387 protein-coding genes, 3 tRNA genes, 6 pseudogenes and 1 riboswitch (2 of these 397 running past the window's edge) are annotated in these 461,373 nt (G+C 65.4%); of the genes and pseudogenes, 206 read left to right on the top strand and 190 right to left on the bottom strand.

All coding sequences use genetic code 11. From position 1 onward, the window contains the following. On the bottom strand, positions 1-922 hold the 5' portion of the coding sequence (locus tag MB901379_RS19415) for an NAD(P)H-dependent amine dehydrogenase family protein (protein ID WP_158018095.1). Its footprint begins 155 nt before the window's first position; the window shows 922 of its 1,077 coding nt (coding positions 1-922); the start codon lies at positions 920-922; the stop codon falls past the left edge of the window. Positions 923-931: 9 nt separating this feature from the next. Next, on the bottom strand, positions 932-1,723 hold the full coding sequence (locus tag MB901379_RS19410) for an SDR family oxidoreductase (protein ID WP_158018094.1): 792 nt from the start codon (positions 1,721-1,723) through the stop codon (positions 932-934). A gap of 347 nt (positions 1,724-2,070) precedes the next feature. Between MB901379_RS19410 and pstS (MB901379_RS19405) the strand changes: the two genes are divergently transcribed. From pstS (MB901379_RS19405) to pstA, 3 genes are read left to right on the top strand one after another with little or no spacing between them, the layout of a single operon-like run. Further along, on the top strand, positions 2,071-3,186 hold the full coding sequence (gene pstS / locus MB901379_RS19405; protein WP_158018093.1) for a phosphate ABC transporter substrate-binding protein PstS: 1,116 nt from the start codon (positions 2,071-2,073) through the stop codon (positions 3,184-3,186). A 13-nt stretch (positions 3,187-3,199) separates the two neighbouring features. Then, a complete protein-coding gene (pstC, locus tag MB901379_RS19400; protein WP_158018092.1) occupies positions 3,200-4,174 on the top strand; it encodes a phosphate ABC transporter permease subunit PstC in 975 nt (324 codons plus the stop codon). Then, the gene (pstA, locus tag MB901379_RS19395; protein ID WP_158018091.1) at positions 4,171-5,073 is read left to right on the top strand and encodes a phosphate ABC transporter permease PstA; all 903 of its coding nucleotides are present in this window, start codon (positions 4,171-4,173) and stop codon (positions 5,071-5,073) included. The genes pstC and pstA overlap by 4 nt, the downstream gene beginning before the upstream one ends. A 6-nt stretch (positions 5,074-5,079) precedes the next feature. Here pstA and MB901379_RS19390 read toward each other — a convergent pair whose 3' ends face one another. From MB901379_RS19390 to MB901379_RS19375, 4 genes are all read right to left on the bottom strand, one after another. Beyond that, a complete protein-coding gene (locus MB901379_RS19390) occupies positions 5,080-7,188 on the bottom strand; it encodes a serine/threonine-protein kinase PknD (RefSeq protein ID WP_158018090.1) in 2,109 nt (702 codons plus the stop codon). 344 nt (positions 7,189-7,532) lie between these two features. Beyond that, positions 7,533-8,651 carry a phosphate ABC transporter substrate-binding protein PstS gene (gene pstS, locus MB901379_RS19385; protein WP_158018089.1) on the bottom strand — a complete coding sequence of 373 codons (1,119 nt, stop codon included), beginning with the start codon at positions 8,649-8,651 and terminating at the stop codon, positions 7,533-7,535. Positions 8,652-8,704: 53 nt separating this feature from the next. Beyond that, positions 8,705-9,577: a non-homologous end joining protein Ku gene (ku, locus tag MB901379_RS19380; protein WP_158018088.1), complete on the bottom strand. Its 873-nt coding sequence runs from the start codon at positions 9,575-9,577 to the stop codon at positions 8,705-8,707. Between the two features lie 36 nt (positions 9,578-9,613). Continuing rightward, positions 9,614-10,573, bottom strand: coding sequence for a carbohydrate kinase family protein (locus MB901379_RS19375; protein WP_158018087.1), 960 nt, complete (start codon positions 10,571-10,573; stop codon positions 9,614-9,616). 22 nt (positions 10,574-10,595) lie between these two features. Between MB901379_RS19375 and MB901379_RS19370 the strand changes: the two genes are divergently transcribed. Both MB901379_RS19370 and MB901379_RS19365 read left to right on the top strand, forming a co-directional pair. Then, a complete protein-coding gene (locus MB901379_RS19370; protein ID WP_158018086.1) occupies positions 10,596-12,923 on the top strand; it encodes an ATP-dependent DNA ligase in 2,328 nt (775 codons plus the stop codon). Beyond that, positions 12,920-14,845, top strand: a complete 1,926-nt coding sequence (locus MB901379_RS19365) for a fumarylacetoacetate hydrolase family protein (protein ID WP_158018085.1) — start codon at positions 12,920-12,922, stop codon at positions 14,843-14,845. Before MB901379_RS19370 ends, MB901379_RS19365 begins: the two co-directional genes overlap by 4 nt. Before the next feature lie 160 nt (positions 14,846-15,005). On the opposite strand, the gene MB901379_RS19360 is transcribed toward MB901379_RS19365, so the two are convergent. The 4 genes from MB901379_RS19360 to MB901379_RS19345 form a co-directional block, all read right to left on the bottom strand. Next, complete coding sequence (locus MB901379_RS19360) at positions 15,006-15,875, bottom strand: LLM class flavin-dependent oxidoreductase (protein ID WP_158018084.1); 870 nt, start codon at positions 15,873-15,875, stop codon at positions 15,006-15,008. Between the two features lie 114 nt (positions 15,876-15,989). Beyond that, the gene (locus MB901379_RS19355) at positions 15,990-16,745 is read right to left on the bottom strand and encodes an STAS domain-containing protein (protein ID WP_232021907.1); all 756 of its coding nucleotides are present in this window, start codon (positions 16,743-16,745) and stop codon (positions 15,990-15,992) included. Positions 16,746-17,335: 590 nt separating this feature from the next. Continuing rightward, positions 17,336-18,604 carry a DUF4873 domain-containing protein gene (locus MB901379_RS19350; RefSeq protein WP_232021906.1) on the bottom strand — a complete coding sequence of 423 codons (1,269 nt, stop codon included), beginning with the start codon at positions 18,602-18,604 and terminating at the stop codon, positions 17,336-17,338. Continuing rightward, entirely contained in the window at positions 18,601-19,506 is a 906-nt protein-coding gene (locus MB901379_RS19345) for an AurF N-oxygenase family protein (protein WP_158018082.1), read from the bottom strand. The genes MB901379_RS19350 and MB901379_RS19345 overlap by 4 nt, the downstream gene beginning before the upstream one ends. Before the next feature lie 171 nt (positions 19,507-19,677). Between MB901379_RS19345 and cobF the strand changes: the two genes are divergently transcribed. From cobF to MB901379_RS19320, 6 genes and pseudogenes are all read left to right on the top strand, one after another. Continuing rightward, complete coding sequence (cobF, locus tag MB901379_RS19340) at positions 19,678-20,418, top strand: precorrin-6A synthase (deacetylating) (protein ID WP_158018081.1); 741 nt, start codon at positions 19,678-19,680, stop codon at positions 20,416-20,418. Between the two features lie 172 nt (positions 20,419-20,590). Further along, the gene (locus MB901379_RS19335) at positions 20,591-22,321 is read left to right on the top strand and encodes a PE family protein (protein WP_158018080.1); all 1,731 of its coding nucleotides are present in this window, start codon (positions 20,591-20,593) and stop codon (positions 22,319-22,321) included. A 125-nt stretch (positions 22,322-22,446) separates the two neighbouring features. After that, positions 22,447-23,496, top strand: a complete 1,050-nt coding sequence (locus MB901379_RS19330) for a PE family protein (RefSeq protein ID WP_158018079.1) — start codon at positions 22,447-22,449, stop codon at positions 23,494-23,496. Positions 23,497-23,543: 47 nt separating this feature from the next. Beyond that, a pseudogene (locus tag MB901379_RS24835) lies at positions 23,544-23,786 on the top strand (DNA-formamidopyrimidine glycosylase family protein); the annotation flags it as partial. A 132-nt stretch (positions 23,787-23,918) separates the two neighbouring features. After that, positions 23,919-24,407, top strand: a complete 489-nt coding sequence (locus MB901379_RS24830; RefSeq protein ID WP_408632394.1) for a zinc finger domain-containing protein — start codon at positions 23,919-23,921, stop codon at positions 24,405-24,407. 17 nt (positions 24,408-24,424) lie between these two features. Further along, positions 24,425-25,174, top strand: coding sequence for an SDR family oxidoreductase (locus tag MB901379_RS19320; protein WP_197717832.1), 750 nt, complete (start codon positions 24,425-24,427; stop codon positions 25,172-25,174). A 72-nt stretch (positions 25,175-25,246) separates the two neighbouring features. Here MB901379_RS19320 and pgi read toward each other — a convergent pair whose 3' ends face one another. From pgi to MB901379_RS19305, 3 genes are all read right to left on the bottom strand, one after another. After that, positions 25,247-26,911: a glucose-6-phosphate isomerase gene (gene pgi / locus MB901379_RS19315; protein WP_158018076.1), complete on the bottom strand. Its 1,665-nt coding sequence runs from the start codon at positions 26,909-26,911 to the stop codon at positions 25,247-25,249. Between the two features lie 49 nt (positions 26,912-26,960). Further along, entirely contained in the window at positions 26,961-27,944 is a 984-nt protein-coding gene (locus MB901379_RS19310) for an esterase family protein (protein ID WP_158018075.1), read from the bottom strand. Between the two features lie 62 nt (positions 27,945-28,006). Then, positions 28,007-28,333, bottom strand: coding sequence for a chorismate mutase (locus MB901379_RS19305; RefSeq protein ID WP_158018074.1), 327 nt, complete (start codon positions 28,331-28,333; stop codon positions 28,007-28,009). 545 nt (positions 28,334-28,878) lie between these two features. On the opposite strand from MB901379_RS19305, the gene MB901379_RS19300 reads away from it, so the two are divergent. Both MB901379_RS19300 and pcrA read left to right on the top strand, forming a co-directional pair. Next, complete coding sequence (locus MB901379_RS19300) at positions 28,879-29,559, top strand: PPE domain-containing protein (protein WP_232021905.1); 681 nt, start codon at positions 28,879-28,881, stop codon at positions 29,557-29,559. Further along, entirely contained in the window at positions 29,556-31,847 is a 2,292-nt protein-coding gene (pcrA, locus tag MB901379_RS19295; RefSeq protein WP_158018072.1) for a DNA helicase PcrA, read from the top strand. The genes MB901379_RS19300 and pcrA overlap by 4 nt, the downstream gene beginning before the upstream one ends. A gap of 67 nt (positions 31,848-31,914) precedes the next feature. On the opposite strand, the gene MB901379_RS19290 is transcribed toward pcrA, so the two are convergent. Next, positions 31,915-32,487, bottom strand: coding sequence for a hypothetical protein (locus MB901379_RS19290; protein ID WP_174237048.1), 573 nt, complete (start codon positions 32,485-32,487; stop codon positions 31,915-31,917). Positions 32,488-32,490: 3 nt separating this feature from the next. Further along, on the bottom strand, positions 32,491-33,555 hold the full coding sequence (locus MB901379_RS19285; protein ID WP_158018071.1) for a M23 family metallopeptidase: 1,065 nt from the start codon (positions 33,553-33,555) through the stop codon (positions 32,491-32,493). A gap of 279 nt (positions 33,556-33,834) precedes the next feature. Here MB901379_RS19285 and sucC point away from each other — a divergent pair, with 279 nt between their 5' ends. The 3 genes from sucC (at position 33,835) to MB901379_RS19270 (ending at position 37,760) form a co-directional block, all read left to right on the top strand. Then, positions 33,835-34,998, top strand: a complete 1,164-nt coding sequence (gene sucC, locus MB901379_RS19280) for an ADP-forming succinate--CoA ligase subunit beta (RefSeq protein WP_158018070.1) — start codon at positions 33,835-33,837, stop codon at positions 34,996-34,998. 20 nt (positions 34,999-35,018) lie between these two features. After that, positions 35,019-35,921, top strand: a complete 903-nt coding sequence (gene sucD, locus MB901379_RS19275) for a succinate--CoA ligase subunit alpha (RefSeq protein WP_158018069.1) — start codon at positions 35,019-35,021, stop codon at positions 35,919-35,921. Between the two features lie 315 nt (positions 35,922-36,236). Continuing rightward, positions 36,237-37,760 (top strand): acetyl-CoA acetyltransferase, encoded by a 1,524-nt coding sequence (locus tag MB901379_RS19270; protein ID WP_158018068.1) that lies wholly within the window; start codon positions 36,237-36,239, stop codon positions 37,758-37,760. 58 nt (positions 37,761-37,818) lie between these two features. Here the strand turns inward: MB901379_RS19270 and MB901379_RS19265 are convergent, their stop codons facing one another. Beyond that, on the bottom strand, positions 37,819-38,667 hold the full coding sequence (locus tag MB901379_RS19265; RefSeq protein ID WP_158018067.1) for an LLM class F420-dependent oxidoreductase: 849 nt from the start codon (positions 38,665-38,667) through the stop codon (positions 37,819-37,821). A 186-nt stretch (positions 38,668-38,853) separates the two neighbouring features. Between MB901379_RS19265 and MB901379_RS19260 the strand changes: the two genes are divergently transcribed. The 6 genes from MB901379_RS19260 (at position 38,854) to MB901379_RS19235 (ending at position 47,239) form a co-directional block, all read left to right on the top strand. Next, positions 38,854-39,768 carry a DUF5336 domain-containing protein gene (locus tag MB901379_RS19260; protein ID WP_158018066.1) on the top strand — a complete coding sequence of 305 codons (915 nt, stop codon included), beginning with the start codon at positions 38,854-38,856 and terminating at the stop codon, positions 39,766-39,768. 48 nt (positions 39,769-39,816) lie between these two features. Further along, entirely contained in the window at positions 39,817-41,187 is a 1,371-nt protein-coding gene (locus MB901379_RS19255; RefSeq protein ID WP_408632305.1) for a cell division protein PerM, read from the top strand. Positions 41,188-41,536: 349 nt separating this feature from the next. Next, on the top strand, positions 41,537-42,166 hold the full coding sequence (purN, locus tag MB901379_RS19250; protein ID WP_158018065.1) for a phosphoribosylglycinamide formyltransferase: 630 nt from the start codon (positions 41,537-41,539) through the stop codon (positions 42,164-42,166). A gap of 7 nt (positions 42,167-42,173) precedes the next feature. After that, positions 42,174-43,745 (top strand): bifunctional phosphoribosylaminoimidazolecarboxamide formyltransferase/IMP cyclohydrolase, encoded by a 1,572-nt coding sequence (purH, locus tag MB901379_RS19245; protein ID WP_158018064.1) that lies wholly within the window; start codon positions 42,174-42,176, stop codon positions 43,743-43,745. Positions 43,746-43,857: 112 nt separating this feature from the next. After that, entirely contained in the window at positions 43,858-45,252 is a 1,395-nt protein-coding gene (locus tag MB901379_RS19240; RefSeq protein WP_158018063.1) for an ATP-binding protein, read from the top strand. Continuing rightward, positions 45,245-47,239 (top strand): vWA domain-containing protein, encoded by a 1,995-nt coding sequence (locus MB901379_RS19235; RefSeq protein ID WP_158018062.1) that lies wholly within the window; start codon positions 45,245-45,247, stop codon positions 47,237-47,239. The genes MB901379_RS19240 and MB901379_RS19235 overlap by 8 nt, the downstream gene beginning before the upstream one ends. A gap of 19 nt (positions 47,240-47,258) precedes the next feature. Here the strand turns inward: MB901379_RS19235 and MB901379_RS19230 are convergent, their stop codons facing one another. The 8 genes from MB901379_RS19230 to MB901379_RS19195 all read right to left on the bottom strand — a co-directional run bounded on the left by MB901379_RS19230 (position 47,259) and on the right by MB901379_RS19195 (position 56,948). Beyond that, entirely contained in the window at positions 47,259-47,864 is a 606-nt protein-coding gene (locus MB901379_RS19230) for a DUF1707 SHOCT-like domain-containing protein (protein ID WP_158018061.1), read from the bottom strand. 221 nt (positions 47,865-48,085) lie between these two features. Beyond that, positions 48,086-48,397, bottom strand: a complete 312-nt coding sequence (locus MB901379_RS19225) for a PE family protein (protein ID WP_408632393.1) — start codon at positions 48,395-48,397, stop codon at positions 48,086-48,088. Positions 48,398-48,527: 130 nt separating this feature from the next. Further along, on the bottom strand, positions 48,528-49,310 hold the full coding sequence (locus MB901379_RS19220) for an enoyl-CoA hydratase family protein (RefSeq protein ID WP_158018059.1): 783 nt from the start codon (positions 49,308-49,310) through the stop codon (positions 48,528-48,530). Continuing rightward, positions 49,310-50,476 carry an acyl-CoA dehydrogenase family protein gene (locus MB901379_RS19215; protein ID WP_158018058.1) on the bottom strand — a complete coding sequence of 389 codons (1,167 nt, stop codon included), beginning with the start codon at positions 50,474-50,476 and terminating at the stop codon, positions 49,310-49,312. Before MB901379_RS19215 ends, MB901379_RS19220 begins: the two co-directional genes overlap by 1 nt. After that, positions 50,476-52,458: an acetyl/propionyl/methylcrotonyl-CoA carboxylase subunit alpha gene (locus MB901379_RS19210; protein ID WP_158018057.1), complete on the bottom strand. Its 1,983-nt coding sequence runs from the start codon at positions 52,456-52,458 to the stop codon at positions 50,476-50,478. The genes MB901379_RS19215 and MB901379_RS19210 overlap by 1 nt, the downstream gene beginning before the upstream one ends. Before the next feature lie 5 nt (positions 52,459-52,463). Next, positions 52,464-54,059: an acyl-CoA carboxylase subunit beta gene (locus tag MB901379_RS19205; protein WP_158018056.1), complete on the bottom strand. Its 1,596-nt coding sequence runs from the start codon at positions 54,057-54,059 to the stop codon at positions 52,464-52,466. A 49-nt stretch (positions 54,060-54,108) separates the two neighbouring features. Next, a complete protein-coding gene (locus MB901379_RS19200; RefSeq protein WP_158018055.1) occupies positions 54,109-55,257 on the bottom strand; it encodes an acyl-CoA dehydrogenase family protein in 1,149 nt (382 codons plus the stop codon). Beyond that, the gene (locus tag MB901379_RS19195; protein WP_158019315.1) at positions 55,254-56,948 is read right to left on the bottom strand and encodes an acyclic terpene utilization AtuA family protein; all 1,695 of its coding nucleotides are present in this window, start codon (positions 56,946-56,948) and stop codon (positions 55,254-55,256) included. The genes MB901379_RS19200 and MB901379_RS19195 overlap by 4 nt, the downstream gene beginning before the upstream one ends. A 279-nt stretch (positions 56,949-57,227) precedes the next feature. Here MB901379_RS19195 and rpmF point away from each other — a divergent pair, with 279 nt between their 5' ends. The 5 genes from rpmF (at position 57,228) to MB901379_RS19170 (ending at position 62,077) form a co-directional block, all read left to right on the top strand. Then, positions 57,228-57,401, top strand: coding sequence for a 50S ribosomal protein L32 (rpmF, locus tag MB901379_RS19190; protein ID WP_158018054.1), 174 nt, complete (start codon positions 57,228-57,230; stop codon positions 57,399-57,401). Positions 57,402-57,773: 372 nt separating this feature from the next. Then, positions 57,774-58,460, top strand: coding sequence for a two-component system response regulator MprA (mprA, locus tag MB901379_RS19185; RefSeq protein WP_162334485.1), 687 nt, complete (start codon positions 57,774-57,776; stop codon positions 58,458-58,460). Beyond that, positions 58,460-60,007, top strand: a complete 1,548-nt coding sequence (locus MB901379_RS19180) for a HAMP domain-containing sensor histidine kinase (RefSeq protein WP_158018053.1) — start codon at positions 58,460-58,462, stop codon at positions 60,005-60,007. The genes mprA and MB901379_RS19180 overlap by 1 nt, the downstream gene beginning before the upstream one ends. A 43-nt stretch (positions 60,008-60,050) precedes the next feature. Continuing rightward, a complete protein-coding gene (locus MB901379_RS19175) occupies positions 60,051-61,532 on the top strand; it encodes a trypsin-like peptidase domain-containing protein (RefSeq protein WP_158018052.1) in 1,482 nt (493 codons plus the stop codon). Beyond that, positions 61,532-62,077 (top strand): MogA/MoaB family molybdenum cofactor biosynthesis protein, encoded by a 546-nt coding sequence (locus MB901379_RS19170; protein ID WP_158018051.1) that lies wholly within the window; start codon positions 61,532-61,534, stop codon positions 62,075-62,077. Before MB901379_RS19175 ends, MB901379_RS19170 begins: the two co-directional genes overlap by 1 nt. Before the next feature lie 19 nt (positions 62,078-62,096). Here MB901379_RS19170 and mscL read toward each other — a convergent pair whose 3' ends face one another. The 4 genes from mscL to MB901379_RS19150 form a co-directional block, all read right to left on the bottom strand. After that, positions 62,097-62,555: a large-conductance mechanosensitive channel protein MscL gene (gene mscL / locus MB901379_RS19165; protein WP_158018050.1), complete on the bottom strand. Its 459-nt coding sequence runs from the start codon at positions 62,553-62,555 to the stop codon at positions 62,097-62,099. A gap of 77 nt (positions 62,556-62,632) precedes the next feature. Further along, positions 62,633-63,280, bottom strand: a complete 648-nt coding sequence (locus MB901379_RS19160) for an SAF domain-containing protein (RefSeq protein ID WP_158019313.1) — start codon at positions 63,278-63,280, stop codon at positions 62,633-62,635. Between the two features lie 78 nt (positions 63,281-63,358). Further along, the gene (locus MB901379_RS19155; RefSeq protein WP_158018049.1) at positions 63,359-63,706 is read right to left on the bottom strand and encodes an FmdB family zinc ribbon protein; all 348 of its coding nucleotides are present in this window, start codon (positions 63,704-63,706) and stop codon (positions 63,359-63,361) included. Between the two features lie 73 nt (positions 63,707-63,779). Beyond that, a complete protein-coding gene (locus MB901379_RS19150; protein ID WP_158018048.1) occupies positions 63,780-64,373 on the bottom strand; it encodes a 5-formyltetrahydrofolate cyclo-ligase in 594 nt (197 codons plus the stop codon). A 77-nt stretch (positions 64,374-64,450) separates the two neighbouring features. Here MB901379_RS19150 and MB901379_RS19145 point away from each other — a divergent pair, with 77 nt between their 5' ends. From MB901379_RS19145 to MB901379_RS19125, 5 genes are all read left to right on the top strand, one after another. Then, positions 64,451-65,368, top strand: a complete 918-nt coding sequence (locus MB901379_RS19145) for a UTP--glucose-1-phosphate uridylyltransferase (protein ID WP_158018047.1) — start codon at positions 64,451-64,453, stop codon at positions 65,366-65,368. 84 nt (positions 65,369-65,452) lie between these two features. Then, positions 65,453-66,742 carry a molybdotransferase-like divisome protein Glp gene (gene glp / locus MB901379_RS19140; protein ID WP_158018046.1) on the top strand — a complete coding sequence of 430 codons (1,290 nt, stop codon included), beginning with the start codon at positions 65,453-65,455 and terminating at the stop codon, positions 66,740-66,742. Positions 66,743-66,763: 21 nt separating this feature from the next. Then, complete coding sequence (locus tag MB901379_RS19135) at positions 66,764-67,417, top strand: GNAT family N-acetyltransferase (RefSeq protein WP_197717831.1); 654 nt, start codon at positions 66,764-66,766, stop codon at positions 67,415-67,417. A 193-nt stretch (positions 67,418-67,610) separates the two neighbouring features. After that, entirely contained in the window at positions 67,611-68,732 is a 1,122-nt protein-coding gene (gene sepX / locus MB901379_RS19130) for a divisome protein SepX/GlpR (protein ID WP_158018044.1), read from the top strand. 50 nt (positions 68,733-68,782) lie between these two features. Continuing rightward, positions 68,783-68,855, top strand: a tRNA-Ala gene (locus MB901379_RS19125). Between the two features lie 135 nt (positions 68,856-68,990). On the opposite strand, the gene MB901379_RS19120 is transcribed toward MB901379_RS19125, so the two are convergent. Beyond that, positions 68,991-70,223, bottom strand: coding sequence for an MFS transporter (locus MB901379_RS19120; protein ID WP_197717830.1), 1,233 nt, complete (start codon positions 70,221-70,223; stop codon positions 68,991-68,993). Between the two features lie 36 nt (positions 70,224-70,259). Here MB901379_RS19120 and MB901379_RS19115 point away from each other — a divergent pair, with 36 nt between their 5' ends. Beyond that, entirely contained in the window at positions 70,260-71,105 is an 846-nt protein-coding gene (locus MB901379_RS19115) for an AraC family transcriptional regulator (RefSeq protein ID WP_158019312.1), read from the top strand. A 212-nt stretch (positions 71,106-71,317) separates the two neighbouring features. Further along, complete coding sequence (locus MB901379_RS19110) at positions 71,318-72,790, top strand: dihydrolipoyl dehydrogenase family protein (RefSeq protein ID WP_158018043.1); 1,473 nt, start codon at positions 71,318-71,320, stop codon at positions 72,788-72,790. Here MB901379_RS19110 and MB901379_RS25360 read toward each other — a convergent pair. Continuing rightward, complete coding sequence (locus tag MB901379_RS25360; protein ID WP_456319954.1) at positions 72,787-73,596, bottom strand: PPE domain-containing protein; 810 nt, start codon at positions 73,594-73,596, stop codon at positions 72,787-72,789. The genes MB901379_RS19110 and MB901379_RS25360 overlap by 4 nt on opposite strands. Before the next feature lie 476 nt (positions 73,597-74,072). Next, positions 74,073-74,603 carry a hypothetical protein gene (locus tag MB901379_RS19095; RefSeq protein ID WP_158018042.1) on the bottom strand — a complete coding sequence of 177 codons (531 nt, stop codon included), beginning with the start codon at positions 74,601-74,603 and terminating at the stop codon, positions 74,073-74,075. A 164-nt stretch (positions 74,604-74,767) separates the two neighbouring features. Between MB901379_RS19095 and MB901379_RS19090 the strand changes: the two genes are divergently transcribed. Together MB901379_RS19090 and MB901379_RS19085 are read left to right on the top strand one after the other, a co-directional pair. Next, positions 74,768-75,232 carry a bestrophin-like domain gene (locus MB901379_RS19090; protein ID WP_232021904.1) on the top strand — a complete coding sequence of 155 codons (465 nt, stop codon included), beginning with the start codon at positions 74,768-74,770 and terminating at the stop codon, positions 75,230-75,232. A gap of 198 nt (positions 75,233-75,430) precedes the next feature. Further along, positions 75,431-75,682 (top strand): hypothetical protein, encoded by a 252-nt coding sequence (locus MB901379_RS19085; protein WP_158018041.1) that lies wholly within the window; start codon positions 75,431-75,433, stop codon positions 75,680-75,682. A 24-nt stretch (positions 75,683-75,706) separates the two neighbouring features. Here the strand turns inward: MB901379_RS19085 and MB901379_RS19080 are convergent, their stop codons facing one another. Next, positions 75,707-76,453 (bottom strand): class I SAM-dependent methyltransferase, encoded by a 747-nt coding sequence (locus MB901379_RS19080; protein ID WP_158018040.1) that lies wholly within the window; start codon positions 76,451-76,453, stop codon positions 75,707-75,709. 98 nt (positions 76,454-76,551) lie between these two features. Here MB901379_RS19080 and MB901379_RS19075 point away from each other — a divergent pair, with 98 nt between their 5' ends. From MB901379_RS19075 to MB901379_RS24100, 3 genes are all read left to right on the top strand, one after another. After that, positions 76,552-77,553 carry a GNAT family N-acetyltransferase gene (locus MB901379_RS19075; RefSeq protein WP_158018039.1) on the top strand — a complete coding sequence of 334 codons (1,002 nt, stop codon included), beginning with the start codon at positions 76,552-76,554 and terminating at the stop codon, positions 77,551-77,553. Positions 77,554-77,615: 62 nt separating this feature from the next. Continuing rightward, positions 77,616-78,293, top strand: a complete 678-nt coding sequence (locus MB901379_RS24105; protein WP_174237047.1) for a DUF5642 family protein — start codon at positions 77,616-77,618, stop codon at positions 78,291-78,293. Between the two features lie 27 nt (positions 78,294-78,320). Continuing rightward, complete coding sequence (locus MB901379_RS24100) at positions 78,321-78,974, top strand: DUF5642 family protein (RefSeq protein WP_174237046.1); 654 nt, start codon at positions 78,321-78,323, stop codon at positions 78,972-78,974. 22 nt (positions 78,975-78,996) lie between these two features. On the opposite strand, the gene MB901379_RS19065 is transcribed toward MB901379_RS24100, so the two are convergent. Beyond that, a complete protein-coding gene (locus MB901379_RS19065; RefSeq protein WP_197717828.1) occupies positions 78,997-79,593 on the bottom strand; it encodes an alpha-ketoglutarate-dependent dioxygenase AlkB in 597 nt (198 codons plus the stop codon). Between the two features lie 80 nt (positions 79,594-79,673). On the opposite strand from MB901379_RS19065, the gene arcA reads away from it, so the two are divergent. Continuing rightward, positions 79,674-80,882 (top strand): arginine deiminase, encoded by a 1,209-nt coding sequence (gene arcA / locus MB901379_RS19060; RefSeq protein WP_158018037.1) that lies wholly within the window; start codon positions 79,674-79,676, stop codon positions 80,880-80,882. Between the two features lie 39 nt (positions 80,883-80,921). Here arcA and MB901379_RS19055 read toward each other — a convergent pair whose 3' ends face one another. Then, complete coding sequence (locus tag MB901379_RS19055) at positions 80,922-82,478, bottom strand: dolichyl-phosphate-mannose--protein mannosyltransferase (RefSeq protein ID WP_158018036.1); 1,557 nt, start codon at positions 82,476-82,478, stop codon at positions 80,922-80,924. Between the two features lie 24 nt (positions 82,479-82,502). Here MB901379_RS19055 and rsmI point away from each other — a divergent pair, with 24 nt between their 5' ends. After that, positions 82,503-83,357, top strand: coding sequence for a 16S rRNA (cytidine(1402)-2'-O)-methyltransferase (gene rsmI / locus MB901379_RS19050; RefSeq protein ID WP_158018035.1), 855 nt, complete (start codon positions 82,503-82,505; stop codon positions 83,355-83,357). Between the two features lie 12 nt (positions 83,358-83,369). Here rsmI and MB901379_RS19045 read toward each other — a convergent pair whose 3' ends face one another. From MB901379_RS19045 to MB901379_RS19030, 4 genes are all read right to left on the bottom strand, one after another. Beyond that, positions 83,370-84,785 carry a hypothetical protein gene (locus MB901379_RS19045; protein ID WP_158018034.1) on the bottom strand — a complete coding sequence of 472 codons (1,416 nt, stop codon included), beginning with the start codon at positions 84,783-84,785 and terminating at the stop codon, positions 83,370-83,372. A 149-nt stretch (positions 84,786-84,934) separates the two neighbouring features. Continuing rightward, positions 84,935-86,209, bottom strand: a complete 1,275-nt coding sequence (locus MB901379_RS19040; protein ID WP_197717827.1) for an aminodeoxychorismate synthase component I — start codon at positions 86,207-86,209, stop codon at positions 84,935-84,937. 89 nt (positions 86,210-86,298) lie between these two features. After that, positions 86,299-87,222, bottom strand: coding sequence for an RNA polymerase sigma-70 factor (locus MB901379_RS19035; RefSeq protein WP_158018033.1), 924 nt, complete (start codon positions 87,220-87,222; stop codon positions 86,299-86,301). Next, positions 87,219-88,403 carry an NAD(P)/FAD-dependent oxidoreductase gene (locus tag MB901379_RS19030; RefSeq protein ID WP_158018032.1) on the bottom strand — a complete coding sequence of 395 codons (1,185 nt, stop codon included), beginning with the start codon at positions 88,401-88,403 and terminating at the stop codon, positions 87,219-87,221. Before MB901379_RS19030 ends, MB901379_RS19035 begins: the two co-directional genes overlap by 4 nt. Before the next feature lie 773 nt (positions 88,404-89,176). Between MB901379_RS19030 and MB901379_RS19020 the strand changes: the two genes are divergently transcribed. Then, positions 89,177-90,883 (top strand): hypothetical protein, encoded by a 1,707-nt coding sequence (locus MB901379_RS19020; protein ID WP_158018030.1) that lies wholly within the window; start codon positions 89,177-89,179, stop codon positions 90,881-90,883. Positions 90,884-90,943: 60 nt separating this feature from the next. Here MB901379_RS19020 and metG read toward each other — a convergent pair whose 3' ends face one another. Further along, entirely contained in the window at positions 90,944-92,488 is a 1,545-nt protein-coding gene (metG, locus tag MB901379_RS19015) for a methionine--tRNA ligase (protein WP_158018029.1), read from the bottom strand. A 32-nt stretch (positions 92,489-92,520) separates the two neighbouring features. On the opposite strand from metG, the gene MB901379_RS19010 reads away from it, so the two are divergent. From MB901379_RS19010 to MB901379_RS18990, 5 genes are all read left to right on the top strand, one after another. Continuing rightward, positions 92,521-93,381: a TatD family hydrolase gene (locus MB901379_RS19010; RefSeq protein WP_197717826.1), complete on the top strand. Its 861-nt coding sequence runs from the start codon at positions 92,521-92,523 to the stop codon at positions 93,379-93,381. A gap of 167 nt (positions 93,382-93,548) precedes the next feature. Then, positions 93,549-94,676: a resuscitation-promoting factor gene (locus MB901379_RS19005; RefSeq protein WP_197717825.1), complete on the top strand. Its 1,128-nt coding sequence runs from the start codon at positions 93,549-93,551 to the stop codon at positions 94,674-94,676. Further along, positions 94,640-95,605: a 16S rRNA (adenine(1518)-N(6)/adenine(1519)-N(6))-dimethyltransferase RsmA gene (gene rsmA, locus MB901379_RS19000; protein WP_408632391.1), complete on the top strand. Its 966-nt coding sequence runs from the start codon at positions 94,640-94,642 to the stop codon at positions 95,603-95,605. The genes MB901379_RS19005 and rsmA overlap by 37 nt, the downstream gene beginning before the upstream one ends. Positions 95,606-95,664: 59 nt before the next feature. Continuing rightward, the gene (locus MB901379_RS18995; protein ID WP_197717824.1) at positions 95,665-96,624 is read left to right on the top strand and encodes a 4-(cytidine 5'-diphospho)-2-C-methyl-D-erythritol kinase; all 960 of its coding nucleotides are present in this window, start codon (positions 95,665-95,667) and stop codon (positions 96,622-96,624) included. A 319-nt stretch (positions 96,625-96,943) separates the two neighbouring features. Next, positions 96,944-98,578 carry a fatty acyl-AMP ligase gene (locus MB901379_RS18990; RefSeq protein WP_158018026.1) on the top strand — a complete coding sequence of 545 codons (1,635 nt, stop codon included), beginning with the start codon at positions 96,944-96,946 and terminating at the stop codon, positions 98,576-98,578. 285 nt (positions 98,579-98,863) lie between these two features. On the opposite strand, the gene pth is transcribed toward MB901379_RS18990, so the two are convergent. The 9 genes and pseudogenes from pth to MB901379_RS18945 form a co-directional block, all read right to left on the bottom strand. Then, positions 98,864-99,439: an aminoacyl-tRNA hydrolase gene (gene pth / locus MB901379_RS18985; RefSeq protein ID WP_158018025.1), complete on the bottom strand. Its 576-nt coding sequence runs from the start codon at positions 99,437-99,439 to the stop codon at positions 98,864-98,866. Between the two features lie 12 nt (positions 99,440-99,451). Then, entirely contained in the window at positions 99,452-100,108 is a 657-nt protein-coding gene (locus MB901379_RS18980) for a 50S ribosomal protein L25/general stress protein Ctc (protein WP_158018024.1), read from the bottom strand. Positions 100,109-100,519: 411 nt separating this feature from the next. Continuing rightward, positions 100,520-107,578 carry a non-ribosomal peptide synthetase gene (locus tag MB901379_RS18970; protein ID WP_232021903.1) on the bottom strand — a complete coding sequence of 2,353 codons (7,059 nt, stop codon included), beginning with the start codon at positions 107,576-107,578 and terminating at the stop codon, positions 100,520-100,522. 751 nt (positions 107,579-108,329) lie between these two features. Next, a pseudogene (locus MB901379_RS25355) lies at positions 108,330-108,492 on the bottom strand (oxidoreductase); the annotation flags it as partial. A gap of 42 nt (positions 108,493-108,534) precedes the next feature. Beyond that, positions 108,535-109,191, bottom strand: a complete 657-nt coding sequence (locus MB901379_RS18965) for an LpqN/LpqT family lipoprotein (RefSeq protein ID WP_158018022.1) — start codon at positions 109,189-109,191, stop codon at positions 108,535-108,537. Continuing rightward, entirely contained in the window at positions 109,188-109,556 is a 369-nt protein-coding gene (gene arsC, locus MB901379_RS18960) for an arsenate reductase (glutaredoxin) (protein ID WP_158018021.1), read from the bottom strand. Before arsC ends, MB901379_RS18965 begins: the two co-directional genes overlap by 4 nt. After that, positions 109,557-110,537 (bottom strand): ribose-phosphate diphosphokinase, encoded by a 981-nt coding sequence (locus tag MB901379_RS18955; RefSeq protein WP_158018020.1) that lies wholly within the window; start codon positions 110,535-110,537, stop codon positions 109,557-109,559. A gap of 112 nt (positions 110,538-110,649) precedes the next feature. Beyond that, positions 110,650-112,125: a bifunctional UDP-N-acetylglucosamine diphosphorylase/glucosamine-1-phosphate N-acetyltransferase GlmU gene (gene glmU / locus MB901379_RS18950; protein ID WP_158018019.1), complete on the bottom strand. Its 1,476-nt coding sequence runs from the start codon at positions 112,123-112,125 to the stop codon at positions 110,650-110,652. Positions 112,126-112,260: 135 nt separating this feature from the next. Further along, positions 112,261-112,332: transfer RNA gene (locus MB901379_RS18945), tRNA-Gln, on the bottom strand. Positions 112,333-112,770: 438 nt separating this feature from the next. On the opposite strand from MB901379_RS18945, the gene MB901379_RS18940 reads away from it, so the two are divergent. From MB901379_RS18940 to MB901379_RS18900, 9 genes are all read left to right on the top strand, one after another. Next, positions 112,771-113,364: a TetR/AcrR family transcriptional regulator gene (locus tag MB901379_RS18940; RefSeq protein WP_158019306.1), complete on the top strand. Its 594-nt coding sequence runs from the start codon at positions 112,771-112,773 to the stop codon at positions 113,362-113,364. 99 nt (positions 113,365-113,463) lie between these two features. Next, positions 113,464-117,144, top strand: a complete 3,681-nt coding sequence (mfd, locus tag MB901379_RS18935) for a transcription-repair coupling factor (RefSeq protein ID WP_158018018.1) — start codon at positions 113,464-113,466, stop codon at positions 117,142-117,144. Beyond that, complete coding sequence (locus MB901379_RS18930; protein WP_158018017.1) at positions 117,141-118,208, top strand: nucleoside triphosphate pyrophosphohydrolase; 1,068 nt, start codon at positions 117,141-117,143, stop codon at positions 118,206-118,208. The genes mfd and MB901379_RS18930 overlap by 4 nt, the downstream gene beginning before the upstream one ends. A gap of 324 nt (positions 118,209-118,532) precedes the next feature. Continuing rightward, complete coding sequence (locus MB901379_RS18925; RefSeq protein ID WP_158018016.1) at positions 118,533-119,273, top strand: lytic transglycosylase domain-containing protein; 741 nt, start codon at positions 118,533-118,535, stop codon at positions 119,271-119,273. 79 nt (positions 119,274-119,352) lie between these two features. Continuing rightward, the gene (gene eno / locus MB901379_RS18920; RefSeq protein WP_158018015.1) at positions 119,353-120,642 is read left to right on the top strand and encodes a phosphopyruvate hydratase; all 1,290 of its coding nucleotides are present in this window, start codon (positions 119,353-119,355) and stop codon (positions 120,640-120,642) included. 54 nt (positions 120,643-120,696) lie between these two features. Continuing rightward, positions 120,697-121,362, top strand: coding sequence for an FtsB family cell division protein (locus MB901379_RS18915; RefSeq protein WP_158018014.1), 666 nt, complete (start codon positions 120,697-120,699; stop codon positions 121,360-121,362). Continuing rightward, entirely contained in the window at positions 121,355-121,843 is a 489-nt protein-coding gene (locus MB901379_RS18910; RefSeq protein WP_158018013.1) for a DUF501 domain-containing protein, read from the top strand. The genes MB901379_RS18915 and MB901379_RS18910 overlap by 8 nt, the downstream gene beginning before the upstream one ends. Continuing rightward, entirely contained in the window at positions 121,837-122,787 is a 951-nt protein-coding gene (locus tag MB901379_RS18905; protein ID WP_158018012.1) for a Ppx/GppA phosphatase family protein, read from the top strand. The genes MB901379_RS18910 and MB901379_RS18905 overlap by 7 nt, the downstream gene beginning before the upstream one ends. Positions 122,788-122,889: 102 nt before the next feature. Next, positions 122,890-123,183, top strand: coding sequence for a hypothetical protein (locus MB901379_RS18900; protein WP_158019305.1), 294 nt, complete (start codon positions 122,890-122,892; stop codon positions 123,181-123,183). A gap of 64 nt (positions 123,184-123,247) precedes the next feature. Here the strand turns inward: MB901379_RS18900 and MB901379_RS18895 are convergent, their stop codons facing one another. The 12 genes from MB901379_RS18895 to MB901379_RS18840 form a co-directional block, all read right to left on the bottom strand. Next, a complete protein-coding gene (locus MB901379_RS18895) occupies positions 123,248-123,928 on the bottom strand; it encodes a response regulator (RefSeq protein ID WP_158018011.1) in 681 nt (226 codons plus the stop codon). Next, complete coding sequence (locus MB901379_RS18890) at positions 123,925-126,486, bottom strand: sensor histidine kinase (protein WP_232021902.1); 2,562 nt, start codon at positions 126,484-126,486, stop codon at positions 123,925-123,927. The genes MB901379_RS18895 and MB901379_RS18890 overlap by 4 nt, the downstream gene beginning before the upstream one ends. Positions 126,487-126,494: 8 nt before the next feature. Beyond that, a complete protein-coding gene (locus MB901379_RS18885) occupies positions 126,495-127,421 on the bottom strand; it encodes a potassium-transporting ATPase subunit C (RefSeq protein WP_158018009.1) in 927 nt (308 codons plus the stop codon). Between the two features lie 13 nt (positions 127,422-127,434). Continuing rightward, positions 127,435-129,546: a potassium-transporting ATPase subunit KdpB gene (gene kdpB / locus MB901379_RS18880; RefSeq protein ID WP_232021901.1), complete on the bottom strand. Its 2,112-nt coding sequence runs from the start codon at positions 129,544-129,546 to the stop codon at positions 127,435-127,437. A 4-nt stretch (positions 129,547-129,550) separates the two neighbouring features. Further along, positions 129,551-131,218 (bottom strand): potassium-transporting ATPase subunit KdpA, encoded by a 1,668-nt coding sequence (gene kdpA / locus MB901379_RS18875; RefSeq protein ID WP_158018007.1) that lies wholly within the window; start codon positions 131,216-131,218, stop codon positions 129,551-129,553. Next, the gene (locus tag MB901379_RS18870; RefSeq protein ID WP_158018006.1) at positions 131,218-131,307 is read right to left on the bottom strand and encodes a K(+)-transporting ATPase subunit F; all 90 of its coding nucleotides are present in this window, start codon (positions 131,305-131,307) and stop codon (positions 131,218-131,220) included. Before MB901379_RS18870 ends, kdpA begins: the two co-directional genes overlap by 1 nt. A gap of 174 nt (positions 131,308-131,481) precedes the next feature. Continuing rightward, entirely contained in the window at positions 131,482-133,041 is a 1,560-nt protein-coding gene (locus tag MB901379_RS18865; RefSeq protein ID WP_158018005.1) for a sensor histidine kinase, read from the bottom strand. A 4-nt stretch (positions 133,042-133,045) separates the two neighbouring features. After that, positions 133,046-133,819: a response regulator transcription factor gene (locus MB901379_RS18860; protein ID WP_158018004.1), complete on the bottom strand. Its 774-nt coding sequence runs from the start codon at positions 133,817-133,819 to the stop codon at positions 133,046-133,048. Between the two features lie 239 nt (positions 133,820-134,058). Then, positions 134,059-134,343, bottom strand: a complete 285-nt coding sequence (gene esxN / locus MB901379_RS18855; protein WP_158016881.1) for an effector — start codon at positions 134,341-134,343, stop codon at positions 134,059-134,061. A gap of 38 nt (positions 134,344-134,381) precedes the next feature. Beyond that, positions 134,382-134,678 (bottom strand): WXG100 family type VII secretion target, encoded by a 297-nt coding sequence (locus MB901379_RS18850; protein ID WP_158018003.1) that lies wholly within the window; start codon positions 134,676-134,678, stop codon positions 134,382-134,384. Between the two features lie 149 nt (positions 134,679-134,827). Then, positions 134,828-136,000 (bottom strand): PPE family protein, encoded by a 1,173-nt coding sequence (locus tag MB901379_RS18845; RefSeq protein WP_158018002.1) that lies wholly within the window; start codon positions 135,998-136,000, stop codon positions 134,828-134,830. A 77-nt stretch (positions 136,001-136,077) separates the two neighbouring features. After that, on the bottom strand, positions 136,078-136,905 hold the full coding sequence (locus MB901379_RS18840; RefSeq protein ID WP_158018001.1) for a PPE family protein, SVP subgroup: 828 nt from the start codon (positions 136,903-136,905) through the stop codon (positions 136,078-136,080). 358 nt (positions 136,906-137,263) lie between these two features. On the opposite strand from MB901379_RS18840, the gene MB901379_RS18835 reads away from it, so the two are divergent. After that, positions 137,264-137,337 (top strand) — tRNA-Leu (locus MB901379_RS18835). 48 nt (positions 137,338-137,385) lie between these two features. On the opposite strand, the gene MB901379_RS18830 is transcribed toward MB901379_RS18835, so the two are convergent. Both MB901379_RS18830 and MB901379_RS18825 read right to left on the bottom strand, forming a co-directional pair. Beyond that, a complete protein-coding gene (locus MB901379_RS18830; protein WP_158019304.1) occupies positions 137,386-138,504 on the bottom strand; it encodes a tyrosine-type recombinase/integrase in 1,119 nt (372 codons plus the stop codon). Continuing rightward, positions 138,491-139,078 carry a helix-turn-helix transcriptional regulator gene (locus MB901379_RS18825; RefSeq protein WP_158018000.1) on the bottom strand — a complete coding sequence of 196 codons (588 nt, stop codon included), beginning with the start codon at positions 139,076-139,078 and terminating at the stop codon, positions 138,491-138,493. Before MB901379_RS18825 ends, MB901379_RS18830 begins: the two co-directional genes overlap by 14 nt. 99 nt (positions 139,079-139,177) lie before the next feature. On the opposite strand from MB901379_RS18825, the gene MB901379_RS25125 reads away from it, so the two are divergent. The 9 genes from MB901379_RS25125 to MB901379_RS18785 all read left to right on the top strand — a co-directional run bounded on the left by MB901379_RS25125 (position 139,178) and on the right by MB901379_RS18785 (position 144,131). Beyond that, a complete protein-coding gene (locus MB901379_RS25125) occupies positions 139,178-139,303 on the top strand; it encodes a hypothetical protein (RefSeq protein ID WP_269462768.1) in 126 nt (41 codons plus the stop codon). Positions 139,304-139,535: 232 nt separating this feature from the next. Next, positions 139,536-140,207 carry a hypothetical protein gene (locus MB901379_RS18820; protein WP_158017999.1) on the top strand — a complete coding sequence of 224 codons (672 nt, stop codon included), beginning with the start codon at positions 139,536-139,538 and terminating at the stop codon, positions 140,205-140,207. Further along, positions 140,204-140,419 (top strand): hypothetical protein, encoded by a 216-nt coding sequence (locus MB901379_RS18815; protein WP_158017998.1) that lies wholly within the window; start codon positions 140,204-140,206, stop codon positions 140,417-140,419. The genes MB901379_RS18820 and MB901379_RS18815 overlap by 4 nt, the downstream gene beginning before the upstream one ends. Continuing rightward, a complete protein-coding gene (locus tag MB901379_RS18810) occupies positions 140,409-141,824 on the top strand; it encodes a DUF3631 domain-containing protein (protein ID WP_158017997.1) in 1,416 nt (471 codons plus the stop codon). The genes MB901379_RS18815 and MB901379_RS18810 overlap by 11 nt, the downstream gene beginning before the upstream one ends. Then, the gene (locus MB901379_RS18805; protein WP_158017996.1) at positions 141,821-142,105 is read left to right on the top strand and encodes a hypothetical protein; all 285 of its coding nucleotides are present in this window, start codon (positions 141,821-141,823) and stop codon (positions 142,103-142,105) included. The genes MB901379_RS18810 and MB901379_RS18805 overlap by 4 nt, the downstream gene beginning before the upstream one ends. Continuing rightward, a complete protein-coding gene (locus MB901379_RS18800; RefSeq protein ID WP_158017995.1) occupies positions 142,102-142,365 on the top strand; it encodes a hypothetical protein in 264 nt (87 codons plus the stop codon). The genes MB901379_RS18805 and MB901379_RS18800 overlap by 4 nt, the downstream gene beginning before the upstream one ends. Further along, a complete protein-coding gene (locus MB901379_RS18795) occupies positions 142,362-142,685 on the top strand; it encodes a hypothetical protein (RefSeq protein ID WP_158017994.1) in 324 nt (107 codons plus the stop codon). Before MB901379_RS18800 ends, MB901379_RS18795 begins: the two co-directional genes overlap by 4 nt. After that, positions 142,682-143,149, top strand: coding sequence for a hypothetical protein (locus MB901379_RS18790; protein WP_158017993.1), 468 nt, complete (start codon positions 142,682-142,684; stop codon positions 143,147-143,149). The genes MB901379_RS18795 and MB901379_RS18790 overlap by 4 nt, the downstream gene beginning before the upstream one ends. Before the next feature lie 142 nt (positions 143,150-143,291). After that, positions 143,292-144,131, top strand: coding sequence for a phage major capsid protein (locus tag MB901379_RS18785; protein WP_158017992.1), 840 nt, complete (start codon positions 143,292-143,294; stop codon positions 144,129-144,131). A gap of 691 nt (positions 144,132-144,822) precedes the next feature. Here the strand turns inward: MB901379_RS18785 and MB901379_RS18780 are convergent. From MB901379_RS18780 to MB901379_RS18755, 6 genes are all read right to left on the bottom strand, one after another. Further along, entirely contained in the window at positions 144,823-145,008 is a 186-nt protein-coding gene (locus MB901379_RS18780) for a hypothetical protein (protein WP_158017991.1), read from the bottom strand. A 38-nt stretch (positions 145,009-145,046) separates the two neighbouring features. Next, complete coding sequence (locus tag MB901379_RS18775; RefSeq protein WP_158017990.1) at positions 145,047-145,487, bottom strand: hypothetical protein; 441 nt, start codon at positions 145,485-145,487, stop codon at positions 145,047-145,049. Next, the gene (locus tag MB901379_RS18770; RefSeq protein ID WP_158017989.1) at positions 145,484-145,906 is read right to left on the bottom strand and encodes a hypothetical protein; all 423 of its coding nucleotides are present in this window, start codon (positions 145,904-145,906) and stop codon (positions 145,484-145,486) included. The genes MB901379_RS18775 and MB901379_RS18770 overlap by 4 nt, the downstream gene beginning before the upstream one ends. Before the next feature lie 451 nt (positions 145,907-146,357). Next, positions 146,358-146,609 (bottom strand): hypothetical protein, encoded by a 252-nt coding sequence (locus tag MB901379_RS18765; RefSeq protein ID WP_158017988.1) that lies wholly within the window; start codon positions 146,607-146,609, stop codon positions 146,358-146,360. Positions 146,610-146,914: 305 nt separating this feature from the next. Next, positions 146,915-147,457 (bottom strand): DinB family protein, encoded by a 543-nt coding sequence (locus MB901379_RS18760; protein WP_158017987.1) that lies wholly within the window; start codon positions 147,455-147,457, stop codon positions 146,915-146,917. A 357-nt stretch (positions 147,458-147,814) separates the two neighbouring features. After that, entirely contained in the window at positions 147,815-148,018 is a 204-nt protein-coding gene (locus MB901379_RS18755) for a hypothetical protein (RefSeq protein WP_158017986.1), read from the bottom strand. Between the two features lie 416 nt (positions 148,019-148,434). Between MB901379_RS18755 and MB901379_RS18750 the strand changes: the two genes are divergently transcribed. After that, on the top strand, positions 148,435-149,781 hold the full coding sequence (locus MB901379_RS18750) for a ClC family H(+)/Cl(-) exchange transporter (RefSeq protein ID WP_158017985.1): 1,347 nt from the start codon (positions 148,435-148,437) through the stop codon (positions 149,779-149,781). 135 nt (positions 149,782-149,916) lie between these two features. Here MB901379_RS18750 and MB901379_RS18745 read toward each other — a convergent pair whose 3' ends face one another. From MB901379_RS18745 to MB901379_RS18715, 7 genes are all read right to left on the bottom strand, one after another. Further along, complete coding sequence (locus MB901379_RS18745; protein ID WP_158017984.1) at positions 149,917-150,513, bottom strand: TetR/AcrR family transcriptional regulator; 597 nt, start codon at positions 150,511-150,513, stop codon at positions 149,917-149,919. Beyond that, positions 150,510-152,003: an FAD-dependent monooxygenase gene (locus MB901379_RS18740; RefSeq protein WP_158019303.1), complete on the bottom strand. Its 1,494-nt coding sequence runs from the start codon at positions 152,001-152,003 to the stop codon at positions 150,510-150,512. The genes MB901379_RS18745 and MB901379_RS18740 overlap by 4 nt, the downstream gene beginning before the upstream one ends. A gap of 97 nt (positions 152,004-152,100) precedes the next feature. Continuing rightward, entirely contained in the window at positions 152,101-152,916 is an 816-nt protein-coding gene (locus tag MB901379_RS18735) for a C39 family peptidase (protein WP_232021900.1), read from the bottom strand. A 62-nt stretch (positions 152,917-152,978) separates the two neighbouring features. Then, on the bottom strand, positions 152,979-153,788 hold the full coding sequence (locus MB901379_RS18730) for an IclR family transcriptional regulator (RefSeq protein WP_232021899.1): 810 nt from the start codon (positions 153,786-153,788) through the stop codon (positions 152,979-152,981). 38 nt (positions 153,789-153,826) lie between these two features. After that, positions 153,827-154,975 (bottom strand): aromatic ring-hydroxylating oxygenase subunit alpha, encoded by a 1,149-nt coding sequence (locus MB901379_RS18725; RefSeq protein WP_158017983.1) that lies wholly within the window; start codon positions 154,973-154,975, stop codon positions 153,827-153,829. Continuing rightward, positions 154,972-156,120 carry an N-methyl-L-tryptophan oxidase gene (gene solA / locus MB901379_RS18720; RefSeq protein WP_158017982.1) on the bottom strand — a complete coding sequence of 383 codons (1,149 nt, stop codon included), beginning with the start codon at positions 156,118-156,120 and terminating at the stop codon, positions 154,972-154,974. Before solA ends, MB901379_RS18725 begins: the two co-directional genes overlap by 4 nt. A gap of 6 nt (positions 156,121-156,126) precedes the next feature. Continuing rightward, on the bottom strand, positions 156,127-158,574 hold the full coding sequence (locus tag MB901379_RS18715) for a GcvT family protein (protein WP_158017981.1): 2,448 nt from the start codon (positions 158,572-158,574) through the stop codon (positions 156,127-156,129). 258 nt (positions 158,575-158,832) lie between these two features. Between MB901379_RS18715 and MB901379_RS18710 the strand changes: the two genes are divergently transcribed. After that, a complete protein-coding gene (locus MB901379_RS18710; RefSeq protein WP_174237045.1) occupies positions 158,833-159,627 on the top strand; it encodes a hypothetical protein in 795 nt (264 codons plus the stop codon). A 62-nt stretch (positions 159,628-159,689) separates the two neighbouring features. Beyond that, on the top strand, positions 159,690-161,291 hold the full coding sequence (locus MB901379_RS18705) for an esterase-like activity of phytase family protein (RefSeq protein ID WP_158019300.1): 1,602 nt from the start codon (positions 159,690-159,692) through the stop codon (positions 161,289-161,291). A 24-nt stretch (positions 161,292-161,315) separates the two neighbouring features. Here MB901379_RS18705 and MB901379_RS18700 read toward each other — a convergent pair whose 3' ends face one another. Beyond that, positions 161,316-161,840, bottom strand: coding sequence for a nitroreductase family deazaflavin-dependent oxidoreductase (locus tag MB901379_RS18700; protein ID WP_232021898.1), 525 nt, complete (start codon positions 161,838-161,840; stop codon positions 161,316-161,318). Between the two features lie 74 nt (positions 161,841-161,914). On the opposite strand from MB901379_RS18700, the gene MB901379_RS18695 reads away from it, so the two are divergent. The 8 genes and pseudogenes from MB901379_RS18695 to MB901379_RS18660 all read left to right on the top strand — a co-directional run bounded on the left by MB901379_RS18695 (position 161,915) and on the right by MB901379_RS18660 (position 169,833). Continuing rightward, the gene (locus tag MB901379_RS18695) at positions 161,915-162,694 is read left to right on the top strand and encodes a DUF427 domain-containing protein (RefSeq protein ID WP_158017979.1); all 780 of its coding nucleotides are present in this window, start codon (positions 161,915-161,917) and stop codon (positions 162,692-162,694) included. Between the two features lie 402 nt (positions 162,695-163,096). Next, positions 163,097-164,317, top strand: a complete 1,221-nt coding sequence (locus tag MB901379_RS18690) for a YncE family protein (protein ID WP_158017978.1) — start codon at positions 163,097-163,099, stop codon at positions 164,315-164,317. A 138-nt stretch (positions 164,318-164,455) separates the two neighbouring features. Continuing rightward, positions 164,456-166,087: a long-chain fatty acid--CoA ligase gene (locus tag MB901379_RS18685; RefSeq protein ID WP_158017977.1), complete on the top strand. Its 1,632-nt coding sequence runs from the start codon at positions 164,456-164,458 to the stop codon at positions 166,085-166,087. A 77-nt stretch (positions 166,088-166,164) separates the two neighbouring features. Then, positions 166,165-167,223 carry an NAD(P)H-dependent amine dehydrogenase family protein gene (locus tag MB901379_RS18680; protein WP_158017976.1) on the top strand — a complete coding sequence of 353 codons (1,059 nt, stop codon included), beginning with the start codon at positions 166,165-166,167 and terminating at the stop codon, positions 167,221-167,223. A gap of 30 nt (positions 167,224-167,253) precedes the next feature. Further along, a pseudogene (locus MB901379_RS24825) lies at positions 167,254-167,405 on the top strand (formylglycine-generating enzyme family protein); the annotation flags it as partial. A gap of 161 nt (positions 167,406-167,566) precedes the next feature. Continuing rightward, positions 167,567-168,040, top strand: a complete 474-nt coding sequence (locus MB901379_RS18670) for an SRPBCC family protein (RefSeq protein ID WP_158017975.1) — start codon at positions 167,567-167,569, stop codon at positions 168,038-168,040. Between the two features lie 20 nt (positions 168,041-168,060). Beyond that, a complete protein-coding gene (locus tag MB901379_RS18665; RefSeq protein ID WP_158017974.1) occupies positions 168,061-168,930 on the top strand; it encodes a class II glutamine amidotransferase in 870 nt (289 codons plus the stop codon). Positions 168,931-168,963: 33 nt separating this feature from the next. Beyond that, entirely contained in the window at positions 168,964-169,833 is an 870-nt protein-coding gene (locus tag MB901379_RS18660) for a patatin-like phospholipase family protein (protein ID WP_158017973.1), read from the top strand. Here MB901379_RS18660 and MB901379_RS18655 read toward each other — a convergent pair whose 3' ends face one another. Together MB901379_RS18655 and MB901379_RS18650 are read right to left on the bottom strand one after the other, a co-directional pair. Then, a complete protein-coding gene (locus MB901379_RS18655; RefSeq protein ID WP_158017972.1) occupies positions 169,834-170,913 on the bottom strand; it encodes a patatin-like phospholipase family protein in 1,080 nt (359 codons plus the stop codon). A 105-nt stretch (positions 170,914-171,018) separates the two neighbouring features. Further along, a complete protein-coding gene (locus MB901379_RS18650) occupies positions 171,019-171,465 on the bottom strand; it encodes a lipoprotein LpqV (protein WP_158017971.1) in 447 nt (148 codons plus the stop codon). 124 nt (positions 171,466-171,589) lie between these two features. On the opposite strand from MB901379_RS18650, the gene MB901379_RS18645 reads away from it, so the two are divergent. Beyond that, positions 171,590-172,171, top strand: coding sequence for a cysteine dioxygenase (locus MB901379_RS18645; RefSeq protein WP_158019298.1), 582 nt, complete (start codon positions 171,590-171,592; stop codon positions 172,169-172,171). Continuing rightward, on the top strand, positions 172,171-172,554 hold the full coding sequence (locus tag MB901379_RS18640) for a rhodanese-like domain-containing protein (protein WP_158017970.1): 384 nt from the start codon (positions 172,171-172,173) through the stop codon (positions 172,552-172,554). The genes MB901379_RS18645 and MB901379_RS18640 overlap by 1 nt, the downstream gene beginning before the upstream one ends. Here the strand turns inward: MB901379_RS18640 and MB901379_RS18635 are convergent. From MB901379_RS18635 to MB901379_RS18625, 3 genes are read right to left on the bottom strand one after another with little or no spacing between them, the layout of a single operon-like run. Then, entirely contained in the window at positions 172,551-174,329 is a 1,779-nt protein-coding gene (locus MB901379_RS18635) for an alpha/beta hydrolase (RefSeq protein WP_158017969.1), read from the bottom strand. The two genes, MB901379_RS18640 and MB901379_RS18635, sit on opposite strands and share 4 nt — an antisense overlap. After that, complete coding sequence (locus MB901379_RS18630) at positions 174,326-175,099, bottom strand: enoyl-CoA hydratase (RefSeq protein ID WP_158017968.1); 774 nt, start codon at positions 175,097-175,099, stop codon at positions 174,326-174,328. The genes MB901379_RS18635 and MB901379_RS18630 overlap by 4 nt, the downstream gene beginning before the upstream one ends. Positions 175,100-175,111: 12 nt before the next feature. Then, the gene (locus MB901379_RS18625; protein WP_158019297.1) at positions 175,112-176,158 is read right to left on the bottom strand and encodes an enoyl-CoA hydratase/isomerase family protein; all 1,047 of its coding nucleotides are present in this window, start codon (positions 176,156-176,158) and stop codon (positions 175,112-175,114) included. 289 nt (positions 176,159-176,447) lie between these two features. On the opposite strand from MB901379_RS18625, the gene MB901379_RS18620 reads away from it, so the two are divergent. Continuing rightward, positions 176,448-177,290 (top strand): Bax inhibitor-1/YccA family protein, encoded by an 843-nt coding sequence (locus tag MB901379_RS18620; RefSeq protein WP_158017967.1) that lies wholly within the window; start codon positions 176,448-176,450, stop codon positions 177,288-177,290. 181 nt (positions 177,291-177,471) lie between these two features. Here MB901379_RS18620 and MB901379_RS18615 read toward each other — a convergent pair whose 3' ends face one another. Then, positions 177,472-178,689 (bottom strand): acetyl-CoA C-acetyltransferase, encoded by a 1,218-nt coding sequence (locus MB901379_RS18615; protein ID WP_158017966.1) that lies wholly within the window; start codon positions 178,687-178,689, stop codon positions 177,472-177,474. A gap of 331 nt (positions 178,690-179,020) precedes the next feature. After that, positions 179,021-180,004, bottom strand: a complete 984-nt coding sequence (locus MB901379_RS18610) for an SGNH/GDSL hydrolase family protein (RefSeq protein WP_158019296.1) — start codon at positions 180,002-180,004, stop codon at positions 179,021-179,023. Positions 180,005-180,247: 243 nt separating this feature from the next. On the opposite strand from MB901379_RS18610, the gene MB901379_RS18605 reads away from it, so the two are divergent. From MB901379_RS18605 to MB901379_RS18590, 4 genes are all read left to right on the top strand, one after another. Next, positions 180,248-181,315, top strand: coding sequence for an alpha/beta hydrolase (locus tag MB901379_RS18605; RefSeq protein WP_158017965.1), 1,068 nt, complete (start codon positions 180,248-180,250; stop codon positions 181,313-181,315). Between the two features lie 64 nt (positions 181,316-181,379). Beyond that, positions 181,380-182,774 carry a cystathionine beta-synthase gene (locus tag MB901379_RS18600; protein ID WP_158017964.1) on the top strand — a complete coding sequence of 465 codons (1,395 nt, stop codon included), beginning with the start codon at positions 181,380-181,382 and terminating at the stop codon, positions 182,772-182,774. 197 nt (positions 182,775-182,971) lie between these two features. Next, positions 182,972-183,736, top strand: coding sequence for an RDD family protein (locus MB901379_RS18595; RefSeq protein ID WP_158017963.1), 765 nt, complete (start codon positions 182,972-182,974; stop codon positions 183,734-183,736). A 101-nt stretch (positions 183,737-183,837) separates the two neighbouring features. Then, positions 183,838-185,001 (top strand): cystathionine gamma-synthase, encoded by a 1,164-nt coding sequence (locus tag MB901379_RS18590; protein ID WP_158017962.1) that lies wholly within the window; start codon positions 183,838-183,840, stop codon positions 184,999-185,001. Between the two features lie 34 nt (positions 185,002-185,035). Here MB901379_RS18590 and greA read toward each other — a convergent pair whose 3' ends face one another. Then, a complete protein-coding gene (gene greA / locus MB901379_RS18585) occupies positions 185,036-185,530 on the bottom strand; it encodes a transcription elongation factor GreA (RefSeq protein WP_158017961.1) in 495 nt (164 codons plus the stop codon). A gap of 217 nt (positions 185,531-185,747) precedes the next feature. Beyond that, on the bottom strand, positions 185,748-186,182 hold the full coding sequence (locus MB901379_RS18580) for a DUF4307 domain-containing protein (RefSeq protein ID WP_158017960.1): 435 nt from the start codon (positions 186,180-186,182) through the stop codon (positions 185,748-185,750). A 157-nt stretch (positions 186,183-186,339) separates the two neighbouring features. Between MB901379_RS18580 and mca the strand changes: the two genes are divergently transcribed. Genes mca through MB901379_RS18560 form a run of 4 tightly spaced genes read left to right on the top strand, consistent with a single transcriptional unit; the run spans position 186,340 to position 189,904 of the window. Next, positions 186,340-187,212 carry a mycothiol conjugate amidase Mca gene (gene mca, locus MB901379_RS18575; RefSeq protein ID WP_158017959.1) on the top strand — a complete coding sequence of 291 codons (873 nt, stop codon included), beginning with the start codon at positions 186,340-186,342 and terminating at the stop codon, positions 187,210-187,212. After that, complete coding sequence (locus MB901379_RS18570) at positions 187,209-187,508, top strand: hypothetical protein (protein ID WP_158017958.1); 300 nt, start codon at positions 187,209-187,211, stop codon at positions 187,506-187,508. The genes mca and MB901379_RS18570 overlap by 4 nt, the downstream gene beginning before the upstream one ends. Further along, positions 187,495-189,507 carry a thioredoxin domain-containing protein gene (locus MB901379_RS18565; protein ID WP_158017957.1) on the top strand — a complete coding sequence of 671 codons (2,013 nt, stop codon included), beginning with the start codon at positions 187,495-187,497 and terminating at the stop codon, positions 189,505-189,507. Before MB901379_RS18570 ends, MB901379_RS18565 begins: the two co-directional genes overlap by 14 nt. 13 nt (positions 189,508-189,520) lie before the next feature. Beyond that, positions 189,521-189,904: a nuclear transport factor 2 family protein gene (locus MB901379_RS18560; protein ID WP_158017956.1), complete on the top strand. Its 384-nt coding sequence runs from the start codon at positions 189,521-189,523 to the stop codon at positions 189,902-189,904. A 22-nt stretch (positions 189,905-189,926) separates the two neighbouring features. On the opposite strand, the gene trhA is transcribed toward MB901379_RS18560, so the two are convergent. Further along, a complete protein-coding gene (gene trhA / locus MB901379_RS18555) occupies positions 189,927-190,667 on the bottom strand; it encodes a PAQR family membrane homeostasis protein TrhA (RefSeq protein WP_158017955.1) in 741 nt (246 codons plus the stop codon). 170 nt (positions 190,668-190,837) lie between these two features. Between trhA and MB901379_RS18550 the strand changes: the two genes are divergently transcribed. From MB901379_RS18550 to MB901379_RS18530, 5 genes are all read left to right on the top strand, one after another. Then, positions 190,838-191,626, top strand: a complete 789-nt coding sequence (locus tag MB901379_RS18550) for a (2Z,6E)-farnesyl diphosphate synthase (RefSeq protein ID WP_158017954.1) — start codon at positions 190,838-190,840, stop codon at positions 191,624-191,626. Between the two features lie 240 nt (positions 191,627-191,866). Next, positions 191,867-195,358, top strand: a complete 3,492-nt coding sequence (locus MB901379_RS18545; protein ID WP_158017953.1) for a PE family protein — start codon at positions 191,867-191,869, stop codon at positions 195,356-195,358. A 79-nt stretch (positions 195,359-195,437) separates the two neighbouring features. Then, positions 195,438-196,808 (top strand): hypothetical protein, encoded by a 1,371-nt coding sequence (locus MB901379_RS18540; RefSeq protein ID WP_158017952.1) that lies wholly within the window; start codon positions 195,438-195,440, stop codon positions 196,806-196,808. A gap of 196 nt (positions 196,809-197,004) precedes the next feature. Then, positions 197,005-197,430, top strand: coding sequence for a hypothetical protein (locus tag MB901379_RS18535; protein ID WP_174237043.1), 426 nt, complete (start codon positions 197,005-197,007; stop codon positions 197,428-197,430). 423 nt (positions 197,431-197,853) lie between these two features. Then, positions 197,854-200,088, top strand: coding sequence for a PE family protein (locus tag MB901379_RS18530; protein WP_158017951.1), 2,235 nt, complete (start codon positions 197,854-197,856; stop codon positions 200,086-200,088). A 63-nt stretch (positions 200,089-200,151) separates the two neighbouring features. Here MB901379_RS18530 and coaA read toward each other — a convergent pair whose 3' ends face one another. Beyond that, entirely contained in the window at positions 200,152-201,090 is a 939-nt protein-coding gene (gene coaA / locus MB901379_RS18525) for a type I pantothenate kinase (RefSeq protein WP_158017950.1), read from the bottom strand. 323 nt (positions 201,091-201,413) lie between these two features. Here coaA and glyA point away from each other — a divergent pair, with 323 nt between their 5' ends. The 5 genes from glyA to MB901379_RS18500 all read left to right on the top strand — a co-directional run bounded on the left by glyA (position 201,414) and on the right by MB901379_RS18500 (position 207,718). Then, positions 201,414-202,694, top strand: coding sequence for a serine hydroxymethyltransferase (gene glyA, locus MB901379_RS18520; RefSeq protein WP_158017949.1), 1,281 nt, complete (start codon positions 201,414-201,416; stop codon positions 202,692-202,694). Positions 202,695-202,791: 97 nt separating this feature from the next. Next, positions 202,792-203,619, top strand: coding sequence for an acyl-ACP desaturase (locus tag MB901379_RS18515; protein WP_158017948.1), 828 nt, complete (start codon positions 202,792-202,794; stop codon positions 203,617-203,619). Positions 203,620-203,960: 341 nt separating this feature from the next. Then, positions 203,961-205,262, top strand: coding sequence for a PhoH family protein (locus MB901379_RS18510; RefSeq protein WP_158017947.1), 1,302 nt, complete (start codon positions 203,961-203,963; stop codon positions 205,260-205,262). A gap of 40 nt (positions 205,263-205,302) precedes the next feature. Further along, positions 205,303-206,178 carry a polysaccharide deacetylase family protein gene (locus MB901379_RS18505; RefSeq protein ID WP_158017946.1) on the top strand — a complete coding sequence of 292 codons (876 nt, stop codon included), beginning with the start codon at positions 205,303-205,305 and terminating at the stop codon, positions 206,176-206,178. Between the two features lie 49 nt (positions 206,179-206,227). Beyond that, complete coding sequence (locus MB901379_RS18500) at positions 206,228-207,718, top strand: adenylate/guanylate cyclase domain-containing protein (protein WP_232022151.1); 1,491 nt, start codon at positions 206,228-206,230, stop codon at positions 207,716-207,718. On the opposite strand, the gene MB901379_RS18495 is transcribed toward MB901379_RS18500, so the two are convergent. Genes MB901379_RS18495 through glpX form a run of 3 tightly spaced genes read right to left on the bottom strand, consistent with a single transcriptional unit; the run spans position 207,687 to position 211,287 of the window. Beyond that, positions 207,687-208,661 (bottom strand): hypothetical protein, encoded by a 975-nt coding sequence (locus MB901379_RS18495; protein ID WP_158017944.1) that lies wholly within the window; start codon positions 208,659-208,661, stop codon positions 207,687-207,689. The two genes, MB901379_RS18500 and MB901379_RS18495, sit on opposite strands and share 32 nt — an antisense overlap. A 58-nt stretch (positions 208,662-208,719) precedes the next feature. After that, positions 208,720-210,150, bottom strand: a complete 1,431-nt coding sequence (locus MB901379_RS18490) for a class II fumarate hydratase (RefSeq protein ID WP_158017943.1) — start codon at positions 210,148-210,150, stop codon at positions 208,720-208,722. A gap of 48 nt (positions 210,151-210,198) precedes the next feature. Further along, positions 210,199-211,287, bottom strand: coding sequence for a class II fructose-bisphosphatase (gene glpX / locus MB901379_RS18485; protein ID WP_158017942.1), 1,089 nt, complete (start codon positions 211,285-211,287; stop codon positions 210,199-210,201). 28 nt (positions 211,288-211,315) lie between these two features. On the opposite strand from glpX, the gene MB901379_RS18480 reads away from it, so the two are divergent. Both MB901379_RS18480 and MB901379_RS18475 read left to right on the top strand, forming a co-directional pair. After that, positions 211,316-211,990 (top strand): DUF4245 domain-containing protein, encoded by a 675-nt coding sequence (locus MB901379_RS18480; RefSeq protein ID WP_197717823.1) that lies wholly within the window; start codon positions 211,316-211,318, stop codon positions 211,988-211,990. 28 nt (positions 211,991-212,018) lie between these two features. Further along, positions 212,019-212,819, top strand: a complete 801-nt coding sequence (locus tag MB901379_RS18475; protein WP_158017940.1) for a dienelactone hydrolase family protein — start codon at positions 212,019-212,021, stop codon at positions 212,817-212,819. Here the strand turns inward: MB901379_RS18475 and MB901379_RS18470 are convergent. Then, complete coding sequence (locus tag MB901379_RS18470) at positions 212,797-213,954, bottom strand: AI-2E family transporter (RefSeq protein WP_158017939.1); 1,158 nt, start codon at positions 213,952-213,954, stop codon at positions 212,797-212,799. The two genes, MB901379_RS18475 and MB901379_RS18470, sit on opposite strands and share 23 nt — an antisense overlap. A 297-nt stretch (positions 213,955-214,251) precedes the next feature. Here MB901379_RS18470 and MB901379_RS18465 point away from each other — a divergent pair, with 297 nt between their 5' ends. Next, positions 214,252-215,808 carry a carboxylesterase/lipase family protein gene (locus tag MB901379_RS18465; RefSeq protein ID WP_158017938.1) on the top strand — a complete coding sequence of 519 codons (1,557 nt, stop codon included), beginning with the start codon at positions 214,252-214,254 and terminating at the stop codon, positions 215,806-215,808. A gap of 30 nt (positions 215,809-215,838) precedes the next feature. Here MB901379_RS18465 and MB901379_RS18460 read toward each other — a convergent pair whose 3' ends face one another. From MB901379_RS18460 to MB901379_RS18445, 4 genes are read right to left on the bottom strand one after another with little or no spacing between them, the layout of a single operon-like run. Continuing rightward, positions 215,839-216,927 (bottom strand): 3-beta-hydroxysteroid dehydrogenase, encoded by a 1,089-nt coding sequence (locus tag MB901379_RS18460; RefSeq protein WP_158017937.1) that lies wholly within the window; start codon positions 216,925-216,927, stop codon positions 215,839-215,841. A 54-nt stretch (positions 216,928-216,981) separates the two neighbouring features. Beyond that, positions 216,982-217,239: an exodeoxyribonuclease VII small subunit gene (locus tag MB901379_RS18455; protein WP_158017936.1), complete on the bottom strand. Its 258-nt coding sequence runs from the start codon at positions 217,237-217,239 to the stop codon at positions 216,982-216,984. Next, the gene (gene xseA / locus MB901379_RS18450; RefSeq protein ID WP_158017935.1) at positions 217,229-218,485 is read right to left on the bottom strand and encodes an exodeoxyribonuclease VII large subunit; all 1,257 of its coding nucleotides are present in this window, start codon (positions 218,483-218,485) and stop codon (positions 217,229-217,231) included. Before xseA ends, MB901379_RS18455 begins: the two co-directional genes overlap by 11 nt. Beyond that, on the bottom strand, positions 218,482-219,099 hold the full coding sequence (locus tag MB901379_RS18445; protein ID WP_158017934.1) for a lipid droplet-associated protein: 618 nt from the start codon (positions 219,097-219,099) through the stop codon (positions 218,482-218,484). The genes xseA and MB901379_RS18445 overlap by 4 nt, the downstream gene beginning before the upstream one ends. A 110-nt stretch (positions 219,100-219,209) precedes the next feature. Here MB901379_RS18445 and MB901379_RS18440 point away from each other — a divergent pair, with 110 nt between their 5' ends. After that, positions 219,210-220,229: a 4-hydroxy-3-methylbut-2-enyl diphosphate reductase gene (locus tag MB901379_RS18440; protein ID WP_158017933.1), complete on the top strand. Its 1,020-nt coding sequence runs from the start codon at positions 219,210-219,212 to the stop codon at positions 220,227-220,229. Here MB901379_RS18440 and MB901379_RS18435 read toward each other — a convergent pair. Continuing rightward, positions 220,226-221,446, bottom strand: a complete 1,221-nt coding sequence (locus tag MB901379_RS18435; protein WP_197717822.1) for a DUF6542 domain-containing protein — start codon at positions 221,444-221,446, stop codon at positions 220,226-220,228. The two genes, MB901379_RS18440 and MB901379_RS18435, sit on opposite strands and share 4 nt — an antisense overlap. Before the next feature lie 289 nt (positions 221,447-221,735). Between MB901379_RS18435 and ychF the strand changes: the two genes are divergently transcribed. Continuing rightward, the gene (gene ychF / locus MB901379_RS18430) at positions 221,736-222,824 is read left to right on the top strand and encodes a redox-regulated ATPase YchF (RefSeq protein ID WP_158017932.1); all 1,089 of its coding nucleotides are present in this window, start codon (positions 221,736-221,738) and stop codon (positions 222,822-222,824) included. A 71-nt stretch (positions 222,825-222,895) separates the two neighbouring features. Here the strand turns inward: ychF and MB901379_RS18425 are convergent, their stop codons facing one another. After that, positions 222,896-223,639: a sensor domain-containing protein gene (locus MB901379_RS18425; protein WP_158017931.1), complete on the bottom strand. Its 744-nt coding sequence runs from the start codon at positions 223,637-223,639 to the stop codon at positions 222,896-222,898. A gap of 101 nt (positions 223,640-223,740) precedes the next feature. On the opposite strand from MB901379_RS18425, the gene MB901379_RS18420 reads away from it, so the two are divergent. From MB901379_RS18420 to MB901379_RS18410, 3 genes are all read left to right on the top strand, one after another. Continuing rightward, a complete protein-coding gene (locus MB901379_RS18420; RefSeq protein WP_331852720.1) occupies positions 223,741-224,379 on the top strand; it encodes an acetyltransferase in 639 nt (212 codons plus the stop codon). 378 nt (positions 224,380-224,757) lie between these two features. Further along, positions 224,758-225,366, top strand: coding sequence for a peptidoglycan endopeptidase (locus MB901379_RS18415; protein WP_408632304.1), 609 nt, complete (start codon positions 224,758-224,760; stop codon positions 225,364-225,366). 396 nt (positions 225,367-225,762) lie between these two features. Beyond that, on the top strand, positions 225,763-226,086 hold the full coding sequence (locus MB901379_RS18410) for a putative quinol monooxygenase (protein WP_158017929.1): 324 nt from the start codon (positions 225,763-225,765) through the stop codon (positions 226,084-226,086). Here the strand turns inward: MB901379_RS18410 and MB901379_RS18405 are convergent. Beyond that, positions 226,083-226,775 carry a guanylate cyclase gene (locus MB901379_RS18405; RefSeq protein ID WP_158017928.1) on the bottom strand — a complete coding sequence of 231 codons (693 nt, stop codon included), beginning with the start codon at positions 226,773-226,775 and terminating at the stop codon, positions 226,083-226,085. The two genes, MB901379_RS18410 and MB901379_RS18405, sit on opposite strands and share 4 nt — an antisense overlap. A gap of 32 nt (positions 226,776-226,807) precedes the next feature. On the opposite strand from MB901379_RS18405, the gene MB901379_RS18400 reads away from it, so the two are divergent. After that, positions 226,808-227,017 carry a hypothetical protein gene (locus MB901379_RS18400; RefSeq protein WP_158017927.1) on the top strand — a complete coding sequence of 70 codons (210 nt, stop codon included), beginning with the start codon at positions 226,808-226,810 and terminating at the stop codon, positions 227,015-227,017. On the opposite strand, the gene MB901379_RS18395 is transcribed toward MB901379_RS18400, so the two are convergent. After that, positions 226,969-227,802 (bottom strand): adenylate/guanylate cyclase domain-containing protein, encoded by an 834-nt coding sequence (locus MB901379_RS18395; RefSeq protein WP_158017926.1) that lies wholly within the window; start codon positions 227,800-227,802, stop codon positions 226,969-226,971. The two genes, MB901379_RS18400 and MB901379_RS18395, sit on opposite strands and share 49 nt — an antisense overlap. Positions 227,803-227,950: 148 nt before the next feature. Here MB901379_RS18395 and MB901379_RS18390 point away from each other — a divergent pair, with 148 nt between their 5' ends. Then, positions 227,951-229,351, top strand: coding sequence for a glucose-6-phosphate dehydrogenase (locus tag MB901379_RS18390; protein WP_158017925.1), 1,401 nt, complete (start codon positions 227,951-227,953; stop codon positions 229,349-229,351). A 23-nt stretch (positions 229,352-229,374) separates the two neighbouring features. Continuing rightward, positions 229,375-230,397 carry a phosphogluconate dehydrogenase (NAD(+)-dependent, decarboxylating) gene (gene gnd, locus MB901379_RS18385; RefSeq protein WP_158017924.1) on the top strand — a complete coding sequence of 341 codons (1,023 nt, stop codon included), beginning with the start codon at positions 229,375-229,377 and terminating at the stop codon, positions 230,395-230,397. A gap of 10 nt (positions 230,398-230,407) precedes the next feature. On the opposite strand, the gene MB901379_RS18380 is transcribed toward gnd, so the two are convergent. Then, positions 230,408-231,274 (bottom strand): alpha/beta fold hydrolase, encoded by an 867-nt coding sequence (locus tag MB901379_RS18380; protein ID WP_158017923.1) that lies wholly within the window; start codon positions 231,272-231,274, stop codon positions 230,408-230,410. Positions 231,275-231,387: 113 nt separating this feature from the next. On the opposite strand from MB901379_RS18380, the gene MB901379_RS18375 reads away from it, so the two are divergent. Then, positions 231,388-231,864 carry a VOC family protein gene (locus MB901379_RS18375; protein ID WP_158017922.1) on the top strand — a complete coding sequence of 159 codons (477 nt, stop codon included), beginning with the start codon at positions 231,388-231,390 and terminating at the stop codon, positions 231,862-231,864. Positions 231,865-231,866: 2 nt separating this feature from the next. Here the strand turns inward: MB901379_RS18375 and MB901379_RS18370 are convergent, their stop codons facing one another. Beyond that, the gene (locus tag MB901379_RS18370; RefSeq protein WP_158017921.1) at positions 231,867-232,502 is read right to left on the bottom strand and encodes a TetR/AcrR family transcriptional regulator; all 636 of its coding nucleotides are present in this window, start codon (positions 232,500-232,502) and stop codon (positions 231,867-231,869) included. Positions 232,503-232,802: 300 nt separating this feature from the next. Here MB901379_RS18370 and MB901379_RS18365 point away from each other — a divergent pair, with 300 nt between their 5' ends. Both MB901379_RS18365 and MB901379_RS18360 read left to right on the top strand, forming a co-directional pair. Next, the gene (locus tag MB901379_RS18365; RefSeq protein WP_158019292.1) at positions 232,803-233,708 is read left to right on the top strand and encodes an alpha/beta fold hydrolase; all 906 of its coding nucleotides are present in this window, start codon (positions 232,803-232,805) and stop codon (positions 233,706-233,708) included. Between the two features lie 227 nt (positions 233,709-233,935). After that, positions 233,936-235,162 carry a WS/DGAT domain-containing protein gene (locus MB901379_RS18360; protein ID WP_158019291.1) on the top strand — a complete coding sequence of 409 codons (1,227 nt, stop codon included), beginning with the start codon at positions 233,936-233,938 and terminating at the stop codon, positions 235,160-235,162. Positions 235,163-235,199: 37 nt separating this feature from the next. Here the strand turns inward: MB901379_RS18360 and MB901379_RS18355 are convergent, their stop codons facing one another. Beyond that, the gene (locus tag MB901379_RS18355) at positions 235,200-235,805 is read right to left on the bottom strand and encodes a MarR family transcriptional regulator (RefSeq protein ID WP_158017920.1); all 606 of its coding nucleotides are present in this window, start codon (positions 235,803-235,805) and stop codon (positions 235,200-235,202) included. After that, positions 235,802-237,412: a pyruvate, phosphate dikinase gene (locus MB901379_RS18350; protein ID WP_158017919.1), complete on the bottom strand. Its 1,611-nt coding sequence runs from the start codon at positions 237,410-237,412 to the stop codon at positions 235,802-235,804. The genes MB901379_RS18355 and MB901379_RS18350 overlap by 4 nt, the downstream gene beginning before the upstream one ends. Positions 237,413-237,987: 575 nt before the next feature. On the opposite strand from MB901379_RS18350, the gene MB901379_RS18345 reads away from it, so the two are divergent. After that, positions 237,988-238,497, top strand: coding sequence for a DoxX family protein (locus MB901379_RS18345; RefSeq protein ID WP_158017918.1), 510 nt, complete (start codon positions 237,988-237,990; stop codon positions 238,495-238,497). A gap of 76 nt (positions 238,498-238,573) precedes the next feature. Here the strand turns inward: MB901379_RS18345 and MB901379_RS18340 are convergent, their stop codons facing one another. Continuing rightward, entirely contained in the window at positions 238,574-239,941 is a 1,368-nt protein-coding gene (locus MB901379_RS18340; protein ID WP_158017917.1) for a flavin monoamine oxidase family protein, read from the bottom strand. Between the two features lie 345 nt (positions 239,942-240,286). Beyond that, complete coding sequence (locus MB901379_RS25120; protein WP_269462767.1) at positions 240,287-243,886, bottom strand: PE family protein; 3,600 nt, start codon at positions 243,884-243,886, stop codon at positions 240,287-240,289. A gap of 261 nt (positions 243,887-244,147) precedes the next feature. On the opposite strand from MB901379_RS25120, the gene MB901379_RS18330 reads away from it, so the two are divergent. Continuing rightward, positions 244,148-245,869, top strand: coding sequence for a DUF3556 domain-containing protein (locus tag MB901379_RS18330; RefSeq protein ID WP_158017916.1), 1,722 nt, complete (start codon positions 244,148-244,150; stop codon positions 245,867-245,869). A gap of 80 nt (positions 245,870-245,949) precedes the next feature. Here MB901379_RS18330 and metE read toward each other — a convergent pair whose 3' ends face one another. From metE to MB901379_RS18310, 3 genes are all read right to left on the bottom strand, one after another. Then, on the bottom strand, positions 245,950-248,241 hold the full coding sequence (gene metE / locus MB901379_RS18325) for a 5-methyltetrahydropteroyltriglutamate--homocysteine S-methyltransferase (protein ID WP_158017915.1): 2,292 nt from the start codon (positions 248,239-248,241) through the stop codon (positions 245,950-245,952). Between the two features lie 147 nt (positions 248,242-248,388). After that, a riboswitch (cobalamin riboswitch) is annotated at positions 248,389-248,601 on the bottom strand. A gap of 341 nt (positions 248,602-248,942) precedes the next feature. Continuing rightward, positions 248,943-249,785 (bottom strand): SDR family oxidoreductase, encoded by an 843-nt coding sequence (locus MB901379_RS18315; protein ID WP_158017914.1) that lies wholly within the window; start codon positions 249,783-249,785, stop codon positions 248,943-248,945. Positions 249,786-249,872: 87 nt separating this feature from the next. Then, on the bottom strand, positions 249,873-251,180 hold the full coding sequence (locus tag MB901379_RS18310) for a TetR/AcrR family transcriptional regulator (protein WP_158017913.1): 1,308 nt from the start codon (positions 251,178-251,180) through the stop codon (positions 249,873-249,875). 376 nt (positions 251,181-251,556) lie between these two features. On the opposite strand from MB901379_RS18310, the gene MB901379_RS18305 reads away from it, so the two are divergent. The 10 genes from MB901379_RS18305 (at position 251,557) to MB901379_RS18260 (ending at position 263,140) form a co-directional block, all read left to right on the top strand. Further along, positions 251,557-252,711: a PPE family protein gene (locus tag MB901379_RS18305; RefSeq protein ID WP_158017912.1), complete on the top strand. Its 1,155-nt coding sequence runs from the start codon at positions 251,557-251,559 to the stop codon at positions 252,709-252,711. Positions 252,712-252,991: 280 nt separating this feature from the next. Beyond that, the gene (locus MB901379_RS18300; RefSeq protein WP_232021897.1) at positions 252,992-254,695 is read left to right on the top strand and encodes a nitric oxide reductase activation protein NorD; all 1,704 of its coding nucleotides are present in this window, start codon (positions 252,992-252,994) and stop codon (positions 254,693-254,695) included. Between the two features lie 32 nt (positions 254,696-254,727). Beyond that, positions 254,728-255,537 (top strand): CbbQ/NirQ/NorQ/GpvN family protein, encoded by an 810-nt coding sequence (locus MB901379_RS18295; RefSeq protein ID WP_158017911.1) that lies wholly within the window; start codon positions 254,728-254,730, stop codon positions 255,535-255,537. Between the two features lie 92 nt (positions 255,538-255,629). Continuing rightward, positions 255,630-256,739, top strand: coding sequence for an ABC transporter substrate-binding protein (locus tag MB901379_RS18290; protein ID WP_158019289.1), 1,110 nt, complete (start codon positions 255,630-255,632; stop codon positions 256,737-256,739). Positions 256,740-256,745: 6 nt separating this feature from the next. After that, the gene (locus MB901379_RS18285; RefSeq protein ID WP_158017910.1) at positions 256,746-257,870 is read left to right on the top strand and encodes a spirocyclase AveC family protein; all 1,125 of its coding nucleotides are present in this window, start codon (positions 256,746-256,748) and stop codon (positions 257,868-257,870) included. Beyond that, the gene (locus MB901379_RS18280) at positions 257,863-258,765 is read left to right on the top strand and encodes an SDR family oxidoreductase (RefSeq protein WP_158017909.1); all 903 of its coding nucleotides are present in this window, start codon (positions 257,863-257,865) and stop codon (positions 258,763-258,765) included. The genes MB901379_RS18285 and MB901379_RS18280 overlap by 8 nt, the downstream gene beginning before the upstream one ends. 37 nt (positions 258,766-258,802) lie before the next feature. After that, complete coding sequence (locus MB901379_RS18275; RefSeq protein ID WP_158019288.1) at positions 258,803-260,251, top strand: aldehyde dehydrogenase family protein; 1,449 nt, start codon at positions 258,803-258,805, stop codon at positions 260,249-260,251. A gap of 12 nt (positions 260,252-260,263) precedes the next feature. Then, entirely contained in the window at positions 260,264-261,475 is a 1,212-nt protein-coding gene (locus MB901379_RS18270) for a cytochrome P450 (RefSeq protein WP_158017908.1), read from the top strand. 169 nt (positions 261,476-261,644) lie between these two features. Then, entirely contained in the window at positions 261,645-261,923 is a 279-nt protein-coding gene (locus MB901379_RS18265) for a YciI family protein (protein ID WP_232022150.1), read from the top strand. Between the two features lie 32 nt (positions 261,924-261,955). Further along, positions 261,956-263,140 (top strand): RNA polymerase sigma factor, encoded by a 1,185-nt coding sequence (locus MB901379_RS18260; protein WP_158019287.1) that lies wholly within the window; start codon positions 261,956-261,958, stop codon positions 263,138-263,140. Positions 263,141-263,218: 78 nt separating this feature from the next. Here MB901379_RS18260 and MB901379_RS18255 read toward each other — a convergent pair whose 3' ends face one another. Next, entirely contained in the window at positions 263,219-266,410 is a 3,192-nt protein-coding gene (locus MB901379_RS18255; RefSeq protein WP_158017906.1) for a PPE family protein, read from the bottom strand. Between the two features lie 316 nt (positions 266,411-266,726). On the opposite strand from MB901379_RS18255, the gene MB901379_RS18250 reads away from it, so the two are divergent. Both MB901379_RS18250 and MB901379_RS18245 read left to right on the top strand, forming a co-directional pair. Continuing rightward, on the top strand, positions 266,727-267,875 hold the full coding sequence (locus MB901379_RS18250; RefSeq protein WP_158017905.1) for a thiolase family protein: 1,149 nt from the start codon (positions 266,727-266,729) through the stop codon (positions 267,873-267,875). After that, the gene (locus MB901379_RS18245) at positions 267,872-268,675 is read left to right on the top strand and encodes a crotonase/enoyl-CoA hydratase family protein (RefSeq protein ID WP_158017904.1); all 804 of its coding nucleotides are present in this window, start codon (positions 267,872-267,874) and stop codon (positions 268,673-268,675) included. The genes MB901379_RS18250 and MB901379_RS18245 overlap by 4 nt, the downstream gene beginning before the upstream one ends. 203 nt (positions 268,676-268,878) lie before the next feature. Here MB901379_RS18245 and MB901379_RS18240 read toward each other — a convergent pair whose 3' ends face one another. The 3 genes from MB901379_RS18240 to MB901379_RS18230 are packed head-to-tail and all read right to left on the bottom strand — an operon-like array spanning position 268,879 to position 271,432. Further along, positions 268,879-269,895 carry an NAD(P)/FAD-dependent oxidoreductase gene (locus MB901379_RS18240; RefSeq protein ID WP_158017903.1) on the bottom strand — a complete coding sequence of 339 codons (1,017 nt, stop codon included), beginning with the start codon at positions 269,893-269,895 and terminating at the stop codon, positions 268,879-268,881. After that, complete coding sequence (locus MB901379_RS18235; RefSeq protein ID WP_158017902.1) at positions 269,892-270,401, bottom strand: isoprenylcysteine carboxyl methyltransferase family protein; 510 nt, start codon at positions 270,399-270,401, stop codon at positions 269,892-269,894. Before MB901379_RS18235 ends, MB901379_RS18240 begins: the two co-directional genes overlap by 4 nt. Then, positions 270,395-271,432, bottom strand: coding sequence for a type III polyketide synthase (locus MB901379_RS18230; protein ID WP_232022148.1), 1,038 nt, complete (start codon positions 271,430-271,432; stop codon positions 270,395-270,397). Before MB901379_RS18230 ends, MB901379_RS18235 begins: the two co-directional genes overlap by 7 nt. Positions 271,433-271,626: 194 nt before the next feature. On the opposite strand from MB901379_RS18230, the gene MB901379_RS18225 reads away from it, so the two are divergent. Together MB901379_RS18225 and MB901379_RS18220 are read left to right on the top strand one after the other, a co-directional pair. Further along, positions 271,627-272,775 (top strand): NAD(P)H-binding protein, encoded by a 1,149-nt coding sequence (locus tag MB901379_RS18225; protein WP_158017900.1) that lies wholly within the window; start codon positions 271,627-271,629, stop codon positions 272,773-272,775. Next, complete coding sequence (locus MB901379_RS18220) at positions 272,772-273,491, top strand: CPBP family intramembrane glutamic endopeptidase (protein ID WP_158017899.1); 720 nt, start codon at positions 272,772-272,774, stop codon at positions 273,489-273,491. The genes MB901379_RS18225 and MB901379_RS18220 overlap by 4 nt, the downstream gene beginning before the upstream one ends. An 11-nt stretch (positions 273,492-273,502) precedes the next feature. Here the strand turns inward: MB901379_RS18220 and MB901379_RS18215 are convergent, their stop codons facing one another. The 3 genes from MB901379_RS18215 to MB901379_RS18205 all read right to left on the bottom strand — a co-directional run bounded on the left by MB901379_RS18215 (position 273,503) and on the right by MB901379_RS18205 (position 276,660). Beyond that, a complete protein-coding gene (locus MB901379_RS18215) occupies positions 273,503-274,885 on the bottom strand; it encodes a DUF2867 domain-containing protein (protein WP_158017898.1) in 1,383 nt (460 codons plus the stop codon). Between the two features lie 97 nt (positions 274,886-274,982). Continuing rightward, entirely contained in the window at positions 274,983-275,789 is an 807-nt protein-coding gene (locus MB901379_RS18210; RefSeq protein WP_158017897.1) for an enoyl-CoA hydratase, read from the bottom strand. A gap of 64 nt (positions 275,790-275,853) precedes the next feature. Continuing rightward, the gene (locus MB901379_RS18205) at positions 275,854-276,660 is read right to left on the bottom strand and encodes an enoyl-CoA hydratase (RefSeq protein ID WP_158017896.1); all 807 of its coding nucleotides are present in this window, start codon (positions 276,658-276,660) and stop codon (positions 275,854-275,856) included. A 355-nt stretch (positions 276,661-277,015) separates the two neighbouring features. Between MB901379_RS18205 and MB901379_RS18200 the strand changes: the two genes are divergently transcribed. The 5 genes from MB901379_RS18200 (at position 277,016) to MB901379_RS24810 (ending at position 282,012) form a co-directional block, all read left to right on the top strand. Further along, on the top strand, positions 277,016-279,331 hold the full coding sequence (locus tag MB901379_RS18200; protein WP_158017895.1) for an aminotransferase class I/II-fold pyridoxal phosphate-dependent enzyme: 2,316 nt from the start codon (positions 277,016-277,018) through the stop codon (positions 279,329-279,331). Then, positions 279,328-279,591, top strand: a complete 264-nt coding sequence (locus MB901379_RS18195) for an acyl carrier protein (protein WP_158017894.1) — start codon at positions 279,328-279,330, stop codon at positions 279,589-279,591. Before MB901379_RS18200 ends, MB901379_RS18195 begins: the two co-directional genes overlap by 4 nt. After that, a complete protein-coding gene (locus tag MB901379_RS18190; protein WP_158017893.1) occupies positions 279,588-279,983 on the top strand; it encodes a nuclear transport factor 2 family protein in 396 nt (131 codons plus the stop codon). The genes MB901379_RS18195 and MB901379_RS18190 overlap by 4 nt, the downstream gene beginning before the upstream one ends. Next, positions 279,980-281,644, top strand: coding sequence for an AMP-binding protein (locus MB901379_RS18185; protein ID WP_158017892.1), 1,665 nt, complete (start codon positions 279,980-279,982; stop codon positions 281,642-281,644). The genes MB901379_RS18190 and MB901379_RS18185 overlap by 4 nt, the downstream gene beginning before the upstream one ends. A gap of 212 nt (positions 281,645-281,856) precedes the next feature. After that, positions 281,857-282,012 (top strand): hypothetical protein, encoded by a 156-nt coding sequence (locus MB901379_RS24810; protein WP_232022178.1) that lies wholly within the window; start codon positions 281,857-281,859, stop codon positions 282,010-282,012. Positions 282,013-282,160: 148 nt separating this feature from the next. On the opposite strand, the gene MB901379_RS18175 is transcribed toward MB901379_RS24810, so the two are convergent. Both MB901379_RS18175 and MB901379_RS18170 read right to left on the bottom strand, forming a co-directional pair. After that, on the bottom strand, positions 282,161-282,922 hold the full coding sequence (locus MB901379_RS18175) for a 3-hydroxyacyl-CoA dehydrogenase (protein ID WP_158017891.1): 762 nt from the start codon (positions 282,920-282,922) through the stop codon (positions 282,161-282,163). Between the two features lie 51 nt (positions 282,923-282,973). Next, complete coding sequence (locus MB901379_RS18170; RefSeq protein ID WP_158019286.1) at positions 282,974-284,068, bottom strand: CaiB/BaiF CoA transferase family protein; 1,095 nt, start codon at positions 284,066-284,068, stop codon at positions 282,974-282,976. Between the two features lie 335 nt (positions 284,069-284,403). Between MB901379_RS18170 and MB901379_RS18165 the strand changes: the two genes are divergently transcribed. The 3 genes from MB901379_RS18165 to MB901379_RS18155 are packed head-to-tail and all read left to right on the top strand — an operon-like array spanning position 284,404 to position 288,078. Next, positions 284,404-286,734, top strand: a complete 2,331-nt coding sequence (locus MB901379_RS18165) for an MMPL family transporter (protein WP_158017890.1) — start codon at positions 284,404-284,406, stop codon at positions 286,732-286,734. Between the two features lie 7 nt (positions 286,735-286,741). Continuing rightward, the gene (locus tag MB901379_RS18160; RefSeq protein ID WP_158017889.1) at positions 286,742-287,434 is read left to right on the top strand and encodes a TetR/AcrR family transcriptional regulator; all 693 of its coding nucleotides are present in this window, start codon (positions 286,742-286,744) and stop codon (positions 287,432-287,434) included. Next, positions 287,431-288,078 (top strand): class I SAM-dependent methyltransferase, encoded by a 648-nt coding sequence (locus tag MB901379_RS18155; RefSeq protein WP_158017888.1) that lies wholly within the window; start codon positions 287,431-287,433, stop codon positions 288,076-288,078. Before MB901379_RS18160 ends, MB901379_RS18155 begins: the two co-directional genes overlap by 4 nt. A 71-nt stretch (positions 288,079-288,149) precedes the next feature. Here MB901379_RS18155 and MB901379_RS18150 read toward each other — a convergent pair whose 3' ends face one another. Both MB901379_RS18150 and MB901379_RS18145 read right to left on the bottom strand, forming a co-directional pair. Then, positions 288,150-289,007 carry a hypothetical protein gene (locus MB901379_RS18150; RefSeq protein WP_232021895.1) on the bottom strand — a complete coding sequence of 286 codons (858 nt, stop codon included), beginning with the start codon at positions 289,005-289,007 and terminating at the stop codon, positions 288,150-288,152. Between the two features lie 118 nt (positions 289,008-289,125). Then, positions 289,126-289,842 (bottom strand): NAD-dependent deacylase, encoded by a 717-nt coding sequence (locus MB901379_RS18145; RefSeq protein WP_158017886.1) that lies wholly within the window; start codon positions 289,840-289,842, stop codon positions 289,126-289,128. Positions 289,843-289,900: 58 nt separating this feature from the next. Between MB901379_RS18145 and MB901379_RS18140 the strand changes: the two genes are divergently transcribed. Continuing rightward, positions 289,901-290,266: a GntR family transcriptional regulator gene (locus tag MB901379_RS18140; RefSeq protein ID WP_158019285.1), complete on the top strand. Its 366-nt coding sequence runs from the start codon at positions 289,901-289,903 to the stop codon at positions 290,264-290,266. Between the two features lie 8 nt (positions 290,267-290,274). On the opposite strand, the gene MB901379_RS18135 is transcribed toward MB901379_RS18140, so the two are convergent. Then, positions 290,275-291,111, bottom strand: coding sequence for a class I SAM-dependent methyltransferase (locus MB901379_RS18135; protein WP_158017885.1), 837 nt, complete (start codon positions 291,109-291,111; stop codon positions 290,275-290,277). Between the two features lie 14 nt (positions 291,112-291,125). Then, complete coding sequence (locus MB901379_RS18130; protein ID WP_158017884.1) at positions 291,126-291,641, bottom strand: DUF1697 domain-containing protein; 516 nt, start codon at positions 291,639-291,641, stop codon at positions 291,126-291,128. Positions 291,642-291,696: 55 nt separating this feature from the next. Here MB901379_RS18130 and MB901379_RS18125 point away from each other — a divergent pair, with 55 nt between their 5' ends. From MB901379_RS18125 to MB901379_RS18110, 4 genes are all read left to right on the top strand, one after another. Beyond that, the gene (locus MB901379_RS18125; protein ID WP_158017883.1) at positions 291,697-292,140 is read left to right on the top strand and encodes a PPOX class F420-dependent oxidoreductase; all 444 of its coding nucleotides are present in this window, start codon (positions 291,697-291,699) and stop codon (positions 292,138-292,140) included. A 22-nt stretch (positions 292,141-292,162) separates the two neighbouring features. Next, on the top strand, positions 292,163-292,351 hold the full coding sequence (locus MB901379_RS18120; protein WP_158017882.1) for a DUF5302 domain-containing protein: 189 nt from the start codon (positions 292,163-292,165) through the stop codon (positions 292,349-292,351). 106 nt (positions 292,352-292,457) lie between these two features. Beyond that, positions 292,458-293,051 (top strand): HhH-GPD-type base excision DNA repair protein, encoded by a 594-nt coding sequence (locus MB901379_RS18115; protein ID WP_158017881.1) that lies wholly within the window; start codon positions 292,458-292,460, stop codon positions 293,049-293,051. Next, the gene (locus MB901379_RS18110; RefSeq protein ID WP_158017880.1) at positions 293,048-293,194 is read left to right on the top strand and encodes a DUF1059 domain-containing protein; all 147 of its coding nucleotides are present in this window, start codon (positions 293,048-293,050) and stop codon (positions 293,192-293,194) included. Before MB901379_RS18115 ends, MB901379_RS18110 begins: the two co-directional genes overlap by 4 nt. 32 nt (positions 293,195-293,226) lie before the next feature. Here MB901379_RS18110 and MB901379_RS18105 read toward each other — a convergent pair whose 3' ends face one another. Beyond that, positions 293,227-294,429 (bottom strand): Rv1157c family protein, encoded by a 1,203-nt coding sequence (locus tag MB901379_RS18105; RefSeq protein ID WP_158017879.1) that lies wholly within the window; start codon positions 294,427-294,429, stop codon positions 293,227-293,229. Between the two features lie 49 nt (positions 294,430-294,478). Next, the gene (locus tag MB901379_RS18100; RefSeq protein WP_158017878.1) at positions 294,479-295,108 is read right to left on the bottom strand and encodes a hypothetical protein; all 630 of its coding nucleotides are present in this window, start codon (positions 295,106-295,108) and stop codon (positions 294,479-294,481) included. Positions 295,109-295,205: 97 nt separating this feature from the next. On the opposite strand from MB901379_RS18100, the gene MB901379_RS18095 reads away from it, so the two are divergent. Beyond that, complete coding sequence (locus tag MB901379_RS18095; RefSeq protein WP_158017877.1) at positions 295,206-296,516, top strand: mannosyltransferase; 1,311 nt, start codon at positions 295,206-295,208, stop codon at positions 296,514-296,516. On the opposite strand, the gene MB901379_RS25115 is transcribed toward MB901379_RS18095, so the two are convergent. Next, positions 296,513-298,813: a PE family protein gene (locus MB901379_RS25115; protein WP_158017876.1), complete on the bottom strand. Its 2,301-nt coding sequence runs from the start codon at positions 298,811-298,813 to the stop codon at positions 296,513-296,515. The two genes, MB901379_RS18095 and MB901379_RS25115, sit on opposite strands and share 4 nt — an antisense overlap. 150 nt (positions 298,814-298,963) lie before the next feature. Continuing rightward, on the bottom strand, positions 298,964-299,248 hold the full coding sequence (locus tag MB901379_RS18085; RefSeq protein WP_158017875.1) for a 4a-hydroxytetrahydrobiopterin dehydratase: 285 nt from the start codon (positions 299,246-299,248) through the stop codon (positions 298,964-298,966). 176 nt (positions 299,249-299,424) lie between these two features. Between MB901379_RS18085 and MB901379_RS25110 the strand changes: the two are divergent. The 5 genes and pseudogenes from MB901379_RS25110 to MB901379_RS25105 all read left to right on the top strand — a co-directional run. Further along, a pseudogene (locus MB901379_RS25110) lies at positions 299,425-299,664 on the top strand (DUF3761 domain-containing protein); the annotation flags it as partial. Positions 299,665-299,781: 117 nt separating this feature from the next. After that, entirely contained in the window at positions 299,782-300,174 is a 393-nt protein-coding gene (locus tag MB901379_RS24800) for a (deoxy)nucleoside triphosphate pyrophosphohydrolase (protein ID WP_174237114.1), read from the top strand. 79 nt (positions 300,175-300,253) lie between these two features. Further along, positions 300,254-302,140, top strand: coding sequence for a translational GTPase TypA (gene typA / locus MB901379_RS18075; protein ID WP_158017873.1), 1,887 nt, complete (start codon positions 300,254-300,256; stop codon positions 302,138-302,140). Positions 302,141-302,258: 118 nt separating this feature from the next. Then, the gene (locus MB901379_RS18070) at positions 302,259-304,154 is read left to right on the top strand and encodes an ABC transporter family substrate-binding protein (protein WP_408632303.1); all 1,896 of its coding nucleotides are present in this window, start codon (positions 302,259-302,261) and stop codon (positions 304,152-304,154) included. A 212-nt stretch (positions 304,155-304,366) separates the two neighbouring features. Next, on the top strand, positions 304,367-306,706 hold the full coding sequence (locus MB901379_RS25105; RefSeq protein WP_158017872.1) for a PE family protein: 2,340 nt from the start codon (positions 304,367-304,369) through the stop codon (positions 306,704-306,706). Positions 306,707-306,799: 93 nt separating this feature from the next. Here MB901379_RS25105 and MB901379_RS18060 read toward each other — a convergent pair whose 3' ends face one another. Continuing rightward, positions 306,800-307,417 carry a TetR/AcrR family transcriptional regulator gene (locus tag MB901379_RS18060; protein WP_158017871.1) on the bottom strand — a complete coding sequence of 206 codons (618 nt, stop codon included), beginning with the start codon at positions 307,415-307,417 and terminating at the stop codon, positions 306,800-306,802. Between the two features lie 181 nt (positions 307,418-307,598). Between MB901379_RS18060 and mshB the strand changes: the two genes are divergently transcribed. Both mshB and MB901379_RS18050 read left to right on the top strand, forming a co-directional pair. Beyond that, positions 307,599-308,495 carry an N-acetyl-1-D-myo-inositol-2-amino-2-deoxy-alpha-D-glucopyranoside deacetylase gene (gene mshB / locus MB901379_RS18055; protein ID WP_158017870.1) on the top strand — a complete coding sequence of 299 codons (897 nt, stop codon included), beginning with the start codon at positions 307,599-307,601 and terminating at the stop codon, positions 308,493-308,495. A gap of 93 nt (positions 308,496-308,588) precedes the next feature. Then, a complete protein-coding gene (locus MB901379_RS18050) occupies positions 308,589-309,050 on the top strand; it encodes a hypothetical protein (protein ID WP_158017869.1) in 462 nt (153 codons plus the stop codon). A 2-nt stretch (positions 309,051-309,052) separates the two neighbouring features. Here the strand turns inward: MB901379_RS18050 and MB901379_RS18045 are convergent, their stop codons facing one another. Continuing rightward, positions 309,053-309,940, bottom strand: coding sequence for a PE family protein (locus tag MB901379_RS18045; protein ID WP_158017868.1), 888 nt, complete (start codon positions 309,938-309,940; stop codon positions 309,053-309,055). 202 nt (positions 309,941-310,142) lie between these two features. Here MB901379_RS18045 and MB901379_RS18040 point away from each other — a divergent pair, with 202 nt between their 5' ends. Further along, complete coding sequence (locus MB901379_RS18040) at positions 310,143-312,713, top strand: bifunctional FO biosynthesis protein CofGH (RefSeq protein ID WP_158017867.1); 2,571 nt, start codon at positions 310,143-310,145, stop codon at positions 312,711-312,713. Between the two features lie 522 nt (positions 312,714-313,235). Further along, positions 313,236-315,932 (top strand): cellulose binding domain-containing protein, encoded by a 2,697-nt coding sequence (locus tag MB901379_RS18035; protein WP_158017866.1) that lies wholly within the window; start codon positions 313,236-313,238, stop codon positions 315,930-315,932. 237 nt (positions 315,933-316,169) lie between these two features. On the opposite strand, the gene MB901379_RS18030 is transcribed toward MB901379_RS18035, so the two are convergent. The 3 genes from MB901379_RS18030 to MB901379_RS18020 all read right to left on the bottom strand — a co-directional run bounded on the left by MB901379_RS18030 (position 316,170) and on the right by MB901379_RS18020 (position 319,317). Next, entirely contained in the window at positions 316,170-316,502 is a 333-nt protein-coding gene (locus MB901379_RS18030; RefSeq protein WP_158017865.1) for a hemophore-related protein, read from the bottom strand. Between the two features lie 209 nt (positions 316,503-316,711). Next, positions 316,712-318,751 carry an NADPH-dependent 2,4-dienoyl-CoA reductase gene (locus MB901379_RS18025; RefSeq protein ID WP_158019283.1) on the bottom strand — a complete coding sequence of 680 codons (2,040 nt, stop codon included), beginning with the start codon at positions 318,749-318,751 and terminating at the stop codon, positions 316,712-316,714. Further along, positions 318,751-319,317, bottom strand: coding sequence for a PadR family transcriptional regulator (locus MB901379_RS18020; protein WP_158017864.1), 567 nt, complete (start codon positions 319,315-319,317; stop codon positions 318,751-318,753). Before MB901379_RS18020 ends, MB901379_RS18025 begins: the two co-directional genes overlap by 1 nt. A gap of 208 nt (positions 319,318-319,525) precedes the next feature. On the opposite strand from MB901379_RS18020, the gene fdxA reads away from it, so the two are divergent. After that, positions 319,526-319,852 carry a ferredoxin gene (gene fdxA / locus MB901379_RS18015; protein ID WP_158017863.1) on the top strand — a complete coding sequence of 109 codons (327 nt, stop codon included), beginning with the start codon at positions 319,526-319,528 and terminating at the stop codon, positions 319,850-319,852. Positions 319,853-319,896: 44 nt separating this feature from the next. After that, a complete protein-coding gene (dapC, locus tag MB901379_RS18010) occupies positions 319,897-320,991 on the top strand; it encodes a succinyldiaminopimelate transaminase (protein WP_158017862.1) in 1,095 nt (364 codons plus the stop codon). 13 nt (positions 320,992-321,004) lie between these two features. Here dapC and MB901379_RS18005 read toward each other — a convergent pair whose 3' ends face one another. The 3 genes from MB901379_RS18005 to MB901379_RS25100 all read right to left on the bottom strand — a co-directional run bounded on the left by MB901379_RS18005 (position 321,005) and on the right by MB901379_RS25100 (position 328,055). Next, positions 321,005-323,824, bottom strand: a complete 2,820-nt coding sequence (locus MB901379_RS18005) for a DEAD/DEAH box helicase family protein (RefSeq protein ID WP_158017861.1) — start codon at positions 323,822-323,824, stop codon at positions 321,005-321,007. Between the two features lie 83 nt (positions 323,825-323,907). Then, positions 323,908-325,812: a solute carrier family 23 protein gene (locus tag MB901379_RS18000; RefSeq protein WP_158017860.1), complete on the bottom strand. Its 1,905-nt coding sequence runs from the start codon at positions 325,810-325,812 to the stop codon at positions 323,908-323,910. Between the two features lie 215 nt (positions 325,813-326,027). Further along, complete coding sequence (locus MB901379_RS25100; RefSeq protein ID WP_158017859.1) at positions 326,028-328,055, bottom strand: PE family protein; 2,028 nt, start codon at positions 328,053-328,055, stop codon at positions 326,028-326,030. A gap of 1,105 nt (positions 328,056-329,160) precedes the next feature. Here MB901379_RS25100 and MB901379_RS17990 point away from each other — a divergent pair. After that, positions 329,161-330,576, top strand: coding sequence for an MFS transporter (locus MB901379_RS17990; protein WP_158017858.1), 1,416 nt, complete (start codon positions 329,161-329,163; stop codon positions 330,574-330,576). 538 nt (positions 330,577-331,114) lie between these two features. Here MB901379_RS17990 and stf0 read toward each other — a convergent pair. Together stf0 and MB901379_RS17980 are read right to left on the bottom strand one after the other, a co-directional pair. Further along, a complete protein-coding gene (gene stf0, locus MB901379_RS17985; RefSeq protein ID WP_158017857.1) occupies positions 331,115-331,918 on the bottom strand; it encodes a trehalose 2-sulfotransferase in 804 nt (267 codons plus the stop codon). 88 nt (positions 331,919-332,006) lie between these two features. Then, entirely contained in the window at positions 332,007-333,611 is a 1,605-nt protein-coding gene (locus tag MB901379_RS17980; RefSeq protein ID WP_158017856.1) for a PucR family transcriptional regulator, read from the bottom strand. A gap of 84 nt (positions 333,612-333,695) precedes the next feature. Between MB901379_RS17980 and pruA the strand changes: the two genes are divergently transcribed. Together pruA and MB901379_RS17970 are read left to right on the top strand one after the other, a co-directional pair. Continuing rightward, a complete protein-coding gene (gene pruA / locus MB901379_RS17975) occupies positions 333,696-335,327 on the top strand; it encodes an L-glutamate gamma-semialdehyde dehydrogenase (RefSeq protein WP_158017855.1) in 1,632 nt (543 codons plus the stop codon). Then, complete coding sequence (locus tag MB901379_RS17970) at positions 335,327-336,292, top strand: proline dehydrogenase family protein (RefSeq protein WP_158017854.1); 966 nt, start codon at positions 335,327-335,329, stop codon at positions 336,290-336,292. The genes pruA and MB901379_RS17970 overlap by 1 nt, the downstream gene beginning before the upstream one ends. Before the next feature lie 19 nt (positions 336,293-336,311). Here MB901379_RS17970 and MB901379_RS17965 read toward each other — a convergent pair whose 3' ends face one another. The 5 genes from MB901379_RS17965 to MB901379_RS17945 form a co-directional block, all read right to left on the bottom strand. After that, positions 336,312-336,941, bottom strand: coding sequence for a TetR/AcrR family transcriptional regulator (locus MB901379_RS17965; protein ID WP_158017853.1), 630 nt, complete (start codon positions 336,939-336,941; stop codon positions 336,312-336,314). A 7-nt stretch (positions 336,942-336,948) separates the two neighbouring features. After that, positions 336,949-338,118: a lipid-transfer protein gene (locus MB901379_RS17960; RefSeq protein ID WP_158017852.1), complete on the bottom strand. Its 1,170-nt coding sequence runs from the start codon at positions 338,116-338,118 to the stop codon at positions 336,949-336,951. Continuing rightward, a complete protein-coding gene (locus MB901379_RS17955; RefSeq protein ID WP_158017851.1) occupies positions 338,115-338,570 on the bottom strand; it encodes a MaoC family dehydratase in 456 nt (151 codons plus the stop codon). Before MB901379_RS17955 ends, MB901379_RS17960 begins: the two co-directional genes overlap by 4 nt. A gap of 95 nt (positions 338,571-338,665) precedes the next feature. After that, positions 338,666-339,064 (bottom strand): Zn-ribbon domain-containing OB-fold protein, encoded by a 399-nt coding sequence (locus tag MB901379_RS17950; RefSeq protein WP_158017850.1) that lies wholly within the window; start codon positions 339,062-339,064, stop codon positions 338,666-338,668. Then, positions 339,064-339,606 (bottom strand): FAS1-like dehydratase domain-containing protein, encoded by a 543-nt coding sequence (locus MB901379_RS17945; protein WP_158017849.1) that lies wholly within the window; start codon positions 339,604-339,606, stop codon positions 339,064-339,066. Before MB901379_RS17945 ends, MB901379_RS17950 begins: the two co-directional genes overlap by 1 nt. Positions 339,607-339,913: 307 nt before the next feature. Here MB901379_RS17945 and MB901379_RS17940 point away from each other — a divergent pair, with 307 nt between their 5' ends. From MB901379_RS17940 to MB901379_RS17925, 4 genes are all read left to right on the top strand, one after another. Next, positions 339,914-341,371 (top strand): aldehyde dehydrogenase family protein, encoded by a 1,458-nt coding sequence (locus MB901379_RS17940; protein WP_158019282.1) that lies wholly within the window; start codon positions 339,914-339,916, stop codon positions 341,369-341,371. Between the two features lie 168 nt (positions 341,372-341,539). After that, positions 341,540-342,448, top strand: coding sequence for an alpha/beta fold hydrolase (locus tag MB901379_RS17935; RefSeq protein ID WP_158017848.1), 909 nt, complete (start codon positions 341,540-341,542; stop codon positions 342,446-342,448). 96 nt (positions 342,449-342,544) lie between these two features. Next, positions 342,545-343,300: an alpha/beta fold hydrolase gene (locus tag MB901379_RS17930; RefSeq protein WP_158019281.1), complete on the top strand. Its 756-nt coding sequence runs from the start codon at positions 342,545-342,547 to the stop codon at positions 343,298-343,300. Between the two features lie 54 nt (positions 343,301-343,354). Continuing rightward, on the top strand, positions 343,355-344,770 hold the full coding sequence (locus MB901379_RS17925) for an acyl-CoA synthetase (protein WP_158017847.1): 1,416 nt from the start codon (positions 343,355-343,357) through the stop codon (positions 344,768-344,770). A gap of 20 nt (positions 344,771-344,790) precedes the next feature. Here MB901379_RS17925 and MB901379_RS17920 read toward each other — a convergent pair whose 3' ends face one another. Then, on the bottom strand, positions 344,791-346,056 hold the full coding sequence (locus MB901379_RS17920) for an Rv1453 family transcriptional regulator (RefSeq protein ID WP_158017846.1): 1,266 nt from the start codon (positions 346,054-346,056) through the stop codon (positions 344,791-344,793). A gap of 639 nt (positions 346,057-346,695) precedes the next feature. On the opposite strand from MB901379_RS17920, the gene MB901379_RS17915 reads away from it, so the two are divergent. Beyond that, positions 346,696-346,995 carry a PE family protein gene (locus MB901379_RS17915; protein WP_158017845.1) on the top strand — a complete coding sequence of 100 codons (300 nt, stop codon included), beginning with the start codon at positions 346,696-346,698 and terminating at the stop codon, positions 346,993-346,995. Between the two features lie 36 nt (positions 346,996-347,031). Continuing rightward, positions 347,032-348,204, top strand: a complete 1,173-nt coding sequence (locus tag MB901379_RS17910; RefSeq protein WP_158017844.1) for a PPE family protein — start codon at positions 347,032-347,034, stop codon at positions 348,202-348,204. A gap of 91 nt (positions 348,205-348,295) precedes the next feature. On the opposite strand, the gene MB901379_RS17905 is transcribed toward MB901379_RS17910, so the two are convergent. Next, positions 348,296-348,625 (bottom strand): hypothetical protein, encoded by a 330-nt coding sequence (locus MB901379_RS17905; protein WP_158017843.1) that lies wholly within the window; start codon positions 348,623-348,625, stop codon positions 348,296-348,298. A 645-nt stretch (positions 348,626-349,270) separates the two neighbouring features. Between MB901379_RS17905 and MB901379_RS17900 the strand changes: the two genes are divergently transcribed. Together MB901379_RS17900 and MB901379_RS17890 are read left to right on the top strand one after the other, a co-directional pair. Further along, positions 349,271-350,560: an MFS transporter gene (locus MB901379_RS17900; RefSeq protein ID WP_158019280.1), complete on the top strand. Its 1,290-nt coding sequence runs from the start codon at positions 349,271-349,273 to the stop codon at positions 350,558-350,560. Positions 350,561-351,381: 821 nt separating this feature from the next. Next, a complete protein-coding gene (locus MB901379_RS17890; RefSeq protein ID WP_158017841.1) occupies positions 351,382-351,882 on the top strand; it encodes a MarR family winged helix-turn-helix transcriptional regulator in 501 nt (166 codons plus the stop codon). A 17-nt stretch (positions 351,883-351,899) separates the two neighbouring features. Here MB901379_RS17890 and dapD read toward each other — a convergent pair whose 3' ends face one another. Further along, positions 351,900-352,844: a 2,3,4,5-tetrahydropyridine-2,6-dicarboxylate N-succinyltransferase gene (dapD, locus tag MB901379_RS17885; protein WP_158017840.1), complete on the bottom strand. Its 945-nt coding sequence runs from the start codon at positions 352,842-352,844 to the stop codon at positions 351,900-351,902. A 64-nt stretch (positions 352,845-352,908) separates the two neighbouring features. Here dapD and dapE point away from each other — a divergent pair, with 64 nt between their 5' ends. Beyond that, positions 352,909-353,973, top strand: coding sequence for a succinyl-diaminopimelate desuccinylase (gene dapE / locus MB901379_RS17880; RefSeq protein ID WP_158017839.1), 1,065 nt, complete (start codon positions 352,909-352,911; stop codon positions 353,971-353,973). Positions 353,974-354,271: 298 nt separating this feature from the next. On the opposite strand, the gene MB901379_RS17875 is transcribed toward dapE, so the two are convergent. Together MB901379_RS17875 and MB901379_RS24265 are read right to left on the bottom strand one after the other, a co-directional pair. Next, positions 354,272-354,457, bottom strand: coding sequence for a hypothetical protein (locus tag MB901379_RS17875; RefSeq protein ID WP_158017838.1), 186 nt, complete (start codon positions 354,455-354,457; stop codon positions 354,272-354,274). An 80-nt stretch (positions 354,458-354,537) separates the two neighbouring features. Next, on the bottom strand, positions 354,538-356,691 hold the full coding sequence (locus MB901379_RS24265) for an AAA family ATPase (RefSeq protein ID WP_158017837.1): 2,154 nt from the start codon (positions 356,689-356,691) through the stop codon (positions 354,538-354,540). Between the two features lie 65 nt (positions 356,692-356,756). Here MB901379_RS24265 and MB901379_RS17865 point away from each other — a divergent pair, with 65 nt between their 5' ends. The 7 genes from MB901379_RS17865 (at position 356,757) to MB901379_RS17835 (ending at position 362,521) form a co-directional block, all read left to right on the top strand. Then, positions 356,757-357,314, top strand: a complete 558-nt coding sequence (locus tag MB901379_RS17865; protein ID WP_158017836.1) for a TIGR00730 family Rossman fold protein — start codon at positions 356,757-356,759, stop codon at positions 357,312-357,314. An 85-nt stretch (positions 357,315-357,399) separates the two neighbouring features. Continuing rightward, on the top strand, positions 357,400-359,187 hold the full coding sequence (gene fadD6, locus MB901379_RS17860; RefSeq protein WP_232021894.1) for a long-chain-acyl-CoA synthetase FadD6: 1,788 nt from the start codon (positions 357,400-357,402) through the stop codon (positions 359,185-359,187). A gap of 147 nt (positions 359,188-359,334) precedes the next feature. Then, the gene (gene folP, locus MB901379_RS17855; protein WP_162334409.1) at positions 359,335-360,210 is read left to right on the top strand and encodes a dihydropteroate synthase; all 876 of its coding nucleotides are present in this window, start codon (positions 359,335-359,337) and stop codon (positions 360,208-360,210) included. Further along, positions 360,207-361,187: a glucosyl-3-phosphoglycerate synthase gene (locus tag MB901379_RS17850; protein ID WP_158017834.1), complete on the top strand. Its 981-nt coding sequence runs from the start codon at positions 360,207-360,209 to the stop codon at positions 361,185-361,187. Before folP ends, MB901379_RS17850 begins: the two co-directional genes overlap by 4 nt. A 38-nt stretch (positions 361,188-361,225) precedes the next feature. Next, positions 361,226-361,591, top strand: a complete 366-nt coding sequence (locus tag MB901379_RS17845; protein WP_158017833.1) for a DivIVA domain-containing protein — start codon at positions 361,226-361,228, stop codon at positions 361,589-361,591. A gap of 5 nt (positions 361,592-361,596) precedes the next feature. Next, positions 361,597-362,178: a DNA-3-methyladenine glycosylase I gene (locus MB901379_RS17840; RefSeq protein ID WP_158017832.1), complete on the top strand. Its 582-nt coding sequence runs from the start codon at positions 361,597-361,599 to the stop codon at positions 362,176-362,178. A 175-nt stretch (positions 362,179-362,353) separates the two neighbouring features. Then, on the top strand, positions 362,354-362,521 hold the full coding sequence (locus MB901379_RS17835; protein ID WP_003406247.1) for a DUF3117 domain-containing protein: 168 nt from the start codon (positions 362,354-362,356) through the stop codon (positions 362,519-362,521). A 24-nt stretch (positions 362,522-362,545) separates the two neighbouring features. Here MB901379_RS17835 and glgA read toward each other — a convergent pair whose 3' ends face one another. Then, positions 362,546-363,709, bottom strand: a complete 1,164-nt coding sequence (gene glgA / locus MB901379_RS17830) for a glycogen synthase (RefSeq protein ID WP_158017831.1) — start codon at positions 363,707-363,709, stop codon at positions 362,546-362,548. Between the two features lie 208 nt (positions 363,710-363,917). Between glgA and glgC the strand changes: the two genes are divergently transcribed. Then, positions 363,918-365,132 carry a glucose-1-phosphate adenylyltransferase gene (gene glgC, locus MB901379_RS17825; protein ID WP_158017830.1) on the top strand — a complete coding sequence of 405 codons (1,215 nt, stop codon included), beginning with the start codon at positions 363,918-363,920 and terminating at the stop codon, positions 365,130-365,132. On the opposite strand, the gene MB901379_RS25095 is transcribed toward glgC, so the two are convergent. From MB901379_RS25095 to MB901379_RS17785, 9 genes and pseudogenes are all read right to left on the bottom strand, one after another. After that, on the bottom strand, positions 365,129-365,575 hold the full coding sequence (locus MB901379_RS25095) for a hypothetical protein (RefSeq protein WP_174236955.1): 447 nt from the start codon (positions 365,573-365,575) through the stop codon (positions 365,129-365,131). The two genes, glgC and MB901379_RS25095, sit on opposite strands and share 4 nt — an antisense overlap. Before the next feature lie 89 nt (positions 365,576-365,664). Continuing rightward, positions 365,665-365,760, bottom strand: a pseudogene (locus tag MB901379_RS25210) (PGRS repeat-containing protein); the annotation flags it as partial. 41 nt (positions 365,761-365,801) lie between these two features. Continuing rightward, positions 365,802-367,490, bottom strand: a complete 1,689-nt coding sequence (locus tag MB901379_RS17815) for a CocE/NonD family hydrolase (protein WP_158017829.1) — start codon at positions 367,488-367,490, stop codon at positions 365,802-365,804. Between the two features lie 55 nt (positions 367,491-367,545). After that, positions 367,546-368,214: a methyltransferase family protein gene (locus tag MB901379_RS17810; protein WP_408632390.1), complete on the bottom strand. Its 669-nt coding sequence runs from the start codon at positions 368,212-368,214 to the stop codon at positions 367,546-367,548. Between the two features lie 55 nt (positions 368,215-368,269). Continuing rightward, positions 368,270-369,916: an ABC transporter permease gene (locus tag MB901379_RS17805; protein ID WP_158017827.1), complete on the bottom strand. Its 1,647-nt coding sequence runs from the start codon at positions 369,914-369,916 to the stop codon at positions 368,270-368,272. Then, the gene (locus tag MB901379_RS17800; RefSeq protein WP_158017826.1) at positions 369,913-370,860 is read right to left on the bottom strand and encodes an ABC transporter ATP-binding protein; all 948 of its coding nucleotides are present in this window, start codon (positions 370,858-370,860) and stop codon (positions 369,913-369,915) included. The genes MB901379_RS17805 and MB901379_RS17800 overlap by 4 nt, the downstream gene beginning before the upstream one ends. Continuing rightward, complete coding sequence (locus MB901379_RS17795; RefSeq protein ID WP_158017825.1) at positions 370,850-371,488, bottom strand: TetR/AcrR family transcriptional regulator; 639 nt, start codon at positions 371,486-371,488, stop codon at positions 370,850-370,852. Before MB901379_RS17795 ends, MB901379_RS17800 begins: the two co-directional genes overlap by 11 nt. A 120-nt stretch (positions 371,489-371,608) precedes the next feature. Next, positions 371,609-375,787 carry a PE family protein gene (locus MB901379_RS24070; RefSeq protein WP_174237041.1) on the bottom strand — a complete coding sequence of 1,393 codons (4,179 nt, stop codon included), beginning with the start codon at positions 375,785-375,787 and terminating at the stop codon, positions 371,609-371,611. 342 nt (positions 375,788-376,129) lie between these two features. Continuing rightward, the gene (locus tag MB901379_RS17785; RefSeq protein ID WP_158017824.1) at positions 376,130-376,372 is read right to left on the bottom strand and encodes a hypothetical protein; all 243 of its coding nucleotides are present in this window, start codon (positions 376,370-376,372) and stop codon (positions 376,130-376,132) included. A gap of 309 nt (positions 376,373-376,681) precedes the next feature. Here MB901379_RS17785 and MB901379_RS17780 point away from each other — a divergent pair, with 309 nt between their 5' ends. Then, positions 376,682-379,354 (top strand): helix-turn-helix transcriptional regulator, encoded by a 2,673-nt coding sequence (locus MB901379_RS17780; protein WP_158017823.1) that lies wholly within the window; start codon positions 376,682-376,684, stop codon positions 379,352-379,354. 186 nt (positions 379,355-379,540) lie between these two features. Here MB901379_RS17780 and MB901379_RS17775 read toward each other — a convergent pair whose 3' ends face one another. Beyond that, positions 379,541-380,215, bottom strand: coding sequence for an O-methyltransferase (locus MB901379_RS17775; RefSeq protein ID WP_158017822.1), 675 nt, complete (start codon positions 380,213-380,215; stop codon positions 379,541-379,543). Positions 380,216-380,460: 245 nt separating this feature from the next. Here MB901379_RS17775 and sigE point away from each other — a divergent pair, with 245 nt between their 5' ends. The 4 genes from sigE to tatB all read left to right on the top strand — a co-directional run bounded on the left by sigE (position 380,461) and on the right by tatB (position 383,933). Continuing rightward, positions 380,461-381,252, top strand: a complete 792-nt coding sequence (gene sigE, locus MB901379_RS17770) for an RNA polymerase sigma factor SigE (RefSeq protein ID WP_408632302.1) — start codon at positions 380,461-380,463, stop codon at positions 381,250-381,252. 173 nt (positions 381,253-381,425) lie between these two features. Then, positions 381,426-381,830, top strand: a complete 405-nt coding sequence (rseA, locus tag MB901379_RS17765) for an anti-sigma E factor RseA (RefSeq protein WP_162334405.1) — start codon at positions 381,426-381,428, stop codon at positions 381,828-381,830. Positions 381,831-382,000: 170 nt separating this feature from the next. Beyond that, positions 382,001-383,515 (top strand): serine protease HtrA, encoded by a 1,515-nt coding sequence (gene htrA, locus MB901379_RS17760; RefSeq protein WP_158017819.1) that lies wholly within the window; start codon positions 382,001-382,003, stop codon positions 383,513-383,515. A gap of 10 nt (positions 383,516-383,525) precedes the next feature. Beyond that, positions 383,526-383,933: a Sec-independent protein translocase protein TatB gene (gene tatB, locus MB901379_RS17755; RefSeq protein ID WP_158017818.1), complete on the top strand. Its 408-nt coding sequence runs from the start codon at positions 383,526-383,528 to the stop codon at positions 383,931-383,933. A gap of 7 nt (positions 383,934-383,940) precedes the next feature. Here tatB and MB901379_RS17750 read toward each other — a convergent pair whose 3' ends face one another. The 5 genes from MB901379_RS17750 to MB901379_RS17730 form a co-directional block, all read right to left on the bottom strand. Continuing rightward, the gene (locus MB901379_RS17750) at positions 383,941-385,089 is read right to left on the bottom strand and encodes an Mrp/NBP35 family ATP-binding protein (RefSeq protein ID WP_158017817.1); all 1,149 of its coding nucleotides are present in this window, start codon (positions 385,087-385,089) and stop codon (positions 383,941-383,943) included. Positions 385,090-385,140: 51 nt separating this feature from the next. Further along, positions 385,141-386,511, bottom strand: a complete 1,371-nt coding sequence (locus MB901379_RS17745) for a lytic transglycosylase domain-containing protein (RefSeq protein ID WP_158017816.1) — start codon at positions 386,509-386,511, stop codon at positions 385,141-385,143. 116 nt (positions 386,512-386,627) lie between these two features. After that, positions 386,628-387,170, bottom strand: a complete 543-nt coding sequence (locus MB901379_RS17740; RefSeq protein ID WP_158017815.1) for a DUF1003 domain-containing protein — start codon at positions 387,168-387,170, stop codon at positions 386,628-386,630. Beyond that, on the bottom strand, positions 387,167-388,474 hold the full coding sequence (locus MB901379_RS17735; RefSeq protein WP_158017814.1) for a magnesium transporter MgtE N-terminal domain-containing protein: 1,308 nt from the start codon (positions 388,472-388,474) through the stop codon (positions 387,167-387,169). Before MB901379_RS17735 ends, MB901379_RS17740 begins: the two co-directional genes overlap by 4 nt. A gap of 79 nt (positions 388,475-388,553) precedes the next feature. Then, complete coding sequence (locus MB901379_RS17730) at positions 388,554-389,195, bottom strand: DUF4190 domain-containing protein (RefSeq protein WP_158017813.1); 642 nt, start codon at positions 389,193-389,195, stop codon at positions 388,554-388,556. 198 nt (positions 389,196-389,393) lie between these two features. Between MB901379_RS17730 and MB901379_RS17725 the strand changes: the two genes are divergently transcribed. The 6 genes from MB901379_RS17725 to MB901379_RS17700 are packed head-to-tail and all read left to right on the top strand — an operon-like array spanning position 389,394 to position 394,916. After that, positions 389,394-389,921 carry a general stress protein gene (locus MB901379_RS17725; protein ID WP_158017812.1) on the top strand — a complete coding sequence of 176 codons (528 nt, stop codon included), beginning with the start codon at positions 389,394-389,396 and terminating at the stop codon, positions 389,919-389,921. Positions 389,922-389,945: 24 nt separating this feature from the next. Continuing rightward, positions 389,946-391,364: an extracellular solute-binding protein gene (locus MB901379_RS17720; protein WP_158017811.1), complete on the top strand. Its 1,419-nt coding sequence runs from the start codon at positions 389,946-389,948 to the stop codon at positions 391,362-391,364. Then, on the top strand, positions 391,361-392,302 hold the full coding sequence (locus MB901379_RS17715; protein ID WP_158017810.1) for a carbohydrate ABC transporter permease: 942 nt from the start codon (positions 391,361-391,363) through the stop codon (positions 392,300-392,302). The genes MB901379_RS17720 and MB901379_RS17715 overlap by 4 nt, the downstream gene beginning before the upstream one ends. A gap of 4 nt (positions 392,303-392,306) precedes the next feature. Next, positions 392,307-393,131, top strand: a complete 825-nt coding sequence (locus MB901379_RS17710; RefSeq protein WP_158019277.1) for a carbohydrate ABC transporter permease — start codon at positions 392,307-392,309, stop codon at positions 393,129-393,131. A gap of 4 nt (positions 393,132-393,135) precedes the next feature. Beyond that, a complete protein-coding gene (locus tag MB901379_RS17705) occupies positions 393,136-394,317 on the top strand; it encodes an ABC transporter ATP-binding protein (RefSeq protein ID WP_158017809.1) in 1,182 nt (393 codons plus the stop codon). Continuing rightward, a complete protein-coding gene (locus MB901379_RS17700) occupies positions 394,314-394,916 on the top strand; it encodes a suppressor of fused domain protein (protein ID WP_158017808.1) in 603 nt (200 codons plus the stop codon). Before MB901379_RS17705 ends, MB901379_RS17700 begins: the two co-directional genes overlap by 4 nt. Before the next feature lie 31 nt (positions 394,917-394,947). On the opposite strand, the gene corA is transcribed toward MB901379_RS17700, so the two are convergent. Continuing rightward, the gene (gene corA, locus MB901379_RS17695; protein WP_158017807.1) at positions 394,948-396,048 is read right to left on the bottom strand and encodes a magnesium/cobalt transporter CorA; all 1,101 of its coding nucleotides are present in this window, start codon (positions 396,046-396,048) and stop codon (positions 394,948-394,950) included. Positions 396,049-396,232: 184 nt separating this feature from the next. Here corA and MB901379_RS17690 point away from each other — a divergent pair, with 184 nt between their 5' ends. Continuing rightward, positions 396,233-397,222: a malate dehydrogenase gene (locus MB901379_RS17690; RefSeq protein ID WP_158017806.1), complete on the top strand. Its 990-nt coding sequence runs from the start codon at positions 396,233-396,235 to the stop codon at positions 397,220-397,222. A gap of 60 nt (positions 397,223-397,282) precedes the next feature. Here the strand turns inward: MB901379_RS17690 and MB901379_RS17685 are convergent, their stop codons facing one another. Next, complete coding sequence (locus tag MB901379_RS17685) at positions 397,283-398,965, bottom strand: PE family protein (protein ID WP_158017805.1); 1,683 nt, start codon at positions 398,963-398,965, stop codon at positions 397,283-397,285. A 337-nt stretch (positions 398,966-399,302) separates the two neighbouring features. Between MB901379_RS17685 and MB901379_RS17680 the strand changes: the two genes are divergently transcribed. Together MB901379_RS17680 and MB901379_RS17675 are read left to right on the top strand one after the other, a co-directional pair. Then, positions 399,303-400,496, top strand: coding sequence for an NAD(P)-dependent malic enzyme (locus MB901379_RS17680; protein ID WP_408632301.1), 1,194 nt, complete (start codon positions 399,303-399,305; stop codon positions 400,494-400,496). Between the two features lie 11 nt (positions 400,497-400,507). Beyond that, the gene (locus MB901379_RS17675) at positions 400,508-401,368 is read left to right on the top strand and encodes a glycine betaine ABC transporter substrate-binding protein (protein WP_158017804.1); all 861 of its coding nucleotides are present in this window, start codon (positions 400,508-400,510) and stop codon (positions 401,366-401,368) included. 96 nt (positions 401,369-401,464) lie between these two features. On the opposite strand, the gene MB901379_RS17670 is transcribed toward MB901379_RS17675, so the two are convergent. From MB901379_RS17670 to MB901379_RS17660, 3 genes are all read right to left on the bottom strand, one after another. Continuing rightward, positions 401,465-402,298: an SDR family NAD(P)-dependent oxidoreductase gene (locus MB901379_RS17670; RefSeq protein WP_158017803.1), complete on the bottom strand. Its 834-nt coding sequence runs from the start codon at positions 402,296-402,298 to the stop codon at positions 401,465-401,467. 301 nt (positions 402,299-402,599) lie between these two features. Then, a complete protein-coding gene (locus tag MB901379_RS17665) occupies positions 402,600-406,322 on the bottom strand; it encodes a multifunctional oxoglutarate decarboxylase/oxoglutarate dehydrogenase thiamine pyrophosphate-binding subunit/dihydrolipoyllysine-residue succinyltransferase subunit (protein ID WP_158017802.1) in 3,723 nt (1,240 codons plus the stop codon). A 181-nt stretch (positions 406,323-406,503) separates the two neighbouring features. Next, entirely contained in the window at positions 406,504-407,262 is a 759-nt protein-coding gene (locus tag MB901379_RS17660) for a hypothetical protein (protein ID WP_158017801.1), read from the bottom strand. Positions 407,263-407,419: 157 nt separating this feature from the next. Between MB901379_RS17660 and MB901379_RS17655 the strand changes: the two genes are divergently transcribed. Continuing rightward, complete coding sequence (locus MB901379_RS17655) at positions 407,420-409,249, top strand: MFS transporter (protein WP_158017800.1); 1,830 nt, start codon at positions 407,420-407,422, stop codon at positions 409,247-409,249. Positions 409,250-409,257: 8 nt separating this feature from the next. Here the strand turns inward: MB901379_RS17655 and MB901379_RS17650 are convergent, their stop codons facing one another. Next, the gene (locus MB901379_RS17650) at positions 409,258-412,668 is read right to left on the bottom strand and encodes a TM0106 family RecB-like putative nuclease (protein ID WP_158017799.1); all 3,411 of its coding nucleotides are present in this window, start codon (positions 412,666-412,668) and stop codon (positions 409,258-409,260) included. Between the two features lie 86 nt (positions 412,669-412,754). After that, positions 412,755-413,366, bottom strand: a complete 612-nt coding sequence (locus MB901379_RS17645; RefSeq protein WP_158017798.1) for an LppP/LprE family lipoprotein — start codon at positions 413,364-413,366, stop codon at positions 412,755-412,757. 159 nt (positions 413,367-413,525) lie between these two features. On the opposite strand from MB901379_RS17645, the gene MB901379_RS17640 reads away from it, so the two are divergent. From MB901379_RS17640 to MB901379_RS17630, 3 genes are all read left to right on the top strand, one after another. Beyond that, positions 413,526-415,232 carry a DEAD/DEAH box helicase gene (locus tag MB901379_RS17640; protein ID WP_158017797.1) on the top strand — a complete coding sequence of 569 codons (1,707 nt, stop codon included), beginning with the start codon at positions 413,526-413,528 and terminating at the stop codon, positions 415,230-415,232. Further along, positions 415,229-416,368, top strand: coding sequence for an acyltransferase family protein (locus MB901379_RS17635; RefSeq protein WP_158017796.1), 1,140 nt, complete (start codon positions 415,229-415,231; stop codon positions 416,366-416,368). The genes MB901379_RS17640 and MB901379_RS17635 overlap by 4 nt, the downstream gene beginning before the upstream one ends. An 86-nt stretch (positions 416,369-416,454) precedes the next feature. Further along, positions 416,455-417,171, top strand: a complete 717-nt coding sequence (locus tag MB901379_RS17630; RefSeq protein WP_158017795.1) for a siderophore-interacting protein — start codon at positions 416,455-416,457, stop codon at positions 417,169-417,171. An 87-nt stretch (positions 417,172-417,258) separates the two neighbouring features. Here MB901379_RS17630 and MB901379_RS17625 read toward each other — a convergent pair whose 3' ends face one another. From MB901379_RS17625 to MB901379_RS17605, 5 genes are all read right to left on the bottom strand, one after another. After that, the gene (locus tag MB901379_RS17625) at positions 417,259-418,095 is read right to left on the bottom strand and encodes a PPE family protein (protein ID WP_158017794.1); all 837 of its coding nucleotides are present in this window, start codon (positions 418,093-418,095) and stop codon (positions 417,259-417,261) included. Between the two features lie 394 nt (positions 418,096-418,489). Then, positions 418,490-419,071 (bottom strand): TetR/AcrR family transcriptional regulator, encoded by a 582-nt coding sequence (locus MB901379_RS17620; RefSeq protein ID WP_158017793.1) that lies wholly within the window; start codon positions 419,069-419,071, stop codon positions 418,490-418,492. Continuing rightward, complete coding sequence (locus tag MB901379_RS17615; RefSeq protein ID WP_158017792.1) at positions 419,071-420,312, bottom strand: cytochrome P450; 1,242 nt, start codon at positions 420,310-420,312, stop codon at positions 419,071-419,073. Before MB901379_RS17615 ends, MB901379_RS17620 begins: the two co-directional genes overlap by 1 nt. Positions 420,313-420,377: 65 nt before the next feature. After that, positions 420,378-421,697 (bottom strand): FAD-binding oxidoreductase, encoded by a 1,320-nt coding sequence (locus MB901379_RS17610; RefSeq protein WP_158019275.1) that lies wholly within the window; start codon positions 421,695-421,697, stop codon positions 420,378-420,380. Between the two features lie 187 nt (positions 421,698-421,884). Then, positions 421,885-423,141 carry an MFS transporter gene (locus MB901379_RS17605; RefSeq protein WP_158017791.1) on the bottom strand — a complete coding sequence of 419 codons (1,257 nt, stop codon included), beginning with the start codon at positions 423,139-423,141 and terminating at the stop codon, positions 421,885-421,887. Between the two features lie 70 nt (positions 423,142-423,211). Between MB901379_RS17605 and MB901379_RS17600 the strand changes: the two genes are divergently transcribed. The 3 genes from MB901379_RS17600 to MB901379_RS17590 are packed head-to-tail and all read left to right on the top strand — an operon-like array spanning position 423,212 to position 426,279. Continuing rightward, complete coding sequence (locus MB901379_RS17600; RefSeq protein ID WP_158017790.1) at positions 423,212-424,039, top strand: uracil-DNA glycosylase; 828 nt, start codon at positions 423,212-423,214, stop codon at positions 424,037-424,039. A gap of 2 nt (positions 424,040-424,041) precedes the next feature. Next, a complete protein-coding gene (locus MB901379_RS17595) occupies positions 424,042-425,178 on the top strand; it encodes an FAD-binding protein (RefSeq protein ID WP_158019274.1) in 1,137 nt (378 codons plus the stop codon). A 57-nt stretch (positions 425,179-425,235) separates the two neighbouring features. Further along, positions 425,236-426,279 (top strand): LLM class flavin-dependent oxidoreductase, encoded by a 1,044-nt coding sequence (locus tag MB901379_RS17590; protein ID WP_158017789.1) that lies wholly within the window; start codon positions 425,236-425,238, stop codon positions 426,277-426,279. Between the two features lie 41 nt (positions 426,280-426,320). Here MB901379_RS17590 and MB901379_RS17585 read toward each other — a convergent pair whose 3' ends face one another. Both MB901379_RS17585 and MB901379_RS17580 read right to left on the bottom strand, forming a co-directional pair. Further along, on the bottom strand, positions 426,321-426,773 hold the full coding sequence (locus tag MB901379_RS17585) for a nitroreductase family deazaflavin-dependent oxidoreductase (RefSeq protein WP_158017788.1): 453 nt from the start codon (positions 426,771-426,773) through the stop codon (positions 426,321-426,323). Between the two features lie 4 nt (positions 426,774-426,777). Beyond that, a complete protein-coding gene (locus MB901379_RS17580) occupies positions 426,778-427,212 on the bottom strand; it encodes an HIT family protein (RefSeq protein ID WP_158017787.1) in 435 nt (144 codons plus the stop codon). Positions 427,213-427,318: 106 nt separating this feature from the next. On the opposite strand from MB901379_RS17580, the gene MB901379_RS17575 reads away from it, so the two are divergent. The 3 genes from MB901379_RS17575 (at position 427,319) to MB901379_RS17565 (ending at position 430,792) form a co-directional block, all read left to right on the top strand. After that, on the top strand, positions 427,319-428,716 hold the full coding sequence (locus tag MB901379_RS17575; protein ID WP_158017786.1) for an amidase: 1,398 nt from the start codon (positions 427,319-427,321) through the stop codon (positions 428,714-428,716). A gap of 32 nt (positions 428,717-428,748) precedes the next feature. After that, complete coding sequence (locus tag MB901379_RS17570; protein ID WP_158019273.1) at positions 428,749-429,879, top strand: adenylate cyclase regulatory domain-containing protein; 1,131 nt, start codon at positions 428,749-428,751, stop codon at positions 429,877-429,879. A 325-nt stretch (positions 429,880-430,204) separates the two neighbouring features. Next, positions 430,205-430,792: a hypothetical protein gene (locus MB901379_RS17565; protein ID WP_158017785.1), complete on the top strand. Its 588-nt coding sequence runs from the start codon at positions 430,205-430,207 to the stop codon at positions 430,790-430,792. Between the two features lie 11 nt (positions 430,793-430,803). Here MB901379_RS17565 and MB901379_RS17560 read toward each other — a convergent pair whose 3' ends face one another. Next, positions 430,804-432,792: a serine/threonine-protein kinase PknH/PknJ gene (locus tag MB901379_RS17560; protein WP_158017784.1), complete on the bottom strand. Its 1,989-nt coding sequence runs from the start codon at positions 432,790-432,792 to the stop codon at positions 430,804-430,806. Between the two features lie 295 nt (positions 432,793-433,087). Here MB901379_RS17560 and MB901379_RS17555 point away from each other — a divergent pair, with 295 nt between their 5' ends. Next, positions 433,088-433,336 carry a hypothetical protein gene (locus MB901379_RS17555; RefSeq protein WP_158017783.1) on the top strand — a complete coding sequence of 83 codons (249 nt, stop codon included), beginning with the start codon at positions 433,088-433,090 and terminating at the stop codon, positions 433,334-433,336. A 12-nt stretch (positions 433,337-433,348) separates the two neighbouring features. On the opposite strand, the gene MB901379_RS17550 is transcribed toward MB901379_RS17555, so the two are convergent. The 11 genes and pseudogenes from MB901379_RS17550 to MB901379_RS17500 form a co-directional block, all read right to left on the bottom strand. Then, positions 433,349-435,715, bottom strand: coding sequence for an FHA domain-containing protein (locus tag MB901379_RS17550; RefSeq protein ID WP_158017782.1), 2,367 nt, complete (start codon positions 435,713-435,715; stop codon positions 433,349-433,351). 120 nt (positions 435,716-435,835) lie between these two features. After that, positions 435,836-437,284, bottom strand: a pseudogene (locus tag MB901379_RS17545) (protein kinase domain-containing protein); the annotation flags it as partial. A gap of 109 nt (positions 437,285-437,393) precedes the next feature. Next, a complete protein-coding gene (locus tag MB901379_RS17540) occupies positions 437,394-439,193 on the bottom strand; it encodes a serine/threonine-protein kinase (protein WP_158017780.1) in 1,800 nt (599 codons plus the stop codon). Positions 439,194-439,546: 353 nt separating this feature from the next. After that, a complete protein-coding gene (embR, locus tag MB901379_RS17535; protein WP_158017779.1) occupies positions 439,547-440,701 on the bottom strand; it encodes an ATPase/transcriptional regulator EmbR in 1,155 nt (384 codons plus the stop codon). Positions 440,702-441,063: 362 nt separating this feature from the next. Next, complete coding sequence (locus MB901379_RS17530) at positions 441,064-441,762, bottom strand: C39 family peptidase (RefSeq protein WP_158017778.1); 699 nt, start codon at positions 441,760-441,762, stop codon at positions 441,064-441,066. A 157-nt stretch (positions 441,763-441,919) separates the two neighbouring features. Continuing rightward, complete coding sequence (locus MB901379_RS17525; RefSeq protein WP_158017777.1) at positions 441,920-442,291, bottom strand: DUF4189 domain-containing protein; 372 nt, start codon at positions 442,289-442,291, stop codon at positions 441,920-441,922. A gap of 72 nt (positions 442,292-442,363) precedes the next feature. Further along, positions 442,364-443,107, bottom strand: coding sequence for an LppX_LprAFG lipoprotein (locus MB901379_RS17520; protein WP_158017776.1), 744 nt, complete (start codon positions 443,105-443,107; stop codon positions 442,364-442,366). Positions 443,108-443,339: 232 nt separating this feature from the next. Then, a complete protein-coding gene (locus MB901379_RS17515; protein WP_158017775.1) occupies positions 443,340-443,681 on the bottom strand; it encodes a DUF732 domain-containing protein in 342 nt (113 codons plus the stop codon). A gap of 179 nt (positions 443,682-443,860) precedes the next feature. Next, the gene (locus MB901379_RS17510; RefSeq protein WP_158017774.1) at positions 443,861-444,193 is read right to left on the bottom strand and encodes a DUF732 domain-containing protein; all 333 of its coding nucleotides are present in this window, start codon (positions 444,191-444,193) and stop codon (positions 443,861-443,863) included. Positions 444,194-444,298: 105 nt separating this feature from the next. After that, on the bottom strand, positions 444,299-446,209 hold the full coding sequence (locus MB901379_RS17505; RefSeq protein WP_158019272.1) for an ABC transporter ATP-binding protein: 1,911 nt from the start codon (positions 446,207-446,209) through the stop codon (positions 444,299-444,301). Between the two features lie 2 nt (positions 446,210-446,211). After that, positions 446,212-447,951 (bottom strand): ABC transporter ATP-binding protein, encoded by a 1,740-nt coding sequence (locus MB901379_RS17500; RefSeq protein ID WP_158017773.1) that lies wholly within the window; start codon positions 447,949-447,951, stop codon positions 446,212-446,214. Positions 447,952-448,099: 148 nt separating this feature from the next. Between MB901379_RS17500 and MB901379_RS17495 the strand changes: the two genes are divergently transcribed. Continuing rightward, entirely contained in the window at positions 448,100-448,657 is a 558-nt protein-coding gene (locus MB901379_RS17495) for a DUF3558 domain-containing protein (RefSeq protein ID WP_158017772.1), read from the top strand. Beyond that, positions 448,654-449,196 (top strand): DUF3558 domain-containing protein, encoded by a 543-nt coding sequence (locus tag MB901379_RS17490; RefSeq protein WP_158017771.1) that lies wholly within the window; start codon positions 448,654-448,656, stop codon positions 449,194-449,196. The genes MB901379_RS17495 and MB901379_RS17490 overlap by 4 nt, the downstream gene beginning before the upstream one ends. A 15-nt stretch (positions 449,197-449,211) precedes the next feature. On the opposite strand, the gene MB901379_RS17485 is transcribed toward MB901379_RS17490, so the two are convergent. Continuing rightward, on the bottom strand, positions 449,212-449,718 hold the full coding sequence (locus MB901379_RS17485) for a SixA phosphatase family protein (protein WP_197717821.1): 507 nt from the start codon (positions 449,716-449,718) through the stop codon (positions 449,212-449,214). A gap of 499 nt (positions 449,719-450,217) precedes the next feature. On the opposite strand from MB901379_RS17485, the gene MB901379_RS25350 reads away from it, so the two are divergent. From MB901379_RS25350 to MB901379_RS17455, 6 genes are all read left to right on the top strand, one after another. Further along, entirely contained in the window at positions 450,218-450,766 is a 549-nt protein-coding gene (locus MB901379_RS25350) for a PE family protein (protein WP_408632300.1), read from the top strand. Further along, complete coding sequence (locus tag MB901379_RS17475) at positions 450,648-452,276, top strand: PPE family protein (RefSeq protein ID WP_408632389.1); 1,629 nt, start codon at positions 450,648-450,650, stop codon at positions 452,274-452,276. The genes MB901379_RS25350 and MB901379_RS17475 overlap by 119 nt, the downstream gene beginning before the upstream one ends. A gap of 402 nt (positions 452,277-452,678) precedes the next feature. Beyond that, a complete protein-coding gene (locus tag MB901379_RS17470) occupies positions 452,679-453,830 on the top strand; it encodes a metallophosphoesterase family protein (RefSeq protein WP_158017769.1) in 1,152 nt (383 codons plus the stop codon). Next, positions 453,827-456,457: an AAA family ATPase gene (locus MB901379_RS17465; RefSeq protein WP_158017768.1), complete on the top strand. Its 2,631-nt coding sequence runs from the start codon at positions 453,827-453,829 to the stop codon at positions 456,455-456,457. The genes MB901379_RS17470 and MB901379_RS17465 overlap by 4 nt, the downstream gene beginning before the upstream one ends. Positions 456,458-456,508: 51 nt before the next feature. Beyond that, a complete protein-coding gene (locus tag MB901379_RS17460; protein ID WP_158017767.1) occupies positions 456,509-458,098 on the top strand; it encodes a GMC family oxidoreductase in 1,590 nt (529 codons plus the stop codon). Between the two features lie 100 nt (positions 458,099-458,198). Then, positions 458,199-459,437, top strand: a complete 1,239-nt coding sequence (locus MB901379_RS17455; RefSeq protein ID WP_158017766.1) for an alpha/beta fold hydrolase — start codon at positions 458,199-458,201, stop codon at positions 459,435-459,437. Position 459,438: 1 nt separating this feature from the next. Here MB901379_RS17455 and MB901379_RS17450 read toward each other — a convergent pair whose 3' ends face one another. Both MB901379_RS17450 and MB901379_RS17445 read right to left on the bottom strand, forming a co-directional pair. After that, complete coding sequence (locus MB901379_RS17450) at positions 459,439-461,196, bottom strand: ABC transporter family substrate-binding protein (RefSeq protein ID WP_158017765.1); 1,758 nt, start codon at positions 461,194-461,196, stop codon at positions 459,439-459,441. Further along, positions 461,189-461,373, bottom strand: partial view of a dipeptide ABC transporter ATP-binding protein gene (locus MB901379_RS17445; RefSeq protein WP_158017764.1) — the final stretch only. It continues 1,654 nt past the right edge of the window; only the last 185 of its 1,839 coding nucleotides appear in the window; its start codon lies beyond the right edge, outside the window; the stop codon is at positions 461,189-461,191. The genes MB901379_RS17450 and MB901379_RS17445 overlap by 8 nt, the downstream gene beginning before the upstream one ends.

Here is a 461,373-nt window from a genome sequence, read left to right as displayed (position 1 = left end):
CCAGGCACAGGTCCATGGCGTAGGACGGCTCCCCGGTGATTTCCACTCGGTAGGAACCACCCGGCTGCGCCGGTTGCGGCCAATCGGGGCACAGGTCCTCGCGCAATCGGGTGACGTGTTCGAGCACCACCGCGGGAGCACCGTCCACCAATCCCAGGACCTCGAACCGCAACGCGGCCGCGCTGCCCGTGGGGATGTGACCAGACGCGATGTCGAAGGCCTCCGGCGCCGGCTTTCGGACATACGTTTCTTCGACCGTATCCAGTGAAAGACCCAGGCCCGCAGCAAGTTGACGGACCACCGAGCCCCACGCCAAACTCAGCACACCCGGCTGCAGCAGCATCGGAATCTCGTCCATCGGTTTGCCGAAGCCCATCACGTCGAACATGACTACGGCGTTGTCATAGGTGGCGTAGTCGACGATCTCCATGCAGCGCACCTGTTCGATGCTTTGACACGTGCCGGCCAGCGCCAGCGGCAGCAGATCATTGGCGAAGCCAGGGTCGATTCCACTCACATATAGACTTGAATTACCTTCGTGCGCAGCATCTTCCAGTGGCTTTATGAGTTCCTCGGGAAGTACTTGCCACGGGTATTGCAAAAACACGGGGCCGCTGCCGACGATGTTTACCCCGGCGGCCAGCACGCGCCGATAGTCGTCGAGCGCCTCGGGCAGTCGGTTGTCGGCCATCGCGTTGTACACCGCACACCGCGGCCCGGTGGCCAGCACGGCATCCAGGTCGGTGCTGGCCTGGACTCCGGTGGCCTCCGCAAATCCAGCAAGCTCGGCCGCGTCTTTACCCGCTTTGGCGTCTGAGGACACCCAAACGCCGGTGAGCTCGAAATCTGGGTTGGTGATCAGCGCTCGCAGCGAGTGAATGCCGACATTGCCGGTGCCGAGCTGGACGACGGGTATGGCCATGGGGGCTCCTCACAGGTCGGGAATCGGTATGTCGAGGTTGGGGAAGGTGAGGCCACCGTCGACCTCGAGCGTCTTTCCGGTCAGGAAGCTCCCCGCGGGAGATGCCAAATACACTGCTGCAGAAGCGATGTCGATCGGGTCGCCGATCCGGCGCAACGGTGTCGCTCGCTCCATCGGCTCGCGCAGCTCGTCGTCGGAGGCCACCACGTCCAACGCGGAGGTGAGGATAGATCCCGGGGCGATCGCGTTGACCCGGATGCGTGGACACAGGTCCAGGGCGGCGAGCCTGGTGTAGTGGGCTAAGGCGGCTTTTGCGGTGCCGTATGCCGCGAAACCGCGCCCGGCGAGCCGACCCATGGTCGAGGTGATGTTGATAATGCTGCCGCCGCCGGAATGCTCCAGCATCGGCGGCACCGCTGCGACGGTCAGCGCATGGGCGGTGGCGACATTGAAGGTGAAGGCGTCCTTGAGGTCTTTGGTCGAGGTGGTCAGCAGCGTGTTGGGCATGGTCCCGCCGACGTTATTGACGACGACATCTAGTTTTCCGAATGCTTCGACCGCCTGACCGGCCAGCTCCGCGGTGGCCTCGGGATGGGCGAGGTCCGCTGTGACGACATGGGCGCGACGGCCGGTGGAGCGGGCCCGTTCGGCGACCTCCTCCAGCTGGGACTGGGTACGCGAAGCAATAACGACATCGGCGCCGGCCTCGGCAAAGGCCAGTGCGATCGCCGCACCCAGGCCGCGGCCGGCTCCTGTGATAACGGCGACCTGGTCGTCCAGGCGGAACCTGTCGAGGATCACTGTGGCCTCGTTTCAGTTGTCGGCCGACACGGCAGCGACCCTCGCCGTCTCGAGCTTGGGGTACTTCTGGAACAGGTTCTAGTTTGTCACAGGGTGGCGGAATTGTAACGGGCCTGCGGCGGGCGGAATGGCTGGCAACTGCTGGCAATAGGCATGTCCCAAGATCCCCGGCGGGATTCCGACAACATCCCCGACAAGATGGTGTGGGCCGGGGATCAGTGTTCAGCGGCCTGTAATCGGGGGTTCGCTGTTGCTAATGTAGCGTCCATGCTGCGAAGAAAGCTGGTTGACGGCCGCGGCCGAGCGTCGGCGGCGAATATGTTTCATTTCGACCGTTAGGAACTGTATTGAAACTCAACCGATTTGGCGCCGCGCTGAGTGTCCTGGCTTCGGGCGCTCTGGTCTTATCAGCGTGTGGTAGCGACAACAACGCGACCGGTGGAGGCGCAACGGCAGGCCAATCGGCGGGCAATGTGAGTTGTGGTGGGAAGAAGACGTTGAAGGCCAGTGGGTCGACGGCGCAGGCGAACGCGATGACCCGCTTCGTCAAGGCTTTCGAGCAGGCGTGCCCGGGCCAGACCCTGAACTACACCGGCAACGGATCGGGTGCGGGGATCAGTGAATTCAACGGCAATCAAACCGATTTCGGTGGCTCGGACTCACCCCTTAGCAGCGATGAGGCGGCGGCGGCGCAACAACGCTGCGGCGGATCGCCGGCGTGGAACCTGCCGGTGGTGTTCGGCCCCATCGCCGTCACCTACAACATCAACGGGGTCAGTTCACTCAACCTGGATGGCCCCACCCTGGCCAAGATCTTCAATGGTGCCATCACCACCTGGAACGACCCGGCGATTGCGGCGCTCAACTCCGGCACCAACCTGCCCGGGACTCCCATCCACGTGGTGTTCCGTAGCGACGAGTCTGGTACCACGGACAATTTCCAGCGTTACCTTGACTCCGCTTCCGACGGTGCTTGGGGCAAGGGCGCCGGCAAATCGTTCCAAGGCGGGGTCGGTGAGGGCGCCAAGGGCAACGACGGTACGTCGGCGGCCATCAAGAACACCGAGGGGTCGATCACCTATAACGAGTGGTCCTTTGCTCAGGCGCAACGCTTGACCATGGCCAAGATCATCACCTCGGCTAGTCCCGACCCGGTGGCGATCAGCACCGAGTCGGTCGGCAAGACCATTGCCGGAGCCTCGATCATGGGGCAGGGCAACGATCTGGTGCTTGACACCGTCTCGTTCTACAAGCCCACCAAGCCCGGTTCCTACCCGATCGTGTTGGCGACCTACGAGATTGTCTGTTCAAAGTATCCCGACTCGGCGGTCGGTACCGCCGTAAAGGCGTTCCTGCAATCCACCATTGGTGCGGGTCAGAATGGCTTGGAGGACAACGGCTATATCCCTATTCCGGACGAATTCAAGGCACGGCTATCGACGGCGGTCAACGCGATCACCTGATTCGGGGTCGACGGTGGTCCGAGGCCCGCTGGCCAAGCGCGCGCCGATAGGGGTTGGCGCGCGCCCGTCGCGGCGGGCCGACTGGCTGTTCAAGCTTTTCGCGTCGACGGCCGGTATGACGATCGTGATCTCAATCCTGCTGATCGCGATTTTCCTGTTGGTCCGAGCTATCCCGGCGCTACGCGCGAACCACGTTAATTTCTTCACCAGCAACGAATTCAATACGGCCGACGATGAGAAGTTGGCGTTCGGTATTCGTGATCTGTTCATGGTTACGGTGCTCAGTTCGGTTAGCGCTTTGGTGTTAGCGGTGCCGGTCGCGGTCGGAATCGCGGTGTTCCTCACTCAATATGCGCCCAAAAGGCTGTCCCGGCCGTTCGGTGCAATTGTTGACCTGCTGGCCGCGGTGCCGTCGATCATTTTTGGGTTATGGGGAATCTTCGTATTGGCGCCAAAGCTGGAGCCGGTCGCCAGATTTCTCAACCGCAACCTTGGGTGGCTGTTTTTGTTCAAGCAAGGCAATGTGTCATTGGCCGGCGGGGGCACGATTTTCACCGCTGGCATCGTGCTGTCGGTGATGATCCTGCCCATCATCACGTCGGTATCGCGTGAAGTGTTCCGGCAGACCCCAACGATTCAGATCGAAGCGGCACAGGCTCTTGGCGCGACGAAATGGGAGGTGGTGCGGATGACCGTGCTGCCGTTCGGCCGTAGCGGAGTGGTGGCGGCATCAATGCTGGGCTTGGGCCGTGCCCTGGGCGAAACCGTTGCCGTGCTGATTATCTTGCGTTCGGCCGCACGCCCGGGTAACTGGTCCCTTTTCGATGGCGGCTACACGTTTGCCTCCAAGATTGCCTCCGCGGCATCCGAGTTCAGTGAACCGCTGCCGACTGGTGCCTACATATCCGCCGGTTTTGCGCTGTTCGTCCTCACGTTCCTGGTCAACGCCATGGCGCGCGCCATCGCTGGCGGCAAGGTCAACGGATGAGTCTTGACGCCCTGGACCGGCCGGTCAAAACGGCGGTGTTCCGCCCGCTAAGCCGCGCACGGCGAATCAAGAACACCGTTGCCACGGTGGTGTTCTTTGGTTCGTTCGCGGTCGCGCTGGTGCCGTTGATCTGGCTGTTGGGGGTGGTAATCGCGCGTGGCTGGTACGCGATCACCAGGGAAGACTGGTGGACGCACTCACTGCGTGGTGTGTTGCCAGAGCAGTTTGCCGGCGGCGTGTATCACGCGTTGTACGGGACGCTGGTGCAGGCCGGGGTGGCGGCTGTACTGGCCGTGCCGCTGGGTTTGATGACGGCGGTCTATCTGGTCGAATACGGCACTGGTCGACTGGCCCGGATCACCACCTTCATGGTCGATGTGCTGGCCGGGGTGCCCTCGATTGTGGCGGCATTGTTCGTCTTCAGCTTGTGGATTGCCACCATGAAATTTCAGCAGAGCGCCTTCGCCGTGTCATTGGCGTTGGTCCTGTTGATGCTGCCGGTAGTGGTGCGCTCCGCCGAGGAGATGCTGCGGTTGGTGCCCGACGAACTACGCGAAGCCAGCTTCGCGTTGGGGGTTCCGAAATGGAAAACCATCGTGCGCATCGTCGTCCCGATTGCGATGCCGGGCATTGTGTCGGGTGTCTTGCTGTCGGTTGCGCGCGTGATCGGTGAGACGGCGCCGGTGCTGGTGCTGGTCGGATACAGCCGGTCGATCAACTTCGACATCTTCAACGGGAACATGGCCTCGCTGCCGTTGCTGATCTACACCGAACTCACCAACCCTGAACACGCCGGTTTCCTGCGGGTGTGGGGGGCGGCTTTGACTCTGATCATCCTGGTGGCCGCAATCAACCTCGTCGCCGCGGCAATCCGGTTTGTGGCCACCCGCAGGCGGTGACCGGCTTTAGGAACCCTGAGCGAGTTTGAGCACCCTGCCGTTGCCGCGGTCGGCGACGTAGACGTTGCCCTTCTGGTCAACCGCCACCGACAACGGCGTGTTAAGGCCGGTGAACGGCAACTCGGTCGACTGGGTTGACCCTGCTGGGAGCTTTGCCACCACGTTGTCGTCGTGTTCGGTGACATAAACGTTGCCGGCGCTGTCCACCGCGATGCCCCATGGCGCGGTCAGCCCGGAGAACGGCAGTACCGATTGGTTAGCGGTGCCGGCGTCCAGCTTCAGCACGCGGTTGTTGTCGGTGTCGGTGGCGTAAATGTTGCCGTCGGAATCGACGGCTACACCGTCGGGGTTTTTCAGGCCGTTGAATGGCAGTACGACCTGCTCGGTGGAGCCGGCCGGCAGCTTCAGCACCCGGTTGTTGCCGCGGTCGGCGACGTAGACGTTGCCTTGGGCGTCGACGGCGACGCCCTCGGGGTAGTTGAGGCCGGTGAACGGCAGCTCAACCTGAGTGTTGGAACCCGATGCCAACGACACCACACGGTTGTTGAAATCGCTGACATAGATCTTGCCGGTGTTGTCGACCGCTACCCCTTGGGGTTCGTAAAGCCCGTTGAACGGCTTTACCGTCGGCGTGCTGGATCCCGCCGGCAACGCCACTACGCGCCCGTACATGGTCTGGTTGGTGACGTAGACGGTGCCGTTGGCGTCCACCGCAACACCGCCCGGGGCAAAGTGGAAGTTGAGGCCGGTAAACGGCAAGACGACCTGGCCGCGCGGTTGCGTGGCGCCTTTTGGTCTGGAGACCACGAACGCGGTGATGCCGACTACCACGAGAAGCACCGCAACGGCAGCCGCGGCGACAATCCACGGCTTCCCCCGCTTGGTACGGGTTACCGGTTCGCGCTGTGCGGGCTCACCGAGCGGGGGCCCGGTGCTGGCGCCCGAACCCGTGCCGGACGCGGGACCAATGCCGGACTGGCCGGGCCAGCTGCCCGCGGTGACGACGGGAGCAGCCTGGGTGCGTTGTTCGGAGCCGTCCGGAGTCGATCGCCAGCCGCGGATGGACGGTACCGGCCGAGCCACCGTTTCCTCGGCGGTGCTAGGTTGCGGCGGCGCGATCGGCCCCATAGGTTGTGGGGCCCGCGGGCCGTGCGGATCGGGGCCCGAGCCCGTGTAGTTGGTCCAGGCGCCGGAGACGCCGGCGTCGACGCCGGGCGCGATGAGCGTGGCGTTGTCGCCTTGGCGCAATATCGTGGCTTCTTGGCGCTGTTCGGGTGTGGTGAGCGCGTCGTGGGCGGCGATGGCCAGATCGCCGGCCGTCATATAGCGATCCTGCGGGTTCTTGGCCATGCCCCTTACCACCACCTCGTCCAAGGCTTCCGGAATCCGCCCGGGCCGAAGCAAGCTGGGCCGCGGGGCGGGTTCCATCAGGTGTGAGGCGATCAACCTTTCGACGCTATCGGCGCGATAGGGCGGTGACCCGGTCAAGCACTCGCCCAATACGCAGGCCAGCGCGTAGATGTCGGCCCGGTAGGTGACGTCGTCGCCGGTGAACCGTTCCGGGGCCATGTAGTTGTAGGTCCCGATGGCCATCCCGCCCTGGGTCAGCCCGGGATCGTGGGCGGCACGTGCGATGCCAAAATCCACCAGGTATGCGAAGTCATTGGCGGCGACCAGGATATTTTCCGGTTTGACGTCGCGATGAGTGACGCCGTTGGAGTGCGCGGCGTCCAGCGCGGCAGCAACCTGGCGGGTGATGGCCACGGTCCGTGCGGGGGTTAACGGGCCGTATTGCGTGAGCAACTGACGCAGTGATGCGCCGTCGATCAAGCGCATCTCCACGTAGAACTGCCCGTCGATTTCGCCGTAGTCGTGGATCGGCACGATGTGTGGTTCGGTCAGCCGTCCGGCGGTGTCGGCTTCACGTTGCATCCGGGCGCGAAAGACCGGGTTGTTGGAAAACTGCGTGGAGATCAGTTTCAACGCGACCACTCGGTGCTTGCGGGTGTCTTCGGCTTCGTAGACCTCACCCATACCGCCACGGCCGATAAGTCGCACCAACTGGTAGGGCCCAAAGCGTGACCCAACACGCGAACCCGGCCCGGTGTCGCTCACCGTCGACGCTCCCTTCGCGCGGCCATCTAGTCCACCGGTGACCGGCCTCGAATACTTACGCTACCGACCTCCGCCGTGCAGCTGCGCCGAAACCGGTGGTTAACACACGGTAAATCCTCGGAGAGCAGGCACACAACAAGATTGCGTTACTCACAGTGATTTCTCGATTCTGAGACCAGGCTATGAGCCTGGCATGCTCACGCTCGGCATTGTCGGCCAGCGGATGAAAACTGCTTTACTACTACGGAATTCATTCGCCGATCGCCGTCAGATGAATTTCAGGCGACGATCCAATTGCCGGTACCGCCCGGCATAGTCCGACCGCCCGTCAGCTCGGCGGTTCCTCAGGCGATGGAATCGACCACGGGGATCAATTTCGCGCGGAACGAGTCTGGCAGGGGGATATACCCGTACTCGTCCAAGCCAATCTGGCCGTCGCCAATTGTCGCCTGCATAAAGGCTTTCACCGCGGTGCCGGTGGGGGCATCCGGATACTTCGAGCAGACAATCTCATAGGTCACCAGCACGATTGGGTAGGCGCCGGCCTGCGTCGGCCGATAGAACGACGACGTGTCCACCACCAGGTCGTTGCCGCTGCCCTTGAAGGTGGCCCCGGCAATCGTCTTACCCACGGTTTCGGCGGTGATGGTTACCGGATTCGGGCCCGCTGAGGTGATGATCTGGGCCATGTCCAGCTGATGCCCGACCGCGTACGACCACTCGTTGTAGGTGATCGAACCGTCGGTTCGCTTGAGCGCCTGGGACGTGCCGTCATTGCCGGCGGCGCCTTCGCCCACGCCTCCGTTGAAAGTTTGCCCAGCGCCTTTGCCCCATGCGCCTTCGGACGCCGCATCGAGGTACTTCTGAAAGTTGTCGGTGGTACCGGACTGGTCACTGCGAAAGACCACATGGATCGGTGTCGAGGGCAGGTTGATACCCGAGTTGAGTGACTTGATAGCCGGATCGTCCCACCTGGTGAGGGCGCCGTTGAAGATCTTGGCCAGCGTCGGCCCGTCCAAGTTCAGCGAGTTCACACCCTTGACGTTGTAGGTGACCGCAATCGGGCCGAACACCACGGGTAGGTCCCAGGCCTCCGAGTTACAACGCGCCGCGGCCTTTTCGGGCTCGCCCTTAGCCGGATTCATCGGCGAGTCGGACCCGGCCAAATCCGTCTGGTTACCCAGGAACAGCTTCATGCCCGCGCCCGAACCATTTGCGTTGTAGTCCAGAGTGTGCCCCGGGCACGCATGGATGTAGGCGTAGACGAACTGCTCCATGGCATTTTTCTGGGCGGTCGAACCGGCGGCCAGGATCTTCTTCTTGCCGCCGCAGTCCACCGGCACGGATGGCGTAGCCGATCCGGAGGACGACGACGTATTACTGGAGTGGCCCCCACATGCCGACAGCACCAGTGCGCTGGCAAGAAGCAGGCTCAATGCCGTGCCAGATCGAGCGAACCTCACGAAAACTCCTCTCGGCGGCACGACGAGCATATGTGAAACACGGGCCGAGTTGGTCAGGACTTTGACGCTTGCTTAGCCCGGGACTTCTTTGCCGGCGCCTTCTTCGTGGTCTTCTTGGCTGGCGCGTTGCCGCCACTGGAACGCGCCTTGACGCTGGCCTCCAGCTTGGCCAATAGATCGGAGACGTCCTCGGTCTCGTCCAGCTCGGCGGGTCGCTCCTCGGCGGTAAAAGCTTCCCCGCCTTCGAGTTTGGCGTCGATCAGTTCCTGCAACTGCTCCTGATAGGAATCACGGTAGCGGTCGGGATTGAAGTCTTCGGCCATCGATTCGACGACCTGACCGGCCATCTTGAGTTCAGCGGGTTTAATCTCCACTTTCTGGTCCAGCACCGGGAAGTCGGGATCACGGATCTCGTCCGGCCATAACAAGGTGTGCACCACCATTACCTCACGCTTGCCGAAATCCTTGACTCGCAACGCTGCTAGCCGCGTCTTGTTGCGCAACGTGAAATGCACGATCGCCATCCGATCCGTCTCGGCAAGCGTCTTAGCCAGCAACACATATGATTTGGATGATTTCGAGTCAGGCTCCAGGAAGTAACTGCGGTCGAACATCATCGGGTCTACTTCGTTGGCCGGGACGAATTCGAGTACTTCAATTTCACGATTGCGTTCCACGGGCAAGGTGGCCAGGTCGTCGTCGGTGATGAGCACCAGCTGGCCGTCGTCGGATTCGAAGGCGCGCGCCAGGTCGCCATAGTCGACCACTTCGCCGCACACCTCGCATACCCGCTTGTATCGGATGCGTCCGTTGTCGTTGGCGTGCACCTGATGGAACTTGATGTCGTGGTCCTGGGTGGCGCTGTACACCTTGACCGGCACATTTACCAGCCCGAAGGCGATCGAACCCTTCCAGATGGAGCGCATGCAGTCAGTATGCCCACAACACGGGTTGCATAACAGCTAACGGGGCACCGTGCGTGGCGCATCGGCCACCGGCTCTTCGCCGGACTGCGCGGCGGCCTTCAGGGCGGCTCGATCCGGTAGCTGGGCACCGGCGCGGGCAACGGTCCACGCGGATGTCCGAGCGGCCGCCTCAAGCACGGACGCCAGGGCGTCGAGGTTGATGTGTCGGAGTTCGGCGCGCCGGTCAGCACCCAACAAATTCAGGTCTGCCAGCCGGTCGAGCAGCCCGACCATGAAAGCGTCACCGGCGCCGACGGTATCCACGACCGGTACCGGCCTGATCTCTGCGCGGGCCGCACCGGCGGCGCAGAACGCCACCGATCCCCGATCACCCATCGTCAGTGCGACGACCGCAGGTCCCGACGCCAGCCAGGTGCGAGCGACATCCGCGGCCGCCCGATCGGGATCGATCCACCGCAGATCCTCATCGCTGACCTTGACGATGTCGCTGCCCTCGACGAGACGCTCGATGCGTTCGCGGGCCAGGTCCCGGTCGGTGCTCAGGGTCGGACGCACATTGGGGTCGAAGGTGATCGTTGCCGATATCCGGTAGGCGTCGAGCAACGCCGCGACCGCCAGACACCCAGGTTCGCGCACGGCAGCGATCGACCCGGTGTGGACGAAGAGTGGCGGCGGAACCGGCGGTATGCCGGAGAGGCACCAGTTCAGATCGAACGTGTAGCTGGCCGAGCCGTCCCTACCGATCGTCGCCACACCGGTGGAGGTTCGCTCTGCTGCGATGCTCGCCGGAAGAAGCCGTACGCCAGCGGCTTTGACATAGTCGGCGATGCGGCGTCCGCGGGCGTCGGCGCCGATGTAGGTGAGCAGATCGACATCGCGGCCCAACCGGGCCAGTCCTACCGCGACGTTTAGCGGGCTGCCGCCAACGTGCTCGGCGGTGATCCGCCCCTCGACGATGTCGATCAACGCTTCGCCGATCACCAGCCCGCGTGCCATGTCGACAGGTTACGTTGACACTATGGGTGCGGCGCAGGTCTGGCCTCCGGTGCAGGGGCAGGGTCCCGTTGTCAAGCTGACCAATGCCGAGAAAGTGCTCTACCCCGTCACGGGCACCACCAAGGCCGACATCTTCGACTACTACACCCGCATTGCCACGGTGATGGTGCCGCACATCGCCGGCCGTCCGGCAACGCGCAAGCGCTGGCCCAACGGTGTCGGCGAAGCCTCGTTCTTCGAAAAGCAGCTGGCGTCTTCCGCGCCCGACTGGTTACCCCGCGAAAGTGTGGTGCACCGATCCGGAACCACCACCTATCCGATCATTGACAGCGCGACGGGACTGGCCTGGATAGCCCAACAGGCGGCACTCGAGGTGCACGTGCCGCAATGGCGGTTCGTCACGGAGTGGACGCGCAGCGGTGCTGAGAAGGTAAAGCCGGGTCCCGCAACACGATTAGTATTCGATTTGGATCCCGGCGAGGGGGTGACGATGGCGCAGCTGGCCGAGGTGGCGCGCGCTGTCCGGGATCTGATCTCCGACATCGGGCTAGCCACCTATCCGCTCACCAGCGGCAGCAAGGGACTGCATCTCTACACGCCGTTGGACGAGCCGGTGAGCAGCGGCGGAGCGACCCTGCTAGCCAAACGCGTTGCCCAACAACTCGAGAAGGCGATGCCCAAATTGGTCACATCGACGATGACCAAGAGTCTGCGCGAGGGCAAGGTATTTCTGGACTGGAGTCAGAACAACGGTTCGAAGACCACGATCGCGCCGTACTCGATGCGCGGCCGTGAGCAGCCGACGGTCGCCGCGCCGCGCACCTGGGACGAGCTCGGTGACCCTAAGCTGCGCCAGCTCAGGTATGACGAGGTGCTCGCCCGGGTAGCCCGCGATGGCGATCTGCTTGCCGCGCTGGACGCTGACGTACCGGTTACCGACCGGCTGACCAAGTACCGCAGCATGCGTGATGCGTCGAAAACCCCGGAGCCGGTCCCGAAGGCGAAATCCGCTACCGGGCAGGGCAACACGTTCGTGATCCAAGAGCATCATGCCCGTCGGCTGCACTATGACTTCAGGCTGGAGCACGACGGAGTGCTGGTGTCCTGGGCGGTACCGAAGAACCTACCCGAGACCACGTCGGTGAATCATCTGGCGGTACATACCGAAGATCACCCGCTGGAATACGCCACCTTCGAGGGCGATATCCCTAAGGGCGAGTACGGCGCCGGCAAGGTGCTTATCTGGGACTCCGGCACCTACGAGGCCGAGAAGTTCCGGGTCGACTCCGACAATGGGCCTGGGGAGGGGACCGAAAAAGGAGAGGTGATCGTCAACCTGAACGGCAGTCGGATCTGCGGGCGGTATGCGCTGATTCAGACCAACGGCGACCAATGGCTGGCGCACCGCATGAAGGACCAGAAGGTCTTCCAGTTCGAAGATCTCGCGCCGATGCTTTCCACACACGGTTCGGTCGCAGGCCTCAAGTCGGGTCAATGGGCTTTCGAAGGCAAATGGGACGGCTACCGGCTACTGCTCGAGGCCGATCACGGAAAAGTGCGCCTGCGCTCGCGTAGCGGGCGTGAGGTCACCCACGAGTATCCTCAACTGCATTCGCTGGCGGAGGATCTCGCCGACCACCATGTGGTGCTGGATGGCGAAGTGGTGGCACTCGACTCCTCGGGCGTGCCCAGTTTCAACGAGATGCAGAACCGGGTGCGGGCCACTCGGATCGAATTCTGGGCGTTTGATCTGCTCTACTTGGACGGCAGGTCACTGTTGCGCGTCAAGTACTGGGACAGGCGCAGATTGTTACAAACCCTATGCGAAGCAACAAATCTCATTGTTCCCGAACTGCTGCCCGGCGATGGGGGCGAGGCTCTGGAATACTCGCGCAAGCATCGCTGGGAGGGAGTGATCGCCAAGCGACGTGACTCCACCTATCAGCCGGGTCGACGGTCGGCAGCGTGGATCAAGGACAAACATTGGAACACCCAAGAGGTCGTCATCGGCGGCTGGCGCGTCGGCGAAGGTGGGCGCAGCAGCGGGATCGGTTCGCTGCTGATGGGCATCCCGGGTACGGACGGGCTGCGTTTCGCCGGCCGGGTTGGAACCGGCTTCACCGAACGCGACTTGGCCAACCTCAAGAACACGCTGGCGCCGCTGGAGACAGGTGAATCCCCGTTTGACGCGTCACTTCCGGCGCGCGATGCCAAAAGGGTCACGTTCGTCACGCCGACATTGGTCGCAGAGGTGCGCTACAGCGAGTGGACCCCCGACGACCGGTTACGTCAATCGAGCTGGCGCGGGCTGCGGCCAGACAAAAAACCCAGCGAGGTGGTGCGCGAATGAAGTGGGTGACGTATCGAGGTGCCGATGGTGAACGCACCGGGGTGCTGTCCGACGGCGAGATCTACGCGATGGCGCCGGGTGTTGCACTGCTTGATCTGGTCGCGTGCGGTGCCGACGGGCTGCGCGCGGCCGGCGAGGATGTGCTGCGGTCGCCCACCGCGGTGGTCCGTGTTGACGAGGTGACGTTGGCGGCACCGATCCCGCGCCCGCCGTCGATCCGCGACTCGTTGTGCTTCCTGGACCACATGCGCAACTGCCAGCAGGCGATGGGCGGTGGCCGCGTGCTCGTGGATACCTGGTACCGGGTTCCCGCCTTTTACTTCGCATGTCCGTCCACCGTGTTGGGCCCCTATGACGATGCCCCAGCCGCCCCCGGAAGTGCTTGGCAGGACTTCGAATTGGAGATAGCAGCCATCATCGGCGCGACCGGCCAGGACCTATCGGTTGAGCAGGCCGAACAGTCGATCATCGGTTACATGATCTTCAACGACTGGTCGGCGCGTGACCTACAACAGCTTGAGGGTCAACTGCGCATCGGACAAGCCAAGGGTAAAGACAGCGGGGTCACCCTGGGGCCGTATTTGGTCACCCCGGACGAACTTCACCCGTATCGCCGCGACGGCAAGCTGAGTCTGCAGGTGACTGCCCTGGTCAACGACACGGTGATCGGCACGGGATCCACCGGGGCGATGGACTGGACTTTTGGTGAGGTCATCTCCTACGTCTCGCGCGGCGTGTCGCTGCAACCGGGCGATGTGATCGGCTCCGGCACGGTGCCCACCTGCACTCTGGTCGAGCACCTAACCCAGCCCGAGTCTTTCCCGGGCTGGTTGCAGGACGGCGACGTGGTTACCCTGAGGGTCGAAGGGCTGGGGGAGACGCGGCAGCGTGTATGTGCGACGCCACCACCACATCCGTTGGCGCCGCGAGTTAATCCGGACGTGGCACCGGAGGCGACCCGGGTCAACCCGGCCCCTGCCCGGGTGCCCTACACCCGTGGGCTGCATAAAGTCGCAGATCGGGTGTGGGCGTGGACATTGCCGGACGGCGGATACGGCTGGAGTAACGCCGGGCTGGTCGCCGGGGAGGGCGCGTCGTTATTGGTGGACACCCTATTCGACCTGGCGTTGACGAGTGAGATGCTAGACGCGATGCAGCCGATCACCGATGCGGCGCCCATCACCGACGCGCTGATCACGCATTCCAACGGTGATCACACGCACGGCAACCAATTGCTGGATCCTGCGGTGCGCATCTTTGCGGCTCGGGGCACGGCCGAGGAGATCGCGCACGGACGGCCGCCCGAGATGCTGACGGCCATCCAGGTCCTCGACGCTGGGCCGATCGCGACGAAGTACCAGCGAGACCGCTTTGGGCACTTCAACTTTAGCGGCATCAAAGTGCGTAATGCCGACCACACGTTCGACCGCGAGCTCACCATCGATGTCGGTGGTCGGCGCGTCGACCTGTTGAACCTCGGTCCGGCGCATACCGCCGCCGACTCGGTGGTGCACGTGCCCGACGCCGGTGTGCTGTTTGCCGGGGACTTGTTGTTCATCGGATGCACTCCGATTGTCTGGGCCGGGCCGATCGCCAATTGGGTCGCGGCCTGCGATGCGATGATTGCGCTGGACGCGCCGATCGTGGTGCCGGGTCACGGTCCGATCACCGACCCGGATGGCATCCGCGCTATGCGCGGCTATCTCGTGCACGTTGCCGAACAATCCGAGGCGGCCTACCGCAAGGGCATGTCGTTCGTCGAGGCCGCCGACACCATCGATCTCGGCGAGTATGCCCGGTGGCTGGATGCTGAACGCGTTGTGGCCAATGTCTATCAGCGCTACCGCGAACTTGATCCCGATATTCCGCGGCCGGAGTCGCTGCTGGTGATGCAGGCCGAGTGGGCGGCCAAACGCGGCTGAATCGGCCACCCGGTATCACCGGGTATTTCTGAGGCGGTGATCGTCGTCGTGGCCCTGGGAACTCGTGCTGACCGGCCTCATCCTCGAAACGGTAATCCACCTAGGCTGTCGGAGCGCGCCGGGAAGATCGGTCCCCAACACGCGGGACACCTTGTTGTGCTTAGACTTTCGAGATGATCTTCTCGGCGAACTTCTCCAAGTGGGCGATCTTGGTCGCTAGCGGCTCGGTGTCGGGTCCCTTGATGTAGGGCACCCTGAACCCGACGATGGCGTCGGTGACGCCCTTGTCCTCAAGGCGCTTGATGCCGTCAACCGTGTAGGCGTCCATCGAGATCACATGGATCTCAAAGGGGCCGGTTCGTCCTTCTTCCTGGCGAAACCGCTTGAGCGTGGTGATGAGTCGGTCGAGTTCTGCTGGATCGGTGCCACCGCCATGCATCCAGCCGTCCAAGCGTGCCGCGCGACGCAGCGCGGCATTGGCGTGACCACCCACCAGGATCGGTATGGGTTCGGTTGGGGCGGGGCTCATCTTGGTCTTGGGAATGTCGTAGAACTCGCCGTGAAATTCGAAGTACTCACCCGTCGTCAGCCCTTTGACGATTGCGATGCATTCGTCAATCCGCTTGCCACGCTTGGCGAATGGTATACCCATGAGCTCGTAGTCCTCCGGCCACGGGCTGGTGCCCACGCCCAGCCCTAGCCGGTTGCCGATCAGCGCCGCCAGCGAACCCGCCTGCTTGGCCACCAGGGCCGGCGGCCGCACCGGCAGCTTAAGCACGAAGAAGTTGAATCGCAGTGTCGTTGTCACCGCACCGAGTGCCGCAGCCAGGACAAAGGTCTCGACTATCTCCTTGTCCTCCAGAAACTCGCGGCTCCCGTCGGCGGTGTAGGGATACGTCGAGTCGGACTTGTAGGGATAGGCAAGGCTATCGGCGATCGTCATGCTGTGATACCCCGCCGCCTCGGCCGCCTGGGCCAGCGGGACGTAATACGTCGGGTCGGTCATCGCCTCCGCGTAGCTGAACCGCACGTGATCCCTACCTTCTGTGAGCGGGCATTGACTCGATACTAGAACGCGTTCTAGTTTCGCCAGGTTGGTCGGGATGCTCCGTAGCGGGCCGACCCGGCGGGCATTGTCACCCGGTCAGAGCTGATTTTCCGGGCCGATGATCGCCCAAACCGTTTTTCCCGACGACGTCGGCGTACTGCCCCACACCCGGCATAGCGCTTCAACAATGGCCAGACCAGAGACATCGATGCCTTTGGGCGGTGATTGCAGCCGCACCGCCGGGGCGCTGCTGCTGTCGGACACCGCGATGGTCGCCGTGGCGCCGTCGCTGTCGACCCGCACTACCGGGTCACTTCCGGTGTGTTCCAGCACGTTCTCTACAAATACGTTGACAATCACCAGCGCGACCGGGATCAGGCCGGGCTTTGACCAGGAGGTGAGCCATTCACGTACCAACTTTCGGGACTCGCGGAGGCTGTTGAGGTGCGAAGGTAGTTGGGTCTGGGCATGCCGGAGTTTGCGGTTGGTGAGTCGGCCAATGGCCTTCATTGCCCCCTTTTCGGTGGGGTAGACCGGCATGAATCGGGTGACCGCGGTGTGGGTGATCGCCTCGCGCCTGGTGCGGTTAGCGCAGACCAGCACGATCGGAACATTCGGTTGCGTGTCGAGTTGCCAGCGGGCGCTGACAAAGATGGACCAGGCAGGTTGTTGGGGGACGTGAAGAGCAGAGACATTAACAATGACTGCGGATGGCTCGTCGAGCGTCGCCTTCATGATGGCGTCCCGCAGGGCCGCCGAATTGTCGGCGTCGAGCACGCCCTCGACCACCAGGACTACCGCGGATTGCTCGTCACGTGCCGCGATGGCCAACGAGCTGGAAGACTTCGCCATCGCGCTCACTGGAGCCGCCCCCGAAGATGGAAAGCTTCAGCCACCTGTCTTCGCGGGGGCGCCGGCGAGGTAGGCGTAGCGCCGATACGACAAGGTGTCATGGACCGGCATGCGAGCCCCATCCTGGCGTCCGGTTCCATGTCGCGCTCCTCGAACTGTTACTCGCCACTTGCTTGACGAGGCCGCCGTCGTTGGCGGCAGAAATATCCATCTTCTTCGACCTATCCATCTTCGGCCAAGTGTCGCGGTTTGTGCACACGGAGTCGCATCGACCTGGCCCAACATCTTCACCGCGGGTATCGACCGTGCGCCGGCGATCCGTGTGCTGTGGTTGGCCGCAGGCGCGTGATCGCGCTGAGAAGTGGACGCGGGTCGGGTAGCTGCCTCGACCCTGCCGGCCTGTTGTGCCGACTGCTGCCTCGTCGAGCATGTCGTTCTCGTTCGTGTCATCGTCCGCCGCCGCACACGCCACCCAGAGGGATTACCCGCAAAACGCGCGCGGTCAACCTCTGGTCTGGGATGTATCCAGCCTATCGGGATCACATCAGACGAAGGCGCGAATTTCGAGCAACAGCCTGACGAACGGCCGTTTACCGGCCGCCGCACGGGTACGGCGGGGCGCCCACTCCGGCGACGGTGTGCGTGCCCCAGGGCGTGCGTTCGATGATGCGCGCGGCGGCACTGTGCCCGGCCACCGTCAGCGTCGCCGACCGCGGCTGCCGCAGCGACTCCTGCGGAAGAGGGTCCACAACGGTTCCTTGCCAATGGTAGGTGCCATCGATGGGGTCGAGATGGCCGGTGAGACGCACCCGCACCCGATGGCGGGAGCCGCCGATCTCGAGCGTCGCCGTCCCGTCGTAGGTGTCGTCGTCATCGCGCGGATACGCGGACAGGTCGAACGCCTTGAATGGCCGTGGTGGCTGCTTAATCTGCAGCTGGGCACGCTCGTTGAATACCTGTTGGCTGCTGCGCAGCACCTCGATGCGGGTGCTCGCGGTGCGCCGCATGAGCTCTAGGCATTCGATAACGTAGCGGATCTGCCCGCCGACATCTGGCCCGGTGATGAAGAAGTAGTTCGGAAAACCGTGCACGGCGACGCCGTAATACGGCTCCATGCCGTCTCGCCAGGCCTGTTGGATGGTCACACCACCCGCTCCCACCAGCGTCTGCTCGGGTAGCCGATCGCGAATTGCGAATCCGGTGCCATAGATGATCGCGTCGGCGGGGTGGAGAACTCCGTCGTTGGTCCGGATGCCCGACTCGGTGAGACCTTCGATCGTCGAGTCCACCACGAGGGGCATCCGCCGCCGACGTCCGCGGAGGTGACGTTGCACCCAGCGTTGGGCGCGCGTGGTCAGCAACGGTATTTCCGGCACGACGTGGCGGGGCGGATGCTCGAAGACCATGACCGAGTCCGCCGTTTCCATCAACCGGTCGATGTGGTGGCCGAGCGCGGAGTCGGTGCCCACGGCCGCGATGCGCTTGCCGGCCGGGTCGAAACCCGGGTTCCATTCGGCAGCATGAAACGATTCACCCCGAAAGGTATTGCACCCAGCGATATCTGGCTTCCACGGAACGTGCGCCGGTGGGTGTGTGGCAATGACGACGCGCCCCCGGAATGAGTCGCCGCTCGTGGTTCCGAGCGCCCAGGTGTCTGTGTCGTCGTCAAACGTCGCCGCTACGACTTCGCACCCGGATCGCGCGGGTGGGCCCACGGCCGCGCCGCATCCGTTGTCGACCAGCATGACGTCGGCCACCTGGGCAGTCCGTAATGCCGCCGACACATGGCGGCCGGCGGTCCCGGCGCCGATGACGACGACGTCGTGGCAGGGCTCAGCGCGGCTAGATGCCTGGGTCACAGGAACCTGCTGCGCTGCCAGCCGCGGCGCGCGATCGGGCCGAGCAGGCCCACCTCGGTCAAAAACGCTGCGAGTGGAGCGAAGCCGGCAATCTGCATGTCGCGGCGATGGGCACTGGAACGGGCAATCTTTCGTGCCCGCTTGGGGTCCAGGCCCGCCCGCGCGTACGGGATCGGATTGCTGAACAAATAGTTGAAGAAGTAGCCACCAAGGCCATTGATGTTGGCCATGAACCATCGATTGAGCCGCGGCATTTCGGCCACCCGTTTGCGCGCGCCGTCCCGAGCAAACTGAATGTGTCGTGCCTCTTCGGTAACGTGAATGCGCATGAGCCGCTGGATAATTGGCTGCAATTCCGGGTCATCCATCATTTGGCGTTGTAGTGAGTCGAAGATTTCCTCGCCGATCAGCGCGGCCACCCACAACATTGAACCTCGTTGGAATGCCAGCGGAAGAGAATTGATGATCATCCGGTGAAAGCGGCGCGGGCGCACCGGTTTGGCTCCGATGCGTTCGATGGCTTTGCCGAACATCACCATGTGGCGGGTCTCGTCGCCCAGTTCGGTGAGCTTGTAATGCGTCGATCGGCTCGTTGGATCTTCGTGCAGGATGGTGCGCAACAACGACTGATTGAGCATGTTCTCGAACCAGATCCCAGCCGACAGTGTATTGACCAGCTCTTGGCGAGACAGCTCGATTTGTTGCTCGCGGGTCATTTCGTCCCACATCGGGCTGCCATACAGCGACACCAGCTTGGGTGGCAGGTAGAACTTGTCCGGGTCCAGCGGGGCATCCCAGTCGATGTCGACGATGGGTTCGTAGGACTTCTTTACCGAGCCTTTGAGCAGACGCTCGGAGAATTCTTCACGACTCGGGCCACTTGGCTTTACCGCAGTGGTCATCGTTGGTGTCCCTTCAGCAGGCGGCTCAGATGGGAGATCACACAAAGATAGTCAATACCCATGGTACTAGGTACCGCCAGTCTCGGATAGGTGTTTTGTACGTCGAATTGGGTTGACCCCGGCCGTGTCAGTGGGCAACCTGCCCTCTATCTCCCGCGGAAGGACGACAGGATGAGTCGGCACATTCACGTCATCGGTATCGGCGCCGGGGACCCCGACTACGTCACCGTTCAGGCGATCAATGCGCTCAATGACACCCAGGTGTTCTTCGCGATGGACAAGGGTGAGGCCAAACGCGACCTAGTGGAGCTGCGACGGCGCATCTGCGCGCGGTTCATCCGGGAGCCCGGGTATCGACTCGTTGAGCTGCCTGATCCACAGCGCTCCCCAGACACCGACTATCGGGAAGCGGTCAGCGACTGGCATGTGGCGCGGGCGCAGATCTGGGCGGAGGCTATCCGCGCTGAACTGGGGCCCGACGGTGTGGGTGCGTTTCTGGCCTGGGGTGATCCAGCGCTGTATGACAGCACGCTGCGGATTTTGGCAACGGTAGCTGAAGAGGTCGACATCGGTTATGACGTCATTCCGGGTATCACCGCGGTGCAAGCGCTCACGGCTAGGCACCGTATCCCGCTCAATGAGGTGGGTGCGCCGGTGCTCATCACAACCGGCAGGCAATTGCGTGCACACGGACTGGCCGGTTGCACACTGGTCATGCTTGACGCGGACTGCTCGTTTCAGACCTGTCCACCGGAGACTCGTATCTGGTGGGGTGCCTATCTCGGCACCCCGGACGAGTTGCTGTTGGCCGGCACCGTGGGTGAGGTCGGTGCGCGCATTGCGGCACTGCGCGCGCAAGCCCGCGCGCGCCATGGCTGGATCATGGATACCTATTTACTTAGGACTCGTTAAGGGCTTGCGGGACCTGGACGCACTGAACTGCACTGGCGAGAGGATGAATTAAGGATTTGGCTTAACCGGCGAAAATAGCAGCCAGATCGCGATAGCATCAGCGCCTACTAAACTTGTGTCGAAGTTCACTTATCGATCGCGACACGGCCGCAATTCGTCGGGAGGTTTGTGAATGTCGTGGGTGATCGCGGCGCCCGAGTATGTGGCTGCAGCGGCCAACGATCTCGCGGGCATTGGTTCGACGCTGAGCCAGGCCAACGCGGCCGCGCTTACCCCGATCACGGCAGTACTGCCGGCTGGCGCCGACGAGGTGTCGGCCGCGATTTCGATGTTGTTCGGGGCGCACGCTCAGGCATACCAGGCGCTCAGCGCGCAAGCGGCGCTATTCCACCAGCAGTTTGTCCAGCTCATGAGCGGTGGTGCCACCGAATATGCCGCCGCCGAGGCGGCCAACGTGCTGCCATTCCAGCAACTTGCGGGCGCGGCCACCGATCCGGTGATGGCGCTCACCGGGCGTCCGCTGATCGGGAACGGCGCCAACGGCGTGGACGGGACCGGACAAAGCGGCGGTGACGGAGGGTGGTTGCTTGGCAACGGCGGTAACGGTGGGTCCGGCGCGGCGGGTCAAGCCGGGGGCAACGGTGGGTCGGCCGGGTTGTTGGGCAACGGCGGCCGGGGCGGCGCCGGCGGCGCCGGCGCCGCGGGAGCCACCGGGGCGGCGGGCCAGGCCGGCGGTGGCGGAGGTATGGGCGGCAATGGCGGATTGCTGTACGGCCTGGGAGGTGCTGGCGGGCTCGGCGGCAATGGTGGCGTCGCCGGTGCGGCCGCTACTGGCTTCAACAACGGCAATGATGGCGGCGCCGGCGGCAACGGCGGCCTAGGCGGACGCGGAGGATTCCTGTTCGGCCACGGTGGAACCGGTGGTCAGGGCGGCGACGGTGGTGACGGCACCGCTGCTACCGCCCCCGGAGCCAGCCAGCTGGCTGGCACCGGCGGGTCCGCGGGCAGCGGCGGCAACGGCGGCCACAGCGGGTGGCTATACGGCAACGGTGGCACCGGCGGAAACACCGGCAACAGCGGTTCCTTCGTCGCCGACGCCAACGCTACCGCTGGTGCCAACGGTGGTGGCTTCCTCGCATCGGCCGGCAACGGCGGCGATTCCGGGCTGTTCGGCAACGGTGGAGCCGGCGGCAATGGGGGCTTGGGCGGCACCGGCCAGACCGTCACCGCGGTCGGAGCAGTATCTGGCGGCGCAGGCGGCAGTGGCAGCCAAGGCGGCAACGGTGGCAATGGCGGGGTCATCTGGGGCGACGGCGGCGACGGCGGCGCGGGTGGTAACGGGGCCGCCGGCGGCGGCTCGGTTGACGCGATTCTTACCTTCAACGGCAACGGCGGTTATGGCGGCTTCGGCGGAACCGGCGGAAGTGGCGGCATCATCGGCAATGGCGGCAATGGTGGTGCCGGTGGCGACGGCGGGAACGGCGGCAGCGGTGGCCACAACTTCGGCGACGCCGGACCTGGTGCGCTCGGCGGAGCCGGCGGTGATGCATTCCTGTTTGGCAACGGCGGCAACGGCGCTGACGGCGGTGCCACCGGAACACCTGGGACCCAGACCGGCGGTGGCACCGGGGGCAGCGTCTACCAGACCAGTGACGGCGGCTGGGGCGGCAGCGGCGGCTTCTTCTTTGGGAACGGCGGCAACGGTGGGTCGGCCGGCAGCATTCCCGCTGGCTTCAGCGCCCCCACTGGGAACGGTATCGGCGGCAACGGCGGCGACGCCGGACTGGTCGGCAATGGTGGCGACGGCGGGGCGGGCGCCGGCGCTACCCAGGGCGGTATGGGTGGCGCCGGAGGTTCCGGTGGCACGCTGTTCGGTCAGGCTGGTACGACCGGGCCCGCGTAACCGCTGATCGCACCGCATACGCCCGCCTTCGCCGGTGACGGCGTGATCGGTGAACGCCGACGCTTGCCGATCGCGGTAACTGTCCACGATCAAGCCGATGATGAGTGCTCCTCAGGAGGCCATAGATGTCCTTTGTGTTCGCGACGCCGGAATTAGTAGCTTCGGCAGCAACGGATTTCGCGCGCATCGGCTCCTCGATCAGTGCGGCCAACGCTGCGGCTACGGCGCCGACAACCTCGCTGCTGGCCGCCGGTGCCGACGAGATATCGGCGTCGATCGCGGCAATCTTCGGGGCACACGCTGAGGCGTATCAGGCGATGAGTGCCCAGGTGGAATCGTTTCACTCGCAATTTGTGCAGGCATTGAATGCTGGTGCCAGCGCGTACACCGGCGCCGAGGCGGCTAATGCCTCCCCGCTGCAACCGGTATTGGACGCGGTCAATGCGCCGGTGCAAGCGATTACCGGACGACCGTTGATCGGTAATGGCGCCGATGGCGCGCCCGGCACCGGGCAAAACGGTGGGGACGGCGGCTGGTTGATCGGCAGCGGAGGCCGTGGCGGGTCCGGCGGGGTCGGGCAACGCGGCGGTAACGGCGGGTCTGCCGGGTTGCTCGGCAACGGTGGCGTCGGGGGCATCGGTGGTGACGGCGCCCCGGGCGGACCCGGTCATCCGGGCCAGGCCGGCGGCAACGGCGGTAGCGGCGGTAACGGCGGATTCCTGCAGGGCGTTCCCGGAAACGGTGCCGCCGGCGGTGCGGGCGGCAACGGTGGCGTACCCAGCAGCGGTGAAAGTACCAATGGCGGCGCCGGTGGCAACGGCGGAGGAGGCGGCGGCGCAGGACTTTTCGGTCGCGGCGGCAACGGGGCGATCGGTGGAGTGGGCGGCAGCGGATCGGGCGGTGGCCTCGAGGGGGGCAGCGGTAGCGGTGGCGACGGCGGCAATGGCGGGTTTCTGTATGGCGACGGTGGCACCGGCGGTGATGCCGGCGGGGCTCAGTCGTTAATCCTCGGCGTCGGCTCTACGGGCGACGGCGATGGCGGCGACGGTGGGGATGCGTTTCTGATCGGCAACGGAGGCAACGGTGGAGCGGCTGCGCCGTTCGGATTCCCCGGCTTTGGCGGCAGCGGTGGATTGCTCTTCGGCAAGGCCGGAGCGGACGGGCCGGGTAGGTAGGCCGGCGCGAATGGACACGTGGTCGCGACGGTCGGCAGACTGAATAGGTGCCCGAACTCCCCGAGATCGAAGCGCTGGTCGACCATCTGCGGCGCCATGCCGTCGGGGCGACGATCGGCCGCGTCGATGTCTGCGCGCTGTCGGTGCTGAAAACCTTCGATCCGCCGATCGATGCCCTGCACGGCCAGATCGTGGTGGACACCCATCGGTGGGGCAAGTATCTGGGACTGCGGGGCGGAGAGCTGTGGTTGATCGCGCACTTGTCCCGGGCGGGCTGGTTGCGCTGGTCGGACAAACTGGCTGCCACCCCTCTGCGACCCGGCAAAGGTCCGATCGCGCTGCGTGTCCACCTGGGTACACCCGGTGAGGCGCCCGGTTTCGACCTCACCGAAGCCGGCACTCAGAAGAGGCTGGCGGTCTGGCTGGTCCAGGATCCGCAGCAGGTCCCAGGCATCGCTGCGCTCGGACCGGATGCGCTGGAACTCGGCCCCGAGGAGCTCGCCGGTGTCTTGGCCGGAAACACCGGTCGGATCAAGACCGCAATCACTGACCAGAAGGTGATCGCCGGCGTCGGCAATGCCTACAGCGACGAGATCCTGCACGTCGCGAAGATCTCGCCGTTCGCCACGGCGGGCAAACTGTCCGACGAACAGCTCGCCACGTTGCATGACGCGATGGTCTCGGTCCTCACCGACGCGGTCGGTCGTTCCGTCGGCCAAGGAGCCGCCATGCTCAAGGGCGAGAAGCGCTCCGGACTGCGGGTGCATGCGCGCACCGGCTTGCCCTGTCCAGTGTGTGGTGACACGGTCCGGGAAGTTTCGTTTGCGGACAAGTCTTTTCAGTACTGCCCCGGCTGCCAGACCGGCGGCAAGGTGCTGGCCGACCGGCGCATGTCGCGGTTGCTGAAATAGTCGCTATGCTCACCCGAGTGACCCGCCAGAAAATCCTTATCACCGGCGCCAGCTCCGGTCTCGGTGCTGGCATGGCCCGCGCCTTCGCTGCTAAGGACCGTGACCTAGCGCTGTGCGCGCGTCGTACCGATCGCCTCGAAGAATTGAAAAGCGAACTGTCGCAGAAGTACCCATCGATCAAGATCGCGATAGCCGAACTCGACGTCAACGACCACGACCAGGTGCCCAAAGTGTTTGCCGAGTTGAGCGATGAGCTTGGTGGCGTCGACCGCGTCATTGTCAACGCCGGCATCGGAAAGGGCGCCCGGCTGGGCTCGGGCAAGTTGTGGGCGAACAAGGCAACCATCGAGACCAACCTGATCGCCGCGCTGGTACAGATCGAGACGGCGCTGGAGATGTTCCACAACAGCGGTTCGGGGCATCTGGTGCTCATTTCGTCGGTGCTCGGCAACAAGGGTGTGCCCGGTGTCAAAGCGGCATATGCGGCAAGCAAAGCCGGATTGAGTTCGCTGGGCGAGTCGCTGCGCGCCGAGTACGCCAACGGGCCGATCAAGATCTCGGTGATCGAGCCGGGCTACATCGAGTCGGAGATGACTGCCAAGTCCGCGAGCACAATGTTGATGGTGGACAACGAAACTGGCGTCAAGGCGCTCGTCGCGGCCATCGAACGCGAACCAGGCCGGGCCGCGGTGCCATGGTGGCCCTGGGCGGCCCTGGTGCAGCTAATGCGGGTGCTGCCGCCTCCGCTGACCAAGCGATTCGCCTAACCCATCGACAGTGAATCTGACGACGCGGTGTCGGCGTGTCGCGTCGTCAAATTCACAGCCGATGCGGGGCCGTCAGCCGGCACGCCCTCGTTGTGTTCGGTAGCGACGCACCAGCGAATCGGTCGAGCTGTCCGACTGTCGCTCCGGCGTGTCATCGCTGGTGATCACCGGAAGCAACGCCTTTGCCTGGGTTTTGCCCAGTTCAACACCCCACTGGTCGAACGAGTCGATGCCCCACACCACACCTTCGGTAAATACCTGATGCTCGTAGAGCGCGATCAACTGTCCCAGCACCGACGGCGTGAGCCGGTCGGCCAGAATCGAGGTCGACGGCCGGTTGCCCGGCATCACCTTGTGCGGCACCACTTCGGCGGGGGTGCCCTCGGCGGCGATCTCGTCGGCCGTCTTGCCGAATGCCAGCACCTGGGTTTGGGCGAAGAAGTTGCTCATCAGCAAGTCGTGCATGCTGCCGGTACCCTCGACGGTCGGCAGGTCATCGAGGGGTTGGCTGAAACCGATGAAGTCGGCCGGGATCAACCGGGTGCCTTGGTGTAACAATTGGTAAAACGCATGCTGCCCGTTGGTTCCCGGTTCCCCCCAATAGATTTCGCCGGTGTCCGTGGTGACCGGTGTGCCGTCGGCGCGCGTCGACTTGCCGTTGGATTCCATGGTCAGCTGCTGCAGGTAGGCGGCAAAGCGGGCCAGGTCGTTGGAATACGGCAATACTGCTCGCGATTGCGCCCCCAGGAAGTTGGCGTACCACAACCCGATCAGGCCTAGTAGCGCAGGCGCATTGGACTCCAACGGGGAGGTCTTGAAGTGCTCGTCGACGATGTGGAATCCGGACAGGAAGTCGGCGAACGCTTCCCGGCCGATGACGGCCATCACCGACAAACCGATCGCCGAATCGACCGAATAGCGCCCGCCGACCCAATCCCAAAATCCGAACATGTTGTCGGTGTTGATGCCGAAGTCGTCGACGAGGCGTCGGTTGGTGGAAACCGCGACGAAATGTTGGGCGACCGCTGCGTCACCCAGCGCGTCGGTTAGCCAGCGTCGCGCGGCTGTCGCGTTGGTCAACGTCTCCAATGTGGAGAAGGTTTTTGATGCCACGATGAAAAGCGTTGTGGCAGGGTCTAAGTCGGCCAGAGTGGCGATCAGGTCTGCGGGGTCGACATTGGAGACGAATCGTGCCGAGATGCCCGCATCCGCGTAGTGGCGCAGCGCCTGGTAGACCATCACCGGGCCAAGGTCGGAGCCACCGATACCGATGTTGACCACGGTGCTGATCCGCTTTCCGGTGGCTCCGGTCCATTCGCCGCTGCGCAGTTGGTCGGTGAAATCGCCCATCGCATCGAGCACGGCATGCACGTCCTCGGCCACGTTGTGTCCGTCGACAATCAGCTCGGCGTCACGGGGCAACCGCAGTGCGGTGTGCAGGACCGCGCGATTCTCCGAGGTGTTGATGTGCATGCCGGCGAACATCTGGTCGCGGTGTTCTTCGAGGTTGGCATCGCGCGCAAGGTCGATCAGCAACCTTATTGTCTCGCGGTTGATCCGGTGCTTGCTGTAGTCGATGTAGAGGTCGCCGACGGTGATGGTGAGATCGTGTCCGCGATTGGGATCGTCGGCGAAGAACTGCCGAAGGTGCGTCTCTCCGATCTGATCGTGATGCTTGCGCAGCGCCTGCCACGCCGAAGTGGCTGTGATGTCAGGGATTGATTGCTCGGAGGTCATGGTTCGACCCTAATGCGGCCTGATGCGCGCTAATAGGGGTGATCGGGCGCTACGCGGCACCCAACACTCGCCGCAGATCCGGCAGCATGGCCTGCAACTGGGCGCCCCAGTATTCCCAGGTATGCAGTCCATTGTCCGGAAAATTGAACACCCCGTTATAGCCGCCGGACGCCTGGTATTTGCTCTGAAACGCCTTGTTGCTCACGCGGGTGGCGTTTTCCAGTAGATCGGCCCCAGGTTTGTCGCTGCCCCCCAACTCGGCCGAGGGCGTGCCGTTGCCCGAATACACCCAGATGCGGGTGTTGTGCGAGACCAGCTTCGCGGCATTGACGGTCGGGTCGTGTTCGGCCCAGGCCGGGTCAGTCGGCGGACCCCACATAGCGTCGGAGCGAAAGCCGCCCGCGCCCAGCTGCGCGACACCGACCAGCGATGGCCATTGCCCCGCGGATAGGTTGAGGAAGCCAGACATGGAGGACGCGTAGACGAAGTTGTCCGGGTGTTTGGCCGCCAGGATCAGCGCCGCCGACCCCGCCATTGACGCGCCCACCACGGCGTTGGCCATCTGGCTGACGCCCTTGTTTGTCTCCAACCACTCGGGTAGTTCCTGGGTGAGGAAGGTCTCCCACTTGTAGGTCCAGGTGCCCCCGTTGCCGACCGCGGGCCGGTACCAGTTGGAGTAGAAACTCGCTTTTCCGCCGGTGGGCAGGATGGCGGACAGGCCCGACTGGTCGAACCACTCGAACGCCGGGGTATGGATGTCCCATCCGTTGTAGTCGTCGCGGGCCAGCATGCCGTCGAGCAGATAAACCGCGTGGGGACCGCCGCCTTGAAACTCCACCTTGACCTGGCGGTGCATCGACGGAGACGGGACCAGCAGGTACTCGATTTGCAGACCGCGTCGCGACCACGCGGAGCAGGTAGCCGAACTGCCGGTCAGCGCAGTGACCAGCGCGAGCAAAGCTGCCGCTGAGGTAATTATCAGACGGCGCGATTGCAATGCCCTGGCTGCTCTGGCTGCCTTTGCTACCTCCATTTCGGCGGAAATGTACCGCAGCTTGGCCGCAGTTAGCGGTAAAGAGTTGCGATAGTGACCATTTAGTGGCCGAGTCGTCCTCTACCCAGGCGCAACAGCAGCATCGCCAGGTCCTTACCGTCGGGTCCCAGTTCGCTGTAACGTTCGATCACTTTCATCTCCCGGTTATGCACTAGCCGGGTGCCGCCGGAGGCCATTCGCGCTTTGCCGATTGCCTGGGATACCTCGGCGCGGCGCTTGACTGCGGCCAGGATCGCGCTGTCCAGGCGATCTATCTCGTCGCGCAGCTCTTCGATGGTGGGCAGGGGTTCGGTTTCCACAGGTTCATCGGTCTCGGTGTTCATTTCTGCTATCTCCGCATTGTCGTGAGGTGGGGGTTCTGGTCTCATCCGGCATCAGGCCTCACACAAGAGACGAGCCCCGATCGCCGAAGCGGACCACGGGGCTCTGCGAAAGCAGCTACGCCACGGGCACCGCTGGTGGGTACCCGTAAAAAAATCGGCGCTGCATGTTGAGCACGAGGAGAGTGTGCCACTAACCGGCGCACCTGCGCAAAGAAGGTCTGGAAGGCGGCTCTGCGGATATTGGCCGCGCGGGTGATCCTGGGGCGCGGTGATAGGTCCCGCGAGCACCGGACCGGCGTGTTGCGTGATGTGCACCCCGGTAACCCGGCGGAAAGTCTACGAATGCCGGATGCGGACTCTCGGAAGGCTCGTAGGCTTCGAATCGCGGTAACTGGGAGTCGCCGGCTCAGCCTTCGCGGTGTAGCCGAGACCCCTCTTGGAAAAGGCTGCGGCAATGAACTTTTCGGTGTTGCCGCCCAAGATCAACTCTTTGCTGATGTTTGCTGGCGCGGGTCAACCCGGATGCTACGGGCCGCGGCGGGGACGGCCTTGCCGGTGAGCGGGGGTCGGTACCGGCGTCGGCGTCAATGGTGGCTGCCGGCGCCCCGTACGCGAGTGGGCTGAGTGCGCGGCCACAGGCCGCGGGTGCGGCCGGCAAGGCCGAGGCGATGGCGAGCGTGTTCGAGGCGGCGCGGGCGGCGACGGTGGTGCCGGCGGCGATCGCGGCTAATCGAGATACGTTGGTGCAGATGGTGATGTCGAATCTATTCGGTCACGACAACGTCGGTTTCGGCAACGCCGGCAGCTTCAACGTGGGCTCCGGTAACGCAGGATCTGGAAACGTCGGCTACGAGAATGCCGGCGGCGTCAACGTGGGTCTCGGAAGCTTGGGCTCGGGCAATACCGGGTTCCTAAACTCGGGCAGCGTAAACACCGGAGCCATGAACTCGGGTAATCCGAACACGGGCGCCGGCTATGGAAACTCGGGCTTCAACAACAACGGCAACAGCAACTCGGGAACGGCAACAACAACTCGGGAATCCAGAACACCGGCACCTCGAGTGCGGTTGTCGGAAATATCGGCACCAACCAAACGGGTTTCCAAGTACCGGTGGCGCCAATACGGGATCCGCCACCAACAGCTTCGGCGGCCTCAACCAGGGCGACCAGCAATCGGGCTTGGGCAGCTAACCACGCCGTGTCGCTGCCCGAGTGTTCGACCGGTCCGTGCGAGGTCGTCGGCGATCGGCGGTAAGTTTGGACGGACATGAGTGTGCACGCGACCGATGCCGACCAATTGCTAGAAGGTCTCAACCCGCAACAGCGCCAGGCGGTGGTGCATGAGGGTTCGCCGCTGCTGATCGTCGCCGGAGCAGGTTCCGGCAAGACTGCGGTGTTGACCCGGCGCATCGCCTATCTGATCGCTGACCGCGGCGTGGGGGTCGGCCAGATTTTGGCCATTACCTTCACCAACAAGGCCGCTGCCGAGATGCGCGAGCGGGTGGTAGGCCTGGTCGGCGACCGGGCCCGGTATATGTGGGTGTCCACGTTTCACTCCACCTGCGTGCGGATCTTGCGCAACCAGGCGTCGCTGATCGAAGGCCTCAATTCGAACTTTTCGATCTACGATGCCGACGACTCGCGGCGTCTACTGCAAATGATCGGTCGCGACATGGGCCTGGACATCAAGCGATACTCGCCGCGGCTGCTGGCCAACGCCATTTCGAACCTGAAGAACGAGTTGATCGACCCGCATCAGGCGGTGTCGGATCTAACAGATGAGTCCGATGACCTGTCGCGCACCGTCGCCTCCGTGTTTGGCGAATATCAGCGCCGCCTGCGTGCGGCCAATGCGCTGGACTTCGACGACCTCATCGGCGAGACGGTCGCGGTGCTGCAGACCTTCCCGGACATCGCCCAGTACTACCGGCGGCGGTTTCGGCACGTTCTGGTCGATGAATACCAGGACACCAACCACGCCCAGTATGTTCTGGTGCGGGAGTTGGTCGGCCGTGACACCGAAGACGGTGTGCCACCCGGACAGTTATGTGTGGTCGGCGATGCAGACCAGTCGATCTACGCGTTCCGAGGCGCCACCATTCGCAATATCGAAGACTTCGAGCGCGACTACCCGGACGCCACAACGATTCTGCTGGAACAGAACTACCGCTCGACGCAGAACATTCTGTCCGCGGCCAATTCGGTGATCGCCCGCAACTCCGGGCGCCGAGACAAGCGGTTATGGACCGACGCGGGCGAAGGCGAGCTGATCGTCGGCTACGTCGCCGACAACGAACATGACGAGGCCAGGTTTGTTGCCGAAGAGATCGATGCGCTGGCCGAGCGCGGCGATATCACCTACAACGATGTCGCGGTTTTCTACCGCACCAATAATTCTTCGCGGTCGCTGGAAGAGGTGTTTATCCGCGCCGGAATTCCGTACAAAGTCGTCGGCGGAGTGCGTTTTTACGAGCGCAAGGAAATTCGTGACATCGTCGCCTACCTGCGTGTGCTGGACAATCCCGGCGATGCGGTCAGCATGCGGCGCATCCTCAACACGCCGCGGCGCGGCATCGGTGATCGCGCCGAGGCGTGCGTAGCGGTGTACGCCGAGAACACCGGCGCCAGCTTCGCTGACGCGTTGCAGGCCGCCGCCGATGGCAAAGTGCCGATGCTCAACAGTCGCGCCGAGAAGGCGATTGCGGGATTTGTCGAGATGCTCGACGAACTGCGCGGACGCCTCGACGATGATCTCGGCGATTTGGTCGAGTCGGTGCTCGAACGCACCGGCTACCGCCGGGAGCTGGAAGCGTCCACCGACCCCCAGGAGCTTGCCCGGCTGGACAACCTGAACGAACTCGTCAGCGTCGCACACGAATTCAGCACCGACCAAGCCAATGCGGCCGCGGTCGAACCCGAGGAAGAAGACGTGCCGGACACCGGTGTGCTGGCCGCGTTTTTGGAAAGGGTGTCGCTGGTTGCCGACACCGACGAAATTCCGGAGCACAGCGCTGGTGTGGTCACGCTGATGACCCTGCACACCGCCAAGGGTCTGGAGTTCCCGGTGGTGTTTGTGACCGGCTGGGAGGACGGAATGTTCCCCCACATGCGTGCGCTGGATGATCCGACCGAACTCTCCGAGGAGCGGCGGCTGGCCTACGTTGGCATCACCAGGGCGCGGCAACGGCTCTACGTCAGCAGAGCCATCGTCCGGTCTTCGTGGGGACAGCCGATGCTCAACCCGGAATCACGCTTTCTGCGGGAGATTCCGCAGGAACTTGTCAACTGGCGGCGCCTTGCGCCCAAGCCGTCGTTCAGTGCTCCGGTGAGCGGTGCCGGCCGGTTCGGTACACCGCGATCGGCGCCGAACCGCTCGGGGACCAGCAAGCGCCCGCTGCTGGTGCTGCAGCCGGGCGATCGAGTGACACATGACAAGTACGGCCTGGGCCGGGTCGAAGAAGTCTCCGGTGTCGGCGAGTCGGCGATGTCGCTGATCGACTTCGGTAGCTCGGGGCGGGTGAAGCTCATGCACAACCACGCCCCGGTCGCCAAGCTCTAGCGCCGAGCGTGAACCCATTGCGAAAGCGCCGCGAAATTTTCGCCGTGAGAACACATTCGGTGATGATCTACGCCAGCAGCCAGCGTTTGGTCCGGGGATGCAGCGCCAGCACCACACTGGTGAGCGGCAGTATCGGAAGGGTGTGCACGATCCATGCCACGCGTGCTCCGGCGACGAACACCCCGCCGTAGGTCAACACCGCAACCACCGCCCCCGCCGCGATCAGATGACGCCCAACCGGTCGTCGCAGCAGCAGCATGATCACGCCGGCGACGGTTGACACCGCGAAGACCAGAGCGAGAAAGCCGACCGCGAGACAGAACAATCGGTCGCTGCGCCACCATCCGGTGATCAAGTCGGTGGCCACCACCGACGTGGCCCATCCACTGACGATGCTGACCGCCGCGGCCGCCACAGCGGTACGGGCACTCGGTTCGACCGTCGGGACGGCCGGCAACTCGGCGCGCCGGATGATGCGGGTCGCGGTCTCGGTTTGCGGGAGCTGCGTGGTCTCGGAGTCCCCTACCGGCGGTATCGGCCCGGTCGGAGCCCGCCGGATGATGCGGGTTCGTGGTTCTTCCGATGGCGTCGCGCTCTCGGGCGGTTCCTCTTGCGAGGGGGTCTCGTCCGACGCCGTCACCGGTCAGCCGGCGTAGTTGCCGACAAAAAGTCCACGCTTGGCGAGCCACGGCACGGGGTCAATCCGCTCAGTGCCGCCCTGGAGAACCTCGAAGTGCAGGTGTGGTCCGGTGGAGAAACCCCGGTTGCCCATCGTGGCTATCTGGTCCCCGGCCATCACCCGCTGTCCGACGCTGACCAACGTGGTGTTGACGTGACCGTAGAGCGTAACGGTGCCGTCGGCGTGGCGCAGCTTGACCCACATGCCATAACCGGCGGTGGGGCCGGCGTCGATGACGACACCGTCCGACACCGCATAGATCGGGGTTCCGATCGAGTTGGCCAGGTCGATACCGGCGTGCAGGACGCCCCAGCGATATCCGAAATTCGAGGTGAATATGCCTTTGGTCGGCAAAACGTACAGTGGCTGTTGCAGTCGAGCTTCACGCTGAGCCCGTTCTTGGGCGAACGCCACGCCCCGCGCGAACTCCGCGTTGTGTACCGCCGCATCGGCCGCCGGCTGTGCCGCGATCACCTGGGCGCCGCGGGGCTCGCTGCCGCTCGACCCGCCGGTGAGCGCCGACGCATTAGCGGTCAGCACGGTGTCGGCACTGGTGGTATCGGATTGATGGAGCACGGTGTGGGCTGCGGCGGCCGCTGCGCCGGCGGCCATAGACGAGATCAGCAGGCGTCCCTTTGCCGCGCTGGTGGGCTGCTTGCGGTGTTGACCGCCGCGGCGCGCCACCGGGGTGACGTCGGTGGCATGGAAGCGCGGAGCAAGTGGTTTGGCCTCGGGCTCGGCGATCACCCCAACCCGCTGCTCGGCGGGAGCGGCCAGCCGGGCGGGGGACAGATCGTCGACGTCATCCAGATCGTCGAGCTCGGGAGCTTGCAAGAGCTCGGTGCCCATGTCGAAATCGGGACCGCCGAAGTCCAATTCATCGAGGTCGGCGAGTTCGGCGTCGTCGAGTTCGTCGAAGCCATCCAGGGGGATGATTTCGGTGACTTCGTTACGGTGATGTTGAAGCCAACGATTGCGCGATGCGTGAGGCGCTGCGGCAGCAGAGCGGCCTGAAGGGTGCTGGGACAATGCTGAAATGTCCTCGTATCGTGACCATACCGTTATCTGGACGTTGAGACCGTATCGGCTATCGGACGCAACTGGCAACCTCAGTTTGGAAACCTGCCTTAAAATGTGGCTTGGATCACGTTTAGATCCGGTAATTCTCGGTGACCTGCGCCACACCGGTGGATGCGATCGCTCAGCCGTTTTGGAGTCTAGATACAGTTTGCAACCGTGCGAGTTGCCGAATCTGGTATCGCCTCCTTATAGGTCCTAGCAAGTACGCCGAGCGAAGACAGTGAGCCCATGGATCTCTTCGAGTATCAAGCCAAGGAATTGTTCGCCAAGCACAATGTACCGAGTACGCCGGGGCGGGTGACTGACACCGCCGAGGGGGCGCGTGCCATCGCGACGGAAATCGGCCGTCCGGTGATGGTCAAGGCCCAGGTCAAGATCGGCGGCCGGGGCAAGGCCGGCGGGGTCAAGTTCGCCGAAACGCCCGGGGACGCCTACGAGCACGCCCAGAACATCCTCGGCTTGGATATCAAGGGCCACATCGTCAAGAAACTCTTGGTGGCCGAGGCCAGCGACATCGCCGAGGAGTACTACATCTCCTTCTTGCTCGACCGCGCGAACCGCACCTACCTGGCGATGTGCTCGGTGGAGGGTGGCATGGACATTGAGGAGGTGGCCGCGACCAAACCCGATCGACTGGCCAAGGTCCCGGTGGATGCGGTCACCGGTGTCGACGAGGCGTTCGCACGCTCCATCGCCGAGCAGGGCCACCTGCCGGCCGAGGTGCTCGACACCGCCGCGGTCACCATCTCCAAGCTGTGGGAACTCTTCGTTGCCGAGGACGCCACCCTGGTTGAAGTCAACCCGCTGGTCCGCACCCCGGACGACCAGATTCTGGCGCTGGACGCCAAGATCACGCTGGACGCCAACGCCGACTTCCGGCACCCCGATCACGCCGAGTTCGAGGACCGTGGGGCCACCGACCCGCTCGAACTCAAGGCCAAGGAGCACGACCTGAACTACGTCAAGCTCGACGGTCAGGTCGGCATCATCGGCAACGGCGCCGGCCTGGTGATGTCGACCCTCGATGTCGTCGCCTACGCCGGGGAAAAGCACGGGGGAGTCAAGCCCGCCAATTTCCTCGACATCGGCGGTGGTGCTTCCGCCGAAGTGATGGCCGCCGGGTTGGACGTGATCTTGGGAGACGCACAGGTCAAGAGCGTGTTCGTAAATGTGTTCGGTGGAATTACCTCGTGCGATGCCGTGGCCACCGGGATCGTCAAGGCGCTCGAAATCCTGGGCGATGAGGCCAACAAGCCGCTGGTGGTCCGCCTTGACGGCAACAACGTCGAGGAAGGCCGTCGCATCCTGACGGAGGCCAACCATCCACTCGTGACCTTGGTGCCGACGATGGACGAGGCCGCCGACAAGGCCGCCGAGCTGGCGAGCGCCTGAGATAAGGAGACCTGACTCACATGTCCATATTCCTGACCAAAGACAACAAGGTCATCGTCCAGGGCATCACCGGCAGCGAGGCCACCGTCCACACCGCCCGCATGCTCAAGGCAGGCACCCAAATCGTTGGCGGCGTGAACGCGCGCAAGGCGGGCACCACGGTGACGCATGAGGACAAGGGTGGCCGGCTGATCAAGCTGCCGGTGTTCGGCAGCGTCGCGGAAGCGATGGAAAAGACCGGCGCCGATGTGTCGATCATCTTCGTACCGCCCAAGTTCGCCAAGGACGCGATCATCGAGGCCGTCGACGCCGAGATTCCGTTGCTGGTGGTCATCACCGAGGGCATTCCGGTACAGGACAGCGCGTATGCGTGGGCCTACAACGTGGCCAAGGGCAAAAAGACCCGCATTATCGGCCCCAACTGCCCGGGCATCATCACGCCGGGGCAGGCCCTGGTTGGCATCACTCCGGCCAACATCACCGGCGCCGGCCCGGTTGGGCTGGTGTCCAAGTCAGGCACCCTGACCTATCAGATGATGTTCGAGCTGCGCGACTTCGGTTTCACCACCTCAATCGGGATCGGTGGTGACCCGGTGATTGGTACCACGCACATCGACGCCATCGAGGCCTTCGAAAAGGACCCCGACACGAAGCTCATCGTGATGATCGGCGAGATCGGCGGAGACGCCGAGGAACGTGCGGCGGACTTCATCAAGGCCAATGTGTCCAAGCCGGTCGTAGGCTACGTCGCCGGCTTCACCGCTCCGGAAGGCAAGACAATGGGACATGCGGGTGCCATCGTGTCCGGCTCGTCGGGTACCGCGGCGGCCAAGAAAGAGGCACTCGAGGCGGCAGGCGTCCAGGTTGGCAAGACCCCGTCCGAGACGGCGGCCCTGGCCCGGAAGATCCTGGAAAGCCTCTAGAGGCTCGGCCACTTGCCGGCCCGCGGACGCGGCGCTTGCCGCTATGGAAGGTTTGGCGCCCGGGACGGTGCTGACAAATGACATCGCACACCTCCGCGATGTGAGCCACGGCAAGCGCCCGTCGCAGCGCGATCACCGTCCACGTCATCGCAGGTTTAGACGAAATTCCGCGGACCTGTTCCGGTTAGTCGGCGCCACGATGACCCCAGAAGACCGGTACTCGACGCGGGCGGGCACCCCGGTTGGCAATGGCCTCGTTGGAGATGGCGCGGCCCCGGTGCGGGCGCAATATCGGGTTAGGTAGATAGTGATGCTATGGATCTGGACCCGCATACGCCGGTCGTCGTTGGTGTAGGACAGGCCGCCGAGCGTATCGATGATTCTGACTACCAAGGGATATCGGCCGTCGAGCTGGCTGCCGCTGCGGCCCGGGTCGCCCTCGTCGACTGCGGTGCCGACGTTGGCGCGGCCGTCGACACGGTGGCCGGTGTCAGGCAATTCGAGATTTCCGGGCCAATCGCCCACGCGCCGTTGGGTCGGTCCAACAATTACCCGCGATCGGTGGCCAAACGGATTGGGGCCGATCCGGCCCGCGCGATCCTGGAGATCGTCGGCGGTCAAGGGCCCCAGCACCTGATCAACGAGCTGGCCGGCGCGATTGTGGCAGGCCGCTCCGAAGTCGCCATGGTCTTTGGCTCCGATGCGACGTCGACCATCCGTCACTTCGCCGAGGCCGCCAGCAAGCCGGACTTCACCGAGACCATTACCGGTGATTTGGAAGACCGCGGGCCCGGCATCGAAGGCCTCATTTCCCGCTACACGGTGATTCACGGCCTGGTGGATGCACCGACCCAGTACGGCCTGTTGGAAAACGCCCGACGGGCCGCAACGGGTCTTGGGCCGACGGAATACCTGCGCCGGATGGGTGAACTGTTCGCGCCGTTCACCAAGGTGGCCGCGGGCAATCCCTTCGCGGCCGCGCCGGTCGAGCGAAGCGTTGAGGAACTGATCACCGTCTCGGAGCGCAACCGCATGATCGCCGAGCCCTACCCGCGGCTGCTGGTAGCCCGCGATCAGGTAAACCAGGGTGCGGCGACGCTGCTGATGTCGGTGGCCGCGGCACGCCGGCTGGGGGTCCCCCAGGAAAAGTGGGTTTATCTACGCGGGCACGCCGACCTGCAGGAGCAGTCCCTGCTGGCGCGCCCGGAGCTTGGGCAGGCCCCGTCGGCCGTCCTGGCGGCCCGCGAGGCATTGGCGGTGGCTGGCGTCGGCGTCGACGACATCACCACCTTCGACCTGTATAGCTGCTTCCCGGTGCCGGTGTTCAACATCTGCGACGGTCTAGGGATCGCCCCCGACGACCCGCGTGGACTGACCCTGACGGGCGGACTGCCATTCTTCGGCGGAGCGGGCAACAACTACTCGATGCACGCCGTTGCCGAGACGGTCGCCCGGATGCGAAGCGAGCCTGGGCGATTCGGGTTGGTGGGAGCCAACGGCGGAATCATGAGCAAGTACTCGGTCGGGGTTTATTCCACCAGCCCGGCGGAATGGCAGCCGGACCGCAGCGCCGAATTGCAGACACAAGTCGACGGCCGATCCGTCCAATCGGTGACCGAACAGGCCGACGGCCCCGCGACGGTCGAGACTTACACCGTTCGGCGCGACGGTGGGCGGCTGACCGGAATCATCATCGGCCGCCTAGTCGCCGACGACAGCCGATTTCTTGCCACGACCGAAGACGATGAGCTGCTCACCCTGCTGACGGAGGACGATCCACTGGGGCATGCGGTCCGAGTGCGCTCATTCGACTACGGAAATCGCTGTTTCCTCCGCTGAGCAGACACAGAATCGCATTCTTCGACGCTGGTTTGGGCGATTCTGTGTCTGCTCGCGGTCAGGCCATCGCGGCAATCTTGCCGGCCAGGCGTTCCACGTAGGCGGCGACCTCGTCCGCAGAGCGGTCGGGCAGTCCGAACAGCACCTCGGTGACGCCGAGCTGTTCCCAGTGAGCCAACTTCTCCGGTACCGGCTTGAAGTCCAGAGCGACGATCTGCGGGGTCCCGTCGCGTCCGGCGGCAGCCCACGTTTCCTGCAGCAATTTCACTGGCTCGTCGATGTCGAAGTCGCGCGGAGTGGTAATCCAGCCGTCGGCGCTGCGCGCGATCCACTTGAAGTTCTTCTCGGTACCCGCGGCTCCCACCAATACTGGAATGTGCGACTGCACCGGCTTGGGCCAGGCCCAGCTGGGCCCGAACTTGACGAACTCGCCGTCGTAGGCGGCTTCCTCCTGGCTCCACAACGCGCGCATCGCTTCCAGATATTCGCGCAACATGGTGCGGCGTCGTCCGGGTGGCACGCCGTGGTCGGCGAGCTCATCGGTGTTCCAACCAAATCCCACGCCCACGCTGACCCGGCCCCCCGACAAATGATCCAGCGTGGCAATGCTTTTGGCGAGCGTTATCGGGTCATGCTCCACGGGTAGCGCGACGGCCGTCGACAGCCGGACCCGCGACGTCACCGCAGCTGCCGCGCCTAGGCTCACCCACGGGTCCAGCGTGCGCATGTAGCGGTCGTCGGGCAGCGACTCATCGCCCGTCGTCGGATGGGCCGCTTCGCGCTTAATCGGGATATGGGTGTGTTCGGGCACGTAAAAGGTCTGAAAGCCGTGGTCGTCGGCGAGTTTCGCGGCTGCCGCCGGAGAGATGCCGCGGTCGCTGGTGAAAAGCACAAGCCCGTAGTCCATGAACAGAATTAGAACGTGTTCTACCTCAGGTGGGCAAGCGGCCCGTATGCCTGGCGGGCCTGGACAGGTCGCCCCGGCGCGAGGAGCCGAACGTGCGCTAGCGTGGTTGATCGAATCGCGTCGCAGGCAGCACGCGTCGCATGGCAGCAATGGCCCGCGACGGCACCAGAAGTAACAGGAGGAGCCATGACCTACTCGCCGGGTAGTCCCGGATATCCGCCCGCGCAACCGGCCGGCTCCTACGGGGGCGCCACGCCCTCTTTCGCCAAGGCCGACGACGGCGACAGCAAGTTGTCGATGTACCTGGGCATCGCGGTGGTGGGACTTGGCTTTCTGGCCTATCTCGCCAGCTTCGGCCCGATGTTCACGATCAGCTCCGAACTCGGCGGGGCTAGCAGCGAAGCCTCGGGTGACACGATCCTGGCCGTCGCCATGGCGCTGCTGGCAGCGCTGCTCGCCGGCGTGAGTCTGCTGCCCAAAATCAAAAGTTATGTGCCGGTCGTTGCGGTCATCTCGGTACTGGGTGTTTTTCTGATGATTTCGTCGACATTCAACAAGCCGAGCGCCTTTTCGACCGGTTGGGCACTGTGGATTGTTTTGGTATGCATAGTGTTCCAGGCGGTCGCGGCAGTCGGTGCGCTGCTGATGGATGCCGGTGTCATCTCGGCGCCGGCGCCACGGCCGAAATTCGACGCCTATGGCCAGTACGGCCAGTACGGGCAATACGGACAGTTCGGCGGTCAGCCGGGCGGGTACTACGGTCAGCCGGGTGCGCAACAGCCTGCTCCCAACCCGCAGCAGTCACCCCAGCAGCCGTCGGGATACGGTTCGCAGTACGGCGGTTATTCATCCGGCCAAGGCTCGAACCCGTCGAGCGGCGGTTTCAGTGCCCAGCCCCCTGCACAGTCACCGCCGCAGCAAATGCATCAGGGTCCGTCCACCCCACCCACCGGGTTCCCGAGCTTCAGCCCACCACCGCCGGTCAACGCCGGATCGGGCTCTCAGGGAGGTTCGGCGCCGGTTAACTACGCCAGCCCTAGCGGGGGACAGCAGAATTACGGCCAGGGTCAGCAATCGTCACCTGGGTCGGCGCCGGTCTAACCGGGCGCTCTCGCGCCTAGTAGGGCACGTGCGCGAAGAGTGACACGGGTGGAGGACAATCGGGCGGCCGGCGCTCGCCAGGCGCGCGACCTCGTCAAGGTCGCGTTCGCGCCGGCGGTGGTGGCGCTGATCATCATCGCCGCGATCACGCTGCTGCAGTTGCTGATCGCCAACAGCGACATGACGGGTGCGCTGGGTGCGATCGCCAGCATGTGGTTGGGCGTGCACCAAGTGCCGATCTCGATCGGTGGGCGGGAACTGGGCGTAATGCCGCTGATGCCGGCGCTGCTGATGATTTGGGGCACGGCACGTACGACGGCGCTGGCTACCTCGCCCTACTCGTCGTGGCTGGTGGTTCGCTGGGTGGTGGCCTCGGCGCTGGGCGGGCCGCTGTTAATCGCAGCGATCGCCCTGGCGGTCATTCACGATGCGTCGTCGGTCATCTCCGAACTGCAGACGCCCAACGCGCTGCGTGCCTTCAGCAGCGTGCTGGTGGTGCATGCAATAGGGGCAGCGATCGGAGTGTGGTCCCGCGTGGGCCGACGGGCATTGGCGATGTCGCCTCTTCCTAACTGGTTGGGTGACTCCCTACGAGGCGCTACGGCCGGGGTCTTGGCACTGCTCGGCCTCTCCGGCTTGGTCGCCGCGGGCTCCCTCGTTGTCCACTGGGCGACGATGCAAGAGCTCTACGGGGTCACCGATTCGGTATTCGGCCAGTTCAGCCTGACCGTGCTATCGGTGCTCTATGCGCCCAATGTCATCGTCGGCGCCTCGGCAATCGCGGTCGGGTCCAGTGCACATATCGGCTTCGCCACGTTTAGTTCGTTCACCGTTTTCGGTGGCGATATCCCAGCGGTGCCGATCCTTGCCGCGTTGCCTACGCCGCCGCTTGGGCCGGTATGGGTCGCCTTGCTGATCATCGGAGCGGCGTCCGGTGTGGCGGTTGGACAGCAGTGCGCACGACGCGCGCTACCTTTTGCGCCGGCCATGGCCAAGGTGCTGGTGGCCGCGCTTGTCGGGGCGTTGGTGATGGCGCTGCTTGGCTACGGCGGCGGCGGCAGGTTGGGCAACTTTGGCGCCGTCGGCGTGGATGTGGGGGCCATGGTGGTCGGCGCGTTCTTTTGGTTCGCCGTTATCGGTGGCCTCACAGTGGTGATGGCGGGCGGGGTCACGCGCCGTCCCAAAGTTCGCAAATCGCAGACTGCCCCGTCTGCGTCGCCGGCAGACGACGAGTCGTCCGCGGAGCTTTTCGATGACGGCGAACCGGATGCGGAGTCATCAGAGGACGGGGTTTTGCCCCCCGAGGCTGAGGCCAGCACGGAGTTTGAGGTCTCCGATAACGACGACCCGCATGCACCGTCAGCTGATGAGGCCGACGAGCAGGCTGAACGTGATCTCGGCCTGCCCCCGGAGGACTAGACACAGTCCTGTGGGCAGCAGCGGGGTCGGCGGTTGTCGCGGAAAGGTGGGCAAATTGGATGCCCGCTGGTCGCGCCAGGACCGGCGGCGGCAACGAGTCTGCGCTGACGGCGTCCAGACTGGACGTGGGGCGGCGACACGCCCAGCGAGTATCGACGTGGGCGCAGGCTCCACTAACTCCTTCTCCGGCCACTGCCGTGGCCGGCATCGTCGCCAGACTAGATCGGATTGTCTGGCTCCTTCTCCGGCCACTGCCGTGGCCGGCATCGTCGCCAGACTAGATCGGATTGTCTGGCTCCTTCTCCGGCCACTGCCGTGGCCGGCATCGTCGCCAGACTAGGCTCGGCGTGTGCAGGAACCGCTCCGTGTACCCCCGAGTGCGCCGGCACGAGTGGTGGTATTGGCATCAGGCACCGGTTCGCTGCTGAACTCGCTGCTCGAAGCCGCCGTCGGGGCCTATCCAGCGCGGGTCGTCGCAGTCGGTGTGGACCGCGACTGCCGGGCTACCAAGATAGCCGCGCAGGCATCGTTGCCGGCCTTTACCGTCCGAGTCGCCGACCATCCCAGCCGCGATGCGTGGGATACCGCCATTACCGAGGCCACCGCCGCCCATAGTCCCGACTTGGTGGTATCCGCGGGATTCATGAGAATTCTTGGACCACAATTTCTTTCGCGTTTTTACGGCCGCATCATCAATACCCATCCAGCACTCCTGCCGGCCTTCCCCGGCGCCCACGGGGTGGCCGAGGCATTGGCCTATGGTGTGAAGGTCACTGGCTGCACCGTGCACCTGGTGGATGCTGGCATGGACACCGGGCCGTTACTCGCGCAGCAGGCCGTTCCGGTGCGCGACGGCGACGATCAGGCGACCTTGCACGAACGCATCAAAGTGGTGGAACGAAAACTCTTGGTGGATGTCGTGGCCGCGATTGCTACCGGCGGCGTGACGGTTATTGGACGAAAGGCGACCCTAGGATGAGCACAGGATGAGCAGCGACGGCACCAGGAAACCCATCCGTCGGGCATTGATCAGCGTGTACGACAAGCGCGGCCTAATCGATCTGGCCAAGGGTCTGACCGCGGCCGGAGTCGAGATCGTCTCGACCGGATCAACAGCGAATACCATTGGAAATCAAGGTATTCCAGTGACCCGGGTGGAGGAATTAACCGGCTTCCCCGAGGTGCTCGACGGCAGGGTCAAGACGCTGCACCCGCGGGTGCACGCCGGTCTGTTGGCTGATTTGCGCAAGCCCGAGCATGCCGCGGCGCTGGAGAAGCTCGGCGTAGCCGCGTTCGAACTGGTGGTCGTCAACTTGTACCCGTTCAGCGAAACCGTCGAGTCGGGTGCGACCGTTGACGAATGCGTGGAGCAGATCGATATCGGAGGACCTTCGATGGTGCGGGCGGCGGCCAAGAATCATCCCAGCGTGGCCGTGGTGACCGACCCGCTGGGTTATGACGGCGTGCTAGCCGCGCTTCGCGCCGGCGGGTTCACGTTCGGCGAACGCAAACAGCTGGCGTCGCTGGCGTTTCAGCACACGGCCGAATACGACATCGCCGTCGCGAGCTGGATGCAGTCGACGTTGGCGCCCGAGCATCCCCAGACGTCCTTTCCGCACTGGTTCGCCAGGAACTGGCGTCGCCAGGCGATGCTGCGCTACGGGGAGAACCCACACCAGCAGGCCGCTCTCTACACCGATCCCGGTGCCTGGCCGGGACTGGCTCAGGCTGAGCAGCTGCATGGAAAAGAGATGTCCTACAACAACTTTACCGATGCCGACGCGGCTTGGCGGGCCGCTTTCGACCACGAACAGATATGCGTGGCAATCATCAAGCATGCCAACCCGTGTGGCATCGCAATTTCAGAGGTGTCTGTCGCCGACGCCCATCGCAAGGCACATGACTGCGATCCGCTGAGCGCATATGGCGGAGTAATCGCATCGAACACTGAGGTCAGCGTCGAGATGGCCGAGTACGTCAGTACGATTTTCACCGAAGTGATCGTCGCGCCCGCTTACGAATCAGGCGCCCTTGACCTGTTGACAAAGAAAAAGAACATCCGGGTGCTGGTGGCATCCGAGCCGCAAAAGGGTGGCACCGAACTGCGCCCCATCAGTGGCGGACTGCTGATGCAAGAGCGTGACCAGCTCGACGCGTCCGGTGACAACCCGATCAACTGGACGCTGGCTGCCGGCTCGCCCGCCGACCCGGCGACCCTGACCGACTTGGTGTTCGCGTGGCGGGCCTGCCGTGCGGTCAAGTCGAATGCGATCGTCATTGTCGCGGACGGCGCCACCATTGGCGTCGGTATGGGCCAGGTCAACCGAGTCGATGCCGCCCGGCTGGCCGTGGAACGCGGTGGCCAGCGAGTGCGCGGGGCGGTCGCGGCATCGGACGCGTTCTTCCCCTTCCCCGATGGGCTCGAGAAGCTGACGGGCGCTGGGGTCAAGGCGATCGTGCACCCGGGCGGCTCGGTTCGTGATGATGAAGTCACCGAGGCCGCGGCACGCGCGGGCATCACCTTGTACCTCACTGGAGCCCGTCACTTCGCACACTAGGGTCCTAGACCCGCCAGCGCGTTCCGCGACGCGACACGCCGCGAAGTGCCCAGAAAGTAGGGGGCGAAATTCGCTCCCGTCGCCAGAAGAAAGGCAACCGTCGTAGCGTGGAGTGGTGACTTCACCGAGCAATCTGCCCCGCACAGTTGGCGAGCTGCGTGCCTCTGGTCACCGTGAACGGGGGGTCAAACAGGAAATCCGCGAGAATCTGTTGACCGCGCTGGCCGATGGGCCAGACAACGCAGACGTCTGGCCAGGCATTTTGGGTTTCGATGACACGGTGATTCCGCAGCTGGAACGTGCGTTGATCGCCGGTCACGATTTTGTACTGCTCGGTGAACGTGGCCAGGGCAAGACTCGGCTGCTGCGGGCACTTACCGGCTTGCTCGACGAGTGGACGCCGGTGATCGGTGGAGCCGAGCTGGGGGAGCACCCTTACCGCCCAATCACGCCGGAATCGATCCGGCGGGCCGCGCAGCTCGGTAATGACCTGCCGGTGGCCTGGAAGCATCGCAGCGAGCGTTACACCGAGAAGTTGGCCACTCCCGATACCAGCGTCGCCGACCTGGTCGGCGATATCGACCCGATCAAGGTCGCCGAGGGACGCAGCCTCGGGGATCCCGAGACCATCGCCTACGGACTGATCCCGCGCGCGCACCGCGGCATTGTCGCGGTCAACGAGCTGCCGGACCTGGCCGAGCGCATTCAGGTGTCCATGCTCAACGTCATGGAGGAGCGCGACATCCAGGTGCGCGGGTACACGTTGCGCCTGCCGCTGGACGTATTGGTGGTCGCCAGTGCCAACCCCGAGGACTACACCAACCGCGGTCGCATCATTACCCCGCTCAAAGACCGGTTCGGCGCCGAAATCCGCACGCACTACCCGCGGGAGCTGGCAGCCGAGATCGGCGTCATCGCCCAGGAGGCGCACCTCAGCGCCCAGTTGCCCGATTACCTAATGCAGGTGCTCGCGCGCTTTGCCCGCTATCTGCGGGAGTCCAGTTCGGTCGATCAACGATCCGGGGTCTCGGCACGGTTCGCGATCGCGGCGGCGGAGACGGTCGCGGCGGCGGCCCGGCACCGGGGTGCGATATTGGGGGAGACCGACCCGGTGGCCCGAGTGGTCGATTTGGGAACGGTGATCGATGTCCTGCGCGGCAAGCTGGAATTCGAGTCCGGCGAGGAGGGCCGCGAGCAAGCCGTGCTCGAGCACCTGTTGCGCCGTGCCACCGCCGACACCGCGTCGCGAGTGCTCGCCGGCATCGACGTCGGCTCGCTGGTGGCCGCGGTCGAGAGCGGTTCAGCGGTGACGACGGGAGATCGGGTGTCGGCCAAGGATGTGCTGGCCGCGGTCCCGGGCCTGCCGGTGGTGGACAGTATCGCGCGGAAACTCAACGCCGAATCCGAGGGCGAACGCGCCGCGGCATTGGAACTGGCGTTGGAAGCGCTGTACCTGGCCAAGCGAATCGACAAGATGTCCGGGGAGGGCCAAACCGTCTATGGCTAAGCCCGGTTCGCGGGGGCATTCGTCTCGCTACTCGGCGTATACCGGCGGACCCGATCCGCTGGCACCGCCGGTAGATCTGCGTGAGGCGCTAGAACAGATCGGACAAGACGTCATGGCTGGCGCCTCGCCGCGCCGGGCGCTCTCCGAGCTGCTGCGGCGGGGTACCAAGAACATGCCGGGCGCCGACCGGCTGGCCGCGGAGGCGAATCGGCGCCGCCGCGAGCTATTGCGCCGCAACAACCTGGACGGGACGTTGCAAGAGATCAAAAGGCTGCTCGACGAGGCCGTACTGGCCGAACGCAAGGAATTGGCCCGCGCACTCGACGACGACGCACGCTTCTCCGAATTGCAGCTCGAGGCGCTTCCGCCTTCGCCTGCCAAGGCGGTTCAAGAGCTTTCGGAGTACGACTGGCGCAGCGGTGAGGCCCGCGAAAAGTATGAGCAGATCAAGGATCTGCTCGGCCGCGAGATGCTCGATCAACGTTTCGCCGGGATGAAGCAGGCATTGCAGGGCGCTACCGACGAGGATCGTCAGCGCGTCAACGAGATGCTTGATGACCTCAACAATCTGTTGGACAAGCATGCTCGAGGACAGGATTCGTCCGAAGATTTTCAAGACTTCATGAGTAAGCATGGCGAATTTTTTCCGGAGAACCCCCGCAATATCGAGGAGCTGCTGGACTCACTGGCCAAGCGCGCCGCGGCCGCGCAACGGTTCCGCAACAGCCTGAGTCAGGACCAGCGAGATGAGCTGGATGCGTTGGCGCAGCAGGCATTTGGATCGCCTTCGCTGATGCAGGCGCTGGGCCGGCTGGACGCGCATTTGCAGGCCGCCCGGCCGGGTGAGGACTGGGCCGGTTCCGAGCAATTCTCCGGCGACGATCCGCTTGGCATGGGTGAAGGAACCCAGGCGCTCGCCGATATCGGGGAGCTCGAACAGCTCGCCGAGCAGCTGTCACAGAGCTATCCGGGTGCCACGATGGACGATGTCGATCTGGATGCGCTGGCCCGTCAACTAGGCGACCAGGCCGCCGTGGATGCCCGAACACTCGCCGAATTGGAACGCGCGTTGGTCAATCAGGGGTTTCTGGATCGCGGTTCCGACGGTCAGTGGCGACTGTCGCCGAAGGCTATGCGCAGGCTTGGCGAGACGGCGTTGCGCGATGTCGCGCAGCAGCTTTCGGGTCGTCGTGGAGAACGTGACCACCAACGTGCGGGCGCCGCCGGTGAGCTGACCGGCGCGACTCGTCCGTGGCAGTTCGGTGATACCGAACCGTGGCACATCGCGCGCACATTGACCAATGCGGTGCTGCGACAAGCGGGCACGGCGCCCCTGGGCGGGAAGGCTGGCCCGATTCGGATCGCCGTCGATGACGTCGAGGTCTCCGAAACCGAGACGCGTACCCAGGCTGCGGTCGCGCTGCTGGTGGATACCTCGTTTTCGATGGTGATGGAGAATCGCTGGCTCCCCATGAAGCGGACGGCACTGGCGTTGCACCATTTGGTGTGCACCCGCTTCCGCTCCGATGCCCTGCAAATCATCGCGTTCGGACGCTACGCGCGCACGTTGACCGCCGTGGAGCTGACAGGTTTGGAGGGAGTCTACGAGCAAGGCACCAACCTGCATCACGCCCTGGCGTTGGCCGGACGTCACCTACGCCGGCATCCCAACGCGCAACCCGTTGTGTTGGTGGTGACCGACGGTGAGCCGACGGCCCACCTCGAAGACGTCGATGGCGACGGTTCGGCCGTCTTCTTCGACTACCCACCACATCCGCGGACCATCGCACATACCGTGCGGGGGTTCGACGACATGGCCCGGTTGGGTGCCCAAGTGACGATCTTTAGGTTGGGTAGCGATCCCGGCCTGGCCCGATTCATCGACCAGGTGGCCCGACGGGTCGAGGGGCGAGTGGTCGAACCCGACCTGGACGGGCTGGGTGCGGCGGTGGTGGGCGACTACTTGAGGTCGCGGCGGCGAAGGTAGGCCGGCAAACTCGAGGCTGCTAGTTCTTGCGGGGCTTGCGCGCTTTGCGCTGGATGCCCACGCCACCCCAGAACGAGAAGCCGCGGATCTTGACTTTGGGCGCGCCCCGACTGCCCTCGCCGGCGACTTCGCGGTCGAAGTTGCCCATGATCCCGTGGCCGTGAATCTCGACGTTGATTTCCGGCGGCAACAAGATGGTCTGCACGCCCATGATCGAGTACGCGTGGATCTCGACCTCGGTCGAGGTGAAGTCGGCGTAGCGCAGATCCAGGACGCCGCTACCCCAGAAGGTGAACGTGGTCAGCTTCTTGGGTATGTTCCACCGGCCGCGCCGCTCGAATCCACTGAGGAGGGCAAGCAGCAGCGTCGACGGTGCCGGATTGCAGTTACCACCGCGGCGGGGGCTTACCGCCGCACCGGGTAAGTCGGCCCGGAGCTGGTCCAGCTCCCGGTAGGTGGTTGCTGCATAAGCCCTGGTAAGCCGGTCTTCGTACTCGTTCAGCTGCAGGCGTCCTTGTTCGGCCGCGTATGCCAGCAGCTGCGCGATCTGGATACGATCGGTGTCCGCCGCGAGCGAGGCATCGTCGCGCGTGTCCTTTGTGCCACGCTGGGCTGGGTTGCTCATCACCAACGAGCGTACGACGTCCAGGATTTGCTGCAAGTAGGTTGTCTAAACTGCAACGTTGGCACGGTCGGGCCGGTCTGGTGGCGTCGGACGAACAGGGTGTTTTCTACCTGCTGCGAGGCCGCCGACCGGCTGGGGCGGCTGCGCGATGCCGACGGTGGGCCGCTTGCGCTGCCGGCTCCGGCGCCGCGCCGAGACCGATCAGCTGGGTGTTGCCGCCGCTAGCGCCGGTGCCCCGCGGTGCCGGCGTTTTGCCGGGATGGATCGAAGCCGGGGCCCCACGGGCGTTTGGGCAGGTCCGTTGATGTCGCGAGCCGTGTGCTCGAGGACCTACAGCGGCGAGACGTTGGCGGGTTCGGCGGCCCCATGGGACTTCCAGCGGTGGTCAAGGCCTGCGTGAAACGCAGATGAAACTCCGCCACCTGGGCGCTTAAGAATTGGTAGCCCACTTTCTTGATCGCGGCGGCCGCGGCTGCGTTCGCCGCCGCTAGCACTGAGCCGATACCGGTCAGGTCGGTTGCCGCCATCGCCAGCTCCTGGGGGCGGCCACTGCGGGGCCGGGCCTATCGCGCGACTGTGCAATGGATAGTGTTTCCGACCAACTGATTAGCTGCGCCACGATGTCGGGGCGCCGGTTCTCCGGAGGCTTCGGTTGCCGGTATTTCAGTCGGTGACCCAACTGGGCGAGCGTTTCTGCAGGAACGCCAGCATGCCCTCGCGGGCTTCGTCAGAGACAAACAGCCGCGCCGACTCCTGGGTAAGCCGTTCGGCGTCTCGGTCGAATCCCGCTAACACGGCGGCCGTCGTCAGCGCTTTCGACGCCGCCAGGCCCTGCGGCGACCCGCGGCCAACATCGGCGACTAGCGCTGCCACCACTGCGTCGACATCCTCGGCCGCCATCGTGATCAATCCGATCTCGGCGGCCTCGTCGGCGCCGAATTTCTCGCCGGTCAGGTAGTAGCGAGCGGCGGCCCGTGCGGACATTTTCGGCAGCAGTGTCAGCGAGATGATCGCCGGCGCGACCCCGATGCGGGCCTCGGTCAGCGCAAAAGTGCTGCGCGGACCGGCAACCACGATGTCGCACGCGCCCACCAGGCCGAACCCGCCGGCTCGAACGTGCCCGTTGATGGCACCGACCACGGGCATGGGTGATTCGACGATGGCGCGTAGCAGCGCGGTCATTTCCTTTGCCCGCGCTACCGCCATGTCGTGTGGGTCTTTGCCGCCGGCTTCGCTCAAATCGGCACCTGCGCAGAATGTTCCGCCCGTGTGCCCCAGTACCACTACCCGCACCGAGGGATCGTCCGCCGCTCTCCGCAGTCCCTGATGTAGCTGGCTGACCAGCGTGCTGGACAGCGCATTGCGGTTGTGCGGCGAATTCAGGGTCAGCCGCGCTACCGGCCCGCCGCACTCATCGGGCCCGGCGTACTCGACAACCGTGTCCATCAGTAGCTTCTGGGCAGGCCCAGCGATGTCTGCGCGACGAAGTTCAAGATCATCTCCCGGCTGATCGGGGCGATCCGGGCAAGCCGGGACGTTGTCATCATGGCCGCCACGCCGTACTCTTTCGTCAGGCCGTTGCCGCCCATGGACTGCACGGCCTGGTCGACCGCCCGTGAGGAAGCCTCGGCCGCAGCGTATTTGGCCATATTGGCGGCCTCAGCGGCACCTCCGTCGTCGCCGTGGTCATATAGGGCGGCTGCCTTCTGCATCATCAATTTGGCGAGTTCCACCTCGATGTGGCACTGCGCCAAGGGGTGTGCCAACCCCTGGTGGGCGCCAATCGGAGTGGACCAGACCTTGCGGGTCTTGACGTAGTCGACCGCTCTGCTCAGTGCGTAGCGGCCCATGCCCACCGCGCTGGCCGCCCCCATAATGCGCTCCGGGTTCAGGCCGGCGAAAAGCTGTGCGATCGCGGCGTCTTGGGCCCCGACGAGGGCATCGGCGGGAAGCCGCACGTCGTCGAGAAAGACCTGGAATTGGCGTTCCGGGCTGATCAACTCCATGTCGATCGGGGTGTAGGTGAAGCCGGGTGCGTCGGTGGGCACCACAAACAATGCGGGGCGCAGCTTGCCGGTCTTGGCTTCCTCGGTGCGTCCCACCACCAATACTGCTTGTGCCTGGTCGATGCCCGAGATGTAGACCTTCTGGCCCTTAAGGATCCAGTCGCCGCCGTCGCGGCGTGCGGTCGTGGTGATGTTGTGCGAATTGGACCCGGCGTCGGGTTCGGTGATGGCGAACGCCATGGTCAGGGTTCCATCGGCGATGCCAGGAAGCCAACGTTGCTTCTGCTCGTCGGTACCGAACTTGCTGATGATGGTTCCGTTGATGGCAGGCGAAACCACCATCAGCAGCAGTGCGGAACCCGCCGCGGCCATTTCCTCCATCACCAGCGCAAGCTCATACATGCCAGCGCCGCCACCGCCGTATTCCTCGGGCAGGTTCACCCCGATGAAACCGAGCTTTCCTGCCTCGGACCACAATTCATCGGTATGTTCTTGAGATCGGGCCTTCTTTAGGTAGTACTCGCTGCCGTAGTTGGACACCCACTCGGCCACCGCCTTGCGCAACGCCCGGCGGTCCTCACTTTCGATAAAGCTAGTATCTGACATCACGAATCCCCTTCTGCTTCAGGCGCTTCCACTCTGGCTAGGACGGCGCCGACGTCGACTTGCTGGCCGGTTTGCACGTTGAGCTGCGCAAGCACACCGTCGGCCGGCGCGGTAATGGTGTGCTCCATCTTCATCGCCTCCAGCCAGATCAACGGCTGACCTGCGGTGACGGTATCCCCGACCTCGGCGCCCACCCGGATCACGTTGCCGGGCATCGGAGCGACCAAAGAACCCTGCTCGATGGCGGATCCGGGCTCGGGAAAGCGTGGTAGCGCAACCAAGTGCACCGGACCGCCGGCCGAATCCACGTAGACATCCTGATCGTGGCGCGCCACCGTGAAGCTGTGGTCCACCCCGTTGTCGCCGGTCAGCACCACCTCGTGTGGGCGGGCCGAAACGAGCCGCACTGAGGTGTCGTTGGCAACTGCCAATCCGGTTCTAGTGAAGCGATATTCGACGCGGTGCTCGGTATCGGCGGCATCGCGGTAGCTCTTGACTTGATAGCCCGATGCGAGGTTGCGCCACCCACTGGGAATGGAGCCGAACACCGTCGCTGTGGCCCGGTTGTGCGCGGCGTCGGCGAGCGCGGCAGCGATTGTCGACAACCGTAGCGTCGCGGAATCAGCCAGCGGCGCCGATAGCTCCGCCAACCCATGCGTGTCGAAGAACGCGGTGTCGGTGGCGCCGTCGAGAAAAGCCTGATGGCGCAGCACGTTCACTAACAGCTCGCGGTTGGTTCGGACACCGTGCAAGCGGGCGCGGGCCAGGGCATCGGCGAGCACTAGCGCCGCCTGCCGCCGGGTCGGTGCGTAGGAGATGACCTTGGCCAGCATCGGGTCGTAGTGGATCGAGACCACCGATCCGTCCACAATCCCAGAGTCCAGCCGGATCCCGGTCCGGTGGGCGAGTGTGCAGAACTCGGCGCGAACCGACGGCACGTCAATCGTGTGTACCAAGCCGGCCTGCGGCTGCCAGTCATGCGCCGGGTCCTCGGCATAAAGCCTGGCCTCGATCGAATACCCTTGGCCGGACGGCGGTTCGGCATCAAGTCGACCTCCCTCGGCAACGCTGAGTTGCAGTTCGACCAGATCCAGCCCGGTGGTCTCCTCGGTGACCGGATGCTCGACCTGCAGCCGGGTGTTCATTTCCAGGAAGTAGAACTCGCCGTCATCGTCGGCGAGGAATTCCACCGTCCCGGCGCCGGTGTAGCCGATCGCTTCGGCGGCCAGCCGGGCGGCATCGAACAGCTTGGCGCGCATTCCCGGCGTGCGCTCTACCAACGGTGAGGGGGCCTCTTCGATGATCTTCTGGTGGCGACGTTGGATCGAGCACTCGCGCTCCCCGACGGCCCAGACGGTGCCGTGTGTGTCGGCCATGACCTGCACTTCGATGTGGTGCCCGGTGGGTAGGTAGCGTTCGCAGAACACCGTCGGGTCACCGAACGCCGACTGTGCCTCGCGCCGTGCGGCCTCGACCTCGTCGGCCAGGGCGGATAATTCGCGAATCACCCGCATCCCGCGACCGCCGCCGCCCGCGGACGCCTTGACCAGCACCGGAAGCTGGGCCGCGGTGACGGTTTCCGGATCGAGCTCCTCGAGCACCGGTACTCCGGCGGCGGCCATGAGCTTCTTGGATTCGATCTTGGAGCCCATCGCCTTGACCGCGTCGACCGGTGGCCCCACCCAGGTCAGGCCCGCCCCCTGTACGGCGGCGGCGAACTCGGCATTCTCCGAGAGGAACCCGTATCCCGGATGCACGGCGTCAGCTCCAGCCGCGCGCGCGGCGGCGATCAGTGCTTCGGCGTTGAGATAATCGTTGGTCTGCGGCAACCGCACCCGGGCGTCGGCCTCGGCGACATGCGGCGCAGCGGCATCCGGGTCGGTGTACACCGCAACGGTGCCCAGACCCAGCCGGCGGCAGGTGGCGAACACCCGCCGGGCGATCTCACCCCGGTTGGCAACCAGTACTCGAGTGATAGGCATTGACATCACATCCGGAAGACGCCGAAGTTCGACGTCCCCTCGATCGGGCCATTGGCAATGGCGGACAAACACATTCCCAGTACAGTGCGGGTGTCGCGCGGGTCGATCACCCCGTCGTCATAGAGCATTCCGGACAACACCAGCGGCAGCGATTCGGCCTCAATCTGGCCCTCAACCGCAGCCCGCATCGCTGCGTCCGCTGCTTCGTCCACCTGCTGCCCGCGGGCTTCGGCCGCTGCCCGGGCGACGATCGACAGCACACCGGACAGTTGGGCACCGCCCATCACCGCGGACTTGGCGCTGGGCCAGGCGAAGAGGAACCGTGGGTCATAGGCGCGCCCGCACATGCCGTAGTGTCCCGCGCCGTAGGACGCGCCGAGCAGTAGAGAGATGTGCGGGACCTTGGAGTTGGACACGGCGTTGATCATCATCGACCCGTGCTTGATCATCCCGCCCTCTTCGTAGTCCTTGCCCACCATGTAGCCGGTGGTGTTGTGCAAGAACAGCAGTGGTGTGTCGGCCCGATTGGCCAGCTGGATGAACTGGGTGGCCTTCTGTGACTCCTCGCTGAACAGCACACCGCGGGCGTTGGCCAGGATGCCCACCGGGTAGCCGTGCAGCCTGGCCCAGCCGGTCACCAGCGATGACCCGTACAGCGGCTTGAATTCGTCGAACTCCGAGCCGTCGACAATGCGGGCGATGACTTCCCGAGGGTCGAATGGGATGCGCAGGTCGGCGGGCACGATGCCGATGAGTTCCTCGGCATCGAAGCGTGGTTCGATGACCCGCCCGGGGGTGGGTCCCTGCTTAGCCCAGTTGAGCCGCGACACGATTCGGCGGCCGATGCGGATGGCGTCGAGTTCGTCGACTGCAAAGTAGTCCGCCAAACCCGATATCCGGGCGTGCATTTCGGCGCCGCCGAGAGATTCGTCGTCGGACTCCTCACCGGTGGCCATCTTGACCAGCGGTGGACCGGCCAGGAACACTTTGGACCGCTCCTTGATCATCACGACGTGGTCCGACATCCCGGGGACGTAGGCGCCACCGGCCGTGGAGTTTCCGAATACCAAGGCGATGGTGGGGATTCCGGCTGCTGAGAGGCGGGTCAAGTCGCGGAACATCTGTCCGCCGGGGATGAAGATTTCCTTCTGGGTGGGCAGATCCGCGCCGCCGGACTCCACCAGCGAGACGACGGGCAACCGGTTCTCGAATGCGATCTGGTTGGCTCGCAGTATCTTTCGGAGTGTCCAAGGATTGCTGGTGCCGCCTTTGACCGTTGGGTCGTTGGCCACGATCATGCACTCCACGCCGCACACCGCGCCGATGCCGGTAACCAGGCTTGCGCCTACCCGGAATGAACTGCCCCACGCGGCAAGCGGACTCAACTCAAGAAACGGGGAGTCCGGGTCGACGAGCAGTTCGATGCGTTCGCGGGCTGTGAGCTTACCGCGAGCGTGGTGACGATCGACATACTTGGGCCCGCCACCCTCAAGGGCTTTGGCAAGCTCGGCGTCGATCTCGTCAAGCTTCGCCGTTGTTGCCGACGCTGCCTCGGTGAAGGTGTCAGCGCTCGAGTCGAGCGTGGACTGCAATACGGTCACGACCACCGCCGACGATTCGGAGTGGAACGGTGCACGAGAGGTGGTGCGATCATGATTGATACCCCAACAGTTTGGCGGCCAGTGCGGTCAGTATTTCTGTGGTCCCGCCGCCGATACCGAGTATCCGCATATCCCGGTATTGGCGTTCGACTTCGGATTCGGCCATGTAGCCCATGCCGCCGAAAAGCTGGACGGCCTGATGGGCCACCCATTCGCCGGCCTCCACGGCGGTGTTCTTGGCGAAACACACCTGCGGGATCAGGCTGGTTTCGCCGGCGAGCTGGCGCTCGACCAGTTGGCGCGAATAGACGCGAGCGACGTCGATGCGGCGGGCCATCTCGGCTAGCGTGTTCTGCACCGATTGTCGGGAGATCAGCGGCCGGCCGAATGTCTCCCGGTCGCGGCACCACTGCACGGTGATGTCCAGGCACCGCTGCGCACTCGAATAGGCCTGGGCGGCAAGGCCTATTCTTTCGGCGACGAACGCCTGCCCAATCTGGGCGAACCCGCTGTTCTCGGTGCCGACCAGATTGGTGGCCGGAACCCGCACATCGGTGTAGGACAGCTCTGCGGTGTCTGAGGAGCGCCAGCCCATCTTGTCCAGTTTGCGGCTGACCTCGAATCCGGGTGTGCCCTTCTCGATCACCAGCAGCGAGACTCCTGCGGCGCCAGGTCCGCCGGTGCGCACCGCGGTCACCACGTAGTCTGCGCGGACCCCGGATGTGATGTAGGTCTTGGCGCCGTTGACCACATAGTGGTCGCCGTCTCGCACCGCGCTGGTTCGTAGATGCCCGACGTCAGAGCCGCCGCCGGGTTCGGTGATGGCCAGCGCGCCGATCTTCTCGCCGGTCAGTGTCGGGCGCACGAAGGTGTCGATCAGCCGCTGATCACCCGATGCGATCATGTGCGGCACCGCGATTCCACAGGTGAACAGTGACGCGAAGACTCCGCCCGGTGCTCCGGCCTGGTGCATCTCCTCGCAGATGATCACCGAATCGGCGCCGTCGCCGCCGCCGCCGCCGACCGCCTCGGGAAAGTTTGCGCCCAACAGTCCGGCGGCGCCTGCGCGCCGGTGCAGGTCACGCGGCAATTCGCCGATGCGTTCCCAATCATCGATGTGGGGAAGGATCTCCCGTTCGGCGAACGAGTGCACGGTCCTTCGCAGCTGCTCGCGCTCGGGTGTGGTCCAGATGCTCATAACAGGCTCTCCGGGATATCGACGTGGCGGCTGCGTAACCATTCGCCCAGCCCCTTGGCCTGCGGATCAAATCGTGCCTGGTAGGCGACGCCCTGACCGAGGATGCCCTCGATGACGAAGTTCACCGCCCGCAAGTTGGGCAAAACATGGCGGGTGACCTCGAGGTCGGCCGTCTCAGGAAGCAGCTGCTTGAGTAGCTCGACGGTCATCGTATTGGCCAGCCAGCGCCATTGGTCGTCGGTGCGGACCCACACTCCGACGTTGGCCGAGCCGCCCTTGTCGCCGCTGCGGGCGCCGGCAATCAGGCCCAGCGGCGCGCGCCGGATCGGCCCGACCGGCAGTGGATCGGGCAGGGGCGGGGGATCCGCCGGTGCCAGCTTCAAGGTATCGGTGGCGCAGGGAATCTCAGTGCGAGTCCCATCGGGGTGCACAGCGATGTGGGGCACCAGTTTGGCGTCGACGTAACCCGGCACGAATACGCCGTACACCTGACCATCGCTTGGCGGGGCGGTGGAAGTGAAGCCCGGATAACTGGCCAGCGCCAATTCGACCGCTGCCGAGGAGAACTGGCGGCCTACGTTGGCAGGGTCGGGATCGCGTACCACGCAGCGCAGTAAAGCGCTGGCGGTTTCTTCGGTGTCGGCGTCGGGGTGATCGGTGCGGGCGAGCGTCCACTCGAGTTCGGCGGGTTTGACGGTCAGGGCGGCCTCTAGCTGGTGGCGTACCAAGTCGGCCTTGGCCTCGATATCCAGACCGGTCAGCACGAAGGTCATGGAGTTGCGGAATCCGCCGATGCTGTTCGTCGACACCTTGAGGGTGGGCGGTGGCGGCTCGCCGACCACCCCGCTGATGCGCACCCGGTCTGGGCCGTCGGCGGACAGCTCGATGCTGTCCATCCGGGCGGTGACGTCCGGGTTGGCATATCGAGCGCCGGAGATCTCATAGAGCAGCTGCGCGGTCACGGTGTCGACGCTGACCAGGCCGCCCGTGCCGGGATGTTTGGTGATCACCGCGGAGCCATCGGCGTTGACCTCGGCCAGCGGGAAGCCGGCGTGGGTGAGGTCGGCGACTTCGGTGAAGAACGAGAAGTTGCCGCCGGTGGCTTGCACACCGCATTCGATGACGTGTCCGGCGACCACGGCGCCGGCCAGCTGGTTGTAGTCAGTGCGGCCCCAGTCGAAGTGTGCCGCCGCGGATCCCACGATCACCGAAGCATCGGTAACCCTGCCGGTGACCACCACGTCGGCTCCGGCTTTGAGGCAGTCGGCGATGCCCCAGGCCCCCAGATAGGCGTTGGCCGTCAATGGTGTGCCGAGGCCCAATTCCGTAGCGCGCGGTTGCAGATCGTCGCCTTCGACGTGGGCCACCCGCGCGGGGATGCCCAGGCGCTCGGACAGGGCCCGTATTGCGTCGGCCAGCCCGGCCGGGTTCAGGCCGCCGGCGTTGGCGACGATGCGCACTCCGCGGTCGTGAGCCAACCCGAGGCAGTCTTCGAGTTGGGTCAGGAAGGCCTTGGCATAGCCACGCTCGGGGTTCTTCATTCGGTCGCGGCCCAGGATCAGCATGGTCAACTCGGCCAAGTAGTCGCCGGTGACAAAGTCCACCGGGTGATCGACACCGCCGCCGGTGAGCATTTCCCGCATGGCTGACAGCCGGTCTCCATAGAAACCAGAGCAGTTCGCGATCCGCACGGCGCCAGGCGCGTCGGATACAGAAGCCATGCGTGTCCTCCCCTCATTGGGATCACCGATACAGCGAACCAACCAACCGGTAGGTCAGCATAGCCGGATGCATCGGCCGGTGTGATGTCCGCCTCCCTTGGCATACCCCGTTAATGGAGCCGTGACTGCCGCATTTTGGCGACCAGCAGGTCACCGACTATCCTCAAGGGCGATCGTCGCCGTTCGGCCAAGTGGCCACGCCGCGCGATAGACCCGACCAAAACCCCAATCGAGGAGTTAGGCCCGACCATGGCCACACCCAAGCGCAGGATGTCGCGTGCGAATACCCGGAGCCGGCGCTCGCAGTGGAAGGCCGCCCCGGCCGAACTCGTGGGCGTGACTGTGGCCGGTCAGAAGCGCAAAGTGCCTCGTCGGCTGCTCAAGGCCGCCCGGCTCGGTCTCATCGATCTCGACCGGCGCTAGTCGTCGGCCACCACCGCCACCACCGCCACCACCACCTCAGTGGTTGCAGTTGTCACACGAGTCTCTGTCTGGCCGGCTGCCTTTCTGCCCGCCTAATAGCGACAACGGGGTGAGCTACCGCAATCGCGGTGCCGCATGCGCCGCACCGCGTTCCCGTTGTTTGCCCAAAGTCGCGCAGAGGCGGGCAATCAGGGGCATGCATCCGGCCAGAGAAAAATGTGACGGATGTGACAACACGCGCAAATCGCGGCACCGGAAATGCTGCTGGGCTCCCGGCGTGTTGCAGCGATCCTGGCCGGCCAGGCCGGCGGGCGCGGCCACCTCGGCGCGCCTCTCAGGCCGCTCTCAGGCGATAGTACGAAACTAATGACCGTGCGGATTCTTGTCGTCGACGACGATCGCGCGGTGCGCGAGTCGCTGCGCAGGTCGCTTTCCTTCAACGGTTACTCGGTCGAGCTCGCCCACGATGGACTCGAGGCGCTCGACATGATTGCCAGCGACCGCCCGGACGCGCTCGTCCTGGACGTCATGATGCCGCGTCTGGACGGGCTGGAGGTGTGCCGTCAACTGCGTAGCACCGGCGACGACTTGCCCATTTTGGTGCTGACCGCCCGTGACTCGGTTTCCGAGCGGGTCGCCGGCCTCGACGCCGGTGCCGATGACTACCTGCCCAAGCCGTTCGCGCTCGAAGAATTGTTGGCGCGGATGCGGGCATTGCTGCGGCGCACAAAACCAGAGGATGTTGCCGAGTCGGTTGCCATGCGCTTCTCCGACCTCAGCCTGGACCCGGTAACCCGCGAGGTGACGCGCGGAACCCGACGCATCAGCCTCACCCGCACCGAGTTCGCATTGCTGGAAATGCTTATCGCTAATCCGCGACGCGTGCTGACCCGAAGCCGCATCCTTGAAGAGGTGTGGGGCTTTGACTTTCCGACTTCGGGCAACGCGCTCGAGGTTTACGTGGGGTATTTACGTCGAAAAACCGAGGCCGACGGCGAGCCGCGGCTGATCCATACCGTGCGCGGAGTGGGTTACGTGCTACGCGAAACGCCGCCCTGATGCATTGGTTCCGTCGGCGACCGCGCGCACCGCTGCGAGCCACCAGCTCGCTGTCGCTGCGGTGGCGGGTGATGCTGTTGGCGATGTCCATGGTCGCCATGGTGGTCGTACTAATGTCTTTCGCCGTCTACGCGGTAATCTCGGCGGCGCTCTACAGCGACATCGACAACCAGCTGCAGAGCAGGGCGCAATTGCTGATCGCCAGTGGCTCGCTGGCGGCCGATCCGGGCAAAGCCATCGAGGGCACCGCGTATTCGGATGTTAATGCGATGCTGGTCAACCCGGGCCGGTCGATCTACACCGCCAACCAACCGGGGCAGACCCTGCCCGTCGGGACACCGGAGAAAGCGGTCATTCGCGGCGAACTATTCCTGTCCCGGCGCACCGTATCCGATCAGCGGGTGCTCGCCATTCACCTGCCCAACGGCAGTTCGCTGCTGATCTCCAAGAGCCTGAAGCCGACCGAAGCGGTGATGACCAAACTGCGTGCGGTGCTGCTGATCGTCGGCGGCGTCGGCGTCGCGGTCGCCGCGGTCGCCGGTGGGATGGTGACTCGGGCCGGGCTGCGTCCGGTGGGTCGCCTCACCGAAGCCGCCGAACGGGTGGCCCGAACCGACGACCTGCGGCCCATTCCGGTGTTCGGCAGTGACGAATTAGCAAGGCTGACCGAGGCATTCAACCTGATGCTGCGGGCGCTGGCCGAGTCCAGGGAGCGACAGGCACGGCTGGTCAGCGACGCCGGACACGAGTTGCGGACGCCGTTGACCTCGCTGCGCACCAACGTCGAACTGCTGATGGCGTCCATGGCGCCTGGAGCGCCTCGGCTGCCCGAGCAGGAGATGGTTGACCTGCGCGCCGATGTGTTGGCCCAGATCGAGGAATTGTCCACACTGGTGGGCGACTTGGTGGACCTGACCCGTGGCGACGCCGGGGTCGTGGTGCACGAGCCGGTCGATATGGCCGAAGTGGTCGACCGCAGTCTGGAACGGGTCAGGCGGCGCCGCAACGACATTCACTTCGACGTCGCCGTGATTCCCTGGCAGGTCTATGGCGATGCCGCCGGGTTGTCGCGGGCGGCACTGAACTTGATGGACAACGCGGCGAAGTGGAGTCCGCCGGGCAGCCACGTTGGTGTCCGGCTGACCCAGCTTGATCCGTCGCACGCCGAACTGGTGGTTTCTGACCACGGACCGGGGATTCCCCCACAAGAGCGGCGGCTGGTGTTCGAACGCTTCTACCGATCCGCATCGGCGCGGGCGATGCCCGGGTCGGGCCTGGGTCTGGCGATTGTCAAGCAGGTGGTGCTCAATCACGGCGGGTCGCTGCGCGTGGAAGACACCGTCGCGGGTGGTCAGCCACCGGGAACGTCGATATACATGCTGCTTCCCGGGCGCCCGATGCCGGATCCGGCCTACCCGCCGGCGCCGGTCGGTCCCGGGGCCGACGGCCAGGCCAACCGTACAAAGGCCGGTCTGCGGGAGGGCGCGAACTCTACGGGTTCGGCGAACGTTATCTCAGTGGAATCTCAGTCCGCGCGCGCAAGGTAGTGGTGCAGTTACTGTTGACAAATCAGCTCCATGCCAACGGTGCATGGCCGACCAAGCCCAAGTAGAGGAAGAGCGACTTAGCGACATGACGAATCACCCGAGGTATTCGCCACCGCCGCAGCAGCCGGGATATCGTAACGCGCCTAACCAGCCTGTGCCTCCCGCCTATGCCCAGGGGCCACAGCAAACTTACAACCAGCAGTTCGACTGGCGTTATCATCAGCCCCGGCCGCCGCTCGGTCAGCCCTACGACACCCTAACTGGCACGGGCCCGGGGCCCCTGCGGGGCGGCACCGGCTCGGGGCCGATACCGGGAGGCACCGGGCAAGGCGCCGTGCCTGGCGGCACTGGACCGGGACCAATACCCGGCATGTTGCCGCCAATGGCGCCCCCGCCCACGGTGATTCAGCAACGGCGGCCACGCGCGGGCATGTTGGCCGTTGGTGCGGTGGTGATTGCGGTGGTGTCCGCCGGCATCGGCGGTGCGGCCGCATCGATCATCGAACTCAACCGGTCGCCGGTAGCATCCAACGATGGCGGAGTGGTCGCCAGTGGAGCACCGAGCGTTCCAGCAGCAAACATGCCGCCGGGCTCGGTCGAGCAGGTGGCGTCCAAGGTGGTGCCCAGCGTCGTCATGCTCGAGACCGATCTGGGCCGTCAGTCGGAGGAGGGCTCCGGCGTCATCCTGTCGGCCGATGGGCTGATCATGACCAACAACCACGTCGTCGCGGCCGCCGCCAAGCCGCCCGCGGGCAGTCCGGAGCCGAAGACCACGGTGACCTTCTACGACGGTCGCACCGCCCCGTTCAAGGTGGTCGGGGCCGATCCCACCAGCGATATCGCGGTCATCCGGGTCTCGGGGGTCAGCGGCCTGACGCCGATTGCCTTGGGGTCCTCCTCGGATCTGCGGGTCGGTCAGCCGGTACTGGCGATCGGCTCACCGCTCGGCCTGGCCGGCACCGTGACCACGGGGATCGTCAGCGCCCTCAACCGCCCGGTGTCCACCACCGGCGAGGCGGGTAACCAGAACACCGTGCTGGACGCGATTCAGACCGATGCTGCGATCAACCCGGGTAACTCCGGTGGTGCGCTGGTCAACATGAACGCCCAGTTGGTCGGGATCAACTCGGCTATCGCCACGTTGGGTGCGGATTCGGGCGACGCGCAGAGTGGTTCGATCGGCCTCGGCTTTGCGATTCCGGTTGATCAGGCTAAGCGCATCGCTGACGAGCTGATCAGCACCGGTAAGGCGTCGCACGCGTCGCTGGGCGTCCAGGTCACCACCGACAAAGGTATTCCGGGTGCCAAGGTCGTCGAGGTGGTCCAGGGCGGTGCGGCCGCGACCGCCGGCGTGCCTAAGGGTGTTGTCGTGACCAAGGTCGACGACCGCCCGATCAACAGCGCCGACGCGTTGGTGGCGGCCGTACGGTCCAAGGCGCCCGGCGACAAGGTGTCGCTGACCTTCCAGGATCCGGCCGGTGGCAATCGCACCGTGCAGGTCACGCTCGGCAAGGCGGAACAGTGATGAACGCCGACGCGCAGCTGTCCGACCTCGGATATACGGTTGCACCCATGGAGAAGGACGCGGAGTTGATAGTCGGACGGGCACTTGTCGTCGTCGTCGACGATCGCACTGCCCACGGCGACGAGGACCATAGCGGCCCGCTGGTCACCGAGCTGCTCACCGAGGCCGGCTTCGTCGTCGACGGTGTGATTGCGGTCGAGGCCGACGAGGTGGAGATCCGGAACGCGCTGAATACCGCGGTGATCGGCGGCGTGGATCTGGTGGTGTCGGTGGGTGGCACCGGCGTGACTCCGCGCGATGTTGCCCCGGAAGCTACCCGCGACATTCTCGACCGGGAGATCCTTGGTATCGCCGAGGCGGTCCGCGCCTCCGGGTTGTCCGCGGGGATTACCGACGCCGGATTGTCACGCGGCCTGGCCGGGGTATCCGGCAGCACGCTGGTGGTCAACCTTGCCGGATCCCGTTATGCCGTGCGAGACGGAATGGCGACGCTCAATCCGCTAGCCACTCACATCATCGGACAGTTGTCCAGCCTGGAGATCTGACTCCCGGCCCGGCCGCGGCTCAGCTGTCTGCCCGGGGCCCGTGGTTCGGCGGCGGTGACCCGCCCGCGCCGGGGCCGCCGTGCCTACCGGACGGGTTCGCGGCATTCGTATCTGCCAGTAGGTCGCGGATTTCCGTAAGCAGGACGATTTGGGCGTCATCGGCCTGTTCGACCTCGCCCTTCTTGCGCAGGGTGTTGTACGGCAGCACGACCAGGAAGTACACCACGGCCGCAATCAGCACGAAGTTGATGGTGGCCGACAGCACGATGTTCAAGTCGATGGTTTGGCCGCCGCCGATGCTGATCTTCAACACGCCGACATCGGATTGCTGATTGACGCCCACTCGGTTGATCAACGGCGTGATGATGCTGTCGGTGAACTTGGTGACCAACGCCGTGAACGCCGTACCGATGACCACTGCGACGGCCAGGTCGACGATATTGCCCCGCGAGAGAAACTCCTTGAACCCCTTGAGCATGAGGATGTCCCCTTCTGGAATGGATCGAGACTGGACCGAGTTTGCTAACGATCGGGTGCCGAATGGCGGTCAGGTCCTCAGTGCAGGGTGATGGTCACCGCCTGTCCCAGCGCAGAGCCTGCCACCGTGTTCGCCACACGAGCCGGCAGCGCAACCAACACTACGCGGTCACCGTGCGTCTGGAGCTCCTGCTTTGCCGACACCAGAACGACGACCGCGTTGGTCGCGACGACTTTTGCGGCCGGCGAGGCGGCGGTGGGCTCGGCGGACGGCGCGGCCAGTACGTCGACCACGTCACCGACCCGGACCAGATCGATCAGTGCGCTGTCGGCCAGATGTAACGGCACGATGCGCGCGCCGGGGCCGGCGGTGGTCTCGGCCAGCCGACTGCCCAGGATACGGACGTCGGTGATTACCTCACCGCGGCGCGCCGGACCTGCGAGGGTGGCGCCGACGACCGCTTTTGGGTCCGCCTGGGAACCTTCGGGAAGGGTTGCGGCCGCGCGCATTTCCACGTGGACATCGTCGGCGGTCAGCGCCGTGCCCGGGCCCAAGTCGCGCGTGGTGACCACCACCTGGGCACGGTCGGCGTCCGGATTCGGCCGTAGCGCCGCGATGCCGGCCAGGACGACGAGGCCGCCCGCGGCGACACGCCGCGCCAGGATGGTCCGGGTCCAGTTCGGCCGCAACGACATCGAAATCCGGCTGAGCAGACTTGGATTCATGGAGTCCCGCACGCTGCAACGCTAGGCGCAACCCGGCGGCGGCGGGTGCGGGTGAGGACCTGGTTTGTGGATAACCCGCTAGCTGGAGACGGCCGTAGCCGAGGTCTTGGCGCTGCTGGTGGACTTCTCGCCGGAACCGGACGATTTGGCCTCGCTCGAACTGGAGCCCGAGCTGGCGTTCGAACTCGCGGTGGTGGAGGCGTCGCTGGAGGCAGCTCCCTCGGTTGAGCCCTTGGATGTCTTGGTCGATTCGCGGCTGTCGGTGCGGTAAAAACCGCTGCCTTTGAACACCACGCCTACCGCGTTGAACAGCTTGCGCAGCCGACCGGAGCACTTCTGGCACGTGGTCAGCGCATCGTCGGTGAAGGCCTGGACAACGTCGAAGCGGTCCGCGCACTGGGTGCACGCGTAGCTGTAGGTCGGCACGAGAACCTCCGGATGCTGTCGGCTGGGTTAGCACTCTACCTCGTCAAGTGCTAGAACCGCCACGTGAGCTCGGTCATTCCCGATCCGGAAATGCGATCACGCCGCGCCCCGGAGTGATCGCGTGCGTCATGCGCACGTCGTGCGGCTCGGATGGCAACTCGTCGACCAATTCGTCATCGCGGATCATCGCGATCAGCCGTGTTTGCCGATGCGGCCGCGTCAGCGAGCGGTCGTAGAAGCCGAGTCCCTTGCCCAGCCGCACACCCCGGCGGTCCACCGCTAGCGCGGGCAGAAGCACCACGGCGGCGTCGGCAACGGCCGACTCCGGCAGCCAGGGCTCGGGTGGTTCCCGCAGTCCCCAACGGCCGCTGACCAGCTCTCCAGGCCGGTATTCGCCCCACAACAGCGGCAACGGAATGTTGTCACTTGTGGTGCGTGCCACCGGCAGCAACACGCGCCCTGCGCGCCGCAACAACACATCGAGCATTGCCATCGAGCCAGGTTCGGCGCCCACCGGCACATAGGCGCAAACCGTGCTGCCGGCGCTGACGACGAGCTCTAGGTGCCCGCTCAACAGCGCGGCTTCGGCGGCCCGGACGTCGTCGGCAACCAGGCGCCGGGCGGCCACTAGCTGTTGCCGCAATGCTGCTTTGCCCGCTGTTGTCATGGCTCAACGATGACAGGCCAGGATTTTCACCGGGCCGGAGCGGTTTGGCGAACCCGGGCGGGGGTTATCGTTTGAGCGTGTCACACGATGCTGCGATCCCCTTTACGGCGATCGTCCCTGCTGCCGGTCTGGGCACGCGGTTTTTGCCCGCGACCAAGACGGTGCCCAAAGAGCTGCTGCCGGTGGTCGATACTCCCGGCATCGAGCTCGTAGCCGCCGAGGCGGCCGCCGCCGGTGCCGAACGGTTGGTGATCGTCACTTCGGAGGGTAAGGACGGGGTGGTCGCGCACTTTGTCGAAGACCTGGTGTTGGAGGGCACGCTTGAGGCCCGCGGCAAGACAGCCATGCTGGCCAAGGTCCGCCGCGCGCCGGCGCTGATCAAGGTCGAGTCCGTGGTACAGGCCGAGCCGCTCGGGCTGGGACACGCGATCGGCTGCGTCGAGGCCACGCTGGCAGACGACGAGGATGCGGTATCGGTGCTGCTGCCTGACGACCTGGTGCTGCCGACCGGTGTCTTGGAGACGATGTCGAAGGTGCGCTGCCGCCTGGGCGGCACCGTCTTGTGCGCCATTGAGGTGGCGCCCGACGAGATCAGCGCCTACGGGGTTTTCGACGTCGAGCCGGTGCCCGATGGTGAATGGGGCGAAAATTCCGACGTCCTCAAGGTCAAGGGCATGGTGGAAAAGCCCAAGTCCGCCGACGCACCGTCGATGTATGCGGCCGCGGGGCGTTATGTGCTGGATCGGGCCATTTTCGATGCGTTGCGCCGCATCGAACGTGGTGCCGGTGGGGAAGTGCAGCTGACCGACGCGATTGCGCTGTTGATTGCCGAGGGCCATCCGGTGCATGTGGTGGTGCATCGTGGATCCCGACACGACTTGGGAAATCCCGGCGGGTACCTCAAGGCTGCGGTTGACTTTGCATTAGATCGTGACGACTATGGCCCGGACTTGCGGCGATGGTTGGTGGCGCGATTGGGCCTGACCGAGCAGTAGCCGGACGGGGTGAGGGCGCGGCCCCTCAGGGAAGCCGGGCGATCAGGTCCAGCTCGCCCACATGGCTCGACGGAAAGGCGCGCTGTGCGTTCTGTGGAGGAGCAGCAGGCCCGGATATCGTCCGCCGCGGTAGCCCCGAGGCCGATGCGTGTCGCCATCGCCGAGGCGCAAGGGCTGCTGTGCGCCGAAGAAGTGGTCACCGAACGCCCGCTGCCCGGGTTCGATCAGGCCGCGATCGACGGGTATGCGGTGCGCAGCGTCGACGTGCTGGGTGTTCTGCAAAGCCTTGACACCGTTGGCGCCGAGGTTTTCGCCGACGACGAGAGCGCTGAGGGCCGCAACGTGGTGACCCTGCCGGTGATGGGCACCATCGAGGCAGGTGCGCGCACGCCGACCAGGCTGCAGCCCCGCCAGGCCGCCCGCGTGCAGACCGGGGCGCCACTGCCCACATTGGCCGACGCGGTCCTGCCGTTGCGGTGGACGGACGGTGGGATGACTCGGGTGCGGGTGCTGCGTGGCGCGCCCTCGGGCGCCTACGTGCGCCACACTGGTGACGATGTGCAGCCCGGTGACGTGGCGGTGCGCTCCGGCACCATCATCGGCCCCGCTCAAGTGGGTCTGCTGGCCGCGGTCGGGCGCGAACGCGTGCTGGTGCACCCCCGTCCGCGGCTGTCGGTCATGACGGTTGGTGGCGAGCTGGTCGACATCTCGCGGACCCCGGGCAACGGTCAGGTGTACGACGTCAACTCCTACGCCTTGGCGGCCGCTGGCCGAGACGCCGGGGCGGAGGTGAACCGGGTCGGCATCGTCAGTAAGAACCCGAAGGAACTTGGTGAGATTGTTGAGGGCCAGCTCAACCGGGCCGAGGTCGTGGTGATCGCCGGCGGGGTGGGCGGCGCGGCCGCCGAGGCGGTCCGTTCGGTGCTCTCCGAGCTGGGTGAGATGGAAGTCGTACGGGTGGCAATGCATCCGGGATCCGTCCAAGGCTTCGGACAGCTCGGCCGCGACCGCGTGCCGACGTTCCTGCTACCGGCCAACCCGGTGAGCGCCCTGGTGGTGTTCGAGGTCATGGTGCGGCCGTTGATCCGGCTGTCGCTGGGTAAGCGGCAGCCAATGCGCCGCATCGTGCAGGCCCGCACGCTGTCGCCGATCACTTCGGTGGCCGGGCGCAAGGGTTACCTGCGCGGTCAGCTGATGCGTGATCAGGACAGTGGGGAATACCTGGTGCAGGCCTTGGGCGGCACCCCAGGTGTGTCCTCGCACCTGCTGGCGACGCTTGCTGAGGCAAACTGTCTTGTTGTGGTTCCCACCGGCGCTGAGCAGATTCGTACGGGCGAGATCGTCGACGTCGCCTTCCTGGCTCAGCACGGCTGAGCGCAACCACGGCATAGTGTGGTGAATTTGTTGCGCTCGACTCAGCGGCATCCGGGTTGGCCGATGGAGATCGGGCCGCTTCGTGTCCGGGCCGGGGTGATCCGGTTGCGTCCGGTGCGGCTGCGGGACGGGGCGCAGTGGAGCCGGATTCGGTTGGCTGACCGCGTCTACCTTGAGCCCTGGGAGCCCAGCGCGAATGGCGACTGGACGATCCGGCATTCGGTTGCCGCGTGGCCCGCGGTGTGTTCGGGTCTGCGTTCGGAGGCGCGTAAGGGGCGCATGCTGCCGTATGTGATCGAACTCAACGGCAGATTCTGCGGTCAACTGACCGTCGGCAACGTCATCCACGGCGCGCTGCGGTCGGCGTGGATCGGCTACTGGGTGCCGAGCACACATACCGGTGGCGGGGTGGCCACCGGGGCGTTGGCGCTCGGTCTTGACCACTGCTTCGGCCCGGTGGGCCTGCATCGAGTGGAGGCCACCGTCCGCCCGGAGAATGCGGCCAGCCGCACGGTGCTGGCAAAGGCCGGCTTCCGCGAGGAGGGATTGCTGCGTCGCTACCTCGAGGTCGACAAGGCGTGGCGCGATCATCTGTTGGTTGCTCTCACCGTCGAAGAAGTGGACGGATCGGTGGTGTCGCGGTTAATCCGCGAGGGGCAAGCGAGCTGGCTCTGAGTCGTCGGGCGGATTCCGCGGACGCCGATGAGTAAGAAACTCCCGAGAAATTTGTGGCTAACGCGACACGTGTGGCGTGTGGTGCTTGTGGGAGGGAAATTACAGGTGTGTAATTGCCGTGGGCACTTGCCCCGGCCGCGGCGGCCACACCTGGGGACCTCGCGGGGATCGGAACCGAAGAGAGCAGGTCAACATGCCAAGCATCCCGCAGTCGTTATTGTGGATATCGCTCGTGGTGCTGTGGCTGTTCGTGCTGGTCCCCATGCTGATCAGCAAACGTGATGCGGTCCGGCGCACTAGCGATGTCGCCCTGGCGACCCGGGTGCTCAACGGTGGTGCAAATGCTCGCCTGCTCAAGCGTGGTGGTCCCGCCGCCGGTCACCGCAGCGATCCCCACTGGAAACCCGAACACGATCGTTCACACGGTGATGAGGACGACGACGAAGTCGACCAGAACTCCGATGAGCACCAGGAATTCGACGAGGACACCGTCGAGATCGCCGGCGACGTGCGCACTCCGGGCTCGATCGTCATGAAGGTCGCCGCTACCCGGGACACTCAAGAGGAACAGCCCGACTACCTGGATGTCGACGTCGTCGACGAAGGGATCGAAGCGCTTCCGGCGGGGGCCAGTGCTCAACGGGGCGAACCGGCGGTGCTCGCGGCCGACGACAGCGTGGCGGAGTCCAACGGCGAGGACGAGGCCGGTGAAGAGTCTGAGCTGGATACCGCGGAGCTGTTCGCCGCCCGCGCCGCTGCCCGGGAGGGCGCCGACGACGAATACGAGTATGTCGACGACACATCGGGTTTGGAGCCCGAGGCGGACGAGGTCGACGAGGAGCGCGACTCGCCGCCGACCTACGTAACGGGTGCCTCGCGACGTCGCCGCTTCGACACGTCAACCGCGGCGGCCGTCAGCGCGCGCAAGTACATATTCCGCAAGCGGGTGCTGATGGCGATGGCGGTGGTCCTGGTCGGCTCGGCGATTACGGCCTTCGAGGTGACGCCGATGGCGTGGTGGCTATGCGGCAGCGCAACCTTCGTGACGGTGCTCTACCTGGCCTATCTACGCCGGCAAACGCGGATCGAGGAGAAGGTGCGTCGCCGCCGGATGCATCGGATGGCGCGCGCGCGGGCGGGTGTGGAGAACGCGTATGACCGCGAATATCAGGTGGTGCCCTCGCGGCTACGGCGTCCGGGCGCGGTGGTGCTGGAGATCGACGACGAAGACCCGATCTTCGAGCACTTGGACACCGCGTCCTCGATGCGCCACTACGGCTGGCCGCGGGATCTGCCGCGCGCCGTCGGCCAGTAGGCGTGGTAGTTCGGCCATCGGCGTCGCGGCTGGTAACCTGCTACCGATCAGGGGCTATGGCGCAGTTGGTAGCGCGACTCGTTCGCATCGAGTAGGTCGGGAGTTCGAATCTCCCTAGCTCCACCGATTGTCATGAGTCGCGTCATGGGTCTGCAGATTGCCCCGCCATTGGCTGGGGTTTGTTTTGGTTGCGCCAGAAGTTGTGTCGGGCGACTCATCTGTCACCTATGTCGTGAACTCACACCCCCCCAGCTCCAATCAGTTTGAGCAGGTCAGCGCATTGTCCGCGGCATAGGAAGCGGCGGTTGCTTCGTCACTCGGCGCACTCGCCTCGGATGAAGCGGACGGGTCGCGCAGGGTGCGGAAAAGTAGCCAGCTCACCAGCGGCATCGCCACCAGCGGAACCAGTGCAGTCTGCAATGAGGTGACCTGTGCGAGCCCGCCGATCGCGGGGCTGGCCAGACCGCCGATGCTGACGGTCAAACCAAGGGTGATCCCGCTGGCGGTGCCCATCCTGGTCGGCAGGTAGTCCTGGCCCAATGTGACTTGCAGAGAAAAGGGCACGTACAGCCCGACGGATGTGACAGCGACGAACAGGTAGACGGCTGGACCGGGCACCCACACCACACCCGCGATTGCGATGGCAGACACCAGGTATGACCAGCGGGACACGGTCGTCCTATCCCAGCGGCAGGCCAGCGAGCCGCCCCACACCGATCCGATTGCACCGCCGAAGTAGAGGATGAACAACGCCATCGTGCCCGCGATGCTGCTGCCCCCCGTGCGGTGCTGGACGTAGAGGGCGATGAAGGTGCTGAGTCCCACGAAGGCGACCGAGCGGAACACAATGGCCGCCGACAGTCTGACGAACGACGGGATGTCGTCGCGGCCATCGGCCTGGGGCCTATATGCTTGGACGCCTTGACTTTTCCGCACGGCGGTCAAGACGGGCAACGCCAGCACCGTGCCGGCCATGGCCGGCAACAGCAGCATCGGTGTGCACGCGAGCCCACCCGAAGCCGCGACGGCGGCGACCACGAGCGGCGCAAGCCCAAAGCCGACGTTGCCTCCGGTGGAGAAGTAAGCCATCGCATTATTACTGCCTTGGCTTGCGATGCGCGCGATGCGAGCCGCTTCCGGATGGTAGGCGGCGACGCCGACGCCCGACACCGCAATGAACGCCAGCGTCAGTGGGTACGAACCGCTCAAACCGCTTGCCGCAATACCGATGCCGCATAGCAAGGTGCTCGCTGGTAGCAACCAGGGCAACGCCCACCGATCTGTCAGGGCACCAAACAACGGTTGCGCGACCGAGGACAACAGCGATGCGGCCAGCACCAGACCGGATGCCGCTGCAAGGGTGTAATGACGCTCGGCGACGAAGAACGGGACCAACGCCGCGACCGCACCCTGGTAGACGTCAACGCACGCATGTCCGGCTGAGAGCAGCGCAATGGATGTGTTTCGTTGCATGCCATTGATGCTGGTCATCGACGTCCTGGCAGGCTTTCATTAAAATGACAAATGATGTCGAAAATCCGCCACGAATCGGTTGCGCCCACTCGCACGCAGCGACTGGCGCCGGGCGAGACCATCGATCTGCATCACCACGACGATCATCAGATCGTCTACGCCGGGAGCGGGGTCCTCGCCGTCACGACCAGCCAGGGGGCCTGGGTCGCGCCGGCAACCAGGGCGATCTGGATTCCCGCAGGCATTGACCACGAGCACCGCGCTTATGGACAAACCAAGCTGCACCTGCTGGGCCTGCCAGCATCGGACAACCCGCTCGGACTAACAGCTCCGACGGTCTTAACAGTCAGCCCCCTGCTGCGCGAGGTCATTGCCGCGTGCACCCTCAGTGCCATCGACAGCCCGGAAAGGACGCGACTGCTTGCCGTCCTGCGTGACCAGTTGCTCGCCTCGCCCGAGCAGCCACTCTATGTGCCGACGCCGACGAACCCGCTGTTACGAGTAGTCTGTGCCCTCTTGCGCGCCGATCCCGGCGACACCCGCACCCTCGTCGAACTTGGCCGTGTGGTCGGCGCAAGCGACCGAACCCTTTCTCGTCTTTTTCGCGCCGACCTCGCCATGACATTCCCGCAATGGCGCACCCAGCTGCGGTTGCACCACGCGCTCGTTCTCCTGGCCGAGGGAACCTCGGTAACGACCGTCGCCCACCAATGCGGCTGGTCCACACCCAGCGCGTTTATCCATGTGTTCCGCAAGACCTTCGGCGACACCCCAAGTGCGTTCTTCGCCCGTGAGCCGAACCCGGTGTCGTTGAACGACGGGGCGGCGCCGCCCGGGTCAGCGCGGGCGCCGATGTCCAGTTTCCAGTCCGGTTTCCACGAGGTGGTGGTGACCCCTTAACCGATCGCCATACGCGTGGCACCCGGCGAGCATGAGTGCCCAATTGACCTTGGGCGGCAGCAACACGAAATAATGCAGTAATCTTCACTCTCCTCGACGCACCACCACCGCCGCACCTTCGAGCGATGGCAGCACGCAAACTAGTCTCGGCAGGCCCGCAACGTGAGTGAAGTGGCACTCCCGCTCTCACGGAGCCGAAAGGATCGTTGAGCATGGCCATGGACCAGGACAGGGACCAGCAACACGAATACGACGTCGTGGTGCTCGGCGGGGGGCCGGTCGGACAGAACGCCGCCGACCGGGCCCGAGCATCGGGTCTGAGCGTGGCAGTGGTCGAGCGCGAACTCACCGGAGGGGAATGCTCGTACTGGGCTTGCGTGCCCAGCAAGGCGTTGCTGCGACCAGTCATCGCGATCTCCGATGCCCGCCGAATCGATGGCGCCCGCGAAGCGGCCAACGGGTCGATTGATGCGGCCGCTGTCTTCGGCCGCCGCGACCGCTACGTCAATGACTGGGACGACACCGGCCAAGCCGACTGGGTGGAGGGCATTGGCGCGACCCTGATACGCGGGCATGGACGGTTGGACGGACCGCGCCGAGTAGTCGTCACCACACCCAGCAGCAGGGAGGTGGTGCTGGCCGTCCGGCATGCGGTGGTCGTCTGCACCGGCAGCCGGCCCGCACTGCCCGACCTACCCGGTCTTACCGAGGCCCGACCGTGGACCAACCGCGAAGCCACCGACAGCAGCGACGTCCCGAACCGGCTCGCCGTCGTCGGAGGTGGCGGCGTCGCTGTCGAAATGGCCACGGCCTGGCAAGGATTGGGCTCAAAGGTGACCTTGCTGGCGAGAGGATCTCGGCTGCTGTCCCGGATGGAGCCTTTCGTGGGCGAGCTGGTCGGCAAGGGACTCGCCGACGCGGGTGTGGACGTGCGGATGGGTGTGGCAGTTCGTGAACTTAGCCGGGCTTACCCCTATTGCCCGGTGGCCATCGCATTGGACGACGGCACCGAGCTCGAGGCCGACGAGATACTCTTTGCCACCGGTCGCGCGCCGCTCACCGACCACATCGGTTTGGAAACCGTCGGACTGGTACCCGGCAGTTGGCTCGAAGTTGACGACACCTGCCGAGTCAAAGCCGTTACCGACGGTTGGCTCTACGCCGCCGGCGACGTTAATCGCCGTGCGCTGCTGACCCATCAGGGCAAGTATCAAGCGCGCATTGCCGGTGCGGCCATCGGTGCCCGCGCCGCGGGTACGGAGTTGGACACCGCGCCGTGGGGGGCGCACGCGACTACCGCCGACCATCACGCGGTGCCGCAGGCGTTCTTCACCGACCCCGAGGCCGCCGCGGTGGGGCTCACGGCGGAGCAGGCGGCGCAGACCGGGCGCCGGGTCAAGACCGTGGATGTCGAAATCGGCGATGGGGTGATGGGAGCCAATCTCTACGCCGACCGATACCGGGGCCGGGCGCGCATCGTGGTCGACGTCGACCAAGGACGCCTACTCGGTGTGACCCTGGTCGGCCCGGGCGTGACCGAGCTGCTGCACGCGGCGACGATCGCGGTCGCCGGGCAGGTTCCGCTCGATCGGCTCTGGCATGCGGTGCCGTGCTTTCCCACCGTCAGCGAACTATGGCTCAGACTGCTCGAGGCCTACCGAGACTCGGTGCACGTGCTCGTCTAGCAAGAATCGCGTTGGGCAGCCACTCTCGGGACGAATCGGAGGTCCTGTCTCGGCCCGAATCGATCCCGGCGGGTGCTGGATTCCGCCGGCCCGGCCAACGGCCAATTCTCGGTCGCGGCCGCAGGATTGAGCCCGGCGTAGCCGTACCCAGACCCGCAGTTACCTGCTGATGTGTAAGGGGCCGATGCCGATGAGGTTGTCGCCGTTGAGGAATGCGCCGAGGTTGTGGTTGCCGGTGTTGAAGAAGCCTTGATTGAAGGTGCCGTGCTTGCCCACGCCGAGCAATCCCAACCCGGGCAGGGGTAGGCCGGTGTTGGTGGCGCCGATGTTGGCGATGCCGACGTTGTTGAGGCCGTTGTTGGCGATGCCCAACCCGCCGAACAGGGTGATCGGGTCGGTGGGGGTGAAGTTGGGCTGATGTTGCTGATCCCGAAGTTCAGCGTGCCGTTGTTGAACAAGCCGACGTTGCCCTGACCGACGTTGCCGTAGCCGTAGTTGGGCAGCGCGGAGGCGGCGGGTGAGACCAATTGAGCGGCGGCCGCCGCCGCTCCGCTGTGGTATGCGGCCATCGCGGCCACGTCCTGTGCCGAGGCACCAGATGCGTGGATTGCCGCCGTGCTTAACCACTCCGCATACGGTGCGGCGGCGGCCAGCATCGCCTTGGCGGCGGGCCCCTGCCATGCCTGCGCGGCCAACCCCGAGGTGAGCGAGGAGAACGATTGCGCTGCCGAATCGAGTTCGGAAGCCAACGTATTCCAGCCAACCGCGGCCTCCAACATGGGAGTCGATCCTGCGCCAGCGAACATTCGCGCCGAATTGATCTCCGGCGGCAACACGAAAAAGCTCATCGACAACTATCCCTTCCGCACCGCTCACCTGGGATAACATGAGAGAAATTCATACAGCGCAGCTGAGGGTACAGCCGCAGGCCCAATTGCGGTGGCAACCAGAGAAAACCGGTCAAAGTTGAGATTTCCTGACTGGCTCGATAGCGCCCATAAAGATCAATCCCAGATCTCCAACGTGGTGAAAAGTCGCAAAAAGCACTTCGGCGGCATCTCACGGTGAGACCCGTTTGGGGACTGCGTCGCCCACCCGGGCGGGCGAGTAGCAGTCCGGACGCCACCAACGAGGCCGGATGCAATGACCCAGGTGCCGGACTCGATATCACCAACCAGGTGACCGCGCGGTGAGGTCGTGCGTTCTCTTTGCTAACCGGAGCTTGTCGGTTGTCCCCCCGGCTCTCCGACTCAGTGGAGCGGGTCAGGACGCTGGTCGGCAATCAGGTTTGTGACCCGAGCAAGAACAATGCCGGCGCCACGGGGTTGGTTGCGTAGCTCCGGTCGCCCGTGGACACGGTGAGCACAATGCGCGGCGGTTGATTCGCCACGCGTTGGGCGGCCTCGGCGAAGCGGTGCGCTCGGTGCAGCTCGGTGAAGAAGATCGCGCTCGCGCCCGGCGGTATCTCGTGCGGCACCTTGGTCCCGCCGATCGCCGGATCGACCGGAAGCAGGGACGTGCCACCCGGATCGGCGCGGATGGCCCATCGGGCGACACGCAACGGTGAGCGCCCGGTGTTGACCACGTTGACGCCGATGAAGAACGGGCCGGACGGCAGTTTCCCCGCGGCGGCGGCCAGGGATTCGGACACGTCGCGGCCGGCGTCGTGGAGCACCAACCCGTCGGGAGTCAGCAAGCCGACGATGGGCGTGAGCGTGGGCCGAAGGCTGCGGCGCGCGACCACCTGCCAGGTAAGCGACGCCGCCGCAAGCACCGTCGCGACGATCCCGAGGACAAACCCCGCGATTGTCACCGCGCGGCCATGTTGTCGAGCATGATGGTGAACGCTACTGGCGAACGGCGCCTAAAGTCGAAATGCCGGACTGCGTGTCCACGCTGCGTTGTTTTGGAGGAGTGGACTGGCGAGTCGCTGGTTGGTGATCAAACATCCCACCGTGGCTGCACTTGATCGGGCTCGTGGCGGTCATCGCGGGTGGTGCGGTGCTCACAAAGAACTTCGTACGACGGCGCTTTCCGCAACTCGCCGAGGATGCGCACAACGATGCCACCCGATTCGCTTACGGCGTAATCGGATTCGTCTACGCGTTCTTCGTCCGCTTCATGGTTTCGGCATTGTGGAGCCAGATCAATACCGAAGACGGTCAGGCGCGCAACGAAGGCGCACCGGCACTGCAGCTGGTTCGGGACCTCACGGTGTTCGAGCCACCCGACCGCGACCGAATGTGGCGCGCCCTGCTGGATTACAAGCGTGCCGCGCTGACGGGGTGGCCCATCACCGCCCGCGGCGGCCAATACCCTGAGCCGATGCTTCCCTGCAGCATCTCTACATCGTCTACCAGCATGTACAACCGCGCGACGATGCCCAAAAGGCTTTCCTCGCTACATCTTTCAGCAACCTGCAAAGCTGAACTTGGCGCATAGAACGGGTCATTCAAGCTCGCACCGACCAGGGCCCGTCCTGGTCGCCGCCCGCAAGCTAGCCCACCGAGCAGCGAGGATGCGTCGAAACGATAACGAAGCGGCGGGAAGCCTGATGATCTTCCAATATTCACCTGAACGTTTGCTAAGACCGTGTTTCGCCGCAGGACTGCGGGCCGCGAGAGTCCTAATGTCGTTGGCATGAGCACGAAGTATTACCTGCAAAAGGTGCCCGTGGAATCCGTCGAGCCCGGCTTTTCGCTAGCCATTCGGCATGGCGGTGATTACCGGTTGTTCCAGGTCGATTGCACACAGATGTCCCGGCGGGCTCAGCAACCGGTGATGATCAAACTCACATCCGAACCGCTTAGCGGCGCCGATCCGTGGGTCTTGGAGTATGAAGCCGGCACGCCGGTGGTCAGACTCCTCGGTGTTTGCCAGGTCGCGTCATAATGCGTGGCTACGCCACCACCGGCGTCACTCGGGTTTTGCCGCGGCGACGAACTGCAGTGCGCGTTGAGCCTGTTGGTTGATGTCAACCAGACCGTCCAGTGCGAACAGGTCGACAAAGCTACCTCGGTCGAACATGGTGAGTCCGATGAGGGTGGCGGTTGCGTTCAGTGCCTTCCGGATTGGCGTTGCTTGTCCGGAATAGCTGGTCAGGATCGCGATTCGGCCGCCGGGCCGCAATACCCGTACCATCTCGTGGGCGATCCGGAATGGCTCAGGCATCAGGTACAGCGCGCCGAAACAACAGACGGCGTCGAATGTTTCGTTGTCGAAGGGCAGGATGCGGGCGTCGCCGCGGACGTAACACGTCTGCGGTCCGCTGTTGTCCATGACGGCCCGAGTGAGCATGGGTTCGGAGATGTCGAGCCCCACCGCGATGCTTCCAGCCGGCAGGTACTGGGTCAGGGGCGAGATGAAATTTCCTGGCCCACAGGCGACATCGAGCAAGCTGTGCGCGGACGACAGCCGCAACGACGCCGCCGCCCGATGCTGCTCGGCCCGTGTGGTGACACCACTGGCGAGATAGAAGGACGCCGGACGCCATAGGCGCTCGTACACGGTTGCGACGAACCGGCTGTTCATCGCCCGTTGGGCAAACGTCGGTACCGGCGAACTTGTCGATTCACCCAACACGTCGAGGAAGCCGTGTCGCAGTACGGCCGGCGTATCGAGCAGGCCACGCGTGGTCTCGAGCGGATCCCGGCTGATGTCCATTACAAGTCAGGCTAGTGCCTGACTTGTTGCCGCGGCGGCCGGCTACGCCATAACCTGAGGCCTATCAGCAAGCGAGCTGGGCCTTGCGCTGTGGTGGATTGGACAGGATGGCCGAATTGACCGGCGCGGGGGCGGGTGAACTCGCGGGAATGGACATCTTTGCGGGTTGCCCGGCCGTGGACCTGATGCCCTTGGCCGCCAGCCTGGTAGCGCTGCGAGCCCCGGCCGGACAAATCCTGATGCGCCAAGGTGAGCAGGCCGTTTCCTTCCTGCTTATCTCGTCCGGTAGTGCTGAGGTGATACATGTCGGCGACGACGGCGCGGTCATCGTCGAACTGGCGCTGCCGGGCATGATCGTCGGCGAAATCGCGCTGCTGCGCAACATCCCACGAACGGCGACGGTGACCACGGTGGAGCCGCTGACCGGCTGGATCGGTGGGAGCGACGCCCTGGACCGGATGGTGCACATCCCCGGCGTCATGCAGCGTTTGGTGCGCATGGTCCGGCAGCGCCTGGCCGCCTTTATCACCCCCATCCCGGTACGGCTTCATGACGGTACCCAGTTGCTTTTGCGTCCGGTCCTGCCCGGAGATAGCGAACGGACCGTGCACGGGCACGTCCACTTCTCCAGTGAAACGATCTATCGGCGGTTCATGTCGGCGCGCGTTCCCGACCGGGCGATGATGCACTATCTGTCCGAAGTGGACTATGTCGACCATTTCGTCTGGGTGATGCTCGACGGCGATGACCCGGTAGCCGATGCGCGTTTCGTCCGCGATGAGCACGACCCTACGGTCGCCGAGATCGCGTTCACTGTCGCCGACGCGTATCAGGGCAGGGGGATCGGGAGCTTTCTGATCGGCGCGCTGGCCGTCGCCGCCCGCGTTGGCGGCATCGCGAGGTTTTCCGCGCGGATGCTCGCCGACAATCTGCCGATGCGCATCATCATGGACCGCTACGGCGCGGTGTGGCAGCGCGAAGATATCGGGGTCATCACGACGGTGATCGATGTTCCCGGCCCGCGTGATTTGGGGTTCGGCCGCGAGATGGCCGGCCAGATCAAGCGCGTCGCCCGGCAGGTAATCGAGGCCGTGAGCTGATGGCGTGTGCGCCGGGCCGTCAAGTTCCGCGGCGCTGCGCGGTTGTCGTGATATGAACGGTCATGCGGCCGTTTCGGATCGGCCTGATAGCGACGGCCCTGGTGGCTGCGTGTGGGCACGTGCCGACACCGGTGTCGGCGCCGGCGCCGGTATCCTCGTCGGCTGGTCCGGCAACCGTCAACCCCGCCAACATCAAAAGAGTCGGTCGCGAGCTGCCGCCAGACTATGAGGTGACCAGCGGCTTGCGCGGCGGGGTCTCGCCAAGGGTGATCTGGCGATTGGACGGCGATGCGACGGCCACGCCGGCACCATGCGGCTCGCTTGCCGACCTGGGCAGCGGAGTTGACCAGTCCGCACAAGGGGTGTCGGGCTCCGGCGCGGGGGGCATCATCGATGCGGTGGTGGTGGCTGTGTCGACAGGCCCAGCAGCTCTCGACGGCAATCTGGTTGCCGAATGCGCACAGTGGACCATGTCCGACCCGCACACGACGGCCAGCATTCGTCTTACCCAGCCCCCGCGCATCGACGGTGTTCAAACACTGGGCATGGTGGCCGACATCCGCACATCGGTGGAGTCCGGCGCCGAAATCGCCACGCAAGCATATACATTCATCGCCTATTTGGGCGCGTACTACGCGTTCACCACGCTTACCACCGATCCGGGGTCCATGGGTGCGCCGCTGGCACCGCAGTTCGCCGCTGATCTGCTGGTCAAAACGGTGTCGACGTTGCGCAGCTAGGTTGCCGGGTTGGGTATGGTGGCGACGGTGTCCAAGGTGGTACTCGTGCTGGGATCGGTGTGCCTGCTGGCCGGGTGTTCCCCGGGTGCCTCGCAGTCGCGACCGCCCGACATCGCCAACGTTGCCGAGGTGAAGTCGACTTTCGGACCCGAGTTCAAGGTCAGCGAAATCCCCCCCAGGGCGATCGATCCGCAATTCTTTGCTGCTCGAAAGCTGCCCGAAGGTCTGAGGTTTGATCCGGCGAATTGCGCAAAGGCCGCGCTGGGGCCTCAGCTGCCAGCCGGCCTTGAGGGCAATATGGCCGCCGTCTCGGCCGAGGGCAACGGCAATCGGTTCGTCGTGATCGCGGTGGAGACCTCGCAGGCGCTGCCGTCCAACGACCCAGGGGAGGAATGCGCCAAGGTCGCGTTTTCCGGCGCGGGCGTGCGAGGTGGCATCGAGGTGATCGAGGCTCCCCACATCGAGGGTGTGCAAACGCGCGGCGTGCACCGTGTGCTGCAGGCGCTGGTCGACGGGTCGGCTCATACCGGCGAGCTCTACGACTATTCGGCGCAATCCGGCGACTACCAGGTGAACGTCATCGCCAATCCGCTTGTGGTGCCCGGTCAGCAGGTCGCGCCGGTGGACACCAATCGCGCCCGCGACTTGCTCGTCAAAGCGGTGACTGCGGTGCTCGGCTAGGGCTTGCTGCCTACGCTGACGCCTACCGCACGTCGCGCGGCCGGAATTGGATGCTGACCCGCGGGCCAGCGGGCGTCGAGGTCTTGGGTACCGAGTGCTCCCAGGTGCGCTGGCACGATCCACCCATCACCAGCAGATCGCCATGAGCCAACGGGAGGCGTAAAGACGGCCCGCCGCCGCGCGGGCGCAGCGCGAAGATGCGGGTAGCGCCCAGACTCACGATCGCCACCATGGTGTCTTCTGTGTTGCTACGGCCGATGGTGTCGCCGTGCCAGGCGACGCTGTCGGAGCCATCTCGGTAGCAGCACAGCCCGACGGTGGTGAACGGTTCACCCAGTTCGCCACCGTAAATGTCGTTGAGTCGCCGCCGAATCCGCGCCAGCTGCGGATGCGGTGGGTCCTCGATCGTCAGGTCGTGGAAACTCACTAGGCGGGGCACATCGACTACGCGGTCATACATCTGCCGCCGTTCGGCGCGCCATGGCACTGTGGTCAGCAGTGCCTCCAGCAGGTCGTCGTCGTCTTTGAGCCAGTTGGCACGGACGTCCAGGAAGGCGCCCCCGCCCAGCTGTCTGCGCTCGTTGTGTTCGAATAGCGAGCCCTGTACCGCGAACGCCACGGCCGTGAGTCTATCGCACACTAGTTCGATGCGGGGTACACGGCGCGACGATCGTCGTTGGCACGGCTACGGTTTGAGTTGTGGGCGTCGAGCTGAGTTCCAATTCCGAGGTAGGCACGCTGAGGGTTGCCATCCTGCACCGGCCGGGTACCGAACTGCGCAGGCTCACCCCGCGCAACAGCGACCAACTGCTGTTCGACGGGTTGCCCTGGGTATCCCGCGCGCAGGACGAGCATGACGAGTTCGCCGAACTGCTGCGCTCACGCGGGGTGGAAGTGCTGCTGCTGTCCGAGCTGCTGACCGAGGCGTTGGAAAGCGGGGCGGCCCGGATGCAGGGAGTGGCCGCCGCCGTGGATGCCCGCCGGCTCGGAATGCCATTGGCGCAAGAGCTTTCCGCCTACCTGCGTGGCCTCGACCCGGTTCGGCTGGCTCATGTGCTCACCGCAGGGATGACGTTCAACGAGCTACCGGCGGACACCCGCACCGACGTGTCGTTGGTGGTTCGCATGCATCAGGGTGGGGATTTCGTTATCGACCCGCTACCGAACCTGCTGTTCACTCGGGACTCGTCGATCTGGATCGGGCCGCGGTTCGTGATCCCGTCCTTGGCGTTGCGGGCACGCGTGCGCGAGGCGTCGCTGACCGACATCATCTATGCCCATCACCCGAAGTTCACCGGCATCCGTCGTGCCTACGAGTCACGCACCGCCCCTGTCGAAGGTGGTGACGTGTTGTTGCTCTCGCCCGGGGTGGTCGCCGTGGGAGTGGGGGAGCGGACCACCCCGGCAGGTGCAGAAGCGTTGGCGCGCAGCCTCTTCGATGACGGACTCGCCCACACGGTGCTTGCGGTGCCGATCGCGCAACGGCGCGCGCAAATGCACCTGGACACCGTGTGCACGATGGTCGATGTCGACACCGTGGTGATGTATGCGAACGTTGTGGACAACCTCACCGCGTTCACCATCCAGCGCACGACCGACGGTGTGACCATCAGCGACGCCGCTCCGTTCGTGGAGGCCGCGGCCAGCGCGATGGGCATCGACAAGTTGCGAGTCATTGGCACCGGCATCGATCCCGTCGTCGCCGAACGCGAGCAGTGGGACGACGGCAACAACACGTTGGCGTTGGCGCCCGGCGTCGTGGTTGCCTATGAGCGCAATGCCCAGACCAACGCCCGCCTGGAGGCCGCCGGCATCGAAGTGCTCACGATTGCGGGCTCCGAGTTGGGTACCGGCCGGGGCGGACCTCGCTGCATGTCGTGCCCGGTAGCGCGCGACCCGCTGCCTTAGCTTGACCACTGTCGCCGAGGCCGGCGATAGTCTGGTGCATCACCGCCAGCTGGGCAGCCAGATTTCCATGTTCCAGGTCTGTTGGGAGATCGGCAGACCGGTGAGTATGGGGAACAGCCAGGCGAAGTTCGTCACCACCAACGCCACATAGCAGCACACGAAAATCAATCCCAGCGTGCGCCGCTCCTTACCCTGGCCGGGCTGGTAGAGGATATCGCCAAGAATCAGCGCGATGGCCATGACGAGAAACGGTGCCATGGTCGCCGCGTAGAAGAAGTACATCTGCCGATCGATATCGCCAAACCACGGCAACCATCCGGCGCAATAGCCAAGCAATACCGCCGCGTATCGCCAGTCTCGGCGTACGAACGTCCGCCAGGCGCAGTAGAGCAGGACCGGCACCGAGAGCCACCACATGGCGGGGGTGCCGACCAGCATCTCGGCCTTCACGCAGGATTGCGCGCCGCAGCCGGGCACGTCTTGCTGGTCGATGGCGTACAGCACCGGCCGCAATGACATTGGCCAGCTCCACGGTTTGGACTCCCAAGGGTGGTAGTTGCCCGCCGAATTGGTCAGGGTCGCATGGAAGTGAAACGCCTTGGCGGTGTAGTACCAGAGCGACCGAATGGCGTCGGGCAACGGGATAACGCTGTTCGGGCCAATCGTCTGGCCCACCTGGTGCCGGTCGATCGCGGTCTCGGAGGCAAACCAACCCGCATAACTGGCCAGGTATACGGCGAACGGAATCAGCGTCAGCGCATAGCCGGTGGGGAACAGGTCACGTCGCAAGGTCCCCAGCCACGGTCTGGGTACGTGGTATTGACGACGGGCGGCGACGTCGAACGCCAACGACAACACGCCGAAAAACAGCATGAAGTACAGTCCCGACCACTTTGTTGCAAAGGCCAGGCCGAGCAGTACCCCGGCGCCGAAGCGCCACCAGCGCACACCCAACCGGGGACCCCACACCGTCTCGCCGATGCGGCCGTCTAGTAGGGCGACATGCATCCGTTCACGCATCTGATCGCGGTCGACGATAAGGGCACCGAATGCGGCCACCACAAAGAACGTCAGAAAGCCGTCCAGCAGTGCGGTGCGCGCGGTGACAAAGCTGACGCCGTCGCAGATCACTAGGAGTCCGGCGATACCGCCGACCAAAGTTGACCGGCTAATCCGCCGCACGATTCGCACCACAAGGGCCACCATGACCACGCCCAGCAGTGCACCGCTGAACCGCCAGCCGAGCCCGTTGTAGCCGAATAGTGCCTCACCGATGGCGATCATCTGCTTACCGACCGGCGGGTGAACGACTAGACCAAAACCGGGGTTGTCTTCGATGCCATGGTTGTTCAGCACCTGCCAGGCCTGCGGGGCGTAGTGCTTCTCATCGAAGATCGGGGTGCCGGCGTCAGTCGGTGAGCCCAGGTTCAGGAATCGGGTGATCGCGGCGAGCAGCGTGATCACGCCGGTGGTGATCCAGCCGCGCAATCGGTCGACCGGTCCGAAGTCCGCGACGGGCACCAGCGGCCCGGGGCTGACGACGGGTACCGCACGTTCCTCGGCGGCGACGAAGGCTTCTTGGGGCGGTGCGGTCATCAGGTCGATCGTAGGCTGTCCGTCATGACCTCTGGCCGCCTGTTGCTCGGCGCTACCCCGTTGGGCCGGCCCTCGGATGCATCGCCAGGCTTGATCGACGCCCTGGCCAACGTCGACGTGGTGGCGGCCGAGGACACCCGTCGGGTGCGGACCTTGGCGAAGGCACTCGACGTCCAGATCGGCGGTCGAGTTGTCAGCCTGTTCGACCGGGTGGAGGCGTTGCGGGTGGGTTCGCTGGTCGATGCGATCCACGACGGTGCGACGGTGCTGGTGGTCAGCGATGCTGGCATGCCGGTGATCAATGACCCCGGCTATCGGTTGGTAACGGCGTGTATCGACGCCGGCATCGAGGTGACCTGCTTGCCGGGGCCGTCCGCGGTGACGACCGCCCTGATCGTTTCGGGTTTGCCGTCGGACAAGTTCTGCTTCGAGGGCTTTGCCCCGCGCAAGGGCTCGGCGCGCAGGTCGTGGCTGGCCTCGCTGGCCGAGGAGCCGCGCACCTGCGTGTTTTTCGAATCCCCGCGCCGGCTGGCCGCCTGCCTGCAGGATGCCGTCGAGCAACTGGGCGGGGCGCGTCCGGCCGCGGTGTGTCGGGAGCTGACCAAGACGCACGAGGAAATCGTGCGCGGCCCACTCGAGGAACTGGCGGCCTGGGCGGAGGACGGCGTGCTTGGCGAAATCACCGTGGTTATCGCCGGGGCCACCCCGTTGCACGTTGACCTGCGGTCACTGGTCGGTGAGGTCGAGAATCTTGTCGCCGCGGGTATCCGGATCAAGGACGCCTGTAGTGAGGTAGCGGCGGCGCACCAGGGGGTGCGCGCGCGTCAGCTTTACGATGCGGTGCTGGTTGCGCGCCGCGAACCGGATCCGGCGCCGTAGCTCCCTACCAAATCAGGGGGTGCAGGTGCTTCCGATGGGACCGACTTTCGGTGTGCACAACCGTGGCGGCGAGATTTTCGGAGGGTACAGCGCTGGTGGCGCGGGCAGCTTCGGCGGCGCCGGCAGACCCACCGGGGGAGCCGGCAAGCCCACGGACGGTGCGGCCAACCGAGGCGGCGCCGGCAGTGCCGGCAGCCCGCCCGGAAGCGCCGGCGCCGCCGCGGCTGGCAGGGCGCCCGCCATTGCCGGCAGTGCCGCGGCCAGCATCGTCGGATCCACCGGTAGACCGCCCGCCAAGGCCGGCAGTGCCGCGGCCAGCATCGTCGGATCCATCGGCAGCCCGCCGGCCAAGGCCGGCAGTGCCGCGGCCAACATCGCCGGATCCACTTGTAGCCCGGGCAAAGCGGCTTGGAGGTTTGGCAGCGCGGCGGCCAGCTGCGGCAGGCCGCCGGCGACCAACGCCATGACGTCCATCGGCGACATGCCCGCCGGTAGCGCTGGCAGGCCCGGCACGCCGGGGATGCCACCCGCGGCTGCCAGCGCGATCAGGTCGGTCGGCGAAACGCCCGGCAGACCTGGCAGGGCATTGGTGGCCATTGCCAGCAGGTTCGTCGGCGACACGCCGGCTAGACCCGGCAAGCTGATGTTCGGCAGACCCCCCGCGGACAGCAGGGCGATTAGCCCTGCCGGCGACAAGCCCGGTATCGCCCCGAGCCCCGGCAGGCTCAAGCTCGGTAAGGCAGCCAGCGCCGGTGTCGCCAGGGATGGCAACAGCATGCTGCTCACCGTGCTTGCGGTTCCGGTGGCTCCCGGCAGGATGCCCGAGGATTGCAGCGCGTTATAGGCAAGCACGATGTATGTGACGGCCAGTGCGCTACTGGTTACCACGCTGGCGGTGGTTCCCGCGACGCCGAGCACGCCGGTGACCACCGACGTCGCGGTGCGCAGCGCGGCGGGCCCGTTGGCCAGGTTGGGAACGCCGATGCCGGGAACGCCGATACTGGGCACGCCGATGCCGGGGATGCCAACACCAGGAATGCCGATGTCGGGAACACCGGGAGCCGGGGGCAGGGCCCCGGCTGCCAGGGGCGGCAGGCCTCCGGCGTCGGGCCCAAACGGCAGCAACCCGGGACCTCCCGGCGTGCCCGCGCCGGGGATACGAGCCGCGGCTGGGACGGCCGGGCTATCCAGGCCTGGGATCATGTCCTGCGGTGCGGCGACGGGCGGCGCTTCCTGCGGGGCCGGGGCCTGCCCGGACGGTCCCGGGGTTTTGGGCATCAGAACCGATGCCAACCGATCACACTGCTGGCCGGCGGTGCACGTCCCCTGGTTGGGAACGTGCATCGGCCCGGACATCGTCAACGGGGCAACGGCCATCGTCCCACCCACCATGGCCGCGGCGGCAACGCCAACGACACCGACTCTCATTACGGACCCCTCTCACCCCTCGCGCAAACGACCTCGCGATTCACACGGGCCAATGGATAGCAGCTTAGGCGTAGCTGGCTCACCGTGTGCACGTTCCGGCAAATTCCGTCACCTACCGTACTGGTGCAAAACCAGCACAAATTTGCTGGTTAGCCCACCCGCGTGGCGGTCACTGGGATCGGCGGCCCAACGATGGGGGCGGCTTTGTGTAGGCACTCCTCCCATTCGGCGGTGGGATCGGAGTCCGCCGTGATCCCGCCCCCCACGCCCAGCACGGCGTTGCCCGCCGTGTCGAACTCAACGGTGCGGATGGCGACATTGAGCTCACAGCCGGCCGTTGGTGAAGCGAAACCGACTGTGCCGCAATAAATTCCGCGCCGACCTTGCTCCCACTGTGAAATTAGTTGGCGGGCTCGCAGTTTGGGTGTCCCAGTGACCGACGCGGGCGGGAAGGTGGCGTCCAGCAACGTCGAAGTCGGCAATTCGTCCGGCACCCGGGCGGCCACCGTGGACACCAGATGCCATACGCCCGGAGCGCGCCGGACAACCAATAGTTCGGGGACCGTGACCGTGCCGGTAATCGCCACCCGGCCAAGGTCATTGCGGACCAGGTCGACGATCATGATGTTTTCGGCAACCTCTTTGGGCGAAGCCCGCAGCGCCGCCGGCCAGGCATCCAGCGGCAGGGTGCCTTTGATCGGGCTAGACATCACCACGGCACCGCGGCGCTGCAGGAAAAGCTCCGGCGACAGCGACGCCACCGCGCCCCACCGACCCGCGATATAGGCGGCTCGGGCCGGGGCGGTGCGAGCCACCCCGTCGATGAAGAAATCCAGCGGATCCCCGCTGACGGTCCCGGTGAACCGGGTGCACACGCAGGCCTGATAGACCTCGCCGGCCGCGATCGCCTCCAGGCAGGCCAGCACGCCGTCGTAGTGTGCTTGCCGATCGGCCGGTCCCCAGTCGATCCGACACGTCGCCGCCGGTCCGGCCGCTGGCGCCGGGGTTGCTGCCAGGGCGTTGCTCAGCCAGTGCGGCATGGGTTTCCCGGACAGGCTCTCGTACCACCACTGCCCGTTGCGATCCCGGCGTAGCACGCTGTCGGTCCACCCACCAGCGGCTTCTGGGATCCTGCTGCCCCGCCCGTCGGCGCCCGGGTCGGGGTAGGACAGGTAGCCGACCCAGCCGCCGCCCACGGCCTCCACGGTGGGCGCTGCGGTGTCATGCCGGTCCGATCGGACCGAGAACGCATCGGCGCTGCTGACGGGCCGCACGTCCACACTCGGCGCGATCACCGCCAATGCGTCGAACCATTCACCGGTCAGCGCCGCCGGCGGGGGTAAATCCAGTCGACTGGTGGCGCAGCCGAGGGCGCGCAGCACCTGTGGTGCACCGCCAAGGTCGCCGAGCCGGTCGATTCGCACCGCCCAAGCTTGACAGAACGCTGGCTTTTCGCACGTCGGGACCAGCCTGCGCGCCGGAACGGCGCGAGTTGGGCGGCTGGGCGGGAAACCTAGCCGCGGCTGATCTGGTGTGCCGTGGCCAGCGCCGCCAGCTTGTCGGGGTTGCGCATCACGTAGAAATTGGTGATCTTGTCGTCAACGATCTCCGTCGTGATCACCCCCTCCAAGCGCTCGCCGAGGTAGAACAGCACCGCCGGAGCGCTGTTGCACATCACCGTCTCCACCTGCAATTGCCCCGCCCCCTTGCGCATCAGCCCGGCGATGGCTCTGGCCACCCGGTCGGCGCCCACCACCGGTCTGCGGGCCGCCGACACCTTGCCGCCACTGTCGGCCATCCAGGTGGCGTCCGGAGCGAGCATCGCCATCAGCGCGTCCACGTCGCCGCTGGCAGCGGTTTCTAGGAATTGAGCGGTGATCTGGGCGTGGCGCTGCGGGTCCACCGATCGGGCGCCGTGCGGTTTGCGCCGCGCCTGGATGTGTTCGCGGGCGCGGTGGGCGACCTGGCGCACCGTCGGCGCCGGTTTGCCCACCGCGTCGGCAATCTCGCTGTAGTCGAATCCGAATACCTCGCGCAGCACGAAGACCGCCCGTTCGTCCGGCGTCAATGTTTCCAGCAGGACCAGCATTGCCATCGACACCGATTCGGCCAGCACGACATCGGCCGAGGGGTCCTGGTCGTCGAGCAGAAGTGGCTCCGGTAGCCACGGTCCCACGTACTCCTCGCGGCGGCGCGCGCCGGCCCGCAGGGCGTTGAGCGCCTGGCGGGTCACCAGTTGGGCCAGATAGGACTTGGTGTCACGCACCCCAGACAGGTCGACGGCGGCCCACCGCAAATAACTGTCCTGCAACACGTCGTCGGCTTCGGTTGCCGAGCCCAGGATTTCGTAGGCGATGGTGAACAGCAGTGGGCGCAGCAAGGTGAACCGTTGCGCGTGTTCGTCGTGCTCCGATGGCCCGCCCAACGACAGGCTCATCGGAGCGCGGCCTGCGGATCGGACACAGACGGCACCGGCCGCCTGCCGCCCCTGAACCAGAAATACGAGCCCGGCTTGGCGGCTTCGCGCCGGATCGCCCACACCGTGCCCTTGCAGATCGCTTCCTTGATGGTGGCCGCGCTTCGGCCACCGATGGCCAGGTTCACCGGGGTGTCGTCGGAGCGTGACAGCTGAACGGTGCCGTGTGAGCGGCCCAGACTGATGCACTGCCCGACGAAGGCCTGGCTCAGCACCGCCGGGGTGTCCCCAGCGGCGCGGCTCAGCACGGTGTTTGCCGCCTGGGCGCCCAGCGGCCCGGCCGCTTGGCAGCTCATGCGCAACGGCTGGCCGGACGGCGCGGCGGCGTCACCGGCGGCGATGACGCGCTCATCGGAGAGACTGGTCAGTGTCTCGTCGGTGAGCAGCCGGCCCAGGTCGTCGGTCTGAAGTCCGCTTCGGGCGGCCAGCTCCGGCACCCCGAATCCGGCCGTCCATACCGTGGCCGCGCTGGACAGCTCGGTGTCGTCCGAAAGCACCACGCTGTTCCACCGGACTTCGCGCACCGCCGCCGACTCCAGCACGTTGACACCCAGCTTGCGCAGTTGTTTGGCCACCGAACGCCGGCCTCGCCTGCTCAACGAGGGTCCCAGCGGGCCACCGCATACCAAGGTCACCCGGCGGCCCTGCTCGGCGAGCTCCGCGGCCGCTTCGATGCCGGTGAGCCCGCCGCCGACCACTGAGACGGGTGCGGCCGTGGGTAGGTCGGCCAGTATGTGGCGTAGCCGTGTTGCGCTTTCCAGATCGGCGACCGAATAGGCGAATTCGTCGGCGCCCGGCACCGCGGGCATGGCACCGGCGCTGCCCACGGCATAGATGAGGTAGTCGTAGGTCAACTCCGAGCCAGAGTTCAGCAGCAACGTGCGCGTGCCGGTGTCGATCCGGTCGACGGTGTCGACGACCAGTTGGATGTGGTCGCCGAGCAGCGTGTCGTAGTCGACTGTGGCGTTGCCGGTGCCCGCGGCCAATTGGTGCAACCGGATCCGTTCGACGAAGACCGGGCGCGGATTCACCAAGGTGACCTTGATATTGGTATTGCGCAGCAGGTGATTGGCGGCGATTGTGCCGGCATAGCCACCGCCGACGACAACGACGCGAATGGGTTGGTCGGTCCGCTCGGACATCTGGGTGCCTCCTAATTTCTGGGTGGTGCTCGCGGGATCCTTAACAGGACTCGTGCCCTTCAGACACCGCAGACCGGCCTGGCGTGACAATACGGCTCGCGAGTGTGAGCTGTTTCACTGTCCGGACCCGCTTCGGCGAGCGTTGATGCTGTGCTCGCTCACCGGTGATGACCTGGAATGTGGGTTGGTGTTTGTCGTTCGGGCCCGGCTCTGCGGGGGTCCGATTTCCGGGCCGGCCGAAACGGCATGCATGATAGGCTGCGCAACTGAAATCGACCCCGTGACCTGCCGGTACATCCCGGCGGATACTCGGGCGAGCGAGGGGCCTCGTCGATGCCCATCGGTGGGTATTCGAAGAACGAGCGGCCTGGGAGACAGCAGGTCACTGGCTCGTCGCAGATGGGCCGGTCGCCCGCGTTGGGCCAGACCCGGACAAGGCCCTGGTCACGATAAGGACGAATCGGAGGAGTCGTTGCCGCGCAGCTTGGCCCTTGCTGTCAGCTCCCGCGCCCCGCAGTTGATGGCGCCGACCACACTGGCCGGCTCCCAGGTGAGCAAAGCGATACCTGAAAGCCGAACCTCAACTGCCACAACCAAAGTGATGCAACCTGGCCGCCGAGGCGCAGGGATTCCGGTGCTGCGGGGATTCCTGTTGTCACCGCCCGTCCCCGGCAACGCCATGGTGGCGTTGCCGTCCGCCCGCTGGATGCCGATGCCGTTTCTCGCGTACCGCGACGCATGGACGCTTGGCGCCATCCAGCTCAAATGTGAGAATGGTTCGAACAATTAAGACACACACACCAGTCGCTGTCGCGTGCGCCGCGTTGCTGCTCGCTGGGGTGCTCGCCGGCTGCAGCAGCACCCGCGAAAACAGCAGCCCGTTTACCGCGATGGCCAGCCCCGCCATACCGTCGACCGCGCAGGAAATACCCAACCCACTACGCGGGCAGTACGAAGACTTGCTGGAACCGCTTTTTCCGCAGCGCAGTCCCGCCCAGCAGAAATATCCGGCCTGGCCGGCGTCCTACGACGCCAGCATGCGCATCTCCTGGCGGCAGCTGCAGCCGGTGGACCCGGCAACGCTGGGCCCCAACCCGCCAGACGACCGCAAGTATGACTTCAGCGCGATCGATAGCGCGCTGACCAATCTTGCCGATCGGGGAATGCGGCTGACGCTTCGGGTTTACACCGAAAACCCTTGCTGCAAAGCCTCGTATCCGGACAACACCAGCATCGCGGTTCCGGACTGGCTGCGCGCCCTCCCCGGCACCACCACCAGCCATCCGGGCCCGGCCGAGGGCACTGCGGCCGGGATTACGCAGGTGGTACCGAACTTCAACGATCCCACCTACCTGAGCAACTTCGCCGATCTGCTGGCGGCACTGGGGCGTCGTTACGACGGCGACGAGCGGCTGAGCGTTTTCGAGTTCTCCGGGTACGGCGACTTCAGCGAAAACCACGTCGCCTATCTACGCGATTCTCTCGGCGCGCCCGGACCGGCCCCGGACGACAGTGTTGCGGCGCTGGGCTATTACAGCCAGTTCCGCGACCAGAACATCACCAAGGCGTCCATTCAACGGCTAGTTGAGGCCAACGTGAGCGCTTTCCCCCGCACCCAGCTGGTGACCAGTCCGGCGAACCCGGAAATTGTGCGCGAGTTGCTCTCCGACGATGTCACGAAGAGACTTTCCGCGCCGGTGGGGATTCGCTCGGACTGTCTGGGTGTCAATGCGCCGATGCCGGCGTGGGCCGACGGTAGCGGCGCCCACTACGTGCAGACCCAAGATCCGGTGGTGGCCGCGCTCCGCCAGCGGCTCACCGTTGCGCCGGTGATCACCGAGTGGTGTCAATTGCCCGGTGGCACCACGCCGCAGGCTTACTACGAGAAAGGCCTGCGCGACGTGATGAGATACCACGTCTCGATGACCTCCAGCATCAACTTTCCCGACCAGGATTCGCGCACGACCATGGACCCCAAGTTGTACCTGCTATGGGCGCAAGCCAACGCCACCGCGGGCTATCGGTACTCCGTCGAAGCGAAGCCCGGATCGCAAGGGCTGGACGGCCGGACGGCCACGATTTCGGTGCTGTGGACCAACTACGGTTCGGCGGCCGCCACCGAGAAATGGGTGCCCGGATTCCGGCTGGTGGACATGAGCGGACAGACGATCAGGACGCTGCCCGCGACGGTGGATCTGAAGTCGCTGGTACCCGAGGCGCCCGGCGATCGCACCGCCCTACAGCCGACGCCGGCCTCGGCCACCGAGACGGTTCGTGTTGATCTGAACGGCCTGCCAGCTGGTCATTACACGCTGCGGGCGTCGATCGATTGGCAACAGCACAAACCGAACGCTTCACGCGTGGTGAACTATCCGCCCATGCAACTGGCGCGCGACGGCCGCGACGATTCCGGCTTTTATCCCATTGCGACGCTCGACGTACCGCGCGATGCGCAGACCGCACCGGTCAAAGATCAATGACGCTGGGGTCGCTGAGGTCGTTGGCGGTCTTCGCGCGAGTTTGCTTCGTTGCGCCGCGGTTCACTCAACCTGGTAGCGCGGGAATACGCCCGTGGGAGCCGGGAGCACGGTGCCTGGCGCTAGCCGCGTTCCGAGGGCGGTGAACGTTCGCTGATCTTCGGCCTGGCCCAACAGATCGAGCATCGTGCCGGCGGAGGTCGGCATGACCGGTTGAACCAGCAGTGCCGCGACGCGTACTACCTCGCAGGTGATGTAGAGCGTGGTGCGAAACCTGCTCTGGTCGGCGGCGGACTCGCTCTTGCGCAGCACCCAGGGCTGCTGCTCGGAGAAGTACTTGTTGGCGTCGCCAAGCATCAGCCAGATCGCCTCGAGGGCCAAATGCATGGCCTGGCCATCGAAGCTGGCGCGTGCCCGCTCCAACAGCCCGTCGGCGGTCGCTAGCAGCTCGGTGTCGGCGTCGGAGAACTCGCCGGGTACCGGCACCACTCCGCCCAGGTTCTTGGCGACCATCGACAGCGAGCGCTGGGCCAAGTTGCCGAGTTCATTGGCCAGGTCGGTGTTGATCCGGTTGATGATGGCCTCGTCGCTGTAGCTGCCGTCCTGGCCGAAGGGCACCTCGCGCAGTAGGAAATAGCGGACCTGGTCCACGCCGAACGTTTCGATCAACGCCATCGGGTCGACGGTGTTGCCCAGCGACTTGCTCATCTTTTCGCCGCGGTTGTGTAAGAACCCGTGGGCGAACACCTTTCGGGGTAGCTCGATGCCGGCCGACATCAGAAACGCCGGCCAGTAGACGGCGTGAAACCGGATGATGTCCTTGCCGATCATGTGCAGATCGGCGGGCCAATAGCGGCGAAAAGACTCCGAGTCGGTATCCGGGTAGCCGGCCCCGGTCAGATAGTTCGTCAGCGCGTCGACCCACACATACATGACGTGATCGGGATGCCCGGGCACCGGGACACCCCAGTTGAAGGAGGTGCGCGAGACCGAAAGGTCCTTGAGCCCGCCGGAGACGAAGCTGACGACTTCGTTGCGCCGGACCTCGGGTGCGATGAAATCCGGGTTGGCGCGATAGTGAGCTAGCAGCTTGTCGGCGTAGGCCGACAGCCGGAAGAAGTAGGTCTGCTCCTCGGTCCAGGTCACCGGTGTGCCGGTCTCGACGGCGATTCGGCCGCCATCGTCGAGAAGTTGGGTCTCGGATTCGACGAAGAAACGTTCATCGCGCACCGAGTACCAGCCCGAGTAGTTGTCCATATAGATGTCACCGGCAGCCTCCATCCGGCGCCAGATGTCTTCGGATGCCTTGTAGTGGTCGGCGTCGGTGGTGCGGATGAAACGGTCGAAGGAGATGTTCAGCGCCTCCTGCATGCGCTGGAACACGTCCGAATTGCGTCGGGCCAGCGCGGCAGTCGGCACGCCCGCTGCCTCGGCCGCCTGCGCCACCTTCAGGCCGTGCTCGTCGGTTCCGGTCAGGAAGCGCACGTCGTAGCCGTCCAGCCGTTTGAACCGGGCGATCGCGTCGGTGGCGATGTATTCGTATGCGTGACCCACGTGCGGCGCCGCGTTGGGGTACGCGATCGCGGTGGTGACGTAATAGGGCTTCATCGGGACTCCACCCTATTGGGTAGTCATATTGTGTGCGCGTGAGCTCCAATCGCCCCGCCCAACGAGAAGCACCGCCCGCGCCGGAGCCCCTGGTTCCCTTGATCGACGCGCACACCCACCTCGATGCGTGTGGTGCGGCCGACGCTCAGGGAGTGGCCGCCATCGTTGACCGGGCCGCGGCGGTCGGGGTAGAAGCGGTGGTCACCATTGCCGATGACCTGGAATCGGCGCGCTGGGTAACGCGGGCGGCCCAGTGGGATTCGCGGGTCTACGCCGCGGTGGCGTTGCACCCGACGCGCACGCAAGCGCTGACCGATGCCGCTCGCAGCGAGATCGAGGAATTGGTGGCCCATCCGCGGGTGGTGGCGGTCGGTGAGACCGGCATGGACATGTACTGGCCCGGCCGCCTTGCGGGCTGCGCGGATCCAGCTGTTCAGCGCGAGGCCTTCGCCTGGCACATCGACTTGGCGAAGCGGACCGGCAAGCCACTGATGATTCACAATCGGCAGGCCGATCGCGAGGTGCTCGACGTGCTGCGCGCCGAGGGCCCGCCCGAGACAGTGATATTCCATTGCTTCTCGTCGGGTGCTGCGATGGCCCGGGAGTGTGTGGCGGCCGGCTGGTTGCTGAGCCTGTCCGGGACGGTGAGCTTCCGCAACGCCCGCGACCTACACGAGGCGGTTCCGCTGATCCCGATGGGCCAGCTGTTGGTAGAAACCGACGCTCCTTTTTTGACACCGCATCCTTACCGGGGCGCGGCAAACGAACCGTACTGCCTGCCGTACACTGTCCGAGCGCTTGCTGAGCTGGTTAATCATCGCCCTGAGGAGGTGGCCCAGGTCACGACGAGCAATGCTCGCCGGGCATATCGATTGGGCCCGCCTATCGGCTGAACACCGGTTGTCCTCGCTAACACGTGCACGCCGGAGTTGCTCAGCATTGGTCGGTTCGTTACCGTCTTGTGATCGAACGGGTGGGCCTCTGGGCCCATTTTGTCATTTACAGCTGAAAAGGTCTTGAGTCGCTACCGGGTTGTTGCTGAGTTTGGGATAGACGCACAGTGAATCTGCTTACGAAACTTAATCAAACCGAATCAACGATGATGCGCCTCGTAGTTGGGGCCTTGCTGCTGGGACTGGCATTCGCTGGTGGGTTCGCGGTTTCTGCCTCGAAGACCGTGACGTTGACCGTCGACGGAACCGCGATACGCGTTACGACGATGAAATCGCGGGTGATCGACATCGTCCAGGAGAACGGGTTCTCCGTTGGTGAGCGCGACGACCTGTACCCCGCCGCTGACGTGGTGGTGCACGACAAGGACAACATCGTGCTGCGGCGCAGCCGGCCGCTGGAGATCTCGCTGGACGGCCGCGACGTCAAGAAAGTGTGGACGACGGCGTCGACGATCGACGAGGCCCTGGCCCAACTCGCCATGACCGACACGGCCCCTGCCACGGCCTCCCGGGGCAGCCGTGTTCCGCTGGCCGGGATGGCCCTACCCGTGGTGAGTGCCAAGACCGTGCAGCTCAACGACGGCGGTGTGCAGCGTGCGGTCCACCTTCCGGCGCCCAATGTCGGGGCGCTGCTGACCGCCGCCGGCGTGCCGCTGCAAGACAGTGATCGGGTGGTGCCGAGTGCGACGACACCGATCGTCGACGGCATGCACATCGAGGTGACCCGTAACCGCATCGAGCGAGTCACCGAGCGGTTGCCACTGCCGCCGAACGCGCGGCGCATCGAAGACCCGGAAATGAATATCAGCCGGGAAGTGGTCGAAGACCCGGGTGTGCCGGGTACACAGGACGTGACGTTCGTGGTGGCCGAGGTCAATGGTGTCGTTACCGGTCGGCTCCCGGTCGCCAACGTCGTGGTGACCCCCGCGCGCGAAGCGGTGGTGCGCGTGGGCACCAAGCCGGGCACCGAGGTGCCTGCGGTAATCGACGGAGCCATCTGGGATGCCATCGCCGGCTGCGAGGCCGGTGGCAACTGGGCCATTAACACCGGCAACGGGTACTACGGCGGCGTGCAATTCGACCAGGGCACCTGGGTAGCCAACGGCGGTCTGCGGTACGCCCCCCGCGCCGATCTGGCCACCCGCGAGGAGCAGATCGCGGTCGCCGAGGTGACCCGCCAACGGCAGGGCTGGGGCGCCTGGCCGGTGTGCAGTGGACGAGCGGGGGCACGCTGACCATCCGTCTGCTGGGACGTACCGAGATCAGGCGGCTGGCCAAAGAACTCGAGTTTCGGCCGCGAAAATCTCTTGGACAGAACTTCGTTCACGACGCCAACACCGTGCGCCGGGTGGGTGTGGTCTCGGGTGTCGGCCGGTCCGACCAGGTGCTGGAAGTCGGTCCCGGGCTCGGGTCGTTGACGCTGGCGTTGCTCGACCGTGGAGCGAAGGTTACGGCGGTCGAGATCGATCCGGTGCTGGCCGCACGGTTGCCGCAAACCGTGGCCGAGCACTCACATAGCGAGATCCAGCGGCTGACGGTGCACAACCGCGACATCCTGTCCTTGCATATTGAGGATCTGGCCACCCAGCCGACGGCGGTGGTGGCCAATCTGCCCTACAACGTCGCGGTCCCTGCGTTGTTGCATCTCCTTGCCGAATTCCCGTCCATCACGTCTATGACCGTGATGGTGCAGGCCGAGGTCGCCGAACGACTCGCCGCCGAGCCGGGCGGCAAGGAATACGGCGTACCCAGCGCCAAGGTGGGCTTCTACGGGCGGGTCCGACGTTGTGGCACGGTGTCGCCGACAGTCTTCTGGCCGATCCCACGCGTCTACTCCGGTTTGGTCCGCATCGATCGGTACGAGACCTCGCCATGGCCCACCGACGAAGCATTTCGCCGCAAGGTGTTCGAACTGGTCGATATCGCTTTTGCGCAGCGCCGTAAGACGTCGCGAAACGCGTTTCTGGAGTGGGCGGGATCGGGTAACGAGTCGGCGAATCGATTGCTAGCGGCCAGCATCGACCCTTCCCGGCGCGGTGAGACGCTGTCCATCGACGACTTCGTGCGGCTACTCCGGCGCTCCGGCGACCGGTCCGGCGATGGCGTCGGTCCCAGCGGCGCCGGAGGGGAGCGCCACGCCTCCGGCCAGGTTTCGGCGACCTGATCGTCGGCTCCGGGGCACCGATACGTGTGGATCGACGGTTGCAGCGATAGTCTGCTGCGGTGTCACCCTCTGACGGCAACACCGCTGAGTTGTGGGTGCCTACCGGGTCGGTCACCGTTCAGGTGCCCGGAAAGGTCAACCTGTACCTTGCGGTGGGCGATCGGCGTGCGGACGGCTATCACGAGCTGACCACGGTGTTTCATGCCGTGTCGCTGGTGGACGAGGTGACGGTGCGCAACGCGGACGTGTTGTCCCTCGAACTGGTCGGCGAGGGAGCCGACAAGGTACCCACCGACGAACGAAACCTGGCCTGGCGGGCGGCCGAGCTGATGGCCGAACATGTGGGGCGGGCACCGGATGTGTCGATTCTCATCGACAAATCCATTCCGGTCGCCGGTGGCATGGCGGGCGGCAGCGCCGATGCGGCGGCCGTGCTGGTCGCGATGAACTCACTGTGGGAGCTCAATGTGCCTCGTCGCGACCTCCGCATGCTGGCCGCGCGGTTGGGCAGCGATGTGCCCTTCGCGCTGCACGGCGGCACCGCGCTGGGTACCGGTCGCGGCGAGGAGTTGGCCACGGTGTTGTCCCGGAATACCTTCCACTGGGTGCTGGCCTTCGCCCACCACGGATTGTCCACGCCGGCGGTGTTCACCGAGCTGGACCGGCTCAGGGACGTTGGCAATCCGCCGCGTCTGGCCGAGCCCGGGCCGGTGCTGGCGGCTCTGGCCGCGGGTGATCCCGAGCAGCTGGCGCCACTGCTGGGCAACGAAATGCAGTCGGCCGCGGTGAGCCTGGATCCGGAATTGCGGCGCGCATTGCGTGCGGGCGAGGAGGCCGGGGCCCTGGCAGGTCTGGTGTCCGGTTCGGGTCCCACGTGCGCGTTTCTGTGCAAGTCGGCGGAGTCGGCGATCGACGTCGGCGCCCAGCTGTCCGGTGCCGGGGTCTGCCGTACGGTGCGAGTCGCCACCGGACCGGTACCGGGGGCCCGTGTGGTTCCGACCCCGATGACTCAGGACTAACGGCGAATGACCGGATTGTGAAATCTGCCTCAAAACACGCCGGGGTTTGGCTAGTTCTTTAAGAGTTGCTTAAGATAATCCGCGGTGACGAGTAGTGGTGAGCAAGAGTGCGCAAATCCTGCGAGTTTTTCGTCCGTCCGGCATAGCGCTGGGCGGACGCCTGATTCTGCGTATCGAGTGACCCAGCGTTGGGTCTTCGGCTTATCACCGATTCGAGACACAATCGCTCCCCAACTGTGTGCGCGCGCCTGTCGCAATGTGATGTCCAGCAGGCGGAACATGAAAACCCGGGTCTTGGGCCCGAACCAAGGAGGTTGCCTTGAGCAGGTTTAGCGAGAAGATGTTCCGCAACGCCCGCGAGACCACCAAGGGCATGGTCACCGGTGAACCGCACAGCCCGGTTCGCCACACCTGGGGCGAGGTGCACGAGCGGGCGCGTCAGATCGCCGGTGGGTTGGCAGCGGTCGGCGTCGGCCCCGGCGACGCGGTCGGTGTGCTCGCCGGTGCGCCGGTCGAGATCGCCCCGACCGCCCAGGGGTTATGGATGCGCGGCGCCAGCCTGACCATGCTGCACCAGCCCACCCCGCGCACCGACCTGGTGCTGTGGGCCGCGGACACCGCGACCGTCATCGACATGATCGAGGCCAAGGCGGTGGTCATCTCCGATCCGTTCATGGCGGCCGCTCCAGTGCTCGAGGAGCGCGGCATCAAAGTTCTGACCGTCGAGCAGCTGTTGGCGTCTGACCCCATCGACCCCATCGATGCCGGCGAGGACGACCTGGCGTTGATGCAATTGACGAGCGGCTCGACCGGATCTCCCAAAGCGGTTCAGATCACCCACCGCAACCTGTTCGCCAATCTTGAGGCGATGTACATCAGCGCCGAATACAACGAAGAGACTGACGTGATGGTCAGCTGGCTGCCGTTGTTCCATGACATGGGCATGATCGGCTTCTTGACGGTGCCCATGTACTTCGGCGGTGAGCTGGTCAAGGTCACCCCGATGGACTTCATGCGGGACACGCTGCTGTGGGCCAAGCTGATCGACAAGTACCACGGGACGATGACGGCGGCCCCAAACTTTGCCTACTCGCTGTTTGCCAAGCGGCTGCGCAAGCAGGCCAAACCCGGTCAGTTCGATCTGTCCACGCTGCGCTTCGCGCTGTCCGGCGCCGAGCCGGTTGAACCCGCCGACGTTGAAGACCTATGTGATGCCGGCGCCCCGTTCGGACTGAAGCCGCAAGCGATCCTTCCGGCCTACGGCATGGCCGAGATCACGCTCGCCGTCGCGTTTTCCGAGTGCGGTGCAGGTCTAGTGGTCGACGAGGTCGATGCCGACCTGCTGGCGGCGCTGCGCCGCGCGGTACCGGCTGCCAAGGGCAATACCCGCCGGCTGGCCTCATTGGGTCCGCTGCTGCAGGGTATCGAGGCCCGCATCGTCGACGAGGACGGCAACGTGTTGCCGGCCCGCGGTGTCGGGGTGATCGAGCTGCGTGGCGAGTCGGTGACACCGGGATACATCACCATGGGTGGCTTCATTCCGGCCCAGGACCAGCAGGGCTGGTATGACACCGGTGACCTCGGCTACCGGATGGACAACGGTCACGTCGTGGTGTGCGGGCGGGTCAAGGACGTCATCATCATGGCCGGACGCAACATCTATCCGACCGACATCGAACGGGCGGCAGGTCGCGTCGAGGGCGTGCGCCCAGGCTGTGCTGTGGCCGTGCGGCTCGATGCCGGCCACTCTCGGGAGACCTTCGCCGTTGCCGTGGAATCGAATGCTTTCGAGGATCCCGCCGAGGTGCGTCGCATCGAGCATCAGGTGGCCCACGAGGTGGTCGCCGAGGTCGATGTGCGGCCGCGCAACGTCGTGGTGCTCGGTCCGGGCACCATCCCGAAGACGCCGTCGGGCAAGCTGCGACGGTCCACCTCGCTGACCCTGGTTACATAGCTCCCGCGCGGCGCGGGCGGCCGAATGCGCCCGGTTGCCTGGGTGACATGGGCACATCGACACGGTGGCCAAGCCCACGACATGGATAACTGCGGTCACCGGGGCATTACTATCTGGCGGCCAACGGGTTGGCGTTGGCGGGCGCGCATCGCTTCTTTGTCGGTAATCCACAGATCGGCAAGGCGTTTTTCGATGCCACGCAGCCGACGCCGGGCAGGAGATTTCGCAGGCCACCCACACCATCACCACGGCCGCGGCGGCCAGACAATTGCTCCGCCATCGGCGCTACCAGGCGTGGACGTGGTTTTGGGCGGGCTCTAGGCCCAGTTCGACGAGCAATTCGGTGGCGTCGGCGGCCTGCTCGCATATCGTGGGGATCTCCGGACGCTCGGTCGTCCTGAAGTTCTCCAGCACAAATGCGGCGGGATCCTTGCGACCGGGCGGACGGCCGATCCCGATCCGCACCCGTTGAAAGTCCTTGGTGCCCAACGCAGCCGCCACGGACCGTACCCCGTTGTGGCCGCCCTCGCCGCCACCAAATTTGAGCCGGACGCGGCCGAAATCAAGATCGAGCTCGTCGTGGACGATGATGATGTCGGCCGGGGGCACCGAATAGAACTTCGCCAACGGCGCTATTTGGCGGCCCGACTCGTTCATGTAGCAGCGTGGTTTGGCCAACACCACCGAGCGTCCCGCCAGCCGGCCGGTGACGACCTCCGCGCCGGAGCGCTTGTGTGCTTTAAATTTCGCGCCCATGCGGGCGGCGAGTAGGTCGGCAACCATGAACCCGAGGTTGTGGCGGGTGCGGGCGTAGTTCTCTCCCGGGTTGCCCAGGCCGACCACCAGCTGGGGTTCGGCCACGTCGCGAGCCGCCTATTCGGACTCGTCGGTGGCCTCGGCGTCGCCGGCCTCATCGGCGGTGCCTACCTCCGCCTCCGCTTCCTCACCTTCGGCCGCAAGTTCTTCGGCGGTCGGGGCGTTGACCACGTTGACCACCAACATGTCCGGGTCGGAAATGAGGTTGACGCCCGACGGCAGGCTGATCTGCCCGGCGGTGAACTGAGTGCCCGCCTCGGCGTCTTGGATGGACACCGTCAACTGTTCGGGGATCGATAGCGCCTCGGCCTCGATTTCGATGGTGTTGGTTTCCTGAGTAACCAGAGTCCCCGATACGGCGTCGCCCTGGATGGCCACACTGACCTCGACGACGACCTTCTCGCCGCGGCGCACCACCACCAGGTCGGCGTGCTGAATGGTGCGGCGGATCGGATGGATATCCAGTGCCTTGGTTAGCGCCAGCTGTTCCTCGCCGGCGATGTCCAAGGTCAGGACCGCGTTGGTGCCGGAGTGTCGAAGCACTGCTGCATAGTCGTGTCCGGGTAGCTCGAGGTGCCGTGGCTCGGCGCCGTGTCCGTACAGCACGGCCGGAATCTTGCCGGCCCGGCGGGCCCGGCGGGACGCGCCCTTGCCCGTCTGGGTACGTACCGTGACCGCGAGTTGATTGCTTGTGGTGGCCGTTTTGGTAGCCATTGTGTCGCTCCTGTGTGCTCGGCGCCTTGTTTGGGGCACGGCCAGGATCGCGACATACCGTCGGTCTCCGTCGATAACGGTGCTCTGACAGTCAGGTGTAGACCGGTCAGCCACCCTCGCCGTGACGCTCGGCCAGGTTAGCGCATCGGCACCGCAGAGCGGAAATTCGCCGGCTTGCGTCGTCGCACCCCGGATGTCACATCCGCCACAGGGCCCCCTCGGGGCGGCGATGTTGGGCGTGCCCGCCTTCGAGCGACAAATCGCACCATCGGCGAGACATACGCGAAGTTGTCGCTCGAAGGCGGGCAAAAAGCCCACCGGACTTCCCAGCGTCCCGTGGGGCCCATGTGACCGGTGTGGCTGTGTGGATTTTTTTTTTGGGGGGGGGGCGCTCAGCGCGGGCCTTTTAACCTAGGCGTTTAGTAGGTTATTGAGTTCGGCTCCGTAATTACTAATCGCTCTGAGCGTGAGCATATCCGCATGAACACAGTCTACCGAGTGCATGGTGATATCCCCAGTGACGTAGGGGTGCCAAATCTCTCGCAGGCTTGTATTCGCGTTATTTACGCTTTGCGCGGCCCAGAATATAATCAGGTCCCCGTCAAATATATCGGGCGGGGTTGCTGTCCAGCACCGGTCCATGTTGGTGGCCGCATTGTCGACGATGAACTCTATGAGCTTCCTGGAGGGAAGAATGACGTCCAGATCGCTACGTTGGTGGCGAACGAGGTCCTCGAGTTGGTCGTAGTTGAGGCGGTTCGTCCCTGCGGGGAGGTCGATTTGGTATAACCGCATCGTCTCTTTCAGCACTTCAAGTTCGATAAAATCTCGAGTCCTTTGCTCGGCGGGTCTGTCGATTTTGAAGGCGGGCACGGCATCCAAGACAATAAGGCGTTCGACCACCGAACCACGTCGACTCAGTTCGATTGCCAGTTCATGAGCTAGTGCTCCACCAAAAGACCAGCCAAGAAGTCTGTACGGACCGACGGGATCGATCGCCTGCACTCTGTCGGCATAGTTTCTTGCCATGCACCGAATTGACTTGGCGACAACTTCCCCGTTTTGCGGCACCTGGTGAATGCCAATGATTGGGCAATCCAAGTGTGAACCCAGAGCCTGATATGGCCAGCTGATCCCGCCGGCCGGATGAATACAGAACAATGGAACGCCCCTACCGGTGTTGAGGGTCTCGATAGGAAGCATGTCGGCCACCGCGCGGGCGGGGTTGTGCAATTGCTCGTTCAAGCGTCGCACGGATGGTGCGTTGAATAGGGTGCGTATGGCGAGTTCGACGCCGAGGGCTTTGTTGATTGCGGCGATGGCTCGTATTGCCAGCAGTGAGTCTCCGCCGAGGTCGAAAAATGATTCCTGCACGCTGACGCGTTGGAGGCCTAGAACGCGGGCGTAGATGCGGGCCAGGGTTTCTTCGACTGGGCCGGTGGGGGCTTGGTAGGTGTCGGTGGTGGTGTATTCGGGTGGTGGTAGGGCGTGTTTGTCGAGTTTGCCGTTGACCGTCAAGGGCCAGGTCTGCAGGGTTACCACGGCGGCGGGGACCATGTAGGGGGGCAGTTGTTGACCTAGCGCTGCGCGCAGCTTGGCCGGGTCTGCGGTTCCGGTGATGTAGCCCACTAGACGTTGTTCGCCGGGGTGGTCCTGGCGGGCGATCACGGTGGCGTGTTGCACTCCTTCGAGTGCGGTTAAGGCGGCTTCGATTTCGCCGCATTCGATGCGGTACCCGCGGATTTTGACTTGTTGGTCGACTCGGCCGGCATATTCCAGTTGTCCCTGGGTGTTCCAACAGACCAGGTCTCCGGTGCGATACATCCGTGTGCCCGTTGCGCCGAAGGGACACGAGACAAACCGCGTCGCGCTCAACCCTGGGCGCCGCCAATACCCCGCGCCCACTCCCGTGCCGGCGATATACAACTCACCGACGACTCCCGCCGGCGCCGGACGCAACCATCGATCCAGCACGAACAACGCCGACCCTGGCACCGGCGACCCGATCGGCGGTGCTGCTCTACTGGCTGGTCCCGGCGTTAATGGCGCGCTCATCGCCGCGTATATCGTGGTTTCGGTGGGGCCGTAGGCGTTGATCATTACCCGTTGAGGTGCCCACTGATCGACGACCTCTGCCGGGCAGGCCTCCCCGGCTACCACCAGGGTCACTGACTCCAATCCTTGCGGGCAGAGCATCTTTACCGCTGATGGGGTTTGGCTTAAGACGCTGACTTGTTCGGTGGTCAGCAGGGCGTGGAACTGTTCTGGTGAGCGGGTTACCTCGTCGGGCACCACGACTAGTCGCCCTCCGTGTAAAAGCGCACCAAAGATCTCCCACACCGAAAAATCGAAGGCGTGGGAATGGCATTGCGACCATACTTGTCCTGGCTTCGTTAGATCCGGGGTCAGTGCGCTGAGCAGTTGGGTGACGTTGTGGTGGGTGATGGCCACCCCTTTGGGTATGCCGGTGGTGCCTGAGGTGTAGATCAGATACGCGATGTCTTGCGCGGCGGGTGCCGGCAAGTCGGTAGCCGGGTAGGTCTGGATGTCGGGGTCGTCGATGTCGAGGGTGATCAGGTTGTGTTGGTCTAGTCGGGTGGCTAGCGCGGTGGTGGTCAGTGCGGCGATGGGGGCGGCGTCGGTGAGCATGAAGCCGATCCGGGTTGGCGGCAGTGCTGGGTCGATCGGTAGATAGGCTGCCCCGGTCTTGAGTACCGCCAGGATCGCGATGATGGCTTGGTGGCAGCGTGGCAGTAGCAGTGCCACGAAACGACCTGGGCCCGCGCCCCGAGTGACCAGCAGGTGTGCGAGTTGGTTGGCGGCTTGGTTGAGTTCGTGGTAACTCAACGAGTGGGCCTGGTAGGTCAGCGCTACCGCGTCGGGGCTGCGTTGGACCTGAGCGGTCCATAGCTGTGTAAGTGAGGCCCCGCCACCGGGGGGTGGGGTCAAGACCGCCCGGTTAGCCCATCGGTCTAGGCGGGCATGTTCGCCGGTATCGAGCAGATCAATCGATGACAACCTTCGTGCCGGGTCCACGGTGACCGCCATCAACACCCGCTGCAGGCGCGCGATGAGGGTGTCGATGGTGGTGGCATCGAAGATGTCGGTGCGAAATTCCACGTTGCCGCTGATGCCGGTGGGTGTGCCGGTTAGGCTGCAGTGTTCGGTCAGCGAAAACACCAGATCCATGCGGGCGGTGTGGGTGTGTAGTGGTAGCGGGTTGACTTGGAGGTCACCCAATTTCAGCGCGGCGGGTTGGCTGTTCTGCCAGGCCAGCATCACCTGGATCAGGGGGTGATGCGTATGGGATCTGGTTGGTTTGAGCCGTTCAACGAGGATCTCGAAGGGCGCGTCTTGGTGTTCGTAGGCGGCTAGGCTGCGCTCGCGTACTTGGGCGAGCAGTTCAGCGAAGGTGGGATTCCCAGCTATCTCAATCCGCAACACCAAGGTGTTGACGAAAAACCCGACGAGTTGATCGAGGGCAGGGTCGCGCCGCCCGGCGATGGGGATCCCGATGGCCACATCGGTGCTGGCGCTGAGTTGAGACAACACCACGGCCAGGGCGGCCTGAATGACCATAAAGTTCGTAGTGTTGTGCTGGCTGGCCACCGTATGCACCCGCTGGGCCAGCGCGGCCGGCCAGTGCACGGCGGCAGTGTCGCCGTGGTGATTGGCCACCCGGGGGTGGGGCCGATCGGGGGCAAGTTGCAGCCGATCTGGCATCCCGGCTAGGGCCCGCTCCCAATAGGCGAGTTGCGCCGCGATGGGGCTGTCGCTGTCGTCGGGGTCGCCGAGGTTTGCTCGCTGCCATAGCGTGTAATCGGCATACTGCACTGGCAAGGGGGCCCAGGCCGGCGTCTGGCGTGCGCACCGGCTGGCGTAGGCCACACTGAGATCATTCGCCAACACCGGAAGCGACCAGCCGTCGGCAGCGATGTGGTGCACCGTCACCGCCAATACGTGTTTTTGGTCGCTGACAGCGAAAAGCTGTGCCCGCAGGGGGATCTCGGTAGTCAGATCGAACGTGTAACGAGCTGCCGCGCCTAGGGCCTCATCTAGCTGACTGGGTGGCCATTGGGTCGCGTCGATGACGTCCCAGCCCAGGTGGGTCTGCTCGGCGGGCAGGATCAGCTGCTGGGGTATGCCCTCGACCGCGCGGAACACCGTGCGTAACGACTCGTGGCGGCCCACCACGTCGGCCAACGCCGCACCCAAGGCCTCGGTGTCGAGGTGCCCAGATAGCCGGAACGCGGTGGCCATGTTGTAGACCGGTGAAGGCCCGTTGAATTGATCGATGAACCACAACCGGCTCTGGGCAAACGACAACGGCACCACCGCAGGCCGCTTGACAGCCACCAGCGGTGTCAGCCCGCCAGGAGTATCACCGATACGCAGTGCGAGCTGAGCAATCGTCGGTGCGTTGAATAGGGTGCGTATGGCGAGTTCGACGCCGAGGGCTTTGTTGATTGCGGCGATGGCTCGTATTGCCAGCAGTGAGTCTCCGCCGAGGTCGAAAAATGATTCCTGCACGCTGACGCGTTGGAGGCCTAGAACGCGGGCGTAGATGCGGGCCAGGGTTTCTTCGACTGGGCCGGTGGGGGCTTGGTAGGTGTCGGTGGTGGTGTATTCGGGTGGTGGTAGGGCGTGTTTGTCGAGTTTGCCGTTGACCGTCAAGGGCCAGGTCTGCAGGGTTACCACGGCGGCGGGGACCATGTAGGGGGGCAGTTGTTGACCTAGCGCTGCGCGCAGCTTGGCCGGGTCTGCGGTTCCGGTGATGTAGCCCACTAGACGTTGTTCGCCGGGGTGGTCCTGGCGGGCGATCACGGTGGCGTGTTGCACTCCTTCGAGTGCGGTTAAGGCGGCTTCGATTTCGCCGCATTCGATGCGGTACCCGCGGATTTTGACTTGTTGGTCGACTCGGCCGGCATATTCCAGTTGTCCCTGGGTGTTCCAACAGACCAGGTCTCCGGTGCGATACATCCGTGTGCCCGTTGCGCCGAAGGGACACGAGACAAACCGCGTCGCGCTCAACCCTGGGCGCCGCCAATACCCCGCGCCCACTCCCGTGCCGGCGATATACAACTCACCGACGACTCCCGCCGGCGCCGGACGCAACCATCGATCCAGCACGAACAACGCCGACCCTGGCACCGGCGACCCGATCGGCGGTGCTGCTCTACTGGCTGGTCCCGGCGTTAATGGCGCGCTCATCGCCGCGTATATCGTGGTTTCGGTGGGGCCGTAGGCGTTGATCATTACCCGTTGAGGTGCCCACTGATCGACGACCTCTGCCGGGCAGGCCTCCCCGGCTACCACCAGGGTCACTGACTCCAATCCTTGCGGGCAGAGCATCTTTACCGCTGATGGGGTTTGGCTTAAGACGCTGACTTGTTCGGTGGTCAGCAGGGCGTGGAACTGTTCTGGTGAGCGGGTTACCTCGTCGGGCACCACGACTAGTCGCCCTCCGTGTAAAAGCGCACCAAAGATCTCCCACACCGAAAAATCGAAGGCGTGGGAATGGCATTGCGACCATACTTGTCCTGGCTTCGTTAGATCCGGGGTCAGTGCGCTGAGCAGTTGGGTGACGTTGTGGTGGGTGATGGCCACCCCTTTGGGTATGCCGGTGGTGCCTGAGGTGTAGATCAGATACGCGATGTCTTGCGCGGCGGGTGCCGGCAAGTCGGTAGCCGGGTAGGTCTGGATGTCGGGGTCGTCGATGTCGAGGGTGATCAGGTTGTGTTGGTCTAGTCGGGTGGCTAGCGCGGTGGTGGTCAGTGCGGCGATGGGGGCGGCGTCGGTGAGCATGAAGCCGATCCGGGTTGGCGGCAGTGCTGGGTCGATCGGTAGATAGGCTGCCCCGGTCTTGAGTACCGCCAGGATCGCGATGATGGCTTGGTGGCAGCGTGGCAGTAGCAGTGCCACGAAACGACCTGGGCCCGCGCCCCGAGTGACCAGCAGGTGTGCGAGTTGGTTGGCGGCTTGGTTGAGTTCGTGGTAACTCAACGAGTGGGCCTGGTAGGTCAGCGCTACCGCGTCGGGGCTGCGTTGGACCTGAGCGGTCCATAGCTGTGTAAGTGAGGCCCCGCCACCGGGGGGTGGGGTCAAGACCGCCCGGTTAGCCCATCGGTCTAGGCGGGCATGTTCGCCGGTATCGAGCAGATCAATCGATGACAACCTTCGTGCCGGGTCCACGGTGACCGCCATCAACACCCGCTGCAAGAGGTGACCCAATTCGGCGGCGCGGAAGCTCGAGAACAGACTCCCGCCCCCAACGGTAGCCAAATAGAGCTGGTCGTTATCTCGTAGGAAGACCAATCCAGAATGCCGGGGGCCAAAACCAGAGGCGGTGGGTGACGCCGATGCCGCAGCATCACCGAAGGGCAGCAGAGTCGTCGAGGGAACAAAATTGATACAAAGTCTGTCTGCCTCCGTGGCGCCGTGGAAGTTGCCGTTGCGGCGAAGGATGGACAGCGGAAACCTTTGATGGCGTACCGCTTCTTGTATCCGCATATCAACGTGCCGACAAAAGTCGGCAACGGTCGCCTGCGGTCGAGCGGTCACCACCAGCGGAACAACCCCGGAGAACATCCCGGGAATTGCCATCGTCTCTGGCCGGACGCGTCTGGTTACTGGGAAATCGAGCACTACCTCCGAGCCCGACGCGCACCACCCATGCACCAGAAGCGCGCATGCCGCCGTCAGAATCGACGATCGACGCACTCCCAGCGCTTGAGCTAGCCCCTGCGCACGGGCTACGACTGTGTTGTCCAGCTGGGCGAGGTCCGACATCAAAGACGGATCCCGCTTGTGGGCAACCCGTGTCAGCCGATGATCCGGCCGTTCTTCCTGCGAAAGTTGTGAAAGGGTGCTTCGCCAATAGGCTAAGTCTTCGGCGTAGCTATCGGATTCCTCATACGCTGATTCGCAATCCACCAGATCGCGCAGTGAGCCGAAAAAGGCTGGCGGAACCGGTGCGCCAGAAATCAACGCAGAATAAACAGCAGCGAATCGATTGGCAATAAGGATGGAGCTGAACCCGTCTGAAACGATGTGGTGCCAGCACGCATGCAGGTGAAATTGATCCGATCGTGTCTGAAACAGAGTAAATTTGGTCAGCGGACCTTCGGTCAGGGCTATTGGCGTGCGCCGGATGGATTCGGCGAGTCTATAGGCCTCTCCTATCGGATCTCGCGAGTCTGTAAGGTCATGGGTGACAAGCTCGAAATCTAAGTAATCCACGACCCGTTGGACAACTTCGTCATCCACTTCAAAGAATGCCGCCCTAAGCGGTTCGGCCTCTTTCAGCACCAACCGGATCGCGCATTCAAGCACATCGGGCACCACCGCGCCCGTAATGGTGATGAAGTAGCCCAGGTGCCAGTCGGCGGCCCCGTGACTACCCGTCTCATGTGCAAGCCAGATATCAAGCTGCCCCCGAGTCAGCGGAAGTGCCTGACCCTTACTTTCCATGTGACGATTTCGAGCCGGCCGGTCCGTCACCTGAAGTCGCGTCTTGCGCCAGCTTGTTGCGGAACTTGACCCATAATCAAACGGATTGTCGCTCAACGTATGTCCTCTTCGTAGTACAGGCGTCCGCTGCGCTTCTATCGGATTGTGTGTCGACTCAAATCGGGTGGGCCTACTCGATGTCGGGAGGAGGGGTTTCGTCCGCTTCGCGGTTCAATGTTTTTAGCTAAAAATGACTGTTAAGATTCACTGCGATTTGCCGGCGAATCGCCGCCATGTGATTTCCAAAGGTTCCAATCGAGGGCGAAAATACGGCTATTGTGAACTGGTGGATCACCTTCTGCGAAGGGCCGGACGAATAGATCTATCCATCGCTTTCCTATTTGATGTCCGTGTATATTACAACCTCGCCCGTCCTCTCCCCATGGGCAGGTCGCATAGTTTTCTTATTCTCGAAATGTGCGATCTGCATCGAGCAACTCCTATGGCCATGGACTTTCCCGTATTGAAAAGCGCGGCGCCGTACTAAAGGGATAACTATCGGCTTAGAAATTGGTTTGGTGCAAACGGAGACCGGCCTGAGCTTCGAGCATCAGCGATGTCACATCTGCCACAGGGCCCCCTGGGGCGGCGATGTTGGTTGTGCCCGGCTTCGAGCGACAACTAGCGCGGTAGGCGAGGCAGACGCGTAGTTGTCGCTCGAAGCCGGGCAAAAAGTCCACCGACGTTCCCAGTGGCCCGTGGGGCCCTTGTGATCGGATAGCTGCCACAGCGCCGCGGCCGAGGCCATGTTTTTCGCGCGCCGGCTACGCAGCTCCTGCGAGGCCGCGTACAACGTCTGTCGGGTGCCGAAGCTGGCGTCGGTGGCTATCTTCGGTGCCGATCGTCACGATGGCATCGCCGAACTTGCGTCCCGAGGTGGTAGTTCTGCGGCGCTCCAGCCAGGCATGTCGGTTCAGCTACTTTGCCGCGACGACAAATCCCCGGATAATCGCCTCGATACCCGGTGCATTGGCGGCCGCATCGTTGGCCAGGCTTGTGATGGTGAGTTGAACCAGATATCGCTGTTTGTCCGGCGGTGGTCCAGTGGGAATGACAATGCGGTTCCAACTGTGCATCCGCGTGCCCTCGAGGTCATAGCTGCCTTGAATCATGGACGACGGGAAGCCGTTGAAATCCGCTGACGAGGCGTCCAGCTGGGTGAAGTCCTGGAACAGCTGGGCATCTTCATTACCGCGCCGGGCCACGTCGGCGGGATCGAAGTCTCCCCGCAGCACGAACACCACTAGCCGGGCAGTCGGATATTTGCCGCCCTTGGAAATGATCACCGTTTCCGGCGCGATTTTCGGGCCGTCGTACGGTGACCAACCCGGTGGGGTCGGGATCGACACCGTCAGACCGGTCAGGGCGCTGGGTGCCACTTGCTTTCCGCTTACTCCGATGCTTTCCAGATACTTCGACAACGGAACTGGCGGGGTGGTCGTCGCAGCAGCGCTAGACGTCGAGCTCGTCGTCCAGATAGCTTGATAGTCAGGGGGTTTCGCTGGCGAGCAGGCGACCGCCGAGATGGTCGCCACCGTCGTAGCGACGGCGGCGCCGATCCGGCGAACTCTCACAAGATCTCGCGAACGGCGTCGAGCGGACGAGCCAGCCGGGTGCCCTTCGGCGTCACCACAAAAGGCCGTTCAATCAGGATGGGATGCTCGGCCATGGCGTCGAGCAGTTCCTCGTCGGTGGCGTCGGCGAGGTTGAGTTCGGCGTAAAGCGATTCGCGCTTGCGGACCGCCGTCCGCACATCGATCCCGGCATCGCGGATCATGCGCGCCAGCTCGGCCCGGGACGGCGGCGTTTTCAGGTACTGGATGACGGTTGGTTCTACGCCGTTGTCCCGCAACAAATCCAGTGTCTTGCGCGACGTGCTGCACTTGGGATTGTGGTAGATGACAGCATCGCCCGAAGCCCCACCGCTGCGGACGGCCATCTATGCGTCTCCGTCGAAAAGTCCTGTAACTGAGCCGTTTTCGAAGACAGCTCGGATGGTGCTGGCCAGCAGCGGGGCGATGGATAACACCGTGAGTTGAGGAAATCGCTTTTCTTCGGTGATGGGCAGGGTGTTGGTGACGATCACTTCGCGGGCGCCGCATGCTGCCAGGCGCTCGGCGGCGGGTTCGGACAAGACGCCGTGGGTAGCCGCGATGATCACGTCGCTGGCACCGTCGTTGTTCAGCAGTTGCACGGCACCGGCGATGGTGCCGCCGGTGTCGATCATGTCGTCGATCAGCACGCAGGTGCGCCCGGAGACGTCACCGACCACCCGGTTAGACACCACCTGGTTGGGCACGCGCGGGTCACGAGTCTTGTGGATGAAGGCAAGGGGAACGCCGCCCAGTGAGTCGGCCCACTTCTCGGCGATGCGCACTCGGCCCGAGTCGGGGGAGACAACGACCATATTGCTGTCCGGATAGTTGTCCCTGATGTAGCCGGTCAGCAGGTTCTGTCCGCGCATGTGGTCAACGGGTCCATCGAAGAAGCCCTGGATCTGATCCGTGTGCAGGTCGACGGTCACGATGCGGTCAGCGCCAGCGGTCTTGAGCAGGTCGGCGACCAGTCGCGCCGAGATGGGTTCGCGGCCGCGATGCTTCTTGTCCTGTCGCGCGTAGGGGTAGAACGGCATGACGGCGGTGATCCGTTTGGCGCTGCCCCGTTTGAGCGCATCGATCATGATCAGCTGTTCCATCAGCCAGGTGTTCACCGGGGCTGGGCACGATTGCAGGACGAACGCGTCGCATCCGCGCACCGATTCTTGGAATCGTACGAAGATCTCGCCGTTGGCGAAGTCGCGGGCCGTCTGCGCCGTGACGTGCACGTCGAGTTCTTTAGCCACCTGCTCGGCCAGCTCCGGATGAGCGCGACCGCTGAAGAGCATCAGATTCTTGCGATTGTCGGTCCAGTCGTGGCTCAACGCACTGCCCTCGCCGTATCGGGATTGGAATAGGGATCGGAATAGGGATTCGAAGGACCCATCGTACGTAGCGAGGGGCCGGATAGTGTCGCCGGGTAGCCGGGAAACGAATTCACGGTGTCTGATCGGTTTCTTGCGGTGGGTTGGCCTGCCGGGAAGCGTCGTCAGCCGCTTGAGCGGCCGCACTGCCGGGACGTTTACGCTGCACCCAGTTTTCGATGTTGCGTTGCGGTCCGGCCGATACCGCCAGCGCCCCCGGCGGGACATCGTTGCGGACCACGGTTCCGGCGCCGGTGTAGGCGCCGTCGCCAACCGTTACGGGCGCCACGAACATAGTGTCCGAACCGGTGCGCACGTGCGACCCGATGGTGGTCCGCCGCTTGGTCGCGCCGTCGTAGTTGACGAACACGCTGGACGCCCCGATGTTGCTGTGGTCGCCGATGTCGGCGTCACCGACATAGGTCAGATGCGGAACTTTGGTGCCGGTACCAATGGTGGAATTCTTGGTCTCCACGAACGCGCCCAGTTTGCCGTCGGCGCCCAGGACGGTGCCGGGCCGCAGGTAGGTAAACGGGCCGACGGTGGCGCCGTCACCAATCGTTGACGAGGCGCCGTGCGTGCGGGCCACGCAGGCGCCATCGCCGACGGTGACATCGGTCAAGGTGGTATCGGGCCCGACGGCGCAATGACCGCCGATCTGGGTCCGGCCCAGCAATTGCGTTCCCGGGTGGATGATCGTGTCGCGCCCAATCGTCACGTCGACGTCGATCCAGGTGGTGGCGGGATCGATCACGGTGACTCCGGCCATCTGGTGGGCGGCAACGATACGGCGGTTGAGCTCGGCGCCCAGTTGGGCCAGTTGGACGCGGTTGTTCACGCCGGCTACCAACGCGCTGTCTTCGATGTGGCGCGCGCTGACGGTCCGGCCGTCACCGCGCAGGATGGCGATCACGTCGGTCAGGTAGAGCTCCTGTTGGGCGTTGTTGGAGCTCAGGCGACCCAAGGCCGACCGCAGGGCGGCGATGTCGAAGGCGTAGACGCCGGTGTTGACCTCGCAAATTTCGCGCTGTGAGGGCGTTGCGTCGGTCTGCTCGACGATCGCCATCACTTCGTCGTCCTGAGTGCGCAGGATGCGCCCGTATCCGTGCGGATCGCTCAGCGTCGTGGTCAACACTGTGACGGCCGCGGATGCTGCGCTGTGGGTCGCGATCAGGTCAGCCAGGGTGTCGGCGTCGAGCAGGGGAGTATCGCCCGCAGCGACTACGACGATCCCCGCGTAGTCATTGGGCAGCGCCGACAGACCGCACAGCACTGCGTGTCCAGTGCCCAGCGGACGATCCTGCAGCGCCACCTCGATCGTGCGTCCGAGCGTCTCGGCCAGATCGGAGACCAGCGGCGAGATGCGCTGGTGGTCATGACCGAGTACCACGACGAGATGCTGCGGTGCGAGCTTGGTCATCGCGTGCAGCGAGTGCGACAACATGCTGCGTCCGCCCAGGGTGTGCAGCACCTTGGGGGTGTCCGATCGCATTCGGGTGCCGGGCCCGGCCGCTAAGACCAGAACCGCGGTGTCACCACGAAACGTCATCGCCTCTCTCCTTTGTTGGCTTTTTTCTCACGCAAACTAAAGGCCGGCGTGCTGACACGCCGTCCAGGGTGTCATTTCACCTGCAGTTGAGGCAAAAATCGGGCCAGTTCGACCCTGCCTGATCATGTTGTGGAGCTCCGTCGCCAGGACTCGAACCTGAACTATCTGAACCAAAATCAGAGGTGCTGCCGATTACACCACGACGGATTGTCGGTTGGCGGCGAGCACGCTACCCGGCGCCACCCTGTGACTTTAGTCGGACGACGAAGCCGGCCGCGGGCGGCCGGGGAGGAGTCGGGCAATCGGGTGTGAGTCGGACGACGAAGCCGGCCGCGGGCGGCCGGGGAGGAGTCGGGCAATCGGGTGTGAGTCGGACGACGAAGCCGGCCGCGGGCGGCCGGGGAGGAGTCGGGCAATCGGGTGTGAGTCGGACGACGAAGCCGGCCGCGGGCGGCCGGGGAGGAGTCGGGCAATCGGGTGTGAGTCGGACGACGAAGCCGGCCGCGGGCGGCCGGGGAGGAGTCGGGCAAGACCCACCTTGGTGTCGCCGTCAAATGACATCGGCGCAGGCTCGGCGCGGGCATTAACCGATACCCTGTTGACGTGGCTGGGCCGGAAAAGGAAGGACGTACACCGCGCCCCCGGATGACCGGCAGTGAACGCCGACACCAACTCATCGGCATCGCGCGGTCATTGTTCGCCGAACGCGGTTACGACGGGACCTCAATCGAGGAGATTGCGCAACGCGCCAATGTCTCCAAACCGGTCGTCTACGAGCATTTCGGCGGTAAAGAGGGCCTCTACGCGGTGGTGGTGGACCGGGAGATGTCGGCCCTGCTGGACGGCATCACCTCGTCGCTGACCAACAACCGGTCCCGGGTGCGCGTCGAACGGGTCGCCTTGGCATTGCTGACCTACGTCGAAGAACGCACCGACGGCTTTCGCATCATGATCCGCGATTCACCGGCTTCGATCAGCTCGGGAACCTATTCCAGCCTGCTCAACGACGCTGTCAGCCAGGTCAGCTCCATCTTGGCGGGCGATTTCGCCCGCCGAGGTCTGGATCCGGATCTGGCGCCGCTCTATGCCCAGGCACTGGTGGGCTCGGTGTCGATGACGGCGCAATGGTGGCTCGACACCCGAGAACCCAAGAAGGAAGTGGTTGCTGCTCATCTGGTCAATCTGATGTGGAACGGCCTGACTCACTTGGAAGCCGATCCGCAGCTGCAAGACGAGTAGCATTCGCCCGGCGGCAGGCCGGCCAGGGCGCTGTTCGGCGACTGCCGAAGGCGCCGGGCCTGAAGTCGAGGAATCCTCGCGCCCTAGAATGGCCGCATCATGACCGCACCGGGGGCTGCTAGCCCAGATACCCCGATCGCGGGGCTCGTCGAATTGGCGCTTACGGCGCCTACCTTCCAGCAGCTGATCGCGCGCGCCTCCGATCGACCCGAAGAATTGACGCTGGTTGGCCCGGCCAGTGCGCGCGTTTTTGTCGCCAGCGCGCTGGCGCAGCAGGGCCCCTTGCTGGTGGTCACCGCCACCGGCCGCGAAGCCGACGATCTGACCGCTGAACTGCACGGGGTCTTCGGTGCCGCGGTGGCGGTGTTCCCGTCTTGGGAGACCCTGCCGCATGAGCGGCTCTCGCCCGGCGTCGACACGGTCGGCGCCCGGCTGATGGTGCTGCGCCGGCTGGCCCATCCCGACGATGCCCAGCTGGGTCCGCCGTTGCGGGTGGTGGTGACTGCGGTGCGTTCGCTGCTGCAACCGATGACACCGCAACTGGGTCGACAGGACCCCGTCACCTTGAGCGTCGGCCAGGAGATCGGCTTCGACGATGTGATTGCCCGCCTGGTCGAGCTCGCCTACACCCGGGTGGACATGGTGGGCCGGCGCGGCGAATTCGCGGTCCGTGGCGGCATTCTCGATGTCTTCGCCCCGACCGCCGAGCATCCGATGCGGGTCGAATTCTGGGGCGACGAGATCACCGAAATGCGCATGTTCTCGGTCGCCGACCAGCGGTCGATCCCCGAGATTGAGGTCAGCACGCTGGTCGCGGTGGCCTGCCGTGAGCTACTGCTCACCGACGACGTTCGGGCGCGGGCCGCCGAGTTGGCCGCCCAGCACCCGGCGACCGAAAACACCGTCGCCGGCAGCGTCAGCGACATGTTGGTCAAGCTGGCCGAGGGCATCCCGGTGGACGGGATGGAGGCGCTGCTGCCGGTATTGCGGCCCGACGACCATGCGCTGCTGACCGATCAGCTGGCTAAGGGCACTCCGGTGTTGGTGTGTGATCCGGAGAAAGTGCGCACCAGGGCGGCCGACCTGATCAAGACCGGCCGGGAGTTCTTGGAAGCGTCCTGGTCGGTTGCGGCCATGGGGACCGATGCGCCCGTCGACGTCGAACAGCTGGGCGGGTCCGGCTTCGCGGAGCTGAACCAGGTGCGGGCGGTGGCGAGCACGTCCGGCCATCCGTGGTGGACGTTGAGCCAACTGTCCGACGAGTCAACGATCGAACTGGACGTCCGGGCGGCGCCCTCGGCGCGTGGGCATCAGCGTGATATCGACGGCATCTTTGCGATGCTGCGCGCACACGTTGCAACGGGCGGGTATGCCGTGATGGTGGCGCCCGGCGCCGGCACCGCACACCGCATGGTGGAGCGGCTCGCCGAGTCGGACATTCCCGCCGCGATGGTGGACTCGGGATCCCAACGAACTCCCAAGGCGGGTGTGGTCGGGGTGCTCAAAGGTCCGCTACTCGACGGCATTGTCATACCGGGGGTGAACCTGGTCGTGGTCACCGAGACGGATCTGACCGGTAGCCGGGCCACCGCCGTTGAAGGCAAGCGGTTGGCGGCCAAGCGGCGCAACACCGTCGACCCGTTAGCGCTGACGGCCGGCGACCTGGTGGTGCACGATCAGCACGGCATCGGCCGATTCGTCGAGATGGTCGAGCGCACCGTCGGGGGCGCCCGTCGCGAATATTTGGTCCTCGAGTACGCGTCCGGCAAGCGGGGGCAACAGGCCGACAAGCTCTTCGTGCCGATGGATTCCCTGGATCAGTTGTCCCGCTACGTCGGCGGGCAGGCACCGGCGTTGAGCCGGCTGGGCGGCAGCGACTGGGCCAACACCAAGACCAAGGCGCGCCGTGCGGTGCGTGAGATCGCCGGCGAGCTGGTGTCGTTGTACGCCAAGCGGCAGGCCAGCCCGGGGCACGCCTATGGGCCCGACACCCCTTGGCAGGCCGAGATGGAGGACGCGTTCGGTTACACCGAAACCGTCGATCAGCTCACCGCGATTACCGAGGTCAAGGCCGACATGGAAAAGCCGATTCCGATGGATCGGGTGATCTGTGGCGATGTCGGCTACGGCAAGACGGAGATCGCGGTGCGGGCGGCGTTCAAGGCGGTTCAGGATGGCAAACAGGTGGCGGTGCTGGTGCCCACCACGCTGCTGGCCGATCAGCATCTGCAAACGTTCACCGATCGAATGGCCGGGTTCCCGGTCACCGTCAAGGGGCTGTCGCGGTTCACCGACGTCGCGGAGTCACGCGCGGTGATCGACGGGCTGGCCGACGGTTCGGTGGACGTTGTGATCGGCACACATCGACTGCTACAGACCGGCGTGCGCTGGAAGGATCTGGGTTTGGTGGTGGTTGACGAGGAGCAGCGGTTCGGCGTCGAGCACAAGGAGCACATCAAGTCGCTGCGTACCCACGTTGACGTGCTGACGATGAGTGCCACTCCCATCCCGCGCACGCTGGAGATGAGTCTGGCCGGCATTCGCGAGATGTCGACCATCTTGACCCCGCCCGAGGATCGTTACCCGGTGCTGACCTACGTGGGCCCGCACGACAACAAGCAGGTCGCTGCCGCGTTGCGGCGGGAATTGCTGCGCGACGGGCAGGCCTTTTACGTGCATAACCGGGTCAGGACCATCGACGAGGCCGCCGCGACGGTGCGCAGCCTGGTGCCCGAGGCCCGGGTGGTGGTCGCACACGGGCAAATGCCCGAAGAGCTGCTGGAACGCACGGTACAGGGATTCTGGAACCGCGAATACGACATCCTGGTGTGCACGACGATCGTGGAGACCGGTCTGGACATCTCCAACGCCAACACACTCATCGTCGAACGGGCCGATACCTTCGGTCTATCTCAACTGCATCAGCTGCGCGGCCGGGTGGGCCGTAGCCGTGAGCGCGGTTACGCCTACTTCTTGTACCCGCCCCAAGCGCCGCTGACCGAGACCGCCTATGACCGGTTAGCCACTATCGCGCAGAACAACGAGCTGGGCGCGGGTATGGCGGTCGCCCTGAAGGATCTTGAGATCCGCGGCGCCGGCAATGTGCTCGGAGTCGAGCAGTCCGGCCACGTCGCCGGCGTGGGATTCGACTTATACGTGCGGTTGGTCGGCGAGGCTGTTGAGGCGTACCGGGCGGCCGCCGACGGCCAGACGGTGACCAGTCCGGAGGAACCCAAGGACGTGCGGATCGACCTGCCGGTCGATGCGCATCTGCCGCCCGACTACATTGCCAGCGACCGCCTGCGTTTGGAGGGCTACCGGCGGCTGGCCGCCGCCACCTCCGAGAGCGAGATCGCGGCGGTGGTCGAGGAACTGCACGACCGGTACGGGGTGTTGCCCGAACCCGCCCGGCGGCTGGTTGCCGTGGCGCGGTTGCGTCTGCTGTGCCGTGGTTCGGGCATCACCGAAGTGTCGGCTCCGTCGGCGGCCACGGTACGGCTGTCGCCGCTGAATTTGCTGGATTCAGCGCAGGTGCGACTCAAACGGATCTATCCCGGGGCGAATTACCGCGCCACCACCGCGACGGTGCAGGTGCCCATCCCACGCGCTGGCGGTGTCGGTGCCGCCCGCCTTCGCGATGTCGAATTGGTGCAGATGGTGGCCGATCTGGTGACGGCGCTAGCCGGGAAACCGCAGCAGGATATTGGTATAACGAACGGGATATCACCCGGCGACGATGCGGGCCGCACCGCGTCGAGTAAGGAGCGGCAAGCGCGATGATTGTCGTCCTGGTCGACCCTCGCCGTCCCGCGCTGGTCCCCATCGAAGCTATCGAATTGCTCGGCGGCCCGGTTCAATACACCGAGGAGATGCCGGTCGCGGTGCCCTGGTCGCTGCCCGATGCGCATCCGGTGCACATAGGAGACGACGCCCCAGTGTTGTTGTCCTCCGATCCCAACCATCCGGCCGTGACGGCACGATTGGCCGGCGGAGCACGGCTGATTTCAGCCCAGGATCGGCAGCGGGGGGAAAGACTGCTCGACGCTGTGGCCATGATGGACAGACTGCGCACCGACGGCCCGTGGGAAAGCGAGCAAACCCATCAGTCGTTGCGCCGCTATCTGCTGGAGGAGACCTACGAGCTGCTTGACGCGGTGCACAGCGGCAATGTCGACCAGCTCCGCGAGGAGCTCGGTGACCTGCTGCTACAGGTGCTTTTCCATGCCCGGATCGCCGAGGATGCGGCGCTGCTCCCATTCACGATCGATGACGTCGCCGACACGCTGATCCGCAAATTGGGCAATCGCGCACCGGGAGTTCTTGCCGGCGAATCGATTTCGTTGCAAGAACAGATGGCCCAGTGGGAAGAGCGTAAGGCGGCCGAGAAGACACGGAATTCCGTGTTGGACGATGTTCAGACGGGTCAGCCGGCGTTAGCGTTGGCGCAGAAGGTGATTGAACGTGTCGGTAAGGCCGGCTTGCCGGCCGAGCTGATTCCTGACGAGATCACGTCGGTATCCCTATCGGCGGATATCGACGCGGAAAACTGTTTGCGGGCAGCCGTATTAGACTTCGCCGACAATGTTCGTAGCGCCGAGAAGGCGATCGTGGCGGCGCGCCGGGGCGACAGTGTGGCAGAGGAACTCGACGTTGCGCCGATCGGCGCTATCAGCGCGCAGGAATGGCTGACGTACTGGCCAGCGGGCTCGACGAGAGCCGGCCCGGTGCTTGAGCCGATGGAATTCGAGGAGCCGGCCGAGGCTCCCGTCGAAACCGTGGCAGTGCCGGCGGAGACTGCCAAGGAGCCTCGCAGCGGCTCCAAAAAGCGCAAAGGCAGGCGGTAGGACCGGTCGGTCCCGCCAGGCCCGAGTTTCGGGGTTTCAACTCGGCCGATTGATCTTTGCGACGACTCAGAGACTCCCCATATCAAGCGATCATCATGAAGTTTGCGGAAGATGCGTTAGCCGCCAACCTAACCCGAAATCATGATAGCCAAACATGCTAGTAGCTAATCGATATCTGGCCGGTATCGACGGTATAACTGTGTGCTGATCCGAAAATGCGGCCGGGTAGTTCGCTAGCCCATGGGACGATGAATATGGCCCAGACGGCTATGACCCGGTCGCGCGGTCCCACTCGGACATACAGAGGAGCCGAAGAGGAGCATTGTGACGCCCAGACGTTGGTTGCGCGCGGTCGCCGTGATTGGGGCGACCGCGATGCTATTGGCGTCAAGTTGCACGTGGCAGCTCAGCTTGTTTATCCCCGAGGGTGTGCCGCCGCCGCCCGGCGATCCGGTACCCCCGGTGGACACCTACGCCGCGGGTCGGCCCGCCGACCAGTTGCGGGAATGGGCAGAGCAACGCGCTCCGGCGTTGGAGATGCCGGTCATCGCGCTGGAGGCGTACGCTTACGCCGCCCGAGTTGCGGAGGTCGAGAACCCCAAGTGTCACATTGCGTGGACCACATTGGCGGGTATCGGGCAGGTAGAGAGTCATAACGGCACCTATCGGGGCGCCACAATCGCGCCCAACGGGGACGTGACTCCTCCCATCCGGGGCGTTCGGCTCGACGGTACCGGCGGCACTTTGCGCATCGTGGACAGCGAGCGAGCGTTGCTGGATGGCGCGGCGGATGCAGACGGGGTGGAGCGCGCGATGGGGCCGATGCAGTTCATCTCCGAGACGTGGCGGCTCTACGGGGTGGACGCGAACAACGACGGCATCGTCAGCCCAGACAACATCGATGACGCCGCGCTCTCGGCGGCTGGTTATTTGTGCTGGCGTGGAAAGGATCTCGCGACGCCGCGCGGGTGGATCACCGCATTGCGTGCCTACAACAACTCCGGTGTTTACGCCCGCGCGGTCCGAGACTGGGCGACCGCCTACGCGGCCGGTCATCCGCTATAGAAGGATGGATCGCTGACCCAGGCTTTACGCTAAAGGCTGCCGGGGACCTCAAGAGAGCCAGGACGCAAAGGAGAACGCAGTGCCGATAATCGAGCAGGTCGGGGCGCGCGAGATCCTCGATTCCCGCGGCAACCCGACGGTCGAGGTTGAGGTGGCTCTGATCGACGGGACGTTCGCCCGGGCCGCGGTGCCTTCGGGCGCGTCGACCGGCGAGCACGAGGCCGTGGAACTGCGCGACGGCGGTGACCGCTACGGGGGCAAGGGGGTCAAGAATGCGGTACAAGCCGTGCTCGATGAGATCGGCCCGGCCGTGATCGGTCTCAACGCCGACGACCAGCGGCTTGTCGACCAAGCGTTGGTCGACCTCGACGGGACCCCCGACAAGTCCCGGCTCGGGGGCAATGCGATCCTGGGCGTCTCGTTGGCCGTTGCCAAGGCTGCCGCGGAGTCTGCCGAGCTGCCGTTATTCCGCTACATCGGCGGGCCGAACGCGCACATTCTGCCGGTGCCGATGATGAACATCCTCAACGGCGGTGCGCACGCGGACACTGCCGTCGACATCCAGGAATTCATGGTGGCGCCGATCGGCGCGCCCAGCTTTGCCGAGGCCCTGCGCTGGGGCGCGGAGGTCTATCACGCACTCAAGTCCGTCCTGAAAAAGGAGGGTCTGTCCACCGGGTTGGGCGACGAGGGCGGCTTCGCCCCCGATGTGGCCGGCACCACCGCGGCGCTGGATCTGATCAGCCGGGCCATCGAGTCGGCGGGCCTCAAACCGGGTAGCGACGTGGCGCTGGCCCTCGACGCCGCGGCCACCGAGTTCTACACCGACGAGACCGGTTACTCCTTTGAAGGCTCGACCCGCACCGCGGAGCAGATGGCGGAGTTCTATGCCGGTCTGCTGGGTTCTTACCCACTAGTGTCCATCGAAGACCCGCTGGCCGAAGACGACTGGGACGGCTGGGCGGGGCTGACTGCGGCGATCGGTGAGCGGGTGCAAATCGTCGGGGACGACATCTTCGTCACCAATCCCGAGCGCCTCGAGGAGGGGATCGAGCGGGGTGTGGCAAACGCATTGCTGGTCAAGGTGAACCAGATCGGGACGCTGACCGAGACACTCGACGCGGTCGCGCTGGCACATCACAGCGGGTACCGCACAATGATCAGCCACCGGAGCGGCGAAACCGAAGACACCATGATCGCCGATCTGGCGGTTGCCGCCGGCAGCGGGCAGATCAAGACCGGCGCACCGGCTCGCAGTGAGCGGGTCGCCAAGTACAACCAGTTGCTGCGCATCGAAGAGGCCCTGGGTGACGCGGCCCGCTATGCCGGCGATCTTGCCTTCCCTCGATTTGGGCTGGACCCAAAATAGCTCGCAATGGGTTGAAATAGGTTGGTATTCAACGAGAAAAGCGGCTGAAGCGAGATGCCCGACGCGAAACGGCCCGATCCGAAACGCCGTTCTCCGGCGTCTCGGCCGGCGAAGGCCGGTGACGCGGCGCGGGGCCGTCGCTCCTCGTCGGCGTCGCGGCCTTCGCAGACTTCACACACCGGGCCGACCGCCGGTCGTAACACGTCGCGGGCGCTGCAAGAGCACATCGTCGAACCCATCAAGCGGTCGTTTACCGAATCGGTCGAGCAGCGCTCCGAGCAGCGGCTCGGCTTTACCGCTCGGCGCGCCGCGGTGCTGGCGGCCGTTGTTTGCGTGTTGACGTTGACCATCGCCGGGCCGGTCCGCACCTATTTCGCGCAACGCACCGAAATGGAACAGTTGTCGGCGACGGAAGCGGAGCTGCGCCGTCAGATCGCCGACCTGGAACAGCGCAAGAGCCAGCTGGCTGACCCCGCCTATGTCGCGGCTCAGGCCCGCGAGCGGCTGGGCTTCGTGATGCCGGGAGACATCCCCTTCCAAGTTCAGCTGCCGCCGTCGGCCGGGGCGGCCCCGCAGCCGGGAGCTGACGCGGCCATCCCGGCCAAGAACGAACCCTGGTACACCTCGCTGTGGCACACCATCGCCGACGCGCCGCACCTGCCCCCCGCCGCCGCCACGTCGCCCCCACCCGAGCCCGCTCCGCAGGCACCCGGTGGTTGATCACGCCGATCTGGAGGTGGTGGCGCGTCAGCTCGGTCGGGAACCGCGCGGCGTGCTGGAAATCTCCTACCGCTGTCCCAACGGTGAGCCCGCCGTGGTGAAGACGGCGCCGAGACTTCCTGATGGCACACCGTTTCCGACGCTTTATTACCTGACCCACCCGGCGCTAACATCGGCAGCGAGCAGGCTGGAAACCACCGGACTTATGCGGGAGATGACCGAACGGCTATGCAATGACCCCGATCTGGCCGCCCACTATCGGCGGGCGCATGAGTCCTATCTGGCCGATCGGGACGCGGTCGAACCGCTGGGGACCACGTTTTCGGCGGGCGGCATGCCCGATCGGGTCAAGTGCTTGCATGTGCTGGTCGCGCATTCGCTGGCCAAGGGGCCGGGGGTGAACCCGCTCGGAGACGAAGTGTTAGCGCTGCTGGCGGCCGAGCCCGCCCTGGCCACGGTTTTGGATGCGGAGCAATGGTGAGGCGGGTTGCCGCTATTGACTGCGGTACCAACTCGATTCGGTTGCTGATCGCCGATGTGACCGGCGCGCACCTCGACGATGTGCATCGCGAAACCCGGATTGTCCGATTGGGTCAGGGAGTTGACGCGACCGGCCGGCTTGCGGCGGAGGCGATCGCCCGTACCCGCGCCGCCCTGATCGACTACGCCGCCTTGCTTAAGCGGCACGGTGTCGAGCGGGTGCGGATGGTTGCCACCTCGGCCACGCGTGACGCTGTCAATCGCGATATCTTCTTCGCGATGACGGCGGACGTGCTGGGCGCGGTGATCCCCGGTTCTATCGCGGAAGTCATCAGCGGCGCCGAAGAGGCCGAGCTCTCCTTTCTTGGAGCTGTCGGTGAATTAGACAGTGCGGCAGCACCGTTCGTTGTTGTCGACTTGGGTGGTGGTTCCACCGAGATTGTTCTTGGGAAGGCTGGCAACGACGTGGTGGCGAGTTACTCAGCCGACATCGGTTGTGTCCGGTTGACCGAACGCTGCTTGCACTCCGACCCACCGACGCCGGATGAGGTGCGATCGGCCCGACTGCTGGTTCGCGAAAAGCTGGAACCCGCGTTGCAGGTGGTTCCGGTTGCGAAGGCGCGGACCTGGGTGGGGCTGGCCGGGACAATGACCACATTGTCCGCTCTGGCCCACAGGATGTCGTCGTATGACGCTGGGGCAATTCATCTCTCGCGGGTGTCCGGCGCCGACCTGCAGGTGGTCTGCGAACGGCTGATCGGCATGACCCGAGCGCAGCGGGCCGCGCTGCCGGTGATGCATGAGGGCCGAGTCGACGTGATTGGCGGCGGTGCCATTGTGGTCGAGGAGTTGGCGTGCGAGCTGCGCAGTCGCGCCGGGATTGATGAACTGACGGTCAGTGAGCACGACATCCTGGACGGAATCGTGCTGTCGCTGAGCGCGTAGGTCACAGCTGCCACAGCAGTCACGGCGGGGAGGTGGCACACGTTTTGCCCGCCTCGTAGCGACAACCCGGGCAATGTCAGACCGGTATGCGACCGTTCGATGATGACCACCATGCTTCGCGGAATCGAGCTTCGCTACGTGTTGACCATGCACCTGTCCCAACAGGGGCCCGCGACCATCACCGAGATGATCGATGTGCTTGCCTGGCACGGCTTCGCTGTGCCGGGCAGGGCATCGAAGGCGGTGTCGGACGCGTTGCGTTGGGAAGTCCAGCGCGGCCGGGTCTATCGGCTCGGCCGGGGTCGGTATGGGTCGGCATATATCCCGCGCTCGACCGAATACCGGATTCTCCAACGGGTGTTGGCTCTGCGCGCAGTGGCGCGTGGCGCGCCGTAGCTGTCGCTAGAAGGCGGGCACAATGTGTGCCGTCTTGTGCGGTGACTACTGTCGTTGGTGGGACTCAAGCCTCGAAGCGGTAGCCCATTCCGGCTTCGGTCAACAAGTGTTTGGGATGCGACGGATCATGCTCGAGTTTGCGCCGCAGTTGCGCCAGATACACACGCAGATAATGGGTTTCGGTGGCATACGCCGGTCCCCACACCTCTTTGAGCAGCGTCTCGCGGTCGACCAATTTGCCCCGATTGCGGACCAGCATCTCGAGCATGCCCCATTCGGTCGGGGTGAGATGAACTTCGACACCGTCCCTGATGACCTTTTTGGCGGCCAGATCCACGGTGAAGGAATCGGTTTCGATAACCGGCTGTTCCGTTTCTGATGCTGCGGTGGTGCGGCGCACCGCTGCGCGCAGGCGGGCCAGCAATTCGTCCATTCCGAACGGCTTGGTTACGTAATCGTCGGCGCCCGCGTCCAGGGCTTCAACCTTGTCCGACGAATCGGTTCGTGCCGACAACACAATCACCGGAGCCGTCAGCCAGCCTCGCAGGCCGCCCAGCACATCGATGCCCGAGATGTCGGGCAGACCAAGGTCGAGGATCACCACATCGGGTCGGTGCTCGGCCGCGCCACGCAAGGCACCCGCTCCCGACGACGCGGTGATGACCTCATACCCACGCACGGTCAGGTTGATGCGGAGCGCACGCAGGATATGCGGGTCGTCGTCAATCACCAATACCCGGGTCATCGCTCACCGCATTTTTCCGGCGCGGCCAGATCCACCACGACGGTGAGGCCGCCGCCCGGTGTATCCACGGCCTGGATGGATCCGCCCATGGCTTCGACGAAACCGCGTGCCACCGACATCCCCAGGCCGACGCCCGTGGTGTTGTCGTTGTCACCCAGGCGTTGAAAGGCCTCAAAAATCTGGTCGTCGGTGCCATGTGGGATTCCCGGGCCCTCATCGATGACGTTGATCAGGACGCGGTTGCCTACCTGCCCGGCGTTGACCCGCACCACACAATCGGGCGCGTGCCGCAGCGCATTGTCGATGAGGTTGGCCAGTACCCGTTCCAGCAGCCCGGCGTCGGCCAGCACTACGGCGCCGTCCACATCGACTTTGACGCGGTCGATGGCGGATCGGTAGAAGCCGGTGGTGCCCTTGCCGATGCTGATCAAGGTCTGTTGCACCGTCTCTTCCAGATACACCCGCTGCAGCTGTGGGCGCACTACGCCGGCGGCCAAACGCGAGGAGTCGAGTAGGTTTCCGACTAGTGCGGTGAGCGCGTCGACGGACTCCTCAATGGTCGCCAGCAACTCGGCGGTGTCCTCGGGGGAGAAGGAGACATCTGCGGAGCGCAGGCTGGACACCGCGACCTTGGCCGCCGCCAGCGGCGTGCGGAGATCGTGGCTGACCGCCGAAAGCAGCGAACGCCGAAGCTCGTCGGCCCGGACGATCGCCTCTGTCCGGCTGGCTTCTTCGGCAAGCTCGCGCTGCTTGACCAGGCCCGCGGCTTGCCTGGCCACCGCGTTGAGTACCCGCCGCTCCCGCGCGGCGAGCTTTCTTCCGGCCATCAACATCCAGAACTCGTCATCGCCGACTTCGATCGCGGTGTCCGCGGAATCAACGGTGGTGCAGGGATCTTTGCCGACTGAAGCAACGACTTCGCTGCGAGTGCGGTCTTGGTCGCGACGTTCGCGCAACATGCTGACCGCGCGCTGCGAGTAGGTCTCCCGCACCCGCTCGAGGAGGGTTTGCAGATCCGCGCCGCGTAGCACCGATCCGGCGAACAGCGCCAGTAATTCGGCCTCCTGGGAGGCGAATCGCGCTTCCCGCGCACGTTTGGCCGCACCGTCGACGAGCACCGCGACCGCGACCGCGACCAGTAGCAGGACCACCTCGGTGACGGCGGCGTCGGGCTCGGCGATTGTGAATGTGTGCCGGGGCGTCGTCAGGAAGTAGTTCAGCAGCAGGCTGGACAGCACCGCCGAAAGCACGGCCGGTGCAATGCCACCAAGTAGGGCCACCACGAGCACTCCGACGAAGAACAGCGCGCTGTCGCCGCTGGTGTCCAGGTACCGGTCCAGAATGCTCACGGTGACCACGCAGATGAGGGCGGGAACGATGCCGGCGGCAAACCAGGAAGCCAGGCGCCGTTCGTGCGACGACAGCGAGCTAGCCCGGAACCGCCGCCGGGATTCTTCATGGGTGACCAAGTGCACGTCGATCTTGCCCGACCGCTTGACGGTCGCCGCGCCGATGCCCTCCTCGAATAGGCGGGCCCAGCGTGACCTGCGTGATGTCCCGATCACCAGCTGAGTGGCGTTGATTTCGCGGGCGAAATCCAGTAGGGCATCCGACACGTCGTCGCCGACGACGGTATGCAGCGAGGCGTCGAGGCTGCTCGCTAGCTCACGGATCTTATTCATCCGGGACTCCGACAAGCCGGCGAGTCCGTCGCCGCGCACGACATGCACCACCATCAGCTCCGCGCTGGACTTCGATGCTATCCGGGATGCCCGGCGCACCAACGTCTCCGACTCCGGACCGCCGGTGATCGCCACCACCACCCGTTCACGCGCTTCCCAGATATCGGTGATCTTGTTCTCCGCGCGGTACCTGGCCAACGCGGTGTCTACTTGGTCGGCCAACCACAGTAGCGCTAATTCCCTTAGTGCGGTGAGGTTTCCGCGACGGAAGTAGTTCGACAACGCGGCATCAACCTTTTCCGCCGCGTAGACGTTTCCATGAGACATCCTGCGGCGCAATGCTTCCGGGGTGATGTCGATCAGCTCAACTTGTGCGGCCTGGCGCACCACCCAATCCGGCAAGGTCTCCTGCTGTTCTATTCCGGTGATCTCCGCGACGACGTCATTGAGGCTTTCCAGATGTTGGATATTCACGGTGGATATCACCGTGATTCCCGCCGCCAGCAGCTCTTCGACATCCTGCCAGCGCTTGGGGTTCTTGCTGCCCGGGATATTGGTGTGCGCCAGCTCATCGACCAGCACGACCTGCGGATGCCGCGCCAGCACCGCGGGCACGTCGAGCTCGGGGAACTTGGTACCGCGATACTCGATGTAGTGCGGCGGGATAGCCTCGATGCCCTTAAGCAGCTCAGCAGTTTTCGCGCGCCCGTGTGTCTCGACCACCGCCGCCACCAAGTCGGTGCCGCGTTCCAGTCGCCGGTGTGCCTCGCCGAGCATCGCATAGGTCTTGCCGACCCCGGGAGCCGCACCGAGGTAAATACGTAGCTCTCCGCGCTTGCGAGGGTGGTCGACGACGCTCACAGAACCATCATCCACCCGTGGCGCTAGACCGGGTACCTGCGGTCGAGTTCCAGATTCAGCTGCAGCACGTTGACGCACGCTTCGCCGAATACGCCTAGGACACGGCCACTTCGGTATTCCTGCACCACCATCCGAATCTGTTCGGACCTGGTGTGTCGAGCCCTCGCCACCCTCGGTACCTGAAGGTTGGCGTAGGCCAGCGAGATATTGGGGTCTAGTCCGCTGCCGCTGGCGGTGACGGCATCGGGTGGAACCTGGGGGGAGGTTGGTGCAGTACCGCGAATCGGCACGATCTGGCCCCGCGAGTAGTCCTCACCGAAAACCGCGCATTCGACCCAGACTCCCTCATATCTGGGTAGGAACGGCTTTCGGGTGGCCGAGCAGGGTTCGTTGACGCTGATGACCCGGGTTGGGTATTCGACACTGCCGTGCCGATCCCGGGGGCCGATCACCGACAGCACGGCTCCCACCCCGCTCTCGGTGCAAAACGGACGTGATCCGGCCGCTATGTCTAGACCTTCCAGCTGCGCCACCGCCACGCTGCGCGAGCAGACCAGGGTCAGCAAACTGGGGCGGAACCCGGCCTCGGCGGGACTTGTGCCGGTGGCAAGTTTTGCCGGATCCGCCGGCGTGTCCACCATGCTCTCCGGTCCAAGGTTGCTGCCGCCGCTGGACAATGTGTCGTATCCAGCGCCCGCCGCCGAGGGGCGACCCTGAAAATACTGAGGTAGCGGGAGGCCGTCCGCATCGTGGTACAACTGGCCGATCAGGCTGCTACCGACCGGCTTACCGTCGACGTCAATGATCGAACCGTTCGCTCTGTCGTGTAGCCCCGGTATCCAGGTGACCAGCCAGATGAGCAATGGATAGCCCAGACCGAGGATCACCGTGAGAACCAGCAACGCACGCAGTGCGGCCCAGTGTTGGCGAACGACGTTGGCAATCTTCATTTCAGGCCCATCTCTAAGACATCCCGGGCAGTAGTGCAACGACCAAATCGATCAGTTTGATTCCAATAAATGGTGCTACCAGCCCACCCAGTCCGTAGCGGTAGAGGTTGCGGCTGAGCAGCTTTGAGGCATGGCTGGGTGTGTAGCGCACACCACGTAGGGCCAATGGAATCAGCGCAACGATGATCACGGCGTTGAAGATCACCGCCGACAGGATGGCCGACTGCGGACTATGCAGCCGCATGACATTGAGCCGCTCCAGGCCGGGGAACAGTACCACGAACAGTGCCGGAATGATCGCGAAGTACTTCGCGATGTCGTTGGCAATCGAGAAGGTGGTCAATGCGCCACGTGTGATCAGCAGTTGCTTACCGATCTCCACGATCTCGATCAGCTTGGTAGGGTCGGAGTCCAGGTCAACCATGTTGCCGGCTTCCTTGGCGGCAGCGGTACCCGTGTTCATCGCCACTCCTACGTCAGCCTGAGCCAAGGCCGGCGCATCGTTGGTACCGTCGCCGGTCATCGCCACTAGGCGGCCGCCCCGCTGCTCACGCTTGATCAGCATCAGCTTGTCCTCGGGGGTTGCCTCAGCAAGAAAATCGTCGACCCCGGCCTCGTCTGCAATCGCTTTGGCGGTCAACGGGTTATCGCCAGTGATCATTACCGTGCGAATTCCCATCAGGCGCATTGCGTCGAATCGGACTCGCATGCCCTGCTTGACCACATCTTTGAGGTGGATGACGCCGAGCACTTGGGCCTTGCCGGCCACCTGGTCGTCGACCCGGCCCACCACCAATGGGGTTCCCCCGGCAGCGGAGATGCCGTCGACAATCTGCCCGAGTTCCAAAGGAACATCGCCACCGTTGGCTCGCACCCACTCGGCGACCGAGTTGGCCGCTCCTTTTCGCAGCCGCCGACCACCCAGGTCGACACCCGACATCCTGGTCATCGCGGTGAATTGCACCCAGTTCGCGTCCGCGAGCTCTCCGGGAGTGCGGGCGCGCAGCCCGTAGGCCTGTTTGGCGTAAACCACGATCGAGCGTCCTTCCGGCGTTTCATCGGCCAGGCTGGACAGCTGCGCGGCGTCGGCCAACTCCTTGGAGCTAACACCTTGGACGGGAACGAATTCCGAAGCTTGCCGGTTGCCGAGCGTAATCGTTCCGGTCTTGTCTAACAGCAAGGTGTTGACGTCACCGGCCGCTTCGACGGCACGGCCAGACATGGCCAACACGTTGCGTTGCACCAGCCGGTCCATGCCGGCGATGCCAATGGCCGATAGCAGCGCGCCGATTGTGGTGGGAATCAGGCACACCAACAGTGCGACTAGGACGATTCCGCTGATGCCGTCGCTGCTGAGGGCTTGGGTATCGGCAACACCGGGGTTGTTGGCTTTGGAATAGATCGCCAGCGGCTGCAGGGTGGCCACCGCGAAGACGAAGATGATGGTCAACGCCGCGAGCAAGATGTTCAGCGCTATCTCGTTGGGCGTCTTCTGCCGGTTGGCTCCCTCGACGAGTGCGATCATCCGGTCCACGAAGCTCTCACCGGGTCGCTGGGTGATTTTGACCACGATACGGTCCGACAGCACGGTCGTGCCGCCGGTTACCGACGAGCGATCGCCCCCTGATTCGCGAATCACCGGGGCCGACTCACCGGTAATCGCCGATTCATCAACCGAGGCAATGCCTTCCACGACGTCGCCGTCGCCGGGGATGATCTCGCCAGCGGTGACCGCCACGATGTCTCCCTGTTGCAGCAACGGCGCGGGAACATCTTCCGGTATGCCTGCCCCGCCCGGCGCCCAATCCCGGAGCCGGTGTGCGATGGTATCGGCCTTCGCCCTGCGCAGGGTATCGGCCTGCGCCTTCCCTCGCCCCTCGGCTACGGCTTCGGCCAGGTTGGCGAAAACCACGGTCAGCCATAGCCAGAACACCACAAGCCAGCTGAACCAGGTGTCATCACCCACAGCCAGGATCGTCGCCCACACCGCGCCGATCTCCACGATGAACATCACCGGGTTTCGCCACAGGGTGCGCGGATCGACTTTACGCAAGGCATCCGGCAGCGACTTCACCAGCAAGCCCGGATCGAGCAGGCGGGTGGCCGAAGTGGTTGTGCGAGTCACGATTTCAGTGGATCCCTTCGGCCAGCGGACCGAGCGCAAGCGCGGGCAAAAAGGTGAGCGCAACCAGGATGACCGTCACGCCGACCACCAGGCTGACAAACTGGGGCCGGTGGGTCGGTAGCGTGCCGGCCGATTCCGGGGTGGCGCCTTGCCGGGCCAGCGCTCCGGCCAGCGCCAGAACCAGAATCATCGGCAGAAATCGCCCGAAGACCATCGCCAGGCCCAGCGCGGTGCTGTACCAAACGGTGTTCGCGGCCAATCCGGCGAACGCCGAGCCATTGTTGTTTGCCGCCGAGGTAAACGCATAGAGCACCTCCGACAGGCCGTGCGGCCCGGTGTTGGCCATGGCGGCGCGCTCGCCGGGCAGTGCCATGGCGACGGCGGTGCCCACCAGGACGATGAGCGGGGTGACGAGGAAATAACCTGCGGCCAGCTTCATCTCGCGCGGGGTGATCTTCTTGCCGAGATACTCCGGAGTCCGGCCGACCATCAGCCCGGCGACGAACACGGTGATCACGGCCAGGATCAGAATGCCGTACAGGCCGGAACCGGCCCCACCGGGTGCGACCTCGCCCAGCTGCATGTTGAACAGCGTCACCATCCCGCCCAGGCTGGTGTAGGAGTCGTGCATCGAGTCGACGGCGCCGGTGGAAGTAAGGGTGGTCGCGTCGGCCCAGACCGCGGAGTCGGCGACACCGAAGCGCTGCTCGACTCCTTCGGTTGCGGCGCCCACCGCCGTCGGGACGGTGCCGTGGTGCTGGACCTGGAAGAGCATCATCATGGTGACGCTAAAGGCGGCCAGGACCGAGACGACCGCGGCAATCGCGTAGCCCTGTTTCTTGCTGCCCACCATGCGCCCGAAGGTGCGGGGCAACGAGAAGCTGATCACTAACAACAGGAAGATCTCCACCCAGTTGGTCCACGAGGTCGGGTTCTCAAACGGGTGCGCGGAATTGGCGTTGAAGAAGCCGCCGCCGTTGGTGCCGAGCTCCTTGATCGCCTCCTGGCTGGCCACGGGACCGCCGGGGATGATCTGCGGTGGGCCGGCCAGTGTGGTCACTTGATCGCCGAGATGAAAATTCTGGACGACGCCGCCGACGACGAGGACGATCGAGCTGACGACGGCAATCGGTAGCAGAATGCGCAGCGTGCCGCGAACCAGGTCCACCCAGAAATTGCCGAGGTCACTTGTGCGATTGCGGGCGAACCCGCGCACCAGAGCGACGGCTACGCCCATACCGACTGCGGCAGAGAGGAAGTTCTGCACCGCCAACCCCGCCATCTGGGTGAGATGGCCCAGCGTCGATTCGCCGGCATAGGCCTGCCAATTGGTGTTGGTGACGAAGCTGACGGCGGTGTTCCATGCCAGCGCCGGTGTCATGTGCGTTGCCGGATCGGGAAGGTGTAGCGGCAGTTTGTCCTGCACCAGTTGCAAGACGAACAGGAATACGATGCTGACCACCGAAAACGCCAGCACACTGCGGGCATATGCGGCCCAGGTTTGTTGGGCGTTGGGGTTTGCGCCGATGATGCGGTAGATGAATTGTTCGGCGCGCGAATGGCTTTGCGAGCTGTAGACGCGGTGCATGTAGTCGCCCAGTGGAACGTGCACAGCCGCGAGGGCCGCGGCCAGAAGCCCAACGAACAACACCATTGCCGTGTTGTCGCCCATCAAAACTTTTCCGGATACAGAAGTGCCGCAACAAGCAACAGCGCGATCAGCACGGCTAGGGCGAGACCGATGGCGTTGGCGGCACTCACAATTCCAGCCTCAATAGGGCGTTGAAGGCAGCGAAGATCGCCACCGTCAGCACGAGGTAGACCACCACGGACATGCGCGTCTTTCTAACCGCTAATCGCCGACCTCCCGGTCGGAGGGGCCACGACGACGCTAAGCCTAACCGAGGCCAGGCGGGAGTGCCCTTAACGGTTTCTTTACGGCCTCGGGTGTGACCGTGACAGTCGGTCCAGCGAGTCCGAGCGGTTGGCCGAGGTCGCACCGGCCGGCTCGACGATCAGCGGCAGTCGGACCCGGAATACCGTTCGGCCGTTCGCGGACTCGGCGCTGACCGACCCGGCATGGGCTTTGACGATTGAGCTCACAATGGCCAGGCCCAATCCATGACCCGTGCCGGTGGACTTGTTACCGCGGACGAACCGCTCGAACAGGTGGGGCAACACCTCGGGGTCGATGTCGGGTCCGTCATTGGCGACCGTCAATTCGGCATATGGCCCATCGGGGTGGCGGGGATGGTGGGTGACGGCGGTGGTCACGGTGACGTGGGCCGGTGTGTGTACCCAGGCATTGGTCAGCAGATTGCTGACGAGCTGGTGCAGCCGGGCATGATCGCCGTTGACCCACACCGGCTCATCGGGCAGATCCTTTGCCCAACGGTGGGTCGGTGCTGCCACTGCCGCGTCGTTCACGGCATTCATTACAAGATCAGTCAGGTCGAGTTTTTCGGTATCTAGGTCTTCCCCCTCGCCCAAGCGTGAGAGCAACAGCAACTCGTCGACCAGGGAGGCCATCCGCCGTGCTTCTAGCTCGATACGGGCGAGCGCATATTCGGTGGTCGGAGGCAGATCGGAACTGTCCTGCCGGGTCAGTTCGGCGTAACCCTGAATGGCTGCCAGTGGAGTCCGCAACTCATGGCTAGCGTCGGTGATGAACTGCCGCATCCGAACGTCGGAATCAACGCGGTGCTGCAGCGCACTATCGACGTTGTCCAGCAACCGATTCAGGGTTTGACCGACGATCCCGACCTCGTTGTCCGGGTCGGTATCTTCCGGTTGGACTCGCACGCTGATGCGATGATCGTCGCCGGCCAGCGGCATCGCGGCGACCTCCGCGGCGGTCGCGGCGACCCGGCGCAGCGGGCGAAGGGTATATCGCACCACCCAAATCGTTACCACCGCAGTGATTATCAGTGCGGCCGCGACCAGTGCGGTGGTGGTGATTTGCTTTCGGGTGATGATCTGGTCGGCGATGCTTAGCGATACGCCGACGATCAGGCGGTCCGACCCGACCGAACGACTATCGACTTGATAGGAACCCAGACTGCCCAAGGTTTCGACATGCATCGGGCTGTCGCTCCAAGCCCGGGTCTCGATGGCCCGGATGACATCGGGCGGTGCGGGCCGCGGTTCGTCTTCGGAGAAAACCGCCGAACCGATCACCTTGCCGTCGCGCATCACCGCGATGAGGTTTCCGGGCGTCTGACCGGTGAACTCCAGCAGGGCTTGGGACACCGGTGGAGTGCCGGTGTGGATCGAGGTGTGCTCGCCGTTGCGGTATCGGGCGTATGCATGGCTGAACGCATGCAAGGATTCGGCGACCTCGGCATCGTTCATCGCGGTGACATAGCCACGCAGGCTCAGCACCGAAACGGCGCCCACGGCTACCAGCACCACGCTCACCACCGCCAGCACGCCCAATAACAGTTGCCAGCGCAGAGAGCGCGGAAACCACCGTGGAGTGTTGCGGTGCCTCGTCACGGGCCTACTCCGCTGGTCGTAGCATGTATCCAATCCCGCGGACCGTGTGAATCATCGGCTCCCGGTCCGCGTCGATCTTCTTCCTCAGATACGAGATATAGAGGTCGACGATACTGGTGCGTCCAGCGAAGTCATAGTTCCAGACCCGGTCGAGGATCTCGGTGCGGCTTAGCGCGCGACGCGGATTGCGCATCAGGAAGCGAAGTAGCTCGAATTCGGTGGAGGACAGCGAGATCGGTGTGCCGCCACGGGTGACTTCCCGGCTTGCCGCGTCGAGCCTGAGGTCGCCGACTCTGAGGGACTCATCGGCAGGCGGTGCCAAATGGCTAGAGCGGCGCAGCAGTCCGCGCAGCCGTGCGACCAACTCCTCAAGGCTGAACGGCTTGGTCATGTAGTCGTCGGCGCCCGCGGTCAAACCGGTGACCCGGTCCATCACCGAATCGCGTGCGGTGAGGAACAGGGTGGGCGTGTACGCGTCGGACTCGCGGACTCGCTGCAAGATCTGCAGCCCGTCGACATCGGGCAGCATGATGTCGAGCACCAGCACGTCCGGGCTGATCTTGTCGAACTTGGCGATAGCTTCCCGCCCGTTGTGGGCGATCTCCACGTCCCAGCCCTCATAGTGCAGAGCCATCTTGACCAGATTGGTCAGCGCCGGTTCATCGTCAACCAGCAGCACCCGAATTGGAGAGCCGTCTGCGCGGTAGATCCGGGGTAACTGCCCCAGAATGGCTTGGCGCGGCCGTTGGCTACGCGCGGATCCCGTCATTGCCGTCATGATTCCTACATACTTTCAAGCACACATACGGTCGTCACGGACCTCATACGAACCTCAAATCTAGTCCTGGTCAGAGGCCGGTGAAGGGTGTTAGTTGCATGTGTGCTTGATATGTGTTCCGTGTGCATCAAGCCGGTGCACGGCCGGCGTGCCCTGGTCGACCTATTCGGTGTTTGTCGTGGGGGAGACAGAGAAGTGGCCGCACACCGAGGTGTGCGGCCACTTCTCTTGCTGTGTTGTCAGGCCCAGCTGGACCCGACGGCGCTGTCGGTCTGCGCCATGTTGTTGCCGGCGGCCTGAACCTTCTGGCCGTGGGCGTTAGCCTGCTCGTAGATCACCTGGAAGTTACGGCCCAACTGGGTAATGAACTCCTGGCAAGCCACCGAACCGGCGCCACCCCAAAAGTCACCGGCAGCCAGCACATCGCGAACGATGGCCTGGTGCTCGGCCTCGAGCGAGGCGGCCTGGGCGCGGATGAGAGCGCCGTGGGCGTCGACATCGCCGAACTGGTAGTTGATGGTCATTGGTTTTGTCCTCCTGGATCGAAGCTGTCTGGTTGGTACTAGCTGCTGAGGACCTGCTGGGAGGCCTGCTCCTGCGTCTCGTAGTGGTTGGCGTCGCGGACGAGCCCGTCGCGCACACCGTGCAGCATGTTGACAATGTTGCGGAAGGCCTGGTTCATCTGGCCCATAGTGTCCAGCGAGGTCGCCGAGGCCAGGCCGCTCCAGCCCGCACCGGCGATGTTCTGCGAGGACGCCCACATCCGACGAGCCTCGTCTTCCACCGTCTGGGCGTGGGCCTCAAAGCGTCCCGCCATTGCCCGCATCGCGTGCGGGTCGGTCATAAAGCGTGTGGCCATGCTTTCTCTCTCCTTGTCTGTAAGTTCGCGGTTGTCGAAGGTCTAGCACCTGGATTGGTGCGGCGGTAGGCCGCATCGCGGATAGATTACGTCTTACTGGTTAATTGCTGGCCTAAAACGAGTGACAATTCCTCCCTTTTTTTCCTGCGTCACACGACGACCTGTTTGGGCATAACGATGGGCTTGACGCCGTAGCGCGGACCGGCGTAAGCGCCGGCTCCCTTGCCGGCTCCTGCCATGCCGGCGGGCACACCCGCCATGCCGCTGACCGGACCCGCTTCCTCGGGAACGCTCCAGCCGCTGCCGCCCAAGGCTCCGACCGTTGTCGCCTCGGGGACCGCGCTCGACCAGCTGGCAGGTACGGCCAATTTGCCGACCAGGCTGGCCTCGCCCAAAGCGGCGCCGACGCCGGCGGGCGCCACCGAGTCCGCCAGCCCCGCAGTCGCCGCGGCCGCACCTTCGGCGGCCTCAATGGAGCCCTCGGCGACCGCAATCGGAGCGCCTGTGTCGAGGGCGTTGGCAAGGAATATTGCGGTGGGGATGGTGGCTGTGGTCCACCAAGCCGCGGTGTTGACGCCGCCGTTGACGATGTTTGCGACGAACGGAATCCCGAGAAAGTCTTCGAGGTCCTGAATAATTCCACCCACCCCCGTCGCGTCGAGCGCCGAAGTGAGCGGGGAGGCGAATCCCATGATGGTGCTGGACAAGTTGCCCAGCAGACCCGTCACCACGTCGGTCGCGGCGGCGGAGGCGGCCGCCTGGCCGACCGCTGCCGATTGCGCGGCGAGCCCACCTGGGTTGGTGGACTGCTGCGGGGTGCTCAACGGCTGCAGGGTGCCCGAGGTCGCGGAGGCGGCCGCGTACCCATACATGGCCCCGGCGTCTTGTGCCCACATTTCGGCGTAGAGCGCCTCGGTCGCCATGATCGCCGGGGTGTTGATACCCAGGAAGTTCGTCGCGACCAGCGCTGCCAGCAGGGCGCGGTTGGCGGCGATCACCGGCGGCGGCACGGTCATGGCGAACGCCGCCTCATAGGCGGCCGCGGATGCCGCGGCCTGCATGCCGGCGTGCGCCGCAGCTTCCGCGGTGTAGGTCAGCCAGGCCACGTACGGCTGGGCCGCGGCGACCATCGCCATCGACGCCGGGCCCATCCACGACTCGCCGGTCAGTTGGGTGATCACCGATTCGTAGGAAGCCGCGGTTGTGCTCAATTCCATGGCCAGGCCGTTCCACGTCGCAGCCGCGGCCATCATCGGTCCCGGGCCTGCGCCCGCATACATGCGTCCGGAGTTGATCTCAGGAGGTAATGCGCCGAAATCCATTGTTGTTTCCCTCTTTTAGAGTATTAGCGAAAGTTGTGGCTTTTGATGAAATGCGAAATTGCGTCGCCCAATGGCGCCTAAACCGCTGCTGGCTTCGGCATGACGATTGGCTTGACGCCATAGCGTGGCGCGCCGAAGCCGGCGCTGTTGCGCGCGGCCGAACCCAATCCCGCCGGCATCCCCATGAAGGTCCCCGGAGCGGCTTGGGGCGCGGCGGCGGTCCAGCCTGCGCCCGACAGCGGCGTCGTGCTCGATACCAGCGTGGCCTGCCCGGCCCAGGTGGGCGGTACCGACAGCATGCCGATGGCGGATGCCTCGCCGATACCGGCTGCCAGCGGTGCCCCGCCGATGGCAGCCTCCGCTGCTCCCAGGTCACTCAATGCGCCCAGGCCAGCTTCCGCGCCGATGGTGGCGTCGGCTTCGGCGGCCTCCTCGGCGGGAAGCAGACCACCGCCGGCGAGGCCGATCAGCGTTGATCCGGCAGAAGCCCAGTTCCCGACACCGATGTTGAGCAGGTTGGCGATGTTCCCCGAAAGCTCGTCGGGAATCGCGCTGTTCGCACCACCGATGAGGCCGCTGATACCCGACGAAATTCCGTCGAACGGTGAAGCGGCCGCGGCCGAGTTGAGGTTCTCGGTCGCGCCGTAGGTACCGGCGCTGATACCCAGGGTGTTGACGAACATGTCGTGCATGGCCTGAGCCTCGGTGCTGACCTGCTGGTAGTAGGTGCCATATGCGGCAAAAAGTGCCGCTTGCAGCGCCGATACCTCATCGAGAGCTGCCGGAGCGATGGCTGTCGTCGGGGCTGCGGCGGCCGCGTTTTGAGCGGCCATTGAGCTTCCGATGGTCCCCAGCTGGGCAGCCGCGGCCGTCAACTCTTCAGGCACTGTTTTAAGGAATGACATCCATTGCTCCTTATGAACTCCCCGCCCTCAGCCCACCCCGGACTGGATCCTGTGCGTAGGCGTAAGGGCCCCTGTGTGTTGGCGTAACGCTAGCCACCCACGCCTCCACATTCGCGACTCAAAGACGTGGGGAGGGCAGTCGTTTACGGCTTCTTAACGAAGGCGTTGACAGTTTTTACAAGGTTTTGGCGCCTGACATAGCCGCGTCATCTGACTCCGGCGGCGTGACACCGTATTTTGGCGCGCGGCGCGCGGATCCTACGCCCACTGCCGCCTTGGCGCACGCTAGGTTTTTAGGCGAGGTTTCCCGGGAGGCGACGTCTCGGAGGCGGCGTGCGCACGCTAGATTCGCCGCCGAGCCCCCATAGCCCAATTGGCAGAGGCAGCGGACTTAAAATCCGTCAAGTGTCGGTTCGAGTCCGACTGGGGGCACGAGAGCTGCGCGTGAATATGCACAGCTAGATGCGATTTTCGGGTTTGCTAGTCGTCGCCGCTGGCTTGCTCTGCCCACAGTTTGCCCACACTCTCATCTAACTTGTTGGCAACTGCAGCGAGGTCGTCGTCGAAGAGATCGGCATAGACGTCCAAGGTCATAGCCGCCGACGCGTGCCCCAGCATCCGCTGAACAACCTTCACATTGGCGCCCGAAGAGATCGCCAGCGAGGCCGCGGTGTGACGAAGAGCGTGCGCTGTGATCCGGGGGAACGTCTTGTCTGCTTTCCGGCAGCGATCGACTGCACCGGACAGCCAGGAGTCATGGGATGACGGCGGCCCGAGGTAGCCGCCCGCCCGCGCCGGCCACAGCAGTTCGTCGTGTTCCTTGCCTTCGCATGTTCGGGCCAGCTCGTTGACGACGAATCCGGGCAACGCAATGGTTCGGTTCTTCCCCGACTTCAAGGTGCCGACGTGGACCTTGTTGCCGACGCTGACCGCGTTCTCATGCAGCACGATCTTGCGCTTGAGGAAATCGACATCGCGTACTCGCAGTGCGGCTGCCTCACCCCACCTGAGGCCGGCCGTGCCTAGTAATAGCACCAGCGATCGGTACCGCCCCGCCTCGACCGCCAGGGCGTGCAACTGGCCGGCCGTCAGGTAGACGTTCTTCCGCCTGGTGCGCACCGGCAGCTTGACCCCACGGGCCGGGTTCGCCGCCAGCCGCCGGTCCCTCACGGTGTCATCCAAGATCCGCGCCAGCACTGAATAGACCGTGATCACCACCGTGGCCTTCCGCCGCGTCGATAGCTCCGTGATCCACGCCTGAACTTCCGAGTAATTGATGTCGGCGATCTGGGTCGCCGACCACCTCGGCTGGACGTGTACGCGCCAGGCGGACTCGACCGAGTGATACGCGGATGGCTTCATCACGCCCTCTTGACGGGCCAGCCACTCCGGACCCAACTCGCCGATCGTGATCTTGCCCAGCGCCGGTGCCACGTACTCGCCCCGCATCTTCGTGACCTCGACAGTGTTCGCGAACGCCTCCGCATCACGCTTGGTTCGGAAGCCGCGTTTGTCGGTCTGCCGCCGGTCGGGCGTCCGGTACCGGACGCGGTAACGAGTTGCACCGGATGATGTTTCGTACCTCTCAATCGTCGCCATCTGGACCTGGCTCAACAAGCGTGCTCCTGAGCCCGGCAATCTGCGAGAGATAGAATGCGCGGGTTTTCCTCTGCTCATCCGTGAGTTCAACGTGGCCAGAAATCTCTTCATTCAGCCGGTCGCGCCAGTATTGGATTCGGCGCCAACCACGCAGCCGTTTGGTGTTTTCCGCGTACTCGCCCCGATCAAGAGCTGCCTGGCGCGGCTCAAGATCGGATATTCCGCGCTCGCCTGAAAACCATTGCGCCGCAGTAAATCCAGTGACTTCGTCACCGGGAACTACCTCGACGACGTTCGTTATCTCGTCGCTCGGGTCGGGAAACAATAGCGACGCGGGCGAGGTGTTCAATGCGCGGGCCAAGATGAGCATCTCTGCCACTGTCACGGACCGCCGGCGCCCAGTTTCGATCTCGCTCACCGTCGCCCGACCAATCGGATAGCCGAGTTCTTCGGTGCGATCGGCGAGCCACTGTGCGGATCGTTTCTTGCCCCGAAGTAGCCTGACAGCCCCGCCTATCCGCTCGGTCATGGACCGCTCCCACTTTTCTGCTGACATGTCCAGCAGAATACGCATCACTTGCAGACTGAGCCAGCGGCGCGTAGTGTGCTGTGATGTACGGCAATATGCCGTGAATCTGATGAATAAATCATCAATCAAGCGGAAGGGGAGCAAATGACCAACTCGGCCGGCCTAATTCCCGGCCCGACGGTATTCATCGCCGATCTGGAGAAAGCGGTGCCAGAGCATCTACTTCCCCACGTCGCCAAGCCGAACAGGTCGCAGCTGTCGTACAGATGACAGTCGACTCACTGGCCCAAGACCGCTACAGGCGCCGTGGAATTCCATGGATCAAAATTTCCGGTCGCGTGCGCTACCTGAGGTCTGACGTTCTGAAGTTCCTGGCGGACAACCGATTCGGCGGGGACGGCGCGTGATGAACACCACCAACAAGGGCGAAGGCCCCTCGGCGGCAACCGGGGGCCTTCCGAACCAACCCATCACACCGTTTATGAGAAAGGACAGCTCGACGATGACTCTACCCGCCGCCACCGACAGGCTTCAAGCCTTGTGCTGCGAGTGTGGCAACCTCCGTACGTACAAGGTTGCCCGAAACCGGCGCGGCTACTGGGGCGGCCGCGACTGGCACCGTGACCTTGGAGACCTCAAATGCTCCGCCTGCCGGGCCGTCACGACGCACGCCCTACTCGCCGACCCAACCGACTTCGACGAACGACGCCAACTCGCGGCCCTCGGCGACAGGACGTTCTTCAGCGGTTGGGACGAAGAGTCGTTCCGTTGCAACCAGATCCAGTACCGAAAGGGACTGCCACGTAACCCGAATCTGCAGCACTCGTGGTGGGTCCGCGACGCCGACAAAGCCCGAGCGGCCGGTCAAACAACCGTCGCAGCCCTATGCGGCGAGACCATCAAGCTGCCCACTCCCGAGCGCACACACACTCAAAAAGGCGGCGTGTACGAAGCCCCTCGGACGTTTTCAGAGGTTGAGCGAGAAGACCCCGACACCGGCCTGTCCTGGCTTGACCTCGACTGCGTCGACTGCTTGCGCGTCTGGAACACAGCACAAGCGAAAAAGCGGCGCAAGGAACTATTTGTCAAGATCATGCGGCTAGCAGCCGAAATCGACACCCTCGATGCGGCAACCGTGGATCGGCTGCTCTCCCACATAGAGGTGCAGTCATGACAGCCACCTTCGAGAAGCCACCCGAAGAGTGGAAGCCCTACACCCCCGGCCAACGTTGGCGGCCACCGCATCTCGGCGTCAAAGCCGAGGGTTTCCGGTGGGGCCACCGCATGGGCCGAACTGATGCTTGCAGGCGCCTCTGGCAGCACCTGAGTCCCGAAGGCCGCCAGCTGGCCGCCGTAATTGCTGATGAGGGGTCAGATGACGACTGATCAAATCAGGCGCGGTCAGGAGGTCGCTCAGCAGTGGGCGGCCTCCGCCGGCGCGCGCCTGCTGGACGAACTGCTGTCTACGATCAAGTGCTACGTCGTATTTCCCGACGACCACGCGGCCGTCGCCGTTGCGCTGTGGATCACGACCACGCACGCCTTGCCGGCGTTCGAATGTGCACCACGATTGGCCATCACCAGCCCCGAAAAGCGCTGCGGCAAATCACGATTGCTGGACATCATCAGCGGAACCTGCCACCGGCCATTGGCAAGCATCAATGCGACAGTCGCCGCCATCTTCCGATCCATCGGAAACCAGCACCCGCCCACGCTGATCATCGATGAAGCAGACACCATCTTCGGCAGCAAAAAGCTGGCCGAACAAAACGAAGACCTGCGCGCCCTGATCAACGCTGGACACCAACGCGGCCGGCCAGCTCTGCGCTGCGTCGGCCCATCGCAGGTTCCCACCGAATTCCCCACATTCGCGATGGCGGCGATCGCTGGCATCGGCAAACTGCCCGACACCATCGTCGACCGCGCGGTCAACATCACCCAGCGTCGACGGTCGACAGGAGAGAAGGTCTCACAGTTCCGATCTCGCCGCGACGGCCCGGTCCTCGAAGCCATTCGGGATCGCGTTGCTGCGTGGGCCGCAGACCAGATCGATACTCTGGCCAAGTCGGAACCCGAGATGCCCGTTGAGGACCGCGCCGCAGACACCTGGGAGCCGTTGATCTCGGTTGCCGACGCCGCCGGCGGACATTGGCCAACAACTGCTCGCGTCGCCTGCGCCACCCTGGTGGCCGCCACTGACGAGGCCGACCAAGAGCGAGCCTTGGCCACCAAACTGTTGGCCGACATCCAAACGATCTTCACCGAACACTGCGTGTCGTTCCTGCCGTCCGGCCAGCTCGTCGCTGCTCTGCGCTCGATCGATGAGTCACCTTGGTCCGAATTTGACTACAACACCAGCAAACTCGCCTACTACCTACGCGACTTCGACATCAAGCCGGGCCGGGACACCACCGGCAAGATCCGCGGCTATCGCCTCGACATGTTCACCGACGCATTTTCGCGGTACCTGCGTCAGAACTCGTCAGACCCGTCAGAAACCCTATCTGACCAGCCAACTCAATCTGACGTCCCAGAATCGTCTGACGGGTCGACCCGTCAGAACGAATCTAACCGTCAGAACGAAACCGCAGGTGAGCCCCTATTTCTGACGGCTCTGACGGGTTCTGACGCATCCCCCGCAGAAACCAGCCAAAATCCCTCACCCGCCGCCATGCCCAGACGCCGGCCCCAACCACCGCCGCTGTGCCCGGACTGCCGCCGCGCACCCGCCCGCAGCGACACAGGCCTGTGCGACTTCTGCGCAGCAAAGCGAAGGAAGAACCCCGCATGAACTACGTCAACCGCATCAACACCACGCCGTTCACGCCCGTGCCCGACGACACGACCCGCACCCATGGACCAGTCAGGCTGATGCTCGGCGCCACGCCTGGCCGCAGAATGAGCGTCGGCCTACTCCTCCAAGCGCCACCGCCCCTGGGCACCATCGAGGTGTATTTGACCGGTCACCAAGTCACCGACCTGCACCACCAGCTAGATGAACTGGTCCACCTCAGCGCCGACGAAACCGCAGCCCTGATTAGCCGCTTGCACGAGGGACGTGACCAATCATGATGTTCCCTGACCGCACCGCGGCAGCGCCGTTAGACGCTCTGCTCCTGGCGCAGACTCTTTGGCGTGACGACCACGAAGCGACCCAATTGCTGTTCCGGGACTGCGACCCCTACGCGGTGACACGCCAGCTGGCCGGCTGGCTACGGTGCGCTATCCAAACCGCGCTCGCCTACGGCGCCGGCCCAGAGTTCGGCGATGAGAACGAGTTCGACGTTCTGCGGCGATGGATTCAAGACGTCCAACAGGAGGTGACGCAGTGACAGGCCAAATCGGCTCGCAGTATCCCCAGCCCGATCCGCGCGGCTGGCTGGTCTTCGAATCGCTGCCCCCGGATCTGCAGCGCGCCGAAGACGCCACCCAGCACGCCGACTACCACCGCACCGGCGGACACGGCGTCCAACTGCTGTACGAGCGCGACACCTGCACTTGGTACTTCGAACGCACAGCCACCGACACCGAACGCACCCTACTGGAGCACTTGGGCTACGCACTGCCCGATGACCTGACGACCCGGGTCAGCTACGCGTCTGAGACGCTGCGCTGCCGCACCTGGCCACAACTAGAGGAGACGACACCATGACACCAGCCGAACCCACCATGCCCGAAGCTGACACCGCGGCTGAGCCGCCGCGGCCAGACCCCGCGACACAGGCCACGCCCGAAGGTGCTCAGCCCGAACCGGAGCCCACACCCAACTCTGAGGCGGCCCGCTACCGGGTCGAGCGCAACAAAGCCCGAGCCGAGCGTGACGCCCTGGCCGAACGGCTGGCGGGCTACCAGAGGCGGGAATGCGAAGCGGTCGTGGCCGATGTGCTTGACGTGCCGGGCGATTTGTGGGAAGTCGGCGGCGCAGACGTCGCCGCGTTCTGCAACGATGACGGCACTGTGAACGAGGTGGAGTTGCTCGGTGCCGCAGCCGCTCTCGTCGATATGCGCCCCCGTTTGGGCAAGCCCAACCCGGGTCCGCGGTACTGGGGACAGCACAGCGCAGACGTGCCCGGAGACGGCAAGGTCGGCTGGTCGGATGTCATATCCCCCGGGTAAACTAGCTGGCGAGTCGGAGCGTCGGCAGGACCGGGCCGGCTCAAACGCAGGGCCAGGCGCCCAGCGCGTTTACTCCTGGTGAGAACGCGGATAGTCCTAATCCGTTGCGCGACATGCGCACTCACCTGATGGAGTCTTTCCGATGGCATCAACAACTGGCACCTTTGGACCTATTCTCACGCCTGAACAGGTCGGCGATCTCGTCATCCAGCCCCTCATTGCGCAGTCGATCGCCGGGCAAGTCCTGACCAGTGTGTCCACTGATCGGCACACGTACCGCATCCCGATCGTCACCACCGACCCCAGCGCCGGCTGGGTCGCCGAAGGCGCCGAAATCACGGTGTCCGACCCCGACATCGACGAACTCGAGGTCACTCCTTCCAAGCTCGCGGCGCTGACCGTGATCTCTCAAGAGCTGGCCGACGATTCCAGCCCGGCCGCAGCCAACGTGATCGGACAGGGCATCGTGCGCGATCTGACCCGTAAGACCGATCAGGCGCTGTTCACCGCCACCACGACCGACGGGCCCGGCGGGCTACCCGGTGTCTCCGGTATCAGCACCGTCGACGCCGGCGCCGCCTTCGCCAACGTCGATGCGTTCTCTGACGCGCTGTACACCAGCGAGCAGCACAACGGTACGGTGACCGCGTTTGTCACCAACCCGGCCACCGCGATGACACTGGCCAAACTCAAGACCGGCAGCGACCGCAACACGCCACTGCTGCAAGCCGATCCGACGCAGCCCGGTAAGCGACAGATCCTCGGCGTGCCACTGCTGACATGCCCCTACGTCGCCACCACCAATAACGACGTCTGGGCGGTTCCCAGGGCGCAGACGTTCTTCGTCGTGCGTGAAGTCGCCGAGGTCGAATCCGACCGCAGCGTGTTCTTCACCAGCCACCGGGTCGCCATCCGCGCCATCGTCCGCGCCGGCTTCGGCTTCCCCAACCCGCCGGCCATCGTCAAAATCGCCACCAGCTGATGAAGATGACTGTGCGGCGTCGCCGTCGCAAGACACCGCTCGACACAACGCCGACCACTATCGACGTCACGCCGGGCATCGCAGTGTTTTTCGACGGCGCGCAGCGCAGCGGCCGACTGCACGCCGTCCCACAACACCTCGCCAGGAAATGGCAGCGGCAACGGTGGGTCAGCATCGTCTGCTCCGAACCGGCCAGTGCCGGTGTCGCGTCAAACGCCATCAACAATCGGTCGACAGTGGCGCAAGCCGCCGCCACGACCGCGCCGTCCTTGCGCGAGAGCGACGAGCTGCGCGACACCAGCACCGACCCGGGAGCAGGCCCTCCACCCCCTCCCCCGGGTAAGGGGGGAACGCCGCGGGGTTCTGTGAAAAATGGTCTGTACGGTTCCCAGAAATTTTCGGCCGCGGTCGCAGATTCGGCCGATAAAGTGTCTAATCCTTTGTCAGACAACGTAACTCATGTCGATGATGGCGGTTCGGATGGCGTTTCAGAGCCGTCATTTGCGCATGATTTGCCCGTAGGGCCGCTTACGGGTTCGGGTCCGGCGCGTACGGGTTCGCGGGTGTGCCCGAATTGCCTGTCGCCGGTGTCTGGCCGGCGGAAGTGGTGTAGCGAGGCGTGCCGGGTCCAGGCGTACCGGGGGCGGATGGCCGACGAGACTCCCGCAAGGCTCCGCGGCGAGCCAGCTCTCTACGTTGATGGGGTGACTGACGCCTCAGCGACGTAGGCGTAGATCTTGGCGACTTGCTCTAGCCGGTGCAGCCGAGCGTCCTGGGCGTCTTTGAAAGCGTCGCCGGCAAGTTCCTCGACCTCTTTCACGATCTGCTGGTAGAGAACCCGTGCCGCCTTGTTCTTGTCTTCGTTTGCAGCAGGCATCCTGTCAAAGTACCTAACAATGGCCGCGGTGACTCAAGTCAGGCTGGGGTAGCGATGGCGAAGTCCACGGTTCGGGCGTCTCGAGCCACTGCTGGTCGCGCCGCATCTCCACTCACCAGGGATAGGACCACGCCCCGCGGACACTGCGCGAGGTAGTCAAGGAACATTCCTACGGTAGCGTTCGCTCCTGGGCGTTCGGGTGGGGAACTCAGGTCATCATCGGCTTCGGGGATCGCGCACCGATTGTCGATCACGGACACCAGGTGCACATGTTTCTCCGACCATACGAAGAGGTTGGCAAAGCCGCCGGCGGCGCGCAGCCGACCTAGCAAGACGTGAAGGGGCTCGCTGTCGAGAGCCACCACAACGGGGTAACCGCCGTCGTCGCCGGTAACCGGTAGGTCAAGGTCGGCTATGGATCCGCAAGCAAGGTTCCAGTTCACAACGCGTCGAAACTCGTCAAGCTGCACTTCGCTCACCCTTCGACCCTTCCCATGATGATACGTACCCGGTCGGCTATAACCGATTCAACCTGCCAATAGGAATGCTGCACGTCGCCAACGACATCTAACTTCGCGAGCGGTCGCGGTTCTTCCCCGTTCACCGGATGGTAATGGCAGTTACCGTGGCAGCAGTCAAACGACTCGACGGTTTCCCAAGCTTCAGCGGTTAGAACTTGGATGTTGATAGCGAAGTCGACCAAGCAGCCTTTGTGCCGCCAGATGTTGTACTGAACTCGGATAGACGGCGCGTCATCGATAGGGGTTTCCCACTGCCTTGGCTTGCAGTCCTCCCGCGGGGGCGGCCGATAACGGCCTTGCTCGGCGCCGAGGGACTGCTCCACCTGCTTTTTGGCTCGCCGCAGCTGTTGCTGCCCTTGCTGGTTGCGGCGAGTCATTCCTACCAGGGTAGCTAGCGAATGCGGTCAGCTTTGAGCGTATGGGTTCTGCGGCCGACCAGTGATCGGCGCGGATTCCGTATACTGTCCGATTTTTCGTACGGTTTCCGATACGACCGCGGCCGCCAACGTTGTCAGGGTCGGTCCAGTTCCACGCCCGCCTGGAAATTCCCGCCGATGCGGTCGGCAGGTGACTCAATTTGAGTCACGCAGCCGGCGACGGTTGCGGCCTGAAGGCGGAGCTGCCCGTCGGTGCGCTTCAGGCGACGCGTGTGGGCGTGTAGCGACCGTACGTGCCGCGCGGATCGCCGGCGAGGTACCAGCGGTGCTGCAGCTCGGCGCGCGCCAGGAGACTCGGCGCGTCGGTGGTCGGCGATCGCGGCCTGGCTGCGGCACCTGCACCGCCGGGAACCGCCCGCCAACCACATAACAATGCCAAGTGCCCTTAGTTCTAGCGTTCGTAGCTCTTGCGCTGCAGCTCATCCCATGTGGCTTGCCGTTTCGCGGACGCTTCCGTTTCTTTCAATTCGGCAACATCGCGCTCAAGGCCAGCAACTATTGAGATCAGCGCGCTGATTGCGGTATCGCGGAGTTCTTGGTCGCTGTACCGCTGGTCCCGATCGTTCATCATCGTTTGGAGCTGGTCAGCGAGCGCCTGAGTTTGTTGCCCTGCGTCTTGCGGCAAGCTGAGCTTGATCGCCATGAGTATTTCCTTCCTGACCTGGCTCTGCCCACCGAGCGCCCACAATCTGCCCACAGTTGCAGACAACTGTGGTGAACTACAGTTATGTATTTTAGCAGGTAAACCGGGTTTCGGAAGCCCTGCCGGGGCCTTGAAGTCGGTTCGAGTCCGACTGGGGGCACCGCATAGACGCTGGTGAGAGGCATATCTACTCAGCTGTGGCGACCGTATTGCCGGAATCGTCCGCAAACTGTCCGCAGCAGCATCGCAAGCGCCCGCGACTGCGCACCCCATGGCGCTCAGCGAGGGAATTGTCAATACCTGTGTTACCGGTTTGATCTTCCCTCCGAGGCCCTTGCACGATAGAGGTCGCGGAGCAGGGCGATCTCGCCGCCATGGTGCATGACTTCGCGATTGATGTGCAAGACCAGTGTTGCCATGGGCCGTTCGGCCCATGGGCCTTCGGCTTCACCGACAGGCTGTTGCAGCGTTGCATCGTTGAGCGACTGCACGCCGTCGCGCCAAGCGAGGTAGTGCTCGCGCAGGGCGTTGAGACCGTCTTCGGCAGTGGCTGGCCAGTTCGCAGTGGCGATGGTCAACGAGCCGTCGCCGAAGTGGGCGCTGGCGCGGATACCGAACACTGGGATGGCGATATGGGCCAGTCGCCAGGCGATCGTGGTCAACGGCGGATGTTCCGGGAGCGGCCATTGCCAGTCGATCATGGGCTGGTCACCGGCAGTCCGGATCGTCCAACAGCCTGATACCGGTTCCCAGAAGTACTCGTCGTCGGTGAGCCCTTCCAGTCTGGGTGCCAGGTGGTTGTCCCAGTAGAAGTCGAGCTGGTCGAGCAGTTCGTCGCGCCAGATCATCTGTGCTCCTTTCGGCCGGTGCCGCGCCTGATGAGGCTGGGTTCAGCAATGGGCGATGGGCCAACAAATGTCAGGCCTGCCGACATCGCCAGCGCGACGGTCGGTTGTGTCGACACGTCGGCTTCTAGGGCGGCAATTCCGGAGCTGGTCGGCTTTGGTTGTCACGGTTGCAAGGTCACCGCTCGTCCGGGTGCGTAGTGCATCACCGCCGTCCTTCCCAGTTCGTGGTATGGGCCCGGTTGTGCCTCTGGGCGAAGATGTTTTCCCACGTGATGGCCATCTTCGTCCAGTAGTTGGCTGCGTTGATCAGATGCCCGATGTCCCAGGCTTGCGGCTGCGACCGGGTTGGTGGCATCGCTACGCCAGCACAATCGGTGGACCGCTAGCGGTGAGTGCGCCGACTCCGATTGCCGCGTCGATGGCGTCAATAGCTGCTGTGGCGGGTCGAAACGGCTGCTCAGGAGACGTTGCCGTGCTGGTGAATTCGGTGCTCAACCCCTGCCACTGGATGGTTGTCTGCCGCAGTTGGTCTGACGTCACCTTGAGTCCGCTTGAGCTCATGCGCGGATCTTAGGGCGACCTGGGCGAGGCCCGCCATTCACCGGGTTGCGCTAACACAGTCCACTTTCACCCGTGTTCTGCCCCAACCCTCTGAACGGCCGGTGCCCAACATCGACGCAGCTTGAACGAACAAACGTCGAGAAGAACAAACTCAATATCCGCCTAGTGTCGGTTCGGGTCCGACTGGCACAAGGATTTGCGCAGCCGCCGCGCAATCGGGTTGCCGGGTGGACCGCAGGATGAGGGACCGAGCGCGGAACCGAGGTTGTCGCGGGTCGCTTCGGAGGTGGTCACAGCCGATCACGCCGATCTGCGAGACTGTAGGCCGGCCAGTAAAGCGGTGAAGGAGAACGGGTGCTCGTGCATCTTCGGGGCAAGGAGAACCACGGTCTCGGCGGACTGACGCGCGCCGCGCAATGACCGAGCCGACGCCAGGCTCGGACGAGCCGGCCGACTTCATGCGGGGCTCGGTATTGATCTGCGTCACCTCGTTGGTCGCGGGGGTGATCATCGGGTTTGTCGGGGGCGCGTTCCGCTGGTGTCTGCAGGCGGCCGACACCATTCGGATCGACTTCGTCGACTGGGCGCATCGGCTGCCCGGACCGGGCTGGCTGGTTCCCGCGGCGGCCGCGGCGGCCGGCGCAACCCTCGCCGCGCTGATCGTGCGCTGGGAACCGCTGGCCGCTGGCAGCGGAATCCAGCATGTGGAAGCGGTCTTTCGCGGCGACGCGCGACCGCCGCTGATTCGGCTACTGCCGGCGAAGTTCATCGGCGGCGTGTTGGCCATCGGCTCGGGACTGGTGTTGGGCCGGGAGGGACCGACGGTGCATATGGGCGCCGCGATCGGCGCCGAGGCGGCCCGGCGGGCCCGGCTCGCTGAGCCCGAAATCCGAATGATGCAAACGGCTTTGGGCGGTGCCGGGCTGGCGGTCGCTTTCAATGCCCCCATCGGCGGTACCCTGTTCACCCTCGAAGAGGTGACGAAGTCCTTCCGGGTGAAAACCGTGCTGGCGACGGTCTTTGCGGCCTCGGTTGCCGTCGGGTGTTCGCGGCTCATCCTGGGAAACCACCCCGACTTCCTGGTCGAACGGGTCAAGGCCCCGGCTCTTGTCTGGCTTCCCCTGTTCGTCGTCTTCGGTCTGCTGACCGGATGTCTGGGGTCGGTCTACAACCGCTTGGTGCTCTGGTTTCTCGACCACGTCACCGGGGCGTGTCGAGTTCCCACCCTGGCGAAGGCGGCGCTGATCGGCGCCGTCATCGGGCTGGCGATGTTCGTCTACCCGCGCGCGGTCGGCGGCGGGGACCCGATGACGCAGCTGATCGTCGGCGGCCACCAGTTCGCCCTAGCGATCGTCATCGGATACCTGGTGGTTCGGTTCTTTGCTGGCCCGCTGTCGTATTCCGCCGGCGTGCCGGGCGGATTGTTCGCGCCGCTGCTGGCGGTTGGGGCCCTGTGGGGAGTGCTGTTCGTCGGGGTCTTCAACGCCGTGTGGCCCGCCGATGCCACCTCCTTGGCGATTCCGATGGCACTCGTCGGCATGGCGGCGTTCTTCGGGGCGACCGTTCGGGCACCCGTGACGGGGATGGTTCTGGTCATCGAGATGACGGCGACGACGTCGGTGGCCGTGCCCATGATGGCCGCCACGGCCGCGGCGGTCCTTGCCGCGTATCTGGTGCGGTCGCCGCCGATCTACGACAGCCTGCGGGAGCGGATGCCTGCCGAATCCACGCCGGGGGATGGGTGTGAGTCCGCGGATCGGTGACGGCGCGCACAGCGAGCGGCCCAAAACCGGGCCTGACAAGTGCCCGCTCGCGCACGGTCGCGCCGTCGGATTCAACCGGGATCCGGCGGCAACCGTCCACCGGCTAGCCGCGGCCTCGAAGGTCGCGCTCGACGCTCAAGGCAACAACCCGACCTGGCGGTAGGCGGACTGCAAATAGCGTTTCAGCTGGCGCGCGGTGGCTGGTTGGGGCTGCAGGACCCGGTAGGTCACCGCGCCGGCGAGCATGTCCACGAGCACCTGCAGATCTGCGTCCGCCGCCACGGCGCCGTTGGCTTGCGCCCGCTTCAGCATCGCCAGCACGAGCTTGCGGCGCGGCAGGATGTAGCTGTCCCAATAGGTCGTTAGCAGCGCCGGATGGGTCACCGCGGAGCCGTAAACCTGCGCGACGAGCGCACGGAAAACGGGGTCCGCGGCGGTGCGCGCGGCCGCGTCGATATTGCGCAGCACCAGCTCGTCGGGCTCGATGCTGGCGATCTCTTGCGTTGTCGGCCAACGGATGTCCGTGTGCACGAACCTTTCGATGGCGTCGCAGACCAGCCGTTCCTTGCTGGACCAGCGCCGGTAGATGGTGGGTTTGCCGACGCCTGCGCGCCTGGCGACCTGCTCGATGGAGGTGCCGGTGATGCCGTGCTCGAGAAACAACTCCAGCGCCGCGGTAAGGATCGCGGCGTCCAGCGCCGGGTCTCGCGGGCGGCCCCGGGAGGCCGTCATCGCACCCGTCCGGCATGGAGCGCACGGTGCAGCCAGCGGTCCAGCTCATCGCGCCTGCGGCCGCGCCAGGCCAGGTGGCCGTCAGGGCGTACCAGATAGCCGTCGGCCTGCCCCGGGTCGACGCTTTGCAGAACGGTGACCCGATCACCGAGATGGGCTCGTGCGGTGTCGAGCAGCACCGGATCGGTGTCGTCGGGGTGGGCCGACAGCAGCAGTGCCCAATGGCCCCGCAGCTCGGCGTGCAGGCGGGTCAGCCCGGCGTCGATCCGGGCGCAGGCCTGGTCGGGAACGCGATCGCCGGCACGAGGTCTCGTCGTCGGCCGAGACCTTTGCGACAGCGGGCCGCGGCGGTAGCTGACCCACAGTTGGGAGGTTCGGTAGGTGACCCAGCGTTGAACCGCGGGCAGCCCGAACAGCGGTGTGAGCAGCCGGTCACGCACCAGCCGCCCCACCCGGCCCTCTGCGACGTTGACCTTGGTGACGGCGCTGGTGCCCCGCAACACCTCGGTGGCCAGCGGCCGCCGTTCGGCCTGGTAGGTGTCCAGCAACGCGCTGTGGGCCTGCCCGTTCACCACCAGCGCAAGCTTCCAGGCCAGGTTCTCGACGTCGCCGAGGCCGGTCAGCATCCCCTGCCCGCCGAACGGCGCGTGGGTATGGGCGGCGTCACCGGCGATCAGCACCCGCCCACTGCGGTAGCGGTCGGCGAGGCGGCGGTGAACGCTGAACATCGACAGCCAATCGGCGTCGATGACCCGCACGTCGATGCCGGTGCGTTCGGGCAGGATCTGCTGCAGCCGGTCCAGGATTTCTGGCTCGGTAGGTTTGGTGTCGGACCGGTCGGGGTCGTAGGCGATGACCCGCCACCATCCGTCGGGCATCGGCATCGCGCCGAGTATCCCCACCGATGAAACCCAAACGCTGGTGCCCGATCTGTCCAGATTCCAGTCCAGGCGGACATCGGCCAATAAGAACCGCTCGCTGAGCTTGACGCCGGGGAAACTGATACCGGCGAGCTGGCCGGTGGCGCTGCCCGCACCGTCGCAGCCGGCCAGCCAGCCGGCCTGGGCTTGCTCGCCCGTGCCCAGCGTCGCGACAACCCCGTCTGCGTCCTGACGGATGTCGACGAGCGGGGTGCCCCACTCGACGTGCCCGCCCAGATCGATGAGCCTGTCTCGCAGGGCCGCTTCGACTTTCGCCTGCGAGATGACCATCGGCGGCGCCGAGGTTCGTAGCCCCGGATCGCCGAATCGCAGCCGCAGCGTTGGCTTGCCATGTAGGTATGTCGTGATCGACATCGCCCGTAGACAGTGTTCGGGCAGGTCGCCGAGTGCGCCGAGCCGGTCGAGCACTTCGGAGCCGCGCGCGTGTAGGAAGTTCGCCCGTGACGTGCGTGCCGGCGCGGCGGCCTTGTCGACCACCCGAACCCGCACGCCCTGCGCGAGCAGACCGCAAGCCAAGCCGAGGCCGGCGGGTCCAGCGCCCACCACCATCACGTCCACTTGCCCGGCCCCAATGTTTAACGAAACGCTATCGTAACGAAAATGCTAGCACTGCGCTGGTACTGCTGTGCCACAACAGGTCTGACAATCAATTGTCGTTGACCGTGACGACCATCTCGCAGTCGCTGGCCCTCCAGGCTTGCATGAAGGTGGCGATGGAAACCTGCTTGTTGGCCCCCGACGGGTAGGCCGGGTCGTTGAGGTGCACCGTCGCGTTGCGAGTGTCCACACCGGTCACGACCAACGAGTGATCCGGGGCCGTACGATCGCCCTCCGGGCTGTCCCAGATGGTTTCGACGTTGACGGTGGCGATCACCTTGTGGCCGTCGCCGAGGTACCGCTCGATCGCCAAAAGGCCAGTGGGAACGCCGGTCTGGTCTTCGGTGGCGGCATTGGTGACCGCACCCCTGATGCCGTAGTGGGCCAGCAGGACCACCACATCGCTCGGGTCGGTGCCCCAGGTCTGGTTTGCCTTCGGGCGGATGTAGATCGAGCCCGGGTGCATCGCACTGGGGGTGTTCTCGGCCAACGTCACGATCTCTTCCTCGGAGGGTAGGTTCCCGGTCACTTGGCCGACGACGTCGGCGACCGACATCAGCACGCAGTTATCGGCCAGGTGCTGCATCTGCCAGTAGTGCGCGGCCAGGTCGGGCTGGCCGAAGACGGTGGCGGTGGCCTCGGTCTGGGCGGCGGGGCTGGCCACCGCCGGGACGGCGAGTGCCACGGCCGTACCGGCAGCGCCACCCGCGACGCCGGTAGCGATAAGCGCCGCCGCGGTGGCGGCGCGCGCTGCGGCAATGACTCGGGCCAGAAAGTCGTTCGACACCATGGGCTCCTTCTCGTTGGCCTCCGGTAGTCCGGTGTGGCTGTCACCGGTGAAAACGTCCGTAAGAACACGGTGCACCGCGACCCTCGCCAGATGCTCAACGAAATCTTGGGACCCAGCCAAGTACGCGGGCCGGTCGACTAAGAGTTGCGGTCGGTCCAGCCCAATCCGCGACTGATGCCGTCGGCCGCCGCAATCGTCTGCTTGGCGACCTCCTCGAAATCGGCGGCCTGCAGCCGGTAGGCCGGCCCGGAGACGCTCAGCGCCGCGGCCACCTGGCCGTGGCCGTCATAGACCGGTGCCGCCACCGCGTTGAGGCCGATTTCGAGTTCCTCGTGCGCGCTGGCCCAGCCGGCGTCGCGGGTGGCCGCGAGTTCGGCTTCCAGCGCATCGATGGCCACGATGGTGTTTTCGGTGAAGCCTTCCAGCGTCGTGCCGAGCCGATCACGCACCTCGTCGGCGTCCAGGCCGGCCAGCAATACCTTGCCGGCCGAGGTGGCGTGTGCCGGACAGCTTTGACCCACCCACGTCTGTAGCGCGATCTCGGCGGTGCTGACCGCCTCGACGATGTTGACTGTCCGGTTCTCGTCGAGGATCGCCAGGTTTGCCGTTTCACCCAGGTCGGCGGCCAGCTTGTCGCAGGCATCCTGACCCAGCTTCACCAGGTCCAGGTGACCGCTGCGGGCTCGGGCCAAGCGCGACACCGCGATGCCGAGCTGGTATTTGCCGCGCTCGGACAGCTGTTCGACGTAGCCGCGCGACTCCAGCGAGGTGATCAGCCGGGAGGCCGTCGACTTGTGCACCCCCAGCTCATCGGCGACCTCGGTCACCCCCGCCTTACCCATATCCGCCAGCAATTCGAGCACCAGCAGGGCACGATCAACCGATTGAACCGCGGGGACGGTGTCCGGCTCGGCGGCCTGAGCATCTGCGTTGTCGCCTGTCCCCATGATGATCGACGATATACCGCTGCTCAGAGGCACCGCGGTCACCCCGACTCGGCGGGCGTACCGATATGCGCGACTACCCACTGGTGGAATTCGGTGAGGTGATGTTCGGCAGGCACCAGAACGCCGCCGGCTCGGTAGCCGCGCGAGGACATCGCGGGTTGGGTTCGCTGGCAGGCGTCGAAGTCCTGTTCGTTGACCCGGTGGAACAGTTCGAACGAATGGGAAAGGTCACCGGCGGCGGCGACGTCGGCGGCGTAGAGCCAGTCGCATTCGACGACGGTGCGGTCGGGTGCGGTCGGGAACATCCGATGGATGATGACGTGGTCGGGGACCAGGTTGATGAACACCGTCGGCTTGACCGTGATCGCGAAATAGCGTCGGTTCTGCTCCGGAGTGATTCCGGGCAGGGGGGCGAAGCCTGCGCGGCCGTCCACGGTGAACCCGGCGACACCCGAACCGAACTCGGCTCCGCTGCCCACCGAGCGTTGGGCGGCTTGACCGCGGGCGAACTCCGGAACCAACCTGGTCAGCTCGGGGTGGATGGTGGCGCAGTGGTAGCACTCCATGAAGTTCTCGACGATCAACTTCCAGTTGGCCGCCACGTCGTAGGTCATTCGGCGGCCGAGTTGCAGTGTCTCGATCCGATAGTTGTCGATGGCTTCCACGTCGCCCAGGCGATGGGTGACCACGCCGACGACGTCCGCTTCAAACGACGGTGGGTCGTCGGCCAAGCAGACCCAGGCGTAACCCAGCCACTCCCGCAACGCCACCGGGAGCAGGCCATATCGGCCGCGGTTGAGGGCCGTGCCGTCGGGGTCGGTGAACGAGGCAATGTTGGGCGCCGCCATCAAGGTGCCGTCCAAACCGTAGGTCCAGGAGTGATACGGGCAGCGCAGATTGCGGCGCAGCTGACCCTCGGGTTCGGTACACAGCAGCGCACCGCGGTGCCGGCATATGTTGAGAAACGCGCGCAGCACCCGATCGCGGCCGCGCACCAGCAGCACGCTTTCCCGTCCCACCTGCACCGTCTTGAACTGCCCCGGCTCGGCCAGCTCGGCAGCGCGCACGACACAGAACCACAGACTCTCGAAGACGTGTTGCTGCTCGGCGGCAAAGACGGCGGGACTGGTGTAAAAGGCGCCGCCCAGGGTGGGAAGTAGTGCCGGCCGATGCTCAACAGCGGTCATACAGTCACCAACCTCTGCGGGTCGAACAGCGAAATGGGTTGGGCAGTAACGCCTTCGGTAGCAAGATCGGCAAGGATCTCACCGACCACCGGGACAAACTTGAAGCCATGGCCGGAAAAGCCGCACGCCACGATCACATGCGCGCAGTGTGGGTGCGGTGCTATCACGAAATGTTGGTCCGGAGTGGTGGAGTACATGCAAGTCACGGCGCGTAGGCAGGGGCCGGCCAGCGCCGGCAGCAGCTCGGTCACCCGCGCGGTCATTTCGTTGATCTCCAGCGCCTGCACTGACCGGTCGATGGTGTCCGGTGTGCAGTCGATGCCCTTCCGGAAGAAGGCAACCTTCACACCACCGTGTGGACCGTCGATCGCCGGGAAGCCGTATATCTGTGCTCCCGAGGCATTTTCGTTGATGAAGATCGGGTGATCGATGAACCGGGAAGCGCCGCCGACCGGGTCCAGCCAGTACATCACCTGACGTTCCACCCTGATTGGAACGCCCAACTGACCCAGCAGCTGCGGCGCCCAGGCGCCCGGGCAGATCACCAACCGTTCGGCGGTGTAGACGCTGCGGTCAGTGGTGACCCGAACGCCGTCTGTGGTCTGCTTCCAGTCCAGCACTCGTTCGGTGAATTGCATTGTGGCCCCGAATTTCTCGGCGAGATCCAGGTGTGCGCGCACGGTGAGCTCCGGCCGAGCTATCCCAGCCTTGGCCTCGTAGAGGGCGATATCCTCGGGCTGTGGTGTGAAGTTGGGGAACCGAGCGGTGATCTCTGCCGCGTCGAGCAGCTCATGCGGCAGGCCCCACTCCAGGCTGGCGCGCAGACTGCCGGATACCGTCAGGCAATCCGGGGGCCCGACGAACAATCCTCCGGTGAGCCGGTAGACATCGCGCCCGGCGTCGACGGCCAGTTTCTCCCACAACTCGTAGGCCCGCAGCAGCAGCGGCACATAACCGGGGTCCTCGAAATAGGACTGCCGGATGATTCGGGACCCGCCGTGGCTGGACCCCTTGTCGTGGGCAGGCTCATGCCGCTCGAGGCCCAGGACTCGGCGCCCTCTGGTGGCCAGATGATAGGCGGCAGAACTTCCCATCCCGCCCAAGCCGACCACGATGACGTCGTAACCCGTTGTCGTGCCTACCATGTCGAGCTACCTCCGGATTCGGGCCAGTTCGGGATCGACCACCGGTTGTGGGTGGACGGTCGCGGCGTGAGACTGGCCGCGGTGGTCGACGGTGACGGTGTCGCCGAGTGCACACTCGGCGGGCAGCCAGGCGTAGGCGATGGTGCGGCCCACGGTGGGCGAATATCCGGCGCTGGTGACGTATCCGACGCACACACCGTCGACCAGCACCGGCTCCTTGCCGAGTGCCACCGCGGCGGGATCGTTGAAGACGATGGACTGCAGTATCTTTCGCGGGTTAGCGCCCTGCAGGGCGGACTTGCCGATGAAGTCGCTCTTGGACATGCGAACCGCGAAGTCGAGGCCCGCTTCGGTCGGCAGGTGCTCGGTGGTCATGTCGATGCCCCAGGCCCGGTAGCCCTTCTCGATGCGCAGGCTGTTGAACGCGATGCGCCCGGCGGCAATGGCCTGGTGGCCGCTGCCGGCCGTCCACAACAGATCCCACAGCGCTGCGCCGTAGCCGGCCTCGGTGTAGATCTCCCAGCCCAGTTCGCCGACGTAGGAGACCCGCAACATGGTGACCGGGATGGCCGCCAGATAGGTCTGTAGCGCGCGAAAGTAGGGGAAGGCGTGATGTGACAGATCGTCTCGGCACAGCGGCTGCACAAGATCGCGCGCGGCCGGCCCCCACACCCCGATGCAGCAGGTGCCTCCGGTGATATCGCGCACCGTAACGCTGCCGTCTGCCGGTAGATGACGGGTCAGCCAGTCGAAGTCCTGGGGTCCGTTGGCGCCCACCTGGAAGCGGGTTGCGCCGAGCCTGGTGACGGTGAGATCGCTACGGATGCCCCCGGTTTCGTCGAGCATCAACGTGTAAGTCACCGATCCCACGCTCTTGTCGACGTTGTTGGTGGTGAGCCGTTGCAGAAAGTTCGCGGCACCGGAACCGGTGATCTCGTAACGGGTTAGCGGGGTCATGTCGTAGAGGCCAACGTGTTCCCGGGTCCACTGCGCTTCGGCGATCCCTATCGGCGACCAGAACAGCGCGGTCCAGCAGTCTCGTTCGGGAATGGTCATGCCGTGCGCGGCCAGCCATGGCACCAGCCCCGCGTTGGCCTCGAACCAAGCGGGTCGCTCCCAACCGGCGCCCTCATAGAAGTAGGCACCCAGCTCGCGCTGGCGGTGGTGGAACGGGCTGGTGCGCAGGCCGCGCAGCGTGGTGCGGTATTGATGGGGGTGGATGATGTCGTAGACCTCGACAAAGGCCTGCGCACACGTCTCGTCGACGAACCGCGGGCTGCGGGCGAAGTCCTCGAATCGGTACAGGTCGCATTCGTGCACATCGACCGACGGTGTGCCCTCGACGATCCACTCCGCGACGGCTTTGGCCACGCCCGCCGAGTGGGTCACCCAGACCGCTTCAGCGACCCAGAACCCGGCCAGCTCTCGGTGCTCGCCGAGCAGCGAAAAGCCGTCGGGGGTGAACGAGAAGATGCCGTTGAAGCCCTCCTCGACCTTGGTGTCCTGCAGCGCGGGCAGCACACGCACCGATTCCCGCCACGCCGGCTCGAAATCCTGCTCGGTGAACGGGAGCATCGACGGCATCGGCTCGCCTGCGGTATCGGCCAGCAGCGTGGACATGTCGACCGGCATGGGCTGGTGCCCGTAGTAGCCGATGCCGAGGCGGTCGACGTGCTCGCGGAAGTACAGATCGGCGTCCTGGTGCCGCAAGATCGGCAGCCGCGCGTCGTGGGCATCGGTGTTGCGACCCACCAATGGTGCGACTTGCCCGGTCTTGGCGTACTGGTGTGCCATCGGCACCAGCGGCAGGACCAGACCGACCTCCTTGGCCAACTGCGCTCCCCAGAATCCGGCCGCGCAGACCACGATGTCGGCATCGATCACGCCGTGGTTGGTGCGGATGCCGGTGACCCGGCCGTCGTGGTCGACAACGCCCAGCACCTCGGTGTCGGGCAGGCAGACCGCTCCGCGGGTCATCGCGCGCCGCGCCTGGGCGCCCGCCGCGCGCACGGCCGAGGCGAGGCCGTCGCGCGGAGTGTGAAAGCCGCCCAGGATCGCTTGGCGATCCAGCAGCGGATGCAGTTGGACGCACTCCGATGGGCTGAGCAACCGGCCCGGTATGCCCCATGCCTGCGCCCAACCGGCCTTGCGATGCAGGTCCGCCCAGCGTTCGGGGGTGCTAGCGATCTCGAGTCCGCCGACGGGGTTGAAGACCCGTCCGGCGGGGTGTCTCAGGCCCGAGAACTTGTCGACGGTGTAGCGCGCGAAGGCGCTCATCGTCTTGGAGGGATTGGTCGCAAATACCAGGCCTGGAGCATGGGACGTGGACCCGCCGGTGGTGAACAGCGGCCCGCGATCCACCACCGTGACCTCGGTGTGGCGCCGCGCGGTCAGCTCATCGGCCAGCGAGGTGCCGACGATGCCGGCGCCCACGATGACGATCTTCGGTCCCATGATGCAGCCCGCTTCCAGTTGTTCCGTAATACGAAACAGGTTGTGTATTGCGCAACATGTTGAGGCGTGCGGAAGCCGGTGTCAAGTGGACACGACGCCGCATCGATGACCGCGGGTTTGCGCCGTAGCCAGACATGTTGGTCAGACCGGATCTGCGGGTGGCCCACAGTGTTTGCCCAATCGGCCGGACCGCCCCGGCCAGCGACTCCCGACGACGCCGAGCGGGGCTGTCGCCGCGCGGCCATACACTGACCCATCGTGGGTATGCTCTTTGGTTTTTCGCCGTGGATCGTCTACTGGGTGCTGGTCGGCAACGTGCCGTTCGAAACCGCTGTGGCGGTGGCGCTGCTGCTAGCGCTGGCCGTGTTCGCCATTGGGCGGTCTGCGGGAAATCCCGGCTCTGCCATCGAAATTGGAGCCGTCGCAACCTTTTCGGCGCTGACGGTGCTGACGTTTGTCCTCAGCGACGCGTTCATGGCGCGTTGGATGCAGCCACTGAGCTACCTCGGGATCTTCCTGGTGGCTCTGGCGGGCGTGCTAATCGGCAAACCGTTCGTGCGTGAGTTCGCCGCCACCGAACAGCCTCCCGACGTGGTCAAGACGGAGCTGTTCGCTCGGATGACCGCGGTGCTGACCTGGATTTGGGTGGCCGCGTTCGCCGGCATGACGCTGTCCTCGGTGATTCCGCCGATCGTGCAAGGCCTCGGCGGGACCCGGGCCACCATCCTCGACACCAGCACCCCGCTGTCGTTCATCTGCTACTGGGTCGTGCCGTTTTCGCTGTTGGGCTTGGCGGCGCTGGCGTCCCGGCTGGTACCGCAGCGGATGCTCGCCGGAGTCGACGACATCGTCCGGGAAACCTCATTCGTCGCCTACGACGAAGCGACCATCGACGAGCTGTACTACCTAGCGCAGGAACACGCCAATCGCGAGGTCGGTCCGGGCAAGGAGGCCTACAACGTTAAGGTCGGCGGGATGGGAACCCCACTGACCGGCGACGAGTCGCGCAAGTCCTGGCCCTCTACCTACAAGGTTCGCGACAAGCGCCGTTAGAACCGAGTCGTCCAATTGCTTGGCGGCCGTGCACGCACGCGACAACTTTTTTTGGCTAAATGATGCGTATGACATACCAGGGGAGAAGGTGGCTGGCGCCGTTGGCGACGGCCTTGGCGCTGACGGCCTGCTCGTCGAGCGCCTCAGATCCCAGCGCCGCCTACGCCGGCGACGTCGATCTGAGTACGACACCCGGGACGGCGTTGACGATTGCCCCAGGCCGGTTGCTGGCCGCCACGCATGGTGTGACGCCGGTGGCATTCGGCAAGCCCACACACGGCACCATCGCCTACGGCGCAAACGGGACCATGATCTATACCCCCGAGGCCGGCTTCCGCGGGACCGACCAACTGACCGTCACCGTCAGTCCCGCCGTGCAGCTCTATGTCGAGGATCGGCTACCCATGACGACCGTCGGGGGTGTCCTCATCAATGCCAGTGCGCACGGTTCCGGCATCGCTGCCGTGCCGGGCAAAGCCGATGAAATCTATGGCCTCACCGACCGCGGCCCCAATGTTGAGGGACGTACCCCCGACGAAAAGGTGCTTCCGGTCCCCGGTTTTCACCCACACATCGCCAAACTGAAACTTGCCGACGGTTTGGCGACGGTGGAGCAGGTCATCACGCTGCACGGGCCGGCGGGCTCCCCGCTGGTGGGGCTGGTGCCCCCGCAGGCGAATACCGGGGAGGCGTTGGTGGACCTCAACGGGGCGCCGCTGCCGCCGTCCGAATACGGGCTGGACCCCGAAGGCCTGGTGGCCACGGTAGACGGAAGCTTCTGGGTATCCGACGAGTACGGGCCCTTTCTCATCCACTTCGATGCCCATGGCCGAGAGCAGGAACGCCTTTCGCCGTTCGACGGAACGTTGCCCCGAGAGCTCGCGCTACGCAGCCCCAATCATGGAATGGAAGGGCTGACCATCACCCCGGACGGAACGACGTTGGTGGGCATCATGCAGTCGGCAATCCAGGCGCCCGGGCTGACAGACCCGGCCCAGGGCGTCCCCGTCGTCCGCATCGTGACGATCAACATCGTCGATCCCAGCAACGTCCACGAATATCTGTACCCGCTGACCAATCCGCGGCAGAGCAACGTCGTCGTGTCAGAGATCAGCGCGCTCAGTGCCACCACCTTCCTGGTTGTCGAGCGTGACAACAAGCCGGCGCCCAACGGGAACAAGAAGATCTACACCGCAGACATCGCCGGGGCTACCGATGTCGGACCCCACGCACGGGTACCCGGAGCGGCTTACCAGGGCGAAGCCGGCGGCCTACTCATCGACCGGGTTCCGATCGAAACCTTTGTCGGGCCCAGCACCGACACCGAGGCCGTCGGCAAACTCAAGGCGGCCGGGATCACCGTTGCTGCCAAGGCCCTCGAACTCGATCTGGGCGACCTGGTTCGCACGCTTTCCCCCCATGGTGATTTTTTTGGGCACGCCAAGATCGAGGGTCTCACCACTCCGGACGGCGGCAAGACGCTAATCATCGCCAACGACAGTGATTTCGGACTGGCCGGGTTGGCTTCCGACACCCCGCCGTTTCGGCTCAAACCCAAAATCCTGCCCAACGGCACCCAGGACAATGGTGAGTTTCTCGTCGTCGACACGGATAAATTGCCGGCCAAGACCGAATCGGTAACGGTCCCGATCAAAGTCGGCTGAAATGTGGCTGATGCGACGATGTGGTCAGCCGGTCGCGGGTCGAAGGCGAAACACCCGGATCTCCCGCGGCGCGCAGCTTGACCGGTACCGTTCGAAACCCGCATAGAAGTCGACGGCGGTCGCCCACGCCGCTGCGCGCGCGTCGCCGGTGAGCAGCTCGGCACGGTACCGCTTGGGTGGGCCCTTGAACTCCACGGTGCATTCGGGGTGCGCGATTAGGTTGGCACTCCACGCGGGGTGCTTGGGTCGCCCGTAGTTGGACCCGATCGCTAGCAGCCCCTCGGAGTCCTCAATCAATCCCAACGGATGTGTGCGCGGCTGGCCGGACTTGGCCCCGGTCGATGTGACCAGACCGACCTTGTTGAAACCCGCCGAACTCAGCCGGCCCTTGGTGCGGGGGATCACCGCCCTGTCGATGTGCGGGGCAACTCGGAGCATGAAGTAGTAGCCCACCGGGCCCATCATGACGCGCTCCATGATCGCCTCGTCGAGTCGCAGCCGCCGCCCGCGAATGGGGCTTTCCCGCCTGAGCGCCACGGGTGTAGACAATAATCGATCGCCGGCTACATCGGTGCCGCATCGAGCTGGCCGGCCCGGCGTCCAAGGACTCGTAGGGGCAACACATGACCACCGATATCGTTGACCGCGACTACCCGCAAATGGCGGCCACCCGAGGACGCATCGAGCCCGCACCACGTCGGGTCCGCGGCTACCTGGGTCATGAGTTGGTCTTCGATACGACCGCCGCCCGCTATGTGTGGGAAATGCCCTACTACCCCGCATATTACGTGCCGATGGCAGATGTCCGCACGGAGTTCCTGCACGATGAGAACCATCCGCAGACGGTGCAGCTCGGCGCGTCGCACCTGTACTCGTTGATCGGCGCCGGGCAGTCCCACCCGTCGGCGGCGCGGGTGTTCGACGCCGAGACCGACAGCCCCGTCGCGGGTACCGTACGGTTCGACTGGAATGCGCTGCGGTGGTTCGAGGAAGACGAGCAGATCTACGGCCACCCGCGGAATCCCTACTCGCGGGTCGACGCGTTGCGTTCGCACCGACATGTCCGGGTCGAGCGAGACGGCGTCGTGCTCGCCGACACCCAAGCCCCGGTGCTGCTCTTCGAAACCGGGTTGCCAACCAGGTACTACATCGATCCCACCGATGTCGTCTTCGAGCACCTGGAACCGAGCCAGACGCAGACGCTGTGTCCCTACAAGGGGACGACGTCGAGGTACTGGTCAGTGCGCGTGGGCGACACCGTGTATCCCGACCTGGCCTGGACCTATCACTATCCGCTGCCGGCGGTCACGGCAATCGCCGGCCTGGTCGCGTTCTATAACGAGAAGCTCGACATCATCGTCGATGGTCGGTTTTTATCCCGGCCGCGGACCCAGTTCAGCTAAGACTCTGCGTGCGCATAATGTGAGATTCGCCTCTCCGGTTCTTGGAAAATAAGAATTTCTTACCAATTGCGGGTCAACACGGTATGGTTTGCGATGTCGTTGTAGGGCATAAGGCCTGGTAGGCAAGGCTTCAGCGGCTATTGAAAACGACCTGTGTAAATACTTGTGAATTTCAGTCTGAGTGCAGCCTGAGGCCGCCGGGTGACGTAGGTAACAGCAATGAAATTGAAATCTTTTGGCCCTGAATTTAGCGGCTAGACTCTTGCAGACGCAGTTGAACAGCGCCTTTTAGGTGCTGAAATCCGGTTAATCCGGGCGGACAGGATCGCACAGGGTCGTCGCGACACCGGTCGTCCGTGCGCAGGCTCCAAGACAGCTTCAAACAGCAAAGGCGGTGCCAACGTGAGCGATGCGAAAGTCCAGCGGGCCAGCAGGGCAGATCGCGATGGCGGGGAAGTCGAGGTCTTCGGGCTAGGAGCCGCGCCGCAGATTCCGGTCAGCGTCGAGATTCCCGTCAACGTCGAGATTCCGGTCGACAACGGGCCCATCGGGGACATCAAGCTAAGTTCCAACGGTGGTCGGCTGCTGGTGACCAACTACGGCGACAACAGTGTGTCAGTCATCGATACCGACACTTGCCGGGTCGTGGAGACCATCGCCGGTGTCAACGAACCCTACGCGATCGCGGTGAGCACAACCGAGGCCGATCGCGCATACATCAGCACCGTGTCACCGGCATATGACTCCATCGACGTCGTCGACACGTCCACCAACACCGTTGTCGCCAGCCACTCCCTGGCCTTCAGCGTCAGCGACCTGACGGTCAGCCCCGACGGAAAGTACATCTACGCGAGCCGCAATGGCGCGTGTCTGGCGGACCTCGCCGTCCTGGACACCACGACCGGTCGCGTCGAGGTCGTCGACATCGCGACCGCCCCGGGCATCACCACCGAATGCGTGCGCGTCAGCTCCGACGGCGGTCGCGTCTACGTCGCGACCAATGGGCCGTCCGGTGGCCGGCTCGTCGTGCTGGCAACCCGCGGACAGTCCGAAAAGAACCAGGGCCGTTCGGGCCGCACGCGGTGGCGTCGCCAGAACGTCAGGTACGCCAACCCCTCGCGCGGCAAGGATGGGCGGCTGGATCTGCGCGTTGTCGCGACCGTCGACATCGGTTCGTCGGTCCGCGACGTCGCGCTGAGCCCCGATGGCACCATCGCGTACGTCGCCAGCTGCGGCGCCGACTTCGGTGCGGTGCTCGACATCGTCGATACCCGCACCAACAAGATCACCGGCACCCGCAAGATCGAGGAGATCGGCGGACTGATCACCCGGCTAACCCTCAGCCGCAGTGGCGGGCGTGCCTACCTGGTCAGTGAGGACCGCGTCACGGTGCTCAGTTCGCTCACTCACGAAGTCATCGGCAGCGTCCGGTCCATCCAACCCTCTTGCGTGATCGAAAGTCTGGACGGCAACTACCTGTACATCGCCGACTACTCGGGCACGGTCACCATGACGTCGGTTGCCTCCACCGTGTCGGGTATCGAGGACGCCATGCACCACAGCGAGATCCCGACCGATTGGCTGGTGCCTGAGCTGCTGCAGTGCGAGCCCGCACTGGCCTAGCGAGATCACGCTCGGGCCGCTGTGGCCCGAGCTGACCATGGTTATGCGGGGGAACCCGTTTCTCACGGCCGCGGGCGGCGATAACATTCGCCCGACGAGGACGTGAGGCGGTTCCGGAACCCCTAAGGCGGTACATCGATGTACAGCACGATGCAGGACTTTCCGTTGACGATCACCGCGATCATGCGGCACGGTTGCGGTGTCCACGGCCAACGCCAGGTCATCACCGCTACCGGTGACGACTATCGCCACACCACCTACCGTGAAGTGGGACAACGTGCGGCCCAGCTGGCAAACGGTTTGCGTCGCCTCGGCGTGACCGGGGACCAGCGGGTGGCCACATTCATGTGGAACAACGCCGAGCATCTGGTGACCTATCTGGCCGTCCCGTCGATGGGCGCGGTGCTGCACACCCTCAACATCCGGTTGTTCGCCGAACAGATCGTGTACGTCGCCAGCGAAGCCGAGGACCGGGTGATCCTCGTTGACCTGTCGTTGGCCAAGCTGCTGGCACCGGTCCTGCCCGAGCTGGACACCGTGCACACCGTGATCGCGGTTGGGGACGGCGACACCGCGCCGCTCGAGGAGTCAGGCAAGGCCGTGCTGCGCTACGCCGAGGTGATCGACGGCGAGTCCACCGATTTCGATTGGCCGCAGATCGACGAGAAGTCCGCCGCCGCAATGTGCTACACGAGTGGTACCACCGGTAATCCCAAAGGCGTGGTGTACAGCCATCGTTCGAGCTTTCTGCACACGATGGCGACGTGCAGTACCAATGGGATCGGGGTGGGATCCAGCGATCGGGTGCTGCCGATCGTGCCGATGTTTCACGCCAACGGCTGGGGGCTGCCATATGCGGCCCTGATGGCCGGTGCCGACTTAGTGCTGCCCGATCGGCATCTGGACGCCCCTGCCCTGGTGCACATGGTCGAGCATCTGCGGCCCACGTTGGCCGGGGCGGTTCCGACCATCTGGAATGACGTCATGCACTACCTGGAGAAAAACCCGGGCCACGACGTGTCATCGTTGCGGCTGGTCGCCTGCGGCGGCTCGGCGGTACCCGAATCGCTGATGCGCACGTTCGAAACCAAGCACGGCGTCCAGATAAGGCAGCTGTGGGGTATGACGGAGACGTCGCCGATGGCCACCATGGCCTGGCCACCGCCGGGAACCCCCGACGATCAGCATTGGGCGATCCGGACGACCCAAGGGCAGCCGGTATGTGGAGTGGAAACCAGGATCGTCGATGACCACGGGGCGGTGCTGCCCAACGATGGCAACGCCGTGGGTGAGGTAGAAGTGCGCGGGCCGTGGATCACCGGCTCGTACTACCTGGGATATGACGAGTCCAAGTTCGACTCCGGGTGGTTGCGCACCGGCGATGTCGGCCGCATCGATGAGCGGGGGTTCATCACGCTGACCGACCGTGCCAAGGACGTCATCAAATCCGGTGGGGAATGGATCTCCTCGGTCGAGCTGGAGAACTGCCTAATTGGCCATCCCGACGTGGTCGAGGCCGCGGTGGTGGGCGTTCCCGACGAGCGCTGGCAGGAACGGCCGCTAGCTGTGGTCGTGCGTCGCGAGGGTGCCACGGTCAGTGCCGAGGATTTGCGAATATTCCTGGCGGACAAGGTTGTCCGTTGGTGGTTGCCGGAACGTTGGGCGTTCGCCGAGGAGATTCCCCGCACCAGCGTGGGCAAATACGACAAGAAGACCATCAGATCTCGCTACGCCGACAACCACTACCAGGTGACCGAGGTGCGGTTCTAGGCGCGAGCAGACACAGAATCGCATAGCCTCGGGTCGAAACGTGCGATTCTGTGTCTGCTCGCGAGGAAGGTGGGGTCATGGGCCTGCAAGTTGTCCAATGGGCGACGGGATCGGTCGGCGTAGCCGCCATCAAAGGCGTGCTACAGCATCCCGAGCTTGAACTCGTCGGTTGCTGGGTGCATTCCGAGGCCAAGAGCGGCCTCGACGTCGGCCAAATCGTCGGCACGGCACCGCTTGGCGTGATCGCGACCAACAGCATCGACGAGATCCTGGCGCTGGATGCCGACGCGGTGATCTACGCACCGTTGATGCCCAGCGTCGATGAGGTTGCGGCACTGTTGCATTCGGGCAAGAACGTTGTCAGCCCGCTGGGCTGGTTCTACCCCAGCGAGAAAGAAGCCGCACCGCTGGAAGTTGCCGCGCAGGCCGGCAACGCCACGCTACACGGTGCCGGCATCGGACCCGGCGCGGCCACCGAACTGTTCCCGCTGCTGCTATCGGTGATGTCCACCGGCGTGACTTTCGTTCGTTCCGAAGAGTTTTCCGATCTCCGCACATACGGGGCGCCCGACGTGCTGCGGTTTGTCATGGGATTCGGTGGTACCCCGGACAGCGCGCTCACCGGTCCGATGCAAAAACTGTTGGACGGTGGATTCATCCAATCGGTCCGGCTCTGCGTCGACCGGTTGGGCTTTGCCGCCGACCCGGAAATCCGAACCTCGCAAGAGGTGGCCATCGCGACCGCACCGATCGACTCACCGATCGGGGTGATCGAGCCGGGCCAGGTGGCTGGGCGCCGCTTCCACTGGGAGGCCATGGTTGGCGACAGGGTGGTGGTCGAGATCACTGTGAATTGGCTGATGGGTGAGGAAAACCTTGATCCAGCATGGTCTTTCGGCACCGCGGGAGAGCGCTACGAGATCGAGGTACGTGGCAATCCGGACACTGTCGTCACCATCAAGGGGTGGCAGCCGGAGAGCGTGGCGGCCGGACTGGACAGCAATCCGGGCATCGTCGCAACTGCGGCGCATTGCGTCAACGCGGTTCCCGCTACCTGCGCTGCTCCGCCCGGCATCCAAAGCTTTTTTGATCTGCCGCTCATCACCGGCCGGGCCTCGCCGGAGTTGTCGCGCTAACTTGGTTGCCGGTGGGTGCTCCCGATGCGGCAACAACCCCGGTTCCGGGTGCCGCGAAAGGTCGTCCAGGGTGGTCGTTTTTGTGCGTCGACAGCTATTGGCTGCGCTACCGACCCGCCGCACGCGGCCCGCAGCCGGTCGATACGGGCATGAGCCACATTGATTTTCGCTGCATAGCGCGCGACTGGCCGTGTCGCTCCGCCACCCCGGCGGACCATTACAGCGCGTATCGGCGAAGACTGCGTAGAGTCAATAGTCCGCCGATCACCTCACGGCCAACCCAACACAGCGAAGGGAGCAGGGGACCCGGGCCCATCCCACGGCACCGCCACCCCGACAACCAATGGCAGCACCAGTCGTCGTCGAGCAATCCCGCGTCGTGCCAATCGCCGTCGAAGAAGCGTTCCACGGTACGTTGCCCGTACCGCTGCCAGATATCTGCGGACACTGGTATGGGCCGATTCCGCCGATCAAGGAGGTTCGAGACCAGACCGGTGATTGGGGGGCCGTGGGCGAGAGCCGCACGCTGCTGATGGTCGGCGGTGGCAGCGTGCACGAAGAATTGACCACCGTGGAGCCGCCGCGGTTATTCGGTTACCGACTCACCGATATCAAGGGCCCAATGTCGGTGTTGGTCGGCTCGGTCACGGGCGCCTGGATTTTTGTCCCCATGGATGGCGGAACCCAGATCACCTGGCGCTGGACCATCCATCCGAAGTCGGCGCTGACCGCCCCCGCGTTGCCGGCGTTTGGCATGTTGTGGAAAGGCTATGCGCGCCGGGTACTGCAGAAACTGTCGACCATACTGACAGGCTGAATTTCGGTAACGTCGAGGCCATGTGTCGACTCTTTGGCCTGCACGCGGGAAAGGACGTCGTCACCGCGACCTTCTGGCTGCTGAATGCCCCCGATAACCTCGCCGCCCAGAGCAGGAGGAATCCGGACGGTACCGGGCTGGGTGTGTTCGACGACCGGGGACAACCCGAACTGCGTAAGCAACCGATTGCGGCTTGGCAGAACGCCGACTTCGCGACCGAAGCACACGATATGACCGGTACCACGTTCATCGCTCACGTGCGCTACGCGACGACCGGCTCACACAGCGTCCTCAACACCCATCCGTTCCTGCAGGATGATCGGATTTTTGCGCATAACGGCACGCTGGGCGATCTCGATGTGCTCGATGAGCGGCTTCGCGAGGTCGGTACCGCCAACCTGGTGCGGGGCCAGACGGACTCCGAGCGGGTGTTCGCGCTGATCACCGCATCGATCCGCACTCATGACGGCGACGTGTCGGCCGGTCTGATCGACGCTATGCAATGGCTCGCCGCACATGTGCCGATCTATGCGGTCAACGTTTTGCTGAGCACCGCCACCGAGATGTGGGCGTTGCGCTATCCGGAACCACACAACCTGTACGTCTTGGATCGTCGTAGTGCGCCGCCACCACGACGCGAATTCCACCTGCGCACCAAAAGGATTCGCGCGCGTTCCGAGTATCTGCGCGTACGGCCGTCGGTGGTGTTCGCCAGCGAGCCGATGGACGATGACCCGCGCTGGCGCCTGCTCGCCCCGGGCGAGCTGGTCCATGTTGACTCCGCGCTGCAGATCACCCGAAGCGTACCGCTGCCCGACCCACCCCGCCACCAGCTTCGGCGCCCCGATTTGCGTCCGGACGTCGAGCGGGCGCTGCACACTCGGGCATGAGCCGGCCACGGCCTGCTGGCACACTGGCTGGACGTGGCAACTAAGCGCGCACTGGTATTGGCCGGCGGAGGGCTTGCGGGAATCGCCTGGGAGACAGGCGTTCTGTGCGGCATCGCCGACGAATCACCGGCGGCCGCGCGGTTGCTGATGGACTCCGAGGTGCTGGTCGGGACGTCGGCCGGATCGGCCGTCGCCGCGCAGATTAGCAGCGGTTGCCCCCTGGACGTGCTGTTCGAGCGGCAGCTGGCCACGACCTCGGTGGAGATCGATCCCGGCGTCGATATCGATGCCATCACCGAACTCTTCCTGGCCGCCTTGCGGGAGCCGCGGGGCCAGGGCTGGGACGGGGCAACGGGGCGATTGCAGCGAATCGGTGGCGTGGCGCTGGCCACCGCAACCGTTCCTGAGTCCGTTCGCCGTGAGGTGATCGCCCAACGGCTGCCGTCACACCAATGGCCGGACCGGGAACTGCGGTTCATCGCGATCGATACCGCGACCGGTGAACTGGTGGTGTTCGGTCCCCACTCAGGCGTCGAGCTTGTCGACGCGGTGGCCGCCAGCTGCGCGGTGCCGGGAGCCTGGCCGCCGGTGACGATCGCCGGCCGCCGCTACATGGACGGCGGGGTAGCCAGCTCGGTTAACCTTGGCGCCGCCGGCGACTGTGACGTCGCCGTCGTCTTGGTGCCCGCCGACCCGCAAGCGCCCTCACCATTCGGCCCTGGCCCGGCTGCCGAAATCGCCGCATTTGCCGGCACTGCGTTCGCCGTGTTCGCTGACGAGGATTCGCTGGCGGCCTTTGGGCCCAACCCGCTGGATCCGGGCTGCCGCAGCGGCTCTGCGGCGGCCGGACGCGCCCAGGGCCGGCGCGAAGCAGCAGCCGTGGCAGCGTTTCTAGGGGTTTGATCAGCCCTCGACCGCCGGGGGTGCGGGTTGCTCGTCGACCTCGAGTGCGTCCAGCGCACGCGTGGCCAGCGCCCTACCCACCGCGATGACCTCCACCGCCCGGTGAAATTCCAGGCTACGGCAGGTTGAGCGCGGCACTTCGATCAGCAGGTCGGCCGGGTAGGCCGCGAGCGTATGCCGCGCCAGCGCGGACTGGGCGATGTCGATCGTGCGGTTCATCACCTCAAAGCTGCCCATTTTGGGGAGTCCGGGCGCGTAATTGGCGCCGTCCCGGTCCGGTGCGGGGACTTCGACCTCTTCGGGGATCTCTTCAGTCTCCGACCAGGGGTCCGGCTCCGGGGTCCCCGCGCCGAACCGACTCAGCACCGCCCGTGCCGTCGGCCGGTCGAGTAGTGACCGGGCGGCCGTCACGTCGAACAACGCAGAGGTGGTACGCACCATGCGGTTCAACCACTCGGCGGTGACACCCGGCTCGGTCTCGCGGACGGCGTCGCCCTCGCTGCCGTTGAGGCTCACCGCGATGGTCAGGTCAGCGCTCACCCCGGCCACCGGCGCCATCGGAAGCGGATCCAGAATGCCGCCGTCGGCGAGCAGCCGCCCGTCGACCTCGTGCGGCGCGATGATTCCCGGTATCGCGATGGATGCCCGGATGGCCTCATCAAGCGGGCCGCGCTGAAACCAGACCGACCTGCCCGCCAGCAGGTCGGTCGCCACCGCGGTATACGGGATGGGCAGTTGCTCGATGGTCACCGGGCCGAGGATCTCGCGCACCGCGTCCAAGATCTTTTCGGCGCGCAGCACCCCGGCTGAGGTGATCGACGGGTCCAGTAGCCGCAAAATAGTGCGCTGAGTCAGCGATCGTGCCCAGTCGCTGAACTCCTCGAGCCGCCCCGCCGCATGGAGGCCGCCGACCACCGCACCCATCGACGATCCGGAGATCCCGACGACCTCGTAGCCACGCTCACGCAGCGTCTGAATAACGCCGATGTGCGCGTAACCGCGGGCCCCGCCGCTGCCGAGCACCAACGCGACGCGTGTCGGCGATGATCCGCGCGTACGCACGGCGATTGGCCCGGACATAACGTTCATTCTGCGCGGGGATGCTGGCCGCGATCGACCCGGCCGGATGTTTTGTGCACTCTGATCCCAATTGCATGCCGCGCCCCCAGCGGCGCTGCGCGACCGCTATCCGCATTCGTTGTTGGCCGCGGCACGGGCCGCGACGATGACCGCCGCCTGACGCGGTGCCGAGAGCTGCGCCCACCGAATATTCCAGCTGCCGGCAACGCCGGATTCGGATGCCTGCACCATTGCCAGATACGGCTCGACGAGGGCCTGCCCGGTGGTGGGCTGAGTGTCCATCCACAGCTTTGCGGCATGGCAGGCCTGGAAATATTCCTCTTCGGTCGACTCCGCAGGGACGTCCACTTTTGTTGTCACCCCGGTCGGTGACACGCCCACCACACCTGGTGGCAGCGAACGAGACCCGGGCGGTGATTGTGTCGCTGACTTCGCCGACGACGACGCGGCCCGACCGTGGGCACCGTCCGGCGAGCAGCCCACGACGGCCGACACAGCGGCCGCGACAAGCAGCGATCCGCACAGCAGACCACGGGGACCGCGCCGACACATGGTGACAATTTATGCAACACTGTGTGCCGTGATGAAGTGCTTCGGATTTTTGGAGTGTTGTCGCGCCTAACGCGCCGCCGACCACCCCATCCGTTTCGCACCCTGGAGAATCCTTCCCGTGGCAATGCCCCTGTACCAGTCCACCGTCACGCCCGCACAAACGCTGACCGTCAACTCCCCGTCCCCCGGACCCACCCGGCTTCGCGTGCCCGACCTGCTGCGCGCCACCGACCAGGTTGCCGACGACGTTCTCAGCGGGCGTTGCGACCACCTGCTGCCGGAGGGCGGCGTGCCCGAGACCGAGCGCTGGTTCACCCGGGTGCACGGAGACGAGGAACTCGACATTTGGCTGATCAGCTGGGTTCCCGGCCACGCAACCGAACTGCACGATCACGGCGGCTCCCTGGGGGCGCTGACCGTGCTGTCCGGATCGCTCAATGAATTTCGCTGGGACGGTCGGCGGTTGCGGCGCCGACGCCTCGATGCGGGCGACCAGGCCGGTTTCCCGCTGGGTTGGGTGCACGACGTCGTCTGGGCGCCGCGCCAGGCCCCGGTCGTGGAACGGGCCGCCAGTTCACTGCCGCCGACACTGAGCGTGCACGCTTACTCACCGCCGCTGACGGCGATGTCGTACTACGAGGTCACCGAGCGCAACACGCTGCGCCGCCAGCGCACCGAATTGACCGACCAGCCGGAGGGGCCGTGATGAGCCGGATCGACCGAATACTGGATGACGCCCGAGCCCGGTATCGCCGCCTACCCGCTGACCGGGTGCCCGACGCGCTGCGGCGCGGAGCCCTGCTGGTCGATATCCGGCCGCAAGCCCAGCGGGCCCGGGAAGGGGAAGTGCCGGAAGCGTTGGTGATCGAACGCAACGTCTTGGAGTGGCGCTGTGACCCAACCAGCGATGCCCGGCTACCGCAGGCCGTCGATGACGACGTCGAGTGGGTGATCTTGTGCTCGGAGGGCTACACCTCCAGCCTCGCCGCGGCGGCGCTGCTAGACCTCGGCCTGCACCGGGCGACCGACGTCGTGGGCGGCTACCACGCGCTGTTGGCGGCCGGTGCGCTGGCCGAATTGAGCCGCTAGCCGCTGCTATCCGTCGAGCCGAGCGGCATCGCATTGGCGTGCAACAGCGGCCGTAGCCGTTCGGTCTTCTGCTGGGTCCAACCCGGCGGCGACAATACCGCCGCCCAGCCGTCGGCCGCGTTGGCGACGTAGCGGTGGCCATGCCCGTCGGGCACATCGACGGCAACCGCCATATCGGCGGTGACCTGTATGAACGTCACCACCGGAATCCAGCGGGTTTGGGGCAACACGTCGTAGCCGCGCGGTTCTCGCAGCCAGTCCGGCTCCTTGAACAGCAGGTTGGGAGTCCACCAGGCGATGGGGTCCGAGGCGTGCTGCAGATAGACGACCCGCGGCCGGCCCCAGGGCGCATGCGGGCGTTGCAGATCGCTTGGGCGGGCTACAAAGCGGACATCGGCACCGTCGTCGTAGATGGGCAGCCACTCGGGTGAACCGGCATCGCGATTGGTGGTCAGGCCGGTCCAGACGGTGTTGTTGAACGTCGGTCCGCTAAACAATGCGCCGTCGGTGCGGGCGAGAATGTTGTTGAGGTTCATAAACGGTGCCTCGCCGCCGAACGATCCCAGGCTCTCGCCGAATACGACAAGCTTGGGCCGTTGGAATTCCGGCATCTGCCGCACCAGCTCGTCGACCGCCTCGAACAGCGCCTCGCCGGCATGCCGGGCGTTTTCCTTGTCCACCAGGAAGGACAGCCAGCTGGGCAAGAACGAATATTGCATGCTTACGATCGCGGTGTTGCCGTTGTACATGTACTCCAGCGCAGCGGCTTCGGCCTCGTTGATCCAGCCGGTGCCGGTGGTGGTCGCGACCGCGACGACGGCGCGGTTCAGGCCGCCGGTGCGCTGCAGTTCGCGGGCCGCCAGCTGCGCGGTCGCCCTAATCCCGTCCGCGGAGTCTAGCCCCGCGTAGGCCCGTATTGGTTCGAGGGCCGGCGCGGCATTGAACGCGCTCAGTTCTGCCACAGTGGGGCCGGCCTCAACGAAGATTCGGCCCTGATGGCCCAGCGATTCCCAGGACACCAGGGACTCGGGGCCACCCGATCGCAGCCGGGTCTTGGGGGGCGCGGTGTCGGGATTCATTTCGTTGTTGACCGCGGCAAAGGTGCCGTTTAGCGAGTTCATCGCGAATTTGAGCACCACACCGTTGAGCAGTGTGATCGTCAACACCACCAGCAGGACCACCACAATGGTTGCCGAGACGCGGAACGGCGCGATCCGGTCCACCTGCCGCACCAGGAAGGTGACCAGCCAGCGGACGAACTTGCCGACCTCCACCAGGGCGAAGAGCACCACCAGCGAAACGGTCGCGGCCAGTGGGTAGTCGTACCAGTGCAGGTGCTCAACGCCCATCAGGTCACGGACGTCGTCTTGCCAGACGTGGAACCAGATCGCCATCAAGACCATGCCCACCGCACCGATCGCGATCAGCGGCAGCCACACCCACCGCGGCGGTGGCGGGCTGGAATTCTGCGAGCGCATGTAGCGGACCAGCCAGACGGCGAAGACGCCCAAGCCATAACCAATCGCACCGGAGATGCCGCTGACCAGTCCTTGAAACAGAGCACCGCGTGGCAGCAGCGACGGCGTCATCGAGAACCACACGAAGATCAAGCCGACCGAGGACCCGAAGAAAGTGTAGTGCCGAATCCACCACGCGTTGCGGACCGCTTGCGGTGCAGCGGATTCCGGGCCAGCCGAAGCGTCAGCCGGTTCGTCGGCGGTAGGTGCTGGTTGGTCGCCGGCTTCGGTGCTGGTTGCGGAATCCACTTCGCTCATCGATGTGTGAAGTTAGGCGGGCGTTTCTCGATAAATGCTGCCATACCTTCGGCTTGATCGGCGGTCGCGAAACTGGAGTGGATGAGTCGACGTTCGTAGAGCAACCCTTCGGTCAGAGTCGATTCGAAGGCTCGGTTGACGGCCTCTTTGGCCATCCGGGCCGCCGACCTTGACATCTGGGAAATCGTGGCAGCGACGGCCTTGGCCTCGGTCAGCAGGTCGTCGGCGGGCACCACACGCGATACCAGGCCACTGCGCTCCGCTTCGGCGGCATCGATGGTGCGCCCGGTGAGGATGAGATCCATGGCCTTGGCCTTGCCGATTGCCCTGGTCAACCGCTGCGACCCACCCATCCCGGGCAGCACACCGAGTTTGATCTCGGGTTGGCCGAATTTCGCGGTATCGGCGGCGATGATGAGGTCGCACATCATCGCCACTTCGCAACCACCGCCGAGAGCGTATCCGGCCACCGCGGCGATGGTCGGGGTGCGAACCGCAGCGAGCTTGCCCCAGGCGGCGAAAAAGTCGGTATCGAACGCTTCGGAAAACGTCAGATCCGCCATCTCCTTGATGTCTGCACCGGCGGCAAACGCCTTGGCCGAGCCGGTGATGATGATCGCGCCGATGCCGGAGTCGTTGTCCAGATCGGTTGCGGCGTCGGTGACTTCGGTCATCACCTGGCTGTTGAGCGCGTTTAGGGCCCGTGGCCGGTTCAGCGTGATGATGCCGACGCGCTGATCGCGCTCGACCAGGATGGTTTGGTAACCCATGGCTTCGCCTCTCTAGAAATTCAAGTCGTCGTCGACCGGCGCAAAATACGCTGCCACGTCGGCCGCAGTGACTTCGGCCAGCGTCGCCGGGGACCACTTCGGATTGCGGTCTTTGTCGATCAGTTGCGCGCGAATGCCCTCCACCAGGTCGTGTGAGCGTATCGACGCCGACGACACCCGGTAGTCCTGAACCAACACATCCTCCAGCGTCTCCAGCGCCGCCGCGCGACGCACCGCCTCCAACGTGACCGACAGTGCGACGGGGGAGCGGCTGTCAATCAGATCCGCGGCGTCCTTGGCTTGGTCGGCGCCATCTCCGCGGTATGCCCGCAGCGCGGCGATGATGTCGGCGACGGTGTCACCCGAATAGCACTTGTCGATCCAATCACGCTGTGCAGCAAGGGTGCTGGGCGGTGGCTCGGTCGTGTAGTGGGCGAGTGCGCTTTCGACACCGTCGGTGGCGATCGCTGCTGCGAACGCGTCGATGTGTTCGTGCGGCACGAAGTGGTCGGCGAATCCGAGCGCGATGGCGTCGGCACCGGAAAATGGCGCTCCGGTCAGCGCTGCGTGCAAGCCCAGCGCGCCCGGCGCTCGGGACAGCAGGTAAACCCCGCCGACATCGGGGATGAATCCGATGCCGACTTCGGGCATCGCGACCTTGGAAGTGTCGGTCACCACCCGGGTGTTGGCATGCGCGCTGACACCCACGCCGCCGCCCATCACGATGCCGTCCATCAACGCCACATACGGTTTGGCGAATCGGCCGATCTGACCGTTGAGCAGATACTCGTCGCGCCAGAACCGCCGCGCTTCGGTTCCGTCGCCGCGGGCGCTGTGATAGACCGCCACCACGTCGCCGCCGGCGCACAATCCACGTTCCCCGGCCCCCGAGAGCACCACCGCGTGCACCTCTTGATCGCGTTCCCACCGGACAAGGACCGTGCTTAGCAGGTCCACCATCGTTTGGTTCAGCGAGTTGATCGCCTTTGGGCGGTTGAGGGTAATAAAGCCGACACCACCATCGACGCGGGTCAAAACTTCGTCGGATTCCCCAGTCACGGCTTTTGTCACGCCCTGATCTCCCCTCGCCGAAATGCTCTCGCCAGCTGGCCATGAGTTTGACCAGCAATCTAGATCGTGGCTCGCTCCGGGGTGGCCGCGGGGCTAAGGTTTATCGTGAGCCCGACGAGGGTGGCAGGGTTCGGCGCGAATCCGGAAATAGAAAGCAGCAACGTGCCGGGAACCCACGCGGGCCACTGATCGTTGAGCAGTTGTTCGCACAGTTCGACGCATAACTATGGTCGAGCCATATCGAGCCATACTTGGAGCCATAAGAGAGGATCCGACGGTGCGGGAGACAAGTAACCCGGTATTTCGTTCACTGCCTAAGCAGAGCGGCGGATACGCACAGTTCGGCACTGGAACGGCCCAGATGCAGCCGGGATACCCGGCCGACCCGTACGCGGCGCCTTACCAGGAGGCCAGGGCGTCCCGCCCGCTGACCATCGACGATGTCGTCACCAAGACCGGTATGACGCTGGCCATGCTGACGGCCACCGCCGCCGTTTCCTACTTCTTGGTGGCGCGAAACGTCGCCCTGGCCATGCCGCTGGCACTGGTCGGCGCGTTTGGTGGCTTGGCGCTGGTGTTGGTGGCGACCTTCGGTCGCAAGCAGGACAATCCGGCGATCGTCTTGAGCTACGCCGCCCTAGAGGGCCTATTCCTCGGCGCCATCTCATTCGTCTTGGCCGCCTACTCGGTCGGGTCGGCCAATGCGGGAGTTCTGATCGGGGAAGCCGTCCTGGCCACCCTGGGTGTGTTCTTCGGCATGCTTGTCGTTTACAAGACCGGGGCTATTCGGGTGACGCCCAAATTCACCCGGATGCTGGTCGCCGCCATGTTCGGCGCACTTGCCCTCATGATCGGCAACCTGGTGCTGGGAATGTTCGGTGTAGGCGGCGGAGAGGGCTTGGGCCTGCGCAGCGGCGGGCCATTGGCGATCATTTTCTCGCTGGTGGTTATCGGCATCGCGGCGTTTAGCTTCCTGATCGACTTCGACGCGGCCGACCAGATGATCCGTGCGGGAGCCCCTGAAAAGGCGGCGTGGGGTATTGCGCTGGGCCTGACCGTGACGCTGGTCTGGCTGTACATCGAGATCTTGCGCCTGCTGAGTTATCTGCAGAACGACTAGCTTCTCTTTGACGAGAAAGCCGGCACGTGTGTGCCGGCTTTTTCGTCTGGTGGGCGGCCGTGGTGGTGTCGAGTCTGCGCTGGTGGCGTTGAGTCTGCGGTGGCGGCGCAGGTTATTGGGGTGCGGTGGCCCTGTGCGCAGACTCGGGCACGCTCGCGCCCGGCCTTGGCACGCTACGGCGCTAGCTGAGTCGCTCGATCACCATGGCCATACCCTGACCGCCGCCTACGCACATGGTTTCCAGGCCGAACGTCTTGTCGTAGGTCTGGAGATTGTTCAGCAAGGTGGTGGTGATGCGGGCACCGGTCATGCCGAACGGGTGACCGAGGGCGATCGCGCCACCCGAAACATTTAGCTTGTCCTCGTCGATACCGAGTTCCCGGGCCGAACCCAGCACCTGCACTGCGAAGGCTTCATTGATCTCGACAAGGTCGATGTCTTTGATCGACATGCCGGCTCGCTGCAGGGCCTTCTTGCAGGCCTCGATCGGGCCAAGGCCCATGATCTCCGGAGACAAGCCGCTGACGCCCGTGGATACGATGCGCGCCAACGGTTTGAGGCCAAGTTCCTTCGCCTTGGCGTCGCTGGTAATCACCACCGCGGCGGCGCCGTCATTGAGCGGGCAGGCGTTGCCGGCGGTGATGGTGCCGTTGGGGCGGAACACGGGCTTGAGTTCGCTGACCTTCTCATAGGTGGTACCTGGCCGAGGGCCGTCGTCGGTGCTGACCGTGGTGCCGTCGGGGAGGGTGACCGGGGAGATTTCCCGCTCGAAGAAGCCGTTCTTGATTGCGTCCTCGGCACGGTTCTGGCTGCGGACACCCCACCGATCCTGTTCTTCGCGGGTGATGCCGGTGATAATAGCGACGTTTTCAGCGGTCTGGCCCATCGCGATGTAGACGTCGGGAAGCTTGTCGTCGGCGCGGGGGTCATGCCATTCGTCGGCGCCCGCGGCGGCGGCTGCGGACCTTTCCTGGGCTTCGTCGAACAGCGGGTTCTTGGTGTCTGGCCATGAATCGGAGTTGCCCTTGCCGAACCGCGACACCGTTTCCACTCCCGCGGAGATGAATGCGTCACCCTCGCCGGCCTTGATGGCATGGAAGGCCATACGAGTGGTCTGCAGCGATGAGGAGCAGTAACGGTTGACGGTGGTGCCCGGCAGATAGTCGTAGCCGAGTTCGACCGCGACGACACGTGCAATATTGAAACCGGATTCGCCACCCGGTAGGCCGCAGCCCAAGATCAGGTCGTCGATCTGGTGCGGATTCAGCGCGGGGACCTTGTCCAGCGCGGCCCGCACCATCTGCACGGCCAGATCGTCGGGACGCATGCTGATCAGCGATCCCTTCATGGCGCGGCCGATCGGCGAGCGGGCGGTTGAGACGATGACGGCTTCCGGCATGACGGCTCCCTCCATTGGGGTGTTGCGAAGCCGAATCTAGCCTGGTGACGATCCGGGTTGCGCAGCGACCCGGTGAGGAGGCGGGCAATCGGGGTCAGCCTGGTGACGATCCGGGTTGCGCAGCGACCCGGTGAGGAGGCGGGCAATCGGGGTCAGCCTGGTGACGATCCGGGTTGCGCAGCGACCCGGTGAGGAGGCGGGCAATCGGGGTCGGCCTGGTGACGATCCGGGTTGCGCAGCGACCCGGTGAGGAGGCGGGCAATCGGGGTCGGCCTGGTGACGATCCGGGTTGCGCAGCGACCCAGTGAGGAGGCGGGCAATCGGGCTCGGGCTATCCAACGGCCGGCATTGGTACGGCGGCGGGCAGGCCCGATGCCGGACGCCGCCAGAGCCGCGAAACAATGTTGCCACGAGCCTGGCCCGCTCCTGGTGACGGCGCCTCGGGCGGTGCCGGCAACGGTGCCGTTGGGCTGCCTTCTTGTCGGCATCCATTCTGGTGCGCTTTTGCGCGCAGAGCATCGCGCAGCGCCAGCAGCAGGTGATCTGCCGCCAGGGCGTAGGCGGCGGCTGAGGGATGGTAGCGGTCGTCGGACAACATCCGTTCTGGCTCAGACCGAAGGCGGGAGGCCAGCAGATTGGCCAGCGGCACTGGGGTACCGCCGGCAGCTTTGACAGCGATGCTCTGGGCTCGGGCAAGCTGCGCACCACGGGTGTGGGCCAGCGAACGCAGCGGCTGCGGGATGGCCGTGATGACGCCGAAGTCCGGACAGGTGCCGACGACTACGACGGCGCCGCGGGCACGCAACTTGCGTACTACCGAGGCCAGCCGCTCTGCCGATGGACCGATGCCGTTGAGCGACGTTATGTCGTTGGCGCCGATGATGATTACCGCCGCATCGGGCGGCGGGCCCGCCACGAACATGGCGTCAACCTGGCCGCATACGCCTTTCGAGGTGGCGCCGACGATGGCTTTGGTGCTCAACCGCACTCGCTTGCCGGTCTGCTCGGCGAGGTTGCGCGCAATGACCACACCCGGGACTTCCTCGGCGGCGGTGCAGCCGTATCCGCACGCCGTCGAGTCACCGAACATCATCAAGTGCAGGTCGAAGGGTGTCCCGCGCCGCCATCGTTGTACCGGCCCGCCGCCGCGGCCGTACACGCCATCGGCCTGAGGCGGCGGGGCAAAAGATTTAGGAATCACCGTGCGCGCGTGCGTCGCCTGGCCGACCAGCAAGTTGCGTGCGCCCAGATAGGCTGTGCCCGTCGAGGCGAGTGCACCCGCTGTGGCCAAAGCGATCGTTGAACGCCGCGGCACGCGTATGCCCACGCGATCAGTTTAGGTCGGCTTTGCTGTTTGCGGGCGAAGCTTCCGAAACACGTGAATTACGGTGTGGATCAATTGTGGTATCGAATCAGACTCATTAAGGGTTGTTTAAGAAGTAAGCTGTCAAGCTAAGTCGCAGGAGTTGGTTGACCGCTCGGGGGAGTGCGCGAACCGGACGCTCGGCATCTCCGTCACATGCTGTATCGGACTACAAAGACGTAGGAAGTGGTGAGCATGACTGCACCCAGCAGGGTATCGGATTACCCTACGCATGCCATTCGCCCACGCGATGTTCTGAAGGCACGTAGACTCGAGGCACGCAGATTTGCCATCAGCGACGGCGCTCCGGTCGAGGTCGTCGAGGCTGGTCCAAGCATTGCTGCCCGAGTTGCTACGCTGGCGTCACGGTTGACGATCCGGCCGGTTTTGGCGGCCGGCAGCTACGCTCCCCATGCGCCGTGGCCGTGGGGTCTCATCGATCACGCGGCCAAAGCGCTGCTGCCGGCGTCCGCGACCGTCAGGGCCACGGTCACCTTGTCAAATGCCTCAGCGCAACTCGTTCGAGCGCCCGGGGTGTTGCCCGCCGACGGCACTCGGCGAGTGGTTCTCTATCTGCACGGCGGCGCGTTCCTCACGTGCGGAGCAAACTCGCATGGCCGGCTCGCCGAGTTGCTATCGAAGTTCGCTGACGCGCCCGTTCTGGTCGTCAACTATCGGCTGATGCCCAAGCATTCGATCGGGATGGCGCTCGACGATTGTCACGACGGCTACCGCTGGCTGCGACTGTTGGGACACGACCCGGAGCAGATTGTGCTTGCCGGCGACTCCGCTGGCGGGTATCTGGCGCTGGCTCTGGCCCAGCGTCTGCAAGAGGAAGATGAGGAGCCGGCGGCTCTGGTTGCCATCTCGCCACTGCTGCAGCTAGCAAAGAGTGACAAGCAGGCCCATCCCAACATCAAACGCGACGCAATGTTCGGGTCAAGGGCATTCGACGCGCTCGGCGAATTAGTTGCTAGCGCGGCCGCCAAGAACAAAATCGACGGCAAGCCGGAGGAGATTTACGAACCTCTCGAGCACATCAGACCGGGGCTGCCGCGAACACTCATTCATGTGTCTGGATCCGAGGTGCTCCTGCACGACGCTCAGCTGGCCGCACGGAAACTGGCGGCGGTCGGTGTGCCGGCGGAGGTTCGCGTCTGGCCCGGCCAGATGCACGATTTCCAGGTCGCTGGGCCGCTGTTACCCGAGGCGGTCCGCTCGTTGCGGCAGATCGGCGAGTACATCCGCGAAGCCACCGGCTAGCGCGCCGCTGCGGGTCCGGAGTCTAGCTGCGCGCCACCGGAACAGGCCTGAGACGATTGAGCACATGCGGATTGCGCGGCACATCAGTGACCTTATCGGCGGCACACCTTTGGTTCGGCTGAATTCGGTCGTCCCTGCCGGGGCGGGGACGGTGACCGTCAAGGTCGAATATTTGAACCCGGGTGGCAGTTCCAAGGACCGGATCGCCGTGCGAATGATCGATGCCGCCGAGGCCAACGGGCAGCTGCGACCCGGCGGCACCATCGTCGAACCTACCTCCGGTAACACCGGCGTCGGGCTGGCTTTGGTCGCACAGCACCGCGGGTACCGTTGCGTCTTCGTCTGCCCCGACAAGGTCAGCGAGGACAAGCAGAATGTGTTGCGGGCCTACGGAGCCGAGGTCGTGGTATGCCCGACGGCGGTACCGCCCGACGATCCGGACAGCTACTACAGCGTCTCGGACCGGTTGGTCAGCGAAATCGACGGCGCTTGGAAACCTGACCAGTACGCCAACCCCGAAGGTCCGGCCAGCCACTACGCGACCACAGGCCCGGAGATCTGGGCCGATACCGACGGCATGGTCACTCATTTCGTTGCCGGCGTCGGCACCGGCGGAACGATCACCGGGGCCGGTCGTTACCTCAAAGAGGTGTCGGGGGGCAAGGTTCGTGTCATCGGTGCCGACCCTGAGGGGTCGGTGTATTCCGGCGGCACGGGTCGGCCCTACCTAGTGGAGGGGGTCGGCGAGGACTTTTGGCCGGCGGCATACGACCCGGCGGTGCCCGACGAGATCATCGCGGTGTCTGATTCCGACTCGTTCGACATGACCAGGCGGCTAGCCCGGGAAGAAGCGATGCTGGTGGGCGGGTCGTGCGGCATGGCGGTGGTGGCCGCGTTGAAGGTCGCCGAGCAGGCCGGGCCCGACGCTTTGATCGTGGTCTTGCTGCCGGACGGCGGCCGCGGCTACATGTCGAAGATCTTCAACGACGCCTGGATGTCGTCGTATGGGTTCTTGCGCAACCGTCTGGACGGCTCTGCCGATCAGTCCACGGTGGGTGATGTACTGCGCCGCAAGTCCGGCGCGCTACCCGATTTGGTCCATACCCATCCGTCGGAGACCGTGCGCGACGCAATCGGAATCCTCCGAGAGTATGGCGTGTCGCAGATGCCTGTCGTCGGCGCCGAGCCGCCGGTGATGGCCGGTGAGGTTGCCGGCAGCGTTTCGGAACGCGAACTGCTGTCGGCGGTTTTCGAAGGTAGGGCTAGTTTGGCCGATGCCGTGTCGCAACACATGAGCCCGCCGTTAAAGCTGATCGGGGCGGGCGAGTTGGTCGGTGCCGCCGGCAAGGCGTTGCGGGACTGGGACGCGCTGATGGTGGTCGAGGAAGGCAAACCGGTCGGGGTCATCACCCGCTACGACCTGTTGGGCTTCCTGTCTGAGGGCACGCGGCGACGTTAGCGTTCCGCGGGCCGGCAAACCGGGTTCGACCGCGGACGGCTTTGCCTGCTAGCTACCGTCGCCGGAGCCGTCCGGATGAGCCGGCGCCGGCACCGACGGCGACTGTGACCCAGCTCTCGCCCAGACCCTTCGTAGCCCAACGGCCTCAGGTACTGTAGGGCCGCCTAGTTCAGCTAATACTGAGTGGAAGGTTGTCCATGACCGATCAGCCGCCGCCCGGCGGGTCCTACCCCCCGCCGCCTCCGCCACCAGGGCCTTCCGGTGGGTCTGAACCTCCCTCGGGTGGGTACCAAACACCGCCCGCCCCGTCGGCGCCCGGAGCGGGCGGATACCTGTCCCCGCCGCCCCCGCCGCCCCCGAGGCCCACGCCGGGCGGCAGCGGCTACCCCCCACCTCCGCCGCCGCCCGAGGGTGGCTACCCGCCGCCTCCGCCGCCATCGGCCGGCGGCTACGCGCCACCGCCACCCGGACCGGCGGTCCGTGCGCTGCCGACCGAGTCCTACACACCGTGGATCACCCGGGTGCTGGCCGCCCTCATCGACTGGGCTCCCTACGTCCTGCTCACCGGCATCGGATGGCTGATCATGATGGTGACCACGACGTCGTCGTGTGTCACCGACATCAGTCAATACGACATCGGGCAGTACTGCGTTTCCCAGCCCTCAATGATCGGCCAAGTGGCGCAATGGCTGATGTCGCTGGTCGGCCTGGCCTACCTGGTGTGGGACTACGGGTACCGGCAGGGCACCACCGGTTCGAGCATCGGCAAGTCGGTGCTGAAGTTCAAGGTGGTCAGCGAAGCGACCGGCGAGCCGTTGGGCTTCGGGATGTCGGTGGTACGCCAGCTCGCGCACATCGTAGACGCGATCATCTGCTACATCGGTTTCCTGTTCCCGCTGTGGGACGCCAAGCGGCAGACACTGGCCGACAAGATCATGACGACGGTTTGCCTTCCACTGTGATCAGGGCAGGCAACTTGCTTGTGTAAGTGAGTGATTAGCAAAGCGCCACCCTGGCTGTGCATTTGCGGCCGGGGTGGCGCTCGCGATTAGGCTGGGCACCGATGAACGACCGCGAGGGCCATGACCGGTTCGCCGGGCTGGCAACTAGAGCAATCCACGCCGGTTATCGCCCGGACCCGGCGACCGGCGCCGTCAACGCTCCGATCTACGCCAGTAGTACGTTCGCCCAAGACGGCGTCGGCGGCCTGCGCGGCGGCTATGAATATGCCCGCACCGGCAACCCGACCCGGGCCGCGTTGGAGGCTGCACTGGCGGCCGTCGAAGAGGCCGCGTTTGGGCGGGCGTTCAGTTCCGGTATGGCTGCCACCGACTGTGCGCTGCGGGCCATGCTGCGTCCCGGCGACCATGTGGTGATCCCCGACGACGCCTACGGCGGCACGTTCCGCTTGATCGACAAGGTCTTCACTCAGTGGAACGTCGAATACACGCCGGTGGCACTGGCCGATCTGGACGCGGTGCGTGCCGCGATCACACCGCGGACCCGATTGCTATGGGTGGAAACCCCGACCAATCCACTGCTGTCCATCGCCGATATCGCGGGCATAGCCCAGCTGGGCGCGGATAGCTCGGCGAAGGTGTTGGTGGACAACACGTTCGCGTCCCCGGCGCTGCAGCAGCCGTTGACGCTGGGTGCCGACGTGGTGCTGCACTCGACCACCAAGTACATCGGTGGCCACTCCGACGTGGTTGGTGGTGCCCTGGCCACCAACGATGAAGAGCTGGACCAGGCCTTCGGATTTCTGCAGAACGGGGCGGGAGCGGTGCCCGGCCCGTTCGACGCCTACCTGACCATGCGCGGGCTGAAGACACTGGTGCTGCGGATGCAGCGGCACAGCGAAAATGCCTCTGCCATTGCGGAATTTCTTGCTGAGCAGCCAGCGGTCAGCGACGTGCTGTATCCGGGGTTGCCCAGCCACCCCGGACACGAGGTCGCGGCGCGGCAGATGCGCGGTTTCGGCGGCATGGTGTCCGTGCGGATGCGTGCCGGTCGGACGGCCGCCGAGAAACTGTGTGCCAAGACAACGGTCTTCATTTTGGCCGAATCGCTGGGCGGGGTGGAGTCGCTGATCGAACACCCCAGTGCCATGACGCACGCGTCGACGGCGGGATCGCAGTTGGAGGTTCCCGGCGACCTGGTGCGGCTATCGGTCGGCATTGAAGACGTCGCCGACCTCATCGCCGATCTCGAGCAGGCTCTGGACTAGCTGCATGCGGATGCGCTACGCGCATCCGGCGCCATCAAGAGTGATACGGCTCCGCACTGACCAGCGTGACCTCGACGGTGCTGCCGTTGGGGACCTTGTAGCTGCGAGTCTCACCGACCTTCGCGTCGATCAGGGCACCGCCGAGGGGCGAATTCGGCGAGTACACCTCGAGCTTGCCGTCGTTGACGCCCTCCTGGCGGGTAGCGATGAGGAACGTCTCGGCGTCGGACTTGTCACCGTTGTAGTAGACCTTCACCACGGAGCCGGGCAGGGCCACACCGGACTGCTTGGGCGCTTCACCGACCTTGGCGTTGTTGAGCAGATCCTGCAGCTGGCGGATGCGGGCCTCCTGTTGGCCCTGCTCCTCGCGGGCGGCGTGGTACCCGCCGTTCTCACGCAGGTCGCCTTCTTCGCGGCGGTCGTTGATTTCTGCGGCGATGACTGGACGGTTAGCAATCAAATGATCGAGCTCGGCCTTGAGTCGGTCATGTGACTCCTGGGTCAACCAGGTCACCTGAGTTTCCGTCATCTCGTCGCGCTCCTTGTGTAGTCTTGCGGCGTATTCGCGCAAGTTCCTGATCCCGCCGCGTATGCGGCTCCCCACCCCCGGGTGCTGCATCTCCGATTCTGCTTACGGCCATTAATGCAGCAATACACGGTCCCGGTCAGGACCGTGCATCCGCCAATGTTACCACTGCGCTAACGGTCGATGACGACATCTGCGCAGTTCGGGGTTTGTTGCGCGGTCAGGGCGCGCGCAGGTAACCGGGCACATCGGTGCCGCAGCCGTAGATATCGGCCATCAACGGCGGCTTACTCGATTTCAGAGTTGTCGTCATCTGCACGGTGGCCTGGTCCGAAGGCGGCACCAGTACCTCGCGGCGGCCGGTCTCGCTGCCGTCGCGGGCCCGCACCCGCACGATGCAATCCACCGGCTGCGACGGGTCTGCCCGAGTCACGGTGATGGTCACCGACGCCGTCTCATCGTCGATAACCCGATACCCGGCCAGCGAGCCGCTAACGGTGCTGGTTCCGATTCGTTGGTAGCCGATGACGGCCACTGCGATGCCGCCCACGACGACCACCACCGCCAGGGTGATGCCGATGCGGCGCCGCGATCGACTCGACAGTCGGTCTCGCCCGTAGCGAGTTTCGGGACGCGAATAGGGTGCTGAGTTCATGCCTTATACGTGATCAATGGGTGGGTTGCCAGTTGGCCGGAGCCAGCTGCCGGTCGCCAGGATGGAACGATCGAGAACTGGAATTATAGGGTCGCTTATACGCTCGAGGGGTTGACCAGCGGGACGACCGACCGACGGGCAGAGGGAAAAGGGGCACGTGAGCGAACTGCGGTTGATGGCTGTGCATGCCCATCCCGATGACGAATCGAGCAAGGGGGCCGCCACCCTGGCCCGCTACGCCGACGAGGGCCATCGAGTGCTGGTGGTGACGCTGACTGGCGGCGAGCGGGGCGAGATTCTCAATCCGGCGATGGACTTGCCCGACGTGCATGGACACATCTCCGAAATTCGTCGTGACGAGATGGCCAAGGCCGCGGAGATCCTCGGCGTCGAGCACTCGTGGTTGGGCTTCGTCGACTCCGGATTGCCCAAGGGCGATCCACCGCCGCCGCTGCCGGAGGGATGTTTTGCGCTGGTGCCGCTGGAACAGTCCATCGAGGCTTTGGTGCGGGTGGTTCGCGAATTCCGGCCGCACGTGATGACCACCTACGACGAGAACGGCGGCTATCCGCATCCCGACCACATTCGCTGCCACCAGGTTTCGGTCGGCGCCTACGAGGCGGCCGCCGATTTCCACCGATTCCCGGATGCCGGCGAGCCGTGGACGGTGTCCAAGCTTTACTACATTCATGGTTTCCTGCGGGAACGCATGAGGATCCTGCAGGAGGAGTTCATCAAGCGCGGCCAGGAAGGCCCATTCGGGAAATGGCTCGAACATTGGCATCCCGACCACGACCCTTTTGCCAACCGGGTGACCACGCGTGTGGAGTGCGCGGCGTATTTTGCTCAGCGGGACGATGCGCTGCGCGCCCACGCCACCCAGATCGACCCGAATGCCGAGTTTTTCGCCGCTCCGCTGTCCTGGCAGCGGGAGTTGTGGCCGACCGAGGAGTTTGAGTTGGCGCGCTCGCGTGTCCCCATCCGTCTGCCGGAGACCGAACTTTTTGCAGGGATCGAATCGGACCAATGAACCACTTTCTACTCACCGTGATTGCAGACGACGCGCCCCGCCACACCGGACCCGATTTCGGCAAGGCCAGTCCGCTGGGGCTACTGGTGGTGGTGCTGCTGGTGGTCGCCACGCTGTTCCTGGTGCGATCGATGAACCGGCAACTCAAGAAGGTCCCCGAGTCGTTCGACCGGCAGCACCCCGAGCCGGATCAGGCGGCCGACGAGGGCACGGATGCGGTTGACATCGACGACCCGTCCGGCGCAGAGGACAGCGGATCTGCTCGACCACCCGGGCCCGCCGATGACTCCGGCTGATTGGTCGGGAAGCAATACCCTCTCCGGGGCCACGAGTCCCTACCTGCGCCAGCACGCCGACAACCCGGTGCACTGGCAGCAATGGACGCCGCAGGCGCTGGCCGACGCCGCCGCGCGCGACGTGCCGATCCTGCTCTCCGTTGGCTACGCCGCGTGTCACTGGTGCCACGTCATGGCCCACGAATCGTTCGAGGACGAACAGGTGGCCGCCGTGATGAACGACGGCTTCGTCAACATCAAGGTGGATCGCGAGGAACGGCCCGATATCGACGCGGTCTATATGAACGCAACGGTCGCACTTACCGGACAGGGTGGCTGGCCGATGACATGTTTTTTGACTCCCGACGGGCGACCATTCTTCTGCGGCACCTACTATCCGAAAGCCGATTTTCTGCAACTACTTTCGGCCATCACCGAGACTTGGCGGCAGCGCCGCGGCGAGGTCGAGGACGCCTCGGGCCACATCGCCGGCGAGTTGCGCTCGATGGCATCGGGACTGCCCGGCGGCGGTCCCGACGTGGTGACCGAGCTGTGCGACCATGCCGTCGCGGTTGTGTTGGGCGAGCAGGACATGGCCCATGGAGGCTGGGGCAATGCACCCAAGTTTCCGCCGTCGGCGTTGCTCGAGGCGCTGTTGCGGCACTACGAGCGCACCGGTTCGGTGGCGGCGCTGGAGGCGGTTTCGCGCACCGGCAGCGCGATGGCCCGCGGCGGTATCTACGACCAACTCGCCGGCGGCTTCGCGCGATACAGCGTCGATAATGGCTGGGTGGTACCGCATTTCGAGAAAATGCTGTACGACAATGCGCTGCTGCTGCGCGTGTATGCGCACTGGGCGCGGCGGACCGGAAATCCGCTGGCTCGACGGGTCGCCGCGCAGACCGCGCGGTTTCTGCTCAACGACCTGGCAGATGGAGACACGTTCACGTCGTCACTCGATGCCGACGCCGATGGCCGTGAGGGGTCCACCTATGTCTGGACCCCGGAGCAGTTGACCACTGCGCTGGGCGGTGACGACGGCCGTTGGGCGGCAGCAGCTTTCGAGGTCACCCAGTCCGGCACTTTTGAAGATGGGGCCTCGGTGCTGCAGTTGCCGGCCGATCCGGACGACCCCGAACGGTTGGAACGCATCAGGGGTGCTTTGTCGGCAGCCCGGGGCGACCGTGCCCAGCCGGGACGTGATGACAAGGTGGTGACGTCCTGGAATGGGTTGGCGATTACTGCGCTGGCCGAGGCCAGTGTGGCTTTGCAACAACCCGAGCTGGCCCGGGCCGCCCTGCGATGCGCCACCGCGCTGCTGGATGTGCATCTCGTTGACGGCCGGTTGCGCCGTGCCAGCTTGGGTGGGGTGGTTGGCGCCAGCGCCGCCGTCCTGGAGGATCATGCGATGTTGGCTACCGGGCTGTTGGCGTTGTATCAGCTGACTTTGGATGCGACCTGGCTGACCGCGGCTTGCGGCTTGCTCGATAGCGCGCTGGCGCACTTCGCCGATACCCAGCGGCCCGGTCGCTGGTTTGACACCGCCGATGACGCCGAGCGGCTGATGCTTCGGCCCGCCGACCCCTTGGATGGCGCAACGCCGTCCGGGGCGTCGTCGATCGCGGAGGCACTGCTGACCGCGGCGCACCTGGTAGACGACGGCCGTGCCGAGCGGTATCTGCGGGCGGCCGAGGAGACGCTGCGCCAACATTCGGTGCTGCTGGCCCGCGCCCCACGGTCGGCCGGTCACTGGTTGTCCGTGGCCGAATCCGCCGTTCGCGGACCGCTGCAGGTTGCGGTCGCGTGCGCCGACCCGCAGTCTGCACTCCTGGCCGACGCGCGTCGGCTGGCCCCCGGCGGTGCGATCGTCGTTGGTGGCCACGCGGACTCGTCGTCGTTGCTGGTCGGCCGGGATCGGGTGGCCGGGGCCGATGCGGCGTATGTGTGCCGTGGACGGGTCTGCGACTTGCCGGTCACCGGGTCGGCAGCGCTGGCCGAAGCTTTCGGGGTGCCCGGGTAGTAGCGTGCGTGACATGCGCAATGCCGCGGAGAGAGCTCAAACGAACGCTGACACGGTTAACCGCTACATCGCGATGCTCAATGATGGCGACGTGGAGGATCTGGTCGGTTTCTATGCTGACGATGCCACCCTGGAAGATCCGGTCGGCGGCGAGGTACATATCGGTACGCAGGCGATCCGAGGTTTCTACTCGGCGATTGCCGGTCTCGAGCGGGAATGTGAGCTGGTTTCGCTACGGGTTTCCGGCAACGAGGCCGCGTTTCAGTTCCGGCTTACCGTCACCGCCGGCACGAACAAAATGCGGGTGGAGCCCATCGAGGTGATGGTGTTCGACGACGCCGGCAAGGTCAGTGCGATGAAGGCTTACTGGTCGGCGGCCGACGTGACGCACCTGTGAGTCGTCGGTCGCCGTAAGCGGCTTAGAACACCACGAACCACATCGCGATGTAGTGACAGATCGCCGCGACCGCGGTGCAGGCGTGGAAGAACTCGTGGTAGCCGAACGTCGACGGCCACGGGTCGGGCCAACGGAATGCGTAGAGAATGCCGCCGATGCTGTACAGGGCGCCGCCGACAAACAGCAGCACCAGCGCAGCAACTCCGGCGTTGTGCAGAATCGTCGCCGTGTACCAGACCGCCACCCAACCCAGCAGGAGATATAGCGGCACGCCGACCCAGCGCGGCGCCGTCGGCCAGCACATCTTGAGAAGGATTCCGGCGACCGCACCGCCCCACACGATCGACAAGACCACCCGCCCGTCGTGACCGGGCAGCGCCAGCAGTGCAAAGGGGGTGTAGCTACCGGCGATGAACACGAAGATCATCGAATGGTCGGCCCGCTTCATCCATTTGTGGGCGGTCGCGGATTCCCAGTTGACACGGTGATAGGTGGCACTGACAGTGAACATCACCACGGTGGCGGTGATGTAGGCCAACGTCGCCAGCCCGGCTTCGGTAGAACCCACGGCCCACGAAACCGCGACCAGCGATGCGCCGGCGAGCACGGCGGTGCCCGCCGCATAGACATGGATCCAGCCTCGGAAACGCGGCTTGGTCAGGGCGCGCGCAACGCCCTCGACGATCTGGTGGGCCGCGTTGGACGGCGAAAGCCCGTGTGGTTCGGGTTCTGCGGTGGGGGCTGCGCTGGTCTGGCTGCTCATTTCACCCTTCCCCGTCTGGCTTTCCCATCGTGCCTTTGCCCTCATTCCGGTGCCCACATTATCCCCGATCACAGTAGTCGGCTCGGGGGTCGGAGGGCCTTTCGACTTGTCGTGATATTGGCCGGAATCACGGCCGGAATTTGGCGGCGGTCACAGTAGTCTGGATCTTCGTGGAGATCATCCCGCCGCGCCTCAAAGAACCGTTGTACCGAATCTACGAGCTGCGGTTGCGCCAGGGTTTGGCCGCAACGAAATCTGAACTCCCACGGCACATCGCGGTGCTGTGCGATGGCAACCGGCGGTGGGCCCGCGACGCGGGCTACGACGACGTCAGCTACGGCTACCGGATGGGCGCAGCCAAGATCGCCGAGATGTTGCGCTGGTGCCAGGAGACCGGCATCGAGATGACCACCGTCTACTTGCTCTCCACCGAGAACTTGCAGCGAGATCCCGAAGAACTCAGCGCGCTGATCGAGATCATCACCGACGTTGTCGAGGAGATCTGCGCACCGGCCAATTGCTGGAGTGTGCGCACCGTGGGCGATTTGGAGCTGCTTGGCGAACAACCGGCTCGGCGGTTGCGCGAGGCAGTGGAGTCCACGCCGCAGAGCGCCTCGTTTCACGTCAACCTTGCGGTCGGTTATGGCGGCCGCCGCGAGATCGTTGATGCGGTGCGGGCGTTGTTGAGCAAGGGGCTCGCCAACGGTGCGACCGCTGAAGAGCTGGTCGAAGCGGTGACCGTCGAGGGCATTTCCGAGAACCTTTACACCTCCGGACAACCCGATCCGGACCTGGTGATTCGCACATCGGGAGAGCAGCGGCTGTCCGGGTTTTTGCTGTGGCAGAGCGCGTATTCGGAGATGTGGTTCACCGAGGCGCACTGGCCGGCGTTTCGCCGGGTCGACTTTCTGCGCGCCTTGCGCGACTACAGCATGCGGCATCGCAGGTACGGCAAGTAAGTCTGGCGCCAGCAGAGGCGCTTTGGCTGCGGTCGCTGACTGGCGTGTTTCTGGCCGTGAAGCGAGTTTCGGCGTGGTTCGGGCGGCAAACTTGGCGCTTGGGCCCTACCCGTGCAAAACGCATATTCCAGCCGAACGTTATGTGTGTTCTGTACAGGGAAACGAGGCGAGAAGTGTGCACTATTGCGATACGGCCTGCCCACTCTGGCGGGATCGTCGTTGCCCCATCGGAGGAAGACGATGTCGATAGTGATCGCGACGCCCGAGATGTTGGTGGCGGCCGCCAACGAATTGGCCGGCATTGGGTCGGCGGTAGGCGCGGCCAATGCGGCGGCGTTCGCCCCCACGATGGGGTTGCTGGCGGCGGGGACCGACGAGGTGTCGGCGGCGATTGCGGCGCTGTTTAGTGCCCACGGCCAGGCGTATCAGGCGGTGAGCGCGCAGATGTCGGCGTGCCACGCCCAGTTCGTGCGGGCGTTGACGGCCGGCGGTGAAATGTATGCGGCCGCCGAGGCCGCCAACGCTTCGCCGTTGCAGAGCGCCCCCCAGAGCGTGCTGGATCTGATCAATGCACCCACTCAGTCGATGTTCGGGCGCCCACTGATCGGCGACGGCGCCAACGGTGGACCGGGGCAAAACGGCGGTGCCGGGGGGCTGTTGTACGGCAACGGAGGCAATGGCGGAACCAGCACAACGGCTGGGGTAGCCGGCGGAAATGGGGGCGACGCTGGCCTAATCGGCAACGGCGGGTTGGGCGGTGGCGGCGGCGCGGGCGCGGCCGGCGGCAAGGGCGGAGCCGGTGGGTGGTTGATCGGCAACGGCGGTGCTGGGGGGGCCGGCGGTACGGCGACCGCCTTCGGAGTGGCAGGCGGAGACGGAGGGGCCGGCGGACGCGCGGGGCTGTGGGGGATCGGTGGCGCTGGCGGTGCCGCCGGCAATGGAGCAAACGGCGCGATGGGTGCAGACCCAGGTCAGCCGGGCGGTGCCGGTGGGGCGGGCGGCAGCGGCGGTGCCGGCGGTGCCGGCGGACTGCTGTTTGGTGACGGCGGTGCCGGCGGGCAAGGTGGCACGGCCGGTGACGGTGGCGTCGGTAACAACGGCGGCTTCGCCGTCGACGGCGGTGACGGCGGCGCCGGCGGAGCTGGGGGGGCCGGCGGCGCCGGCGGGAACGCCGGGCTGTGGGGTGCCGGTGGCGCCGGCGGGAACGCAGGCACCGGTGGTAGCGCGGGTGCGGCCGGCATGGGCGGCGACGGAAAGTTCAGTGCAGCTGGCGGCAACGGAGGCAACGGGGGTGAGGGCGGCGCTGGCGGGTCGGGTGGTGCCGGCGGGGCGGGCGGGCTGCTCTTTGGCAACGGCGGGGTCGGCGGCCACGGTGCCGCCGCCGGCGATGGCGCGGCCGCCGGGGCCGGTGGATCCGGTGGCACCGGCTCCACCGCCGCCGCCGGTGGTGGCGGTGAGGGCGGCGCAGGTGGGGCCGGCGGGGCCGGTGGGGCCGGTGGCAACGCCAGGTTGTTGGGGGTTGGTGGGGCCGGCGGCCACGGGGCGAGCGGCGGCCTCGCCGGAGCGGGTGGCAACGGCGGCAACGCCATCGCCGGAAACCCCAACGGCGGCAACGGCGGCAACGGTGGCAACGGTGGGGCCGGCGGGGTCGGCGGTGCCGGCGGCGCGGGTGGGTTGTTGTTCGGCGCCGGCGGCACCGGCGGCGACGGCGGGATCGCCGGTGGGGCGGCCGACGGTGGCAGCGGCGGGAACCGGATCACCGGCGGTACCTCGGGGAGCGGTGGTGCTGGCGGCATGGGCGGTGCCGGCGGCGCCGGCGGGGTCGGTGGAGGCGGCCCCAGCGGTGGCGGCGAGTGGTTGGTCGGCAATGGCGGCGCCGGTGGGCACGGTGGTGCCGGCGGTGTCGGCGGCAATGGTGCCAAAGGTGGTATTGGTCTGGGCCCGGCCGGTGCCAGTGGCACTGGCGGCGTCGGCGGTGCCGGCGGCAACGGGGCCGCCGGTGGATGGCTCTACGGCAACGGCGGCGCTGGCGGCAACGCTGGTGTCGGCGGGCTGGGCGGTGGCACCGGGGCAGTCGTTGGATTCGGCATCACTGGCGCGGCCGGCGGGGCCGGCGGCGCCGCAGGGGCTGGTGGTGGGGCCGGGATATGGGGTACCGGCGGAGCCGGCGGGCACGGTGGCGACGGCGGGCTGGGGGGACCCCAGGGGGCCGGGGGTGCGGGCGGAAACGGTGGTGCCGGCGGCAAGGGCGGGCTGTTCGGTGATGGTGGGGCGGGTGGCGGAGCCGGCAACGGCGCCAACGGCGGTGCCCCTCACGACTTCGACAGGTCGGCTGGGGCCGGTGGTGCCGGCGGCACCGGTGGGGCCGGCGGCGACGCAGGGTGGTTGGGCAACGGTGGTGTCGGCGGGAATGGCGGTACTGGCGGCCTAGGCGCCAGTGGCAACGTCAACGTCGTCCAGGACGGCACGCCGGGCGGATCCGGTGGTGCCGGTGGCGGCGGCGGTGCCGGTGGCGCCGGCGGGCTGCTGGTGGGCAACGGCGGGACCGGTGGTCATGGGGCCGCTGCCGGCAGTGGTGGCGTCGGCAGTAGCGGCTTGGTCGGCGGTCGTGGCGGCGCGGGCGGCGACGGCGGCGCGAGCGGTGCCGGCGGTGCCGGCGGCAACGCCGGGCTCTTGGGTGTCGGCGGTGTCGGCGGCAATGGCGGCACCGCCGGCGCCGGCGGGAATGGCGGTATCGGCGCCGCCTCCATCGGCCCTCCTCAAACGGCCGGCGGGGCAGGTGGTGTCGGCGGCAACGGCGGTGCCGGCGGGGCAGGTGGGGCCGGCGGCAACGGCGGTCTGCTATGGGGCGACGGTGGGACCGGCGGGCAGGCAAGCGCCGGGGGCAACGGCGGTACCGGCGGAAATGCTGGCGCCGGGACAGGTGGCACCAAGGCTAACGGTGGACTCGGCGGATCTGGCGGGTTCGGCGGCGTCGGCGGTTCCGGTGGGGCGGGTGGCAGCGCCGGGCTGTTGGGTGTTGGCGCGGCAGGAGGGCACGGAGCGGCCGGCGGGACCGCCGGTGCGGCCGGCAACGGCGGCAACGGGAGCCCGGGCGGCGGCAACGGCGGCAACGGCGGCAACGGTGGCGCCGGCGGTGGCGGCGGGTCCGGTGGATCCGGTGGCGCCGGCGGGCTGCTGTTCGGTGCCGGCGGCAGCGGCGGTGACGGCGGTGGCGGTGGCGGTGCCGGCAACGCGGGCAACGGCGGCAGCGCCGTCATTGGCGCCATGGGCGGGAAGGGCGGTTTCGGCGGCACGGGCGGTGCCGGCGGAAATGGCGGGGCTGGCGGCGGCGGTGCCGGTGACGACGGGCTCTGGCTCTTCGGCAGCGGCGGGTCAGGCGGGCACGGTGGCGTTGGCGGGGTCAATGGGCAGGGCGGGTTCGGGGGATCCGGGGCCGCCAACGGCGGTGCCGGCAACGGCGGCGCCGGCGGTAACGGCGGCAACGGAGCAACCGGGGGCTTGTTGTACGGCAACGGCGGCGCCGGCGGTAATGGCGGCGCCAGCGGTATTGCCCCCGGCGCTTCGTTTGGGGTCGGCGGCACCGGCGGTAACGGCGGCGGTGCGCAGTTGATAGGTGACGGCGGCAGCGGCGGCGCAGGCGCCATCGGCACGCCCAATGGGCCCGGCGGTGTCGGTGGTGCTGGTGGCGCGCTGTTCGGCGCGGCGGGCAAGCACGGCGCATCGCCGTAGCCGGAGAGCTCAACCGCGAAGTTGGCGAACGCGGCAGCGCCGGGCCGTCAGGCCGGTGACCGGGTGACACACTGGATGCATGGCTGCGCTGTCGGCGGTGGTGTTCACGCTGAGCGGGTGGTTGGGGCTCTATCTGTTGGCCCGTGATCCGCGAAAGCCGGTGCTCGCGCTGGCGGCGATCGGTTTGTGCGGATTTGCCCTGGTGGTGGCGCTGGACTCGGTACGAACGGTCAGTGTCGCGCACGCCGGGCTGCTCAGCCAGGTGGAGATTTACCTGGCTGCCGTCCCCAGCGTGGGGTGGTTCGCGGTGCTTGTCGAGCTGTCACGGCCGTGTGAGAGCTGGCGGGCGCGCACCCGTGAGCTGCTCCTTATCGCCGGTGTCGCCGGGTTGACGTTGCTCGGCGCGACGATGGCGGGCAGCGTCGAGGGCCCGCTGCGGCCGGGCCACCTGCTGATGTTTGCGGTGATCTCGGTGTCCACCCTGGGAGCGATGGGGGTTGCGGTACTGCGACCCGCCCAGCCGACGCCGGTGGTAGGTGTGGTCGTCGTCGCGACGCTGTTCTTCGCGTTGGCCAATGCGATCCTGATCATTCCGTTGGGCCTGGTGCCTAGCTGGCTGGCGCTGGCGTCGACGGGTTTCGACGTCTTGGCGCTCGGGGTAGCCGTCGCGTTGTGGGACGCCTTCGATGAAGGGCAGGCGCTGCGCGCCGACATGCTGCGATCGTTCGCCGGCTGTTCGGCGGTGGCGACGCTGTTTGGTGGCCAGATACTGATCGGCTTGGCGGTGACCCACACTGAGCCCGCCGCGCAGACCGCGCTCACGGTCCTGCTGTTCACCAGCCTGGCGGTGTCGATCACGGTGCAGGTGCTGGCCGATCCGCTGGCCGGGGTGCTGGATCGGCTGGCGTTCCGGAGATCGCCTGAACTCCGCGCTGATCGGGCCGCGCTGCGCCACACCGGGGCGGCGCTGGCGCTGCGGTCTGACGATCCCCTAAGTGACGTCGACGACGACACCTTTGTCAGGCTCACGCGGCGCGCGCTCGGGCACTACGGCGACCTGACCAAACTTGTCGCCAGCCCGCTAACCGCGTTGCCGGTGATCGACGAGCGGCTGGCCGCGCGGGGCGCACTCGATCACCCGCTGGAGCGGGCCAACGAACTCAAGGCCGTTCTGGCCGACGGTATTGGGCGGCTCAAGCCCCGCGACGCCGGCGATTTCGGAACCACCGAGCAATGGCGCTACTACAACTCGCTGTATTTCCCGTATGTCGTCGGCGTGCGCGCATACGCGCAGAACGCCACCGCCTCGGGGCTGGATCCCACCGCCCGGCAGGCATGGCGGTGGTTTGCCACCGAGGTACCGCAGCGCTCGCTGCACAATTGGCAAAACGCGGCCGCCCGGCTCATTGCGGCAGACCTGCGCAGGCGGGCGACCGTGCCTAGCGACTAGCTATGGCAGCGACCATCGCACGCGGTTCGCAGTATCAGCTTGGCGTGGTCGTCGGCCGCGGTTCCAGATAAATGCCTGGTCATTCCGCTCATGGCAGCAATTGGCAGTGCCGTGCATCGATCTGGCAGTGCGCGGGGAGCACGCTCAGGGTTGTTCTACCGAACACCCTTGTCTCCGAGCCTCAAGGAGTAATGGCATGGCCACAATGTCCGGGATATCCGGTTCCACCACCACCCCGCCGCTGTACGACTCGAAGGATTCGTTGCTGCGTTTCGCGATGCGCGCTGACGCCACGTTGACCGGACTCCTGGGCCTGGCGGTGGCCCTTGCCGCGGACCCGATCTCGTCGTTAACCGGTCTGACTTCGGTTCAGGAGTACAGCATCGGCGCTTTCTTCGTGCTCTACGGCTTGCTGGTATTCGGCCTGGCCGCGATGCCCAACTTGCGCGGTGTTGGGCTGGGCGTGGTCGCGGGCAACATTGTCTACACTCTGGCCGCCGTCGTCGCCGCCGAGCTCGTGCCCATGACTGCCATCGGGGTGGCCGCGACCCTGGCCAGCGGCTTGTACACGGGGGCGTTCGCCGGGTTGCAGTACCTGGGGGTGCGCAGGTTGGTGACCTAATCTCTGCCGGCGCCTTGCTGGCTTCTTCCTGGCCCCTTTCCGCTGATGCGCGGCACCGCTGGTGCGTGGGATGGTGCCGCGTATCAGCCGTCTCGGGGGTTTCGCGCCCAACGATTTCTGCGAACTCGACGGGCCCGCGGTAGCGGAGCGATCCGCTCTCATCTCTGGTTGATGCTGGCGGATCGAACGTGGCGGCGGGCATGAGATTGCAAGCTTCGACACGCGCCCTGCCGGCCCGCCACCGTGGGTAGCACGTGCAAAGTGCACAACCCTTATTACGGGTCGTGTGCGCTTTGATCGTGCCTTTGGCCTGCAGAGACGTTTGGATTGTGTCCTTTGAATAACCGCCTAGATCGGCTGTGATCGCGATACGATCTTGCTACTCCGACTGGACGCTGGGCGGTGAGCCATTGGAGGACAACGATGTCATTTGTAATTGCTGCTCCCGACCTGATCGCACAGGCCGCCTCAGAGTTGTCAGGTATCGGCACGGTGCTCAGCGAAGCTAATGCGGCAGCGTTGCTCCCGACCACGGGGGTGCTGGCTGCCGGCGCCGACGAGGTGTCGGCCGCGGTGGCGGTGCTCTTTGCCGGTCACGCTCAGACCTACCAAGCGCTGAGCGCTCAGGTCGCCGGTTTTCATGCGCAGTTTGTGCGGGCAATGACCAACGCCACGGGGGCGTATTCGGCCGCCGAGGCGGTCAATGCTTCGGCGTTCCAGAGCGTGCCGCAGGAAGCGCTGAGCGTGATCAACGCGCCCAGTCAGGCGCTGTTTGGGCGCCCGCTGATCGGGGATGGCGCGAACGGTGGTCCAGGGCAAAACGGCGGCGCTGGTGGTTTGCTGTACGGCAATGGCGGTAGCGGCGGGACCAGCACGACCGCCGGGGTGGCCGGTGGCAATGGAGGTGCCGCCGGGCTGATCGGCAACGGAGGCTCCGGGGGCGGCGGGGGGGCCGGCGCGGCCGGCGGTTTCGGTGGTGCCGGTGGATTGCTGTACGGCAATGGTGGTGCCGGCGGTGCTGGTGGGAGCGCCATGTTCCCTGGTACCGCCGGTGGCTCCGGTGGCGCCGGCGGCGCCGCTTTGCTGGTGGGTGCCGGTGGGGCTGGTGGGGCCGGCGGTGCCGCCGGGTTGCTGGGCGCCGGTGGTGATGGGGGCGCCGGTGGGGCCGGCCCATGGATCTACGGCAGCGCTGGGGCAGGTGGGAATGGCGGATTCGGTAGTGGGGGCATCGGTGGTGCGGGTGGTGCCGGTGGCAGCGCTCCTACGCTGGGGCTTCTCGGCCACGGTGGTGCCGGCGGTAACGGCGGAGGCGGCGGCGATGCCGGCCTCGCCGCCAGCGGCGGTGCGGGCGGCGACGGCGGCCACGGTGCGTTCCTGTGGGGCAATGGCGGGGCCGGGGGCTTCGGCGGTGACGGCGGCGTCGGTGCCGACGGGGGCAACGGTGGTTTCGGTGGAGCCGGCGGTGCCTCCGGCCTGATTGGCGACGGCGGCGCGGGTGGTAACGGCGGCGTCGGCGGTGCCGGTGTGGGGGTCTCGGACAGTATCGGCGGATTCGGTGGCAATGGTGGGGCCGGCGGGGCCGGCGGCAACGCCCGGCTGATCGGCACGGGTGGGGCAGCTGGGTTCGGCGGGGCCGGCGGAGAGGGAGCCGACGGCGTCAACCCCTCTGCCCACGCGCCACTATCGCAGGCCGCGCCCGGTAGCCCCGGCGCTCCTGGCCTGCCCTTCTCCAACGGCGGCCCCGGCGGCAAAGGATCAGACGGAACCGGTCTCTTTGAGCAAGGCGGCAACGGCGGCAACGGCGGCGACGCCAGCGGCCCGCAAGCCAACGTTACCGGCGGCAAGGGCGGCACGGGCGGCACCGGCAGCGAAGGTACGACCGGCGGTAACGGCGGGAATGGCGGCAACGGGGTGAGCACTTCCGGTACAAGCTTTGTCGGCCGCGGCGGTGACGGCGGCACGGGCGGTGACGGTGGAGCCAACGGCGGCACCGGCGGCATGGGCGGGACCGGTGGCACGGGCGGGACCAGCGGCCCTGGCGGATTCAATGGGTCCGGCGGCGCCGGCGGCCAGGGTGGTGCCGGCGGCTTCGGCGGCGGCACCGGTGGGGCTGGCGGCACCGGCGGGACCGGCAACGTCCACGATGCGTTTAATGACCGGACCAGCGGCTGGTCTGGCGGTAAGGGCGGCGCGGGCGGCGCCGGCGCTACCGGCGGGTTCGGTGGCGCGGGTGGCGCCGGAGGGACAGGGGGCCAAGGCGGGCTGCTGTTCGGCAATGGTGGTGCCGGCGGGTCCGGCGGTGTCGGTGGTGGCGGTGGATCCGGAGCGATCGGCGGCACCGGTGGCGCTGGCGGAAACGGCGGCGACGGCACCCAGTTCACCGGGTCCGGCGGTAACGGCGGCGATGGCGGCACCGGGGGCACCGGCGGCGACGGCGGCAACGGTGGTGCTGGTGGTGCCGGTGGCGCCGGCGGGCTGTTCGGCCAGGCCGGTGCCCACGGAGCCGGCGCTAGCGGTGGCGTCGGTGGTACCGGCGGCGACGGTGGAGTCGGGGGTGATGCCGGGCTGGCGGGCACGGGTAGCGGCGGCGGCCAAAATGGCACCGCGGGCGGCACCGGCCAGCATGGGGTGGACGGTCAGGACGGCCTTCACGGCTGACTTCGTTAGCCGGGCATTAGTTTTCTCGTCCAGATCGTCGGAATAGCTCGATCAGCGGCAGGATTACAGCTTGCGCAGCCGCAGCCGGTTGATGGAGTGGTCGGCATCCTTGCGCAGCACCAACGTCGCCCGCGGCCGGGTCGGCAGGATGTTCTCAACGAGGTTGGGCCGGTTGATGGTTCGCCAGATTTCGCGCGCGGCGATGACGGCCTCCGGGTCGGCCAGGGCCGAATAGTGGTGGAAGTGGGATTCCGGGTCAGCGAAGGCGGTGCCGCGCATCGCCAGGAACCGCGACACGTACCACTGTTCGATGTCTTCGATGCGGGCGTCGACGTACAGCGAGAAGTCAAATAGGTCCGACACCATCAGAGTTGGGCCGGTTTGCAAGACGTTGAGCCCCTCCAAGATCAGGATGTCGGGGTGGCGGACCACGTGTTTCGCCCCTGGGATGATGTCGTAGTGCAGGTGTGAGTACACCGGGGCGCAGGCGTAGTCCGAACCGGATTTCACCAACGTCACGAACCGCATCAACGCTCGGCGGTTGTAACTCTCCGGAAATCCTTTGCGGTGCATGAGGTTGCGCCGCTCCAGCTCGGCATTGGGGTAGAGAAAGCCGTCGGTGGTGACCAGGTCCACCCGAGGGTGGTGGTCCCACCTGGACAACAATGCCTGCAACACACGGGCAGTGGTCGATTTACCGACTGCAACGCTGCCGGCCACGCCGATGATGAATGGCACTGGGCGATCGGGGTTTTGTTGTGGTTCGCCCAGGAATTCCGCGGTAGCGGCGAACAGCCGCTGGCGGGCGGCGACCTGAAGGTGTATCAACCGGGCCAGCGGCAGATATACCTCTGCGACCTCGAGCAGGTCGATCTGCTCACCGAGACCGCGCAGGCCGATCAGTTCCTCTTCGGTGAGGGCTAGGGGCGTCGACATGCGAAGCGAGCGCCATTGTTTACGGTCGAACTCGACATACGGGCTCGGCTCGCTAAGCCGCGACATGCTGCAAGTCTTGCAGGGCTGTGTTCGGGTGTGGCGGCTGGGCTGGCGAAAAGGCGCCGAATGTCCCGTTGGACGTGCCGCCCGTGTCCCCGGGGGGTTCGCAGAAGTGCGGGAATACGCCGATGGCAAACCCTCGCCGATCCGAGTGACGGTGGCAGAACCTGGAATGCCGCCCGCAACGGGCCTCTGAGCAACTGTGCAATCGACTGTTGTCGGGAGCGCAGCGCCGTGCTGGATCTGCGTGCTGGCGGGCGCTCGATAGACTGACGTCCGTGACTGCCGCACCTGACGCCCGCACATCCGCCCCGTTGAATAACTCTGTTATGACGGCCCCGCTCGCCGAGGTCGATCCCGATATCGCAGAGCTGCTGGGTAAGGAACTTGGCCGGCAACGAGACACCCTGGAAATGATTGCCTCGGAGAATTTTGTGCCGCGGTCCATACTGCAGACCCAGGGCAGCGTGCTGACCAACAAGTACGCCGAGGGGCTGCCGGGTCGGCGGTACTACGGCGGGTGCGAACACGTTGACGTGGTGGAAAACATCGCCCGCGACCGGGCCAAAGCGCTATTCGGGGCGGACTTTGCCAACGTGCAGCCACACTCCGGCGCTCAGGCCAACGCCGCGGTACTGCACGCGCTGATGTCACCGGGAGAGCGGTTGTTGGGTCTCGACCTCGCCAACGGGGGGCATCTGACTCACGGTATGCGGCTGAACTTCTCGGGCAAGCTATACGAGAACGACTTCTACGGCGTAGACCCGGCCACGCACCTCATCGATATGGACGCGGTGCGGGCCAAGGCTCTCGAGTTCCGTCCGAAGGTGATAATTGCTGGCTGGTCGGCTTACCCCCGGATTATCGATTTCGCGGCGTTCCGGTCGATCGCCGACGAGGTCGACGCCAAGTTGTGGGTCGACATGGCCCACTTCGCCGGGTTGGTGGCGGCGGGGTTGCATCCCTCGCCGGTGCCGCACGCGGATGTGGTGTCGACCACCATCCATAAGACGCTGGGCGGTGCCCGTTCCGGCATGATCCTGGGCAAGCAGGAGTACGCGAAGGTCATCAATTCGGCGGTGTTCCCGGGACAGCAGGGCGGACCGCTGATGCACGTGGTTGCCGGCAAGGCGGTCGCGTTGAAGATCGCAGCCTCACCGGAGTTCGCCGAACGCCAGCAACGGACGCTGTCCGGCGCCCGGATCATCGCCGACAGGTTGCTGGCCGACGATGTGGCCAAGGCGGGCGTGTCGGTGGTCAGCGGCGGCACCGACGTCCACCTGGTGCTCGTCGATCTGCGCAACTCCCCACTGGACGGCCAGGCGGCCGAAGACCTGCTCCACGAGGTGGGTATCACGGTCAACCGCAACGCGGTGCCCAACGATCCTCGACCGCCGATGGTGACCTCGGGCCTTCGCGTAGGAACTCCGGCACTGGCGAGCCGCGGGTTTGGGGAAGCGGAATTCAGCGAGGTGGCTGACGTCATTGCTACCGCCTTAGCGGCTGGCAGCGCCGCTGACGTGGCAGCGCTTAGGAATCGGGTGACTCGGTTGGCCAGGGATTTTCCTCTCTACGAGGGCTTGGAAGAGTGGCGTCTGGTAGACCGCTGACCTGCGGTCGGGGTAGCGCTAGGGCGCCCTCGCCACTTCGGCCGGCTAGCCGGAGGGTCGATTTCATAAACCTGTGTATACGGGTTACAGTTACCGCATGGCACAGAAACCTGTAGCTGATGCGCTGACCCTTGAGCTCGAGCCCGTAGTGGAACAAAACATGGCCCGCCACCTCGACACCGAGGACATCTGGTTCGCTCACGACTACGTTCCGTTCGACCAGGGCGAGAACTTCGCCTTCCTCGGTGGGCGGGATTGGGATCCGTCTCAGGCGACGCTGCCCAGGGTGATCACCGACGCCTGCGAGATCCTGCTGATCCTCAAGGACAACCTGGCCGGTCATCACCGCGAGCTCGTCGAGCACTTCATCCTCGAAGACTGGTGGGGCCGCTGGCTTGGTCGATGGACCGGAGAGGAACACTTGCACGCCATTGCGCTGCGCGAATACCTGGTGGTGACTCGGGAGGTTGACCCGGTGGCCAACGAAGACGTCCGGGTCCAGCACGTGATGAAGGGCTACCGCGCCGACACGTACTCGCAGGTTGAGACCTTGGTGTTCATGGCGCTCTACGAGCGCTCCTGCGCGGTGTTCTGCCGCAACCTGGCCGCGCAGATCGAAGAGCCCATCCTGGCCGGGCTCATCGACCGGATCGCCCGCGACGAAGTGCGCCATGAGGAGTTCTTCGCCAACCTGGTGACGCACTGTCTCGGCTCTACCCGCGACGAGACGATCGCGGCGATCGCGGCTCGTGCGGCCGACCTGGAAGTCCTCGGTGCCGACATCGAGGCCTACCGCGACAAGGTGCAGAACGTGGCCGATGCCGGGATATTCGACCCGCAACAGCTGCGGACGGTGATCTCCGATCGCCTCAGCCAATGGGGCCTGGCCGACGAGCCGCAACTGCAGCAGTTCGTCACGAGTTAGGTCCCGGTCGCGCGAGACTGCGCGCGAGGTCTGATTGCTCGACTCCTTCTCACTGCGCTGCGCGGAGTGCATCGTCGTCAAGCTGGGTCTGATTGCTCGACTCCTTCTCACTGCGCTGCGCGGAGTGCATCGTCGTCAAGCTGGGTCCCCTCGGCGCGCCTGCTCTGCAGGCGTGTCATCGGCAGAGTAGCGTCGGACTCGATGGTCAGCGACATGCTCAGCTGCCAGGGCGGCACCTTCCGTCACGTCAACGGCAGGACCGGCCCCGGTCCTGGTGCCGCGGCCCGCGCCGACACGCTCGTGTGGGTCCGCCCGAGCGCAATTCGCTCGAGGAGCGCTCAGTGACCGATCTCCGGACGTATGTGCTCGACACCTCTGTGCTGCTGTCCGACCCCTGGGCCTGCAGCCGATTCGCCGAGCATGAAGTGGTGGTTCCGCTGGTGGTAGTCAGTGAACTCGAGGCTAAACGCCATCACCACGAGTTGGGCTGGTTCGCCCGACAGGCATTGCGGTTGTTCGACGACCTTAGGTTGGAACACGGGCGTCTGGATCAGCCTATTCCGGTTGGGACACAGGGTGGTTCGCTGCACGTCGAACTCAACCACACCGATCCGTCGGTGCTGCCTGCAGGATTTCGCACCGAAAGCAACGACTCCCGCATCTTGAGCTGCGCGGCCAACCTGGCAGCGGAGGGCAAGCGCGTCACATTGGTCAGCAAGGACATTCCACTTCGGGTGAAGGCCGCCGCGGTGGGTCTGGCCGCCGACGAGTATCACGCGCAGGACGTCATCGCCTCGGGATGGTCGGGCATGCACGAGATCGAGACCGCCGCCGAGGACATCGACGCACTGTTCTCCGACGGGGAGATCGACCTGGCCGAAGCCCGGGACCTGCCCTGTCACACGGGGATTCGGCTGCTGGGAGGTAGCTCGCACGCCCTGGGGCGAGTCACTGCCGCGAAACGTATCCAGCTGGTGCGTGGTGACCGCGAAGTGTTCGGTCTGCGCGGCCGCTCCGCCGAGCAACGGGTGGCGCTTGAACTGTTGCTCGACGAGTCGGTGGGCATCGTGTCGCTGGGTGGCAAAGCCGGCACCGGTAAGTCCGCACTGGCGTTGTGCGCGGGTCTGGAGGCGGTGCTGGAACGACGGACTCAGCGCAAGGTGGTCGTTTTCCGCCCGCTGTACGCCGTGGGCGGCCAGGAGCTGGGCTATCTACCCGGTAGCGAAAGCGACAAAATGGGGCCCTGGGCGCAAGCCGTCTTTGACACGCTCGAGGGCCTGGCCAGTCCGGCGGTGCTAGAGGAGGTCCTATCCCGCGGCATGCTTGAGGTGTTACCGCTGACCCACATCCGAGGTCGTTCATTGCATGACTCCTTCGTCATCGTCGACGAGGCGCAGTCGCTGGAACGCAACGTGTTGCTGACCGTGTTGTCCAGGCTGGGTACCGGCTCGCGGGTGGTGCTCACCCACGACATCGCACAGCGGGACAACCTGCGGGTTGGCCGTCACGACGGCGTCGCCGCGGTGATTGAGAAGCTCAAAGGCCACCCGCTGTTCGCGCACATCACGCTGCTGCGCAGCGAACGCTCACCGATCGCCGCACTGGTCACCGAGATGCTGGAAGAGATCACCGGGCCGCGTTGACGACGGGATTTGCGCTTCCGATGCCAGGTAGGCTTCCAGGGTGCACAAACGGCTCGACAACCAGGCCTGGCGCTACGGGCGCATGGTCGTCGGTGTCGTTGCTGCCGTCGCGGTGCTGGTAATCGGCAGTCTCACCGGTCATGTCACCCGAGCGGACAGCGCCAGCTGTGCGATGGTCAAGTGTGTGGCGTTGACCTTCGACGACGGCCCGGGACCGTATACCGACCGGCTGTTGCAAATCTTGAAGGACAACGACGCCAAGGCCACCTTCTTTTTGATCGGCAACAAGGTGGCCGCCAACCCGGCGGGAGCCAAGCGCATCGCGGACGCGGGCATGGAGATCGGCAGCCACACCTGGGAACACCCCAACATGACGACGATCCCTCCGGCGGACATCGCCGGGCAGTTTTCCCGGGCCAACGACGCGATCACGGCCGCCACCGGCAGCACGCCCAAGCTGTATCGTCCCGCGGGGGGGCTGTCCGACAACGCGGTGCGCCAAACCGCGGCCAAGTTCAACCAAGCCGAGATTCTGTGGGATGTCATCCCGTTCGATTGGGCGAACGACTCCAACACCGCGGCAACGCGGTACATGCTGATGACCTACCTTAAGCCGGGTTCGGTGGTGTTGTTCCACGACACCTACTCCAGCACCGTCGACCTGGTGTACCAATTCATTCCGGTGCTCAAGGCCAACGGCTACCGCTTGGTGACGGTCAGCGAGCTGCTCGGGCCGCGGGCACCCGGAAGCAGCTACGGCGGCAGGGAGAACGGTCCGCCGGTCAACGCACTCCATGACATCCCGCCCGGCGATATTCCGCCGCTACCCGATACCCCGTCGCCCAAGCCGATGCCCAACTTCCCCATCGTCGACATCCCCGGACAGAACTCGGGCGGGCCCAATAACGGTGCCTAGAACCGGCGCTTCGGCGAACGAAGCGCAGCAGCAGAGCACCCGCAGGTTGTTGCTCCAATATGCGTTCGCCCTCGCCTTGGCCTACGTCATTGCCGTCATCGATGCGTCGGCCATTTTGATCCCGCTGCGAGGCCACACCTACGTCGACTTCGCAGAGAAAAACCTGCCGGTGGTGGTGCTGCTGGTCGTGTCGGGAACGATCAGCGTGGCGGTCGCCGGGGCGGTGACTTTGGCTCCCACTCTGCGGTGGTTCGTGCCGGGCCACCCACCCACACCGGAGCAGCGGGAAGCCGCCTTCAGGCTCGGCGGCCGCCAGTCGGCCATCTTGGCGGGGGCCTGGGCTACCTCTGGCGGGGTACTGATGCTGATCAATTACGCGGGCGGCGCGAAAATTCTGCTATCCATCCTGCTCGGTGTGGTGCTCGGCGGACCCGCTGCCGCGGGTACCGGCCTGCTGCTCTCGCAACGCACCCTGCGGCCGATCGTGCGAATGGCGACCTTGGGTGGCCGTCCGCGTCTCGCGGTCCCCGGTGTTTTCGCGCGATTGGTCCTGCTGTGGTTTTTGTGCAGTGCGCTACCCATCGGCGTCATCATGGCATTCGTCGTGCTGCGATCCTACGGCTGGGTGATTGAGGACTCCGCATCGTTGGATGTGCCGATCTTGGTGGTGTCGCTGGCGGCGTTGCTGCTGGGCCTTCCGACCATGATCCTGACCTCTCGATCCATTTCCGATCCCCTCGACGAGGTTGTCGATGCGATGGCGCAGGTTCAGCACGGCAACATCGCAACCTATGTCGGTGCCTATGAACGCTCCCAGATCGGGCGGCTGCAAACCGGATTCAACCGGATGGTGTCCGGACTCGAGGAACGCGAACGACTCCGCGACCTATTCGGTCGCCACGTGGGCGCGGATGTGGCCCGCCGCGCGATGGAAGAGGGGTCCGCGCTGTCCGGCGACGTGCTGGAAGCGGCCGTTCTCTACATCGATCTGGTGGGCTCCACCCAGCTTGCCGAAAACCGGTCGCCGCACGAGGTGGCTGAGGTACTCAACGACTTCTTTCGAATCGTCGTCGACGCCGTAGACGAACGTCAGGGGCTGGTCAACAAGTTCGAAGGAGACGCGGCGTTGGCGATTTTCGGGGCTCCGCTGCGGACGGGCGAACCGGCCTCGGACGCCCTGGCGACAGCGCGTGAGTTGGGTACCCAGCTGCGCGGGCTACCGATAGTGGACTTTGGCATCGGCGTTTCGGCGGGCCGGGTTTTTGCCGGCAACATCGGCGCCGAAAACCGCTACGAGTACACGGTGATCGGCAACGCCGTCAACGAGGCGGCCCGTCTGGCCGACCTTGCCAAAACCTCCGAACGGCGGATCTTGTGTTCGGCGGCGGCCCTGGACCGCGCCAATCCGGCCGAACGCGCATGCTGGGCCGAATGCTATTCGACGGTTCTACGAGGCCGATCCGAGGCCACTAAGGTGTCTGCGCCGGCCGGGCCCGACCATACCCAGATCAGTTCGGCGAAACCCGGAGCGCCGCGATGACCCGGTTAATGGTGGCGGCCGAATCCGCGTCGCCGATGGGGGTTGCGCCCATGAAAATGGTGACCGGTTTGGTGTCAACGGCGATGATGACCACGGAGTCACCCTTCACGTTGCGTGAGGTGTCGGCGATCGTGATGTCGGCGTCGACCCGGGCGGCCTTGACCCCGTCCACCGTGATCGAGGACATCTTGGTCGGGCCCAGGGTAGGCGAGGACTGTTCGTAACCCGGACCGTCGACCACGCACTCCAGCAGCTTGGACGCCTGCGCATTGACGTTCATGCTGGCGACGAAGTTGGTGATGGCGACCTCGGCTTGCATCATCCACTGACTGGCGCCTGGCACCTCCTGGCCGACGCCGAGCGCCTCGATCAGGTTGGGGCTCTGATCGTCGGAGAACACCGACCATCCAGGTGCCGCGCTGATCGGAAACGACAATTTGCCGGCACTGATGATCTCGCCGAGCGGTCGCTCACCGCCGGATACGTTGGGTGTGCAGCCGGTCGCCGTTTGCTCGGAATCGTTCGGCTGCGATGTCGGTGCGCTCGAGGTGACCGGTGAGCCGCTGGGATTTGCGTTGCTGGACTTGTTTTCACCGCTCAACGCGACCACCAGGACTACCACCACCACGATGACGCCCAGCACCGCCACACCGGCCAAAATCAACCACGGCATCTTCGAGCCGGGTCCTTTCGGCGGTGGGCCCGGCGGGTAGGACCCGGTCGCCCAGCCGGGGGCATACTGCTGACCGGGTTGGGGGTATTGCGGTGGGGGGGAGGTGCCTGCGCCGTAGGGATCCGCACCGCCATAGGGATTCGAGTACGGACTCCCGCCTGGGTACTGATAGGGACCGCCTTGCGGCTGAGGGCCCCAATACGGGTTCTGCCCATACGGATTCGATCCGCTCGGATCCTGGCCATAGGGACCGCCGGGAGGAGCCGTCATTTGCTAAACCACCCTCGCTTCTTGGACCGCTGCACCTGAGGTAGCCGCGCCACCACGCCTAGTCGTCGGCCGATTCAACCTTGGCCATCGCCAACACATCGAGGCGGCGGTCGAGTTCCTCGATCGATAGCTTGTCGCCGATTAGGCCGCGATCGATGACCGTCTGGCGGATCGTCTTGCGCTCCTTGAGGGCTTGCTTGGCCACCGCCGCGGCCTCCTCGTAACCGATGGCCGAGTTCAGCGGCGTCACGATCGACGGTGAGGACTCGGCCAGTTCGCGCAGGCGCTCGACATTGGCGGCCAGCCCGCTGATGCAACGCTGCGCGAACAGCTGTGACACGTTGGTCAGCAGCCGGAACGACTCGAGGATATTGCGGGCCATCATCGGGATGTAGACGTTCAGTTCGAAGGCGCCATTGGCGCCGCCCCAGGCCACCGCGGCGTCGTTGCCGATCACCTGTGCGGCAACCTGCGTAACCGCCTCGGGCAGAACCGGATTGACCTTTCCAGGCATGATGGAGCTACCCGGCTGCAGGTCGGGCAACTGGATTTCGGCCAAGCCGGTCAGCGGTCCGGATCCCATCCAACGGATGTCGTTGGCGATCTTGGTCAACGACACCGCGATGGTACGCAGCGCGCCGGATGCCTCGACCAATCCGTCGCGGGCGGCTTGCGCTTCGAAAGAATTTGCCGCCGTACGTAACTGCGGCAGGCCCGTTTCAGACACCAGAGTGGCGACCACCCTGACACCGAAGCCCTCGGGCGCGTTGAGTCCGGTTCCCACCGCGGTGCCCCCGATAGCAAGCTCACCCAGACGCGGCAGCGTTGCGCGGACTCGTTCGATGCCGGCCTCGATTTGGCGGGCATAGCCGCTGAACTCCTGGCCCAGCGTCACCGGAACGGCATCCATCAGGTGGGTCCGGCCAGACTTCACCACGCTTTGCCACTCCAACGCCTTGGCGGCCAGCGAGTCCTGCAGCACCTGCAGTGCCGGTATGAGGTAGCTGACCGCGGCCTCGGTGGCGGCGATATGCGTCGCGGTGGGGAAGGTGTCGTTGGACGACTGCGACATGTTGACGTCGTCGTTGGGATGCACCGTAACACCGTTGGCGGCGGCGATGCTGGCGATCACCTCATTGGTGTTCATGTTGGAGCTGGTACCCGAGCCGGTCTGGAAGACGTCGATCGGGAACTGATCATCGTGCTGGCCGTCGGCGATCTCGGCCGCGGCAGCGATGATCGCGTCGGCCTTTTCCGGCGCCAGCAGTCCGAGGTCTTTGTTCACTTGTGCGCAAGCGCCTTTCAACAGGCCCAACGCCCGAATCTGGGAACGCTCCAGACCCCGACCAGAGATCGGAAAGTTTTCCACGGCGCGCTGGGTTTGCGCGCGCCACAACGCTTTCGCCGGCACCCGGACCTCACCCATGGTGTCGTGCTCGATGCGATATTCGGTGTCTTTGTCGGCATCGTTGTGCGCGCTATCGGCCATAGGTTGGGGTCCTCAGTTTGTCCGGATCGGTCGGGATGGTTTCGGCTGTTAAGGCAGGGGATAGGCGGCAGTGGTGTCGCCGGTGAAGTCGATGGCGGAGTATTCGTTGAGCTTCGACAGTCGGTGATAAGCCTCGATCATCCGGACGGTGCCCGACTTCGACCGCATCACGATCGACTGGGTGGTACACCCGCCCGGGTAGTAGCGCACCCCCTTGAGCAGGTCACCGTCGGTAACGCCGGTGGCGCAGAAAAAAACGTTTTCCCCGGACACCAGGTCCTCTGTGGTCAACACCTGCTCGAGGTCATAGCCGGCGTCGAGGGCCTTGCGCCGCTCGGCGTCGTCTTTGGGCGCCAACTGGGCTTGGATGGCTCCGCCCATGCAACGGATCGCCGCGGCGGCGATGATCCCCTCCGGCGTCCCGCCGATGCCGGCGAGCATGTCGGTGCCCGATTCCGGGCGGCAAGCGGAGATCGCCCCGGCGACGTCGCCATCGGTGATCAGCCGGATCCGGGCCCCGGTGGCACGCACGTCTTCGATCAGCTGGGCGTGCCGCGACCGGTCCAGGATGCACACCGTCATGTCGCGCACCGACAATGCCTTGACCCGGGCAACCTCCCGGATGTTTTCGGCGATCGGAGCGGTGATGTCCAGCACATGGGCCGCGTCGGGGCCGACGGCGATCTTGTTCATGTAAAACACTGCCGACGGATCGAACATCGCGCCACGATCAGCCACCGCCAGCACCGAGATGGCGTTCGGCATGCCCTTGCTCATCAGCGTGGTGCCATCGATCGGGTCTACCGCAAAGTCACATTCCGGGCCATCGCCATTACCCACGTCTTCGCCGTTGTAGAGCATGGGGGCATCGTCTTTTTCGCCCTCGCCGATCACCACGACTCCGCGCATCGACACCGAGTTCACCAGCTCGCGTATCGCATCGACCGCGGCGGCGTCGCCACCTTCCTTGTCGCCACGACCTACCCAGCGGCCTGCGGCCATGGCGCCGGCCTCGGTGACGCGGACCAGTTCCATCGCCAGGTTGCGGTCAGGGGCTTCGCCGCGTGACGGTCGGGCGAGCGACGGGTCGGGGCTCGCAACGGCCGTCGGTGACGGACCGGATCCCTGTGCTGTCATGGTTGCTGATTGTCCCAGAAGCAGATCGATGGTCGGGAGCTGGGATACTGGCGGTGTGACTGGTGAGCCGCGGCCGATCCCCAGGCCGGCCAAACCGCGCCTGCTGCAGGACGGTCGCGACATGTTCTGGTCGCTCGCGCCGCTGGTGGTTGGCTGCATCCTGCTGGCAGGCCTGGTGGGGATGTGTTCATTTCAGCCGGGCGGGACCAACCGGGGCACGGTCCCGGCCTACGACGCGGCGAAGGCCTTGCAGGCCGATGCCGCTACGCTGGGTTTTCCGGTCCGACTGCCCGTGTTGCCCGCGGGATGGATATCCAATTCCGGGGGCCGCGGCGGTATCGCCGACGGGCGCACGGACCCGACGACCGGTCACCGGCTGCACGCGGCGACCTCGGTCGTGGGCTATATCAGCCCGACCGGGATGTACCTGAGCCTCACCCAGAGCAACGCCGATGAGGACAAGCTGGTCGGCTCGATCCATCCGGAGATGTACCCGACGGGAACGGTCGATGTGCTCGGCACCAGTTGGGTCGTCTATCAAGGTGCCGACAGCAAGGGCGCGGTCGAGCCGGTGTGGACCACCAGCCTCACCAGTTCGGCCGGAGATACCCAGGTCGCCATCACGGGCGCCGGTAGTGACGACGAGTTCAGTACGCTGGCGGCGGCGACGCAGTCGCAGGCGCCACTGCCGGTCAGCGACTAGCCTGTCATGCCGACTGAAGGGACCTAAGGTGAGCGGACCCGAAGCAGATCTGGCCGGTTGGTCGGTGGCACCGTTCACCGGCGGCGGGTACACCCACGACGTGTACCGCAAGGGGTCGGGTCCCGGAGTTGTCCTGATCCCGGAGATGCCCGGTATCCATCCCGGGGTGTTGGGGTTGGGTAACCACCTGGTGGACAACGGGTTCACCCTGGCCATCCCGTCGTTGTTCGGTGAACCGGGCCGGGCGGTGTCGACCGGCTACGTCGCGGCTGTGATCGCGCGGGGCTGCGTGGCAAGGGAGTTCGCCGCGATGGCCACCAACAAGCAACGTCCGGTATCGCTGTTTCTGCGGGCGCTGGCGCGTGATCTCAACGCCTCGACGCCCGGCAAGGGCGTCGGTGTGATCGGCCAATGTTTTACCGGTGGCTTTGCGTTGGCCGCCGCCGTCGACGACAGCGTGCTGGCCCCGGTGCTCAGTCAGCCTTCGGTACCGCTGCCGCTGACAGCCGCGCAGCGTCGCGATCCCGGGCTGAGTGAATCCGAGCTCAACATCGTCGCCGAACGCTGTTCCAGCGAGGGGTTGTGTGCCCTGGGCTTACGTTTCAGCGAGGACAAAATGGCGCCGCGCGAACGGTTCCGGACACTGCGGCAGCGACTCGGTGACGCCTTCGAGGTGATCGAGATCGACTCCAGCCCGGGCAACGCTTTCGGCTTCGGTCGGATGGCGCATTCGGTTCTCACCGACGAGGTCCGCGAGGTGGACGGTCAGCCGGCCTACGAAGCGCGCAAGCGGGTGGTCGAATTTCTTACTGCGCGCCTGAGTCGGTAGTCGCGCTGGCTGGTGCGTTCCCGGTTCTGCGCGAAAGCCAGCTGCGACGAACCCGTTCTGGGCTGCCGTCTTTGAGCTCGACCCCCTTGTACACCGCCAGGTAGACGTCGATGGTGGTGACGATGAGGATCATCAGCACCGGACCGATGATGATGCCCCATGGGCCGAACATGCTGATACCCGCGAACACCGACAGCAACATGAGTGCCGAATTGAGCCGGGCATCGCGCGGGACGAGGATCGGCCGCAGGACGTTATCGATGTTGGTGACCACCACGAGGTGCCACAGGATCACGAACAGTCCGCCCCCGACATTGCCGTAGAAAATCATTCCGATGCCGAACGGAATTGTCACGATTCCCCCGCCCAGCGGAATAATCGACAGTGCGGTCAGCAGAATCGCGAAAATGAAGAAGCCATGGTGAAATCCAGCCACATATATGGAGCCGGCGCCGGCGACACCCTGGCAGAGCGCGATGACGAACTGGCCGCTGACGGTACCGCGCACCATGGAGCCCATCTTGCGCAGGTACAAATCGGTGACTTCCTCGCCCAACGGATTGAGTTGGCCGATCAGGGTCCGCAATTTGTCGCGGTTCAGCAGCAGCGCCATGAACACATAGAGAAAGATGATGGCCGAGGTAACAGCGCCGGCGAGGCTTCCGGCCGTAGTCTGCAAGAGGTGTAGGAGCCATTGACCCACGTTCTGGGCGACCGAAATCATCATCTTGCGCAGCGCCTCCGCGGTCACGGTGACATGCAGGAACGGCACCCGGTCCAGGAGGTCGTTAACCAATTGCAGAACCTTGTCGCCAAGGCTGCTCAGGTCGGTAGTCTTGGCCCATTCGGCAACGTTTTCCACCATTCGTGCGATCTGAACCACCGCCAGGGCGACCAGCAGCCCTACCGGCACGATCACGATAGCCAGCGCGGCCAATAGCGTGCAGACCGCCGACAAGCCGGCGCTCAGACGTTTGTTAAACCAATTGAACAGCGGTGCGAACAGATACGCGCCAACCGCGGCCACCACAATGAGGACGAAATAGCTGCGCAGAAAATACGCGCCGAATAGCAGGGCGATGAGCGTGAGGATGGCCAGCGCGCGCTTTTGACTGAGCGTGAATTCGGTGTTCATACCTATACCGGGCCGCCCTCCGCGTCGGATGTTGAGGGAAACCTTAGCCGCAGGAGCTTCTCTGTGGTCAGGTTCTTTCGTGCGTGCCCAGGCGGGGTTTCGTCGGGCAGCGCGGCGGGTTATGCGCGCCATCGCCCGGTGCGCCGACTGGGTTGTGAGCGGACGACACCGGTGGATTGGTCGCGATGGTGCGTGGTGCACTCCCCTCCGCTGGCCGGTGTGGCGGCGGCGGTCGTGCCGCGCTGGTGGGCCGGTCGCTAGCCTGAGACCAGGCAGGAGAAGGGGAGTTTCACACCTATGACAATCGATAACTTGGTGGTCGAGACCGCTTGCGGCCCGGTCCGGGGCACCGAAACCGGATTGCCGGGTGACCGCGTCAAGGTCTGGAAGGGCATCCGCTACGCCGCGCCGCCGCTGGGGGAGCTGCGCTTTCGGGGTCCACAACCGCCGCAGCGGTGGACCGAGATTGCCGACGCTACCGGCTTCGGGCCGGTCTGCCCGCAACCGACGATTCCCAACATGCCCATTGACCTGGGAGCGTCGCAAGACGAGGACTGCCTGCGGCTGAACATCTGGACATCGGCAGACACCGAGCCTGGTGCCGGAAAACCCGTGATGGTGTGGCTGCACGGTGGCGCATACCTGTTGGGGTCCAGCAGCCAGCCGCTTTACGATGGCCGCACCTTGGCATCGAGCGGCGAGGTGATCGTGGTGACGGTCAACTATCGGCTCGGGGCGCTGGGGTTTCTCGACTTGTCCTCGTTTAGCACCGGGCGGCGACGTTTCGATTCCAATGTCGGGCTGCGTGATGTGCTGGCGGCCTTGGGGTGGATTCGGGAGAACATCGAGGTCTTCGGAGGCGATCCGGACACTGTGACGCTGTTTGGCGAATCCGCTGGCGCCGGGATCGTCACCACCTTGCTGGCGATGCCGGCGGCCGAGGGTCTGTTCGCTCGCGCGATCGCGCAAAGCTCACCGGCCACCTCGGTGTATGACGCCGGCAGGGCGCGCGGCGTCGCGGTATGCATGCTCGACAAACTGGGAATCAACCCCGCCGACGTGGATCGATTGGCCCAGGTGCCCGCCGCCGCGATTCTGGCCGCGTCCAAAGAAGTGTTCGACGAGGTTCCGGTGCGCAACCCTGGCACGCTGGCGTTCGTCCCCATCGTCGACGGCGATCTGCTGACCGACAACCCGGTCAAGCTTGCCCAGGAGGGACGTTCACGCCCGGTTCCGTTGGTCATCGGCACGAACAAGAACGAGGCAGCGCTGTTCCGGTTGATGCGCTCACCGCTGATGCCGATCACGCCGCACGCGATCACGTCGATGTTCAACCAGATCGCCGCTGAACAGCCCGACCTACAGTTGCCGACGGCCGAGCAGATCGGGTCGGCCTACTCTCAAGTGGGGCGCAGGGCCCGGCCGCTAAACATCGCAACCGACGTCGGCTTCCGGATGCCGTCGGTATGGCTGGCAGAGGCGCACAGCATGGTGGCGCCCACGTATCTCTATCGGTTCGACTATTCGACGCCGCTGCTCAAGCTGGTGCTGGTCCGCGCCGCCCATGCCACCGAATTGCCCTATGTCTGGGGCAATCTCGGTGGACCCCAGGACCCCACGTTGAAGTTGGGTGGGGCCAAGATCGCCAGGGCCGTCTCGCGCAGAGTGCGGACCAGGTGGATCAACTTCGCCAGGCACGGAACGCCGGCGGGCCCGGACGGCGAGCCGGACTGGCCGCGCTACGACGACGCCGACCGGGCCTGCTTGATCGTCGACAAACGCGACACGGTGGCACGCAATGTGGACGCACACATCCGCGCTGCGTGGGGTGGCCAGGTGGTGGGCTTTCGGTAGCGGGCCGAAGTCGTGCGCGCTGCCTGCGGACTAGGCGGCCGCGGCCTCGCTCTTCATCTGCCGGAACATGTCTACGTAGTAGGGCAGGCACTGTTGCATCGCTTGCTCGGTGTTGAACCTCGGTTCATAGCCGAGATCACGGCGTGCCTTGGCGATCGAGAAATAGTTGTCCAGATACAGTCGCTCGACGGCCAGCGGCTCGAGCAGTGGCGCCGGGAACCCAAACCTGAAGTGCAACCGTTGCCACCCGGTCATCACCCAATGGACCGCCGGGCCGGAAACCCTTATCCTGGGCCACTTTTCCCCGCACGCTTCCACCACTGGCCTGGCGAACTCGAACATATTGATCGGCTCGGCGTCGTTGATGAAGTACGCCTGACCGGGAGCGCTGCCACCGGGCACCAGATGCTGGCCGGCCAGGATGAAACCGTGAATCAGGTTGTCTACATACGAGTTGTCCAGCCGGGCCGACTTGCGGCCGACCAGAACCTTGACGTGGCCCTTGATCACGCTTTCGAACAGCTTGCGGAACATGGTCTGGTCGCCGCGGCCCCAGATGCCGCTGGGTCGGATCGCGCACGTAAGCATGCCGTCAATGCCGTTCTGCGCCAACACGAATCGTTCGGCAGCCACCTTGGTCTCGGTGTAGAGATCGTTGAACCGGTGGGTGTAGGGCATCGTCTCATCGCCGCCGGCAATGCTCTGCCCACCCATCACCACGCTGTTGGACGAGGTGTAGACGAAACGCTTTACCCCGGCCTTCTGTCCAGCGTTGATCAGATTCTCGGTGCCGCCGACGTTGACCGCGAAGCTGCGGCTGCGGTACTCGGCGGTCACCGAAGCACCGCCCATCAGCTCGATGATCGCCGCCGTGTGAATGATGGTGTCGATGCCCTCGACCGCCTCGGCGCAGACGGCCGCGTCGGTGATGTCGCCCTGCAGCACCTCCAACTGCGGATGCGGGGGCAGTGGCGACGGCGCGCGGTCGAACGAACGGACCTGATGTCCGCGTTCGAGCAAGGTGGTGACCAGGTTGGCGCCGACAAAACCGGCGCCGCCGGTGACCAGGACACGGCCGAGTTCGGTAGTCAGTGATGCATCACCCATGCGGCGAAGCATAACTAAAACGTGTTCCAGTTCGGAACAACTATCAAGGTCTCGCTCGGGCGGAAATCAGTTTGGTTCGGACTCGCCGGCGGCCAGCGCATCGGTCACCCGCTGGCGGGCGCCAGCCAAATGCTCCTCACACCGCTTGGCGAGTTTTTCCCCTCTCTCCCATAGCTTTAGCGATGTGTCGAGATCTAGCCCGCCCTGCTCGAGTCGCCTTACGACTTCCATCAATTCGTCTCGGCAGTCTTCGTAACCGAGCTGACTAATAGGTGTAGTAGTGCTGGTCTCGCCGTGAAGATCGTCCGCTTGTTCAGGAACCATCGATGCGTCCTTCGCTTATCGCCGCAATGGCACCGTCGTAGACCCGCACTCGCAGCCTGGCACCTGCCGCCGCGTCCTCGACTGACCGCAGCACCTCAATTGGCGTTCCGGCCGCCGAAACCGTCTGCACCACCGCGTAGCCGCGGGCCAGCGTAGCCGCGGGGCCCAGGGTGGTCAGTCGTGCGGCCAGGTGGCTGACGCGTTCGGTCTCGGTGGCGACCAGGCGGGTGATGTCGCGGCGCAGCGCGGACCTGGCGCGGTCAATGTCTTGCGCGCGCGTCGTTAACGCCTGTAGTGGGTCAGCCAGTACCGGGCGGCTGCGCAGTTGGGCCAGTGCCCGTTGCTCACGGGTAACCCAGTTGCGCAGCGCTTGAGCACTGCGGCGGCGCAGGTCAGCAATCAACCGCTGCTCGGCGGCGCTGTCTGGAACCACTTTCTTGGCCGCGTCGGTGGGTGTCGCGGCGCGCAGATCGGCGACCAGGTCGCTGAGTGGATTGTCGGGTTCGTGGCCGACCGCGCTGATCACCGGTGTGCGGCAGGCCGCGATCGCGCGGCACAGTGTCTCGTCGGAAAACGGCAACAGATCCTCCACGCTGCCGCCACCGCGGGCCAGCACGATCACGTCGACTTCTAGGTCTCGATCGAGCTCGCGGAGTGCTTCGACGATTTGTGTGACGGCATTGGGTCCTTGCACTGCGGTATTGCGCACGGTAAAGCGCACCGCGGGCCATCGCGCAGCCGCCACCGTCGTCACATCACGTTCGGCGGCGCTGGCGCGACCAGTGATGAGCCCGACTGTGTTGGGCAAGAATGGGATTGGTCGCTTTAGCCGCGGGTCGAAGAGGCCCTCGGCGTCCAGCAGCCGGCGCAGCCGATCGATACGGGCTAGTAGTTCGCCGACACCAACAGCGCGAATCTCGCTGAGCCGCAACGAGAATGTCCCGCGGCCGGTGTAGAACGAGGGCTTGCCGCAGACCACCACCTGTGTGCCTTCGGTCAACTTCACCGGCGCGTTGAGCACCAGGTCACGAGGGCAGGTCACGTTCAGTGACATGTCGGCTGCGGGATCTCGCAGCACCATGAACACTGTCTTGGTGTTTGGCCGAATCGTGATCTGGGCAAGTTGCCCCTCAACCCAGACGGTGCCCAATCGGTCGATCCAGCCCGCAACCCGGATGGCGACCGCGCGTACCGGGAAAGGATTCTCGGCCGAATTGGCGTCTGACGCTCGGGTAGTGCGGGTCACTTGGCAGTCGCGCGGGTGATCCTGTTAGCGATCAGCGTCTGGAACGGTGCACGCGCCTTGGTCGCCTGCTCATAGGCCAGCAGGACTTCGAGATCTTTGATGTCCAGCGATGGGAGCCGGGCCCGCAGCTGGGCCAGCGTCAGCGACGGATAGTCGAGTTCGTCCGCGATTGCGGGCGCGGGAACGGTCTGCTTGGACGACGGCTTCTTCGGTTGCCTGGTCGAACTGGGTTTCTTGGAGGCATCGGCGCCCTTGGACTCGGTCTGCTCGGATACCGAGTACAACGCGAACCGTCCCTCGAAGCGCCGGTCGGCGCTGAGGGTGTCGGCGCCGGTCGGCACGCCGAAAGCCTCGTCCAAGGCATCTGGCAAGTCCTCGTCGAAGGTGGCCCACTCCGGCTGCTCGTCTTTGGGCGGAAACAGCGACTCCAGGGTGGTGTCGCCCTTGATGACGAGCTCGGCCAGGTTCTGCTGAAACCGCATCACCAGGTGCGCCGCCTGGCTGGCCAGCGTCATCGGGTACATCAGGATGGTTCGTGGCAGTTTCATCGTCTCCTCGACAGCGACTGTCGCCGCGCCGACAATTAGCCGAACTCCATACGGTGCAGAAGCCATGCGTCCAAGACTGCCTCAAGGTGCGGCGAACTCCAAGCTCGCCGCGGCGAGATGAACGCAAATCGCGCAGAAATAGCAGAGCCGTATCGGCGGAACGTACGCTGAACGTCATGGTGCCGACTGTTGACATGGGGTTTCCCGGCGCTTCTCGGTCGGGGAGCGTCCTGGCCAGCGTGCCAACCCGCAAGCGGGTGCTGCTGGCCGAGCCACGAGGATACTGCGCGGGTGTGGATCGGGCCGTCGAGACGGTCGAACGTGCGCTGGAGAAGCACGGTGCTCCGGTCTACGTGCGTCACGAGATTGTGCACAACCGCCACGTGGTTGACACGCTGGCCAAGGCCGGTGCGGTGTTCGTCGAGGAGACCGACCAGGTTCCGGAGGGCGCGATCGTGGTGTTTTCCGCGCACGGGGTCGCGCCGACGGTGTACGCCGCCGCCGCCGAACGTAACCTGCAGACCATCGATGCGACCTGCCCGCTGGTCACCAAGGTGCACAACGAGGCCAAACGCTTCGCCCGGGACGATTTCGACATTCTGCTTATCGGCCACGAGGGCCACGAGGAGGTCATCGGTACGGCCGGCGAAGCGCCCGACCATGTGCAGTTGGTCGACGGTGTGGAATCCGTCGAGCGGGTAACGATCCGTGACGAGGACAAGGTGGTGTGGTTGTCGCAGACCACGTTGTCCGTCGACGAGACCATGGAGATTGTCGAGCGGCTGCGGATGCGGTTTCCGAAGCTGCAGGATCCGCCCAGCGACGACATCTGCTACGCCACCCAGAATCGGCAGGTCGCGGTCAAGGCGATGGCGCCCGAGTGTGAGTTGGTGATTGTCGTTGGCTCCCGCAACTCGTCCAACTCGGTGCGACTGGTCGAGGTGGCACTGGGCGCCGGGGCGCGGGCCGCTCAACTAGTCGACTGGGCCGACGACATCGATCCGGCATGGCTGCAAGATGTCACCACCGTCGGCGTCAGTTCGGGAGCCTCGGTCCCCGAGGTGCTGGTGCGTGGTGTGCTGGAGCGGCTGGCCGATTACGGCTACGACATCGTGCAACCGGTGACCACGGCCAACGAGACGCTGGTCTTTGCGTTACCGCGGGAGATCCGGCCAGCGCGCTCGGTAGGGACCTAGTCGTCGTATTCCCGGGAACCGGGCTGTGGTCGACGCGGTGGGCGTGGACGATCCCGCCGATCGGACCGATCGTCGTCACGGTAGCCGCCGTGCATCTCGTCGCGGGGAGCTGACCCGCGATAGCGGACCTGCGAGATCGGATGGTGCGTCGGGTTGGCGCTGTTGGCACCGCCGGGCGTGGTGCGCCGGCGCGGCGGCTCGTATGGGCCATACGGCTCGTACGGTTCGTAGGGCTCGTATCGGGCTTCCCGTCGGTCGTACCGGCTGATCGGCTCCGCGGGCTGGTTGGGCTCGTAGCCGCCGTAGGGATCGAAGCGGCTGGTGCGCGGAACGGGCCGGTCATAGGGGTTACGGCGGGTATGTGGGTCCCGCCGGGTCTCCCGCGGCGGCTGCGCGCGCACGTCGGAGTCACCCGGTGGTCGGGGTCGGCGGCGTGGACGGCGAGGCGGTTCGGCGGGATCGTAGTCACGTGGCGGCACCTGGCGGCGACGCCGCGGTCGTTCCGCGTTCGGGTCGAGCTCGTCGTCCAGCGGTGGGCGGCCGCGCCGGGTCCGGGTCCGGTCGGTACGGCGCGAGGTAGACCCGCTGCTACGGGTGGTTCGTCCGCTTTTCGGCCTGCGCTCGATCCCGTGGGCCGGTTCTGCGCCCGTGCCTGCAGCGTCATCGGAATCGCCGTCCGAGTCATGGTTCAGCAATGCGCTCAGTTTGGCGGCGATGCCGCTGACGAAGGAGGGTCTCGCGGGCGGGGGATCGGTGTCGGTGTCGGCCTTGACCAGTCCGGACGTCCGCTGCGCCATGCCGAAGTACCACCTGATCAAACCGATGAGCAGCACGGCGCCGGCGGTCCCCAGCATCAGCGGAAAGCGCTCGATGAGCGGGTACCCGCAATTGATCAAGAGGTCTTTGAACTTGCCGATCTTGCCGCCATGAAACAGCCAGTAGGCGCCGGGCACCGTGACGAAAAGGATCAGTGGCGGCTGGATCACCGCGGTGAACACACCCGCTTGGCGTACAGCCAGCACCGCTGCCACGCAGCCCGCAATGTAGAAGCCGGCGAAGACGTGCGTCAGATCCTTGTGTCCGGCGTCGAACAGGTATCCCACGGCGGTGACGGTGGTGGCCAGCAGTACCGCGCCCCACCAGGGCAAACCCGGAATTCTGGGAATGATTGAGCGGTGACTTGGCTCCACTGCTGCGCTCGCCCGCTCCGCTGACACATGTAGACCGTACCGGCTGTGGGGCTGAAGGCCCGTAAATCCCTGGCCAGCCGCCGCGGGCGTGCCATGCATCCGCTACTCGCACCGGGTACCTCGTTGGGGGCACGGCAGTGGCAGGCGCCACACGAATCACCGGCCGGACGTCGTTGCGGGGAGCCGGGCACGGCCAACCCGGCGAGCACGGGCCGACCTGCAGTGACTCCTCGACGGCCCCGCGAACCGAGGTGCCGGACGCCGGTTGCGCCCGGCCACGGGATCGGCAATGCCGGCGTCCTAGACTTGGCTCCCTGTGAGCCTGAGCCTTGGAATCGTAGGTCTGCCCAACGTCGGCAAGTCGACACTGTTCAACGCGCTGACTCGGAACAATGTGGTGGCGGCCAACTATCCGTTCGCCACCATCGAGCCGAACGAGGGCGTCGTCGCGCTGCCGGATCCACGGCTGGACAAGCTGGCGGAGCTTTTCCAATCCGAGCGAATCGTCCACGCTCCGGTGTCGTTCGTGGATATTGCGGGCCTGGTCAAGGGGGCCTCGGAGGGAGCCGGGCTGGGCAACAAGTTCCTGGCCCATATCCGTGAGTGTGACGCGATCTGCCAGGTGGTGCGGGTGTTCGTGGACGATGACGTGACCCATGTGTCGGGGCGGGTCGACGCCAAGTCCGATATCGAGGTGATCGAGACCGAGCTGATTCTGGCCGACCTGCAAACTCTGGAGCGGGCGCTGCCGAGGCTGGAAAAAGAAGCCCGTAACAACAAGGAGCGCACGCCCGTTTACGAGGCGGCATCGGCTGCCCAGCAGGTGCTGGACAGCGGCAAGACGCTCTTTGGCTCGGCCACCGATAGCGCGGTGCTGTGGGAGCTGAACCTGTTGACCACCAAGCCGTTTCTGTACGTCTTCAACGCCGACGAGTCGGTGCTGACCGATGCCGGGCGGGTCGCCGAGTTGCGCGAGCTTGTTGCGCCGGCCGACGCGGTTTTCCTAGACGCGGCTATCGAGGCGGAGTTGGCCGAACTCGACGACGAATCGGCCGCCGAGCTGCTGGAGTCGATCGGGCAGACCGAGCGGGGCCTGGATGCACTGGCGCGCGCCGGTTTTCACACCCTCAATCTGCAGACCTTTCTCACCGCGGGTCCCAAGGAAGCGCGCGCGTGGACCATCCACCGGGGAGATACCGCGCCCAAGGCGGCTGGGGTGATTCACACCGACTTCGAGAAGGGCTTCATCAAAGCCGAGATCGTTTCCTACGACGACCTGATCGCGGCCGGCTCCATGGCGGCGGCCAAGGCGGCCGGCAAGGTCCGGATGGAGGGCAAGGAGTACGTGATGGCCGACGGCGACGTGGTGGAATTCCGGCATGGCGCAACCACCAAGTCGAAATAGGGTCAAGCCTGCGGACCCGCACCGTGTCGCGCCCGGCTCGCAGCACCGTGCTTAGGCGGGTAGCGACCGAACTATTGCTTGTCGACTTTCCCGGCGATCTGATTGGCGATGGTGATCCCTAGGTCACCCGGGTCCTTGCCGCACGCGCTGAGGTCGATCGCAACGTTGTTCCGCACGGTCAGCACCCGCTGACAGGCTCCCTTAAAGGTGTTGGGGCCCTTGGTCATTGTCACGGTTACGGGGGTACTCAGCATGCCGTTTGCCGTCGAGACCGGGCCCACCTGCCACTGGATTTCAGGGTTGTCGGCGTCGCCGGGTGTAATGAATTGCCGGTTTGCGCAGGCCGGCCAGGCCTGGGACGACTTGGTGAAGAAGTCGTTCGCCTGTGCCGCCGAGGGGAACAAGACCAACGCCTGGGTCAACTCGGGGTCCATGTCGCCCGACGGAGCGCTGCCCGGCGCAACATCATCGTGCCCACGAACCGCGGTGTATCCGCTGCCGGCATATGCCACGGCCTCCGCCGGGGCATCGGCGAACAGACATTCGGCGGGCCATTTCCACCCCTGGGGCCCCTCCTTGGTGCTGTCGTCGGGCAACTTGTCGATCTTTTCCTTGGTCGTCATCCCGGTGACGCCCATTGCACTGTCGACTTCGGCCGGGGTGAGTAGCAGACCGTCCAGTGCCGCCTCCTCGATCGGCGCCCGCGACGAGCTGGTACTGGTCGATGATGCGGGGGTGCTTTCGTCGCCACCGCCACACGAGGTGACCAGGACCCCGAGTGCCGCAACGGCGACTGCGGCTGCTAGCTGACGCATGGAGAATCCCCTTCAGGCTAAGTCCTCAGCCGTTATGCGGCACCGGGATTGGAGTTTGCTAGATGTGCTTCGGTGCATGAAGCATAGTGGACCGCAGCACCGTGGGGAACACCAAGCGCTTTGCCAGTTTCGGGCATCGGCCCCAGCCGGTTGGCGAAGGGAAGCGCGATGATGGCAGGGTCGTTGGCGCCGTGTACCGGCGGGCCAAGACGGCCGACAAGATCCGAGTGGAAGGCAGGACTTATGTGGTGGTGGCCGCAAGCACCGTGCGGAGCCAAGCGGTGACCAGACCGCACGTCGAGCTGCGACCGTGTCTGGGAGCTGAGGAGTACCCCACGCTCGTGCGTATCTGGCGCAGCGCGATCGACGCCACGCATGGGTTCGTTCGTCCAGAGCATCTGGCGCGGATCGAGGATCGGTTGCCGCGCGAATTTCTTCCGGCCGTGAACCTGACCGTCGCGCTGGTGGATGGCCGGCCCGTCGGCTTCGCCGGGGTGACCGCCGACAAGCTGGAGATGCTGTTCGTCGATGACGACTTTCGTGGCAAGGGCATCGGAACGGTGCTCCTCAATGCCGCCCGGCAGCGCGATCCGCACCTACTGGTGGACGTCAACGAGCAGAACACCCAAGCCGTCGACTTCTATCGGCGCCGAGGCTTTGCCTCGATCGGTCGAAGCGCGGTCGACGGCGACGGCCTTCCCTATCCATTGCTGCATCTGCAGATCTCGTCACCCTCCTAGAGCCCGGCCAATCGCCACCCGGCCGGCTGCGGCGCGGATGACGAGACGGTGTGACTGAGCCAGTGGCCCGGTCGGTATGCCGCTTTGTGAGCCAGGCCACGCTATGACCGCCGGGGTGCGATCGATCAGCCGTTTGTGCCCGCGATGAGATTGCTGGGCGGTCTCGGCTCGGTCACCGATGGGCAGAACCTCGGTTGCAGCGCTAATCGTGCCGCGCGCGTGCGATTGCACGTTGCAGCAGGTCAATCAGCCGTTCGGTGCACGTTTCGCAATTATTCTTAGTTTGCTGTTTCCGCGTAATCACTTCTGTTTCAATTATTAGATATTCGCGTGACCTGGACGCTGTATATGCAGGTCAAAGCTATTATCTGATTAATCGTGAGACGCGCCACAAATTTTGATTTCCTATGGATATTGTCGGTAGCGTCAGCGCGCATGATTGCACTTGCTACGTTGTTGACGCTTATCAATCAGGTTTCCGGGACTCCATATGTTCCGGGTGGTGATTCCCCATCCGGCACGGACTGTTCCGGATTGGTTTCGTGGGTCTCAAATGCCGCCACGGATCGACCGATTTACGGTGATAGGTTCAACACGGGCAACGAAGAGGCCGCATTGTTGGCCCGGGGCTTTCAGTATGGAACCGCTCCCAATGCGTTGGTGATTGGCTGGAATGGTCGCCACACGGCGGCGACGTTGCCCGACGGAACCCCGGTGTCCAGCGGCGAAGGCGGCGGGGTTCGGATCGGCGGCGGGGGTGCCTACCAGGCGCAGTTCACGCATCACATGTTCCTGCCGGTGGACGACGACCTGGCCGAAGCCGACGCGCCGTTTCCCGACGCGCCCGCACCGGGGGCGCCCGCGCCGGATGAGCCCGCGCCGGATGGGCCCGCCGTTTTGGTGACTTCCGTGAATTCAGAAGAATTGCCTCCGCCGCCCGCTGGCGACGCCGGTCCTATTGGGGAACCCGAAATGGCGAATGGGTAGCGATTCGATATAAGACACCTCGCCAAAGACAATTCTGCGACCTGAGTCACATATTTTTCAGGAATGCCAGCGGCGGCCGCTTCGACCTATATTGTGAACCAAGTCACAAAGTGGTGTCGGGGTGGCTGCCGCTATTTGTCGAGTATCTAATATTTGGCGCGCACATGCCATTTGCTTCATTCCATGTGCGCAGCGGGATGCGGTTCCTGCTGAGCTGCGAGGTCGATAGGCCGCACGATGCGACCGCCATTTTGTGAACGCAGGAGTTTGCGCAGCGGGAAGCCGCAGCGTCGGGAGATCGCTTGTCTCTTCGATACTGGGTATCCTGGCTCTGCTCGCCGAGAATTCTCGCCGAGATTGTAGGGGACGGCCAGCGGGGGAAGCGGGGACCGGCAAATGATCTTTATCGTGGTCAAGTTCCACACCAAACCCGACTGGAGCGAGCGCTGGCCGGATCTGGTGGCCGCGTTCACCGCGGCTACTCGTGCCGAAGCGGGCAATCTGTGGTTCGAGTGGTCCCGAAGCCTGCAGGATCCTGCCGAGTACGTTCTGGTCGAAGCCTTCCGCGACGACGACGCCGGTGCCATCCACGTCAACAGTGAGCACTTCAAGCGGGCCATGCGAGAGCTGCCGCAGGCGCTGACGTCCACGCCCAAGATCGTCAGCCAGACGATCGACGCGACGGGGTGGTCGGAGATGGGGGAGATGTCGGTCGACTAACCGACTATCACCTCGATTTCCTTGCCCAGCTGGTAGCCCTCGGTGAGCGGAAGCGTGTCGCCGCTCCAGAACGAACCCGGATCGAACCAGTTCGAGTATTTGTCGGTGGTGAGCAGCCCCATTTCTTCGTAGGTGATAGCCACGGTCTCCGCACAGTAGGCCGCTTCCAGGCCGACCTTTTGCTGGTCTTTGCGTCGCTGCGTGGACTCGCGAACCTTGCTATCCACCCACGGGAGTCCCCGCGTCCAGTCGTAAGCGGTGGGGAGCCGTCCGCGCAGCCAGCGGCCCGTCAGACGGACGGTGGCGGGAAACGGGGTTCCATCCATCCGCGCGATGACCCGAAGCAGTTCGTTCTCCTGGTGCCGGTCGGCGTACGGCGTCAGCTGACGTAGCCAGCACCGCTGGTGGTAACGCTGCGTCCACTGCAGAACGGCCTGTCGGGCGTCGTTGAGCTGGACCCCGCGATGATGGTCACCGGTCCACATGTCGACGAGCTTCTCGCCCAATTCGGCATGCCATATCAGCGGCGGCAAGTCGTCGATGGCCACCGTCATACCGACGTGATTCACCGGACTGTTGGTCAATGTCTGGATGGCGCGGTCGGGACGTGAGCGACCGCGAAACAGCCAGAGGTCGCCGGTTCGGGTTTCGTTGAGCGCCTGGTCCAACGTAAGCGTGCTCGAGTCCACCCCAGCACCATAGGCACAGATAGCCTGTCGTCATGCGTAGCGTGTGGAAGTGGGTCGGGCTGGCCGGTGTCGCCGGGGTGGTCGCCGGCGGCGCCTTGGTCGTGCGCGACCAGCGCAAACGTCGTGCCTACACGTCCGACGAGGTCCGGGCCCGTTTGCATCAGCGGCTGGCTGAATACGACGCCGAAGGCTATCAGTCCAGATCGGGGTCCGGTGCCGGTTCCACCGCGAACAAGCGGTAGGTGCCGGAGAAGCCCTTCAATTCGACGTTGTGGCCCTCATCGAAACTAATGTCGTGACACTCGCCGACGGCGTCGCGCACGGGTTGGCTGACCAGGATCTGACCTCCGGCCGCCTGCCCGGCAACCCGCGCGGCCATCGCAACGTTGCGGCCGAACAGATCGTCTCCGCGCCGCACCGAACGACCCATATGAATCCCGATTCGAACCCGAAATCCCGTACGGTGCTTGCGCTTTGCTTCTCTGCGTAGCGCGTGCTGGAGGTCGAGGCCACACCGCACCGCCTGCTCGGCGCGCGCAAAGGCGATCATGAATCCGTCGCCTTGACTCTTCACCACGTGCCCGGATCGACGTTGGACGAGTTCGTGGACCAGTTTGTCGTGTGCGCCGATCAGCTTGACCCACGCACGATCGCCGATTCGCTCGTTGAGGGCGGTGGATTCTTCGATATCGGAGAACAGAATCACCACCCGGCCATCCGGAGTCACCCGGGCCAGGTCAGGCCGTTCCACCTCGGCCCAGTCGGCAAGGTCCTCGATCGAGCTGCGCACTGCCGCGCCAAAGCCTTCCTTGCGCACCAGGTTCGCGGTCTGCCACACCGTCCTGACGGCCTCGCGGCCGCCGGAGAGCAGCCAATTGCGGGCGTCGGTGCGTTGTCTTAGCTCCGCGGCCTCGGCCCGACTGCGCGCCAGCAGCCGCCGCAGCACGAGCAGGCCGCCGGCCTCCAGCAGGGCGAGGGCGGCCAGGGCGTAGACCGCGATGTGCAGTGCGTCAGCCATGCCCGACACGCTGCCCATCCTGACAGGGGCCCGTTGGGCCTACCTTGTCGGGCCTTTGGGCAGTGTCTAGGGTTGAGTTCGGCCCCCGCGGGGAAGCAGATCTCGTAATGAGCCGACTAGCGACTTTCTCTCAAGACGACGTCCTGGAGGTGGGGGATTGGCCGACGGTGCGGCTGGCGCCTCAGATCTGTTGGTGATCTTCGGAATTACCGGTGATCTGGCCCGCAAGATGACCTTTCGGGCGTTGTACCGGTTGGAATGCCGAGGGCTACTGGACTGCCCGATCTTGGGTGTTGCCAGTGACGACATGTCGGTGGAGAAGTTGGTCGAACGCGCTCGCGACGCGCTCGCCGGATCCGGCGAGGAATTTGACGAGTCGGTCTTTGACCGGTTGGCCAGCCGGTTGTCCTATCTGGCCGGGGATGTGACCGACAGCGCGCTGTACACATCGCTGGCTAAGCAGATCGGTTCGGGTCGGCGCCCGTTGTACTACCTGGAGATGCCGCCCGCGCTGTTCGCGCCGATAGTCGAGAATCTGGCGACGGCTGATCTGCTCAATGATGCACGTGTGGCGGTGGAGAAGCCCTTCGGCCACGATCTCGCCTCGGCGCGCGAACTCAACTCCAGGCTGCGCGCTGTGCTCGACGAAGACCAGATCCTGCGGGTCGATCACTTCCTGGGCAAGCAGCCCGTCGTGGAGCTGCAATATCTGCGCTTCGCCAATCACGGTTTGGCTGAATTATGGAATCGCAAGAGTATCTCTGAGATTCACGTCACCATGGCCGAAAACTTCGGTGTCGAGGACCGCGGGGCGTTTTACGACGCGGTGGGCGCCTTGCGTGACGTTGTACAAAACCACCTATTGCAGGTGCTGGCCCTGGTGGCGATGGAGCCGCCGGTGGGTCCGGGGGCCGACGACCTCAACGACAAGAAGGCCGAGGTGTTCCGTGCCATGCCGGAACTCGACCCCGCGCGCTACGTGCGGGGCCAGTACTCCGGCTACGGCGACGTGCCCGGGGTGGCCGAGAACTCGAAGACCGAGACCTATGTGGCGCTTCGCACGGAGATCGACAATTGGCGCTGGTCGGGTGTCCCGATCTTCCTGCGGGCTGGAAAAGCATTGCCGGAGAAGGTCACTGAGGTCCGAATGTTTCTCCACCATGTTCCGGGGTTGGCTTTCCTGCCCAACCGAAGACCGGCAGAGCCCAACCAGATCGTGCTGCGCATCGACCCCGACCCGGGGATGCGTCTGCAGGTATCCGCGCAAGTTGGCGACTGCTGGCAAGACGTTCACCTGGACTCCTCCTTCGCCGAGGACCTTGGTGAACCGATCCGGCCCTATGAGCGATTGCTTTACGCGGGATTGACCGGCGATCGCCAGCTTTTCGCCCGGGAGGACAGCATCGAGCAGACCTGGCGGATCGTGCAGCCGGTGCTGGACGACCCGGGTGAAATCCACCCATACGCACAGGGTTCCTGGGGGCCTGAGGCCGGGCACACGCTGCTGCGTGGTCACCGCAATTGGCAACTGCCGTGGTTGCCCGCAGTGCCGAAGTAAAACAATAAGGAGACGGAAAGCGCATGCAGCTAGGGATGATCGGACTGGGCCGGATGGGAGCCAACATCGTCCGTCGGTTGGTCAAAGGTGGACACGAGTGTGTGGTGTACGACCACGATCCCGATGCGGTCAAGGCGATGTCCGGCGAGGACAAGACCACCGGAGTGTCTTCGCTGAGCGAGCTGCGTGACAAACTCTCCGCTCCGCGAGTCGTCTGGGTGATGGTGCCCGCGGGAAACATCACCAGCGGGGTAATCGAAGAGCTAGCCCGCACACTGGACTCCGGCGACATTGTGATCGACGGCGGCAACACCTACTATCGCGACGACATCAAACACTCAAAGCTGTTGTCCAATAAAGGTATTCACTTGCTGGATTGCGGCACCAGCGGAGGTGTGTGGGGCCTGGAGCGCGGATACTGCCTGATGATCGGCGGTGACGCGGACGCGGTTGCCCACGCCGAGCCGATCTTCGCCACCGTCGCACCCGGATTGGATGCCGCCCCGCGTACCCCGGGCCGAGATGGTGAGGTCGCGCAGTCCGAGCGGGGTTACTTGTACTGCGGGCAGTCCGGGGCGGGGCACTTTGTCAAGATGGTGCACAACGGCATCGAGTACGGCATGATGGCCTCGCTCGCCGAGGGATTGAACATATTGCGTAATGCCGACATCGGCACTCGCGTGCAGGCCGGTGACGCCGAAACCGCGCCGCTGTCCAACCCCGAGTGCTACCAGTACGACATCGACATTCCCGAGGTCGCCGAGGTATGGCGCCGCGGCAGTGTCATCGGCTCCTGGCTGCTGGATCTGACCGCCATCGCACTGCACGAATCGCCGGAGCTAAAGGAGTTTTCCGGACGGGTATCCGATTCCGGCGAAGGCCGGTGGACCTCCATCGCGGCGATCGACGAGGGCGTTCCCACCCCGGTGTTGACCACCGCGCTGCAGTCCCGCTTCGCCTCGCGTGACCTCGACGACTTCGCCAACAAGGCCCTGTCGGCGATGCGCAAACAGTTCGGCGGGCACGCGGAGAAGCCGGCCAACTAACCAGTGGGGGCTATCCCCGCTTGACGAACGCCACCACCGCATCGGTAAACGCGTCGTTGTCGTCGCCGGCGGCGGTGTGCCCGGCGTTGGACAGTTCGACGAACTTCGCGTGTGGGACCTTGGTCAGGAAATCCTGAACACCCTCGGGGCTGACCACATCGGAGAGCTTGCCGCGGATCAGCAGTATCGGGATCGTCAAGTTCTCCGCGGCCTGCTCGAAGTTCTCGGTACGTAGCTCCGGGTCGTCTCCCGGCGCGGTCATCATCGCCGGATCCCAGTGCCAATACCACCGTCCGTCGCGCAGGCGCAGGTTCTTTTTAAGGCCTTCTGGGCTGCGCGGCTTCGTGCGGTGTGGGAGGTAGGCGGCCACGGCGTCGGCGGCTTCGGCGAGCGTGGCAAAACCGTGCAGGTTGGTGAGCATGAAGTCGCGGATGCGCGCGCTGCCGTCTTTTTCGTATCGGGGCACCACATCGACTAGCACCAATGCGGTCACCTTGGTGGGGCCGGCGGCATCGGCGGCGAGGATGCCGGTCAGGCCGCCCATGCTGGCGCCGATCAGTACTACCGGGCGACCGATTGTTTCCAGGACGCGCAGTACGTCGGCCGTCAAGCTTTCAACGGCGTAGTCGGCATCCGGTGCCCGGTCGCTGTCGCCGTGACCCCGGCTGTCGACTGCGACAACATGGAACCCCTCGTCGGCCAACAGCTGGCCGGTTTTCTTCCAGGAAAACCGGTTCTGGCCGCCGCCATGCAGCAGCAGAATCGTCGGTCGCCGCGAGGCATCGTCGGTGTTGCGGTTCCATTCGTCGGCGGCCAGGGTGAGCCCGTCGGCACCGGACAACGCGACCGTTTGGGGGCCCTTGCTTGCGGAACTCACCCGATCGACGTTACCTAGCTGGTTTAAGCACCGTGGGCTCCGGGTGGTGACACGGTGAGTTTTCGCCGTCCCGGCGGTCTATCCATGGCAGACCAACAACTTAGGAGGAGCCCATGCCATCGATCACTCCCTCGCTGTGGTTCGACCACAACCTGGAGGAGGCCGCCCGGTTCTACACCTCGGTGTTCCCCAACTCGCAGATCGAGGGATTCAACCGGTACACCGAGGCGGGCCCGGGCGAGCCAGGCACCGTCGCGTCGGGTTCCTTCGTGCTGGACGGCACCCGATTCATCGGGATCAACGGCGGGCCAGTATTCCAGTTCACCGAGGCGGTCTCCTTCGCGGTCACCTGCAAAGATCAGGACGAGGTTGACTACTACTGGGACCGGCTGACCGACGGTGGTGCGGAATCGCAGTGCGGCTGGTGCACGGACCGCTACGGCCTGAGCTGGCAGGTCGTCCCGGAACGGCTCTATGAGCTGATCGCCGATCCGGACCCGGCCCGAGCCGCGGCGGCCACCACCGCGATGCTGGGCATGGGCAAGATCGTCATTGCCGAACTAGAAAAAGCGGTGGATGTTTCGGTGTGACCTCACTCGGTGAGCCGGCCGATCCACTCGATCGTTGCGTCGATGATCGGTTCCACATCGTTGGGGTCGTCGCAGGCGATGACCATCTTCGATGACTCCTCCATGATTGCCAGCAGGGCGCGACCCAGCAGCCTGCCGCGCAGCGATGAGTCCAGTCCCAGCACCGTCATCCAGTCTTGAAAAAGCGCGGTCAAGCGCTCGCGACGGGCGGCTCCGAATTCGGTGGGGCGGTCTCCGGACGACAGCAACCTGGCGACCCGTCGGTTCTCCCAGATGGCCTCCAGGTAGGCGCGCACGTTGAGCGCGCGGTGGCGGTCGGCTTCGTCGCCGGCTCGCTGGTTCGCCGCCTCGATCCGCTGTTCGACCGTGCTGGCCATGCGCTCGAAGATCGCAAGAAATAGCTCATTCTTGCCGCCGAAGTGGTGATAGATACTGCCGATGCTGGCACCGGAGCTGGTCACGATGTCGGCCATGGTCGCTGCGTTGAAGCCGCTGGTGGCGAACACACCGGTGGCGGCGTCAAGGATCCGCTGCTGGGTGGCGTCGGTTTTGGACCAGCGCCGCGCGGGCGAGGCCCGGCCTTGCCCGGCGCTGCGGGCCGCGTGCATCGGCGATTGAGACTCCGCAGAGTTCGCCATGGGTATACGTTAACGCTGATCCGGGATGCAAACCGGCCGGACGTGCAGTTTGGTCTCGGTCGCTTCCCGAGACCGTGCCGAAACCCTGCCTGACCAATACCGCCCCCGGTGGCGGTTCTACGTCGGTCCGTTGTGCAGCGTAAGGGGTCTGCGCCCGCGTCGGCGGCCGTCCCGTTAGTTTGGATCGGGTGGGGTGTGTGTGCCCATTGGCCAATCCAGCAGCCAGCGCCGAACGGGAGTGACCATGGCCGATGTTATCGATGCTTACCCGCCGGCCATTGGTGTCGCGGGCGGTTGATGATGTCCGAACCACGCTGGCTCAACGTGTCGGGCTCGGGCGGCGAGCTGAAGGCCCTGACCTGGGGGCGGCCGGGGGCCCCAATTGCGCTGTGTCTGCACGGCTTCCCCGATACCCCGTACGGATGGCGCAAGATCGCTTCGCGGTTAGTCGATGGCGGGTGGCGGCTGGTGGCGCCGTTTATGCGTGGCTACGCGCCGTCCTCGATTCCGACCGACGGCAGCTATCACATAGGCGCGTTGATGGACGACGCTTTGAAGGTGCGCGCGGCCGCGGGCGGCACCGAGCACGATGTGGTGATCGGTCACGACTGGGGAGCGATGGCGGCCGCCGGGCTGGCCGCAATGCCGGACAGCCCGTTCGACAAGGCGGTGATCATGTCGGTTCCGCCCGCGGCGGCGTTTCGCCCGCTGGGCCGGGTCGCCGACCGGGGCCGGCTGGCCCGTGAGCTGCCGCATCAGCTGCTGCGTAGCTGGTACCTCCTCTACTTTCAATTGCCTTGGCTACCAGAACATTCCGCGTCCTGGGTGGTGCCACTGCTGTGGCGTCGATGGTCGCCGGCCTATCGCGCCGACGAGGATCTGCGTCATGTCGATGCCGCCATCGGCACGCCGGAGGGTTGGCGGGCCGCGCTGGGGCCATACCGGGCAATGGTGCGCAACTCCCGCCCGCCCGTGCGGTACGCGGAGTTGCACCGGCATTGGATGGAGGCGCCGAAGTTGCCGACGTTGTACCTCCATGGTCGCGACGACGGCTGCGCCGCTCCGGCCTTCGCGCACTGGACGCAACGGGTGCTCCCGGCGGGCAGCAGCCTGGCCATCATCGATCATGCCGGCCACTTCCTGCAGCTCGAGCAGCCGTACGAGGTCGCCGAATCGGTGCTGGCCTTCGTCGGCTCGCCGGGCTGAGCGCGGCTACCCCGCAACGATTCGCCCGATTTCGCGTTGACTTCGTGCCACGGCTGAGAGGCGCCCGGACAACTTGCCATCTCGAATTCCGGAAAATCATGAAAATCGTTGTGGCGTGCCGTTAATCGTGCCCGTGCGGCGCAGGCCCAAGCCCGGCGAAGGTGGGGTTGGCGCCGTCGCGCGTACCCACCCGACGGGGCAGTAGCACCATATTTGGTATGTCCCGGATGGCGGCCGTCGACGCACAGTTCTACTGGATGTCGGCCAAGGTGCCCAATGATCAGTTCTTGCTGTACGCATTCGCCGGCGAACCGAAAGATCTCGAAGGCGCCATCGACGAGGTCTGCAATCGGGCTCGGGGTTGTCCGGATTTGGCGATGCGAGTTGAAGACGGTGGTGCACTGAGCTACCCGCGGTGGGTAGCGGCCGCCGTCGAATCCACCCAGGTCGTTCGGCACGAGCCCGCCGAGCAGTCGTGGCGTGGCTGCCTGGACGCGGTGGCGGCGCTCGCTGACAGCCAGCTCGATATTCGCCAGATGCCTTGGCGGCTTCACATATTCACGGCCATACGCGGCATTCCAGGCTGCGCCGGTGGGGGCGTTGTTGCCGTGCTGCAGGTTGCGCACGCGCTGGCTGACGGCACACGGGCATCGGCGTTGGCGGCCTGGCTGTTCGGCCGGGAGGTCTGGGTGCCCCGGGTGGACGTCCCGTCCCCGGGCTGCCTGCTGCGGCGCGCCGCGGACGCGGCGCGAACCCACCACCGGCTGGTTTGCGACACTCGCGCCGGCCTGCTGTCGCCGGCCGCCAGCCCCCGGCCCCCGGTGGCCACCAACGTCCGTCCAGACGGCGCTCGTACCCTGCGCACCGTGGTGCGCAAGCGTACCGAAATGCCCGGTGCCACAGTCACCGTTGGGGCTTTGGCCGCGGTGTCCACGGCGTTGTTCGAGCTATTAGACGGGTCGGCGGATGCGCTGGGCGCCGAAGTGCCAATAGCTAAACCCGGTGTGCGCCAAGCGCATAACCACTTTGGCAACGTGGTCGTCGGTTTGTATCCGCAGCTTGCTGTGGACGCCCGGATGGAGCGGATCGCTGCCGACTTGGCCCACGGTCGTCGCCGATTCCAGCATCCCGCCGCGTTCTCGGCCGACCGGGCCTTCGCGGCGGTACCCGCGCCGCTGTTGCGCTGGGGCGTAGCCCATTTCGATCCGACCGTCCGGCCCGTACTGGTAGCCGGAAACACCGTGCTGTCCAGCGTGTACCGCGGCGCCGGTGACCTACATTTCGGGGGAGCACCGGTGGTGCTGACGGCCGGATATCCCGCGCTGTCGCCGTCGATGGGCTTGACGCACGGGGTGCACGGCATCGGTGACACGATTGCGATCAGCGTTCATGCCGCGGCATCCGCGGTGGCCGACGTGGACGCTTATGTACGGTGCCTGGATTCGGTCCTGTGAACCACGCCGACCGGCCACGCGGGGCCGAACCGACGCTTTAATGGGCCTCGCCGGCTCGGGCCTCCTGCTCACGAGTCAGGCCGGCGGCCAGGAGCAGCTCCTCGTGCAATTCGAACCACACGGTGTGGTAGGAGTCCATCAGCGGCCGGGTCAGCCATGCGGTCTCGCCGGCGTTGAGCCTGTCCAGGGCGTGGCTCAGCTTCCGCGCATAGCCGCTCAGCCGCGGCACCTGCAACGCGGCCGCCGCGATGATCGGCGTCACCCGCTGGTGTACCGCCTGCAGGCGGGCCAGTATCGCCGCGTCGTATTCGGCGTCGTCGTGGGCATTGGGCCGGCCATTCCGGAGCTGCCAGTCGGTCACCAAGGTCTTGAAGTCGGTATTTACCGCGCGGAAGTCGTCGTGCACAGCGGCCAGCGCCGCCGAGTCGACACCGTCTCGCTCCTCGGTGAGCAAGGCGTCGAGCCGCAGCCGGCCGCTACTGCTGATTCGCAGGGTCGTGTTCTTGATCAGAAGACCGGCCGCCGAGAGCCGCTCGACGGTGTCGGCGACGTCGGCGGGGCTCAGGCCGAGGGTGGTGGCCAGGTTGGCCGCCGTCACCTGGCCCTTCAGCCGGACGGCCTGCAACACCGCCAACTCGCTCATCGCGTTGGTGCATCCCGTCCCGCCGCACGCATGGCGGTGAGCATGGTGACCAGTGGGGCGCCCGACACCACATCGGTGTGTCCGGCGGCCAGCGCGTTGCGTACTTCGGTGTCGGAACTGCTCTCCAGTCTCGGGTACTCGCCTGCGGAATGCGCACGCAGCGGGCTGACCCGGCGTGCGATGGCGGCCAGCTCCCGCAGCTCCGGGGTGTCGCTCTCCGACCACGCCGAGAGTTTCAAGGTGCCCGCGCGGACCTCCCCTTCGGTGCCATCGACGGTGATCTGTTTGCCGGCCAGGGCAGCGGCGGCCCCGTTGCCACAGCCCACCACGGCTACTCGGCCGAGTTCACGACTGACCACCGCTGCGTGACTGGAGGCACCCCCGACCTCGGTGACCACGCCGCGCGCGGCCACCATGCCCAGGATGTCGTCCGGCCTGGTGTGCCCGCGGACCAGGATGACCTCCTCGCCCCGCTCGGCGGCGCGCAGCGCTTCGTCGACGTCGGTGTAGGCGCGCCCCGACACCACACCGGGACACGCCGCCAGGCCGGTGGCTAAAAGGGGCGCAGTCAACCGTGTTTCGGGCTGCAGCGACGGCATCGTCAGCGCCTCGACGTGCGCCGGATTGACCCGGCGCAGCGTCTCGACGTCGTTGATAAGCCCCTCCCGCCGCAGTTGCAGCGCCAGCCGCACCGCCGCTTGCGCGGACCGCTCGGCGGCGCGGGTCTGCAGCAGCCACAACGTCCCGTCTTCGACGGTGAACTCGATCTCTTGGATGTCAGCCGCGAGCCGTTCCAGTCGCCCGGCGGCCGCCATCAACTGCGCGTATGCGGCGGGTTGCGTATCGCGTAGCGCACCGATCGGTTGGACGTTGACCAGACCCGAGACCACGTCGTCGCCCTGGCCGCCCGGTAGCCATTCGCCAAACGGCTCCGCAGAGCCGGTAATCGGGTTGCGGGAGCACAGCACGCCCGCACCGGAGTTGGTGCCCCGGTTACCGAACACCATCGCCTGCACGATCACCGCCGTACCACTGCGCTCGTCAAGGCGGTGGTGGGCCCGGTAGGCCACCGCACGTGGCGAGTGCCAGGAGGCGAATACGGCTTCGATTCCCGCCCGCAATTGCTCATACGGGTCGGTCGGCACTGGCATGGGTGCGGTGCCATGTCGGCCATTGGCCAGCTCACCGGCGACGACGTGGCGGTACATGCGGGTGAACCGTCGGTGGGTATCGGCGGCGAACTCCGGTGAACTCGTCGCCGCCAGGGCCGCCTCGACCGCGTCGTTGATCCCCAGATTGAGCAGCGTGTCCATCATCCCCGGCATTGACTGAGCCGCCCCTGAGCGCACGCTGACCAGCAGCGGATGCGCACCACGCCCGAATGTGCTCGACGTTTCGACTTCCAGCCAGCGCATCCCGTCCAGAACGTCGTCCCAGATCGCATCCATCGTCGGCCCGGGTTCGGCGAGGTAGCGGGCGCCCACCTCGGCTCCGATGCCAAACGCCGACGGTACCGGCAAACTCTGCCGCCGCATCAAGTCGATACCGCATCCCTTGTTGCCCAGGACTTCCGGTGAGCACCGTGCGTTTCCATTCAGCAACAACACCCCGGGTGAATTGCGGGTGCGGCCGCTGCGGCTGGCTGTGCTCGTCCGGGCGCTGTCAACTCGCGCAACACGAGTCACACTGCACCCCCCTCGTGGTCCGGCGCGCCCTGTTGGGCGCCAGCTGCCATCGTGCGAGCAAACGTGGAATAGAAGCAGTTTCGCACACGCGAAATCGGCACCGGAAAGCGTGATCCAGGCGCCGATCCTTGGTGGGTGGCGAACTGAGTTCGGGTTGGCCGATCCCATGAGGTGGCTCCGGGCGACGCGCACATCCGGTCTTGCGGGTCACCGACATCCGGGGCGACGCGGTGGCAGCGGTTGCGCCGAGGGTCAACCAGCAGTTGTCCGGCGTTGCCAGCTGCGTTAGTCGCGATCTTGATGTCGGGGCTCCTTTGCGGTCCTTCCCGGGCAGCGGGAAAGCGCTGCCGTCCGGGTGCCGTCCCGGTGCTGCTGGATGCGAAGACGCGGCCGGGCGCGCCGGTGGAACGCTATGTCGAGGGTACGCGCCCGGCGAGGCCGGCCGGTGCTTCGCCCGAGCCCGCCATGGGATCGCTGGATGATCTAGGTTGGCAACTGTGACTGCCTACGACGTCGGGTTATTGATTCTGCGGCTGGTGTTGGGGTTGACGCTGGCAGCTCATGGCTTCAACAAATTTTTCGGCGGAGGCCGGATACCGGGAACCGCGCGGTGGTTCGAAAGCATCGGGATGAAGCCGGGCACTTTCCATGCCGCGATCGCCGCCAGCACGGAGGTGGCCGCCGGGCTGGGGCTGGCGGCAGGGTTGCTCACGCCGATACCGGCGGCGGGCTTTGTGTCCCTGATGGTGGTCGCTGCGTGGACCGTGCACCGGCCCAACGGCTTCTTCATCGTCAAGGAGGGCTGGGAGTACAACCTGGTACTGGCGGTTAGCGCCATCGCCGTGGCCACCGTGGGTGCCGGAAAACTCAGCCTCGATTGGCTGATCTTCGGGCGCAACTGGCTCGACGGCTGGGCCGGACTGCTCGTTGCGGTGGCCCTTGGTTTGGCCGGTGCCGTTGGCCAGCTGTTGATCTTTTATCGGCCACCGGCCAAACAAGCCCGGTAGTCGGGTGCAAGCCGTTGCCCCCAATTGGGGCGGCGGCACCTCCTGCGAGCCTCGGCCATCGAAAGCCATCGAAGGCCTAGGTGACGGCGGCCGCGGTATGAGCCGCCATTACCTCGGCGGCCGCGCGCTCCCCGGAGCGGATCGCCCCATCGACCCACCCGCACATGGTGGCCGAGCTCTCGGTACCGGCCCAATGGATCCGACCGCTGGGTGGGCGCAGCGTGTAACCGAATTCGGTCAACACACCGGTCGGGGTGTGGCTGATCATCCCGCCGCCCGAATAGCGGTCGTGGGTCCAGTTCTGCTCGTGGAATTCCACTGGGGCGCTTGCTTTGTTACCGAACCGATCGACCAGTTCGGAAATGACCAACGCCCGGCGTTCGGCGTCATCGACTTGCGCCAACTTACGGGCGGCGGGCCCCTCGGTGATGACACACATGATGCCCGGGATCGCCGTGTCGGTGCACGCGTCGATGGTGAGGGTGGCCGGGGATCCAGGAGCGGCCGATTGACCGGACAGCCCGTCGGCACGCCAGAAGGGTTCGTCGTAAACGACCGAGATCTTGACCACCGCGCCGCTGGGCATGCGCTGATTCAAAAACGCTCGATCCACCGGCAGTGCGGGCTCGTAACGGATCGAGTCGGCGAGCGCCATCGGAATCGCCACCACGACTCGCTGCGCGCGCACCGCCAGATAGTCCGAGCGGACCGTGACCCCGTCGGCGTCCTGGGAGATCTGGTGGACCGGCTGCGACAGCTGCAATGCATCGCCCAGCTGCGCGGCCATCGGGCGGTAGATGGCGCCCATTCCGCCGACCGGACGCGCATCCTGGGCGCCGCCCTTACCGGAGATGACGAAGTTGGGTCCGCCGGCAGAACCCATCTGCAGCAACACCCACAGCAACGACACCTCAGCGGCCGCGCAGGTGTAGGGCCCGGCCAATGCCATGTCCAGCATCTCGCGGGCCGGCTTGGACATCACGTTGGTCTCCAACCAATCTCCCAGGCTGGTTCGGTCCCACTCGGCGGCGCGCTTGGCCTCCCACGGAGCTTCGCGCGGCAGCGATTTGCACATTTTCTCTACGGTCAGCAAAACGATCCCGAGGTTGGCTACCGCCCACGGGCTCATCGTCCAGGGCAGCTTGCCGCCGTAACGGTGTTTCTTGCCGTCGACGATCATCATGGCGTCGCCGTCGTTGTGTTGCTTGTATTCCGCGACGCCGAACTCGTTCATCAGCGCGTAGACCCGGTCCTGGCCCGGTCCGATCCACGCGCCGCCGCGATCAATCCACACCCCGTCGTCTCGCGTCACGGTGAAGGTGCGACCGCCGATCCGGTCTCGGGCCTCCAGCACTGAGACCGAGTGGCCGGCCTGTTTGAGCCGCAACGCGGCCGTCAAACCCGCGAACCCGGCGCCGACCACGCAATAGTCGACTTCTGTCATGCCCGACTCCTCAGCGCCCCCAGCAGCAAGCTACACCGCTCACAACGTCGGCGAATTGGGTTCGGAAAAGAATTAATCCTTGGTGAATCCGGCCGCTCGGTGACCGATTGAGCCAGCGGACGACTTAGGTCCTCGTCGAGGAGCACCGCGCACCGGGGTGAGCTAACCCGGACGCGAGCGAGACCATCGTGCGCGCCACTGCCACCCGGTGGGGCACACCGCGCGGTTGACTTGCTGGGGCTCCGAAATGCCCGGGCCAACTGCCGCTTTCAGCAGTTGCGCGCCAGGCCGGCTCCGTTGCTTAATTACTGTGCCAAGCAATGGAATTCGCGGCCGGAACCCGGATCAGATCGGGGTGCCGGTGCTGGCCCCGCCAGGACCGCCCGAGCCGCCGATGCCACCCACGCCGCCCGTGCCGCCGATGGGATCCTTGCCGTCGGAGCCGGGTCCGCCCGGGCCGCCGCTCTGAATCTCACCGCTACCTCCGGTGCCGCCACCGCCGCCGGCGCCACCGGCAGCGCCGGCTCCGTTGGTGCCGCCAATGCCGGTACCGCCGTCGCCGCCGGTGCCGCCGATCCCGCCGCTGCCGCCATGGCCGCCGGTTTGCCCCTTGCCGGGGTAGGCCGCGTGGCCGTCGCCGCCGGTGCCGCCCATGCCGCCCATACCGGCGTTGCCGCCGACATTGGTGGTACCGCCGCCGGCCAAGCCGCCGTTTCCACCCGTGCCCCCGTTTCCGCCCGTGCCCCCGTCCTCGGGTGGGTAGTTGAGGCCGTACGAGCCGATTCCGCCGGTGCCACCCTTGCCGCCCATGCCGCCGTTGCCTCCCGTGTTTTGCATGAGGGCGCCGGTGCTGGTACCGCCAGTGCCGGCGTTACCGCCAGTTCCGCCGGTACCGCCGACGGCATGAACCGCGGTGACGTTGCCAACCGCGGGGGAGCCTCCCTTGCCACCCATGCCGCCGTCGCCGCCGTTGCCGGCGGTCTCGATCAGGTCGCCGATACCGCCGTTGCCGCCGTGCCCGCCGTTGCCGCCGTGGCCGCCGAAGGTACCGATAGCGGCAGTTGGGTCGGTGACGTGCAGCAGCTCAAAGAAATCCCCGCCGGTACCGCCCGTGCCGCCGTTGCCGCCGTTGCCGCCGGCGCCGCCGACAGCGCTGGCGACGGAACCGCCGGTGCCGGCCGTGCCGGCGTCACCGCCGTTGCCGCCGTTCCCGCCGTTGCCGCCGTTGAGGGTGGGAGGGCTCTGACCGGGGATGCCGCTTTTGCCGTCGCCGCCGTCGCCGCCGTTGCCGCCGGCGCCGCTGGCACCGTTGGTACCGCCGGCGCCGGAATTGCCGCCATTGCCGCCGTTGCCGCCGTTTCCGCCGTTGCCGCCGGCGTTGTTCACACCGTCGTGGTTGAGACCGCCGTCGCCGCCGCGGCCGCCGTTGCCGCCGGCACCGCCGCCTCCGCCGTTGCCCGCGGAGGTGGCGCCCGTGCCGGCGTTACCGCCGTGGCCTCCGGCGCCGCCCTGGCCACCGCTGTGGCCGGCATTGCCGCGGGCGTTGTCGACGCCGCCCTTGCCGCCGTCACCGCCGTTGCCAGCGCTGCCGCCGTTGCCGCCGGTGCCGGTGAAGCCGGTGCCGCCGTTGCCGCCGTCGCCGCCCCGGCCGCCGTTGCCGCCGAGTTCACCCAAGAACCCGGCGCCGCCGTTGCCGGCGTTGCCGCCGTTCCCGCCGGCACCGCCTTTGCTCGCGGCGGTGGCGCCGGTGCCGGCGTCGCCGCCATTGCCGCCGTTGCCGCCGTTGCCACCCGCCGGGGCGATGCTTGCGCCCGTCGCGGTGTCCACGCCGGCGTCGCCGCCGGCGCCCCCGTTGCCGCCGTTGCCGCCGTTTCCGCCGTTGCCGGTGAAGCCGGCGCCGCCGTTGCCGCCGTTGCCGCCGTTGCCGCCGGTGTCACCGGCTTTAGCGGTGAAGCCGGTGACACCTTTGTTGCCGTCGCCCCCGTCGCCGCCGTTGCCGCCGTTGCCGCCCTTGCCGCCGGCGCCGGCGGCGGTGCTGCCGGTACCGGCGTGGCCGGCGTCCCCACCAGTGCCGCCGTTGCCGCCGGCGGGCGCGACGGTGCCGCCGGTTCCGATGTCGGCGCCGGCGTTGCCGCCGTCACCGCCGTTGCCGCCGTTGCCGGCGTTGCCGCCGGTGCCGGTGAAGCCGGCGCCGCCGTCGCCGCCGGTCCCGCCAGCACCGCCGTCATCGCCGGCCTTGCCTCCGATGACGGCGGCGTTGCCGTGGCCGCCGTGGCCGCCGTTACCGCCGATACCGCCGACACCGCCGCTGCCCGCGGCACCGCTGCCGGTGCCGGCGTGGCCGGCGTTACCACCGTGCCCGCCGTTGCCGCCGGCCGGGGCGATGGCCCCGCCGGCCCCGGTGTCGGCGCCAGCGGTCCCGCCGTGGCCGCCGTTGCCGCCGTTGCCGGCGTTGCCGCCGGTGCCGGTGAAGCCGTCGCCGCCGTCGCCGCCGTTGCCACCATGTCCGCCGGCATCGCCGGCTTTGCCGTTGCTGCCAGCGTTGCCGGTCATGCCGTTTCCGCCGTGGCCGCCGTCGCCGCCCTTGCCTCCGGTACCCGCGGCCGTGCCGCCGGTGCCGGCGTGGCCGGCGTTGCCGCCGTGCCCGCCGTTGCCGCCGGAGGGGGCGGTGGTCCCGCCGGTCCCGGTGTCGGCGCCGGCGTGGCCGGCGTTGCCGCCGTTGCCGCCGTTGCCGGCGTTGCCGCCGGTGCCGGTGAAGCCGTCGCCGCCGTTTCCGCCGTTTCCGCCGTCGCCACCGGCGAAGCCGCCGTTGCCGGAGCCGCCATCGTCGCCGGCGCCCCCGCTGCCCCCGTTACCTCCGTCGCCGCCGGTGGAGGCGGCACCCGCGACGCCAGTCGACCCAAATAATCCCGCGGCCCCGCCGGCGCCGCCGGAGCCCGCGTTGCCGCCGGCCCCGCCGGCGCCACCATCGCCGCCGGCTAGGCCAAAGCCCGTGCCGGTGCCGCCGGCCCCGCCGTTGCCGCCGTCGCCGCCCATGCCGCCCGCGCCCCCGGCCCCGCCGGAACCGAACAATCCTCCCAACCCGAACAGCCCCGCGTGCGCGCCTCCGGCCCCGCCGGCCCCGCCGGCTCCGCCAGCCCCGCCTTGACCGCCAACCCCACCGGGCGCCACGCTCGCGGCTCCCGAGACGCCGGCCCCGCCGGCTCCACCTGTCCCGCCGGCTCCGCCAGCCCAGCCCATCAGAGCCCGGGCGATCCCGCCGGCTCCGCCCTCCCCGCCGTGCCCAGCATTGATGCCGGCCGCTCCGATCCCGCCGGCCCCGCCGGCTCCGCCGGCCCCACCGAAACCGCCCAGCAACCCGCCGGCCCCGCCGGAACCGCCGAACCCGCCGGCCCCACCGGCCCCACCGGCTGCGCCACCGGCCCCACCGGCCCCGCCCGATCCGAACAGACCGGCGTCACCGCCTGCCCCACCTGCCTGGCCGGCAGCTCCGGACCCGCCGTTTCCGCCGTTGCCCAACAAGATCCCGCCGGCCCCGCCGGCCTGTCCGGTGCCTGGCGCTCCGCCAGCACCGTCGCCGATCAACGGGCGTCCCAACAGCGCCTGGGTGGGCGCATTGAGCACGCCGAGCACGTTCCGTTCAAGCGTCTGCAATGACGCGCTGTTGGCGGTATCGGCGCCGGCATACCAGCCGGCACCCGCGCTGAGCGTGTGTACGAACCGATCGTGGAAAGCCGTCAGCTGTGCGCCCAGCGCCTGATAATCCTGTGCGTGCGCGCCGAACAGCGCCGCAATGGCCGCCGACACCTCATCCGCACCCGCGGCCAGCAGACTCGTCGTGGACACCGCTGCCGCGGCGTTGGCCGCTCGGATCGTCGAGCCGAGACGAGTCAAATCCGAGGTTGCCGCCGACAACAGCTCCGGCGTAACGCTGACACCCGACAACCTGCCACCTCCGAATGATGGCCGGACACATCGTCGTGACCGACGAAATCCATGAATCAAGCAGATATTTCGCCGCGGCGACCTGGTGACGCGCCGGATCCCTACACGATCGCTGTGGTGCACCAGCGAAACAACGGCGATGTGCCCAGTGACGTGTGAACATCGCGGGCAAAGTGCCCTCAGATCGCCAACTCGATCGGACACACCGTTTGGTGCGGCTACCTCGGCGCGCATCTAGAACGCGTTCTAGTCTTTGCAACCATGGGATTTCTCAAGCCCCAACTGCCGGACATCGACATCGCCGAGTGGAGCAAGGGCACCCGCAGCGAAAAAATCCGACCCATGGCCAGACACTGGGCCGAGGTGGGTTTCGGTACGCCGGTGGTGCTGCACCTGTTCTATGTCGTCAAAATCCTGCTGTACATCCTCTTCGCCTGGCTGATCGTGTTCAGCACCAAAGGCATCGAAGGATTCACCGACGTCACGTCGTGGTATGCGGAGCCGATCGTCTTTCAGAAGGTCGTGCTCTACACGATGCTATTCGAGGTGATCGGGCTGGGCTGCGGCTTCGGACCGCTGAACAACCGGTTCCTCCCGCCCATGGGTTCTGTGCTGTATTGGATGCGGTTCGGCACCATCCGGCTGCCACCATGGCCGGATCGGGTGCCGTGGACCAAGGGAACCAAGCGAGTTCCGATTGACGTCGCGCTCTACGCGCTGCTGTTGTTGCTGCTGCTGGCAGCGTTGTTCACCGACGGTTCGGGTCCGGTACCGCAACTGGGCACCGAAATTGGGCTGCTGCCAACATGGCAGGTCGTGGTGATCCTGGTGTTGCTGGCGGTGCTGGGGTTGCGCGACAAGGTGATCTTTCTCGCCGCCCGCGGCGAGGTCTACGCGACGCTGACCGTGACCTTCCTGTTCGGCGGTGCAGACATGATTGTCGCCGCCAAATTGGTGTTCCTGGTGATTTGGATGGGCGCCGCCACATCGAAGCTCAACAAGCACTTCCCGTTTGTGATCTCGACCATGATGTCGAACAATCCGCTCTTTCGGCCACGATTTCTCAAGCGGATGTTCTTCGAGAAATTCCCCGACGACCTACGGCCTGGACTCTTGTCGCGGCTGCTGGCGCACGTCAGCACTGCGATCGAGATGTTCGTACCGGTGGCGTTGTTCTTCTCTCACGGCGGCTGGCCCACCACCGTGGCCGCCATCGCAATGGTGTGCTTCCACCTGGGCATCCTGACGGCCATCCCGATGGGCGTGCCGTTGGAGTGGAACGTATTCATGATCTTCGGCGTCTTGTCCCTGTTCGTCGGCCACGCCAATCTAGGGCTGGCGGATGTGAAAAACCCTGTGCCAGTGGCGATCCTGTTCGCATTAGTCGTGGGGACGGTCATCTTGGGCAACATGTTTCCGCGCAAGATCTCGTTTCTGCCCGGGATGCGCTATTACGCTGGCAATTGGGACACCACGCTGTGGTGTATCAAACCCTCGGCGGACGACAAGATCAGACGGGGCATCGTCGCAATCGCCAGCATGCCGGCCGCCCAGCTGGAGCGTTATTACGGCAAGGAGCGAGCGCAAATCCCGATGTATCTGGGCTATGCGTTCCGTGCCATGAACACTCACGGCAGGGCACTGTTCACCCTGGCCCATCGGGCGATGGCCGGCCACAACGAAGATGACTACGTCATCACCGACGGGGAACGGATCTGCAGCACCGCCCTCGGATGGAATTTCGGCGACGGCCACATGCACAACGAACAACTGGTCGCGGCGATGCAACAGCGTTGTCGCTTCGAACCGGGCGAGGTGCGGATCGTCCTGCTCGACGCGCAACCGATCCATCGACAGACCCAGCACTACCGCTTGGTCGACGCCGCGACCGGCGAGTTCGAACGCGGCTACGTGCGGGTGGCCGACATGGTGACCCGGCAGCCGTGGGATGACGAAGTGCCGGTCCAGGTGTCGTCGGACTAGCGTCCCGGGAGTGCGGCGAGCGTAACGTCACGGTGAGATTTCGAGTCGAAACTCACCGCGACGCTACGCTCGCGCAGGCATTAGATGCCCGCTCGGACCTGCTTCGCGGCTGCCACCATGTGCTGCAGTGACGTGGTCACCTCGTCGACGTTGCGGGTCTTCAATCCGCAGTCGGGGTTGACCCAAAGCCGGCTAGCCGGTACGGCTTTCAACGCTGCTTGGAGCGACTCGGCCATCTCCTCGGTGCTCGGCACCCGCGGGGAGTGGATGTCGTACACCCCCGGTCCCACACTGTTGGCGAAGCCGGCCGCGTTCAGGTCGTCCAGCACCTCCATGTGGGAGCGCGCGGCTTCGATGGACGTCACGTCGGCATCCAGATCGGCGATCGCGGCGATCACCTCGCCGAACTCCGAGTAGCACAAATGGGTGTGGATCTGCGTTGAGTCGGCCACGCCGGAGGTAGCCAGCCGGAAAGCCGCTACCGCCCAACGCAGGTACTGGTCTTGCTCGGCATGCCGCAGTGGCAGCAGCTCACGCAGTGCGGGCTCGTCGACCTGGATCACCGCGATGCCGGCCGACTGCAGGTCCACGGTCTCGTCGCGAATGCCCAATGCCACTTGGTTGGCAGTGTCGGCCAGCGGCTGGTCGTCGCGGACGAAAGACCACGCCAGGATGGTGACCGGCCCGGTCAGCATGCCCTTGATCGGCTTGTCGGTCAGGGACTGGGCATAGGTGATCCAGTCGACCGTCATCGGGTTCGTGCGTGACACGTCCCCGTACAGAATCGGTGGGCGGACGCAGCGGCTGCCGTAGGACTGCACCCAACCGTTCTGGGTAGCAAAGAAGCCCTGCAACTGCTCGGCGAAATACTGCACCATGTCGTTGCGTTCCGGCTCACCGTGCACCAGCACGTCGAGGTCAAGGCGCTCCTGCAGCCCGATGACGTCGGCGATCTCCTGCTTCATCCGGCTGACGTATTCGGCCTGGTCGATTTCCCCGGCCCGCAACTGTTGGCGCGCCTTGCGGATTGCCGACGTCTGCGGATAGGAGCCGATCGTCGTCGTCGGCAGCGGCGGAAGATGCAGGCGGGCGTCTTGGCTGGCGCGCCGCGTGGCGGCATCGCCTCGATGTGCACCGGAGGCGACGATCGAGTCGATACGTGCCCGGACCTGTCCGTTGTGCAGGCGCGGGTCTTTCTTCCGGGATGCCGCGGCGGCGTTGGATGCCGCGATCTCGTCGGCGACCGCGTCGCGTCCGTCGCGCAGCGCGCGGGCGAGAACCACGACTTCGGCCACCTTTTCGGCACCGAAGGCCAGCCAGCTGCGTAGGTTGTCATCCAGATCGGACTCGGGTTGCAGCGAGTACGGCACGTGCAATGTTGAGCACGACGTCGACACTGCCACGGCCGCAACGGATCCCAGCAGTGTGGCGAGCCGGCCGAGCGCCGCCTCCAGATCGGTGCGCCAGACATTGCGCCCGTCGACGATGCCGGCGACCAGTGTCTTGCCCGCCAGCTCGGGCGCCCCCACTATGGCGGCCACCGCGCCGGGTGCACCGGCAACCAGGTCGACGCCGATCGCTTCGACGGGAGTGCGGGCCAACGCGGCCAGCGCGGCGCCGGGGTCGCCGAAATAGGTGGCAACATGCAGGGCCGGGCGGTTGCGCAGCGATCCCAGGGCCGTGTACATCCGCTCGGCCAGCGCGGGTGCGTCGGGGCAAATGTCGGTCACCAGCGCCGGCTCGTCGAATTGCACCCAGCGCGCGCCGTTGTCGGCGAGCAGTGACAGCAGTTCGGAGTAGATCGGAACCAGGTCCTCGAGCCGGTCGATCGGTGCGGGCCCACCGTCGACAGCCTTGCTGAGCAATAGGAAGGTGACCGGCCCGATAACCACCGGACGCGCGGGAATTCCGAGTTGCTGTGCCTCTTTGAACTCGGAGAGCACCTTGTCGGGATTCAGGGTGAACTGGGTGGACGGCCCGATCTCCGGAACCAGGTAGTGGTAGTTGGTGTCAAACCACTTCGTCATTTCCAGCGGAGCGATGTCGGCATTGCCCCGCGCGGCGGCGAAATAGCGGTCCAGCTCGTCGGAGATTCCATTGACCCGGGCCGGCAGTGCACCCAGCAGAACCGCGGTGTCGAGCATCTGGTCGTAGTAGGAGAAGGTGTTGACCGGCACCGAGTCCAAACCGGCCTCGGCTAGCTGCGTCCAGGTGTCTCGACGCAGGGAGGCGGCGACGGACTCTAGGTCTGACCGGCTGGTACGCCCGGACCAGTACCCCTCGGTCGCGCGTTTGAGCTCGCGGCGCGGCCCGATGCGGGGTGAGCCGGTAATGGTTGCGGTAAAAGGTGTTTGACTAACGAACTGGGTCACTTCGCGTCCTTCAATCGACGGGCCTAAAAGGCTCAAGCCACCGCCCGTGGACGCACAGCCGATCCGGTTGCGGCGGCACATTTCGTGCACAACCTCAACCGCGACGGCCAAACGCCCATTCCACGAGGCGATGAGCCGCCGGGCGCGGCGCGCCCGGCACAGCTGGCAGGTCTTCGGACTCGCAGGCGCGCACCTGGTGGTGCTCCTACTGGCCGTCGCTTCCCAGTGCCAAATCTGTCAGGACCAGTGCTATAGACGGCGGTCGTTCCTGCATACCGCTGCGGGACAGTCTCGGATTCACACCGAGTTCCCTCTTGCGATGCACCGTTGGGATGCCTCGCTCGATGCCGACGCCGCATAGCGCGATGCCAGCAGACCAGCTGCGTGGCCCAGGTTACTCTGCCGCTCGGTCGGCACGTAGCGGCATGTCAATCAGCAAGTGCGACCGCGATGGGAACCTCGCCGTTGTTGAAGTCGACGGTCGAGTCGGCGGCCAGCGCCGCGGCGAGGACCAGTGCCACGTCCCGCCCGCGCAGCCGCACGTGCGCTATTGCGGCCCCGGCGGCGGCGACGTCATCGGAGTGGTTGGGATTGCCGAAGATCGAACCGACTTGGTCGCCGCCAGGCGAGGATGCGGGTCAGCTGCAGAGCGATCTCTCCGTGGCCGCCTACGACGACGATGCGCGCCATGGTTTGCGACGCTAGGGCATCGAGACGCGGCCCATGATCAGATCGATGAGGGGTTTGCCCGGCGGATATGCACCGGTGAGCGACGACATTGTGTGCCCATAGTCCACCAGCAGCGTGATACCGCTGATACCGAAAGCGGCCGCGCTGTTGAGGAACGCCATGACGTCGCCCATTTGTTCTGGGGTGTGCACTTTGGAACCGATCTCGTCCCGGTAGTCCTGGGCAAAGGTGAGCCACAGGTCCGCATTGGCCTGGGCCAGCGGGGTATCGGTCGGGCCGGGACAGATGGCGTTGATGCGGATGCCCTTCTTCAGAAGGGAAAAGGCCTGTGTTGCCACGTAGGCGTTGATCGCCTTCTTGCTGAAGCCGTAGTGGATGATGCCCTCGGCTTCATGCGCAAAGACCCAGTCTTGAGCCGCCGCGTAGTCGGGCGTGGCCAAAAACTCCATCAGCCGCGGCAGGTCGTTCTCCCACCCCATGCCGGCCACCGACGAAATGAAGCAGATAGCGGATCCGGACGGCAGCTGGTCGTTGGCCAGTAGGCGCTCGATGAGGTGCCGGTGTCCGATGAAGTTGATCTTCATCAGATCGGGCCCGTCGGCGACGCCGGCGGCGGAGAAGACCGCGTGGACCGGGCCGCCCAGCTGTTCAACAGCGGAGTCGATCGACGCGGGGTCGCGCAAGTCGACCTGCACCGCCCGGCCCACGTCGTAGTTCACCGGCGCGTAATCCAGCACGATCACTTCGGCGCCGAGTTCTGCTGCCGACTTGGCGGCCGCTGCGCCCATCCCGGTCGCGCCACCGACAACTAGGGCCCGCTTGCCGTCGTAGCGCAGCCGATCCAAAACTGTCATTGACGTCCCTTCCCGCGGGCCATGCCTACCCGCCTCACTCTAGGGGGAACATATTTTTGGTTCAATAGCGGTCGGGCGGAGGTGGCGTTAGTCGCTGCGCACGGCGGCCCCGCGTAACACCGTGTCACGGGCGTGCAGGAGAGCCGGGCGGGTACCGATCGCGTGCAGGATGTTCTCCGGTATCCACTGCAACCCGATGATGCATCGCGCCAGCATGGTGATGGATGGTGGTTCAATCCGTATGTCATCGGACTGAAGACCTTCGGACAGAAGTGATTTCATCTGCCGCAACCGGGCCGAATAGAGCCAACCCGGGTTAGGAGTGTCTGGTGGTGACTGCCTCATCCAAGCGAGCTGGATCCGAAACTCGTCCGAAAACTGGTCCAGCGCATTGATATTCACCCAGCTCAGCGCGTCCAGCTTTTCGATCGGCGTCCCTGTCGAGCGCAGCACGCTGACCCACCCGGCCTCGACCTTCTGTCCGAAGGAACGCATGATCGAAGCCAGCAGTTCATCTTTGGAGCCGATCACCCGATAGACGGTGCCGGTGCCCAGGCCCGCGGCAGATGCAATGTCTCTGATCGTGGTGGCTTCATATCCCCTGCGCCCAAACTCCATTCGCGCTATCGCGAGAACATGGGCCGCCTTGTCGCCGGGCTCGGCCTGCTGGTCTTCGGTCCAGGTCTCGATCACCTTGTTGGCTGCCGCCAAGGCCGGGGAGGGATCCAGTTGTCCATCGAGTGGCTCTCGAGTTGCCAAACCTTCCAGAATGATCCGGCACATCAACCCAGAAACCTGCTCGGTGGAAGCGTTGCGCCGCATGACATCAAGCCCGACCTGCAGCATCGTCTGGCAGATGCGGTCTGCCAACGTTGGCAGGTCTATCTGGGGCTTGATATAGCCGCTCCACCGGGCGGCACGCAGGGTCTGCAGCATTGCTTCTTGAATCGCTAAGGGCCGCTGCCGGGTCAGTTGCATCAGCTCGGGATCGGCGCTGGGGCCCTCGTAGAACGACATCTGAAGAGCGGCTCGGTGCTGTACGGCGCAGTGGGCGATCGCCGTTCCTAGCTCATTGATCTTCTCCGACACGGGTCGCGAATCGGGTTGGTCCAGCTTTTCCTGCCAGCCGTGGCCGATGCGCTCCAGATCCTGTTGGTACCGGCGGATCAACTCGATCAGGATCGCCTCTTTGGATTCGAAATGGTGATACAGGCTGCCCGGCAGAATGCCTGCGGCATCGGCAATCTCCTGCAACGACGTCCGCAGTCCCGACGACGCGATCAACGACGCGGCGGTCTGCAGAATCTCGGTCCGGCGGGTACCGGAGTCGGTGCCGGCGTGATTCCCACGAGCAGCCGTCCGCCGGCCTGGTCCGAGTACATCCGCCTTGGCCATAGCTAGCGGTGCACGAGTCCGCTGGGGCGTGGCACAGCTGACATCCGCAGTCGTCCCCTTCGGCGAACCAAATCTTTGTTAGAAGGCTATCAGACCGACCAGCGGCAACTACGGCCAAACGCGCAGCTGCAGACGGTGATGTGCCGATTCTAGAGCGCGATGCGCTTGCCGTTGAGGGGCATTGCCAGTCAACGTGGAGCAGGTTGACAGCAAGCTCCCATGCGAAAGTCCGGAAGCCGGCGGAGGCCCTGTCCTAGCATCTGGCCGTGTTGAAAATAGTCGTTTCTGGCGACTGTTGATGTAGCAAAGATTGGGTGTGGAGGCAGCGGCGCGAGTGATGGCGAGTCGGTGATCCGACTGGCGGGTTGGGGTTGCGATGGTATTGGGTTATGCGTGGTTACCGCCGGAGATCAACTCGGCGCGGATCTTCTCCGGTGCCGGCTCGGGGCCACTGTTTACCGCGGCATCGGCCTGGGATGGGCTGGCCACGGATCTGTACGCGTCAGCGTCGTCTTTTGAATCGGTGATTACCGGGTTGGCGGCTGGACCCTGGTCGGGTCCGGCGTCGGTATCGATGGCCGCCGCGGCGGCGCCGTACATGACGTGGCTCGGGGTGGCGGCCGGCCAGGCAGAGTCGGCGGCCAATCAGGCGCGCGCGGCGGCGACGGCCTTCGAAGCAGCATTGTCGGCGACGGTACATCCGGCTGCGGTGACGGCCAATCGGATGTCGCTGACCTCGCTGGTGGCGACGAACTTTCTCGGCCAGAACACCCCGGCGATTGCGGCCAACGAGTTCGACTACCTAGAGATGTGGGCTCAGGATGTGGCTGCCATGGTGGGCTACCACGGCGGGGCGACGTCAGTGGCCGCGGCGTTGACCCCGTTTAGTGGGCCACCCCTGGATCTCGCGGGGTGGGCGTCCCAGGTTGGCGCTCAGGTTGTCGGCGCGGCGACGACGGCCTCGGCGGCGCTGTCCACCCCCGCGCAAAGCCTGGTGGCCGCGGTCCCGACTGCCATGTCGGCGCTTCAGTCGCTGCCGTTGTCGAGTCTGTCGCCGTTGATGTACCCGTTGAGCATGGCGATTTCGCCGCTGACGAACATGATGAGCAATGCGATGCGGACGTCGACGGCCGGGTTGGCCAGTGCGACCACCGAGTTGCCGGCAAGCGCGGCAAAGGCGGCGGATGCATCCCTTGCGGCGATCAAGCCGTTGGGCGGTGCGGGCCTTGGATCGGCGGTGGCCGCGGGTCTGGGTCAGGCGCGGATGGTTGGTGCGGTGTCGGTTCCACCGACATGGGAGGGGTCCATGCCCACGCGTATGGCCAGTTCTGCATTGTCGGGTTTGGGCGGGGCCGGGTTACCTGCCGGCGCCGATACGGCGGGGGCGATGCGGCCCGCGATGATGCCGATGCCGATGGGCGGAGCGGGTGGTGGAGCCGGGATGCCTGCTGGCATGTTGGGCCGCGGGGGCGCCAGCCCCAACCCGGCGCAGTCCAGGCCCAGCGTGGTGCCGCGCACCGGAATCGGGTAGCGCGACCGGTCCCGGGATGGGCGTCGGGTTGCGGCCGGGGCACTACCTGCTCAGGCCAACCCGCGCACCACCGTCGAGTACTTGATCAAGGATTCAAAGATCGAGCCCGCCGCGGTGGTCGCCCCGGTCGCGGATAACTCAGAAACGGTCGTGTGCCGCCCAGCGCCGCGCCCTTGTCCGGCATCCGCTTGCGATACCACGCAGCATCGTTTCCGACTTGACGGTGTTCGAAACCGGACTTTACTCTGGAACAGATATTTGGTCATTCAAGACGGGCGCGTTGACTAGCGAACAGCAAAGTCCCGAGCGACTGCCGCGATGGGGCGTCCTGGCATCGGCCATCGCCGGCCGTGGGCTACACGTTGCGCTGAGCGCACCGGGCGAGCCGAGCTGGACGGATGGCGACACGATTTTCGTCGCCACCGGCATGCCCGCGGGTCTTCAGCTGCAGTCGCTGGCCGTGCAGGCGTCCCTGCTGGCCGCCGGGAGCCTAGAGCGCGATGTGCTCCGGGCGTTGCGGTGGCGAACCTCGCTGGCCCGGCGCTATCTCGCGGTAGAGGGGCAGCGGGCGCTCGCGGTGACCGACGAGTGGTTGCCGCCGCGGCTGCGCGCCATGATCGACGTGCGCGTCGTCGCGTGCAGCGATTCGCCGACCACTTCGCTAGCCGTCGCGCTGAGTCGACGTCCAATTGCCGACCCACCCCGTAGCTTCGGCGCCATTCGGCCGCGAAAAATGTTGGCTCAGTTGGCGAAGCGCACTCGTGGCGATACCCAGCCGGCCATCGGCGACCTGGTCGAGCGAGGCCACCAAGCTGGCACCCAGTTGGACGACGACACCGCAGACCGGGCCGCTGGTGCCGACATCGTTTCCAGTCCAATAGGTGGTGGGGGAGCGCTGGGCCGGTTGCTGCGTCGCATGCTGGGTCCGGCTGGCCGGCTCGGTGTGGGCGGGCAGCCGGGTGCCGATGCGCCGACGCACCGCACTCGGGCCGGTAGCCGCGGATTCGGCGCGCTGTGGTCGAGCCCGCCGGTCAGGTTGCCCGAGGACCGAGCTGCCCTGGGCGCCGTGGCAACACCGGTGTTCAGCTACCCGGAGTGGGACGTCTACCGGCGGCGCTATCGGTCGAACTGGTGCACGGTGCGGGAGATATCGCCAATCGTCGAGGACGCGTTGTCCCCGGATGGCCTGGGTGGGTACGGATTACGCAGATCGCTGGCCCGCATCGGCCTGGCGCCGGACTGGTTTCGCCGGCAGCCGCAGGGAGAGGATATCGACATCGATGCGGCGATTGAAGCGCACGTAGCGGTGGCGGCCGGTTCGCCTCCCGGCGAGGCGATCTATGTCGATCGGCTCCGCCGGCGCCGTGACCTTGCCGCGCTGCTGCTGGTGGACAGCTCGGGTTCGGTCGGCCAGACGGGTGCGTGGGGCAAGACGGTGCACGAGCAACAACTCGCCGCCGCTGTCGCCCTGGCCGTCGCGCTGCGTGACCTCGGGGACCGGCTGGCGCTCTACGCCTTTTATTCACAAGGGCGGGCGGCGGTGCAACTGATGCCGCTAAAGCGGTTCGGTGAGGCGCTCGATGCGCCGGCGTTGCGACGCATCGGTGGCCTGGTGCCCGGTGCGTACTCGAGGCTTGGTGCGGCGATCCGGCATGGTGCGGCCATGCTGGAAAGCCAGGGCGGCACAACGCGGCGGATGCTGGTCGTGCTGTCGGACGGTTTGGCGTACGACCATGGCTACGAACGCGATTACGGTGCAGCGGACGCTCGGCGCGCGCTGGCCGAAGCACGAGGTCGGGGCATCGGATGTGTCTGCCTGACGGTTGGCGCAAGTACCGATCCCCAGGAGCTGCAGCGAGTGTTCGGTAGCGCTGCTCTTGCCACCGTTGGGCGACCGGAACAACTGAGGCAGGTGGTCGGGCCGTTGTTCCGGGTGGCCTTACGTTCGGCCGAAGTCCGTAAACCGGAGGTAGTCCCCGGTTGAGCCAAATATCTGTTCCGCACTACGCTGGCGCTATGTCGTCGGACGGCGTGCTGCCAGCAGCGGTGCGCCCGTTCTATGTGTCGGTGGGCAATGAAGAGCGGGTCTTCAAGGCGGCCTTCCGGCAAGGGCTCTCGGTACTGCTCAAGGGTCCGACCGGCTGCGGTAAGACCCGGTTTCTGGAGGCCATGGCCCACGATGTGCAGCGTCCGCTGATCACGGTGGCCTGCCACGACGACCTCACCGCGGCCGACCTGGTCGGACGGTTCCTGCTGCGCGGCGGTGATACGGAGTGGGTCGACGGTCCGCTCACACGAGCGGCTCGCGAGGGTGCGATCTGCTATCTGGACGAGGTGGTCGAGGCCCGGCAGGACACCACCGTCGTGCTGCACCCCCTGGCCGATCACCGGCGCCAGCTGCCCATCGAACGGCTGGGGGTGACCCTTGACGTCGCACCTGGGTTTTGCCTGGTGGTGTCCTACAACCCCGGGTATCAAAGTGTCCTCAAAGACCTCAAGGATTCGACTCGGCAACGCATGATCGCGATTGAATTCGGTTTTCCCACAGCTGATATCGAGCAAGACATCGTTGCCCATGAGGCCGGAGTGGCGCTCGAGGCCGCCGCCCAGCTGGTGCGATTGGCCCGGGCGATCCGCCGGCTGCAGGACGGCGGATTGCGCGAGGTGGCCTCGACCCGGGTGCTTATTGCCACCGGCCAGATGGCCTCGGAAGGGCTCACGTTGCGCGAGGCGGCTATCGCTGCCATAGCCGGCCCCTTGACCGACGATAACCATGCCGTGAATGGACTGTTGGAGATGATCGACATCTACCTGCCCGGTCCGTAGCCGGATTGACGGCACGACGATCTCGGGGCTAGTCTCAGAACAAATTTTAGGTTTTCGGTTGCCGAAGGCGGTGAACGGGCGGGAGGTAAGTGTTGTCCTACCTGGGCACGGCGCAGCCGATCAAAATCGGCTACCTGTTCGACTTCCTGCTGCCGGAAGGCTATCCGCGGGAGATGCGCGATGACCTGACTCGACCGTTCGACGTGGTGTTTGCCGACGGCATGCGTCAGCGGGTGATCGATCGCCCGGTGGAAATCGTGTACCGGGAGGTCGAAGGGCTCCCGAAGGGCGCCGTCAAAGCCGTCATCGATGCTTACGGCGAACTCGTCGACGAAGGCTGCCTGGTGGTCTTCGGGCCGCACATCACCGAGAACGCCGTGCCGACCAAGGAGGCGATCGAGGAGCGATTCCGGGTCCCGGCGGTCAACGTATGCGGCAGCGACGACTGGCTGGGCGAGTGGACATTTGCGTTTCCGCAAGGATCGATGACCGACGAGCCCATCTTTTGGGCGGACTTGCTGGCCAAGGGTGGCCACAACGATGTCGGCGTACTGGTCGAACAATCCCTGGTCGGTCAGAGCTATCTCGGGAATTTCCGAAAAGCCGCCCAAAGCAGCGGCATTCGCATTGTCGCCGAAGCGCAGATCGCCCAGACGGCACAGGACACCGGCCAGGCCGTCCGCAGCCTATCTGAGGCAAAGCCATCTGCCCTGGTGCATTGTGGTTTTGGCTTCGGGATTGTCTTTGTCAACCCGGCTCTGACCGAACTCGGCTGGGATCCGCCCCGGTTCACCAGCACCGCGTTTCAAAACGCCTGGATCAATCCGGCTATGTGGCAAGCCTTTATGGGGTGGACCGGGATCGACCAGTATGACGAGGGAAACGATGTGGGTCAGGCCTTCCTGGACCGGTATGAGTCCGAATACGGACGTCGGCCCCAATATTGCGTGCCGGTGGTGAACCGCGATGTTGCGGCCACGCTGCTGCACGCCTTCTCCGACGCCCACCCGCTGAGCCCCCGCGGTGTGAAGGAGGCGCTCGAACGGGTGAAGATGTTGCCTGCCGCCGCTGGTGCACCGGGAACCAGAATCTCGCTGGGGAAGTGGACTCGACGGGCCTGGATGGGCGCGGGTTATCTGGTGGCCCGGACGTTGGACCCCGACGGCGTAACCTCCCACCTCGTGGGCCGTTTCGGAGAGTGATGGGCGATGGCTACCCAAACCGTCGGTGCGACCGCCAAGGTGGCCAGGGGGTCTGCCCGGGTCTCCATCTGGGTCACGGTGTGGGTTGCGGTGGTCGTCGTGGCGCTTGTCGTCATCGCCTATTACGCACGACAGGGTGCAGTCTCAACGCGGATTCGCAATCCCGATGTCGCCGGCGCGCCTCGTCCGGTGCAGCCGCTGTTCGGCTACGACCACTGGTTGGCGCTGTTTCAGATCTTCACCATCATCTCGATGACGCTGATCGTCGTGGTCTATGTGGTGGCCTGGCGTCGGTATCCCGCCCACCCCGTACTTCTGATGGGAATCGTCACGACGCTGATCGTGTGGCAGGACCCGATCATGAACTGGTCGCCATACGCGGTGTACAACCCGCAACTATGGCATTGGCCCGAAGACTGGCCGCTGGTGTCGTTATCGCCGACCGTCGAGCCGTTTCTGGTCATCGGCTACATCATGTTCTACCTGGGGCCCTACTTTCCGGCGATCTGGATCCTGCGCAAGATTCAGGCCCGTCGGCCCGTCGACTCGTTTGCCTGGCGTCGTCCGCTGATCAGCCTGGCGGCCATCATCCTGCCGCTCGGGATCATCATCGATGCGATGTTGGAGATGACGTTGGTGCGCACCGGCTTTTACATCTATTCCCAAGTCATTCCGTTTGGGTCGGCCTTCGCCGGACAGACCTACCAGTTCCCGTTCATCTGGGAGACGGTGATGGTGACCTTCGTGATGATTCCCGCGGGCGTACTGCTCTACCGCGACGACACCGGGCGCACCGTTGCCGAAAGGCTCGCCCAGCGGGCCCGGATTTTGCGGGGACGCCCCGCGCTGGCCACGTTCGTGGTCATGTTCGCTGCGATCAACCTGGCGTATTTCGCCTACGGCACTGGCTTCGCCATCGTCAAATGGACCAGAACCGCGACCTCCGTTGCCTGCCCGTGGCCCTATCCGGAAGCCAAAGCCTATGACCCACAGGGCTTCTACGAGCGCAACGGTCAGTCGGGTCCGTACTCGGTGGGCATCTGGTCAACCTGGATGAGCGCACAGCCGCACGGCCGCCCGGATGTGGCGGCACCCCCGGATGGCGGACGCTGCGGACCGCAGCATGGATGAGCCGCGCACCATCGTCATCACCGGTGCGTCCCGCGGGCTCGGCCTCGCATCGGCTGCGCTGCTGTACCGGCGGGGCTGGCGGGTGGTGGCCGCGATGCGCTCACCGGAGTCCGGAATGGCCGCGTTGCGGTCGAAGACCGTTGCGTCCGAACATGGTTCGGGACGGCTGATCCCTGTCCAGCTGGACCTGACCGTTCCCGCGTCGGTCGCCGCGGGGGCCAAGGTGATCGAGGATGTCGTCGGGGCCCCGCGGGTGCTGGTGCACAACGCGGGCATCTCTGCGGCGGGCACGGTAGAGGAGACACCGATCGAACTGTGGGAGCGGATGTTTGCCACCCACGTGCTCGGGCCGGTGCAGTTGACCAAGGCTCTATTGCCCGCAATGCGTGCGGCCGGGCGCGGGCGAATCGTCATGATCTCCAGTCAGGGTGGGGTTCGCGGCATGCCGGAGATCGCGGCATACTCCGCGGCCAAAGGTGCACTGGAACGCTGGGCCGAATCCTTGGCCGGGGAGGTAGCGCCCTTCGGTCTCGGCGTCACCGTGTTGGTGGCCGGGACGTTTGATACCGACATCATCACCGACGCGGGGACATCGGATCACCGGGACTTCACCGGTCCCTACGGCGCCCAGCACGCCATGATCGAGCGGCGGGGCCGCTTTGCGATGCGGTTCGCGGCCCCACCCGACCGGTTCGCGAAACGTCTGGCCAAGGCCGTCGAGGACCACGCCCCGTTCGCCCGGCACGCCGTGGGCCCGGATGCCCGCATGCTCATGGTTGCCAACCGGCTGCTTTCCGGTAAGGCTTTCCATAGGGTGGCCCGGCTAGCGATGGGCATCCCACCTCCCGGTGCTCTACGGAGCGCACCCCGTACAGAGAGCGACACACATGGCTGACACCACCGAGGCTGTCCAGGTTCGGTTCGAGTCCAAGATGATGATCGACGGCACGCTGGTCGACGGCCAAGCCGGCACCTTCACCAACGTCAACCCGGCCACTGAGGAGGCACTCGGCGAGGTTGTCGACGCCTCGAACGCAGATATGCACCGGGCTATCGATGCGGCACGACGCGCGTTCGACGAGTCAGACTGGTCAACCAACCGTGCGTTGCGCAAGCGCTGCCTGGAGCAACTGCAGGAGGCCATCGAGGCAGAGCGGGAAGAGTTTCGTGAAGAGCTCATTCTCGAGGCCGGCGCGCCCCGCGCGATCACCTTCGGACCCCAATTGGATGCGCCGCTGGCCGACGCGCTGCGCTATCCCGCCCGGCTGATCGACGAATACCCCTGGGAAACCGACCTGGGTGACTCCTTGGTCAGCATCACCGGCCAAATGACCACCCGCAAGGTCTGGCGGGAGCCGGTCGGGGTGGTCGGCGCCATCGTGCCGTGGAATTTCCCGTTTGAGGTCACCATCAACAAGCTCGGCCAAGCGCTGGGCACCGGCAACACCGTGGTGCTCAAGCCGGCGCCGGACACTCCGTTCAACGCGACCCGCCTGGGCCGGCTGATCGCCGAAAAGACTGACATCCCAGCCGGCGTCGTCAACGTGGTCACCTCCTCGGACCACCTGGTGGGGGAGGAGCTCACTCTCTCACCCCGGGTTGACCTGATCTCGTTCACCGGCTCGACCGCCGTCGGGAAACGAATCATGGAAAAGGGTGCGGCGACCATGAAGCGGCTGTTCCTGGAATTGGGTGGCAAGTCGGCCACCATCGTCTTGGAGGACGCCGATTTCGGGTTGGCCTGCGCGATCGGCATCGCGCCGTGTATGCACGCCGGGCAGGGCTGCGCCAACCCGACCCGGATGCTGTTGCCGCGATCGCGCTACGACGAAGGGGTGGCGATCCTCAAGAGCATCTACGACAACGTCATGCCGGGAGATCCCCAGGACCCCGCGACCCTATGTGGTCCGGTGATCTCGCCCAAACAACGCAACCGGGTGCTCGGCTACCTCAACAAGGGCGTCGAAGAGGGCGCCACCTGTCTGGTCGGCGGGCCGGATGCGCCGACCGGATTTGACCGAGGATTCTATGTGCGGCCAACACTTTTCGTTGATGTCGACAACTCCATGACCATCGCCCAGGAGGAGATCTTCGGCCCAGTGCTCTCGGTAATCCCGTTCGACACCGAAGAGGACGCGATCCGGATCGCCAACGACAGCGTGTACGGATTGGCCGGCAATGTGATGTCGGGTTCGTTGGAGCACTCGCTGGCGGTGGCCCGGCGGCTGCGGGCCGGTTTCATCGGCGTCAACGGCGGCGCTCCCTACGGCGCCGACACCCCGTTCGGTGGATACAAGGACAGTGGTGTGGGTCGCCAGAACGGTGTGGCCGGGTTCGACCAGTACACGCAGATCAAATCGGTGGGTTACCCGGCGGGCTAGGGGGGTGGTGATTTGCAGCTGTTCGATGATCTCGAGGATTTCGGGGCCTTCGACGACGTGGTCTCCGGTGACGTCCGGGACCCGTACACCGAGCTTGCCCGGCTGCGGCGCGAGCAACCAGTGCAGCGCATCGACGTCTCGGCCATGCCGCACCAGCAGTCCAAGCCCGTTTTCATCGTCTACCGCCATGAAGACGTCGCGCGGGTGCTGCGGGACAACGAGACGTTCTCCTCGGCCATCATCATCGACGCTTTCGGTGACGTGCTGGGTCGCCATATCATGCTCGGGATGGATGAGCCCGAGCACGGACGCCACCGATCGTTGGTAGCAAAAGCGTTCTCGCAGAAGGCGTTGGCGCGTTGGGAAGACGAATTGGTCGGCAGGGTGGGCGATGGCCTGATCGACCAATTCGCCGCCCACGGGCGCGCCGATCTGGTGAAGGAATTCACCTTCCCCTATCCCACCCAGATCATCGCCGGCCTGCTCGGGCTGCCGCGCGAGGACTATCCGCAGTTTCAGCGGTGGTCGATCTCGCTGCTGAGTTTCACGGTCAACCCGGAGCGGGGTCGCGCTGCCTCGTTGGCGCTGCAGGAGTACTTTGCTCCGATCCTGGCAGCACGACGCCACCAACCCCGGGACGATCTGATCAGCGGTTTGGCCCAAGCCCAGATCGACGGGGAGCGGCTGTCGGACGAGGAGATCTATTCTTTCCTGCGGCTGTTGCTTCCGGCCGGTGTCGAAACCACCTACCGCTCGCTGGGAAACATGCTGTTCGGATTGCTGAGCGACACCGACCAACTCAACGCGGTTCTCGTCGACCGGTCGCTGTTGCCGCAGGCGATCGAGGAGGCGGTGCGTTGGGAACCACCGCTGCTGACCATCACCCGGGTTGCCACCCGCGACGCCGAACTGTCCGGCGTGCCCATTCCGGCCGGATCCTCGGTGATGCCCATGCTGGGCGCGGCCAACCGGCAGGACGAACGCTATCCCGATCCCGATCGCTTTGACATCTTCCGCGCGGCCAGGGCGCACATCGGCTTCGGCCACGGGGTGCACGTCTGCCTCGGGATGCACCTGGCCCGGCTGGAGATGCGGGTCGCGCTCAACCTGCTCTTCGATCGATTGCCCAACCTGCGGATGGACCCCAACGGGGACGATCCCCACATCCGCGGTCAGGTATTCCGGTCGCCGACTTCACTTCCGGTGCTATTCGATCCGCTCTAAAAATTTCTTCGGCCGCGGAGTCCTGATGGCGCCAGCTGCGATCGTCCCCTTGATGAGATCCGGGAACAGCCCGGATCATGATCTCCGACAGGAGGACAGCATGCCGCAATACGCCGCACTCACCTACACCAGGGACGTCGACTGGACGGCCCCCGAGCAGGCCGCCGACATGGCCGAATACATGAAATTCGGACAGGACCATGCCGCGGTGATCCGTGGTGGCAACGCGTTGTACCCGACCAGCACCGCGACCACCGTGCGGGTCAGCGGCGCGCGCGGCGGCGACGTCGTCACCAGCGACGGCCCGTACGCCGAGACCAAGGAGGCGCTGACCGGCTTCTACCTCATCGAGGCCACCGACCTCGACGAGGCGTTGCGTATCGCCGCCGAAATCCCCGCCGCCTGGGACGGCGCCGTCGAGGTGCGACCGGTCATCGAATTCGGTTGAACACCGACGCCACGCTGGCCGCGACCGTCCGGATGGAGGGAACCCGCATTCTTGCCACCCTCGTCCGGACGGTCGGGTCGCTGCAGATTGCTGAGGACGCCGTCCAGGAAGCGGCGCTGCGGGCGTTGCGGGACTGGCCGCGCAACGGCGTGCCGGACGAGCCCCGTGCCTGGCTGACGGTGACCGCGCGCCGGGTCGCAATCGACCTGTTGCGCCGCGAGGGGGCTCGAGCCCAAAAGGAGCGTGCCAGCGTGGAGCTCGCAGTCCCCGACCTGCCGCCGGACAGCGTGGTGGCCGATGATCGGCTGCGGCTGATCTTCACCTGCTGCCACCCCGCACTCGGGCTGGAGGCCCAGGTGACGCTGGCGCTGCGCACATTGTGTGGGCTGTCGCCGGCTCAGATCGCGGCGGTGCTGCTCACCAGCGAGGCCGCCGTGGCCAAACGCCTGACCCGGACCCGGCAGAAGATCGCGCGCGCGGCCATCCCGTACCGCGTGCCTGCCGACGAAGACCTGCCGGCGCGGCTGGCGGCGGTCTGCGCGGTACTGCATGCGTTCTACACGATCGCGCATACGGCGTCGGGCGGTGAGCGGCTGACCGATGTGGACGGGACCCAAGAGGCGCTGCGCTTGGCACGGATCGTGCACGAGCTGATGCCCGATGAGCCGTCGTCGATGGCGGTACTGGCGCTGCTGCTGCTCACCGAAGCGCGTCGGGCCGCCCGAATCGACCCCGCGGGAGATCCGGTGCCGCTGTCCGAACAGGATCGCTCGTTGTGGGACGCCGATGCCATCCAAGACGGGCTGCGGCTGCTCGACGAATCACTGCGACGCAGCGAGACCGTCGCCGACCCCTACCAGCTCCAAGCCGCGATCGCGGCCGAGCATGCCCGGGCCGCGTCGTACCAGACCACCGATTGGGTCGAGATCGTCCGGCTCTACGATCTGCTGCTGTCGGTGCAGCCCAGCGGTCCGGCCGCGCTCGCCCGCGCGGTCGCCGTCGCGGAATTCGAGGGTGCGGCGGCGGGATTGCGGGAGCTCGACCGGCTCTCGCCGGACCACCGCTGGCAAGCCGTCCGCGGCGAACTATTGGCTCGCCAACACCGATTCACCGAAGCGGTCGCGGTGACCCGGGCGTCCCTGACCGATTCGGTCCCCGCACCCGAGCGCCGACACCGGCAACGGCGCATCGCCGAATGGTCGGCGCATCAGGACTAGAACAGGACTCCGGCTCCGGGCCAAAGAGCTGGCTCGGCCCAGGGCGCGCCACCCGAAGTCGGCGACCAGGCCGGATCGCTAGTTATTGAATCCGGATTGGCCATCGCCGGAGTTGAACGCTCCTGAGCTGCCGTCGCCCGAAATACGCACGCCCGAGCTGTTATTGCCCGAGTTGGCCAAACCAACGCCGGCGGTGCCGGCGTTGAATATGCCGATGTTGCCGCTACCTGAGTTGAGGAAACCCACGTTGGTGACGTCGCCGAAGTTACGCACACCCGAGTTGCCGGTCGCCAACACGCCGGTGTTGCTGTTCTGGAAGCCGGAGTTACCGTCGCCGGAGTTGAAGAAGCCCGAGTTGCCGGTGCCCATGTGGCCCAAGCCCGAGTTCGGCCCGGTTTGGGTCTGCGTGCTGCCGAAACCGGTGTTCAAGTCGCCCGAGTTGTAGGCGCCGGTGTTGATGTCGGCCGAGTTCCCCCATCCGGTGTTGGTGTCGCCCGAATTGTCGAAGCCCGTGTTCAGGCTGCCGGAGTTGTAGCTGCCGGTGTTGGACGAGCCGGAGTTCCCGCAACCGAGGTTATTGCTACCCGCATTCCCGACCCCCATGTTCGAGTCGCCGGCGTTGGCGAAGCCAAAGTTGGTGCTACCGGCATTCCCGTGGCCGGTGTTGACGCTGCCCGCGTTCCAGAACCCGGTGTTGGTTGAGCCGGCGTTGGAGAAGCCGAAGTTACCGTCACCGGAATTGAAGAAGCCGACATTGTTGCTGCCGGAGTTGAAGAAGCCGACGTTGTTGTCGCCGGAGTTGCCCAAGCCCATATTGCCGCTACCGGAGTTGAGCCCACCGATGCCGATCATGTTGTTGCCGTTGAGGCCGAAACCGATGTTGTTGTTGCCGTTGTTGCCAAAGCCCAAGTTGTTGGTGCCGAGATTCGCCAGGCCGATGTTGCTACCGCCCTGGTTCCCGAAACCCAGGTTGAACGAGCCGTTGTTGCCGCTACCCCAGTTGGTGCTGCCGAAGTTGCCGCTACCGAAGTTGCCGCTACCGAAGTTGCCATCGCCGATGTTGCCGGAACCGTTGTTGCCGCTACCGAGGTTGAGATTGCCGATGTTTCCGATGCCGAAATTGGTATTGCCGTCGTTGCCGTTGCCCATGTTGAAGAAACCGGTGTTGCCGCTGCCCATGTTCGCGTTGCCGGTGTTTCCGCTGCCGTGGTTGGCGTTGCCGATATTGCCGATGCCGTGATTGAACGAGCCGATGTTGCCGCTGCCCAGGTTGTATTCGCCGATGTTGCCGATGCCCACGTTGAACGCCGGAAGGTCGACCGCGGGCACGGCGGCAGCCAGCGCCGCGGCGGGCGCGCTGAACGCCGCGGCAACGTTGGCCGACGTCGCAAACGCGAGGCTGCTGAGGTTGAAGAAGCCCGACTGATTGTCGCCGGTGTTGAATGCGCCGGAGCTGTTGTCGCCTGAGTTCGCCACGCCCGAGGTGTAGGGGAAGCTAAGGTTGTCGGCCGCGTTGCCGATACCCGTGTTCAGGGCGCCGGTATTGAAGACGCCCACGTTGAAGTGACCCGAATTGTTGATCCCGGTGTTGCCGCCGTCACCGGAGTTGAGCAGACCGGCGCTGCCCTGACCCACCAAGCCCGTGTTGCTGTTCTGGAAGCCGGAGTTGCCGTCGCCAGAGTTGAAGAAACCCGAGTTGCCGCTGTCGGTGTTGCCGAAGCCCGAGTTCGCCACCGCTTGGTCGTCTGGGCTGCCGATACCGGTGTTCAGGTCACCCGCATTGACGGCACCGGTGTTGACGTCGCCGGAGTTGGCCCATCCCGTGTTGAAGTTGCCTGCGTTGAATGCGCCCGTATTGGTGGTGCCTGAGTTGAAGCTGCCCGCGTTGAAGTCGCCCGAGTTGCCGGAGCCTATGTTGCTACCGCCGGCGTTTCCGAAGCCCATGTTTTGTGAGCCCGAATTCCCGAATCCGAAGTTGCTGAAGCTGGAATTTCCGAATCCGGTGTTGGTGGCGCCCGCGTTGCCGAACCCGGTATTGGTGGCGCCGGCGTTGTCGAAGCCGAAGTTGCCCTCCCCGGAGTTGAAGAAGCCAATGTTGTTGCTGCCGGAGTTGAAGAAGCCGATGTTGTTGTCCCCGGCGTTGCCGAAGCCGAAGTTTCCGACGCCGGTGTTCAGCGCGCCGATGCCGACCATGTTGCTGCCGGTGAGCCCGAAACCGATGTTGTTGTTGCCGTTGTTTCCAAACCCCAGGTTGTTGTTACCGAGGTTCCCGAATCCGATGTTGTTGCTGCCGAGGTTTCCGCTGCCCACGTTGAACGAGCCATTGTTGCCGCCGCCCCAGTTGTTATCGCCGATGTTTCCGCTGCCGAGGTTCCAGTTGCCGGCGTTGCCGCTGCCGAAGTTGCCGGAGCCGCCGTTTCCGTTGCCCAGGTTGAGGTTGCCGCCGTTCCCACTACCCAGGTTGCTGTAGCCGATGTTGCCGCTGCCCAGGTTGAAGAAACCGAGGTTCCCGCTGCCGAAATTGGCCTGGCCGGCGTTCCCGCTGCCCAGGTTTGCGTTGCCGACATTGCCGGAACCGAGGTTGAACGAGCCGAAGTTGCCGCTGCCCAGGTTGTAGTTGCCGATATTGCCGATGCTCAGGTTCCCCACCCCGGTGTTGCCGATACTTAGGCCCGGGATGAGGGCCGCCGCGCTGGGAGCCAGCGCGGCGGCCACCGGCGCACCCGCGGCCGCCATCGAGCCGGGCAGCGCGCGCAACGCCTGCTGCCACGGGGCAAGCCGCGCGGCGACCGCCGAGGCGCCGCCGTGGTAGCCCACCATCGCCGCGACGTCCTGGGCCCACAGCTCCTCGTAGGCGGCCTCGGTGGCCGCAATCGCCGGAGCGTTCTGGCCGAACACGTTGGACAGCACCAACGACACCAGCTGATTCCGGTTGGCCAGTACCAACCCCGGATGCACCGTGGCCGCCCGTGCCGCGTCGAAGACCGCGGCGGCCGCCTTGGCCTGTGCGGCCGCCCCGAGTGCCCGCGTTGCCGCCGCGCTCAGCCAGCTGGCATACGGGGCGGCCGCGGCCGCCATCGCGGCGGCCGCCGGGCCTTGCCACGAACCACCCGCCAATGCCGAGGTGACCGACGAAAATGCGGCCGCCGCGTCACCCAACTCATCGGCCAGCCCATCCCAAGCAGCCGCTGCCGCCAATGTGGGGCCCGAGCCCGCGCCGGCGAACATCAGTGCCGAATTGACCTCCGGAGGCAACATCGCAAAATTCATCAGGGCGCCCTTCTCAACTGGTTTCGCACGCCGAGCCGCCGCGTCGGCTCGCATCGCAAATAAACCCTTGCCGGGCGGTGCTACGCAGCGATTTCTCGGCTGTGACCACACTCAGCATGGTGCCTCCCGCCGACAACGCTGGGGCCGATACCGCGACATACTCGTACACCTTGGCAACAGAACACTATGCCAACCGAGGGAGGCGTATCAGCCGTTTTCCGTAGAGCGCTCACCCGGTTCCGCGTTGTCGGCCGCATTGGTCGACAATCGACTAAAGATCATCCGCCCTCCAGCAAGTGTCAAAGGAGACATGCTCATGGCCGAAGCCGTCATCGTCGAGGCAGTGCGCTCACCAATCGGCAAGCGCAACGGCGGGTTGTCCGGTGTGCACCCGGCAGATCTGTCGGCGCAGGTTCTCAATGGACTGGTGCACAAGGCCGGCATTGACCCCGAAGTTGTTGACGATGTCATCTGGGGCTGCGTCATGCAGGCCGGTGAACAGGCTCTCGACATTGCTCGTACCTCGTTGTTGACCGCCGGTTGGCCCGAGACCGTCCCGGGTGTCACCGTCGATCGTCAGTGCGGTTCCAGCCAACAGTCCGTGCACTTCGCCGCGGCGGGGGTGGTCGCGGGCCACTACGACGTCGTCGTTGCCGGCGGGGTGGAGTCAATGTCACGCACCCCGATGGGTTCGTCGTTGGCCAATGGCGGACGGCCGTATCCCCAGTCATTTCTGGACCGCTACGACCGTCAGATCCCCAATCAGGGCATTGGCGCGGAAATGATCGCCGAGCAGTGGGGCCTGGACCGCGCAATGCTCGACGAGTTCTCCCTGGGTTCGCACGAAAAAGCTGCTGCTGCACAGGATTCCGGAGCTTTTGACGACCAAATCGTGCCCGTCAAAGATCAGGATGGAAACGTCGTGCTCAAGGACGAAGGTATCCGGCGCGGCACCCCCATGGAGAAGATGGCGTCGCTCAAACCGGCCTTCAAAGAGGACGGCGTGATCCATGCCGGCAACTCCTCGCAAATCTCCGACGGCTCGGCCGCGCTGCTGTTCATGTCGGCCGACAAGGCCAAGTCGCTGGGGATGAAGCCGATCGCGAAGGTGCACACCGCGGTTCTCGCCGGAGCAAACCCGGTGATCATGTTGACCGCGCCCATTCCGGCCACGCAGAAGTTGCTCAAGCGCGCTGGGCTCAGCATCGAGGACATCGGCGCATACGAGGTCAACGAGGCGTTCGCACCGGTCCCGCTGGCGTGGCTGCGAGACATCGGTGCCGACGAGAAGAAGCTCAATCCCAACGGCGGCGCGATCGCACTGGGCCACCCCCTGGGCGGCTCGGGCGCGCGCCTGATGACCACGTTGCTCTACCACATGCGGGACAAGGGAATTCGTTACGGATTGCAGACGATGTGTGAGGGCGGGGGGCAGGCCAACGCCACCATTCTGGAACTCCTGTGACCGACAACGGTGACCACCGCGCCGGAGCGCTGGTCGATCATCACGGCGACGTCATGGTAATTACCATCAACCGCCCCGAAGCCCGCAATGCGGTCAACGGTGCGGTCAGCATCGCGGTCGGGGACGCTTTGCAACAAGCCCAACACGACCCCGACGTGCGCGCCGTGGTGATCACCGGTGCCGGTGACAAATCATTTTGCGCCGGGGCCGATCTGAAGGCGATCTCGCGACGAGAGAATATCTACCACCCCAACCACAGCGAGTGGGGCTTTGCCGGTTATGTACAGCACTTCATCGACAAACCCACCATCGCCGCGGTCAACGGCGCCGCACTGGGTGGCGGCACCGAGCTGGCGCTGGCCAGCGACTTGGTGGTAGCCGACGAGCGCGCGAAATTCGGTCTACCGGAGGTCAAACGGGGACTGATCGCCGCGGCCGGAGGCGTATTCCGCATCGTGAACCAGCTGCCCCGCAAGGTGGCGATGGAACTGCTGTTGACCGGCGAGCCGCTCTGCGCGGCCGACGCGTGCGACTGGGGGCTGATCAACCAGGTTGTCGACGAGGGCACGGCGCTTGATGCGGCCCTCGCGTTGGCCGGCCGAGTGACCCGAAACGCCCCGCTGTCGGTGCAGGCCAGCAAGCGGATCGCCTACGGAGTCGATGACGGCGTGATCATCGACGAGGAAGTGGGTTGGCAACGCACCGTCCGAGAAATGCGATCCCTGATCAGATCCGAGGACGCCCAAGAGGGACCGTTGGCGTTCGCCGAGAAGCGGGAGCCGGTCTGGAAAGCGCGGTGAACGCGCGCCGGTGCCGCTGAGGGTCGCAATTTTCACGTGAGGCTCTCCGCCGCGGGGTAGGCAGTCGGCCCTCGGCTTTCGCCGGGAACTGCTGCTGTGGCGGCGCGCGTTGTCGCGCTGAGGCGGGCACAACGAGCGTCTCGGCCGACCGACACGGATGAGCCGCTGGTGACAAGCCGCCATAGTCGGCCCTTCGAATTGCCTTAGTGCGCCAGGATGTTCACCGCGCAGCGGAACACCGCGGGCAGCAGCGTGCACGCCGGCACGATGGCCCGACGGGTCGGGCGCGATGTGCTGGCCAGCACCAGCCCCCGGGTCAGCAACCGGTAGTTGCGGGTAATCCGATGCCACTCGGCCTCGTACGATGCGGGCGCATCGTCGACGATGGCGCGGATCCCGGCGGCGGCCTGCTTGACGGCAAGGCTGATCCCTTCGCCGGTCAGAGCGTCCTCGTATCCGGCCGCGTCACCCACCAACAGCACGCGCCCGTCCACCCGCCGGGACACCACTTGCCGCAGCGGGCCGCAGCCTCGCGCCGGTCCGCGGCTCGCTCCTCGCAGCTGCTGGGCAAGCCATGGGAACCAATCGATTTCGGGCTGCCGACCGGACAGAATCGCTACCCCCACCAAATCCGGTTCCACCGGCGTCACATAGGCCTCACCCCATGGGGACCAATGCACTTCAACGAACTCCGACCAGGCCGGGAGTCGATAATGCCAGCGCACGCCGTAGCGCCGTGGGCTGCCGGCCGTTACCTCGATTCCGAGCGCGCGGCGGACACCGGAATGCAGTCCGTCGGCCGCCACCAACCATTTTGCGCGCACGCCCGCGGCGGCAACGCCGCGCACGTCTTGGGTGACATCGGTTACCCGCGTCCGGATCCATTCGGTGTCTTGCTCTTTGGCGCGTGCCGCCAGCGTCGCGTGCAAGGTGGTGCGACGCACGCCCCGGCCCGGCCCGGTGCGAAAACGAGCCTCGGCGCGATGCTGCTGGCTCACGTAGGCGATCCCATGAAACGGCATGCCTGGCGGATCCACGTCGAGTGCCGCCAGCTCGGCCAGACCGCCCGGCATCAGTCCTTCGCCGCAGCACTTGTCGATCGGGCTCTCCCGCGGATCGGCGACGATCACCGACAAGCCCCGCTTGCGGGCGTGTAACGCCGTGGCAAGTCCGCCCGGGCCGCCACCGACGACCAGCACGTCGGTGTCGTAGTCGGTCATGAGTAACCCAAAACAGCGTTCTCCACGCGCATTCGTACCGTCAACAACACCGAGTTGGCCACCGTGAATCCCAGCGCGGTCACCCACGCGGTGTGCACCATCGGCAGCGCGAACCCTTCGATCACCACTGCAACATAGTTCGGGTGGTGCATAAACCGGTAGGGCCCCCGTCGTACCAATTGCTCGTGGGGTAGCACGATCACTCGGGTGTTCCACCGCCGTCCCAACGATCTCACGCACCACCAGCGCAGACCTTGGCTTAATGCCAGCACGCCCACCATGGGCCAACCGAGCCACGGGATGAAGGGCCGATGCAGCGCCCACGGTTCGATCACACAGCCCAGCAGTAGCAATGAGTGCAAGACGACCATCACCCTGTAGTGCGGGCGACCAAACTCCTTGCCGCCCTGGGCGAAAGACCAGCGGGCATTGCGCCGGGCCACCACCAGCTCGGCCAGGCGCTCGGCGGCGACCGCCAGGATGAGCAGGTAATACGGCTCTACCACGTAAGCAACACTAGTTCAGAGCAGAACCCCGGTCCCATCGCAATCATCAGACCGAACGAACCCGGCGGTGGCGGATCGGCCATGTTGGCCCGCAACACGTCAAGGACCGATACCGAAGAGAGATTACCGTTGTCCCGCAGCGAGTCTCGCGTCGCGTCCAGGGCGTCCGGGGGCAGGTCCAAGACACCTTCGACCGCTTCGATCACCCGGGGCCCGCCGGGGTGGCAGACCCAAGTCGTGACGTCGTTGAGGGTCAACCCATGATCGGTCAGGAACGCGCGGACATCGTCGCCCAGGTATTTCTCGGTGACGGTAGCGACGTCAACGGATAAGACGATTTGGAACCCGTTGCTGCCAATCCGCCAGCCCATCACATGTTCGGTTTCGGGATACAACCGGCTTCGTGTTGCTAACACTCTGGGACCGGGGCGCCCGGTTGACCGTCCAGGAGCAGTGGTTGCGGCCGCTCCCTTGGTTATCACCGCCCCGGCCGCGTCACCGAAGAGGCTGGCCGCCACCAGGTTGGCCACCGAAGTGTCTTGACGCTGAATGGTCAGCGAGCACAGTTCGACCGCCAGCAGGGCAGCCACCTGGTTGGGAAATGCGCGCAGGTAGTCGTGCATTCTGGCCACCCCGGCGGCGCCGGCCACACAACCCAGGCCGAACAACGGTATGCGCTTGACGTCTTGGCGCAGGCCAACCCGGCTGGCCAGGCGCGCCTCCAGGGTGGGCACCGCGGCCCCAGTGACGGTCGTGGAAAAGATGACATCGACATCCGACGGCTTGACCTTGGCGTCATCCAGGGCCGCCATCAGCGCCCGCTCGCCCAGGTCCAGGGCAACATCGACGAAGGCGTCATTGGCCTCGGTGAAGCCGCTGAGTGCGGCATAGCGTGCCAGTGGCAATGCGGTGTGGCGGGCCTCGACGCCGCTGCGGAGAGCGAACCGCCTGAACTCCGGACCGGCAAAATCGGTGAGCGCTCCGATGGCCTGCGCCTGGGTATACCGATGGGGCGGGAATTCCACGGCGATTCCCGCCACGCTCGGATTTCCTGGTGTCGATTGGCGGGCCGGTATCGGTGTCGGCAGACCGAGGCATGCTGCTTTGCCCCCTGTAAATGTGTTCATGTTGGAGTCACGGTGCCGTCGCCGGTTGGGTTCAGATCGGGTGGGATTGTTGACCGTCGCAGTCCACCAGCGGACGCCATGAGGCTAGGTTGGAAATCATGCGGATTCTGGTGACCGGCGCCACCGGCTATGTCGGATCCCGCCTGGTCACGGCGTTGCTCACGGCCGGCCACGAGGTGCTGGCCAGCACCCGAAACCCGGCCCGGCTCAAGCGTATGGGCTGGTTCGACGATGTCACGCCGTTAACGCTCGATGCCGCGGACGGCTCGTCCGTGCGGGCGGCGATGGCCCGCGTCGGGCGCGTCGACGTGGTGTACTACCTGGTTCACGGGATCGGTGAACCAGGTTTTCGGGCCGCCGACAAGGCCGCGGCCGCCAACGTCGCGCTGGCCGCCAGGAACACCGGTGTGCCGCGCATCGTCTACCTGGGCGGCTTTGTGCCGGAGGCCGAAGCGCTCTCTGAGCATCTGTCCAGTCGGGCCGAGGTCGCCGTGGCGCTGACCGTCGAGGACGGGCCCGAGCTGGTATGGCTGGGTGCGGCGATGATCATCGGCGCCGGTTCCACCTCATTCGAGATGCTGCGCTACGTCGGCGACCGGTTTCCGCTCCTGCCGATGCCGAACTGGATGTACAACCCGATCGACCCAATCTCTATCCGGGACGTGTTGCACTACCTGGTGGCGGCTGCCGATCCGAACCAGGTACCCGCTGGCGCCTATGACATTTGCGGCCCGGACACCACGTCCTATCGTCGGTTACTCAAGACGTACGCGCGTGTTTCGGGTCGGTGGCGCGCGGCCGTGCCGGTCGGCCGGTTCGACACCGCGATAGCGTCGCGGATCACCGCGGTGGCGCTACCCGTGCCGCCGGGCCTGGCCGCAGACCTGGTGGAATCGTTGGATCACCCGATGCGGGCATCGGCCTCCGGCCTGCGCGACACGGTCCCTGCTCCGCCCGGCGGCCTGCTGGGTGTCGAGGACGCGATGGGTCTGGCCTTGGCCGGGCAATCGACGCGGCCGCCATTGCCGGTCAATGCGTTGACCGATCCTCATCAGCTCGCCGACACCGACCCGTCCTGGGCCGGTGGCGACTGGCTGCGTATCCGCCGGCTGGCGCGTCCGGTGCTGCCACCCGTCGCGCGGTCCGCCCTGGGGCTGGTCAATACCGTCCCGGGCCCGGTGGCCGGAGCCCTGCGAACCGGTCTCGACATCCTGATCACTCTGACCCCGAAGGTTCTCCCCGCATGAGCCAGTCCACCGCTTCCCATCCCAACGCAATCGGCGACATTCGCCGGGCGATCACCAATGTCGCTGTCCCACACCATGAGGCGCCGTCGGTGGTGCTGCGGCGTCGCATCGTGGTTGGGGTCGTCATCGCGATCGGCGCGGTGGTGATGGGACTGTCCATGAGCCGCCGACCCGGCGAGTCCACCTTCTACTGGTTGACGCTGGCGCTGGCCGCCATTTGGGCCATCGGGGCGCTCGCGTCCGGCCCGCTACATTTGGGCGGCATTCGTTGGCGCGGGCGCAACCAGCGTCCGGTCATCACCGGGACAACGATCGGCTTGGCGCTGGGCGGGATCTTCGTGCTGGGCGGATTGGCGGCCAGAGAACTTCCGGGCGTTGCCGCGCTGATCGTCCGCGTGCTGCAGTTCGCCAGTCACGGATCGTGGGTGTTGGTCGTGGTGATCACGTTGATCAACGGACTGGCCGAAGAGATGTTCTTTCGCGGGGCGCTGTACACCGCGCTGGGACGCCATTATCCGGTGGTCCTCTCGACCCTGGTGTACGCCGGGGCCATCATGGCCAGCGCCAACCCAATGCTCGGCTTTGCCGCAATCATCCTGGGCACCGTGTGTGCCTGGGAGCGGCGTTCCACCGGCGGGGTGCTGGCGCCCATCCTGACTCACATGGTGTGGGGCTTGATCATGGTGCTCGCGCTGCCGCCGTTGTTCGGCGTCTGAGCGCGCGCCCGCTATCCGGCCGCGGCGACGATGTCTCGTCGAAGCGCGCGCAACGCGGCAATGTAGAGGGGCCGCAACATCAGCCAATACAACCGGCCCGGGACCCCGCGGGGAAAGAACATTGCCCGTTGCATATAGGTGCTGGGTGTTGTCTCGTGTGGGGTGACCGCGAGCTCGAGCCACGCCGGCCCGGGCAATCGCCGGTCGGCGCGTAGGCGCAGCGTGGTTGGCGTGCGCTCGGCCACGCTCCAGCGTTGCCCGCGACGCCGCGCGAGCACGATTGAATACCAGCGATTGCCGTTGGCGAGGCGTTCGGCCGCATTCCAGACGTTCTCGGCCGCCGCGCTGGTCGCTGCGGTGCGGACATCGGTGTAGACGATCTCACCGGCCCAGTCCGGATCGCTGGGCAGCGGCTCGGCGGGCTCCGAGCGCAGCGAGTCCCACGTCGCGTCGGGAAAGCCCTGCGCTGCGCGGTTGAGTGCCAGTGCGACCGCGCGGCGATAGCTGGTCAAGCCGCCCGGCGGTGGCTCGATGATGGTGTCGATGTCCCAGTTACGCATCACCGCGTCACATTCCAGCGATTCGATCAGTGGTCGCGCCAGCCCCGGGGGGATCGGAGTCACCGTGCCCACCCATAGGCTGGCAATCGTCGGCGTCAAGAACGGAAGCACGATCAAATAGCGCCTGTGCAGCCCGGCGACCTCGGCATATACCCGCATCATGTCGCCGTACTCCAGCACGTCGGGGCCCCCGACGTCCCACGCTCGTGACGAGGCGGTTCGGGGTAGGTCGGCCGTGGCGGCCGCGACCAGGTAATACAGCACATCTCGGACGGCGATCGGCTGAATGCGGTTGTGCACCCACTTGGGCGTGGTCATCACCGGCAATCGGTCGGTGAGGTGCCTGATCATTTCGAAGGAGGCCGATCCCGATCCCACCACCACGCCGGCCTGCAGTACGACCGTCTCGATACCGGATTCGATCAGGACGTTGCCCACGGCGCGGCGTGATTCGAGGTGCGGAGAGAGTCTGCTGTTTTCCGGATGTAGGCCGCTGAGATAAACCACTCGGCGCACGCCGGTGCGGCGCGCGGCGGTCACGACGTTATGCACGGCGCGCGTTTCCTCGGCGACAAAATTCTTCGCGCTGCCCATTGAATGCACCAGGTAGTAGACGACGTCTATGCCGGCAAACGCGGCGATCAGTGATTCGACGTCACCCAGGTCACCGTGCGTCACCTCGGCATCCGCGCGCCACGGTACGTCGGCCAGCTTGAGTGGGTTGCGAGCCAGTGCTCGAACGCGATGCCCCGCGTCGAGCAATCTCGGCACCAGCCGCGCACCGATGTAGCCGGTGGCTCCGGTGACTAAGCAGCTAACCTGTCCAGCCGACATTTCATCTCCGTGGGTCTCCGCTTCTGTCTACCCCGTTATTCGCGTCCGACTCAAGAACGGATTGCCGCGGCCGGCCGCCGCGCCCGGCAATCAGCGGTTAGGAGTCGGTGAAGGTCGGCAGGCGGCGCTGCTGGAATGCCCTTGCCCCCTCGGCGAAGTCGTGCGATCCCAGCAGGAATGTCTGGCCCTCGAATTCCCGTTCGAGGGTGCGCTCCAATTCGGTCAGGGTGGCCGCGTTGATCGCGTTCTTGGTCCTGCTGAATGCCACGGCCGGGCCGGCCAGCAATCTGGCGATCACCCGGTCCACCTCGCTGTCGAAGTCTTCGGCCGAAAATACCGCGCTGACCAGTCCGTAGGACAGCGCGTCGGCCGCCGGCAGCCGCTCCGGCAACAGCGCCATGTGCATGGCTCGGATGCGGCCGATCGCGGCCGCAACCAGGGCCGACGCACCCCCATCCGGCATCAACCCGATCTTGGTGAACGCGAGCATGAAAAATGCTGTGTCGGAAGCCAATACCAGGTCGCACGCCAACGCCAGCGAAACGCCGACGCCGGCGGCCGGTCCCTGCACGACAGCGACAACGGGGTGGGGCAGCACGGTAATTGCCCGCACCGCCCGGTTGATCTCGGTGATGGTCGCGGTACGCGATTTGTCGCGGCCAGCATCCTCGGCACTCATACCCGCTCCGGAACTGAAGCCGCGGCCTTTCCCACCCAGCCGCACCACGCGGACTCGCGGATCGGTGGCCGCCCGCTCCATGGCGTCCGCGATGCCGGCCAGCATCGCCGTCGTCAGCGAGTTCAGGCTTTTGGGGCGGTCGAGGATGACCGATAGCACACCGTCGGCCAAGCTCACCTCTAGCCCGGCCACCGGCGCCAGTGTGTCGATTCCGCTATCTGGCATGGGCCCCACCCTAGGTGACCCAGCACCGGGTCTCCCTCAACGGCGGACTAGCGGGCTGCGGCGTTCACGAGCCGGTGAAGGCGGGGGTCCGGCGCTGGTGGAATGCCGCGGCACCTTCGGCGAAGTCGTTCGACTGCAGCAGCACCTTTTGCCCGTGTGACTCGCGCATGAACGCGGAGTCCAATTCGGTGAGCGTGGCCGCATTGATCGCCACCTTGGTCTTGTTGAATGCCAGCGGCGGGCCCGCGAGCAACCGGCTGATCACCTTATCCACCTCGGCCTCGAAGTCCTCGGCCTGGTAGACGGCGCTGATCAGGCCCCATGCCAGCGCGTCAGCGGCCGGCAACCGTTCGGGTAAAAGTGCCATCCGCATTGCCCGCATCCGGCCGATGGCGGCGGCGATCAACGCCGACGCGCCCCCGTCGGGCATCAGACCGATTTTCGTGTGAGCAAGCATGAAAAACGCGTCCTCAGCAGCCAATACGAGATCACATGCGAGAGCCAGGGAAACGCCGACACCGACCGCCGGTCCGCGCACCACCGCGACGACCGGGCACGGCGTGGTGGCGATCGTCCGCACCACTCGGCGAGCCGCCTCGACGACCTCGGTGGCCGCCCCGGTGCCCCAGAAATCGTCCACGGAGATGGCCACACCCGAAGTGAAGGCGTGGCCCGCTCCGCGCAACCGCACCAGCCTGACGTTTTTGTTGTCGGCGACCGTCTCTAGCGTGTCGGCGATGCCTATCAGGATGGGCGTCGTCAGCGAGTTGAGACTGTCGGGGCGATCCAGGGTCAACGACAACACACCGTCGGCGAACGCGACGGTAAGCCCGGCCACAGTATTCTGCGGATCGGTCCCGTAGCTCAACATGGCTTCACCTTAAGCGACGGCGACTTCACGGATTGGCATTTGTGTGCCGCGCTCGAGGCAATATCCGAAAGCATGTGCATAGTGCCTAATGCGTTGGCGCATCTTCGTAGGAAATGCCCTCGCGAGTCACCGATGTGCAGTGAGAATGTTGGGCCGTCCCTGCCGTGACGGCAGGTGCGTATGGGGTGTTGAACTACTTTTTCGCGGGTGCCCACCCGACAGGCATTGCTGCATTTGACCGGTGCTAGTTGCTAGGAGTTATGTGGATACGGGCAATGACAGGCCCGCGCTGACGAGGGTCTGCCGAAGCCTGCAGGATATTTGTCCGCAAAACTGGGACCTGCCGGACGGCCGAATGCCCACCGGATTGCGTTATGAATTCCTACGCCCAGTCGAGGTGTCGGGAATTAATGATTTACGCCACTACTATTTCATGGCTGATTCGGCCGACGGGCAGCCGCTAGGCAGAGCAAATCTCTACGGCGTTCATTTCGACCTCGCCACCACCGATCGCAAGCTCACCCCGGACTCGCGAGCCTCGATCAAGCGGTGGTTTCCGGGATTCATGACGTTTCGTTTCCTGGAGTGCGGGTTGCTCACGATGGTGAGCAACCCGCTTGCGTTGCGGGCGGATGGCGACTTGGAACGGGTGCTGCCCCTGCTGGCCGAGCAGATGGACCAGGTGGCGCAGGCCGACGAATCGGACTTCCTGATGATCAGGGACGTAGCTCCGGAACACTACCAGCGTTACTTTGACATCCTGCGCCCCTTGGGATTCCGGCCGGCGTTGGGCTTTTCCCGGGTAGACGTAGACATCACGTGGTCTTGCCTGGAAGAGGCGCTCGACACGTTATCGACCAAGAAGCGTTACCAATTGAATTCGGCGCTTATGTTCCGCGAGCGGTTCGGCATCGAGCTCGAGGAGCACGATGAATATGCCGAGCACGCAGAGGTTCTCACGCGGCTGTGGCGCAACGTCAAGAATGGCGCGAAGGACTACCAGCGGGAGGACCTCAACCCGGAGTTCTTTGCGGCATGTTCACGGCACCTGCAAGGACGCAGCAAGCTATGGCTGTTCCGCTACCAAGGCGCACCGGTGGCGTTCTTCTTGAATGTGTGGGACTCGGGCGAGAACTACGTACTGCTCGAGTGGGGGATCGATCGCGATTTTGAACATTACGGGAAAGCGAATCTCTACCGAGCCGCGCTGACGTTGAGCCTGCAGGATGCGATAGGCCGAGGTAAACGGCGAATGGAAATGGGTATTACGAACTATTTCCCAAAACTTCGTATACCTGGCGCCCGAGTCATACCGACCATCTATTTCCTGCGGCATCGCACGGACCCGATGCATACGGCGACGTTAGCCCGCATGATGATGCACAATATTCAACGGCCGGCGTTGCCCACCGATATGTCGGAAGAATTCTGTCGTTGGGAAGAACGAATACGCCTCGACCAGGATGGGTTGCCCGCCCACGACATCTTCCGCAAAATCGACCGTCAACACAAATACACCGGACTTAAACTCGGCGGGGTCTACGGTTTTTATCCTCGGTTTACCGGGCCGCAGCGGTCCACGATTCGTGCGGCCGAGCTGGGGGAGATCGTATTGCTCGGCACAAACTCGTATCTGGGGCTGGCCACGCACCCGGAAGTGGTGGACGCCTCTGCCGAGGCAACGCGTCGGTACGGCACCGGCTGCTCGGGTTCGCCGCTGCTGAACGGCACCTTGGACTTGCATGTATCGCTTGAGCAGGAACTGGCCGAATTCCTGGACAAACCGGCGGCGGTGCTGTGTTCCACCGGCTACCAGAGCAACCTGGCAGCGATCAGCGCGCTGTGCGAATCCGGGGATCTGATCATCCAAGACGCGCTTAACCACCGCAGCCTGTTCGACGCCGCCAGATTGTCCGGGGCCGACTTCACCGTGTATCGGCACAACGACATGGACCACCTGGCCCAGGTGCTCCGCCGCACCGAAGGGCGTCGCCGGATCATCGTCGTGGACGCGGTATTCAGTATGGAGGGCACCATCGCCCACCTCGCCACCATCAACGACCTTGCTGACCGGCACGGCTGCCGGGTCTACGTGGACGAGTCGCACGCCCTGGGCGTGTTGGGTCCCGACGGGCGCGGCGCGGCGGCGGCTTTGGGAATCTTGCCGCGGCTGGATCTGGTGATGGGCACCTTTAGTAAGTCCTTCGCGTCGGTCGGCGGTTTTATTGCCGGTGACCGCGCGGTCATTGATTACATCCGACATAACGGGGCCGGTCACGTGTTCTCGGCCAGCCTGCCTCCAGCGGCGGTGGCCGCCACCCGTGCTGCGCTGCACGTGAGCCGCCGTGAACCCGAGCGCCGGGCCCGCGTCCTGGCCGCCGCCGAGTACGCCGCGACCGGGATGGCCCGGCTTGGTTATCGGGCCGAATACCACGGCACGCCGATCGTGCCGGTGATCCTGGGCAACCCCACGCTGGCGCACGCCGGCTACCTGCGCCTCATGCGTTCCGGGGTCTATGTGAACCCGGTCGTGCCGCCCGCCGTACCGGAGGAGCGCTCCGGCTTTCGCACCAGCTATCTCGCCGAGCACCAACAACCCGACCTCGACCGGGCCTTGCAAGTCTTTGCCGACCTTGCCGAGGACCTCAGCCGGAAAGGAGCTTCGCTATGAAAGACACCATCAACGCCACCATCCAGCGGATTCTTCACACCAACCGCGGCATCACCGCCAATCAGGTGCTTGCCGATGACCTCGGTTTCGACTCCCTCAAGCTGTTCGAGTTGCTCACCGAACTCGCCGACAGGTTCGACATCGCCATCTCGTTTCGGGACGCACAAAACATCAAGACCGTGGGCGATGTCTACGCCAACGTAGCGCGCTGGTTCCCCGAAGCCGCCGGGCCGGCCTCACTAGCGAAAGGGACAGCATGACCAATGACGCCGACGTCGATCTGGTGCGGCGCGTCTACGCCGCATTCGCCCGCGGTGATCTCGCTGAGGTGAAGCAATGCCTAGCCGCCGATGTGGAACAGGTTGTCCCGGGCAAGCACCCGCTAGCTGGCGTGTTCCGCGGTGTGGACCAGGTCATCGGCTGCCTGAGCGCCACCGTGTCGGCCACCGCGGGCACCATGGAAGTGACGCTCGAAGAAGTGTTCTCCAACGCAGATGGCCAGGTCATCGCCGTCGACCGGTCCCGCGGTAGTAGAAATGACAAGTTCATGGACCAACGCGTCGCGATCTTGTTCACCATCGCTGACGGCCGTATCTCCCGCTTCCGCGAGTTCTACGCGGACCCGGCGGCGATGGAAAGTTTCTGGGCATGACCACGGCGTTGCTTACACCAGCGGCGGCGTGGCAGCAGGTCGCGCGCTCGGACTGCACACTCACCATCACGGGCGAGGAATCCGAAGCGCTCACCTACCGCGAGCTGATCGTGCGTGCGGCCGCACACATTCCGTCGCTGCGCCGCCTTGGCGTCAATCGAGGTGAACCGGTGCTGATCACGGCCCACACCGAGATGGAATTCCTGTCCTGCTACCTCGGGCTCATGCTCCATGGCGCCGTGCCAGTGCCGATCCCGCCACGGGAGGTACTGAAGACCGCGAAGAACTTTCTCACCCGGCTCACCCCGCTCCTTCGTCACCATCGCATGCTGATCTGCACCACCGCCGAACTGGAGGAGGTGCGCAGCGCCACCACCACCGGCTGCCTACTGAGCACCTTTTCTTCGCTGGCCGCGGATGCCGATGACCAGTTCGGCCGCGCCGCGGCGAATCAACTGGCCGACGGCACCACCGACTGGCCGCTGCGCGGCCTCGACGACGATGCGTACGTGCAATACACCTCCGGCAGCACCGCGGCACCTCGCGGGGTGGTCATCACCTATCGCAACCTGCTGTCCAACATGCAGTCGATGGCGATGGGCTTGAGGTTCGACCCTGCCGACGTCATGGCCAGCTGGCTACCGTTGCATCACGACATGGGACTGGTCGCCAGCCTCTTTGCCGCCGTGTTCAACGGCCTCAGCGCCGTATTCACCACGCCGCATAGGTTCCTGTACGACCCGTTGGGTTTCCTTCGACTTTTGACCCGCAGCGGCGCCACGCACGCCTTCATGCCCAACTTCGCCCTGGAGTGGCTGATCAACGCTCGAAACCGGCGTGCAGCCAACGTCGACGGCATCGACCTGCGGGCGATGCGCCGCCTCATCATTGCCTCCGAACCGGTCAACGCCGAAAACATGCGCCGGTTCGCCGCCACCTTCGCCGACCTCGGACTTGCCTCCACGGCCGTGTGTTCGGGCTACGGCCTGGCCGAGGCAACCGTGGCCGTCGCGACCTCCGCACCCGATACGGGTTTTCGCACCGTGACCTATGCCGGCGCGGAGATCGTCACCTGCGGTCGAGTGCTGCCTGGCTACGAGGTCCGCATCGACGCGCCTGCGGGCGAACGAGCCGGCACCATCAAGCTGCGCGGCGACAGCGTGGCAGCCAAGGCGTACACGGACGGGGAGAAGCTGGACGCCTTAGACGAGGAAGGCTTCTGCGATACCCACGACATCGGATTTCTCGTGGACGACGAGCTGGTCATCCTGGGCAGGCAGGACGAGGTGTTCATCGTCTACGGTGAGAACCGATTCCCCTACGACATCGAATTCGTCGTTCGCCACGAATCCGGTCAGGACCGGACCAAGGTCGCCTGTTTCGGGCATCAGGACCGTGTCTTGGTGGTGCTGGAAAGCCAGTCGGACAGCCCCACCGACGCCGCCGAAGCCGAGCGGCTGCGGCGGCAGGTCATCACCGCCACCGGGCTGCAGCTCGACGAACTCATCACCGTTCAGCGTGGCACGATTCCGACCACCACCAGCGGCAAGATCAAGCGAAGCGCTGTGGCGGCGGCCTATCGAGCCGGCACGCTGCCCAGGCTGGACACCCACAGGTGGACCGCGGGCCCGGATGCCGTTGTCCGGGCCTTGCCCGGCTAGTCTGGGGCGCGGTCCACCGCGCGAAGATGTCCGGTTTCTTGCGACAACAGACCGCGCAGCCCACGCGGGTTGACCGGGATTCGGGTGCCGGTGATCGGCCGGCGATCCGGCGGTGAGCCCAGGTCGATAGGGCTTTCCTCCGCCCGGGGCGGCACCCTACCCGCCGGTAAGAATTGCCACCATTTTCCGAATCGTGACTCAATGATTCCTTAATGGCAACTTCTAGGCTCAGTGTCATGTGGATCGACGACTCGAGTGCCGACGTCATCAAGGCCGACTTCGACGCGCTCTACCACGGCGACATGCTGGTAGAGGGCGAGACTTCGGAGCAACTTGAAGACTGGCACCCGCTGCCTACGGCGAGCTGAGTCCACCATGGGCATGCTTGCGCGGCTACTCATCGCTGAACCGTCCATCAGCCGATGGTTCCGTCGATAGTCGATTTGTGTCTTTCGATGTAAGCCCCCCGCGATTGCGGGGGGCTTATTCGTTTTGCGGTTCGGCCCGCAAGGGCGTCTAGCGCGGCGCCATTCGAATGGCGCCGTCCAGACGGATGACCTCGCCATTGAGCATCGGGTTTTCAATGATGTGGACGGCCAGCGCCCCGTACTCGTCGGGATTTCCTAACCGCGACGGATGCGGCACTTGCGTACCGAGGGATGCCTTGGCTTCCTCGGGCAATGAGGCCAGTAGCGGCGTGTCGAACAGGCCGGGTGCGATGGTCATCACCCGGATTCGGTGGCGGGCCAGGTCACGCGCGATCGGGAGGGTCATCCCCACCACGCCGCCTTTGGACGCCGAATAGGCAGCCTGGCCGATCTGGCCGTCGAAAGCCGCCACCGATGCGGTGTTGATAATGACGCCGCGCTCTTCCCCCGCCGGGCCGATCGCTTCGGTCTTGGCGATCCGCTCAGCGGCCAGCCGCAACACGTTGAAGGTGCCGATCAGGTTGATATCCACGATCTTGCGGAAGGCCGCCAACGGGAAGACACCGTCTCGACTCAGCACCCGAACGGCATTACCGGTGCCGGCGCAGTTGACGACGATGCGCAGCGCCCCCCGCGACTCCGCCATATCCAGCGCGCCCGCGACGGCGGCCTCATCGGTCACGTCCGCCGCAGCGAAATACGCGCGATCGCCGAGTTTGCCGACCACGTCCTCGCCACGCAGGTCAAGTACCACCACCTGCGCCCCGGCGTCCAGCAGTCGCTTGGTGGTGGCCAGACCCAAGCCTGATGCGCCACCGGTGACGACCGCTACGGCGTCCCTGATTTCCATGCGAGTCCTTCCTTCCAACATTCGGCTGACCAACCTACTGGTTGGTTGGGACTATACCCAGTCGGTCAGCACGGCTTCGATGTCTGTCAACGGTGGAGCCGGCGGCCGCGGCTGGCCGGGCACCGTGCGCGAGAACCGCGGCGCGGGCATTGGCTGCAGCCCGCCATCGACTTCGTAGAAAGTGTGCCGCTCGGTGAGGTGCGGTTCGGCATCAACCTCGCCGAACGCCAGCACCGGCGTCACGCAGGCGTCAGATCCGGCGAACACCTTTGTCCAGTGATCGCGATCGTGACCGGCAAACGCCTCCCCAAGCCGGGCCCGCAGCTCGGGCCAACGGGTGACGTCGTTCTGGGGCGGTAGGTCGGCCGCGTGCAGACCCAGGCCGGCCAGCATGGCGGCGTAGAACTGTGGTTCGATCGCGCCGACCGCGACATAGCGCCCATCGGCGCACTCGTACGTGTCGTAGTAGGGCGCACCGCCGTCGAGCATGTTGGTGCCGCGCACGTCGGACCACATGCCCGTCGCGCGCATGGCCCACATCATCTGGACCAGCACGCTGGAGCCGTCCACCATCGCGGCGTCGACGACCTGGCCCTTGCCGGAATTGTGCCGCTCCCACAGCGCGGCCAGAATGCCGACCAGTAGGAACATCGAACCGCCGCCGAAATCGCCGACCAGGTTTAGCGGCGGCACCGGCCGCTGGTCCGCGCGGCCAATCGCGTGCAGGATGCCGTTGAGCGAGATGTAGTTGATGTCGTGACCAGCTTGCTGGCTGCGGGGGCCGGTCTGACCCCAGCCCGTCATGCGGGCATAGATCAGCCGGTCGTTGACCTGCGCGCACTCTTGGGGTCCCAGGCCCAGCCGCTCGGTAACCCCGGGCCGGTAGCCCTCGATCAACACGTCGGCCTTGGCGACGAGTCTGAGCACGTATTCGCGTCCCTGGTCGGACTTCAGATCCGCGGTCACCACGCGCCGGTTGCGCAGCATGGCATCCTTGGCGGCGCGTCCGGGGCCGCCGGGAGAGGGCGACGGACGGTCCACCCGCACCACGTCGGCGCCCAGGTCCCCGAGGATCATCGCGGCGTGCGGCCCCGGTCCGATGCCAGCCAATTCGACAACCCGTAACCCGTCTAACGGTCCCGCCATGATGTTCCGCCCCTTCGTCGTCGTTGACGCGCCATTTCCAGGAAGCGCGATGTTGGTTGTTGCCATCTTGGCAATGGCATTCGCGCCGGGGCCAGCCCGCCTGGCATTACCACGGTGAACTCATCGGGCTCGCATGCGCGAGATTGCGTCCAGATCCGGGCCTGGCCGGCCAGGTGGCACGATTTTGGAAAGCGGCAGGCCTAGATCTGAACCATGGCGGCCGCGCATCCGTGACTAGAACAGCGTTGTTTGACGCTCGTAAGTTATCACTGATAAGTTATCGCGGATACAGCGCGGTTGCTGGGGACAGCCGACGCTTGCGGTGGAGGGGACGTATGTTGCAGGGGATTGCCCGACTGGCCATTGCAGCGCCTAGGCGAATCATCGGGATTGGGCTACTGGTCTTCCTGGCCGCCGCGGTCTTTGGGATTCCGGTCGCAAACAGCCTGTCCGCCGGGGGTTTCCAAGACCCGAACTCCGAATCGGCCCGCGCGATCTCGGTGTTGACCGACAAATTCGGGCAGAGCGGTCAGCAAATGCTGATTTTGGTGACCGCGCCCGGCGGCGCCAATGGCGACCAGGCTCGTAGGGTCGGCACTGAAATTGTCAACGAGCTGACGCGGTCGCCGTTGATATTCAATGTGTCCTCACCCTGGACCGGGCAGTCCGCTCAGCCGGGCACCGCCAGCGATTTGATCAGCAACGACGGCAAGTCGGGTTTGATCGTCGTCAACGTCAGGGGCGGGGAAAACAACGCGCAGAAATACGCGTCAATTCTTGCCGACAAAATTGTGCACGATCGAGACGGCGTCAGCGTGCGCGTCGGCGGCTCGGCGATGGAGTACTCCCAGATCAACGAGCAGAACAAAAAAGACCTGTTGGTCATGGAAGTCATTGCGATTCCGCTGAGCTTCCTGGTGATGGTCTGGGTATTCGGTGGCCTGCTGACCGCGGCGTTACCGATAGCGCTGGGTGGACTGGCCGTGGTCGGCTCGATGTCGGTGTTGCGGCTGGTCACATTTACCACCGAGGTTTCGATTTTCGCGCTGAACCTCAGCACCGCATTGGGTCTGGCGTTGGCCATCGATTACACCCTGTTGATCATCAGTCGTTTTCGAGACGAGCTGGCCGACGGCGCCGACCGCGACACGGCGTTGGTGCGCACCATGGCCACCTCCGGTCGCACCGTGCTCTTCTCCGCGACCACCGTGGCGTTGTCAATGGCGGCGACGGCGGCCTTCCCGATGTACTTTTTGAAGTCGTTCGCCTACGCCGGTGTGGCCACCGTGGCCTTCGTCGCGACGGCGTCGATCGTGATAACCCCGGCCGCCATTGTGCTGCTAGGTCCCCGCTTGGACGCGTTTGACGTGCGCCGACTGTTGCGGCGGGTGTTCGGTCGCTCCGATCCGGCGCCCAAACCCGTCGAGCAACTGTTCTGGTACCGCTCGACCAAGTTCGTCATGCGCCGGTGGTTGCCGATCGGTCTGACGGTCGTCGCGTTCCTGGTGCTGCTCGGGCTGCCGTTCATCGGGGTCAAGTGGGGCTTTCCGGATGATCGCGTGCTCCCGCATTCAGCGTCCTCACATCAAGTTGGTGAGCAGTTGCGCAACAATTTCGCCCATGATCCGGCGATGGCGGTTCCCATCGTCATCCCCGATGCGCGCGGCCTGAGTGCGGCATCTCTGGACAGCTACGCGGCCGATCTGTCGCGGGTGCTTGACGTCGCGGTGGTGGCGGCCCCGAATGGAACATTCGTCGGCGGCAATCGGGTGGGGCCGCCAACAGGGGCCGCCGGGTTTGCCGAGGGCAGCGCATTCCTGACCGTCAACAGCACTGCGCCGCTGTTTTCCCAAGCCTCCGAGAATCAGCTCAAGAGCTTGCATGAGGTGCCGGGCCCGGGCGGTCGATCCGTCGAGATGGCTGGCATCGCGCAGGTGAACCGGGACAGCGTCGATGCCGTGATGAATCGACTTCCGCTGGTGTTGGGTCTGATGGCCGTCATCACGTGCGTGCTGCTGTTCCTGCTCACCGGTAGCGTCGTGCTGCCGGTCAAGGCGCTGGTCTGCAATGTGCTCTCGCTGACCGCGGCGTTCGGCGCACTGGTGTGGATATTTCAGGATGGTCATCTCGGCGCGTTGGGTACAACCCCCAGCGGAACTCTGGTGGCGAACATGCCAGTGTTGTTGTTCTGCATTGCGTTTGGGCTGTCCATGGACTACGAGGTGTTTTTGGTCGCCCGGATCCGGGAGTACTGGCTGGCTTCGGGGGCCGCCCGTCCCGCCGTGCCGAGTTCGGCCCAAGCCCGCGCCGCCAACGATGAGAGCGTGTCGCTAGGAGTAGCACGCACAGGTCGGGTGATCACCGCGGCCGCCCTGGTGATGTCGATGTCGTTCGCCGCGTTGATCGCCGCACACGTGTCCTTCATGCGGATGTTCGGCCTGGGCTTGACACTTGCCGTGGCCGCCGATGCCACCCTGGTGCGGATGGTCCTGGTGCCGGCGTTCATGCATGTCATGGGTCGATGGAACTGGTGGGCGCCGCGGCCTTTGGTGTGGTTGCACGAGCGCTTCGGTATCAGTGAGGCCGGTGCGGTCGAGGAGTCCGCCGGCGCGGCAACGGCTGAGTCACAGCCGCCAATCCCAGCTGCGGCGACGCGTATTGGTTGACGCGTCGATGGGTAGTCTTCGCCGTTCGCGTGCCCCGCGTGGGTCGGGTGACCTGTTGCGCCACGAAATCTTGGATGCGGCCACCGAGCTGCTACTGGAGACGCGGCAGGTCAGATCGGTCTCGATCCGATCGGTTGCGCGCCGGGTGGGTGTCACGCCGCCATCCATCTACCTGCATTTCGAAGACAAAGATGCGCTGCTAGACGCCGTGTGCGCGCGTTACGTGGCAAAGCTGGATGAGGAAATGGAGCAAGTGGCCATTGGTCAGCCGTCCACTGTGGACGTATTGCGGGCACAGGGTCTCGCTTATGTGCGGTTTGCCCTGCGGACTCCGGAGTTGTATCGGTTGGCGACCATGGGCGAGTGGCGGTCGGGGAGCAACGTCGACATCGCCCTGGACAGCTCGGCGTTCAAGCACATGTGCGCCTCGGTGCGGGCGTTGATGGACGAGGGCATCTACCGGACCGACGATCCGACCACTATTGCCCTGGAGTTGTGGTCGGCCGCTCACGGGGTGGCCGCCTTGCTGATTGCCAAGCCGCACTTGCCATTCGACGATATCGATGCGTTTGCCGACCGCGTGCTGGGTGCGGTTCTGTGCGGCCATATGGTGGCCGGGCTGGTTGGCCCACGTGCGACGACTCCGCAACTGGTGGAATGGGTCATGGACCATCGCCCAGTCAAGGAGGCGTGCCGATGAAGCTGCCCGACGAGCCGACCGACAACCGAAGCCACCCGTTCTTCGCCCGGATTTGGCCCATTCTTGCCTCCCACGAAGGCAAAGCGATCCGTGACTTGCGCCGGGAGAACGTGGCAGGCCTCTCGGGTCGGGTGCTGGAAGTGGGGGCGGGGGTTGGTACGAATTTCGGCTACTACCCACCATCCGTCACCCAGGTGGTCGCGATCGAGCCCGAGCCACAGCTGGCGGTTGCTGCCCGCGCCGCGGCCGTCGATGCGCCCATCCCAGTTGTGGTCACCGGCGATACCGCCGAAGGATTCAGCGACAGCGAACCTTTCGATGCCGTGGTCTGCTCCTTGATGCTGTGCTCGGTGAGTGACCAAGTCGGCGTGCTGCGGCATCTGCGTTCGTTGCTGCGTCCCGGTGGGCAGTTGCGGTACCTCGAGCACATTGCCAGCGCGGGGGTCCGGGGCTGGCTGCAGCAATTCGTCGACGCGACGTTTTGGCCGAAGGTGGCGGGTAACTGTCACACCCATCGCGATACTGAGCGGGCGATCGTGGCTGCAGGATTCGAAGTGGAAACCGCCCGTCGGGAGTTGACCTTGCCGGCCTGGGCGCCGACGCCCGCGTCCGAATTGGCGCTGGGCCGGGCCCGGAAGGCCTGAGCAGCCGCCGAGACTGCGGTGGGGGCGCGGTAGGGCGCGTTTAGCGTGATCTGTGTGGAGGCTCGGTGCCACTAGCGCAGACTCGACGCTCGGCGGTGAAGCGCAGAGCGAACCCGAGCGACGATGTCGGGCGGGTGATCTGCGGCGATCACCCGAATAACGATCCAGCCGAGCCGGTGCAGCGTCTCGCTGCGTCGGATGTCCCTCGCGTACTGCCACCGGTCGAGGCGATGATGGTCGCCGTCATACTCCACGGCAACCATCAAGTCCTCCCAGCCCATGTCGAGGAAGTACACCTGAGCTCCGTCGGCGGTCGTCACTGGGATTTGCGTGGTCGGTCGTGGCAAGCCCGCGTTGATCAGCATCAGCCGCAGCCACGTCTCCTTTGGCGATTGCGAGCCGGCGTCGACTAGCCCCAGCGCCGTCTCCAGCTGCCTCAGGCCCCGCGCGCCGCGGTGCCGGTCGGCCAGTTCCGACACTTCATCGACCTTGATGTGGGTCGCGTTCAGGAGAGCGTCCAGGTGGGTGATCGCTGAGGCCAGCGGCCTGCGACGACCGATGTCGAATGCGGTGCGTTGGGGGGTGGTTGCCGGCAGACCGGCAATCGGTCCGAATTCGTCCGGCCCAAGTCGCATGTCGTAGGTTCGTACACCGCGGGGAGCTCGCGCATTCGACCAGATCAACTCGACCGGCAGGAGCTCGTCCACCCATTTCGAGCCGTGCCATGCGGCCGCCGTCAACCCGGCGATCACGCCCTGGCGATGCGACCACAACCACGCCGCCACGCCACGTTGGCGCAGTGTCAGTGGTTCATCGCGCGGGACGTACACGTCGGGCAACACCGCCCGGAAGCGGGTCCGCAGCTGGTGGCGACGCAATAGCCCGTCGGGTACCGCTTCGCTGCCGCGAAAGGGTTCGTCAAGCGGCACGCGGACACCATTGCCCATCCCGGTGGCGCGGCCGATTCGACTCTGCGCTTAGAGCCCTCCGCTGTGGATCAACCGCGATCTGTGGGCAGGCTCGCCGCCGCTAGCGCAGACTCGATGCTCAGCTTTCCAACAGGGCGGGCAGCCGCTGCAGCAGTCCGGGCAAAGCCTGGCTCGCTGACTCCCGGATGCTGACCGTGGCACCCCTGGACAACGGCGTAGGTTCCGGATTGACCTCGACGACAACCGTGCCGCGCGCCAGCGCCAGCTCGGGTAGTCCGGCGGCGGGGTAGACGATGGCCGACGTGCCGACCACCACTACAACGTCAGCGGACTCGGTCGCCGCCACCGCGTGCTGCCACGGCCCCTCGGGTAGTGGTTCGCCGAACCAGACGATGTCGGGCCGGATCAGGCCGCCGCAATTACACACCGGCGGCTCCACCTCGATCGCCGGCTCGAACATCTCCGGCAGTGGCTCGCGGTAGGGAACATTGCAATGCGCACACCGGAATTCAAAAAGGCTGCCGTGCAGATGGTGCACCGGCGTGCTGCCGGCGCGCTCGTGTAGATCATCGACGTTTTGGGTGACGACGGCGACGTCGGCGTGGTTTTGCCACTCGGCGATCGCGCGGTGACCTGCATTGGGTTCGACCCTGCCGACCAGATAGTGGCGCCACAGGTACCACCCCCACACCCGTTCGGGGTTGCGCTCCCAGCCCTGCGTGCTGGACAGCTCGTACGGGTCGAAGCGGGCCCACAATCCATTCTTGTCGTCGCGGAACGTCGGTACACCGCTTTCCGCGGAGATTCCCGCGCCGCTGAGCACCGTCACTCGCATTCCACAAACATAGCCGTGGTTGAGCCAATACTGGGTGGTGCTGGGTGATACTGGGGTGGTGGAGCTGCGGGATTTGTTACGGGTGGACGTGAAGGCGGGCAAACCGTTGTTCGACCAACTAAGGACCCAGGTTATCGATGGCGTGCGAGCCGGTGCGCTGCCGCCTGGCACCCGGCTCCCGACGGTGCGTGACCTGGCGGGTCAGCTTGGCGTTGCCGCTAATACTGTGGCCCGCGCCTACCGAGAGCTGGAGTCCGCTGCGATCGTCGAAACACGCGGGCGTTTCGGCACCTTCATCTCCCGCTTCGATCCGACCGACGCGGCGATGGCGGCCGCAGCCAACGAATACGTCGAAGTCGCCCGGGCCTTGGGCCTGACCAAGTCCGACGCTATCCGCTATCTCACCAACGTGCCGGATGACTGAGACCCGCCTCAGCCGAATTCCAGCAGCGTCAAACACGGCCGAAGCGGATCGAAGAGGGGCATGCGGTAGACGGTCGACAGCGCCGCATTGAACAACATGCCGCGGCCGGTCGGCAGCTGCAGATCGCGCACCGCGCGAATACCTGGAACCCTGTTCACCAGGTCGGCGGACTGAGCGACGGACATGCTGAACGGCATCGGCGGGATCTTGTAACGGATCGAGGTTCGGATACCCAGACGACTGAAAAGCGAGAACCACCGGGGCGGTAAGTCGAAGAGCATGTGACCGCCGGGAAATCGGTTGGCGCACTGCGTGATCAGATCTAGAGCCTGCTCCGGCTGCAGATACATCAATAGTCCCTCGGCGGTGATGAATACCCCGCCGGACTGGTCGACGGAGTCCATCCAGCTGTAGTCCAATGCTGATTGTGCGCGCACCGATATCCGGGGTGAGGTGGGCAGCAGCCGGGACCGAATATCGATAATTGGCGGGAGATCGACTGTCAACCAATGGAATTGAGCGTCTGCGATGGCTGAGTCCAAGCGCCAGAAGCTGGTTTGCAAACCTTCCGCCAGTGCCACCACGGTGGCAGACGGGTGGCTGCCAAGATAGGTCAACGCCTGGGTGTCGAACGCTCGCGCCCGCAGTGCGATGTCTTGGCGGGTAGGGCCGAACTTGGCGAAGTCGAAGTCGATCGAGTCAACCAGCGCGACGGCCAGCGGATCTTCGATCATCGGGTTGGTACGACGAGCCTCTGCGGCCCTGGCATTCAGGGTCAGCAGGGCGGTCTCGGACACGCCGGTGAGGGTGACCTTTTGTTGCGAGGATTCGTTGGCCGGGGTCATTGGAGCAAACCTACCTATCGCAGAAGTTTGGCCAGCGTGCGCAGGTTGCGAGTGGTCGTCGATGCCTTGTAGCGGGACTTGTTCATGGTCCGACCGATGGTGCTATCCAGGGTGTTGCCCTTGCGGACCTGCCAATAGACGACCCCCTCACCGCGGCCGATCTTCTCGTCGGGTCCGGCCGTCAGGGCCATGAGTTCGTCGAGGACCGCGGCGTCGCTGACGAAGGTGACATAGGACTGCAACCCGTCGACCTCGCGTTCGAATGGATACGCCTGGTCGATGGCGCGCACGGTATCGATCTCGTAGGCCAGCACCCAGGCGTCGTAGCCAAACGTTTCGCGCAGCGCGGCCTCGGCCTGGGTGCGCACCGCCGCGACCTTGGATGACGACTCCAGCAGCACGTTCCCACTGGCCAGGATGGTGCGCACATTGGTGAATCCGGCGTCGGTCAGGGCGCTGGCCACCGCTGTCATTTTCAGGTTGACGCCGCCGACGTTGACGCCGCGAAGGAATGCCGCGAACTGGGTCATGATGGGATTTCACCAGGCCGCTCGGGAAGGGCGCCAGGCAACGTAGGCTTTCGGCATGGGACGCCAGGTCTTCGATGACAAGCTGTTGGCCGTGATCAGTGGTAACTCCATCGGAGTGCTGGCCACCATCAAAGGGGATGGGCGTCCGCAGCTGTCCAACGTGCAGTATCACTTCGACCCGCGCAAGCTCGTGATTCAGGTGTCCATCACCGAACCGCGGGCCAAGACCCGTAACCTGCGCCGCGACCCGCGGGCTTCCATCCTTGTCGACGCCGACGACGGGTGGTCCTATGCCGTCGCCGAGGGCACCGCCGAGCTCACACCCCCGGCGGCCGCGCCTGCTGACGACACGGTGGAGGCGTTAATTTCTTTGTATCGCAACATCGCTGGTGAACACCCGGACTGGGATGAATATCGGGAGGCGATGGTTACCGATCGGCGCGTAGTGCTGACATTGCCGATCTCACACGTATATGGCCTGCCACCGGGAAAGCGGTAGCGCCGAGAGCTAGGCTGCAGGCATGGCCGCATCGAAGTCCTCGGAGAGTCCAACACCAGAGGACGACAACAAGCGCAAGTTCCGAGAAGCCCTCGATCGCAAGATGTCGAAATCGGCGGGCGGTTCCGATCACAAAGACGGCGGTGCCCATCGGCCGCGGGCGCACGGTCCAGTGGAGAGCCGTCGGGAATTCCGACGCAAGAGCGGGTAGCAGCGGTAAGCGGCCTCGGCGATCGGCCAGGAACTGTTGCCGTGGTGGAGTGCAGAGCGAAACGATGCTCTGCTAGCGGTTGCCGGGACAGTTCTAGACTGTGTGGGTGCCGAAACTGCAGCTTGTCCAAGATCCGGCCGCCGACGCGCTGCTGGACTCCAATCCGTTCGCATTGCTGGTAGGCATGCTTCTTGACCAGCAGGTCCCGATGGAGACCGCATTCGCGGGGCCCAAGAAGATCGCGGATCGGATGGGTGGCTTTGACGCCGGCGAAATCGCCGATTACGACCCGGATAAATTTGCCGCACTATGTTCGGAAAAGCCTGCGGTACATCGTTTTCCGGGTTCGATGGCTAAGCGCATCCAGGCGCTTGCGCGCATCGTTGTGGACAGCTACGACGGGGATGCGGCCATGTTGTGGACGGCCGGTGACCCGGATGGGAACGAGTTGCTGCGCCGGTTGAAGGGATTGCCGGGTTTTGGCGAGCAAAAGGCAAAGATCTTTTTGGCACTGCTGGGTAAGCAGTACGGCGTCGCGCCGAGTGGCTGGCGGGAGGCCGCGGGGGAGTTCGGCCAACCGGGTACTTATATTTCAGTCGCCGACATCGTTGACGCCCGGTCGCTCGGTCAGGTGCGATCGCACAAGAAGCAGATGAAAGCTTCTGCCAGTGGGAAAGCCAAGGGAAAGGCGGCAACGTGAAGACACACATAACGTGTCCGTGCGGGGAAGCTATTGCCGGCAAGGACGAGGACGAGTTAGTCGAGCTGACTCAGGCGCATCTTGCCAGTGTGCATCCGGGGCTTGAGTACGACCGCGACGCGATCCTATTTATGGCCTACTGACCTTCGTGGCTTCACCGGGGTCAACGGTGGTGCTAGGGCACCACCGTTGAGCCGATGGTGGGCATGAATTGGCACTGCCGTTCCCTGGTGGTGACTTGCCCGAAGATCGTTGACATGATGCTGCCCGAACCGGTGTCGGCAATGGCGGTCAACGTGGTCGGCCCATCCGGGTTGATGTCAGGATGCGGCTTGAGCGTGACGCTTCCGGATTTACCTGTGGTCAGGTTTACCCAGGTGACGTTCAGCGGCAACCGCTGCACCTCGGCGGGCCCAGGTGTCCCGACGGCGGTGAACACATAGGCCGTCTGGCCCGGAGCGGGACCGGGTGCGGGGATCTTGGCCGGGCCGGCAACCGACAGCGCGGTGGCGATCACGTTGCTACCGTCTGCCAGGCAATTCGTACCGATCGAGGGGTATAGGAAATCCTGTGTGGGTGGGGCGTCGGGGCCAAAACCCGGCGCCGCGGCCGCAGCGGGAGCCGGAGCGGTGACCTGGGGTGCCGGTGCCGCGGCTTCCGGTGCTGGTGCTGGTGCGGGGCCGGGTGCCGCTGCCGGCGCCGCGGCTTCCGGCGCGGGGCCCGGCGCTGTCGCTGCTGGTGCGTGTGCGGGGCCCGGTGCAGCGGCTGCTGGTGCGTGTGCGGGGCCCGGTGCTGCGGCTGGTGGTGCGGGTGCCGTGCCCGGCGCCGACGCCGGCGCCGCGGCCGCGGCCGCGGGGGCGGGCGCAGAAGCGGGCGGCGCCGCGACCGGCGGAACGGCCGCGGGTGCGGGACCCGCCACATGGGCGGGATCAATACCTGTCGGCAGATGCGCTAGCGCTCCGGGCTCGACACCCGGCGGCGGCACGTGTGGCACCGGTGCGGCGTCGGCGGGGGCGACCCCGGCGGCAGCCGCGGCCGGAGCCGGCGCACCCAAGGGGGGAGATCCGGGATTGCCCGGTTCCTGGACAAACTGGTTGACCGAGGAGGCCACGTTCTTGGACTCGGTCGGCGCCGCGGGGTTGTGGGCAAAAGCCTGCGCTGCGGCCATCAGCAGCTGTGTCGCCTGCGTGGGGTCGCTGGCAGCCTGCTGGATTATCGGGCTCAACTGGGTCAATGCCGGCAGGCCCGGTAGCTGTTGATTGGGTTCGGGCTGCGGCACCGGCGGATCGGCTGCCGCGCTCGGGCATAGCCCGAACGCGGCAGCCGAGGTGACGACGGCAGCGGCCAAACCTTTGGACAGACTCCAAGTGCGTGCCACGATGTGTTCTCCCAGTCCTAGGTGGTGGTTAGCCGTCTTGACAAGTTGCTCAGGGCAGCGCCGCTAGCAACGTCTGGGGCTGGTTTGCCGGTGCTGCCGGCGCTGGCGCGGTGGCCGCCGGCAGGCCGGGAATGGCACCCGACGTCAGCCCCGGCAGGGCCGCCTGGGCAAGACCGGGAATCGCTGACGCCAACCCCGGAAGCGCCGCCGCGGGCGCCGCGGGAGCCGCCGGCGCGACCGGTGCGGTGATACCCGGGATCGGCGTGTTCACCCCGGGAATGGCCGGCGTTGCCGCCGGTGCGGCCGGCGCGACCGGTGCGGTGATGCCCGGGATCGGTGTGTTGACGCCCGGGATCGACGGGGTGACCGCCGGGGCGGTTGCGGGTGCGGCCGGTGCCGCCGGAGTCAGGCCGGGCACGATCGAGGCAATACCGGGGGCGACGGGCGCCGGCTCTGGGGCCCGGGGAACGCCTAGGGGCGGGGTGGCGCCGAGTGCCGTTGCCAGGTTTTGCAGGATTTGGGGTGCGTTGGCGGCTGAGCTGATCAGCTGCTGCGGGATGTTGGGAGCAGGCGCCGGCTCCGGCGCCGGGTCCGCGTGGGCAATCCCGCCCGTGAGTAGGGCGGCGGACGAACCGACCAAGACGGCGGCGGCGCGTACGTAGGTCCAGATGGTTGGCATGACTCTCCCTGGTGATTAGTGACAGGCTGCTGGTGACAGGTCCCGACGCTGAAGCTATCGCGGTACAGATGGGACTCAAGTGACACATGTGGCATTTATGCGATCGTTATTGAGCCGAGCGATAGCGGTGACCGGTCAGGTGGGCCAACGTCGCCGCACTAGAGTCGTGCACATCGACACCACTTCGGCCGCCCCGGCGGCAGGCACCGGCCGGCGAGCGATCTGGGTAGGCATGTTCACGACGCGCGCCGCGCCACTGCTGCTGATCCTCAGTGTTGCCGCGCGGCTGGGTTGGACCTACCTTGCCCCCAATGGGGCGAACTTCGTTGATCTGCATGTTTACGTGGGCGGCGCCGCGGCCCTCGACCATCCCGGCACGCTCTACAGTTACGTCTACGCCGATCAGACGCCGGATTTCCCGCTGCCGTTCACCTACCCGCCGTTTGCGGCGGTCGTCTTCTACCCGATGCACCTGTTGCCGTTCGGGCTGGTCGCATTTTTGTGGCAGGTCGCAACGATGGCTGCGTTGTACGGCGTCGTTCGGATCAGTCAGCGGCTGATCGGTGTGGCCGCCGGCACCGGCTATCGCGCCGCGATGTTGTGGACGGCCATCACCATCTGGATCGAACCGCTGCGCAGCAATTTCGACTACGGGCAGATCAATGTGCTGCTGGTGCTGACGGTGCTGTGGGCGGTTTACGCCACCAGGTGGTGGCTATCGGGGCTGCTGGTCGGCGTGGCGACTGGAGTCAAGTTGACCCCCGGGATTGCGGCGATCTACTTCCTCGGCATGCGGCGCATCGGTGCGGCGGGGTTTTCGGCGGTGGTGTTCCTTGCCGCCATCGGTGTGTCGGTGTTGGTCGTGGGGGAGCAGGCCCGCTACTACTTCACCGACCTGCTCGGCGACGCCCGCCGGGTTGGGCCCATCGCCACCGCGTTCAATCAGTCTTGGCGCGGCGCCCTCTCCAGGATCCTGGGCTACGACGCCGGTTATGGACCGTTGGTCCTACTGGCCATTGCGGTCACGGCGGTGCTGGCGATTTCGGCGTGGCGCGCCCTAGACGGTTCCGATCGGCTCGGCAGACTGCTGGTCGTCGAGTTGTTCGGCCTGCTGCTGTCGCCAATTTCCTGGACGCATCACTGGGTGTGGCTGGTGCCTTTGATGTTGTGGCTGAGCCACGGAGCACTGCGTGAGCGTGCGGGTGCCCGGCTGTTGGGCTGGGGCTGGCTGGCGTTGACCGTCGTCGGCGTGCCGTGGTTGCTGAGCTTCGCGCAGCCCACCATCTGGCAAATCAGCCGGCCCTGGTACCTGGCCTGGGCGGGACTGGTGTACGTGCTGGCGACACTGGTGACGTTGGCCTGGATTGCCTTCGCCGGGCGACGACCTGCCGGGTCGCGGTCGGGCTAGATCGACGGGCCTCCGGAGTGGCCGTCCTCCCCCGGGGTGCCGATTTGACCGTCGGCGCCGTCGCTTGACCCCGAGCCGCCTTCCCCGCCGCCGCCGCCGGCGCCACGGCCCCCACCGGCGCCGCCGGCGCCGTCGATGCGGTTCGGACCGGATCCGGCGGCGCCAAAACCGCCGTCGCCGCCATTGCCGCCGGTGCCGCCGTCCCCGCCAGCGCCGCCGGCGCCCATGATCCCGGCAGATCCCGAGTGACCGAAGAGCGCTCCGCCGGCACCGCCCGCGCCGCCGGAAGACCCGCCCGCGCCCCCGCCCCCGCCGTCGCCGCCTTGGCCGCCGCCACCGCCGGCACCGCCGTCTCCGCCTTGGCCGATGTTCGTCGGGGACAGGTTGGACGCCGAACCGGAACCGCCCCAGCCGCCGAGCTCGCCATTGCCGCCGGCGCCACCGATGCCGCCGGTACCGCCGGTACCGGCGTTACCGCCGCGGCCGCCGTTGCCGAACAGCGAAGCCGCGGCACCACCATCGCCGCCGCCACCCCCCATACCGCCGGATCCGGCCCCACCACCGGCCCCGCCGCTGCCGCCCTCGCCGCCGCCACCGCCGATGGCGCTGCCGGAACTGACGACGTGCGCCAGGCCGCCGTCACCGCCGAAGTTGCCTACCCCGCCGGTGCCGCCTTGGCCGCCGGTGCCGCCCGCACCGCCGGTGCCGCCGGCACCTCCGTTGCCGACCAGCAGCCCTGCGGCGCCACCACGACCGCCGGTACCGCCATTGCCGCCAGCGCCGCCGGACGCACCGATGCCGCCATTGCCCCCGGCCCCGCCGTCGCCGCTCTTGGACTCGCCGGTGAAGGTGTCGCTGTTGAGCTCGAGGCCGGGGTGCAGGCCGGCGTGGCCGCCCAAGCCGCCAGTGCCGCCCGAGGCGCCGACCCCTCCGGTTCCGCCGATGCCTCCCGCGCCGCCGTCGCCGCCCGAGCCGATCAGCAGGCCCCCGCGACCACCCGCGCCGCCGGCGCCGCCGTCGCCGCCCATGGCTCCGGAGACGTCGCTGTCGGCGCCCGAACCACCGTCACCGCCGCTGCCCCCGGTGCCGGCGGTGAAGCCCCTCGCGTGCCCGCCGGTGCCGCCGTTGCCGCCGTTGGCGCCGGGGGCCCCGCCATTGCCGCCGTTGCCACCGTCGCCGGCGGTGGCGGTGGCCGCTGCATCGGTTGTTTGGGCGTTCCCGCCGGCGCCGCCGCTGCCGCCATGCTGGGGCCCACCTTCACCTGCGGCAAGCCCAGGGTCGCCGTCACCCCCCGCACTCGCGACGGCATCGCCAGTGGATGTGAGGTGGTCGGTACCGGGGTTGCCGGATCCGGCGGTACCGGTTGGGGTGGGATTGACACCGTCGGCGCCGGTTCCGCCCTGGCCGCCGGCGCCACCTCGGCCGCCATTGCCCCATATCCCGGCGTCGCCGCCGGCGCCGCCATTGCCGCCGCCGCCGGCCGTATCACCGCCGTTGCCACCCTGCCCGCCGGCCCCGCCGGAGCCGAACCACTTACCGCCGGCACCGCCGGTACCACCGGCTCCGCCATAACCTCCGTCCTCGCCGCCGCTCCCACCTTGACCGCCGGCGCCACCGGCACCGAAGAACCCGGCAGCGCCACCGACACCACCGGCGGCGCCGTCGGCAGTGCCGACACCAACCCCGCCATGGCCACCGGCACCACCGCGGCCGAACAACCACCCGCCCTGCCCGCCGGCCCCACCGGCAGCGCCGGCTCCACCCTGCGCGCCGAGTCCACCGTGGCCGATCAGGCCGGCGTTCCCGCCGGCACCGCCAGCCTGCCCGGTCCCGCCGGCCGCACCGTTGCCTCCGTTGCCGTAGAGCAGCCCGCCGTCCCCGCCGGCCTGCCCAGGTGTCGACCCGTCGGCGCCATTGCCGATCAGCGGGCGCCCCAACAGCATCTGGGTGGGCGCGTTGATCGCGTTGAGCAGGTCTCGTTCCAGGGTCGCCAGTGGGTTCGCTAGTGGGAATGCGTTGGTGGCCTCGGCGGTGGCATACGAGCCCGCGGCGGCGCTCAGCGATTGCACGAACCGCTCATGAAACTGCGCCACCTGGATACCGACCCGCTGATAGGCCTGGGCATGCTCGGAAAATAGTGCCGCTACCGCCGCCGACACTTCATCCGCGCCGCTAGCCAACAGGCCGGTCGTCGGGGCGGCCGCGGCCGTGTTGGCAGCGGCCAGCGCCGAGCCGATGCCCGCCAACTCTGTCGCTGCTGTACCCAGGGTCTCTGTAGCTGCCACCACGAACGACAACGCCGACCTCCTACGCTTTGCGCCCGGCCTGGCAAACCCGGCGACATCCTGCTACTGGGCAACAAATGCTCAATCACACTGACCGTAATAGTCACCGTGTGCAGAAATCTTGGATTTTGCCGATTACGACGGGCGACGGCGCAGGAGGCTCTAGACCCCGATGATGCCGTCGATGTCGCGCGCCATATCAATGTCGTTCTGTGTGATGCCACCTGCGGAATGTGTTACCAGCACGAAAGTCACTGTTCGCCAACGGATATCGATGTCCGGGTGATGGTCTTTGGCTTCCGCGTGCTCGGCCACCCGGCGCACGGCGTCGATCCCGTCGAGAAACGCCGGGAACTTTATCTTGCGGCGCAAGACGCCGTCGGCACGCTCCCAACCGTTGAGGCTGGGCAGTGCGGCGTCTACTTGCTCATCCGGTAATACAGCCATGTTTGCAACGTTACGCCGCAGGCCCATTCGGCGTGCCCGACGCACCTCGACCACCGACTTGTTGGATTCTGCGACTTGTGCCAAACCCGCGCCGTATCCTTCGTGGTATCGGGGCAACCCCATTGTGGGCGCCTCGTGTCGTTGGGTGGACGGGACCTTAAGCCTTGGGGGCCCGCATGTTTCGTTGGGTGATCGGTGCGGCAGTAGTCGCAGCGGCCGCCATGATCGGTGCCGCAACGCCGGGAATGCCGGCGGCTTCGACCTCGTTGTCCTGCCCGGCGGGCACCTACCAAGGATCAAGCGGTGACTGTGTGCCGGGCCCGGACAACTCGGATAGCAACGTCACCGCCGTCTGCCGAGATGGTTCCCATTCCCACAGCGAACACCGCAGGGGCACCTGCTCCGGTCACGGCGGAGTCGCCCAATGGTGCCCCTGCACGTTCACCTCGCAACACGGCTACTGGACGCAGGCCGCAGGCATCTCGTCGACGTCTGGGGCGGTAGTCCGCCGCGACGGTATACCGTCACTGGCCATGCCGCATCAGATCGTGGTCGCCGGAGCCATCATTAGCGGTTCCACGGTGCTGGTGGCGCAACGACTCCGTCCGCCGGAGTTGGCGGGCCGCTGGGAGCTACCGGGCGGCAAGGTCGCGCACGGCGAAACCGAGCGCGTGGCGCTGGCGCGCGAACTGGCCGAGGAACTGGGACTCAACGTCAACGACATCACGGTGGGCGACCGGTTGGGGGCCGATATCCCGTTGAGTGGCGGCACAATACTGCGGGCATATCGCGTCTGCCTGCTCGGTGGTGAACCGTATCCGCGCGACCACCTCGCTCTGCGCTGGGTGACGGCGGACCAGCTGGACGATGTCGATTGGGTACCGGCCGACCGCGGTTGGCTCCACGATCTGGCCCGGGTTCTTTGACGGCCACGCGGTCAGCGACGCACATGCGATGAGCTGCTCGGTTCGCCATCTCAGCCCCCCCGCTGCCACAATCTCCGTCGTGTCGTTTCGCAATGTCGCCATCGTCGCCCACGTCGACCACGGCAAGACCACGTTGGTTGACGCCATGCTGCGGCAATCCGGTGCGCTGCACGAGCGTGGTGAGGTGCAAGAACGTGTGATGGACAGCGGCGACTTGGAGCGGGAAAAGGGCATCACCATCCTGGCCAAGAACACCGCCGTGCACCGCCATCACCCGGACGGGACGGTGACCGTCATCAACGTGATCGATACCCCGGGTCACGCCGATTTCGGTGGCGAAGTTGAGCGCGGGCTGTCCATGGTGGACGGGGTGTTGCTGCTGGTCGACGCGTCCGAAGGTCCGTTGCCGCAGACGCGGTTCGTGCTGCGCAAAGCCCTGTCTGCGCATCTGCCGGTGATTCTGGTGGTCAACAAGACCGACCGGCCCGATGCGCGCATCGCCGAGGTCGTCGAGGCCAGCCACGACCTGCTGCTGGACGTGGCCAGCGACCTCGACGAGGAAGCGTCCGCGGCCGCCGAGCATGCGCTGGGCTTGCCGACGCTTTACGCCTCCGGGCGCGCCGGTATCGCCAGCACCGCCCAACCCGACGATGGCGAGGTGCCGGCGGGCGCCAACCTCGACCCGCTGTTCGACGTGCTGATGGAGCACATCCCGCCGCCGTCCGGCAATCCCGAAGCTCCCCTGCAGGCGTTGGTGACCAACCTCGACGCGTCGGCTTTCCTGGGCAGGCTCGCGCTGGTCCGCATCTACAACGGCAAGCTGCGCAAGGGTCAGCAGGTGGCGTGGATGCGCGAAGTCGATGGGTTACCCGTGATCACCAGCGCCAAGATCACCGAATTGCTCGCGACTGAAGGTGTCGAGCGTAGTGCCACCGAGGAAGCGGCGGCAGGGGACATTGTGGCGGTCGCAGGGCTGCCCGAGATCATGATTGGCGACACGTTGGCCGATCCCGATCACGCCCATGCCCTGCCCCGTATCAGCGTCGACGAGCCCGCCATTTCGGTGACGATCGGCACCAATACCTCGCCGCTGGTGGGCAAGGTGTCGGGACACAAGCTGACCGCGCGCATGGTCCGCAGCCGCCTGGATGCCGAGCTGGTCGGCAACGTCTCGATCCGCGTCGTCGACATAGGCAGGCCCGACGCCTGGGAGGTGCAGGGCCGCGGGGAGCTGGCGCTGGCTGTGCTGGTCGAGACGATGCGTCGCGAGGGCTTCGAGCTGACGGTGGGCAAACCGCAGGTGGTCACCAAGACGATCGACGGTCAGCTACACGAACCGTTCGAGGCGATGACGATCGACTCGCCAGAGGAGTTCGTCGGTGCAATCACCCAACTGATGGCCGCCCGCAAGGGACGCATGGAGGAGATGACCAACCATGCCGCCGGTTGGGTCCGAATGGACTTCGTCGTGCCCAGCCGAGGCTTGATCGGTTTTCGCACCGATTTCCTCACCCTCACTCGCGGCACCGGCATCGCCAACGCGGTGTTCGACGGTTACCGCCCTTGGGCGGGGGAGATCCGCGCCCGGCACTCCGGGTCGCTGGTGTCCGACCGATCCGGCACCATCACGCCCTTTGCGCTGCTGCAGCTGGCCGATCGGGGCCAGTTCTTCGTTGAGCCTGGTCAGGACACCTATGCGGGCATGGTCGTCGGGATTAACCCGCGTCCGGAAGACCTCGACATCAACGTCACCCGCGAGAAGAAGTTGACGAATATGCGGTCGTCGACCGCCGACGTCATCGAGACGCTAGCCAAGCCGCTCGAACTCGACCTCGAACGAGCCATGGAGTTCTGCGCGCCCGACGAGTGCGTCGAGGTGACTCCCGAGGTGGTCCGGGTGCGCAAGGTCGAGCTGGATGCCACCGCCAGGGCGCGCAGCCGGGCCCGGGCGAAGGCCCGAGGTTAGCTTGGGGTCGCGCTGCGCGCACGAGTGTAACGGTACGGCGAATCCCTGCGCGGTTTGTCGCCGCCTCGTTACCCTGGCTGAACGCATACCGCGATTGGCGCTCGATACCCTGGTGGGCATGCCAGGACTCGACCGCCACATCCGGGTGACGGTCGGTGTGCTGATCTCGGTGCTGGCCACGGCACTGTCGGGCTGTACGGTCAGCCCGCCGCCGGCACCGCAGAGCACCGATACGACGCACAACGCGCCACCGCCGCCACCACATCCCACCCAGATCATCATGGGTATCGACTCGATCGGAGCCGGCTTCAACCCGCATTTGCTGTCGGATCTATCGCCGGTGAACGCCGCGATCAGTGCGCTCGTTTTGCCCAGCGCATTCCGCCCGGTGCCCGATCCGAACGAACCGACCGGTTCCCGCTGGGAGATGGACTCGACCTTGCTGGTGTCCGCCGAGGTGACCAGCGCAAGCCCGTTTACGGTGACGTACCGGATCCGACCGGAGGCGCAATGGACCGACAACGCGCCCATCGCCGCCGATGACTTCTGGTACCTGTGGCGGCAAATGGTCAGCGAGCCGGGTGTGGTCGATCCGGCCGGTTATGACCTGATCACCGGGGTTCAATCGCTCGAGGGCGGCAAACAGGCCGTTGTCACCTTCGCGCAGCCATACCCGGCCTGGCGCGAGTTGTTTAGCAATCTCCTGCCGGCGCACATCGTCAAGGATGTCCCGGGCGGATTCGCCGCGGGACTGGCCCGGGCGCTGCCCGTCACCGGTGGGCAGTTCCGAGTGGAGAACATCGACCCGCAACGCGACGAGATCCTGATCGCCCGCAACGACCGCTATTGGGGGCCACCGGCCAAACCCGGTCTGATTCTCTTCCGCCGGGCCGGTGCGCCGGCGGCGTTGGCCGACTCGGTGCGTAACGGCGACACACAGGTGGCACAGGTGCACGGCGGTTCGGCGGCTTTTGCTCAGTTGTCGGCCATTCCCGACGTGCGCACCGCCCGGATCGTGACACCGCGGGTCATGCAGGTCACGCTGCGCGCCAATGTGCCGAAGCTGGCCGACACACAGGTCCGCAAGGCGATCTTGGGTCTGCTCGACGTTGACCTGCTGGCTGCGGTGGGCGCTGGCACCGACAACACCGTCACCTTGGATCAGGCCCAGATCCGTTCCCCTAGCGACCCGGGCTATGTGCCGACGGCGCCTCCGGCTATCAGCACCACGACGGCGCTGGGGCTGTTGGCGTCATCGGGATACGAGATCGAGAGCAGCACGTCGGAGTCACCCGAGCCGCCGGGAGCCGGTACCAGCACCGCCCCGGTCAGCACCGGGCCGCCGGAAGTCACCCGTGGCCGTGTCAGCAAGGACGGAAAGCAGCTTTCGCTAATTATCGGAGTGGCGGCCAATGACCCAACCTCGGTGGCTGTCGCCAACACCGCTGCCGATCAGCTGCGCAACGTTGGGATCGCCGCGACCGTGCTGGCGCTCGACCCGGTGACGCTCTACCACGACGCGGTAAACGAAAACCGCGTCGACGCCATCGTGGGCTGGCACCAGGCCGGCGGCAGTTTGGCGACGCTGTTGGCATCGCGCTACGGCTGCCCCGCGTTGCAAGCCACGACGGTCCCGGCGCCCGACGTAGTGACCACCGCCCCGGCCGGAACCAGCGGATCCACACCGGGTCCCGGGCCGGTGACGCTGACGCCGACGGTGCCCAGCCAACCACTGCCCCCGGGCGCTCTTGTTCAGGCGCCGTCCAACCTCACCGGCATCTGCGATCCCAGCATCCAGTCCAATATCGATGCCGCCCTCAACGGCACCAAGAACATCAACGATGTCATCACCGCGGTCGAACCTCGGCTGTGGAACATGTGGACCGTCCTACCGATCCTGCAAGACACCACGATCGTCGCGGCGGGCCCCAGTGTGCAGAATGTCAGCCTGTCCGGCGCGGTGCCGGTCGGCATCGTCGGTGATGCCGGCAGATGGATCAAAACCGGGCCATAGCTTTGGTGCGCCCCGCGTAAAGCTATGGGAAATGGCCATTTTCACCTCTGCTGTGCACATCCCGGCCAATAAATCGCGGGTGCGGCAGATTATTGCGAACGGATTGTGTCGAAAGCCCTAAGGCAAGACGCATGTCGCGATACGCTCCTGCTCATGGCTGCCCTGATCGGGCCGGGGATGGCCAGTAATGAAGCGCGGTGGGGAGGCCCGAAATGTCTTTTGTAATTGCAGAACCGCAGTTTTTGTCAGCGGCCGCAACGGATTTGGCAAGTATTGGTTCGACCATAAACACGGCCAGCACTGCCGCAGCGTCCGCGACGATTAGCGTGCTGCCCGCGGGCCTTGATGAGGTTTCGGCGGGCATAGCGACGCTATTTGGGTTGCACGGCCAGGCATATCAGGCGCTCAGCGCCCAAGCCGCGCTGTTTCATGAGAACTTCGTGCAGGTTCTGCGGGCGGGCGCGGAAGCCTATGCCGGCAGCGAGGCCGCAAATGTGCAGGCGATGCTGACGGCCGGACCGGGGGGTCTGTTGGAGCAGGTGGGGCGGGCGCAGGCCGGCTTCAGTGCCAACTTGGTTAGCGGAGAACTCGCTTTCAACCAGGCTCTGGTCGCCAACGAAATGGCGGTAGGCCAGGCGGTCGCCGCGGTCAACCCGATCCTTGGCGGCATGGTCATCAGCGGATTCAACTCGGCCAACCTGGTCGTGGGGGCCGGCCAGCAATTCGTTAATACCATTGTGGGAGCGCAAGTTCCGGCGAACTTTGGTGCCAGCTTGCTGGTAAATGGAGCGGTGCAAGGCGGCGGGCAGCTTGGCTTCTCCGGGCTGGTGCAAACGGGTCAGGCGTTGATGGGCAGCGTCAATGGCGCCCTTACTGGAATGGGTAACCAGCTGAGCACCGTATTGTCGGGCAGTCTTGGTGTCGGGCTTCCCGATCTCTCCGGGCTGGGTGCTCGGGTAGGTAGTGCGTTGTCGGGGAGCTTCAGCGGCGGGTTGCCCAACTTCTCCGCGTTGGTACCAAGCGGTGAAGCGCTGACGGGCAGCTTCAACGGTGCGCTTGGGAATTTGGGCGCCCAGCTCAACGGTGCCTTGTCGGGGAGTCTGGGTGCCGGCGTTCCTGACGTGTCGGGACTGGTGCAGACCGGTGCAACATTGATGGGCGGCTTTGGTGCTGCGCTTGCGGGGTTGGGTGCCCAACTGAGCGGTGCACTGTCCGGGACTATCGGTGCCGGCTTGCCAGCCCTGACCGCGTTGGTCCAATCCGGAGAAGCCTTGACCGGCAGCTTCACTGGCGCGCTTTCCGCTTTGGGCGCCCAGCTAGGTGGTGCCTTCTCGGGCGGCCTGGGCGGCGGATTGCCCGGGCTTGCCGGGCTGGTTCAGACCGGTGAATCCCTCGCGGGCAGCTTTAGTGGTGCGCTCAGCGGGTTGGGCGCCCAGCTGAGCGCCGCCTTGTCGGGTAATCTGAGCGCTGGGCTGCCCGGGCTTGCCGGGCTGGTTCAGACCGGTGAATCCCTAGTGGGCGGACTCAATGCCGGGTTCGCCGGGGTGCTGGGCGACTTCGGGGTGAACCTTCCCACGCTCACGGGCAGTTTGACCGGTGGGTTGTCCACCTTCGGTGCCCAAGTCGATGCCGCTGTGACGGGCGGATTGAACGGTGACTTCACCGGTTTCTACACGCTGGTGGACACGGTGTCGGCGTTGCCAGGTGGCGCGGTGGCATTGTTGGGTCAGGCCCAAACTGGTGTATTGACCGGGCTGGTCAATGGCGAGTTGGCGTTCAACGAAGCGTTGGTCGCAAATGAGCTGGCGTTGCAACAAGCAATCTTCGGCACCGACACGGCGCTCAATGGCGCAGTCAACCATGGATTTAACGCGGCCAATCTGCTGATCGGCACGGGTGAGCAATTCGCCAATGCGCTGTTGGGTGCCCCGACGCCGGTGGACTTCACCAGCAGCCTGCTCATCGGCGGCTCGGTCGAGGGTGAGATCCCGACCGGTGGTCTGCTGGGCGCCGCCCAGCAGGTGCTGTTGCTGAATGCAGCCTTGGGCGGACCGGTGATCGACACGTCGTTGTTGGGTCCGTTCGGTTCGGCCGCTTTTAACGCCGATGTGCTCAGCGGCCAGCTGGCGTTCAACCAGTCGTTGGTTGCCAACGAGATGGCGTTGCAGCAAGCAATTTTCGGCACCGACAGTGCTCTTAACGGCGCGGTCAATCACGCCTTTAGCATGGTCAATTTCGTGCTCGGTACCGGTCAGCAAGCTGCCGACGCCCTGTTGGGAGTCCCGGTGACGGCGGACTTTACTGACAGCCTGCTGGTCAGCAGTCCGGCGGACGCCTTCGGCGGCGTCACGACGGGCGGCTTGGTGGGAGCCGTTGAGCAGAAGTTCTTGATGGACGCGGCCTTCCTCAGCGTCTTTGGCGTCCCGCTCCAGGTGACCCTCGATGGTCGGCTGCCCGACCTGGTCGCTCAGCTGACGGGATCCTTCTCCGGCAACGTTGGCGGTGGCGTCGAAGTTGGCGGTGGGGGCGAGGGCGGCGGCGAAATGCCCTAGCCGCCGTCGTCGCTCGTTCGGCATATCGGGTGTGCCTGTTGCATGACCGAAGGCCGGGTCGAAAGAGCGCCTCGAGAGTCGCCGCCCAACGCGTCAGTCAGCTTGTACCGCAGTGGGTTTAGGTGGGATAACGGTGTCGACGATCAGCGCCAACTCCCGCCGGTTCGGCGGTGTTCCGGTGAGCATGAAGTGCTGGTTGATTAGCGCGGGTCCGATGCGCGCGGTGAACGGGGTAACTGTGTCGGGATCGAGGTCGCCGTCGCGAACGGCGGTTCGCAGGATGGATTCGACAATTCGCAGCCGGGGGCCCACCACGGAGTCGGCGAATATCGAGCGCAGTTCGGGCTCGTGAACCAGCTGGCCGATGATGACGAGACCGGGAAAGTCGGTCTTGCCGCCAAGGACATCGCGGTGTGCGGTGAACACGCTCAGTAGGTTCTCTCGTGCGGACCGGCCTGGGCGTGGTTCCGGCAGTGGCGGCACAGCGTGATGCAGGGCGGCTTGTACCAAGTCATGCTTGCAGTCCCAACGCCGGTACAGCGCGGCTTTGCCGGTGTGTGCGCGCGCCGCGATCCCTTCCATCGTCAGCCCCCCATATCCGACTGCCGCCAGTTCAGCCAAAGTGGCCGTGTAGAGTGCACGTTCGAGCACTTCGCCTCGCCGGCGGCGGCTCCTGCCGGTCGTCGTTATGGTCTGGGTCGGCTGCGCCATTGCTCAATAGTAGCCGCTGGCGTTCCTAGTTGTTGCGGTTCAGCAGAACTGCGGTACGACCACGGCAGCGGCCATCAGCGATGGTTGGCGCGCTGCGTCGCAGCGCCATCAGACGACGGTAACGGCTGCGGCAGCAAGGTTTTCGCGTGCAGAACCGCCCTCGCGGGTAGTGTGGCGATCCATGTCTGAGACGCCACGTCTGTTGTTCGTGCATGCCCATCCAGACGATGAGAGTCTCAGCAACGGGGCCACCATCGCCCACTACAGCGCCCGCGGCGCGCAGGTGCAAGTCGTCACCTGCACGCTAGGGGAGGAGGGCGAGGTCATCGGTGAACGGTGGGCTCAACTTGCCGTCGATCACGCCGACCAACTCGGTGGCTATCGCATCGCTGAACTCACCGAGGCGCTACGACTGCTGGGTGCCGGCGGTCCCACCTACCTTGGCGGCGCTGGCCGATGGCGCGACTCAGGAATGGCTGGCACCGAGCAACGGAGTGGGCGCAGATTCGTCGACGCGGACGAACGCGCGGTGGTGGGGGCGCTGGTGGCGATCATCCGCGAGTTGCGCCCTCATGTCGTGGTGACCTACGACCCTGACGGCGGCTACGGCCACCCAGACCACGTGCACGCTCACCGCGTCACCACGGCCGCGGTCACGGCGGCCGGCGCGCGGGACTTCCCCGGCGAACCGTGGACGGTACCGAAGTTCTATTGGGTGGTGCTGGGGCTAAGTGCCTTCCTGGCCACCCGGCGCGAGCTGGTGGACGCCGATCTGCGGCCCGACTGGACCGTCGCGCCCGAAGACATTCCGTTTGCATACTCCGACGAGCGCATCGATGCCGTCGTCGAAGGGGATCGGGCTGCACACGCCGCCAAGACCGCTGCGCTGGCCGCACACGCCACCCAGGTCAGCGTCGGCCCGACGGGCCGCGCGTGTGCCTTGTCGAACAACCTGGCGTTACCGATCCTGGCGCAGGAACACTATGTGCTGGCCGCCGGTAGGCCGGGCAAACGCGACGGGCGTGGTTGGGAAACCGATCTGCTGGCCGGTCTGGGATTCACCGGCTTCGACACGTAGGCTGCCAATCAGGCAGCCACGGAAGGAATTTTGTATGGACCCCGACCTGGACCCTAACTTGCAGCACTGGCAGGACCGGCTTGACAGCCTGCAGTGGGTCATCGGTTCGATACTCTCCCAGATCGACAGCGTCCCGACCTGACCGAAACTACGCCGCGCGCCGCCTCGGGTGAAGAGACCGGCGCGACAGATCCCGCTATTCGCATCGTTGTCTTGGCGTTGTTGGCTGTCGACGGGGTGTTATCCGCACTCGCCGGGGCTCTGCTGCTACCGACCTACATTGGTCCGGTGCCCTTTCCGATCAGCGCCTTGATCAGCGGGCTGGTCAATGCCGCCCTGGTGTGGGCAGCGGAGCGATGGACCAAGTCGCCGCGTGTAGCCGCGCTGCCGTTGTGGACGTGGTTGTTGACCGTGGCGGTGTTGAGCCTGGGTGGTCCGGGGGACGACATTGTGTTGGGTGGGCAGGGGCTGATGGCGTATTCGGCCCTGATCCTCATTGTGCTGGGGGTGATACCGCCGATGTGCGTGTTGTGGCGGCGCCCGGTGCGCGCCTAAGACTAGGCGGGCAGCGGCGGTAGGGCGGACCCAATCGGCGGGAACGGCGGAAGGAAGTTCCGCACCCATTGGATCTCGGTTTGGATGAACTGGTTGACGGAGTTCGTGGTGGCCGACCAGAAGTTGTTCAGCCCCTGACTGAAAGTAATTGTCCCGTCCAGCCAGTCAAGAGTGTTGAACAACGCGCTCTGCACCATCGGCTCAAAAAGGTAGTAGAAGAAGTTGATCTGCGGCGCCAGGATTCCGATGTAGGGCAGCCAGCCCGCCGCCCAGGCGGCGACGTTAAAGCCGTACTCCACCCAGGGCTCGACGCTGTAGTAGAGGTTTTCGATAGCGGTGGCCACCGATACGGGTATGACCGCCGCGGGCGCGGCCGCGGCGCTGGAGATGGGGCCCACCAGGGCGCCGGCGGCCGCCATGCCGCCGGTGGGGGGCAGTGCCAGCGCACTGGCACCTAGCGGGCCGGCGCCGGTCGCGCCGGCGAAGGCGCTTTGGAGCTGGCTCACGGCTTTGGACGCCAGGCCGCCTGGCGGGCCGCCTTGACCGATCAGCGGCTGTCCCAGCAGCTTCTCGGCGGGTGTATTTACTGCATCCAGCAAGGTCCGCGCGGCGTTGGCCTCAGCGGAGGCATACGAGCTCGCGCCCGCGTTCAGGGTGGCGACAAACTGGTCGTGAAACGTTGTCAACTGCGCACTGAGCCGCTGATAAAGCGCACCATGTGCGGAGAACAGCGTCGCGACCTGCGTCGAGACCTGGTCGGCGGCCGCCGCCACGACTTCGCTCGTCGGAACCGCTGCCGCCGCGTTGGCCGCACTGATGGTCGAACCGATACCGGCTACGTCCGAGGCCGCCGCCATCAGCGCCTGCGGCGCGGCGGCTAGATACGACATCGCACAAACACCCCCTGATTTGCCTTCGATTGCTAGCGTATCTCGATCGCCGCTGAATCGCGCTGAACTGACCAAACGCATCGGGGTGCTGGTCAGTCGCGTGCTGGTGTCGGCCTGCCGCTACTGTTGCGACTATGGCACTCGCCAAAGTTCGGATTCTTCACGCGCGGATGAAATCAGACCGAGGGGATGTTGCACCAACGTGCCGCTGACCTCAAGCCAGGAGCCCACGGCTCTACCTAATCCCGTCGTCCCGCCCAAACGCAGCACGTCAGCGCTACGGCGGGTGCTGCGGCGGGCCCGAGACGGTGTGACGCTGAACGTTGACGAGGCGGCGGTCGCGATGACGGCACGCGGTGACGAGCTGGCCGATCTGTGCGCAAGCGCGGCTCGGGTGCGCGACGCGGGTTTGGAATCGGCCGGACGTCGGGGCGCCGCCGGCCGGCTGCCGATCACCTATTCGCGGAAGGTATTCATCCCGGTCACCCACCTGTGCCGCGACACCTGCCATTACTGCACGTTCGTTACCGTTCCGGGCAAGCTGCGCGCTCAAGGCGCCGGAATGTACCTGGAACCTGACGAGATCGTCGATGTGGCCCGCCGCGGTGCCGAACTCGGTTGCAAGGAAGCATTGTTCACTCTCGGTGACCGTCCCGAAGAACGTTGGCCAGAGGCCCAGGAGTGGCTCGAGCAGCGCGGTTACGATTCCACGCTGTCTTACGTGCGGGCAATGGCGATCCGGGTGCTGGAAGAGACCGGCCTGTTGCCCCACTTGAACCCCGGGGTGATGAGCTGGTCGGAGATGTCGCGACTCAAACCGGTGGCGCCGTCGATGGGCATGATGCTGGAAACGACATCGCGGCGCTTGTTCGAAACCAAGGGGCTCGCGCACTACGGCAGCCCGGACAAAGACCCGGCGGTGCGATTGCGCGTCCTGACTGACGCCGGTCGGCTCTCGATTCCGTTTACCACCGGTCTGCTTGTCGGCATCGGGGAGACCCTGACCGAACGTGCCGAGACGGTGCATGAGATTCGGAAATTGCACAAAGAGTTCGGTCATGTCCAGGAAGTGATCGTGCAGAACTTCCGGGCCAAGGAGCACACCGCAATGGCGTCGGTTCCCGATGCCGGAATCGAGGACTACCTGGCGACCGTGGCGGTTAGCCGTCTGGTGCTGGGTCCGGGCATGCGTATTCAGGCCCCGCCGAATCTGGTTTCTCGCGATGAGTGCCTGGCGCTCATCGGCGCCGGCGTCGACGACTGGGGCGGAGTCTCTCCGCTGACGCCCGACCACGTCAATCCAGAGCGGCCGTGGCCGGGTTTGGATGAGCTGGCCGACACCACCGCGCACGCCGGTTATGACCTGGAGCAGCGGCTAACTGCACAACCCAAGTATGTGCAGGCCGGCGGTGCGTGGATCGACCCGCGGGTACGGAAACACGTTGAGGCGCTGGCAGATCCGGTGACCGGACTGGCGCGTGATGTCAACCCGGTGGGCATGCCATGGCAGGAACCCGACGACGTTGCGTCGTCCGGCCGAGTCGACCTCAACGCGGCCATCGACACCGAGGGCCGCTGCACCGACGCCCGCAGCGATCTCGACAGCGCTTTCGGCGACTGGGACGCCGTCCGCTCACATGTGCACGACCTGGTGGCCCGCGCTCCCGAGCGAATTGACACCGACGTGCTCGCTGCCTTGCGTTCGGCCGAGCGCTCGCCGGCCAGCTGCACCGACGAGGAATACCTGGCGTTGGCCAGCGCTGACGGTCCTGCCTTGGATGCGGTTGCTGCACTGGCGGATTCGTTGCGCCGCGAGGTCGTCGGCGACGACGTCACCTTCGTGGTGAACCGCAACATCAACTTCACCAACGTCTGCTACACGGGTTGTCGATTCTGCGCGTTCGCGCAGCGTAAAGGCGATGCCGATGCGTATTCGCTATCGGCTGACGAGGTCGCCCAACGCGCGTGGGAAGCCCACGTCGCCGGTGCCACCGAGGTATGCATGCAGGGCGGCATCGACCCCGAACTGCCGGTTACCGGTTACGCCGACTTGGTGCGTGCGGTCAAGGCGCGGGTGCCGTCGATGCATGTGCACGCGTTTTCGCCCATGGAGATCGCCAACGGTGTGACCAAAAGCGGGCTGAGCATTCGGGAATGGCTGATCAGCCTTCGTGAGGCGGGGTTGGGAAGCATTCCCGGTACCGCCGCCGAAATTCTGGACGACGAGGTGCGTTGGGTGCTCACCAAGGGCAAGCTACCGACGTCGCTGTGGATCGAAATCGTCACTACTGCGCACGAGGTCGGCTTACGTTCGTCGTCGACGATGATGTACGGCCACGTCGACAGCGCCCGCCATTGGATTGGCCACCTCAATGTGTTGCGTGACATCCAGGACCGCACCGGCGGTTTCACCGAGTTCGTGCCGTTGCCGTTCGTGCACCAGAGCTCGCCGTTGTATCTAGCGGGTGCCTCCCGACCGGGACCCACTCATCGCGACAACCGCGCGGTGCACGCCCTGGCTCGGATCATGCTGCACGACCGCATCCCACATATCCAGACCAGCTGGGTGAAACTCGGCGTCGAGCGCACTCGAGTAATGCTCAATGGCGGTGCCAACGACTTGGGCGGCACGCTGATGGAGGAGACGATCTCACGGATGGCCGGTTCCGAACACGGCTCGGCAAAGACCGTCGCCGAGCTGGTCGCAATCGCCGAGGGAATAGGCCGGCCTGCTCGCCAGCGCACGACCACCTATTCGTCCTCAGCGGCCTGAGACGCTCTGGAACAGCTGTTGGGCAGCGGCTTTCGCCGTGTGCTCGCACCGATCGGGTGGCGACGCACCTGTTGTGCGTTGATCGACGGGGCCGCCCAGGTGGTGTTCTGGCAAATATCAATGGCGTGCGTTCGAGCTAAACCGATTCGTAGTTGTGCCCGGCCAACGGTATCGCAGATTAACCGATAGCTCTGTTTAAGAGTTATTTCGAGAATGGCGTGGTTTCCCGACGGGACGCCGCGACACGGCGAAATCTGGCTGATACGTTCGACGCTTTTCGTGCCGCTTCTACAGATGTAGAACGGTCAGAAATGTTGTGGCAGAACACGGTCCAATGGATTAGTGGCGATCGGTTCGGCGGCAGCGGTGATGGCGCGAACCCGTCGGGGAGTTCCGGTGTGTCGAATAGCCGACAATGCCGTGCGAAACCTTGCCGCATCGGAAAATCGACGCTAACAATAGTCCTTCAATACTCCTAGGTATCTAGTTGGGTCGTAAATAGTCGATCGGCGAGGACGGCTTATGTCTATTTTGGTCGCGAATCCGGAAATGTTTATGGCAGCCGCGATGAATTTGGAGGTCGTTCGCTCGACGGTGGACGCGGCTAATGCGTCGGTGAGTTGGACGGAGAAGATGGCGGCGATGGCGGCCGACGAGGTGTCGGCGGCCGTTGCGACGTGGTTCGGCACGTACGCTCGGGAATATCAAGCCGTGACCGCTCAAGCGTCGGCATTTCATGCGAGGTTTTTGCAGACCTTGACCGCGAGTGGGATGTCGTACGACCTCGCCGAGTTGGCCAACGCATCGTCGTTGCCGAGCATGGTGCGCGCACTTATCGGCGCCGTTGGTGGGCAACGAGATTCGGCTGCCAGCAGCGGCGTTGGTGGCAGCCCCGCCGGCCGGGGGGCCGGCGGGGAAGGACACGGGCGGGTTGCGGCCAGCACCGCGCCGGCAAAGCCGAGTACCGGCAATACAACCAACCCGGCGGGCAGCGGCAGCAGCGGTGACGGATCCGGCGCGGTGGCGAGCAGCGCCGCGACCTCCACCGCTGCGACCCGCACAGGTAGCGTCAGCGGTGGTGGTGAAAGCGCCGGTAACGGCAGTGCCGCGGCGGCGACGAGCGGTACCGCCGCGGCCAGTGGCAATACCACCACAACGAGCAGTTCCGAAGCGCCCAGCGGCGACAGCAGTGTTGTGGCCGGCAGCGGCGACGCCGGCGGGGGTGGCAGCGCCGTGACGGGTAGCGCCGCCATCACCAGTGCCGCGCTTGCCGCCAGCGGCACCGGCGATGGCGGGTTGGCGGCGACCTACTCGACGACCTCCCATTGGGAGGGCGGCTTCATCGGAAAGTACACAATCACGAATTCGGGCGATACTTTCGCGAGCGACTGGCAGGTCGAATTCGATTTGCCTGCAGACGAATCCATTACCAATGTATGGAACGGACAGCTGGTCCAGTCTGGCACGCACTACACGGTGACACCCGAATCTTGGACGCAGACCATTGATCCCGGTGGTTCGGTCACTGTTGGTTTCCAGGCCGCGCAGAACGGGACATACTCGGAACCAACGAACCTGGTGGTCAACGGTCAGCCCGCTGGCGAGGGTGGCACAACCGGTGACGGTACTAGCGGTGGCACCGGGGGCACCACCGGTGGCACCGGGAGCGGCGATACGGGTAGTGGCACCGGCGATGCCGGCACCGGGAGCGGCGATACGGGCAGTGGCACCGGCAATACCGGCACCGGCGATGCCGGCACCGGCGATAGTGGCACCGGTGCCGGTGGCAGCGGTGCCGGTGGCAGCGGTGCCGGTGGCAGCGGCGACGGTGGCGGGGGAACCGATGCTGTCGACTATAGCGGCATAGCCGCCGCGTACACGGTGACATCGCAATGGGACAACGGTTTCGTCGCGAACTACACGATCAGTAATACCGGCGACACCGCGCTGACCGACTGGCAGGTCGAATTCGATTTGCCTGCAAGTGAATCCATTACTAGCGCGTGGAGCGGACAGATTACTCAGGACGGCACCCATTACACCATCACCCCCGAGTCGTGGACGCAAACGATCGACCCGGGCGGTTCGGTCGTCGTCGGTTTCCAGGCGATGCAAAGCGGCGCCTACTCGGAACCAACGAATGTGCTGGTCAACGGGCAACCTACCGGCGGCGGCACCAGCGGAGGCGGCACCAGCGGCGGCGGCACCAGCGGGGGCGGCACCACCGGTGGCGGCGGCACCAGCGGCACAGCGGCGGGTGGGGAATACTCCCCGTACGTCGACATCACACTGTGGCCCTCGAACGACGGCTACGATTTCGCGTCTGCCGCAGACGCGGGAGTCAAAGACGTCACGCTCGCCTTCATCACGGCCGATCCAAATGGCCAAGCGGCGTGGGGTGGCTACTCGGCGTATGACGTCAGCGGCGGCTCGCACAGTTGGTACATCGACAATCAGCTCACCAATATGCACGATGCGGGCATCGACGGGACTATCTCATTCGGCGGCGCGGCCGGCACCGATCTCGCCGTCTACGCAGCGGCGAACAACGTATCGGCCGCCGAGCTGGCTCAGCAGTACCAGCAGGTGATGTCCACCTACGGAATCTACGACATCGACTTCGACGTCGAAGGTGCGATGCAGTCCAATACCGCGGCACTGACGACGCAGGCGCAGGCGATCGCCCTGGCGCAGGAGTGGGGTGCGGCCAACGGCACCCCGGTTACCGTCTCGTACACCCTTCCGGTGTTGCCCACGGGTCTGACCTCGGACGGGTTGCGGGTTGTCCAGATCGCACAAACCAACGGCGTCGACATCTCCACGGTGAACATCATGGCAATGGACTACTACGACCCGTCGTACGCGCCCTACGACATGGGCACCTTGGCGATCAATGCGTCGGAAGCAACCCATAGCCAGTTGATGACGCTGTACCCGTCGCTAACGAGCGAGCAGGCCTGGTCCATGCTGGGGGTCACGCCCCTGATCGGAGTCAACGACGACCCCAGTGAGATCTTCACCATCGAAGACGCTCACCAGCTCGCCGCATTCGCCGACCAGCACAACATCGGCCAGCTGTCCATGTGGGAGTTGCCTCGTGACACCACAGGTACGTTGGGCGCGGTCGATGCCCCGGACGGCAGCGGAGTGCAACAAGATCCCTTTGAGTTCTCACAGATATTCGAGCAGTACATCGACGAGCCGACCGCATCTGACTAATGCCCCTGGCTATGCGGCGGCTGGCCCGCGACTTCGTTGGTTGGCCGGCCGGCATGGAGAAGACCCGAGGGCAGTTGACCGTCGGCAACCGCGAACCAATCGGAAAGCCCAATTGTCAACGATGCCCGGCATCGAGACAGTGGGGCAGGCGGGCGCCGTCGCGCAGCTAGTTAACCCGCAATGGGACGAATGCCTGTCGTTATCGAGGCAGGCCCAACCGCAGGAGGCCTCAGTCGCTCAGTAGTTGTTGCAGGAGGCGGCGACGGATTCGACCAGCCCGACGTACTGGGAAGCCCCCGGCATGGCCTGCAGCTGTGCGGCCATTTGAGCGCGCCGCGGCGGCGGTGACGCCAGGAACGAATGCAGCCAACCCTGAGCCACCGGCGACGCATTGAATTGCGCCGCTGCGCCCGGATCGGTGGCGTTGAGCGCCGCCATCACCTGCCCGTAGTTGCAGGTCGTATTGATAACCGTATCTAGGGGGCTTGCGGATGCGACCCCGGCCCCAACGCTCAACGAGAGCGCAAAAGCGCCGGCCGCGACACCCAAACCCTGCAGCGACAACCTCATTTGTGGACACCTTCCCCAACTATTGCACCGCTAAGAACGGCGACGACATCTGCCCAGCGGTTGCCGTCTTTGGTCAAGACTAGCAGGCGCTGCAGCCTTGCTCATCTCAAACTTGCTATCGGATCACCCCGGCTGGCCGTAACAATTCGCAGCTCAGAGGGGGTAATCGACAGAGTTTCACTGTGGGTGAAACGGAGGACCGAGCATCCCTAGATCCGGGCCGCTAGTTCGGTGCCCTGCTTGATCGCGCGTTTGGCGTCCAGCTCGGCTGCGAACGCGGCGCCGCCGATGATGTGGGGATCGGCGCCCCTGCGCCGCAGGTCACCTTCCAGGTCGCGCACCGGCTCCTGCCCGGCGCAGATCACCACGTTGTCCACCGCGAGAACCTGTGGCCGCTGCCGGTCGGCACCGAAGCTGATATGGAGGCCGGCATCGGAAATCCGCTCATAGTTCACGCCGGAAAGCTGGTGGACTCCCTTGGCTTTCAACGACGCGCGGTGCACCCATCCCGTGGTCTTCCCGAGTCGCTTGCCCTGCGGGCCCTTGGTGCGCTGCAGCAGGTACACCTCACGCGCCGGCGGCGCCGGCAGGGGAGCGGTCAGGGCGCCTCGGGCCTCCTGCGGATCGACGATCCCCCATTCGGCCTTCCACTCCTTGAGGTTCAGGGTCGGTGAATGGTCGGTGACCAGCAGTTCGCTCACGTCGAATCCGATACCGCCGGCGCCGACCACGGCCACCGTCCGCCCCACCGGTTTGACGCCGGTGATGGCCTCGCCATAGGTCAACACCTTGGCGTGTGCGATGCCGGGAATTTCCGGAATGCGCGGCGCCACACCGGTGGCCAGCACGACGTCGTCGAATCTGTCCAACCCGTAGCCGGTCAACTCGTCGGCCGTGACCCGGGTGCCCAGCCGCACCTCGACACCGTGCTTGGCCAGCATGGTGGAGAAATACCGGATGGTCTCGCTGAATTCCTCTTTGCCGGGAATGCGGCGGGCCAGGTCGAACTGCCCGCCGATAAAGTCGTTGGCCTCGAACAGCGTGACCCGGTGGCCCCGCTCGGCGGCGGTGACCGCCGCGGCCAGGCCGGCCGGGCCGGCCCCGACGACGGCTACTTTGCGAGCTCGCCGGGCGGGGGACAACGTCAACAGCGTCTCGTGGCCGGCCCGTGGATTCAGCAGACATGACACCGTCTTCTTGACGAAGACGTGGTCGAGGCACGCCTGATTGCACGCGATGCAGGTATTGATCTCGTCGACCCGATCGGACTGGGCCTTGCGTACCCACTCCGGGTCGCTGAGCATCGGTCGGGCCATCGATATCAGCTGCACTTCGGTGCCGGCCAGGATCTGTTCGGCGGCTTGCGGCATGTTGATGCGATTGGACGTCATCACCGGGATGCCGACGTGTTCGGCTACGGCGTTGCTGATGTCGACGAAGGCGCCGCTGGGCACCGAGGTGACGATGGTAGGAACTCGCGCCTCATGCCAACCGAACCCGGAGTTGATAAGGGTCGCCCCGGCATCTTCTATCTCGGTTGCCAGCGAAAGGATTTCGTCCCAGCTTTGGCCGTTTTCGACGTAGTCGGCCATCGACATCCGATAGCAGATGATGAAGTCGGGTCCGACGGCGGCGCGGGTACGGCGGACGATCTCGATCGGAAACCGACGGCGGTTTTTCGCCGTGCCGCCCCAAGAATCGGTGCGCTTGTTGGTGCGCGGCGTCAGAAACTGATTGAGCAAATACCCCTCACTGCCCATGATTTCGACTCCGTCGTAACCAGCTTCTCGGGCTAGCTCGGCACAACGCACAAAGTCGTCGATGGTTGCTTCGACGCCGCGCGACGACAGCGCTCGCGGCCGAAACGGGTTAATTGGGGCCTTGATTGACGATGCGCTGACCGAAAGTGGATGGTAGGCATAACGTCCTGCGTGCAGGATCTGCAACAGGATCTTGGCATCGGAGTCGCGTACTGCGCTGGTGATGCGACGATGCCGGCGGGCTTGGGTTGACGACACCAACTCCGAGGCGAACGGAAACAGCCACCCGGTGCGGTTGGGTGCGTAGCCGCCCGTGATGATCATTCCGACGCCACCGCGAGCGCGTTCGGCGAAGTATTCGGCCAGCCGATCGGTGTGGCGGGCGCGGTCCTCCAGCCCGGTATGCATGGAACCCATGACCACCCGGTTGCGCAGCGTGGTGAACCCGAGGTCTAACGGGGACAACAGGTTTGGGTAGGGGCTTGTCATCATTTCTCCTCGAGTGCTTGAGCTACCTCGTCCAGCCAGTCGATGGCACTTTCTTCGGCTCGGATTCCGCCTCGCAGCACGACGTACTGATGTAGCGCGGCACCGTGCAGTGCGGACGGATCGGGGAAGGTGCGTTTCTGGACTCCGCGGTAGGTGTCCAACGCCTCGACGCGTTCGGCGCGCAGCGCAACGACTTGGTTGCGCAGCGTTTTCCGGTCGCCATAGATCGCGCCGCGCAGCTTGACTGCTATGTCGCGGGTGCTGCTGTCGGTCAATGCGCTGACGCGGCCAGGTCGAGTCGGGCTGGGCGGCTCGGCGATCCAGCGGGCCAATTCCGTGCGGCCACTTTCGGACACCGAGTAGACCTTCTTGTCGGGGCGGCCGTGCTGGACCACCGTTTCCGCGTGCACCCAGCCGCTGTTCTCCATCGACCGCAATGTCCGATAAATCTGTTGGTGGGTGGCGGTCCAGAAATGGCCGATGGAACGGTCGAACCGGCGGGCCAGCTCATAGCCCGAGCCGGCCTGTTCGGACAGCGACACCAATATCGCGTGGGGTAGCGCCACCCGCGCAGCATAGATGTCAACGGAAGGCGCTATGCAACTGGGTGCATATCGGGCGGGTATCCCAGGGCGTGCCAATTGCTCGAGTTGTATGTGCAACGTTTAGTATCAGTAACCGAACGCATCGGCGGTAGGCGGCCGGGGGCCCCACGGCGAAGCGAACAGCAGCCCAAAACTGAGCAATACATGAGGACACGTTGAGGAGACGTCCGTGACGTACACGATCGCCGAACCCTGCGTCGACATCAAGGACAAGGCATGCATTGAGGAATGCCCGGTCGACTGCATTTACGAGGGTGCCCGGATGCTGTACATCCACCCCGATGAGTGCGTTGACTGCGGTGCGTGCGAACCGGTCTGCCCGGTCGAAGCCATCTACTACGAAGACGACGTGCCCGACCAATGGAGCCACTACACGCAGATCAACGCCGACTTCTTCGAGGAACTTGGTTCGCCGGGCGGGGCGGCCAAGGTCGGTATGACCGAGAACGACCCGCAAGTGGTCAAGGATCTGCCACCGCAGGGCGAAGACGGCTGAGCGGGTCCCTCGAGCACCAGGATCTCCAGAGTCGCCGGCCACGGATGTCGGCGTCTTTGCCGGAGTTTCCTTGGGACACCCTGGCCAACGCGAAGGCCAGGGCCGGGGCCCATCCCGATGGGATCGTCGACCTATCCGTAGGAACCCCGGTGGACCCGGTGGCGCCGATGATCCAGAAGGCGCTGGCGGCCGCGGGTCCGGCACCCGGTTATCCGGCCACCGCGGGTACCGCGCGGCTGCGTGAGTCCGCCGTGGCGGCCTTGGGCCGGCGCTACGGGATCACCGGGCTGGCCGAGTCGGCGGTGCTGCCCGTGATCGGCACCAAGGAGTTCATCGCTTGGTTGCCGACGCTGCTCGGCCTGGGAGCCACAGACGTCGTCGTGGTTCCTGAGCTGGCGTACCCGACCTACGACGTCGGTGCCCGGTTGGCCGGTGCACGGGTGCAACGGGCCGACTCACTGACTCAGCTGGGCCCCCAAACGCCGGCACTGATGTATCTGAACTCACCAAGCAACCCCACCGGCCGGGTGCTGGGGCTGGACCATCTGCGCAAGGTGGTCGACTGGGCACGCGGCCGCGGGGTCCTGGTAGCCTCCGACGAGTGCTACCTGGGTCTGACCTGGGATGCACCGCCTCCGGGACCGTTGTCGGTGCTGCACCCGACCGTATGCGGCGGCGACCACACCGGGCTGCTGGCGGTGCACTCGCTGTCGAAGAGCTCATCGCTGGCCGGCTACCGCGCCGGTTTCGTTGCCGGAGATCCCGACCTGGTCGCCGAATTGCTGGCGGTCCGCAAGCATGCCGGCATGATGGTGCCGACGCCCGTGCAAGCCGCGATGGTTGCCGCGCTGGACGACGACGACCATGAAGAGCAGCAGCGGGAGCGCTATGCGCGGCGGCGGGCGGCATTGCTGCCGGCGTTGCGGTCCGCGGGTTTCGCCGTCGACCATTCGGATGCTGGCCTTTATCTGTGGGTCACGCGCGGCGAAGGGTGCCAGCGGACGGTCGCGTGGCTGGCCGAGCGCGGCATCCTGGTGGCGCCCGGTGATTTCTACGGACCCGGTGGGGCCCAGCACGTGCGAGTGGCGTTGACCGCCACCGACGAGCGCATCGCCGCCGCGGTCCAGCGTCTCGCCTGATCGGGGCGGCGGCTCAGCGCCAGGTGGTGCGGAGTTGGGTTGTGACCGAGAGCGGGTTGTCGCCGCGGAACAGATCCAGGATGGCCCGACCTTCCGGTGAGTCCGCCGAGAGCAGCCGGGGTGGACCGATGTGTTCCCGCCACGATCGCGTCAGGCACTGCCGGCGGTCCTTGCGTCGGGCGAACCAGTGCGGCACCGGATGCCAGGCGATCGCGCCGGGAAGCGGGAGACCGATGGCCGCTCGGGACGCGAAGATGGCGCGGGCAACACGCGAGGTCGGCGGCGTGAGGATCTTGCGTCCGATGAGGTAGCGCGGTTCGGTCAAGGGGGCCAGCAGCTCATCGAGCGCGGCGGTGAACCGCAGTGACTGCTCGGTTGGCACCCCGCCGAGTTCACAGCGGATCCAGCCGTCGTGGTCGGTCACGATCCGGAGCGCTTCGGATCCTCGCTCCGCGCTACCCGCGGCTTTCATCGCGTCCGCGACGGCGGCGGCGAGTCGCTCGAAAGCGTTGGGCGCCTGGGCCAGCCGGCGATTTTCGGTGGCCACAGCCGTCGCCAGCACGCCGGCGCCCGCGGCACTCAGGCCGCCCGCGGTGGTGGCACCCGCGAGTGGCCCGAGGGTGGCGGCGGCGATCATGCTGCAGGCGCCGACACCGACAATCGAAACGCCGGCCAGCGCGCCCCTGGCCAGCCGGACCGGGCTGAGGTGTCCAGGCACCGTTGGGGTGAGCGCGGACGCCGGAATCGTGGGTGCGGCGACCCCGAGCGGGCGGGCGGACCGCACCCGGATGGTGGCTACGTCGATTCCTTCATAAGGTTCGCCGATGCGCCACCAGGCCCTGGCATCGGCTCGTTCTGCGGCGCGTTGCAGCGATCGCGCGGTAATGGCGTGGGCATCGCACGCGGGAGGACTATACGGTGACAGCGCCGGATCGCAATGCGTCACACCCGATTCGATAAGCCCCTGGGGGCACGCCGCGTAATACCCGTCGTGTTTGCGCACCAAACGCAGGTAATCGGCATCACCGCGGGGGTGGTCGGTGGTGAAGCAGCAGACCGACCAATTGTCGGCGAGCTTGTGATCGTCCGAGGGATCTTTGCGAATCGCGCGACCGCGCATCTGGGTGATCGCCGCTCGCGTGGTCGCGCTCGTCAGATCGATGTTGACGTTGACCGCCGCGCAGTCCCATCCCTCGCCGAGGAGTGCACGGGTGCCGACCATGACGCGGGATCGTCCGGACAGAAAGTATTGGGTAGCCAGCGTGACCCACACCCGGGGCGTGAAGGTGTTGCCGCCGCGCAGCACCCGCAGTGCGGGGTGGGTATCCAGCGGCACGGCCGTAACCTGTGCGCCGCGTTGGGCGCAAAAGCCGATCAGGTCGGTTTCGACCGAAGCCGGGCAGGCGAAGGTTTGGCCGGTCACCAACAGGGCGTTGAGGGGGGCGCTGCGCCGGCCGTCCGATGCGGCGAGCATCGCGGTGACGAGTTGGGCCGACCCCGACTGGTCGCCCAGCGGCGCTCCCTTCAGCGCTGCCGGTGGGGTGCCGGACATCGATTCGAAATCGCACAGAACCAGGGCTCTCATGCGCGCTCCGAGCACAGTATCTTCGGTGTCCAGTATGTGCGCGGTGGCGGCGATCTTTGACTCGGACAAGGCGCACACTCGATCCACCGGTGAGGTCGTGACCCGCACGCCGCGACTGGTCAGTCGGTAGCCCAGGCCGGGTAGTACCCGCTTGATGGCGGTCAGTGCGTGCGCATCTCGGGGATCAGCGCTGTGCTGCAAGTGCCCGACGCTGAAGTCGGTCAAGATGTTGACCCAATCCTGCGCGTCGGGAGCGACCCGGTGTTGTTCGCGCAGGCGGGCACCCTCAGGCAGCGGGACCAGGCCGTCGTAGGCGAAACGCAGGCCACTGAAAGCGAGGTCGGGTTCAACGCGTTCGAACGTAGACCAGGCAATCTGGTTGCCCTCGCGGGTGGATCGGTCCACGATTCGGACCCGCAGCCACGAGGCCAGCGACATGGTGCCGACCTGTTGATCGATCAATGCCAGCATGAGATCAGCGAAGCGAGCCCGGTGGGTCGCCACCCAGGCCTGCTCCTCGGGTGTGGGTTGGGTCAGATAGACCAGCTCTTGATAGGGCGCGAGGTCGCCTTCCTTGACCAGCGCCGGTGTTGGAACGACGAAGTCGGCGGTGCCGAACAGCTCATCGTGCAGGGTGTGCTGCCATGCGGTGAGCTCCGTGGCCGGGGTCGCCGTCAGGCCGATTAACCCCGTCTGTGGTCCGAGTACCGATGCCAGCGCGGCCACCAGCGCACCCCACGTTGCCAGCAGATGGTGACATTCATCGAGCACGAGCGTCCACGGGCCTAGCGTCGTTGCCCGTTCGATCAACGCTCTTCCGTTGGGGTGCAGCAACTCCAGCAACGCTTGCTGGTCGCGACTGCGCAGCGCGCTGCGTCGAACAGTCGCGTCCAAGTCGTCGTCGATGACCGCAAGAGACTGATATGTCAGCACGGTCATCGCCGAGGTCAGATCCCGCCCGGTCCCACACCGTGCGGCCGAAGGGTCCGTGGACGGAAAGCGGTTGTCCCACGCCGCGGCCCACTGCGCCTGCACCGCCGTGTTGGGGACCAGAACCAAGGTGCGTCGCCCTAGCCGACGCGCCGCTTCCAGCCCGATCATCGTCTTTCCAGCGCCGGGCGGCAGGACCAGGTAACACCGGTTGTCTCCGGCGGCGACATCGGCATCGAAGGCGTCGAGCGCTTGCCGCTGATACCCGCGCCAGTTCCCGTCAAAGCAGCGCGATGCCAGATCCCGGTTGGGCTCCACGAAAGCTCACCCTAGCCAAACATACTGGCGTGCAACGCCCGTATAGCATCGATCATCTCGCCCTACGGCGCCAGCGCAGCCAGCTACTGAAAAGCGTTGAGCCGAGAGAAGAGTGCGCTGGCAATCGGGTTGGCGTCGGCCACCAGGTCCGAGAACCGGTAGTTGGCTATCTTGGCGATCTCGATCAACGCAAATGCCTTCTCCGCGGCCGGGGAGTTGTCCATGCGCGACCAGCCGTTACGCAGCACCCGGTCCAACCGCTCGGTCTCGCGAGCGCAGATCACCAGTGGGAACCCAAAGCGCCGGCCGTAAGCCGTCGCGAGTTCGACGACGTCACTGCGGTCGTCGTCGTCGAGGTTGGACAACGCCACGTGGTCGATCGCCAGTGCGCGGCCCGCCTCATCCTCGGCGCCCAGGCTCGGGAATGCCCGGATCAGTTCTAGCTGTTGCTCCGAGGAACCGGTGAGCAGCGCATCCTGGAAGGCCGCTCGCAACGCTGCGGTATCGGGGAATGGCCGCCTCTCGAAGGCGCGCTCGACCGGCCACCGCACCCCCTGAACCACATGGCCGAACACCTCGGCGAACCGCTCACCGGTCATCGTGTTGACCTCGTCGAGGGTGATGGTGCCGGCGCCGGCCACCCGTGGTCCCCGGGCGCCGAGGTGGAAGAACACGATGTTGAGCAGCAACGCGGCGATCGCACCGATGGTGATGCCGCTGCCGAACAGTAGGTCGACACCCGATGGCATCGCCTTGGCGATATCCGGGTAGTTCGTCACCCATAGCGCCAACGCCAGGCTGGTGGTCACGATGATCAGGTTGCGATGGTCGGTGAAATCCACCTTGCCGAGCGTTTGGATCCCGATGACGGCCACCGTCGCGAACAGGGTGAGCGCTGCCCCGCCGAGCACTGGATTCGGCACCGATGACACCACCGCGGCCACTTTCGGCAGGAAACCCAAGACGATCATGATGCCGCCGGCGGCGGCGACCACCCAGCGGCTCTTGACGCCGGTGAGGCGGACCAGCCCGACGTTTTCGGAGAACGCCGTGTACGGGAACGAGTTGAAGACGCCGCCGATGACGGTCGACAGGCCGTCGGCACGCAGCGCGTTACCGATGTCGGCGACCTTGATCCGCTTGCCGACGATTTCGCCGGTGGCCAACGTGGAGCCGGTGGACTCTACCGAGGTGATCAGCAGGATGATGACCATGGTTGCGCAGGCGGCCACGTCGAACTTCGGCATCCCGAACAGGAATGGCTGGGTGAAGCCCAGGACTTCGGCCCGTCCGACCTGGTCGAGGTTCATATCGCCGAGCAGGTAGGCAACCGCGCATCCCAGGACCAGGCCGAGCAGCACCGCGACGGTCGCGACGAATCCCCGGAAGAGACGCTGGATCGCGACGATGATCGCGATGGTGGCCGCGGCGTACAACAACCATCGGATATTGGTCGGGTCATGTTGCCCGGTGTGTGGATTGGTTACCGCCTGGCTGGCGCCAACCGGTATCAGACACAGGCCGATGATCGTGATCAGCGTGCCGGTGACAACGGGTGGGAAGAACCGGAGCAACTTCACGAAGATCGGTGCGATCGCGAACGTGAACGCGCCGGCCACGATGACCGCACCGTAGACGTGCAGGAGGCTGTGCGCGCCACCGCCGTGTGCCAATCCGATCGCGATGACCGGGGACACGCTCGCGAACGTCACGCCCTGCAGCAAGGGCAGACGTACACCGATATTCGCCATCCCGACGGCCTGAATGATCGAGGCGATGCCGCAGGTGAACATGTCGGCGGTGATTAGTTTGATCAAGTCCTCGTGCGGCAGCTTGATCGCGCTGGCGATCAGGATCGGCACCACGACGGCCCCCGCGTAGAACGCGACCACATGCTGGAAGCCGTAGATCGCCAGCTTCGGGAAGGCAAGCACCTCGTCGACCGGATGTACGCCCTGTGACGGTGTGTTGTTTGCGCTCGGGGTCATGGCCCAAGAATGGACTACATCCTGGTGTCGTCAAGCGATCAAATCCTGGTGTCGTCAAGCGATCAAATCCTGGTGTCTGCCCCAGTGGCGGGCCGGGCCGGCGGTTCGTGATCGGCCCCGACGTGCTTGCCGAGGTCCCAGCCCAAGGGGCTGAGATTGCTTGCGGTCCACCGCGACGATTCGGCGTCGGTGAGGTCTGAGGGCTCGGCCGGATATCAGACCCCGCCAGGATTGCCGGGGTTTCCGTCGAGGCCGTCTATGCCTTCGCCGCCGGCGCTGCCGGTGCCCGCACGTCCGGTGGGTCCGGCGGCGCCGCCGTCTCCGCGCAGGCCGCCGGTGCCACCGGCCCCGCCGGCGGCGTTGCTGCCGGCGCTACCGGCGGCGCCCAGCAGGCTGCCTGAACCGCCCGCGCCACCCGCACCGCCGGCACCGCCATCACCGCCGTCGCCGCCATTGCCGCCGGTCCCACCATCGCCAATGACGCCCTGCAGGCGGCTCGAGTTCGCGGCCGCGCCGCCATTGCCACCGTGGCCGCCCTGCGCGCCCTCGCCCCCCAACCCGCCGTTCCCGCCGAGGCCGCCGATCCCGCCGGCTCCACCATTGCCGGCCAGCAGCCCTGCGCTACCGCCGGCACCGCCCTGGCCCCCAACGCCGCCGGCCCCACCCGTGCCGCCGTCGCCGCCGACACCACCGATGCCACCGGCGCCGCCGTCGCCACGCGGGGGAATCTTTCCGATGGAAATGCCGCCGGCGTTCCCGCCATCGCCCGCAGCACCACCATCAGCTCCAAATGCGGCCGCTCCGCCGCGAGCCCCTGAGCCGCCGGCACCGCCGGCGCCGCCATCGCCGGCCAACAATCCACCACTACCGCCGGCGCCGCCCTGGCCACCGCTACCGCCCGCTTGTCCGTTGGCGCCGGTACCGCCATGCCCGCCGTTACCGCCGGCGCCGCCATCGCCGGGGCTGGCCGTGCTCGTGCCGCCGCTGCCGCCGTTGCCGCCGTTGCCGCCGTTGCCGCCGTTGCCACCCGCCGCGCCGAGACCGCCGTCACCGCCGTTGCCGCCCGTACCGCCAGCGGCCCCGGCTCCGGCGAAACCAGTCTTGTCAGCGCTGCCGCCCTTGCCTCCGGTGCCACCGTCGCCGCCATCGCCGCCCGGTGCGCCGTCACCGCCGGTACCACCGTTGCCGCCGTCGCCGCCTGTGCCTCCCGGTGTAGCGAAGCCGCCGGAAGCGCCCGCACCGCCGTTGCCGCCGTTACCGCCCGTACCGCCTTGCGCGCCCGTGCCGCCGTCGCCAGCGTTGCCGCCGGCACCCCCAGTACCGCCGCTGAGGAACCCGGTACCGGTTGTGCCGCCGGGGGAGCCGTCGCCGCCGGCTCCGCCATCGCCGCCTACCACGCCGATCGCGGTGGTGGAATCACCCGAACCGCCCTCGCCGCCGGCTACGCCCGGGTCTGGGGACGTCGAACCTTCGGTACCCGCATTCGCATTGCCATTCGGGGGGGTAATTGGCCCCGGATTCACTCCATCGGAACCCGGTGCCCCTTGCCCGCCGTGTCCACCTGCTCCGCCGGCGCCGAACAGCCCGGCGTTGCCCCCGGCCCCGCCGTTGCCGCCGGTCCCGCCGACCACGATCGCGTCCCCGCCGTTACCCCCGGCGCCGCCGTTGCCGAACAACATCCCGCCGGCGCCGCCGACCCCGCCGATAGCACCCGCGCCTCCGGCCCCCCCGGTCCCTCCGTTGCCGATGAATCCGGCGGCGCCGCCGTTACCGCCGGCCTGCCCGGCCGCGCCGGCCGCCCCGGCCCCGCCGTTGCCCCAGAGGATTCCGCCGGCCCCGCCGTTACCACCGGGCATCGTGGCATCGGCGCCGTTGCCGATCAGCGGGCGGCCGAACACCGACTGGGCGGGTGCATTGATCGCGGTCAGCGCCATGTCCTGGATGGCTTGCAACGGTGAGGTGTTGGCGGCTTCGGCGGCGGCATAGGAGACCGCACCGGCGTTGATGGCTTGGACGAACTGGGTGTGAAATGTTGATGCCTGCGCGCTGATCGCTTGATATGCCTGGGCATACTGACCGAACATCGCCGCGATGGCGGTTGACACCTCATCGCCTGCGGCGGCAATCATTCCCGTCGTCGGCAGCGCTGCCGCGGCGTTGGCGGTGTCGATGGCCGCACCAATCCCTGCCAGTTCCGAGGCTGCTGCGGTCGCTACCTCTGGCGCTACGAATACATACGACATCTGTTTACCTCCACGAACCGCTACTCGTCCGGGCTTCCCCGGTGCACGTCGAATTGCCCGGACGGCAGCAGCGTAACGGTGATCAACGCCACTGCACTACCATTTATGCAAAATCCATGAAAAATAATTATTAGGGCTAATATTCGTCACTCGGTGATTTTCGGCGTGTTTTTTACCAATGCAAATCAGGTGAACCCGTAGCAATGCTCAATCTCCGGTGAAGAATGGCGTTCCGGCCGGACGGCGGGTAGGTCGGTGCGGGCCTGAATTTCTCGCCTATGCCCAATCGCGTTGTGCGGGCGATGCGTTCGCTGGACATCATCCCGTCGGCGGCGCCACTCGGCGCAAGCTCCTCTCGACCGGAACGGGACGGCCGGTGGCTTTTGTCGTTGCTGATTCCTGGCTAAGCGACATCTCGCTGGTCATGCAGCGAATATCGTGCCGCGGCATAATTCTCGGATCGTTCGGCACGAGCCACCTGAGCTGGTGAAACATGCTTGTCGTCGGGATTATTGGCGCTGCGAATTCGAAACGACCTAATCGACTGCGAACCGAACCGGAACGGCTCGGCGGAACGACGACGGGCACATCTCGCTCCGCGACCAGGCGGCGCGCTGGGGTGACGACGCGGGAATCGGCGAGGTATCCAGGCGGTGTTGTCTGCGGTCGCTGGAAGTACCGATGCAGTCCGCTGGAAATATCCTGTGCATGCGTTGCGCCGAGTTGTTGAACCCCCGGAATTCGGTTTGACTGGTCGCAGCAGCTACAAAACTTGTGTGAACCAAAGATGGTGATGGGGCTCGCCATACCCGCGCTGGGTACCGACGGCCAAGGGTCCCTGCGCAACGGATCACTACCGGCGTGCCTAGCAAGCGGGTCGGCTCCGGCGCGTAGGCCAACCTCTGGCCGTCCAGTTTCGCCGGCAAGCGTCATCGCGCCGCCTGGCAACACGTGACAACGGTAGGTGGATGGCCTGGGACGCAACCGCGGGTAGCGCGGCCTATCGGCGCATGAGTTGATCCATCGGCGAACTTGGGCGCACTACAGCGTTTCTTGATGAGCGCAACGCCAACGCCCAACATCGTTTGTGAAAGGTATCCAACGGATGGCGCGTACGCATCGCATCGTGAACTGGGATCCCGAGGATTTGTTGGCCTGGAATACCGGTAATAGGGCCATCGCTCGGCGCAATCTGATCTGGTCGAATGTGTCCGCGCACGTTGGTTTTTCGATCTGGTACCTGTGGTCGGTAATGGTGCTGTTCATGCCGCAGTCGCTCTACGGATTTTCGACAGGGGACAAGCTGCTCCTGGGTGCTACCGCAACCCTGGTCGGCGGGCTGGTACGTATCCCGTATGCGATGGCTGCCACGAGGTTCGGCGGACGCAACTGGGCGGTTTTCTCGTCATCGGTGTTGTTGATCCCAACGGTCGGGGCTGTTGTCTTGCTGGCCAACCCGGGCCTGCCGCTGTGGCCGTATTTGGTGTGCGCGGTGCTGACCGGACTGGGCGGAGGCAATTACGCTGCATCGCTGACCCATGCGGAAGCTTTTTATCCGCAGCGGCTGAAGGGCTTTGCGCTTGGGCTCACCGGCGGGCTGACCAATCTAGGGTCGGCAACCATCCAGGCGGTGGGGCTGGTTGTGTTGGCCACCGCCGGTCACCAAGCGCCCTACCTGGTGTGCGCGGTGTACCTGGTGCTTCTTGCGGTTGCCGCTGTGGGTGCCGCGCTGTTCATGGACAACCTGAGCCACGTCATCGAAACTGCGCATGTGCGGTCGGTGCTTCGCATACCAGATTGCTGGGGAATCGCGTTGCTCTACCTGTGTTGTTCGGGGTCCTTCCTGGGATTCGCCTTCGCATTCGGCCAAGTGCTGCAACACAATTTCGTTGCCGCTGGCCAGAGCCATGCACAGGCGTCGCTACATGCCGCGGAGATCGCCTTCACCGGCCCGCTGCTGGGGTCGCTGTCGCGCATCGTCGGCGGCAAGTTGGGCGATCGGGTAGGTGGCGGCCGTGTCACTCTGGGTGCGTTGGCCGCCATGATCGTCGCCGGCGGATTTCTGGTTGCGGTGAGCACGCACGACGACCTCACCCGCGGCCGCGACGGCCCTGTGACGGCCGCCACGATGATGGGCTACATCGTCGGGTTCACCGCGTTGTTTGTTTTCTGCGGAGCGGGTAAGGGGTCGGTGTTCAAGTTGATCCCGACGGTCTTCCGAGAGCGCAGCCGCTGGCTGGACGTTGACGAGGCCCAACGGCGTCACTGGGAGCGGGTGATGTCGGGGGCGTTGATCGGGTTCGCCGGCTCGCTCGGCGGCCTCGGCGCAATGGGAATCAACCTGGTACTGCGGCAGTCCTACGTCAGTGCGGGCACCGAAACGCCGGCGTTCTGGATCTTCCTGCTGTGCTACATCGGCGGTGCCACCCTGACCTGGGTCCGTTACGTGCGCCCGCAGGGGGCGGCGTCAACGACCACGCCGCCGTTGCCGGCCGCGGCGGAGGTCCCGGCCGCAATGTGACCGTGGCCGCGTTCGTCTGCCGCGTTAGGAAGCAACTCGGCAGCTCAGCTCTGGTGCTGGCGCGCCAAGACTCCGCGCGCGACACATAAATCGCGTAGCCGACACGCCGGGCAGCGGCGCCACCGTTTATAACTCGAGTCAGATCCCGCCCTCGACCGGTCCGCCATGACGCTTCGGTATTCGGCGATCCAGGAGATCGGTGATGCGATCGGCGATGAGATTGGGTCTATTCTTCGTCGAGAAGCCACCCCCGGTTACGTCGGGCCTGTCGACTGCATTGTTGTTGCTGCTCTTTGCTGCTGGTGGTCGATAGAAGTGCCATGCCGCCAACGCTTCTCCGCCAACGGCTCCAGTTCGAAGACCGGCATTCTGTCGTTGACGGCCGTCGCTGAGGAAGGGCGAGCCTGGTCCGTGCCGGCGGCGCAATTCATTACGACGTCGAAATGACCTCGGAGCTCGGGCTGCTGCTCGTCACGCGCGAAAAGCGCTGTGCGCGAGATGGATCTGATCCGCGTCGTGTTCGCGGTATCCGGCGCTGTTAAGTGGGCAGACCTTCGCGGTCGGCATCTTCGCGATAGCGGTCGACCCACTCATCGGAGCGTTGGTTGGCTTGTCGCTCCAACACCGGTGCAGGAGCCATCCGCGCGTCCAGCCCCAGCGCCTCGAGGATGCTGCCCACCAGTTGAGTCAGATTGCGCCACAAAACCGGATACGCAATCTCCATCGGTTCGATGCCTTCCTCGGCGAACCAGGTGCGCCAACCCTTTTCCTGGGCGCGCAGCATAGTGACCACGTGGGCGATCGCGCCGGCATGGTAGATGGCACGTGCATCGCGGACCGGATCGGGCCGGCCGCGCCAGGCTCGGGTCTGGACCGCACGCCAGAATGACACCGCCTGCGACACCACGTCGGGGCGGTAGACATAGACGAGAAGCGGATTTTCGCCGACCACATCGTGGATTGCGGCCAGCAGCCCGTCGCCGGATCGATCCGGCAATTCACTCGCCCGGTCAAGCAGAAGCGAGGTCTGATTCCACATCAACTTGCCGCCCCATACGCCGTTGGGTGTACGACCGACCGTACGAATGTAGTCGCGCCAGATTTCGGCTGGGGCGAGGTCTGGCTTGCCCTCGTCCAGGGGATCAAGCAGGCTCAGGATCGACTCGTCTGTCACGCCGGCAAACCACTCGCGCGGTTGGGGGGGTTGGCTGGTGGCGGGCAGATATTGAAAGAACTCCTGAGGCTCGCCGGCCACGCCGGTGGCGCGCAGCGATTCGACCAACAGCGTGCTGCCGCTGCGCTGGGATGCCAGCACCAGATATGACGACGGGCTATTTGCCACCAAGGCAGACTAACCGCTGGCAAACTTGGCGCAACCCTTCGAAATTGCTTTCACGCTGAAGTTAACTCTTGCGCAGGCCCCGGGTCAGCTAAGCCGAGCGCTCAGTGGCCCGTAGTCCCAATGAGAACAGCAGCCGCACATCGGGATCGGCGAGCGAGGTGGACAGCAGCTTCTCAACTCGACGCACTCGGTAACGAACGGTGTTGGGGTGCACTTGCAAAGCCTGGGCCGCCACACCGACGTCGCCGAAGCTGTCCAGATAAACCCGCAACGTCTCGGCGAGCACCGGATCCGTGGCGCGCAGGTTGCGTACCCGCGGGTCGATCAACCGAACATCGCGACCGACCAGCGTGACGATTTCGTCGAGTAGCACCGTGGTGCGCGCCTCGGCCAGTGATGTCACCTGTCCGATCGAGACGGGGTGGCGCTCCGCGCTGTCGAGTACCCGGTCCACCTCGAAACGTGCTGCGGCGAGTCCGTTTAGGCCCGCCAGTGGCGCGGCAATGGCCGCGCGTAGCTGCACGCTGAGTTCGGTACGCAGTGCGCTCACCGTCCCGCGGACCCAGGACCTCAGCGCGCGCGTCATAGCGGTCTGCGGCAATACCACGTAGACGCGCGATGCCTTGCTCGCTACCTGAGCGTCACGTCGAAAAGCGCTCGCACTCAACGCCAAAACGTCGGCCAGTCGGGGATGAGGGCTTTCAGTCCCGATGGTGTCAAACCCGATCAGCGCGGCATTCCCGTCGGTGCTGAGCCCGAGTTCGTGCGCGATGGTGTTCACGTCGGCCGCTGCTGGGCCCGCGTCCGGATCGGCGAGACCCAACAGCTGCTGCACTTGGCGAGCATGTGTGGACGGTCGGGCCGCCAGGCGCGACATGATTCGTGCTCCCAGCACCGCGGCGCCGCGCAATATTTCTTCGGCGTCCTCGGCGAGCGGCGCAGAGCCCTGTTGAACCCATATGGTTCCGGCGAAAATCGGTGATCGGCGCGCGGTGGCAGCTGGTTGATGTATCCCGATTGCGAGCCGGGGGCGCAAACCGAATTCCGGGCGCTCGGCCACCTGGACGACCTGTCCGCTGGAGCGAAGCGCATCGAAGATGCCCCATTGATCGAGCCACTTGAGATGTTCGGGCGGTCCGGCACGCCCCAGAATGGACAGCCGACGCAGTTCGTCGGCCTCATCGCTGGACGCCGAGTAGGCCAGCACGTGCGACTGGGCATCTTCGATGCTGACCATGCCGTGAATTCGATCGGCCAGAGATTGCGCCAGGCCGAACAGGTCGGTGCCGGAATCATCCGCAGGGTCGCTGCGGTCCCCATAGTGTTCCAAGACCCGATTGACCAGCTGGTAGAGGCGTTCCCAGCGGGCCTGAGGTTCGACTGCTACCAGCGCCGACCCGGTCCGGACAGCTTCGGTGACCACCGCGTCGGACGGTTCCTTGACGAAAATCGCTACCGGCGCCCGTGCCTGTCCGCCGATCCAGCGCAGTGCCTCGTCATCAGTGACACCGAGCAGAAAGAAGACGTCGGCCGAACCCGCTGCCGCTGCCAGACCGAGCCGGACATCGTCCGAATCGACCAGCGCGGCCGAAGCCACCGGAAGATCCAGGCCACGGGGGGCTTCCACCAGGCTGACCAGGGTTGCATCCAACGCGAGCAGCAGCTGGCCCAGTCCGATGCCGGTCAAACCCATATTGTCCGATAGTACTAGCACGCGAGACAGTTCTTGTCTGATCAGCCAATCAATTCGTGCCCCTTGGCGGGGATCCTGGCAGGCATGGACGCGATAACCCAGGTACCGGTTCCGGCCAATGAGCCAGTCCACAACTATGCGCCGGGCTCCGGCGAACGCATGCGCTTGCGGGCCGAACTGGCCACGCTGACCGAGCACCCGATCGATCTCCCGCACGTGATCGGCGGTAGCCACCGGATGGGCGCCGGAGAGCCGATCGATGTGGTGCAACCGCACCGCCACGCCGCGACGCTGGGCACCTTGACCAACGCCGGACCGGCTGAGGCCACCGCTGCGGTCGAAGCCGCCATGACCGCCAGGAGTTCGTGGGCGGCGATGCCTTTCGATGAGCGAGCCGCGGTATTCCTGCGGGCGGCAGAGCTGCTGGCGGGGCCATGGCGGGAAAAGATTGCCGCGGCGACAATGCTGGGCCAGTCGAAGTCCGCCTACCAGGCGGAGATCGACGCGGTGTGCGAGCTGATCGACTTCTGGCGGTTCAATGCCGCGTTCGCCCGGCAGATTCTGGCGCAGCAGCCGATCAGCGGCCCCGGCGAGTGGAACCGGACCGACTACCGGCCGCTGGACGGTTTCATCTATGCGGTTACACCGTTCAACTTCACCTCGATCGCCGCCAACTTGCCTAGTGCGCCGGCGTTGATGGGAAATACGGTCGTGTGGAAGCCGTCTATTACCCAGACGCTGTCGGCGTATCTGACCATGCAACTGCTCGAGGCCGCGGGATTGCCGCCCGGGGTGATCAATCTGGTCACCGGTGATGGATTTGCGGTTTCGGAGGTGGCGCTAGCCGACCCGCGACTGGCGGGCATTCATTTCACCGGGTCGACAACGACCTTCCAGCACCTATGGCAGCAGGTCGGTGCCAATATCGGCCGCTATCAGAGCTATCCGCGGCTGGTCGGCGAGACCGGCGGCAAGGATTTCGTGGTCGCGCACGCCTCCGCACGCCCCGATGTGCTGGCTACGGCGTTGGTTCGAGGCGCGTTTGACTACCAGGGCCAGAAATGCTCGGCGGTGTCGCGGGCCTTCATCGCACATTCGGTGTGGCAGCGCATGGGAGACGCTTTCCTTGGTATGGCCGCGGAGCTCAAATATGGCGACATCACCGACCTGTCCAACTTTGGTGGGGCGCTAATCGATCGGCGCGCATTCATCAAGAACGTCGACGCCATCGAGCGGGCGAAAGGCGCCGCGGGAGTCACGATCGCGGTCGGTGGCGAATACGACGATAGCGTCGGGTATTTCGTGCGCCCAACCGTTCTGCTGTCCGACGATCCGACGGATGAGTCCTTCGCCACCGAATACTTCGGCCCGGTGCTGTCGGTACATGTCTATCCCGACGACCAGTACGCGCGAGTCCTGGATCTTATTGACACCGGGACCCGTTACGCGCTGACCGGTGCCGTGATCGCCGACGACCGCGACGCCGTGTTGGCCGCCCAGCAGCGGTTGCGGTTTGCGGCCGGAAACTTCTACGTCAACGACAAGCCAACCGGAGCCGTGGTTGGGCGCCAGCCGTTTGGTGGTTCGCGCGGGTCGGGCACCAACGACAAAGCCGGGTCGGTGCTGAACATGGTGCGTTGGCTCTCCGCGCGCAGCATCAAGGAGACCTTCGTCCCGGCCACCGACTACACCTACCCACACATGGCGGCCGACTGATGTCTGGATTGTTCGCGCACACGGTGCGTCCTGCCATGCTCGCGGCCAGCCGGTCCGATGGGCTGCGGCATAGCATCGAGCGCTCGTCAATCACCCGGCGAGTTGTGCGCCGGTTCGTGCCTGGAGAGACGCTGGAGAGTGTGCTCGATGTTGTTGCCGTACTGCGTGATTCGGGACGCCAGGTCAGCATCGACTATCTTGGCGAGAACGTCACCGACGCCGACGATGCGACAGCCACCGTGCAGGCGTACCTCGAGTTGCTTGATGCGCTGGGCCGTCGCACCGACACCGCACATGATGGTGTGCGACCGCTGGAAGTGTCGGTCAAGCTCTCGGCGCTGGGGCAGGCGCTGGATCGCGACGGCCAGAAGATCGCATTGGACAATGCCCGTACCATTTGCGAGCGAGCCGAACAGGTCGGTGTGTGGGTGACGGTGGACGCCGAAGACCACACCACCACCGACTCGACGTTGTCGATCTCCGGAGACCTGCGGGTGGATTTCCCATGGTTGGGCACCGTTGTGCAGGCCTACTTGCGTCGCACCCGATCGGACTGCCTGGAACTGGCGGCCGTCGGCGCCCGGGTCCGGCTGTGCAAGGGGGCATATGACGAGCCGGCATCGGTGGCCTATCGGGATGTCGCTGAGGTCAACGACTCCTTCGTGCGCTGCCTTGCGGTGCTGATGGCCGGTTCGGGGTATCCGATGGTCGCTTCACACGACCCGGCGATCATTGCCGCGGTCGCCGAGATGTCTCGCGAATCAGGACGCAAGCCAGACGATTTCGAGTATCAGATGTTGTACGGTATCCGGGACGAGGAGCAGCGGGCGCTCGTCGCTGCCGGAAATCAGGTGCGTGTGTACGTGCCGTTCGGCACCGAATGGTACGGCTATTTCATGCGGCGATTGGCTGAACGCCCAGCCAACCTAGGGTTTTTCCTGCGAGCGCTGACCCAACGCGGCTAGGCGGCGCGCGCCAACACCGTCAACGTGCCCGCGATGCCGTACGGGTAGGTCGCGGGCGTACCGGGGCGAAGCCCTGTACCGCAAACGCCCGGACGAACGCAGTGACAACCTCGGGATCGTCCAAGTCCCGCATCGGTGATGGTGTGCTGAACAGCGAGAACAGGATGCGGGCAAACCATTCGCCGGCCGCATCGACGTCGAGGTCTTTGCGCACTTCGGCGGTGAGTTTGGCCGCGGAAAGGTAAGGCGCGAAGAAGTTGACGCTTTCGCGGAGCCGCACCGCAGAATCCTTGGTCAACAATAGGCTGATCGCGTCTTCGTCGAAGTACTCTGCCGAGGCGATGGCCCGTCGCGCCTGCGTCACGAATACCGCTGCGTGGCAGAGCTTTTCCTCCAACGAGGCGCCGTGGCTCATCGCTTTGGACATCTCGCGGTAGAACTGCTCGGAGGCATGTTCGGCGCAGGCTTCGAAGATGGCCGCCTTGTCCTTGAAGTACTCGTAGATCGTGCTGCGGGATACGTTGGCTAGCTTGGCGATGTCGACGATGGTGGTCTTCTGCAATCCCTGCTTGCGGAAACATCGGTATGCGGAGTCGACGATTAGGTCACGGGTATCGGTCGCCGGGGGGGCGGTACCAGCCTGGGTCATCGAGAGCTCATCGGGCCGGCGCGAGAATCAAGCCGCTAGTGGGAACCCCGGTGCCGGACGTGACCAGCACGTGTTCCACGTTGTCGACCTGATTGTAGGAGGTGCCGCGGACTTGACGCACGCCTTCGGTGATGCCGTTCATGCCGTGGATATATGCCTCGCCGAGTAGGCCACCGTTGGTGTTGATCGGCAGTGCCCCGCCCAGTGACAAGTTCTCCACGGTGGCGAAATCCTTCGCCTCGCCGCGCCCGCAGAAGCCGAGTTCTTCGAGCTGGGTGAACACGAACGGCGTGAAATGATCGTAGATGAACGCGGTTTGGATGTCCTGGGGTGTGAGTCCCGAATCGCGCCACAGTCGCTGCGCCACCACCCCCATCTCGGGCAGTCCGGTGATCTCCGGACGGTAGTAGCTGGTCATCATCTCGCCTTCAGCGGCCGCACCTTGGGCGGCCGCGGTGATGACCGCCGGCGGCTGCCGCAGGTCACGCGCCCGCTCGGCGGTGGTGACAACCAGCGCGACGCCGCCATCGCTTTCCTGACAACAGTCCAGCAGGCGCAGCACGGGTTCGATGATCCAGCGGGAACTCTGGTGGTCTGCCAGAGTGATCGGACGCCGGTAGAACCACGCGTCAGGGTTCGTTGCCGCGTGCGCGCGATCGACTACCGCGATTCGGCCGAAGTCCTCGTTGGTGACGCCGTATGTCGACATGTACCGCTGCGCGTGCATCGCGACCCATGCTGCGGGAGTGAGCAACCCAAACGGCGCGTAGTGCGCCATAAACAGTGGGGTCTCCGCGCTGGTGCGTCCGCTGCCGCCGAACCGAAACCCGGACCGTTCGTTGAATGCGCGCCAGCACACCACCACCTCGGCGACACCGGTGGCGACGGCCATGGCCGCATGCACGACCGTGCCGGCCGCAGCGCCGCCGCCGTGATGGACGCGGCTGAAGAAGCTCAGATCGCCAATGCCCACATTTCGGGCGATGTCGATCTCGTCACTGGCGTCCATGGTGAACGTCACCATGCCGTCGACATCACTGGGTGCCAGGCCAGCGTCATCGAGTGCGGAACTTACTGCTTCACAGGCTAGTTGGAGCTCGCTACGACCCGATTCTTTGGAGAACTCGGTCTGACCGATTCCCACGATGGCCGCCGCGCCGGGCAGCGAGCCGCTCATGTTGCGGCCTGGTCAAGCAGGCTGAGGACTGCGATGCCCGAAACATGGTTGCCCAGGCTATTGGCACCCTGGAAGGCAAGTTCGACGAAGTTCTCGCCGCCGCTGCCTGGGGCTTTGCCGGTTACGCTGCCGGTGAAGCGCAACGGATCGTCCGGAAAGCACGGTACGCCAAGGCGAATCGACAAGCGTTTGACCATGGCCTCGGGTCCGGCCCAGTCGGTGAGGAATCGCACGCAATAGCCGTTGGTGGTCAAGATGTTCATGAACAGGTTGGGTGAGCCCTGCCTCTTGGCGTATTCGCGGTCGTGGTGCACCGGCATGAAGTCACGTGATGCGATCGCGCCGGCGACGATCATCGTTGTGGTGATGGGAATCTCCAGGGGGGCCGCGTGATCACCCACCGATATGTCGTCCCACTTCAAGGTCGCGTTGCGGCTCCTGGTGGTTGTCATGGATGTCCTTTCACTTGTCCGCGTGGCCAGCGGTGGGCGTTGATTCGGGTCCGGATCTGTGCGTTTGCGCCTCGGCGAAGGTGAGCCATAGCGGCTCACCTGGCTGGCCGGAACTGGTGCAGCACAAGGTCGTTATCGAAGGTTTGATAGAAGATCTCCACCCGCATGCCGACCGTGACGTCCGCTGGGTCGATATTGCATAAGTTGGACACCAAGCGCACGCCTTCGGCCAATTCGATTAGTGCCACGATGTATGGGTAGTCGAAAAAAGGAAACCGCGGCTGGTGTGGAATCACGTAACTGTAGACCGTGCCGAGGCCGGACGATTCGATGGTCTGCCATTCCAGTGAGCGGCACTGCGGGCACATCGGGCGGGGCGGATTGCGCAGCCTGCCGCAGCCGCTGCAGCGTTGGATCAGGAGTTTGTGCTCGCGCAGCCCATTCCAGAAGAATTCGGTATCCGGGCTGACCGCTGGGGCAAGCCGAGTAACCATCAGCGTTTCGGCCTGAATCGCAGCACCCGGAATCTCTGTCGCCCCAGCACTTCACCGTTCTGGTCCGTGTAAGTGGTAAGCCAAGTGAGGAAGAAGCCGGTGCCCAGCGCAGTCACCTTCTCGTCGGACACCGATTCGTATACCGTCGTCGCGCTGATGACATCGCCTAGCCGAGGATAGCGTTCGATCTCGAACTCCGAATTCGTCGCCACCGTGCTGGTGTACCCTGCCTCATCGAGGAATGCCGTTGGGTTGGATGTGATTTCGATAGGGGCCCCGCCGCGCTCGCCGATCCCCTCGAGTTTCGGCGACGGCATTGTCCAGGTCTGCAACATGACTGGCGGTGACACGATACCGCCGAACCGGGATGCGGTGGCAAACTCCGGATCGAGGTAGACCGGATTCATGTCGTCGAGCGCATGTGCCCAGTGCCGAATCATTGGCTGATTGACCGGATCTGGTGCCACCGAAGGTTTTCCGGTACCGCCAGTCGGCCGGCCGACGAGTGCACGCACATTGGTTTGGATTTCCGAGTCGGTCACTTGGGCAAAACCTCCTGACTTGTTCCCGGCGTCCGCACAGCGGTCGTGGGATGCCTGGGCTGCTGCACCGGGCTAGGGGGGCGCGGTGAAGTGCGGTGGGCAGGTGGTATGCACGGCGCGCCTCCCGAGATCCGACAGATCGGCGTACTCTGTCCTGCACGTTGTGTCTACCTCTAGGTGGATATCGCTGTCAATACGGATACAACCCGTTGAAACAGAATAAAATTCAACTCCTCGGTCATTGACCGGTACGGTCGGCGGGTGTACACCGGGAGAATAGATGACTGATGCTCGGGTGAGGACGCAGATGGCAGGACTTCCCAGGATTGCTGATACGCACCGGCTCTATATCGATGGTCGGTGGGTCGAGCCCGACGGTGGTCGCTACGACGACTTCTCGCCGGCCACTGAGCAGACCATCGCCACCGCGCCCGATGCGAGCAACGGCCAGGTCGGCGAAGCGATCGCCGCCGCCCGCCGCGCGTTCGATGACGGCCCCTGGGGCAAGATGACGCAGCAGGAGCGTGCGGGCTGTCTTGATCAGCTCGGCGACGCCTTGCTGAAGTACAACGACGAATTCTTCGCGCTCGCCCAGCGTGAATGGGGCTGCATCGCCAATGAGCGCGCCATGCAGGTCGACCGGGCGGGCCAGCTGTCGATGCGCGCAGCAAAACTTGCCGCGCGGTTGGCCGACGAGCCGATTGCCGGGGTGGGTCCGGGAAAGACGTTGCTGCGCCACCAGCCTCACGGAGTGGTATCGATCCTGACGCCCTGGAACTTTCCGCATTGTCTCAATGTCATGAAGGTGACCAACGCGCTGGCCGCGGGCAATACGGTTGTGCTCAAACCCTCGCCACTGACGCCCCTTGCCGGCCTGGCATTGGCGCGGATCATCGATGAGCACACCGACATTCCGGCGGGCGTGGTCAACGTCGTCACGCCGTCGGGTCTGGCGGCCGCCAAGCGGCTCACCACCGATCCGCGGATCGACATGGTCAGCTTCACCGGCAGCTCGGTCGTCGGCTGTGACGTCATGTCCGCCGCGGGAAAAGCCATGAAACGCATCTTGCTGGAATGCGGCGGAAAATCGGCAAGCATCGTCTTGGAGGACACCGAGGTCACCGATGAAATGTTGCAGCGGCTGTTATTCGACTGCTGCTCACTGCACGCCGGACAGGCCTGCATCTTGCACAGTCGGCTGCTTCTGCCCGACTCGATGCACGACGACGTGGTCGATCGGCTTGTGGAGTTGGCCCGCGGCGTAAAGGTCGGCGACCCAACGGATCCGGACGTGCAAATGGGGCCACTGATCAGCGGCGAGCAGCGCGACCGCGTTGCGGGCCATGTGGCGCGGGCACTCGAGGAGGGGGCCAAGTTGATGACCGGCGGCGGTCCTCCGGCCGAATTGGAGGTCGGCTTCTACTATGAGCCGACGATTCTCACCGAGGTGGGCCCGGACTCGGCTATCGCTCAAGAAGAAGTGTTCGGGCCGGTGTTGAGCGTGCTTCGGTACCGAGGCGACGACGATGCGGTGGCCATCGCGAACAACTCTCGCTACGGGCTTTCCGGTGCGGTATGGGGGGCCGACGTGGATCGCGCTGTGGCCGTTGCCCGCCGCGTTCGCACCGGCCAGATCGCGGTCAACGGCCGGGGCCCGGGCGACGCGCCGTTCGGTGGCTTCAAATTGAGCGGGTTCGGCCGGGAGGGCGGCGGAATCGGCGGACTGCATCAGTACATGGAGCCGATGGCCATCGGAATCCCGTGATCGCCGGCCGCTGTTGTGGGATCATTTCCAGCAACATCCCCCGCAGCCGATCCTGACCGAGGAAACGATGAAAAGTGTTCACCCCAGCAACGTTGGGGGCGCTGACACCGCTGCGGTGTCGCGCCGAAATGGTTTACCGGGGCCCTGCCGCATGAAAAGCTGCTCGGCATGTCCGTAGCTATCGCCCGACCCAAGCTCGAAGGGAACATTGCAGTCGGCGAAGACCGTCAGATCGGCTTCGCGGAGTTCGGCGCCCCGCAGGGACGTGCGGTGTTTTGGCTGCATGGCACCCCTGGGGCTCGCCGACAGATTCCTACCGAGGCCCGGGTCTACGCCGAGCGGCACGACATCCGCCTAATCGGCGTCGACCGTCCTGGCATTGGTTCTTCGACGCCGCATCAGTACGAGACCATTTCCGCATTCGCCGACGACCTGCGCACCATTGCCGACACGCTCGGCATCAGCGACATGGCCGTCGTCGGCCTGTCCGGAGGGGGCCCCTACACCCTTGCGTGTGCCGCCGGCCTGCCCGACCGCGTGGTAGTGGCCGGGGTGCTCGGTGGGGTGGCCCCGACACGGGGCCCCGACGCGATCGCTGGCGGATTGATGGACCTCGGTAAACGTGTCGCGCCCCTGCTGTTACTCGGTGGAAACCCGTTGCGGCTGAGCGCCAGCATGCTGATCCGCGCGGCGCGCCCCGTCGCGTCGCCCGCCCTCGACGTGTATGCCCTGCTCTCGCCGCAAGCCGATCGGCACCTGCTGGCCCGTCCGGAGTTCAAGGCGATGTTTCTCGACGACCTGCTCAATGGCAGCCGTAAGCAGCTGGCCGCGCCGTTCAGCGATGTCATCGTGTTTGCCCGCGACTGGGGATTCCGCCTGGAAGAGGTCAAGGTGCCGGTTCGTTGGTGGCACGGTGACCATGATCACATTGTCCCGTTCTCCCACGGTGAACACGTCGTCTCCCGGTTGCCGAATGCCGAACTATTCCACCTACCCGGCGAGAGTCATCTCGCCGGTTTGGGCCGCGGCGAGGAAATTCTGGCTACTCTAATGAGGATCTGGGACGAGGAGGCTTGACCCGTGTCTGTAGCCGAGGCCGATAATTGCCCCGGGGTCGACCTGGTGGTGGACCCTGCGCGTGCCGCCGAGGGTGCCCCCGCGGTGGCCCCGAAAATGGCGCTCTACCTCACCGACATACCGCGCGCGGTGGCCGAATACGGACAGTTGGTGACCATGATGCCGCTGCGGCGGGCGCTACCCGCCGGAGATGGGCATCCGGTGCTGGTGCTGCCCGGCCTGCTGGCCGGCGACGGCTCCACCTGGACGCTGCGGCGACTGCTGCGTCGTCTTGGATACCAGGCACACGGCTGGCGGCTTGGCCTCAATGTCGGTCCGACCGCCAAGGCAGTGGGTGGCATGGCGGCTCGCCTCGATGAGTTGCACGCTCGCTACAACGCACCGGTCAGCCTGATCGGGTGGAGCCTGGGCGGCATTTTTGCCCGTACTCTAGCTCGCCGCAATCCGTCGGCGGTGCGGCAAGTGATCACGCTCGGTAGTCCGTTTCGGATGGAAGACGAAAGCCAATCCCGGGCGGCGCGCAGCTTCAACCTCTTCGCCGGCCTGCATGCTGAGCGGCCGTCGTTGCCGCTAGCCACCGAGAATGAGCCCATGCCGGTCCCGGCGACCGCCATCTACTCACGGTATGACGGCATGGTTGCGTGGCAGACCTGCATCGACTCACAGTCTGAGCGTTCGGAAAACATCGCGGTGCTCAGCAGCCACATTGGTTACGGCCATCACCCGGCCACCGTTTGGGCCATCGCGGATCGGCTGGCGCAGCCGTTGGGCACGTGGACTCCGTTCCGGCCGCCGGCCATGCTGCGGCCCTTGTTTCCCAGGCCAGTCTCGGGACCGCGCGTTAGCGTCTAACCTGCGTCGCCCTTGATTCGGCTCCGGTGAAGGTCGCCCGGTAGCCTCGCTGACGTGCTGCTGGCTTCGCTAAATCCGTCTGCCGTATCCGCTACCGACATGGCCGACGCGGTTGCCATTGACGGCGTCAAGCTCTCTCGCAGCGACCTACTCGGAGCGGCGACATCGGTGGCCGAACGAGTCGCAGGCGCACATCGGGTCGCGGTGCTGGCCACGCCCAGCGCGTCGACCGTCTTGGCGATTACCGGATGCCTGATCGCTGGCGTGCCCGTAGTCCCGGTACCCGCTGACGTCGGAGTGGCCGAGCGCCGGCACATGCTCACCGACTCCGGCGCGCAGGCCTGGCTGGGGCCGGTGCCCGACCAGCTTGATGGGCTACCGCACATCCCGGTGCGTTTGCACGCGCGTTCCTGGCACCGCTATCCCGAACCATCACCGGATGCCATTGCGATGGTCATCTACACCTCGGGAACTACCGGGCTGCCCAAGGGGGTGCAACTAAGCCGGCGGGCGATCGCGGCCGACCTGGACGCATTGGCGGATGCGTGGCAGTGGACGCCGGCGGACGTTCTGGTGCACGGGTTACCGCTTTATCACGTGCATGGTCTGGTGCTCGGCCTGCTCGGCTCGCTGAGGGTCGGGAATCGATTTGTGCACACGGGAAAACCGACTGCGGCCGGCTATGCTCGGGCCGGTTCGGTGACCGGCGGCACGCTGTATTTCGGGGTGCCTACGGTGTGGTCGCGGGTGGCCGCCGACCGGGCGGCTGCCCAAGAGCTCCGGCGAGCGCGGCTGCTGGTGTCCGGCAGCGCAGCACTGCCGGTGCCGGTGTTCCACAAGATCGCGGAGCTCACCGGCCATCAGCCCATCGAACGCTACGGCGCCTCCGAATCGTTGATCACCCTGTCCACTCGCGCTGATGGCGAACGTCGCCCGGGCTGGGTGGGTCTGCCGCTGGCCGGAGTGCAGACTCGACTGGTTGACGATCACGGTGCGTCCGTTCCGCATGACGGGGAAACCGTTGGCAAGCTTCACGTTCGCGGCCCGACATTGTTCGACGGGTACCTGAACCTACCGGAGGCCACGGCCGAAGCGTTGGGCGCCGATGGCTGGTATCGCACCGGGGACGTCGCGATCGTTGATAGTGCTGGCATGCATCGCGTCGTGGGACGCGAATCGGTCGACCTGATCAAGTCGGGTGGATACCGGATCGGCGCGGGCGAGATCGAGACGGTGCTACTGGGGCATCCCGACGTGACGGAGGCGGCCGTTGTCGGGCTACCCGACGAGGACCTGGGCCAGCGGATCGTCGCCTACGTCGTCGGCGAGGCCAGCCCCGATGAGTTGATTGAATTTGTTGCCCAACAGCTTTCGGCGCACAAAAGGCCGAGAGAAGTGCGGATCGTCGAGTCGTTACCGCGCAATGCACTGGGCAAGGTCCTCAAGAAGCGGCTACTGACCGAGGGGTAGACCCCAACCAACGAGTCCAGCTACGCCGGTACGCCGTCGTCGTGGTTTGTGGGAGAGGAGAGCTTGCCGATCTTGCTGCCGTGCCACTGCAGCGCTTCGAGGGCGACGGCAACGTGGACGGAGGTGTGGGTGAGCGGACGCGGCAAAAGTCGTTGGGCGGATTCGATTCTCCGCAATAGCGTGTTGCGGTGAGTGTAGAGCCGCTTCGCCGCCCGGGACGCGTTGCACTGCTCATTGATGAAGGTCAGCAGTGTTGCCTGTAGCTCAGGACTTGCTGCCTCCAGTTCCCCCAGCGTGCTAGTAATGAATTCGCGTGCAGCCTCTGGGTTTTGGGTGATAAGTGCGACCATCTGCACGTCCGAGAAGAACGCCACCCGCTGGTCGGACTGCAGTCGAGCCAACGTGCGCTGCGTGGTCAACGCCTCAAGATGGCTGCGCCGAAAACCCTCGGTCCCGCTCGCGGTGGTCCCGATCGCGATGCGTGCGCCCGGTGCGCAGTCCATGGCCTGCTCAACCGTGTCGATGTCGAGACCACTGGCTTCGGCCAGCCACACCCAGCGACTGGCGGCGCTGGCGACCACGGTCAACGGCTGCACCGACCCTACGGCGTGGCTGAAGGCGTCCGTAGCCCGATCCAAATTGCTGTGGTCACCGTCGAGCTCGTCGCTCCACACGATGGCGGCGGTATGGGCCAGATTTAGCGGATAGCCCAATCGCGTTTCGGCGCGCTCGCGGGCGATCGGGGCCCCGTCGAGAATGAGCCCGACAACTTCAAGCCGCTCCGCATGGGTGCCCCGAGTTAGTTCGTCGTGCTCCAGTTGTACCTGCGCGGCGATGCCAGCGAGCGTGGCCTCAATAAACTCGTTGACCGATCTTGCGGACACATCGAGCAGCTCACGCAGTTCCTGAGGGTCGGAGGTGAGATCGAACGCGATCTCCATCCACAGCCGCCACGCCATGTACTGCCCGATGCGATAGACGTCGAGCGCCAACGCGTCCAGCCCGCGGCGGACCAGGTCTCGTGCCATCCGCAGCGGTTCTCCGCCGAGGTTCGCGGGTACCGGCGCGCCGGGGTCGCGCATGTTGGCGGCCGCCCAGTGCACCAGATTGGCGCGGTTGGCTCGCTTCACCACTTTCGCCAGCACGGGATCGTTGGCAATGGCGGGGTTTGCCGACACCGTGGAGCGGTCTAGTTCATCGATCCACTCCGGTCCGGCATTGAGCGCGATTCTGGCTCCTTCGCGGATCAGCTCGCGAATTCGCGGCGAGGGAAGTTGCCATGCCACGCACCGATTTTAGGGCCGGAGAGTGGCCGGCGCAGCCCGGGTTCCAGCTGTTGGGGTGGATTTCACCTATTGCGTTCGTCACGTGCTCGAAGCATGGGTGTGGGTTTATGGTGCGGCCAATATCCCGGCGCGACAGAAACGCCGGTCGAGTCGGTCTGCGCTGAGAGTCGACTCGCCCGAAAGCACTTGAGGTTGTTGCGCGCACAAGCCGCAGATGCCATTAATTTGAACAATAAGTGAACAAAAGATGAACTCAACGGTGGTGTGCTCACCCGCTACGGATAGCGCGCAACGTGTTGGCGCACAGCACAATAGGCGCAGTATTTGCAATCACCGTGATCTCAGATTCGGCGGTGCTCACCCGCGGTGCAGTTTGCACCATATCGGCGGTCCAGACGAAGAAGATTGGTGAATATTTCACCTCCAGCCGAGTCGATGGGTGCATTGTGCACCTGGCCTTTCGGCAGTTGGGGGGAATTAACCTATTGCGGCCGTTGTGCGTTCGTAATCATTGGCAGCAGTTCGTCACCGCCAACCCAACCCTGTGGCGGAGGACGCGAGCCAACGGCGGCTCAACGAGAACACCTGCATCGCCGAGCCGTCATTGTGACCGGCCGGATCCCTATAGGAGGTACGTACGTGTCTTTTTTGACGGCACAACCAGAGATGTTGGCCGCAGCTGCCGGCAACCTTGGATCCATTGGTGCCACGTTGAGGGCGGGGAATGCCGCTGCAGCCGCTCCGACAACGGGAGTGCTGCCGCCAGCTGCCGATGAGGTTTCCGCGCTCATCGCGGCGCAATTTGCCACGCATGCGGCGATGTATCAGACGGTGAGCGCGAAGGCTGGCGCGATCCACGACCAGTTCGTGGCCACTCTTTCGACGAGCGCCGCTTCCTATGCGGCCACCGAAGCCGCCAACGCGGTGGCATCTCAATAACGCGGCCCGACGATTGTTGAATAGAAGGACGTGGCGATGGATTTCGGGGCTTTACCACCGGAGATCAACTCCGCGAGGATGTACACCGGTCCTGGGTCGGGCTCGATCCTGGCCGCCGCTGACATTTGGGATGGTGTCGCTGCTGATCTGTACGGCGCGGCGTCCTGTTTTCAGTCGGTGGTCTGGGGTCTGACAGTGGGGCAGTGGCTGGGCCCGTCGGCGGGGTTGATGGGCGCGGCGGCCTCCCCGTATGTGGCGTGGATGAGCGTCACCGCGACTCAGGCCGAACTCACCGCTAACCAGGCCCGCGCCGCGGCGGCGGCCTACGAAGCGGCGTTCGCGATGACGGTGCCGCCGCCAGTGATCGCGGAGAACCGCATTCAGCTGATCACGCTGATCGCGACCAACCTTTTCGGTCAAAACACGCCGGCGATCGCCACCACCGAGGCCGAGTATGGGGAGATGTGGGCCCAGGACGCGGCCGCGATGTATGGCTACGCCAGCTCGGCGGCGGTGGCAACGGAGACGTTGACGCCGTTCGAAGAGGCACCGGAGATCACTAACGCCGGTGGGTTGGTGGAGCAGGCCGTGGCGGTCGAGGAGGCCACCGACACCGCTGCGGCGAACCAGCTGATGTCCGACGTGCCGCAGGCCCTACAGCAGCTTGGCAACCCGACCCAAGGCAGCACACCGCTGTCGAAGTTGAGCGACTTCTGGAAGGCGATCTCGCCGCATTTGTCGCCGATCAGCAACATGGTGTCGATGGTCAACAACCACGTGTCGATGCTCAACTCGGGTGTCTCGATGACCAATACGGCTAGTTCACTGCTCAAGGGCATGGCCCCGGCGGCGGCCAGGGCGGTGGAAACCGCGGCCGAAAGCGGAGCGAGAGCAATGGCCTCGATGGGCAGCGGGCTAGCACCGTCCGGTCTGGGTGGTGCTGGGATCGTGAACGGCGTAGGTCGGGCGCTCTCGGTGGGTGGCCTCTCGGTGCCGCAGGCGTGGGCAGAGGCGAACCAAGCGGTCATACCGGCGGCTCGAGCGTTGCCGGTCACCCCGTTGGCCAACGCCGCCGCGAGCCAGTCTGGACCCATGCTGAGTGGCATGCCGCTGGGCCAACTGGCCAACGGAAGCGGCAATGGAGTCAGTGGCGTGCTGCGGGTTACACCGCGGGCCTTCGTGATGCCGCGCCCGCCCGCGGCGGGATAGCGCTATCAGAAGGTCCTCGCGGCGGTGGTTGTATCCGACTCTGCCTGTGACCATCGGTTTAACCGGTGGTCACAGGCAGAGCGTCAATCAATCAGGGGACAACCGTCCGGACGGGATGGGTGGCCGACCAGACCGGGTGCGTCAGGTCATTGCCGTAGTGGTCGATGGGATGAGTCGGGAGCTGTGGCTGCCGCATCTCGCCCCAGTGCGGACGCATCTCGCCCCACTGCGGACGCAGCTGACCGATTTCCGGGCGCATTTGACCCATGCCCCGGTGCATCTGACCGGCGCCTGGCCGCATCGGGCCCAGGCCCGGGTGGCCCGGGGCCGCCAAAGCGATCGCAGGTCCCGTCAATGCTCCGGCAATGGAGAGGCCTAGGGCACACAGAACACCTGCCGACAAGGTGCGAAACTTGAACATTTTCAATCCTTTCCAAGTACGTGGCCCCAGCAGAGTCCGAGCTGTCGACGCTGAAGAACTCGGACTTCAATGGCTGCGATGCCATGTCGAGGCCACCGCCAACCCGCTGATTGTCATGTGTGGTTGACAATCACAGACTAAGCCCGTTACCGTGAATTGTCAACCATGATTGACGGACTCCTTGGTCGGTCTCCGCGACAGCCGACTAACGATTTCGGGGTGGGCTGGCATTCGACGTTGGCCGCCAGAGGGCCCAGTGCGGCGGTCGAGACCACATCGAGGACGCAGGCGGTCGCTGCCAACGTGGATGGGCGCTCGTGAAAGGCGATGCTCTTTGCGCAGTGGCTTTGCTGGACAGAAAGATACAGGAGCGTGTGGTATGGACGAGTACTACCGCGTGGTGGGCGTGACTGGTGAAGCCCTCGGGAGGGCAAAGAGTTTCGAGTCCGACAACAAGTACCTGACCCAAACGTTGGGCAGATGTTGCCGGCAACTGTTCAGGATGTTGGTAGCAAATTCACGGCAGGACAACGGATTAGACTCGCCGCTTAGCATCACGTTTTTATCGTGGATCTAGCCGTGGATGCAGCGGGCTCTGCTCGGGCCTCCGTCGGTTTGCTTGAGCCCGACCTGGCGCCAACGCCGATGCGCAGGCTGGCGGCTGCCTGCGCAGTTGGCTCAGCCGTTGAATTTTACGACTTCTACATCTACGGCACCGCGGCGGCTCTGGTGTTTCCTTCGGTGTTCTACCCGAATCTCGGCACCTCGATGGCCACGATTGCATCGATGGGGACGTTTGCCGCGGCGTTTCTGTCGCGGCCGCTTGGTGCGGTGGTTTTCGGGCATCTTGGGGACCGGCTAGGTCGTAAGAGGACGCTGGTCGCAACCTTGTTGATCATGGCCGTTTCGACGGTGACTGTTGGGGTGGTTCCGAGCTCGGCAACCATTGGGCTGGCCGCCCCGATGATCCTGATATCCCTGCGGCTGATGCAAGGTTTCGCGGTTGGCGGCGAATGGGCCGGTTCTGCATTATTGAGCACCGAATCCGCGCCTGCGCATAGGCGGGGTCATTATGGCATGTTCACCACACTGGGCGCCGGCCTTGCGCTGGCTCTGAGCGGACTGACTTTCTTGGGCGTGAACTACACCATGGGAGAAGACAGCGTCGCGTTCATGCGATGGGGTTGGCGTATCCCGTTCTTGCTCAGTGCTGTGCTGATCGGTATCGCTATGTTCGTCCGCCTCAAGATCAACGAGACCCCCGTCTTTACCCAGGAGAGGTCCACTGCCAGCGCCGGCAATGCGAGAAGCCGGCGCCCTTTTGCTGCGCCGCTGGCTGAGGTGTTGCGTTGGCAGTGCCGTGAGATCCTGCTGGCGGCCGGCAGCGTGCTCGGTGCCTTCGGTTTCGTCTATTTGGCCAGCACCTACCTACCCTCTTACGCGCAAACTCACGTCGGGTACTCGCGCAATTTCATCCTGCTCGTCGGTGTGCTAGGCGGGCTGATCTGCATCGCATTCGCTGCCCTTACGGCCACTCTGTGCGATCGTTTTGGACGGCGCCGCATGATGCTCATCGCCTGGGCGTTGGGTCTACCGTGGTCGCTGTTGGTGATGCCGTTGATTGATTCGGGTTATCCTGCATTGTTTTTGGTAGCGCTGCTCGGTGTCTATGCGATTGCCGCGGGCGCTTTCGGTCCCGTTGTCTCCTTCGTTCCCGAACTATTCGCTACCCGTTACCGCTACACGGGCACAGGTCTGGCGGTTAACCTGGCCGGCATTGCCGGCGGTGCGGTCCCGCCATTTGTTGCCGGGAGTCTGTTGACCACCTTCGGCAGCTCCGCGGTCGGTTTCATGATGGCAATTTTGGTGGCTGCCAGCCTCATCAGCGTCTATCTGCTTCCCGAAACCGCAGGCACCGCGCTGGTCGGTCGCTAGCCGGCGGGCCGGCTGGTTGCGTGCCCAGGTCCTGCGGATGCGAATTCGATTGCAGGGAAGTGATTTTGGAAAAGCCAGGGTCGCTGGCCAGGGTTATCGCGGCGCCGCAGGAGTCGAAGGGCACGGCAACACGGCTGGGCCTCACGGCGTGGTCCAGAACCGGCAGGTGCCGTGCCCGAATTGAGCAATCATCCGAGATTCCAATCGGGCCAACGCGATGAGACCGGTCGTAGTGAAAGGCTCTGCCCCGGCCACGTGGCTAGCGTGTGGCCGGGGCAGAACGATCTTCCGGTTGTGCGGGCTACTAGGGAGCCAGCGCCCAAACTGGGTGTGTGGCCGACCAGACCGGGTGGGTCAAGTCATCGCCGTAGTGGTAGATCGGGTGGTCCGGCGGTGGGACCGGGTGCATCGGAGCCCCCGGGGCTGGATGCAGTGGGTCGCCTGGGCCCGGCTGGAGCGGAGCTCCAGGGGCGGGGTGGCCGGGGACCCCGGGGCCGGGGTGCTGTGGACCACCCACCGGACCCGGGTCTGCGAGCGCAATCGCGGGTGCCACCACGACCCCCGCCAGCGCTAAGCCAACTGCGCACATAACACCTGCCGACAAGGTGCGGATCTTTGACATTTCAGTTTCCTTTCTGGGCGGTGAAGGCGTTCCCCCAACAAAGCTCGCGTTGTCGACGCGGAAGAACTCGGGCTTATTGGTATGGGCGGCCGGGGTAGCCGGTCGTTCCATGCCAGGTTCGAGGATCACGCTCACCACCAAAATTGTCATATACGGTTGACAATTTGAAGAGTAGGGCCCATGAGCTAGATTGTCAACCATGTTTGACGAGTCGCTTTATCGGTCACCACAGACGCCCCTCGGCCAGGGGCTTCGGGTCGCCTGGTGGAGCTACGTCCATCGGGTTGATACCGAGATGGAGGCCGCAGGCTTCGAGCGCCGGCGTTTTTCAATGAACTACGTGTTTGCCCTTTACGCGCTACCGGGGCCGATGACGATCTCGCAGATGGGCCGACAATTCGGCGTCAGTCGACAGGCGGCCAGCAAGCTCGTCGCCGAACTGCGCGATCGCGGCTACGTGCAGACCACGCCGTCTGCGACCGACCAGCGCGAGAAGGTGGTTGAACTTACTCCGAAAGCGATCGAGTACGTGACCGTGCGTCAGCGCGCGGCGGCCGACCTCGACCGGGTGATCCACGAGCGTGTTGGCGCTGAGGGAGCCCGCGAGCTCTACCGGATTCTCGACATCGTCGGTGAAGCCGCTCGGGGAGAGGCCGAATTCGATCCCGCCAACCTCTACCGCGAACCCGACCTATGGTGACGCGGCCAGGCCGCTAGCTAGTTGGCGTGCAGATCCTCGTTGAGTGCGATGCCCTGACCGTTGCGCGCCACCACCTCGACCGCTCCGGTCACTGAGTTGCGGCGGAACAACAGATTGTTGCTGCCGGACAGCTCGCGCGCCCTGACCGTGCTGCCGTCCGGGGTGGTGACCTTGGTGCCGGCCGTGACGTACAACCCGGCCTCCACCACGCAGTCGTCGCCCAGGGAGATACCCAGCCCGGCGTTGGCGCCCAGTAGGCAGCGTTTCCCGATCGAAATAACTTGTGTGCCACCTCCGGACAGCGTGCCCATGATGGACGCTCCGCCGCCGACGTCGGAGCCGTCACCCACTACCACGCCCGCCGAAATGCGGCCCTCGACCATGGAGGCGCCCAGGGTGCCGGCGTTGTAGTTGACGAAGCCCTCATGCATCACCGTGGTGCCCGGTGCCAGGTGGGCACCCAAACGCACCCGGTCGGCATCGGCGATCCGTACACCACTGGGCATGACGTAGTCGACCATCCGCGGGAATTTGTCGATGCCATAGACCGTCACTGTTCCGCGCCGGCGGAGCCGGGCCCGCACCGCTTCGAAACCTTCGATTGCGCATGGTCCGCGATTAGTCCACACCACATTGGTCAATACCCCGAACAAGCCGCCGGCGTTCAGCCCGTGCGGCGCGACCAGGCGGTGAGAGAGCAGGTGCAGCCGCAGATAGGCGTCGTAGGCGTCGGCGGCGACATCGTCGAGTGCACCGATGACCGTACGCACCGCGATGACCTCCGTCCCACGGTCGTCGTCGCGACCGATCAACGCGGCCAGCTCGGCAGGAACGTCGGACGCGGCCAGCCGCGATGTCGCGCTGCTACCCGGTTCGGTCAGTTCCGGGGCGGGAAACCAGGTGTCGAGGACCGATCCATCGGAGGCGAGGGTCGCCAAGCCGATGCCAGCTGCTCCAGTCACGCCTGGACACGCTACTTTGTGCCGTCGGGCCGGCGCGCACCCGGCTGGGATCTACCCTGGAGCGGTGTTGGACTTGCGCGGGGATCCGATTGACCTGACCGCCGCGTTGATCGATATCCCGAGCGAATCGCGGAACGAGGCGCGCATCGCTAACGAGGTGGAAGCGGCGTTGCGCGCCCAGACGTCGGGTTTTGAGATCATTCGCAACGGCAACGCGGTGCTCGCCCGGACCGGGCTGAACCGGCCCGCGCGGGTGCTGCTGGCCGGACATCTGGACACCGTGCCGGTGGCCGACAACCTGCCCAGCCGTCGCGAGAACGGGGAGCTGCATGGGTGCGGCGCGGCCGACATGAAATCCGGCGACGCGGTATTCCTACATCTGGCGGCCACCGTGGCCGAGCCGGTACACGACCTGACACTGGTCTTTTACGACTGCGAGGAAATCGAGGCGGCGGCAAACGGTTTGGGTCGGATCGAGCGCGAGTTGCCGGACTGGCTGGCCGCCGATGTCGCCATCCTGGGCGAGCCCACGTCGGGCTACATCGAAGCCGGTTGTCAGGGCACGCTGCGCGTCGTCATCACCGTGACCGGAGCCCGCGCGCATTCAGCACGTTCCTGGCTGGGTGACAACGCAATTCACAAACTGAACGCCGTGCTGGACCGGTTGGCCCGTTACCAGGCGCGCAGCGTCGACATCGACGGTTGCACCTACCGGGAGGGTTTGTCGGCGGTGCGCATCGACGGCGGTGTGGCCGGCAACGTAATTCCGGACCAGGCTTCGGTGACGGTCAACTATCGCTTTGCGCCGGACCGCTCGCCGAGTGCGGCGCTGCAGCATGTGCGCGAAGTCTTCGACGGGCTCGACGTGCAGATCGAGCAGACCGATGCCGCGGCGGGCGCGTTGCCCGGGCTGGCACAACCGGCCGCCAAGGCGTTGGTGGCGGCCGCCGGCGGCCAGGTTCGAGCGAAATACGGCTGGACGGATGTTTCCCGATTCGCCGCCCGGGGCATACCGGCGGTCAACTACGGGCCCGGCGACCCGAATCTGGCGCACTGCCGCGACGAACGGGTGCCGATCGGAACGATCACCGCCACCGTGCAGATGTTGCGCCGTTACCTGGGCGGCTAGCCCCCGGGCGGCGCCGGCGTCAGGGGGTCACGACGACATCGACGCGTTCGGCGCCGACATGAGCCACCACGGTCAGCACGGGCGCGTTGGGCGCCGAAACGATTTCGCCGCCATTGACGCTCGGACGTTGCTGCCGGCCGGCGGCGGGCTGGGTCGTAAACCAGGGCCTGGGCGTTTCGCGATTGGCTCGTCTTGTCGTTGCCGGTATAAGCCCAATACAGCCAGCAGATCTTGTGCAGGTCCGCCTTGCCCATCACCTCGGCGATGTTTTCCACGTTGTCGGTAGCGCCGAATTCCGTTACCAAGCCCGGTATTTGCTGAGGTGGTTGTGCCGGGTCGAGCTGAGAAAGGTGACACCGTCTTGCCCGGCACAGCCCACGTTTGCGGGTATCGCTGACTCGAAGGCGCAGTAGTCATGGAACCCGAACTCGGTCAGCGGGTCGGCCGCGGTGCCCAGGTCGGTGTGAATACCTTGGCTGGACAAGGTTTTTGGCTCGACGAACACCGACGTGGGCGGGTCGGGGTCCGAATCGCCGTCACCACCTGCCCGGGAATAGCGGCCAGCTAGCGGTTGGCCGAGCGCTCCGCCTGACCGGCTGCATCGGCGGCCGCCGCGTGCATACCAATCGCGGCCAACTCGTCGGCCACCGCCGCCAGCGCCGCGGCATCGTCGGCGGCCAGGGCCCGGGCATGCCGGGCAACGATATTGCCTACGGCGCAGTCGATCTCGGCGGCCAACCGAGTCACCGGGTCCACGGCGCGGACGTCGCCGAGACGAACGGCATCATGCCAGGCGCGTAGCGCCACCGCCGACTGCGCACCCCGCTCAGCGGTCCGGGCCGCGTCGCGAGTATCCGCGATGGCGCCGGCCTTGTCACGGGCGGTCGCCTTGGTCCACGCGCGGGCCAGCCCCAGCTCGGGCGCGAACAGAGCAGACTTGGTACCGTGTCGAGTTTCCGCCCGCCGCAATGCTTTTGCTGACTCAGCGATGTCGCCCTGCTGGGCGATAGCGGTCGCCAGCAACATTAGGGACAGCGGGCCCCACGAATATCCGGAGCGCTCCAATTCCGCCGCTGTGGGCTCCAACAGCGAGGCCGCAGCGGCGAATTCGCCCTCGACGATAAGCACCTGTGCCAGCAACACTTCACCGATGGCGCGGCCGGGTTGCTGCAGCTCGGCGAAATCGGTGAACTGCTGGGCCAGGGTATGCGCCCGCGCAACTTCACCGGCCATCAACAACGACGTGATCTGACCCAGGCCGACGGTGAACCGCAACAGTCCCGGATGCTCGGCACCCGACGCCCGCTCGGCTAACCGTTCAACCTCGGCGAACCGGCCCATTCGCGCCGAAGACAACGCGGCGGTGCTGGCCGCCCAGGAGATCGCGGTGTCGTCAGCCGAAGGTTGCGACAGCGCGTCCGTGGCCAATGTGATGGCCAGCGGCAGGTTTCCAGCGTTCATCGCGAACGTCGCCGTCAGCGCATCCAGGGTGGTACGCGCCGTCGGATCGGTGACCCGTTTGCGGGTCGTCTGCAGGAATGCGGTGGCCCGCTCGGGCTCGCCGAGCATCCAGAACTGGTTGGCCGCCCGTGGTACCGCCCAGGCCATCAGATCTGTCTCCGACAGATCGGCTGGGTCCACGGCCGCCAGCACGGTGCCGGCTTCGCGGCCGCGACCTCGCCAGGCCAGTGCCTGGCCCAGGACCAGCCGTGGCTCCAAGCCGCCTGAGCGGTCCAGCGCGGCCCGAGCCAATCGCTCGGCAAGTGCCAGATCGCCTAGCCGCAGCGCCTGCTGAGCGGACTCCACCACCTCATCTAGCGGTTGTGGCGCGTCGCTATCCAGTGCCAGCGACGCCAGCCGCAGCCGGTCGCTGGGGTGGTCGGACGGATGTTGCGAAAGCTGGGTGACCAATTCGGTACGGCGTCGTCTGGCCCCCTCGGGGCCTAGCGCGGCGCACGCTCGTTTGGCGAACAACGGGTGCGCCGTGTACACCACCGGCTCGTCGTCGGGTTCGCCGCGGACCCGGGTTTCCGCCGCGCCCAATTCCGCTGCTTGGGCCACCGCGCCTTCGCCGGCGAGGTCGGTGAGATCGGCCAGCGACAGTGGCTCCTCGACGGCGAGGTAGTCCAGCACGGCGCGCGCCGGCTCAGGCAATTCGGCGATGTATTCGTCGACGTCGGCGGGCTCGGACTGTTTGGTTACTCCGCCGGGCGGGTCGACATCGATACGCACCAACAGTCCGTCGGTCCACAACGCGGCGATGGCCTCGGGGGCGGGCCCATAATCCGGACCGCGTGCGGTGACGATCATTCGGGTCCTACCGGCCAGCGCAAGCTGGTAGACCATAGTCGCCGAAAGGATGTCCAGATCGTGCGCGTCGTCGACGACCAGCAGCAGATCGCCCTGAGGGATGTTGCGGCCCAACGATGCCCGGGCCGCACGCAGCAGGGCGGCGGGCTTGCCGATCTCGGCGATCTCCACCAGGTGGCTGAAGGCTCCAAACGGGACGGTGCGCTCGGTTGGCGTTCCGGTGACCCAACGGGTGATGGTGCCCGGATGTCCGTGGAGGAAGTGCTCGGCGGCCAAGCGGGCCAGCGTGGATTTGCCGACGCCGTCGGGTCCGAGCACCACTGCGCCCGGTTGCGCCGACTCGCTCAACGCAACGTCCAACTGCTCCAAGGCGGTCACGTGTTGGGGGACGTTCCATCGAATCGGCATCGCCGAATTTTATCGCCGGGAATAAACCTTCCCGGGTTGGACACCGGTGGTCTACGTTTCGGTGTATGAGCGCGAGCGACGACAGATCCTGGACGGTGGCCGTGTACTGTGCGGCCGCACCGACACACCCGGAACTGTTGGATCTCGCCGCTGAGGTCGGCGCGGCGATCGCCGCGCAGGGCTGGAAACTGGTGTGGGGCGGTGGCCACGTTTCGGCGATGGGGGCCGTCGCCTCGGCGGCGCGGGCCCGCGGTGGTTGGACCATCGGTGTGATCCCCAAGATGCTGGTGTACCGCGAGTTGGCCGACGACGATGCCGACGAGCTGATCGTCACTGACACCATGTGGGAGCGGAAACAGGTCATGGAGGATCGCGCCGACGCGTTCATCGCCTTGCCCGGCGGCGTCGGCACTCTGGACGAGCTGTTGGACGTCTGGACCGAGGGATATCTCGGCATGCACGAAAAACCCATCGTGGTGTTGGATCCGTGGGGACATTTCGACGGTCTGCGGGCGTGGCTGCACGGTTTGGTCGATACCGGCTACGTGTCCAGGCCAGCGATGCAACGACTGATCGTCGTCGACACCATCGATGGCGCGCTGCACGCCTGCGCACCTGTCTGAGGCCCGTCGGCGACGCTTGGTCGATCCCGTTAGGCTGGCCGCCAAAACTCGCCGCCGAACTTGCTCTGAACGAATCGAGGGATCAGTGTCCGATCACGATCACCAGGCCGGGGCGCGCAGCAGGGTCAAGCTCACCGACGTCGCGGCTCGGCTGCCCGCAGTGCTGGCCGACACGCCGTCGATCGTGCGCGGGGCGGTCACCGGGCTGCTCGCGCGGCCGACGTCGAAGGCGTCGATCGGTTCGGTGTTCCAGGACCGGGCCGCTCGCTTCGGTGAGCGGATCTTCCTGCAATTCGGCGACCGACAGCTGACCTATCGGGAAGCCAATGCGACCGCTAACCGGTACGCTGCGGTGCTGGCCGCCCGTGGTGTGGGGCCCGGCGACGTGGTCGGCATCATGCTGCGCAACTCGCCCAATACGGTCCTGGTGATGTTGGCCGCCGTCAAGTGCGGCGCCATCGCCGGCATGCTCAACTATCACCAGCGCGGGGACGTACTTGCCCACAGCCTGGGCCTGCTGGGTGCGAAAGTAACCGTCGCGGAGTCTGACCTGGTCAGCGCCATCAGCGAAAGCGCCGGCGAGGCCGGCTCCCTGGTGACCATCGAAGACCTGGAGCGCATTGCGGCGACCGCACCGGCCAGCAACCCGGCGTCGGCGTCGGCGGTGCGCGCCCAGGACACCGCGTTCTACATTTTCACCTCGGGCACCACCGGATTCCCCAAGGCCAGCGTGATGACCCACTACCGGTGGCTACGTGCGCTGGCGGTGTTTGGTGGCATGGGGCTGCGCCTGAAGAGCTCCGACACCCTTTACTGCTGCCTGCCCCTGTACCACAACAATGCGCTAACGGTGGCGATGTCGGCGGTGATCAATTCCGGGGCGACCTTGGCGCTGGGCAAGTCGTTCTCGGCCTCGCGGTTCTGGGACGAAGTGATCGCCACCAACGCCACCGCGTTCGTCTACATCGGCGAAATCTGCCGTTACCTGCTGAATCAGCCGACCAAACCGACCGACCGCGCACATCAGGTGCGGGTGATCGCCGGCAACGGGCTACGGCCGGAAATCTGGAACCAGTTCGTCGAACGGTTCGGCATTGCGCGGGTGTGTGAGTTCTATGCCGCCAGCGAGGGTAACTCCGCTTTCGTGAACATCTTCAATGTGCCTCGGAGCACCGGGATCTCGCCGATGCCGCTGGCCTACGTGCAGTACGACCCGGACACCGGGGCCCCGTTGCGGGACGAGAGTGGCCGGGTGCGCCGGGTGCCGGCCGGTGAACCCGGTCTCTTGCTCAGCCGGGTCAATCGACTGCAGCCGTTCGACGGTTACACCGACCCGGCGGCCAGTGAGAAGAAGTTGGTGCGCAACGCGTTCCGCGACGGCGACTGCTGGTTCAACACCGGTGATGTGATGAGCCCGCAAGGTATGGGTCACGCCGCGTTCGTCGACCGACTGGGCGATACCTTCCGCTGGAAGGGCGAAAACGTGGCGACCACGCAGGTGGAAGCGGCCCTGTCGACGGACCCGGCCGTCGAGGAGTGCACGGTGTACGGAGTCGAGGTACCCAACACCGGCGGGCGTGCCGGGATGGCCGCGGTCAAGCTGCGCGACGGCGCCGACTTCGATGGGAACTCGTTGGCCCGCGCGGTGTATGACGAGCTGCCCGCCTATGCGCTGCCGTTGTTCGTGCGGGTGGTCGAATCCATGGCGCACACCTCGACGTTCAAGAGTCGAAAGGTGGAGCTGCGCGAGCAGGCCTACGGCGCTGGCATCGAAGACCCGCTGTATGTGTTGGCCGGCCGCAACGAGGGCTACCTGCCGTATTACGCCGAGTACCCCGATGAGGTCGCTGCGGGTAAGCGGCCTCGGGGCTAGGGGGCTAGGGGGCTAGGGGGCTAGGGGGCTAGCGGCGGCGAGTCTGCGCTCACGGCATCGAACCTGCGGACGTGGTGCCCGCACGCGACCCCGACTAGCGCTGGACGCAGGCTCGAGGGCTCTGCCCGCACCAGGCACTATGTAGGCGTGCAGGCAACGTTGTGTGGCCGCCCGGTGGCCGGGGACCGCCCGCTGATCATGGCGATCGTCAACCGAACCCCGGACTCGTTCTACGACAAGGGTGCGACCTTCAGCGACGAGGCCGCCCGCGAAGCGGTGCATCGGGCCATCGCCGAGGGTGCCGACGTCATCGACATCGGGGGCGTCAAAGCGGGACCGGGGCAGAACGTGGACACCGATACCGAGATCGCCCGGCTGGTGCCCTTCATCGAATGGGTTCGCGGCGCCTACCCTGACCAGCTGATCAGTGTCGACACCTGGCGTTCCGAGGTGGCCCGGCTGGCGTGCGGGGCGGGCGCGGATTTGATCAATGACTCCTGGGGCGGCGTGGACCCCGCGACAGCTCACGTGGCCGCCGAGTGCGGTGCGGGTCTGGTCTGTGCGCATACCGGGGGAGCGCGGCCGCGCACGCGCCCGTTCCGAGTGAGTTACGGTACGACAACCCGCGGCGTGGTGGACGAGGTGATTCGCCAGGTCACAGCTGCCGCCGAGCGGGCGGTCGCCGCCGGAGTGGTCCGCGACAGGGTGTTGATCGACCCGACGCACGATTTCGGCAAGAACACCTTCCACGGGTTACTCCTGTTGCGTCATGTGCCCGAACTTGTTAAGACCGGATGGCCTGTGCTCATGGCTTTGAGCAACAAGGACTTCGTCGGGGAGACTCTGGGTGTGGATGTGACCGAGCGGCTTGAGGGAACATTGGCCGCGACCGCGTTGGCGGCAGCCGCTGGCGCGCGCATGTTTCGGGTGCACCAGGTAGCCGCCACCCGGCGAGTGCTGGAGATGGTGGCCTCGATCCAGGGGACGCGCCCGCCGACGCGCACAGTGAGAGGACTTGCATGACGGCATCGGAGTTGGTCGCCGGGGAGCTCGCCAATAACGCGGTGCTGGACGCACGGCCTGGCGACACCTGGTTGTCCGACCGCAGCTGGAACCGCCCACGGTGGACAATCAGCGAATTGATCGCCGCCAAGCGAGGGCGAACGATTTCGGTGGTGCTTCCGGCCCTCAACGAGGAAGAAACCATCGAGTCGGTTATCGACAGCATCTTTCCCCTGGTTGATGGCCTGGTAGACGAACTGATCGTGCTGGATTCCGGCTCCACCGACGACACCGAGATCCGCGCCATCGCCGCCGGGGTTCGGGTCGTCAGCCGCGAGCAGGCGTTGCCCGAAGTACCCGCGCGGCCCGGCAAGGGTGAGGCATTATGGCGCTCGTTGGCCGCCACTAGCGGTGACATCGTGGTGTTCATCGACTCCGACCTGGTCAACCCGCACCCGATGTTCGTGCCGTGGCTGGTCGGTCCGTTGCTTACCGGCGAGGGCATTCACCTGGTCAAGAGCTTTTACCGGCGGCCGCTTCAGGTAGGTGATGCCAGTGGTACGGCCGGCGAGACGGGTGGGGGTCGCGTCACCGAGCTGGTGGCACGGCCGCTGTTGGCGGCGCTGCGGCCCGAGCTGGGCCGGGTGATGCAACCGCTGGGGGGCGAGTATGCGGCCAGTCGGGAGCTGCTGACGTCTTTGCCGTTTGCCCCCGGCTACGGCGTGGAGATCGGCCTATTGGTCGACACCTTCGATCGGCTGGGGCTGGACGCGATAGCGCAGGTCAATCTTGGTGTGCGGGCGCACCGTAACCGGCCGCTGGCTGAGCTGGGGGCAATGAGCCGCCAGGTCATCGCTACCTTGCTGTCTCGCTGCGGGATCCCTGATTCCGGGGTTGGGCTGACCCAGTTTTCCGCCGTGGGTGCTGGCTACGCGGCGCACACCTGGCCCGTCTCGCTAGCGGATCGGCCGCCGATGAATGTGCTTCGGCCACGCTGAACGCGGTCCTGTCGGCACCTTGAGGCAAGATCGACGACGTGGCGTTGGTATTGCTGTACCTGGTGGTGCTGGTCCTGGTGGCGATCGTGTTGTTCGCCGTGGCGAGCTTGCTATTTGGGCGCGGTGAGCAGTTGCCGCCCCTGCCGCGGGCCACCACGGCAACCATGCTGCCCGCTTGTGACATTACGGGCGCCGACATCGATGCGGTCAAGTTCACCCAGGTGCTGCGCGGCTACAAGACCAGCGAGGTCGACTGGGTGTTGGACCAACTAAGCCGCGAACTCGAGGCGTTGCGGGGGCAGTTGGCGGCGACCCATGCCGCGCCGGCCAGCGAGCCGATGTCAGGGGATGCGGGCGCGGCGGGCGACGGATCCGTCGCCGCGGACGGTCCCGAAACCAGGTGACCGGCGTGAGTGACCAAGACTTGGTTCGCTGCGGCTGGGCGGAGGTTCGTCCGGGCCCTGACGCCGAGATGTACCGCAATTATCACGACCAGGAGTGGGGCCGCCCGCTGCGTGGCGAGGTGGCGCTGTTCGAACGGATGAGCCTGGAGGCCTTCCAAAGCGGCCTGTCCTGGCTGATCATCCTGCGGAAGCGGGAGAATTTCCGGCGGGCTTTTTCCGGGTTCGACATCGAGAAGGTCGCGAACTACACCGATACCGATGTGCAGCGGCTGCTGGTGGACCAGGGCATAGTCCGAAATCGCGCCAAAATCGAAGCGACCATCGCCAACGCGCGTGCGGTAGCTGACCTCGGATCCGAGGAGGAGCTATCCGAGCTGCTGTGGTCATTCGCGCCGCCGCCCCGACCCCGCCCCGCATCCCTCTCCGAAATCCCCTCAGCCACTGCGGAATCAACGGCAATGGCGCGTGAACTCAAGCGGCGCGGGTTCCGTTTTGTAGGCCCGACCACCGCCTATGCGCTGATGCAGGCCACCGGGATGGTGGACGACCATGTTGCCGCTTGCTGGGTGCCGCGGGAGCCTCGGTGAGGTCCGGTGAGGGCACAAATCCGGGTCTTGTGCACCTTGTGACCTGGATAGGGAACAATAGAGGGGTGATTTGGCAGTTCAATGTCGGGTATGGCTGGGAATCCACGTACGGGGCATGCTCGGCGCCGGCCAGGTCTGCAACCGCGGGCCAGCTCGAATCTGGAGGGAGCACTCGATGGCGGCGATGAAGCCCCGGACCGGCGACGGTCCACTGGAAGCAACCAAGGAGGGGCGCGGCATCGTGATGCGGGTACCACTCGAGGGCGGCGGCCGGCTTGTCGTCGAGCTGACACCCGACGAAGCTGCCGCATTGGGTGACGAGCTCAAGGGCGTAACGAGCTAAGTGGGGTCATCCCCGAGTGGTGCGTCACTGGCACACCTCCCGATAGATGTCTAGTGTCTGCTCGGCGATGTGCGCCCACGAGAATTCCTCGATACAGCGCTGGCGTCCGGCCTGGCCGTAGCGTTCCGCTGTGGCCGGGTCGGCAACAATGGCATTGACCGTCTCGGCCAATCGGGCTTGGTAGCCGTTCGGGTCATTGGGGTCGTAATGCACCAGCGAACCGGTGACCCCGTCGGTGACGACTTCAGGTATCCCACCGACGTCGGAGGCCACCACCGCGGTCGCGCAGGCCATCGCCTCGAGATTGACGATGCCCAACGGCTCGTAAATCGACGCGCATGCGAAAACTGTTGCCGCCGAGAGTATTTCGCGTAATTTTCCAATGGGGAGTATGTCGCGGACCCAGAATACGCCGGTGCGTGTGCGGGCCAATTGGGCTACCGCGGACCGCACTTCGTCGGCGATCTCCGCGGTGTCGGGGGCGCCTGCGCACAGCACCAACTGAATGTCGGGGCTGAACTGGTGTGCGGCTGCCACCAAATGCGGAACTCCTTTTTGCCGGGTGATCCGCCCGACGAAAGCCACTATTGGCCGGTTCCGGTCGACGCCGAGTTCCTCGAGCACCGACCCGGTACGCACCGGTCCGGCCGGATACCACACCTCGGTGTCGATCCCGTTCCGGATCACGTGTACCACACCCGGATCCAGGGCCGGGTAAACGCGCAGGATGTCCTCACGCATGCCGGAGCTGACCGCAATGACCGCGTCGGCGGCCAGGACGGCGCTCTTTTCCACCCAGGACGAGATCTGATAGCCGCCGCCAAGTTGTTCGGCTTTCCACGGCCGCATCGGTTCAAGTGAGTGTGCGGTCAACACATGCGGGATGTCGTACAACAGCGCGGCCAGGTGCCCCGCCAGGCCGGTATACCAAGTGTGCGAATGGACAACGGTGGCGGCATTGACGGCATTGGCCATCACCAGGTCCGCCGACAAGGTGGACAGTGCCGCGTTGGCGTTATGTAGCCGTGGATCGGGCTGATGGGCGATGGCGCCGGGGCGCGATGCACCCATGCAGTGCACGTCGACCGCGCACAGTCGGCGCAACTGGGACACCAGTTCGGTGACGTGTACCCCGGCTCCGCCATAGACGTCCGGTGGGTACTCCCGTGTCAACATCGCCACCCGCATACCCCGCACGGTAGTGCGGCGACTGTGCGCTGCGCATGCCGGGCCGACACCGGGGATCCGGTCCATGCGATAGAAACGGACAACGGGCCTTGTTGCCTGGCCGCGGCCCCCGCGAAGTTGCCAAACACCTTGATGGAAAGCCCGTCAGAATGGCGGCTCGACGGGATTGCGTTGGCAGGGGTTCGCGGCTGCCGATAGGTTTGACGCCATGAGGGAAATCCCACACGTGCTCGGCGTCGTTTTGGCCGGCGGTGAGGGCAAGCGACTTTATCCCTTGACCGCGGACCGGGCCAAACCGGCGGTTCCCTTCGGGGGCGCATACCGGCTCATCGATTTCGTGCTCTCCAATCTGGTCAATGCCCGGTACCTGAGGATCTGCGTTCTCACCCAATACAAGTCGCATTCACTAGACCGCCACATTTCTCAGAATTGGCGTTTGTCGGGGTTGGCCGGTGAGTACATCACTCCGGTCCCGGCGCAGCAACGGTTGGGCCCGCGCTGGTACACCGGTTCGGCCGACGCGATCTATCAATCCCTCAATCTGATTTACGACGAAGACCCGGACTACATAGTGGTTTTCGGTGCCGATCACGTGTACCGGATGGATCCCGAGCAAATGGTCCGGTTCCACATCGACAGTGGGGCCGGTGCGACTGTGGCCGGTATCCGGGTTCCGCGGACGGATGCGAGCTCGTTCGGTTGCATTGATGCCGACGACTCCGGCGCTATCCGCAGCTTCGTTGAGAAGCCGCTGGAACCGCCCGGAACGCCCGACGATCCCGCCGCCACCTTCGTTTCGATGGGCAACTACGTGTTCACCACCAAGGTGCTGATCGACGCCATCCGCGCCGACGCCGACGACGACCACTCCGATCACGACATGGGTGGGGATATCATTCCGCGACTGGTGGCAGACGGGATGGCCGCGGTGTACGACTTTTCCGACAACGAGGTACCGGGGGCCACCGATCGTGATCGCGCTTACTGGCGCGATGTTGGGACGCTGGACGCGTTTTACGACGCTCATATGGATTTGGTGTCGGTACATCCGGTATTCAACCTGTATAACAAGCGCTGGCCGATTCGCGGGGAGTCGGAGAACCTGGCGCCGGCGAAATTTGTTAACGGCGGTTCGGCGCAGGAATCGGTGGTTGGTGCCGGCAGCATCATTTCGGCGGCGTCGGTGCGCAACTCGGTCTTGTCGTCCAACGTGGTCGTCGACGACGGCGCAATCGTTGAGGGCAGCGTGATCATGCCGGGGACCCGGGTCGGCCGGGGCGCGGTGGTACGACACGCGATTTTGGACAAGAACGTGGTGGTCGGGCCCGGCGAAATGGTCGGCGTGGACCTGGACAAGGACAGGGAACGGTTCGCCATCAGCGCCGGCGGTGTGGTGGCGGTCGGAAAGGGCGTTTGGGTCTAGGTCTCTAAGCCGCGCGAGCAGACACAGAATCGCCCATTTTCGTACTTGACGGGGCGATTCTGTGTCTGCTCGCGATGGGGGTCCGCTGGCTCAGGTCCCGAGCGTCCCGAACAGCAGCCCACCGGCGCCGCTGTGCCCATCGGTGCCGGGGGTGCGCCGGTGCCGCCGCTGCCGGCGTCGCCGCCATCGCCGATCAATCGGGCATCGCCGCCGCTGCCGGCGTCGCCGCCGGGCCCGTTTTGAATGCCTGATCCACCGAAACCGCCGTCGCCGCCGACACCGCCCGCCCCGCCGACTCCTGTCGCGGGCAGACCGTTTCCGCCGCTGCCACCCATGCCGCCGCCGTCGCCGCCATTGCCGAACAGCACCCCGCCATTGCCGGCGGCTCCACCGTTGCCGCCGTGGCCGCCGTCATAGATGGGCGGATGCTCGCGGTCGGCCAAGGGGCGTTGCTGTCCAGGCCATTGCCGAAGAGCCGCCCGCCGGCGCCGCCAGTGCCACCGACGGCACCGGCGCCACCGTTACCGCCGGCCCCGCCGTTGTCGATCAACCCCGCGGCTCCGCCCGCACCGCCGGCTACGCCGGCGGTGGTGCTGGTTCCGCCGCTGCCGCCGTTGCCGTAGAGCAATCCGCCGGCTCCACCGGCTTGACGGCGCCGATGCCGCCCGGCTAACTAACCGGTATCTCCGGGATCAGCAGATGTGCGTCGTAGCGCGGGCCCCAGCGCAGCGTCACCAGACCGCGCGGCGGGTCGGCGTAGGCGGCTGGGAACTGACCAAAGAGTGGATTGCGTGGGGACAACCAGCGTCCGCCGACCACAAGCCGCAACTGTTCGCCGGCGCGAAACAGCGTCGCCGATGGACCCAGGGCGACGTCGACGGGGACCACCTGGCCCGCAGCGACGGGCAGCGGCCGCTCGTATGCTGGGACGGGCTCCCATGGCTGGGAGTGCTTGGGGTCCAGTTCGCGTAGTGAGACCCGCTGCCAGCCAGTGGTTACCCGGTCGCGACCCCAGCCGTAGGAACCTTCGAATGGGACAAACTGCTCCTCGCGCCACTTCTCTACGCCGACAAAAAGATTCGCGTCCGCACAGCCATCCAGCTGCACCCACAGCCGGGCGGTCATCGGGCCGGTCAGCTCGATGTCCTCTGGGATGGTCCAGCTGAATGATGCTGCACGAGAATGAGTTTCGAATGTGATGCTGCCGGCCTTCGGCGGTGCCTCGCTTGACAGCACCCCGGGCGCGGCGAGATAAATGTGTCGCCACTGGGTGCGCGCCAGCGGCCACTGGCTTTCTTCGCGCACGGCGACGACGGTGTCGCGGTCCTCGCGGACCTCGATGCGCACGCTGCGGGTTGCGGGTGCCCCGTCCAACGCGGCGCGGAAAAACTGCAGCTGCTCGGCAAGCGCGGGCTCGGAGTAAAACGTTGCCCACTTGCCGCCGCGGTGTGTGTAGAGCCGGGCGTGGCCGGACCCACCGTGGGTAAATGCCCGGAACGAGCCGCGGCTGTGCAGGTTGTTGTCCGAAAAGCTGCCACAAACCAGCATGGGAACCTTGATTGCCGCCAGATCCGGTACCAGCGAGCGCCAGAATTCATCGCGCAACGGGTGTGCCTCTTGCATCGGCTCGAATACGTAGGTCTGCCTTGTGCGATGTTTCAGGACTCGTGACCAGAAGCGGGCGAAGCCCGACTCCCGAATCCCGCCCGGCATGGTCCAGTCGCGGTAGGCGTCGGTAAATCCTTCCCATGGGCAGATGGCCCGCAGCGCCGGTGGTTGCAGGGCGGCCACGGCATATTGGGTCAGGGCCAGATATGAAACTCCCAACATGACCACCCGTCCGTCGCTCCACGGCTGCTCAGCCGCCCACTGCACCAGGTCGTAGGTGTCCTCGGCCTCCTGGTGCGAGAGGAGCTTGCCGGTGCCATTCGAGTGGCCGCAGCCACGCGCATCGGCATTGACCACGTTGAACCCGTGTGTGGTCCACCAGGCCGGGTCCGGCGCCTCCCAGCCGGTCAGAGCGGAGAAGGTGACCGGTTGGGATTGGCGCAGTACCCGGAATTGGGGCGAGAACGTCCACCGCCTTAGTCGCCGGGACGGGAGTTTGTCCTTTCCGTAGGGATGGACGCTCACGATGACAGGCCGGGGGGTGTCGTTGGCAGGCCGGAAGACATTGACCCGCAACACCGTTCCATCGCGGACAATGACATCGACGTCACGGTCGACGACGACGTCGGCCGGCGGCTCGGTAACCCTGATCGGCGGCTTGACGATACTGCGAACGCGTCCAAGCGCATAGCGTGCGGCGCCGGGTCGGCGCCAAGGCCGATCCAAGAAGGGTGCCGGGTTTCGGGTCACGCGCATACCTTAGTCGCGTTTCGCGTGCCGTCCATACCCCGGAAGGTGCTAGTAGCTACCACGCATAGGGAATCAACCGATAGCGGACCCGCTCCAGATATTCGCGGTAGCCGGCCAGTTCCTGGATCAGCAATTTCTCCTCGTCGGCAATGCGGTAGATCAGCACACCTATTCCCGGGATCAGGAACAGCAGCCCCCAGTAGGAGCCCAACGCCAATGGCATGCCCAACATCATGAGCACATTGCCGGTGTACATCGGGTGCCGCACAAAGCGGTAAAGACCACTCGAGACCACGGGTTGGCCGCCCTCAACGGTAACGGTGGCAGCCGCATAGGGATTTTGGACGACGACCAGCATGGCAACACCGAGCCCGGTGGCCACCAGCGCGTCGCCCAGCAGACAGACTGGCGCCGGAACCGACGACCAGCCCAGTCGATAGTCCACCGCGCTGAACACCATCATCGCGAAAAGCACAACGAACGCGGCAATGATGATGAATTTCTGAACTATTCTGCTTTCCGCCCGCGGACCCGCACGCATACGGCGCCGCAGCGCTTCCGGGTTCGTCCTGGCCAGGTAGCTGGTCGGGACGAGTGTCGCAACGACAAATACTGCGATGAAAACCCATGCCTGCCAATAATCGAACGTTCCTGCCGGAATGAACAGGACTAGGGCGAGAAGGAAAAATCCGAAAACTCCGGAGAACAGTGCTCGAAGAGCCAGGTGCACGATGCGAGTCCACCTTCCAAGTATGGGAAGACCGTTGCCTGTGGCCGCCCTAGCAACGCAGATCACGTCGCCGGAACGCCATGGCGCCCAAAATGATCAGTGCGGCATCGATACCCAGCAGCCACAGCAACGGTACAACGGTGAAGTCCCCACCGCCGACACGCGGAACATGGGCGAATGGCTCCAGGTCGAGCAACCATTGCGGGAATCCGGCCAAGGAGCCGATCAGGTACAACGCGATGAACCCGACCAGCACGCCCCACGCCAGCGACGTGAATCGCGGTGCCAGGCCGAACAATGCCGCTGTGACGGCGGCCAATAGCCAGACCGCGGGCAGCTGAGCGGCGGCGCTCCCGACAACGGTGGATAGTTTGTTGCCGATATCGCCGGTCGAAATGCCGTAGAGCAGCCCGGCTGCCGCTCCGGCGACCAACAGCGCGATTGCCGACCCGATCAGCGCTGCACCCAAATGGCTGAACAACCAACGAATTCGGGAAACCGCGCCGGCCAAGGTCGGCTCGGCGCGCTGGGCGGACTCTTCTTGATGCACTCTTAAGGTCAGTGAAATGGCGAATGCGGCGGCGACCATGCCAATCATGGTGAAAGCCAGTGCGAGAAAGGCCTGCTCGAGTGTGTTGGTGCCGCCCATCCGCGTCACAATCTCACGCACCGCGGCGTTGTCGCCCAGCTGGTCGCCGATGCCGTGCGCCACGCTGCCCATCAGCAGGCCATAGAGGCACAGGCCGACTGTCCACAACAACAGTGCGCCGCGGTCGAGGCGCCATGCCAATCCGAACACATTGCCCAGTGAGGGCGCGGCGCTACCGGGACCGGCGCGTTCGGCGATCAGGCCGGCACCGACATCGCGCCTGGCGCGCAAGCGATACGCGAGCACGGTGAGCAGCGCCGTCGCGGCCAGGTGCAGCAGCAGCACCCACCAGCGATCGCCCGCGTAGGGGCGCACCTGAAGCGACCACCCCAAGGGGGACAACCACGACAGTGCGCCGGATCCGGCGTCGCCCACGGCACGCAGCACGAACGCGGTGCTCAGCGCGGCGAACGCCCAGCCGCGGGAGACCCGGGCGCTCGGCGACAGTTGCGCGGCCACCGCGGCTACCGCGGTGAAGACCAGACCGGAGCCGGTCAGCGCCGCACCGAACGCGAGCGACCCGGCTGGGGCGACGTTGGCTGTGAGCAGGCCCGCGGCCCCGATCACGCCGGTGGCGACCGACGCACCGAAAGACAGCAACAGTGCTGCGGTGAGATTGGCATAGCGTCCGACGGCGGTTGAGTCAATCAATTCCCCACGGCCGGTTTCCTCATCGGCACGGGTGTGGCGGATCGTCGTGAGGATCACCGCAATCGCCAGCAACGTGTGAAACATCCCGGCTTTCCAGATTCCGACCGCGCCGAGGCTGTCGTTGTAGACCTGCCCGTAGAGCGCCCGCTGGGCCGGACTGGCCATGATGGAGGCCGCCAGTCCGGCACGGTCGGTCTGGGTGGGGTAGACCGTTTCGATGCTGCCGATGTACACGGTAGCCAGCGGCACCGAGAGCAACAGCACCCACAGTGGTAACCCCAACCGGTCGCGGCGCAGGTACAAGCGCACCAACCCGAGAGTGCCGGCAAAGCTTGAACCGCGTTGCGGCGCATGGTGTGCTCCGGGGCTGGGGCGATCTAGGACCGTGGTGTTCATACCGCCGCGACCCCCGTCTCGTCGCGGTCGCCGGCTTCGACGTCGGGGCCGATTCGATAGTGGCGCAAGAAAAGGTCTTCCAGCGTGGGTGGTTGGCTGACCAGGCTACGCACTCCGGCATCACCCAGCGCCCGGATCAGCTCACCGAGGCTTTCGCCGTCGACCTGTGCACGCAGTGTGCTGCCGTCGATACTCACATCCTCGACTCCCTTGATCCTGGTTAGATCTCCCGGGTCACCGACCATTTCGGCCTTGATCGAGGTGCGGCTGAGGTGGCGCATGGACTCCAGCGAGCCGCTCTCGACGGTTCTGCCGGCCCGGATAATGGTCACCCGTTCGCACAGGGCCTCGGTTTCGGCCAGAATGTGACTGGACAGCAGCACCGTCACACCTCGCTTGCTCGCTTCCGCGACACACTGCTGAAACACGTTTTCCATCAACGGGTCCAAGCCGCTGCTGGGCTCGTCCAGCAACAGCAGGCCGGCTCGCGATGAGAATGCCGAGATCAGCGAGACCTTTTGGCGGTTGCCTTTCGAGTAGGTGCGCGCCTTCTTGTGTGGGTCGAGGTCGAACCGATCGATCAGCTCCGCACGGCGAGCATTGTCGATACCGCCCCGCATGCGGGCCAGGAGGTCGATGATTTCACCCCCGGTGAGCGATGGCCACAATGTGACATCGCCTGGTACATAAGCGATCTGGCGGTGTAATTGAACGGCATTTGACCATGGGTCACCGCCCAGTAGGCGCACGCTTCCGCTGTCGGCCTTCACCAAACCCAACAGAATGCGTAGCGTCGTCGACTTGCCGGCGCCATTAGGTCCCAGGAAGCCGTGCACCTCCCCTTCGCGGACCGTCAGGTCGAGGCCGTCGAGCGCGCGCACCGCGCCGAAGTTCTTGGTCAGACCGCGAATTTCGATGGGTGCCTGGTGGCTGCTAGCTGGCATGCGATTCTCCTTGGTTCCCTTCCGCTAGAAATGCCTCGTACATGGTGCGGTCGACCAGCAGTCCTTCGGTGAATACTTCGAGCGCGGGCAGCACCATGTCGCGTGAATAGTCGCGTAGCACCGTGCGGAGATCCGTTGGGGTTTCATGCATTTGCAGGTAGAGCAGAAACCCACCGCCTCCGGTCATCGCCAGGTACCGAGACCTGGCGCGCGGATCTCGGCTGGGTCTTATGGTGCCGGCCCGCACCCCTTCCTCCATGTACTCTTCGGCGTTGTCGATCATCTTGCGCCACAACATCCTTGCCAGCTCTCCGCCGTCCTGCATGCTGCGCACCAGATAGGCCATTAGCGGTGCATAGGACTCGATCTCGGCTAGCTGTGCGAACCAGGTGGCCGGATCGTGAGACTGCAGTGTCTCAGACTTGCTGGTGCGGATTTGTTCGGCGACGTAGTCGTCGCAGGCTTTGCGCAGGCCCTCCTTGGAGGCGAAGTGGTGGATGACCAACGCGGGGCTCACTGCCGCGGCTTCGGCGATCGCGCGAATTCCGACGCCGAAGCCGTGCTGGCCGAACTGCTCGATCGCGGCGTCGCGGATCCGTGCTGTCGCGGTCAGATCGGCTGAACGCATGTTCAGCATCCTAAACGCACGTTCAAATGGGCGTCAAGGCGACTTGGCATCCCTCGAGGGTCCGTCAGAAGACCCGACGCGACGTGTCAGTGGGTCGGGCGCCCCCGCGAATCCGCCATGTCAAACCTGCTCACCCGGAGCTCCGGGGGCACCGGTTGTGCCGGTGGGGGCCCTGGTGCCAGTGTTCTGCAGGCCGCCGATACCACCGCTACCGGCGGAACCTCCGGAACCGGCGATTTTGCCGTCACCGCCGTCACCGCCGTTTCCGCCGGGTCCGCCGGGGCCACCTTGACCTAGACCGAAAGTCCCACTGCCACCGTCACCGCCCATGCCTCCGTTGCCGCCGCTACCTCCGTTGCCGCCGTGACTGGTTTGGCCGATGCCCGAGGCGCCGGCGTCACCGCCCGCGCCGCCATTTCCTCCGCTACCCCCAGTGGCACCCATGCCGCCGCTGAGCCCGCTGCTGCCGGAGCCGCCGGTGCCGCCGTTGCCGCCGGCCCCACCATTTCCGCCGTTGCCACCTCGACCTTGATAGTTGGGTGCGAAGGGGTAGTCAGCCCCGGTAAATCCACCTGCGCCGCCATTGCCTCCCGGACCCCCGTCGCCCCCGGTGCCGCCGGTGGTGGGTCCCGTTGTCAATGTGCCACTGTTGCCGTTGCCGCCGTCGGTACCGTTGCCGCCGTTGCCGCCGTTGCCACCCGCACCGGCGCTGCCTATTCTCCCGCCGTTGCCGCCCGCCCCGCCGTCACCGCCGGCTTGGCCGGGGCTTGCGGCGTCGCCGCCATTGCCGCCGTTGCCGCCGCGGCCGGCGATGACGTTGGAGGGGAAGGCACCGTCCGCGCCGTGCGCACCTTGGGTGGAGCCCGCCCCGCCCTGGCCGCCGGCGCCCCCGGCCCCGGGGTCTCCGCCGTTGCCGCCGTTGCCGCCGTTGCCGCCCTTGCCGAAGAAGCTAGCGCCATCGGCGCCGTTGCCGCCGTCACCCGGCCCGCCGCCGGCGCCGCCGTTGCCGCCGTTGCCCCCACCTCCCTGGGCGCCGTCTTGGCCGGAGGGCGACAACGCCGCCCCACCGGCGCCTCCGGTTCCGCCGGTTCCGCCGGCCCCGCCGGTCCCGCCGTTGCCGCCGTTGCCGCCGTTAGCGCCGGACCCGAATAGCCCGTCTAGTCCCCGAGCACCGGTACCCCCGGCGCCACCCACCCCGCCGGTGCCGCCGTTGCCGCCGTTGCCCCCGTTGCCTGCACTACTGCCTCCGTTGCCGCCGGCGCCGCCGACACCGCCCGTCCCCCCGGTTTCGCCGGTGCCGCCGTCCTGGCTTGGGCTGATGGTGTCGGTGCCCTTGCCGCCGGTTCCCCCGGTGCCGCCGTCGCCGCCGTTGCCGCCGTTGCCGACCGACCCGCCGTTGCCGCCGGCCCCGCCGGTACCGCCGACCTGCCCAAGGCCGGTGGCATCGGCGCCTCGGCCGCCGTTGCCGCCGTTGCCACCGCTGGTGGGGGAGGCGCCGTCGGCGCCGCTAGCGCCGTGGGTGGAGCCGGCCCCGCCTTGGCCGCCCGCACCGCCGGCCCCGGGGTTTCCGCCGTCGCCGCCGCGGCCTCCGGTCCCGTTGTTGACAGTCATGTCGCCGTTGGAGCCGTCGGCGCCGTTGCCCCCGATGCCGCCGGTACCACCCCTGCCGCCAACGCCACCGGCGCCTTGGGCGCCGGTTTGGCCGGAGTCCGCCAACGCGGCGCCACCCGCTCCGCCGGTGCCGCCGGTGCCGCCGTTGCCGCCGGAGCCGCCGTTGCCGCCGTTGCCGCCGTCGGCGCCTGGATTGCCGAAAGCTAGGCCGAACCCGCCGGCCCCGCCGTTGCCGCCGATCCCGCCGGCCCCGCCGGTGCCGCCGGCTCCGCCATTGCCGGCGTTTATGCCGCCGGCTCCGCCGGCTCCTCCGGTGCCGCCGGTGCCGCCGTCGCCGCCAACGGAACCGGTGCCACCGCCGCCGAAGCCGCCCAGACCCGGGGCGCCGGTGCCGCCGGTGCCGCCATCGCCGCCGTTGCCGCCGTTGCCGACCGACCCGCCGTTGCCGCCGTTGCCGCCGGCGCCGCCGTTACTACCTGGGATGCCGGCACCCAGCACGGGCTGGCCATCAGCGCCTCGGCCGCCGTTGCCGCCGTTGCCACCGCTGGTGGGGGAGGCGCCGTCGGCGCCGCTAGCGCCGTGGGTGGAGCCGGCCCCGCCTTGGCCGCCCGCACCGCCGGCACCGGAGTTTCCGCCGTCGCCGCCGCGGCCCCCGGTCCCGTTATTGACATTCATGTCGCCGTTGGAGCCGTCTCCGCCGTCACCCGCGATGCCGCCGGCCCCGCCGCCGCCGCCGGCGCCACCGACGCCTTGAACGCTTGAAGTGCTTAGCGCAGCCCCGCCCGTGCCGCCCGCCCCGCCGGCCCCACCGGCACCACCGTTACCGCCGCTACCGCCCGCAGCGCCGCCAAAAGTTGAGTCGGCGCCGCGGCTACCCATGCCACCGGCGCCACCGATCCCGCCGGTGCCGCCGAACCCGCCAGCGCCACCGACTCCGCCAGTGCCCGTTGCGCCGCCCCCGCCGCCGTCGCCGCCGGCCCCGCCGGCCCCGCCGTCTTCACCATGGAGGTTGGATGTGGGATTGCCTGCTGCACCTTCTCCGCCGATGCCGCCGGTGCCGCCTCGCCCGCCGGAGCCGTTGACACCGCCCGTGCCCGTGTTGCCGCCTTGGCCGCCCTGGCCGCCTTCACCGCCCCTGAGACCGGCACCGCTCGGGCCCGCCCCACCGCCATCGCCGCCAGTGCCGCCAGCGCCGCCGCTACCACCGGTGCCGGCCGCGCCCGCATGGCCGGTTGTTCCCAAGAAGCCGGCGGAGCCGCCGGCGCCACCCGCGCCGGCATTCCCCCCGGTCCCACCCGTACCACCGCGACCTCCGTCGAGACCCATCTGCGTGAGACCGTCGCCGCCCGTGCCGCCTACACCGCCTTGGCCGCCGATACCACCGGCGCCACCGGAACCGAACAGCAGCGCGCGGGAAACCCCACCGACACCGCCCATACCACCGGTGCCGCCGGCGCCGCCGGTGGCACCGATGCCCCCCATGTCCACCGCGCCTGGACCTGCATCCACTCCGGCCCCGCCGGCTCCACCAACCCCGCCTGCCCCGCCGGACCAGCCCAGCAGCGCCCGGCCCGGGCCGCCGGCGCCGCCATTTCCACCTGTCCCGGCGGCGATGCCGTTCGCGCCGTCCCCGCCCAGGCCGCCGCTACCGCCCGTCCCGCCGTTGCCGCCGAGCCATCCACCCGCGCCGCCGGCGCCTCCATCCCCTCCGGCTTGCCCCGGCGCACCGCCAGCGCCGGTTCCGCCGGGACCGCCGTGGCCAAATAGCCCCGCCGCCCCGCCCGTGCCGCCATCGCCACCAGCCTGCCCGGCATTCGAGCCGCCGGCGCCGCCCGTGCCATAGAGCCATCCGCCGTGGCCGCCATTGCCGGCGACTCCGCTTCCGGTACCGGTGCCGCCCGCGCCGCCGGTGCCGATGAGTCCTGCGGCTCCGCCGTTGCCGGCGATGCCGCCGGTACCGACGTTGCCGCCGGCGCCGCCGGTGCCGTAAAGCCATCCGCCGTGGCCGCCCGCCCCTGCGTGGGCGCCGGTGCCGCTGTTGCCGCCGGCGCCGCCGGTGCCGATGAGTCCTGCGGCTCCGCCGTTGCCGGCGATGCCGCCGGTACCGACGTTGCCGCCGGCGCCGCCGGTGCCGTAAAGCCATCCGCCGTTGCCGCCTGCCCCTGCGTGGGCGCCGGTGCCGCTGTTGCCGCCGGCGCCGCCGGTGCCGATGAGCCCGGCGGCACCACCGTTACCTCCGGCGCGGCCGGCTCCGGTCTGGGAGTAGCCGTTCCCGCCATTGCCGTAGAGCAACCCACCGGGTCCGCCGTCGGGGTGGCTGGCGGTTCCGTCGGCCCCGTCGCCGATCAGTGGGCGGCCTAGCAGCGTCTCGGTGTGGGCATTGAGGGTGCTGAGTAGCCGCTGCTCGAGGGCGGCTTCGGTGCTGGCATAGGAGGCGGCGGCGGCGCCCAGCCGCGCGACAAACTCGGCGTGAAACGCTGCGACATGCCCACTGAGGGCCTGGTACGCCCGACCGTAGTCGCCAAACAGGGTCGAGATCGCGACCGACACCTCGTCCAACGCTGCTGCCCGGACCTGCGTCGTGGCGGCCGCAGCGGCAGCATTGGCTGCGCTGATACCCAGGCCGCTGCGGGCCAAATCGATGGCTGCCGCCGACAAGATCTCTGGTGTCGTGACCACAAACGACATCACTGTTCTCCTAACTGGTGGCCGACGCGGGAGCGGCCGCCGGTTGTTGTCTCTGACTCGTGGTGACATTCCGCCCTTTTGGCCAGCTGGCGGCGCGCGGTAGCGGCGTGCCCCCTGAGGCACTGGCCGGGCTAGCTTGGGCGAGGCGGATGCCAGGTCCTGCAGAGCGGCGATCCGGTGCCGTGGCACCGATACCTACGCAGCAGCGTTTGCGCGTTGCATCGATGACCTGGCTGGGTAAGGGCCGACCGCGGTGCGACGCGTTTCGCAGCCCCCTGGCACCGAGGCACTGTGCCGCGGTCACGTGCGAGGGTCTGCGCGAACGACCCGCTTGTGCGGGGCTCACGAGGTGTGGCCGCCGACACCGTCGGCACCCTCGGCGGGAATGCCTCTCGGGTTTCCTGCGGGGCTGCCGCCGGCGCCGGGGGTGATGCCCGGCGAGCCGGTGCCGGCACTGCCGCCCGCGGCGATCACCTGCGTCGCCGGTGCGGTGGCCGCGGTGGCGGAGCCAATCGCCTCTATCCCGCCTAAGTCCGCTGCCGCGGGCGCGCGCACGCCCACACCAGCGGTCACAAAAGATGCCATCAGCGGCCCCCATGACGCGAGGCCGACCCCCGCATGTAGAAACTTCCGACGACCGAATCGTCAACCTACGAGCGCATGCAGGGGCCCGTAGTCGACTACCTCATCCCGCGCTGTCGACATGCAACGAACTACCCCATGTGCATCACCCGAGGCGCCGACTGCCGGGCGGGTCGGTGTCACTGATTCGCCATCGCCGGCAGCAGGGAAGTGGCCTCAACAACACGGCCCGCCGACCCTGTTGGAACGTGGGTCCCGCCTCCATGATTGCCTTCTGCGGCATTTCTCAGTGAGCAGAACGGCGCAAACTCCATGGGCAGAAAATGTGGGCCCGAACGGCGCGCGGGAATTGATAACAGAATCTACATTCATTATGTGGTGGTCCGCGGCCCCTTAATTGGTCGGGGCAAGGAACTTCGGGTAATTGCTGAGGCGCTCGGCATGGACGACAGCCGAGGCGTCCTGATCTTTGGTGATCCTGGGGTCGGCAAAACGAGGCTTGCTGAGGAAGCGGCCGCAGCGTCCGAAGCACAGGGTTGGGTTGTCCACCGAGTCACCGCGAGTATCACCGCGCAGTCAATCGCCTTGGGCGCCTTCACTACATGGTCGACCGGGAGTCATGCCAATCCGCACGACGCGGCCCAACAGCTGGTTTCGGCGATGACTGCTGCCAGCGCGTCGGCGCCGGTATTGATCAGCATCGACGATGCGCATCTGCTCGACAACCTGTCGGCTTTTGTCGTGTACAGCCTGCTCCAGCAGCGGCAGGCCAAAGTACTTATCACGGTCCGCGCCGGCGCGCCCGTGCTCGACGCGGTGATGACGCCATGGAAAGAAGGGGTCCTTTATCGCGTCGATTTACCGCCGCTATCCGAATCGGAAAGCTCCGATTTACTTCGGAGCTCATTGGGCGGACAGGTTAGCGACGATTGCACCGAGCGGCTTTGGGATTTCACCCGCGGTAATCCCGCGTACCTGGCTCACGTGATCGAGCAGGAACGCGCCATCGGCAACCTTGTCCAGGACCGTGGCATGTGGGTCCTGCGCGCGCCTCCCACCGTGTCGCCGTCGTTGCGTGATTTGGTGCGGATGCAATTCGGTGCTCTCACGGAATCGGTGCAGGAGGTCGTCGATCTGGTCGCGGTCGCGGGATCTGTTGGCCGATCCGTGCTCACTTCGCTCACTGACCACGAGGCGTCGGCGCAGGCGGAGCGTCTGGGGTTGATCCGTGCCGACGATTCAGCGCCCGACGTCATCCTGCTCGCACACCCGATGCATTCCGCCATCAGCCTGGCTCAATGCGGCCCGTTGCGGCAGAGTCGTTTGCGCGGGCGCCTTGCCGCGGCGATGACCAGCCCGGACAACACCGCCCCGGTTGATCCCGCCCAACTAGGGCTTCTCTGGCTCGAATCGGATCTGCCGCCTGACGCTGGTGTGTTGTCGGCAGCTGCGGCGGCCGCCTTGGGGCAACTGGATATCGAGTTCGCCCACCGGTGCTCGCGCGCCGCCGTCGACGCGGGCGGTGGTATCGGCGCCAAGTTGCAACTCGCCTACTGCCTATTCCTGTTGGGCAGAGTTGGCGATGCGCATGACGAATTGGGTCGGATCCGCCCCGATGAGCTGCGCGGCACGGACTTCCTCGACGATTTCAGCCTGATGACCATGAACCTCCTGTTCGGGTTCGCTCAGCCGGAAGAAGCTTTGCGACTGATCGAGCGAGCGTTGCAGGGTTCGACCGGCATCCGTGCGCACCAGCTCAACACGTTGCGCGGTTTCCACCTCGGGTTCACCGCCAACCCAACGCAAGCGATCGCTGCGCTATACGCCGCTGATCCCGCGCAACTTGACCCATATGGCGCCGTCATCTGCCTTGGGATGCGCACGCTCGCACATGGAGAGTGCGGACACCTCAGTCAGGCGCGTCGGGAGGCGGCACGGTCCTGGAGGATTCTCGACGACGCGCGCGACGGATTCAATGTGGCTAATCTCGCCAAACTGCACACCCATGTGCTGGTGCTCGCTGGAGACCTCGCCGGGGCCACTGAGGTGGCCCGACAGGCGTACCGCCGCTGCCTGGGCATGGCGCCTGTCGCGCGAACCCTTTGCTCGGCAACCATCGGGGCGGTGGCGCTGGCTAGCGGGGACCTGGCGGTGGCACGTCGACGGTTGCACCCCGGTCAACTCAAGTTGGGGCAATTCGGGCTGATCATGGGCCACACCTATCGGTACCAGGTGCACTACACCGCGGCGCTGGCGCGATCGGGATGTGTCCAGGACGCGGTGTGCGCGCTCGAGACTGCGGCCGAAGTTCGCCGACCCCATCTGTTGTACATCGAGGCCACATATCTGCTGGCCCAGGCCTGGGTGGCAGCGGCGCAGGGGCAAATGGAACGCGCGCGCGACATCGCCTCCCGGGCGGCAACGTTCGCACGCGAGCACGGCCAGCTGGCCAGCGAAGTCTTCTGCCTGCAAACCTCGGCGCAGTTCCACGACACCACTGTCGCAGACCGGCTGGCTGAGTTGGCCACTGTTGTCGAAGGGCCCCGTGCCCCGATCGCTGCTCGGTATGCGAAAGCGCTCAGCGACGACGCCGCGGCAGAACTGGAAGCTGTAGCAGCGGACTTCGAGATGATGGGAGATCTGCTCGCTGCAGCGGACGCGGCAGCCCATGCGTCATCGGCCTACCGAGTCGCCGGCCGGCGCGGCAGCGCCCTCACCGCCGGCGCTCGCGCTGAGGGCTTGTCCAAACGTTGTGGCGGCGCGGCCAGTCCGGCGCTCGCTGGGGCAAAAATCGCGTTCCCGTTCAGCCACCGTCAACGGGAGATCGCGCTACTGGTGTCGAAGGGCCTGACCAACCGGGCGATCGCGGAGATCCTGTCGCTGTCGGTTCGCACTGTGGAAGGCCATATTTACCGCGCTACCTTCAAGGCCGGGATCGCCAGCCGAGCAGAATTGGCCAAGCTTGTCCAGGAGTTCGATGATTGATGGGTTCGGCTTCGATGTGGCGCTGGTGCGGATCACCGGCTGGTGCTGTGGGCCGTGAGACGCGCGACGTCGAACTCCGCGATCTCTCCGCCGGGGGTGCGCCCGTTGGCCGCGAGGGCGAGCCATCCGTCGATGCGCCCGTCAACCGAACGCCGCCGAAACTCCACTACTAGCCGATTCTCGCCCTCAGTCCCGCACCGCGGCCAGCACCCCGTCGCCCAGCGGCACCAGGGCGGGGGTGAGGCGTTCGTCTTCGGCGATCAGGCGCGCCGCCTCCCGCACCGCGGTCACCTCGGCATCGCGGGCCGCCGGATCGCCGGCCCGCCCACCGAGCGCGGCCCGATGCACCACAATGACCCCGCCAGAGCGCAGCAACCGCACACCCTCGACCACATAGTCCGGCTGGTCGATCGGGTCAGCGTCGACGAAGACCAGATCATAGGATTCGTCGGCGAGTCGGGTCAGCACTTCTTGAGCACGGCCGCCGATCAGCCTGCTGCGCGATGGCCCGATACCGGCCTCGGTGAACGCCCGCTTGGCCACCCGCAGGTGCTCGGGCTCGATGTCGATCGTGGTCAGTACGCCGTCATCGCTCATCCCGGATAGCAACCACAGACCGCTGACGCCGGCGCCGGTCCCGACCTCCGCAACTGCCTTGCCGCCGCTGAGCTTGGCGAGCATGCTCAACAGCGCACCCACCGCGGGTGTAATCGCCCCAACGCCGATGTCGACGGCGCGATCGCGGGCTTGGGCCAGGATCGCGTCTTCGGAGATCGAACCCTCGGCGTGCGCGGACAATAATTCGGCTCGACTGGGGGCCTGCCGGCCGGGGGTGACCGCGCTGTTATCGGTGCCGTCCATGACCGCAGCGTATGTCGGGTCGGCGACGTAGGCGGGCAGGCGCGCCCGTCACCAGGACCCAAGCCAAGGCCATGTGAGCCTGGCCGACACGCCCGGAACCTACGGCTCGATGAATTTCACCGCCAACCCGAAAGCGCAGGCAGAGCAAGGTTACGGAATGGTTTCTCAGCTAAAGCTCAGTTTGCTCATATGCCGCCCACACGCCCATACGCGACGGTATCGGTATGGAAGGCGGCGGACGCTGGGTGGGGAATACAGATTGGCAACTCCGCGTTGCCGCCGGTGACGAACTGTGGAGACTCGAGGGCAGGGAAAATCCGGAGGAAGTGAACATCACCACATCAGGCGCGACAACCGCGACAACCGCGACAACCGCGACAACCGCGACAACCGCGACAAAAATGTCTCACCCCCAACTGGTCCGCGACGACGAGTGGGTGGAACCGTCCGAGGGATTGCTCGGTACGGCGGTATTCGATGCGACCGGGGACAAGGCCACCATGCCGTCATGGGACGAGTTGGTGCGTCAGCACGCCGATCGGGTGTATCGGCTGGCCTACCGTCTTTCCGGCAACCAACACGACGCCGAGGACCTGACCCAAGAAACCTTTATCAGGGTTTTCCGGTCCGTCCAGAATTATCAGCCCGGAACGTTCGAGGGCTGGCTGCACCGCATCACCACCAACCTGTTTCTGGACATGGTCCGGCGGCGGGCCCGCATCCGGATGGAAGCGTTGCCTGACGATTACGATCGGGTACCCGCCGACGACCCCAACCCGGAGCAGATCTACCACGACTCACGACTCGGGCCAGACTTGCAGGCAGCCCTGGATTCGTTGCCGCCGGAGTTTCGCGCCGCGGTCGTCTTGTGCGACATCGAAGGTCTCTCGTACGAAGAGATCGGCGCGACCCTGGGCGTGAAGCTCGGCACCGTGCGTAGCCGGATACACCGGGGACGCCAGGCGCTGCGGGATTACCTTGCCGCACATCCCGAACACAGCGAGTTGGGTAGCCGGCCAGTCGGGACGGCCAGCTAAGCGACGCACTGCGCACTCGATCATCGGTTTGGCCACTACACGGTTGCCAGCTGGTCCCAAATCCTGGAGTTTTGGCCATCAATGATGGTTGGCAGGCGCGGGTGCGCGCTACATTCGACATAGTCGATGGCGCGAAATGCCGATGGCGCGTAATGGCAGGAAAGGAGCTGGTGATGGCCGACCGGGGACATGTGTTTCGGCGCGCGTTCTCGTGGCTCCCCGCTCAATTCGCATCGCAGAGTGATGCACCGGTCGGTGCGCCACGTCGCTTCCGCTCGACCGAGCACCTCTCTCTCGAGGCCATCGCCGCGTTTGTCGACGGTGAGCTGAGGATGAACGCGCACTTGCGGGCCGCGCATCACTTGTCGTTGTGCCCGCAATGCGCGGCCGAAGTCGACGACCACAGCCGCGCGCGCGCCGCGTTGCGCGACTCTCATCCGATCCGTATCCCCAGCACGTTGCTCGGGGCGCTGTCGGAGATTCCGCATTGCCCCGCATCGGAACCGACTCAGGACACGTCGCCGCTGGCCGACCCCTTCGCCGAGCGCGAGGCCCGTGGTCAGCGGAAGCATCCCTAGCTTTGACAACCGTCTGCCTGCGTCCAGGGCCGAGTGGTGCTGCGCGCGGTTCATGCCGACCGACCGGGATCCATGGATACTAGGGTGGACACGACGATGCCGCGCCCATCGGGCGGCCCGTATTAGCTCCTGTCTACCAACGCTCGAGAAGATCTCCAGAAGAGGATCACGTGATCTCCGACCAAGGCAATAACAGTGGCCAAGACGGCGGCCCCCGGCTGGCGCCGCGTCCCATCTCCCGGCCACCGGTCGATCCCGCATCGCGTCAAGCGTTCGGGCGTCCATCGGGGCTTCAAGGTTCGTTTGTTGCCGAGCGGGTGCGCCCGGAGAAGTATCGCGATCAGTCTGACTTCAGCCCGCACGATCAACCGGCCGACCCCGTGTTGGAAGAGGCGTTCAGCCGTCCCATCGGCGGGGTTGATTCGCTGCAGCGCCACCCCATCGATGCCGGCGCGCTAGCCGACGAGAAGAGCGACGGCCAGCTGGAGGACGCCGATGATCCGTGGCGTGATCCCGCGGCCGGTGCGGCGCTGGGCACCCCGGCCATAGCTCCGCCGCCACCCCCCAGCGGGTTGGGCCAAACCGGCAAGCTTGGGGTGCGCGACGTGCTGTTCGGCGGCAAGGTTTCCTACGTCGCGCTGAGCATCCTGCTGTCGATCGCCCTGGTGATCGGCGCCATCGGCGGTGTGATCGGTCGCAAGACGGCCGAGGTGGTCGAGGCCTTCACAACATCGAAGGTGACCTTGTCGACCAGCGGGAATGCCGAGGAGCCGGCGGGTCGGTTCACCAAGGTAGCGGCCGCGGTCGCTGACTCGGTCGTGACCATCGAGTCGAAGAGCGACCAAGAAGGCATGCAGGGTTCCGGCGTGATCGTGGACGGTCGGGGCTACATCGTCACCAACAACCACGTGATTTCTGAGGCCGCCAACAATCCCAGCCAGTTCAAGACGACCGTGGTGTTCAACGACGGCAAGGAAGTGCCCGCCAGCCTGGTGGGCCGCGACCCCAAAACCGATCTGGCGGTGGTCAAGGTCGACAATGTGGACAACCTGACCGTGGCCCGGCTAGGCAACTCCGACAAGGTCCGCGTTGGTGATGAGGTGCTCGCGGTCGGTGCACCGCTCGGGTTGCGCAGCACCGTGACGCAGGGCATCGTCAGCGCACTGCACCGCCCCGTCCCGTTGTCGGGTGAGGGCTCTGACACCGACACCGTCATCGACGCCATTCAGACCGACGCCTCGATCAACCACGGGAACTCCGGTGGCCCGCTGATTGACATGGATGCCCAGGTGATCGGTATCAACACCGCCGGCAAGTCGCTGTCGGACAGTGCTAGCGGGTTGGGTTTCGCGATACCGGTCAACGAGATGAAATTCGTCGCGGAAACGCTGATCAAGGACGGCAAGATCGTGCACCCGACGATCGGGATCACCACCCGTTCGGTGAGCAATGCGATCGCCTCTGGTGCGCAGGTGGCCAATGTTAAAGCGGGAAGTCCCGCGCAGAAAGGCGGCATCCTGGAAAACGACGTGATAGTGAAGATCGGGAACCGCACCGTCGCCGACTCTGACGAGTTCGTCGTTGCCGTGCGCCAGTTGACCATCGGTCAGGACGCCCCGGTTGAGGTGGTCCGCGATGGCCGGCATGTCACGTTGATCGTCAAACCCGACCCTGACACCACCTAGGCTTCCGCTGGTGTTCGCCAACATAGGCTGGGGGGAAATGCTCGTACTTGTTGTGGTCGGGCTGGTAGTGCTTGGGCCTGAGCGGTTGCCCGGAGCCATCCGCTGGACGGCAGGTGCGCTCCGCCAGGCGCGGGACTATCTCAGCGGCGTCACCAGCCAACTCCGCGAGGACATGGGGCCCGAATTCGACGATCTGCGTGGCCAGCTCGGTGAGCTGCAGAAGCTGCGGGGCATGACCCCACGCGCGGCGCTGACCAAGCACCTCCTCGACGGCGATGACTCCATCTTCACCGGCAACTTTGACACCCCCGCCGCTGCCAGCGCGGCGCAGCCGGTGGAGCAGGCGGCCGGTACCCCAGAGGCGCAACATGGCGCGGACGAGCCGGCTCGCCCACCGTTTGACTCGGATGCCACCTGAGCAGCGCTCAGTGTCGGGTCGGGTCCAGCCCCAATGACATGCCCGCCAGTCCGCGTCGCCGTGCGGCCAACCTGTCCGCGATGTTCAGCAATTCCTTGCCCACCGCGGAATCGGGCGCGCTCAAGACCAGCGGTGTACCCGAGTCGCCCGCGTTCACCAGTGCGGGGTCCAGCGGAATCTGACCTAGCAGCGGCACGTCGGCGCCCACCGCGCGGGTCAGCCGCTCGGAAACCTGCTGACCGCCGCCTTCGCCGAACACCTGCAGGGTGGTGCCGTCCGGCAGGGTCAGTCCGGACATGTTTTCCACTACGCCGACGATCCGCTGGCGGGTCTGCAGCGCGATGCTGCCGGCCCGTTCGGCCACCTCGGCGGCGGCTAACTGCGGCGTGGTCACCACTAGAATTTCGGCGTTGGGGATTAGCTGAGCCACCGAGATGGCGACGTCGCCGGTCCCGGGCGGCAAATCGAGAAGCAGCACGTCCAGGTCACCCCAGTACACGTCGGCCAAGAACTGCTGTAGCGCACGGTGCAGCATGGGCCCGCGCCACACCACGGGCGTGTTGTCTTGGGTGAACTGGGCGATCGAGATGACCCGCACCTCGTGGGCGATGGGCGGCAGGATCATCGATTCGACCTGCGTGGGCCGGTCGGTGGTGCCCATCATCCGGGGAATGGAGTGGCCGTGGATATCGGCGTCCAGCACGCCGACCGACAGGCCGCGGGCGGCCATTGCCGCAGCCAGGTTGACCGTGACGGTGGATTTGCCGACACCGCCCTTGCCGGACGCGACCGCATACACCCGGGTCAGTGAGCTGGGCTGAGCGAACGGGATGACGGGCTCGCGGGCGTCGCCGCGCAACTGTTTGCGCAGCTCGGTACGCTGCTCATCGTTCATCACATCCAGGCTGACGCGCACGGCTCCGGTGCCGGGAACGTCGCCCACCGCCTGGGCGACCCGATCGCTGATTTCCGACTTCTTGGGGCACGCCGCGGTGGTGAGGTAGATTTCGACATGAACCGCGCCGTCCGGGCTGACGTCGACGCTTTTGACCATCCCGAGGTCGGTGATGGGGCGCCGAAGTTCGGGATCAATCACTTTGGCCAGCGCGGCGCGGATGGTGGCGGTCAGATCGGCGTCATCTCGAGTTGCGGACATCACTGCCGAGTCTAGGCGGCGCCGACTCGGCCGGGACGGCCAGTCGAGCGGTCAGCTGATCGGCGTGAGCACCGGCCCGCCGGGTGCCGGTGGATTGGGTGTCGGTGCCGGCGGAGGCCCGGCCGGCTTTGGTGCGGGGTTGGCCGGCGCGGATGCACCCGGTGCGGGGTTGGGCGGCGCAGGTGCTGGGTTGGCCGGCGCGGGACCGCCCAGCGGGGCCAGCGGATCCGCTGGTGGCGCCGCTGGAGGAGCTGGAGGAGGTGGCGGCGGCATGATGCCGAACGGCATCGGCCCGCCCACTGGGGGTGGTTCTGGCGGGCTTTGCGGGGTTATGCAGATCAGTGTGCAGCCGGGTTGGGGCGCCTGTGGCTGTGGGGTGGGTTGCAGCCAGGGGAACATCGGCGGGGGCGCGACGGGCACCGGCGGGGGGCCAAAGTTGATCAGCGGCATGTGCCCCGCCGGGTCGTTGATCCCAAGGCCGTTGGCGTTCAACGGCAGATTGGGCCCAAGCCCCTCGGATTGCTCGAGGTGCGCATCACCGATCGGTGGCGGCGGGCCGGTGATCGGCGGCAGGTCGACCGGGAGTACACCGGTGGCGTAGGCCGCCGCCCAGCCCAAGACGTTCTGGGCGTACGGCATCGAGTTGTTGTAACGCAGGATGGCGGCCATGACTTGCGCGGGATCCCGCAGGTTGAGTCCGCCGCTGCACAGGTACCGTGCGGCGGCGAGCGTGGAGTCGAAGATGTTTTGCGGGTCGGGCACCCCGTCGTTGTCGCCGTCGACGGCGTAGCGGGCCCAGGTGCCGGGCAGGAACTGCATCGGGCCCATCGCGCGGGCATAGGTGACCCGATTGCCCACCTTGCTTTGGATGATGATCTCGTTGCCGGGCAGCGTGCCATCCAGCGCGGGGCCGTAAATCGGGCTGACAGCGGTGCCGCGCTCGTCAACCGCCCCGCCGTTGGCGTGCATCGACTCGATGCGTCCGATGCCGGCCAGCAGGTTCCAGCTGATGCCGCAACCCGGCGCGGCCACGGCCATCTTCTGCTCGGCGTTGCGATACGCGGTCAGCGCCATGACCGGAATACCCAGTGCACCGGGCGAATTCACGACCATTGCCGGCGGTGGAGCAGAGCCGGTGGTCTCGGCGAAGTGGAAGCTGGTCGGCGGACGTTCGACGGCGATGACGGCTGGGCCGGACAGGTCGACGACGGGGGTCGGGGCGACCGCGGCCACCGGCGTAACGGCGGCCTGTACCCGCGGGATTTTTGCGCGGGATGCGGGTGCCGCAGCGCCGACCGCCCCGGCAAATACCAGTGGGGCGATCATGGCGATGCCGAATACCGGCGATCTCACTACGCAAAGGGCACCTTGTCGCACCAATGCGACGGCCGGGCGGGCACCCCAGCGTCCCCCTATGCGCACCTCGGCCGTCCTCAGGTTGTGTGAGCCGTCGGGAAAACTACGTTTGGTTAGCTTCGTGAACTAGATCACCATACATAACTCTTGTGACACGAGTGGCGCAATGGGGTAGTCGGTTCTCAAACGGATTTTTTTGTCCGTCGCTCCGTTCCGTCCGGCGCCTGGGCGGGGTCCGCTTCCGGCCGCGCTGGTTGCAATTCCTCGACGAGCGTGCGCAGATTTTCCAGTTCGTGGCGTAGGTAGTCGCGAGTTGGGACCTCACCGATGGCCAACCGCAAGGCGGCCAGCTCGCGCGCCAGGTATTCGGTGTCCGCCTTGGTCTGTGCGGCGCGCCGACGATCCTCCTCGAGGGCGACGCGGTCGCGGTTTTCCTGACGGTTCTGGGCCAGCAAGATCAGCGGCGCCGCATAGGCGGCCTGTGTGGAGAACGCGAGGTTGAGCAGGATGAACGGATAGGGGTCCCAGCGCCAGTGCGCCGCGAAGAGATTCAACGCGATCCAGGTCAACACCAACCCCGTCTGCAGTAGCAGGTAGCGCCCGGTGCCGAAAAACCGCGCGATGGATTCGGTGATCTGCCCAACGGCCTCAGGATCCATCCGCGGAGTGAACCTGCGCGATGTCCGCGGCGTGTACAGTCGCCGCGTCGCTGGGGACTTGCTCACAAGGTTCCTCCGGTTCTGGCGGGTCTGCCGGCGGGGTCTAGCTGCTGCACATCAACGCGCCAGTCGTGCGGCAGTAAGTGATCGAGAAGGTCGTCGACCGTCACCGCACCGAGCAGGTGGTTCTGGTCGTCAACCACCGGCCCGCAGACCAGGTTGTAGGCGGCGAAATAGCGCGTCACGGCGGCCAGCGGTGTTTCCGGTGTCAGGGTCAGCAGGTCGGTGTCGACGATTCCGCCCACCAACTCCGCCGGCGGTTCGCGAAGCAGTCGCTGCAGATGAACGTAGCCCAGGTAGTGGCCGGTGGGGGTGGCGGTCGGCGGGCGCGCCACGAAAACCATGGATGACAAGGCAGGGGTCAGGTCGGGATCACGGACTCTGGCCAATGCCTCGGCAACCGAAGTGTCGGGAGTAAGCACCACCGGATCTGGGGTCATCAAGCCGCCCGCGGTGTCTGGTGAGTGCTGCAGCAGCCGTCGCACCGAGTCGGAATCGTCGGGGTCCATCCGGGTCAGCAATATCTCGGCATCGTTCGGGTTCAACACGCCGAGCAGGTCCGCGGCGTCATCGGGGTCCATCTCTTCGAGCACATCGGCGGCGCGCTCGGTGCCCAGTTGCGACAGCACCTCGGCCTGATCCAACTCGGGTAGTTCCTGCAGGATATCGGCCAGCCGGTCGTCGTCGAGTGCCTTGAACACCTCATAGCGGCGCTTGGACGGGAGTCCGCGGATCGCGTCGGCGACATCGACCGCCCGGCGTCCTTCGAACTGGTCCAGCAATTGGGCCACGCCCTGATCCGGCATCGCCAGCGCAGACGGGGTCAACCCACGGACATTTTGCCAGTCCACAATGTGCACCGGCCCTCGACGTCCCAGCCGTCGTTGGCTGCGGACGGCGACTCTGCTCACCATCCAGTCTCGGGTTCGGGTTTGTTCGATCCCCAGGTCGGTGATCACGATTTCCGCCGCAGCCAGTTCGGGTAGGTCAGGGTCGTTGACCTTCACCGGCGTGTCGAGCACTTGACCGATCGCCAGAACTTCGCCCGGCCGCTGTTCGAAGTGGCGCAGCGAGACGTGGGCCGTGTTCAGGGTCACCGCATTCGGCTCGATCGCCGTGACGCGGAGCATCGGTATGAAGATGCTGCGGCGGGTGGCCAGATCAACCACCAGTCCCAGCACCCGCGGCTGCTGGCGGACAATGCTGATGCTGATGACGACATCGCGGATTCGCCCGAACGATTCGCCAAACGGACCCAGCACCATCATCCGCGAGAGCCGCGCTACGTACACCCTGTTGACCGATCCCATGGTTGAGAGCGTAGGCAGCCCGCTGCGGGATCGTTGCGGCGCCGGGCGGCCCACGGGTGCCGATGGGCCTAGCGCGTTGCTAGCGAGAGGGAATGCTGAAGATTCCGACGATCAGACCGATCAGCAGGACCGCGATGCCGATCACGATGCCGGCCACCGCCAGGCCATAGCCGTCCTGACGAGTCTGCTTGATCTGGTTGAGTGCGATCGTGCCGGTCACGATGGCCACCACCGAGCCGATGCAACACAGCACGCCCACCAGGGAAGACACCAGTGAGACGATCGCCAGGGAATTGGTGCCGGGTTGTGCTGGTCCATACCCACCCAGGTAGTCCGGGGCAGGGTAGTAGCCAGCCGGATAGGACGGGGGTGGATAGCCGCCTGGGGGACCTCCGTACGGCGGCGCCATGGGCGGCGGGTACGACGGTTCCGGATACTCCCCGGCCGGGGGGCTATAGGACCCATACGGCGGATAGTCGGTCGACATCGGCGGTGGGTAGCCGGTGGCGAAATCGGGCGGATAACCCGCGGACTCGGCCGGGTGCGGCGGCGTATGCGGCGGTGGCGGGTAGTCCGCGGCTGGTGACGACATTCCCGGTGCGGCCCAGGGCGCCTCGTATGAAGGGGGACCGGGCTGTTCGAAGGCCTGCTCGCCGGCTGGAAAAGGCGGAGCCTCACCTTCGTGGGCGTCTTCGTCGGAGGAGCCGCCGGGACCTGTCATGGTGATCAACCTAGCTTATGGACAATCGGTGTTTGACGACCGTGAACTGAAGTTTGCAGGCCATCCTGCAACACCCTGCCAGGCGAAATTGGTCAAGCCTGGACTATTTGCTGCCCGGGCGGTTGCTGGATGGTGCGGGGATGTCTCCAAGATGAAACGATGGCTAGCGCACAGGAGGGCAGAGGATAATGAGAGCCGATGACTAGCCCATTTCAGCCTGGACAGGTTCCCGGTTCCACACCCCCCGCTGGGGCCGCCGGTCGGCGCGGTGTCCCTGGATTGCCCACCCCGCCCAAAGGCTGGCCGGTCGGGTCGTATCCCACCTATGCCGAGGCGCAACGCGCCGTCGACTATCTGTCCGAGCGGGATTTCCCGGTCCAGCAGGTGACCATCGTGGGCGTCGATCTCATGCAGGTGGAACGTGTGACCGGCCGGTTGACCTGGGCCAAGGTGCTCGGCGGCGGCGTGCTTAGCGGCGCCTGGCTGGGTTTGTTCATTGGGCTGGTGCTCGGCTTTTTCAGCCCTAACCCATGGTCGGCACTGGTCACCGGCCTGGTCGCCGGGGTGTTCTTCGGGCTGATCACATCAGCGGTTCCTTACGCGATGGCTCGCGGCACCCGGGATTTCAGCTCGACCATGCAATTGGTGGCCGGCCGCTACGACGTACTTTGCGATCCGCAGAACGCCGAGAAGGCGCGGGACTTGTTGGCGCGCCTGGCAATCTGACGGTCGAGCCCAGATACGCACCCGGTGGTGTCTCGCGTGAGTCGTCGCAAGTTGATCGCGACCGTGCTGGTGGCGCTCAGCACCGCATCGGCGGTTACGGCGTGCGGGTCGGGGGGCTGGGGCGGGTCGGGCTTGGTGATCAGCCTTTACACACCGTCCAGCATGCAGGAGACCGCTACCGCGATCGCTCGGCGCTGCAATGAGCGGCTGGGCGGGCGGTTCACCATCCAGCAGATCGGTCTGGCCAGATCCCCCGACGAGCAGCGGCTGCAGCTGGCCCGACGGCTGACCGGCAACGACCGCACGCTGGACGTGATGGGACTCGACGTCATCTGGACTGCAGAATTCGCCGAGGCGGGCTGGGTGCTGCCGCTGTCGGCCGATCCGGCGGGACGGGCCGAGGCCGACGTTGCCGTCGATACCCTGCCCGGTCCGCTTGCCACCGCCGGGTGGAAGCAGAAGCTGTATGCCGCGCCCGTCACCACCAACACCCAATTGCTTTGGTATCGAGCAGATTTGGTGAATCAACCGCCACGTGATTGGACGGGCATGGTGGCCGAGGCGGCCCGCCTGCACCAGGCCGGCCAGCCCAGCTGGATTGCCGTGCAGGCCAACGAGGGGGAGGGCCTGGTGGTGTGGTTCAACACGCTGCTGGTGAGCGCGGGCGGCCAGGTGCTCTCCGGGGACGGCCGCCACGTCACGCTGACCGACACCCCGGAGCACCGGGCCGCCACCGTCGCCGCTCTGCAAATTCTTAAGGCGGTCGCCACGGCGCCCGGAGCCGATCCGTCCATCACCCGGACCGACGAGGGAAGCGCGCGGCTAGCCGTCGAGCAGGGCAAGGCCGCGTTGGAGGTCAACTGGCCCTATGTGTTGGCCTCGATGCTGGAGAACGCGATGAAAGGCGGTGTGCAATTCCTGCCGCTCAACCAGAACGCCGAGTTGGCCGGCGCCATCAACGACATTGGCTTGTTCATGCCCAGCGCCGATCAGTTCCGCATCGCCTACCGAGCCAGCAAGAAAGTCTTCGACTTCGCGCCCTACCCTGGCGTCGTGCCCGGCCAGCCGGCCAGGGTGACTATCGGCGGGCTGAACCTGGCGGTGGCCAGCACCACCCGTCATCGAGCAGAAGCGTTCGAAGCGGTGCGTTGCCTGCGTAGCGCGCAAAGCCAGAAATACCTTGCCATCGAAGGTGGTTTGCCGTCGGTGCGGACCTCGCTGTATTCCGACCCGGAATTCCAGGCGACCTATCCGATGTACCGCGTCATTCGCCAACAGCTCACCAACGCGGCGATGCGGCCGAAGACGCCGGTGTATCAGGCGGTTTCGATCCGAATAGCGGCAGCGCTAAGTCCCATCACCGAGATCGACCCGCAGCGCACCGCCGACGAACTCGCCATACGGGTGCAAGAGGCCATCGACGGCAAGGGGCTGCTTCCGTGACCCTTGCCCGTCCTGGCCGGCAGACGGCCGCCGCAAGTCTGTCGCGCACCGGCAACCGCAGGGCCGAACGGCGACTGGCATTGCTGCTCGTGGCACCGGCGGTGACGCTGATGCTGGCGGTGACGGGCTATCCGATCGGCTACGCGGTGTGGCTGAGCCTGCAGCGCTACCAGTTGACGGCACCAGAGGACACGGCGTTCGTCGGGCTGGCCAATTACCAGACGATCCTGGCCGACCGGTACTGGTGGACGGCGCTGGCGGTGACACTGGGGATCACGATGGTGTCGGTGACGTTTGAGTTCGTGCTGGGGCTGGCGCTGGCGCTGGCGATGCACCGCACCCTGGTCGGCAAAGGGCTGGTGCGCACGGCCGTGTTGATCCCGTATGGCATCGTCACGGTGGCCGCGTCGTACAGCTGGTATTACGCCTGGACTCCGGGTACGGGGTATCTGGCCAACCTGCTGCCGCAAGGCTCGGCGCTTACCCAAGCCCCACTGACCCAACAGATCCCGTCGCTGGGCGTCGTCGTGCTTGCCGAGGTTTGGAAGACGACGCCCTTCATGTCGCTGCTGCTACTGGCCGGGATGGCATTGGTTCCCGAAGATCTGTTGCGAGCGGCGCAGGTCGACGGGGCCGGCGCTTGGCGTCGGCTGACCAAGGTCACGCTGCCGATCATCAAGCCGGCGATAGTCGTTGCGCTGCTCTTCCGGACCATGGACGCGTTTCGCATTTTCGACAATATCTACGTGCTGACCGGGGGTGCCAACAAAACCGCGTCGGTGTCGATCCTGGGGTACAACAACTTGTTCAAGGGCTTCAATGTGGGGCTGGGCTCGGCTATTAGCGTGCTGATCTTTGGCTGCGTGAGCCTCATCGCATTCATCTTCATCAAGCTGTTCGGCGCTGCGGCGCCCGGCGGAGCAGTCGATGAGCGCTGAGCGGTTGAGCGCGCGCCGAGTCGCCATCTGGGTCGTCATCGACACCATGGTCTTGGTGTACGCGCTGCTTCCGGTGTTGTGGATATTGAGCCTGTCGCTCAAACCGACATCGACGGTCAAGGACGGCAAGCTGATTCCGTCGTCGATAACCCTGGACAACTACCGTGGCATCTTCCGCGGCGAGTTTTTCAGCTCCGCACTGATCAACTCTATCGGAATCGGCTTGACTACCACGGGCATTGCCGTGGGAATCGGTGCCATGGCCGCCTACGCCATCGCTCGGCTTGACTTCCCGGGTAAGCGGTTGCTGATCGGGACTACGCTACTGATCAGCATGTTCCCGGCGATCTCCCTGGTGACGCCGCTGTTCAATTTCGAACGTCAGGTCGGGCTGTTCAACACCTGGCCCGGGCTGATCCTGCCGTACATCACGTTCGCGCTGCCGCTGGCCATCTATACGCTTTCGGCGTTTTTTCGGGAAGTGCCATGGGATTTGGAAAAGGCGGCCAAGATGGATGGCGCAACGTCGGGTCAGGCCTTCCGCAAGGTGATCGTGCCGCTAGCCGCGCCCGGGTTGGTCAGCGCCGCGATTCTGGTGTTCATCTTCGCGTGGAATGATCTGCTGCTTGCGCTGTCGTTGACCGCTACCAAGGCGGCGATCACCGCTCCGGTGGCCATTGTCAACTTCACCGGCAGTTCACAATTCGAGGAGCCAACCGGATCGATCGCGGCCGGGGCGATGGTGATTACGGTTCCCATTATTGTTTTCGTAGTCATCTTCCAACGACGGATTGTCGCCGGGTTGACCTCTGGCGCTGTGAAGGGGTAGCGCGATGGCCGAGATCGTGCTGGAACACGTGACCAAGCGCTACCCCGATGGCGCGATGGCAGTACAGGACCTCAACATCACCATTGCCGACGGCGAATTCCTGATCCTGGTTGGGCCGTCCGGCTGTGGCAAGACGACGACACTGAACATGATTGCTGGACTTGAGGATATCTCGTCGGGAGAGCTTCGCATCGGCGGCGAGCGGGTCAACGAAAAAGCGCCCAAGGACCGCGATATCGCGATGGTGTTCCAGTCGTATGCGCTCTACCCACATATGACCGTGCGTCAAAATATCGCCTTCCCGCTGACACTGGCCAAGCTGCAGAAGGCAGACATCGCCCGGAAGGTCGAGGAGACGGCCAAGATCCTTGACCTGGCCGACCTGCTGGACCGCAAGCCGTCGCAGTTGTCGGGGGGACAGCGACAGCGGGTCGCCATGGGCAGGGCAATCGTGCGCCATCCCAAGGCATTTCTGATGGACGAGCCGTTATCCAACCTGGACGCAAAACTACGGGTCCAGATGCGCGGCGAAATCGCCCGACTGCAACGCAGATTAGGCACCACTACCGTCTACGTGACGCACGATCAGACCGAAGCGATGACGCTGGGAGATCGGGTGGTGGTGATGCACGGCGGGGTGGCCCAGCAGATCGGAACTCCGCAAGCGCTCTACCAACAACCGGCAAATCTGTTCGTTGCGGGTTTCATTGGCTCGCCCGCGATGAATTTCTTCCCGGCGACGCTGACCTCGATCGGACTGCGGCTGCCGTTCGGTGAGGTGACCCTGGCGCCCGAGGTCAACGAAGCGATTGCAACGCATCCGAAGCCAGCCAGCGTCATTGTCGGGGTGCGGCCCGAGCATGTGTCCGACGCCGCCATGATCGACGGCTACCAGCGGATCAAGGCGTTGACCTTCCAGGTCAGTGCCGACTTGGTGGAATCCCTGGGGTCGGACAAATACGTGTACTTCTCGACCGCGGGCCCTGCGGTGCACTCGGCTCAACTCGATGAGCTGGCCGGGATGGCGGGCGGATCGGAAGTGCTCAAAAGCCGATTCGTGGCAAGGCTCCCCGCCGAGTCCAAGGCGGAGATCGGGCAGTCGATCGAGCTGGCGATGGACATCACAAAACTGGCCGTTTTCGACGCCGAATCCGGTATCAACCTGACGATACCGACCGCGCGGTGACAAAAATTCTCGACCTCGTACGCGCCCACCTGGTCGGCCACTTCGAGACGCAGCCCGACTCCGCGAGTGTGACGTTTCTGGGTGCCGAGCCCATCGAAGTGCTGCGGTTTCGTTCCACGGCAAGTGAATTGGTGCATTATGTGTCGCTGGGCTGCTCGCGGTACCCGATGACAGCGCCCTCCGAACTGATTGCCGACCCGCACCGCGGACCCCGCGCTGAAGTGGTGTTGAGCTTGCGCAATCCCGAGCCGGCAACCGGGCTGGCGCGCAGCCTGGCGATACTGGCGGCCACACCCGCGGTCGACGGTGTGGTGTTGGCCGCAGACATCTTGATTGACCTTGGTGCACCGCTGTGGACCCGACCATCGGGGCGGGTGCCGTTCAGCGCGGTGTTGTTGGGCCGCCCCGACATCCCCGACCTGCCGCTCGACCCGCCGCGTGAACCCGTGCAGTTCCTGTCCGCGACGCCCATCACGGCGACCGAGGCGGCCTGGGTGCGGCTCAAGGGAGCCGGGGGAGGCAGCGCCATGCGCCAGGTATGGCAAAACGACGGCGTCGACGTCCTTGACCCAAACCGCCCAGCGGCACAACCACATTGATTGTGGAATCGGCCGCTCAAGCACCGATACGCTAGAGCCAGTTCCGGCTGCGGAAGCTGCGGTAGAGGAAAACACAGATAAGCAGCATGGTGCCGACTACCGCGGGATAGCCCCACCACGCGTCCAACTCCGGCATGAAATGGAAGTTCATCCCATAGATGCCGGCAATCATGGTGGGTACCGCGATAATGCCCGCGTAGGCCGAGATCTTGCGCATGTCCATGTTTTGCTGCATGCCGACCCGGGCCAGCGCGGCCTGAACCAGCGAGTTGAGCATCTCGTCGTAGCTGGACACCTGCTCGGCGGCCTCGGTCTGATGATCGGCGACGTCCCGCAGATAGCGCCGCAGTTCCTTGGAGATCAGGTCTTTGTTCTCGGTTTGCATGCGCTGGAACGCGATCGACAGCGGATGGACGCAGCGGCGCAGTTCCACAACTTCGCGCTTGAGCAAGTAGATCGGTTCCACATCGAGCCTGCGACCTGGTTCGAAGGCCACCTCCTCGATGCTGTCGATGTCGGTCTCCATGAGCGACGTGACCGACAGATAGTGGTCCACGACGTAGTCGGCGATGGCATGCATCACCGCGTACGGCCCCAGTTGCAGGTGCTCGGGGTCGGCGTCCATCCGCTTGCGTACCTCCGACAACCCGCCGTGTTCACCGTGGCGGACGGTGACCACAAAGTCCTTGCCGACAAAGATCATGATCTCGCCCGTCTCGACGATCTCGCGGGCTAGCACCACCGACTCGTGCGGTACGTAGTTGACCGTCTTGAGGACGAGGAACAGCGTCTCGTCGTAGCGTTCCAGCTTGGGCCGTTGGTGGGCGTGCACCGCGTCCTCGACTGCCAGTGGGTGCAGCCCGAAGACATCGGCCACGTCTTGCATTTGTTTCTCGTCGGGTTCGTGCAGGCCGATCCACACGAATGCCTCTCGGCCCGCCAGTTCGATCTCACGCACTTCGCTCAACGCATCGGCGTACTCGTACTTGCCGGGCATTCGCCGGCCTTCGACGTAGACACCGCAGTCGACCAATGTCGGCGCTGGTGGGGTGGGAGCGCTATCGGGTGGTTGCGGCCGCGTTCGTGCGACGGTTCGAAGCGATTCGGGCAGTGCGTCAAAGCCCTGGAACATGCTGAGCCTCCGATCGCATTACAGGTTTGACCGGGCGGTGCTCCATGCTACGCCGTTTTGCCACGTCAACGCGGCAGCGCAGGCGTTGGCGCGGGTCTGGAGGTTTCGGGTCGGCGCGGGTGCGCTAGTTTCGACCCGAAAACCAAACTCGATACGCAGACCCCTCCATAAGGAGCAAACCGACGTGAGCGCAAGCCCCCTCAAGGTCGCCGTCACCGGTGCAGCCGGCCAGATCGGCTACAGCCTGTTGTTCCGCCTGGCCAGCGGCTCGCTGCTGGGACCCGACCGCCCCATCGAGCTGCGGTTGCTAGAGATCGAGCCCGCGCTCAAGGCGCTCGAGGGCGTGGTGATGGAACTCGACGACTGTGCGTTTCCGCTGCTGTCGGGCGTCGAAATCGGTGCGGACGCGAACAAGATCTTCGACGGTGTCAACCTGGCCCTGCTGGTCGGCGCTCGTCCGCGCGGCCCGGGCATGGAGCGAAGTGACCTGCTCGAAGCCAACGGCGCGATCTTCACCGCCCAAGGCAAGGCGCTCAATGCGGTGGCCGCGGACAATGTCCGGGTGGGAGTGACCGGCAACCCGGCCAACACCAACGCGCTGATCGCGATGACCAACGCCCCCGACATTCCACGCGAGCGGTTCTCCGCGTTGACCCGTCTAGACCACAACAGGGCGATCTCGCAGTTGGCCAAAAAGACCGGCGCCAAGGTCACCGACATCAAGAAGGTGACGATCTGGGGCAATCACTCGGCCACCCAATATCCCGATATCTTCCACGCCGAGGTCGGCGGCAAGAACGCCGCCGATGTGGTCAATGACCAGGCGTGGATCGAGAACGACTTCATCCCGACCGTCGCCAAACGCGGCGCGGCGATCATCGACGCGCGCGGCGCGTCGTCGGCCGCCTCGGCTGCCTCGGCAACCGTCGACGCCGCACGGGATTGGCTGCTGGGCACGCCCGCAGATGACTGGGTCTCGATGGCTGTCATCTCCGACGGTTCCTACGGCGTGCCCGAGGGATTGATCTCGTCGTTCCCGGTGACCACCAAGGACGGCAACTGGACGATCGTCAGTGGCCTGGAAATCGACGAGTTCTCTCGTGGGCGCATCGACAAGACGACCGGTGAGCTCGCCGACGAGCGCAAGGCGGTCACCGAACTCGGGCTGATCTGAGCCCGCTGCGCTAGCACGGGTGCGGGCAACCGGGCCCGCACCCGCCCGGTGGGGCCCGGGTCAGCCGTCGAGACCGTGCTGCCCGGTCGCACCCGTCGCGCCCTGAGCGCCGGAAGCGCCGGGAGTTCCCATGCTGAAACCGGCGCCCGCGGCGCCGCCGCTGCCGCCGGTGCCACCCGACCCGCCGAGACCGCCGGCGCCACCAGCGCCAGCGCTACCCGATCGGCCGAATAGGCCCCCGGCCCCGCCGGCGCCGCCGTTTCCGCCGGCCCCGCCGGCCCCGCCAGCACCGCCATTGCCGCCGTCCCCGCCGTCGCCGCCTAGGCCGCTACCGAAGGGTCCGCCCATGCCGCTCGCGATGCCGCCGTTGCCGCCGGCACCGCCCTGGCCGCCCTGGGCCCCGATGCCGCCGTCGCCGCCGATGCCGCCTAGGGCGCCGGCGCCGCCCGTGCCGAACAGGAGTCCGCCGCGACCACCGGTACCCCCGAAGCCGCCGGCACCACCAGCGCCGGCCGAAGCGCCGATACCGCCGGCCCCGCCGAAACCACCGTTACCTCCGACGGCCGGGCCGCCGACTTGAGTGGCGGCGCCGCCGTCGCCGCCGGCCCCGCCTGAGGCGCCGACGCCGCCGGCGCCCCCGTTGCCGCCGGTGCCGCCGGTAACGAGGCCGAGGCCGGTGGTGGTGGCGGCGGCGCCACCGACGCCTCCGGCACCTCCGGCGCCTCCGGCGCCGCCAACGCCGCCGTCGCCGCCGGTGCCGCCGGTCGCGTTACCTGGGCCGTTACTGGTGGCTACGCCACCGACGCCGCCGTTGCCTCCGGAAGCGAAGTTGCCGCCGTTTCCGCCGTTGCCGCCGGCACCCGCCGACACGGTGCCGGTCGCGGTCCCGTCTCCGCCTGGCCCCCCGGCCCCACCGCCGATTCCGGGGTTGATGCCGTTGCCGCCGGCCCCGGCGTCCGCGCCGTTGCCCGTCGGATTATCCAGCCCGGCAGCGCCGTTGGAGCCTTGTTGGACCTGGTGGGGCGCAGGGTTTACCGCGTGGGCGCCGACTGCGCCGGCCGCGCCGGCCCCGCCGGCGCCACCGTTACCCCAGAATCCGGCATTGCCGCCGGCGCCGCCGTTGCCACCGTTGCCGCCTACGACCATGGCGGCTCCGCCGGCCCCACCTGTCCCGCCATTGCCGTAGAACAGCCCACCATTGCCGCCGACGCCGCCATTCGCACCGGCCCCGCCGGCCCCACCGGCTCCGCCATTGCCGATCAACCCGGCTCCGCCCCCGTTGCCACCGGCCTGGCCCGGGGTGGTGCTTGAGCCGCCGTTGCCGCCGTTGCCGTACAACAGCCCGCCGTTTCCGCCACTTTGGCCCGGTCCGCCATTGGCGCCGTCGCCGATCAGCGGGCGTCCCAGGAGCAATTGAGTGGGGGTGTTGATGACGTCCAACACCGGCTGCAGTGGCGAGGCGTTGGCCGCCTCGGCAGCAACATACGATCCCGCATGCCCGGTCAGCGCTTGCACAAACTGGGCGTGGAAGGTGCTGGCCCGGGCACTCAGGGTCTGGTACTCGTGAGCGTGCCCGGCGAACAACGCCGCCACCGCCGCCGATACCTCGTCGGCGCCGGCGCCTAGCAGCCCCGTGGTGGAGCCGGCCGCCGCCGCATTGACCGCACTCAACGTCGAACCGATGCGTTCCAATTCCGTTGCCGCTGAGGTCAATAACTCCGGAATTACCACCATATGCGACATCGTTGCGCTCCCTTGAGTGAACATCGAACAGTCAGCAGGAGGACATCCCATTTGCGGTCTTTAAATGGGCAGTCGGCAATTTGGTCAAGCTCGTTTGATCGGGATGCTACTCGCAATTGGCCATCTCGCGGACCCGCACACTGTGCACACCTGCCAGCACGGACGGCGGCTGCGACCCTCGTGATGCCCGGTGGGGCGGTCGGCAGTTGGTTCCGGCCGGTCCCCGCGCCGACGAATGACTCGACCGCGCCGGTGATCTAGCCCGCGGATCGGTCGTGCCCGGCCCATAGGTTCGTGTTTGCGGAGGGAACGTACCCTCAATGCTGTGTCAAACGTCGTGCCGTCTGTCGTACAAGGCTCATCCACCGCAAACTCGCAGGTCCCAAGGGTCTTAATCGATGACGACGAGATCTTCCAGGCCCACGTGGGCGGCAAGCTTTCGGTAGCGCTGAAGTCCCCGTTGGACACCCAACGCGCGTTGTCGATCGCCTATACCCCGGGTGTGGCGCAGGTCAGTCGCGCGATCGCCGCCGATCACACGCTGGCAGCGCGCTACACCTGGGCGAACCGGCTGGTGGCTGTCGTGAGCGACGGCAGCGCGGTCCTTGGTCTGGGTGACATCGGACCGGCCGCGTCGCTGCCGGTGATGGAGGGCAAGTGCGGCCTATTCCAAGCGTACGGCGGGCTGGATGCGATCCCGATCGTGTTAGACACCAAGGATCCCGACGAGATCGTCGAAACCCTGGTGCGGCTGCGGCCGACCTTCGGCGCCGTCAACCTCGAGGACATCTCTGCGCCGCGCTGCTTCGAGATCGAACACCGCGTTATCGAGGCGTTGGACTGTCCGGTAATGCACGACGACCAGCACGGCACGGCGATCGTGGTGCTGGCCGCGCTGATGGGCGCCAGCAAGCTGCTGGGGCGCGACATGACGTCGTTGCGGGCGGTGGTTTCCGGCGCCGGTGCCGCCGGCGTCGCGTGCACCAACCTCCTTCTGGCAATGGGGGTTTCGGACATCACGGTGCTAGACTCGCGCGGCATTCTGCACACCTCGCGCGAAGATCTGAACCGGGTAAAGGCTGATCTGGCGCGACGCAGCAACCCCCGCGGTCTGGTCGGCGGCATGGCCGAGGCCTTGGCCGGAGCCGAGGTATTCCTCGGAGTGTCAGCCGGCGCGGTCCCCGAAGCGCTGTTGGCCACGATGGCGCCCGAGGGGATCGTCTTCGCGCTGTCGAACCCCGATCCCGAGATCCATCCCGACGTTGCGGCCAAGTACGCGGCGGTGGTGGCGACCGGACGCAGCGATTTCCCGAACCAGATCAACAACGTGCTGGCGTTTCCCGGGGTATTCCGCGGCGCATTGGATGCCGGTGCGCGCCGCATCACCCAACGGATGATGGTGGCCGCCGCCGAGGCGATCTTCTCGGTTGTCAGCGACGACCTCGCGCTCGACAAGATCGTCCCGAGTCCGCTGGACCTACGCGTCGGGGAAGCGGTGGCCGCGGCGGTGGCCATCGCGTCCGACGCCTGAGGCGTCGGGGTGTGAGCATCGCCAGGATGGCCGCTGTGCTGCTGTCAGCGGCGCTTGCGGTGGCCGGTTGTGGCACCAGCGGCCGTCCCGCAGCGGCGGAGTTGGTGGTCGGGTCCACCACCGACTCCGAGTCAATGTTGCTGGCCGACATCTACGTTGCGGCGCTGCGGTCATACGGGTTCCCGACACGCGCTGAAACCGCGGCCGACCCGATGTCGAAATTGGACTCGGGCGCGGTCACCGTGGTTCCCGCCTTTACCGGTCAGGTGTTGCACACGTTGCAGCCGGGTTCTCCGGCGCTGTCGGACAAGTCAGCCAAAGAGGTCTACCGAGCCATGGTCTCGGCGCTGCCCGAGGGTATCGCCGCAGGCGACTACGCCACCGCCGCCGAAGACAAGCCCGCGCTGGTGGTGACTGCGGCCACCGCCAAGGTGTGGGGCGGCAGCGACCTGAGCCTGCTGCCCGCCCACTGTGGCGGGTTGGTGGTCGGCAGTGTCGTCGGCGCCCATCCGCCCGATCGGATCGGCACGTGCAGGCTGCCGGTGCCGCATGGATTCCCCGATACCGCCGCACTGATGGCCGCGCTGCGAGGCGGGCACCTGACCGCGGCCTGGACCAGCACCGCCAACCCGGATATTCCCGCCGATCTGGTGGTGCTGGCCGACGGCAAGCCCGCGCTGATCCGGGCCGAAAATGTGGTGCCGCTGTATCGGCGCAACGCTCTGGCAGAGCGGCAGCTGCTGGCGATCAACGAGGTCGCCGGCGTGCTGGACACCGCGGCCCTGGCCGAGATGCGTCGCCTGGTGGCCGGTGGCGCCGACCCGCAGGTGGTGGCCGATGGGTTCGTGAGCGAGCATCCGCTTGGCCGCTGAGTCTGGACCGAGCCTGCGGCCACGGCGCCGAGCCTGTGCACAGGGACCGGATTCCCGAGGGATAGGCGCCGTGTGCGCAGGCTCGACGTTGACGCGTCAGCGGTGGGGCGCGGGGATCAACCGTCCCAGAACGGGCATGAAGAGCCGCTGATATCCAGAACCCGTCAGCCGCACCACGATGTCCAACACCTTGGCATCGGGGCCGACGAGTACGCGGGCCTTGTTTTTGCGGACGGCCCCCAGGATGATCTTGGCGGCCCGCTCCGGGCTGGTGTGTGCCACCCGTCTGTCGAACATCTTGGCCAGCTCCTCGGCATCCAGTCCCTCGGCCGCGGTGGCGTTACGGGCTATCGCGGTCTTGATGCCGCCGGGGTGCACCGTCGTCACGCCGACCGGATGCCCGGCCAGCAGCATCTCTTGGCGCAGCGCCTCGGTGAAGCCACGGACCGCGAACTTGGCCGCGTTATAAGCGGCCTGCCCCGAACACGCAAACAACCCGAACACGCTGGAGATGTTGATGACGTGGCCGTCGCCGGACGCGATCAGGTAGGGGAGAAACGCCTTGGTTCCGTTGAGCACACCCCCGAAATCGACGTCCATGACCCGATCGATGTCTTTGAAATGGCAGACCTCGACGTCACCGGTGTGGCCGATACCGGCGTTGTTGTAGATCTGGTTGACCCTGCCGAAGTGTTCGTTGACCGCATCGGCGTAGACGAGGAACGCCTCGCGTTCGGTGACGTCGAGTCGATCCGCCCTGACCTCGGCGCCGAGCGCCTTCACTAGTTTCTCGGTCTGCGCCAGTCCTTCGGTATCGACGTCGCTGATTGCCAGCTTGGCAGCGGAGCGCGCCAGCTCGACGGCCAGCGCCCGCCCGATGCCCGATCCTGCGCCGGTAACCACGGCGACCTTTCCGGCGAACCCGTCCATAACCACCCTCCGTCGCGTCGGCCTGCGATCGAGGTTAACCGGTACCAGCGGTCCTGACTATCAGCGGGTGCCGGGGCGAAGGTCCTCCCCGCGGTGCGTGGCGTGCCAAGCCGCCGATTTCTAGCGCAACGCATGCCTAGTTTGCGCGGGCGGGCGAGGCGGTAGCGGCGGATCTGGCGGTAGCGGCGACGCCCTTGGCCGGGGCGGTAATGCGGATAAAGTCCTTTTACCCCCCGCCGCCCAGGTAAAGATCATGTCGCCGCAGTCGATCTGTCTTCGAGCGTTCCGCCAGGGTGAAATGTCAGCCGAAGGCCGTGTCGAGAATCTCCTGCTGCTCGACGGCGTGTACCTTCGACGAACCCGACGACGGCGCCGACATCGCCCGCCGCGAAATACGCTTAATGCCGCTCAGCTTTTCGGGCAGCAACTCGGGCAGCTCCAGGCCGAACCGCGGCCACGCGCCCTGATTGGCCGGCTCCTCCTGTACCCAGAAGAACTCCTTGGCGTTGGGGTAGCGATCCAATGTTTCGCGCAGCCGGCGCCTGGGCAGCGGGGCGAGTTGCTCGACGCGCACGATCGCGACGTCGTCGCGCTTGTCCTTGGCCTTGCGGGCGGCCATTTCGTAGTAGATCTTGCCGCTGGTCAACAGGACCCGGGTCACCGTGCCGCGATCACCGACACCGTCCTCGTAGGTGGGTTCCTCCAAGACCGAGCGGAACTTGATTTCGGTGAAGTCCTTGATATCGCTCACCGCGGCTTTGTTGCGCAGCATCGACTTCGGCGTGAAGACGATCAGCGGGCGCTGAATCCCATCCAGGGCATGCCGGCGCAACAGATGGAAGTAGTTCGATGGCGTCGACGGCATGGCAATGGTCATCGACCCCTCTGCCCACAACTGCAGGAAGCGTTCGATCCGCCCGGAGGTGTGGTCGGGGCCCTGCCCCTCGTGCCCATGCGGCAGCAGCAGCACCACATTGGACAGCTGGCCCCACTTGGCCTCGCCGGAGCTGATGAACTCGTCGATGATGGACTGAGCGCCGTTGACGAAATCGCCGAACTGCGCCTCCCACAATACGACGGCGTCGGGGTTGCCCACGGTGTAGCCGTATTCGAAGCCCACCGCCGCGTACTCCGACAGCGGCGAGTCGTAGACCAGGAACTTGCCGCCGGTGGGGCTGCCGTCCTTGTTGGTGGTCAACAGTTGCAGCGGCGTGAACTCCTCGCGGGTGTGACGGTCGATGATCACCGAATGCCGTTGCGAGAAGGTGCCGCGTCGGGTGTCTTGCCCGGAGAAGCGCACCAGCTTGCCCTCGGCCACCAATGAACCTAGGGCTAGTAGTTCAGCGAACGCCCAGTCGATCTTGCCTTCGTAGGCCATCTCCCGGCGCTTTTCCAGAACCGGCAGCACCCTCGGGTGGGCGGTGAATCCGTCCGGCAACGCTAGGAACGCATCGCCGATGCGGGCTAGTAGCGACTTGTCCACCGCCGTGGCCAGGCCGGCGGGGATCATCTGGTCGGACTCGACGGACTCGCTGGGCAGGGCGCCGTGCTTCTCCAGCTCGCGTACCTCGTTGAATACCTGTTCCAGCTGGCCCTGGTAGTCGCGCAGCGCGTCCTCGGCCTCCTTCATCGAGATGTCGCCACGGCCGATCAACGCTTCGGTGTAGCTCTTGCGAACCCCGCGCTTGACGTCCACGACGTCGTACATCCTCGGGTTGGTCATCGACGGGTCGTCGCCTTCGTTGTGCCCACGGCGCCGGTAGCAGAGCATGTCGATGACGACGTCTTTCTTGAACTTCTGCCGGAAGTCCACCGCCAGCCGCGCCACCCACACGCACGCCTCCGGGTCGTCGCCGTTGACGTGAAAGATGGGCGCCCCAATCATCTTCGCGACGTCGGTGCAGTACTCGCTGGATCTCGAATACTCCGGAGCGGTGGTGAAGCCGATCTGGTTATTGACGATGATGTGGATGGTGCCGCCGACGCGGTAGCCGGGCAAGTTGGCTAGGTTCAGTGTCTCGGCGACTACACCCTGGCCGGCAAACGCGGCATCACCGTGCAACATCATTGGCACCACCGAGAACTTCTCGGCTTCTCCCGCATCGGAGCTGCCGTCCCGGCCGGTGTCGAGCAGATCCTGTTTGGCTCGAACCAGCCCCTCCAGCACGGGGTCGACGGCTTCCAGGTGCGACGGGTTTGCTGTCAGTGATACTTGAATGTCGTTGTCGCCGAACATCTGCAGGTAAACCCCGGTCGCGCCGAGGTGGTACTTGACATCCCCGGAGCCGTGCGCCTGCGACGGGTTCAGGTTGCCTTCGAACTCGGTGAAGATCTGTGAGTACGGCTTGCCGACGATATTGGCCAGCACGTTGAGCCGGCCGCGGTGCGGCATCCCGATGACCACTTCGTCGAGGCCGTGCTCGGCGCATTGGTCAATCGCGGCGTCCATCATCGGAATGACGCTATCGGCGCCTTCCAGTGAGAACCGCTTTTGGCCGACGTACTTGGTTTGCAAGAACGTCTCGAACGCCTCGGCGGCATTAAGTTTACTCAGTATGTATTTCTGTTGTGCCACAGTCGGTTTGACATGCTTTGTCTCAACCCGCTCTTCCAGCCACTCCTGCTGCTCGGGTTCGAGGATGTGGGTGTACTCCACCCCGATGTGGCGGCAGTAGGCGTCGCGAAGCAAGCCGAGCACGTCGCGCAGCTTCTTGTACTGGGCACCGGCAAAGCCGTTGACCTTGAACACCCGATCGAGGTCCCACAGCGTCAGGCCGTGGGAGCACACGTCGAGATCGGGGTGGCTGCGGAACCGGGTTCCGTCCAACCGCAGCGGATCGATGTCGGCCATGAGGTGGCCGCGGTTGCGGTAGGCGGCAATGAGTTCGACGACCCGGGCGGTCTTGTCGACGATGGAGTCCGGGTTATCCGGACGCCAGCGCACCGGCAGGTAGGGAATGCTCAGCTCGCGGAAGATCTCGTCCCAGAACTCGTCCGCGAGCAGCATTTCGTGAATGGTGCGCAGGAAGTCGCCGGATTCAGCGCCCTGAATGATGCGGTGGTCGTAGGTCGACGTCAGGGTGATCAGCTTGCCGATCCCCAATTCGGCGATGCGTTCTTCGCTGGCCCCTTGAAACTCCGCGGGGTATTCCATGGCGCCGACGCCGATGATGGCGCCCTGGCCGGCCATCAAGCGCGGCACCGAGTGCACGGTGCCGATGGTTCCCGGGTTGGTCAACGAAATCGTCACGCCGGCAAAGTCTTCGGCGGTAAGCTTGCCGTCGCGGGCCCGGCGGACGATGTCTTCGTAGGCGGTGACGAACTGAGCGAATTTCATCGTTTCGCAGCGCTTGATCCCCGCCACCACCAACGAGCGCTTGCCGTCTTTGCCTTGCAGGTCGATGGCCAGGCCCAGGTTGGTGTGAGCCGGTGTGACCACATTTGGTTTGCCGTCGACCTCGAGGTAGTGCCGGTTCATGTTGGGGAACCGCTTGACCCCCTGCACCAGCGCATAGCCCAGCAAGTGGGTAAACGAAATTTTGCCGCCGCGGTTCCGCTTCAACTGGTTGTTGATGACAATCCGGTTGTCGATCAGCAGTTTGGCCGGCACGGCCCGGACGCTGGTTGCCGTCGGCACGTCCAGTGACGCGGACATGTTCTTGACGACGGCCGCGGCAGCGCCGCGCAGCACTTGCAGCTCGTCGCCCTCGGCGGGCGGGGCAGCAGGTGCCTTGGTTGGGGCGGCTGCCGGTGTCTTGGTTTCGGCCGGGGCGGGCGCGCCGTTGCCGGAGGCCGGCTTGTCGACAGGCTTGGCGGGCGTGGCCGCGGGCGACGGCGATTTTGCCTCCGTGGAGGCCGTGACGGGCTTGTCGTCAACCGAGGTGTCCTGATTTTGCTCGGGGTTGTAGTCAACCAAGAACTCGTGCCAGCTCGGATCGACCGACGAGGGGTCGTCGCGGAATTTGCGGTACATCTCCTCGACCAGCCATTCGTTTTGCCCGAATGGTGAACTTATGTTGGCCACGGCCGCTATTCGCCTCGATTCCTTATTTCTTTGAGCTCCCGCCGGCGTCACCGCTCGACGCCTGCGACTGCATTCGTCCCGGTCGGCAGAGCACCTCGCCCGCCCGGCGGTCCGGAACGGTCCCGCCCCATAAAGGCTAACGCTTTGCTAGTAATTCGCCAGACAGACCAGGAAAGCTGTTCTACCCGGCATCGCGAACGGTCGGCAGTACCCGCAGGGTTACTGGCCAGCGGGCGGGCGGGGCGCCGAACGCCGAGCGCGCATTGCGAACCAGTTTCTTGCCCACCAACCGGTTCCCGATGGCGCCAATGATCGCGCCGATGCCCGCCGGTAGCAGCTTGCCGAACATGAGTGCGCCGCGTTTCAGCGCGAACCGTTTGGCGAAGTATTTGAACATACGTGTGTTCAGCTTCGATATCACCGGCAACGGTAGCGAGGCAATGCTCTCCGAGACCCAGCCTCCGCTGGTCCGTCCGGATCCGATTACTTCGGCCACGGCGGTCTTGCTGTTGTCGCCGACCAGGACCGCCAACACCAGGGCGCGACGCCGTTCGCGGTGGTCGAGCGGTATGCCGTACACCGAGGCCAGGGCCAGCACCAACAAGGCGGTGGCCTCGAGGAACACCGCGCTTTCGCCCGCGGCCGCCGACAGCGCGGCCAAGGTGCCGATGCCGGGCAAGGTCGCCGCGGCGCCTATCGCCGCACCGCTGGCGGTCACCACCGACAGGAACCGCTTCTCGATTTTTGCGACGATCTCCGCCGGGCTCGCGCCCGGGTGGGCCCGACGCAGGCGGGCTACGTACGCCTCCGCCATCGGGCCTTGTATGTGTGAACTACGTTCGATGACTTGGGCCAACGCTCGCGTGGACGCTTTGGGGCGGCCGGCGATGCCAGCCGGCGGCGAGTCTGGCTCAGACTTGGTGGTTCGTCGAGCGCTCATGTTGCCTCTCTTGAGAACGGCCTCCCTTCAGGCTAGCGCCCGTGTGCCGGGTCGAGGCCCCAGTGGGTCCCTGCGTGCGGGTGCGCACGAGCATCGCAGCTGTTGGATTCAGGCGGAATAATGCACGCTGGACCGCGGAGCGAAACGAGGTGCGTAAATGGGGACGGCGACGAGCCGGGTGCTGGGCGGCAGTCATACCGCCCACACCGCCAACCCGTGGAACGCGCTGTGGGCAATGATGATCGGCTTCTTCATGATCATGCTCGACTCGACCATCGTCTCGATCGCCAACCCGACCATCATGGCCGCGTTGCATGTCGGCTATGCCCAGGTCATCTGGGTGACCAGCGCATACCTGCTGGGCTATGCCGTCGTGCTACTGGTGGCCGGCCGGCTTGGCGACCGGTTCGGGCCGAAAAACCTTTATCTGTTCGGTCTGGTGGTGTTCACGGTCGCGTCGATGTGGTGTGGTTTGTCGGGCACCGCCGCCATGCTCATCGCGGCTCGTGCGGTGCAAGGCGTCGGGGCGGGGATACTCACCCCGCAAACTTTGTCCACCATCACCCGCACCTTCAGCATCGACCGCCGCGGTGCCGCGCTGAGTGTGTGGGGAACCGCTGCCGGTGTTGCCAGCCTGGTCGGGCCGCTAATCGGCGGGGTGCTGGTGGATTGGCTGGGTTGGGAATGGATCTTTTTTGTCAATATCCCCATCGGCGTGATCGGCCTGGCGCTCGCCGCCTGGCTGGTCCCGGTTCTTCCGGTTGCGGAGCAGCGGTTCGACCTGTTCGGTGTCGCAGTGTCCGGGGCGGGCATGTTCCTGTTGGTTTTTGGGCTGCAGGAGGGTCAGTCCGCCGGGTGGGCACCCTGGATTTGGGCGATCCTGGTGGCCGGCGTGGGGTGCATGGCGATGTTCATCTACTGGCAGTCGGTCAACCAGCGGGCGCCGCTGATTCCCCTGAAAATATTTCGGGATCGGGACTTCAGCTTGTGCAGCATCGGGGTGGCCATTACCGCGTTCGCGACCACAGCGATGATGTTGCCGCTGACGTTTTATGCGCAGTCGGCGTACGGGCTGTCGCCCACTCGCGCGGCGCTGTTGATCGCGCCGATGGCGGTCACCAGCGGTGCGCTTGCCCCGCTGGTCGGCATCATCGTCGACCGGGTCCACCCGGTGCCTGTGCTGGGTTTCGGCTTCTCGGCACTGACGGTGTCGATGACATGGCTTTCGATTGAGATGTCACCGGATACGCCCGTTTGGCGGTTGGTGTTGCCGTTCGGTCTGGTAGGTGTCGGGATGGCGTTCGTGTGGTCGCCGCTGGCTGCCACCGCCACCCGTTACCTGCCGCCCGATCAGGCCGGTGCGGGTTCTGGCGTCTACAACGCCACCCGTCAGCTCGGGGCGGTGCTGGGCAGCGCAAGCATGGCGGCGTTCATGACGTCGCGGATCGGTGCGGTGATGCCGCCGCCGCCCGGCGGAGCAACCGAAATCAGCGTCGAAGGAGCCGGACTGCAACTGCCTGGGTTGGTGCGCGCGCCGTTCTCCGCGGCGATGTCGCAGTCGCTGCTGCTGCCCGCATTTGTCGCCTTGTTAGGGATTGTGGCCGCCTTGTTTCTGGTGGCTGCTGGCCGGTCTGTGGCAGCGGGCGCCGACCACAGCGACTATGGCGACTATGGCTACGACGATGATGATGACTACCTGGAGTACATCCTTGTGCGGGAGCCAGACGCCGGACCGACGGCTGAAAGCGACAACCGACGGGTGGGCACCGGACCTCGGCGACCGCGCGCGGCAGCAGCCGAGGCATGGACTCACGAGCCCCTTGATGCCGAGCACAGCAGGCTGCCCGACTTCGTGTCGCAGGCCGGACCGAGTGGCGCGGTGCACAACGGTGCCCATTGCAACGACGAGCAGCGATTCCGTTCGATTGCTGGTCGGCATCCTGAATCGGATGACACCGCCAGTCACCGTCGGCATTCGTGTGGCTAATGCGGCCGTCAGTCGCGCTCGGTCAGCGCCAAGAACGCGCCCAAATCCACCAGACCGGCCGGTGTGCTGGGCAGGTAGTGGGTCAGCAGCTCCGAGCGCACGATCACCGCTGCATACTGTGCGCGACTGATGGCAACGTTGAGGCGATTTCTGTTGAGCAGGAACGAGATTCCGCGCGGCACCTCGTCGACTGAGGAGGCCGTCATGGAAACAAAGACGACTGGTGCCTGCGCGCCCTGAAACTTATCCACTGTGCCGACCCGAACTTCGCGCAATCCGGCGGTGGCCAGCCGCTGCCGAATAAGTTCCACCTGGGCGTTATACGGTGCCAGCACCAGCACATCGGCGCCGACCAATGGCCGGGTGCCGTGCTCATCGGTCCAGGATCGGCCGAGAAGCTCTCGGATCTCGACGACTATCGCCTCGGCTTCCTCGGGGCTTTCGATCGAATTGCCTTGGTGACGAACCGAAACTACCTGGACTCCCGGTTGGTGCCCGGCAACGCGGCGCGCGGCGGTGCACTCCGCGTGAGACTGCAATCTGCCCTCGTATGACAGCGTCGACACGGCCGCGCAAACCGTCGGATGCATTCGATACGAGCGGTCCAGAAAATAGCCCCGCTCATCCGGCAGCGTGCGCTTGCCGTCGAGCAGCCAGTCCAGCGCGGACGCATCGACGGGTTCGGGGTGGGTGCCCTGGCTCACCTGGGGCAGCTGCTGGGGGTCGCCAAGCAGCAACAGATTTGCGGCCGCCGGTGCCACAGCAATCGTGTTGGCCAGACAGAATTGGCCGGCCTCGTCGATCACCAGCAGATCCAAACTGTCCGCGGGTACACGACCAGTATTGGCGAAATCCCAGGCGGTACCGCCGATCACACACCCGTGGTGATCGGCGATGAATGCGGCGTACTCTGCGGCATCGATCCGTTGCCAGCGGGTAGCGCGGTGGTCACAGGGCCTCTTGGCGACGCGCGCGGGATCTAGCCCCGCGTCGACCACACATTCCAGTAGGTTTTCCACCGTGGCGTGTGACTGAGCCACAACGCCCACGCGCCAGGAATGCTCGGTGACCAATCGCGTGATCACCTTGGCGCCGGTGTGTGTCTTGCCTGTCCCCGGAGGTCCGTGCACGGCCAGGTAGGAGGAGTCCAGGTTGAGCACCGCTGCAGTGATGTCCGTGACGGTGTCGGCGCTCCGGGGGAGCGCGGCGACACCGTGGGTGCGCGGCGGCCGGCGTAACAACAGGTCGATCAGCGCGCAACGGGGAAGTTCGGGCAGCGCGGCGGCCGCGGCGGTGGCGGTGGCCTCGATCGAAGCTCGCAGGGCGGCCGTCGGCACCGGTGGCCCGGGGGTGAGCGCGAACGGAAGCTGATGAAATACGTTGCCGTGCTTGCCGGCTCGCTCGCGGATCAGCACTTCGGTGGGCAGACTGGCATCGTCGACTTCGATGATTTCGGCGTGGCCTGCCGCCCGACGATCGGGGTCGTCGGCCATGCCCGGGGGAGCTGGCGGGTCGTAGAGAGCGAACACGCTCGTCTTGAGGTCGCCACGGGCAAGCCCGCCGGTCAGACGCACCCGCCGCTGAGGTTTGCGCGCTCGGGGCGGCGTGTGCCACGCGACGGAGACCGAGGCGTTGTCGACGACGAAAACGTCTGCGTTGTCTGACCATTCGTCGACTGGATAGTTGAGCCGGTCGAAGTGAGCCCACCAGAACGGCTTGTCCTCGCGGCGATGATAGCCGCGCGCAGCTGCCAGCAGGGCGACCGCGGCCTGTTCCGGTGTGCGGTCGTCGGCCGCGGCGTCGCCGGCGAAGTTCGACAACGTGGTGGTCAGCCAGTCATGGTCTTCGATCATGTCGCGGTTTGCAACGGGTTGGACGCCGATCGGTGTAACGCTGGATTCCCAAGCGCGCATTAGTAGCCAGTCGCGCAATGCCCGAGTCGATCGGCAGTCGTATTGGTTGTAGTCCTCGATTTCCTTGAGGACGACGGCGGCCTCGTCGGTGCGGCCCTCGGCGCGCAGTTGGCAATACCGCGCGTAGCCGGTGATCGAGTCCGTGGCGGTGGTGACATCACCGGATCGCAATTGGCTGTCCATGTAGAGCGGCTCGAGTGCTTTCAAACTGAAGGATTCCGCGCCAACCCGAATGCTCTTGCGCACCAACGGGTATAGATCTACTAAGATTCCGTTGCGCAATAGGTTGTCGACGTCGTCCTCGCCGACTCCGTAACGTCCGGCGAGTCGCAGTAGCGCGGTCTTCTCATACGGCGCGTAGTGGTAGATGTGCATGTGAGGGTAGCGCTTGCGGCGCTTGGCCACCATGGCCAGGAAGTCCGCCAGCGCCTGACGCTCGTCTTCCCGGTTGTGCGCCCACAGCGGGCGGAAGGCGCCCTTAGGCCCCGCTTCCAGCACGCCGAACAGGTATTCCAGCCCCCATTCGCGGCCGTCGGCCGTCCACAGCGGATCGCCCTCGAAGTCGAAGAACAGGTCTCCGGCGTTTGGCTCAGGCAACAGCGCCAAGGGTTGCGGGTCGACGATCTCGTACTGCGGAATATCCGTACTACGCTGGCACACTTGCAGTTTGGCTTGTGCGCATAGCTTGCTCAGTGCGGCAGGCGCTAACTCGGGCACCTGCCCCGTGTAGTTGGCCAGTTCGCTGACCGTGGTAATGCCCACATCCAGCAGCTTTTCGCGTTGGGTCACTCGCATACCGGCGACGAGCAGCAGATCGTCGCCGGCGCGCAACTGTTCGATGCACAGCGGGCAGCGGAAGCATGCCCGCACCAGCTCGTCGTCCCAGCGTACCGCGGCGCCAGCGGCATGGTGTGCGGCGAGCAGTCGCTGCAGTGCCGCGCGTTGGGATCGATACACCGGAATGAGGTCACCGACCCGGTAGTGCGCGACCGTGCCGTCGCCTAGCTCCAATTCGACCTCCGGGGCTACCGATACCCCCGAGCTGGCCAACATGTCCGCGTAGGCCGCGAGCTGTAGCAGCGCGGTGACCTTCGGTGAGCGGGCCAGCTTGGTGTCGGCGACCCGATAGCGGTCACCTTCGCGGATGAGGAAGTCGGCAAACCCGACGAAACCACCGTCGACCATCGCGGCCTGATACACCACCGGGGCGCGATTGGCGATCGCGGCCTGGGTGGCCTCGGCGGCGGCCGTCAGGCCGGCCAACGTGAAGGCCGGACGGCCGATAACCGCGACTGCGTCGCCGAATTGGTGGCGCAACCGGTCGAGCCTGCGTCGTTCGTGTTCGCTGCCGAGGACCGCGGTTCGTGCGAGTAGTTCGTCATCGGCGGGAACGTCGGGACCCCGGCCCAGTTTCGCGTCGAAATGCCTAAGCAGGGCGTACTCGCATCGGGCTGCGACCGCTAGGTCCGAGGCGCTGCAGAACGTGGTGTCGTCGGCGACAAACACGGCACCAACTCTAGGTCAGGGGTCCGACCCGATGCGGGGGCTGGGGCACAGCGGGGTCGGTCCGGCGAGGCCAATGCCGGGAGGCCTTATCGGCCGCCCGCGGCATTGCTGATCAGCTCGACACCGGTGCCGTTCCAGCGAAACTTCACCACGCTGCTCAACCCACTGATACCGCCCGCGTAGGTCAGCGCCACCGTGTCGCCCGTGCATTGCGAGGTGTCGATCCCGCTGAACCCATAGGTATCGGGCACCCCTTGCGGAATGAACTTGCCGAGATGGAACAGCACCGCCCGGGTGGTTGGGTTGCCAGCGTTCGTATTGGCCTTGATCACCACCGCCGACAGCTGGGCGCATTCGTTGTAGTTGCCGGCCAGCGGCTCGGGGCTCCACGGCTGTTCACTTCGTGGATCACGGGGTAGTTCGGAGACGACTTTGGCGATCGTGGGCGAGGTGAGATTGACCGCGCATGGGTCGGCTGGTGCGGCACTGCTGCTGGGTGGGGCAGCCGTGGCGGGCGGTGGGTTGGTTGCATCCGCAGGCTCGGAGTGCGCGGCGGCGGAAGTCGTGGTCGGGGCCTGCGGCGTTTTCGCGACGGTGGAGTCTCCCGAGCCGCAGCCGGTCAACGTCGCGGCGAGCACTGCAACCGCGACGCCGGCCAGGGGCGCGGTAGGGCACGGAAGCGACCACACACCGCGCACCGTACCGTCATCGGTCCCGCAGGTGCGGCAGGCGTGGCCGCGCGGGTGTGTTTCGCCGAGCGTAACGCCACAGCGAGTTTCCTGACCGTACGTCGCCGTGGCCTTACCCTCGCGCCAATCACCGCCGCGGCACCGACCACCATTACACTGCATCTTCTAATGGCCTACCCGGACAGCCCGCCTGCGGCGCCCCCACGCACCTTCGCCGACCTGCAGATTCATCCGAAAGTCTTGCGGGCGCTCACCGACGTCGGCTACGAGTCACCGACGGCCATTCAGGAGGCGACGATTCCGGCGCTGATGGCCGGCGCTGACGTGGTCGGCCTGGCGCAAACCGGCACCGGCAAAACAGCGGCGTTCGCGATCCCGATCCTGTCCAGAATCGACATCGCGAACAAGGCGACCCAGGCCCTCGTGCTGGCGCCCACCCGCGAGCTGGCCCTGCAGGTGGCGGAGGCCTTCAGCCGGTACGGGGCCCATTTGCCTCGGCTCAACGTGCTGCCCATCTATGGCGGGTCGTCGTATGCCGTGCAACTGTCCGGGCTGAAGCGCGGTGCGCAAGTGGTGGTCGGCACTCCCGGTCGGGTCATCGATCACCTGGAGCGAGGCACGTTGGACTTGTCACGGGTGGACTACTTGGTGCTCGACGAGGCCGACGAGATGCTCACCATGGGTTTCGCCGAAGATGTCGAGCGCATCCTGTCCGACACCCCGGAATACAAGCAGGTTGCCCTGTTTTCGGCTACCATGCCGCCGGCGATCCGGAAGATCACCACCAAGTATCTGCACGATCCGCTGGAAGTCGCATCGGAAGCCAAAACCGCGACCGCCGAAAACATTTCGCAGCGCTACATTCAAGTGGCGGGTCCGCGCAAGATGGACGCGCTTACCCGAGTCCTCGAGGTCGAGCCGTTCGAGGCCATGATCGTGTTCGTGCGCACCAAGCAGGCGACCGAGGAGGTCGCCGAAAGGCTACGTGCTCGCGGGCTTTCGGCGGCGGCCATCAACGGCGACATTCCCCAAGCCCAGCGGGAACGAACCATCGCTGCGCTTCGAGACGGCAGCATCGACATTCTGGTTGCCACCGACGTGGCGGCCCGCGGGCTAGATGTCGAGCGCATCTCGCATGTGCTCAACTACGACATTCCGCACGACACGGAGTCCTACGTCCACCGGATTGGACGTACCGGGCGGGCCGGGCGCTCCGGAAACGCGCTCCTGTTCGTCTCCCCGCGCGAGCGCCACCTGCTCAAGGCGATCGAAAAGGCCACCCGGCAATCGCTCACCGAGGCCGAGCTGCCTACCGTCGAGGATGTCAATGCCCAGCGGGTGGCGAAGTTCGCCGACTCCATCACCGACGCGCTCGGGGCCCCGGGGATCGAGTTGTTCCGCAGGCTGGTGGAGGACTATGAACGGGAGCGCAATGTCCCGATGGCTGATATAGCCGCCGCGCTGGCGTTGCAGTCCCGAGACGGAGAGGCATTCCTGCTGGCCCCCGACGCTCCTCCCGAGCGGCGCAAGGAGCGCAGGGAGCGCGCCAGCAGCGAGCATAGGGAAAAACGGGGAAGCGGTCCGGCTTTCACCACGTACCGCATCTCGGTTGGCAAGCGGCACAAGATCGGTCCGGGTTCAATCGTGGGTGCGATCGCCAACGAGGGAGGCCTGCATCGAAGCGATTTCGGCCACATCACCATTGGGGGGGACTTCTCGCTGGTGGAGCTGCCGGCCAAGTTGCCTCGCGCCACACTCAAGAAGCTGGAGCGCACTCGGATCTCGGGCGTGTTGATCGACCTTAGGCCGGACCGGCCGTCCGATAAGGCGCGTCGCAACGACGGCGGCAAACCACGCCGGAAACGCGACGGATGACGGCACCCGAAGCCACCGACGCGCAAGGCGGCCTCGAGCAGATCTTGCATGTGGACCGAGTCGCGTCGCTGACCGGAATCCGCGCGGTCGCCGCGCTCCTGGTGGTCGCCACGCACGCGGCATACACCACCGGCAAATACACCCACGGCTACTGGGGACTGGTGTCTTCCCGGATGGAGATCGGCGTTCCGATTTTCTTCGTGCTCTCCGGTTTCCTGCTGTTTCGCCCCTGGGTGCAATCTGCGATCATCGGTGGCCCAGCACCGTCACTGAGCCGCTACGCGTGGCATCGCGTCCGGCGCATCATGCCTGCCTATGTCGTCGTCGTGTTGATCGCATATGCGATTTACCACTACCGCACGGCGGGGCCGAACCCGGGGCACAGCTGGGCGGGGCTGGTGCGCAACCTCACGTTGACGCAGATCTACACCGACGGCTATCTGGGTTCGTATCTCCACCAGGGGCTGACCCAGATGTGGAGCCTGGCGGTTGAGGGCGCGTTCTACGTCACGCTCCCATTTTTGGCGTACTTGCTGCTGGTGCTGATCAGTCAACGACGCTGGCAGCCGAGGCTGATATTGAGTGCCCTGATCGGCATGTCGGTGATTACCCCGGCGTGGCTGGTGCTGATACACACCGTCGCCTGGTTTCCCGACGGCGCTCGCCTGTGGCTGCCCAGCTACCTGGCCTGGTTCCTGGGCGGCATGATGCTGACCGTACTGCAAGCCATGGGCGTGCGCTGCTATGCGTTTGCCGCCCTACCACTGGCTGTGATCTGCTATTTCATCGTCTCCACACCCATTGCGGGTGCGCCCACAACGTCGCCCTCGGCGCTGGCGGAGGCGGTGGTCAAGGCGTGCTTCTACGCCGTGATCGCGACACTGGCGGTGGCACCGCTGGCCCTGGGCGACCAGGGGTGGTATTCCCGAGTGCTGGCCAGTCGACCGATGGTATGGCTCGGGGAAATCTCCTATGAGATCTTCTTGGTTCACCTGGTAACCATGGAATTCGCCATGGTCTATGTGGTCCGGTACCGGGTCTACACCGGGTCGATGCTGAATCTGTTCATTGCGACGATGCTGCTGACCATCCCGTTGGCCTGGCTGCTGCACCGTTTCACCCGGGTCAGTGCCTGACTAGTTGACATCTCCGGCCGGGCGTGTGCTTGCCTTAGGTTATCCTGCCCTAATTGACGTAGAGGCGATGAAGGGCGTGCCGAGGTATGACCGAGTACAAGCCATCCCGGGGCTGGCAGGGTGCGGTGCTGAAACTCATGAGGGCCGGGGACTATCGGCTGACCGTGACCGGCCGACGCGAGATCACCACGCATTACCTGCGGTTGAGCTTCGAGGACGGCGGAATGCTGGGCGAACACGCCGTGCATCCGACGATGTGGATTCGCATGTGGTTCGCCGATGGCGACAAGTCGCACCAACGTGGGTACACGTTGGTCGCCCCCGATCCCGACGCTGGCACATTCGACGTCGAATTCGCGTTGCACGACGGTGTCGCGTCGGACTGGGCGCGTAGTGCGCAACCCGGCGACACCATTGAAGCGACGGTGCTGGGCAGCAAGTTCGCCATCCCGAATCCGGCGCCCACCGGCTACGTCATCGTTGGTGACACCGCATCATTGCCGGCGATCAACTCCTTGCTCGAGGCTATCGGAGACACTCCCGCTCGAGTGTTTCTGGAGGCGGGCCGCGACGACGACAAGTCGCTGCCGGTGGTGCGTGCTGCCGACGTCACCTGGGTGGACCGCAGCGGTGACCGTGATGCCCTGCTCGAGGCGGTGCGTGGGGCGGCGTTTGATGCGGGTGACCATTTCGGTTGGGTTGCCTGCAGCGCTCGCACCACGCGGTCGATTGCCAAGGTGCTGCGAGAAGACTTCGGCATACCGAAAAAATCCATTAAGGCGCAAGCCTATTGGGCCAATTGACCCACGGGCTCGGGCCCGTGCCGGCCTAGAGGCCGACGTCGTGCGTCTCACCGGCCGCCGCCACCGGAACGGGGCTCCGCACGAGGATTAGGAAATCGCTGTCGCGCGTGGCTCCGCGGGGGTTGGTGCCGGTTCGGTGGGCGTCGGTGACGGCGCGGGTTCGGGTGTCGGGGCCGGCGTCGGGGTTGGCATGGGCTCGGGGGCCGGGGTAGGAGCGGGTTCGGGTGTCGGGGTTGGCGTGGGTTCGGGTGTCGGGGTTGGCGTTGGCGTGGGTTCGGGTGTCGGGGTTGGCGTTGGCGTGGGTTCGGGTGTCGGGGTTGGCGTGGGTTCGGGTGTCGGGGTTGGCGTGGGTTCGGGTGTCGGGTTAGGCGTGCCGCCCGGGGGTTTGGGCATGCCGGGCAGATGCCCTAGCAATTGCTGCAGCGGGCGCAATTGTGACCAGGCTTCGGAGACGCCGATGTGGTAGCCGAACATGGCGGCGACATCTTGGGCCCACATTTCCTCGTATTGGGCTTCCATGGCCGCGATCGCCGGGATGTTGAACCCAAAGATGTTGGTATTTGCCAGCGCCGTCGTTACGGCTCGGTTGACCGCGATCACGGCCGGGGCCACCGTGGCGGCGTAGGCCCCCTCGAAGGCTGCCACCACCGCTGAGGCTTGATTGGCCGCCCCCTCGGAATGCAAAGCGGCCGCTGCGAGCCACGACGCATAGGGGGCGGCCGCCTCGGCCATCTTCGCGGCTGCCGGTCCCTGCCAGGCACAGCTGGCCAGGCTCGCCGTCACCGAAGCGAAAGAGTCTGCTGCTGAACGTAACTCGTTTGCCAGACCCGCCCAGGCCGCCGCCGCGCCGAGCATTGGGCCCGATCCGGGGCCCTCGTGTAACAGCGCCGAATTCGTTTCCGGAGGCAGCATCGGGTAGGTCATGGCCCATCCTTCCCTTGGAGGCAAACGTCAACAAGGGTTTCGCTTCGGGGGGTGGTGCTCCACGCTCCGACGTGTCGTGCGGCCCGCACACCAGGTGGATCTTCAGCAACCGCTGGTGCGGTCGCGACGGTCAAACCGCGGCACCTGGTCGGCGACTCGCACGGTATTGGTTTCTCTTGCGCACCAACCATTGTCGGGCAATGCCTCCACGACATCGAAACCCACCGATCAGCCCGCGCTAATCGATATGCATTAATTTACTCCGAATCGGCGTCATGTATGCAAATTCGAGAAAAGGAATCACGTTCCAAAATAGAATGGCATGGCAATTGAGCATTTCTGCTACTAATGCCCCAATCGAATGCGTATCGCCATGTGTTTGCGGCGGGCAGGCCTATCGGCGACTGGCAACCGGTGCCACGACGGGAACGACGAACTCCTCAATCATCGCCCGCTCGTCGAGTTGGTCGTGGCCGGGAAACATCAGTAGCGAGATGATCGCGCGCACCGTCCATCGGGCCCTGCGCTGTGCCGTTGCCGGGTCTTCGGGTCCCAGGGACTGCAGAAATGCCGCGGCCAGCCCGGGGATCACCTCGGACTGCCCGGCCAACTCTCCGCCGATGGGCGGGCGGGTCGAGGCGAACCACGCTGCCAACGCCGGGCGCTGGCGAACCATGCGCAATGTGGCGGTGATACTCGCGATGAGCCGTTCGCGTGGGTCATCGATGGCAGCGATCGATTGCATGATCTGGCGGCCCAGCCGGCGGGTTTCCCGGTGCACGTATGCCGTCCTGAGCGCCTCTCGGCTTTCGAAGTAGCGGTATAGCGTCGCTCGGGAACAGCCCGCGGCTTTGGCGATTTCGTTCATGCCGATCGAGGCCGGATCGTTCTCGGTGTAGAGCGCTTCGGCGGCATCGAGGATGCGGTCGGCGGCCACCTCGCTGCGCCGCGTGGCCAGCCAGTCGTTACCCGCCATCAGGAGCCCACGCGCAACGGCACCGACAATGGGCGCCGGACATAGCTGCCACCGGACCAGACGATCGCCGATTCGTCGACTTCGAAGTCGGGGCAGCGGGCCAGTAGCTCGCTCAGCGCGACGCGGGATTGCATCCGAGCCGCGGCCGCGCCCAGGCAGTGATGCGCGCCGTGGCTGAAGGTCAGGATGTTGCGCGGGCACCGTGTCACGACGAGTTCGCTTGCATCGGAGCCATATTGGCGTTCGTCTCGGTTGGCCGAGCCGTACAGCAGGAGCACCCGGCGGCCAGCGGGGATGGTGGTGTCGCCGATCCGGACATCCTGGGTGACGGTACGCGCCAGCCCCTGCACCGGCGAGGTCAGCCGTAGCAGCTCCTCGACCGCGTCGGGAATGCGTCCGGGGTCGTCTATGAGCAGCCGGCGTTGGTCTGGCCGCTGGTGCAGCAGTGGCATGGATCCGCCGAGCATGCCGGTAACTGTGTCGTTGCCGCCGGTGACCATGGTGAACGTGAAGGCAAGGATCGAAAGCGTGCCGGCAATGTCGCCGTCGGCGCCCACCCCAGCGGCGACCAGATGTGAAATCGTGTCGTCCTCAGGTTCTGTACGGCGCCGTTCGATCAGCCCGGAGAAGTAGGCCATCAGCGAGCCGACCGCGTCGCCGACGGTGGCCAGTGCACCGGCGATCCCGCCCTCGGCGGTGTTGGCTGCCACGATGGCCTGCGTCCAGCCGTCGAATTGGACCCGATCCTGCTCGGGAACTCCGAGGTAGTGCGCGACAACCATGGACGGCAGCGGCTTGAATAGCTCGGTGGCGATGTCGCCGCCGCCGTTGGCGCGCAGCTTTTCGATGCGCTCGATGACGAACTCGCGCACCTTTGGTTCCACCGCTTCGACCTGCCGCGGCGTGAATCCGCGCGAGACGAGCTTGCGGAACTCGGTGTGTCCCGGCGGATCTTGCATCACCATCGGCGGGTTATCCCGCAGCCCAATCATTTCCAAATCGCCGTAGTTGACGGTCAGCCCCTGCGCCGACGAGAACGTCTGGTGGTCGCGCGCCGCGGCCCAGACGTCCGCATGGCGCGACAGCACGTAGTAGTCATGGCCGGGGTGCTCGGGCGGAGTGACATGGTGGACCGGGTCGTGATCGCGTAGGGCCCGGTACATCGGCCAGGGATTGGGCCAGGTCGCGGCGGTAGCCAGCTGAAACGTTGCGGGTGGAGTATGAGACATAACCGCAGACATGTCTTATTCGTACGACATATCGAAACAGATGTCAATCGTGTGCAGGTTGTGACGCTCGGTGCGGGTCAGATCCCCGAGCCGGGGTTGAGGATGCCCCGAGGGTCCAGTGCCTGCTTGATGCGCCGGTTAAGGTCCATCACCTCGGGCCCGAGATAGCCGGCCAGCCATGGCCGCTTCAGCCGGCCGACGCCGTGCTCGCCGGTGATCGTGCCGCCCAGGCGTACGGCCAGATCCATGATCTCGCCGTACGCCAAATGGGCGCGCTCCACCATGGCGGCATCGGCGGGGTCGTAGACCAGCAACGGGTGGGTATTGCCGTCGCCCGCGTGCGCGATCACCGAGATCATCAGCTCTCGCTGGTCGGCAATGCGGCCGATGCCGGCGACCAGTTCGCCCAATGCGGGCAGTGGCACCCCGACGTCTTCCAGCAACAACGGCCCTTTGCTCTCGACCGCCGGGATCGCGAACCGCCGGGCGGCGATAAACGCCTCACCTTCGTCCGGGTCGTCGGTGGAAAACACCTCCTTTGCGCCGTGGTCGGCGAACACCGAAGCCATCAGCTCGGCGTCCTCGCTGCCCGCTCGTCCGCGCTCGTCGGAGCCGGCCACCAACATGGCCGCGGCCCCGCGGTCCAAGTCCATTCGCAGCTCGTCCTCGACGGCGTTAATGGCCACCGAATCCATGAATTCCAGCATCGAAGGGCGAAGTTTTGCGGTGACACCGAGCACCGCGTCGACCGCCGATGCCACCGTCGAGAAGCTGGCCACCACGATGCTCGACGCATTTTGTGCGGGCACTAGCCGAAGCGTTACTTCGGTGATGATGCCCAGCGCACCTTCGCTACCGACGAAGAGCTTGGTCAGGCTCAGCCCCGCGACGTCTTTGAGCCGTGGGCCGCCGAGGCGCACCGCGGTGCCATCGGCCAGCACCACTTGCATGCCCAGCACGTAATCGGTGGTGACGCCGTATTTCACGCAACACAACCCGCCGGCGTTGGTGGCGATGTTGCCGCCGATGCTGCAGATCTCGAACGACGACGGGTCGGGGGGGTACCACAGGCCGTGTTCGGCGGCCGCCTTCTTCACCTCGGCGTTGAACAGGCCAGGCTGACACACCGCGGTGCGAGTGACCGGGTCGACGGTGATATCGCGCATTTTCTCGGTGGACAGCACGATCCCGCCGTCCAGTGCGGTGGCCCCGCCCGACAGGCCGGAACCGGCTCCCCGGGTGACCACCGGCACCCGATGAGCCGTAGCCCACCGCAGCACGGTCTGTACCTCTGCGGTGCACACAGGCCGAACCAGGGCCAACGGTTTGCCGGCAGATGGGTCGAACGCGCGATCTTGCCGGTAGCCGTGGGTGACGGCCGGGTCGGTGACCACCATGCCGTCGGGCAGGCTGGCGATCAGGCTGGCCAGCACGTTCGCGGTGCTCACGAGGCGCTCACGAATCCGATCCTACGGCCGTGGCCGGTTTTGCCGCCGAGCCGTCTTGGCCCGTGCGCTAGGGCCGATTTGCGGCGGGCCGTGCTCACGGACGGCGGCCCGCCCACCGCCGAGCACGAGCGAGTTGTCACAGTGGCGAACGTTCACTGGCATCCGGCTCCGGCGCAACGTCGAGTTCGCGCAGCGACGGCAGCCGGATGCAGATCAGCCCGGTGACCAGAATCGGCAGCGCCAGTGCGAAGAACGCCACCTTCAGTCCGGCCGCGTCGGCCAACGGGCCCGCCAGCAACAAGCCCAACGGTCCGGCGGCAAAGGCCACCGAGGTCATCACGCCGACGACTCGACCACGCAGATGATGGGGCGCACGGGTCTGCATCACGTAGTTGTAGATCGGCTGGATAGGTCCGTAGACCAGTCCGATCAGCGCGCAGCACACCAAGATTACCGGTAGCGGGGGCAGCACTGCGATAACCGCCGTCGCACCGCCCAATGTGAGCACCGCGATCAGCATGATGGTGCGACGGGCCACATAATTCGACAGCGTCGCGTAACCGAGCGCGCCCACCAGTCCGCCAACGGACAACGCCATCAACACCGAGCCCAGCTGAGCGGGTTGGTCCCGGTCGGCGAAGAACTTGGGGAACAACACGCTCTCCATCGGCAGGTACAGTGCCGTGACGGACAGGTCGATCAGGGCCAGCGTGCGCAGCACCCGCAAGCTCCACACGAATCGCAACCCTTCGGTGACTCCGGACACCAGCCCCTCGGGCCGGGTCGCGTGGTGTGGTTTCCCCGCGCCATCGAGCTGCAACGCGGCGATCGCCAGGATGGACAACCCGAAGGCCCCGGCGGTGATCCACATCGTGGTAATGCCACCGACGGTGGCGATCATCATGCCGCCAATACCGGGACCCACGACGAAGCCGAGGTTCAGAATCGCCTCGTAGATGCCGTTGACGCGGTCCAGCGACCAGCCCGCCCGGGCGGCGGCCTCCGGCAGCATCGACTGGCGAGCCGTTATGCCGGCCGGGTCGAAGGTTGCCGCGAGCGCGCCGAGCGCGGCCAGTACCACCACGTTGACCGCGTCGGCGCCGAACGTCCAAGCCACCAACGGAACGGCGGCCACCGCCGTCCCTGACAGGGCGTCGGCAACCATGGAAACGCGGCGGCGCCCGAAGTAGTCGACCGCGGTACCGGCCACCAAAGTGGAGAACAACAGCGGCAGCGTAGTAGCACCGGCCACGATGGACGCCTGTCCAGCGCTGCCCTCGCGCTGCAACACCAGCCACGGGAATGCCACGATGGAAATGCCGTCACCCGCACACGCCATCAAGGTGGCGAAAAGCAGAAGGAACGCCGGAGCCCGGCCGCTGTTGCCGTTCATAAATATCGCGGCTGAATCTAGCGGCAAAGCGGATTTGGAACCACCGATTTTCGCGGCTGCCGCCGACTGAATGCAGGATGTTGGTGTGTTCATGCATCCCAATACCGGCCAGGTATTCGATTCGCCGGTCCCCGCCGGCACCGGATGGCCGGGAGACCCGGCAACACCGCAGACCGCGGCCGCGGCGGATCCCGCACAGGCCGCTGCGCTCGCCCATACGGCACACTCGATTCGCGAGCTCGACGCGGCCATCAGCATGTGCCGGGCCTGCCCCCGACTGGTGACTTGGCGGGAAGATGTCGCCCTGAGCAAACGGCGTGCTTTTGCCGACCAGCCGTACTGGGGGCGTCCCGTACCGGGTTGGGGATCCGAGCGGCCGTGGCTATTGATCGTCGGTTTGGCGCCCGCAGCGCACGGCGCCAACCGCACTGGGCGGATGTTCACCGGCGACCGGTCCGGTGATCAGTTGTATGCCGCGCTGCACCGGGCCGGGCTGGTGAACCAATCGAGCAGTGTTGACGCCGCGGACGGCTTGCGGGCGAATCAAATTCGCATCGTCGCACCCGTGCGGTGCGCGCCGCCGGCCAACGCCCCGACGCCGGGCGAGCGGACGACGTGCTCGCCCTGGCTGGAGGCCGAATGGCGGCTGGTTTCCGACGACGTCCGAGTGATCGTTGCGCTGGGCGGGTTCGCCTGGCAAGCGGCGCTGCGGGTGACGGCGTCAACCATCAAACCAAAGCCCCGCTTCGGCCACCGCGTCGTCGCCGAGCTGGTGCCGGGCGTGCAGTTGCTGGGCTGCTACCACCCGAGCCAACAGAACATGTTCACCGGTAGGTTGACTCCGGCGATGCTTGACGAAGTGTTCCGCGATGCCAAGAAGTTGGCAGGAATCGAGTGACAGTGCAGAAGGTTCTGGTCTCCGGCGCCAGCGTGGCCGGCTTGGCGGCGGCGTATTGGTTGGGCCGACACGGCTATTCGGTCACCGTGGTAGAGCGTCACCCAGGTTTGCGACCCGGCGGCCAGGCGATCGACGTCCGCGGACCGGCGCTGACCGTGCTGGATCGGATGGGCATATTGGCGGCGGCCGAGGAACGCAAGACCGGTATTCGCGGCGCGTCCGTCGTTGATCGCGACGGCAACGAACTGTCCCGAGACACCGAGTCCACCCCGACCGGAGGTCGCATCGATAACCCGAATATCGAGCTCCTGCGCGATGACCTCATCGAATTGCTGTACGGGGCAATCGAATCCACGACCGAATTTCTATTCGACGACAGCGTTGCGGCGTTGCAAGACGACGGCAGTTCGGTTGAGGTGACCTTCGTTCGAGCCGGTGCCCGCAAGTTTGACTTCGTCGTCGGCGCCGATGGTCTGCATTCGAATGTGCGCAGGAAGGTCTTCGGTCCCGAGGAGCAGTTCATCAAGCGGTTGGGCACCTACTCGGCGATCTTCACCGTGCCCAATTTCCTGGAATTGGATTACTGGCAAAAGTGGCACTACGGCGATTCGACGATGGCCGGTGTCTACAGTGCACGGGACAACTCGGAAGCCCGCGCGGCGTTGGCCTTCATGGACACCGAGTTGGAGATCGACTATCGCGACACCGAGGCGCAGTTCGCCGAGCTGGAACGGCGGATGATCGAGGACGGCTGGGTACGTGCGCAGTTGCTGCACTATATGCGCAGCGCACCGGATTTCTACTTCGATGAAATGGCCCAGATCGTGATGGATGGTTGGGCCAAGGGCAGGGTGGCGTTGGTCGGCGACGCGGCGTACTGTTGCTCACCGCTCTCCGGCCAAGGGACCAGCGTCGCCTTGCTGGGTGCCTACGTTCTGGCCGGTGAGCTGGCCGCCGCGGGCAAAGACTACGAGCGTGGCTTCGCCAACTACCACGCCGAGTTCAGCGGATTCGTCGAGCGCAACCAATGGCTGGTCAGCGACAACATCCCGGGTGGCGAGCCAATACCCGAGGAGGAATTCGAGCGCATCGTGCACTCCATCACGCTCGACGACTACGGCATCGGGTTCGAGGACTAGCGCAAACGATGATGCGGGGCCGGGAAGCAACGCACGGCCGCAGGCGTTGACGCCATCGTGCGTCTCTCCGTCCTCGATCTCGTCCCGGTACGCACCGATCAGTCGACCAGGGATGCGCTGGCGGCCACCGTGCTGCTGGCGCGAACGGCCGACGACCTGGGCTATACGCGGTACTGGGTTGCCGAACACCACAACATGCCATCGGTGGGAGCCACCAGCCCGCCGGTGTTGATCGCCTATCTGGCCGCGCAAACCTCGCAATTGCGGCTGGGCTCGGGCGGTGTCATGTTGCCCAACCACGCACCCCTGGCGGTGGCCGAGCAGTTCGCATTGTTGGAAGCGGCCGCGCCCGGCCGCATCGATCTGGGTATCGGTCGCGCGCCCGGATCGGATCCGGTCGCCTCGTATGCCCTGCGCGGCGGCCGCCCGGCGGCTGAGCAGGACCGCGATATCGAAAATTTCCCCGATTATCTGGACGATGTGGTCGCGCTGATGAGTGCGCGGGGCGTTCGGGTACCCCTGCGCTCGGGTGACTACATCCTCAAGGCCACTCCGGCTGCGATCACCGAACCGCGGCTGTGGCTCTTGGGTTCGTCGATGTACTCGGCGCAGCTGGCCGCCGCCAAAGGGTTGCCGTACGTGTTCGCCCATCACTTCTCCGGCAGGGGGACCGAAGAGGCGCTCGACTTGTACCGATCCCGGTTCGTGCCCAGTGGCCTAGCCGCCGAGCCGGTGACGTTTTTGACCGTCAATGCCGCGGTGGCCGAAACACCAGACGAGGCAACGGCATTGATATTGCCCAACCTGCAGATGATGGCCCGACTGCGGACGGGCCAGCCGCTGGGGCCGGTGCAGCTGGTAGAAGACGCCCAGCGGGAGCAGCTCACTGCCGAGCAGCAGCGCATCGTGGCGGCCGGGTTGCAGCGGGCCGTGGTCGGTTCACCGCAGGAGGCGGCCGAGCAAGTGCGCGCGCTTGGCGAGCGGTTCGGCGTGGACGAGGTCATGGTGCACCCGGTGGCGTCGGCGCATCGCGGCACCGATCCGGCTACCGCGCCCGCCCGGGTGGCCACGCTGGAGCTGTTGGCCAAGGAGTTGTTGTAGTCTCCAACGCCGGCGCGCTTCGCCTGTGGGGCAGGGTGGGCTTATGGCGCCGGTGTCAGCGCAAAGATGGGGATGGGCCGTGAGGTCCGACTCTGGTAGTTGGTGTAGCGGTTCGCGTTGTTCTTGTTCACCAACTGCCACATCCGCGGGTAGTCCGAATCATCCGGGGTGACCCGTCGTGCGGTTACCGGGAATCGTTGGGGACCGACGTTGATTTCGCATTCCGGACGCTTGCGCAGATTGTGGTACCAGCCCGGGTAGCGCTCGTCACCGCCGTTGGACGCGACGATCAGATACGAGTCGCCGTCACGCGCGTATGTTAGCGACGTGGTGCGCTGCTGCCCGGTCTTGGCGCCAACCGTGTGTAACAGCAGGCTGGGCGGCACACCGGGTATCCGGTGTCCGATTCGGCCGTTGGTCTTCTGGTAGATCTTGTCGTGCAGGCGCAAGATCGGCACGCCCACGTATTGCTCGAACAAATTGAGATTGCCCATGCGGTCAGTCTGACTGATTGGCATCGATGCGGGCCAACGCCTCCCGCAGAATCTGTCCGGTGGCTTCGCGGTCCGCGTCGCGGCGCAGCAGCATTCCCACAGCCAGCGTCAGCTTGTCACCGGTGCGCCGCGGTATCACGTGCAGGTGGATGTGAAATACGGTCTGGAACGCGGCGCTACCGTCGTTGACGGCGATGTTGGTCGCGTCGGCCAACTTGGTCGTCCGGGCGGCCTTTGCGATCCGCTGACCGATGGTGACCATGTCGGCCAATGTCTGCGGCGGAGTGTCGGTGAGGTCCACGGTGTGCTGTTTGGGCAGCACCAGCGTATGGCCGTGGGTGAACGGGCGGATGTCGAGGATGGCCAGGTAGTGGTCGTCTTCGTAGATCCGAACGGCCGGGGCGTCCCCGGCCACGATCGCGCAGAACACACAGGACATGGGGCCACGTTACTGCTCTGGGTGATCGGCGCTGGTGCCCAGCGGCCAGGGGCGACGGTCGGGGGACCGGCTGATCGCGCCTGGCGGAGCCGGATACGCTGCGGCAGTGGACCATAGCGATCTCGCCTTCGCCGGCGCGGCCGCGCAGGCGCGTATGTTGGCCGACGGCGAACTGTCCGTTCCGGTGCTCCTCGAGGTCTATCTGGAACGAATCGAGCGGCTGGACAGCGAACTGCGAGCCTACCGGGTGGTGCGGTACGACAGCGCCCGCGAGGAGGCCGCGATCGCCCAACAACGCCTGGATGCAGGCGAGCGATTGCCGTTACTCGGCGTACCGATCGCTATCAAGGACGATGTCGACGTCGCCGGCGAGGTGACGACGTACGGCAGCGGTGGGCATGGCCCCGCCGCGAGCTCCGATGCGGAATTGGTCCGCCGGCTGCGCACGGCGGGCGCTGTCATCATCGGCAAAACCAATACGCCCGAGCTGATGATGATGCCCTACACCGAGTCGCTGACCTTTGGTGCGACCCGCAACCCATGGAACCCGTCGCGCACTCCGGGCGGCAGCAGCGGTGGCAGTGCCGCCGCAGTTGCCGCGGGATTGGCCCCGGCGGCGTTCGGATCCGACGGTGGCGGGTCGATTCGCATTCCGTCGACCTGGTGTGGCCTATTCGGGCTGAAGCCGCAACGCGCTCGGATCTCGTTGGAGCCACACGACGACGCGTGGCACGGTCTGAGCGTCAACGGCCCGATCGCCCGGTCGGTGATGGATGCTGCGCTGCTTTTGGATGCAACAGCGGGGGAGGGGCCGGGCGGCGGTTCTGCGGGCGGGTTCGTCGACGCCGCCGCGCATGAGCCCCGCCGCCTGCGAATAGCGTTGAGCACCAGAAATCCGACGCCATTTCCGGTCCGGGTGGGCGCGGCCGAGCTGGCCGCGGTCGAACAGGCGGGTGCGTTGTTGCGCGACCTTGGCCACGACGTCATACTTCGCGACCCCGAATATCCGGTCTCCCTCTACGCCAACTATCTGCCCCGCTATCTACGGGGCATCAGTGACGACGCGGACGCGCTGGCCCACCCCGAACGCCTCGAAGCACGCACCCGTGGCATCGCTCGGATGGGTTCGTTTTTCTCCGACCGCCGGATGGCGGCCCTGCGCGCCGCCGAGGTCGGGTTGAGCAAGCGGATCCAGTCGATCTTTGACGAGGTCGACGTGCTGGTCACGCCTGGCACCGCGACCGGTCCGTCCCGGATTGGTGCCTATCAGCGCCGTGGTGCGATATCCACGCTGCTGCTGGTTGGGCAGCGGGTCCCGTTCTTCCAGGTGTGGAATCTGACCGGACAGCCCGCCGCCGTGGTGCCGTGGGATTTCGATGGCCACGCCATGCCGATGTCGGTGCAACTGGTCGGCCGGCCGTACGACGAGGCGACGCTGTTGTCGCTGAGCGCGCAGATCGAGGCCGCCAGGCCGTGGGCCCACCGGCGACCACCCGTGTCCTGAACGGGGATTACGTTGGCGTCGTGGAGGACAGGGTGAAGCGGGTGCCCGAGCCGGATGAGCCAAATGTCGACGATCTACTCGAGGGGCTCGAGGGCGCCGCGCGCACGGAACGCGCTGAGCTCATCGAGTGGTTGCTCGAGCAGGGCGTCAGCCTAGCCGAAATCCGGGCGACCAACCCGCCCCTGCTGCTGGCCAGCCGCCATCTGATCGGTGATGACGGCACCTACATATCCACCCGCGCGATCAGTGAAACGTACGGCATTGACCTGGAGTTGCTGCAACGGGTACAGCGGGCCGTCGGTTTGGCCAGAGTGGATGACCCGGATGCCGCTGTCCACATGCGCGCCGACGGCGAGGCCGCCGCGTACGCACAGCGGTTTGTCGAGCTGGGGCTGGATCCCGATCAGATCGTGCTGGTAGTGCGGGTGCTCGCCGAGGGTTTGTCACACGCTGCCGAGGTGATGCGGTACGCGGCGCTGTCGGCGATCATGCGGCCGGGAGTCTCGGAGCTACAGATCGCGCAGGCCTCGAAGCTGTTGGTTGGCAAGATCGCTCCGATGCTCGGTCCGATGATCCAAGAAATGTTGTTCATGCACTTGCGCCACATGATGGAAACCGAGGCCGTCAACGCCGGGGAGCGAGCCGCCGGCAAGCCCTTGCCCGGCGCCCGCCGGGTCACGGTTGCTTTTGCCGATCTCGTCGGCTTCACCAAGCTGGGTGAGGTGGTATCGGCCGAGGAGTTGGGGCATCTTGCGGGACGGCTGGCGGACCTGGCTCGGGACCTGACGGTGCCGCCGGTGCGCTTCATCAAGACGATCGGTGATGCGGTGATGCTGGTCTGTCCGGATCCGGCGCCCCTGCTGGATACGGTCCTGAAGCTGGTAGAGACCGTGGACACCGACGATTCCTTTCCCAGGCTTCGAGCCGGTGTTGCCTCCGGCATGGCGGTAAGCCGAGCCGGCGACTGGTTCGGTAGTCCGGTGAACGCGGCTAGCCGGGTTACCGGGGTGGCCAGACCTGGCGCGGTGTTGGTGACGGATTCGGTGCGAGCGGCCCTCGACGAGACGGTCGCAGGCGCCGCATTCGAGTGTTCCTTCGCCGGTGCCCGGCGCCTGAAGGGCATCAAGAATGACGCCAAGCTGTTTCGGGTCCGCCGAAGTTAGACGAGTAATCGGTAGCGCCGGGAACGCGCGCACCGCCGACACAGAATTCCGGAGCACATATGGGCAGGCCCGGAGCGACTCTCGGGGGCGTATGGGCTCCGTCGTACGCGGGTCCTACGCGGCCGGATTCCACCCCATGTTCCGGCACTTGAGTTCGGTCTTTTTCCGGGCCTGCTTCGCCATCAAAAATACAACTTCGAATTAGCAGATAGCAATGGTTTTCCAGCACCGGGCGCAAACTTTCCGGGCGGACCGGCAAACGTTTCGTCGTTCGCTGCCGGTGAACGACCTATCCTTAACGGTGTAAGCATGTAATCATGTAATTATGAAAGCGCATCATCACCTGCACGGGCGTCGGTATGGGCATTCCGGGGGCTGGCAGCAAGCCCAGCAACCCGATGCCAGCGACGCGGCCGAATGGTTTGCCGGACGTCTTCCGGCGGATTGGTTCGACGGGGACCCCACGGTCGTCGTCGACCGCGAGGAAATCACCGTGGTCGGCAAGCTGCCGGGCGCGGAGAATGCCGGACCGGAGGCGACTTCGGCCCGCTCCCAAGGGCGGGTGTCGCGATTTCGGGAGGAAACCCGGCCCGAACGAATGAACATCGCCGACGAAGCGCAGGATCGCTATGGGCGCAAGGTGTCCTGGGGCGTCGAGTTTGCCTCCGATGCTGGCATGGAGCGTATTTTGTTCACGCACATAGCGGTTCCAGTGATGACGCGGTTGAAGCAACCGGAACGCCAGGTGCTTGACACCCTGGTGGATGCCGGCGTCGCGCGTTCCCGCTCAGACGCCCTCGCATGGTCGGTCAAGCTGGTTGGTCAGCACACCGAGGAGTGGCTGGCAAAACTGCGCGCCGCCATGTCCACGGTGGATGACCTGCGCGCGGAGGGGCCCGACCTGAACGCCTAGTACCTCAAGGGCTAGTACTTTGTCGCCTTATTGATGTTGTCCACGATCCGGTCGGCGATCTGGCCACCTTGATCGGTGATGTGGAAACCGCACGCGTTGACGTCGGCGACCACGTTGTTTGCCACGTTCACCGCGTGCTCGCACTCCCATCCGTCGGCGCCTTCCTGGGTTTCCAACATGGTGATCCGCGGCGGGCCGCCGACAATCTGCGCGAACGACCACCTGTATGTCTTGCCCTTGTTGGTGACTGTGACTGTTTTGCCCGCGCAGGCCTTCCACTTGTTCTCAACCGTCTGTACGAACGCGTGCGCCTTGTCGGCAGACGGATAGCTGACCACGGCCTGGTTGACCCAGTGGTCGTTGTTATCACCGGGTTCCGACGCCACCAGACCGCTGATCGCCGTGTAGCCCGTGCCCGAGTACACCGGGTCTTGGGTGGTGTACAACGCCGCCTGGCATTCGGGCAGCGACAGCGTTACCGGCGACGCGTCCATGGAGGTGATGGGCTTGCCGGGCTGGATGTTCGACGCACCCATCACGGAGTTGACCTCTGATGCGCTTAGCAACAGGGAGCTGAGCTGGTCCTCGGCAATGGGCTTCGGGGGTGGCGAGGGCTTGGGGCGGGTGACGATCCAGATGCCCACGCCGCCGACGATGAGAACGAGCACGATGGCGACGGCCGCCACGATCGGCCACACGTTGCGGTTGCGTGGCGCCGAGGGCGGCAGCCCTTGATTCCAAGCGGGTGGGCCGGGGGGTTGTTGCGGCGGCGGTGTGCTCGGTGGCGCGCCGCTCCAACTATTGCCCTGGTAATAGCCCGGGGTAGGGGTGGGCTGGCTTGCGGGGATTGGGCCGCTCGATTGCACCCACGGGGGCTGGCCCGTCGGGCTCTGCCGGGGTATGGGTCCGGAAGGCCCGGCATCTCGCGACGGACCCGATACCGCTGACGGGCCCGACGGCCCCGATGCGCCACCCGCACCAGCCGGAGTCGGGTAGTGCGGCGGTTGTTGCGGCACTGGCGCGGGCCGTGGCGGGGTAATGGGGCGCGCGGGCGGTGGGGCGGCGGCGGTGGCCGGCATGGTAGGCGGGACCGCCGGTTGCTGTGGGCCGGGCAGGGTGGCCTCCTGGCTGCGGCGCAGGATGTTTGCGGCGTGATCCTGGTCGGGATTGCTGAGCGCTTCATGGGCCGCCAGGGCCAGGTCACCCGCGCTGGCATAGCGTTCGTCGGGTTTCTTGGCCATCCCGCGAGCGATGACCGCGTCGAAAGCCTTGGGGATACCCGCCCGCGCGGTGCTGGGTTGTGGGATGGGGTCCATCATGTGCGCGGTGACCAGCATGCTGGCGCTGTCGGCGCGATAGGGCGGGCTCCCGGTCAGACACTCGTGCAGCACGCAGGCCAATGCATAAATGTCAGCTCGGTAGGTGACCTCGTCATTGGAGAAGCGCTCGGGCGCCATGTATTTCCAGGTGCCTACCGCGGTGCCCAACTGGGTCAGCTTTTCGTCGGTGGTGGCGCTGGCGATCCCGAAGTCGACCAGGTAGGCGAAATCCTCCCGGGTGACCAGGATGTTTTGCGGCTTAACGTCGCGGTGCATCACCCCGGCCGCGTGAGCGGCGTCCAGCGCCGAGGCGATCTGGGTGATGATGGCGACCGCCCGCGGCGGGGTCAGTGGACCGAAACGTTTGAGCAGGCTGTCGAGATCGGTGCCCTCGATCAGGCGCATCTCGAGGAACATTTGGCCGTCGATTTCGCCGTAGTCGTGGATGGGGACCACGTGGGGTTCCTGCAATCGGCCGGTGATGCGGGCTTCGCGCTTCATCCGCTCGCGAAAAACCGGGTCCTTGCTGAAGTTTTCTGACATTAGCTTGACCGCGACCGTCCACTCTTTGACGGTGTGTTCGGCCTCGTAGACCTCGCCCATTCCGCCACGGCCAAGCAATCGTGTCAGACGGTAGGGCCCGAACGTCGACCCCACCCGCGAGCCCTGCGCGTCGCTCATCGTTGATCCTCCCGGTCAACCCGCAATGCCGCCGACACTATCAACATCCTTCCGGCAGGCGCGCCAGCTACGACGGCGGAGCGTGGCAATCACGACGGTAGGCCGCCACCACCGACGGTGCACGAAAACCGACCGCATCGCACCCGCGGCGCCGATGGTCCAACCACGGCTAGGGATTCCGTCAAGGAACCGTCAAGCATGCGGCCAGCACACAGGCGGAAGCTTTCCGCAGACGCCGAAATCGACGGTGGGCATTGCCGGCAATAGGGAAGCCAGGCAACGACAGGAGAGGCAGATGAGAGGTATCGGCCCGGTCGCGGTCCCAGCTCGACGGCACCGCACACCATCTCGTCGGGTTCTCGTCCGGTTCCTGGTGACCGCGTGGTTCGGTGGCGCGGCGATGTTGCCGATACCGTGGCATCGCGCCGCCAAGCGGGCCTGGTGGTACGTCGTCTATAACATCGGCTACCGGTTACTGTCGGTTCAGCTCTCGTGCGCTTCGCTGGCCGTCAGTGGGGTTCCGTTCGTGATCAAGCACGCTTGAAGGCAGCCGCGTTCATCGCCGGGTCTTGCGTTGCGGGTCGAATTGGCGCAGCCGCATCGCGATCAGCACTACCAGCACGATCGCTTGCACAACACACGCCCCCGCCGCTATCAACCAGCTGCTGACCTGGTAGTCCCACATCGGATCCTGGTCCCCGCCCGCGGTGCGGCGCAGATCGTTGAGGTCGACCGTCGACGCTGCCATCGCGTACGCCCACCGCGACGGGGACAGCCATGCCAACTGCTCGAGCGGGGGACGCCCGCGCACCCCGAACATGCCGCCGCACAGCACCAGTTCGGCCATGACCACCAGCACCAACAGCGGCATGCCCCGATCGGCATTGCCGATCATCGCCGAAATGAGCAAGCCGATCATCATCGAAACCACGGTGACGGCCACGACGGCGACGGCAACTTCCAGTGACGGCCAGGGCAGCACGATGGATTGATCGGGTGGAGGCAAAAACGCCGGTCCCAGAAAACCCAGAATTAAGCCCTGCACGGTGGTCAACGCGGTGAGAACCACCAACTTGGAGGCCAGATAGGCGCCGCCGGAGAGACCGATAGCGTGTTCGCGGCGATATATTGCCTGCTCCTTGACGATCTCCCGGATCGAGGCAGCGCAGCCCATGAGCGCACCGCCGATGATCAGCAGTACCAGCAATTGGGAGGGCTGGGTGGACCTCAGCTCGATCGCCTTGGCCAACGACAACCCGGCCTTGCCTGGAACCGCATGGGCGAACAGGCTCAACAGCAACGGCAGAACCAACAAGAACACCGAGTACTGCCGGTCGGCGGCGATGACGGCCAGATACCGACGGCACAGGATCGCGAATTGGGCGAGTGCGCTTTGTTGCGCAACCGGCTTGGTGGCGGGCTTGATCGGGTGCAGTGGCCGCTGCGCCGGACGCGGGGTGAACGCCGCGCGCAGCGGTGAGGTGTTGAATCGGGTCGTCCAGTCGGTGGCCCTGTCGTGTTCGAGCAGGGTGAACAAGTCGGCGAAGTCGGTGCAGTTGAAGTAACTCAGCGCCTGCTGCGGCGGGCCGAAGTAGGCCAGGCGACCGCCGGGTGCCAGGATGAGCAGCCGGTCGCACATGTTCAGGTGGGCGATGTTGTGGGTCACCACCACCACCGAACGACCGTCATCGGCCAGCGAGCGCAGGGTCTGCATCACCGATTTCTCATAGCCCGGGTCAAGCCCGGAGGTGGGTTCGTCGAGAAACAGCAGCGACGGCTTGGTCAGGAGTTCCAACGCGACGCTGGTGCGCTTGCGCTGGCCGCCCGACAGGCTGTCGATGCGTTGATCGGCCTGAGTGGCAAGCCCGAGTTCGGCCAGCACCTCTTCGATACGCTGCCTGCGCTCGGCGGCGGAGACGTCCTGGGGAAATCTGAGTCGCGCCGCATAGTTCAGCGCACGCCGGACGGTCAACGGGGTATGCAGGATGTCGTCCTGGGGCACGAACCCGATCCGGTGGCGCAACTCGGCGTAGTTGTCGTAGAGGTCGCGTTCGTCATATCGCACCGTGCCGCTGCCGGCCGGGCTGAATCCGGTCAACGCACCCAGCAGCGTCGATTTGCCGGCGCCGCTGGGTCCTACTACCGCCAACAGGCTGCGCTGGGGCAGCACAAAGCTGACGTCGGCGAGTAACACGCGGCCCTTCTTGGTCACCACCCGCAGGTTGGATGCCTCATAGGAGACGTCGCCGGTGTCGACGTACTCCACGAGGCGATCGTCGGACAAGTGCAAGAGTTGGTGTCCAATGCCGACCACGTCGTGAGGGCCGATGAGGGCACGCTTGATGCGATTGCCGTTGACGTAGGTGCCGTTGGCGCTGTTGTTGTCGACGAGTTCCCACTGATTACCGGAGCGTCGCAAAACGGCGTGGCGGCGTGAGACCAGCAGGTCGTTGAGGACGATGTTGTTGTCGGCTCCGCGGCCGATCGTGACGATCAACTGATCGATGGCGTGCACGGTGGTTGGTGGGCGGACAACTGTCGTCTCGGTCGGTGCCCGGAGGTGGTCGTCGGCATGCGGCGCCGCGGCGGCGACCGGTTGGAGGGCGGGGCGTAGCTCTATCGCCTGTCCGGAGGACGCAGAACCCAACAGCACGGTGACGGGTTGGTAGATCGTGACCCGCTCAATCCGCTGGCCGTTGATGAACGTCCCGTTGCGGCTGCGGTTGATCAGCAGCCAGCCGTTGGACGTTGGTTGTAGCTCGGCGTGGTGTCGTGACACCCTCGGGTTTTCCACGCGGACATCGGCTTCGGTGGCGCGACCGATGGTCCAGACGCGGTTCGGGGTGGCATGCCACGTTCGCCCGCCGGTGCGTAGCTCCAACCGGGGTGGATTCGCGGTGACCCCATCGACCCTGTCTTGCATGCATCGCCTCCGGTGCGTCTGCTTGGCTTGCCCGAACTGTCACTTCACCACGACGCCGAACGTCATTGTTAATGCCTTGTCGTCGGGTCCGGTGTAGCCGTTGGCTGCTGGCATGTCGGTGCCGTTCAAGCGGGCCCGGACTGCGGGCGGCCAGGACGTCGTGGCGGCAGCGCACGCACCGGCGATCGTGGTTTCGCCGGTGCCGGTTGTCGCGCGTTGTTGCCCGGTCGCCCGCGCGTTGTCGTCATCCTTGGTGGCTGCCCAGAGGCCGATGGCGATGAGGATCAGCAGCAGGATTGCTACGGCTATGGCGGAGACAATCGCCCAGGGATTGCGGGGGCGCGGCGGGACCGGCGGCCGGCCCCGGTTCCAGGCTGGGTCGCTGGCGAACGGCTGCGGCAGCGGCGCGCCGGGGGACCGGGGGGCGACGCCGCCCCAGGGCGATGGCGCGGGGCGTTGCGGTGGCTTCGGAACAGCTGGGGGAAAGGGTGGACGGCTGGGGGACCAGGATGGCTGACCGGCCGGCGCGGCTGGTGGGCGCATCGGTACCGACGGCCCCGAGCTGAGAATCGGCCCGGAGCTGTGGATCGGTCCCGGTGGGGGGCGGCGTCCGGCGCCGGCGGGTGCCGAACGGGGCCATCGCGCATGCTCGATAGTCGGTGGCTCGGCAAGGTGGCCCGGGAGCGCGGCTTCCTGGCTGCGACGCAATATGGTCTCGGCCTGATTTTGCTCGGGAGCGCTCAGCGCCTGGTGCGCGGCCTGCGCCAGATCACCTGTGCTGGCGTAGCGGTCCGCCGGCCGTTTCGCCATGCCGCGGGCGATCACCGCGTCGAAGGCTTTGGGTATGTCCGGGCGCACCGCGCTCGGCCGCGGGATGGGCTCGATCATGTGGGCGCTGATCAACATGCCGGCGCTATCGGATTGGTAGGGCGGATTGCCCGTCAAGCATTCGTAGAGCACGCAGGCGAGCGCATAGATGTCGGCGTGATGGGTGACGTTGTCGTTGGTAAACCGTTCGGGGGCCATGTATTTCCAGGTGCCGACGGCGGTGCCCATTTGGGTGAGCTTTTCGTCGGTCGCGGCATTGGCGATCCCGAAGTCGACCAGATAGGCGAAATCGTCGCGAGTGATCAGGATATTGGGTGGTTTGACGTCGCGATGCATCACATCGTCGGCGTGGGCGGCGTCCAGTGCCGAGGCTATCTGGGTGATGATGGCGACCGCCCGCGGCGCGGGCAGCGGGCCGAAACGCTTGAGCATGGTGTCCAGGTCGGTGCCCTCGATGAGGCGCATCTCGAGGAACATTTGGCCGTCGATTTCGCCGTAGTCGTGGATGGGAACCACGTGGGGTTCCTGCAATCGGCCGGTGATGCGGGCTTCGCGCTTCATCCGCTCGCGAAAAACCGGGTCGCTGGTGAGGATTTCCGACATCAGCTTGACCGCGACCGTCCATCCTTTGACGGTGTGTTCGGCCTCGTAGACCTCGCCCATCCCGCCGCGGCCCAGTGGGCGGATCAGGCGATAGGGCCCAAACATCGACCCTGCCCGCGAGCCTGGCGCCTCGCTCATCGCTGACCCTCCAAACCAACCGCAATCCAGCCGACACTATCAACGCCGAATGCGGCCGACGGGCGTCTGGATCGAGCCGGATTGACGGTGGCCAGCAGCTGATCGCCGATCAGCCGTACTTCGCCCACCAGGTGTGCAGCTCGTCAAGGGTGGCCGGATCTCCGAACACGTCGCTGAGCATCAGCTTGGCCTCGTTGCTCCAGATGACGTTGGGGTGGTTCTTGTAGGTGCCGCACGCGATCATCCCGGCGGTTTCGTTGGGCGTCCTGTCGTAGTGCCAGCCGTCGGGTGACGGGCCTTCTCCCGGGCAGTTCATCAAGTCCACCGCGGCGATGTCGTCGTTGAAGGCCTGCTTGAGCGCGGCCAGATTGGGAAACAGGCCATACACGGCGCGGCTTGGGCCGCCCTGGTTGGTGTTTTGCCCGCAGTTGAGCATGGCCACCGCACCAGTCCATACGCTGTTGGGCTTGGGGGTGGTCGCCGTGCAGGTGCCGCTGGAGTAGCCGGACGGCAGGTAGCTCATCAGCCGGGACTGGGGGTCACCGGCCGGCGTGGTCGGTGGTGAACTTGTGGGCGGCGGCGAGCTGGTATTGGGGCTGGTCACCGGGGTAGAGGGGGTGTCCGCCTTGCCGCCCGAGTCGGGCCTGGTCAAATACCAGATGCCGATGCCGGCGACGAGGAGAACCACCACCAGCGCGGCGGCGCCGGCGACGATCGGCCACGGGTTGGTCTTGCGCGGCGGCGGTGCCTGCCAGGGCGTCGGGCCGGCTAGTTGTGGGGGCGGCGCCCCGGGCGGTGTGCCCGGGGGAGTGCCGCCCCAACCGCCGCCTTGGTAGTACTGCGGGGTCTGGGTCGGCTGGTTGGCGGCCGGGATGGGTCCGCTGGCCGGACCCCACCCGGGCTGACCGGTCGGCGTGGCTTGCGGCATCGGTCCCGAAGTGGCCGGGTCGGCGTAGTACGCCGGCGGCGGGGTAGCCGCCGCACGGGTCGGTGGTTGTGGCGTGAGGGCCGAGGTGCCGGGCAGCGTGGATTCCGTGCTGCGACGCAGGATGTCGGCGGCGTGGTCCTGATCGGGGTCGGTGAGGGCGTCGGTTGCGGCGCGTGCCAGATCGCCTGCGCTGGCGTACCGGTCCTCCGGCTTCTTGGCCATACCGCGGGCGATCACCGCATCGAAGGCCTTCGGCACACCCGCGCGAGCAGCGCTGACTTGCGGTATGGGATCCATCAAATGGGCGGTGACCAACGTGCCCGCGCTGTCGGCGCGATAGGGCGGGGACCCGGTCAGGCACTCGTACAGCACGCACGTCAGTGCGTAGATGTCGGCCCGGTAGGTGACCTCATCGTTGGAAAAACGTTCGGGGGCCATGTATTTCCACGTGCCCACGGCGGTGCCCAGCTGGGTGAGCTTCTCGTCGCCGGTGGCGCTGGCGATCCCGAAGTCGACCAGGTAGGCGAAATCGTCGCGGGTGAGCAGGATGTTGGGTGGTTTGACGTCGCGGTGCATGACGCCCGCGGCGTGGGCGGCGTCCAGGGCCGAGGCGATTTGGGTGATGATGGCAACCGCCCGCGGCGGTGTCAGTGGGCCGTAGCGCTTGAGGATGCTGTCCAGGTCGGTACCCTCGACGAGGCGCATTTCCAAGAACATTTGCCCGTCGACTTCGCCGTAGTCGTGGACGGGGACGACGTGCGGTTCCTGCAAACGACCGGCGGTGCGGGCTTCGCGCTTCATCCGCTCGCGAAACACCGGGTCCTTGCTGAACTCGGCGGTCATCAGCTTGACCGCCACCGTCCACTCTTTGGTGGTGTGCTCGGCTTCGTAGACCTCGCCCATTCCGCCCCGGCCCAGCAACCGTTTGAGGTGGTAAGGGCCGAACATCGACCCCACTCGCGAGTCTGGCTCCTCGCCCATCGCCGATCCTCCTCAACCCAACTCGGGATTCTGCCGACCCTATCAACAGGCTCGAGGTGTCGCACCGAGCGCAACCACCGGCCCAGCAACGTTGACGGTAGTCATGACGGTAGGCCCTCGCCAGCCCCACCGCACGAAAATGGCTACATCATTGGGGCAATACACGCCGGTCGGCTACGTCGACTTCGGTACTGCGGACCCGGTGGTGCGGGCGCTCGGGTCATGCCGGCGGGCCACGCATGCGTCGGTGCCGGGTCGTCAACGTCGAGCGAAAGGCTCTGTGGCGAAGGGTAATTGCGCTAGTTCAGGCGAAAAGTGTTGCCGCACAATATGTTCAGGCGCTCGTTGATACTTTACCGAGGTCCGCGTTCCGGGCGGGCAGTGATCTGAAAGGTGAATTCGTGGTCGCAGATGCGGACCTGGTCACCATCGTTGAGGGTGGCTGCGGCGCGGATGCGTTGGTGCTGCACGTGTACACCGTTGGATGATCGAAGGTCGTTGATGATGAAGTTGGTTCCGGTGTCGATGATGACGGCATGGTGGCGGCTGACGTTTGCGCTTTCCAGGACGATGTCGTTGTCACTCAGCCGGCCAATTCGGGTTGCTGCGGTGCGCAGCGGGTAGTCATGGCCGGAGGCGACGTCATGCAGGAAGGCCACGGCTTGCTGGCCGGAGACCATGGTGCGTTGATCCAGCACCGTGATGGTTCCGACGGCCGTGGACTGGGCGTTCATCTTGGCGTCCAGGGGTTCTTGGCGCAGGATGCGGTCATTGAGGGCGCGCAGTGTCGGGCCCGGATCGATGCCAAGGTCTTCGGCGAGAGTTGTTTTCACCCGGCGATACGCGCCCAACGCGTCTGACTGTCGGTCGGTGAGGTAGTAGGCGGTGATCAGTTGTGCCCACAGCGGTTCCCGGTAGGGATGCTCGACGGTGAGGGTTTCCAGTTCGGTGATCACCGCGGCGGCACGGCCGCACGCGATTTCGGCCTCCGCCTTGGCGGTGTGGGCCAGGATCTTGTCTTCGACCAGGGCCGTGGCAAACGCATCGACAAACTGGAAATCGCGCAGATCATCGAGCACCGGTCCGCGCCATTCCCGCAGCGCCGCTGACAGATGCCGGCTGGCTTCCTCGAATCGACCGGCTGCGGCCGCATGTACCCCGGCGGTTTTCTCTGCAATGAACCGCCCGAGATCGCACGTGTTGTCGGGGATGCTGAGTCGGTAGCCAGGCGGCGCTGCCGCCAGCACAGCCCGAGGGTCGACCCCGGCGCCGCCCAGGAGCTTGCGCAGATTGGATACGTAGGAGTGAATGCTGGCTCGTGCCCCCGCCGGCGGCCAGTCCTCCCATAGGGCGGTGATCAGCGCGTCCACCCCGACCGGCCGGTTTCGGTTTATCACCAGCATGGCCAGCACCGCCCGCTGTTTCGGCGTGCCCAACGACACCAGGTCGCCGTCGATACTCATCTCCAACGGTCCCAGCAGACCGAATTCGAGACGCTTGTCGACCATCGCTTTACCAGCCCTTCCGGCTTTTCCGTGGCGTCATATGCCCGTCATATGCTCTTATCTGCTGCGGTGCCAATGGGGTGCCATTACCGGTCATTCTGGTACGAACTTCGCCGTCGCGGTGCGAACCGAGGCTCCCGACACGTCGGCGATGTGGGTCGCACTCGATAGCTGCGACTGCCCACCGGTGGTCCCACCGGGCTCCTGGTCGCCGACGATGCCCTCGGTGAGTCCGTCCGGATCGGCCGAAATGCTGGTGCTATCAAGAGGATCACCAATCCGACACACGCCAATGGCGGGCGGCCGACCCGGTGTGGTGCACCGGGCGGACGCCCGCCATCGGAAGGTGACATCGAATCATGCGGCTAGGTCGTGACGGCCATGAAGTCGCGGCTGGTGGCCCACGCCTGCATGAAGAGCGCCATCGGGATCTGCTCGTCGCGGCCTTCTTCGCTGCCGCTGTCGTTGAGGTGCACCACGCCATTGGCGGTGTCGACACCGGTCACGACCACCGCGTGGTCCGACACCGGGTTGCCGTCGTCGTCCTTGGTCTCGATCGGTTGCCCCCAGATCATTTCGGCGTTGAGGCTGACGATCACCGCACGGCCGCTGGCCAGATTCTGCTCTAGGGCGTCCATCCCGGTGAGTACTCCAGAGGTCGGGGCGTTGTCCAGGTCGGTGAGAACCACCTTGACGCCGTAGTGCTCCAGGAGCGCAGGAATGTCGGCCATGCTGGTGCCCATGCCCGAATTCGGGTTCGTGGTGTCCGCCGGCTTGGTGTAGATCGAGCCGGGGTGCACGACGCTGGGGGTTGATTGGGCCACTTTGATGATGGCCCGCTCGGACGGTTCCTTGCCGGTCACCTGGCCGACCACGTCGGCGCTGGACATCAGGACGCAGTCGTCATACTTCTGTAGGCGCCAGTATTTGGCGGCCGCTACCGGGTCGCCGTACATCGTGCCGGACGCCGCCGCGGCCGGGCTGGCTAGGCCCAGGGCGACCGCGGTGGCGGCCAGGCCGAAGATGGCGGTCTTGATGGCGGTGGAGATCTTGGTGGTCTTCATCGTCTGTCCTTTTCTCAGTTCCGCGGCTGCGGAGCGGGCGTTGAGAAAAGGTTCTGATGTTGGCCTTTTTGTTATCTCTACGAATTCTTGAAGTGACCTGGCGGCCGGCTGACCAGGGATTTGGGCACGCGGTGATCAGCCCGCTCAGCACCAGGGTTCAGTTGCAGGCCCAGGTGTCGATGTAGCCGCCGCCGAGCTTGGTCAAGGCATCTTTCATGGCCTCGCTCAGGGTGGCCCCGATGCCGCCTTGGTACGCCTTGCCGTTGGCGGCGACGGCTCCGCAGTCGGTGAAGCTGGTGAGTACCTTGCAGTCGCTATACCCACACAACTTGACCGCGGTGGCTTCGGCGGCTGCCCGGGTCGGGTAGTGCGAAGCTCGTCCCCACGAACCGTTGCCGGAGTAGGCAATCGCGCCGTAGTCTTCGGCGGCGTCTGCGGCAGGCGCAGCTGCCACGGTCATCGCGATGGCGGCAGCCGCACTGGCGACGGCCACCGCTAACTGCCGCCGACGGGTGATCGTCGTCGTCATGGAGAGTCCTTTCCGAGTGCCGGCGGTCCGGGTTTGTACAGCTGTGCGATGAACCGCGTCTGCGACCAATTGCTAGACCGGTTTGGTAGCCGTGACCTGCTTGCCCCAACCGGACATCGTCAGTGTCACCGAGGTGTTGGTGGTGGGGACGATCTGAATCTGGACGAGGTGAGAGGACCCGTCCGAAGCGATCCAGGCGGTGGTGGGCACCGCGTTAACGTCCTCGGCGGTCAACCTGGTGCCGGCAAGTGTGGCGATGTCGTCGGCAGATGAATTTCCGGTGATCTTGGTGGTGGCGATGCCGTTCACCTGCTCGGTACCGGCTATCTCGGCGTCCTTAAGGTTGGCCAATAGGTTGGCCAAACCCTTGTTGGGATCCAGCAGCACCGACACGTTGTAGATAGAGGCGCCGTCGCCGAAATCGGTGAACTTACCAGGCTGTCCCAGGTCGGAATACAGATGGCCGTCGACGTAGACAAACTTTGCATCTTGTTTGTTCTTGCCCACCAGCATCGTTGCGCTACCGGTAGCGACGGTCTGCGGTGTGTTGGAGATGTCGCCCTCGAGCTTGGTCACACGTAGGTTCGGCACATTGCCCTCTACCTCGAGGTTGACATGCATTCCGGTGACCTTGCGCATGGCATCGGCGGCCTGCTTGAGAATCGTGGCTGCTTCGGCGTTGGGTGCGGTCGCCGTGGTGCCAGATGCCTTGTTGTTGGCGCCGGAACCGCCGTTGCTCGAGCAGGCGCCGACGGCGAGCACGACAGCAAATGCGGCGACGGTCGCGGCGACAACTGTCCGAGGCGGAAGCTTCATCGGGAATCTCCTTATGTTGACCCACAGCTGTCTCCTGCTTAGCAATCCCCGAGCGGCAGAGTCAACAGCCGCAAATCGGGGGCGAAGGGCCGAGCACGCGGTACCGGGGTTACCCGCCGATAGCCCGCGTCTTCCGACAGAGTCGCCAATCCTGTTATCGGGCTTAGCTATACGGTCGAAAACGCGGATGCGGGGATCCCGTGGTCGGGATCCCCGCACGCTCGGTGGGTGCCTAGGTGAGCTGGGTGGCGTACTGCGGGCAGTAGGCCTTGGTCGCGTCGACGACGAAGTAGGCCGCCTGCTTGGTGGTCAGGTTCGTCTGGCTAAGAATCTCCTCGGCGACGTCGGTCCCGCTCTTGCCGCTGGCCAATTCCTGGCAGACCTGGTGGCCTTGCCGAGCGGCCGAAGTGGGCGAGGAGAAGGTGACGCCGACCGCCTTCATCTGGGCGATGAATGCCTCGTCGGCGGTGCCGGCGCTGGCGGTGCCGGAGGTGGCAACTGCAAGGCCGATAGCGCCGGCGCCGAGGGCGGTGATGACGGTTGCGGTGAGGCGGGGTGAGAACGCTGAGAACATTTGTCTGGATCCTTTGCCTGTGGTTTCCCTTGTTGAATTCAGCTTCGGGCCGGCCCCTTGGCGGATTCTCAACGTTTTCTTGGCAAAACTTCTTGGCAAAAGCTCTTGGCCAGAGTCAGCACACAACGAGGATGCGGGGACCCCGGTCCCGGGATCCCCGCACCACCTGGGTTGGTTGGTCAGGTCAGCTGGCTGGCGTATTGCGGGCAGTAGTCCTTGGTTGCGTAGACGACCAGGTAGGCCGCCTGCTTGGAGGTCAGGTTGGTCTGGCTCAGGATTTCGTTGGCGATTTCGGTTCCGGTCTTCCCGGCCGCCAACTCCGTGCAGACCTGGTGGCCGTCCTGGACGCCCGCCTCAGGTGTGGTGAAACTGACGCCGATCGACTCCATCTGCGAGATGAAATCCTGGTCGGACGTACTGGCGGCGGCGGAGCCGGCGGTGGCGACGGCAAGCCCGACCGCGGCGGCGCCGAGTGCGGTGGTGATGGTTGCGCGGATGCGTGCTGAGAGCATTGCTGAGGTCCTTTGCTGGGTGATAGTGCAGGCTGACTGGCCCCAGCATCGGATCGGCCCCTTGCGGGATTCTCCATAACTTCTTGATAACTATGCGGCGCCCGTTCAGGCCCGAGTCATCGCGTAGTAGGCACCCCGGCGGGACAGCAGTTCGGCGTGATCGCCCTGCTCGACGATCTTGCCGGCTTGCACAACCAGAATGCGGTCGGCATCGCGAATCGTCGAAAGGCGGTGGGCAATAATGAAACTCGTGCGGTCCCGCCGCAGTTCGTGCGTCGCCCGGGCAATGAGTAGCTCGGTGCGGGTGTCCACCGAGCTGGTGGCCTCGTCCAGGATCAACAGGTGGGGGCGGGCCAAAAATGCGCGGGCGATGGTGATCAGCTGCTTCTCGCCGGCGCTGATATTGCTGCCGTCTCCGCTGATTCGGGTTTCATAGCCGGCCGGCAGCATGTGGACAAACCGGTCCACATAGGCGGCTTTGGCGGCGTCGACTATTTCGTCGTCGCTGGCCTCCGGTCGCCCGTAGGCGATGTTCTCGGCGATCGTGCCGTCGAATAGCCAGGTGTCCTGCAGCACCATGCCGATGCGTGAGCGCAGCGCGTGACGACTCACCGAGGCGATATCGACTCCGTCAACCACGATTCGGCCGGAATCGACTTCGTAGAACCGCATCAGCAAGTTGACCAGCGTGGTCTTGCCCGCTCCGGTCGGTCCTACGATCGCTACCGTGCTGCCCGGTTCGGCTACCAGTGAAAGGTCGTGGATCACCGGGGGGCCCGGGTGATAGGCAAAGGTCACGTGCTGGAACTCGACGCGGCCGGACAACCGCGGGCCAAGGCCGGTCGGCGGCGCCGGCACCGGCGCGAGATCGGGCGACTCTTCGGCCTCGTCGAGCAGGTCGAACACCCGCTCGGCGCTGGCCACTCCGGACTGTAGTGCGTTGTACATCGCCGCCACCTGGCCCACTGGCGTGTTGAATTGCCGGACGTACTGGATGAATGCCTGGATGCTGCCCAGAGTGATCTGGCCGGTGGCCACCTGGAGGCCGCCCAGCACGGCCACCGCGACGTAGCTGAGGTTGCCGATGAACGTCGTCGCCGGTTGCACCAAGCCCGAGAGCAGTTGAGCACCGAAACTGGCCTGGTAGACGTCGTCGTTGAGCTGGTGGAACTGTGCGCGCGCCGCGGCCTGGTGACCGAAGGTCTTGACCACTGTAAACCCGCTGTAGGTCTCCTCGATGTGGGCGTTGAGACGCCCGGTGCTGGTCCAGTGGGCGACGAACAATCGTTGGGAGCGACGCGTGATCGCACGGGTCACCAGCAGCGACAGCGGCACCGTCAGCAGCGTGATCAATGCCAGCAACGGTGAGATCCACACCATCATCGAAAGCACCGCCACGACGGTCAAAATCGAGGTCACCAGCTGGCTGATCGTCATCGATAGCGACGATTGGACGTTGTCGATGTCGTTGGTGACCCGGCTCAGCAACTCACCGCGCTGTCGTCCGTCGAAAAAGGACAGCGGTAGTCGGTGCAACTTGTTTTCGACATCGGAACGCAACGTGGTCACCGTGCGCTGCACGGTGATATTGAGCAGTCGTGCTTGCCCCCAAAGCAAGAGCGACGCTACGAGATACAGCGCCAGCGCCAGCGCCAGCGTGCGTGCCACAGCGCCGAAGTCCACACCTTGGCCGGGCACCACTTTCGTTCCGGACAGCAAGTCGGCGAACGTGTTGTCACCGCGGGCCCGGGCCGCCGCGATTGCCTGTGCTTTGGTGATTCCGGCCGGCAGCCCTCGCCCGATGACGCCGTTGAACAGCAGATCGGTGGCGTGGCCGAGGATCCGTGGGACGGCCACGCCGACCGCCGTGCCGGTGAGGCCCAGCGCGACCACCGCCAGACTCAGCCGGCGTTGCGGCGCCAGCCGCTTGATCAATCGGGCCGCCGAACCCCAGAAGTCGCGCGATCGCATGTTCGGGCCCGGCGCCTTCCCGCGTGCCCGTTGGTTCATCGCCATCGTCACGGAGCGCCTCCGACGTTGACGGTCACCGACTGCGAGGTGGCGAACTCGGCATAGGTGGGACAGTCGGCCAGCAGCGATTCGTGGGTGCCCGCGCCGACCAGCTTCCCGTTGTCGACGACGATCACCTGGTCGGCCTGCGATGCAGTCGAAACACGTTGTGTAACAACAATAACTGTGGCTTCCCGAGCTACCTGTCGCAATGCTGCGCGCACCCGCGCGTCAGTATGTACGTCGAGGGCGGAAAACGCGTCGTCGAACAGGTAGATCGCGGGGCGGCGGATCACCGCCCGGGCGATCGCCAGTCGCTGACGTTGCCCACCGGAGAAGTTGATCCCGCCCTGGCCGACTCGCATGTTCAGCCCCTGAGCCCGGACGAAATCGTCGGCCGCGGCGACGCGTAGCGCCTCCCACATCTCTTTTTCGGTCGCGTCGGCTTTCCCGTAGCGCAGGTTGTCCGCGACCGTCCCGGAGAACAGGTAGCCACGCTGCGGCACCAGGCCAACCGCGCCCCACAGTTGTTCGGTGTGGTAATCGCGGACGTCGATACCGTCGATGAAGACAGCACCGCCGCTGACGTCGCGTAGCCGGCAGATCAGCGATATCAAGGTCGACTTACCCGAACCGGTGCTGCCAACGATCGCCGTGCTGGCGCCGGGCGGCGCGGTAAACGAGATGTCTTGTAGCACTGGGCAATCAGCGCCAGGATAGGTGAATGTCACGCCGTCCAAGCGGACCGCGCCGACCACGCCGGCCGGCGGTAATTCGGGGTGTTGCGGGTTGCTCAACGCGGTGGGGGTGGTGAGCACTTCGGTGATCCGCTCGGCGCACACGGATGCTCGCGGCAGCACCACCAGCGTCATGGTTGCCATCAGCACCGCCATCAAGATCTGCGCGAAGTACGACAGGAAAGCGCTTAGCGAGCCAACCTGCATCTGCCCCCGGTCGATGCGCAGGCCCCCGAACCAGATCACCGCCACACTGGACACGTTGATGGTCAGAGTGGTTACCGGCAGCATCATTGCCTGCCAGTTTCCCGCGTTGCGGGCGGTAGTCGACAGCGCGGCGTTCGCGCGAGCGAATCTGTGTTGCTCAAAGTCTTCCCGGGTGAACGCACGAACCACTCGGACGCCGGACAGCTGGTCGCGCATCACCCGGTTGATGTTGTCGATCAGGCCTTGCATGCTGCGAAACAGCGGCAGCATGTGGGTCATGATCCAGTAGTTGGTGATCGCCAGGATCGGGACGCTGACTAGCAGCAGCCACGTCAGCGCGGCCTCCTGGTGGATCGCCATGACGATGCCGCCGAAGCACATGATCGGTGCGATGACCAACACGGTGGCGGTGGTCTGCACCAGAAACACGATCTGGCGGACGTCGTTGGTGCTGCGGGTCAACAACGTCGACGCGCCAAATTGCGCGGTTTCTCGCTCGGAGAAGGTGAGGACGTGTTCGAACACGGCGCGACGTAGGTCGCGGCCGAAGCCGGTCCCGGTCCGCGCGCCGAAGTAGAGCGCCCCCACCGCGCACAGCACCTGCAATCCGGTGACCCCTAGCATCACCAGGCCCAGTATGAGAATGGTGTGGGTGTCGCCTCGGGCTATGCCGTCGTCGATGATCGCGGCGTTGACCGTCGGCAGGTACAGCGAAGCCAGGGTGCTGATGAGTTGCAGCACCATCAAGGCGGCGACCAGCCGACGGTACGGGCGGATGTACTGGCGCAGCAGGGCCAGGAGCATTGGGTAACTGTCGCACACCGTCGCTGCTCAGCGCCGCCGCCGGGCCCACCGGTTTAGCCGAAAGCCCTGATCAGGTGGCGTGTCGGTGGTTGACCCGCGGGGTGGCCGCTACAGTGCATGCTGTGACCAGCAGTAGGAGAGGTAAGCGGTGCGGCGCAATTTGACGACGCTGGCTCTGACGGCAGCGGCCTTGGTGGCTTTGAGTCCTGTGGTGGCGGGGTGCTCTGATTCCGGTGATAGCACACCGGGTGCGACGGTCCCGTCGACACCGGGCAACTCTGAGGGGCGCCATGGACCCTTCTTCCCGCAGTGCGGCGGCGTCAGTGACCAAACGGTGGCCCAACTGACCCAGATCAGCGGCCTGATCAACACCGCCAAGAACTCGGTGGGCTGCCAGTGGCTGGCCGGTGGCGGCATCATGGGACCGCACTTCTCGTTCTCCTGGTACCGCGGTAGTCCGATCGGTCGGGAACGCAAAACCGAGGAACTGTCGCGCGCGAGCGTCGAAGACATCAATATCGATGGCCACAGCGGGTTTATCGCTATCGGCAACGAGCCCAGTCTTGGTGACTCGTTGTGTGAAGTCGGGATCCAGTTCCAGGACGATTTCATCGAGTGGTCGGTGAGCTTCAGTCAGAAGCCGTTCCCGCCGCCATGCGACATCGCCCGAGAACTGACCCGTCAGTCGATTGCGAACTCGAAATGAGGGGGCTGACGCGCGGCGTCGCGGTACTGCTGGCCGTGCTGGCGTTGTTGACGGGTTGCTCAAGGTCGGTTGGTGGCACCGCCATTAAGGCCGGAGCGGGTGGTGTCCCGCGCAACGATAACTCCGAGCGGCAGTACCCGAATCTCCTCAAGGAGTGTGAGGTCCTGACCACCGATATCCTGGCGAAGACGGTGGGTGCCGATCCGTTGGATATTCAGAGTACGTTCGTCGGCGCGATCTGCCGGTGGCAGGCGGCCAACCCGGCCGGTCTGGTTGATATCACCCGGTTCTGGTTCGAGCAGGGCAGCCTGAGCAACGAACGCAAGGTCGCTGAGGGCTTGAAATACCAGATCGAGAACCGCACGATTCAGGGCATCGACTCGATCGTGATGCGGCCTAATGATCCCAACGGCGCATGCGGTGTCGCCAGCGATGCGGCGGGAGTGGTCGGCTGGTGGGTCAACCCGCAAGCGCCCGGCATCGATGCCTGCGGGCAGGCGATCAAGCTGATGGAGCTGACGCTGGCGACCAACGCCTAGGCTGAGCTGTCGCGACTACCGCGGCACATGGAAGGCAACTAGCGCCGCTCCGCCGGGTTCAAGGTCTGCCCAGCGGCCAGGGACGCGCAGCACTGCGACCCCTGATGTCGGGAACTTCTCTGAAATGCGTTGCACGGCTGTAGCTTCGGTGCCGTTGGCACCGGCCAGGATGAGGGCCACGGACGACGTCGTCGGTTCATGCCCGACGACTAGGAGGGTATTGACGTCGTCGGCCACCCGGTTGATCTCTTCGATCACGGTGCCGGGACCGGCGCCGTAAAGTCGCTGGGTATAGCGCACTGGCGCGGCTATGCCGGTGCGCGTCAAGGTCTCCCGAGTACGCGTCGCGGTCGAACACAGCACGCTGTCGATTGTGGGCACGTTGGCGCGTAGCCAGTCACCGGCCAGCCCGGCCTCCCGGATCCCTCGTGGTGCCAGCGGCCGCTCGTGATCGGCCACGTCGTCGGGGTATGCCGATTTCGCGTGCCGCATCAGCACAAGGGTGAGGTGCTGCTCATTCATTGGCCCCACGTTAGTGAGGGGCGATCGAGCGGCTACACGAGGTGGCAACGGGTGCCAACGGGTGGCAACGGGTGCCAACGGGTGGCAACGGGTGGCGACGCCCACCGGCCCGTTGCCGGTTGCCAGCACCACGATGAACCGCGCCGGGCGGAGCGTTTGTCAGTCTCAGTGTCGCGCACATGCCTGTCGGGCCGCCGCTGGTCTGCTCGTGGCCGTCGAATTGCCGGTCGGTGCGACGGCAGACGACTCGTCGAAGTATCACTCCCGGTGAGTAATCGATGACGCGGCTATCAAAAATGAGGTAGTCGACTACTCGAGTCCGCACCGGAGTCCCGGTGCCAGGCTGGCATGCGGGGTACTTCGCTACTCCACCACGGAGGCTTCCACCACAAAGGAACCACACCATGTCGGCACTACGGCCCCTAGCGGCGATGGCCTCGAGTGAACGCGCCTACCAGTGCGCGACTCCGGTGAGTGCCGGCACAGTGAGCGGACGAACATGTCGTATGTGATCGCGGCGCCGGAGATGATAGATACGGCAGCAACGGATTTAACGGGTATCGAATCGACGCTCAGCGCAGCTAACGCGGCCGCATCCGGGTGGACAACGGAGGTACTGGCGGCGGGCGCCGATCAGGTGTCGGCGGCCATCTCCGCGCTGTTTTCCAATTACGGCCAGGTGTATCAGGCGCTGAGCGCGCAGGCGGCGACGTTTCACGACCGGTTTGTGCGGGCTTGGCCGCGGGCGCCGGGTGTTATGCCAGTGCGGAGGCCGCTGCCGCCACGCCCCTGCAGGACCCGCTCGATGCCATCCACGCTCGAGCTCGCCACCGGGCCCTCGCCGCGCTTGCTAGCGGCCGGGCGAAACGCGAAGGAGGTCAGCCATGGTGAGTTTTCCGATGTTGCCACCGGAGATCAATTCTTTGCTGATGTTCGCCGGCGCAGGTTCCGCGCCGATGTTGGCGGCCGCGGCGGCTTGGGACGGGCTGGCGGACGAATTGGGGATCGCGGCGGATTCCTTTGCAGCGGTGGCCTCGGGGCTGGTTGATCAGGCCTGGCACGGGCCGGCGTCGGAAGCGATGGCGGCGGCGGCCGCGCCATACGTGGGGTGGTTGGACGCGGCGTGCGTGCACGCCGCCCGAGCAGCGGCGCAGGCCCAGGCGGTGACCGGAGCGTTCGAGGCCGCGCGGGCGGCCACGGTGCAGCCGGTGTTGGTTGAGCTCAACCGCAATTCTTTGGTGCAGCTGGCGATGTCGAATTGGTTCGGGTTCAACGCGCCGGCGATTTTCCACCTGGAAAGCGTGTACGAGCGAATGTGGGCGCAAGATGTAGCCGCGATGTTGGGCTATCACGCCGAGGCGTCCGCGGCCGCCGCGCAGCTCTCGCCCGCGGCAAGTGTGCAGGAGTTGTTCGCGAACCTGGGCCTGGGCAACACGGGCACCGGCAACGTGGGCAACGGCAACACCGGCTTCAGCAACCTCGGCAACGGAAATATCGGCAACCGAAACGTCGGCGGCGGCACTATCGGCAACGACAACATCGGCAGTGGAAACACCGGCAGAGCAAACATCGGCTCGGGTAACGCGGGCACCGGCAATGTCGGCTTCGGCAACCGCGGGAGCACCAATGAACCGAGCAACCACAACGTGGGGTTGGGCAACAACGGCAACGACAACATCGGTATCGGAAACTCCGGCAACGGAAACACAGGTGGCGGCAACAGCGGCAATTTCAACACCGGCGGCGGAAACAGCGGCAACAACAACTTCGGCTTCGGCAACACCGGCAACAACAACGTCGGGTTCGGGCTCACCGGTGACAACCAGGTAGGCATCAACCTGGCCGGGCTGATGAACTCGGGCAGCAACAACATCGGTATCGGAAACTCCGGCAGCAACAACATCGGCTTCTTCAACTCGGGCACCGGGAACATCGGCATCTTCAACACGGGCAGCGACTCGGGACTGCTGCCCGGCTACTACAACAACTTTGGTTTCGGCAACTCGGGCGCCGGCAACTTCGGCCTAGGAAATTCGGGCGTCCTCAACACCGGTATCGGGAACTCGAGCGTATTAAACACCGGCTTCGGCAACACCGGCTACTACAACACCGGCGCTGGGAACGCCGGAGTCGGTAACACCGGCTGGTGGAACGCTGGCGACTACAACACGGGCAACGGGAATTCGGGCGCCACGAACACCGGCTTGTGGAATTCGGGCAGCGTGAACACCGCCATCGGATCCACCATCGACACCGGCCTCACCGGCTCGGGCTTCTACAACACGGGCACGACCGTGTCGGGCATTGGAAACACCGGCGATGAAATGTCGGGCGTGTTCAACACGGCGAGGGGCAGCAACAGTTTGAACCACGCCATCTCGGGCATCTCCAACCTAGCCACCGGCGCCGGTGTTAACGGCCGAATGTCGGGGTTCTTCAATACCGCCGTCACGGGACCTATCCTGGGGGAGCCCACCGGCCAATACAGCGGCTACAACTCAGGCTTGCTCAACATAGGCACCGGGATAGCGGGTCTTTTCAACCTGGGCCGCCTATAGGGTCTCCCCCCGCCGAACAAGGGCATGGTTGTCTGGTTGCGGTCCGCCCAAATCCCTGTTCGTCGGGCTGTTAGTCGGTTTGAGTGGCCCGTGCTGGTCACGGGTGGCCAAGGCGCCACCCGCGCAGCAGCGGTTGAGCAGCCCGGCCGCCACGGTGTGGTCTACGCCGCGAGTCACCGGTCCGCGCGATCCTCTGGGGGGCCGGGCAACGCTGCCACCGACAGCACGATTGCGCGACAGCGCTGGAAACCAGAGTGACGCAAGTGATTAGCACGTCCCATTCGAGGCGGCCCGGGCGGCCCGGGCTCAACCTGCCGGGCAAGGTCCCGCGTCTTGTCGGCGGCCAGCTCTACACTCGCGGTGTCCTGACAGACCAGCGATTTTAGGGAGGAGCAAGCCAGGATGCGATTCCTGCACACCGCCGACTGGCAACTGGGCATGACCCGACACTTTCTTGCCGGCGATGCCCAACCACGCTATTCGGCTGCCCGTCGGGACGCGGTGGCAGGCCTCAACGCGCTGGCCAAGGAGGTGGGCGCCGAATTCGTCGTTGTGGCCGGCGATGTCTTCGAACATAACCAACTCGCTCCGCAGGTGATCGGTCAATCGTTGGAAGCCATGCGCGCCATCGGCATTCCGGTGTTCCTGCTACCCGGCAACCACGACCCGTTGGACGCATCATCGGTGTACACCAGCGCGCTGTTCACCGCCGAATGCCCAGACAACGTCGTGGTGCTCGATCGGGCCGGCGTCCGCGAGGTCCGGCCGGGCCTGCAGATCGTCGCCGCGCCGTGGCGGTCCAAGGCACCGACCAGCGACCTGGTGTGTGAGGTCTTGGAGCCGCTATCCCAGGCAGATGTCACGAGGGTGCTTGTCGCTCACGGCGGTGTCGACGTCTTGGATCCCGACCGTGACAAACCTTCCGTGATCCGGCTGACGGAACTCGATCACGCAGTGAACAGCGGCGTGATTCACTATGTGGCCCTTGGTGATAAGCATTCACTCACCCAGGTTGGCAACAGCGGTCGGGTGTGGTACTCGGGCTCGCCGGAAGTGACCAACTTCGATGACGTGGAACAAGACCCGGGTCATGTGCTGGTGGTCGATATCGATGAGAGCGATCCGCGACGTCCGGTGACCGTTGAGGCTCGCCGCGTCGGTCGTTGGCGGTTCGTCACATTGCACAATCACGTCGATACCAGCCGGGACATCGCGGACCTGGACATGAATTTGGACCTAATGTCCGACAAGGAGCGCACCGTGGTCCGGTTGGCGCTGACCGGCTCGTTGACGGTCACCGACCGCGCCACGTTGGATGCGTGCCTGGACAGATACGCGCGGTTGTTTGCCTGGCTGGGCCTGTGGGAGCGGCATACGGACTTGGCGGTGATACCCGCAGACGGCGAATTTTCCAACCTCGGCATCGGTGGGTTCGCCGCTGCGGCGGTCGACGAGCTGGTAGCGACGGCGCGCGCGGGCCGAGACGGGTCGGCTGTCGACGCCCAAGCGGCCCTGGCGCTCTTACTGCGCCTGACCGATCGCGGTGCCGCATGAAGCTGCACCGGCTGGTTCTGACGAATTATCGCGGTATTGCTCACCGGGAGATCGAATTTCCCGAGCGCGGTGTGGTGGTGGTGTGCGGCGCAAACGAGATCGGCAAGTCATCGATGATCGAGGCCCTGGACCTGTTGTTGGAATCCAAAGATCGTTCGACCAAGAAGGAAGTCAAGCAGGTCAAGCCGACCAATTCCGACGTCGGCTCCGAGGTCACCGCCGAAATCAGTACCGGCCCCTACCGTTTCGTATACCGCAAGCGCTTTCACAAGAAGTGCGAGACGGAACTGACCATTTTGGTGCCGCGTCGCGAGCAGCTGACCGGGGACGAGGCGCACGAGCGGGTCCGGGTAATGCTGGCCGAGACGGTGGACACCGAGCTGTGGCGGGCCCAGCGGGTGTTGCAGGCGGCATCGACCGCCACGGTGGATCTATCCGGTTGTGATGCGTTGTCGCGCGCACTCGATCTGGCCGCCGAGCATTCCGGCACAGACGCGGGGCTCTCCGGCAGCGAACCGATGCTCATCGAACGGATCGATGCCGAGTATGCGCGCTACTTCACCGCGACGGGGCGACCCACGGGGGAGTGGGCGGCCGCGATCTCGCGCCTGGCCGACGCCGACGCCGCGGTCGCAGAATGTGTGTCCGCAGTGGCCGAAGTCGACGATCGGGTCTGTCGCCACGCTGAGCTGACCCAGCAGGTCGCCGAGTTGTCGCGGCAACGGCTCGCCGCCGGTCCACGGCTGGCCGCTGTGCAGGCCGCCGCCGAGCGGATCACCGCGCTTACCAGCCAAGCGCATGAGGCCAGATTGATTGCTGCCGCAGCGGAGGCGACCAGTACCGCGTCGACCGCCAGGCGGGCGGGTCGGCTGGCCCTGCTCACCGAAATCGATACTCGTGCAGCAACTGTCGCTGCCCTGCAGGTTGAGGCGCAGCATGCCTCCGACCAACAGACGGCGGCATGCGCACATGCCGAGGCATGTGACGCCGCGGTTGAGGATGCCACCGGGGCGCTGAGAAATGCGCATTGCCGGGTCGAGACCGCACGCCGCGCGCTCGACCAAATCGCGGCCCGCGAGGAGGCCCAACGGTTGACAGTGCGGCTGACCAAGATCGAGGACGTCGAGCGCGACCGCGACCTGGTATGCGCAGAGTTATCCGCGATGCTCCTCACCGAACAGTTGATGCATCGAATAGAAACCGCTGCGGCAACCCGGGATCGAGCCGACGCGCAACTGGCCCTGATATCCGCGTCGGTGGAATTCACCGCGACTGACGATATCGAGATTATTGTGCGGAACCAACGGATATCGCTGCGAGCGGGCGAAAGCTGGTCGATGACGGCCGACGGTCCCGCCGAGGTGGAGGTGCCCGGTGTCCTCACGGCCCGGATCACCCAGGGGGCAACCGCAGTTGACATCCAAACTGAGCACGTTGCCGCACAACAGGAACTAACGGCCTTGCTATCGGCTGCGGGTGTCGGCGGACTCGGGCAAGCGCGCTCGGTCGACCAGCGACGCCGTGAGCTACAAAGCAGGCGTGACCAGCTAACGGCCACCCTGGTCGGGCTGTGCGGCGAAGAGCGGGTCGACCAGTTGCGGGCACGGTTGGCGCAGTTGGATGCTGGTCGACCGCTCGAGCCCGACCTCTGGGCGACGGACGCCACCGCCACTCGCGCCGAACTCGAAGCTGCCGAGCAGGCCCGGGCGACCGCCGAGGCGGAGTGCGAAGCTCGACGGCGGATCGCGGTCGCCGCCGGTCAGCGGCTCGCCGAAAGCTCGACGCGGGCAACGGTATTGCAGCACAAGCTGGCAGCCGAGCGCGCCCAACTCGATGCCGCTATCGCTCGGCTGGCCGGGGAGCGGCTGGCGGTTGGTGACGAAGAGCTCGCGTCAACAGCCGACGCGGATCTGCGGGCACTGCAAACCGCCGAACGGCGGGTGGCCGAGCTGTCCGAAGCGCTCGCCGCCACGGCACCCGAAACGGTGGACGCCGAGCTGCAAGAAGCCACCGCGTTGGTGGAGTCGCTGGGTGACCGCCACGACGATGCCGTAAGCGCACTGCGTGCGGTCGGCATTGAACTATCGATATTCGGCAGCGAGGGCCGGCGCGGCAAACTCGACGCGGCCGAGACCGAGCGTGAGCATGCCGCCAGTCAGCATGCTCGCGTCGGTCGCCGCGCACGGGCAGTGCAGTTACTGCGATCGGTCATGACGCGCCATCGCGACACCACTCGGTTGCGCTACGTCGAGCCGTACCGTACGGAGCTGCAACGACTCGGCCGCCCGGTGTTCGGGTCTACATTCGAGGTCGAGATCGACAGCGATTTGCGGATCCGTAGTCGCACGTTGGACGAGGTCACCGTGCCGTATGAATCGTTGTCTGGCGGGGCCAAGGAGCAGCTCGGCATCCTTGCTCGGTTCGCCGGTGCGGCACTGGTAGCCAAGGAGGACACCGTTCCCGTGGTGATCGATGACGCGCTGGGATTCACCGATCCAGACCGGTTGGCCCGGATAGGGGAAGTGTTTGACAGCGTGGGTGGTCACGGACAAGTGATTGTGCTCACCTGCAGCCCCGACCGCTACGACAGCGTCAAGGGCGCGCACCGTGTCGATCTCAACGTTTGATGATCGGCGGCTGCCCGGCGACATACACTGACCCCGAATAGGGGATGGGTGATGGACGTTCAGTGTGATTACGTGGTGGTCGGCACCGGCTCGGCCGGAGCGGTGGTGATTAATCGACTCAGCGCGGACCCGGCTACCTCGGTGGTAGCGCTGGAGGCAGGACCGCGCGACACGAACCGGTTTATTGGAATTCCGGCCGCCTTTCCCAAGCTGTTTCGTAGTGAAATCGACTGGGATTACTTAACCGAACCGCAACCACAACTCGGTGGGCGTGAGATTTATTGGCCCAGAGGCAAGGTGCTGGGCGGCTCGTCGTCGATGAACGCGATGATGTGGGTACGCGGATTCGAAGCCGACTACGAGGAGTGGGCTCGGCAAGCCGGCCCCCGATGGTCCTTCGGCGAGGTACTCGCCTACTTTCGTCGGATCGAAAATGTCACCGATGCCTGGCACTTTGTCAGCGGAGATGACAGCGGGGTCACCGGTCCGCTGCACATCTCCCGTCAACGCAGTCCGCGCTCGCTGACTGCGGCCTGGCTGGCCGCGACCCGCGACTGCGGCTTTGCGGCCACCCAACCGAACTCCCCGGAACCGGAGGGCTTTTGCGAAACCATTGTCACCCAGCTGCGAGGTGCCCGGTATAGCGTTGTTGATGCGTATCTGAAGCCGGCGATGCGCCGCAAGAATCTCAGTGTGCTCACCGGGGCGACCGCGACTCGGGTGGTCTTCGACCGGAATCGCGCGGTCGCCGTGGAATACCACCGGGATGGCCATCCCTTCGTCGTACAAGCCCGCCGCGAGGTCGTGCTCTGCGGCGGTGCCGTCAACAGCCCGCAGTTGTTGATGCTCTCCGGCATCGGAGATCGTGATCACCTCGCCGACCACGGCATCGAAGCCATCTATCACGCGCCGGAAGTGGGTCAGAACCTGCTGGATCATCTCGTCACGCCACTGGGATTCGACGTCGGCGGTGACAGCTTGGTCGCTGCCGAAAAGCCGAGGCAATTGATCAACTACCTGCTGCGCCGCCGGGGCATGCTCACCTCCAATGTCGGCGAAGCATACGGATTTGTTCGCAGCCGGCCCGAACTGGAACTGCCGGACCTTGAGCTGATCTTTGCGCCGGCGCCGTTCTACGACGAGGGACTTCCTGCCCATCCGCCTGGTCACGGCGTGGTCTTCGGGCCGATCCTGGTCGCACCGGAAAGCCGCGGCCAGGTCATGCTGAGGTCTGCGGACCCGGTTGCCAAACCAATCATCGATCCGCGCTATCTGTCTGACCCTGGTGGCCGTGATCGCGCCGCGATGATGGCCGGTCTGCGAATGTGCGCTCGAATCGCTCAAGCGCCCGCACTCAGCGGCATCTTGGGGCACATTGCCCGCCCCCTCAACAGCACCGAGTTGAACGAGGCAACCCTCGAATCGGCGCTCGTGACCTGTTCGCACACCCTGTACCACCCGCTGGGCACCTGCCGGATGGGCGGCGACGATACCAGCGTGGTGGATCCGCAGTTGCGAGTCCGCGGAGTCGATGGACTGCGTATCGCCGATGCGTCGGTAATGCCAAGCACGGTTCGGGGGCACACCCATGCGCCATCGGTGCTGATCGGTGAGGTAGCCGCGGACCTGATCGGCCGCTAACCGAGGGCCGTAATGCCGTTTTCTCGCCGCTTTTACGACCTGTTGCGCTGCCGACTACCGGCGCCCTCGGCACAATGATGCGTATGGCGGGCCGACACCGATGACGATGAGCGCGAAACGGCGCCGGGTGCACGACAAGCTGGCGGGGTTGCCGGGTGTGCGACCCGTACGTCGGCCGGTGTCGCCGGGCAGCGGTGATGAGTTCGATCTGTACTACGTTCGTACCGGCCGCAAGTCCACGAACCCGATCGTGATCATCCCGGGCGGCCCGGGGGTGGCATCGATGCGGCTGTACAAGGGGCTGCGGAGGCGCGCGGCCGCCGCCGGTCTGGACGTCATCATGGTCGAGCACCGCGGCATCGGCATGTCACGCCACGACGACTCCGGTGCGGATCTGCCGCCAGATGCTCTCACCATCAATCAGGTGGTTGACGACGTGGCCGCGGTGCTCGACGACGCAAACGTGGACGCGGCCGTCGTCTACGGCACGTCGTACGGCACTTACGTTTCGGCGGGACTGGGCGTTCGCCATCCCAACCGAGTGCGGTCGATGATCCTCGACTCGCCGGTGCTGTCCAGCCATGACATCGCGCTTGCGCGCGATGCGATTCGGGGACGACTGCTCAAGGGCGATACTCCGGATACCGCCTCGTTGGCGCCCAAGATTCGCCGGTTGGTGGACTCGGGAGTGATGACCGCTTCGGCAGCTCAGGTCGCGGCCGCGGTCTATGGCTACGGTGGCGCCAAGCTGCTCGAACGCCAGCTGGACTTATTGCTCCAGGGTCGGACGGCGTTGTGGCACATGATGTTCCGGTCCACCACCGTGGTCACCCGTAAGGTGCCGTATCGTTACGAGATCGACCTGGTCGGCCGCATTGCATTTCGTGAACTCGACTATGCCGCCGAGCCCGACGGTCTGCCGATCGACCCCGCGGTGGCAATGCGTGAGACGCTGAGCGTGACAGATGCCTTCCAATTCGAGCCGTTCGACTTGGTGGCCGAAATGCCGAAATTCCGTTGGCCCACCGTGCTGATAGCCGGTGGCCGTGACCTCATCACCCCGCCGGCGGTCGCCGAGCGGGTCGCATCGCTGATTCCCAACGCCCTATTGCTGGAACTTCCGACCATGGCGCACAGCGCCCTGGACTTCCGGGAGCCCGCGGCGCTCGCGATCGCCGCCGCGGTATGTCGCAGTGAGATCGCCGGGCTTGCCGACAGGGCGCCGGCGCTGGATGCCCTGCCCGCCAGCCTGCCAATCCGCCTGCTGTGGAAGACAATCGACTTGGTGGCTGCCGCAGAGCATGCAATGCCTGCGGTACCGTCGCTGCGGTCGCGCTAGGTCAGCTGCGCATGAACCCGATTGCGGTGTAATCCAGGTCAGCCAGCCCGGTCGCGCCAAAGTTGGCCAGCGTGCTGCGCACGGCCACGGTACCGGGCGACTGCGTCAGCGGCAGGCTGAATCCTTCGGCCCAGACGAGCTTGTCCACCTCATTGGCCAACGCGCGCGCCCTGGCGGGATCGAGCTCTTCGAGCGTTCGCTGAATCGCGCTGTCGATCTCGGGGCTACCGATCTTGCCGAAATTGCTTTCTCCCTCGGAGGCGTAGATTTGGGTGAGTGACGACAGGGGGAACGCGTCACCGACCCATCCGAACAGCGCGATATCGAAAGCGCCCACGTTGATGTAATTGCTGAAAAAACCACTACCTGATCGGGATTGCAGGTCAAGCTTGACCCCGATCTGGGCCAGACTATGTTGAGCGACTTGCGCAAATTGCCGAGTGCTCTGGGCGTCGTAAAAGAGCATGCGAACTACCAGCTGGCGGCCGTCTTTCTCCCGGAACTTGCCGTTGAGCTTCCAGCCCAAGGCATCGAGCTCTCGTTTCGCCTGCTCCGGGTCGTACGGGGTGCTGTTGTCCTGATAGCCCTCCTGTCCGGCAACGAAGACGTGATTGTTCAGTGGCGCGGGATCATTGGTAAGGCCGTAGAGCGCGACCTTGGCAATCGTTCGGCGGTCGATGCCCTTGCACACCGCCAGGCGCAGCACCGGGTCGGCGAGGATGGCTCCGGGAGCACCGTTGAGGGTGAAGTGGCTCCAGCTTGGCGCCGGTGCCCGGCGGATCGAGATCCCCTTGGTGCGTTCGGCGATGGTGAGTTGATCGAGTGAGCCGATTCCGGTCGCGTCGATGGTGGAGTTCTGCAGCGCCGGCAATCGCGCGGCATCGTCGAGGACCAGGTAGGTGATGCTGTCCAGGCGAGGCTTCTTGCCCCACCATTTGGGGTTGCGGGTCAACACGATTCGCTGCGCGCTGCGGTTCAGTGTAGTCACCATGAACGGGCCGGCGGAGGGTCCTGGTCCCTGGAGCTGGCCCTTGTTGAATGCCTCCGGCGTGGCGGTCATGCTGGCCGGTAGCAACATCCCATTGCCGGCGAACATGCCGCGCCATTCCGCGTAGGGCTTGGCGAAGGTCACCACGGCCTGGCGGTCGTTGACGCCCTGGGTTACCGACGCGACGCGCTCTGCTCCGTTGGTCGACGCGATTTCGAATGCCGCGTCAGCGCCGCTGGTCGCATGGATTTGACTGGCGATGTCACGCCAGGTGATTGGGGTTCCGTCGGACCAGAAAGCTTGGGGATTGATGGTGTAGGTGATTACTTGGGGGTCGGTCCCGGTCAGTTCGATGCTGGTGAAGTAGTCGGTGTCGACCGTCGTTGAGCCATCCGGCCCGATGGTGAAGGCGCGCGGCAGGGTGGCCTTCATCAGCGCCCCGGTCTCGGCCGAATTTCCGTCGATGTTCAAAGTGTTGAAGTTGGGCGGGAAGTCGCTGAGCGCGAGCCGCAGGTGGCCACCATCTTGCAGCGTGGCGGGGTCCTGGGGGTTGATGTCGCTTGTTGCGCCCAGCTGCGTTGCGCTACCGGGCCGGGGTGGAAGCGGGGTACCTGCGGAGCATCCCGCCAACACCAGGGTGGCGACGAACAGCGAACTCGCCGCCCGCCGCGCTCGAGTCTGCGCCCAAGGCCTAAAACCGAGGCTCAACAACGCCCTCAACGCAGGCTGGACGGCATGAGCGCAGGCTCGACGCGGACCGCGGCTAGCCACGTTTGCCCGGATCCGGTTGCGGCACCGCGCCCAGCAGCCGCTGGGTGTACTCGTGTTGCGGATTGCTGAATACCTCCTCGCTGCTGCCCTGTTCGACAATGGTGCCGGCAAACATCACGACCACATCGTGGGCGAGATGTTTGACCACCGAGAGATCGTGGGAGACAAACAAATACG

This window comes from Mycobacterium basiliense, from assembly GCF_900292015.1.
In the GTDB taxonomy this organism is placed as follows: domain Bacteria; phylum Actinomycetota; class Actinomycetes; order Mycobacteriales; family Mycobacteriaceae; genus Mycobacterium; species Mycobacterium basiliense.
Note: the sequence above shows the minus strand (reverse complement) of the source record. Positions and strands in the feature narration are given on the sequence as shown.

Coding starts and splice junctions, on each gene's coding strand:
- pstA (WP_158018091.1), top strand. CDS start 4,171: ATGAGTCTTGACGCCCTGGACCGGCCGGTCAAAACGGCGGTGTTCCGC.
- ku (WP_158018088.1), bottom strand. CDS start 9,577: ATGCGCTCCATCTGGAAGGGTTCGATCGCCTTCGGGCTGGTAAATGTG.
- MB901379_RS19375 (WP_158018087.1), bottom strand. CDS start 10,573: ATGGCACGCGGGCTGGTGATCGGCGAAGCGTTGATCGACATCGTCGAG.
- MB901379_RS19370 (WP_158018086.1), top strand. CDS start 10,596: ATGGGTGCGGCGCAGGTCTGGCCTCCGGTGCAGGGGCAGGGTCCCGTT.
- MB901379_RS19365 (WP_158018085.1), top strand. CDS start 12,920: ATGAAGTGGGTGACGTATCGAGGTGCCGATGGTGAACGCACCGGGGTG.
- MB901379_RS19355 (WP_232021907.1), bottom strand. CDS start 16,745: ATGGCGAAGTCTTCCAGCTCGTTGGCCATCGCGGCACGTGACGAGCAA.
- MB901379_RS19345 (WP_158018082.1), bottom strand. CDS start 19,506: ATGACCACTGCGGTAAAGCCAAGTGGCCCGAGTCGTGAAGAATTCTCC.
- cobF (WP_158018081.1), top strand. CDS start 19,678: ATGAGTCGGCACATTCACGTCATCGGTATCGGCGCCGGGGACCCCGAC.
- MB901379_RS19335 (WP_158018080.1), top strand. CDS start 20,591: ATGTCGTGGGTGATCGCGGCGCCCGAGTATGTGGCTGCAGCGGCCAAC.
- MB901379_RS19330 (WP_158018079.1), top strand. CDS start 22,447: ATGTCCTTTGTGTTCGCGACGCCGGAATTAGTAGCTTCGGCAGCAACG.
- pgi (WP_158018076.1), bottom strand. CDS start 26,911: ATGACCTCCGAGCAATCAATCCCTGACATCACAGCCACTTCGGCGTGG.
- MB901379_RS19310 (WP_158018075.1), bottom strand. CDS start 27,944: ATGGAGGTAGCAAAGGCAGCCAGAGCAGCCAGGGCATTGCAATCGCGC.
- MB901379_RS19305 (WP_158018074.1), bottom strand. CDS start 28,333: ATGAGACCAGAACCCCCACCTCACGACAATGCGGAGATAGCAGAAATG.
- pcrA (WP_158018072.1), top strand. CDS start 29,556: ATGAGTGTGCACGCGACCGATGCCGACCAATTGCTAGAAGGTCTCAAC.
- sucC (WP_158018070.1), top strand. CDS start 33,835: ATGGATCTCTTCGAGTATCAAGCCAAGGAATTGTTCGCCAAGCACAAT.
- sucD (WP_158018069.1), top strand. CDS start 35,019: ATGTCCATATTCCTGACCAAAGACAACAAGGTCATCGTCCAGGGCATC.
- MB901379_RS19270 (WP_158018068.1), top strand. CDS start 36,237: ATGGATCTGGACCCGCATACGCCGGTCGTCGTTGGTGTAGGACAGGCC.
- MB901379_RS19265 (WP_158018067.1), bottom strand. CDS start 38,667: ATGGACTACGGGCTTGTGCTTTTCACCAGCGACCGCGGCATCTCTCCG.
- MB901379_RS19260 (WP_158018066.1), top strand. CDS start 38,854: ATGACCTACTCGCCGGGTAGTCCCGGATATCCGCCCGCGCAACCGGCC.
- purH (WP_158018064.1), top strand. CDS start 42,174: ATGAGCAGCGACGGCACCAGGAAACCCATCCGTCGGGCATTGATCAGC.
- MB901379_RS19235 (WP_158018062.1), top strand. CDS start 45,245: ATGGCTAAGCCCGGTTCGCGGGGGCATTCGTCTCGCTACTCGGCGTAT.
- MB901379_RS19230 (WP_158018061.1), bottom strand. CDS start 47,864: ATGAGCAACCCAGCCCAGCGTGGCACAAAGGACACGCGCGACGATGCC.
- MB901379_RS19220 (WP_158018059.1), bottom strand. CDS start 49,310: ATGGACACGGTTGTCGAGTACGCCGGGCCCGATGAGTGCGGCGGGCCG.
- MB901379_RS19215 (WP_158018058.1), bottom strand. CDS start 50,476: ATGTCAGATACTAGCTTTATCGAAAGTGAGGACCGCCGGGCGTTGCGC.
- MB901379_RS19210 (WP_158018057.1), bottom strand. CDS start 52,458: ATGCCTATCACTCGAGTACTGGTTGCCAACCGGGGTGAGATCGCCCGG.
- MB901379_RS19200 (WP_158018055.1), bottom strand. CDS start 55,257: ATGAGCATCTGGACCACACCCGAGCGCGAGCAGCTGCGAAGGACCGTG.
- rpmF (WP_158018054.1), top strand. CDS start 57,228: ATGGCCACACCCAAGCGCAGGATGTCGCGTGCGAATACCCGGAGCCGG.
- MB901379_RS19180 (WP_158018053.1), top strand. CDS start 58,460: ATGCATTGGTTCCGTCGGCGACCGCGCGCACCGCTGCGAGCCACCAGC.
- MB901379_RS19175 (WP_158018052.1), top strand. CDS start 60,051: ATGGCCGACCAAGCCCAAGTAGAGGAAGAGCGACTTAGCGACATGACG.
- MB901379_RS19170 (WP_158018051.1), top strand. CDS start 61,532: ATGAACGCCGACGCGCAGCTGTCCGACCTCGGATATACGGTTGCACCC.
- mscL (WP_158018050.1), bottom strand. CDS start 62,555: ATGCTCAAGGGGTTCAAGGAGTTTCTCTCGCGGGGCAATATCGTCGAC.
- MB901379_RS19160 (WP_158019313.1), bottom strand. CDS start 63,280: ATGAATCCAAGTCTGCTCAGCCGGATTTCGATGTCGTTGCGGCCGAAC.
- MB901379_RS19150 (WP_158018048.1), bottom strand. CDS start 64,373: ATGACAACAGCGGGCAAAGCAGCATTGCGGCAACAGCTAGTGGCCGCC.
- sepX (WP_158018044.1), top strand. CDS start 67,611: ATGCCAAGCATCCCGCAGTCGTTATTGTGGATATCGCTCGTGGTGCTG.
- MB901379_RS19120 (WP_197717830.1), bottom strand. CDS start 70,223: ATGACCAGCATCAATGGCATGCAACGAAACACATCCATTGCGCTGCTC.
- MB901379_RS19115 (WP_158019312.1), top strand. CDS start 70,260: ATGTCGAAAATCCGCCACGAATCGGTTGCGCCCACTCGCACGCAGCGA.
- MB901379_RS19110 (WP_158018043.1), top strand. CDS start 71,318: ATGGCCATGGACCAGGACAGGGACCAGCAACACGAATACGACGTCGTG.
- MB901379_RS25360 (WP_456319954.1), bottom strand. CDS start 73,596: ATGTTCGCTGGCGCAGGATCGACTCCCATGTTGGAGGCCGCGGTTGGC.
- MB901379_RS19085 (WP_158018041.1), top strand. CDS start 75,431: ATGAGCACGAAGTATTACCTGCAAAAGGTGCCCGTGGAATCCGTCGAG.
- MB901379_RS19080 (WP_158018040.1), bottom strand. CDS start 76,453: ATGGACATCAGCCGGGATCCGCTCGAGACCACGCGTGGCCTGCTCGAT.
- MB901379_RS24105 (WP_174237047.1), top strand. CDS start 77,616: ATGCGGCCGTTTCGGATCGGCCTGATAGCGACGGCCCTGGTGGCTGCG.
- MB901379_RS19055 (WP_158018036.1), bottom strand. CDS start 82,478: ATGACCGCACCGCCCCAAGAAGCCTTCGTCGCCGCCGAGGAACGTGCG.
- rsmI (WP_158018035.1), top strand. CDS start 82,503: ATGACCTCTGGCCGCCTGTTGCTCGGCGCTACCCCGTTGGGCCGGCCC.
- MB901379_RS19045 (WP_158018034.1), bottom strand. CDS start 84,785: ATGAGAGTCGGTGTCGTTGGCGTTGCCGCCGCGGCCATGGTGGGTGGG.
- MB901379_RS19035 (WP_158018033.1), bottom strand. CDS start 87,222: ATGAGCCTGTCGTTGGGCGGGCCATCGGAGCACGACGAACACGCGCAA.
- MB901379_RS19030 (WP_158018032.1), bottom strand. CDS start 88,403: ATGTCCGAGCGGACCGACCAACCCATTCGCGTCGTTGTCGTCGGCGGT.
- MB901379_RS19020 (WP_158018030.1), top strand. CDS start 89,177: ATGGTTCGAACAATTAAGACACACACACCAGTCGCTGTCGCGTGCGCC.
- metG (WP_158018029.1), bottom strand. CDS start 92,488: ATGAAGCCCTATTACGTCACCACCGCGATCGCGTACCCCAACGCGGCG.
- MB901379_RS18980 (WP_158018024.1), bottom strand. CDS start 100,108: ATGGCTACCAAAACGGCCACCACAAGCAATCAACTCGCGGTCACGGTA.
- MB901379_RS18970 (WP_232021903.1), bottom strand. CDS start 107,578: ATGGAAAGTAAGGGTCAGGCACTTCCGCTGACTCGGGGGCAGCTTGAT.
- arsC (WP_158018021.1), bottom strand. CDS start 109,556: ATGGCCGTCCGCAGCGGTGGGGCTTCGGGCGATGCTGTCATCTACCAC.
- glmU (WP_158018019.1), bottom strand. CDS start 112,125: ATGACGTTTCGTGGTGACACCGCGGTTCTGGTCTTAGCGGCCGGGCCC.
- MB901379_RS18940 (WP_158019306.1), top strand. CDS start 112,771: ATGACCGGCAGTGAACGCCGACACCAACTCATCGGCATCGCGCGGTCA.
- mfd (WP_158018018.1), top strand. CDS start 113,464: ATGACCGCACCGGGGGCTGCTAGCCCAGATACCCCGATCGCGGGGCTC.
- MB901379_RS18930 (WP_158018017.1), top strand. CDS start 117,141: ATGATTGTCGTCCTGGTCGACCCTCGCCGTCCCGCGCTGGTCCCCATC.
- MB901379_RS18915 (WP_158018014.1), top strand. CDS start 120,697: ATGCCCGACGCGAAACGGCCCGATCCGAAACGCCGTTCTCCGGCGTCT.
- MB901379_RS18905 (WP_158018012.1), top strand. CDS start 121,837: ATGGTGAGGCGGGTTGCCGCTATTGACTGCGGTACCAACTCGATTCGG.
- MB901379_RS18900 (WP_158019305.1), top strand. CDS start 122,890: ATGACCACCATGCTTCGCGGAATCGAGCTTCGCTACGTGTTGACCATG.
- MB901379_RS18895 (WP_158018011.1), bottom strand. CDS start 123,928: ATGACCCGGGTATTGGTGATTGACGACGACCCGCATATCCTGCGTGCG.
- MB901379_RS18885 (WP_158018009.1), bottom strand. CDS start 127,421: ATGAAGATTGCCAACGTCGTTCGCCAACACTGGGCCGCACTGCGTGCG.
- kdpA (WP_158018007.1), bottom strand. CDS start 131,218: ATGGGCGACAACACGGCAATGGTGTTGTTCGTTGGGCTTCTGGCCGCG.
- MB901379_RS18860 (WP_158018004.1), bottom strand. CDS start 133,819: ATGACGGCAATGACGGGATCCGCGCGTAGCCAACGGCCGCGCCAAGCC.
- esxN (WP_158016881.1), bottom strand. CDS start 134,343: ATGACCATCAACTACCAGTTCGGCGATGTCGACGCCCACGGCGCTCTC.
- MB901379_RS18850 (WP_158018003.1), bottom strand. CDS start 134,678: ATGGCCACACGCTTTATGACCGACCCGCACGCGATGCGGGCAATGGCG.
- MB901379_RS18845 (WP_158018002.1), bottom strand. CDS start 136,000: ATGGATTTCGGCGCATTACCTCCTGAGATCAACTCCGGACGCATGTAT.
- MB901379_RS18840 (WP_158018001.1), bottom strand. CDS start 136,905: ATGTCATTCCTTAAAACAGTGCCTGAAGAGTTGACGGCCGCGGCTGCC.
- MB901379_RS18830 (WP_158019304.1), bottom strand. CDS start 138,504: ATGGCGACGATTGAGAGGTACGAAACATCATCCGGTGCAACTCGTTAC.
- MB901379_RS18825 (WP_158018000.1), bottom strand. CDS start 139,078: ATGCGTATTCTGCTGGACATGTCAGCAGAAAAGTGGGAGCGGTCCATG.
- MB901379_RS25125 (WP_269462768.1), top strand. CDS start 139,178: ATGACCAACTCGGCCGGCCTAATTCCCGGCCCGACGGTATTCATCGCC.
- MB901379_RS18820 (WP_158017999.1), top strand. CDS start 139,536: ATGACTCTACCCGCCGCCACCGACAGGCTTCAAGCCTTGTGCTGCGAG.
- MB901379_RS18815 (WP_158017998.1), top strand. CDS start 140,204: ATGACAGCCACCTTCGAGAAGCCACCCGAAGAGTGGAAGCCCTACACC.
- MB901379_RS18810 (WP_158017997.1), top strand. CDS start 140,409: ATGACGACTGATCAAATCAGGCGCGGTCAGGAGGTCGCTCAGCAGTGG.
- MB901379_RS18805 (WP_158017996.1), top strand. CDS start 141,821: ATGAACTACGTCAACCGCATCAACACCACGCCGTTCACGCCCGTGCCC.
- MB901379_RS18800 (WP_158017995.1), top strand. CDS start 142,102: ATGATGTTCCCTGACCGCACCGCGGCAGCGCCGTTAGACGCTCTGCTC.
- MB901379_RS18790 (WP_158017993.1), top strand. CDS start 142,682: ATGACACCAGCCGAACCCACCATGCCCGAAGCTGACACCGCGGCTGAG.
- MB901379_RS18785 (WP_158017992.1), top strand. CDS start 143,292: ATGGCATCAACAACTGGCACCTTTGGACCTATTCTCACGCCTGAACAG.
- MB901379_RS18780 (WP_158017991.1), bottom strand. CDS start 145,008: ATGCCTGCTGCAAACGAAGACAAGAACAAGGCGGCACGGGTTCTCTAC.
- MB901379_RS18770 (WP_158017989.1), bottom strand. CDS start 145,906: ATGACTCGCCGCAACCAGCAAGGGCAGCAACAGCTGCGGCGAGCCAAA.
- MB901379_RS18765 (WP_158017988.1), bottom strand. CDS start 146,609: ATGGCGATCAAGCTCAGCTTGCCGCAAGACGCAGGGCAACAAACTCAG.
- MB901379_RS18760 (WP_158017987.1), bottom strand. CDS start 147,457: ATGATCTGGCGCGACGAACTGCTCGACCAGCTCGACTTCTACTGGGAC.
- MB901379_RS18755 (WP_158017986.1), bottom strand. CDS start 148,018: ATGAGCTCAAGCGGACTCAAGGTGACGTCAGACCAACTGCGGCAGACA.
- MB901379_RS18750 (WP_158017985.1), top strand. CDS start 148,435: ATGACCGAGCCGACGCCAGGCTCGGACGAGCCGGCCGACTTCATGCGG.
- MB901379_RS18745 (WP_158017984.1), bottom strand. CDS start 150,513: ATGACGGCCTCCCGGGGCCGCCCGCGAGACCCGGCGCTGGACGCCGCG.
- MB901379_RS18740 (WP_158019303.1), bottom strand. CDS start 152,003: ATGGTGGTGGGCGCTGGACCCGCCGGCCTCGGCTTGGCTTGCGGTCTG.
- MB901379_RS18730 (WP_232021899.1), bottom strand. CDS start 153,788: ATGGGGACAGGCGACAACGCAGATGCTCAGGCCGCCGAGCCGGACACC.
- MB901379_RS18725 (WP_158017983.1), bottom strand. CDS start 154,975: ATGACCGCTGTTGAGCATCGGCCGGCACTACTTCCCACCCTGGGCGGC.
- solA (WP_158017982.1), bottom strand. CDS start 156,120: ATGGTAGGCACGACAACGGGTTACGACGTCATCGTGGTCGGCTTGGGC.
- MB901379_RS18715 (WP_158017981.1), bottom strand. CDS start 158,574: ATGGGACCGAAGATCGTCATCGTGGGCGCCGGCATCGTCGGCACCTCG.
- MB901379_RS18705 (WP_158019300.1), top strand. CDS start 159,690: ATGCGTATGACATACCAGGGGAGAAGGTGGCTGGCGCCGTTGGCGACG.
- MB901379_RS18695 (WP_158017979.1), top strand. CDS start 161,915: ATGACCACCGATATCGTTGACCGCGACTACCCGCAAATGGCGGCCACC.
- MB901379_RS18685 (WP_158017977.1), top strand. CDS start 164,456: ATGTACAGCACGATGCAGGACTTTCCGTTGACGATCACCGCGATCATG.
- MB901379_RS18680 (WP_158017976.1), top strand. CDS start 166,165: ATGGGCCTGCAAGTTGTCCAATGGGCGACGGGATCGGTCGGCGTAGCC.
- MB901379_RS18670 (WP_158017975.1), top strand. CDS start 167,567: ATGGCAGCACCAGTCGTCGTCGAGCAATCCCGCGTCGTGCCAATCGCC.
- MB901379_RS18665 (WP_158017974.1), top strand. CDS start 168,061: ATGTGTCGACTCTTTGGCCTGCACGCGGGAAAGGACGTCGTCACCGCG.
- MB901379_RS18655 (WP_158017972.1), bottom strand. CDS start 170,913: ATGTCCGGGCCAATCGCCGTGCGTACGCGCGGATCATCGCCGACACGC.
- MB901379_RS18650 (WP_158017971.1), bottom strand. CDS start 171,465: ATGTGTCGGCGCGGTCCCCGTGGTCTGCTGTGCGGATCGCTGCTTGTC.
- MB901379_RS18645 (WP_158019298.1), top strand. CDS start 171,590: ATGCCCCTGTACCAGTCCACCGTCACGCCCGCACAAACGCTGACCGTC.
- MB901379_RS18640 (WP_158017970.1), top strand. CDS start 172,171: ATGAGCCGGATCGACCGAATACTGGATGACGCCCGAGCCCGGTATCGC.
- MB901379_RS18635 (WP_158017969.1), bottom strand. CDS start 174,329: ATGAGCGAAGTGGATTCCGCAACCAGCACCGAAGCCGGCGACCAACCA.
- MB901379_RS18630 (WP_158017968.1), bottom strand. CDS start 175,099: ATGGGTTACCAAACCATCCTGGTCGAGCGCGATCAGCGCGTCGGCATC.
- MB901379_RS18615 (WP_158017966.1), bottom strand. CDS start 178,689: ATGCCGGAAGCCGTCATCGTCTCAACCGCCCGCTCGCCGATCGGCCGC.
- MB901379_RS18605 (WP_158017965.1), top strand. CDS start 180,248: ATGACTGCACCCAGCAGGGTATCGGATTACCCTACGCATGCCATTCGC.
- MB901379_RS18600 (WP_158017964.1), top strand. CDS start 181,380: ATGCGGATTGCGCGGCACATCAGTGACCTTATCGGCGGCACACCTTTG.
- MB901379_RS18595 (WP_158017963.1), top strand. CDS start 182,972: ATGACCGATCAGCCGCCGCCCGGCGGGTCCTACCCCCCGCCGCCTCCG.
- MB901379_RS18590 (WP_158017962.1), top strand. CDS start 183,838: ATGAACGACCGCGAGGGCCATGACCGGTTCGCCGGGCTGGCAACTAGA.
- greA (WP_158017961.1), bottom strand. CDS start 185,530: ATGACGGAAACTCAGGTGACCTGGTTGACCCAGGAGTCACATGACCGA.
- MB901379_RS18580 (WP_158017960.1), bottom strand. CDS start 186,182: ATGAACTCAGCACCCTATTCGCGTCCCGAAACTCGCTACGGGCGAGAC.
- MB901379_RS18570 (WP_158017958.1), top strand. CDS start 187,209: ATGAACCACTTTCTACTCACCGTGATTGCAGACGACGCGCCCCGCCAC.
- MB901379_RS18565 (WP_158017957.1), top strand. CDS start 187,495: ATGACTCCGGCTGATTGGTCGGGAAGCAATACCCTCTCCGGGGCCACG.
- MB901379_RS18560 (WP_158017956.1), top strand. CDS start 189,521: ATGCGCAATGCCGCGGAGAGAGCTCAAACGAACGCTGACACGGTTAAC.
- trhA (WP_158017955.1), bottom strand. CDS start 190,667: ATGAGCAGCCAGACCAGCGCAGCCCCCACCGCAGAACCCGAACCACAC.
- MB901379_RS18545 (WP_158017953.1), top strand. CDS start 191,867: ATGTCGATAGTGATCGCGACGCCCGAGATGTTGGTGGCGGCCGCCAAC.
- MB901379_RS18540 (WP_158017952.1), top strand. CDS start 195,438: ATGGCTGCGCTGTCGGCGGTGGTGTTCACGCTGAGCGGGTGGTTGGGG.
- MB901379_RS18535 (WP_174237043.1), top strand. CDS start 197,005: ATGGCCACAATGTCCGGGATATCCGGTTCCACCACCACCCCGCCGCTG.
- MB901379_RS18530 (WP_158017951.1), top strand. CDS start 197,854: ATGTCATTTGTAATTGCTGCTCCCGACCTGATCGCACAGGCCGCCTCA.
- coaA (WP_158017950.1), bottom strand. CDS start 201,090: ATGTCGCGGCTTAGCGAGCCGAGCCCGTATGTCGAGTTCGACCGTAAA.
- glyA (WP_158017949.1), top strand. CDS start 201,414: ATGACGGCCCCGCTCGCCGAGGTCGATCCCGATATCGCAGAGCTGCTG.
- MB901379_RS18515 (WP_158017948.1), top strand. CDS start 202,792: ATGGCACAGAAACCTGTAGCTGATGCGCTGACCCTTGAGCTCGAGCCC.
- MB901379_RS18495 (WP_158017944.1), bottom strand. CDS start 208,661: ATGACGGCTCCTCCCGGCGGTCCCTATGGCCAGGATCCGAGCGGATCG.
- MB901379_RS18490 (WP_158017943.1), bottom strand. CDS start 210,150: ATGGCCGATAGCGCGCACAACGATGCCGACAAAGACACCGAATATCGC.
- glpX (WP_158017942.1), bottom strand. CDS start 211,287: ATGACAGCACAGGGATCCGGTCCGTCACCGACGGCCGTTGCGAGCCCC.
- MB901379_RS18480 (WP_197717823.1), top strand. CDS start 211,316: ATGGTCGGGAGCTGGGATACTGGCGGTGTGACTGGTGAGCCGCGGCCG.
- MB901379_RS18470 (WP_158017939.1), bottom strand. CDS start 213,954: ATGAACACCGAATTCACGCTCAGTCAAAAGCGCGCGCTGGCCATCCTC.
- MB901379_RS18465 (WP_158017938.1), top strand. CDS start 214,252: ATGACAATCGATAACTTGGTGGTCGAGACCGCTTGCGGCCCGGTCCGG.
- MB901379_RS18460 (WP_158017937.1), bottom strand. CDS start 216,927: ATGCTTCGCCGCATGGGTGATGCATCACTGACTACCGAACTCGGCCGT.
- MB901379_RS18455 (WP_158017936.1), bottom strand. CDS start 217,239: ATGGTTCCTGAACAAGCGGACGATCTTCACGGCGAGACCAGCACTACT.
- MB901379_RS18445 (WP_158017934.1), bottom strand. CDS start 219,099: ATGGCTTCTGCACCGTATGGAGTTCGGCTAATTGTCGGCGCGGCGACA.
- MB901379_RS18440 (WP_158017933.1), top strand. CDS start 219,210: ATGGTGCCGACTGTTGACATGGGGTTTCCCGGCGCTTCTCGGTCGGGG.
- MB901379_RS18425 (WP_158017931.1), bottom strand. CDS start 223,639: ATGCGTCAGCTAGCAGCCGCAGTCGCCGTTGCGGCACTCGGGGTCCTG.
- MB901379_RS18410 (WP_158017929.1), top strand. CDS start 225,763: ATGATCTTTATCGTGGTCAAGTTCCACACCAAACCCGACTGGAGCGAG.
- MB901379_RS18400 (WP_158017927.1), top strand. CDS start 226,808: ATGCGTAGCGTGTGGAAGTGGGTCGGGCTGGCCGGTGTCGCCGGGGTG.
- gnd (WP_158017924.1), top strand. CDS start 229,375: ATGCAGCTAGGGATGATCGGACTGGGCCGGATGGGAGCCAACATCGTC.
- MB901379_RS18375 (WP_158017922.1), top strand. CDS start 231,388: ATGCCATCGATCACTCCCTCGCTGTGGTTCGACCACAACCTGGAGGAG.
- MB901379_RS18370 (WP_158017921.1), bottom strand. CDS start 232,502: ATGGCGAACTCTGCGGAGTCTCAATCGCCGATGCACGCGGCCCGCAGC.
- MB901379_RS18365 (WP_158019292.1), top strand. CDS start 232,803: ATGTCCGAACCACGCTGGCTCAACGTGTCGGGCTCGGGCGGCGAGCTG.
- MB901379_RS18360 (WP_158019291.1), top strand. CDS start 233,936: ATGGCGGCCGTCGACGCACAGTTCTACTGGATGTCGGCCAAGGTGCCC.
- MB901379_RS18355 (WP_158017920.1), bottom strand. CDS start 235,805: ATGAGCGAGTTGGCGGTGTTGCAGGCCGTCCGGCTGAAGGGCCAGGTG.
- MB901379_RS18340 (WP_158017917.1), bottom strand. CDS start 239,941: ATGACAGAAGTCGACTATTGCGTGGTCGGCGCCGGGTTCGCGGGTTTG.
- MB901379_RS18330 (WP_158017916.1), top strand. CDS start 244,148: ATGGGATTTCTCAAGCCCCAACTGCCGGACATCGACATCGCCGAGTGG.
- MB901379_RS18315 (WP_158017914.1), bottom strand. CDS start 249,785: ATGACAGTTTTGGATCGGCTGCGCTACGACGGCAAGCGGGCCCTAGTT.
- MB901379_RS18310 (WP_158017913.1), bottom strand. CDS start 251,180: ATGGCCAAGGCGGATGTACTCGGACCAGGCCGGCGGACGGCTGCTCGT.
- MB901379_RS18305 (WP_158017912.1), top strand. CDS start 251,557: ATGGTATTGGGTTATGCGTGGTTACCGCCGGAGATCAACTCGGCGCGG.
- MB901379_RS18295 (WP_158017911.1), top strand. CDS start 254,728: ATGTCGTCGGACGGCGTGCTGCCAGCAGCGGTGCGCCCGTTCTATGTG.
- MB901379_RS18285 (WP_158017910.1), top strand. CDS start 256,746: ATGGCTACCCAAACCGTCGGTGCGACCGCCAAGGTGGCCAGGGGGTCT.
- MB901379_RS18280 (WP_158017909.1), top strand. CDS start 257,863: ATGGATGAGCCGCGCACCATCGTCATCACCGGTGCGTCCCGCGGGCTC.
- MB901379_RS18275 (WP_158019288.1), top strand. CDS start 258,803: ATGATGATCGACGGCACGCTGGTCGACGGCCAAGCCGGCACCTTCACC.
- MB901379_RS18265 (WP_232022150.1), top strand. CDS start 261,645: ATGGCCGAATACATGAAATTCGGACAGGACCATGCCGCGGTGATCCGT.
- MB901379_RS18260 (WP_158019287.1), top strand. CDS start 261,956: ATGGAGGGAACCCGCATTCTTGCCACCCTCGTCCGGACGGTCGGGTCG.
- MB901379_RS18255 (WP_158017906.1), bottom strand. CDS start 266,410: ATGAATTTTGCGATGTTGCCTCCGGAGGTCAATTCGGCACTGATGTTC.
- MB901379_RS18250 (WP_158017905.1), top strand. CDS start 266,727: ATGGCCGAAGCCGTCATCGTCGAGGCAGTGCGCTCACCAATCGGCAAG.
- MB901379_RS18240 (WP_158017903.1), bottom strand. CDS start 269,895: ATGACCGACTACGACACCGACGTGCTGGTCGTCGGTGGCGGCCCGGGC.
- MB901379_RS18225 (WP_158017900.1), top strand. CDS start 271,627: ATGCGGATTCTGGTGACCGGCGCCACCGGCTATGTCGGATCCCGCCTG.
- MB901379_RS18220 (WP_158017899.1), top strand. CDS start 272,772: ATGAGCCAGTCCACCGCTTCCCATCCCAACGCAATCGGCGACATTCGC.
- MB901379_RS18215 (WP_158017898.1), bottom strand. CDS start 274,885: ATGTCGGCTGGACAGGTTAGCTGCTTAGTCACCGGAGCCACCGGCTAC.
- MB901379_RS18210 (WP_158017897.1), bottom strand. CDS start 275,789: ATGCCAGATAGCGGAATCGACACACTGGCGCCGGTGGCCGGGCTAGAG.
- MB901379_RS18205 (WP_158017896.1), bottom strand. CDS start 276,660: ATGTTGAGCTACGGGACCGATCCGCAGAATACTGTGGCCGGGCTTACC.
- MB901379_RS18200 (WP_158017895.1), top strand. CDS start 277,016: ATGCCCACCGGATTGCGTTATGAATTCCTACGCCCAGTCGAGGTGTCG.
- MB901379_RS18195 (WP_158017894.1), top strand. CDS start 279,328: ATGAAAGACACCATCAACGCCACCATCCAGCGGATTCTTCACACCAAC.
- MB901379_RS18190 (WP_158017893.1), top strand. CDS start 279,588: ATGACCAATGACGCCGACGTCGATCTGGTGCGGCGCGTCTACGCCGCA.
- MB901379_RS18185 (WP_158017892.1), top strand. CDS start 279,980: ATGACCACGGCGTTGCTTACACCAGCGGCGGCGTGGCAGCAGGTCGCG.
- MB901379_RS24810 (WP_232022178.1), top strand. CDS start 281,857: ATGGCAACTTCTAGGCTCAGTGTCATGTGGATCGACGACTCGAGTGCC.
- MB901379_RS18175 (WP_158017891.1), bottom strand. CDS start 282,922: ATGGAAATCAGGGACGCCGTAGCGGTCGTCACCGGTGGCGCATCAGGC.
- MB901379_RS18170 (WP_158019286.1), bottom strand. CDS start 284,068: ATGGCGGGACCGTTAGACGGGTTACGGGTTGTCGAATTGGCTGGCATC.
- MB901379_RS18165 (WP_158017890.1), top strand. CDS start 284,404: ATGTTGCAGGGGATTGCCCGACTGGCCATTGCAGCGCCTAGGCGAATC.
- MB901379_RS18160 (WP_158017889.1), top strand. CDS start 286,742: ATGGGTAGTCTTCGCCGTTCGCGTGCCCCGCGTGGGTCGGGTGACCTG.
- MB901379_RS18155 (WP_158017888.1), top strand. CDS start 287,431: ATGAAGCTGCCCGACGAGCCGACCGACAACCGAAGCCACCCGTTCTTC.
- MB901379_RS18145 (WP_158017886.1), bottom strand. CDS start 289,842: ATGCGAGTGACGGTGCTCAGCGGCGCGGGAATCTCCGCGGAAAGCGGT.
- MB901379_RS18135 (WP_158017885.1), bottom strand. CDS start 291,111: ATGACCCCGGCCAACGAATCCTCGCAACAAAAGGTCACCCTCACCGGC.
- MB901379_RS18130 (WP_158017884.1), bottom strand. CDS start 291,641: ATGACCCAGTTCGCGGCATTCCTTCGCGGCGTCAACGTCGGCGGCGTC.
- MB901379_RS18125 (WP_158017883.1), top strand. CDS start 291,697: ATGGGACGCCAGGTCTTCGATGACAAGCTGTTGGCCGTGATCAGTGGT.
- MB901379_RS18120 (WP_158017882.1), top strand. CDS start 292,163: ATGGCCGCATCGAAGTCCTCGGAGAGTCCAACACCAGAGGACGACAAC.
- MB901379_RS18100 (WP_158017878.1), bottom strand. CDS start 295,108: ATGCCAACCATCTGGACCTACGTACGCGCCGCCGCCGTCTTGGTCGGT.
- MB901379_RS18095 (WP_158017877.1), top strand. CDS start 295,206: ATGCGATCGTTATTGAGCCGAGCGATAGCGGTGACCGGTCAGGTGGGC.
- MB901379_RS18085 (WP_158017875.1), bottom strand. CDS start 299,248: ATGGCTGTATTACCGGATGAGCAAGTAGACGCCGCACTGCCCAGCCTC.
- MB901379_RS24800 (WP_174237114.1), top strand. CDS start 299,782: ATGCCGCATCAGATCGTGGTCGCCGGAGCCATCATTAGCGGTTCCACG.
- MB901379_RS18070 (WP_408632303.1), top strand. CDS start 302,259: ATGCCAGGACTCGACCGCCACATCCGGGTGACGGTCGGTGTGCTGATC.
- MB901379_RS25105 (WP_158017872.1), top strand. CDS start 304,367: ATGTCTTTTGTAATTGCAGAACCGCAGTTTTTGTCAGCGGCCGCAACG.
- MB901379_RS18060 (WP_158017871.1), bottom strand. CDS start 307,417: ATGGCGCAGCCGACCCAGACCATAACGACGACCGGCAGGAGCCGCCGC.
- mshB (WP_158017870.1), top strand. CDS start 307,599: ATGTCTGAGACGCCACGTCTGTTGTTCGTGCATGCCCATCCAGACGAT.
- MB901379_RS18045 (WP_158017868.1), bottom strand. CDS start 309,940: ATGTCGTATCTAGCCGCCGCGCCGCAGGCGCTGATGGCGGCGGCCTCG.
- MB901379_RS18035 (WP_158017866.1), top strand. CDS start 313,236: ATGTCTATTTTGGTCGCGAATCCGGAAATGTTTATGGCAGCCGCGATG.
- MB901379_RS18030 (WP_158017865.1), bottom strand. CDS start 316,502: ATGAGGTTGTCGCTGCAGGGTTTGGGTGTCGCGGCCGGCGCTTTTGCG.
- MB901379_RS18025 (WP_158019283.1), bottom strand. CDS start 318,751: ATGACAAGCCCCTACCCAAACCTGTTGTCCCCGTTAGACCTCGGGTTC.
- dapC (WP_158017862.1), top strand. CDS start 319,897: ATGTCGGCGTCTTTGCCGGAGTTTCCTTGGGACACCCTGGCCAACGCG.
- MB901379_RS18000 (WP_158017860.1), bottom strand. CDS start 325,812: ATGACCCCGAGCGCAAACAACACACCGTCACAGGGCGTACATCCGGTC.
- MB901379_RS25100 (WP_158017859.1), bottom strand. CDS start 328,055: ATGTCGTATGTATTCGTAGCGCCAGAGGTAGCGACCGCAGCAGCCTCG.
- MB901379_RS17990 (WP_158017858.1), top strand. CDS start 329,161: ATGGCGCGTACGCATCGCATCGTGAACTGGGATCCCGAGGATTTGTTG.
- MB901379_RS17980 (WP_158017856.1), bottom strand. CDS start 333,611: ATGGGTTTGACCGGCATCGGACTGGGCCAGCTGCTGCTCGCGTTGGAT.
- pruA (WP_158017855.1), top strand. CDS start 333,696: ATGGACGCGATAACCCAGGTACCGGTTCCGGCCAATGAGCCAGTCCAC.
- MB901379_RS17970 (WP_158017854.1), top strand. CDS start 335,327: ATGTCTGGATTGTTCGCGCACACGGTGCGTCCTGCCATGCTCGCGGCC.
- MB901379_RS17965 (WP_158017853.1), bottom strand. CDS start 336,941: ATGACCCAGGCTGGTACCGCCCCCCCGGCGACCGATACCCGTGACCTA.
- MB901379_RS17960 (WP_158017852.1), bottom strand. CDS start 338,118: ATGAGCGGCTCGCTGCCCGGCGCGGCGGCCATCGTGGGAATCGGTCAG.
- MB901379_RS17955 (WP_158017851.1), bottom strand. CDS start 338,570: ATGACAACCACCAGGAGCCGCAACGCGACCTTGAAGTGGGACGACATA.
- MB901379_RS17950 (WP_158017850.1), bottom strand. CDS start 339,064: ATGGTTACTCGGCTTGCCCCAGCGGTCAGCCCGGATACCGAATTCTTC.
- MB901379_RS17940 (WP_158019282.1), top strand. CDS start 339,914: ATGGCAGGACTTCCCAGGATTGCTGATACGCACCGGCTCTATATCGAT.
- MB901379_RS17935 (WP_158017848.1), top strand. CDS start 341,540: ATGTCCGTAGCTATCGCCCGACCCAAGCTCGAAGGGAACATTGCAGTC.
- MB901379_RS17930 (WP_158019281.1), top strand. CDS start 342,545: ATGGCGCTCTACCTCACCGACATACCGCGCGCGGTGGCCGAATACGGA.
- MB901379_RS17910 (WP_158017844.1), top strand. CDS start 347,032: ATGGATTTCGGGGCTTTACCACCGGAGATCAACTCCGCGAGGATGTAC.
- MB901379_RS17905 (WP_158017843.1), bottom strand. CDS start 348,625: ATGTTCAAGTTTCGCACCTTGTCGGCAGGTGTTCTGTGTGCCCTAGGC.
- MB901379_RS17900 (WP_158019280.1), top strand. CDS start 349,271: ATGCGCAGGCTGGCGGCTGCCTGCGCAGTTGGCTCAGCCGTTGAATTT.
- MB901379_RS17890 (WP_158017841.1), top strand. CDS start 351,382: ATGTTTGACGAGTCGCTTTATCGGTCACCACAGACGCCCCTCGGCCAG.
- MB901379_RS24265 (WP_158017837.1), bottom strand. CDS start 356,691: ATGCCGATTCGATGGAACGTCCCCCAACACGTGACCGCCTTGGAGCAG.
- MB901379_RS17865 (WP_158017836.1), top strand. CDS start 356,757: ATGAGCGCGAGCGACGACAGATCCTGGACGGTGGCCGTGTACTGTGCG.
- MB901379_RS17850 (WP_158017834.1), top strand. CDS start 360,207: ATGACGGCATCGGAGTTGGTCGCCGGGGAGCTCGCCAATAACGCGGTG.
- MB901379_RS17835 (WP_003406247.1), top strand. CDS start 362,354: ATGGCGGCGATGAAGCCCCGGACCGGCGACGGTCCACTGGAAGCAACC.
- glgA (WP_158017831.1), bottom strand. CDS start 363,709: ATGCGGGTGGCGATGTTGACACGGGAGTACCCACCGGACGTCTATGGC.
- glgC (WP_158017830.1), top strand. CDS start 363,918: ATGAGGGAAATCCCACACGTGCTCGGCGTCGTTTTGGCCGGCGGTGAG.
- MB901379_RS17805 (WP_158017827.1), bottom strand. CDS start 369,916: ATGAACACCACGGTCCTAGATCGCCCCAGCCCCGGAGCACACCATGCG.
- MB901379_RS17800 (WP_158017826.1), bottom strand. CDS start 370,860: ATGCCAGCTAGCAGCCACCAGGCACCCATCGAAATTCGCGGTCTGACC.
- MB901379_RS17795 (WP_158017825.1), bottom strand. CDS start 371,488: ATGCGTTCAGCCGATCTGACCGCGACAGCACGGATCCGCGACGCCGCG.
- MB901379_RS24070 (WP_174237041.1), bottom strand. CDS start 375,787: ATGTCGTTTGTGGTCACGACACCAGAGATCTTGTCGGCGGCAGCCATC.
- MB901379_RS17785 (WP_158017824.1), bottom strand. CDS start 376,372: ATGGCATCTTTTGTGACCGCTGGTGTGGGCGTGCGCGCGCCCGCGGCA.
- MB901379_RS17780 (WP_158017823.1), top strand. CDS start 376,682: ATGGGCAGAAAATGTGGGCCCGAACGGCGCGCGGGAATTGATAACAGA.
- MB901379_RS17775 (WP_158017822.1), bottom strand. CDS start 380,215: ATGGACGGCACCGATAACAGCGCGGTCACCCCCGGCCGGCAGGCCCCC.
- rseA (WP_162334405.1), top strand. CDS start 381,426: ATGGCCGACCGGGGACATGTGTTTCGGCGCGCGTTCTCGTGGCTCCCC.
- MB901379_RS17750 (WP_158017817.1), bottom strand. CDS start 385,089: ATGTCCGCAACTCGAGATGACGCCGATCTGACCGCCACCATCCGCGCC.
- MB901379_RS17735 (WP_158017814.1), bottom strand. CDS start 388,474: ATGGGATCGGTCAACAGGGTGTACGTAGCGCGGCTCTCGCGGATGATG.
- MB901379_RS17730 (WP_158017813.1), bottom strand. CDS start 389,195: ATGACAGGTCCCGGCGGCTCCTCCGACGAAGACGCCCACGAAGGTGAG.
- MB901379_RS17725 (WP_158017812.1), top strand. CDS start 389,394: ATGACTAGCCCATTTCAGCCTGGACAGGTTCCCGGTTCCACACCCCCC.
- MB901379_RS17705 (WP_158017809.1), top strand. CDS start 393,136: ATGGCCGAGATCGTGCTGGAACACGTGACCAAGCGCTACCCCGATGGC.
- corA (WP_158017807.1), bottom strand. CDS start 396,048: ATGTTCCAGGGCTTTGACGCACTGCCCGAATCGCTTCGAACCGTCGCA.
- MB901379_RS17685 (WP_158017805.1), bottom strand. CDS start 398,965: ATGTCGCATATGGTGGTAATTCCGGAGTTATTGACCTCAGCGGCAACG.
- MB901379_RS17670 (WP_158017803.1), bottom strand. CDS start 402,298: ATGGACGGGTTCGCCGGAAAGGTCGCCGTGGTTACCGGCGCAGGATCG.
- MB901379_RS17660 (WP_158017801.1), bottom strand. CDS start 407,262: ATGAGCGCTCGACGAACCACCAAGTCTGAGCCAGACTCGCCGCCGGCT.
- MB901379_RS17655 (WP_158017800.1), top strand. CDS start 407,420: ATGGGGACGGCGACGAGCCGGGTGCTGGGCGGCAGTCATACCGCCCAC.
- MB901379_RS17640 (WP_158017797.1), top strand. CDS start 413,526: ATGGCCTACCCGGACAGCCCGCCTGCGGCGCCCCCACGCACCTTCGCC.
- MB901379_RS17635 (WP_158017796.1), top strand. CDS start 415,229: ATGACGGCACCCGAAGCCACCGACGCGCAAGGCGGCCTCGAGCAGATC.
- MB901379_RS17630 (WP_158017795.1), top strand. CDS start 416,455: ATGACCGAGTACAAGCCATCCCGGGGCTGGCAGGGTGCGGTGCTGAAA.
- MB901379_RS17625 (WP_158017794.1), bottom strand. CDS start 418,095: ATGACCTACCCGATGCTGCCTCCGGAAACGAATTCGGCGCTGTTACAC.
- MB901379_RS17620 (WP_158017793.1), bottom strand. CDS start 419,071: ATGGCGGGTAACGACTGGCTGGCCACGCGGCGCAGCGAGGTGGCCGCC.
- MB901379_RS17615 (WP_158017792.1), bottom strand. CDS start 420,312: ATGTCTGCGGTTATGTCTCATACTCCACCCGCAACGTTTCAGCTGGCT.
- MB901379_RS17610 (WP_158019275.1), bottom strand. CDS start 421,697: ATGGTGGTCACCGACCCGGCCGTCACCCACGGCTACCGGCAAGATCGC.
- MB901379_RS17605 (WP_158017791.1), bottom strand. CDS start 423,141: ATGAACGGCAACAGCGGCCGGGCTCCGGCGTTCCTTCTGCTTTTCGCC.
- MB901379_RS17600 (WP_158017790.1), top strand. CDS start 423,212: ATGCAGGATGTTGGTGTGTTCATGCATCCCAATACCGGCCAGGTATTC.
- MB901379_RS17585 (WP_158017788.1), bottom strand. CDS start 426,773: ATGGGCAATCTCAATTTGTTCGAGCAATACGTGGGCGTGCCGATCTTG.
- MB901379_RS17580 (WP_158017787.1), bottom strand. CDS start 427,212: ATGTCCTGTGTGTTCTGCGCGATCGTGGCCGGGGACGCCCCGGCCGTT.
- MB901379_RS17565 (WP_158017785.1), top strand. CDS start 430,205: ATGAAAGCGCATCATCACCTGCACGGGCGTCGGTATGGGCATTCCGGG.
- MB901379_RS17560 (WP_158017784.1), bottom strand. CDS start 432,792: ATGAGCGACGCGCAGGGCTCGCGGGTGGGGTCGACGTTCGGGCCCTAC.
- MB901379_RS17555 (WP_158017783.1), top strand. CDS start 433,088: ATGAGAGGTATCGGCCCGGTCGCGGTCCCAGCTCGACGGCACCGCACA.
- MB901379_RS17550 (WP_158017782.1), bottom strand. CDS start 435,715: ATGCAAGACAGGGTCGATGGGGTCACCGCGAATCCACCCCGGTTGGAG.
- MB901379_RS17540 (WP_158017780.1), bottom strand. CDS start 439,193: ATGGGCGAGGAGCCAGACTCGCGAGTGGGGTCGATGTTCGGCCCTTAC.
- embR (WP_158017779.1), bottom strand. CDS start 440,701: ATGGTCGACAAGCGTCTCGAATTCGGTCTGCTGGGACCGTTGGAGATG.
- MB901379_RS17530 (WP_158017778.1), bottom strand. CDS start 441,762: ATGAAGACCACCAAGATCTCCACCGCCATCAAGACCGCCATCTTCGGC.
- MB901379_RS17525 (WP_158017777.1), bottom strand. CDS start 442,291: ATGACGACGACGATCACCCGTCGGCGGCAGTTAGCGGTGGCCGTCGCC.
- MB901379_RS17520 (WP_158017776.1), bottom strand. CDS start 443,107: ATGAAGCTTCCGCCTCGGACAGTTGTCGCCGCGACCGTCGCCGCATTT.
- MB901379_RS17515 (WP_158017775.1), bottom strand. CDS start 443,681: ATGTTCTCAGCGTTCTCACCCCGCCTCACCGCAACCGTCATCACCGCC.
- MB901379_RS17510 (WP_158017774.1), bottom strand. CDS start 444,193: ATGCTCTCAGCACGCATCCGCGCAACCATCACCACCGCACTCGGCGCC.
- MB901379_RS17505 (WP_158019272.1), bottom strand. CDS start 446,209: ATGGCGATGAACCAACGGGCACGCGGGAAGGCGCCGGGCCCGAACATG.
- MB901379_RS17500 (WP_158017773.1), bottom strand. CDS start 447,951: ATGCTCCTGGCCCTGCTGCGCCAGTACATCCGCCCGTACCGTCGGCTG.
- MB901379_RS17490 (WP_158017771.1), top strand. CDS start 448,654: ATGAGGGGGCTGACGCGCGGCGTCGCGGTACTGCTGGCCGTGCTGGCG.
- MB901379_RS17485 (WP_197717821.1), bottom strand. CDS start 449,718: ATGAATGAGCAGCACCTCACCCTTGTGCTGATGCGGCACGCGAAATCG.
- MB901379_RS25350 (WP_408632300.1), top strand. CDS start 450,218: ATGTCGTATGTGATCGCGGCGCCGGAGATGATAGATACGGCAGCAACG.
- MB901379_RS17475 (WP_408632389.1), top strand. CDS start 450,648: ATGTTCGCCGGCGCAGGTTCCGCGCCGATGTTGGCGGCCGCGGCGGCT.
- MB901379_RS17470 (WP_158017769.1), top strand. CDS start 452,679: ATGCGATTCCTGCACACCGCCGACTGGCAACTGGGCATGACCCGACAC.
- MB901379_RS17465 (WP_158017768.1), top strand. CDS start 453,827: ATGAAGCTGCACCGGCTGGTTCTGACGAATTATCGCGGTATTGCTCAC.
- MB901379_RS17460 (WP_158017767.1), top strand. CDS start 456,509: ATGGACGTTCAGTGTGATTACGTGGTGGTCGGCACCGGCTCGGCCGGA.
- MB901379_RS17455 (WP_158017766.1), top strand. CDS start 458,199: ATGACGATGAGCGCGAAACGGCGCCGGGTGCACGACAAGCTGGCGGGG.